Here is a 461,373-nt window from a genome sequence, read left to right as displayed (position 1 = left end):
ATCTGTCCCAATCAATGAAATCGCTTGTTCTTCAAGATTTTTTGGAATACCTGAAAGACCTGCAGCAACTTTTTGCTCCTCAATTTTTGTCGCTGCTTCTTCTGGAGTTTTCACTCCCCACATTTGATAAAAAGTATTCATATTGAATGGAAGATTATAAAGTTCACCTTTATAATTAGCTACTACTTGATTAATATACCCATTGAACTCTGTAAATTGATTAACATAATCCCAAATTTCTTTATTGTCTGTATGGAAAATGTGTGCTCCAAAGTCATGGACATTGATACCATGTTCTTTATGAGTGTACATGTTTCCACCAACATGTGCACGTCGCTCAATAATCAAGCTACGTTTACCACGCTTAGCTGCTTCATGCGCAAAAATTGTACCGTAAGGGCCTGCTCCAACAATTAAGTAATCATAGTTTTTTGTATTAAATTGCACCTTTAAACTCTCCAGATTCATTTATTTTTCTTAAATATATTTTCTAATGATTTTTTAGTTTCACTATTTATCGGCTCTCTGATGAGTTTAGAAAATACCTCTACAAAATTTGAAAAAGTAAATGAACGATATCTTGTTTCTAAAAATTTAGGATGTTTTTTAGCAAATAAGGCAACCAATCTTGTCCATTCCTCAATATATTCAAAGACCGACTCTTTCAAATTAAGTGAACTATCCCAAGGAAGTTTAATTCCGTCACTTTTCAAATATTCTTCCCATTGCACCGTTGGCAGCAACAAATAACAAGAAAGAAAATGAGTATGCGGAAGGAAATTCATAGATATATCCACCCAAACAGAGTTTACTCGCCTAGCCTGATTCATCCAAAATTGAATAGCAAAACCTTCTGAGAAACGATTCAGTACTGTGATTTTCACATGATCATGGCTAAATAAAATAAGATGCCCAGCAGTACCGTAAACACAAGCAACTTCTTTTGCTCCTGCCATGATTGCCACCTGCTCTCTAATTGAATACTTTTCTGGTGAGATGATTTCATAGCCCTGAGAACGATAAAAGGCTTCAAAATAATCCTCATTTACCGTGATTCCATCAGAAAAATTCTTAGGTAGCGCTGTCCTTGTCAGATAGACCTTGTCAAACGTCTTTGGTTCAACACTATCACGGATTGCATCATAAATTTTCATCGCTTTATCTTTGAAGCCATCATAAGCAATCGTTGACTGTTCTGGAATGATAACTTCACTAAAACACGTTGGTTCCTTAATTAAAGTGATTTGTTCTTTTTTCAAACCTAACATCATTAAGAAATCAAGATATTTAATTTCATCATTCGGAGCGATAAAAGCATATTTGATATTTGGATCAGGATTTTCTAAAAACCACCACAATCTTCCGAGCGACTCTGTAAGAAAATGTCCAAAATGTGGATGAGCCACGCCACAGTAAACGACTTTTTCTTCTATAACTTTTGGTTTATCTGATAAATTGTAACCCTTATCCACTTGACCAGTTTCATCAGATTTCCGTCTAGTCCTAATGTGGCCTGCAATAAAATTTCCTAAATTATCCGTGACACCACCAGACCAAGCAGAAAAATTAGCCTCTGATTTTATCGGTAAAATAACACCATTGTCTAAAACTTGAACTTTGGTTTCATCTTGGATAAACCAATCATGAGTACTTCTTCCCGCCCAACTTTCATAATTATCAGCAAAAACCTTACAGCTTGTTAATTCATAACTCATCTTATCTCCTTATCTTGAAGTTTTAGATAATTTTATTCTTATTCGGTATGGGAAGTCTCAAAATTTCCTCATAAACTCGTTCGGAATTATTTTTATCTGTATATTTAAAGAAACTATCAACCCTTTTCACATATTTTTCTTCCATTGAGCAATTATTATCAATATAGTTTTGAACTTTATTAATAACCGATTCTATAGAAAGACAAATCTCACCAAAACCATCTCTTTCATATGAAAAATATTCTGGATTTTCCTCATCTTCCTCTTTTATAGAATGATAATAAATAATAGGTTTTTTCAAATAGGCAAAATCCACGACAGCTGATGAATAATCCGTAATTAGAATTGCTGATTTTTCGTAAATTTCATTATAAGAAATCTCTGTACTTACAATCTCTATTTCTTCTGGAATATCAAAATCTTCTATTTGTACAAAGAACTTTGGATGGGCTTTAAAAATGAAGCGATAATTATTTTTTCTAAGTAATTCAAGTAACTTTTCATCATTTAAAAATTCATTGATTGATCTAAAGAAATCAGACTCCTTAAAATGTTTATCATAAGACCCGTCATCCTTGGAATATTGAATTCGCCAAGTAGGTAAAAAAGTTATCATATTTTCTGAATTATTTTTTAACAAGTCAAATCTTGGTAAACCTGTCAATCGAACTTGCTTTTCTTTAAAACCAGTATCTTCTGAACGCATTAGCTCATACTCTTTTTCTGTAGAAGTGACCATAAAATCAAAGTTTTTACTCGAACTATTTAAATACCAATCTGAAAATGAAGTTTTCCTGATGATTCCATGTTGTAAGAAGACTTCTTGAGCATTTGAGAGTGCCTGAACAATCAATTTAAATTCATATTTAGGAATATTAGTGTCAATATTTACCCATTCCCAAAAAGTTGTTGATGAAATTACTTTTTCAGCAAACATCAATAAAAATTTATATTCAAAAGAACCATAAATGATGATATTAGCACTTACTCCTTCAAAATTTTGATAATAAGTTTCATCAGGAATAATCATAAATTTTTCAATACCATCTTCTCTATTCGCACAATATCTAAATAAAGCCTCTGCATTATCTCCAATTGTTGTTGGACGGTCTATAAAAAGCCAAATTCTTTTGTTTCGATAACTTTCAAAATAGTCAACATAATGTTCAAATAAAAAATCATCTTTATAGTTTTTCTTTCGACTAAGGACGGTATTGTTTAAACTATGTTTGGTCAATTTTTCAACTACAAGCGCGTGTCTGGACCATGATTTTTTAATGATAGCTTCTTCTCCAATAAAGAAATCATTCTTCCAATAAAATCTTGAGTTCCAACCATGTACTAAATGAGCAGCTGCATACTTATCTTGATACTTAAAATAAAACTCAACACTTTGAAGTTCCTGATTAAGCATCCCAGCCAAATTAATATTAAATTCAAAATCAACAGCTGGAAATATTTCTCGTCCTAAATAATATTTCAAGTCATCATGTTTAGATTTATTAAGAACTCCTTCAATGAATTCTCCTCTATATTTAGCAACTAATTTCACTTCATTAATCATTGGTCGAACATAAAAACCTCTAATTTGTAGTTGTTTTTCTCTTTGATTTATCCAATTAATTTGTGCATTCCCATCAAGATTTTCAATCACTTCATCAGCAATCTGAAAACGTGGTTCTATCTCATTAACAGCATTTCTCAAATATATCTGTCCATATTTTAAAGACTTAAAATAAATTTGATACCAATAAGGAATATATTTTTGTTCAAGCAAATCATCATCAACTTGTTGCAAGATATATCTAATATTTTCTAAGGCTCCATCTAAATCAAAATTATTTTCATTATTGCTTGGCTCATTTGATTTAAACCAGTGTAAATCATATAAACGACTAACTTGATTTTCTCGAGGAACTTGCCCTAATTTCTGCACAAATGTTTCAAATTCTTGCTTATAATAAGAAATTCGATCATAAAAATCAGAATTATTTTCTGCATTATCAATAGTACTTGATTCATCTAATCTTTTACGAAGATAGTAATAAAGATTATCATTATACCAGCCTACAATATGTTTTTTATTAATGATTTTCAAAATAAAATCAGCATCTTCAGAGATAGTCATTTCCTCATTAAAGCGCACCATTTCCAAAGCTTGAGAGACAAATAATCCAGAATTAACGTGTGAAAAGAAAGCAAAAGACTTGCTCATATCAAGAATCCCACTTTTCCCTCTATCCACAGCTCTGTATGAATAATGAAGTCCTTCTTGTTTTTCAAATGTACGAATTGGAATAAATACCGCATCAGGAATAACTTGTTCATCCAGTATTTCGAATTCTTCATCCTTTTTTTCATACTGTTTAAAAAAAGCAATCAAAGTTTCCAAATGATTTGGATCATATTTATCATCCCCATCAATAAAACAAGTATAGGGTGCTGAAAAATTTTTAAAACAAAAATCTAGACCCACATTTCGTGCAGCAGATACTCCCTGATTTTCTTGAGTAATGACAACAATGCTTGGATACAAAAAACGTAAACTCTCTATCACTTCTTGCGAGTTATCAGTGCTTCCATCATTTATAATCACTAAATTGATATTATCAAAACCAATCGTTTGGTGAGTAATACTATCAACAGCATCCACTAAATATCGTCCAACATTGTAAACTGGAATAATGCAATTGACTAATTTTTTATTCATTGTTTTCCTTCTATCATTTATACTTTAAAATTATCTATCTTCACAAAATATTTTAATTGACCGTATAATTATTGAATTATTTCTAGCAACTGCTTCCGCGTTTAACCCTAAAAATTCAAAAGAATAATCTGCAGTAAATTTGCTCTTCCATACAACTTCACCATTCTCATTTGTTCTTTTTAAATCAATATTTTTAAATTTATTTTCTGAATGAAAAAATAAGCTATTTTCTAACGATAAAGTAGATTCATCAGTTATTATTTCAATAGTATATTTTTTATTGATAATCATTCTTGACTTAATCATAAAATTTAACCAGATATTATCCTTACCCAGAAGCTTTGAATTTCTAATGACTTCTATTCCATAATCTTTAAAGTGCATCGTGAAATAGGGCGAAGTCCAAGGTAATAGAACATCCCAATCATCAACATTAAATAAAATAAGACTTTTTTCAATACTTATATCTTCCTCATAAAGAAATTGATTAATTAAAGAAAGCTGTAAAGGTACAGTCTTCCCAATAAGTGCTGCATGACTTGTAAATGGATCTACCACATGAGGAATAGTTAAATTCAAATTTAAGAGATTTATTTTTGAAAGATTTAATTGTTTCACAAAAGGATAAGTAATAAACGCAGTATCTGAACAGAGAACTTTTATTTTATCGGGACTTAAAGTTGTTTCTTCTAAAAGTCTATTAATTTTCGGAGAGAAATTATAATCAACAAGGTCAAACATATGTTGAACATCCTTTACCTCAACCCAAGCCCTGCGATCAATAACTGGATCGATTGCAACGACTTTATAGTTGCCTAACAAGCCATGATAAAGAGCTCCTGTCCCACCTCTTGAATTTCCATACATCACTATATTTCCAGACGGAATATTATATTTATAAGCAGTATTTTGAATAAGTTGTTGAATGCTAGTTTCATAATTTGGAAAATTAATCGTATTCTGGTAATAAGAGCCTGAAATTAAGTTGCTATCCGCAATTCTTAAAATATAAGTGTTTTTAGCAATAGAACTTGCTAAGGATTCCCATGGTGAATTACCAAACATCCGAAGTTTGGCTTGTGTTGAAATCATTCGATCAGCAGGCATAAAAAATACAATCAGTTTGTTGGAAAGATATTGTTCATTTTCTATAGGAAGTTCAATATTATAATGAATATTTTTGTACTTCTCCATTCCCAGATCAATTTCAGTATTTTTTTGAACCGTATATTTATGATCACGGTAACCAACAATTGACTTATTATCTAAAGCTAAATTTTTTAGAAACTCATAATATTTCCAATCCTCCAAAAAAGTATCCATCGACTTCAAATCTTTTTCAGCATCCACTTCAAAGTATTCAGTCATTTATTTCCTCTTCCTAAAAAGTTATGATATGCCGCCTGCTTAATCCATTCATTTTCTAACGTTTTATAAGCTTCATCAAGATATTCCTTTTCAACTCTACTCAAAAACTTTACACTCTCGAATTCATTAGCAAAAGTTGGTGATATGCTCGTTTCAATAAATGATATTTTTCGACATATAGTAATTGCCGTATTCCTTGTAAAATTAAATTCAATAGTATCTTCTGGTATAAGATTAATGCCTCTAAAAAAAGGGTAGAAATTATAAAAGAGCTTTTTACTTACCCGAGTTGTTAATAAACTGTATCGATAATTTTTTATCCCTATCTCAATACCAAAAACATAATCCTTATCTTTTCTGAGACTAGATAATCCACTAAACCTAGCATTAATTTCACCTTCTTTGTCCTTAATCTCAGAAACAGATTTAACGGCATAGATTTTATTCTCTGTTGAGCAATTGAGTTCAGTAATAAAAGGAATGACTTTTCCTTCTGCTTTCCATAACTCATTTGGCCACTCAAGACTCACTTTAATATCTAGACTTGAGAACTCAGTACTGATATCAGTAAGCTCAACATTAATTGGAAGCCTTCTATCAAAAGTATCCAAAATAATTTGTGGAACTATTTTAAAACCGATATTGCCAAAATCATTAATATAGATCACTTTATGTAGATCACCCTGCGAACCGATACCTAAATCATAATAACGAAGTGACCGTGGATATTGCTCATAGTTTCTTTTATAAAAACGCCAGACAACCCCATCTATTTTTGCAATTAGATAATAACGAATAAATGGTTCAATTTTATTATCTTTGACAAAAATTGTGATCACTTTCCCTGAAATTTCAAAGCTATTTTCTGCAACCTTAAAAGACGGGGTCAGTGAATTTTTTGACCAAAACAAGTCATCTATTTTCACAATATTTTCTAATTCAATTTGGAGTTTTGATTCAGATATTTTGATATCTTTAACATATAAATTATCAAATATTTTTTTCATGACTCCCCCTTCTTTGACGAATCGCTTGCAATATCGTCATTTTTTTGATTTTCTTATCACTAACGTTCTCTGAGAAAGCCACAAATTCTGGATTCTCTGTAATATAAGTTCCATCATTGGTCAAAAATCTCACTCTAAAGTGCTCATTAAAAGCAAGAGATTTTACTTTTATTCTAGTCCCCTTTAGATAATGCTTTTTCTTATTTTGTTTATCAAATATAGGTTCTATATATGAATAAATATTTTTTAGTGTAATAATCTCAACAGGTTCTTCAACATTAATCAATGCTTCTTCATCAAAAACAAGCTGACCTGCAGATGTGGTCAATATCATCTCTCTTTCATCAGTAAACCAAATATGAGTTACTGTAATAAGATAACCTTTGTTAAGAAATTGCTGACGTTCATTTTTATTGCTATAAAAAAGCATTGCTTTTTTAAGTTTATATATTCCTGCTTTGATAGCATATTCTTTCATTGATATTTTAAGATCTTCAGGAAATGGAATTATGGAATTTTGATAATTTTCTTGCGAAATAATTTCTCCATCTGGCAAGCTATATTCATAAATTCCTTCATTATTTAAAACTGATTGAATTTGAATAAACTGTCCAAGATATTTTTCTGGAAGAGCTTTAAAAGCTAGTACAAACTGATGATCAGAAACTGGCTTGTATAAATTGATAACACCGAACTTCTCTGACAACAAAGCCCCATCAGTACAATAAGCTTGTAATTTATCAATTGCCGCCAAATATTCAATTTGATTTTTCAATATGATGTAAAGTCTATGTATTCCAGCTGACAAACCTTTAAATTCTTCGGGTGTAATTTGTAATTCATAAGTTACCCCTGATAGATGAATCACTTCTTTACGGAAAACGTGATTAAGATTGTCGTCATTTCGTAATTCAACATAATTTATAGATCCAGGAACATAATAATCAAATCTCAAATATATTCCTGTTTCATCAGTAATTATTTCTCTACCATTTACAAGCGGCTGATTTATCCATGGTAAGTCCTTATCTTCAGAAATAAAATAATATAAATTACCAACTTTTTTAAGAGATTTATCAATTGGAGGAAGCGTGTGCCAACCCACAAATCTTAAAAGTTTCTCATCATTCTTTGTTTTTAAATATTCCCAAATATATCGATAAACATCTAAACTAAAATACAGATTGGGATCAAAATTTAAATCTGATAAATAAAAATCAATTAATCTTCGTAATTTTTGAATAGAATTCACATTAAGTCCAAAATTGGTATCCCAACGAAGTGTAAAATCAACTAATATCCACTCTAAACGTCTCGTAATAAATCGTTGAATATCCTCGACATCGTTATATGTTTCTATCAAATAAGATAGGGTGCGAAGCCATGAAATTAAAAAATTTTCATTAATGTTCCTACTGAGCGACAAATTATCGTCATCTCGATTAACATATGTCGTAATTTCTGGAACTTGAGATATTTTTTTGGAAAAGAGGAGAGCTTGATAGAAAAAATTTACATCATCTGCTACACGTTGGCCAATAAAATGTAAGTTATGCTCTTTAATCAAAGAATGTCTAATCATGTTTCCTTGAGGTCCAAGCCAGTTATAAAAATCATAAGGCAGTTCAGAAATTGGCAAATTTTCACTTTTTTGAGCATTATAAGCCCTTGTCATTAATTCTAACTGTCCGTTTTTACTACGTACAACTCCTCCAAATACCAGATCATCTCCAGATTTTTCTAAAGAATGATAAAAAATTTCAAGTCCCCTTTGATCATACCAATCATCCGCATCTAAAATAACCAGATACTCACCTTTTGCATAAAGGAGCCCAACATTACGTGGACCGTGAGCACCCCCCGTATTTTCATCAAGAACATACAGCTCAATATTTGGATATTTTTTCATGAATGTTTGAACTTTATCAACTGAATCATCTGTTGAACGATCATCTACAAAAAGAATTTGTAAATTTTCAATTCCTATAGATTGATTAACTAATGAGTTCATCATTCTTTCAAGATAAGGAGAATTATTATAGTTGGCTATAATAACTGATATTTTAGGGCGATTCCCAATTCTCTCAGATTTTTCTACAGTGACACTAGGTAATTTTTCTTTCCATGAATGATCATTTAAATCAAAGTTATAAGTTTTAAACTCTTCCCTTAATATTTCTTCCACTTTTTCTCCTTTCTCTGAATAATTAAATGACATTAGTCTTTTCATTAGTTACTTTAGAAATCTCAACAATATGGTCATGATAGATATTTGAAATAACGTGTAATCCATAATTTTCTGATAAGTTTTCTAGTTCTTTTCTAGAAAATTTTACAATGAATTTATTATCCTTTTTTATGACTTCTTGTGCTTTTATAGATTTAAATGGGTCGTTCACCGCATGAAATTCAAAGTTATTAATCTCTTCATTAGTCAAAACTTCTATCTCAAAAACACTAAAATTGTTTTCAATATACATTTTATAAGCAGAAGCTCTTACATTGATGGGGATTTTAGGTAATATATTTCCAGGAAACACAAAATAATAAAGATTATTTATTTTTTTCTTTATTTTTAAACTTTCGCGATGTGAATGCCAATTTACAAATAAATAAAGATGTAAAAAATGTCTTTGTCGCAAATCAGACCAAGCAATTTTCCTTGCTTCCTCCTTAAAATACTTTTGAGGATTAAATGTTAGGTCTCCCAAATATTTATCTAAAGAATTTTTGAAATCTTTCAACCTTTCAATTCCAAATTTATAACCTACATTTCTTCGTAATGCAAAATCAAGAACTAGCCAATCTAAGCGACGAGCTAAAAATCTTTCTTTTGAAATATCATTAGGAAAATTTTGATTAACAAACGCTAAAGCTCTTAACCATGAAATCATAAAATCTTTATTGATTGTTTTACTAAGACTGTCATTTTCAGAAATCCGATTAAGATAAGTTGTTTTTTGGGGAAGTTGTGAAATTTTATTGGATATTCTCAAACATTGGTAGAAAAACAAGACATCATCAGCGACCCGCTGATTGACGAAATGAAGTCGATTTTCTAATACTAAACTTGTAAGTACCATAATTCCTTGTGGTCCTAGAAATTCATAAAATTCGTATGGTAAATCTTGAATGTTTCGATTGATTTGTTTACCTTCTGCATAATAAGCAATACTTTTTGCCGAAACATGATGATCATTAACCTGAACAATTCCACCAACTACCATCTTATCTTGAGACTCATCCAATAAATCTGACATCGATTTTAAGGCATCCAATTCATACCAATCATCAGCATCTAAAATAACCAAATATTTTCCACGCGCCTTTAAAATACCTAAATTTCTTGGGGTATGAGCTCCACCTGTATTTGTGTCAAATTGGTAAAATTCAATATTAGGATAATTAGACAGATACCTTTCTATAACTTCCTTAGAATTATCCGTCGAACAATCATCAACAAAAAGAATCTGAAGTGTCTCAATTCCAATTGTCTGATTTACCAACGCGTTCATCATTTTTTCTAGATAAGGTTCATTATTATAATTCGCGATGACAACCGAAACTTTAATCTCTTCAAATATATTGTCAGATTTTAAAACTTTATAACTGGGAATTTCTTCTTTCCACTTTTGATTGTCTAAATAATTATAGTTTTCAAATTCTTTTTGTAATATATTTTTATCCATTATTCTGCTCTTTCAGACATAATCCATAAACTGATTACGAAGTTTCATATGTAAATGTGCTGCAACGATTAATACTCCCAAGGTAAAGCACCAAAAGACTAAAGCATACCCTGGTTTTTCCCAGAACCAGCCCCGATGGAAAATAGCATCTCGAAAACCTTCCATTACATAGATAAAAGGGTCTAATCGTAATCCCTGTCTAAGAGGCAACGGGAGTGCATCCATTAGAGTTAAATCAAGAGCTGCCCCCGAAACATAAAGTAAGAATCTAAAAATATAATTGATAATATGCAAAAAATCTCTAAATACAACTACAATTGTGGAAAATAATAAAGATAAAGCCATGACAAGCAAGCAAAGTGCTAAAAAATAATAAAATAATTGAAGATACTCAAAGCTTGGATAATATCCATGCTTTATTGCAAGGAGGATTCCTAACAAAGTCATCCAAATTAGGATATTAAATCTTTTAAACATCTCTATGGTTGGTAAAACACTGATTGGAAATTTGACTTGGGTAAATAAAGAAAGTTGCGATTGGACTGAAGCAGCTCCAGATTGGATAGAAATACTATAAAAAAACCAATTACCTAGACCAACAAACATCCAAGGGGCTGGCGGAATACCGCCAGAGATTTTTCTCTTAAACATGATAATAAACACAAAATAATAGATGCACAATTGTACAATAGGGTCAAGATATTGCCAAGCTGCTCCTAAAAACTTTCCTAACTGAGTACTTTTTGTCTGATACCTAGATACATTATAGATTAACGACATATTGCTCATCTGTTCTTTTAAATACTGGTATAAATCTTTCATCTGTTCTCTTATTGACTTTCTGTGCTTTTATTTTCAGGGAGGTTGATGACTTGTCCTGGACTAATTAGGCTAAGCTCTATACCAGGATTTATTGCTTGAATTTCCGCAACAGTTGTATTGTGTGCTTCCGCAATTTCCCCCAAAGTATCTCCTGCTTGAACGGTGTAAGTTTGAGTTTCTGAACTTGAAGAAATTTGCTCTGTACTGCTTTGCTTGCTATTTGAAGGAAGTGAACCTTTTTTTACTTTACTTTCAGCACTTGTCAATTTAGAAGATTCAGTTGTCGTTGATTTATGAATATTTCGAGCAGCTTTCTTTTCTTCTTTTTTCTTTGCACTTATGCTCATACTGATTATTTCATTATTAAGTTTATCTGAAAAAGAGGGACTGGTTTTAAAAAAATTCTGAGTTAAAAAACCACGTGGGTCAGCTAATGCTTTAATACTAGTAGCACTACTTGTGTAAAATGCTATACCAATAAAACAAATAAAAGCAAGTAAAACAAGAAATAATTTCGAAGCTATTGATAATTTATTGTTTCTAACAAAGTCCAACTGTTCCTCAAGACCTCTTCGTGAATAACTCTTTGGATTCTTATTATATTCGTCAGCCAGTTCCTCTTTTAAAATTTCTGTGGAATAAGTTAATTGTTCTCCTCTGACTCTGTCTTTATATTCATCTTGCTGCTCAGCTGGTAGGTGAATAAACCATTGAACAAAATTAATATACTGAGGTAATATTTCATTTGTAGGTCCATATCCTTTAACTTCTCCATAATGTAACCATAATACTTTATCACACCATTTTTCGATTGCTAGCATATCGTGTGAAATAAGTAATATTGTTTTACCTTGTTTACGAAACTCAAACATTTTATCGGCAGACTTTTGCCCAAAGGTTCCATCTCCAACAGAAAGCACTTCATCGATAATAAGAATATCTGGATTTTGATAAGCAGCAATTGAAAAACTCAATTTAGCCTTCATCCCTGATGAATAAGTTTTTAATGGTTGGTCAATAAATGGTCCAAGTTCTGAAAAGTTGATAATATCATCAAGTTTCTCTGCTATCTCTTTCTTAGTCATTCCCATCATGAGACCAACCACATGAATATTTTCTCTTCCTGTAAGGTTAGGAATAAGTCCTGTCCCTAAAGCAATAATACTTACATTTCCATTAACACTCAATGAACCTGTTGTTGGAGTCATTGTTCCACTAATTAGAGTTGAAATAGTAGATTTCCCAGAACCATTTAGACCGATAATTCCGATTGTTTCACCATCATGAACTTCAAAACTTACATTTCTTAAGGCCCAAAACTCTTGTCCTTTATCCCGATTTAAACCAAATAAAGTTTTCATTTTATTGCTTGTTGTCTCAAGCATCTCAAATCTTTTAGTTAAATTAGTCGCTTTAACCTTAAGTTTTTTAGAATCATTATTTATCATTTCCCCTGAATTTCCCATCTACATTATCTAGTTTCTGATTTAACTAGCCCTCTTATCTATCTCAAGACAATATAATCGTTAACTGAACGACTATCCTGACTAGGATAGATAATTTGTCCATTCAATGACATCTGACTTGAACCTCCTCCGTCCATTACTTGGACATTTTCTAAATGAAGTTCTTGAAATTTTTCCATGATTGACTGGTAGCCTGTACTTGTATCTGAAATAATGAGATAAATATTATTATCTTTATCGTTTCCAATAAAAGAATGGATTTCCCAATTAACTGTCCCGTCACTCGGTAAACTTTTTCCGTCCTTTATCAAAATTGATCCAAAGCTAAAACTCATTTCGGCACCCTTTTTCAAAATTTCACTTGCTGGGGTGGTTGAATTATAAATATCTGACGAACCATTTTTATTAAAAACAAAGGCATTTGTAGCCCTTTTATCTGAATTCCAATCTTTAAATAATTTTCCATTATTAATTTGAAAACCAGTAATTTTTCCAGTAGTCATATTAAACCCTGAGGCATTCATAATTAGACTATTTGGATATTTACTGATAACTTCTGACATGCTCACTACAGGACTGTCAGCTGAAGTGGCAGTTTTCAAAATTTGTGGACTATGCGCTTTATAAATTTTAAAGTCTCCACTTGAAAGATTCGTAAATTTTTCACCAGTTCCTTGAGAAACTATCTGAAGCCAACTGGCATTTCCAGTATTTTCCACTCGAGCTACTGATTGAGAGATTTCTTTTGAGCTTTTTGTTGTTGATTGCTGAGATGAATAACCATTAGGTTCACTCGTTCTTTTAACTAACTGTCCTGTTGTATTCGTATTAACAAAAGAAATATCAGTTGCCTTATCATAAAAATATTTTCCGAAACCAATAAGTGCTATAAGTAGAATAAAGATTAACGACATAATCACTATTTTCTTTGCTACACTTTTCTTAATCATGTCTACCTCTTTCTTGCTCAAAATAAGATTTTTCCAAAAACTAAACTAAGCCTTTCATAGTATATCACCCTAAAATTAGGATATGTAGAAAAACTTAAAATATTATGTAAAAACACATTACCTTACAAGCGATAATTTTATTATTCGTTATTTTTTTAAGGTTTTTTTACTACACATGAATTTTAAGTTGCGTTTATTTATCAATTGTATTATTAGTTTCATTTATTGTCAAGAAAAATAACGCAAAGTAATTTTCTTTGCGTTATTTATATTCACTTAACTTTAATGTAATAAAAAGACCTCAAATAATTTTGAAGTCTTTTTATTATTTATTCAGTAATTCCAAGAAGTTGCTTAATTTGTTTTACTTGCATTTTAGCATATTCTGTTGGATTTGATTTTTGAAGTGCAGCAAGTTGAGCCGCTTTTTGTGGGTCAGCTTTAAGTTGAGCTTCCATTTGTTTTTGCATTGCTGGAGCTTCTTGACTCAATTTTTTAACTTGATCTTGAGTCAAAACTAACCATGTATCTTTAGGTACTGAAACAACTGAATTTTGTTTAACTAATTCATTTTGTTCACCACCTACACTAAATAGTAATTTATAAAAGTCAGATGACCAAACGCGTCTTGTCGTTTTAGTTGTAACTGTTGCTTTAGTATCATCCACTAATTTATAAGTCGCTGATTTTTTAACAGCTTCTGAAATGTGTTTTTCATCAGGTTTAAAATTAGTGTCGGCTTTTCCCGATTTTTCATTATTTCGGTAAACAAAGACATAATTATCAGTGTTTTTACCGATTTCTGCTTTAATCATCATTCCATAAGGAGCTGATTTATCTCCAGCAGTATAAACTTGGTGAGTAGTTGAAGTTGTTACTTCTTTCATTCCCCAGTTATCTCTGATATGCATAGTTAGCATGGCCACAGAACCAGCTAATAAGAGAAAGGAAATTCCACCAACTAACCAATGAGCGATTGTGTTTTTTATAAACATGAAACCAAAGAAAGTTCCAATCATAAACACTACCAATAATAATATAATTAGCATTATTTATTTTCTCCTTTCAAGTTTTGTTCTTCAACAGGCACACCAGCAATCATTCGACCACTCTTCAAGAAGAGAGCAACTCCGATACCAATAATGGCAAAGACGAGTCCAATTGCGAATGAAGCGTGGTAACCTTGTAACATTGCTTCGATTGCTTTATTTGCAAATTGCAATGGATTTGTTGATTTTAATGATGAAGCAGGCATATTGTTAGTAATTACATTTTGAGCGACTGAAGAAAGGAGGGCAACAACAACTGATGACGCGACTTGACGCGCTGTATTGTTTGAAGCTGTTGCTTGAGCGACTTCATTAACTGGTACTGCATTCATGGCACTAGTTGTTAATGGCATCATTACCATACCAACACCAACCATACGTAATCCATAAAGAAGAGTAACAAAGTGGTCAGGAGTCGTAGCTGTAAAGAACATAAATGGTACAGTTCCCAGTGCTAAAACGAGGAAACCAATCACCGCAAGTCGTTTTGAACCAATTCGGTCATAAACTCCACCAGCAAGTGGGGCAACAACAGCCATCATTAATGACCCAGGTAAGAGAACCAAACCTGAATTAAAGGCAGAAAGTCCATGGACATCTTGAAGATAAAGAGGAAGCATCATTTCAACCCCCATCATTGCCATTGTACTTAAAGCAAGTGCAAGAGTTACCAAAGTAAACTGTCTAATTTTAAAGACGCGAATATCAAGGAATGGATCGTCCATTTTAAGTTGACGTAAACCAAAGAGGAAGATAATAATCAATCCTCCAACGATTGGGGCAATAACGGTGTTGAATTTACCCCATCCGTCAGTTGCAACATTAGTGAATCCCCAAAGGAAAGCACCAAAACCAACAACTGAAAGTAAAACTGACAAGAAGTCTAATTTCATCGGACGGTTCGGAATAACATCACGCATAGCAAAGATTGAAATAAGGAAAACTACTCCGACAACAATCATTGGAATAAGGAAAATTGTTCTCCAACTTGCTGCAAATGTCCAAAAGATAAGGTTAAATTTATGAGTAATTAACCAACCTGCAAATGTTGGACCTAAGGCTGGCGCAAGGACAAGAACAACTCCGGCAACCCCCATGATTGCTCCCATTTGTTTAGCTGGAAACATGTTAACAAGGGCAACTTGCATCAAAGGCATTGTAATCCCAACTGCAATAGCTTGCAGAATCCGACCTGCTAGGAAAACCCACCAGCTTGATGTTGGAGCCGAGTAAGCAACAAACATTCCGATAAATAAAATTGCGTATGCTGTAACGTAAAGCCAACGTGTAGGGAATTTTGTTGCTAAATATGCTGAAATAGGAACCATAATCCCATTGGCTAATAAAAACCATGTTGTTGCTTGTTGTGCTGTTGACATGGAGATGTTGAAGTCATTCATCAATGTTGGAATTGCTGTCCCGAGTGATGTTTGCATCAACATAGCTCCAAATGTACCAACCAAAATCAAAATAAGCATTCCGATTCGGCTATAATGTTTACCATGTATATCTAAATGGTAATCTTTTTCGTATGTATCAGGCATTTTTTTCCTCCTCTTTTTCTTTGTCTTCTTTAGCTAGCTTCATTCCAATTTCTAAAAATAATTTGAAATTTTCAATGAAACTTTCTGTTCGTTCTTCACCCATTTCTTCAAAAACGCGTGCTAAATTTGAGCAAGCTTCTACTCGAATTTCTTCCGCAACATGACGTCCTTTATCAGTAATGGCTACTAAAATTTTTCGACGGTCTGTTCTTGAAATCTCACGGGTAACTAAATTTTTACTTTCAAGATTATTCAAGATTGTCGCAATTCTTGCAGTACTTGTATGCGTAAATTTTGCAATCTTACTTGGAACAATTTGCTTACCAGCTTCCTTATAAAGATAGCCCAATACCAAATGCTCCCCTTGGGAGTAGGTATTAAAGCGGTGCATCATCTCTGCTTTTCCTCTTTTGATAACAGTTGTGAGGAAAACCTCCGCTGCCTTATTGTAATCCATTTTCACTCCTCCCTAACGGTAATATTTACTAACGACGTTAACTATTATAATCCGTTCACTATCTTTTGTCAAGAATAAAAATTTTAGTTTTTAATTTTTTTTAAAATAAAAAAACCTATTCCAAAATAGGCTTTTTTATTTTAAAAATTATCCAACAATTCGTGCGAAGGCATTTTTTAATTCATTATTCTCTGTTTCTTTTAGATATAAATAATTATTTGTATTTCCTTGATTTTGTGCGGTATAAAGCACCATGGGATTTCCTGATTTAATAACAAAGAGATAAACATGATTAACACCAGAGTTTTTCACATTCATATCTGAATAAACATCAACTAATTGATATCCTCCTGAATTTTCTCCCGTTTCTGACCATTTTAATTCAATAGGCTGATTATTTATTGCTGCTTTCCAAGTTGAATTATTATCTATAACTGACCAAGGAATAGAGAGACCATATAAATTAAGATTGTGATTAGGATCATACTGACTGTAAGATTGTCCCATTTCTATCCCCCAAGCTGACATAAACTCTGCAAGACGTTGATTTTTCTCTGGGTTCCATTTTCTTATTTGTGTAGAAGTTGAGGGAGAAATTGATTTTTCTATTGATGAAGAGGACTCTTTAGTAATACTTGATGACTGGGTAGTACTCGAAGTGCTCTGAGTTATTGAAGAGCTTCGTGAGCTTTGGCTACTTTTAGAACTTTCTTTTGTTGTTTGAGAATTTTGTTTTGAACTACAGGCTGACATTCCAAGTGTTGCTACTAAAAAAATTGCAACAAGATATATTTTTTTCATCTTTTCTTCTCCTAACTACAATTTTACTTCAAAAGTAATTAAAAAACTACTAATATCATTAAAAGAACTAAATAAAAAATAAGAGTCCCATACTTTATTCGAATAGGAACTCTTATTATAGTTACTTTATGACTATGATTTTTTATTTCTTGCAGAAATAAGCAACATCATTGGACGTCTCATCTCATTTTTCATTTCTTCAAGCTCTCTCATTTCTATAGGAGGTTTGGGTTCAATTAAATTAGTAAGTTCAAAACCAGAACTTAACAAAGAATTTATATATCCTGTTAATGTCCGATGATACTTAATAATTGGCTCACCTAAGAAATTGACTTCACGCTTTCCTTCATAATAATAATTATCAACTGGAAAATGAAGAATTTTACCCTCTGCATCATAGCACCAATCCTGTTTCCATGATGAGGTGTAGAGAGGATGTTCAACAGAGAAAATAAATTCACCATTCTTTTTAAGACACTTTGAAATTTTGCAGACCAGGTCTTCAAAATTTGAAATGTAGTGAAAAGCTAATGAACTAAACACAACATCAAAAGTATCTGCAGGAAAGTTAGTATCCTCTATTGCGGATTGTTGATAGGTAATTTTTTTATCATTATTAATATCAAGAGCAACTTCAAGCATCTTGTGTGAAAGGTCTACTCCTACTACTTCTTTAGCTCCATGATTGACTGCATATTTACAGTGCCATCCATATCCACACCCTAAATCCAAAACTTTTTTATCCTGAAAATTTGGGAGTAGTTTTTCTAATTCAGACCATTCACCAGCGGCCTTCAATCCTTTTTGGGACCTTGACATTGATGCATAATTTTTGAAAAAACGTTCATTATCATATTTATTTTGTTTCATTTTTTATTCTCCATGTAAATATAGTTCATCATTTTATAAATATTTACATGGAAACTACAATTTTTTGAGCAATAATTCCTTTGTTCATCTATCTTCTTTCATAATTCGATTAATTATTTTTATATATTTTATAGTCATATTCTATCATAAGCACTTTAAAAAATCATTAAGTAGATAAATAAATAAATACATCTTAATAATAAAAAGTAGGAAAACCTACTTTTCTTTATCTTCAACTTCTTTGAGCGCTTTTGAAGCCTCACTAAACAGCTCCTCAGCTTTACTTGTGGTCTTTTCAAAGGTATCTTGAATTCCTGTTTGCGTACCAACTGTTGCATTTCGGAGTGCTTCATCTTCAAGTTCCTTCATTTGCTCATTGCTTAATTTGGGGTTTATTTCGGGCATAATCCACCTCCTTCTTGACTTCATTATATTACACTTTTCGATAAAGCGCTAACATTTCGTTCAATAAAAAAACAACTCAAACAAAAATGAGTTGTTTTTACTATATTATGCATCAATTGTCGAGTACTGAGCATTATTTTCGATAAATTCACGACGAGGTTCAACTCTGTCTCCCATGAGCATATCAAAGATTTTGTCAGCTTCTGCTGCGTCTTCAACAGATACACGTGCCATTAAACGGTGTTCGGGATCCATTGTTGTCTCCCAAAGTTGATGGTCATCCATTTCCCCTAAACCTTTATAACGTTGTACAGTAGGCTTTGTTCTTCCTTGTGCCCAACGTGCTAAAGCTTCTTGTAAATCTTTTTCTTGATTTTCACCTGGTTGAATGTATTCTTTTGTTTCTGAACCAACTTTGATACCGTAAATTGGTGGCTGAGCAATATAAACATACCCTGCTTCAACAACTGGACGCATATAACGGTAGAAGAGTGTTAATAAAAGCGTACGGATGTGTGCGCCGTCGACATCGGCATCGGTCATGATAACAAGTTTGTGATAACGTGCTTTCGACAAATCATAATCTGCTCCAAAACCAGTTCCCATTGCAGTGAATAGAGAACGAATTTCTTCATTGGCCAAAATTTTATCCATCGTTGCTTTTTCCACATTCAAAATCTTACCACGAATAGGTAAAATTGCTTGGAATTCACGATTACGTCCTGATTTAGCCGAACCTCCAGCCGAATCTCCTTCGACGATGAATAATTCTGTTTGTTCTGGATTATTTGATGAACAGTCAGCTAATTTACCAGGAAGGTTGGAAATTTCAAGCCCTGATTTTTTACGTGTCACTTCACGCGCACGTTTTGCTGCAATCCTTGCTTTACTTGCCAAAATCCCTTTTTCAACGATTTTACGAGCAACTTGTGGATTTTCTAACATAAATGTTGTCAAAGCTTCCGCAAAAAGTTTGTTAACAATTCCTGTTACTTCTGAGTTCCCAAGTTTTGTTTTGGTTTGCCCTTCAAATTGTGGATTAGGATGCTTAACCGAAATAACTGCTGTCAATCCTTCGCGCACATCATCCCCAGTTAAATTATCTTCGTTTTCTTTAAGAATTTTATTTTGTTTTGCGTAGTTATTAATAACACGAGTAAGGGCTGTTCTAAAACCTTGCTCATGTGTTCCACCTTCGTGAGTGTTGATGTTGTTAGCAAAGGACATCACTACTGAATGATAAGTATCAGTATATTGCATTGCTACTTCAACAGCAATTCCATCCATTTCACCTTCAGTAAAAATTGCTGGTTCAAAAATGACTGTCTTATTTTCATTTAAATATTCAACATAAGACTGAATTCCACCTTCGTAATGGAAATGAACTTCATTTTTTTCATTTCCTTCACGTTTATCTGTTAAGGAAATACGAAGACCGCGATTCAAAAAGGCTAACTCACGAACACGTGTTGCAAGCTTATCAAAATCAAATTCAACAGTTTCTGTAAAAATTTCTGGGTCTGGTACAAAGTGAACAGTTGTCCCTCTACGGTCAGTTTCACCAATAATTTTTAAATCATCTCCAACGAGACCACGATGATATTCTTGATAATATTTTTGGCCATCTTTATGAACAGTAACATCTAGTACTGTTGATAAAGCATTAACAACAGATGAACCAACACCGTGCAATCCACCAGAAACTTTATAGCCGCCTCCGCCGAATTTACCTCCAGCATGCAACACTGTAAAGACTGTTTCCACGGCTGGACGACCCGTTTTTTCTTGAATATCAACCGGAATTCCACGTCCATCATCAACAACAGTAATTGAATTATCAGGCTCAATAAAAACCTCAATATGGCTTGCAAATCCTGCAAGTGCTTCATCAATTGAATTGTCAACAATTTCCCAGACTAAATGGTGCAAACCTTCTTTTGAGGTTGAACCAATATACATCCCTGGACGCATACGTACAGCTTCAAGACCTTCAAGTACTTGAATTTGACTGGCGTCATATTCGTCTGCAAGCATTTCTAAATTTTTATTTTCTTCGTTCAAAGTTAACTCTCATTTCTATGAAAAACTTACTACTATTATACCATAAATCAGCGATTTTAGCTCTAGTGCATGGTATTTTGTGACTCAAACTTGTAAAAAAAATAAGCAATTTTGACTAAAAATCTGCTTATCATTAATTCATTTTTTTAAGATTACAAAATAATCTCTGTCAGCTGATGAATAATGTGAGTTGGCTTGCTATTAAGCGAACCATCACTTACAGCGTTAATCGCTTGTCCTGACAGAGTTGAATCTGTTGAGCTATCAAAATAAATTGTTGATATCCCAGCAGCATTTCCTGCTTCAATATCTAAAGGACGATCGCCAATCATCACTGTCTTCTTTGGATTGAGTTTATATTTATTTAACAAATAGTTAATTGATTCTGGTGCTGGTTTTCGTTTGAAGCCATTATCAGACGTGACAACCTCTGTAAAATATGAATCAATTTCAGCTGCTGACAGAATTGTCAGAACTTGATGATTGCGATGTGAAATCATAAAATTCTTATTTCCTTTTATTGATAGGTCTGTCAGTACTTTTTTAGCACCGGAAAAGAGAATTGGTTTTTCTAATTCTTCTGCTTCTAACTTTTTGTATTCTTCCAAAAAGCCTGGCAAATCACTGGCATATTTTTCAACAGCGTAAGCCGTTGAAACTTTTAGCGCATCATATACATCAGTGCGCAAAACAACACGCTCTGCCATTGACCAAAGCGTTGCAGCAAATGCATGACTAGAACTTTCATAATTGTCCAATAAAGTTCCGCCTAAATCCCAGATATAATTTTCGTAGTCCATGTTAATATTATAACACACTTTAGTAGCTAACATTTTGTCAGAAATGGATATTTTTAGTTTGCTTTCAAAATTTTAACTGGAAATTTTTTACCTTTAAATTGATTCTGAGTTAGTTCCATCTGTGCTGTTAAATAATTCTTTAAAAGTGGTTTTTTTATACTCGTTAATGTAATTTTTTGAAGTTGATTTTTCTTAACATATCTACTGAAATCAAAGGTTTGTTTCCACCATGCCGGATGTTTACCATCTACAATTGCATAACCTTCTCCTGCTAATAATTTATTATCATAATATCTATTCTCAATATCCTTAAAATCATCTTTAGAGTAAATGCTAGATTCATGCATTACTCTATCAGTCACAACAATTGCTTTTTGATTATTTTTGGTCCCATATGTTTCAAATGCAAATTCTACTTTATTTGTTTTTGAATCTAAAACATAGTAAACTTGAGAATCTACTAAGCTATAAGTATCTTTAATTTTATCTTTGAATATCCACCCTCCTAAGGTGAATACAAAAATCCCAATATAAATTACAACTTTTTTCCATGGATTCACTTTTTTTGCTCGAACAGATCTATCGATTTTTTCAAAAGGGTTTTCTGTAAAAAGGTCATCTTGTTCAAAGCCACTTTTTTTAAACCACACTTCTTCACAAATAATAGAAAGCTCATTTATATCCATTGAAATTATAGAACCGTGAATCGTCAATTTAATATTTAAATTGTGACCTGGTTCAAAATAATTTTGATAAAATTTTAAACGTTTGTACCAAGCTTTTTTTTCAATATGAATAGAATCAAAAGAATTTTGTTCGCAAATATACAAGGTATTTGACCGAACATAGATTCCCCGAATATTTCTCCATTCAATCTTAACATTACGAAATAATAATCGTAATAAAATTCCTTCTTGATCAATGACAGCTAATTTGCGACGTGAATGATTTAATAAAAAAAAGAAAAGATAAATAAATAGTATTCCAATAACCAGACTCAATAAAACAAATTGGTGCACATTGAAATCTATTGATTGCCAAACCAAAAAATACTCAATAGAAGGTAAAAATAGACAAAGTGACCATAACCCTCCCAATGTCCAAGTGTCAGTTCTTATTTCCAATGGTAAATAATACTCTTCCATAAAAATTCTCTCCTAATAAAAATATTATATCAGAATTTTCTAATAAAACAGTTTTAAAAAAAGAAACCTCAGGGTTTCTTTTAAGCTTGTTCCGATTTTGATAAAAGAATAACAGAAACGATGACCATCACAATTCCTAGTAATTCAAGTGGGGTTAATTTCAAGCCAAATAATGGAATACTTAAAAAAACAGAAGTCAATGGTTCAGTAGCTGTTGCAACAGAAACAACAAGCGGTGAAATCAATTGAAAGGCTCTTAAAAGCAACAAAAAAGCCAGTGCTGTTCCAACAATAGAAATTGTTAAAACATAAAAAATTGACAAGGGTTCAATTCGAAAATCAATACGCCAAACTGGATAGAAGATATTACAGGCAATCCCCGCAAGCATCATTCCCCAACCTGTCATATTAAGTGCGCCATATTTATCTAATAATGGCCGAGGGATGATTGAGTAAATAACAACAGCTACACCAGCGAGAAGGCCTGTTACAAGAGCTAGGGGACTGATTGATAAATGTTTGATATTTCCGTCCGTAATCAACAAAAAAACACCTATCATTGCTAAAATGACGAATAAGACCGATTTGGGTTTTGGTACTTGACGTTGAAAAATGAGTAAATAAAGCATAATAAAAACGGGTGCTGTATATTGTAAAATTGTCGCTGTAGCACTATTTGAAAGTTGAATGGCCACATAATAAAAATATTGAACAGAAAATACCCCACCAAAAACATACAAAAAGAGGGTTGGCATATTCTTTTTTGATTTCCAGACATCAAAAAAACGCTTATGGTCTCGCGAAAAAGACATGGCCAATAAAATAATACCAGCAATCGTTAAACGTGTTGATGTAATCCAAAGCGGGCTACCATGATAATCACGGAAAAAAAGCTGACCAAAAATGCCAGAAATTCCCCACATACAACCGGCAACTACTGCATAAAGTGTGCCTTTAAAAATTTGTTTTTTTACATTCATTTTTATATTATACCATACATCAAGAGGGTTCATTAGGGTTCAATCATCATTATATTTTTATATATTACGTTCTCGATTATTAGTGAGTTTAAGACATAATGGAGTTAAAAGAATAGCTTAATATTTTATCAAACAAGGAGTGTGTATCTTAAAGATTAGCAGAAAATTTGTTAAAGCTTTACATTATTTTACTATCAATATGGCTCCAAAATTTTATATTTACTTGAACCACTTCATGCGAGTGGCGATATAGTCCCAACTATTTTATTTCCTTGATCAGTTAATTTTGTAAAAAAAAACATTTTATATAAAATGTTTTTTTGGTTATTTTAATAAAAGAATCGGATAAGAATTCCACCGAAGATAAGAACAATTGCACCACAGAGTCTATTAGCCATCTGTGCAAAAGCAATCATTTCCATTCTATCTGATGCAGACAAGACAGCAATGTTACCTGTTCCACCCATAGAATTATTGATCATCCCTGCACCAATGGCAGTTTCGACTGGATAAAGGCCAAAGAGGCGAGCCAAGAACCAACTAGCAAGTCCCATTACAACAACACTTGTCAAGCAAAGTACAACAAATTGCCATGTAAATGCTGAAGCAAGAGTATTCAAGTCAATCAAAGCAAGACCAATACCTGCCAAAACAGCATGAGTAAGGTTTGTCATAATCACTTGGTTAAACATTACAACAGATTCTTCTAAATCTTTAGGAACAGTATTTGTTGCTTTCAAGATAAATACAATAATAATCATAAATGCATATTGATGAATATTAGGGAAGAATTTGTTCAAGATGTCACCAGCCATCAAAAGAGCAAAGGCAAAGAGCATTCCTGTTCCGATTTGTTGAGCATCTAATTTTATTTTAGGTTTAGCCAACTCTTCTTTAGTTGCTGCAACAAGAGTCCCATGTCCATTATATTTAGATTTGTTGAATACTTTAGCGATAGATAAGGCACCAATAATCGCAAGAATATTACCAAAAGTAACTGCTGGAGCAAGTTGAGAGAAGATAGCTGCTTGGTTTCCATGAGCCAATCCGGCTGCATAGATTTGAGAGAGTGGAGTAATTCCGGCTCCCATACCACCTGACATCATTGGCATAGAAACATACATTACAGAATCAGCAAATCCATTACCAATAAGCATTCCTACAAGACCTACTGAGAAGAAACCAATAACCATAGTGATTAAAGCAATCGGAATAAATTTCTTGGAAGCTTTAACCAAAAGATTTCTGTTCATTCCTAAAATAGATCCACAGATAAGTGCAGCTATATAAAAATCAAGAAATCCAAATTTTCCTCCCATAAAATTGGAAACTGCTCCAATAACATTTGAAGGAACAATGTGGAAGAAAGATAATAGAGTAGCACCAATTAAAGTGAAAACAGATCCCCCACCTAAGTATGAATTCATAATAGGGAGTTTTTCTCCTAAGAAGTATAATAGGTGACCTAATGTTACAAGTAGGAGAGTTAACCCTACCATATCAAGTGGAAGTTTTCCTAATAGTGTTACAACTATGATGACAGCTACGAAAAAGGCATATAAGGGAAGACTAATTCCCGATATTTTCGTTTCTTTAAGTTTTTTCATTTAAGATATTCCCCTTAGTACTCTGGATACCATTTAAGATCACGAACTGCTTTAGCCATATCAGTTTCTTTAGATTCAGTAAGACCTTGTTCTTGAGCTTTCTTAGCAACTGCTTCTGCAACTTTAATTGATACATCAGCAACAAATTCAAATGGAGGAAGAACAGGAGCACCTGGTTTACCTGGATCTACTAAACCGCTCAATGAATGTGCAGCTGCACCGATCATTTCATCTGTCAAAAGTTTTGCTTCAGATGCCAACATTCCTAAGCCCAAACCTGGGTAGATAAGTGAGTTGTTTGCTTGACCAATTTGATAATCAACACCTTTGTAGTTGATTGTTCCTGAAGGAACACCAGTAGCGACAAAAGCTTTTCCATCAGACCACTCAATAACTTGTTCAGCTGTAGCTTCCATTTTTTTAGTTGGATTTGAGATAGGGAAGATTACTGGGCGTTCTGTATTAGCACACATTGCTTCAACAACTTCTTTTGTAAAGGCACCTGGATTAGTTGAAGTTCCTACTAAAATAGTTGGTTTTACTGTCTTAACAACGTTAAGAAGGTCAGTCATATCTCCAGCATCTTTATAATCAGCACGTTTTTTAGCAAATGGTTTTTGAGCTGGTGTAAGGTCTTCCATATCATCAAAAAGTAAACCTTGTTGATCAATCATGAAGAAATGTTTGTAAGCTTCTTCTTCAGAAAGACCTTCACTAACCATTTCAGCATGAACACGACCAGCAATCCCTGCACCGGCTGAACCACCACCATAGCAAAGGTATACTTGATCAGTTAATTTTTCACCTGTAATGTCAAGTGATCCGAAAATACCACCTAAAACAACAATACCAGTTCCTTGAATGTCATCATTAAATGTTGGGATTTTTGTTTTGTAGTTATTTAAAATTGTTGCAGCATTTGAACGTCCGAAATCTTCCCAGTGAAGGTACAATTTAGGGAAAATTGATTCTGCAGTTTCTACAAATTGATCGACGAAACTGTAGTATTGGTCACCGTAAATACGTTCTTGATGGTTTCCAAGATACAAATGATCTTCTAAAAGTTCTTTTCTATTTGTTCCTGCATCAATAACAACTGGAAGTACAGACGCTGGATCAATACCTGCTGCGGCTGTATAAATCATTAATTTACCAACTGAGATATCAACACCTTGAGTTCCCCAGTCTCCGATACCAAGGATTCCTTCAGCATCAGTTACAACAATAAGACGAATTTCTCTGTCACCTGCTGCATTTTTCAATGTTTCAGTAATGTTTTCAGGGTGGTTAATATCAAGATAAGCAGCATATTGTGGATCTACGAACAAATGACTGTAGTTTTCAATTGTATCTGCAATTGTTGGATCATAAACAACTGGATTAAATTCTACAATATGTTTGTTAAATAAGTAGTAAAACAAAGTACGGTTTGTATTAAAAATTTCCATCAAGAAATGACGTTTTTCTAAATCAGATGGTTTTGTTAAATATTGTTCGTAAGTTTGTTCAGCTTGTTCTTCAATTGTTTGAACAGTTGGTGGAAGAAGACCAATCAACCCCAATTCTTTACGTTCTTTCATAGTAAAAGCTGTTCCTTTATTTAAAAAAGGATTGTTTAAAATTTCATGTGCACGCATCGTACAACCTCCATAAAAATTATAATTAATGTTATTACTTTATTACTATAAACTTCTTTTATCGTTATAGTCAAATCCCTTGGTGTTGATAAATTTTATTTATAACGCATAAATAATATCAATGTTTATCTAAAAGGCTTGATATAAAAATAGATGATATTAATCAAAGAAATAATACTAATAATTAGCTTATAACTATTAAATGATGAACTGTTCTTCTCCTATTACTATTCCTAATTTATCAGGGTTTCAAACAATTTAAGATTAAGATTTTTTGTCAATGGTGGCTGTGTATCTAAAGTATACATTTTTTTAAATAAAAACAAAATTGTGCGCTTTGCTTTATTCATATTTTCTATTATATGAAAGTATTCTAAAAAAGTAGAGTAAAATCACTCTACTTTTATTTTTTAAATTTATGTATCTTTTAGGTTAATAATTTGATTAGAAATTTTTTCAACAAAAGCTTGATCATGTTCGACCAGAAGCATTGTTGGATGATAAGTTTCTAGAAGTTGAATTATTTGTTCACGATTAAACACGTCAAGATAATTAAGCGGCTCATCCCAGAGATAAAGCTCTGCTTCTTGCGATAAACTACGAGCTAATTCAACCTTTTTTTGTTGTCCTTGACTCATCGTTTCTATCTTTTGGCTAAATTGCTTGCGCTCCATCCCCAGTTTTCTGAGATTAGCTAAAAATAATTCATAATCTAATTGATATTCGGTAGCAAAGTCTTTCAGATAGCCACGATTATCATAAATCTGACGAACAAATGATAGCCTTATCCCCTGAGGAAATTGAACAAATCCACTGTGCTCACCAGAAAAATCACCAGATAAATATTTAATAATACTTGATTTCCCTTGACCATTTGGTCCGACAATTGCTGCAATCTCTCCCACTTTCAAAGAAAAATCAATCGGCTGGAAAAGTAATTTTTCGGTAAATCCAAGAGAAAAATTTTCAAACTGAATCAGTCTTTTATGATGTGAAGGTTGAAAATTCATGATAAGAGGTTCAGTTTTTTCGATATTTTTGAGTAATTTCTCTTTATTCTCAACTTCCTGTCCCATTCGTTTTTCAATTGATTTTGCTCGTTGATTCTGTTTTTTGGCAACTTTTTTATCCACAAAGGTTGCTCCGGCAACATTTTCTCGTTGATTAGACCAATCTCTTTTTTCTAACGAAGTTTTTTTCAGTCTTGAAATATCTTTACGTAATTTTTCATCTTCAGCAAGTTCAAAGTCATCACGCAACTGTTTCTCTCGTTCATAGGTTGAGAAATTTCCCTGATAGAGAACTATTTGCTGACGTTCAATTGCCAAGGTGTGGTCACAGACTTCGTCAAGAAAATTTCGGTCATGTGATACAACGATAAATCCTGATTTCTTTTGAAGATAGTCAGCAACTATTTTTCTGCTTTCCATATCCAAATGATTTGTTGGTTCATCAATTAGTGGAAAATTGTCCTCATCTAAAAATAAAATTGCCAAGAGACACTTGGTTTGTTCCCCACCCGATAAACTTCCAAAAGGACGCCAAAGAATTTCTAAATCAACTTTCAATAAAGATAATTCACGTTCTAATTTCCATTGTTCAAATTCGGCTAATTCATTTAGCACATAATAAGTTAATTGTGAATTTCTGTCAGTAATTTTTACTGACAGACTTTCTACAGAATATTTATCAGCAGTATTTTGTTTTTTAGATTTATCTTTATCATTAAAATCTTCTTCTGTCAGTAATTGGGGGAAGTAAACAAAGTTTTTGTCAGTAATTATCGAGCTGTCAGTAGTTATTTTACCTTGTAGTAAGTTTAAAAGGGTTGATTTTCCACGGCCATTTCGCCCTACTAATCCTAATTTCCAACGGTCATCAATATTTATTTGGGCATGATTGAAAATCATGTTATCCCCGTAGCCAAAGGTTAAGTCTTTAAATTCAATATTTGACATTTAATTCTCCTCTCATTTGTGAGAATTAAGAAATCTAATTTGAGTAGAAAAACTCAGAGTGAGTTCCTCTGAATGTTCATAAATCTCAAATTCCCGCTTTTCTTGGAGCATTAATTTTTGCGCCGTGTTGATTTTGCTTGGTTGCTTTTACTGCTGTCATCCCATTAGTATTTTTCCCAGCAAATTGCGGTTTATTCTTCTTAATTTGTTCTAGTTTAGCTTGCATTTCTTTTTGTTTTTGATTCATTATTTTCTCCTTAAATTAAAAAACTCTTTTCACAACTTAGGTGAAAAGAGCTTTAAAAGATACAAATTCTGACAAATTGCCCAATCTGTAAACATAATAAAAGTCTATTCTCTCTAAGTTATGAAGACAACAAAAATACTCGATTTTTACGAATATTTTTAAAGTTCAAAACTTAGATTTTCAATAGACCTTACCTCGTTCATTTATTTAAGACAATTATAGCACAAAATAAAATGAACTGTCAAGATAAAAACTTGACAGTTCATTTTCTAGATTAATGGAATTGCATTCCTCCATCAACAATAATTGTTTGACCGGTAATATAGTTTGAATCAGGGCCAGCTAAGAATGAAACAACATTTGCCACATCTTCAGGCTCAGATAAACGTTTCATGGCAATATCTTTTGCGAAAGTTTGCATTCCCCATTCATCATCTTTACCAGCATTTTTACCAACTTGATGCGCAATATCAAACATCATTGGTGTTTTTACAATCCCTGGTGCATAAGCATTAACTGTGATTCCTTCTTCTGCTAAATCACGAGCAGCAATTTGAGTCATCCCACGAACAGCAAATTTTGAAGAAGAATAGAGCATTAGATTTGGATTTCCAACAACTCCAGCTTGTGAGGTTGCGTTGATAATTTTACCTCCATGACCTAATTTTCTAAAAAGTGCTGTTGCTGTCTGTGTTCCCCACAAAACTCCACCAACATTAATATTATAGACCTGATGAAATTGTTCAGGTGTAATTGTTTCAATTGGTGTTGTTGGGGCAATTCCGGCATTATTAACTACAACAGTTAAATCACCAAATTTGTCGACAACAGCATTCAAAGCTGAAATAACTTGGTCACGGTCAGAAACATCAGCTTTAACCGCAAATGAGTTTTCTCCAAGCTCTTTTGCTGCTTTTTGAGCTGTTTCTTCGTTGTAATCAATAATAGCTACTTTAAAACCATCATTATAGAGACGTTTTGCGATTGCAAAACCGATTCCTTGACCTGCTCCAGTAACTGCTGCAATTTTAGACATCTTATTTCTCCTTTATTTATTTAATTTATAGACCTTTACCAGTGGGTGAAACTAAAATTTTAACAGCTGTTTCATTATGATGAATCAGCGTATCAAATCCTTTATCAATCAAATCATCCAAACCGATTTTAGCTGTGATGAATTGGTCCAATTTTATTTTACCTGTTGATACTAAATCAATTGTTTTTGGATGAGTGTTATTATAAGCAATCGTTCCTAAAAGGTTAGCTTCTTTGATTACTAATTTTGCCATATCAACACTAGCAGGCTTGCCCCAAATTGCAACAATGACAACTGTTCCACCCATACGAATCGCATCTAGACAAGCGTCAAATCCCGGTTGGACAGAGGTACATTCAAAGGCTGCGTCCACTCCTTTTTCATTAATTTCATGAACTTTAGCTTGAATGTCATCTTCAATTGGATTGAAGAAATAATCAGCAACTTGTGCTTCTTGTGCTTTTTTACGACGAAGTCCACTAGGTTCACTGATGATAACAGTATGTCCTTGCGCTTTTGCAACGGCAGCAGTTAATAGTCCAATTGGTCCAGCACCAACAACTAATACCGTACTCTTTTCACTTAAATTTGCCCGTTCAACAGCGTGATAGCCAACTGATAGTGGCTCAATTAGAGCGGCTTCATCCAATGGTAAGTTATCAGGAATTTTGTGAACCCAACGTTCATCAACAGAAATTTTTTCAGCCAAACCTCCGCCATTTCCACCCAAACCAATAAAGTTTGAACCTTCTGAGAGGTTATAATGTCCAGTTTCACTTGTATCAGTACCTTCGGGAACGATATAAGGTTCGACAACGACATGGTCACCTACTTTAAGTCCGCTTACTCCTTCACCTATAAAATTTACAACCCCAGACATTTCATGTCCAAGAGTGACTGGTGGTACTTCTCCAGTAATTGGATTAGGATGTTCTGCTGACGGACAAAAAATTGGGCCATCTAAAAATTCATGAAGATCTGTTCCACAAATTCCACACCAAGCCACATCAATGCCAACTTGACCAGCTTTTACTATTGGTTCATTAATTTCATCAACGCGGATATCCCCGCGGTCATAAAAACGTGCTGCGCGCATAAAAACGCCTCCTCTATATAGGATGGTTGTCGTTTCAGGCAATCAATTAAATTTAGTATTTGAGATTTCTCTCACGAGTTTATTCTATCATTAATTCTAATAATTTACAAAAATTTAAAGCGTTTTCTCCCTTGATATATATAGACTTTTAAATGTTTTATCGTAATAAAAAAGCTACTGAATTTTCTGTCAGTAACTTTTACTTTTTGTATTCTTATTAATTGTTAACGTCTATTTCTTCGACGATTTTTTCGACTATCACCCTTAACTGGGATTTGTCTTTGTTCCTTGACAAATTCTGGTAATTGATTATATTTCATTGATAAAACAAGCCCTAAGCCAATGATATTTGCCATTAAGGCCGATCCTCCTTGAGAAATGAAGGGTAAGGGAATACCTGTTAAAGGAACAACACCAATAGCTGCTCCAATATTTTCAAAGACATGGAAGAGAATCATCATAATAATACCCGTTGAAATATAGGTATAAAACTGATTATTTGATTTGAAAGTTACTCGAATCATTCGATAAATCAGCATAAAGTAAAGGAAAATCAAAAAGGCTGATCCAACAAATCCAAAATCTTCAGCAATGACAGTGAAAATCATATCTGATTCTCGAACGGGAACATTGACATTAGCTACACCAACTCCTTTACCCCAAAGACCACCAACACCAACTGAAATCAATGAGCGTGCTTGTTGAAGACTGAAAGTCTGAGAATATTCAAAAGGATGTAACCATGCGATAAAACGATTGACCTGATACTGAGCAAAACTGGTACTTTCAAGAAATTTTTGTCCCTCTGGTGAAGCAACTAGAGCAACAATTCCTCCAGCTACTGCTGCTACGAAAAGAAAAGCTGGCGCAAGTATTTTCCAAGAAATACCAGCAACTAAAATAATTCCAGCAAAGATAGCTGCAAAGACCAAGAAAGTTCCGAAGTCTTTTTGAAAGACTGATAAAATGGCAACTGGAATTGTTTCAAGTATCAGAAGTCCGATTAAGCGGAAATCATCTTTGAGTACCCGTTTTTTTAGATTATTTTGGAAGGTAACCACAATCCTAGCCGAAAATAAAATATAGGAAAGTTTCATAAACTCCGACGGTTGAAAAAGATTTCGTCCTCCAAAAGCGAGCCAGTTTTTTGCACCCGTTGAAGCATAGGTTGCTTTATCGTAGAAAAAGATCGGTAGAACCATTAATATAAGACCTAATAGGTAAAAAAATGGTGTTAAATTCCATAAAAACCTTGAATCCATATGCATGACAATTAAAGCAACAAAGAGTCCGACAATAACCCAAGTTCCTTGTTGAACAACTAGATTCGTTGCTTGTGTGGGGTGGTCATGACTTACTGCAACATAAAGTGCGTAAAGACCAATCAATATTAACATAAAGGCTGGTAAAATTAGCCCATAATCAATTCGTGAATCAAATGTAAATCTATTTGCTTTCTTGTTTTTCAAAACTAGCTCCAGTCAGTTTAATCTTGTTTCGGCAATTCATTTGGGGCAATTTGCTATCACTTAGTTCTAACTTTTGCTTCAAATTTACAAAAACAATTTTATTATTGAGGTGACTTCTGTTTAAAATCATAAATCCATTCTATTATACAATTTTTTTGGATGATTTGGGCATTCTTTCTCAAAAATTCCAATAAAAAAACACCGAAAGCACTTTCAGCATTTTATAAAATGTGCCCAAGAAGGTCTCCTCCAAAAATCAAAAGATAAGAATAGAGGAGAATTGGCAATGGTTTACATAATAAGATACTCCAAGTGAAGAATTTCCAACTCATTTTTGTTTGACTTGCTATTAAAACAAGTGCATCATCTGGGGCAATAGGAGATAAAATGAGGAGCGCGAAAACAATATTAAAGCGTTTTTGCCCCTTATCCAACCAAGCCATGTATTTATTATATGTTTTTTCTTTGACAAAAGTTTTGGCTAATGAAGAACCATATTTTTTACCAAAGTGAAAAAGTAAAAAAGAGCCCGCAACAATTCCAAAGTAATTATAAATAAAACCCCAAACTGGTCCAAAAATCATGACCCCTGCTGCCATTGTAATCCCACCTGGTATGATTGGAACAATGACTTGCAAAATTTGCATACAAAGGAAGATTAATGGTCCTAAAAAACGATGTGCCACAATCAATTGTTGTAAGACTGCTTGATTTTGAAATGCACCAAGGCGCCATAAATAAATGCCACCAACAATTGTCGTAACAAAGCCAAGAATAGTAATTAAATTAAAAACTCGTTTGATATATCTTAATACGTTATCATTCAAAGAAAATCCTCACTTTGGGCATTTTTTTTGGCTTTAAGGTAGGCTTCATTTTCTTCAATCCAATCTGGCAAATAATTAGCAAGGGTTTTAAAGCCAATTTTATCCCGAGAATCAGTAAAATGTTTTTTTCGGTAAATATGGTGAACTTGCGGATTTTTTTCCAGACTGCGAATTGACAGGCTAATTTTGCCATTATATTCATCAATATCAATAATTTGTGCCATCACTTTTTGGCCAATTTTAGCAATATCATGAATACTTTTGACATAACCAGATTGAATTTCAGAAATATGAATCAATCCTTTTTGTTCAATTTTTTCTTTATTTGATGAATTATCCAGGTAAAATTTTACAAATGCACCATAATCTTGCATTCCAATAATTTCAACCTCAACAATATCACCGATTTTAGGACTTTTCTTTTCCATATTATGGCTCGATAATCTCAACTGATTCAATAACGACATCATCGACTGGTTTATCTTGCGCACCTACACGAACAGCGGCAATTTCATCAAGAACTTTATAGCTTTCTTCATCAACCAATTGACCAAAGACAGTGTGACGGCCATCAAGGTGAGGAGTTCCACCGCCAGTATATGTTTCAGCTACTTCTTCAGGCCACCCTCCTTGGATAAGTGAATCTTTAGGATAAGGCAAGTTTTTATTTTGAACAATGAAAAATTGACTTCCGTTTGTATTAGGTCCAGCATTGGCCATTGACAAAGCTCCCCGAAGATTAAAGAGGTCCATTGAGAACTCATCTTCAAATTTTTCTCCGTAGATTGAAGAACCTCCCATCCCAGTTCCTGTTGGGTCTCCTCCTTGAACCATGAAATCTTTGATGATACGGTGGAAAATTACTCCATCATAATAACCCTCTTTGCTAAGTTCAATAAAGTTTTTTACGGTTTTTGGAGCAAGGCTATCAAATAATTTTACAGTCATTTTTCCATGATTTGTATTGATAATTGCTGTAGTACCTTTGTAGTTTTCAAGTTCAAGTTGTGGGTAAGTCATATTTTTTAGTTAGTATTTTTATTTCTAAAAATACCTTCCTTTCTTTTTATAAATTAATAAATTTCTGTCAGTAATTTTTACTGACAGTTTTTACTGATAGCTTTAATCAATAATTTTTAAGGCTTGTAAGGCTTTTAGAATTCCATCATTTTCAACAGAATCAGTAATGTAATCTGCTTTTTCTAAAATTTCAGGATGTGAAACCTTCATAGCTACTGACAGACCGGCAAAATCAAAGAGTTCACGGTCATTAAGTTCATCACCAAAATTCATCATGTTTTCAGCTTTCAGACCAAGTTCTTGTAAAACTTTTTGACAGCCGATTGCTTTAGAACCTTCCATTGGAACAATATCTGAACTGTTTGGATGCCAACGAACCAAACGAATTTTATCGGATAAAGTTTCTGGTAATTCTAATTGGTCATCATGGTCAGAAATTGTCAACATTTGATAAATTTCATTTGTTTTATAATAATTGGGATTTTCTTCCAATTCCGAATAAACTGGACCAATTGCATCGCTAGCAACTTTATCCCACTTGGAAATCCGTAAACTGTCGGACCCAACGAAGGTATATCCGCTTTTCTCAGCTTCTAACCAGCTAATGATTTCTTCAACCAACTCCTTAGAAAAAGTATTTTTATATAATACTTCTCCTGTTTGTGCATTTTCAACATAGGCACCATTGATTGCTACATAGAAATCTGGTTTTAATGCCCTAACTTCTGGAACAACTCCGAAAAGATTTCTTCCCGTTGCAATTCCTGTCATAATCCCTTTTTCACGAAGTTTATGAAAGACTTCAGTAATTGATTCAGGCATGAAAGCTGAATCTTTGACCCTCAAAGTATCATCAATATCAAAAAAAATGATTTTTATTTTTTGGGCTTTTTCTAATATTTTTTCCATCTATTTTTCACTTTAATTTTATTTGTACAAACTAAATTATATCATATTTCTAACTTGTTTTTCCTCAGGTTTAAACTAAGTGATGTTGAATGGCATAAATTGTTGCTTGAGTTCGGTCTGACACTTCAAGCTTATTAAAAATATTAGAAACATGAGTTTTGACTGTTTTTAAACTGATAAAAAGTTCGTCAGCAATTTCTTGATTAGAAAGTCCCGTCGCAAGTACTTTTAATACTTCTAATTCTCTTTTTGATAAATCATCATATAATTCATGTTTTCGATGTTTTTGTTGAGCAATCTTTTCCTTGACAGCATCGGAAAGGACATCTTCTCCATTGGCAACTTTTCTGATCGCAGATGCGATATCAGCGGCTTGTGATGTTTTAAGAATATAACCTTTAGCTCCAGCAGCTAAAGCTGGAAAAACTTTTTCGTCATCAATAAAACTCGTTAGAATTAAAATTTTTCGTTCTGGATTTTTAGCTAAAATCTTTTGCGTTGCTCCAATTCCATCAAGTCGATCCATCACTAAATCCATGAGAATAACATCAGGGTCAAGCATTTCAGTTTTTAAAAAGCCTGACTCGCCATCGGCAGCTTCACCAACCACTTCGATATCGGGTTGAATATTCATGAAACTTGATAAACCTAGTCGCACCATCTGGTGGTCATCAACAATTAAAAGTTTAATTTTTTCCATTTTGTTCTTTCTAAATACGCATCATTTTTAAAGGCTCGGCTTCGCTTTAGGGATAATGATTTCAACAGTTGTCCCCGCACCTGGTGCCGAGATTACTTTGGCATCTCCACCAATTAATAAAGCACGTTCTTTGATATTGGCTAAACCGTAACTGGCCGTCTTATCACTAGTAGAAACATCAAAACCAACTCCATCATCAGCAATTTTCAAGAAAATGTTTCCAAGTGATTCTCTTAAAGAAACTTCAATGTGCTCGGCTTGCGAATGACGCAAAGTATTCGATAAAATCTCTTGAGCCATTCGAAATAAATTGTCCTCAACATTACTCGTTGCTTCAATATCAGCCAATTTAACCGTAATATTTGCTGATATTTTCGCTTGGAGCTCGTCTGTCAGTGCTGACAACCCTTCTGCTAGACTCTTGCCATCTAGCTCTACTGGTCTAAGATGTAGTAAGAGCGCTCGCATTTCATTTTGTGCAGAATGGAGCACTTTTAAAACCAATTGTGTTTGTGTTTCAATTTGTTCTTTAGTCAAATTTTGTGTCGAACCAGCAACAGAAGATAAAATCATTGTCGCTGCAAAAAGTTCTTGACTGACAGAATCATGAAGTTCTCGTGAAATTCTTTTACGCTCTAATTCAATAATTTCAGCTTTATCAGCAGATTTTTGCTTAGATAATTCTTGGAGTTCAGCTGACATATTCATAATTTTATCATGAACAACTTGTAATTCAGGAGATTCAGGTTGTTGATTTTCTTCTAAAAGTTTTATATCATCTTGAAATTTTTGTTGAATAGCCATATTTTCAATATGATTAAAAAGGGTAAAAATCAGCGCAAGTAATCCTGCAACTGATATAAATATCCATAAACCATAGAAATTATCTCGAAGTTCCCTAATAATATTAGCGGTATTTAGTCCCCCTAAAGGTTGCCCACTATTCATCATTATAAATAGAAGAAGATACATAATAAGGATGATACTAAAAACTGCTAAAAAGGTTGTGAAAAGTGATTTTTTCATCCTCGAATCACCTCAATATTTCCTGAATCAACACGGATATTGATTTTAATTCGTTTTTCCGCCTGATCTAAATTTTCACTAAAATAACGAACATTTCCCGCATTAATTTGTGCTGCCTCATTGAAAATCTTTACAAGCCCAGCATTTGTTGTTAAATCAAGCGAAACTCCTACGTCCTCAGGAACAATAATTTTTGTATTACCTGTCATTTTTTTAATAGAAAGACTATTTCCAGAAGGTTTAAAAGTAACATCATCAAGATCAATGATATCATTTTGATTTTCATTCATGATTGACTCAGATTCATCTTGAGAAATATCTTCGTAAGAAAAATTTCTTACTCCTCCTTCTCGTGGATTATTTTTCCAAAAAACGATGCAAGCAATCGTAGGGAAGATAATTGCTAACCAGAACCATCCAACTGTGAAGAGAATCATTACCGATATTGCCCAAAAAATGAAACTGATGATACGTAATACACGCGCACGCGAACGAGTCGCTAAGATAGTAAAGAGAATAGCTAAAGCTAGAACTACCCACATACGTGGTGTACTAATCACATGAAAAATCAATCCTAATACAATAAAAATTTCTATAATAAAGATTGCTTTCAATTTTTTATTCATAAATCTATTGTACCAAAAAAAAGCTTACTTTTTCTCGGACTTAAGACTTAAATTTTACTTAAGCAAAATAGAGAAAAAATACTCCATTCATTAAGATGAAGTATTCTTTAAATTACTTGATAAAAAATATTTTTATCATATCCCATAAGATTTTTCAAAAAGATTTCTACCAGCTTGACTTCTTAACCCCTGGAATCTTACCTTCATGCGCCAATTTTCTAAAATTAACTCGTGACATACCAAATTTTCGCATGTAGGCTCTGGGTCTTCCGTCAATTCGATCTCGCATTTTCATTCGATTGGGTTGAGAATCTTTAGGAAGTTTTCGGAGAGCTTCATAATTTTTTTCTTTCTTAAGTTCCTGTCTAAGCTCTTGATATTGAGCAACTAATTTTTGTTGCTTTTTAAATTTAGCAATTTTTGATTTCTTCGCCAAAATATTATCCTTTCATTTATTAATTTAGTTAACCAGTTAAGTATATCCCATAAATAAAACAATGTCAACTGGTTAACATTATTTTATTATCTCTATTTTAATTAGCGACTAAAGCTCCTCCTTGACTTGAAACATAGTCTTGGGCATTCTCCTTATTTATTTTTACTAGACTCCCTTTAGTATCCACTCCATAAGTTTCACTTTTTTCACCTTTGATAGTTACCGTCGCAGAAGGCATATAATATTGGTCAATTTGACTTCCAAAATAGTTTTCATAAGTAATGACACTTTGATCAAGCTTATCAGTGACAGACTCATCATTTGCTTGTCTTATTATATTTTGAATAGCCAAATCCACATTTTCTGGTATGAATTCATAACTTCCACCATCCACCATTTGACTTACCCCTTGATATTGAACAGAAACTACCTTGTTAAGACAATCTTTGTAAGCCATAAGTGCGGTCAAATTAGCAAGATTTATCGAAATGTTCGTTTTAAAATCTGATGAAATATCATTTAAAAATGATTGATATTTAAAAACACTATTAAGACTAAGCATTTTGTTCATTAATTCAGTCATAACTTCTCGTTGATGAGCGGCACGTCCATAATTCCCATTGGCTAACGTATCTCTATCTCGAGCAAAAACTAAGGCTTGTTCTCCGTTGATGAGCTGCTTAGGATTTCCTGAAAGATAAGGAACATAAGCTTTATATTCAGGTTCTGTATTTGAGATATAAATCGCTCCACTATCTACAATTTTATCTGAACCAGGCAAAGTTATTTTACCTGAATCAGTCCCTTGATAGACATCTGAGCCATTAGTATCATTGACAACTTCTACTCCTCCAACGTCATTCACAAGATTTACTAAACCGTCCATATTAACAATCATAAAATTATTAAGATTAAGCCCTACTTGATTACCAATCGTTTTCATGGCATAAGTGACAGCAGATGATAACCCACCATTATTAAATCCTAAAGGATAAGCAGCATTCATTTTTTGAGTAGATTGAATTTTTCCAGATGCATCTTCAATATTCGTCATCGTATCTCGTTCTACTGAAATAATAGTGGTCGTTTTTGTCCGAGGATTCAATGTTAAAATAATTTGAGAATCTGAATTTCCATTCCATGAATCTGCACCCCCCCGACTATTATCACCAGTATCCACTCCCATGAGCAAGATAGTTAGTGGTTTTTTTGCAGATATACTAGAACTTTTTATTTTTGTATTTACATGAGTTTTCGTTAATGTTTTCTCTGCTTGAACATAGATAACCGCACTAACTGCCACGACTAAAATAACAAAAAGGGACATAAAACGAACAAAATATACTTTTTTAGACCTTTTTATTATTTTCTTTTGTCTAATTTCTTTTCTTTTCATATCAAGAATACTTCTTTCTTTTATTAAAAATTATAACTTACTTAAACTCTTTAATTTTTCGTCAGCCGAGCTATTCAAAACCAGTCCTACTGCCAAAGTTGAAATTAAAAATGATGATCCACCTTGTGATAAAAAGGGAAAGGTGACACCTGTTTCTGGAACCAAACCAATTGCTCCGCCTAAATTGACAAAAACTTGTATCAACAAAAAAGATGAACAACCAATTGAAATCATTGAATTAAATGGATCTTTTGCCCGCATCCCCACCAAAAGCATTCGGGTAATCATGAAAAAAATGACAGCTAGGATTATAATTCCACCAATGATTCCCAATTCTTCTACTATTACTGAAAATATAAAATCTGTATGAGCTTCAGGCAAAAATCCTTGTTTTTCAATCGAATTCCCCAGTCCTCTTCCAAACCAGCCACCATCTACAATCGCATAATATGAATTAGCAAGTTGATGACCCGAAGAAGCCAAGTCAGTAAAAGGATTAACGAATGCTTTAAATCGAGCATTAATATAAGATCCTGGAATCAAATCGCCTCCACTGATAAAAAGAAAGGGCAAAAAACTAAGACTAATCGTAAGCAACATCTTCCCATAACCTGAAAACCATCGCCAAGAAATTCCACTTGCACCAATCATTATCAAGGCTAAGAGCCCAATAATTGCTGTATTTCCTAAATTAGGCATACTGAGTTCCACTATCATTAGTAAGATAATCGGAAATCGCCATCCCCCTACAACTTTTTTTATGAGATTGTTACCCTTAAAAATTGCTTGAATATCATTTTTCTCAATCTCTTCTTGTCTGTTAGAAAAGATAGAAGCAAGAAACCAAACTGTAAAAAGTTTTGCAAATTCAACCGGCTGAATAGTTCCAATCCCTGGTAAGGGAATCCATCCATGCGCTCCATTCGCTGATGTATTAGGACCCACCCTTGAATAAATCATCAGCAAGATAATAATTAGAAAAATTATTTTTAAAATCTTTTCATTTTTTATAATTCTTAATTTTACTCGATAAATAATAATTAAAGCCACAAAACTTATAATTATAAAGACTCCTTGAGAAATTGCCAATCGATAAGGAGATAGTCCTCGGTTAATTTGATAGGGGACAGTTGCTGAAAACACCATGAGTAAGCCAACAGCTGAAAGAATCAAATAAGGAATCAAAATAGATAAATCTAAAAAACTATTTTTTGTAATTTTTTTATCCATAAATGAATCCCCCTTCGTTAATTTTCCAAATGAACGACAAGAGTATTTCTAGTTGCAAATCAATGAATAACTTTTTCTTCCTTATTTTTTTATTTTTTATTGTTGTATGAATTAATATTTTTGTCATCGGCTTGTACCTCAATTTCTGATTTATAGTAGATTTTGATTGTACAGCTCCAACTCAGAGAACTAGATTAGATTGAAGTGATAAAAATGCTTGTCCACTTTTATGCTATCTTTCTTCCTATAGCTCCCAGGGTCTGAGCCACTGTTATTCTGTGCTTCCATTTTCACCACCTCCTTTTTTATAAAAAAATTGCCTACGTCGGTTGAACGTAGACAAGGTATGATTTCAAAAAGATACACTATCAAGTGAACTAAAGTACCCAGTATCGTTCAAGCTTTAGCTCCGCAGGGCGATGTTGTTGCACTATTTCACGCCTTCTTTTTTCGACGTGAACTGTTGGCCCTCTCATCGTGTCTCCACGACTCTGCGGCAGCAACCCGTATCCCTGTGGTAGCCTCACCTACCGATGGTTAGAAAATCTCTAACCAAAATTGCTTAAATTAAATTTTCAAAATATTTCCTAAGCAAAAAAATTATAACACGACCTATACTTTTAGTCAAATAACAAATGCATTACCTAAATTAAATGTTTTTTTATTGGTTTAAACCTCTTGTTATGACTAAGTTTTTAGAAATTAGAACTAATAACAAAATATTATTTTTTAAAATAAAATACCAAAGATTAAAATATACAGACAAAAAGCTTATAATTGAATAATGAATTTCGTTAATAAATAAAAAAACTCCTTAGTCAATGCTGACTAAGGAGTTTTTTATTATATTTATCGAATTCCCAAAGCAATACGGGCATAACGACTCATTTTATCAACTGTCCATGCTGGATACCAAACCAAGTTCACCTTGATTTCACCAACTTCTGGCACTTCTTTCAAAGCATCATGAATTTGTTCAGTCAAAAGGTCCGCCAAAGGGCAACCCATTGTTGTCAATGTCATTTTAATTTCTGTAAATCCGTTATCTTCAAAGCTAATTTCATAAACTAATCCGAGGTTGATAATATCAATCCCAAGCTCTGGGTCAATGACGTTTTCAAGGGCAGAGAGAATTTTGTCCTTGATTTCATTCACTTGCTCTTCTGTGTATTTATCTGCCATTTTATCTCCTTAGGCTGTCATAAAAAGCAAAACTTTAAAAGTTGAACGAATGTGCTTTCTAGGACAAATCCAAATTGTCAAATTCTTTTTACAGCTTTATTTTACCAAATTTATTTTAAAATTTCTAGATAAAAAATTACTGACAGAAAAAATTTATGAATAAATTTTTTCTGTCAGTAATTTATTTTATGCAAAACGTGAGAATTTCTTGAAGAAACTTAACATGAAAGTAAAGAGAGCGATAATAACCACAAATAGAATTGCTTCTGGTAAAATTGCTCCATTCAAACCAATGGTTTCGCGTAACATTTTTAAACCATAAGTCATTGGTAACCAAGGACTGATGACTTGATATATTTTAGGCGCAAGTTGTAAGGGGTAAGTTCCTGCACTCGTCGCCAGTTGTAGGACTAAGACTACAATCATAAGGAATTCACCAATCTTACCTAGAGCCGTTAAGAAGAAAGTATTGATTGCCATATAAGCGAAGCTGATTAAAAGTACTGACAACAACATTTCCCACAAATGATTTGGTCTCAATCCAAGAAGAGCAACTGCTCCCCAGACGATGATTCCTTGTAAAAGTGCTACCAATCCATTTGTACCAATTTTTGCCAACATAAATTCGCGACCAGATTTCCATTTTTCACCTGAGAAACCAATTCCAATCACAACATTTGTTGCAAGGGCACCAATAAAGAGAGCGACATTAATCATGTATGGTGTCATTCCTGCACCATTTTCTGGTACATTGTCATGGTCAGTATGTTTAAGTTTCAACGGTGCAGCTACTTTTTTAGCATTTTCATTAGAATTATTAGTTGCTGAGAGAGTATCATCTGCTTTGGTTAACGCTGTTGACAAGTTATTGGCCCCCGTATTTAGCGTTTCCAAACCACTTGTTAAACTTGAACCTCCATTTGCCAATTGTTGTGAACCAGAGGAAATTTGTTGAGCGCCCCCTGCCAATTGATTTGAACCCGAAGTTAAAGTTGAACCATTCGCTTGTAATTGTGACAATCCAGAAACTAATTGCATTGTCCCGTTTTGTAAGTCTTTTGATTTACTTGCTAATTGTTGAGCGCCAGCGTTTGCTTGATTAACTCCGTCAGCATATTGGGCAAAACCAGAAGTTAATTTTTGACTTCCAGAAGTTAACTGGTCATTAAAATTCGTCAAACCAGCATTTAACTGATTGGTACCAGGAATAAATTTTGTGTTTACATTAGTGTTTACTTCGTTCAGACCACCTGAAAGGTCAGCAATCATTTGACTTGCGCCTGGAACTAATGTTTTAAGATCAGCAATTTTTCCAAACATTGGTAGTAGACTTGTAAGACTGTCTTGGACTCCTTTAATATTCTTATTTAATGATAGTAAATCGTTTTGAACTGCTCCAGCACCAACAGAATTATCTAATGCATTTCTTATATCTGTTTTCTGACTTTCGCTTAAAGTTTTAAAAGTCTCAGTACTTTCAACTGCTGCCTTAGAGGCTACCACTTGATCATTAGCTATATTTGTGACCGTAGCTCCAAGACCTTTCAAGTTTTTTTGGATATTTGCAGCCAAATTTGGGTCAATCGTATTATTTTGTAACTCCTGATTTAATTCAGTCAGACCATTTTGTACAGCACTAATTTTTTGCTGTTGAGTTTCGGATAAAGTTGTTTTTTGAGCCATTTGACTTAAGCCTTCGGATAGTTGTTGTACACCCGATTGCAATTGAATCACCGCTTCTGACCCTTGAGAAATTTGTGAAATTCCTGCTGACAGCTCTTTTGATTTATCAGCCAGCGTTTGTGTACCTGCTGCTAATTGTTGCGTTCCACTGACAAATTGGTCAGCACCAGAAGAAAGTTGTTGTCCCCCATTGGCAGCCTGATTCACTCCTGATACATATTTATTTAAGCCTGAATTCAAACTATTTGCGCCGTCAGTAAAAGTTAAACTTGATGAAGATAAAGTATTCAAATTACTACTTAATTCTTTTGAACCATTCAATGCTGAAGAAGTTCCATCAGCCAATTTATTTGAACCGTCAGAAGCTTCTTTCATTCCTGACTTCATATCACCAAGCTTAGCAAAAATTTCTTTGGTGTAAGTCTCTGTGATGTTTTTAGAAACCTCTGATTTCAGCTGATTCATCGCACTTTCGCTCATCTTTGATGAAATATAGTTATGGCCACGTGTTGTTTGATAATCTAACTGGACCGTTTTTGGTTTCTTATTCATTAAAGTCGTTGCATTTTCTGAAAAGTTTTCTGGAAAAGTGATAACCATGTAATAATCACCTTTTTTTATCCCTTTAGAAGCTTTATCCTCTGAAACAAAATGATAATCTAAATCCTTTGATTTTTTCATTTCAGCAATGACATCATCACCAAGTTTAAATTTTTTACCATTCAATTCAGACGTCTTGTCTAAATTTACAACTGCTACCGGTAAGTCATTAAGTTTACCATAAGGGTCCCACATAGAACCTAAGAAAATATAGTTATAAATTGCTGGTACAAGTGCCAAAGCGATAATAACAATAATAAAAAATTTGTGCTTTAAAATGGCTTGCCATTCTTTTTTTAACATCTTTTCCCCTTTCTTTATGGACAACACGTCCAAAAACTGTTACAATACGTATTATAAACTTTTTAGAAAATTTGACAATTATTATCTATTCAGTTTTGGACACATCTTTAAATTTGTCTAAATAAAGCACTTACATTCTAAAAAGGACGGAGGTCCCCCTATAATGTCTAATGACAGCAGAAAAGATCGTACAAAACTTCAATTACGAGATGCCATGATTCAACTTTTAGGCGAGAAATCTTTTGACCAAATTTCAACGACTGAACTTGTGAAATTAGCTAAAGTTAGTCGTAGTAGTTTTTATACTCATTATCAAGATAAATATGACATGATTGAAGCCTATCAGCGTCGACTTTTTGAGACTATTCAATATGTCTTTGAAAAAAATAACGGAAATATTCATGCAACGATGCTTGAAACTTTTGAATTTCTAAAAGGAAATCAAATCTATGCCGCTCTTCTTTCGGAAAATGGTAGCAAAGAAATCCACCAGTTTATGTTGCAAAAACTCAAAGAACTTATTCAAAGTTCCTTTTTTCCTCAATCTAAACATCTTAAATTAGGAAAATTAGGGGAAATTTATGCGACAACCTACTATGCTAATGCTATTTTTGGAACTACTCAATCATGGATTCGTCGAAAACAAAAGGAAACGCCCACTCAAATTGCTAATCTATTAGTTGAGCTCATAAATTAAAAAAACGGTTCTTTTAGAAGAATCGTTTTTTTATCATTCTATTTGGAAAATAATAGCCATTAACAGGTGTTAATCATGATGCTGAACTTCCAAAATCATATTGCTTAATGTTTCAATCACCATATCTTCATCAGATAGTTCTTGTTTCGTAGCCAATTTTAAAGCTTTTCCAGCTCTAAATACCGGAATATTTTGTTCACCTACTAAAATTTTTTCTCTTGAATGAACATCATGACTGACTCTGGCTGCACGTTTACGAACCTCAAAAGTTCCAAAATTTGAAATATGTACGGGAGTCCCTTCAGAAATATAGTAAGTGATTGCCTCGACAAAGGCATTGATTGCCTTTGCTGCATTCACTTTTGAAAGTTCTGTACGGTCTGCTACATAATCAATTAACTCCTGTTTTGACGCCATTAACTAACTCCTCCTATTTTCTACATTCCCCTATCATCCTTTTCTTCACTAACTCTAGTGAATTCTTTTGTCATCATATAAATCTTCATATAAAATCCTAGCTTACGCCAAGATTTTTTGGTTATTTTACAACCATAACATTGCAAGGCGCATGGTTAACAACATAACTTGTCGTCGAACCTACTAGCATCCTGTCTAATAATCCCTTACCATTTGAACCGACTACAATCAAATCCAATTCAAATTGCTTTGCAAAATTAATGATTTCTTTCTTTGGATTTCCTGTAAAGGCATGGACTTCAAACTCAACTTCATCATTAATCAGAGCCTCAACTTCAGCAATAATTTCTTTAGACTCTGTTTCTAAATCATCCAAATTAATTGCCAAGGCATAAGGAGTTCCCCGAAGTCTTGTTTCATCTTTAACATGTAAAACAAATAATGAAGTTTTATTTCTTTTTGCAATGGCGACTGCTTCATGAATTGCTTCTTTCGATTGGTCAGAGCCATCAACTGCAACTAAAATTTTCTTGTATTCATCTCTCATTGTAAACGCCTCCTTTACTATATTCTATGATAAAATATTTAAGAAGTCCAACTAAACACTCACTATATTTTCAGAAGAAACTTTTATTTTTAAGACTTCTTTTCCAATTTTACTTAGAAGTAAAAATATAGTTTTATTAAAATATTAAATCACTTTTTTTGATATTCTGATTTCTTTATGCTACAATTTAGTTGGAATTTCGTTATGAACCAATTTGGTTCCCTTTCGTATAATAAATAAAGAAAGGAGAATGTACTATGACATTCACTAACAAAAACAAATTTTTCCAATATACAGTAACTCTAGATACTTCTCATAATATCTTTCGAGCATCACTTGTAAATGATTCAAATATTTATGGTGCTGGAGATACTATTGAAGAAGCTGTACAAAACTTAGAACAATTAGTTTAAGGAGAAAAAAATGGGCGAGTATCCCAATCGATAAAGGCATCTACTTTAATTTTGAGAGTAGGTGCTTTTGTTATACTTTAAATAAAAAAAGCTGCTCAATGAGCAACACCCTTTTTAGTTTCTCTCAGTTACTACTTCTCCACTTGCCTTCTTGTCATTCTTCCAAATAGAAAAGAATTTTCCATATAAAGAAGTAACCAAATAGAAAGTAATTGTTAGAAGCATTGCTAAAGAACTTGCAGAATAGCCATCCATCAGTGCTGTTGCCCATAAAATAATCATGACCACATCAGATAAGAGCCAAAGTGAGTAACTATCCCCATAACCTCTAACAACCAAGATTGAAGCCGCAGCTCCAATAATTAAAGTAATAGCATCCCATAAAGGATTGGTGTCTCCAAGTTTTGTATAAATGACTGTAATTGGCCACCAAAGAACCAACATACTGATGATTGTCAAAATCCATCCTTTTGTCTTCATGAATTTGACCCCATTTTCAATTCGATGTCCCCAAGTTTTCCAAGTGAAAATCAATGGCAAGTCAATCAGCAAAACAAAAACAATTTGATCTAAAACAGAGGCATAGTGACCAGCAGTCCAGTTAATATAGATATAACCAAAAGCACTAATCAGCCCCAAAAGACCATTAATTGGTTTTCCAATCATCATGTAAACTGTACATGCCGACCCCATTAAGGTCGCAATCAAAATGATAATTGATAAGACCGTAATTGTTGACGTTAAAAAGAAAGCCAACTGTACTCCTATGATAAACGAAAGCATGATGCTTCCGGCTGTATTAATTGATTTTAGCTCATCTTTGAGCCATTTGAGATAATTTTTCATTCTCATCCCCAATCTAAGAACGTCAAAAACGTCCACTAAAAATTATATCACGAATAAAAAATTGTCAGACGCTTCCAAATATATTCTTTAGATTTTTTTGAGACCAATCATTATCAATTTTGTTCCATAAAAATTTTATTTATCTCCAATAAAGTTGCATAAATAAAAAAAGCCGATATTCATCGGCCTTTTCGTTTCTATTTATCCCATCTGTAATAGTGAATCATTTTGATGAACCCAACAATTAAAAATTCGATTCCAAGAAGTAACCACAAAGTTACCCCTCCCCAAAGTGGAGAAAATACTAAAGTAAAACCAGCAATGATACTAATTACACTTAAGAAAATCCCCCAGAATTTACTATTGAAATTAGTCAAAACTGTAAGAGTTACAATTCCATCTACAATCCAACTAATCCCCACAAAAATACCGATAAGGACAAAAAGTGATTCTGCGGCTGCATTCAAATCTGAAAAGACAAAAATTCCTGCAAATAAGTAGATAAATCCTAGCAAGAGATGAGAAATTCTCCAGAAATTCCCTTTTTCTTCACTTCTTTTGACTAGATTTGCTCCAATATAAATGACACCCATAATTACGAGTGCTACCCCTACAAGAGCTGCGACAATAGCTGCTGTTTTTGTAGGTAAGAATAATATCAATAAACCAATAATAATTGAAATTATTCCACTAAATCCGACTCCGCGTCGAAGTTTTTCAAAATCTGTTAACATAACTTTACCTCCAAAAAATATTCTTCAATTCTCATTTAATTATAACATAATGAATACAGTATCTTGTCCTTGATGATTAAAAAATTACGCTTCCTTATCTTTAAGCAAGTTATTATTTTTATTATTAGTCTTCTTAAAAAATTAATTCAAAAAAAAGGAGTACTTAAACTCCTCAAAAATTTTTAAATGATAAGATATAAAATCAAATTTTTATTGTTAGTAATTTCAATTATCTTTTTTATTTGTCACTTTTACCCCTTTACGCTCTGGACTTTTCCATGTTCCAGACCCTAAACCTAGAATAGTTTTTACTGCTGGAATAAAAGTCGTTACAATGGTTAATGCATTCATTACCCAATAAAAAAGCATATAAAGTGGAGCAAATAATAGATATTTTACTTTTCTTCCACGGTCATCAACTATTAATGAAGCGACTAATTGAAAAGTCCCCGAAATCATTTCAAAGCAAACAAAGAGAAAGGCCATCGTTAACATGTGATAAATCCGTTCTAAGTTTCCGGTAATGGCAAATTGAAATAAAGACCAGATAAAAATTGCTGACGAAATCCAGAAAAAGAATGACCAGATAATGCTGAAACTTTGGTCAATAAACATAATTGTTCGGCCAACATTGTCAAAAGGGTGTAAAAATACTTTTTTAAAATTAGTCAGCCAAACCTCTGTTCCACCTTTGGCCCACCGTTTCCTTTGACGATAGAGCATTTTCAGAGATTCTGGAACCTCCATAAAGAACATAATACGGGGCGCGAACAATGATAACCAACCGTCCATTTGATGGTCCCAAGCAATACTAATATCTTCTGTGGCTCTATCTTGTCGAAACAAACCTACATCAATTAAGGCATCTTTTCGATACATCGTATTTGCACCACTATAGGCATAAATACTCCCTAGCACACCAAGTTGAGTCCGTTTAATAATTCCTACAATACTAGAAAATTCAACTGTTTGAGATTTCGCAATCAATTTTGCACGATTCTGAACATCCATATTAGCTGTTACTGCTGAGATGTTAGTAGAATCTTGTCGAATAAAATAATTGATATAGCGATTTAAAGAGTCAGGTTCTGGAACAGTATCTGCATCGTTGCTTAAAACTAGTTCTCCTTTTGCAAATCCTAAACCAATATTAAAGGCATGCGCTTTTCCTTTATTTTTTTCAATTCTAATCACGCGCAATTTATCATATTTTTCTTGTAATTCTTTTAAAATTTCGGGAGTTCTATCAGTTGAACCATCATCAGTAACTAGAACCTCATAATTTTCATAATTAATTTTTGTCATTAAATAATTAAGTGTATCTTCAATGACTATTTCTTCATTATGAGCTGGAACCATTATAGTAACAAAAGGTTCAACTTCTACTGGAATATCATCCCAATCCTTTTGCTTATATTTGAACAAAAAGCTATAACATAAGACTCCAATAAACCAGGCGAATCCGCCTAAAATTGGGTAAGTAATTAACACCAGAAATATCAGTGTCAGAATAAAGTCAACAATGCCATTTCCCGTTTGAACAAAACTAATCATTGTTTTCTCCTTTCTGATAAAGCTTTTTCACAAAATCTGTTTCCAAATTTTGCTCTTCTTTGACAGAATAAAAACAAACATTATGGCGAAAATCTTTTGTGCCAAATCGTTCATCATAAGCTTGATTTATTAACTTTCGTCTTACATCAACACGTTCAGCATCGTACTGCTTTTCTTTTTGTAGAAAATGTTTAAAACGATAATTATTCCAAAAAGTTAAGATGATATATAAAATAGCTAGGAAAACAAAAGATAAAGAGAGAAAAATGAAAAGAAATAGAAGTGTAGATTTTTCTTCTCTATAAACAATGATATGATTAAGACCTGCTCGATTTGGAAAAACAAAAGGAAAAATAATCCATAAAAATGGAATGACAACACCACACCAGCCTAAAAGAGCAATTATTGTCTGAAAAATTTTACTCCCATAATGGCCTTTTTCAAAATAAGGGTCATAGACTAAAGATTTCTTTGCTTCTTCTCGACTGATATTTTTTTTCATTTCAGTCCTTTCTGAATTTGATGACGATGTTGTATTTTATAAACTACGTTTTATTAATTATCTCATTTTCCGTCAGTAAATTCCAATATATTTCGTCTTTTTTTCATTACAACATCTCGCTAATAGATTATCAGGCAATTTTTCAATCTCATATTATAAAAACAAAAAGACTACCCGTGAGTAGTCTTTTATTTTATGCATAATAGTCAGTATTTCTGCTATTTAATATGTCCAAATTGCATGAGCATGCTTAAAGTATCTTCTGAAAACCAACCTTTTTTATCTTTCCGTCTTCTACTGTATACATCCCAAAACCATTCCACACGGCATGTTTGTGACTTGCTGGATAACCCATGAATGTTCCCACTTGCGTCCCTTCATTAGTAAAATGTACCCATACTTGATTACCTTTGAGACTATAATCTAATATTGTCAAATGCATATCATTCAAGGCTTGAACATCAATTTTGGAAAGTCGTCCAAACCCATTGTTTCCCTTCTTAAAGCATATCTTTTTCCTAAACTTCACGAATAAGGTCGACATTTTTCTTATTTAATCCTTCTTCAATAAAATGTTTGACAGGGAATAAATTTTCTTGATTTTCCACGCGTATCCTCTTTCTTTTTCTTAAACATAATATCGTTTATCATATTATACGACTAAATAAATTTATTTTACTAATACTGAAGTATTAAAAAAATTATCCAAAAATCTTTTCAATAAGCTATATAGAAAATCATTTATTCAATTAAGAAGAAACCGTTCTACAGAGTGGTTTCCATAGTTTATCTTAACGACGACGTTCAGGGATACGAGCTTTTAATCTGTGAGTGCACGGAGGAAAGAAATAATATTTCACAACTTTTCATACTCAGTCAAATGTACCTCAAAGGCTTGTATTAATGATTTTTCAAAAGTATCTTTCACTCACACACTTATCATTAATTTTCATTACTCATTCAAAACTTTCTGTTTTTGTCTACTTTTTATTACTTGTGAGTATAAATAAAGATTTCAAATATATATAATTACTTCTTATTCAGAGGTATATAAATAAGTAGCAATATGCTATACTAAACGCTATATTTAGCTAATTTTATTTTTTTCATAAAAATAAATAGTAATGCGTTTCACTCAAGGGCTAGTTAAAGTTATTAAATTTTTGTCAGGCAAGGTGCTGTAGATCTTTGATATGCAGCTTTTCTATTTAAAAATGCCATTATTGACAGATTAATCCCTTATGGTTCTTGCTAGACTCGAACCAGCTCTCCCTCCGTTATAAGACGCTAGAGCGGGTAGTCCTGGTTTAGAAAATACTACTAAATTTAATATGGTAAATAAAAAAAGCCGAGAAATATCGGCAAATTTTTTTATTTAGATATTGCTGAATCTGATGAATCTGCAGTTTGTTGAACAGCTTGAACCGCTTTAGAACGAGTTGCTTGAACATCGCTCAATGCTTGATTGTTATTGTTTTGAACTTGATTTTGCAAAGTGCTAATCTGTTGATTAAGACTGTTAATTGTTTGGTTAGCTGCATCAACCTCACGTTGTTTTTCTGCAACACGTTGGTTACCTTCAGAGATTCTTTGGTTAATTTCATCAACTTTTTGTTGAAGCTGAGTTTCTTTATCATGATTTGCTTGCTCTAATTGTTGACGTGCAATATTTAATTGATCATTAAAATTACTTACCGCAATGCGTGCTTGACCAAGCTCATTAGTCAATGTTACCACGTTCTGTTTCTTTTCTTGAATGCGACTTGTTAAAGTATCAATTGAACTGTTGATGGTCTCAACATCTGTATGTCCTGCCCAGAAATTCTCGGCAAGTGATTTTACTCCAAGACCTGCACTAAAAAATACTCCAACTGTTGCGGCTACGATAACTACTTTTTTAAAGTTCACTATAATACTCCTGTTTGCTCTTTTTCGATATAATTTTATCGTTTATCATTATAACAAATTTTTTTTATACATTCAACTGCATTTATAAAGTTTTTTTAAAACGTAATTTTTATTATTTTATGTATTAAAAAAGCCACTCCGAAGACTAGTTAATACGAATAACAGGACGAGCCAACCGTAACTCCTCCAAGCAAGATTTTCAAAACAATTTTTGAAAATTTATAATATTTTATAAGCAGTTTCATTATACGATAGTATTTCTCTGGTTTTCAACACAAAAAAGCGCCCAGATTAATAGGCGCTTAGGAGTTTTTATGAAAATTTATTTTTTTGGAATGAAGATATTATAAAACTACTTTCTTAAATGAAACAAAAGAAAAGCGTCTCATGGATTGGACGCTTCCCTAGAATAATGAATAAATTAAGTATAGCAGAGAATGAAGTAAATTACGATTTAAAGCAGTTGCTTTAAAGACACGAAAAGATACCCAACGATAGGGATGTTGGGCATCTTAACACACACTATCTCATAGAATAGAAAACTTATAGAATAGAGAACTAGTGCATAGACAGTTTAATTATATGAGATTTAAGAAGCACTTTCAAATGAAATGATTTTTGCGAAAGAAAAACGCCCCGGAGGTCGAAGGAATAGGTTATGTTAATACAAGTAGTGCAGAGACTGCTGCGATAATAGCAACACCAGTACCAATAGACCACTTTATTAGTTCTTCTTTTCATTTTTCTGTTCTTTTTATGCTTCGTCTTTCAATGCTTGTTTAAAGACTAAAAGAGAGTTGTTCATTTGCAAAGATTGATTTGAAAATCCGCTGTCTATTTTTTGAGATAACAATTCAAATTTACTATCCACTTTATCGCTTAAATTTCCAAATTTTAAATCAATTTCATTTTTAGCATAAGTTTCCTGGCTCATGCTATCTCCTTCTTCTATATTTTCCTCAATCCCTCCATCAAGTATACCACTATCAGTTATCTTTCCCCACTCTATGCTTTCATCATCTCGATATTTTTTTGAAAGGTATATTTAATATATTTGATTTTGGCATCATATCTTCTCGATTCTAAATTTCAACTGTTTGGTATCTTGAATAAAAGCATTATATTTTTCACCTTCTACGTTGACTCTAAGCACCTTAGCTAATGTGATGTTTAAATAAACATCCCCTGTTTTTAAGCTATTACTATTAAATTTTAAATTCCCATTCGAGATATAATTATCGCCTTCTTTTAACATTATTTTCTTGCCAAAAGGACTAACAATATGTCTGAAAAACATATCATTATCTTCTTGTGAATTTATATCAATAAACACCATATAATTGAATTCACTATCAAGATTAACTAATTTGAATTTAATATTAAGTACAGTATCATCACTGATTGACAAAATAGCATTTTTAATTTGAGGTATCTTAACACCATAAATTACTGTTTTTTCTATTTCCCCACTGTCACTTAATTTTATTTCATGCAGTTGTTTAGCAGTCGCATTATCAAATTGACCATCAACATTTAATGTAACCGTTTGTGGAAAGGGATTTTATCTTATCAGATAACAGAAGTTATTGTATTGTGGAGGGTAATCTTGATTATCATGGAAATAAAATTATTGACCAAGGTAAAACAAGAGAAACCAAAACTAAAGCTGTTACTCGTGAAGTAGATATAAACTCACGCGCAATTGTAATTTACGAAGAAGCTTGTACTCTATCCACAAATTCAGATTTCATTTTTACAACTAAGAACGGAAACCCGCTTCAACCAACTGCTATTGATTCTTTTTTGAGAAACAACAAAGAAAAAATGGGTATACCTAAAGATAAAAGAATTTCTACTCATATTTTTCGACATACTCACATTTCTAAACTAGCTGAACTTGAAGTTCCATTATATGTAATCCAGAGACGAGTAGGGCACTCTAGTTCTAAAATAACAGAGAAAATGAAAGAAAAAACAAGAAACTTACTAGAATTTCTCTAGTAAGTTTTTAGTTGCCTGCTTTTTAAAATCCAAACTTTAATATTGAATATTAAATAGATGAATAAAAATAAAAAAACCGCTCAATAGAGCGGTTAACCTGGTGTATCTTAACGACGACGTTCAGCGATACGAGCTTTTTTACCTGTGAGTGCACGGAGGTAGTAAAGTTTCGCACGACGTACTTTACCGTGACGGATAACTTCAATTTGTTCAACACGTGGAGTGTGAACTGGGAAGATACGTTCTACACCAACACCGTTTGAGATTTTACGAACAGTGTAAGTTTCGTTAATTCCTGAGTTTTTACGAGCGATAACAACGCCTTCGAACATTTGGATACGTTCGCGAGTTCCTTCGACAACTTTTGCGTGAACACGTACAGTGTCACCAGGACGGAAGTCAGGGATATCAGTGCGGAGTTGCGCAGCGTTGATAGATTCGATAAGGTTCATTTTTTTCTCCTCTTGCCCATCATTAAGCAGCATCTAGCAAATTAAGCTCAGCGGATGAACAGTTTTATTAGTATGCAAAAACATACTCAATAAGTATAACAGATTATCCATCCTTTGACAAGTTCTTTTTTTAGTTTTATCAGTAACCAATTTGTTCGATATCAACTTCGGACTGATTAATCATGTCCACAACTTTATGAATAAGATACATTCTCTCATCTAGTGCATGAATTTGCTCTGCACAATTTTGTAGTTCACCACTGAGTTGTTCAGGAATTTGTCCATCATATTTATAGCGAACTTTATGTTCCAACGTTGCCCAAAAATCCATTGCCGAAGTTCGTAACTGAATTTCAACTCGACACGTTTGTTCACTAAATAGATGTCCTAAATTAACTTCGACAATCATATGATAACTACGATAGCCTGTTTTTTTAACGTTTCTTAAATAATCTTTTTCGCTAACAACTTTAAAAGCTTCTTGGCTTTTGATAATTTCAACAATCTCATAGATATTTTTAGCATAAGAACAAATAATACGAATTCCTGCAATATCTGATAAATGTTCATCAGCAGCATCGGCGGTCACAGGCAAATCTTTCTTTTTCAGCTTTCCTGCAATACTTTCCGGTGATTTTAAACGATGTTTGATATGCTCAATTGGGTTGATTGCCTCAAAATTATTATAATAGGTATTTAGATTAGAAAGTTGAGTTCTGACAACATCTAAAGCACACTCATATCTGACAAGTTTCTTTTTTAATTTTTCAAATTCTTCTGGTTCAAATCTTGTTTTTAAATAATCTTTTTCCATTTTACTTTAATTCCTATCTAGTCTTATCTTCTTATTAATTTCTTCTCAAATATTTAGTGATTAATAAATTATAATATAGTTTCCTTATATTTTTCTTTGACTGGATAATGCTATTTGCTCTAAAAACGATTCACATCATACTTCTAATTATAACATTTCCTGAAAGTTTTTTGTGCGCTTTCTACTGTAAATAATTACTATCAAAAAAGCACCAATCACTGATGCTCTTATGCAATATTTATTTTAATGTTTTCAATATTTCTAAAAAGTTTTTTTCACTTTCAGAGAGAATAGAATTTTTTTGATAGGCATAATTAATATGAAAGAATTGTTTATCTTCTTCAATAAATGGTACTTTAACTAGATTTTTAAAGTCTTCTGATAAGCGGATATCTGCCATAAGACTGATTCCTAAATTTTTTCTGACAAGTTCTTTTATGGTATGAGCATCATCTAATTTCAAAACTACATTAGCTGATTGATTATATTTTTCATTTAAACGATTAAAGGCATTAAAGTGGATATTATGCTCTCCCAATAAGATAAAGTCTTCATTAAGTAAGTCTTTAAATCCTAATTCTTTTTCATTGGCTAGTGGATGACTATCCGACATAATGATAAAAAATTCTTTTTGAAAGAGTTCTTCTATTTCTAATTGGGGATGCTTAATCTTTTCTAGACTTCCTAAAAGGCTCGAATCTATTTCTTCATTTAAAAGTAGGCTCAAGAGTTCATTAGAACCACCATAAATCATATGTAAGGCATTCAAAAAGTTCAAATTATCTTGCTTTGATAGAAGATATGAACTTATAATTGGCGGAAAACCAACTTTAAAATCTTTCATACTCGAACGATGAATAGCTTTTTTCGTGTGATTTAGTTCAGAGAGAATTTCATTGGTTCTCATTGCCAAAAGTTCGCCCTCAGGAGTTAAATCAACTACCTGATGCGAGGAATCTTTATAAAATAAATCACAGTCATAGTAGGTTTCTAAACGTTTGATTGCGTAAGAAATAGTGGGTTGACTAACCCTGAAATGTTTGGCAACATTGGTGAACGAACGCAATTTTGACAATTGATAAAAATATTCAAGATCTCTTAAATTTAAACTCATGGCTATACTCCTAGAAGCTATTTTAACATAATTTTGTAATTATTCTTAGTGCCATAAGTATTATTGAGCAACTCTAGTTTAATTGTCCATAAACCTTGAGCTTATCTGTTTTGGCTGGATAAAAAACCATTACAATTATTGTAATGGTTTTTATATTCTATGCTGTCTTTTCAAATTTACGATGTTTAAGGGTAAATACAACATCTGATGCTTTGGCAACTTCATTTTCGTGAGTAACCAGAATCACAATTTTATTATCTTTATGAGCAATTTCTTTAAAGAGTTCAACAATTTGGGCTGTTGTTTCTTCATCGAGATTCCCTGTGGGTTCGTCAGCAATAATTATCTCATGATTTAAAACTAAGGCTCTAGCGATGGCCACTCTTTGTTGCTGACCACCTGAAAGTTTACTGACAGGTTTATAAATTAGGTCTGTGCTCAATCCTACTTTATTCAACGCTTCTTCTATTGCTGCTTTTTCATTTTCAAATTTTACTGACGAGATTTTTACGGCTGTTTTGACGTTGTCATAAGCACTCATGTAGGTCAGTAAGTTATAAGCTTGAAAAACGGTACTTACTGTTTTTTTACGATAATTTGTTAAATTACTTGATTTGATTGCTTTATCATTAAAAGACATACTTCCAGATTTTGGTGTATCAAGTCCGGCAAGCAGGGAAAGAAATGTTGTTTTTCCTGAGCCAGATTGTCCTAGAATGGCATACATCGTACCTTTTTCAAAACTTTCTGTGACATCTTTAAATAGATAATCATCGGGGTTGCTATAATAATAAGTTAAATTTTCAACTTTTAGAGTCATCTTTGCTCCTCTCATTTTAAAAATTTACTGACAGAATCTGGTGATTATTTTTTGATAAAAAATGAAGGCTGTCAGTAAACTATTAGACTGGTTCTTCTTAGAAATCAATTTGTTAAAACTTGTTTAGGATTCAATCTGAGAATTCCAATACTTGCTAGACCTACAGCGATTAGTGTAATCAAAATCGCAATAGCAACAAGAAGTAAAATTTCACTGACAGAAGTTTTAATATTCAATTTTTCAAGTGCTTTTGCTTCAGAAGCTGATTGTCCAAAACCAAAAGCTCCACCTGTACGCCTCATAAATCCGCCAGCATTTCCTGATGGTCTTTGACCTTCGGTTTTGCCTCCATTTGCTCCTGGAGCTCCTTGCATGTTGCTTGTGCTTGTCGTTGTCTGCGTTGTTTCTTGTTTTAAAAGTTGTTGTCCAACGACATTTCCTACTACATTTCCAGCAGCTGATGCAATACCAACCGAAACAATCATAACCATGAAGAGTTCAAAGAAAAATTGACCAATAATTTTGAGTTTTGATTCTCCAAGACTCATCAGAACACCAATTTCAAAACGACGTTCGCGAACCATGAGCATCACGATGAGCGCTAAGATAATTGCTCCAGCAATTGCTACAATGAGTACAATATTTCTAGCAAAACTTGCAACATTATTCAATGATGATTTTACATTTTGATAAGCTTGGTCATTTTTAGAAACTTGGAAATTACTGTCATTAACTAATTTATTAGCAGCTTTTACAAAAGTATCTGCTTGTGCAGGATTTTCCATGCTGTAAGTTGCATTTGATACTTTGCCAGTCGTACCTTTGATAGAATTTGCTACAGAAAGTGCAGTATACATTGTATTCATGTATTGAATTGAGCTTTCTGTCGAGCTACTTGTTGTTGTATAGATACCAACAACAGTCATTTTATATGTTTTGTCATTACTATCTTTGATTGTGAAAGTTGAACCCACTTTTAATGAGTTTTGGCTAGCAAGGGTTGATTCAATGACAACATTGTTCGTTCCCTCATCTGAAGCCTTAATTGCGCGTCCAGAACTAATCTTATATGAATCTGTGAAGCTCGTACTTGCTGCTAAATCATTTGTCCCACTGATTGTGAAGTCCTCTTGGGAAGCTCCGCCCATTCCTCCTTCACGTCCACCAAATCCACCAGCTGCTTGCGTATCTGTTGATGAACTTGAAGAACTACTACTTGTTGAAACTTTTTCAATACCCGAACTTGCTGATGCTTGAGCCTGATAAGTGAAACTTGCTGATTTTACACCATCAAGTTTGGCAATTTTTTCAGCAGTTGTTTCTGAAATCGTTGGTAAATCAATATTAAATCGTTTACCAGCTTCAGCAGTATCACTTGAACTACTACTTGAACTTGATGTTGCACTATTTTGTGCTTCTTTGATAACATTTTGCATGTTAACAGAGAGTGACACGGTTGCTCCAGCAGATTTTTTAGCATTATCAATAGAAACATTAGCTGCACTATTAATAATTAATCCTGAAAGTACAAAAATTAAAATTGCTGAAAAGGCAACAATTAAAAGTATTGTCCGTCCAATTTTGGCTTTAGTGAAAAGCCACGCACGTCTTATAAAATCCATATTTTCCTCATTTCTGAGTCTTCTTCTGATAGATAGACTCTTTTTTGTAAGTCGATTTTAAGCACGTCAGTCAATTTATTAAAAATAAAGACAGAAAGAATGATTGGCTCAACGTCCTTAAAAACCACTTGGCCCTTTATGCTGATGCTGTTCCACTTTCGTTGCTACTTTCTTGTGTCGTTCCTGAATTACCTGACTGACTATTAGAACCACCCGTAGTCGCACCGCTATTAGTGTCTGGACTACGTCCATTTTGTCCAAAGCGATTTTGCATTTGTTCTTGAAAATTATTTTGCTGTGATTGATTACTTTGGCCCTTACCAATGAAAAAGCCACCTACTCCACCAACAATTAATGTTAGTAATGAAACAAAAATAATTTCTTTCCCCTTTAAAAGTTTAAGAACTTTTTTCATTTTGGAATCCTTTCTTTTCTTGATAAATTGATTATAATTGTTAAAACTTAATTTCAACCCAAGTAAAACTTAAGCTTTTCTAAAAGTTAAATAATATTTTCTTGAGTATTCTGTCAGTAAAATATTAACTTTAAAAAATAAAAAAAGTCGCTCACAAGAGCGACTTTTCACTGACCATTCTGTCAGTAAATTTATTAATTAAAAAGCAAAGTAAATACAAAGCGCAATTACTGACAGCACTGCTGTAAATAACCAGAAGACAATGTCAATTTTCCATTCTGACCAACCAGCTGCTTTTCCAGAAAATCCACCGAGTTCAAAATGATGATGAATAGGAGTCATTCTAAAAATACGTTTACCACCTGTTTTCTTGAAATAAGCAACTTGTAGCATCACTGAAAGTGTTTCAATGACATAAACCGCACCAATCAAAAGCAAAGTCCATTCGGCATGAAGTAAGATTGATACAATTGCAAGAAAACCACCCAAAGCCAACGAACCAACATCACCCATGAAAATTTTTGCTGGTTTGTGATTGAAGACAAAGAATCCAAGCAAACCACCAATGACTGACAAGATAATCAACAAAACATCGTACTGTTGATGGGCTACTGCGATAACTGCATAAGCTGTCAGTGAAATCGCAACAGTGATTGAGGCAAGACCGTCGATTCCGTCAGTAAGATTGACCGCATTTGACCAACCTACAAGCCAAATAATAATGAAAATTGAAAAGAAAATCCCAATATTAAATTCCCAACTTAAAAGATGAATAATATGTGATTTTTCCCCATGACTGTAAATGAAATAGGAAACAATCCCAATTAAAATTTGAGCCAACATTTTTTGTTTGGCAGTCAAACCTTCATTAATTTGTTTGAATACTTTCAAAAAGTCATCTAAGAAGCCAATGACAGCATACATGGCAAAGACCCACCACGCAGTAATGAAAGCTGGACTAAATTTGCCAAAAACCAAAGCGGCAATTAATGAAACTACTAAACTCACAACAACGAAGACAAAACCGCCCATTGTAGGAGTCCCAGCTTTACTAGCATGCTGTTTTACATCTTCAAGGGTTGGTTGCCCACCCAATTTTTTCTTGTGGAAGAACATAATGAAGCGAGGAATACCAATGATTGTTATAATCATTGTAATTACCGCCGCCACTATCCCATTCAATAACATTTTCTTCTCCTAATTTTTGAAGCTCCACATAGACTAGTGTCTGTGGAGCCTCAATCAATAATTTTTAATTTCCCATTTTAACAGTTAGAGTTTGACCTTTTTTAACATTGGTAGAAGTTTCGATACTCTGAGTCAAGACTTTATTTCCTGACCCTTCATAAGTTACTTTAATTCCAAACCAATTAGCCAATTGCTCAACTTCTTTTTTCGACCAATCATACATATCAGGCATCACCTGATCTTTATCATTCGTCAAAAGTAAAATTCGTGAATTTGCTGAAACTTTTTCACCTTCAGCAATTGATTGAGCAGTTACTTTTGCCCCTGTCCCGATAATAACCGGACTAAGGACAGTACGGCGTAAGCTATCAGCAGTATCTCCTGAATCTTTTCCTTTATAATTCTCAATGGTCACTTTACCAGCTTTAGTATCAGTATCAGCACTAACTGATAAATCATTTTTCATTGCTTCAGCACTTGTTAACAATGGATTTGCCACTCGAGCAATATATTTAAGTGTCCAACTTTCTGTAGGAATTTTTACATTCATATAGAAAATAAAATCAGGATTCTTAGCAGGATACATCACAACAGCAGAGTAAAGATAATCTTGAGAACCGCTCATATAACCACCCGTTGGTGAGGCAATTTGGGCCGTCCCCGTTTTAACCGCAGCCGGTTCACCATTGACCATAAATAAAGGACCAGCAGCAAGATTTTGCTCAGAATCGCCACTTGTTGAATAAGATGTTCCGTAAACAGGGTCAGTATTTACTGTTAACATCAAATCACGCACACCACTTGCTGCATCATTAGAGACCGGATGTCCAACAACTTCTGCTTTAGAAGTCAAACTTGTTTTTGTATTCGGATCTACTACTTTGCTGACAATATGTGGCTCAAGCATTGTTCCATTTCCAGCAATAGCCGTCCAACCTCTAATCAATTGAAGTGGAGTAACCGCAACCCCTTGACCAAATGAAGATTGAATTTGCGAAACGGCATTTGATGAAGGAAGGGCTCCTGGATTTTCACCATCTAAACCGGCTCTTACTTTAAGACCAAATTTAAATTTATTAAGATAACTTCCCCATAAAGCATCTCCCATGTTCATTTCAATTTTACTCATCCCAATATTTGAAGATAAAGCAAAACCTTGAGCATAGGTTACTGTTTCTGGCAGAGTATAACTTTTATTTTCTGTTACATCCCAGTCATTAATCGTTGTATCATAAACTTGAAGTTTCCGTTGGTAAGTTTCATTAAGATTTACTTTTCCACTATCAAGCGCACCAGCCATCAAGAAGGTTTTAAATGTTGAACCCGGTTCAAAGGCTGATTGTGAAAGCAAACTGTTCCAAGTGAAATACTTTTGTTTCTCAGCATCATTGATCGTTGTTGCCGTATAGGTTGGACGTTGACTTGTTGCTAAAATCTCACCGGTATGAGCATCAACTAAAGTTCCTGAAAGTTGTTGTGCTCCAGTATCCGTAGCCGCTTTGTCCATATATCCTTCAAGATTTCTTTGAAGTTGTGCATCAAGTGTAGTATAAACATCTTGACCATTTTTAACAGGTTCAATGACTTTAGTTGTTCCTGGAATTGGGCGACCATAGATATCTTTTTGATAAGTTTCTTTACCATTTTCACCACTCAAAACATTATTGAAGGCTTTTTCCAAGCCCATATCACCCTTGAGAGCTTGAGTACCATTTTCATCTTTAGGACGAGCAATACCAATAAATTGAGAAGCAAAATTTCCAAAAGGATAAGAACGAGAAATATTTGCCGTGAAACCAAGTCCAACAATTTTTTCATTCTCAGCCGCTTTTTGAATCTCTTTCATTTTTTCAAGAGAGATATCACTCCCTTGAGGACCAAATTGAACTTGTTTCAATTTAGAATTGAGCTGCTTTTTAATCAAATCACGGTCAATTCCAAGTTTACTATTCAAGAAATCTTCAACTTTGGTAAAATCTTTCTTATCAATATAAAGAGGATTTCCGTTTGAATCAACCTGTGTTTTATCAATTACAGCATAAATTGTATAGGTACTTGAGTCTACCGCAATGGCCGCACCTGTACGGTCATATATTGTCCCACGCTTCGCCTGAACCGTTACTGTGCTTTGATAGTTACTCTTGGCCATCGTTGTAAGATTGGTTCCACCGACATGATTGACGGTAATTAGCCAGACAAAACGAAATATAAAAACCGTAAACAGCGCAATAGCTAGGAAAAACAGGCTCTTACCTACTCGTTTACGATTTCTTTCTGTACTCCAATTCGTTTTTCGGGCATTTCGTGATACTTTTCTAAAAGGAAAGAAAATTAGTTTTTTTAAAAATTTTATCATTTCGTTGCTTTCAATACATTAGAAGGATTTTGTTTTAAACCAGCTTTATTCGCCGTATCAAGCACTTTAGTACCTGATGTTAAATCTAAAATTTGTTGATCATACTCAGTTTCTCGGGTTGTTTCTTGAGAAATTTTTGAACGTAAGTCCATTGTATTCCCTTGAACTTCAAGTGTCTTAGTCTTAACATAAAGTAGACCAACAGCCAACACTAAAGCAGCAACTACCATTGTCAGATAGAATACCTTTTCAACACCAGAAAACTTTTTAAACTTACTTGCTAGAACTTCTGGCGCTAAAGTTTCCGTATCAATGAGATAACTATCTTTTTTCGCCGCAGTTTCTATATCGAAGTATTCTTTAGGCTGTGCTGCCATCTTTGCCTCCACTCGTTTATCTTACTAAAGAAATTTAACTTACTCTCTTCACTATTGAAAAGAGAAAAGCTAAATATTGTTATTTCATTTATATAAGACATCCAAAAACAATCCTCAAGTGGGAAAACCCTCTTTATTAGACCAACTTGTTATTTGATTAATCTCTTTGTTTTTGCGCTACTCTTAATTTTGCACTATGAGCTCGATTATTAAATTCGAGTTCTTCTTCGTTTGCAAGAACTGGTTTGCGATTAATCAATTTTAGTTTCGCTTCCATATCTTTAGGAAGCATCGGTAATCCCTTAGGAACATTAACTGTACTATATTCTTTGAAAATTGTTTTTGTTAAACGATCTTCCAAAGAATGAAAAGTAATTACCGAAATTCGACCATCAACTTTTAATAAATCAATGGCTTGTTCGATTGATTCTTCCGCTGCTCCAAGTTCATCATTTACTTCAATACGAATCGCTTGGAAAATGCGTTTGGCTGGATGCCCTTTTTTCTTGAGCTCCTTTTGAGGTAATGCAGATTTTATTAAATCCGCAAGCTCAATTGTTGTCTCAATAGGTTTAATTTTTCTTGCTTGTTCAATCTTACGAGCAATTTGTTTAGAGAATTTATCTTCGCCGTAGCGGAAAAAAATGCGAACTAATGCTTCGTAAGGATAATCATTTACAACTTCATAAGCAGAAAGAGTTTGATTTTGGTCCATCCGCATGTCTAATCTTGCCTCTTTTTTATAAGAGAAACCACGTTGACTATCATCGAATTGTGGGCTAGAAACTCCTAAATCATAAAGAATTCCATCAATTTTCGTGACTCCTAATTCAGCTAAAGCTGATTTAAGATAGCGAAAATTACTTTTAATCAATGTTACTTTATCTTCTGCAAGTTGCTCACTTAAGCGTACTTTTGCGTTTTCATGAGCAGTTTCATCCTGGTCAAATGAATAAAGATGACCATCAGTCAGTTTACTAAGAAGATACTCACTATGTCCTGCGCCACCTAGTGTCGCATCAACATAAATTCCATTTGGCTTTACTTCAAGCATATCTACGGTTTCATGTAGTAAGACTGTATCATGCTTAAATGCTATTGTTTTTGGCAAGAGCGCCGTCCTCCTTGTATACTTACAGTTTATTATATCACTTTTTTTCTATTTTTGTAGTAGTTTACATGATTATGTAAAGATTTTTTTAATAAAAAGGCTTACATGAACTGCATTTGTATCTATTACTGGCTTCTTTGATGTCAATTCAATTTACAAGTTGTGTAAACATGACTTTTTATAGTTTAACAATTAATACTAAAAATAGACTGAAATTAATCAGTCTATTTTTTCAAATAAAGAATTTTTTTTTATTTGTTTTTAATTCTCCTGTCGCCATTACTTCTGCAAGAATTAAACTCAATACTGCAATCATTACTAGTAAAAATAAGAGATATTGAACTAATTGATAGTGACCGGTTGTATATGTTATTTTTAATGTCTTCGTGAACATTTGATAGAAAATTAATATTCCACTTGTTCCACCTAACAAAAGTGATAATCCTAAATTACTCAAACCAGCATCTCTTAAGCGTCTTACATGAATCGTAAGTTGTGGGAAAAATGTTCCTAAGATAAATAGGAAAAAGAATAAACGCAAGACCATACTACCAATAAAATTATAGCCAAACATTATTTGTTCAAATTGATTGAAAAGATAGATTAAAAACAGAAAAAGAATAACGGTCAGTCCCCAAAACAGTTGCACCCACCAAAAATTTCTTCTTGTCGTTCTTCCGCGAAACTCAAAGTAATTTTTGAAATAGTCCTTGAATATACCTGATAATGTCTTTGTCTCTGGTAAATTATTAAATTCTTGAGAAGAATTAATCTCGTATTCCTTGAATTTTAAAGCTCTAGGCGAACTTGGAAATAGGTTAAGTATCAAGAGCACAAGAGTTCCTAGACCAAGGATAAAATTAAGAAAAATAAGTCCCCAAGGCAAATCTGCATCATTCAATCTCCGAACAGTTAGAGCAATGAAGGACAATAAACTTCCAAAGAAATATAGATTAAATATTAATTGAAAGAATGAGGCAAAAGTTTGCCATAAAGTCGCTAGTTGATAAAAATCTAGTAGATTAAAGAAATGATAAGCTTTAAACAAGATGACAAATATTATGATATGAGTTAATAAGGCTGACCAAAAATCTTTACGACTAGTCTTTTTATTGAAAGTGAAAGCACCCAGCCAAAATTTTTTATAAGCTTGAACCATATTTTACCTCTCTATTTTTAAAATTATTCATAAGTTCTTGAATCATCTTCTTCGTCAATGCCATATTTGGTTGGAAAAAGGCAAAGAATATAAATAATGAAATTGATAAATCCAACAAAATAACCCATTTTTGCTAGAAAATCTTGATGAATAAACATTGTAACCAGCCCATAAATTGCAGCTACTCCAAAAACAAGAGAAATCCACCAAGGAAACCTAGCATCACGTAAACGACGAGCTGTCAAACTGATATTAGGAACAAGAATAGCTAGACCAATGAGAGCTGTAACAATAACTATTACTAATGCGCCACCTGTAGGGTTGGCATATAAGTCTGTCACCTGTTGAATAATTTCTTTTTGTGATAAAGTTGCAGATTGGCTCATTATTTTTCCAGCTTTGGGGATTGTCACCATAAAGTTTAAAAAGCTGAGAACTGCAAATATGATTGAATTAGTCAAGAAAACCCACCAATAATCCGAACGATTTGAATAAGATTTTAAATCTCCTGCTTTTTTCCAATATTTGATGTATGCTTTAATCATTGTTATTCCTCTTTACTTATAATATTATTTACTGACAGAAGGTCAGTTATTTATTCCAAACTTTTTTATTAAGTAAACTCATATTTTTATTAAAAGATTATTTAAACATTTTTTCAATATTTTTATCTGGAATCACCCACATTGAAAAAATTATGGCTGAACCAACAAGCATGATTACTGGAGCTATGAAATAGCCTAATAAAATGCTGACAATATTGAGCACAACACTTAGGATATTTTTTCTAATCGTTGTCTCAGAAGTTTTACGGTGTCCGTTTATTTTCAATAATTCTCTTGTCAAAAGTAGATAAATAAAATTCCCAAAGAAAAAGATAATCACATAGCCTAATTCTGGGATAAATGAATTAGGATAGATTGATACCCAGTTAGAAAAAATAGGAATAAGTGATAAGACAAAAAGAAAACTAATATTTATCCATAGAACTTTTCCATTAATTCTTTTGATGCTTTGAAAAAGATGATGGTGATTGACCCAGTAAATAGCCAGTATAAAAAAACTTACAAAATAGACACCCAGATGCGGAAGTAAAGCATTAAAACTTTGTAAGCTATCTGAATCTGGACGGACCAATTCTAAAACTAAGACAGTCATGATAATTGCGATGACAGCATCCGTAAATGCTTCTAAACGTGTTTTACTCATTTTTAACTCCTAAATTATAAAATATGACTTCAGTTTTTAAATTACAAACCTCTCCTTTCAGTACTATGGTTGATATCTCATTATAACATATTGAGTTTAATTCATAAAAGAACTTTAACAGAAGTTCTTAATGGTAAAAAATCTAATTTTACTTCATAATATCACCTTTGGAGATAAAAAGCCCCAATAAATTGAGGCTTCAAATTTATAATAAAAACGCCCTTATCTTATATAGGAGAAGGCGTTTTTATCTATGGCTCTTTGACTTGGAAGTTGGCACATAGTATATAAAGATATTTTAGCCTTTTTCAAAAGGCTTGTCAGTAACATTTGCTAACAAATCAAAGAAATTTGTCTAAAACTAGCTTTTTAAAATTTATTTTTTTATCTTTTGATTTCTAAGAATTTGGACCAGCATTTCGCATAACATACAGATTATTCCCGCACAGGCACCAACAATACCTACGAACAAGAAAAAATAATTTTGATTATAGTGCCCATAAATTGAAAAAAACAAACAGACCCAAATGATTAAAATTCAAATTTTATTTACTTTCACATATACTCCAATATTTTTAATAGTGTAACTACAATTTAATTTTAACATTTATTATTTTCGGTATATACAAATTCGTGGTTGTATTTTTACACTAATTATGATTTTGTCACCTAAAAGATAAAAAGCCCTGATTAAAAATCAAGACTTTTCTTAATTATATTCGGTTTATTTGCTCAATAAACGTTTAGCTTGAGCTAAGGCTTCTTTAGTTAAATCTTCACCAGCAAGCATTTTCGCAATTTCATTTACTCTTTCTTCAGCGTTTAATTTTCTAACTGTTGAAGTAGTAATGTCATCAGTTGAAGCTTTTTCAATATAAAATTGTCTGTCGGCAATAGCCACAACTTGTGGAAGGTGAGAAATTGCAAGAACTTGCCCATGCCTAGCAATTTTATATATTTTATTAGCAATCGCCTGAGCAACACGACCAGAAACACCAGTATCGACCTCATCAAAAACAATGGCTGTTTTATTTTCGCGTCTTGAAAAGCTTGATTTTATGGCTAGCATTAAACGTGAAAGTTCACCACCCGAAGCTGTTTTGGCCAGTGGTTTAAATCCTTCTCCTGGATTGGTTTGAATAAAGAATTCAACATGTTCATTCCCGTTTGCCGAAAACTTTGCACCTTCAAAACTAACTTTGAAATCAGCTTTTTCCATATAAAGCTCAGAAAGTTCGTGTTTAATATCTTTTTCAACTTCTATGGCAATTTTATGGCGCGCTTCATTGAGTTTTTTACTTGCTTCAATGAGTTGAACTTGTGCAACTTTAACTGAATTTTCTAGATTTTCTGAGTCATTTTCTGAACCCGTCAATTCTGAGAGTTCAAGTTGGACTTTCTCTAAATAGTTCATCACATCAGACAGTTCTGGCCCGTATTTTTTCTTCAAAGTGGTCAAGGTCATAATCCGGTCTTCAATTTGTAAAAGTTCAGCTGGATTAAATTCTAAATCACTCATGATTCTTTGAATTTGATTAGCAACTTCTTCTAATACATAATAACTTTCAGCGGTCTTGTCAGCAAGCTCTTGGTAGTCATTATCAAAGTTACTAATTTTATCCAATTCTGTCATTGTTGTTCGGATATTATTAAGACTTGAATAATCATTATCTTCATCATCAAGCGCTAGATAAGCACTACTAAGCGAATCAGCAATATTTTTAATATTATTTAACTTTTCTCGGCGATTAACTAATTGTTCATCTTCTTCAAGATTAATTTCCGCCGCTTCAATTTCTTCAGCCTGAAATTGAAGGATTTCAATTCTTTGAGCAAATTCTTGCTCATTTTTTTGTCGTAAATTGAGCTGTTGACGCAAATTTTTGAAGTTTTCAAATTTGAGTTTGTAATTATTTTTTATCTGATCAAAGTCTTCGTCACCAAATTCATCAAGTAAACGAAGATGGCTTTTCGGATTCATCAATTCTTGGCTATCGTGTTGACCATGAATATCAACTAATAATTCACCCACTTGTCTTAGCGTAGCTAAATTAACCATTTGACCATTGATTCGACAAACGGAGCGACCATTGGCAAAAATCTCACGTCTTAAAATAATTTCAGAATCTACTTCTTCAAAGCCGAGTTCTAATAATACCGACTTCAATTCTGGAGTTTTATCAAAGAAAAAGAGACCTTCTATTTCGGCTTTGTTTGCCCCATGCCGCACAAAATCACTCGAAGCACGCCCACCTAGTAATAAAGACATTGCATCAATAATTATTGATTTTCCCGCACCAGTTTCCCCAGTTAAAATCGTCATTCCACTCTCAAAGGATAGATGAATTTCTTCGATAATTGCAAAATTTTTGATTGAAATCTCTTGTAGCATCAAAATTTCCTTTCTCAAAAATAAATGACAAGGTTATTAGTAACCTAACAACCTTATCTTTCCTACTTTGATTCTTTTTTACTGACAGCTATTAATTCGCTCAAAATATTCAGCAGAATTTTGTCACAATATTCTTGTCAGTAAATTTAAAATTCTGTCAGTAAATTATAAAGATTTTTAGCATCTTCTTCCATTTCAAAAATAACTAAAGCACTATCATCATCAATAATGATTGAAAAAATATCATCGCTATATTCTTCCAAAAGATAATTTTTCACAAGACTTGTTGTCCCTGGATTAGCAAGAATCCAGAGCATATTATCTTTGATTTTTGTTCCCGTAATTGCATCAAAAGCTAAGGCTTTATGAAGGCTTGACTGTAAAACTTCCTTGTTTTTTGGTAAATCATAACGATAACCACCAGATTCAGCTGGCACCTTGATTAGGGCAAGTGATTTAATATCGCGGGAAACGGTCGCTTGAGTAACGTCAATTCCATGAGTTAAGAGGGTATTCACAAGTTCTTCTTGCGTTTTAATTTCGTTTTCACGGATAAATTGAGCAATAAAGTTTAATCGGTCTTCTCTTTTCATAGTTCTTCACTTTCTTTTTGTAAAACTGATTCAATATTAACCTGCTGAGCAATTTCTGCTTTTCCATCTTTAAGTAAATGGACAAGAAATTCAACGTTTCCAGCCCCACCCTTGATTGGCGAAAAGGTCAAACCTTTTACTGAAAAACCAAGTTGAGTGGCTGTTTTTAAAACTTTTTCAATAGTCATTTGGTGAACTTTAGGGTCACGAATAATGCCATTTTTTCCGACTTGTTCACGTCCCGCTTCAAACTGCGGTTTAATAAGAGCTGCTACTTCGCCATTTTCTTCCAAAATTTCATAAAGTGGCGGTAGAATTAAATCTAAAGAAATAAAACTAACATCTATACTAGTAAATGACGGTCTTCCTTGTTCAAAGTCAGCTAAAACAGCATTTCGGAAATTAAATTGTTCCATAACGACAACGCGTTCATCTGAGCGAATTTTCCAAGCCAATTGATTGGTTCCAACGTCTAAAGCATAGACTAATTTGGCACCATTTTGAAGCATTACATCAGTAAAACCACCAGTTGAAGAACCAATATCAAGACAAGTTTTTCCATTAATTTCTAAATGGAATTCTTTAAGAGCCTTTTCTAATTTTAACCCTCCTCGACTAACATATCTTAACTTTTCACCTTTAAGACGAAGTTCTGTTCCATCATCAATTTTCTGACCAGGTTTATCGTAACGCTCTCCTGATTTACTATCAACAACTAGACCAGCCATTACTCCTCTTTTGGCCTGCTCTCGTGTTTCAAACAAACCTTGATTCGTGGCAAGTACGTCAATTCTTTCTTTCATGTAGATCTTTCTTTATAGTAATTATACGTATTTTTCTTAGAAATGTAACTAATAATTTCTTTTTATATTTCTATTTTTTTATTTCACTTCCAATTGCTCAATAATTTTAAAAATTTCAGAGCTGTCAGTAACTGATAAGTCTGTCAGTAATTTTTTAACCTCTGACAAATTTTCTGTCAGTGATTTTTTGGCTCCCTCAAGTCCTAAATGAGCAACATATGTTGATTTTTCCTCTAAAATATCCTTACCTGGTGTTTTTCCAAGCTCAGCAAAAGTTGCTGTGACATCTAAAATATCATCTCGAATTTGAAAAGCCAATCCCAAAATTTGCCCCACTTGACGAAGTTTTTCAACTTCATCCGTTGATTTTTGAGCAACAATTCCAGCAGCTACAAAAGGAAAAGTTAAAAGTCGCCCAGTTTTCAAGCGATGAATCTGCTCAATTTCAGCTAATGTCAACTCTTTTCCTTCACCAGCCATATCCAAGATTTGACCCGCAACCATTCCATAAGAACCTGAAGCAAAGGCCAATTCACGCGTCAACGCTACTATTATTTCTGCGGATAAATCAGCAGTTGAAAGGATATAGAAAGGGTCAAAAAATAAAGTATCACCAGCTAAAATTGCAGTTGCCTCGTCAAATTTCTTGTGATTAGTTAACTGCCCGCGACGATAATCATCATTATCCATTGCTGGTAAGTCATCATGGATTAAAGAACCCGTATGAATCATCTCAAGTGCGGCTGCCACATGATAATGAGCCTTACTCAATTCTAAATCAAAAGCCTCCAATAGGTTTAAAAAAAGGAGAGGGCGAATTCGTTTACCGCCTGCCAATAAAGAATATTTTGCTGATTCGGCTAAGCCAGTTGGAAATTCAGCGCTTTCATAAAATTCAGTTAAAAAGTCTTCTAACTTTAGTATCTTCGTATCCATTACCCTAATTATACCAAAATTCACGGCTAAAAACCGTGATGATTTGAGGAAATTTTTTTATTTTTTAAATCCATTCCCTTTTTATAAGTGAGCCTTTTGCTCATTCATTGCTAATACTCTTGTAATATTTTCACTCGTTCGCTCAACGTTCTTTGCGCCGTCAGCCAAGGCATCTGACAAAGATTGTGCTTGACTCAAAACACCAAAAATAGCGGTCATTCCTTCCTCATAAAGAACATCTGCTCCATCCCCAATATATCCTGCCAAAGCAAAGCAAGGTTTCTTGTATTTTTTAGCAATTTTACAGACGCCATAAGGTGCTTTACCAAATTTTGTCTGATAATCCATCCCGCCTTCACCTGTAAATACATAATCAGCTTCTTTAATTTTATCTTCTAAGTATATTGTTTGTGCAACAAGCTCAATTCCTAATTGCATTTTTGCATTGGTAAAAGCAAGCAAACCTGCTCCCAAACCACCTGCTGCACCAGCTCCCGGTTTATTTTTAACATCTTTCCCCAGGTCATTATGAACAATTTCTGCATAATGCTTCAAGTTTTCATCCAATACTTTGACCATTTCCACAGTTGCTCCCTTTTGTGGTCCAAAAACATAAGAAGCGCCATTATTTCCGGTTAAAGGATTGGTGACATCAGTAGCAATTAATATTTCAATTTCTTCTACTCTTGGGTCAAAATCACTCATATCAATTGTTCTGACTTCTTTAAGGAAAGCTCCACCAAGTGGAATTTCTTCTTGGTCCTTATTTAAAAACCTAGCTCCCAAAGCACGAGCCATGCCAGAGCCACCATCATTAGTCGCACTCCCACCAATGCCAATGATGATTTTATCTACTCCTTCATCCATTGCAGCCTTAATTAATTGTCCTGTTCCATAGGTTGATGTAATCAATGGATTTCTATCTTCCAAAGCAACCAATTCCAGACCATTTGCCTTTGCCATCTCAATGACTGCCGTATTTGAGTTTCCCAAAATACCAAAATAGGCCTCTACATTTGTATTTGCAAATGAACCTTGTACTTTTTTATATACCCGTCGTCCCCCCGTTGCATCAATCAAAGCATCTGTTGTTCCCTCACCACCATCAGCCATTGGCATAGAAATTATTTCAGCCTTAGGAAAAACTTTTTTTATTCCTTTTTCCATTGCTTGACAAACTTCCAGCGCACTCAAACTTTCTTTGAAAGAATCTGGCGCTAATACAAATTTTTTCTTCATTTAATCTACTCTTTCTATAAAAGACTTGACCATAACTCTATCTACTATTAGTATATAATAAATAAGATTGATATTAGAATAATAGGCTTTTTTGTCAGTAAAATTTTGTTTAAAATAAAAAACCTTGAAAAATCAAAGGTTTTTTATTTTAGTAGTCTTTCTGTTCCGGAGAGAAATCACTCTCCTGATCATTTTTTCCAACTATTTTTACTAATGTTTCTTCCGCTTCATTGAGTGTTTTTTTCAAAGTTTCCGAAATTTTCATTCCTTTTTGAAATTCAGCAATAGCATCTTCCAATGCTACATCACCAGATTCCAACTTACGAACAATATTTTCTAACTCTGCCAAATTATCTTCAAATTTTACATCTTCTTTTTTGGTTGCCATTATTTTACCTCCACTATTACTTTTCCGTCAGTCAATTCAACATCTAAAGTCTGACCTTTTTTCACATCACTTACGGATTTAATAATCTTTCCCTTTTCGTCAGTAACGAGGGAAAAACCACGCGCTTTTATTTTCGAGATATCTAATAAAAGTAAAGACTGATAAAGTTGCTCCGTCTTATTCTTTTTAGCTTCAACTATCTTTCCGTAAGTCGGAATTAATTTCCCAGCTGACAGCTCATAACGGTGTTTCATATTTGCAACTTTATTTTCCGTCAGCACTGACAAACGTTCACACAGACGGTCAAGTTTTTGTAAGTGTCCATCGTACAAGCGTTCTGGCTGTCTAAAAACGACTGACTGGCTTAATTTATCTACTCGTTCACGCCTTATTTTAATTAAATGTGTTAAGCGATTAAAAAGTCGTTTTTCCTGCTCATTCGCCCAATTTATTAAATCAACCTTCGTATTTGGTGTTGCTAATTCGGCTGCCGCTGTTGGAGTCGCTGCACGACTATCAGCAACAAAATCAGCTAAAGTCACATCTGTTTCATGTCCAACCGATGAAATAATTGGAATACGTGATTCAAAAATTGCTCGAACCACAATTTCTTCATTAAATCCCCATAAATCTTCGATAGACCCACCACCACGACCAATAATCATGACATCAAAATCACCACGTTGATTAGCTCGACGGATATTTCCAGCAATTTCTTCAGCCGAACCTTGTCCTTGAACTTTTGTCGGATAAAGAACGATTTGACTCATCGGAAAACGACGTTGAACCGTCGTAATAATATCTCGAATGACCGCTCCTGACGGGCTAGTTACCACAGCTATTTTTTTAGAAAATTGTGGCAAAGTTTGTTTCCAACGTTGTTCAAATAGCCCTTCAGCAGTCAGCTTTTTCTTCAACTGTTCAAACTTAACCGCAAGAGCTCCAACGCCATCTGGAACTAAACTTTCAATATTTATAGAATAAGAGCCAGAAGGTGGATAAATACTGATTCGACCGACAGCCAAAACTTTCATCCCTTCTTCTAATTCAAAGTCTAATTTGCGAAATTGTCCCGCCCACATCGTAGCTTGAATCACAGCGCCCTCATCTTTAAGTGCAAAATATTGATGATTTGGTCTTCTTCTAAAATTTGAAATTTCTCCTGTCAAATAAACCCGTTCAAGATATGGATCACGGTCAAATTTCGCTTTTAAATATTTTGTTAAGGTTGATACTGATAAATATTCTGTCATTCCCTCACTCTTTAGTTCTCAATTAATCTTTTTACTAATCATTCTGTTAGTAAAATTTCTACTGCTAAAATTGAAAAAAAGTAAAAAGTTTATCTTCAAAAAATTTCTAACTTAAAAATAAGTCTTTAGAAATTACTATAAACTTAGTTACTCTTTTATTAATTAACTATTTATTTTCATTCATTTTTCTACTTGCTGCACGAACTGTCTGTTCCATAAGCATTGTAATCGTCATCGGACCAACTCCACCAGGAACGGGGGTAATCAAACTTGCAACATCTTTTACTTCATCAAAATCAACATCGCCATGAAGTTTTCCATCTTCATCACGGTTCATCCCAACATCAATTACAACTGCACCTTCTTTGACATCCTCAGCCTTAATCATCCGGTCACGGCCAATAGCAACCACCAAAACATCAGCTTCCTTAGTCAATTCGCGCAAGTTTTCTGTTTTTGAATGAGCAATTGTCACAGTAGCATCAGCCATCATTAATAATTGCGCCATTGGTTTTCCGACGATATTTGAACGACCAATCACAACTGCACGTTTACCAGAAAGTTCCACATTATATTCACGGAACATTTCCATAATACCGGCTGGAGTTGAGGGAATCATCAAAGGATTCCCAGACCACAAACGTCCCATATTCATTGGGTGAAAACCATCCACATCTTTTTCTGGATCAATAGCTAGTAAAACCTTTTCTTCAGAAATATGTTCTGGCAATGGCAATTGTACCAAAATACCATGCCATTGTTCTGACTGATTATACTGTTCAATTAAATCTAACAGTTCTTGTTCTGACACAGTTTCTGGTAGACGAACCACACTAGAATTTAAACCAATTGCTGTGGCTTGTCGTGCTTTATTTCGGACATAAATTTGACTCGCAGGATCTTCGCCCACAAGAATAACGGCAAGACCTGGAACATTGTCCGCTTCTTTTAATTTATCGACTTTAACTTTCAACTCAGCTTGCATTTTAGCAGCAAGTGCTTTTCCATCTATCAAGTTCATAGAACTATTATACCATAAGCTAACATTCATCCTCTAATCATCATCATTCCTTTTTCTTTCTTTATTTTAAATTGTTCGTAATTTTTAATAAAAGAATAATTCCAAATTAAAAAGAAGCTTCTTTCCAAAGAAAAGAAGTCCTTAATTAAAATATACTACTCAAAACCTTTTTTTATATTTAACTTTTCCAATAGTTAACGTTGCCACTAAGCCTAATCCCAATTCTGCTAATACTAAACTTAAATCGTCATCAGCACCTGTTTTGGGAAGTTCTTCCTTCGTTTCAGTTGGTACAAGTTGTAAGCTCGTTGCGCTTAATGAATTTGAAAGACTCGGACTACTTGATACCTTAGAAATTAAAGTCGAAACTTTTGCTTCATTCGAAGGTAAATTTGAGTCACTCAAGTTATTTAGTTTCACTTCTGAAGTATACGAACTATTTGAAGTTAGACTTGAGCCATTTTTATCATTAGATTGTAAATTTTGATTAGTCAACATACTTGAAGATGTTGCTGAACCACTTGACTCCGATGAAGTCAAACTTGCACTACTTGATTCATTTGAACTCAGACTCGATTGACTTGAATTTTCAGAAGATGAACTTGTAGTACTAGTTTGACCCGTGTTTGAATTTGAATCACTTGTCCCACCAGAACTTGTCATACTACTTTCGTTTGAACTTAAACTTGAAACGCTTGAGCCCTCTGAGCTTGAACTTGAGCTATTTACCCCAGCTGAACTTGACTGACTCGAGTCTACCGAAGATGAACTGGCAATACTACTTTCACTGGAATTTGAACTTGAAGCACTTGAACCTTCTGAGCTTGAACTTGAGCTATTTACCCCAGCTGAACTTGATTGACTTGAGTCTACCGAAGATGAACTGGCAATACTACTTTCGCTAGAATTTGAACTTGAAGCACTTGAACCTTCTGCGCTTGAACTTGAGCTACTTACCCCAGTAGAACTTGACTGACTTGAGCCCACCGAAGATGAACTGGCAATACTACTTTCGCTGGAATTTGAACTTGAAGCACTTGAACCTTCTGAGCTTGAACTTGAGCCATTTACCCCAGCTGAACTCGATTGACTTGAGTTTACCGAAGATGAACTAGCAATACTACTTTCACTGGAATTTGAACTTGAAGCACTTGAACCCTCTGAGCTTGAACTTGAGCCATTTACCCCAGCTGAACTCGATTGACTTGAGTCTACCGAAGATGAACTAGCAATACTACTTTCACTGGAATTTGAACTCGAAATGCTTGAACTCTCTGAACTTGAACTTGAGCCATTTACCCCAGCTGAACTCGACTGACTTGAGTCTACCGAGGATGAACTTGTGGCACTACCTTCGCTGGAATTTGAACTTGAAGCACTTGAACCCCCTGAGCTTGAGTTTGAACTTGAAGCATTAGAAGTCGAACTTGAAGTATTTGCTTCACTAGAATTAGAACTCGTGTTGCTTGATACATTTGAAGATGAAGTTGAACTACTAGCTGCACTTGATGAAGAACTGGCACTACTGCTTGATTGGCTACTATTAGCACTAGAATTTGGATTAACTGTTGAAGCACCAACACTTGGAGTTAAAGAATTGATAATTGTCGTTATTCCATTAAGTGCATTATTAACGAAATTATTAATATTATTTTGTATTTGACTAATAGTGTCCGAAAGACCATTTTCGATAACTCCAAGACCTGGTAAATTATTTACAATCCCCGTCGCACTTTCAACAATATTATTGATCGCATTTTGCAATTGATTGAGCACTTGGTTAAGAATATCCGAAGCACCAGCAGGAAGATTACCAAGTGAGTTTAGACTATTTTGGAGCGTGTTCTCAATCGTGGCTAAGGCTGTTGAACCAAGGCTTGTAAGATTACCCAAACTATTATTTACTTGGTCAAGAAGGCTGGAAACTCCCGTTAAATTCGCAACTTCTCCCAAAGATGCTCCAGTAAGATTATTTAATATTGGGCTTAAAACATTATTAACTGTAGTACCTACAAGAGGAATATTACTAATAGTTGGAGATAATTGACTCCAAGCAATTTGACCTACTCGATTAATCGCTGAATTAACTACTAAACCAGCCAAGTAGTTAACCAAATCATTTCCTTGAAGAGAGACAAGTGTGTCTAAATCAAAATTAACACCACCCAAGGCATTGGAAGTTGTCGTATTAAGTTGATTAACAATCCCACTTGTTACAGTACTTATTGCGCTAAGTACTGGGCTTAGTACTAGACTTGCCCCTGGAATACTTGAAAGTCCTGGAATTGTTGGATTTTCAAGAAAAGTAAGCATAGCAGCAGGGCTCATTGATGGGATGGCATTAAATGCTGCCACAATCTGCCCTCCAACTAATGGAATTTGGCTAACATCTAAACCTGCAGATTTCATTCCATTTAATAGAAAGGCTCCAGGATTGGCAGCTGCTTCCTGAATATTTCCAACAATATTGACGATTTGTTCAACACCATTAAGAGCTGAAGCAGCTGTAGCCATTCCTGGAATATTAAAAGTTCCAAGAGTACTAAAAATATTTTCTAAACCACTAATTCCTACTGTCGAAATTGCTTGATTTACAAGATCTCCGAGTGTTGTGTTAAGAATAGCTGAACCACTTGTTGTAGCAGGCGCTGCTGCAGCTAGTGCCTGAGTAAGCATTGGCACCATGGACGGATTAGTCGCTAGAATAGCTGTAAAAGAAGCGACAGCAGCACTCGAAGCATTAGCACTACTATTTCCCACAAGATTCATTTCCGAACTTTGAGAAGCTGATGCAATACCACTATCAATTGCTGAACTTTCACTCAAAACTCCTGATGAACTTGTTGAACTTTGAGAGCCAACTGCCGAATCAACACTGTCTGCAGCATTAGAAGAACTTAATATAGAATTGCTGCCATTATCATTTGATGAGCTTGAATCTGCAAGCGATACGATATTGTTTGTAGGAGTTTGAATAACCGTCGTACTTGTCGTATTTTGGCTTTCATTAATTGAGTTGCTACTATCTGACACATTTGAAGTTATTCCCTCAGTATCAGTTTTTACTGTGTTAGCCAGTGAATTATTAGAACTTTGGTCACTAGCTTGTTCGTAAGCAACTTGATTTTGACTAGCAGCTACATCACTATTTGTCGATGAAGCTAGTGCTGAATAACTTGTTACCTCAGTAATACCACTAATTTGCTGACTACTGTCAACTGCTGTGTCCGCTTTTACATTTTGGTCAGTAATCGTTCCTGAAACGATAATTATAGCTAATGCTGAAGTAGCAAATAACCAACTTTTCCCTGATTTCCAAGTTCGAAAATGAGACTTGGAGATAACAGTAGACACTTCTGGCCGTATTTTTTTCATTTATTCTCTCCTTGCTGATACTTTTTATAAAGTATCACTATGATTATATATCATGATATCACATTTAAGTTACAAAAGAAACCTATCTATTATTATTTCGTAACATTTATAGAATACAACTTTTTTCCTTGACTTTGATAGTTTACAAATGTAAACTATATATAGATAGAAATTTCAAAGCATTCATTTAGGAGGAAAATATGTCAAATAAAACTCATTCGTCTAATCACGAAGAAATGATGTCTGAGCATCATCACAATCATGAAATGGTGGATATGAAGCACGAAAATCATGAGATGCACAATATGGATAATATGCATGATATGGACAATATGGATATGATGAATCATGGAGGACACATGATGCATATGGGTGATATGAGTAAAAAGCTCAAAGTGGCTATCATTCTAATGATTCCGCTTCTACTCATTTCACCAATCGCTGGCTTTACTATCCTTAAATTCCCCGGAAGTGAAATTTTGCAACTTATCCTTGGTACAATTATCTTCTTTTACTCTGGGACTCCTTTTTTTAGCGGAGCAAAAGGTGAATTAAAAAGCCGTAAGCCAGCCATGATGATGCTGATTACAATGGGAATTACCGTTGCCTATGCTTATTCTGTTTACGCCACAATCATGAGTCTTAACGGACATATGGGCATGAACTTCTGGTTTGAACTGGCAACTTTAATTGTCATTATGCTGATTGGTCACCTGATTGAGATGAAAGCAATCATGGGTGCTGGCGATGCATTGAAAGATTTAGCAAGCCTTGTTCCCAAAAAAGCTCACTTAAAAAGTGGGAAGGATGTGGAGCTTTCAGAACTAAAAGTTGGCGATTTACTTTTAGTGAAAGAAAATGAGAAAATACCTGCAGATGGCCTTATATTAAGTGAAGCGCTCGTTGATGAGTCAATGATTACTGGTGAAAGCCGAGCAGTCAATAAAAAAACAAATGACCTTGTTTATGGTGGTTCCCTCAATCAAAACCAACCATTTGAGATGAAAGTCACAACTCTTGGAAAAGATTCATTTCTCAATCAAGTGGCCGAATTAGTCAAGAAAGCCCAAGCTCAAAAATCTAATTTGGAAAATATGGCTGATAGAGTGGCTGGTTACCTTTTCTATGCTGCACTTATTGTCGGTATCTTCTCATTAATTTTTTGGACAATTAGTTCTAACTTTAGTTTTGCTCTACTTCTTGCGGTTTCTGTTTTTGTAATTGCATGTCCACACGCTTTAGGTCTTGCGGTTCCACTTGTTGTTTCTCGCTTAACCAGTATTTCTGCTAAAAATGGTTTATTAATTCAAAACAGAACCTCTTTGGAAAAAATAAATACAATTAAATATGCCTTAATGGATAAAACGGGAACATTAACTGACGGTAAGTTTATTGTTCGTAATGTTATTGATTTTACTGATGAAACAGACATTCTCCAAATCATGGCAGCACTTGAAGGAAGTTCCACTCACCCGATTGCTCAATCAATCGTTTCAGCTGCTAAACCTCTTGAAAATCTTAAAGTTGAAGCGGTTGAAAATATTCCAGGAGTTGGAATTAAAGGGCAAGTTAATCAAAACTTTTATCAAATTGTTAACTATAAATATCTTCGTGAAAATCAACTTTCTTATGATGAACAAAAGATTGCTCAATATTTAGATTTAGGTTTAACTGTATCTTTCCTAATCAATGAACAACAAGATGTTTTAGGATTTATTGCCTTAGGAGATTCTCCTAAAGCAGATGCGAAAGCCTTTATTAATGGTTTATTAGCCCAAGGAATTACCCCTGTTATGCTCACGGGTGATAATAAAGAAACTGCTCAAAAAATTGCTAGTGCACTAAATATTCCCGAATTTAGAGCGGAATTAAAACCTGAAGACAAAGCAGAAATTGTGAAAGAATACCAAAAGAAAGCCGGCGTTCTTTTCATTGGTGATGGTGTCAATGATTCCCCAGCTCTTGCAACTGCTACGATTGGTTTTGCGATTGGAGCAGGAACTTCGGTTGCTATCAGTACCGCTGATGTCGTCCTAGTTAACTCCAATCCAAGTGACGTCTTGGATATGATTAATATTTCCAAACGCATGCTTAGAAAAATGAAACAAAACCTCTGGTTTGGAGCAGGCTATAACATTATTGCTATTCCTGTTGCAGCGGGTATTCTTTATCCATTTACAGGGATTTATATTGACCCTCTCATTGCAGCAGTCCTGATGTCAATCTCAACCGTGATTGTCTCAATCAACGCGATGGGATTGAGGTATGATAAAAAATAGAAGAGCCTATGCTCTTCTATTTTTTATCATACTAATTATGAAACTTTTATCACTTAAATATACTTAAAGATTAAGTATGATATCACACAAATACTAATGATTGTAATGATATTTTTTAAATATGATTTATTTTTAAATGATTTTAGAATCTTTCGTTCATAATCATTTAATTGACTCCCTTGATGAACTAAAAAATAAATATTACCTCTAAAATAACGATTAGCATCAAAAACATCAAAGACTCCTTGAAGTAAATAATCTTTAGTATCTTGAAGCAGTTTTTTTATTTCTAATCTAACCTCATTAGAATCAAGATAAATATCTATATTTTCCATAAACACTTGATAGCTTTTTCCTCTTTTAATTTTTCTTGGCTTTTGTTTAGTAAGGCTTTCAAATCTAACGAGTCCATTTCTTTCATAGTGAACTTCATTTTTTTGTTCTTCGTTCCAGCTCTTTTCATGCTCTTGCATCTTTTTAAGATTATCCACAATTTGCTTGGTTTCCCTTGCTTTTTCTTCACTGCTCCTTTCTTTATTTGCTTTAGGTTTATTTTTATCTTTGGTTAAAAATATATCGTCTAAATTTTCTTGACTATCATTGTACGCAATTTTCTCATTTTTTCTATCCTTCATTTATTTTTTAGAAACTCCTTTCCAATTCTTTTCATGTGTCTTTTCTTTTTTTCTTTTTTTCTTCTTACCCTTATTTTTTGCTCGTTTTCGATTTTCCTTTTTTCTCCTATCCTCTGACTCAAAGCTAATTTCTTTAAAATCTATATATTCAAAAATCATTTTATTTGCCAAGTCATTATTTAAATCATTATCAAATTCCCTGTCCTTCTGCCAATCTATGTAAGAATAAAGGAAAAAAGTTAAATACTGCAACCAATTACACAATGTATTATCTTTCCCGTTTTGAGAAATATCTTTAAACAACTCTCCTAATGAAAAATAAAGCGAAGGAACTTTTGTTCTATCGAAAGGACCCAAAAAGTTTCCCTCTCTTTTTCTAGCACTTAAATCATAAATGAATTTAGCATTTGTAAGAAAAATATTAATTTCTCCTTCAAAATATTTGTTAGTTGTTAACCACTCTAAATATTGAGTAATTTCTTTAATAAACCACCTTGAATTTGTTGGTTTAGTCCATAGTTTTGGCTCAAACATCTTTTATTTTCCACCTAAATATTTACATTTTTTTCAAATACTGCCTCATTAAATATTCTTCAACTGAGACTATATCAACTTTCTCAAAATCACTAAACAAAACCTCAGAAAGTTCGTCACCAATAGAGTCATATAGTGGGGAGTCTATTTTTCCTAAAAATAGACTCTCTTCTTTAACTTTTACAACTTTTGATATTTCTATCAAGTCTTTTTTCCCACGTGCATAAAGGATATTTTTATTAAGTAGGTGAGAAAAATTGAATTTTTTTGCTTCAAAATCTCTTGAAAGATTGAAAACATCAAAAAATTTGCCATTAGTTTTCACAAAAGAACTCATTAAGTCCAGATACTCGCTTGAATCTATTGTCTTATTAATAATATTTTTATGTATTAAAGATATAGAAAGAAAACGTCCTTTATCATCTATCAATTCATAAAGATAAAAATTTTCTTTCCTTCCAAGCTTTTTACCAACATAAAAATTCTCTTCATTATCTTTTGTATAAATTTCTTGAAACATTACCTATTTCTCACTTCTTTATTCTATTTGATTTACTATTTCTATATTTTCTAACTGCCGACATTCCCCAATGATGTATTTTTCTGTACATATCCCCTAGCAAAACGCCTCGTTCAATAGAATAGTCGATTGTTAGTTGGGTAGCCTTTTTATCTATTTCATCTTCATTAAAATCGGCTTTTTCTGTACTAAGTAAATCATAGTATTGCATAAGACCATACGATATATCATTTAAAATACTATAAACAGCATTTCTTCTCCCCCAGCGATGCATCTCAAAAAAATCTCCTACCGCTATTTTCATATAATAATCTTTTTGCTCTCCCCATGGCTTTCCGAATGTAGAAGTCACATGATTTCCAGTTTTATCACTAACAAGATAAGAAGCCCCAGTAATAATAATTGTCAATTGCTCTGGAAATGAATATCTTTCTTTTAGCCAATCAATATATTTTATAATCTCCTTTGCAACTAATCTATTAACGGAAGGAAGAATATTTAGTTTAATTTTTCCCCTCATTCTCTTTTATTCAGTCTTTCTTTCAAATTCTTTTGTTTTGTCTTCTCTTTTTTTCTTTCTTCTTACCTTTATTTTTTGCTCGTTTTCGATTTTCCTTTTTTCTTCTATCCTCTGATTCAAAGCTAATTTTGTTAAAATCTATATATTCATAAATCATTTTATCTGCTAAGTCATTGTTTAATTCACTATTGAACTCCCTATCTTCTTGCCAATCTACATAATCATAGAGAAAGAGCGTTAAATATTGTAGCCAATCACAGACCGCATTTTCTTTTCCTCTACGAGATATTGTCCTAAAAATATCTCCAAGCGGAAAATAAAGTGACGGAATAATTGATTTATCAAAAGGTCCGAAAAAGTTCCCCTCTCGTTTTCTAGCACTGGAATCATAAACAAATTTAGCATTTGTAAGAAAGATATTCATTTCTCCATCAAAAATTCCTTTTTTTATTATCCAATCCAAATATTGAGATATTTCTTTAACAAGCCACTTTGTGTTTGTTGGTTTAATCCATAGTTTTGGCTCAAACATCTTATTTTCCTCCGTTATGTTTCTTACTTGGTGTATGTTTTTTCATTGCTCGGTTAGAATTTTTGTTGGGATTCCCCTTCCACTTTGGATCATTTTTCTTTTCTTCATTTAGTTCCCTTCCTTGCTTCTTTCTATTTGGTTTATTTATAGGACTTTCTCTATCACTAAATAACTAAATTCCTCCTGCAACTACTAAAGATACCAGAGCAACGACTCCAAGTCCAATCGCTACTGGTGGCACTTCTATACTTTCTCCCGCATCTTCGGCTGTAAATAGTCCAAAACCTAGTGCTGGTGCCCAAGCAGCACTTTCATTACTGGTTTTTGGTATTGAATATGTACTCCCTATACCATATTCTCTTTCTTCTGCTACAAGTTGAGCTTCTTTGGAGTAATAAGCAGATTGTGGAACATAAGTCTGATAGTAAGCACCACTAGAATTACTATATCCTCCTCCTGATGAATAAACATAACCACTAGAATAAGAGTAGCCTCCACCATAGCCATAACTATCATAAGTTGGTGCATAATAAATCACAGGCGCAATATAATTCGGCACATATTCATAACCATTGGCATAATAAGTCGTCGCATAAGGATTACTCGTGTTATAGTAAACAATCGGTGGCACATATTTGTAGTACACATCAAGTATTTCATCATGTTTTGGATAAGTCCCTGACTGCGTGGTGCTTCCTTCGATGTAGTAATTACCAAAGTTATAAGGGGCATTTAAGGGGCATTGACCGAATAAGAATGTCCATAAAGTCCAGTGGTTGATTGTTGTCATAGATAGGTACCGTCCGTACCATAGTAATCATAAGTGACGGTACTTTGGATATGATAATAATCACCGACTATTATTGTGGCCCCATTTTTGTGCTGACTTTCTTGTCCATAAGCATAATGTGGGAATTTACTGGCTGAAACATTCCAAAAAACATTTGGAAACCAGATAAATTGATGTTGGGGGACAATAAGCCGACATTTTCATTTCTCGGAGAAACTCTTTAAAAAATTCCTTCCTTTTTCATTTTTTAGCAGCTTGTAGCGTTTAGGAATTGTTATGATGAATGTCGTCGAAATTGAACTTAAAATCATCATTACAACAAGTGCAACTAAAAAAATAATATTAGAATAATCAATAAAATAAATTGACATAAATATCATTATAAGAGGAGCAATCCAAGCGATTATATAAAATATTGATGCCTTATAAATCTTACTGAACAGATAAGCGTCATATACTTTGTCATTTTTTTTTGATAACAAGCCTGCCACTAGAAATTATCTTCTTGTTTCTTTTTGCTTGATAAATTGGCAGAAGAATGGAAGAAATAAAAATGATGAGCCACATTGACAGTACAACTATAATTTTATTTGTGGGGCTAATCATAAGAATATTTCCTTTAAAAATTATTCCCAAAACAGTTGCTATCGAACCAGATACACCCACTAACTGAGGAACATTGTTAGTCTTTTGTTCTGAATCAGTAAATAATCGGTAAGTTTCAGTATCAATAAAATAGTCAACGCCCTCATTTGTCAGTAGAAATATTTTTTCTGAAATTTCCATTTTCTCTTGTTTTTTTCTCCCATATAGCAACAATTCTTGATTTTTTAATTGCCAAAATTAAATATGGAAAAAGTAAAGTGAACAGAAAAAATACAATACCATATAGAATAAACAGTCTAGGTTCTGAAGTTGTAACATATAGTCCTCCAAATATTGGAGTTAAGATTAAGAAAAACAAACAGATTAATATAACTATCCTAATATGCTTTTTCACTTCTCTAAGTATCCTCAACTTTTTTTCGGGCACCAACACAATAGCTTTGTATTTCCAAGCTTTTAATCCTCTATCCAAGTCTTTAAATCTTGGATAATCAAACATTCTCTCAACAAAATATAAAAGAGAAGTGATAAGAACTGTTAAAATAACCATTCCTAAAACTAAAGATATTTTTACCAGATAAGTTGGTGAAGAAATAATCGATTGTGCTAACACTCCAAGAACAGTTGCTAGAATCCCTGAAAATTGAGCAAAATTTTTCCTCTGATTTGAAGAAGAATTATTAATCTCAGTTTTTATATAAAAAAGCTGAAAGGTCTGTGTATCAATGTAATATCTCTTCCCAACTTCTTCATATAAAAATTGTTTATGAGAATCAAAGATAGAACTTTTCTTTTCTATATTTACCATTATCTACCTCCTTCTTTTTTTAATTTTATCGTAAATAAAATCAAAACCAACACCAAGAGCCGCACCTATTCCAATTCCAATAATTGTACCAACCCCAGGAGCAAGAGCAGTCCCAAGCATTCCTCCAATTTCTTCTGCAACATATTCACCTGCTACATCTCCCACCGCACTCAGTCCAGCATGAACAGCCGTTTTATTTAGAGCATCATTTGCATCCTCTCCCGATACAATCTGTGTCCCATAGTCCACAAAACTACTTATTTGCCAAGGAGCAAATCGTGTCACATTTTTTAGGCTTTCTCCCAAACTAGAAGACCATACATACACTTTCTCCAAAATTCAAAAGTGAGTTATCTTCTTTATCCGTGGAATAATTTACTTTAGATGAATTATTCCCACCTTCTTCTGCTACAAGTTGAGCTTCTTTAGAATAATAAGCAGATTGTGGTACATAATTTGGATAATAAGCTACGTTAGAATTACTATACCCTCCGGATGAATAAGCATAACCTCCAAAGTAAGAGTATCCTCCACCATAACCATCATAAGTTGGCGTATAATAAACCACAGGTGGAATATAATTTGGCACATACTCATAGCCATTGGCATAATAAGTCGTCGCATAGGGATTGCTCGTGTTGTAATAAACAATCGGTGGCACATATTTGTAGTAAACATTAAGCGTTTCATCTTGTTTTGGATAAAGTCCTGCTCTTATCTTATTTCCTTCGATATAGTAATCTCCAAAGTTATAAGGGACACTAACCGAATAAGGCTTGTTATAAAGTCCACTGGTTGATTCTTGACCGAGATAAGTGCCATCTGTGCCGTAATAAGCATAAGTGACTGTACTTTGAATATGGTAATAATCGCCGACATGAATAATATTTCCTGTAGTCTTTTGATTTTGCCAACCGTATTGATAATGAGGAAAAGTGCTTACTGGCACATTCCAAGAAACATTTGGAAACCAGATAAATTGATGTTGGGGAACGATAAGCTGATTGTTTTCGTCCGCATCATAGTAGTTAAGATAAACAATATCACGAACTTGTGTGGTTAAATGCGCTTGAAGCGCCGAACCAAAAAGGTCATAGCGAACGCCTTGGGAATATTGATAAGAATTTCCACTACGAACTGGCGCTGGACTGTAAAAATCATAGTCAAAGTTTGACAGAAAACCGACACCCAGATAACCGCCATAAGGGAGACTAGCTTGACCATTCAAGTTGGTATCAGGGCTTGTCGTATCATAAATAACACCACTTGAATCTGTCGCAAGATTAGTGGTCTTTGGAATGACCGTTAAAAGGTTGGCAAGATTGGTTTTGACTCCTTGGGCCATATCAATATCCGTTGTGATAAAAGAGGCGAGAACAGGGATTTGAAAATTCGTATTATGTATGACAATTTGATAATTGAGATTGACATTATTTGCCCCGTAGTAGAGGGCGACAATCGAGTTTCCGTCGGAGTTGGCAATGTTTTGTCGCCTGTAAAAGCCAATCCAATCGGACAGTCAGACGTACTTCCTGCGGGGGCTTGCCAGCTTGATTCATCTGTTGAAATGACTTTGTAGATCAAATCTAGATTGGTTCCGGCTAGGGTTGTTCCAACATTAGTAATTCGTCCAGAATCTTCTGCATTCATAGTATAAGTGGTCGCAGGTATGGTCGGGCCGTCCGTTCCACCAAAATTTTCAGCACTAATTTGACCTGTTGCCTGACCCACAATCGGAATAACTTGTGTATTTTCTGACCAATGTAGACCGTCTGGGGTCAGAAAATTATTGGGTACAAGATTATTAGCCTTGATTGTAATATTGATATCATCTAGCGTGGCTGGTCCTGTAATGTCATTGGCGACTGAACCTGTCGCAGAAATCGAGCTTATGACAGGGTCTTGACCATTGGCTTGACTGGCAATTGAACCATTTGTGAGAGCAGGATTTATGATTGTTCCGCTCGCCGATAGGCTTGAAGCAATTGTGACGTTTACTTTTGATGAATCAAGGGGAACATTTGGGGCTTTTGAAGTTGAGGCGTTTGAACTCAATGAAGCTGAAATATCTGAAGAATTAGAACGTGCTTCTCCACTTGAAGCCTGAGCCGAACTGGTTGAAGATGATGAAACTGAACTGGCATTTGGAGCGGTGCTTGCCTGTGAAACTATTAAGGTCGCCGCTTTAGTTTGCATTTCTGCCTGTGAACTTCCTGTATTTCCTTCGGTTGTCGAATCAGACGCGGCAAGAGAAGAATTTACAGTTGGATGGGTGACAGCTTCAGTTTGGCTTGGTGGGATAACAGCTAAATTTTCATCAGCTTTTACTGCTAAAGGCAGATCATAAACTAACAAACTCAAAAGAATTCCAGTGCTAAGTAACCAAAATTTACTTGGTGACTTCATCTGAAAGTGCTTTTTCTGATTTTCCAATGCAAAATCTCCTTTTAGTGAATATTTTTTGTTTTCTGATTATTTAACATTATACGCTTAATTAGAAGCTTTGGTAAAAATAAAGTAATTATTTTAACTTAATTTAAAAATAAGACTTTTAGAATACAAAAAAGCCTACCAACTTTGGTAGACTTTTGATTTATTTACTATTTTCTTATTTATCCCTCTGAAATTCTCAATAGAGATTTAATTGCTGTACGTTGATCCATTGCTTCATATGCTTTTTGAATTTCATCTAAGCTAAATTCTGCTGTAAAGACACGGCCTGGATTAATCTCCCCACTTAAAACTGCTTCAAGTAAGATTTCCTTATCCCAGCGTGCGACAGAGGCTACTCCACCTCCAAGTTGAATATTTTTCCAAAAAAGAGAATCAACCCATTCATTGTAATCAACATCATGAGGAACTCCCACACGACCTACTCGCCCTCCTGCTCTTACCGCTTGAAAAGCAGATTCAATTGCTTGTTTTGTTCCGACACATTCTAAGGCAGCATCTGCACCATAACCATTGGTTAAGAACATTATTTTTTGAATCGCTTCTTCCCCGCGTTCAGCAATAATATCTGTTGCACCAAAGTCACGCGCAAGTGCTGCACGGTCTTCATGGCGACTCATGGCAATAATCCGTTTTGCTCCTAAAAGTTTAGCTGAAATCACTGCACAAAGTCCAACCGCTCCATCACCAAAGACAACCACTGTATCACCTTCATGGACATCTGCTGCTTTAGCTGCATGAAAACCTGTAGGCATGACATCAGCTAAAGTCGTCAATGAAGCCAACTGGTCATCAGAATAATCACTTGGTTGACCCGGGATTTTGACAAGGGCACCATCAGCATTAATTGCTCGATAGAATTCTCCTTGATAGCCGCCATTCACACCATCTTTTGCATTTGGACAATTGGCTTCAAAGCCTGCCAAACAAATTGGACAGTGTCCACAACCGTGCGTAAAGGGAACAATGACAAAATCTCCTACTTTAAAGTTTTTAACTCCGGCGCCTACTTCTTCAATCAGACCAATAGCTTCATGCCCTACCTGTCCAGGTTGACGTTCAGAAATCCCACGGAACCACCATAAATCGGAACCACATACGCAGGCACGAACAATTTTTATGATAGCATCTGTTTCTTTTACAAGTTGCGCTTTGGGAAATTCTCTAACTTCCATTTTATTTTTTTCGACAAAATAAGCTGATTTCATTTTTTTACTTCCTTTTCTTTTATTGAATTCATTATAAAATGAATTTTACTTTTTTTAAAATACTTTTTTAAAAACTCCTTATGCTTTTAAAGCATAAGGAGAACTAAGGGCTTATATAATGCCACCAACTCCTCGACCAAAGAGTTTGCTGTTGGAAATTTTTTGATAAAATTCAGCGACCTTTGGTGTAAGATTATAGCGTAATGCCAGTGGTCTTAAGGTCACTTCTAATTTTGCTAACTCATCTGCAAGTTGGCCTTGATTCTCTAATTGAACTTTCGTATGAAGTAAACACTGGCGTTCCCAGTCACGAATATTTCGGTCTAATATAAGGTTATAGAGTTCATTTAAAATTTCTTCTTTTTCAAATGTTTTATTCATGACCTCATTATGCCACGAATTTATTTCTAAGGCTACTAAAAACGCTTACGATTTTTAAATTATCGTTTTTTGGTCAAATTCATATTTGGATAGTTTTTGAGAATTCTGCGCAAATTATAATGTTTTAATTTTAGAGGTTTATTTTTAAGTAATTCTAATACTTTTATCCGATTTGCTGCTGTTTCATGGTTTGTAAAGAGATGTTTAAGACGAAATTCTTTGATTGCTGCATTTTCTTTGTCAGAATCATCAATCATAGCCAAGACTTCTTTTTTGGTTGAAATCGTAAAAATAAATGTTGAAACAAGGTCAGCCAGAAAGATAATTAATATCAAAATCACACCCCAACTGTGGGTTAATTCATTAAAATCATGAATCCAATTTTGAACAGGTGGATTAACTAATTTAATCAAAATAATACAACCTACACCCCAAAATAATGAAACGGGAACAGCTACTCTTCCTTCAATATTGAAAGGGAGGGTTGAGTAGTCCCATAACTTCATATTAAAGAATTTCTCTAAAATCCAACTTCCAATGAATTCAACGACTGTCACAATCACAATCGTATTAAGATAAAGGCTGAATAAATTTCCGGTATCTGGAACTAAAAGTAAGACGGCAGAGACGCCAAAACCATAAACAGGGCAATAAGGGCCTAATAAAAAACCTCTAAAAACAAAATGCCGGTCTTTAAATGAGCAATAGAAGGTCTCCCATATCCAACCAATAAAAGAATAAACGATAAAAGTCATAAAAATTTCCATATATTTCTCCTTGTTTGTTTAATCTTTTACATTATATCATCTCTTTTAGTAATTTTTAAATTTCATTTATAAGATAAGAAAAAAGCTGTTTAAATTCAGCTTTTTATGATAATTTTTTATAATGATTTTAATTTTCCATGGAAATCAGCAATTGATTGATAACCTTTTTTATCCATAATTTCTTCTAATTCTTTAATGATTCTATCAAAGATTGCAGGGCCTTCTTTGTGTAAAGCTGTTCCAATTTGAAGCATTGTAGCTCCACATAAGAGGTGTTCAAAGGCATCTTGTCCTGTTTCAATACCACCTGTTCCAATGATTTGAATTTCAGGTTTGAGTCGAGTATAGAAAGCACGAACATTTGCAAGCGCTGTTGGTTTGATGTATGCTCCACCAATTCCACCAAAACCGTCTTTAGGCTTAATAACTACGCTTTCTGCTTCTGAATCAATAAAAAGTCCATTCCCAATACTATTGACTGAGTTAACATAAGTCAACGGAAATTGATTGAGGATTTCTGCCATGATATCAAAATGAACGAGGTCAAAATAAGGAGGAAGTTTTACACCTAAAGGCTTTGTGAAGAAGGTAAAAACTTCTTTTAGGAGTTTTTCAGTGGCTTCAAAATCATAAGCAAGCTGTGGTTTCCCAGGGACATTTGGACAAGAAAGGTTCAATTCTGTAATTCCTGAAAAATTACTTTCTTGAATTTTCTTAAGCATAGCGATATTTTCGGCTGCGCTCATCCCAGCAATGGAAAAGAAGATTGGCGCTTCTTGAGCCTTTTCTTTTTGATTTTTTAAAACATAATCTAAGTAGTAATCAAACCCTAGGTTAGGTAAGCCCATAGAATTAATTGAGCCTAATTCTAAGTCAACATAACGTGGGAGTGGATTACCTTCTCTTTTTTCTAATGTGGAACTTTTGGTGATATAGGCCCCTGCTTGAGAGGCTTTTAATTCTTCTAAATCCTCAGTTGTCATACAATGGACTCCTGAAGCGTTCATGAATGGATTAGCGAATTCCGCATTTGCAAAAGTTGTTTTTAGCATTAAAAAATCGTTCCCCTTTTCTATTTTTAACTATTCTATCACAAAAAAGACAAATTCAAAATTTTTAAAGTTCGAGTCAAATGATGAGGTGGCATTTTTTTCACATGATATAATTAAATTAGAGCAAATGGAGGTGTAAAATGAGTACAGAACGAGCTATTTTTGCTGGTGGTTGTTTTTGGTGTATGGTTGAACCTTTTGAAGAACGTCCAGGTATTCTGGCTGTAACTAGTGGTTATACTGGTGGACATATCGAATACCCTACTTATGACCAAGTCCTCTCAAAAGCTTCTGGCCATACGGAAGCAGTTGAAATTTTATTTGATAATGAATTGATTTCTTATGATGAACTATTAGATATTTATTGGTCATTGATTGACCCCACTGATGCTGACGGACAAATTTATGACCGAGGTGCAAATTATCGTCCAGTGATTTTTGTTGAAAGTGAAGAACAAAGAATTGCTGCTCAAAAAAGTAAAATTGCCTTAGAGAAATCTGGAATTTGGGATAAACCAATTGTTGTTCCGATTGAAGAGGCAAAAACTTTTTGGCCAGCTGAAGAATATCATCAACAATACTATAAAAAAGATCCTAAACGTTACCAAGCGATGCACAAAGCACGTGAACGTTATTTAGCCTTACAACGTTTTAAAGGGAAATTTAAATTTTTAAGAAAAAACACTAGATAACTAGTGTTTTTATTTTATATTTGGCCACTCTTTACCAAACCATTCTTGGTATAGGTCTTCCACAATTTTGACTGTCGTCATTGTCATTTCTGGGGAAAGTTTTTCACTTTTTTTCTTGCCCTTATTGATCAGTTCAGCAATTTCATCAATCTCATAGCTGAATTCACTTGGCATTGGATGAGAAAATTCTTCAACCGTTCCATCATTTTTAATAAGACTGGCTTGGTTTGATTTCCAATAATTTGGAACTGAAATTTCTCCTTTTTCACCATAAATGATAAATGTATTTGGTTTATCTAAGCGCGTGCTAAGTGAAATATTAATCATAATTTCTGCTTTTTTTAAGAGAATTTCGTAATCTAAATCTGCTTTATTTTCTTCAGAAGACCAATAAATTCCTTTTGCTGCATCAAAACCTGTTCCAAATAAGAATTGTAAGACAGAGAGTGGATAGCTGGCATGCATGATAAAAGCGCCACCGCCTTCTTTTATGTCTAAGGCCCAGCTCTCCCGGTTGGTATGGGGTCTGAAATCATTTATTGCAAGACGAGATATTTTACCAATTTCATTGGCATCAAGCCATTTTTTGATTTGGGCCATCACAGGTAGGAAAACAGATTTTTGAGCTTCCATCAAAAAAAGATTTTTTTCATTTGCTATCTTGAATAATTCCTGACTTTCTTCAAGAGTCAAGGTAAATGGTTTTTCTAGAAGTACATTTTTACCTGCTTCTAAAGCCATTTTTGCTTGAGGATAATGTTGTTTATTGATGAGTGGAATATAGATTAAATCAATTTCTGCTGCATTTACTAAGCTTGCATAATCATCATAAACTTGTGGAATTTCTAATTCCAAAGCGGCTTTTTGTGCTTTTTCCTTATTTCTGGCGGCAATCCCAGTAACTTCAGCTTGACCACTCTCTTTTACACCTGCTACAAATCTTGGAACAATTTTAGCGGCACCCATAATTCCGATTTTTAACATTTGACTTCCTCTTTCGTCTCTGGGTTTAAATACCAATAATCACGGTATCTACGGTTTCAACTCCTGCAGTGGTAACACGGACTCTGGCCAGATTTTCTACTGTATTAACATCAAAAAATCGGTCACCACTGATATCGTTTTGAATGATTTTTACAGTTGCTTCTGCCGGAAATTTTTGTAAGGTTTCAATAAGTTCTTGCGTTGTCATAATGTTTTAGTCAGCCCTTTCTGATAGATATTCCCAACGTTCATATTTTTCTTCAAGTTCTTTTGTTTTGTTGTCTAGTTCTTTTTGTAAATCCAGTAGGAGTTCTGTATTTGAACCATTTTCATTCATTTCTGTGTCAATCTCAGAAATTCGCTCTTCGATTTCAGCAATTTGGCTTTCAATGGTTTCCCATTCTTTCTTTTCCATATAGGTCAGTTTCGTTTTGTCAGTATTTTCAGTTTTGTCAGTACTTATTGGACTTTCAATTTTACTGACAGCTTTGTCAGCAGATTTTTCTTCCATTTTGACGGCTAAATAGTCACTGTAAGCACCAAAATAATGATTAATTTGCCCATCTTCAAAGGCAAGTAATTCGTTGCTCACTTTATCTTGGAAATAGCGGTCATGAGAAACTGTCAAAACAGCACCCGGAAAAGAGCCTAGGAAATTTTCAAGTACGGTTAAGGTTGCAATATCCAAGTCATTGGTTGGTTCGTCAAGCAAAAGCACATTGGGTTGTAATAATAAAATTTTAAGTAAATAGAGTCGTTTTTTCTCACCACCTGAAAGTTTAGAAATCAGTGTTCCATGACTACTTCTTGGGAATAGAAACTGCTCTAATAAATTAACAATTGAGATATTTTCACCGCTGCTGTTATGTGCAGCAGATGCAACTTCTTCAAGAAAGTTAATCATGCGTTTATTTTCATCAAGTCCTCGAATTTCTTGACTGAAATAACCAATTTTTACTGTTTCACCAATTTCCAAAATCCCGTCAGTTAATGCTAGCTCACCATCAATGATATTGAGTAAGGTCGATTTTCCGACACCATTATCACCAACAATCCCCAAGCGCGAGTGCCCTTGAACGATTAATTCAAAATCTTTAAAAATTGGTCGGTCAGGATAAGAAAAAGCGGCATTTTTAAAATTAATTACTTTTTTCCCTAAGCGGCTGCTCGCAATGTTGAGTTCTAAATCTCCTAGATTTTTACTAGTTTTCATAGAATCTTTAAGGTCTTCAAAGCGGTCAATCCGTGCTTGTTGTTTTGTAGCACGCGCTTGAGGTGATTTACGAATCCAAGTTAATTCAGATTGATAAAGTTGTTTTGCCTTGTGACTTGCTGCGGCTTCTCTTTCTTCATCTTCAGCTTTTTTTGCAAGATAATCTTGATAATTTCCTTGGTATTCTTTAAGACCCGCATCTTCAAGTTCAAAAATTCGTGTTGCAACATTATCTAAGAAATAGCGGTCATGTGTAACAAAAAGAACGGTTCTTCGAGAATTTTTTAGATAATTTTGCAACCAAGCGATGGTTTCAACATCGAGGTGGTTGGTTGGTTCATCAAGTAATAATAAATCGGAATCATTGACTAAAGCTTGAGCCAATTGAACCCGTCTTTTTTGTCCACCTGAAAGACTTTCGATTAGAGTGGCGGGGTCAGGAAGTTGAAGTTTTGTCAAAATTGTTTTGACATCTGCTTCTACTTGCCAAGCATTCAAAGCATCCATTTCTGATTGGGCACGTTCTAACTTAGCTAAATTTTCATAATCTAAAAGGGCTGCTTCGTAATTTTTAATTGCTCGCATTTGCGGAAGCGAATCATCTAAGACGGTGTCTAAAATTGTAGCTTTTGGATTAAAATCAGGTTCCTGAGTAAGGTATGTAATTTTATAATTTTGTGGATGATCAAAGGGCGTGCGGTCTCCATCAAATCCTGAAAGTCCTGAAATAACATTTAGGAGCGTTGTTTTACCCGTACCATTAACTCCCAAAAGACCAATTCGGTCAAGATCATGAATGATAAAATTGATTTGGTTGAAAACCGTTTTTTCTCCAACTGATTTACTTAAATTTTGTGCGATGAAGTCTGCCATTTTTCGTCCTAATTTCTCTTATATTACCTTTGATTATACCACAAAAAAGCCTGTCAGTAATGACGGCTTTAATTTTTTGCTGATAAAAAGCTGGATAGTAAACTAATTATTTCTGTCAGTATTTTTTACTGACAGATTTCATTTGATGAGCTGTCAGTAATCTTTTTACCTTCACGAACATCAAAAGGATGTACAATTTTTTCCAGTTCTTTTAAAAAAAGTTCAGCCTGATTGGTCAATTGAAGTTCACTTAGTGAAATCCAACCAATCTCAATATTATCCTCCACTGCTAAAGGAATGGCTACAATATTGTCACCATTCAAGTCTTGACTGACAATTCCAGTTGAAATTGTATATCCATTTAATCCAATCATCAAATTGAAAATGGTGGCTCGGTCTCCTACTTTAATGTCTTTTTTAGCATAAACTGTAGATAAAATTTCTTCTGAAAAATAGAAAGAATTGTGTTCTCCTTGTTCATAGGATAGGCGGGGAAATTCTTCTAAATCTTCTAATGTTACAAATTTTTTATGAGCTAAAGGATTTGTTGAACTGACAAAGATATGCGGCTCCGCCAAGAAAAGTGGATGAAAAGTTAATCGATTTTCTTTTAAAATCTTATCCATAACATTTGCATTGTATGAATTTTTATAAAGAATTCCTAACTCACTGCGCAGTGACTTTACATCTTCAATAATTTCATAAGTTCTAGCTTCTCGCAGAGTATATTCGTATTCTCCAATCCCCTGACATTCTGTTTTTTTGACCATATTGACAAAGGCATTCACCGCAAAAGCATAATGCTGGGTCGAAATCGCACAAAGTTTTCGAGAGGGCTTTCGGTCCAACCACCGTGTTTCCAATAAATCAGATTGTTCTACAACTTGTCGTGCATATCCCAAAAACTCTGCACCATCTGCTGTCAGCGAAATTCCTTTACTTGACCGTTGAAAAAGCGACAAATCAACTTCCGCTTCAATATCTTTAATCGCCTTCGACAAAGAAGGTTGTGTAATAAAAAGAATTTCAGCAGCTTGATTAATTGAACCCACTCTGGCTACTTCAATAAAATATTTGAGTTGTTGTAAACTTATCGTCATTCCTTTTTCCTTATTTCATTTTTTACCTTGAAACTTTGATTCTATTTTTCAAAATTTCTGTCAGTAACTTTTAGATTCAATGACAGAATGTCAACCCTTATTTTTACTGACAAGAGCTTCTAAGTCTTTGATGGCACTTATGATTTTTTCGTCAGTAACTTTTGAATCAATCAAACGATAAGATTCTACAGGACTGGCTGCAAATTTTGCTACTGCTTGCAATTTTTCCAAATCAAATGGCAAATTTATTTCTGCTAGAGAAGCAGGCAAATGATTTTCCTTATAAAATGGTAAGAGTTTTTCAATTTCTGAAGTATCTCCCGTATAAGCCAATTGTACCAAGACACCATAAGCGACTTTTGAGCCATGTAAAATAGGATGTGTCTCTGAGCAAAGTGATAGACCATTGTGAAGCGCATGAGCCCCTGACATCCGTCCATAAGTCCCAGCAAAACCTCCAACTGTTCCTGAAAGTTCAATGATTGTATCAACAATTCGCCCAAAAGCTGACGTCACTTTCTGTTCAGCCAAATCATTAAGTGCTGCTTTAGAATCAGCAAATAATATTTTAAAAATTTCCTTTGCACTCGCAAATCCCAAACGAACTGAGGCTGAAAGTTCTTCCTGTGAAACCTGACGAACGATTCCTTCCATTTCATACCATTTGGCGAGTGTATCCCCGATTCCTGCAACAAAATAATCATGAGGTGTTGCCAATAAAAAATCGTAATCAACTAATGTCAAATAGCTCACTTTATTTAAATAACCCACTTTATCAAAAGTATGGTCAGGGTGATAAAGAGCTGCAACCGGTGTGTAAGGAGCACAATTAGAAACCAAGGTCGGAATAATAATTAACTCACAGTTTAGCTCCTGTGCTACAACTTTACAAGTATCAATCAAACGCCCTCCGCCAATTGCAAGAAGACCATCGGATTGACCAATTTCTTTAGCGAGTTTTTTTCCATTTTCGACAGAGGCCGAGCCATCATAATGAAAAACAGGATAATTTAAGTCTTTAGGATAAAAATCTTGAAAAACCTGAAAAGATTTCTCCCCAGTAATTATCGCAAGTTTATTAAAAGGCGCAAGATAGCTTTCTAAATCTTGCAAAATTCCTTGACCACTCACATATCTATTGGCTCCGGGACGTACTTCTTCTGAGATATTCATAATTTTCCTCCTAATTAAGTAATTATTAGAATATTCTATCACTTAAGATTCAAAAAAACAACATTTAACTGAATAAATGTTGTTTTTATTGTAAAATCCAATTTTAAGCACTATAATTCAACGTTTTGATGACATTCCCCTTATCATCAGTCAAATCAACTTGCAATTTAGGTTGAGCAACCCCAGCTTTTTTCATTGAATCTAACACCTTATCCGCTACTTCTTCAACTTGGTCACCACTTGCTAATAAAAGGGCGCCAACGGTTGCTTTATTGAGTTTAGAGGATTCCAAGGTGTAAGTCACTTTAGAGTCGGTGCTCGTTGCTTTTGCTGAACTTATCATTCCTTGCGATTGACTCTTAATTACATCTGCATTTTCATTTAATTTTGTGGCAATAGCTGATGGTGTTGCCGATCCCATTTGACTCACTGCATCGGTCACACTAGCTGAGCCTTCTGAACTTCCTGAGCTTGGTAAAAATTTAGCAGCAATATTATCGGTTTGACTTGAAATGACTTGACGACCAATCATGACTACTCCAAAAATGATTAAAGCAAAAAATATAACAATGGATAATAAAATCGCAAAAATTTTACCTCCTCGGCCTTTTCTCACTTTTTTACTTTTTCTAGAATTCATTTCTTTCTCTTTTCTATTTTTGAGACTTATTTAGTATTATACCATTTTGTACTTTAAAGAAAACTAAAAAAGTAGTTTTTCAACTACTTTTTTACAATTATTTTTAAACTAAATTAGTCATTAAAATCAAAACGTAATTTCATATTAGCTGAACCAAGAACGACCATACGTCCCAAAAGTTCCGTTTGTGCTTTAAACGCCGCCTCTGCTAATTTTTCATTTGCCTGAGTCAAATAAGCAATTTTATCTTCAGCTGTTTCAAAATTCTTATCTGTTTCATTTTGAATTTCATGGAATTTTGCCATTGTATTTAATTCAAAAGTATTTCGTAAATCAACAAATAAATCATAATTAGAATCACCAAGAACAGCTGTTGTTGCGCTCAACCAGTACATATTTGTTGGGTCATATTCTCCCTTAGCATCACGATAAGAAGCTGGCGTATCATTAATTGCAGTGTAGAATGGTACAACATGATTGAAAGTGTTTGCTCCAAAAGCAAGCCATTGAACTCCTGCTAATTCATCTGGAACATTATTTCTAACTTGCAAAATATGAACACTATGATTACGATTTATTCCGATTGGACGGAAAAGTTTTCTTTCTTCTGGACTATTTGTGCTGCCGTAAGGGTCATATTTTGTATTTTCAAAATGACTTGATAAAACAAATTTAACATCTTCAACAGTAATTTTTCGACTGGCTTCACAAATGAATGGAAGTTCTTGATTTTGTGGATCTTCAGATGGATTTCCTAAGAAGTTTTGACCATACCAAGTACGTGGATTATTATAAACAGAATCTTTGATTGAAGATGAACCAAAGATATGACGCAAATTATAATGACTTTCATAGCCTTCAAAATCAGGATTTAAATGATTTGCGTCAATTAATTCTTTCAAATCACTTGAACACATGTAATCATCATTATCAAATTTGAATTCATCAATATTCATTCGGTTTGGCGCTACAACATAAGAATCATCAGGAATACGAACTGCTGCCCAATGATGCCCACCGATTGTTTCTAACCACCAAACTTCTTCTTTGTCAGCAAAAGCAATCCCGTTTGGCTCATAAGTTCCATAAGTCTTAAGTAATTGACCCAAACGCTCAACTCCCTCGCGAGCACTTTTAATGTATGGCAAAACAAGTGTTACAAGGTCTTCTTCACCCATCCCATTTTCCACATAAGGGTCAAGACCTAAGATTCTTGGATTAGTAGTAATTGTTTCTGTTGCAGACATCGCAACATTAGCACTATTAATCCCAGCCGCTGGCCAAATTCCTTCTTTTAAAACTGCATTTGGCGTTGAAGTATAACGTAATGGATTTTCAGGTAAATCTAATTCTAAACCAGATAAAACAGCTTTATAATGACGAGGTTGTTCTTCAGGTTGAATCACAATAAAGCGTTGTGGATCCAAAGCTTCGTGTCCATCATCATTACGAGCAATCATGGTTGAACCATCAATTGATGCTTTTCTTCCCACAAGAACTGTTGTACATGAGCCTTTACGGCGATTTTCAATTTTCATTTATTTCTCCTTTATAATCTATAAAATACATCACTTAGAAACCAAGAAATTGTATTTATTATAAATACTAAATTTCAATTGGTTATTTGCCAAAATTTCTGTCAGTAAAATTTAATCAGAGCATTTTTTTAACTTCTGCAAAAATAGCAACCTGCTCATTTTTCAATTCATTTTTGACAATTTTTTCTTCAATAATTTTTAAAATTTTACCAAGTTCTGGACCAGGTTCAAGCGAAAATTCTTCCATTAAATCTTTTCCAGCAATGACAATCTCTGATTTATCATGAATTTGAAGTTGGTTATTAATAGTGACAGCCTGTTCTCTATCAATCTTCAAACCATAAGCCACTTTCAATTCATCAACCAAAAGCACTTTTTCTAAACCGAAATGATAAAGACTCATCAAATCCCAAGAGTCAAGTTCATAAGCTGATACAAGGTCTGCCACAAATTTTGAAAATTCATTGGACACTTTCCATTTTCGCAAAAATGTTTTCACGTCAACATTGGAAAATCTGGTCAGTAAAGCTGCCCATGCTTGCTCAGAATTCTGAAAATGAAAATCTACTGACAAGTCTGTCAGTACTTTTTTCAAGGCCGAATCTTGCAAATCTGGTAAATATTTATAAGCCCCTGATTTAAGCAGTAAGGTCAAACCATTTCGCCAATCCTGACCTAACAACAACTTATCAAATTCGATAAAAATTCGTTCAACTGAGATTTTTTCCAGTAAGTGAGCCGACTCACACATGGCTAAGAAAGTTTTATTTTCAATTTGAAAATCTAAAGTTGCTGCGAATCGCATGGCCCGCATAATCCGTAAAGCATCTTCATTAAAACGTTCCAAAGCACTGCCAACCGCTGTTAGCCTGCGTTCCTTCAAATCCGTCAGTCCATCAAACAAATCAATAATTTGCCCATTAACATCACAAGCAAAGGCATTGACCGTGAAGTCACGACGTTTTAAATCCTCTCGTAAATCTCTGACGAAATCCACATGATCTGGCCGTCTGTAATCTGTATATTTTGATTCTGTCCGAAAAGTAGTAATTTCATAATGTTCAGCTTCTGATTTTCCAGCTAAAACAAGTACTGTTCCATGTTCGATTCCCACATCAATGGTATAAGGAAAAATATCTTTAATTTCCTCTGGATATGCACTTGTTGCAATATCCACATCGTGAATCTCTCGCCCAAGCAATATATCACGTACAGAACCTCCCACAAAATAAGCTTCAAACCCATGCTCGATTATTTTTTCTAAAACCGGCTTGGCCTGTACAAACTCCTCGGGTAATTTTTCTAATTTCATATCTATTATTTTATCATTTTTTAAACAAAAACGGGGCATAGCCCCATTGTACACCTTAAAATTTTACTGACAGAAAGTTTATACAGACCTGTCAGCACTTTTAGCTCTCATCAATTTCTGTCATAAGCTAGTTCTTAAGCTTTGCCCTGTATCATTCACCTGTGAATTCGTCTCGACGCTCTGCCAGATTAACCCGAGCAATCCATCAGTAATTTTATCCTATTGTTCCTCTAAATTAATCCAGTAACGACAAATTTCATCACCATCAATATCTACAATATTTTCCAAAATACCCGCATTTGCTTCAATACTTTTACGACTTGCCAAATTTTCTTTGTCAGCAGAAATCATGACCTGAGAAATCTTACGTTTCTGATATTTAGGAAGAGCGAATTTGACCATTTCTTCAGCAAAATGATGTCCTCTAAAATCAGGAGCCACACCATAACCAATATGACCACCCCATTCTAACAAAATTCCCTTTTCGATTTGCCAACGACAAGAAATTTCGCCAGCGATTTGCCCATTAATAAAGGCAAAATATTTAGTTGCTGTTGACCAGTCGGGATTTTCAGCGAAAGTTTCTTCTCTATGAGTTTTTTCCACATAGTCCGAAAAATTTTCCAAAGAAAGCTCCGCATAAGATTTAACAGCATCGATTTTAAAAGGACTTGTATCTGTTGCCCAATTGGCAATATAATCCATAAAAGCTTCTGCATCACTTAATTCTAATCTACGAATCTCTAATTCACTCATAAAATCCCCCACTAATCATCCCGTCACAATCTATTTCGTCAGTAAATATTATAAATCCAAAAAATGTTCCAAACCATATTTTAACTCAGATACCGTCATTACCTTACGAATTCCCAAAGCAATACCAGTCATGAAACTTGAACGATCATAAGAATCATGACGTAAAGTCAGCCCTTCACCTTTTGAACCAAAAATAACCTCTTGATGAGCCACCAAACCAGGTAAACGAACCGAATGGATTCTCATTCCTTCAAGATCGGCACCACGAGCACCAGCTAAAGTTTCCTTTTCATCCACTGCCCCTTGATGATGAGCCAAACGTTCCTCAGACATCAATTCTGCTGTCTTCACAGCAGTTCCAGAAGGAGCATCTTTTTTCCCGTCATGGTGCAATTCAATAATTTCCACATCTGGGAAATATTTAACAGCCTGCTTAGAAAATTGCATCAATAAAACCGCACCCAAGGCAAAATTTGGTGCAATAAGACCACCCAATTCTTTTTCTCTAGAAAATTTAATTAAATCTGCTACTTCATCATCGGTAAACCCAGTCGTTCCAACCACTGGTCTAAAGCCATTTTCTAAAGCAAAACGAGTGTTCTCATAAGCCGCTTCAGGAGCCGTTAAATCTAGCCAAATATCAGCATCAAATCCAATCAAATCCTCTTTTCGACTAAAAACAGGAACTCCGAACGCTTCTGAGACTTCTTCTTTCTTTCCTAATAAAGCCACAAGTTCAAAATTTTGAGCATTAAGAATCATTTGTACCGCAGTAGCTCCCATTTTTCCACGAAATCCAGCAACAATCACTTTAATTTTATTCAATTTCATCCCCCATTCATTTATAAAGAAATTAGTATTTTATAGAAGTAGCTATTATTTTTATTATTCAGAATATTTGTTTTTAGATAAAAACACGTAAAAACGTGCTTTATTTTTTTGGTGAAATACCGTAAGCCACTGTATTCAAGCCCAAATGAGTTGCGATAACAGGCCCAAAAGTGACGATTTCTACATCATCAAAACCTTGAGATAAAGCATAATCATATAACTCTTGTGCCCGATCTTCAGCTCTAGTATGAATAACATAAACTTTGTAGGCCAAAGGATCTTTGGCATCTTTTAACAAAAGTTCCTTCATCCGGCTCATCGTTTTTTTCACAGTCCGAACTTTTTCAAAAACTTCAACCTTACCTTCAGTACTAAAAGTTAGCACAGGCTTAATATTTAATAAAGTCCCAAGCACAGCCGCACCATTAGACAAACGCCCACCTTTTGCTAACCAATGCAAATCATCGACAAGCATATAAGCACGGTCACCGTCTCTTTGTTCTTCAAACTTTGCGATAATTTCTTCAAATTCGACATCAGCTTCTGCCAAATCCAATACTGTTTCCACCATATAGCCCAACGGACTTGAGGTAATAAAAGTTTCAGGAAATACTACTTTCATTTGCTCATATTCACTTTGTAAGTAAAAAATATTTTGGTAAAATCCAGAAATTGCTGCTGGCAAAAATAGACCTAAAACATGAGTATACCCTTGTTTTTCTAAGTCTTTTAAAAGGCTATCAAGTTCAGCAACTCTAGGTTGCGAAGTTTTAGGTACTTCTTGGGCCTCCGCCATAAGATCATACCATTCTTCATGAGAAATTTTTTGCAAATCATAATCCACTCCATCAATGGAAATTGGAATATCTAAGACAAAAAGATTTTCGTAAGTTTTATATTTTTCAGCAAAATCTGCCGAAGAGTCAGTAATAACAGCTAATTTCATAAATTCTATTCTATTAATTAAAATTCCAAGTTTATTCCAGGCTGGTCTAAGGCAACCTCTGTTGTTTCATAGACCAAGCGTTTAAGAAGTTCAAACAAAGGCGCCGCAAGTTGGGCTAATTCCTCTTGTTCAAGCTCTTCTTGTTCCTTAATAATTTGTCCACGTACATAGTTCAATTGACTCACAAAACCAGAAAGTACAATATTATCTAGTACAATCAAGTAAGTCAAAACAGCGTGAATACCAGTGTCACCTTCACCAAGTTTTTCAAGTTGTTCTTTGGGAACAAGTTGAAATTGAACATTTAGATTAGTCTCAGGTGTTCCATTTTCTTTTTCCCATTCATAATTACGAGCATCATAATGAAATTGGTTAACAAATTCTTGTTCTCGTTCGATCGTTAAAGCCATTTTAAAATCCCCTATTTTTTTATTATAAATTTAGTTATATCCAGACATGAACAATAAGAACAAAGATTTCATCATCCAAATTTAAAGGATATTCCCCAATATTCAACTAAAATCTTAACACTACTTCATTCTACCACATCTTGAACATTTTCACGCAATAATTGTAGCATTTTTAACTCTTCTTCATTAGCCTCATATTTATCCAATAAATCTGGACGGCGTTCTAAGGTTTTTTTCAAAGATTCTTTTAACCGCCATTTACGAATATTTTCATGATGACCACTCATTAATACCTCAGGAACCTTCATCCCTCTAAAATCTTCTGGGCGAGTATATTGCGGATATTCTAAAAGTCCACTAGAAAAAGAATCATCTTCATGGCTAGCCACCTTTCCTAAAACACCTGGAATTAAACGCACAACCGCATCAACCATCACCGTTGCTGCAACTTCTCCACCAGTTAAAACAAAATCTCCCAATGAAATTTCATCCGTCACCAATGTTTTAATGCGTTCATCGTATCCTTCATAATGTCCACAAATAAAAATTAATTGCTCTTCTTGAGATAATTCTTCGGCCATTTTTTGGTCAAACTTTTTCCCAGCTGGGTCTAAAAGAATAACACGCGCAGGTTTTTCAGACTTCTGAGGTATTTTATCCATTGTGTCAAAGATTGGCTGTGGCATTAATAACATCCCTTGACCACCACCATAAGGCATATCATCAACATGACGTTGTTTATTCGTTGCATTTTCCCGAAAATCATGTGTATGTAGCTCCAAAATACCTTTATCTTGAGCTTTACCTACGATTGACTGATTAAGCGGGCCAAACATTTCCGGAAAGATACTTAAGATATCAATTCTCATATTTCTAGTCATCCAATCCTTCCATAATAGATACGTCCACTCGGTGTTGACTCACATCTACGTTTAAAATAACTGGCGGAATATAAGGCAATAATAAATCACGTTTTCCTTTACGTTTAACAACCCAAACATCATTAGCCCCTGGTTGAAGTATTTCAGAAATTTGACCAATTAGGACATCATTTTCATAAACATCACTGCCAATGATTTCATGATAGTAAAATTCGCCATCATCTAAATCCTCTTGGTTTTCTTCTGCAATTTTGACAATATATCCCTTATACTTTTCAACATCATTAATATGATAAAATCCTTCAAATTTAACGACATAAAAATTCTTTTGTGGGCGACCAGACTTCACCTTTAAATCTTGAATATAATTATCCTTATCATCGAAAAGTGCCAAAACTGAACCTTTTGAGAAGCGTTCTTGAGCAAAATCTGTCGATGGCATCACGCGAACTTCTCCTTGAAGTCCTTGTGTGTTAACAATTGTTCCTACCTTGTAAAATTTTTCCATTCTACAATTATACCATACCTAATAAGTCCTGATTTAAATAAAACTATTTTTTAAGTCTATTATTCAAGGAAAGCTATCTTTTCCTTGAATGAAAAAAATTCCCTTAGTTTAATTAATAAAAGAGCCATTCAAATTGAATGACTCATTTTTTATATTTACTTTGATACTAATTAAAAATTTTCTTTTAGAAAAAAATCTTTAGTTCTTTCAATAAAATTCTCTGCCTCTGTATCTAAATGGAGTGCATGGTAACCGTCTGCAATCTCTATTAATTCTAAGTTTTTCCCAGCATTGTTTGCAAATGAACGAATGGCCACGGGCGAACAAATCTGATCTGATTCACCACAGAATAATAAAGTTGGGATTTTCAAATTTCCAGCTTGACTCTGCGCAAAACGCCCTGCTTCCATAATCTGTGAAAAGAGCCGCAAAGAAAGAAGTTCGTGGTATATTCCATCTTTAGTTACTAAATCTACTAAATCATTTCGGTGAGAAATTGCTTCAACTTTTAAACCTGTACGAACTCGAATTTTTGGACTTATTTTTCCTAAAAAACCTGCCAGTCTTTGAAGCGGCACGGCTGGTGGATTTGTTAGCGCTAGCCAAGGAGATTCAATTACTACTTTTTGGTAAAGTTTTTGATTTTCAATATTTCTCAGAAGAACATTGAGTGAAATATTTCCACCCATGCTATGTCCAAACAGATAAACCGGAAGTTTTGGATACTTTTTACCAATTATCTTCCTCACTTCTAAGACATCACTAATTAGGCTCTCGTAAGCTCTAGCTCGTCCTTGAAGTTTTGGGTTAGCAGCTGCTAAAACACCATGCCCTCTCTGATCGTGCATTAGGCAAACAAAACCAGCATTGACTAATTCATTAATTAAATAGAGATAATGACCAGTATATTCACCAAAGCCATGAACTAATTGTACTACCGCTTTTGCTTTTTGGTCTGGCTCAAAAATTCCAAGGCGAATTCGGTAATGGTCTTTCATTGAAATAATTTCATACTGTTTTTTCATTGGATTTCCTTACTATTTTTTAGCATATTATGAACCATTATAACAAATCCTATTTCTCTTTAGTAATGTTATAAAATTTAAAGGCCAAAACTAATAAAATAATGATTTTATTTCTCAGAGTCTATTTTGGTCAACTACTTCACTTAATACTCGAGTAAAGTCTAAAGAGTCATTAAAAGGATGAACAAAATCAAATGTTTCTCCACCATTTTCAACAAATACTTCTTTATTTTCAATTTCTAATTCAAATAAAGTTTCTAAACAATCTGCAACGAATGCTGGTGAACAGATCAATACTTTTTTAGCATTTTCTTTGGGAAGTTCAGCAACTCTATCAATAGTCGCAGGTTCTAACCATTTTTCAGGACCAAATTTTGATTGATAAGTATGCTCGTATTCTTCTTCCCTCAAACCAAGTTTACTTACTACCAAACGTGTTGTTTCTTTGCATTGCTCTTCATAAGCATCTTTTTTCTTGGTCACGTAGGATAAGGGAATTCCATGATAGCTAAGGACCAATTTATCATAGTCATTTGCTTGCCACTTTTCTCTAATAGACTCTGCCAGTAAATCGCTATAAGATTCTACTTTGTGGAAGTCTCTAATTACTTTTATCTTATCATCAATTTTTTTAACTTGTTGAATGACAGGTTCAACTGTTGTTAAAGAATATTGAGGGTAAAGTGGAAGAACAGTAATTTCTTCAACACCAGATTCTTTCATCTCAGCGATTACTTTATCAATGCGTGGCTCTCCGTAAGTCATGGCAAAACGGACATCAAAATCTTCGCGCATATCTTGTAGTTGCTTTGCTTGTGCTACTGTGTAAATCATCAAAGGGGAACCTTCATCTGTCCAGATTTGTTTATACATCTCTGCTGATTTTTGCGGTCTAACTTTTAAAATAATTCCATTTAAAATCGGCAACCAAAGCCATCTTGGTTTTTGTATAACAAGAGGGTCACCTAAAAATTCTTTTAAATAATCCCTCACATCATCTGCTTCACATGAGCGCGGAGTTCCCAAAGCTACTAATAAGATTCCTTTTTTCTTATCCATTATTCCACCTATATAAAAAAATCAGTTTATTTATATTTATAACCGATTGTATCTACAATTGTTAATCAATATTTTTCATTCTAGCATAATTTTTTATTCAATTAAAGTAAATCTTAAAGAAGTATTTGATTATTATTAGGAATATTCGTCTAATCTAAAAAAATCACTATTCCAACTTTTTTAATATTTAATTTACTTTAAAATAAGTAAAATCCGATCAGTAACAAAAATAAAAGACCCACTAAGTGAGCCTCTAATTCTTATTGATCAACAAGAAGTCGAACTTTTTTCCCTTCTACAGGAACAAAGTAAACCACTGTGCGAATTGCTTGAATAATCCGACCTTGACGTCCGATAATTCGACCGATATCACCCTCCGCAACTTTAAGGTGATATTCCATAAATTCCTCACCCTCAATGAGTTCCAAAGAGACTTCATCTGGTTGAGTAACCAATGGTTTAACAATTGTTAGAACTAATTCTTTCACATCTTTTTGCATTTCTTACCTCTACTCTAACTTGAAAATTATTCAAGTTCAATATATGTGATTTTTTTATTCACGAAAAGCTGCTAAAAAGCAGCTTATCTCAAAAATTATTTAGAAAGTTTTGATTCGTGGAATTTTTTCATAACGCCAGCTTTTGAAAGAAGGTTACGAACTGTATCTGAAGGTTGTGCCCCTTTGCTCAACCATTCCAATACGCGTTCTTCTTTAAGAGTTACTTGTTCTTCAGTTACAAGTGGGTTATAAGTCCCAACTGTTTCGATGAATTTACCATCACGTGGAGCACGTGAATCAGCAACATTGATACGGTAGAAAGGTTTTTTCTTAGAACCCATACGAGTCAAACGAATTTTTACAGACATTTTATATTTCCTATTTCTATTTTTATTATATTTAATATTATAGCAGACTAATTTCGCCCTGTCAAGAAAAAATCTTGACAGCTCTTTTTTAGTTTCTGAGACTATTTAATAAACGGCGAGCTACTTCTTGATTCATCACTTTTTCCTGCCGAAGTTGCTGACTTACGACTGCTATCTCATCTGCTTTTGCACCCACGGATAATGCCAAAGAGCGAGCCTGTAAGCTCATATGTCCTTGTTGAATTCCTTCTGAGACAAGTGCGCGCAAAGCTGCTAAATTTTGTGCTAGACCAACTGCGGCGATAACTTTGGCCAGTTCTCTAGCATCTGTGATTCCTAAAATTTCCATTGCCGCTTGTGCCTTAGGTAAGACTTTCACCCCACCACCAACGGTCGCCACAGGTAAAGGAATTTCTAACTCTCCAAATAACTTTTCGGCATGAACTTCCCATTTAGCCAAACCTTGATATGTTCCTTCTTTTGCTGCATAAGCATGAATTGCTGCTGAAATAGCTCGCGTATCATTTCCTGTTGCAAGAATTACAGCATTAATCCCATTCATAATCCCTTTATTGTGTGTGCTAGCACGGTAAGGGTCAAGTTTTGAGTATTGTGAAGCAACTGCAATTTTTTGAGCAATTTCTAAACCATTTGATTTTTTTGAGAGAGCATCAACTGGAATTTCACAGCTCACCTTTACTAAAGATTCAGTTGCATAGTTTGAAAGGATGCTAAACAGAATTTTTTCCTCAGAAAACCAGCCACGAAAAAGTTCTGCTACACCTTCTAATATAGAATTAATAATATTGGCACCCATTGCATCTTTGACATCGACTTTGAAATCAACTGAAATAAATTTCTCACTTGAAAAAAGTCTGCTCGAAATTTCTCTCAAACCGCCCCCACGCTTAATAATTGAAGGATACGAAAGCTTAGCTTGTTCAAATATTTCATTTTTACATTCAGATATTTTCTTAATAATTTCTTCTGGTTTCTTTACGTCATAAAATACAATTTGCCCACGCATTAACCGTTCATCTATTTTAGCCGTAAAACTTTCCGCTATTTTTGCTCCATTACTTGCAGCAGCTATAACTGATGGTTCTTCTGTAACCATCGGAACGATGTATTCTTTTCCATTAATGACAAAATTTTGAGCAAGTCCCATTGGCAATTCAAATTCGGAAATTTGATTTTCAATTAGATTGTTTAAAATATTTGTATCTAAAGCCATTTCACTCAAAATTTCCTGAGTATCTTCTGACAGATTCAATGAATCTAATCGCTCTTTGGGCGACATTTGATAAAATTTTTTTCTCATATTTTCCAAAAATGCCCAGATAAGCTGGGCAATTCCTCCATTAATTTCTTAAAAATTACTTGTTTAAACCACAATAATTTTTAAAGGTTAGGATTTTTTAAAAGAACAGCCAAACCTAGGCCTCCACCGATACAAAGACTTGCAATTCCATAGCGTTTTTGCTCACGTTTTAAGGCATAAGACAAAGTCGTGAGAATTTTAGAACCACTTGAACCGATAGCATGACCTAATGCAATTGCACCACCATAAATGTTAACTTGTGATTCATTTAAACCAAGTTCACGATTGACAGCAAGACTTGATGCTGCAAATGCTTCATTAATTTCAAATAGGTCAATATCTGAAAGTTCAAGCTCTGAACGATTAATTAATTTTTTGATAGCTTCAATTGGTGAAACTCCCATAATAGCAGGGTCAATTCCAACTTCTGTACTATCAACTAGTTCTGCTAGGTACGGAATCCCATGTTTTTCAGCATAGTCTTTCGTTGCAAGAATGACAGCTGAAGCTCCATCATTAACAGGAGAAGAATTACCTGCTGTCACAGTTCCATTTTCTTTGAAAGCTGTCCTTAAAGTGGCTAATTTTTCTAAACTAGAAGAAGGACGTGGTGTTTCGTCAACTCCGACTTCTCCAATCGCAACAATCTCTTCTTTAAAAATTCCAGCTTGACTTGCAGCGACCGCTTTTTCTTGAGAGTTTTGTGCAAAAGCGTCTTGGTCTGCTCGACTTATATCAAATTGTTCAGCAATAGTTTCACCAATAATCCCCATGGAAATTCCTGAGAAGGCATCAACTAAGCCATCATTTAACATACTTAATGTTTCTTCTTGGGTTTTTCGATTCTTTATAATTGGGGCATTAGACATAGATTCTGTCCCACCAGCGATTACAACTTCTGCTTCACCAAGCTGTAAAAGTTGTTTGGCTAAAATCACTGCTTTCATTCCTGAACCACAAACTTCGTTGATTGTTGAAGCGGGCACTGTATTAGGTAGACCACTATGAATCGCAATTTGACGTGCTATATTTTGACCATTACCAGCTTGAAGAACATTTCCAAAAATAACTTGTTCAACATCTGATTTTATATTTTCATGTTTTGACAATAAGTTTGAAACAACATGTGTTCCAAGTTCTGCTGCTGAATATTCAGCAAGAGCACCGTCGTATCTTCCAACTGGTGTTCTTAAGGCGTCAATGATTACAATTTCTTTCACGAATGAACCTCCGAAAGCCATTATAGCATATTTTAAACTACTTTTGTCAAAGTCTCTTTACATTAAATTAATAAACAATATCTAATCAATGACTCTATTCAAGCATTTTTTGTACCATTTAAAATACAAACCAATTTACTTAATTCCAATTTTTATTAATTAAACAAAAAATTAAATGTGTGTATTTTATAGAAAGAAAATATCTTAGCAAAGAATTTAACGTATTTTTATGATAAAATTAAAGCATTCCAAAGACATTGAAAGGAGTTCCTTTCTTTTATAATAATAAGTGAGGAAATTTTTAAAATATGAAAGTCGGTATAGATAAACTTGGATTTTTTGTCCCAAATACTTTTGTTGATATGAGGGATTTAGCAAATGCTCGGAATGTTGACCCTGCAAAATTCCAAATTGGTATTGGGCAAGATGAAATGGCAGTCAATCCTGCTACTCAAGATATTATTACTTTTGCTGCTAACGCGGCAGCAAGTATTTTGACTGAGGAAGATAAAAAAGCCATTGACATGGTCATCGTTGGTACTGAATCAAGTCTTGATGAATCAAAGGCCTCAGCCGTTGTTGTTCACGATTTGCTTGGTATTCAACCTTTTGCTCGAAGCATTGAAATGAAAGAGGCTTGTTATGCAACTACTGCTGGCCTTGCTCTTGCTCGTGACCATGTTCTTTTGAATCCTGATACTAAAGTTTTAGTTATTGCTTCTGATATTGCCAAATATGGGCTAAATACTGGTGGAGAACCTACTCAGGGAGCGGGAAGTGTTGCAATGCTTATCACGGCCAATCCTAAAATTATGGCCTTAAATAATGATAATGTTGCTTTAACTCAAGACATCTATGATTTTTGGCGTCCTTTTGGTCAGGCTTATCCTTCTGTTGATGGTAAGTTTTCAAACGAAACATATATTGATGCTTTTGCTAAAATCTGGAAAGAGTATAGCCGTAGAACAAATTTAAAGTTCGAAGACTTTGCAGCTATCGCCTTTCATACCCCTTATACTAAAATGGGTAAAAAAGCTTTATTGCCAATGCTTGAATCTGAAAAACCAGCCAATGCTGAAGAATTAATGGAACAATTTGAACGTGGTATCGTTTATAATCGTCGTGTGGGTAATCTATATACCGGTTCTCTTTATTTGAGTTTGATTTCACTTTTGGAAAACTCTGATAAATTGAATGCTGGTCAGCGTATTGGACTTTTTAGTTATGGTTCTGGTACTGTTGCTGAGTTTTTCTCTGGTGAACTTGTTGAAGGTTATGAAAATCATTTACTTAAAATTGAACATCAATCAATGTTGGACGCAAGAACCCGTCTATCAATTCCTGAATACGAAAACATGTTCAATCAATATTTAGATTTGAATCATAATATTTCTTTCAATGATGAGACAGATTACTCCGTTTCAGAAGTTGTTGATAATCACCGTAAGTATAAAAAAAGATAAAAAAATACTGACAGAATTTCTGTCAGTAAATAAAAAGTCCTGTCAGGACTTTTTTTATTTTATTTGCTCAACAATGATACAGCTGCTTCATCAGCGATAACAGTAACATTAGCGTGGTTTTGAAGAATTGATGCTGGAAGCTCTGTTGTCACTTCTCCTTCAACCATTCCTTTGATTGCTTCAGCTTTTTCTTTACCATAAGCCATCAAAACAATATTTTTTGATTTCATAATTGAAGCAAGCCCCATTGAAATTGCTTTACGTGGTACATCTGCTTCTGATTCAAAGAAACGTGCGTTGGCTTTGATTGTGCTTTCTTGAAGGTCAACAACATGAGTTGTAATTTCAGCAGGTGTTCCTGGTTCATTAAAACCAATGTGTCCATTTTGACCAATTCCAAGAATTTGCCAATCAATTGGATTTTCTTCGATAATTTGATCATAATGTTTTGCTTCTGCTTCAAGGTCAGCTGCTTTACCATTTGGTAAGAAGTTTTCTTTAAATGGTTTTTCTCCAAATAAATGTTTAGTCATAAAGTAACGGTAAGATTGATCATTTGAACCGTCAAGTCCAACATATTCATCCAAGTTTACTGAAACCATGTCTGTAAAATCAAGGTCTGAGTTAACAATTTGGTTATAAAATTCTACTGGTGTTGAGCCTGTTGCAAGTCCCAATGTTTTAGCGCCATTGGCCATTGCTTCTTTAAGAAGGTCAAGTCCGATTTTTCCACCTTCGAGTTGATTTTTTACTACGATAACTTTCATTTTATATGCTCCATTTCTAAATTGGTATATATCAATTTTTCTACACTTTCATTATATCATAAATTATCTCCATGTCAACTAAAAATTGTCTTCAAAAAATACATTAACAAAAATAAAAAGTCCTTTTAAAAAAGGACTTTTTTGTAATCAATTAAGACATATATTTTCCAACAAAATCCCAAACATGGCTCCAATATAAGTCTGGATTAACTTTTTCTGATTCTCCATGACCCGCTCCATGAACAATCAGCTTTTCTTTCTCAACTTTTGCTGCATCATAGAGAGGGTTTAACATCTTAAATGGAACAAAAGTATCTTTATCACCATGAATGAACAAAATTGGTGTTTTGCTTTTGGCTACTTGTTTAATTGCCGAAGATTTAAAGATATCATAGCCAGCTCTCATTTTAACAACGGTATTTGCCGCATAAAGAACTGGAAATTTTGGTAATCCATATAATTGTTTTAATTGATAGGCAAAAACATCACCTGTTGATGTGAACCCACAATCTTCCACAATTGCTTTGACATTAGAGGGGAGCTTTTCGCCTGAAGTGTTCATCACCGTTGCTCCTCCCATAGAAACGCCCAATAAGACAATTTCTGCCTGTGGATCTTTTTGAATAATTTTGGCAATCCAAAGCAACATATCTTTACGGTCATCCCAGCCCATACCGATATAATCACCCTGACTTTTACCATGCCCTCTTAAATCTGGTGTAACAACATTATAACCCTTATTGTAAAAATGACGTGTCCAACTTGCCATATCGGTCGATTGTCCACCATAACCATGAACAACAATAGCCCATTTATTTGTTTTAGTTGGTTGCTTATAATCCGTAGCATAGAGTTTCAACTTCAACTTATCAGAGGAGGTAACATACCAAGCGTCGGATTTTACATCCGCTAAAAATGCTTTATTTTCTTTTTTCCTTACTTCTACTTTTTTAGAAAGAGGTTTCTGTTTGCTCCCGGCAGTTAGAAAAGATTAATTGGTATGCGCGTTAACAGCTAAATCATAAAAATAGTTTCCTATTGCGAAATAGCCACCAACCAAAACAACGGATAAAACTACTAAAATCCAAGCAATCATTTTTTCCTTTTTTTCATAAAATTCCTTTTAAATTTTATTTTACTATTCTAATATTAAAATTTCTTTTTTGCAACTTCTTATATTATTTAGTAATAATCTTACAAAAATTCTCGTTCTTCCTAAAGCTAGTCTATCCAAAAAATGATATAATAAAACAATATGCATTGCTTTTTTATCAACCAATTGATTTAGTGATTTGAGAGAAAAATTACCTTTAAATTAACTAAACTAATTTGAAATAAATGTATTTTAGAATCCTTTTACGGAATGGAGTAAAATAAAAAAACTTATGAATATAAATGATTTTGATTTTGATTTGCCAGAAGAATTGATTGCCCAAACGCCTTTGGAAAAACGTTCTGAATCACGTTTGTTGATTCTTGACCCTAAAACTGAAGAGCTTGAAGATAGACATTTCTATAATATTATTGATGAACTTGAAGCTGGCGATGCTCTTGTCCTAAATAACACAAGGGTACTTCCAGCTCGTCTCCACGGTGAACGCGCTGAAACAGGTGGACATATTGAACTCCTCTTGCTTAAAGATATGGGGCAAAATCGTTGGGAAACATTGGCAAAACCAGCTCGCAAAATGAAAGTTGGTGAAGAAGTCGTTTTCGGTGATGGTCGTTTGAAAGCTGTCGTTGTAGAAGCCCTTGAACATGGTGGACGAATTGTTGAATTCAAATACGATGGAATTTTCCTTGAAATCTTGGAAAGCTTAGGCGAAATGCCACTTCCTCCTTATATCCACGAGCAACTCGAAGATCAAGAACGTTATCAAACAGTTTTTGCAAAAGAGAATGGTTCTGCTGCTGCTCCAACTGCTGGCCTACATTATACACCTGAATTGTTAGAAAAAATTGCTGACAAAGGAGTCAAAATTGTTGAATTAACACTTCATGTTGGTTTGGGAACATTTCGTCCTGTTAGTGTGGATAATGTTGATGAGCATCAAATGCACAGCGAATTTTATCGTCTAACTGAAGAGGCGGCTGCTCAATTGAGAGCTGTTAAGGCTAGTGGACACAAAATTGTTGCTTCTGGAACAACATCAATCCGTACTTTGGAAACCATCGGTAGTAAATTTGATGGGGATATCCAAGCCGATTCTGGCTGGACTGACATTTTCATTAAACCTGGCTATGAATGGAAAGTTGTTGATGCTTTTAACACCAATTTCCATTTACCAAAATCAACTTTGGTCATGTTAGTCGCTGCTTTTGCTGGCCGTGATTTTGTTCTTGACGCTTACCAACATGCGATTGATGAAAAATATCGTTTCTTCAGTTTTGGGGATGCAATGTTCGTTCGCCCCAAAAAATAATTAAATTCTAATTAATTTTTATAAATAAAAAAGCCTTATAAGGCTTTTTTTTATTTATAGTTTATACTTTCTTTACTCTATTTTGAAGACAACAACCATTCTTGACAAATAATGCATAAATCTTTTTTCTGATAATCATTAAGACTTTCAAAAATAATTCTAGTTCCATTATTTTTGGGGTCATTGTTTATTCCTAGCAAATACTCAGGTGTTACTCCGAAATAATGTGCCAATTCAATCAATCGAATTCCCGAAGGTTCCACACCGTTTTTATAATTATGAAGCGCATTTCTAGGATATCCTAGATCTCTTTCAACTTGATTAAAAGACTTTTTTGATATTCTTATTAATTCTTCTAACCGTGGGTAGAATAGCTGATTCTCGGCCATAAAAACCTCCTGCAATTTGTTTTACTTTTACTTAACTTTAATAAATGTAAATAATCATGATTCAAAAATCTAAGTAGAACCTAAACATCTATCTCATCAGAATTATCTTCTTTACTTATTTGTTCTCTCATAGCTTCAAGTTGAGCTTTTAATTTTTCTTTTTCTAAATCTTGCTCCTCTTCTTCTTTTTTACGTCTCTTCCATAAAATAAAGAACAAGAAGAAAAGAGCTAAAAGAATTAATAATAAACCTAACCAGATAAGCCAATTTTCATACCACGGAGTCTTTTTAACAGTTACATCTTTTGAATTCAATTTACTTGCTGTTTTACCTGATATTGTAAAGTCTTTTGTAAATTTCCATTGATAATCAAATTTTTGTTCTTTTCCTTTTGAATCAACATAAGTGAACTTTCCGTCATTATTTTTTTGCCCATATACTGTCATCGATAGACGATACTTACCCGCTTCAAGCTTATTTCCATCACCAATAGAAACAGGATAATCAAAATTACTATTTGGTGCCATTTGCAGCATCTCTTTGTTTGCCTTATAAGATAATTTAGAATTACTTAAACCTTTGACCTCTGCTTGAACATACATTTGATTTAGATATCCGGCCTTTGGATTTTGTAAATTGGCATTGATTACATTTCTATAATTAACCTGACTAGGCTCTACACTATTTAATTTCAAGTCAGGCGCAACAGTATTTTTATTTTGTTGCATCAGTAAAGCAACAACGTAAGCATATTTATTTTGAATACTTAATCCCTTAGAATTAGAATTTGTTTTCTCTGAGTCCTTCTCTTTAAAAGTAATTCCACCAGCAATTACACCATTAAAATTTTCCTTTGGCATAGTAACACTCACTTTTACTTGCTGTGAAGAGTTTGGTTGTAGTGATACTTCTTTTGGAATTGAGGCATAGTCTACTAGATTATACTTTAGTGTTGAATCTGCTTTAATTTTATTTGGTGAGTATTCAACCACACCGTTAATATTTGTTGTCGCACTAGCTATTTCTTCTTCAACCACTACTGTTTTGTCAGTAGTATTTTTTAGAGTAATCGTCAAAGTTTGCGATTGCCCTGGACTCATTTGTAAATTAAAGTATCCGCTCTCGCCAATTTGGTTTTCTGGAAGAACCGGGTTCACAGAAAAATTAAATTCATTTGCATGAACTTCTTTACTGACAGTCCCTAAAGTAAAGATAGTGGCAATGAACAGTAAAACTTTTTGATAAATTTTCATTATGTTCTCTTTCTAGAACTACATTTCTGTAGTATTTTGATTAAAATCTTATAATAAAATTAAAATAAGTCCGTTATACAAAGTAGGACTAATCCCACTTTGTATAAAATTGCTATACGCAACTAATTAGAAGGTACATTATTTAAAGACCAAGTTAATTGTCCCTCATAGGTTCCCTTCTCTTGATGATCAACCGGAATATTCAATTGGATTCCTTCACCAGAGGTTGAATTCCAGTTTTGATTTAACTTAAAAGTACCAGTAGTTGGTGAAGTATTGGCATAAATCTGTAAGGCATCACTTGTAATTACTTTACTTCCTGTACTATCTTTGAAGAAAAGATATGAAGCCAAATTATTATTATTTGTCAAACCTTTTAAATCTTGAGTTTGTGCGACACTCACATACCATGGCTTCAAGGCAGAACCTGTCCGTGTGTCCGTAACAACCACATCACTGGCAGGACTTGTAGCCCATGAAATTAATGGTTTAGGACTTACGTCTAATGTACCAAAGTCGTAAGAATTTGGTGTAGAAAGACTTATAGAGCCAAAAGTTAAATTAAGTGTAATATCTTTTGATAATCCATTATAAGTATAAGTAACAGGACGAATATTACCATCTCCATCAATGATTGGATTATTGGCTTGTATAGTTTGCAAGGTTGTAACCAAATTTGACGGACTGCTAATCACTGGTTCTTCTATCGTTCCATCCGCTTTAAAAGCTAAAGCATAGGTCCAATTACCATCCAGATCTTTTTGATCTTTTAAATCGTGTGCATCATCACTTGTCATACTTGCATCATAAACATTAAGAGCTGTCTGACTATCTGATGAAATAACTGCTGCCTGTGGTACAACAACAATGTTACTATTAGTAGAACTTTTTCCCAAAGTCCAGCTCACAGGTATTTCTGCATATGATTTATCTTTTACATTAGTATCACTAGTAGTAGGATCTTGAATCGTATTACCTGCATTATTTATTGAACTTAATGGATCACCACTCATCGTAATATCTGTCATTACACCCACTCCTTTTAAGCCAACAATTTTTTGGAGTTGTGCTTGAGTCAATGATGATGCATTTATTGCCGAACCTTTATTCGGTAGGATATAGTTTCCAGCACTTAGACTAGTGGTGTTATCAGTAGCCACATTTTGTACAATATAACTTCCATATATTGCTTGATCGTTTGTGCCATCTTGTTGATTTCCTACAAAATAGTCTCTCGTACTAAAGTTACGTGTAGCACCAGTAGTTCCAGCATTGACATCAAAATTAGGATTAGTTGATGGATAATTATTTAAAACCTTTCCATCAAATGCCGTGGCTGTTCTAGATTTTATGTAATATGGTGCTTTAGCGGTGAAGCTAAAGGGAGCTGTTGTGCTATCACTATATCCCATCACATACATTACTTTGATCGAACTTGCATCAGTATCAGATGCTACCGAGGCCCATGCTTGCATCGTTTGACCAGCAACGGGATTCCCTGTTGTAACATTAGATTTTAAATGATGTTGCCAATTTCCTGAATCTGCATCACCAGTTGTATTATATACACGTACCTGCCCTGGAACAACATAACCAATCCAAGTTGGATTACTTGGGGTGGAGAGGGAAGACATTGTATAATCCCCTAAAAATGCATAATTTTTGGCTGAATCTACACCAGAAAAATTATTAGGACTAATATTTACTGCACCAGATTTTGTAGAAGTATCTCCACCATTAAACGTAAGCACAGGGAATCCCCTTTGTGTTCCCCAATAAGCTCCACCAAAAGTATTAGTTGGAGATGTTGCAGTTCCTATCGGCGACCAAAATAAACTCCCATTATTAGTTGACATATCCAAATCAGAAAGGTTAATCAATCCCGATGTTTGAACATAAGGGGTCGAGAGTGTAATATTGCTGCCGACTGTCATCTTTGCAATTGAAATGAGAGAACTTGAAGAAGTGATTGCAAGCGTCGAATTTTTTCCTAGTATCAAATTCCCAGTTTTATTGTAACTTACTGCATGATTTACCGCTGTTGCGCCATTTCCGTTTAAAAATGAACCTGAGACATTAACTGTAGTGTTTGGAGAAATCTTTGCATTCGTAAAGTTAGCAAGTGTACCAGAAATGTTAACAGGTAACTGGGATGAATTATCCCCAAGATTAACAGCAGCGACTGATGCTTTTCCTGTAGTTACTGATGTTTGATAGTTATCATTTGTACCGCCACTATTGACACTTCCTTTAATATTGACACCATCTGAAATGTTGATATTAGTATTATATTGCAACGCTTGAGTATAATTTGTACCGTAAACTGAACCTACTGACATTGGAATAGTCGAACTCATATTTTGAATATCAATATTAATTGTTCCGACATTAGTATAAGTGTTGCTGTTACCGTTAGATTGACCATCGCCGTAAAGTATTGCAGAAGCCAGTGTATTGGCTGTCGCATCACCTGTTTTTATACTCAAGGTAATCACGTTACTTGATCCAGAACCTACTTTGGTTAATGTATTGCTATAGCCATTTCCTCCTGAGAGATAGGTATTACCTGTTGGGAATTTAAAAGTATTTCCTGTATGACCAGATAAATCAAGATTAAGTGTTGAATTTCCTTGAATAGTATTGCTGGCATTATAGAAATTGCCACCACATAGTTGTTTGGTTCCTGTACGTGGATTTCCTGAGAAATCTCCACCATATACATCTACTTCAGAATTCCCTCCGGTAACATTTCCACCCCCTGATCCGTAATTTCCTCCAGCAATAGCGTTGATAACTCCATTATAAATGACATTGGTCATATTGCCTTGAATCACTCGGTTATTCCAGGAACCGCCCGATTCAAACCAGTCAACCTGACCGTTGTTCATTTGAGTATTAGAGTTACCATAAAGAGTACCGGTATAGCCTGCACCTTCAAGCGTATCCTGAATACCACCATTGTTGAAATTATAAGAATTTCCCTGATGATATCCGCCAAAACCATCGCCGTAAGTCCATCGAGCAATATCATTATTTTGAATGGTAGTAGAATCTCCTACTTGCCAGTAAGAGTTATCACTTCCTTCAGTACCACCACCACCAACAATGTCAGAAGCACTGATAGCCTGATAACCAGAAGTCATTGACTTATAAGCTAAATTACTTGTCGCAATAGTATTACCATTGGCTGTCCCGTAGCCAACATTTACAAAACCAGAGCCGCCAACCCCTGTACGATTTGAAGACGAGCGGCTGCCATCGGACACTCCATTTTCACCTGTTGTATTACCACCAGGAGCGGTGCTTGAATCTCCTACTTCAAGAATACTATTTCCTTGAACATAACCATAACCGCCACCGCGCATGTAATCATTCCCGGCTCCGGTAGAGAATGTTCCGCCTTGTGCCCAAGAATAGATATTGCCGTAAATCTTTATGGTAGAGTTACTTGCTGCAATCGCCGCACCTGATGAGGGATTAGCGTCATTCGTAGCATTACTTTGCATTCCACTGATGGTATAGCCATAATAAGCCTGACCAAATCCACCAGAGAAACTAGAAATCGGTGCATTAGTGAAACCAGTTTTAACATAACTGGTAATATTACCATAAACCGTGCCCGAATTTCTGTTTTGTGCTCCGCCAGCCCCCGCAAAATCATATTGACCTGTGCCTGTAAACTGACTTGTATCTACACTATTGACGATTGCATCCCCACTGTTTCCTGATTGACCTACAATACCTGTATCGCTACCGCCATCGTAACCTTCTTGACCATTCCAGCTTCCAAGACCTTTAAATGTGTTGTAAATTGTGCCCTTGACTGTACCGTTAGCTGCACCTCCATAATAACGTGTATTATAAGAGGCGCCTGCAATGCTTGAGTTCCAGTTGTTATAAACATTACCGTTTACAGTGACAGGGCTAGCACTTGTTCCAACACCTGCACCGTAAATATTTCCAACATTACCAGTAAAACCAGTTACAGATACATTTGTATTACCATTGATTATGCCGCCAGATGCATTGCCTCCCGTAACCGTTCCTAATCCAGAAGCGTTTGTGATGGAAACATGGGTACTTCCTGAGATATTTCCGCCGGCATTATTTCCGCCATAAAAACTCATCGTTCCTGTACCAGTTGAGGCAACATAAATATTGGTATCACCTATAACGTTAGTCGTTCCAGCTGTTCCACCATAAATTGAAATTCCAGTTCCTGTGAAGTTCGATCCTGGCATAAATGCAATCGAATTGCCCTGAGCGTAGAAATTGTCATTAGTTGCTGCAACAGTAATGTTACGAAAGACCGTTGGGGCGCCAAAATAGTTATTTGTTGGAGTTGTAATCGTATAACTTCCTGTCGCTGCAACATTAGGTGTACTTGTCAGACTATCAGTTGTATTGGCAACAATGGTCAGTGATTTAACTTTTCCAGATAAGCCTGAAAAAGTTCCTGCTGCGCCTGTATTAGCCATGGAATTGGACAAGGTCACATTACCGCCAATAAACAGGACATAGTCATTTGAATTTGAGGCGTTAGAAGCAATAAAACTTAAAGCAGCTTGAACATTAGCATCCGATACACCATAAATATTATAGATTGTACTTCCGCCTTGAATAACAGAAATCTGACTTGCTGCTACATTAGGCAAACCCGAAATGCTTTGCTGATAACCAAAACTTGTTCCATTGGTTGCCTCTGTGGGAAGTTTAATATTTAAAGCAGGGCGACTAGGCTGAGCTAAAGATACGCCATTAAAAGTACTACTAGTGGGAACAACGCTTTTAAGCATGGTATTCATACTAGTATTAGACGTTGTCGCTCCTACTTCTTGAGATGATAACACCTTCCCAAGAGATGTTGCCGTAATAGGCCCACTATTAATACCTTGAGAAATTGTCCCCAAATTCATAGATGAAACCAATGCTAGCAACATTATAAAAGTCACAAGTTTAAATTTATATTTTCTTTGCATGAAATCTCCCTTGCTTGTTTCTCACCACTAAAAATATTAATTAGATGGTGTATCGTCAAGTGTCCAGGTTAAATCTGCTGTATACTTGGCTGCACCTGCCACACCTGCTGGAACAGAAAGTTTGATGGCTGTGTCTTTTGTAGCTCCATCTTTCCCCCCAAAGTCAAGCAAACTATTACCAGAGCCGTGACCAGCCGTTGCTCCCAATATTGTTGCCGATTGTACTCCAGGTGTCAAAACTGTAGTAGCTGAAGAAATATCTGCTGGGTTTGCCGTACCAGCTCCTTGAATCTCAGCATCACCTAGAGTCACTGTTGCTCCTGTTAATGTACCATGACCATTCGCTACTAAATTGCTATCTGTTGTTGTGAAGTCAGTCATTTGAACTTTCAAATTCCAACCTGAGAAAGTCCCACGATTATCTGCTACTTGAACATAGTTAGTACGTGTCGTATTATCATCTAATTTTTGTGCAGCAGCATTGTAAACTTCTGCTTTATTGCTTACAGGATGACTTCCAAAATCAAAACTTGAGGCATAGACAATAGTTAAACCACTATCAGGCATTGTCGGTCCTACCGGATTTACACCATCTGGCTCCGTTGGTTTTACTGGAACAGTTGGGTCTTGCGGGTCAACTGGACCTGTGGTATCTGTTCCGGCGGTAAAAGTTACCTCTCCTTGCGTGCCATATGATTGTGTTGTAGCTGCACTGGCAAGTTGTGGACTTACTGATACTGCTAATAGCCCTAAAGTTGCTAGAGAGAGATATTTTGTTACTGATTTAGACATATAATGTCCTCTTTTCTATAATAATGTGTGTTACAAATTAATTTGGCACGTTTGTCGGTAAATCAGACAATATCCAATTTAAAGTTGTAGTGTAAGCAGTCGCATCCTTGGGGGTATCTCCAGGAACAAATAATGAAACTGCTGTTGTTAAGCCATCTTCAGTGACCATTGAATCGTTTCCCCAGCGAATTACCCAAGTTCCAGCTCCTTCGCCAGTTGAGGCAAGAGCTACTTGAGTTTCAACACCGGGAATAAGTCCCAAAATTGTTTGTGTTTTGGGAGATTTTTCATTAGTAAAAGAAGCTTTTTCTGAACTTTTTAAATTAATCGTGGCTCCTTTAAGTACTTTGTACTTCTGAGGGCCTGAGTCAATTTGAGTAAATTGTGTTTTCTCGACTACTTTTAAGTTCCAACCGGCAAATGTTCCTCGACGATCGGTTACTTGAACATAATTCGGTGTTAAAACTTCAGAATCAAAATACTTTTGGGCTTTAGCTAAATATGTTTGATCTTTATTAGAAATTTTATGATTTCCAAAGTCAAAACTTGAAGCAAAATCAATTGTCAGTGAGCCATTTCCCCCTGGATTAGGCTTTGAACCATCTGGATTTTGTGGAAATACAGGTAAAGTTGGATCAGGTTTGTTAGGATTAACAGGGGGGTGAACTCCGCTACCTGGACCAAAACCAACTATTCCTTGCGAATTATAGCTTTGGACTTCTGCTGCATTAACTCGAATTTCCAATCCTAATGTCATTAAGATGAGAGGTATACTTAACCATCTTATTTTTTTCACAGTACCCTCCTTTTTATAGTTTAGAAATTATAGACATTTAATTTCCTGGGGTATTCGTTAAAGACCAAATTAATTGTGTCGTATATGACGTCGCTTTATTTGTACCAGCAATAACTTTAAGACTGATTGGTGATGCTGTAGAAACTGCTTCATTACCCAGATGCGCTCCACCATTTTCTTGGTAATCTGCATTAGCTCCTAGACCATATATCCAAGTTCCCATCCCTTGATTTGGACCAGCTCCTAAAATTTTGCTAGCAGCTGTACTAACAACAAAATTAGTGTTATTGATATAACCGGGTTTTGCAGCAGTGGTTCCATCGGTATAACCTTTACTAAAAGATAGTTCTGCTCCGGTTAGCTTTTCTCCTGAAGTATTTTGAAATTGATCAGATTCTGCAACAGTCAAGGTCCATCCATCCCAGGTTCCGCGTGTATCAGTAACTTGAACATAATTAGGACGTGTCATATCAACTGCACTTCCATCTTTATCTTTGCTAATCCACTGTGCATGAGCATAGTATGTAGCATCCTTTGAAGAAATTTTTTGTGTCCCAAAACTTAGACTTGAAGCAAAATCGATTGAAAGTGCTCCTCCTGTTCCGGGTGTTGGGTCGGTACCATCAGGATTTGTTGGTCCTACAGGGACAGAGGGGTCTAAAGGATCAACGGGGTTAATTCCAGTATTATCTCCTTCAGCAAAGTTAACATATCCATTTGATGTATAATCTCCACCAGTGCTTGCGGCATCAGCTTCACTGGCAATTATTGGTCCCACGATTAATGCAGCAGTTAGTAGTACCGTTGATTTTAATAAAATTTTATTCATTTATTCTCTCCTTTTATCAAAATCAGACTTATGGTGCTGGTGTAACCGCAGATGTATTTCCATCCCAATCATTTCCTGGAACGGCTTGCAAGCTCCAATACAAATCTGTAGTATATGGTGCCGCTTTCTCAATCAAACCTGCAGGAACAGCCAAACTAATTGCTGATTTTGTCGCCACTTTAGTATGATCTGTGGTATTGGCTGTATCAACTGAACTTGCATCATAGGCATCTACATCACCAAAATTATATAACCAAGTTCCTGCTCCTTCATTTTTTGCAGCTGAAACTAGTTTTGTTGCTACTCCTGGTGTGAGCGTTCCTGAAGCGACAACATCACTTGGCTTCCCAGCGGTAATACCATTTCCTCCAAGGAGAGTACCACCGGTAAAGCTAATTTGTGCACCACTAAGTGCATATCCAGGATCTGTTGAAGTTCCAGTAGTCATATGAAGATCTGAAGCTTGTGTTAAACTTAATGTCCAACCTGATAGCTCACCTGATTGGTCTGTTACTTGAGCATAGTTAGGCACTACTTTTACAGCGTTAGATTGATCTTTTACCATATCAGGATGTGCATAATAAGTTTTAGATTGAGTAGAAATTGATTGGGTTCCGAAGTAAAGGGTTGAACCATAATCGACAGTAAGATTTCCAGAAGCACCTGGAGTACCTGGGTCTACTGGTATTACAGGATTAGTTGGGTCTGTTGGATCAAGAGGGTCGACTGGACCGGTTCCTGCTTGCAAAGTCAAATTTGCACTTGAAGTGTAATCTCCACCTGTAGTTGCCGCACTAGCGGTTGTGACTATCATTGGAGCAGAAATCAGTATGCCGGCAAGAAGTGTTGTTGATTTTAAAATTAGTTTATCCATTAAGTTTCTCCATTTGTTTTATCCTTAAAAAAGGTGCAGTAATCGACTATTATTTATTTTTTATAAAGTTAACCTCCCTCTTTCTTTTTTATAAACTATTATGCTTGCCAAAATTAGTAAGCCAACATAACTAGTTACCATTGATGAGAATTCCATATCTCCTGTTTTTGGGAGTATGGTCTGAGTAATTGGAAGGTCTTTTTTAGGATTTTCTTTACTAATTGAACTTGATTCTGGTCCTACCCAATTTCCCGTAAATCCTACTTGACCTTTTGTATCATAACTTGTTGTATCTGCTAAACCCGTTGTCATCAATAAATTTGACGATGAGAATAGCAATAAAATAATTAATAGTAATTTTTTCAATATTCTTTCCTTTCTTAATCTTTACATTTACAAACTTTTATCATTGTAATCAATAAAAGACCTCTCTTTCTCTATAAATTCTAATGTAATTTTCAGAAAAACTTCAATTTTTCGGAAATTTTTTCATTATAATGCAATGATTTTACTCTATTTTAGGTCTTGATTTGTTTAGGGAATTGAGTAATGTGTAATTTTACAGATATATTTTTTAATAATTGTGTAGTTAATCTTGTACAAAACAATTAATTATTATATAATATAGTTGTATGTATCTAATTTTTTTAGTTACAAAGTAATTCTAGAGTGAAAATTTGATGAGTTAACTAGTGTTCTTTCCGAAAAATTGAAGTTTTTCGTAAAGAACATCAATAATTAAAGGTGTTTTCTACTATTTTTTCTAATTCAACTTTATATTTACTAAAAAAAAAAAAAATTTATTACTTCATAAATTGTTTTTTTATATGAAAAAAATAGTATAAAATTTCCCAAAAGTGATACAATGATAAGAAACATTTGAAAATCAACCACCTCTTCTGTCAGTAAAATTTACTGGACACTTTGCTGACAGAATTTTTTAAGGATTTTATACCATGAGTTTTATAAATATTGTTATGTTGCCGGATTTCATCAGTATTATTTCAGATGGACAAATTACAACCAACGAAGTTCTTACCCAAAGTCATTTTAAAAAATTTGAAAGTAATCCAAATGGGTTCGTTGTTGGAATTACCGGATTTGAATTGATTACCAATAATATTCGCAAGAAATTTTATTATCAACCTAATTTAAATTTTGAGGAAGCTGAACTTTTGCTTAGGGCTGAACTTGAAAAATATAAAAGTAAGCAAGTTAATTTTGGTCAACATATTTCTTTTAATGCTGTCATTGCGGGATTTCCTATTGAGAACCCCAAAGTCCCTAAAGCTTTAAGTTTTCATGTTGCAAATCAAAACATTTCGGAACGCTACTATGAAAAATCGGCAATTCTTTCTTTGATTCCCGATGATATTTCTTTTAACCCCAATCAAATTATTACTGATAATCTGAATAAATCTTTGAATATCACTCCAACTTTTCAAGTTCAAACCCTTCAACGTAATGCACTCTATAAAGTTGCTGACCAATCCCAAACGGTCAATAAGGTTATTTTTCAAGAAATAATTGAACCTAAAATTACTGATAGAAATCACTATTCTAGCTGTCAGAAAAAAAAAGACTGAATTAATCAGTCTTTTTTTCATCGTTTTTCTTTTGATTAGCCTTTGATAAAGTCAATTTACCATGAGGATTGTATTTCTTTAACAAGTCATCAATCCGTTCATCGGTCCAATAATCGGCTGAGGCAATAAAATTTCCGTCTTTGTCACGGTCACCAATAATTTTAAATCCCATTTTTAATCTCCGAAAATATTGAAATCTTTAATCTACAAATTCAAATTCAAATTTTTGAATTCTAACGTAATCGCCATCCTTGGCTCCCATTGAACGAAGTGTTTCGTCAACACCCATCGCGCGCATTTGGCGAGCAAATTTCATAACTGATTCATCATGATCAAAATTAGTCATGATAAAGAGTTTTTCAATCTTATCACCAGATAAGCGCCATCCACCATCATCATCACGAGAAACTTTAAATGGTTTTTCTTCTTCTTCAAAGCCGTAATAAGCTGTTTCATCCGCTAATTCATCTTCATCGTAAAGTAAGAATTCTGGTGTTTGTGCAAGTAATTCACTTGTGCGTGCAAGCAAACCTTGAAGTCCTGTTTTAGTCAGGCCAGAAACTTCAAAAATTTCAGGCATTTCTTTATCAGAACCTAAATCAGCAGCTAATTTTTCTTTAAATTCAGCTAAACGTTCAGCAGCTTCTGGCATATCCATTTTGTTGGCAACAATAATTTGTGGACGTTCCATCAAACGTAAATTGTAAGATTCTAATTCATCATTGATTGTTTTGTAATCTTCGTATGGATCTCGTCCTTCAAGTTCTGACATATCGAGAACATGAAGAAGGACACGTGTACGTTCAATATGACGCAAGAATTGAATTCCCAGTCCTGCACCAGAGTGCGCTCCTTCAATCAATCCTGGCATATCTGCCATAACAAAACTATCTCCATAACCCACTTGAACCATTCCGATATTAGGAGTGATTGTCGTGAAATGGTAAGCGCCAATTTTAGGACGCGCATTTGAAACAACTGACAATAATGTTGATTTACCAACAGATGGGAAACCAACTAAACCAACATCTGCTAAAACACGAAGTTCCAAAAGTAGAATTTTATCTTCTCCTGGTTCTCCATTTTCTGCTACCTCAGGTGCTGGGTTACGTGGTGTGGCAAAACGAATATTTCCACGACCGCCGCGACCGCCTTTAGCAACCGCAAATTCTTGGTCTTTTTCGATTAAGTCAACTAAAACATCACCAGTTTCGTTATCTTTAACAGTCGTTCCTTGAGGAACATGAACAATCAAATCTTCGGCTCCACGACCGTGCATTCCTTTGTTCATCCCTTTTTCGCCTGGTTTACCACGGAAAATACGGTTATAACGGAAATCCATCAAAGTTGACATTCCTTCATCAACTTTAAAGATTACAGAACCGCCTTTTCCCCCGTCACCACCGGCAGGTCCACCATCTGGAACATATTTTTCACGGCGAAAAGCAACTGCACCATCGCCACCTTTACCAGCTTTTACTTCAATTCGTGCTGTATCTAAAAACAAAGACATACAGTTTCTCCTCTAAATTTTCTTTATATAGTTTATTTATTATTTTTCCACAAAAATGCGTGCTATCTATTATAGCATTTTATCAGCTTTTTTTATAGCTTACTCTGTGCTAAAAAAGTGACAATCCTAAATTATCACTTTTTTTATTTTTAATTTGAACTTGTTGTTGTGCTTTGAGCAGTATTTTCACTACTTGCATCAGTCTTTTTCGCATTTTGAGCAGAAATAGATGCTGATTTTGAGGTAGATAATTGTGAAAGATAAGCATCATATGCAGCTTTTGGCTTCGTATAAATACCAGCTTCCATATCTACAACTTGTGGTGCTTGAACTTGTTTAGCAACACTTGGATAATATGGCAGGCGGTCAGCTAATTGACTCAATGAAACTCGAACCTGATTTCCGTCACTCATATCAATGGCAATGAAATCCTTCGTCGCATCTGTAGGAGTTTTAGTAACATTAGTCATTAGTGATTTTATTGCTGGTTTAAGCGTTTCATAAGCATTTACAAAAGTTTTAACTTCTTCATCATTAAAATTTTGTAAAACTGGCAATTTCTCAAGCTTAGTTGCATCAACTGGTGTTGTAATCACGTAACCGTTATTTAAGACAAGGTAAGTTTGATTATTACGTTTGACATAGACACTGTTTGTATGTTCTTTTACAATGGCCTCAAAACGATTAGGAAAATGGTAATTGATTGTAACAGCAGAAATTCTAGGGAATTTTTGTTCGATTGCCGCTTCAATTTTTTCCTTATTATTTAGGATATTAAAAATACTATCGCTTGTTTGAATTCCTGAAGCTAATGCAACTTGTTCGCTACTTTCATTCGCATTTCCAGAAACACTAAAAGTTGATATTTTGCTTAAAGGTGAAATCAAATAAAGAGAGCCAACGAATACCAGAACAACAATTGCTAAGGCTGGCCACATTTTCTTTAAAAGTGGAGCTGAACCTTTAAATAAAGAAGAAAATCTCGAAGGTCTTTTGATTTGCTCTTCTTCATACTCATATTCATTCTCTTGAGAAAGTTGTTCTAACTGAGCAATAATTTTTTCATTTTCAATCGGAGCTTCGCTTGATTGATTTTCTTCGTTATTAGTCTCAAAGCCTTCTTCTAACAACTCAGCTGACTCAGCTTCGTCTCTAGTGTCATCAAAGTTTTTTTCAGTTTTTGGGAGACTTTTAAGAAAAGGTGAAGAAAAATGAACCTTTTTAGGTTGATTTGCTTTCTTTTCTTTTTTGGCTTCTTCTGCTTTTCTTTTCTGATATTCAAGATGTTTTTGCTGCCAAGGGGTTAAGTTATTATCTTTTTCACTCATTTATTTACTAATTTCTTTCACTAGATTGTAAAGGCGTTGGCTAGCATCTGGAACGCCCGCTTTTAGACTAGCTGCTTGCATTTCTTGATACTTCTCATTATTTTCGAGTATATTTGAAATAGCTTCAACCAAAGTTTGACCCGTTAGGTCTTCGTCTTTGATGATAATAGCTGCACCTTGGTCAACGTATTCTTGAGCATTTTTAGTCTGTTGGTCAGCTGTCACATTTGGACTTGGGACATAAACGGCTGGTAAGCCTAAAGCGGTAACTTCAGCAATAGTTGTTGAACCAGACCGTCCTAAAAAGAGCTGACTTTTTGCTAAAAGTTCTGTCATATTATTAATATAAGGACGAATATCTAAATTAGAATTTTCTTTATATTGATTAAAAGTTTCCTTGTAATCATCATAATAAATCTCTCCTGAAGCATAAACGGTTTTAAATGAACGTTGTGCTAATTCAGGAAGGGCTTCAATAAAAGCATTGTTAAGTTTTAAAGCGCCACGTGAGCCACCAAAAATAACAACCGTTGGCTCTTCAAATTTTTCTACTTGAGCCGCTGCATCTGCAACTTCTTGTGCCCTTGGATTCCCAGTAAAAGTTGTTTTGCTCGCTGGAAAATATTGTTCTGCTGCGTGAAAACCTACTGCAATTCGGTCAACTTTTTTAGCAAGAAAACGATTAGTTATTCCTGGGAAAGAATTTCCTTCATGTATAATTGTTGGAATTTTTAATTGCGCAGCAGCATAAACAACTGGCCCTGCCACATATCCACCAGTTCCCAAAACAACATCCGGTTTAAATTCTTTCATAATTTTTTTAGCATCTGAGACAGATTTAAAAAACTTATAAGCTGTTTTTAAATTTTGCGGACTAAGTGAACGACGTAATCCTTGGATATCAACTGTTTTTAAATTAATTCCTGCTTGAGGGACAATTTTTGCCTCCAAGCCTTTTTTCGTTCCAATATAAAGCACTTCTGTATCTGGTTCTACTTTTTCCAAATACTTAAGGAAAGCTAGCGCTGGATAAATATGACCGCCTGTGCCGCCACCTGTAATGATAATTCGCATGTTTGTTTTTCTCCAATAGTTTGGGGATTCTCTGACAAATATTTTTGTACCCAAGTTTCATTAAATCCTGTTCTCTAATAAACAAGAAAATAATGATAGAAATAAAGTACAAATTAAATCTGATAGCTGTCAGCAAGATGAATCGTAATTATTCTTTCTGTCAGTAAAATTAATTTTAACATAAATTAATTCAATAGTTGTCAGTACTTTTATTTTTTCAAATTTTCAAAGGCTTTGATGAATAAATCACCGCGTTCTTCAAAAGTTTTATATTGGTCCCAACTTGCACAAGCTGGACTAAGTAAAATTGTATCTCCTGCTTGCGTTTGAGGTAGAATTTCTTCGAGGGCTTTTGCAACATTTTCACTATCAAAAACGGGAATATTCAATTTTTCTGCAGTCAAACGTAATTTATTTGCTGTTTGACCAAAAACAACCATTCCTTTCAAATCTTGCAAATCTTTTTCTAACTCTTCAAAACCATTTCCACGATCAAGTCCGCCAGCTAAAAGCCAAAGTTTACTATTATCAAAACCAGAAAGTGCTTTTTGAGTAGCCAAAATATTGGTTGCCTTGCTGTCGTTATAGACTTTACGACCATCAATTTCGCCAAGATATTGCAGACGATGTTTTACGCCAGCAAAACTTGTCAGCACTTCTACAATCGCTTCATTTTTTGTCCCTTGTAATTTTGAAGCTACAATGGCTGCTAAAGCATTTTCTAGATTGTGCTCACCAGGAAGTGAAAGTTCAGAAACTTCCATGATATATTCATCATTAAAATAAATTTTTCCATCTTTAGAATAAGCACCATTAACTTTTTCTTTTGTTGAAAAAGCAAGAACAGTCGCTTTCGTTTTGTCAGCCAAATTACGACATTTTTCTTGATTAAAATTGAGAATCAAGAAATCATCTGAGGTCATATTTTCTTGAATTCGCCATTTTGCAGCTTCATAGGCTTTTTGCGAACCATGATAGTCTAGATGAGCTGAAAATAAATTTGTAATTAAGGCAATTTTAGGGCGGAAGCTATCAATGCCCATCAATTGAAAACTTGAAAGTTCCATCACTAATGTATCAGAAGCACTCGCTTTTTCGGCTACTTCTGACGCTGGAAAACCAATATTCCCTGACAATTTTGCTGACTGACCATCGGCATTTAAAATATCAGCAATCAATGTTGTCGTTGTTGTTTTCCCATTGGTTCCGGTAATTCCAATGATTGGAGCTTCACTGATGAGATAAGCAAGTTCAACTTCAGTAATTACAGGAATCTTCAATGCTTCAGCTCGTTCAACCATTGGGTTATCATAACGAATTCCTGGATTTTTAACCATTAGTGCAAAATCTTCATCCAATAAATCAATAGGATGACTCCCTGTGATGACTTTAATTCCTTCTTCTAAAAGTAATTGCGCTTCTTTATTTTCTTCAAAAGGTTTGCCATCATTGACCGTAACAATCGCACCCAACTCATTGAGCACAAGGGCAGCAGCCATTCCAGAACGGGCAAGTCCAAGAACTAAGATTTTTTGATCTTTAAATTTCGTTATTTTTTTCATTTTCTATTCCTTTTTAAGTTGTCAGTAAAATATTTCACTGACGACTTTATCTAATCTATTTTACCCCTAATCGGGCTTTTTTTCAACAGTCTTATTTACTGACAAGCCTGTCAGTAATTTTTTCAAAAAAATACAAAAAGCTGACCTATTTGTCAGCTTAATTTTTAATAAGATAGTACTCAGCAAGAAGAATTATTTCCAACCTAGCATATTTGTTATTACACCGAGAGTCAGCAGTAGTGAATCTGGAAAGGCGCTCTCCAAGCATTTACACTTTATCCTGTTATAAAGTATGAGGCTTAGAGCGTAACAAGTAACACAAAACAACGGCTTTACTTGCTTAATTTTTACCGTATTATGACCGAACTCAGTGGAAATGATAATTTTAAGTTAAGTGAGTAATAAAGTATCTAGGAAGGGCACCTGTTCACGCTTCAGAGTGTTGTAAGCATTGATACTTAGAGCGCTTGAGCATCTTCTTCTGAGGTTCTAATTCGAATTACACGCTCAACAGGTTGAATGAAGATTTTCCCATCTCCCACTTCGCCCGTTTGAACTGCTTTAATAATCACATTAACAATATCATCAACTTTTTCATCGATTGATACAATTTCTATCTTTAACTTTGAAAGTAAAGTAGTTTCAATTCGTTGACCACGAACATATTCTGTAAAACCTTTTTGTTCACCATAACCCAAAACTTGAGAAACTGTCATCCCATGCACCAAACCATTATCTGATAGGGCTGCTTTCAAATCTTCTAATTTATCTGTCCGAATAATCGCTTCAATTTTTTTCATATTTTTTCTCTCTTTGTATCTTACATTTTTACTGACAGAATTGTCAGCATACTTCAAAGACATCATTCAAAATTGATTTTACTGACAAACTCACAATTTTATATAAAAAATATCTGTCAGTAAAATTAAACTTAAGAATCCAAACCTAAGAAGGTTGGATAAGCAGTTTCTTCGTGCTCACTGTCGTCAAGTCCAATAGCTTCAGCACGGTCAGATACACGAATTGGCATAAACAAGGCAATTACTTTAATAATGACCCAACTCACAAGAGCAGTGAAAATAACTGTGAAGACAACCGCAGATACATTAGCCAAAAGTAATTTCCCAGAGCCATAGATTAAACCAGCGTATCCTTTTTCTGGTGCCAAAGCCGGCGTTGCAAAAATTCCTGTCATAATTCCGCCAAACATCCCGCCAATACCGTGACAACCAAAAGCATCTAAAGCATCATCATATCCCAATTTCTTTTTAACTACAGAAATCATAAAGTATGACAAAGGACTAACCAAAAGACCAATAATCAATGACGACCATAAAGAAACAAAACCAGCGCCTGGAGTGATGGCCACCAAGCCAACTACCGCACCAGAACAAGCACCAACAATCGAAGGTTTACCAATCAATATTTTTTCAACAATCATCCATGAAAACATTGCTGCTGCAGCTGCTGTATTAGTCGTCATAAAAGCGTTAATTGCCACACCATTGGCAGCAAGTGCTGACCCTGCATTAAAGCCGAACCAACCAAACCATAGGAGACCAGCGCCCAAAACAACAAAAGGAATATTATGTGGACGATAATCTAAACGCTCATAATCTCGACGTTTTCCAAGTACTAACGCAAGTACAAGTCCTGTCACCCCACTTGAAATATGAACAACATCTCCACCTGCAAAGTCAATCGCATGAATTTGAGCCAAAAATCCACCGCCCCAAACCATATGAGCCAAAGGATAATAAACTAAAATTAACCAAGCCGTCATAAAAATCAAAATTGGTGTAAATCTCATTCTTCCAACAACAGATCCCGTAATTAGAGCTACAGTGATAATCGAGAACATCATTTGAAAACCAGAAAAAAGTCCATCTGGAATATGATTAGCAGGGAAAAGTGAATTTTTAGCCATATCCACACCATTCATAAATAAATGGTTGAAATCACCAATCCAACTATTACTTCCTGAAAATGAAAATGAGAAGCCAATAATTACCCATAAAATAGAAGCCAGAGCCATTGGTGCAAGAGACATCATCATTGTGTTTAACACATTTTTTCGGCGTCCAAGTCCTCCATAAAAAAATGCTAATGCAGGCGTCATCAAAAATACCAATGCCGCACAAATTAAAATAAATGCAATTGAGCCTGTGTCCATAAAATTTCTCCTTTAAAAGTTCGAGATTAAAACAGAATATTTATCAATATTTTCTGATAATTTAATCATGTAATAAAATATAACACAACTTTCTAAACAAGTCAATTATTTTTATGTTTGATGTTATAAAACATAACATGTACCACAAAAAAAGAACTGCCTTTTAGCAATTCTCTTATTATTTATTTTATTTTCGGGAATTTTAGCGTAAAAGTTGAACCAAGACCCAGTTCTGAATTTACCTCAATTTCCCCTTGATAATTTTCTGCCAATCGAGCTAAAATTGGTAAACCTAAACCAGTTCCACCAATTTCTCGATTTCGAGCCTTGTCTGCTCTAAAGAAACGTTCAAAAAGATGATCAATATCTTCTTCTGAAATTCCAATTCCTTTGTCAGACACACTCGTAATCACAAACTGTTCATCCTCAGAAACAGTAATTACGATTTCTTTACGATCATCAGGAGAGTATTTAGCAGCATTATCTAACAGAATTCGTAAACCTTGTTCAAAATGATTTTCTGAAATTCGCGCATGAGTGGGATAAATAAGCCGGTTATCAAGCACTATTTCAAAATCATCATGCAAAAGCTGAAAATTCTTAAGGGCCCGATTACAAACTTTTCCAACATCACAATCCAGTTCTTCACTTGATAAGTCAACATTTTCAAGACGAGCAAGAGCCAACATCTCCTCAAGCATTTTCTTCATTCGATCAACTTCATCTAAACTTGCCTGCAAAGATTCATCTAATACTTCTGGATCATTTTTCCCCCACCGATTCAGTAAGTTAATATGTCCATCCAAGACAGCTAAGGGAGTTCTTAATTCATGAGAAACATCAGAAACAAACCGATTTTGCTGTTCAAGATATGCCTTCATCTTCAACATCATATCATTGTAAACGTGAGCCAACTCTTCGATTTCATCTCCACTTTGAATTTCAATCGGTTCAAAATCATTTGTTGGATCATTTGCCATTTCTTGCATGCCCTGATAAAGTTTTTCCAATGGTTTCATAAAGTAATTAGCCATGAAATAACCAATCAACTGAGCGGCAATCAAGGCAACAATTTCTAAAATTAACAAGACAATCAAAAGAAGATTAGAGATTCGATGATAAGTCGTCGTATCATAAAAAGCCTGTAAGTATCCCACAACTTGTCCTGTTGACTTAGAAATAATTTTTCTCTGAACTAAATAACCCGGATTTTCTCCCCGAATCTCTTTCATTTCATTATTAGCCTGATTCTGAAAACCAAAAGTATGTCGATTCGTTGAATACAATAATTTATGATTTAAATCATAAATATAAAAAGCTTTCCGTGTACCGATGATACTCCCCAAGCTCATTCCCTCAGATTTACCCTTTTGAATCTTCGATGTTGTCTCAATATAGGTATTCAAATTTGAAGAATTCAAAGGGGCATCAGCTTTTTCTAAAACCTCTTCAACACTATCCATAGAACGAGTTAATAGTCGTTGCTCTTCTTTTATGAAGGAACTAATCGTTAATTGATAAGTCAAGGTCGCAAATAACGTAAAGGTAATAAAACAAAAAACGGTGTTAGCAAAAGCCCACCTAAGCATGATAGACCGCTTAGCCGAACTTTCCTCTACCGTCTCTTTTTTCTTATTAAAAGTGAATAATTTTTTCATCTTATTTTTATTTGCGTTCACGCATTACATAACCTAAGCCACGAACAGTTTGAATATAGCTATCTTGACCCTCAACATCAATTTTATTTCTAAGATAACGAATATAAACATCCACAACATTTGTTTCTGTTCCTTCTTCATATCCCCAAACTTGTGAAACTAAATGTTCACGAGTCACAACATCGCCAACATTTTGCATCAATGTCAAAAGGAGGTCATACTCACGACGTGTTAAATCAATTACTTTTTTACCACGATGAACGGTGCGATTCGTTTTGTCAATCACAAGATCACGGAAAGAAGTATTTTCAGCACGTTCAACGGCATGACCATGCTCTTCACGACGGAAGAAAGCACGAACACGCGCCAAAAGTTCCTCTATGGCAAAAGGTTTAGTGATATAATCATCAGCCCCAATATCAAGACCAGCAACTCGGTCCATCGTTGAATCACGTGCCGTCATCATAATAATTGGTGTATCTTTTTCTTTTCGTAAACGACGAGCTACCTCAAAACCGTCAAGTTCAGGAAGCATTAAATCAAGCAAGATTAAATCATAATCTTTTGAAGTTGCTTCTTCAAGACCAGATCGACCATTATCTTTAATCTCAGTCGCATAGCCCTCATGCTCCAATTCTAATGAGACGAATCGCGCTAAATTCTTTTCATCCTCAATAATCAAAATTTTCTTTGAAGTCATATCATTCTCCTTTGTTAAAAAAACTGTATAATTCGATTTCTTATAATACTATTATAAGATAAATTTAATTTATGTACAAACTATTTGACGCTTTTTTTAAATTGTTTTCGCTTTCTTATGCTTTAAGGCTGAAATCCTTTGAAAATGAGAGCTATCTAATCAAATAATCCATTTAAACCATCAAAAGGAGATTTCTGTTCTTCCAATTTTTCTTCTTGTTGTTTGGCATAATCTTCTTCACTCAAAACAGACCAGAATTTACCAGCCGGCAACTCTTCTGCCTCTTCATCTTCAGCAAAAATTTGCAAAGGAATTTCCAATAAAAGATTATCAGTGATTGATTCATCTAAACTGATTAAATCTTTATCCAAAACAATAATCAAATCATTGTCTAATAATTCTTGATTCCCTCTCAAAATCTCTTCAGTCGCAAAAATTTCATTGACAAGAAGATCAATAGGATACTCGACTGGTTTTAAACTTCTTGACGAAGGCAATGTCAATACTGTTTTAATTTGATAATCTAAATAGAATAAATCATCATAAGCAATTTCACCTTTAACCTCAATTGGTTGACAATCCAAAATTTCTTGTGAACGTTTGAGCAACTCTTCGCGTAGATCTAATTTTTCATTGAAACTAATCTGTTTTTTTTTCGTTAATTCATTTAAAGACCATTTCATCTTTTAATATTCTCCCACAATTTAATTATTTTTCTTTATTTTATCTTATTTCTATATTTTTTCATAATAAAAAGCTGTCAAATGACAACTTTTACAGGTAAAAATAAAAATGGTCGAATGACCATTTCTATTATTGTTTGCCGTATTTCTTTTCGAAACGAGCGATACGTCCGTCCGCTGCTTGGAATTTTTGACGACCTGTATAGAATGGATGTGAATCTGAAGAGATTTCAACACGGATCAATGGATAAGTGTTTCCGTCTTCCCATTCAACAGTTTCTTTAGAACCTTTAGTTGAACCAGTCAAAAATTTGAAACCAGTTGTAGTGTCCATGAAGACTACTGGTTGGTAATTTGGATGGATATTTTGTTTCATCGTTAGAATTTCCTTTCTGCCTTGGACTGTTTGCCAGACCAAAGTTGTACGAATACTTAAACATTCTATCAAATTTATAGATAAATTTCAAGTTAAAATTTTCTTTTGTCAAGAAAAAAACTTTACAAACTTTTCAATTCTTAAAAAAAGTAAATTTACTCCAATAAAAATTTTCTATAATAATATTTTCCGGTAGTATCTCTAGCATAAAGTCCAATCTTACGTTGATTAATTCCGAGTTCTTTTATTTTAGTTATCCACTCATTTTTAGCTATGAAATAAGTTGCATCTTCTTGCGGATTAAGTAAAATTGGTAGTTTGGCACTTTCGTACTCGAAATCTCTAGGCATCATAAATATTATTTTTTTCCGCCTTTTTCTTAACCAACTTTTTTGATAAAGACCGACTTCATAAATCTTTAGGGGAACGGAACCAATATTTACAAGATCAATAGACCACAAGGATATTTTTTCTCCAGAGAATATTTTATAAGAAATCCAATAATCAACTTCTAATTTTTTTCGATAGTCTCTTCTTGCCAAATAAAGCGAAACAATAACTACAGCTATAGTTCCAATCGCACTCAAGGCATCCCAGACATTTCCTAAATCGATAATCATGAGTCACTCTCTTTCTCATTTTATACTCATGATTTTATCATATCATTTTAGCCTTTTCAAAGGAAATCCTCTTTTATTTTCTAGATTATTATTCCCTTTTCTCTCAAATTTTCTTTACAGTCTTCAAGATAAGCATTATTATGTTCAGGATAGATCGGGAAGGTTTGAACCACTTCTTCTAGTTCTAAATATACTTTAGAAGTTTGTCCCCGATATAAAGGATTTAACCATTTTTCATCCGGATGATAGCCTCTTTTTCTCATTTCAGTCATGACTTGTAAATGATATTGAAAAAGTTTATAGGGCGAATAATTAAAAACATAATTTACTGTTGAATGTGGTTTCCCCCAGCCTTTTCCTCGAAGGGCACAACATTCACGATGCTGTCCCAAAAGTTGCTGTCTTGGAAGCTTTTTGATTAAAGATTCATGCCAAAGTCTCATATCCTCCCCTTTCATACTTAGAATAGAAAATTTATTTATTAAAAAATCCTCCCGAAGGAGAATTATCTTTTCCCTATTTGAATCAGATATTAATTGTTGATTTCCGATTGTTCAACCGATGAGTTCTAGAAGTAACAATTAATATCTGAAATAAAGATATATCTATTATACCTTGATAAAAGGATGCCCTCAAGTAATTTGATTAGCTGATTTTTTAAAGAAATCTATTTTCCAATTACATTAGATTATAAGAAACATAAAGATTGCCTGTTCCTGCTGAATAAAAGACTGGATTTGCATTATTGTCCCAACGCCAACCTAGATTGACCAAAGTTTGCGCTTCATATTTACTCAAGGTATAATAATGATCCCCACCTTTAGCATTGGGATTATAAAGCCGATAAACTGGTTCACCAGAATTTGCTGCTTGCCAACCAATCCCCTCGTCACGCCAACCCACATTTTTAAGAGAATTTCCTTCATAAAAATTTGTGGTATAAAAATGTTCCCCACTATTAGGGTTATAAAGTCGATAAACTGGGCTTTTCGAACTTGCTTTCACCTGAGTTCCATTAGCGATATTCCAAGCACCCACTGCTGATATAATACCAAGCAGCAAATAAACCTTTTTTTCTTGCATCCAAATCCTCCATTTTAGCCTAGCCTTATGCTATTTAATCAAATGAATTCTATTTAAACTCTATAATAGGTCACCTAAAATGTCAAGCGATTTCATTTAGTAATCTAGATATCTAAAAAGTTAAAACGACAATTTCAGGAGCTACACCAAATCTGGCTGATAAATGAGTCGTTCCTATCCCGGTATTAACATAAAGTCTTTCATTTACCCCTAACTGATAAAGCCCACCAGTGTAGTTATTTGCATGGCTCATCAATGCCGTAGCTTTTTGTTGAATTTGAGGAATGAGTGGGATGTTTATTTGACCGCCATGGCTATGACCAGAAAGAATTAATTCATAACCCTTATTTTGATATTGGCTAACTTCATCTGGCTCATGAGTCAATAATATATCATAACTCGTTTCAGCCATTTGATTTGGCGAGGGAAACTGTGGATTCCCTAACAAAGCATCATCCAAACCTGTGAATGAAATTTTCTTACCATTATCCAAAGTAAAAACTTGATTTTCATTTCTTAAAAGAGAGAAATCAGATTCAGCCATAATATTTGCATATTCTCTGACAGCTCCCCCACCATAATCTCGATTGCCCCAAATTGCAATTTTTCCATATTTTGCTTTCAGACTTTTTAACTTAGAAATAACAGCTTCATTTTCATTGTATTGTGAATAATTATCATATAAATCTCCCGAGAAAATAATAAAATCAGGATTTTGTTCATTTGTTTTTTGAATCACTTTATCTAATCGATCAGCATTAAAATCTTTTTTAATATGTAAATCGGATAACTGAACAATTTTCAAATTTTCTTTAGAATTTGTATTATTCACTTGATGCTCATTGACTACTAAACGGTAAGGTTCAACATTAAAAGCGTAGTAAAAGACTCCTATAACAGTACATATTATAAGAATAATAAGTGAAAATACTATTTTTTTTATTTTCATATCTCTAGATTATAACATATTGCGTATTTTTTAAACTTACAAAAAGAATTCACTTTTTCTAAGTGCATGCTACATATAATTATAGAAATGCGTAATCAATAGATTAGTTGAAATTTAAAGTTTATAAACAAAAATTGGTAAAAAAATTTGATTATTTTACCAGTAAATAAGTGAAGAACATCTTCTTCTCGATAGAAACTAACTTAGAAAAAACCTATCACTATGCCTTTTTATTTTTAATATTTTGATTATTACTTTGAACCTCAACTTCTAAAATTACTTTGTATGCTTGATAATGCCTCTAAAAACATTTTATTCACTTTCTGAAGTAATAAAACTTGTAAGCGAGAGGATAAAAAAAACGCCTAGGTTAGTAGGCGCTTTAGGAGTATTTATGAAAAAGTTTATTTTTTGGAATAGATTTATTATAGAACTTATTTCTTAAATGAATAATAAAAAATAATTAATAACTTATACTTTTTTGAGTCTTCGGCTTCGGAGAAAATAAGAATCATTAACAACTAATACAAGTTCCCTATAACTGAACTTCTCTAATTTAAGACTATATTTTCAATAACCTCAAAGTATTTTTAGTAAAATAATAGACACTTTTGTAAAATTGTCTTTTTAATTATTGAAATAATGTGTTAAAATGTATTTTATATCTTACAGGAGTTTTAAAAATGAAAAAATCAATTATTGCATTATCTACATGTACTTTTTTAACATGTATACTATTCACTACTTTACCTTCACCTTCAATGGCGGACCAACTTGATACTCCCTCATCGGATATTTCTGCAAAAGCCGAACAAGAATGGTATGGTATTTCAACGATTGAATTTTTCAATATGGGACTTGACTCTGGAATTGTTGAAGTAACACAAGGCGACATTATCACTGGGAGGGCTACCTTCGGTTATTATGGTGGTGACTCCCTTACAACTCAAGACATAATTGTGAACTCTAACCTTGACTATGTAGTTATTTCAAATATTACTATTGATAATAATTCCCATACGGGTACCTTTGATATTATGATAGATACTTCTAATATTAGTTCTGGAAGCCAGACATTTCAACTTAACGTTACAGATGCACTTCCTGAAAATGATCGGCATGTAACTCCCTATTCAATAACAAATATGATTCAGATTAATGAGGCACCTAAGCCCGATCCAGATCCAGATCCAGACCCTACTCCAGATCCTGATCCTACTCCAGACCCTGAACCCACTCCAAATCCCGAACCCACTCCAAATCCTGAACCTGCTCCCTCTATAAATAAAAATACATTGAATATTTCAAAAGATTCTATTGTCTTGGATAACAAGATCACAAAAGTTTCAGAAGAAGGAAATATAAAAACATTACCAGAAACTGGTGTTAATAGCAATACGGATCTTAGTTTTGTACTAATCGGAATCATAATAGTAAGTTCAGCAGTAACAATCTTATACAAAAATAGATAATAAAAAAACTCAGTAGTTCTGAGTTTTTTATTATCTAACGAGCAGTATACTGTCACACACTCAAAGATATTTATATCAATATCCTATTTTTTGAAGTTATCCATGAGATCCATGAAATCATCAAAAAGATAGCTGGCATCGTGAGGTCCAGGAGCTGCGTCTGGGTGAAATTGGACTGAAAAAGCTGGGAAGTGTTTGTGACGCACTCCTTCAACTGAGTCGTCATTGATTTCAACATGGGTAATCATTAGGTCTTCAGGTAAGTTTTCTGATGAAACGGCATATCCATGATTTTGTGAGGTGAAGTCAATTCGTCCTGTTGCAATTTCACGAACGGCATGGTTAAATCCACGGTGTCCAAATTTCATTTTGTAGGTTTTTGCTCCATTTGCAAGACTAAATAATTGATGACCTAAGCAAATACCGAAAATTGGAATTTTACCTTGAATTTCTTTAATCATTTCAATTGCTTCTGGTACATCTGTTGGGTCACCAGGGCCATTAGTCAACATGACACCATCAGGTTCCATTTCCAAAATTTCTTTAGCACAGGTGTTGTATGGGACAACGGTGAGATTACATTCCCGTTTTGAAAGTTCACGTAAGATACTATGTTTCAAGCCAAAGTCAACAACGACAACTTTTCTGCCTGTATTTGGTGATGGATAAGCGGTCGTCGTACTACTTGTTTCAACTTGATTTGTTGGTAATACTGTCGCTTGAAGTTGGCTCATTTGATGCTCTACTTCATCTCTTGCTTGAACAAGTGAGGCCTTCATAGTGCCGTGTTCTCGAACAATTTTAGTAATCGCTCGAGTATCCACACCTGTAATTCCAGGAATATTTTTTGCTTTTAAAAATTCATCAAAAGACATTTGCATCCGCCAGTTCGAAGGACGGCGCGCTGCTTCATGAACAACTACGGCTTTACAGGTCGGATGAATTGATTCATAATCATCTCGGTTGACGCCATAATTTCCAACAATTGGATAAGTGAAAGTCAAAATTTGTCCGTTATATGATTGATCAGTGATTGATTCTTGATAGCCTGTCATTCCTGTATTAAAGACAAGTTCACCTGTAACATCCAAGTTTGCCCCAAGGGATTCTCCCTCAAAAATGGTTCCGTCTTCTAAAATTAAAAGTCTTTTGCTCATAATAAATATTTCCTTTGAATTTTGCTTTAGCAATTATTTTTTCTTGTTGTCAGCGCTTTGAATTATTTAGCTTTTTTTCCAGCAAGAATTGCTTCAAGAATTGCCATTCGCGTATAAACACCATTGCTCATTTGTTGGACAATCCGACTTTGTGGGCTTTCCACAAGGCTGTCAGCAATTTCAACATCCCGATTGACTGGAGCTGGGTGCATGATAATGGCTGTTGGTTTCAACATTTTTGCTCGTTCTTCTGTCAGTCCAAAATGATGATGGTAGCCTTCTTTAGAAAAGCTTTCGCCACTATCATGACGTTCGTGTTGAACGCGTAAGAGCATATGAACGTCAAGTTCTGGCAAAATTCGGTCTAGGTTGGCATAATGACCGTAATCATCAAATTCTTCACTATACCATGCTGCTGGGCCTGTAAAGTAAAGTCTAGCTCCTAATTTTTGGAGCATCATCATATTAGATTTGGCGACACGTGAATGGGTTAAATCTCCGGAAATTGCGATTTTTAAACCTTCAAATTTGCCAAATTCTTCATAAATGGTCATCAAGTCAAGTAAACATTGACTTGGATGTTGCCCTGAACCATCTCCACCGTTAACAATCGCACAATGAATATTATCTGAATTCACTAATTCTTCATAGTAATGTTCTACTCCTGAACGTATAACACAGATATCAACGCCAAGTGCATCAAGTGTTAAGACGGTATCGTAAAGAGTTTCTCCTTTACTAATTGAGCTTGCTTGCGCATCAAATTCAAGAACATCTAAGCCTAATTTACGCTCAGCAATATGGAAACTATGGTGCGTTCTTGTAGAATTTTCAAAGAAAAGATTTGAAGCAAAAGTTTGTTTTTCTAAATCAAATTCTGCTGTTCCTGCTTTGAAAGCTGAGGCTCTTTTGATAAGTCCCATGACTTCATCAACACTCAATTTTTCCATACTTGTGAGGTTTTCGAGTTGAACTAATCCATTTTTTACTGACATGAGGTCTCCTTTACCCTGACTGTGTGCTCTCTGTCACAACAGTTTTATTGACAATATATTTGATTGTTTTGTCAGTAAACTGACAAAATTTTTATCTACTGATGGAAATCTTATCAGGATTTCTATCAGTTATAAGTTCACTTTTTTTATTGCTGACGGTTCTGTCAGTAATTTTGAGTCTTTTAAATTTCGCTAGGATCTTTTGGCAAGACAAGGTTTAAAACAATTCCGAGAATTGTTGCAATGGCTACTGATGAAATTTGTAAATTTTGAGTGATATTAATAATCATTCCACCAATCCCGATAACAAGGACAACTGAGCTGATTAGTAAGTTTCGTTTGATATCAAAATTAACTTTATTTTCAACTAAAATTTTCAAACCAGAAGCTGCAATTACTCCAAAAAGGGCAATTGATGCTCCCCCGATGACGGGTGCTGGAATTGATTGCAAGAGTGCTGTAATTTTCCCAATGAATGAGACAACGATAGCAAGAACGGCAGCTCCAGCAATAACATAAATCGAATGAATTTTTGTAATTGCCATAACTCCAATATTTTCACCGTAAGAGGTCACCGGCGGTGCACCAATAAATCCGGCGATGATTTGAGCTAGACCGTCACCAGTTAATGTTTTTTCTAATCCTGGTTCTTTAAAGTAATCTTTTTTAGTTAATGAATTCAAAACCATAATGTGGCCAAAATGCTCAGTCATTGTGACAAAAGCAATCGGTGCCATTGTCAAAATTGCTGACGGATAGAAGGCCCACTTGTAATTGGCAAATGGAATTTCCATTGGCGGAATGGTTAGCCATTTAGCATGTGAAATTCCAGTGAATGAAACAATGTTCATCCCTGTAATCTTACCAATAATCATTGCTGCAACATAACCTGTGATGATTCCAAGTAAAATTGGAACAACTGACAGAAATCCTTTGCCATAGATACTGTAAATGACAATAGATAGCACAGTGATGAGGGCAATAATGATATAAGCTAAACTGTATCCTTTTAGATTTGCAACGTCCGTGTACATGGCATCATTAATTGCTGTTGGAGCAAGTGATAATCCAATGACCATAACGATTGGCCCAACGACGATTGGCGGTAAAACTTTGTCAATCCAGCCTTTACCTGCAAATTTTACAATTAAAGCGACAATCAGATAAACCAATCCACCGGTCATTGCCCCTTGAGCAATGGCTGGCATTCCACCATTTTTCATCAGTAAAGTCATCGCACCAATATAGGCAAAGCTTGAACCCATGTAAGCTGGCACTTTAAATTTTGTAACACTCATGTGTGCAAGTGTACCAAGTCCAGAACTCAAGAGGGCAATGGCTGGGTTAATCCCAACTAAAATTGGCACCAAAACCGTTGAGCCAAACATGGCAAACAAATGTTGAAATGAGAGACCAAACCACTGACTTGCAGCTGGTTTCTCATCAACTTTTAAGATAATATCATTATCGTGCACTTTTTTCTCCTAAAACTCTAAGTTGAATATTTGTTAATTCTTTCGTCAGTAACTGACAGCATATTTTTTACTTTAAATTACTGACAGAAATTTTTTAATCTTCTCGTTTAATTAAAATACTGTCATTGCCATCGTGTTCAGACATTTGAACAATGATTTCTTCATCACGACCTGTTGGAATATTTTTCCCAACGTAGTCTGCACGAATTGGCAATTCACGATGTCCACGGTCAACTAATACAGCCAATTGAACACGAGCTGGACGACCGAGTTTTACAATTCCATCAATTGCCGCACGGATTGTCCGACCTGTGTAGAGCACATCATCGACAAGAATGACATCTTTTCCTGTAATATCGATGTCAATTTCTGTCGTGTCTTCTTGAGCTTGTTTGTCATCACGGAATGGACGTGTATCCAACTCACCAAAAGGAATTTCCAAACCTTCTAATTGTTGCAAACGTTCTTGGATTCTTTTTGCTAAATAAACACCACGTGTTTTAATCCCAATCAAAACCAATTTGTCCAGCTCTTTATTACGTTCAATAATCTCGTAAGTGATACGTGTAATTGCACGTTTCATTGTGATTTCGTCAATAATTTCTTTTCTAGCCATTGTGGCTCCTTTCATTCTTGATGATCAATTGGTCAGTAAACTAACAAATCTTTCATTTAGCGATTTAGCTTCCATTTCTAAGTTGTCCATTAACATACAAAAAACCTGCACTCAAAAGAGAATGCAGGTAGGTATCAGAAAATGGACAGTATCCATCATATTATTACATTATTAATTTCTGACCTTGCCTGCCTCTCTGGACAATCTTAAAGGTTAGATAGATTATAGCAAAGTTCTCGCCACTTGTCAAAAATTATTTTTTATTTAGAGAATAAAGTCTTGAAAGTGATTATAATCAAAAATAGACAAGATGACATCATTAAAAGAAAAATTAATTTCCAAACAAAAGCAGGGATTATTTGGAATTTCTCATGGAGTAAATCTGCATCAGAAAGTTCTTCATTTTTATGAAAAATTACTTTAAGGTCAATGAATGCCCCTAAAATCAGAAAGCCAATTAAGGCTCCACCAATAAAATTAAAAATCTGAATTTGACCAAAGTAAAGCAAAGCCCCTGTCATTAAAATTCCTAGCAAACAAATCAAAAAGCCATACCAATTTTTAACGACGATTAGAACAGAAAGGCTGACTATCAACAGACTTATAAGAATGAATTCTGGATGATTAATAATCAAAAACCAGCTAAAGAGACAGCCAAAAAGCAAGGGCATTGGATAGCCCATCAATAAAACAAAGAAGCTTCTCCCACCACCACTTGTTTGGGTGAGGCCGGAACTATCATGATTAAGATGAATTCTATAAACTTTACCAAAAGTAATTTTCGCCGCCAGAGCATGGCCAAATTCATGTAAAAGCGTCACTAAAATTCTTAATAAGGGATAAAGAAAGATAGCTATTAAAAGCCCACAAATCAAGCCTAATAAAATTATTTTTTGCTGGTCACTAAAGTCTGCGATTCTTTCAAAGGCAGAATAAATATATTGGATAAAATCTTGCAAAACTTCTCCTTTCAGTTTATCATAACAAAAATAACTTAAAATAAAATATTTAAAGAAAGCTTGACAAATATATTATAGCATTATAATATAATAATATGATTAACGAAAAAGATATTGCTGAATTTTTTAAACTTTTCTCTAACGACGGACGTTTAAAAATTATTTCCAGCCTAGCCACTGATAACCTAACCGTAAATGAGATTGTTGAAAAAACACAACTTTCTCAATCTCTTGTCAGTCAACAACTAAAACTTTTAAAAAATGCACGGATTTTAACGAATGAAAAAATTGGAAAAACGGTCACTTACAGTATCTATGACCGCCATATTTTACATCTTTTGAAAGATGTTGCAGAACATTTGGATGAACAAGAGGGAGGAAATCATGAGCCTTAAAAATAAACAAATAAAAAGCGAGCATGACCATAATCATCTAGATAAACTTGTCTCACAAAACGTCACAATCGTTTTTGCTTTAAACCTCTTCTTTGCGATTTTAGAATTTATTTTTGGGGTGCTCTTTAATTCTACGGCTATTTTATCTGATGCCGTCCATGACACAGGAGATGCCGTTGCTATCGGTTTAGCCTGGTTTTTCCAAAAATTCTCTAAAAAACAAGAAGACAAACACTTCTCTTTTGGTTATCAACGTTTTAGTTTACTCGGCGCCTCACTCACAAGTGTCATTTTAATTACGGGGAGTTTCATTGTGCTTTTCGAAGCCGTTCCTAGATTTTTCAACCCTCAACCTGTAGAAGCAACAGGTATGCTTGGTTTGGCTATTTTTGCAATTGTCGCCAATGGTTTTGGTGCATGGCTTTTGGCTCGTGGTTCCTCACGAAATGAAAGTATTTTAAATCTTCACGCGCTCGAAGACGTTTTAGGTTGGCTGGGAGTCCTCATTGTTTCAATCGTCCTTCATTTTGTAAAATGGTACTGGCTCGACCCACTTCTTTCTATTCTAATTGCTTTGTTCATCTTATCCAAAGCCATTCCAAAATTCTGGGGAACTTTACGTATTCTTCTTGAATCAGTCCCCGAAGATATTGATTACAAAAATCTTCTAAGAGCCCTTGAACAACTTCCTGAAGTACTTGCTGTTACACAACTTATCATTTGGTCAATTGACGGTGAGCAAAATGCTGCAATGATTCACATTGTGATTCCCGAAAATCAAGATTTCTCAGATGCAAAAATCGCTGTTCGTAAGCTTTTAGAAAGTGAGAAAGTTTGTCGCTCAGCCATTGAACTTGATGAAACTACTGACGAACATAAAAAACATGTTCAATATGAAATTTAATTACTGACAGAACTTGTCAATTTATAAAATTACTGATGAATTAAAAGACCCGACTTTTTATAAGCCGAGTCTTTTATTATTTTTAACGAATTTGTCCTGTGCCATCAATCAAATATTTAGTTGAAGTTAGAGCTTCTAAACCCATTGGTCCTCTGGCGTGAAGTTTTTGAGTTGAAATGCCAATTTCAGCACCTAAGCCAAATACAAAACCGTCAGTAAATCTTGTAGACGCATTAACATAAACGGCTGCCGCATCAATTTCATCTTGAAATTTTTGCGCATTGAAATAATCATGAGTGACAATGCTTTCTGAATGACGACTTGAATAAGCATTAATGTGCTCAATTGCTTCATCCAAATTATCAATCGTTTTTACTGACAGAATATAATCTAAAAATTCTGTCCCAAAATCATCGTCAGTTGCAGGAATTCCAGCTGACAGAACTTTCAGCGCACGCTCGTCAGCACGAAATTCAATTTCATGAACTTTATTGATTTCATTTTCCAACTTTGGTAAAAATTCGTCAGCAATTTTTGCGTGAACCACTAAACTTTCGGCTGCATTGCAAACACTAGGACGCTGTGTTTTGGCATTTATCACAATTTTTGTCGCCATTTCTAAATCAGCAGATTCATCAACAAAAATTGTACAATTACCTACCCCAGTTTCAATGACAGGAACCGTTGCTTTTTCTTTGACACGGTTAATCAATCGCGCTGACCCTCGCGGAATCAGAACATCTAAAAATTCATCCGCCTGCATCATTTTTTCTGCTTCAGCATGACTTGTGTCAGATAACAATTCAACTGCTCCGTCAGTAATTTTTGCTGACAACAAATTTTCCTTAATAATTTCAACTAAAACCATATTAGAATAAATCGCATCAGACCCACCGCGTAACAAAACAGAATTTCCTGTTTTAAAACAAAGAGAAAAAGCATCGATAGTCACATTTGGACGACTTTCAAAAATCATTCCAACAGTGCCAAGTGGCACTCTTTTTTGCAAAATCTTAAGTCCATCAAGATTAGTGAAACCTTGCAATACTTGCCCAATTGGGTCAGGAAGTTCTGCAACTTGTCTCAACCCTGTTGCCATATCAGAAATTCTTTGCGCATTTAGACGCAAACGGTCAACCATAATCTCAGAAATTCCATGTTCCAGAGCCTTAGCCAAATCTTTTTCATTCTCAGAAATAATTCTGTCAGTATTTTCGATAAGGCTGTCAGCTAAATTTTGCAAAAAAACATTTTTGTCGGCAGTTGATAGCTTTGCTACTTCTTTGCTCGCCTTTTTAACCTTTAATCCAAGTTCTTCAATCATCGTTTTATCCTTCTTTCTCAAGATTTTTGATGAAAATAAGTCCCAATCTCACGTCCTTCGATAATTTCTTTAATCTCTCGAATCCGTTCGCCATTGGTCAGAACCATTTCTTGACCATTTTCAAATAAAATCTGTGCAGCCGCCAATTTTGAAGTCATCCCGCCAGTTCCAAAACGCGAACCGGCACCACCAGCCATTTGACGTAATTCATCAGTAATTTCATGAATTTCATTAAAAATTTTCGCATCATCATAAATTGTTGGATTTTTATCAAAAAGTCCATCAATATCTGACAGCATAATCAATAAATCAGCATTCACCAATTTAGAAACAATCGCTCCCAATTTATCATTATCACCAAATTTTGTTTGATGATCCATTTCATCAACCGCAATAGCATCATTTTCATTAATAATTGGAATAATTCCAAGCCCAAGTAATGCATTTAGTGCATTTTCAGCATTATCACGACTCGTTGGAAAATCAGTCACATCACGTGTCAAAAGTAACTGAGAAACTTTTTGCGAATAACGACGAAACATTTGCGTATAAAGACTCATCAATTCAACCTGACCGATTGAAGCCAAAGCCTGCTGGTCAGCAATTCCCTTGGGACGTTTATCCATACCAAGCACATTCAAACCGACACCAATCGCTCCAGAAGTCACCAAGATCACTTCATAACCTTTATTATTCAAATCAGATAAAACAAAAGCCAGCTCGTCAATATTTGATAAATTTATTTTTCCATTTGGCAAAATCAACGAACTCGTTCCAATCTTAACTACAATTCGTTTAACACTCAAAATATTTTTTCTTGTCATAATCATTTATTATAGCAAGATATTTCAACAAATACGAGAGTAAAATGATTAAATTTCTACTTTTTATTATTTTATTCTACAACTAGAATTTTATAAAAAAAGTGCTTTTGAGCACTTTTTATTTTCCATACCCCACTAGCTATTTTTTCTCTCTTTTTCAGCTAACATCTTCTTAACAAAATCAGGCATTTCCCCTCTGACAGCTCCGTCAGTAGACTTTTTTATTGATTTAGCCACTTGATTTTCATATTCAGAAGTTGTTTTTTCATGACCATCTAATCGTTTCTCTCCCACCAAATTTTGAATGGATGTAATATCCTGCGAAACTTCTAAACAGCCCAGATATTCTCCTGTTTCTTCATCACGCATTGCAAAATATCGGATATAAATTTTCTTATTAAAACGATGTAAATCAATCCAAAAATCAGCTTGATCGCGTGTTCCAGATTTAAAATCTTCTAGGATTTTTTCTACTACCGCCATTGATTTTGGCGGGTGGCAATCAATAACACGTCGACCAATTACAGATTTAGCTCGTGGAAAAATTCGTTCTCCTCCCGAGAAAAAGCGAACGATATCTTCTTGATCAACAAAACTTAGATCAACTGGTAAAACATTAAACAAAGCCGTCAACTCATTGAGGTGTAACATGCCAGTTGGCAAAACAACCGCTCCCTCACTTGTAACTTTTTCCCAATCATATTGCCGCTTAACTCTTTTAGGTTTGCTTACTTCTAAACCAGATTCCTTAGCAATAGCCTCTGTCATTGCTTTAGCAGATTCAATCGCCGCCAATCTTTGAGGTTCATGCTCTTTTTCCTTTTCAATTGACTCTTTAGAAGCTTTCCATTTTAAAGGTTCTGCAATGAATGCATAGCCAATCTCTTTAGAATCCTCCTCTATTTGTTCCCAATCTTTTAAAGAAAAGACATCCAAGCACATTGGAATCATAATTGCTTCTTCTTTAAAAATCATTTCTTCAATTTCTGTCAGTAAATTTTCTAGCATTTCACGTAATGGGTTCAAAGCTGTTTTATCTGTTTTTAAATAAACAATTACTTCTTTAATCATCTCACGAACACTATCATCTACACCCCACATAACTTTTGGTGGCGCTGTGATTCCATATTGTTCCATAAAAGAAAAAATTAAAGTTTCTTTTCTAGCATAATGTTTGTCAATATTATACAAATCAATAACCGCTACAAGTAAACGTTCTTTATAAGACCAATCTCCTTTTTCAATCTTTGAAAAAACCCACCGAATTTCGTCATTTAATAGCGATGTAATCACTTGATTTTCAAGTTTCATTGTATGAATAGGATGTCCTGGAGTATTTTCTTCTAAAGATGATTTATGAATATCTGTAATAGCCCCTTTAAAGACAGCTGCATGAATATTGCATAATTTTTGAATTTCAGATGGATTGAGCCCCCCTTGGATCAATGCCTTTTCAGCACCAGTTATTTCCGAAACATCTACACCATCAAATTCTTCATTAAAAATTTTTTTGGCGTCCTCAAACGTCCCCCCTTCGTGTAAGAGTGTCAATATTTCAACAATTCTTTTTTGGCGCTCAATTGTAGTCGATTTATTCATATTTGTCATTATTCTTCCACCTTCTGATTTGAAAACTCAAAGCCAGCCTCAGCAAAAGCAATAACAATTTTATCCCAATCAATATGTTTCATTTTTGCTCCCATTGGAATTGTCGCCATCCTTCCAGCAGTCTGTAGCATTCCAGGCATTTTTATCTCATGAAAACCCAAACTATCCATTAACTCAATAATTTCAGGGTGTTCTGTTGCTAAATCATAAAGTTTAGCATTTATATCCAGTTGAATCATTCTAATCTCCTTTTCAGATGTCAAAATTTTGTAAAAAAACTTTGACATCTTATCTTATTCTAACAAAATATTATTCTCATTAAAAGATAAAAAAAGAATCTATAAACTATAGATTCTCATGAATTATTAAAAAATAATTTGAATGAAGGCTAGTGAAAATACTCCCACAAGCACAATAACTAATAAGTTTTTTGTCAAAATAGCTGCTAAAACCGTTGGAATTGAAGCAAGTAAATTATTCCAGTTAACCGATGGTAAATGACCTAAATGTTGAATAAAAAGATTTGAAATCCATAAGGCTGACATAATAACTACCGGTACAAAACTTAAATATTCCACAACTATTTGAGGCAAACTCATTTTTTTTAATAAAATAAAAGGTAGAACTCTTGAAATCCAAGTTACAATAGCGCATCCAATAATTGTTAATGATATAAATTCAAAAGAAGACACGTTTTACCCCCACACCTAAAGCACAAGCAATCAAAGTAACAAATAAAACTAACAAGTTGCTTGGCAAAAATATCAAACCAAAATAAAATAGAACCAAGGTAATTCCAACCATGACTAACTGTAGCATTAAACCCAAAGTTTTATCACTAATAAGTTGCAAATAAAGTAAGCCAATAAACATTGCGATAACTGCGAATCCCAAACCTAATTTTTCTGGATTTGCTAGTAAATTCCCTAATAGAGCTCCAATAGCACTGGCTAATGCCCAAACTAAATAGGCTAGTAAATTTGATGCATTAAACCAAGAAAAATTCAGTTTACCCTCAGTATAATTTTGTTTATTCATTCCTAAAGCAAAACTTTCATCGGTCAATAATGTCCCAAGTAAAATATTTTTCAGTAAACTTTCATTTTTAAAATATGAAGCCGTCGTCATGCTCATTAAAATAATTCGTGAATTAACTAAAAATACACTTAATACTATTGACATAATAGGACTATGAGTTGCTAGCATACTAACCATGATAAATTGTGCTGAACCAGCGTAAACAATCAATGAGAGTAATAAAATTACCCAAACGCTAAACCCCTCGCTGTGCCCTATCATCCCAAACGCAATTCCTATCCCAATATATCCAAAAACTGTCGGCATTGTATCTTTCAAGCCTTGTTTAAAAGTTAATTCCGAATTCATATTCCCCTCACTCCCTAAAAGATTATATCTAACCATTATCACATAAATATTAACTAACTGTCAATAAAAATTTATTAATCACTTGATTTTTGCAAGGTATATTGCTATAGATTTCATTTTTTCAATGATATAATCAAATTAATAACAATATCAATCTTAGAGGAGGAAGACTATGGCAACAATTAGTATTTTTGGTAAAGGAAAAATGGGAAAAGCAATCGGTGATAATTTTAGTTCATCTGGTAATAAAGTCAACTATATCTTATCAAACTCATCTAAAACAGAATTGGGTGAAATTGTTGTTTTAGCTGTTCCCTATGTCGCAATTGCTGGAATCATCCAAGAATATTCGACTGATTTACAAGGAAAAATAATTATCGATATTACAAATCCCGTTGATTTCACAACATTTGATAGTCTATTAGTGCCTTCGGATACTTCAGCCGCGGCTCTCATTGCTAAACAACTCCCAAATTCAATGATTGTTAAGGCTTTTAATACGACTTTTTCCGATACATTGGCAACAAAAAAAGTGGCAAATGAACATCAAACAACCGTTTTACTTGCTAGTGATAGTCAGGAAGCAAAAGAGACCATTATTAAATCTCTTGAAAATAGTGGTTTGAGTCTATTAGACGCTGGTTCACTAAAAAGGGCTCGCGAACTAGAAGCTATTGGTTTTCTACAAATTACTTTAGCTGCTTCTGAAAAAATTTCTTGGGACGGCGGTTTTGGGATTTTCAAATAGTCGCTTAAAAATTTAAGTCTTGTTATAATTAAATAACAAGGCTTTTTATTTTATAAAGATATATCATCAAGGAGTAGAATAATGACTACATTAACAAATGAACCAACAATGAAAATCAGAGCATTGGAACGAACAGATTTAAAAAATATTCATGTCATCAATAATAAAGCTGAAACAATGCGGCTATGGTTTGAAGAACCTTATGAATCACTAGACGAGTTAACCAGTCTTTATGATAAACATATCCATGATAATACTGAACGTCGCTTTGTAATTGAAGCCAATGATACTTTTATTGGAATTGTGGAACTTATGTCTATTGATTACATTCATCGTACCTGTGAAATTCAAATCATTATCATTTCTGGTTTTTCTGGAAAAGGCTACGCTCAAAAAGCGTTAAAAACGGGTGTTGACTATGCTTTCAATACTCTAAATATGCATAAAGTTTATTTATGGGTAGATATTGATAATGCTCCTGCTGTTCATATCTATAAAAAGTTAGGTTTCAAAATTGAAGGAACGATTAAGGAACAATTCTTTGCTGGCGGCAGATATCATGATAGCTACTTTATGGGGATTCTTAAATCTGAATATACTCAAAGAGAAAAAGCGGTTAAATAAAAAAACAGGAGTTTTCCTGTTTTTTTATTTAGCGTTTTTTCTTACCTTTTTTCATTTTCTTTTGAGCACGTTTCATGGCTTGTTTCATAGCAAACTCAGTTGCTTTACCTTTTAAACCACCACCAAACATAGAACTCATATCGGGCATCCCATTTGCTGAACCATTGCCCATCATCCCTTGTAAATCACCCAAAGATGACATATCGGGCATTCCAGAACCTGCAGGCATATTCGGCATTTGTCCACCGGCTCCACCCATCATTTTTTGCATCATAGCATTCATATCACCATTCATGATTCCTTGCATCATTTCTTTGGACTGATTGAATTGCTTAATGAATTTATTTACTTCAATAAATGAATTTCCAGAACCTGCGGCAATCCGACGACGACGGGCTGGTGACAGTTCAGCCTCTAAATGACGTTCTGCCGGTGTCATTGACAAGACCATTGCTCGTTTTCTGGCAACATCCTTAGGATCAACTTTAACCTTATCTAAACCAGGCATTTGTGACATTCCTGGAATCATTTTCATAATATCTTCCATTGGTCCCATATTTGTCACTTGATCAAGTTGTTCAACAAAGTCCTCATAATCAAAACGGTTTTCAGCCATTTTTTCAGCGAGTTTTGCTGATTGTTCTTCATCATAATTTGCTTGAGCTTTCTCAATCAAGGTGAGCATATCACCCATTCCAAGAATTCGCGAACTCATTCGATCAGGATAGAAAACTTCAAGGTCTGTTAATTTTTCACCAGTCCCTGTAAATTTAATTGGTTTTCCTGTAATTTCACGGATTGATAATGCCGCACCACCACGTGTATCACCATCAAGTTTAGTGATAATCACACCTGTAATGTCCAATTTTTCATCAAAAGTCTTGGCAACTTGTGCTGCAACTTGACCAGTCATTGCATCAACAACAAGCAAAATTTCAGTTGGTTCAGCAAGTGCTTTAATCTCTTGCAATTCGTTCATTAGAGTGTCGTCAATTTCAAGACGACCTGCAGTATCAATCAAAACATAGTCTTTACGTTCTTCTTGAGCTTTTAAAAGACCATTACGAACAATATTAACTGGTTTTTCAGCAGTTCCTTCATCATAGACAGGAATTTCAAGCTGTTCACCTAAGGTTTTTAATTGGTCAATCGCTGCTGGACGATAAACGTCGGCTGCAATCATCAAAGGCCGAGCATTTTGCTCTTCTTTGAGTTTTTTGGCAAGTTTACCCGCAAAGGTTGTTTTACCTGCCCCTTGCAACCCGACCATCATGATAATTGTTGGAATTTTAGGAGATTTCAGTAATTCAGCTTCGCCATCACCCAAAATAGCTGTTAATTCTTCATCAACAATTTTAATTACTTGTTGAGCTGGGTTTAATGCTTCTGATACTTCAACACCGACAGCTCGTTCACGGATTGCCTTAATAAATTTCTTGACAACTGGGAGAGCAACGTCGGCTTCAAGGAGAGCAACTCGGATTTCTTTTGTAATTTCTGTGACGTCTGTCTCAGTAATTTTTTTCTTTCCACGTAGATTTTTAAAAACGTTTTGTAAGCGTTCAGTTAAGTTTTCAAATGCCATATTTTATAATCCAATTCTATTTTTTACAATTACTTCATTATAACATTTCTTTAGCTAAAATTGAATACATCAAAAGTTCTAGTCGATATCTTTTTTCACTCTTTTTTTCTTTTTAAATAATATAAATATGAAAATAAAACAAGCTCCTAAAATTGTTATTAGTCCAATGAAAAAATTGTCACTTATCAGGCCCTGTTTTTTTATAAGATCAGTTTTCTTTAAAATATGATTGTCACTATCAAGTATTTTAGAATTAAATTCAGAACTTTTGAAAAAACCTTTATCTTTATCAATAGTATTCGTTTTATTATTTTGACTCTGGTCACCATTTTCATTATCAGGAACTTTATCTGCAACTGTTTTAGAATCTTCCAAAGTCTCTACCTTTTTGTTAAAAGATAAGTCAAGAGCAGTTATTTGTCCTAAATTTTGACTTTCATCATTTTTTTGAGAAGTTCTGATGAGTTTTTCTTTGCTTATTGTATTTGAATTTTTATTTTTTTCATTCGTCACTTTTAATTTGCTTGGTAAGGTGTAAATTACTGATAGTTTTTGGCTAGTCAAAGAATTCACATGAGTTTTGTTACTTATGGAATTTAATTGATCTAAACTTGACTCTATATTATTATTTGATTTTACTTCACCAGAAGAATTTGACTGATTATCTTCATTTTGTGGGTGAGAAGTTGAGTTTATAATTGATAATGATGAACTTCTCTTATTTGTTGAGCTTTTAGAACTTTCTAAAATTGCTTGTGATTGTATTGAAGACACGTTGTTTTCATTTGAATTTGAAGTTGAAGTTGGCAAACTATGAGAAACTTCTGAATGATTGTCTCTTTGTGCCTCATTAGATATATTTAAATATCCTATTTCTGATGATTCTGAGTTATTATTTGAATAACTAGTTAGAATAGAGGCAGCGGAATTTTCTGATGACGAATTATTAAAAGTTATTGGTTTGTTGATTCCAACTGTTGTATTAAGTAGATTCGATTGACTCTCTTTTGGTTGTGAGCTAGAAATTGTGCTGATAGGTGAACTTATGCTACTTTTTGGGTTAGTAGACATTTCATGGTCTGTTGAGTTTTCTTGAACTGAATTTGAAGAAGAAACTTTCTTAGGGTTTTCTGATATATTATTTACTTCACTTGGTTTGGACGAAAAAGTTTGATTCGTTTCCAAATTAGAGATACTACTAAGGTTTGAAGAATCTGAACCTAAACTATCATTTGAACCACCATTTAAAATATCTAAAGAATGAGTTGATGAATTATTATCTACTTCTGTTGCTTCGGAAGAATTAGACTGATTAGTTGCTGATTCTGAGTTGGAAGTTAAACTCATACTTGATGATGGTGAATTTATACTGCTCATTGAATTGCTTGAAGCTTCAGAACTTGTTTGATTTGAAGTCGAAACGGCTCCTGAAGTAGATATTTCCGTGCTATCCTTTGTAAGATTATCAGAACTAGATTGATTGATTTCTAAATTATCAGCTGTGCTTGTACTGGATAAAACTGAACTTAAATTATTGTTTACGGAGGCTAGGGAATTATTAGCTACTTCTGCTACATTAGAGAAATCTGGCGAACTAGTTGTTGATTCCAAAACAGAAGTCGAACTTATGTTTGAGGGGAATAAACTGATACTACTATTTGAATTGGTTGAAGCTTCAGAACTTGTTTGATTTGAAGACAAAAAGGCTTCTGAAGTAGATATTTCCGTGCTATCCTTTGTAAGATTATTAGAACCAGATTGATTGATTTCTAAATTATCAACTGCGCTTGTACTGGATAAAACTGAACTTGAACTATTGTTTACGGAAGTTAAGGAATTATTAGCTACTTCTGCTACATTAGAGAAATTTGACGAACTAGTTGTTGATTCCAAAACAGAAGTCGAACTTATGTTTGAGGGAGATAAACTGATACTACTATTTGAATTGGTTGAAGCTTCAGAACTTGTTTGATCTGATACTGAATTACTTTCTGTCGGATTTGATGATGGTAAAATATTGGTTATTTCTGAACTATTATTCGTTTCGTTGATATTGGAAGAATTAGAATGCTCACTTTCTTCGTTAGAGGACATACTCGAACCTAATGAGGATTGGTTTGAATCCTTTTCACTATTTGAATTGGAATTGATTTGGTTTGAAGAAGACAAACTATTTGAGTTTTCTGAATCATAACTGATTTCTGCTGTACTGGAAGCTCCTGACTGACTATTCTCTGTTTGTGAGCTAGAAATACTACTATCTAAAGAAGAGATTGAATTTAAAGTATTATCTGTAACACTACTCGCTTCAGATATTGGATAGAGTGAAGCCGAATTTGCCTCTTGTGTCGATTCTGAACTGGCAACATCAACTTGCTCTACTGAATTGGAAGAAGAGACAGGGGTTGTATCTGCATTTTCTGTACTCACAGAAGTCGATTGTGAACTGTCAGAATTTATCCAACTTTTATCAAAAAGACCACTAGAATTGACAGAAATTGTCCGAATTCCATCTGTCGGTAAATCTGATAACTGACCAAATAAAGGACTCGTTTTATTGAACACGTCATCAGCCAAAGTCACTCCAATTCCCAAAGTCAAGCTTTGAACGGGACTCCCAGAAAAGGCCGCTGAATCTACTATTGTCAATGATTCATCAGCAAATTCTATTGTAGTGATTTGGTTACTTTGAAAGGCTTTGGCCATAATTTCTGTGATATTTGAGCCCAATGAAAGTTCTGTTAAATTATTATTTGCAAAAGTTCTTGTCGCAATCTTTAGGACAGAATTTGGAAATTCTATACTACTTATGGCGTTTCCAGCAAAAGCATCTGTTTTTATATTTTGGACTTTTGCTCCTAAAACTACTTTTGTCAGTGATTTCTTATAATAGTCAGGAAAAGCTGTTGTTGTTTGAAAGGCACTAGTATTAATATCTACAACATTATTTCCGATAATAACCGAACGAATTCCACTATTTGAAAATGCATAAGTTCCAATTGATGTTATTGCATAGGTTTGACCGTTATTTACAATGATATCTGGAATTACAATATCAGCTCCCGCTAAGCCAGCATAGGAGGCAACTTCAGCTGTCAGTGAAACTTTATCAAGATTGTAAGTAATTTTTTGCTCATCAGTATATGTAATTTTACTTGTCGTGGCCTCCACCAGCAATTCTGTCACCAACTGATGATTCAAAAATGTGGGATTAAGAGTGGCTGTCAGTAATCCTACTCCAACAGTCATCGTTATTTTCTTTATTGATTTTTGAGACATAAAAAACCTCCTAACTTTCTATACGAAAAAATGGAGGTTTTGTAACTTTTATTTTTTATTATGATTTTTTTTAGTGTAACGTTTATTTAAATCTTGAGGTTGACGTGCTTCCATAACTACTGGAAGAATCACTGGTTTACGTTTTGTTTGCTCGTATAAAAATTTTCCAAGAGCATCACGGATAGAACCTTTGATTTCTGCCCAATCAAATTCTTTTCCAGAAAGATATTTATCAACAGTTTCGTTGACCAACTCACCAGCTTCACGCATCAGATCACGTGAAGTTTTAACATAAACAAAACCACGAGTGTGAACACGAGATTTGCTGACGATTTTACGTTCAGTCTTAGAAATTGTGATAACGGCAATGAAAATACCATCTTCTGATAACACTTTACGGTCACGTAAAACAACTGAACCGATATCTCCAACTCCTGAACCGTCAATCATAACATTTTCAGCTTGAATAACACCAGATGGGATCATGTCTCCATTTTCCAAACTGACTGTTTCACCACGTTTAGCGATAAAGATATGTTCTGGCAAAATGTCCATTTCCATTGCTAAATCAGCATGGGCACTAAGTTCACGATACTCACCTTGGATTGGAATCAAATTTTTTGGACGGAAGATATCAAGTAAGAATTGCAAATCACGAGCATTCGCGTGACCAGATATTTTCAAATCTGAAGCCAACATTTTCATGACTCCACCAGCTTTATAGATTTCATTTTCAATACGAGCAATTGTTGTTTCATAAGAGACAGATGGACTTGTAACAGCAAGTACTAAATCTCCATCTTTAATTTTAACGTATTTATGACGACGATGAGCCATGTCTCCAAGAGATTTAAGTGGTTCACCCATTCGTCCTGTTTCTAAAATAACTAATTCATTGTCAGCATATTTTTTAATTTCTGCTGGTTTAATAATTGATTTTTTATCAACAATTTGTAATTTGTTAAGACGAGTTGCTGTTTCGATGATTTGGTCCATATCTTCGCCTGTAAAAGCAACACGACGTCCAAGTTTAATGGCAGAATCAATCGTTTGTTGAATTCGTCCTAAATTACCTGCGTTACAAGCAATAATGACCCGCCCTTCATTGTCATCAATATAGTCATAAATTTTTTCATAAATTTCATGCTCACTAGCAGATTGCATTGTTGACAAAGCATTTGGTGATGATGAAAGTAAAGCAAGGACTCCACTATTTCCGATTTCAGCCAATCGGCGCATATTGGTACGATAGCCTTTCGCAACAGCTGGATCAAAACGGAAATCACCTGTATAAACAATGTTTCCGTCATTTGTAGAAATCACAATTCCTAAGCTTTCTGGAATTGTATGTGTTGTTGAGAAGAATGAAATGACGGCTTTACCAAAATCAATTTCTGTATCTTCAGTTACAACATGAAAATCGTTGAATTTGCGACTGTCAGCATAATTTTTGACATTAATTTTTGCAAGTTCGATTGTTAATTCTGAACCAAAAACAGGAACTTTTAATTCAGAAACGATATAAGGCAAAGCACCAATTGAATCAGCATGTCCGTGAGTCAAGAAAATTCCTGCGACACGATCCGCATTTTCTAAAAGATATGTAATATCAGGAATAACAAAGTCAACACCAAGTTGATCCATTTCAGCATATTTAAGTCCTGCATCAAGCACAAAAATTTGCTCTTCAACCTCAACTAAATACATGTTCTTACCAAATTCACGCACACCACCTAATGGAGTGATTTTAATATTAGACATAAAAACCTTTCTTGTCAGTGTAATTTATAATTTTTTCGATATAAAAAGAATCTGTAAGTTATTGACAAATTCTGTCAGTAAATTTACAGTCCTGTTTTTAGCAATTTCCTTGCCATATTCACTCTCGAAATCGGTCGAGTGGGACAAGCGATATTGAAAAGATAATTCTACTTAGAATTAAAATAAAAGAGATTGGCATTCCAATCTCTACCGAGAATACACTAATATAAGTTTAACCCAAAGCAAGTAAAAAAGCAAGTCAGTTTCATTTTTTATGGGTCTTACTTTTTTTCTAATCAAAATAGCGATATAATGGAAGGTAAGTTTTAAATGACAAGGAGGAAATTTTATGCAGATTACTTTCTTAACACAACTTGATTGGTTAATTCGATTAATATTAGCTGGGGTATGTGGATATGCCATTGGTTATGAAAGAAATAGCCGTTCCAAAAATGCTGGCACACGTACTCATTTAATTGTTGCTTTGAGTGCTGCTTTAATGATTATTGTCTCAAAATATGGTTTTATGGACATCATCAGTACCCATGGAGTCAATCTTGATCCTTCCAGAATTGCGGCTCAAATTGTAAGTGGTATTGGCTTTTTAGGAGCTGGAATGATTTTTGTTCACAATCAATCCGTTAATGGATTGACTACTGCGGCTGGAATTTGGGCAACTTCTGGTATTGGGATGGCTATCGGTTCTGGATTATATTTTATAGGTATTGTAGCTACTTTACTTATTTTACTTTTTCAAATTATTTTACACCAAAATTATCGATGGATAAAATCAGCGACGAGCGATCATCTTATTCTGCAATTAGAAGATTTTGAAGGTCTTCAACTGTTGCAACAACAGCTGAAAGAGGAAGATGTCAAAATTCTTAGTATAAAAGTTGAAAAAAAATCAAATAATTCTTTAAAAACAGAGCTATATTTGAACTTACCAAAAGCTTATGAGGTCGCTTCGTTAATGAGTCTTTTGGAATCGAATAATAAGATTAAATCAATTGAATATTGACCTACTTTTATAAAGAAAAATACCCTAAAAGGGTATTTTTTAATTTCCAATTTTTTCAAGAATTATTTTACTTTCCTCAGTAGTACAAGCTACAAGTGGTAGACGTAAGCCACCGACTTCATATCCTTTTGCATTCAAAACCGTTTTGATTGGGGCCGGACTTGTGACACTAAAAAGTGCATTTATTTTGGGTAATATTTTTCTTTGGATAGCCGCTGCTTTTTGGATAGAGCCCCGGTCTATTTCTGCAAACATTTCAAAAAATTCTTGACCTAGGATATGGCTGGCAACCGAGATTACACCCTGACCTCCCAAAGCTTTAGCGTGAAAAGCTAACCCATCTTCTCCAGTATAAACTAAAAAATCTTTGGGTAGCTTTTCAATAAGATAAGCCAGATTATCAGTATTTGTACATTCTTTGATGGCAATTACATTTTCCAGTTCTGCTAAACGTAAGATGGTCTCTACCTGAATTTCAGTGACCACCCTTCCTGGAATATTATACAAAATAATTGGCAAATCACTCGCAGTAGCAATGGCTTTAAAATGTTGATAAATTCCTTCTTGAGAAGGTTTGTTGTAATAAGGAGTAACTGCAAGTCCCGCATCGATGTAACCAAGTTCAGCAACTTCTTTGACAAATTCAACCGAATCACGTGTGTCATTAGTCCCAACACCCGCAATCAATGGAATACGGCCAGCCACTATTTTATTAACCGCAGCAAAAATTTCCAATTCTTCATCATGAGTAAGAGTAGGCGATTCAGCCGTTGTTCCAGCTAAGATAAGGCCTTCCGTATGATTAGCAAGTAAATCCTCAATGAGCTTAGGAAATGCTTCAAAATTAATTTGGCCATTTTCTTTAAAGGGGGTCACTAGGGCCGTGATGATACGTGCATTTTGTAATTTTTCAATTGTTTCTTTTGCTGACATAATTTCTCCTTATGTGTGAGCTTACTGACAAGCTCTTGGCAAGAGGTCAAAAAGAACCTCTTTTTATGCAAAAGAGGTTCTCAAAAGTTCGTCAAAAATGATTTTGATTAGCTCCCCTTTCTGTCAGTACTGACAGAAAGACAGTCTGTAGGATTTAACCACACAGCCCAAGAAAAATTCTGTGACAATTTTTCTTTCGGCAAAGAACGCCGCCATCAGCTTCAGTGCGTTCACCGCTCCACTAACTTCTTCGTCTTCGCAACCTCTAATTTTGTTTGACCCATTATAGCATACTTTAGTAAATGAGGTCAAAAATTTTATTTTTATACAGTCTAATTTATTATTATTCTTTCCCAATTAATTGGATGAAATCTTCGATAACACGGCGATTTGGCTCATGAATATTTTTTGGAATTTCTTTAAATTTAAACCATTTCAGCTCTTCAACTTCACTCATTTGTGGTCTTAAACTCCCTGTGAAATCTCGACAAATATAATAAATGCCTGGCATATAAACTTGATCCATATTGGGATAAGTCATAAAACGGTCTTGTCCTGAATAAATTCCTAAAAGCTCAAGTTTACCTGCTTTTAGTCCCGTTTCTTCAAATAATTCTCGGCGAGCAGTTTCCTCAAGTTCTTCACCAACTTCTATGCCACCCGCATGTAAAGCCCAAGTTCCATTATCTTTACGTTTTTGTAAGAGGATTTTTTCATCAGAATAGACAATAACGCCTGCTCCCAGATAAATCAAAAGCTCATGACCAATTTTTTAACGAATTTTACTGATATAACTCATTTAACAGACCTTATTTCAGTTCAAATTTTAACTCATGAGTTGGTCTAACTAAGCCACGCTCATGTAGCGTTTCAGCAATTTGAACAGAATTCCAAGCTGCTCCTTTGAGTAAATTGTCAGAAACTACCCAAAGATGAATCCCATTTGCTGCATCCAAATCACGGCGAATACGACCCACAAAAGTTTCACGACGACCAACTGAATTAATGGCTTGTGGATAAATTTGATGAGCAACATCATCTTCTAAAACAGCTCCTGGGAATTCAGAAATCAAACGTTTAACCTCATCAATGTCTGCTACTTTTTTTGTTTCAACATAAACTGACTCAGAATGACCGTAAAGAACTGGAATTCTGACACAAGTTGCCGAAACCGCAATTGAATCATCTTCCATGATTTTCTTGGTTTCATTTGTCATTTTCATTTCTTCATAAGTATAATCGTTGTCAGTAAATACATCAATTTGTGCAAGCGCATTGTAAGCAATTGGATAATGTTTTTTATCTCCAGCAGACGGTAAAATTTCTGCTGACAATTCTGTCAGTGCTTTTCCATCAAGTGCTTCTTGGAGTTCACGATTTGTTTCATTAATTGCTGATTGACCCGCACCAGAGACCGCTTGATAAGTGCTGACAATTACTCGCTCAAGCCCATAAGCTTGACGAATCGGCTCTAAAGCAACCATCATTTGAATCGTTGAGCAATTAGGACAAGCAATTATTCCATTGTGTTTTTCCAAAGCATGTGCATTAACTTCTGGAACAACCAAAGGGACATTAGGGTTTTGACGGAAAAATGAGGTGTTATCTACGACAACAGCTCCAGCTTTTACAGCATAAGGGGCGTATTTTTCTGATACTGAGCCTCCAGCTGAAAAAAGAGCAATATCAATGCCTTCAAAACTATCCTCAGTCAATTCTTCTACAACAAGCTCTTGACCCTTAAATTCAACAATTTTTCCTGCCGAACGTTTACTTGCAAGCGCACGTACGGTTTCTATAGGAAGTGTAGATTCTTCTAATTGTTCAAGCATACGTGTACCCACGGCACCAGTAACACCAACGACGGCGATATTATATTGTGTCATAATTGTCTGTCCTTTTCAGTAAATTATAATTATTATAGCGCTTTTAAGTTATAAGGGCAAGAAAAAATCTGCCTTTCGACAGAAATTTTTGTTTTTATTTAAACATAAGTTTAAAGACTGTAGCTGCAATTACTGCACCAACGATTGTGGCAACAACTGGAACCCAAGCGTACCACCATTTAGCGTCTTTATTTTCACCAACAACTGATTGTGGTAAGAAGCTATAAACGATACGAGGACCAAGGTCACGTGCTGGATTCAATGCTGCACCAGTTGGTCCACCAAATGCTGTAACCAAACCAACAAACATCAAACCAATAGCAAGCGCGCCAATCATTTTAGATGATGAAGCGCCTGAAACAGAAGCCCAAATTTGGCTTACTGTTGCATTCGCTGTAACATCAGCTCCTTGTTGTTGAGCGTAGCTTGTCATCCATTTGATTGATTCTGCACCAAAGAAGTTCGTTGTAAAACTGAGAATTCCGAAAACAAATACAAACATTCCGATTACTTCATTGATAAATCCGTTGAAAATTGCTTTTCCACGATTTGAACCATTATCCAAAGCGTTAGTTGTTGAAAAAGCGCCTAAAGAAATTGCTCCGTCATTAGTTTTAGCGAAGTATTCTTTATAAATCGCTACAACAAGTAATTGACCAATAATTGCACCAATAAGTTGTGCCAAAATATATTGTGCAACATGTGCCCAAGGGAAATAACCAGCTGAAGCGAGTCCAATTGTAATTGCTGGGTTAATATGTGCACCTGAAACATTTGCAAAAGCAAGTACAGGAACTAAAATCGCAATTCCGTATCCCCATGCAATTGCAAGACCACCCATGCCCTCATTTTTAGAGCCTTTGAGGGTTACCCCAGCAATTGTACCATTACCAAGCAAGACGAGAAGCATAGTTCCCAATCCCTCAGCAATATATTTTGTCATCCATGAAACATCCATGATAATTTCCTTTCTATTTTAAAAAATATATAAAGATGTTGACACTTCAATTTTATCATATTTTTCTTAACTCTTGCTAATAATAACATCGAAAATATGATTAACTCCTACAATAGATTGTTTATATCTTTTTTCAGCATTGTATTCATCTGATTATAACAAGAATTTTTTATTAATTATTTTAATCGTTACGTAAAAAAAGCCCTCTTTCGAGGACTTTTAAAGGCACTAAAAGTGTGTCAAAAAGGTTCACACAATTTGACAAATACTCACGCTTCCTGCGCGGAAAACCCAATTTCCCAGTATTCCTTAGCTTCGAAATTCTACAAAGTAGAATTATTCGACTCATCGCATAGTTAAATTTTACCATATTATGCTAAATGAAACAAGAAGCCAATCAAAATTCCTACCGTTCCCACAAAACTAAGGATACAAATAGTAAATCCTATCGTAAAATAATTCTGACCATATCCATTATAATGAACCCTTTTAGTTCTTTTCCCACGATAAATGATTAAAGATATTACTGACAGAACTGTCAGTAAATATTGGATTGGCTGATTTTGTCCATACATTAAGTTCAAAATTGAAGCTACTCCCACAATAATTGCAAGTAAAATCCCCATCTTAGTTCCTTTCTATTTTTTAATTAAAATTTACTGACAGACTTGTTTGTAATCAAAAGAGCTCTGACAAAAAATCAGAACTCCTTTTTCAATATTAGTCAAGCTCTTTGTATACTTTAACTACATTTTCAGCAGTAAATCCGTAAGCTGGAAGAACGATATTTGCTGGTGCCGAAGCGCCCCAAGTATCTACTGTAACTGTTGCACCATCAAGTCCAACATATTTACCCCATCCGTAACTTGTACCAGCTTCAATCGCCAAACGACGTCTTACAGCTTTTGGTAAAATTTCTTCGCGATAAGCTGCGTCTTGTTCATCAAAAATATTCATTGAAGGCATTGAAACGACACGAATGCCAGAACCCAAAGTCTTCTTGGCTTCAAGAGCTAATGCTACTTCTGAACCCGTCGCAATGATGATTCCTTCAAGTTTTCCTTCTTCTTTTGAAAGAATATAAGCCCCACGATTCAGACCTTCTTCAGCCAATTCATAAGTATCAGGTAAAACTGGAAGATTTTGACGAGTCAAAATAAGTGCAGTTGGACGGCTTTTACTTGATGCAGCACGACGCCATGCAGCCACTACTTCATTTCCATCAGCTGGACGAATTACATCCAAATTAGGAATTGAGCGAACAGAAGCTAATTGTTCAACAGGTTCGTGAGTTGGACCATCTTCCCCAACAGCAATGGAATCATGTGTCCAAACATAAGTGACTGGCAAGCTTTGTAGAGCAGCCATCCGAACAGAAGGAAGCATGTAGTTTGAAAAGACGAAGAATGTTCCGCCATAGACACGAGTTCCACCATGCAAAGCAATCCCATTCATAATGGCTCCCATTGCAAATTCACGTACACCAAACCAAATATTACGTCCAGCATAGTTATCTGGCATGAAGTCTTCTTCAACTTTAACCATTGTATTATTTGAAGCCGAAAGGTCAGCAGACCCACCCCAAAGATTTGGCATTTGAGCTGATAATTCTTGGATAGCTTCTTGTGAAGTTACACGGCTGGCCTTGCTTGTTTCCATTTCATGCTTGGTCAAAGTAAGCTCTGGCGTTTCATTTTCAAAAGCTTTTGCGTATTGCTCAGCAAGCTCAGGGTATTTTTCAGAATAATCATCAAAAGTACTGCGCCATACTTGCTCCATCGCTTCACCACGCGCAACTGTCGTTTCTAAAAAGCGTTTTGATACTTCTTCAGGAACTGTAAATTCAGGGTAATCCCAACCATATGCTTTCTTGGCAAATGCAACACCTTCAGCTCCAAGAGGAGCTCCGTGAACTGCTGAAGTTCCTTGTTTTTCGGCACCAAAACCAATGACTGTTTTAACTTCAATGATTGTTGGTTTAGATTTTTCAGCTTTAGCTACTTCAACAGCTGCTGCAATTTCTTCTAAATCATTTCCATCTTTTACCAATAAATGTTGCCAGCCATATGATTCAAAACGTTTTTGAATATCATCAATAAATGACATTGATAAGTCACCATCTAGAGAAATATTATTTGAATCATAGAAAAGAATCAATTTACCAAGTTTCAATTTACCTGCAAGTGAAGCTGCTTCTTGTGAAACACCTTCCATCAAATCACCATCACCATTTAAGGCGTAAGTGTAATGGTCAACAATATCAAAACCAGGTTTATTGTATTGTGCAGCTAAATGTGCTTCAGCCATTGCCATTCCGACAGCATTGGCAATTCCTTGTCCTAAAGGACCTGTTGTTGCTTCGACACCGTCTGTATGATTAACTTCTGGATGTCCCGGTGTTTTTGATTGCCATTGACGGAAACCTTTTAAATCATCAGTCGTTACATTATAACCTGCCAAATGTAATAAACTATATAACATTGCAGAACCATGACCAGCAGACAAGACAAAACGGTCACGATTTGACCATTTACGACTTGTCTTAGGGTTCACATTAAGAAATTTGCTCCAAAGTACATAAGCCATTGGTGCAGAGCCCATTGGAAGTCCAGGATGTCCTGAATTTGCTTTTTGAATCGCATCTAATGATAGAGTACGAATCGTATTTACAGCCAATTGATCAGTAGTATCAAACATAAGATTTCTCCATATTTTTTATTTATACTCACATTATAACACAAGTTAGAAACGGTTTTCATTCTCTGAAATTAAAATTTTTTTCTTTTTTTATGTTTTTATATGAAAATCTTTTTAATTTTGGTGGGAAAGGTTGCGGTTGACCTGTTTTATAAATCTTCAAAAAATTTATTTTTTCAATTATAATTCTTTGCTTTTTGAATTAATTTTATCTCTTCTATTCAAAATCAAACTCGTCATTAATACAATCAAGAGAAAAATTATTATAAAGGAAATTAATGCTATTGATCCAGCTTTGCCAATTACCCCAAGCAATCCTCCTGAAACAATATAATCTGAATCTGCAAAGGTCGATGCAGAATTCGCTCCAAACGAACCTAAGGCAGGCAGAATTAATAGTGGACCCCAAGCTAGCAGTAATCCATTCGCTGTTGAGCCGATAATCGCCCCACGCAAACCTCCAAAAGCATTGCCATAAACTCCTGCTGCTCCTCCACAAAAGAAGATACCAACAACACCAGGAATAATCACAGTTGTTCCTAAGCCAAGCATTATTAGCATAGAAATAACTCCAACAATAAATGAGACAAAAAATCCAATTAAAACAGCATTGGGCGCATAAGGAAATACTATTGGAACATCTAATGCTGGTTTGGAGTTAGGAACAAGCTTTTTAGCAATCCCTTGAAATGCTGGAATAATTTCTGACAAAATCATACGAACACCTTGAAGAACAACCACAAATCCTGCTGCAAAAGTCCCTGCTTGAATGACCGCATAGACAATATAATTAGTTCCAGCAGACAAAGCTGGACTTTCAACAAAACGAGGACCTGCAATTAAAGCTAAAATAATATAGACAACCATCATTACTAGAGAAATAGAAACAGTAGAATCTCTCAAAAACCCAAGGTTTTTAGGGATATTTAATTTTTCAGTTGATTTTTCTGGATCCTTATTTCCAAATTTTTCTCCAAGCCAACCGGATAGAGCATAGCCCATATTGCCAGTATGGCCCATTGCAACTCCATCATTACTAGTGATCTTCCGCATATAGCGTTGAGTTAGAGCGGGTGTGATTGTCAGCAATGTTCCTTCAAATATTCCTCCTAACAAGATTGTCAACCAACCATTTCCTAGTCCAGCAGAAATAAGTACAACAGCTGACATTGTTGATACATAGAGCATTGCTTGCCCAGTCAAGAAAATATATTTAAATCTTGTAAAACGTGCAAGTATTACATTGACAATAAATCCCACAATCATAATTAAGGCTGCGGGTGTTCCATACTTCACTAATGCTAAAGCAACCACCGCTTCATTGGATGGCACAACTCCCTTAGCATTAAAGACATGTTGAAACATCGTTGCAAAGGGATTCAATGAGGTAACTAATATCCCCGCACCCCCAGTCAAAACCAAAAAACCTGCAAATGTTTTAATTGAACCTTGGATAACTGTACTTGCTGTTTTTTTCTGCAAAATCAATCCCAACATTGCAATTAATCCAACTAAAAGCGCTGGAGTAGTTGCGACTGATACAATAAAGTTTAAAATACCATTCATTTTATTTTTCTCCTCTAGTCTAGAAAAATTTTGTACTTTATAGATTCGATTTATTTTTTCTTATTGATGACTTATGTTATTTTCATCAAGCACTTTATAAAGTGCTTCACGCGCAACTTCTTTATCAATAATTGACTGAAGTGGCATAATTTTTTCTGTGGGAATATTAGGAAGAGCAGATACTAATGTTGCCTCAACAAAAAAATAATCCGCTGCATCTGGTGTTGCTGACCCAACATCCATATGCTCCAATTCGAAATTATCAATATTTACTCCTGATTCTTCTAATAATGACTGAATGTTCATTTGAACCATAAAACTCGTTCCTAACCCAGATTGACATACACATGCAAATTTCATATTATTTTTCTCCTTCTTCTTCTTCTAAAAGTATTTGTTCAACTTCTGTTGCATTTGTTGCTGCAAGTAACTGACCCAAGTATTCTTTATTTGATAATATCTTAGTAAGTGTTGACAAAGCTCTAAGATGGGTCTCATTATCAATAGCTGCTAAAACAATAAAAAGTTTAATTTCATGCTTATCATCGTTCATTAACTTTACTGGATGTTCACATCTTAAAAATGACATTCCTATTTTTTTGACCCCTTCCTCTGGGCGAGCATGAGGAAGGGCAATTCCCAATCCTAAGTCAATATAAGGGCCGAAAGCTTCTACTTTATCAATAATAGCTTTGATATAACGCTCTTCAATTTCATGTTTATCAAGAAGGGGTTGTGCAGCTAATTCAATTGCTTCTTGCCAGGTCAATTCTCTATTGGTAAAATTTATTTTTTCTTTTGTAAGTAAATCTGTTAGCATAACTCCTGATAGTTTCCCTTCTTTTCTAGTACGATTTAATTTTTTTTCAATAATTTTTATTAAATCCAGTTTACTTGCTGGTTTTTTTATAATAATGTAAGGTTCTATTGAATCTAATATAGTTTGAGCAGATGGTTTTATAAAACCTGGGAGCTGAAAATCTTGCAAAACTTGATTATAGAGCTTGTTTTCTTCACGCTGTTCTGGAAAAGCTGACATAAGATAAACTTTTTTGTCTGACTTTACAGGAACTGTTGAAAAAATAATATCATATGAATTTATAGGTAATTTTTCAAAGTGAGAGACTCGAGCACTCAGAATAAATTCCATTGTCGGGAATAAACTCTCTAGTCTTTTTTGCATAATTAAACTCGAACTAATTCCATTTACACACAGTACAATTGCTTTTAATGATTTACCTGAGTACTTATTTTTATAAATCTCTCCACCAAATAAAATGACAAAATAAGCTTTCTCAGATTCTGAAATTTCACCGACCTCTTCTTTTAATGGTTGAAGGACGTTATCCATCAGTAAAAACAAGGAGTGGTACTCTTTTTTTATCCGTTCAAGCAGGACATTTTTTAATTCAAAATGATTTTTTAATCGATAGTATGCAGGAGTTAGGTGAGCTAATAGTGCCATAAAGGTCTTTGTGAAATCATCGAATTCAATTGCTGCTAGTTTCATAACATTTTCCATAATGTTAAAGGCCATTCGGTATAAACCGTTGTCTTGCTCAATTGTATTTTTTCCATCCGACATCCCAATAATTAATGATTTGAGTAGCTCATTAATATTTTCACTCCCCTTTTCAAAACCTCTACACTTGAGCAGACTTGTAAACAGTAATGTCGAAAGATATCGACTATAAACAACCTCAATCTGTAGTTCTTGCATTATCTTTTTCAATAGCTGATTATTCTTAAAAATAGTTAATGGATCTTTATCATTTAAAACTTTTGATAAGATATAAAATCCTGCATACTCAGATAAATTTTGCAAATAATACCAAGCCTTCTCCTGTAAAATTTTCTCCTCAAAATTAAGGTAAAATCCTTTTTTTCTTGAATATTCAATCTGAATATTTTTGCTCATAAGCTCCTCTCTAAGTTTTTTTAAATCACTTAAAACCGTATTTTTACTTACTTGAAGATATTTTTGAAAAAGAGCTATTGAGAGGGAAGATTCATTTGTAAAAATAAGTAGATATATAAGGGAACGTCTTTCAACTTCTGATAAAATAAATGTCTTTTGATTGATAGAATAACGAGTTTCTTCAAAATTTTCTATTTTATCAAAAATTGCTAAGCATTCATTTTTATAATCTAATTTTTTTAAACCTTGATTTTCAAATTTTTGATTAAATTCCTCCAATATTCGATAAAATTTTTCTTTATCTAGATCAGTGATCTCCAATATTCGCTCTAATTTCCATAATTTATGTTTTGAAAAAAAGAGAATGTCTAAATCATAATTAATCATAAAAACGCTCCCTTGTATTTTTTATTATAACTCAATTATTTTACCAAAATATAGCGCTTACAGCCCAAATTACTTTTACTAAAAAAAAAATAATTGGACTGAACTTTAGAAAATAAAAAAACTCCAAAAAATGAAGTTTTTTATTATTCAAAAGGGAAAATTAATAGCTGATTCTTATTTCTTAGCTGCCTTAAATGCTGCCATAAATTTCTTGGCATTTTCAGTGACCGCACTATAATTGTTGTTGGCTGCTGGAGCTGTGACCCCACCTCCAGCACTTACAGCTACTGCTCCTGCGGCGAACCATTCAGCAACATTATCAACATTTACCCCTCCCGATGGAAGGATATTAATATAAGGAAATGGTCCTTTTAAGTCTTTTATCATTTTGGGACCTGTAATATCACCTGGGAAGAGTTTGATTAACTCTGACCCATATTCTAAAGCTTTTTGAGCTTCGAGTGGAGTTAAAATTCCCGGAACATAGGGAATCTGATAAAGATTACATATCTTGGCGACCTCTTTGTTAAAACTTGGACTGACAATAAATTGAGCCCCTGCAACAATGGCCAAACGAGCAGAAGTCGGATCTAAAACTGTCCCTGCTCCGATCACTACATCTGTTCCTAGATACTTGGCTACCAAATCAGAAATAACTTCGTTAGCTCGCGGGACTGAATAGGTCAATTCGATAGAAGTGATTCCACCTGAGACGACAGCTTCTACGATTTTTAATGCTTTTTCGCCACTCTCAGCTCGGACGACCGAGACGACTCCTGATTGAATCACTTTATTTAATAATTCTGCTCTTTGCATGACTACATCTCCTTGTAAAATGCTTTCAATTCTTCTTTTGTGGGATAACCTTCACTATCTCCTGAGCTTTGAACTGCTAATGCTCCAACGGCACAGGCGCGCTTGACAGCTTCTTTTAAGGTTTTTCCTTCAAGTAAGGCAGACTCAAGACCAACGGCGAATCCGTCTCCTGCTCCAACCGTATCAACAACTTTTGCTACTTTAAATCCAGAAACAAAATATTGTTCACCATTTTTTAATTTTACAAAAGCACCGTCAGCGCCTAATTTGACAACTACAATCTTTGTGAGAGGGCTTTGCTCAAGGTAAAAATCAGCGATTTTTTCTGGTTCAGATGAACCGGTCAAGATTTCACCTTCATTTATTCCTGGCAGAATGATTTGACTTTGCTTTGCTAAATCATTGATTATTCTTATCATTTTTTCTTGATTATCCCAAAGTACAGGTCGTAAATTTGGATCGAAAATGGTTAAAATATCTGCTTCATTTAATTTTTGATTGAATCCTTGAAAAGTTTTTAAACTAGTTTCTGAAAGGGCTGGAAAAATTCCTGAGAGATGCGCAATTTTTATCCCTGATAAATCTAGAGCTTTTAGTTCAGCAATAGATAAATTGGCCGCTGCAGAATTTTTGCGATAATAATCAACTTTTGGGTCGCCCTCACTTACTTTTTGTTTTAAATAAAAGCCTGTTGAATAGTTTTTATCTTTGGTGAGATAGGTCGTTTCAATCTCCGCTTTTTTGACTGACTCAATAATAAAATTCCCAAATGAATCCTCTCCGACTTTAGAAATATAAATTCCTTTATGTCCTAGACGACTCAAACCAATCGCAACATTTAGCTCCGCACCAGCTAAATATTTGCTGAAATGCTCAGCTGCAGCTAGACTTATATCTTGATTTTCTGAGGCAAGAACGACTAAAGGTTCGCCAAGTGTTATAAATTCAGTCATTGCTTAGAGTCCTCATCTTTGAAAAATCCAAAATAATCATGCACATTATTATAACTAATATCTTCAATCATTTTTCCAACAAGTGCTTCATTATCAGGGATTCTACCATTTTCAATCAATTGTCCAACAAAATTACAGAGGACGCGACGGAAATATTCATGACGTGGATAACTTAAAAAGCTCCGTGAATCTGTCAACATTCCTACAAAATTGGACAATAAACTTTGTGAAGCAAAAATCTCTAATTGGTTTTCCATTCCTTTTTTGGTGTCATTGAACCACCAACCAGCTCCAAGTTGTAATTGTTGCACTCCTTCACCTTGAAAACAGCCAATCATTGTGGCTAATTCAAGCCAATCATTTTGATTAAGGGAGTATAGAATGGTTTTTGGTATCGTTTCAAGTTCTGCTGCTTTGCTAAAGAGTTTGGTTAATTCCTCAGAAATATTAGCTTGAGTTCCCATGCTATCAAATCCAGTATTTTCACCAATTTTACTTAAGGCTGGGCCATTGATAGAACGGTTGACGTTAACATGGAGTTGCATTGTCCATTCAAATTTTTTATTTAATTTCATAATTTCAAGGATTAATGCTGTAATGTATTGATTATATTCTAGGTCTGTTAAAGTTTGATTTTCTTTGGCTTTCTGAAGGATAGAGTCTAAATCCACATTTTTAGTTTCTGCAAAAGTATAGGTAGATAAGGAATGGTCAGACAAACGTCCATCAAGGCTTGTGAAAAATTCAAATCTTTGTTCAAGTGCCTTAATCATCGTCTTAAAACCTTTTATTTCAATTCCAGAAACTGCTGACAGCTCTGTCAAATAGTCTGCAAAATGTCCGTCAGTAATCGAAATTAAATGGTCTGGTCTTAAAGCTGGCAAAACTTTGAAATCTTTTTCCTCTTTGGCTAATAATTCATGATAAGAAAGCGTTGAAACAGGGTCATCTGTTGTACAAACAACTTTTACCTGTGAATTTTTAATCAATGCGCGTGGTCTGAAATCATCTGTGGCAAGCATTTGGTTCGCTTCATCCCAAATTTCTTTGGCTGTCTCGCTTGAAATCAACTTATCAATATGGAAAAATCGTTTTAATTCCAGATGAGTCCATTCATAAATTGGATTACCAAATGATTTTTCAAGTGTTTTAGCAAATGCTAAAAACTTTTCATAATCATCTCCATCTCCAGTAATCAATTTTTCAGGAATGCCATTCGCACGGAGCAAACGCCATTTATAATGATCCTCACCTAGCCAAATTTGTGTTAAATTTTCATATTTTTTATTTTCATAAATTTCTGCGGGTTCAAGATGGCAATGATAATCAATAATTGGCATTTTTTCTGCATGTTTGTGAAAGAGCATCTTGGCACTTTCATTCGTTAGTAAAAAATCTTCTGATAAAAATTTCATGATTCTCCTTTATTACTATTAAAAGTTAATTCAACTTCGTAAGTTTTTGATTCATTTGATTTTAAGCTGATATTTCCTTCTTTTTGCAAGAGTTCTTGTTTTTGATTGAGAATATCAGGCAGTCCTTGGAAGGGTTCAATACAGAGGTAAGAAAGATTTTCGTCTTCTTTCGTCCACAAGCAAAGATAAGGAAAATCCGTCATTTTCATGGTCATTTGATAATCTGTCTCTTGTGAAAAAAGTTTCACCTCCTCGATTTTATTGTCAAAAATGACGAGCCCTTTTTCAAAGAACTCTCTTTCAAGTGGAAAATTACTGACAGCTTTATTAATTTCTATGATTTTTCCTGAACGAAAAGGAAATGGATTTTTGACAATTTCAAATTGTTTTAAAGTCCTATCTTTAGTTTCAAAGGAAATCTGGTAATCTTCAAAATTTGCTGACAGGTTAAAAGCTGGATGAAATCCTAAGGCAAAAGTCAATTTTTTTACTGACAGATTTTTTATTTCAAATTGAATCTTCAATTTTTTACTGACCAGTTGATAAGTGACTTTTAATTCAAATTGAAAAGGGTAGGATTGATAAGTTTCCTTGTTATCTTTTAATGACAAACTTACCTGATCTTCTTTCTGGTCAATAATTTCAAAGAAATAATCTGAAGCAAACCCATGTTGTTGCATCGGATAAATCTTCTGGTCCAACAAATATTCATCATCAGTTGAACGTCCAATAGCCGGAAATAAAATTGGGGCATGTTTTGGCCACTCAGAACCATTCCAAATAAAATCAAATTTATTTTTATTCTCAATTACATGAGTTAATTCAGCCCCTTTTGGATTAATTTGAATAGTAAGCTCATTATTTTTTAGTGTTAACAATTGATTTTTCATCGTTTTTCTCCGATAAATTTAGTGACAGCGCCTGTCACTAAACTTTTAAGCTTTTGTCATTAAATGTCTGCTTGGTCAGGCCAACATTTTTCGTAAGGATGACCTGTCAGTAATTCAACGACCTGACGTGTTTCAAGAGTTACATCAGCTTTTGAGCCACCTTCTTCAAGACGTTGCAATTCTGCTTTTAAAATATCATGATTGGCTCGATTAAGTTTAAAGGTGCGAGCTGCAATCAATGCGGCCGCTAACATTCCAATTGGAACAAAGATGAAAATCAACATAATTCCGTGTTGAATGCCTATTGGCGTATTTGCATGAGTCGTCATTGTTGTGGAATTAAATCCAATTTCTTCAAGAGCCCAACCAGCAATATATGTTGCAAGTGCCCCTGTTGATTTACGAAAGAAAGTCATGACAGAAGCGTATACGCCCGCTTTATCGCCATGTGTAAAAATTCGGTCAACATCGGGTATAAAAGGGAAAACATTCCAAGGAGTAAATTCTAAAATTCCTCGTCCAAGTTGATAAATAATGGAAACAATCACAAGCATCCACATTGGATTATTAATCCCTGTCAAATAGATAACAAAATAACCTAACATGGCCACAATAATCGCCAAATAACTCAAAGTAAATAAATATTTCGGACCACGAGTGACCATTAATTTTACTGCGGCAATGGTCGATAGAATACCAAATGCTGAGAGTGCTTGGAGAACCCACGGAGCATTGGCAGATGTTCCGGACAATCCAATCACGATAAAAGTTGGGAGTAGTGTAGAATAGAAATCTTTTCCTGTAAATGAGAGGAGATAAACCAATAAATGTTTTCTGAATGATTTATTTTTGAAAGTGCCAAAGTAATCTGTCACTGTTTTTTTCATAAATCCACTAAATCCAAGTCGTGGTTGAGCATCTAATTCTGCTAGAAATTCTGGAGTTAAAGGACGTTCCCAGCTTGCTCGCCATGAAGTGAAAATGGCAATGACAAAAATGACTGTCCAAGTAATTCCCGTATAAAGATAAGCATTAGGATTATTAAATGACTTAAGTACAGCTAAGGTAAAGAAGACAATGGCCGTTCCAGTTGCTGAAATAAACATTCGACTCCCTGAAAGAGTGGTTCGTTTTTTATAATCAGGCGTCATTTCCGTAGGCAAGGTTTCCCAAGGAATTAAAATCATGGAAATCGCTACCTCAATAGCAACATAAACCCAAAGATAATATTGCCAACTGCTAGTTGAAATCCAAAACATTGGAAATAAAATCGCAAATAATATTCCGCCAAGTGCAATAAAGAAATGACGTCGGCCATATTTTCGTCCTAATCTTGTTCGATAAAAACGGTCAGTAATTGCCCCAAAAAAGAGGGACCAGATGGCATCAATAATCCGACCAATTCCCAAAACTGCTCCTGTAAAAAGAGGACTAATTCCTTGTGAAAGAACAAAGACAAAGATAACTCCTGAAACAATGTTATTCCAGCCTCCGCCCATTAAATCAGTCAAACCGTAAAGAAGACCACGCCTTGTATTGATTGCTTTTGGGGTATAAACCCATGAAGTTTTTTGTTTTTCTGCCATTTTAAACAGATTCTCCTATTTTTATATTTTTGTCAGTGAAAATTGACAAATTTTCCATAAACTTTGTTAATTTGTGAACTTTGTGAAACGCTTACTCCAACGTTTTAGTTTTAGCGGAGAGTATTCTCCGCACATTTTTTTCACAAAAAGTTCTTTAAAATAGATTTCTTCATATCATTTTTATTTACTGATTCGTTTTCTCAAGCGCCTCCCAAAGCCCATTAAGATAACTTGCTCCAAGTGCTCGGTCATATAAACCGTAGCCTGGGCGTCCTGTTTCTCCCCAAATCATTCGACCATGGTCTGGACGAATATAGCCATCAAAACCATTATCATACATGGCTTTCATTATTTTATACATATCAAGCGAACCATACTCCGACATATGAGGAGCTTCGTAAAAATCTTTTTCACCACTTGGCAAAAATTTAATATTCCGCACATGTGCAAAAGGAATTCGGTCTCTTTTGACAAATTCAGCCATAATTTCATAGACATTATTAGCTGGATCTTCAGCAATCGACCCCGTACAAAGCGTAATCGCGTTTGACGGACTATCTACAACATTACATATCCAATCTAAATCTTCCCGATTTTTCACCACCCGAGGAAGCCCAAACATAGGATAAGGAGGGTCATCAGGGTGAACCGCCATTTTAATCCCAACTTCTTCACATGTAGGAATGATTGCTTTTAGAAAATAAGCAAAATTTTCACGCAATTTATGCTCATCGACATTTTTGTATGCCTCAAAGAGTCCTCTGACTTCTGATAATCTTTCAGGTTCCCAACCTGGGAGTGAAAAGCCACCATCAGCTGCTTGAACGCGGTCAATTATTTCCTGAGGGTTTGCTGGAATATCTCTAGCAACAAAAGCCATAGTTTGTGAATTATCAGCTAAACGATAATCCAAATCTGATTTCAACCAGTCAAATACAGGCATAAAATTATAGCAAATCACTTCAATCCCAAACTCAGCAAGATTTCGAATCGTTTCTTTATAATTCTCAATATATTTATCACGAGTTGGCAAGCCAATTTTGATATCATCATGAATATTGACAGATTCAATTACTTTTAAAGTTAAACCTGCGGCTTCAATTTCTTCTTTAAGTGCTTTGATTCTCTCCTTTGGCCAAATTTCTCCTGCTGGAATGTCCATAATCATTCCAACGACTCCTTTAACACCTGGAACTTGGGCAATTTCAGAAAGTTTTATCTTATCTGCATTTGAACCAAACCAACGCATTGTCATTTCCATTTTTTTATTCCTTTATCTTATTTATATAAAATCAAATAGCGTGCTGTAGCTTCCCACCAAGCGGTAAGACCAGCTGAAAGTTGTACGTCAATGATTTCGTAATTTTGATTTTGCAAATCTGCCAAAACTTTATCTAAAGCTTGATTAAAAAGTTGGTCAGTTTTTTCTTTTCTGAATTTGGCAGAAATGGAAAACTGATAGCAGTATTTTTACTGACAGCTCAAAATTAAACATTCTGTCAGTAAATTTTCAGATATTTTTTACTGACAGTTCTAAATAAGTAGCCTGTCAGTAATTTTTTCCGTGTTCTTTTAGGACGATTTGCAGTGTCTTAAGCACTGCTCCTTTGCCTTGAAGCATTTGCTCAAAGTAATTTTCAATCTTTTGAGCTAGCCCTGTTTGGTACATCTCATTTGGAAAAATTTGGTGATTAGATAAGATAGGTTTTAGAATTTCATGAATTTCTTGCTGACTACCATCTAATTTTACCTCGGCAACAAAAGCTTGCAACTCTTCAAGAAGAGGGTCAGGACTTGGAGAAAAACTTTCTAACTCATCATTAATTCCGATTAAATAACGGCACCAAGCAGCAATGACTAATGGAATAAATTCCAATTCTTTAACAGAAAATCTTGGATTGGCAATATAGTGTCCAATCGTTACGCCATAGCGAACAGGAATTTTTTGTGACGTATCTGCCGCAATTCTCTGTGGTGTATCTGGAATATTTTTATTTGGTAAACGTTTAGTCAATAACTGGTCAATAAAATCTTTCGGATTGATAATTTTCGGATTCTTAACCACAGGCAAAGCCTCGCCATACCCCAAATTCTTAATGAGTGCTAACAAATCTGGATTGGCAACTTCTTCCCAAATTGAATGATAATCTAATAAACTTCCAAAAATAGCTAAAGCGGTATGCAAGGGGTTCAAACAAGCGGTAACTTTCATCTGATCAGCATCATTGACTGTTTCACGATCAGTCAAGATAACTCCAGCTTTTTCTAATGCCGGCCTGCCATTTGGAAAAGTATCTTCAATCACTAAATAATGAACTTCTTCCGTATTACCAAAAGGAGCAATATTTGTATGTTTTTGACTATGTAAAATTTCTGTTTCCTCAAAACCATCAGCTGTCAGTAATTTTGCAACTTTTTCAGACGGATTGGGTGTAATTCGGTCAATCATTGACCAGGGGAAACTAACTTTTTTAGGATTGATAAGGTAATCATAAAAATCTTGTTCTACGATTTCATTTTCCACCCAAGCTTTAGCAATGGTCAAAATCGCTTCTTGTAACTTCAAACCATTCTCTGAAAAATTATCTGTGCTCACCATGGCAATCGGAAATTTACCCGCTTTAAATCTTGCATAAAGGAGATAAGTAACGGCTCCCATATTGGTTTTGGGCTTGCTTCTTCCTTGCGTATCTTCAAGTGCCAAAGGCGTCAATTGATCTTTTGAATCCCGTAGTGAATAACCTTTTTCTGTAATCGAAAAAGTTGTCAATTGCAAAGACGGATTTTCAAAGACTTTTGTTAAATGAGCCCAACCCTCGGTATTTTCTGCATTAAAATAAAAACTTTCAGCAACACTCGCAATCAATTCTTTGTCAAAAGTTCCATCTGATTTCATTGTCACTGACAGAAAACGATTATTATAAGCCCGATAGATTTTATCAATTACCTCATCATCATAAGTTTCGGCCACAATAAGACCTGAGTTGAGTTCTCCTTGATTGAGTAAGTCTTGGGCGACCACCGCATGGAAACATCTAAAAAGATTTCCTCCACCAAAGTGGACCCAGACTGGATTATCAGCTGTTGACTCTATAACTTTGTCTTGATTAAAGTTAGGAATTTTAATTTTTGCTTTTTTAAATTCCTCATCTTTTATCAAATAATCATCAAGCAATTTCACCATGATTTCTCCTTTAAATCCTGAAAGTGATATATCAGTTTTTCTTCTACAGAAACTAGTATATCACTTTTTAGAAACCGTTGTCAAGAATATATTAAAAAAAAGACATTATTTTAGAAGAATACCTTTATTATTTGACTTTATCGCCCCTCTGCTCTATAATTACAGAATGAATGAATTGAATTTTAATCTACAGAATCAGGCCTACAAACAAATTACAGGCAAAATTCTCAGGAATGAATATCGTCCTGGACAAAAAATTTCACAAAAAAATATCGAAATTGATTTGCAATTAGGCCGAACTCCTGTCAGAGAGGCACTTCTTCGTTTACGTCGTGATGGACTCATTTACAGTATCCCTCAGTCAGGAACCTACGTCACAAAAATTGATTTAGATGCTGCCATCAATGCTCGATTCATTCGAGAAAATTTAGAAGCAAAAATCGTTTCCGAAGCCGCGTCTTTAGAGAATAATAATCTTTTACTCAATCAAGCACGTGATGCAATTGAACTTCAAGAACGATATGCTGCTAAAGCAGAATATCACAATTTTTTTAATGCTGATGAAGAATTTCATAAAACTTTTTATTTAATGACTAACCATGCCCAAGTCTGGGACTGGCTTCAAACCATTAATATTCAGTTCAATCGTTTCCGTTGGTTACGTCTTGCGATTTCTGATTTACCATGGAATACCTTGATTGAGCAACACAAGGAAATACTCTCCGCTGTTGAAAATCATGATGGAGAACAAGCTGTCACAGCAGCTGCCAAACATTTGCACTTGATGTTTGACGAAGAAATGGCAGTTTTACAAGCTTTTCCTGAATACTTTGATAATTTACCCGAATAAAAAACTCTGCCGGAATTCCGACAGAGTTTTTTTATAAGTAACTCATTTATTTTACATTTTTAGAATCTGGAATTAAAAATGAAGTAAAGAAAGCAATAATAACAAGAATCAATCCTGTGACAATTCCAGAAATATAACCAGAACTACTTCCACCAACACTGGTATGTAAAAGCGTTGGCACTGCGTACAAGATAATGAAACTGATACCAGCTCCTAGATTAAACATTCCTGCATTTAAGCCCGGAAGATAACCTGGATTATCCTCTGGTGAAAGCACGATTCCCAGACCATTTAACATAATATTTGTTATTCCAGCATAGGTAATCCCAATGAAGGTAGATACCAACAATAAAAGCCAGATTGAAGGTTGTAGCACTCCAACAACGGCCAAACCAATACCGATAATCGTCGTTAAAAGTCCAACCCGAAGGACTTTTGTAAAGCCAAAGCGAGCAGCCAAGAATCCTGAAACAGGTCCAAAGAATAAGCCAGCAAGCGCATAAGGAGTAAGGGTAACAAGAGAAACCATATCTGCCCCAAGTCCCAAACCAAACTTACCATCTTGACCCAAAGCTGGAATAATACCATTCATAATTGCAAAGACACCAGTCATCGTTAGGAGAGTTGTAATTAATAACCCCCAAGTTCTTCTTTGTTTCAAATAATGAATAGGAACCATTGGATGATTCACTCGTTTTTCAACTTGCCAAAATCCAACAAAACAAATCAAACCTAAAAGAGCCAAGAGTGAAGCTAAAAGCCAATTAGGAAGTCCAAGATTTCCAAAACTTCCTTGCAAGGCATTCACCGCGCTCAAGAGCGCACCCATTGCCACAACTAAAAGAATGACTCCGCTCCAATCCATTTTTGGTGTATCTTTTGCAGTTGACTCTTGCGTTCCAAAACTTACTAAAAGAATAGCAAGTGCCGCAGTAATTCCCATAACAAAAAATACAGAACGAAATCCACCATGACTTACTAGCCAACCACCTGCTAATGCATCAACCCCAGCAATTCCACCATTGATTGAAGTGAGTATGGCCATTAATTTTGCATATCTCTTCTCATCACGCACTTTCACATGCAGAATAATTAAACAAAGCGGAACCACAGGGCCAGCAGCACCTTGTAAAATACGACCAATCATCAAAATCCCCACATTTGTAGCAAATCCTGAGATAAGACAACCAATCATTGTCAAAGTAAGCATTCCAATTAGAACTTTTTTTCGTCCAATCAAATCCGCCAAACGAGGCAAAAATAGAGCAAATAAGGCCGCAGCTGTAAAAAAGATGGTTTGTGTTAGTGCTATAGACGAAGCTGTCGTGTGTAATTGGGTCTGCATGGTAACCAAAGCAGGCGAGAGCATTGAAGCATTGAGCTGAAAAGCAAAGATTGCTACCAATAGGGCCACCATTAAAGCCACTATTGAACCCGCATTATCACTAGATTTTTGAGGAACAGTATTTTCTCCCATTTTTTCTCCTTTTTTTAGAGGATAAACTCTTTTTAGTTTTACAAACCTAAAAGAGCCCCAGCTATCTATTATATTATAAATTTTACTTTTTGCGAAGTTTTAAAATGTCACTTGGACAAATTTATATTTTTATTCATTATTCATCTTTATTTTTAAAAATAAAAAAACTCTGTCCTAGCGACAGAGTTTTTGTTTTTATACTACCATTGGTGCTCATCAACATTATCTTTATCCACAAGATAGATTGGCGAATTTATCATATGTGCTATTTTTTTACCTTGATAATAATCATAGGTAGCTTGCAAAGCCATTTCACCAATTTTAGCTGGTTGTTGAGCAATCGTTGCGGTCATTGTCCCTGCTTTTATGGCATCATGTGTTTCAGACTCACCATCAATTCCAAAAATGGCTATTTTTTGTCCGGTGGATTGCACAGCTTTAGCTGCTCCCAGTGCCATTTCATCATTTTGCGCAAAGATTGCTTGGACGTCTTTATGAGATTGGAGCATATTTTGAGTCGTATTTAAGCCAGTTGTTCTGTCAAAATTAGCTGATTGACTGGATAATATATTTAAGCCTAAGGTCTTAGCTTCACTATTAAATCCTTTGCCACGGTCTATTGTTGCCGAAGCGCCTGGCGTTCCAGAAAGTTCCAGAACTTTTACGTTTTTCCCAACCAATTTTTCAACGGCTTGAGCCGCCATTTTTCCAGCGGCCACATTATCAGAGGCAACGGTTGTTAAAACTGTTCCACCATTTGAACCTCTATCCATTGCAATCACTGGGATATGCGCATTGTTGGCTGCTTTAATGGCTGGAACAATGGCATCAGAATCTACAGGATTAATTAAAATCGCATCCACATTTTGGCTGATGAAATTTTGAACATTATTTAATTGTGTTGCAGAATCATTTTGGGCATCAGAAACCGTTAATTTTGTATTTTTTTCTTTGGCCATTGATTTAATCGCATTGTTCATTGAAACAAAATAAGGATTGTTTGTTGTCGAAATAGAAACACCAATATTTAATTCATTTGGTTTCTTATGCGTTACCTCTTCTACTTTTTCTTTTCCATCACGGCCTGGGATGCCGGTATAAAGACTACATGCGGTCAAAGTTGAGACTGCTAAAGTAGCTACAAAAGCAAAAGTTAATTTTTTTATTAATTTCATGTTCAACTCTCCTATTTCCGTTTGCTACGAATGACATCGATAAGAACTGCAACGAGAATAACTAATCCTTGGATGACTTGTTGCCAAAAGGCTGACACACCAATTATATTTAAACCATTATTTAGAACACCAATGATTAATACCCCAATCATCGTCCCAAACATACGCCCTTTCCCTCCCATTAGAGAGGTTCCCCCAAGGACAACGGCAGCGATTGCATACATTTCATAGCCAGATCCTGCTTGTGGCGTTGCTGATGACAAACGAGAACTGATGATTAAACCAGAAATTGCGGACATTGCTCCAGATAAAGTGTAAATGGCAATTTTTACTTTATTTAGTTTAATTCCTGAAATATAAGCAGCTTTTTCATTACCACCCAAAGCATAAACTGATTTACCAAAGGCTGTTTTATGAAGCAAAATCCATAAAACAATGAAAACAAGAATCATTAAAATAACAGGGAAAGGAATACCCAGTAAATAACCTTGTCCAATATAGGCTAAGAAATAGCCATCCATGTGTTTAGTAATTGGATTACCATCAGTAAAAACAAGGGTTGCTCCGCGGTAAACCATTTGAGTAGCTAAAGTTACAATGAAAGGTGCCAATTTCCCATAGGCAATAAGTGCACCATTGATCGCTCCGAGAAAAGCACCAATGATTAACGCACAGACTACTGCTAGCGGTAAAGGCATTCCTTGGGCTATAAAACCTGCGGACACTGCACTTGAAAGGGCTAAAATTGCGCCAACTGACAGGTCAATTCCTGAAGTTAGAATTACGAAGGTCATCCCAAAGGCAATAAATCCATTAGCCGTGACTTGTAAGAGTAAATTTAGCAAATTATTTGCCGTCATAAAGTTGGGATTGATACATGTAATGATAATCATCAAAACAATCAGAGCAATCATTGTCGTTAAAGAACTGAATTTTTGAGATAGAGCTTTCACACTTATTGTCCTCCTGTTGCGAGCTGCATCACATTTTCTTGTGTTGCTTCATTTTTGGCTAAAATTCCTGCTATTTCTCCTTCATGCATCACTGCAATTCGGTCTGCAACACCAAGAATTTCGGGTAAATCACTTGAAATCATAATAATTGGAACACCACGTTCAGCAAGTTCATTCATTAATTGATAAATTTCACGCTTGGCTCCCACGTCGACTCCTCGTGTTGGTTCATCTAAGATTAAAACTTTTGGCGCAATGCCAATCCATTTGGCAAGGACAACTTTTTGTTGATTTCCTCCAGATAGAGAACCAACTATTTGTTCTTCATCTGTCGCTTTAACATTAAGACGCTCAGAGAGTTGTTTAACAAAAGTTGTTGCTGTTTTATCGTCAAAGAAGCCATGATGAATAAAATCCTTTGTACTCGGAAGAGTAATATTATCTTTTATTGAGAAATCAAGAACAAGTCCTTCATCTTTTCGGTCTTCTGTTAAAAAGCCAATTCCTTCTTTGATTGCTTGTGCCGGGTTATTGATAGTTAGACTCTTTCCATTAATTTTTATCGTGCCTGATTTTAGCTTATCAATTCCAAAAATTGCTCGCATGACCTCAGTTCTACCAGCTCCCATGAGTCCTGCAAATCCGAGAATTTCACCTGAACGAACTGAAAATGAAATATCTTTAAAAGATTCTGCCGATAAATGGTCGGCTTCAAATACAATTTCTCGAATTTCAGCATTTTTTTGGGGATAGTAATCTGTAATTGACCGACCAACCATTTTTCTAACTAATTCATCAACATTGGTTTCTTTCGTCTTTTGTGTATCAATGACTAGGCCATCACGCATGACAGTTACACAATCTGTGATTTTAAAAATTTCTTCCATTCGATGAGAAATATAAATAATTCCAACCCCTTGATTTTTTAGACCAGCAATAACTGAAAACAATCTTTCTGTTTCTCTTTCGGTCAATGCTGCTGTTGGTTCATCCATAATCAAAATTTTTAAATCAGATAAAAAACTTTTAGCTATTTCAACCATTTGTTGCTGACCAACTGATAAATTACCAATTTCTTTGTCTAAATCAATTTTTACTCCCAGCTGTTCAAAAGCAAAATTTGCTTTTTTTCGCATGGCCTTCGTATCTAAAATGCCAAATTTATTTTTTATCTCTCGTCCTAAAAAAAGATTCTCTAAGACTGTTAAATCAGGCCAAGTATTCATTTCCTGATGAATAAAACTAATTCCAAATTCTTCTGCTTCCTGAGGATTTTTAAAAATTTTCTTTTCACTGTCAATCTCAATTTCCCCACCAGAAGCTGGAAATAGACCAGTTAGAATATTCATCAAAGTAGATTTTCCAGCCCCATTTTCTCCCAGTAAGGCATGAACTTCTCCTGAATTAATCGTTAAATCAATTGCTTCAAGAACTTTATTCGTTCCAAATGATTTAGAAATGTTCTTCATTTCTATTTTCAAAATTGACCTCCTCCTTTTTCACAAAGCGACACCTGATTGTAAAATAATATTTGAATAAGGTGTATTTTCTCCTGTTCTCACCACTGCTTTGACCTCATGATTCATTAATTTTAAGGTCTCATGACTGACAAAAACTATTTCAACATCTGCTGATAATTTTGTCAGTAAAATCGCTAACTGTTCAGGATTATTTTCTTTTATTTCCTCAGCAAGATAGACTTTTTCAACTAAAATATTTTCCAAATAGATGTCCAGCACTTCTTGAAAACTGGGTTTTCCTCTTGTCAGGGATAAATCAATTTTGGGGGTACCTACTGGTACTGGTAGTCCTAAATCTCCTATACAAACTTGGTCAGTATGGCCCAAATCGTCAGCAATTTTTGCTAATTCACTATTTAGTATTCCTTCTTTTTTCATAAATTTAACTCTCTTTCTTTTTTAGTAGAGATTAATTTCAAGTTCTTTTAATTTTGCTTTAACTTCTGATAGCTTTGGCATCCCACCTTGTGCGCCAAATTTTTGAATAGATAAATGAGAAGCAACGACAGCTAATCTGATAGAATCACTAATTGATAAGTTCTCAGTCAAACCAAAGGCAAAGGCTCCGTTGAATGTATCTCCTGCACCAGTTGTATCTACAACCTTAGCTTTTATGGCGGGAATTTTTTGAAGAGTCTCTCCATCGTGGAAAATGACTCCTTCACTTCCTAAGGTGACAATCAGACGATTTGAATATTTTTTGAGAATTTCTTCAAGTGCTAAATTCGGAAAAAGTTCCTTACATTCGTGTTCATTCGGTGTGATATAATCAACAAAATCAATCATTTCCAAATCTGTTTTTCTTGCTGGAGCTGGATTATAAAGAACTTTTATCGCATTTTCTTTACAGAATTTAGCAATCGCTAGATTTGTTTCATGTGGAATTTCATTTTGTAGAATAACAAGTTGGCTTTCTTTAATTTTCTCCCAAAGGTCTGCTAGATAACTTGGTAGAACTTCATTATTAGCACCTGGAATAATAATAATACGATTATCATCATCATAGAGAGTAATTTGAGCAATTCCTGTTGTTTGTGGTATCGTTCCCACATTTTCAAAAAGAACTGCATTTTCTTTGAAGTTTTGCAAAACACTCTCACCAAAAGCATCCTTGCCTACTGCTCCAATCATGCTTACTTCATTAGGAGAAAGTCTAGCAAAAGCAACGGCTTGGTTTGCTCCTTTTCCACCGGGAACCATAGCGAAATCTTCACCAAATACGGTTTCTCCAGCATTTGGCACTCGGTTAGTCCTTGTGACTAAATCCATTGAAATACTTCCTATAACACTTACTTTTGTCATTAATTTTTCCTCATTCTTTTCTCTTTTGTCGAATTGTTTCACGCGCTACATAATGAACAGGGAGTTCAATTTTAGACTTTTCAATTGCTTGGTCAGTCGCGATTTTATAAATAAGTTGAGCAGCTTCAAGTCCCATCTGATAAGCAGATTGATGAATGGTTGAGAGTGCTGGATAAATGAATTGGCTCATTTGAATATCGTCATAACCAATAATTTGAATATCCTCAGGAATTTTCTTGTTTAAACGATGAATTTCGTGGATATAAGCCATGGCATGAATATCCGATGGTGCAATGATACTATCAAAGTTTTCTTCATTGGCAAGCACTTCTCTCGCCTCTTTCTGAATTTCTTCAAAATCATAACTTTGACTGTAAAAAGCTTTAAAATCAACTTGTTTTTCTTTTAAATAAGCAATACTTGCTTTAAAACGATTATTAATATTTGTGGCATTCAAAGGACCGCTGACTACAGCGACTTTTTTTGCTCCCGCTGTTACAATCACTTTTGCTGCTAATCGTCCACCTGACTCATTGTCCGAAAAAACACCATAGTTACTTTTATGGCCTACTCGGTCCACGATTACAGTTGGAATATCCAAATCAGGAAAGTCGTCTTTAAAATCATGGGTTGAAATGATGCCAGCAGCATTACTTTGAATCAAAACTTTCAAATAATCTTGCTCAGATTGATTCTTTTCTCCAATATTTCCGAGCATCACACGGTAACCTTTTTCTTTTAAAAATTCCTCTGCTCCTTTGGCTAGCATTGGGAAAAAAGGATTGGAGATATCTGGCAATAATAGTCCAACAAGCTGATTCTTTTTAGTTTTTAAAGATTGGGCAGAAAGATTGGGTCTGAAATTTAGTTTTTTAATTGCTCGTTCAATTTTTTCTCTGGCTTCATCACTTACATATCCATTCTGAGCAATAAAACGAGAAACAGTGGACTTTGAAACTCCTGCTTCAAGCGCAACTTGTTTGATGGTTGTCATTACTTCCTCCTTTCACATGTGGGAACGTTCTCATATTTACATTTATAATTGTATCCGTTTTCATTAATTTTGTCAATCCTTTTTATATTTCGTTTTAATAACAAAAAAACCTACTTTTTAGTAGGCTTTCTTATTAATCAAAGACACGGTCAAAAATTTCATCGACTCTTGTTAAATGATAATTGTAATCAAAAGCTTTATCAATATCTTCATCATTCAAATACTGACGAATTTGTTCATTTTCTTCAAGCAATGGTCTAAACATCACTTGTTCATCCCAAGATTTTGCAGTCAAAGGTTGAACTAAATCGTAAGCTGCTTCACGCGTCATTCCTTTTTCAATCAACATTAACATGACATGTTGGCTGTAAATCAAGCCAAAAGTCGCATCCATATTTCGTTTCATATTTTCTGGGAAAACAGTCAAGTTTTTAACGATATTCCCAAAGCGGTTCAACATATAATCCAATAATTCTGTTGTATCAGGTGCAATGATACGTTCAGCAGAACTGTGTGAAATGTCACGTTCATGCCAAAGACTAACATCTTCGAGAGCTGTAATTGCATGTCCACGAATGACGCGGGCTAAACCTGTCATATTTTCAGAACCAATTGGGTTACGTTTGTGTGGCATTGCTGACGAGCCTTTTTGACCTTTAGCAAAGAATTCTTCAACTTCACGTTGTTCAGATTTTTGTAATCCACGGATTTCTGTGGCCATGCGTTCAATTGATGTCGCAATGAGCGCCAACGTTTGGAAATATTCTGCATGTAAATCACGTGGTAAGACTTGTGTTGAAATCTCTTGTGGACGAGTCCCTAATTTTTCACAAACATAGGCTTCAACAAATGGAGGAATATTAGCAAATGTTCCAACAGCACCAGAAATTTTCCCAGCTTCAACAGCTTTCGCAGCATGTTCAAAACGTTCAATGTTTCGTTTCATTTCGCTGTACCAAGTGGCTAATTTCAAGCCAAAAGTTGTTGGTTCAGCGTGAACGCCGTGAGTTCGCCCCATCATTACTGTGTATTTATGCTCTAAAGCTTTATTTTTAACAATTTCTACAAAGTTTTTTAGGTCATTGCGCAAAATATCATTAGCTTGTTTATAAAGATAACCATAAGCTGTATCAACGACATCTGTTGATGTCAGACCATAATGAACCCATTTGCGTTCTTCACCCAATGATTCACTGACAGAACGTGTGAATGCTACCACATCATGACGTGTTTCTTTTTCAATTTCAAGAATGCGTTCAACATTAAAAGTTGCATTTTCGCGAATTTTTTTCACATCTGCTGCTGGGATTTCCCCAAGCTCTGCCCAAGCTTCATCTGCAAGAATTTCGACTTCAAGCCATGCTTTATACTTGTTTTCTTCTGACCAAATCTCTGCCATTTCTGGACGTGAATAACGGCTAATAACCACTTTTTTCTCCTTTTTTACTGACAGAATAGCTGTCAGTAAATTAATCCTATTTTTAATTTCTAATGAACAAAGCGTCCTTTTTCATTATCTATTATAACATTTTCACTCATAAAGCTTTTGGTCCACTCTATTTGTCCTAATAAAAGTAAAAAAATTGTCTGTCATAACCGAACAATATCTCTGATTATATCATTCTCTATTTTTCTAAGATATCCAAAATATACTCTGTTTCTTTGAGAGAAATTTGCCCAGGCGCACTCGAATTTTCTAAACTTGCAAAAGTCCAGCAAGAACCAGTCAAATAGCCAGAAATTCTTGAAAGTCGTCCTAAGTCACCCATTGCCATGCTGATAAAATGATCACCGTATTCTAAAGTCATATCACGAGTGATTTGTAATAAATCAAGAACATCACATTCACGTTCTGGCATCACAGCAACTTTAACAAAGGCAGTTCCTTCTTCGTGCATTTTAATCAACCGATTGGTTAAATCGGACGGAACTTCATCAAAATTATGATAAGAAAGCACCATTTTATCCCGAAAATCTTTCAAAGCGGCAAATGAAGGGCCATGCGTAAAGAATTCGACATCGATATATGCGGGATTATAAGTCAAAATTTCTTGTAAAATCTGTAAATATTTCTTTTCAGAAACTTGAATATTTCCGCCTTCTCTGACTGTTCTTAAAGTAAATAAAATCTTACTTTCTTTAAATTTTTCAAAGAATTTAGGAGCCATCTCTAAAATTTCATCTGCTGACAAAAAATCGGCACGCCATTCAACAATATCTGCTGTTCGATAATCACTGACAGAAACTTTCTCAAGCTCTGCTAACTCTGTCAGCATGATTGGAACAACAATTTTTGTTTTTCTCATAAACTTCTCCTTACATTTTCATAAATGCTTTCCCCTATTCTAGCATATTTTCGCAAAAAGAAAAAAGGAAACAGCGTTTCCTTTTACGTTTTTTTACTGGGGTAGCTGGATTCGAACCAACGCATGAGGGAGTCAAAGTCCCTTGCCTTACCGCTTGGCTATACCCCAAGATTGCTTTATGACGACAAGAAATATTTTAACAAATTATCTTATTAATTTCAAGTTATAACTTAGAAATTTCAAATCAATCACAAATAAATCTTTAAATCGAAAGATTATAGGCCATAATTGCTTCTTCAAGAGCTGCTTCAAAAGAAGTCACTGTAGCAATTTCTTTACCTGAAAAAACAATGACAAAATTTCCTGATTTTTCTTTAATTTCGGCGATTGTTTTTTTTCCACTTTTAATGACAGCTCCGTCAGCTGTATCAATAATTTCAAGTTCAGTATCTTTTTTCTTTGACATATTAAACTCCTCAAAATTTGAAAAGTCTTTTTGACCTTCCAAATCCCTATTTTCTTTGAAATTTTTCTTTCTCAATCATATCATTTTAAAAGCCTTTTGTCACGCTCATTTTAATGACAGACTTGTCAGTATGTGCCATGCTTTCACTCTCTTTTACTGACAGAACTTTTCACTAGAATTGAATATAAAAAAATACTGACAGACTTTATTTCAAGAAGAAAAAAGTTCTGTCAGTAATTTTTATTATGATAATTCAGCAATAACGGCTTTAAGTTGTGCTTTTGTTTGAACACCAACAATGCGTTTTACTTCTTCACCATCTTTTTTGAACATCAATGTTGGGATAGACATAATGCCAAATCCTTGAGCTGTTGCTGGGTTTTCATCAACATCCATTTTGCAAATCTTAAGTTCTGATTCGTCAAGTTCTTCTGAAAGTTGTTCCAAAATTGGCGCTTGCATGCGACATGGACCACACCAAGTTGCCCAAAAGTCAATTAAAACAAGCCCTTCTTTTGTTTCTTCATCAAACGTTGCATCAGTAATATTATATTCCATTTTATCTCCTTCATTGAAATAATTTTCTTCAGTAAGACTATTCTAGTGTAATTCACTTAAAATTTCAAGAAAATAGATTTTGAGAAATTTATTATTTTACTTCAAAATAGCAATCGTTGCTCCAGAGCCACCAGCATTAATTGGTGCATATTCATAAGATTTAATATGACGGTGTTTTTGAAGTTTTTTCTGTACCATTTCTCGAATAACACCCGTTCCAATCCCATGAACAATCGTAATTTGAATCAAATTTGCAAGTAGAGCTTGGTCAATATAATTATCCAATTCCAGTTCTGCTTCTTCATAACGCATCCCGCGTAAATCAAGTTGAGCTTTGACTTTAGAAGTCACCTTCTTGCTGACATTTTTATTTTTGGCTTGAATTTGTTCTGGACTTTCAATCACTTCAAATTCATCTTCATTTAAACGAGTCGTGATTGAACCCATTTGAACTGTCCAACGTCCATCTTTTTCTAAACGAATCAATTTACCACGCTGACCATAAGAAGTGACATTAACTTCAGCCCCTTGCTTAAGTCCTCTTTGTGCTTTCGCTTTTTTCAAAACCTTATTTTTAGAAAAATCAATGGTTGGAGCCAAACCTTCAAGTTCTTTTCTAGCAGCAATAATTTCATGTGGTTTCAACGCTGCTTTATCATTGAGATTCTTCAAAATTTCTTGCGCTTCAAGACTCGCTTTTTTAACTACTTCTTGAGCTTCTTTTTGTGCTTTTTCTAATTCAAACTCGCGCTCACGATTAATTTGATTATAGACTTTCGTCAAATCTTTATGTAAACTTTGATTTTCTCGTTCAATTTTTTTAATATTTCTTGAACTTTCAATCACTTCACGCGTTTTTTCTTCCAACTTTTCAATCATCTGATTGACATCATGCTCACTGTCAGAAATTTGTTGACTGGCTACTGAAATAATGGTTTCTGGCAAACCTAATCTTCTCGAAATTTCCAGGGCATTTGAACGTCCAGGCACTCCCAGTTGCAAATGATAAGTGGGTTGCATTTTATCAATGTTAAATTCCATACTTGCATTGATTACTTGTTGCGTTTCGACCCCATAAGCTTTTAACTCAGGATAATGAGTACTTGCCATGGTTTTCACATTTCGTTCACGTAAATTTTCCAGTATAGCAATAGCAAGAGCCGCTCCTTCTTTCGGATCAGTTCCTGCCCCAAGTTCATCAAATAAGACCAAACTATTTTCATCTGCTTGAGCTAAAATATGAACAATATTAGTCATATGACTTGAGAAAGTTGATAAACTTTGCTCAATGGATTGCTCATCACCGATATCGGCAAAAATATCATCAAAAAGATGAATTCGACTGCCATCAGCTGCTAAAATTGGCAGACCTGATTGAGCCAATATTGTCAACAAACCAACTGTTTTCAAAGTAATGGTCTTCCCACCCGTATTAGGACCGGTAATAACAATCGTATTGAGCCCTGCATCAAATTTGATATCATTTGCCACAACAGTTTTTGCCTCAATCAAAGGATGACGAGCTGCAAAAAGGGTAATATCTTTATCGGTTGTTAATTCTGGAAGTGTCGCTTTATTCGCTGCTAAATAAAGATACTTGGCACGAACAAAATCAATATGACCAATCAGCCAAGCATTTTGTCTTATATCAAAGCTATAAGGTTTTAATTGACTAGCAAGCTCACGATAAATTCTTGTGATTTCTTGGCGTTCTTCAATTCTCTTTTGATTAAGTTTATTATTTAATGAAACAACCGCATTTGGTTCAATATAAAGCGTTTGACCTGAAGCGGACATATCATGAACTACACCAGCAATTTTATTTTTGTTTTCTGCTTTTACAGGAAGCACTTGTCGGTCATTTCGGATAGTGATGACATTTTCACTCAAAGATGAGAGATTTTTGGTCAACATTTCCTGCATGATTTTCCGAATTTCTGATTGATGACTCTTGATTGAAGCACGGATATGCATCAATTCGAGACTGGCATTATCATAAAGACTTCCCGCATTATCAAAAATTTCTAATTTTTTGACTAATGCTGATAAATCAACCAATTTTTCCAAAGTAATAGCTAGTGAAGGTGTTTCAACATTTTCAGCTTCATCAAAAAAGCGTTGAATATTAATCCCTAATTGAATCACTTTTTTTATTTCAACGAATTCCTTGCCTGAAAGACTGGCTTCAAGCTCTAGACGTCTGAGTATTTCTGTTAAATCATTTGTTTTTCCTAATTTTAATAGGCCATTTTCTTGGGTCAATAAGCGAAAATCAGCAACTTCATCAAAAAGGAGCTGAATTTTTTCCTTATCTGTCAAAGGTTTTAAATCTTTTAATTCTTGTTGACCCTGCGCTGTCGTCAAAGCATTCATAAACTGTTCTTTGACTTTATCATATTCCAATATTTGGAGAATTTTTTTATTCATTCTATTTAAATTTCAAGTTGTATCTGTAGATTTCTCCCCTAGCACTATCCTAGAGGATTAATGTGGACAATGTTTTCAATAAAAAGGTTTTGCAAGATTCCTGATGAAATCGGTGTATGTAAAACCATAAAACGAGCTAGAAAACTAGCATCAAGTTGACTTTGAACCGCTGCAATAGGAACCAAACTCAAGACCATCAAGACCATTTGTAAACCAAAATAAGTCGCCGCAAATCCTAAAATTCCAGCAATGATTTTCCCATTTCTTCCTAGAGGGCTAAGTGCAAAATGTAAAAATAAACCGATAAGACGGATAATAGCATAAACGACAATAAAAATTGCTAAAAACGAAATGCTCGCATAAAAAGCATCATCGAGTTGAAAAAGAAGTTTATCACTAAAAAGTAAGAGATGTGAGTTTTCTGTGGCATTTGAAAAAGGAACCCAAATACTCAATTTTTGCGCTAACTCTTTATAATTACTGGCTGCAATGAAGGCCGCAATAATCGTACCAAAACTGTAGATAACTTGTAAAATCAAGCCTCGTGAGTAACCAACCATGAAAGCCCAAACCAAGGCTACTAAAATAATCAAATTTAATATCATCAAACATTCCCAATTTACTTTTATTTTGCTTTTTAAACAAAGCACTCATAAAACTTGGCTCATTTTTATTAATGAAGCTAAGTTCAAGTCATTTTTCTTTCTCTATTATACCGTATTTCATAAAAAAAACGTACCCCTATTTAGAATACGCTTTTTATTTTAAAAAATGGATGAAGAATGTCCCCCTCTAAGTGGGTGGTCAAATTCAAGTTTTTTCGTCATGGCATTAATCGCATGGACTGCTTCACCAAAACCAACGGACATCAAGGGCATTTTCCCAGGATAATCACTTGCGTCTCCTGCGACATAAAGTCCCTCAATATTGGATTGCATCATTGAATCGGCCTTAACGCGACCATTACGACTGACTTCTAAGTTTTCAGCTAAAGTCACTTGATTTGTTAAAAAACCATAATTAACCAAAATTTTATCAATCGAAAAGTTCAAGCTTTCTTCTGATTTTATTTTTTTTAATTCTAATTCATTTTCAATCAAATTTGAAAAAGTATAAGGCGTATGAACTTGAACATTGGAATTCATCACTCGGTCAACTGTAATTTCATGACCACGAAAAGCAGTTCTTCTATGAACCAAATGAACATTTTTAGCTACTTTTTCAAGCATTAATGACCAATCTAAAGCCGAATCTCCTCCACCAAAAACCGCGACATTTTTTCCCTCAAACTCTTTTAGAGAAGTGATAAAGTAAGATATTATTCCTTCATTGGCTAAAGTTTCTTCGTTATCAATTCCTAACTTTCGAGGTTTCAAAAGGCCGGCACCAGTCGTCAGCAAAACGCCTTTGGCTCTTCTGGTTGATTTATCAGTCGTTACAGAAAAAATCCCCTCTTCTTTTTCAATTTTTTGAACGCTCTCCCCAAGAAATAATCGATGAGAGATTTGTGCTAGTTGTTCTAAAAGATTTTTTGTCAAATCTGCCCCTGTCACTGCTGGTAGGCCAGCAATATCGTAGATTAATTTTTCAGGGTAGAGATTTTGGGGTTGACCACCTGGAACTTGCGCTGATTCAATTATTGCAACTGATAAACCGCGCATTCCTGCGTAAAAAGCCGCATATAGACCAACAGGACCTGCTCCAACAATAATTAAATCTAATTCTTGCATATCAAACTCCTTAACAATTTATTCATTTAATCTATTGAATAAATTCTTTTTATCATCTCTCTATTATTGCGACTTTTCCTTCAAATGTCAAATACTTTTTACTTTAAATAAAAAAAGCCCTCAAAAGGGCTTGATTTTTTATTTGGTAGAACGACGAGAAAAGATTTCATGATCCAAAACTAATTGATTTTGTTCAACATCTTCTTTAAGCATTAATTTTGTCAAAAGACGCATTGCTACTGCTCCCAAATCGTAAAGGGGTTGGTTAACAGAAGTTAAAGTTGGATATGTATATTGAGTAATTGGTGAATTTGCACCTGAGATAATTTCGAAATCTTCAGGGACTTTCACTCCTTTATCCATCATTGCAGACAAGAGTCCAACGGCTACTGTATCATGTGATACTACTGCAGAAGTTGCTCCTCGCTCAAGTAAACGTTCAGCAAGTGCTTTCCCTTGTTCATAGCTATAATTACCTTCAAAAACGAGGTTTTCATCGAATTCAATATTTGCTTCAAGCAAAGCTTCTTGATAACCAACCATACGTTCTGTATTTTCAACGTCTTTCAATGAACCCATGATAAAAGCGATTTTTTTATTTCCACTATCAATCAATTTTTTAGTTGATTGATAAGCAGCCAAATGGTAATCAATATTAACAGATGGAATTTCTTTATCTCCATCGATTGTTCCAACTAAAACAACAGGTGTTCTTGAATTTTTGAGGGAGTTTCTAATTTTTTCATCTAAAGATGAACCCATATAGACGATTCCGTCAACTTGTTTTGATAAGAAAGTTTCTAAAACTTTTTCTTCTTTTTCAACATCATTATCACTATTAGCTAAAATCATGTTGTATTTATACATGGAAGCGATATCATCAACTCCGCGAGTAATCGCTGCGAAGTAAGTTGAAGTGATGGTTGGCAAGATAACACCAACTGTTGTTGTACGTTTACTTGCAAGTCCACGCGCAACTGCATTAGGACGATAGTCAAGCTCAGCAATAGCTTCTAAGACCTTCTGGCGCGTCTTTTCCTTTACATTTGCATTTCCATTTACAACACGACTAACGGTTGCCATTGACACTCCGGCGACACGTGCCACATCATAAATTGTTGTTGTTGATTCTACCATAATTGGCTATCCTCTTTCTTTTCTTTTTATTCATAGTATTTATGAAAACCATTTTCATTTACAAATTATATCATTAACTGTAAACCTTTTCAACCTTCAGCTATGTTTTTTTACGTGATTTTTTAATAAAAATAGCGTAGAATAGGGGATATAGTGTTTTTTATTTTCATGAGAATTTAAGAAACTCATTTTCATAAATATTGGAGGAACCATTTTGAGCAAAATTGAACGTATTTCAGCTTTTCTGAATGACAAGGAAGTCGATATGACTTTCATCACTAATCCGACAACTCTAAATTATCTAACAGGGCTAGCAATTGATCCCCATGAACGAATTGCTGGGCTGATGATTTTTAGAGATTCAACTCCGATGTTATTTACTCCTGCTTTGGAAGTGGAAAAAGCTAAAGAACACACAAGTGGTCTGGATATTTTCGGATATGAAGATTCTCAAAACCCTTGGGAAGTTGTTAAAAATCATGTAAAATCAGATGTTAAATCAATTGCTGTTGAATTTTCAGATATTCCTTTAGCTAAAACTGAAGGGTTGAAAGCACAATTTGGTGATATTAATTTTGTGAATTTGACTCCTTTGATTGAACGGATGCGTTTGATTAAATCAGCCGATGAAATTGAAAAAATGAAAGTTGCTGGTGATTTTGCTGACAAGTGTTTTGAAATCGGTTTTGCCACTGCTGCTGAACGTAATGGTGTGACTGAATCTGATATCGTTGCAAAAATTGAATACGAAATGAAGCGTATGGGCGTTCCACAGATGTCATTTGACACGCTTGTTTTATCAGGAGCTCGCGCTGCTAATCCACATGGTGCACCTGAAAATGTTGAAATTCAAGAAAATAAACTTTTGCTCTTTGACTTGGGTGTGATGAGTAGCGGATATGCTTCTGATGCGACACGTACAATCGCTATTGGTCAACCTAATGACTTTGATGCTGAGATCCATAAAATCGTTAAGGAAGCTCAACAAGCAGCCATGGACTTCATTAAACCTGGTGTAACTGCACATGAAATTGATGCTGTTGCTCGTGACTTAATTACTAAAGCAGGATATGGTGAATATTTCAATCACCGCCTTGGACATGGTATCGGAATGGACGTTCACGAATATCCATCTATTGTTGCCGGAAATGACCTCGTAATTCAAGAAGGAATGTGTTTCTCTAACGAACCTGGAATTTATATTCCTGGTAAAGTAGGTGTGCGTATTGAAGACTGTCTTTACGTAACAGAAAATGGTTGTGAAAGTTTCACTCATACTGACCATGACTTATTAATTTTCTAAACAATTAATTGATAAAAGTAAAAAACTTTCGCTGATTTTGGCGAAAGTTTTTTTGTCAGTAAATTTTTGTCAGTAAATTTTTGTCAGTAAATTTTTGTCAGTAAATTTTTGTCAGTAAGTTTCTGTCAGTAAGTTTCTGTCAGTAAGTTTCTGTCAGTAAGTTTCTGTCAGTAAAAAAAATAATCATCTGAATGATGATCATTTTTTATTTTCTAAGCGTCATAATCTAAGTTGTCAGCATGACCAGAACCATTACCAACAAAGAAACCTGTTTTAGCATTGATTGATACTAAATACCGACCATCTGGTGCATAAAGATTGTAATAACCACTAACAATTCCGGCTGGGAAACCTTGGGAACCATTGGTTGTATGAATCGCTGTTGGAACTAAAATGTAATTATCTCCTGTAATATAGCCGCGTTCACGGGCTTTATTCAGAACCATTTCTTTAATTCCAGCTCCCCATGTGAAAGCAGGATCATTCGTGTTGACTCCAGCTTGAGGTTGGACACGTGCTGCTGATACTTCTAAATTAACTCCGTTGCTACTCAAACCATTAGCATTACTACTTGTGCTGGCATTTGTACTTGAACCTGCTGAAGCTGCTGACGAAGGAGTCGTCGTAGAATTGCTTTGACTAGCTGTACTTGATGTAGAACTTTGGCTAGTAGCTCCTTGATTCGCTTTGGCTTCTGCTGCACTTGCAGACGCTTTAGCTGAACTTTCCTTGGCAACTTGGCTCTTAGCTAAATCAATGGCTTGTGTCAGTAATTTATTCAGGGTTTCATTGGTTGTTTTAGGAGTTTCTGGAACTTTTACATTTGCCACTACTTTAGCTGCTGAATCAAGTTTTCCGTCAGTAATTGCTGCGCTAGTAAAGAGAGCATTCACTTTCTTAATCGCATTAATTTGGTCTTTTAGGCTTTCTGTATCAGAGACTGCATTTGACCATGCCATGGAATTTTTGTGAGCATCGACTAAAGTTTCAAGAGCTGATAACTTGCTAAATTGACTATTTTTCAAAATAGTATGTGATTTGTCAGTGAAAAAAGCATCGTATTGTTTCTGATATTTATCTAAATCACTCTGACTGCTTTGAGAAGTTTGAACCGTTTTCCCTTTTTGATGACTATTATATTGGGCAAATCCAATCGCTCCAGCTGCAATTAAGACAATTGCACACAGACCAATAATGATTGGTTTTTTACGACTTTTTGACTTTTCGTCAGTAATTTTTGCCGCATTTTCTTCTACTTTATCTGCTTTAAAGGATGTTGTTTCAGCTATTAAGTGAGGTGAAACTGATTCAGCAGTAATAACTTTATCAGGAATATCACTTTTTGTCTCTTTTGGTGACTCTGTCACTTTTTCCTCAGCTCCCGATTCAAGGGATTGATTATTTTCAGTAGAATCTTCTTTTGAATCAGATTTAATTTCTTCTGCTGGTTCTTCTGTTACTTTTGGTTCAATTTCTGATTTTTCGTCAATTATTGAATCAGTTTTAGTGTCAGCGTCAGTTTCCGAAATTTCTGGTTCACTTGGCTCGTCCATTGGAACTTCGTTTGCTGACATCATAACTGGTGCAGCAACTACCTTCTCATCTTGTGGACTTTCGGCTTCTTCTTCGTCAGTTGGTTCAGTTTTCTTGACTTCTTCAACTTGCGGAGCTTCTTTTTGCTCTGGCAAAGTACTGACAGGGGCGTCAACCATCACAACTGGATCTAAAACTAAATCATTTTTTGATTTTTTAGTTTCTTCGCTTTCCTTGTCAGCAACTTCTAAGTCTTTATTTTCTGCTGACAAATCAGAATCAGAACTGTCAGTAACTTTTTCAGTTTCAATTTTTGAAGCTGCTAATTCATCATTCTCTTCGATTTCCTCTTTAGAAACTTCTTGAAGTTTTTCTGACTTAGCTTCTTTTTCTTCTTCAACCGGAACTTCTATATTTGTACGTTCTGCCTGAATGAATTCATCCAAATTTTTACTTTTAGCTTCTTCAATTTCTCCACGGTGCTGACGAATATATTTATCTAAAACAGACTCATTTTCTTCATTTTCTTTATCAACACGTTTTGATTCTTCAACAATTTGCCCTACGGTAAAATCTTGTAAATCTTGAAGTTTCAAAGTTTTTTCACCAATTTGTTGCTCGTTTTTTGGCTTATTATTATTGTTATTTTTGTTTTTGTTTCTATTTTTTTTATTTTTGTTTGACATTTTTCCTCCGAATAAGATTCCCACAATTCCAATAAAATGGTGAATCAGACAACGAGAGTTGCTCAAACTCGTCTGAATTTTTACTGATAGCCATCATCACTAAAATTTTTTTGTTTTAGTAATAGCTTTTTGTTCTGTCAGTAAAATTTATTTCATACGTTTTCCGAAATACATATACAAATCTGTTCTAAGTGTTCCGTTATATAGTTTGCGTTTTTTAGTTGCTTTTGCCCCATAATGCTTTTCAAAAGCGACATCACTCGTCAAAATGTATTTACTCCAAGTTTCTAGTGGCGCAAAAGTTTTACCCATTTCACCATAAAGAGCTGCAACAGCTTCTTCATCTTCCAAACGCACCCCATAAGGCGGGTTAGAAACTAAGACACCGTCAAGCTTATCAGTTCTAAAATCTTGAAGTCGCATTTGCTTATATTTTATCACATCTGAAAGGCCGGCCGCAAGTGCATTATGTTTTGCAATTTCAATCATTTTTCCATCAATGTCAAAACCTTGAATATCCAATTCTAAATCTGTACGAACTTGTTTTTTGGCCAAAGCTTTTTCTTGTTTCAAAATTTCTTCATCAAACCAAGGCCATGCAGTAAAAGCAAATGGACGATTCATTCCTGGTGCCATATTTAAAGCCAGCATTGTTGCTTCAATTGTAAATGTTCCAGAACCACAAGTAGGGTCAACAAAAGCACGACGAGGATTTGCTAACCAATTGGTTAATAAAATAATCGAAGCTGCCATATTTTCTTTCAAAGGAGCTTCTCCTTTTTCTGAACGATAGCCTCGTTTAAATAAAGAATCACCAGTCGTATCAATCAATACAGTTGCCATATCTTTATGTAAAGCAATCTCAATTGAAAATTTAGCTCCATTTTCAGGAATTGGAACACCTTCAGGACGATGATATGTCGTCTGTAATTTTTTGACAATCGCTTTTTTAGTGATACTTTGAATTGACGGCTCATTATGTAAAGTTGATTTCACCGCCTTAGCTTTGCTGACAGGAAATTGGCTTCCAAAAGGAATAAGCTCTGCCCAGGGAAGCGCATAAACATTTTCAAACAATTCATCAAATGTTCTAGCTTTAAATTCCCCAACTACAATTTTTACACGGTCAGCCGTTCTTAACCAAAGATTCGCCTTAGCAATTGTTGCCAAATTTCCCTCAAAGAAGACACGTGAACGGTCGTCAATTGAAACATTTTCAATTTCCAGATTACGAAGTTCGCGAGCAACTAAACTCTCTAAACCACTTGAAGAAGTTGCTAATAACTTGAATTTCTTTTGCATTTTTTAACTTTCCATTCTCTGCATAAAATGAGCAGAGATAATTCTATCTATTTCACTTAAACATTATTTATCAAAAAAAGCCGAGGCTAAAAGCCCCAGCCTGTGTCATACAGTTTTCTATAAGCCATGTTTTGTTCCAGTTCAATTCACATTCGTGAATCTCCCCTTCGATAATCATCTGTCTGCCAAAATTCTTAATTTCAGCCTCGACCACGCCTTCATTTTGGCTAGTCAAGTGCCCCGACCATAAGTTTGGGTTGCTCGCTTGAGGGGTTTACCACGTTCCATTCTTAGAGTTTCCTCTAAGACTCGTCTCTATGGCACTTTTACAGGCTACTCACGCATATCAAAAGACTTAGCGTTTTGGCCAGCCGTTAGGCATGACGCTCCTACCTAGGTTTATTGTTTGACCTAGCACAATCACTGCGTGCATCTCAGCAACGCGCGAGCATGGACTTTCCTCACGATTTACAAAAATATCGCGCGATTATCCGAAAACTGTTTTTATCAAAAATTAAGCAGAACAATAAAGTTCATTTACCAAAATCTTTGCCTTCACATCTTGTGAAGTTTGCAAAAAGGTTCATTGCTAAACCTAATGCAAAACATAAAACATTTCAATTTTATATTTTCTTAGTTGTTTTCACTAGCAATGCCGTTAGGTCCAAATACAGCTTGTTCTAAACGATTAATTCGTTTGAGTAAATCAAAATTACTTGGATTACGCATTTCCACTTTTGGTTTACTTGAACGTGCTTGAAGAATTTGGTTAGGGTCAAAGCGTTGTGTATCATCAAGATTTGCTTGATTTGGTTTAGAAACTTGCATTTCTAATTCAGCAATCTTTTTCTTCAAAAACTCATTTTCCTCTTGAAGACGCAAGTTTTCAGTCTGATAAGTTTCATAATCAGCAATAACATCATCAAGGAGTTCATCGACTTCTTCTTTATCGTAACCACGCATCTTTGTAGAGAAGTCTGCTTCATAGATATCTTTAGGCGTAAATTTAAATGTCGGCATTTTTACCTCTTCATCATCATTATAAAATGTCCATTATTTATGATAACAGATTTTCAGTTTTTTTTCAAGGTCAACCTGATTAAAGTGATATCAAAAAGATAGGATTTATCAGCTGCACTTGTTTTTATATCAAAATCAAGTTTAATTAAATCAGAAAGCCCATTTTTTAAGGACTTAACGTTTAATTTTCTAACCAATTGATTGGCCAATTTTACAGGATAAGGGTGCATTTTTAAAAAGGCAACTTGTTGATTTTCTTGCCAACCCTTGGCTTGGAAAAGTTTGACTTGTAAATACAAACGATAAGAATTTGTCAAAATAGCTAATATTTTAATTAAATCTTCTCCTTGCAAGGTCAAATCATGCACTAAATCACGCGCCTCATCAATTTTTCCTTTAAAAATTAAATCAGTTAAGGCAAAAATATTATCTTGTAGCGATTTTGGGACGACTTTTTCCACATCATCAGGTGTCACTTCTCGCCCTAGTGCATAAGTTTGAACGAGGTCAATATTTTGCTTCATTACTGAAAAATTATCATTTGATTTGGCGGCAATTAAACTCAAAACTGCCTTTGGTAAAGGACTTATTCGACTAAAATATTGAATTAATTCTTGACTCTTTAATTCTTGTGCTTCAAGCAAAGCTGCTTTAGCTTTTAATTTTTTAACAACTTTAAGACGACTGTCCAATTTTCCATAAAGGATTAAAACAAGTTGCGTAGTTTCCGGCGGATCATCTAAAAAATTTTCAAAGCGCTTCAACTGTTTTTCATCTAAAACACTTTTTTTAGCCGTTGTTAAATTAACCAAGTTTTCTAGGATTACCAACCGAGAATCTGAGAAAAAAGGGAGAGATTCCAAATCTTCAAGGGCTAAATCACTATTACTAGGAGTTAAGTCATAATAAGCCTGACTCAAATCCGTTGGCTCGAAATTAACCTCTGTTAAGAGTTGATTTTTCAATTCTCCAACTAGTTCCCTTGACTCACCAAAAATTACTAAAATTTGAGGGAGTCCTTTTCTTTTGATTTCATTAAATTCATCAAATACTGTCATTTTTAACTACCTCGTAACCATTTTTAAAGCAAACCCCAAGAGAACAAGGAGCAGGATGAGCAAAGCAAAACCTAAACAACCAACTTGAAAGAGTTTAGCAAAACTTGATTTTGCATTTCTAACAATTTCATTATCAGGTACGGCTATTCTCTCTTCCATTGATTTATATTTTTCATTAGAGTCAAAAGTGACATAGCCCCCACCGATAAAGCCATCATCTTCCGTCATTTTATTTCCATACAAAGCATCATTCCATGTAATCGGTCGATACGCTTCAACTCCTGGAATAAATTTTTGTGAAGAAGTGATATTTTTATCTGCCTTTAATTCTTCATAAAGTGTTCTGACTGGGGCTTTCATGCCGCCTTTTAAAATCTCATCATCAGCAGGCCGATTCCAAAATTCTAAGCGCATATAAAGCTGGCCTAAGATTTGTAAAACTGGTTCTTTGCGTTCATTTAAAACCAAAGCATCAGCTAAAACATTCTTTTCCTTGCTTGAAAGTTCTTTATTTTGCTCATCTTCTCGTAAGATTTCATAGATTTGTAGAAAATAGTGACGATAATATAGTTCTTCACTCACTCTTCTACTCCTCCAATAAATTCTCCATCTGGACTAACAAGGACTTTACGAGGAGTCGTTCCTTTGGCAGGACCAACAATTCCCTGCGCTTCCAACTCATTCATCAAATCAGAGGCACGATTGAATCCAACTTTTAAAGCTCGTTGCAATTGAGCCGTTGATGCTTTTTGAGCCATAATAACCATATTTCGTGCTTCTTCAAATAAGGGGTCACCAGAACCTGTATTTGAAGCGCCCGTACCAACTTGACTCTCATCTACCTCACCGGGGTCAAAGCTTTCGTCATACTGAGCTTCTGATTGGTCTTTAATAAAGGTCACAACAGATTCGACATCATCGTCAGATAAGAAAGCCCCTTGCAAACGAATCGGATGATTTTCATCAATAGGTTTAAAGAGCATATCCCCACGACCTAGTAATTTTTCAGCCCCATTAGTATCTAAAATTGTTCGTGAATCTGTTCCAGATGAAACAGCAAAGGCAATTCTTGAAGGAACATTTGCTTTAATTAGTCCAGAAATAACATCAACAGATGGACGTTGTGTCGCAAGAATCATATGAATCCCTGCTGCTCGAGCTTTTTGTCCCAAACGAATAATTGCATCTTCCACTTCTTTACTGGCAACCATCATTAAATCGGCTAATTCATCAACAATGACTACAATCAGAGGAAGTTCAAGCATTTTTTCATCTGATTCTGCATTATATCTTTGTACTTTTTCATTATATCCAGAAATGTTACGGACGCCATAACGACTAAAGAGTTCATAGCGTTCTTCCATTTGGTCAACAACTTTTTGAAGGGCACGTGAAGCTTTACGTGGATTTGTTACGACTGGAATCAATAGATGAGGAATATCATTGTAAACAGAAAGTTCGACCATTTTAGGGTCAACCATCAGAAACTTCACTTGACTAGGCAAAGCCTTCATCAAAATTGAAGTAATAATACCATTTACCGCCACTGATTTACCTGAACCAGTTGAACCTGCAACTAATAAGTGAGGCATTCTTGTTAAATCAAATGTGCGAATTCCACCATCTAATGATTTACCAAGAGGAATTTCTAACAATTTGCTTGGATTAGTTTTGCCAGCCTCCCACATTTCGCGGAAACCAACCATTGCAACTTCGGCATTAGGAATTTCGACGCCGACTAAAGATTTCCCAGGAATTGGTGCTTCAATTCGGATATCTTTGGCAGCTAAGGCTAATGCTAAATCATCTGATAAATTAACAACGCGTGAAACTTTTGTTCCAGTCGCTAATTTGATTTCATATTTTGTAATTGATGGACCAACGACTGCCGATTCAACATTGGCACCAATCCCAAAAGATTTGAAAGTTTCTTCTAAAATACCAATATTTTTACGAACATTCTCACGTTCGCCTGATTGATTTTTGACAGGAACTTCTGCTAGTAAATCAATGGTTGGTAATTTGTAGTTACCGTTATAGTTATTAGTATTTGAAAAATTGACAGGTTCATCATCAAGAGGAACTTCTGCTAAAACTGGACTTTCAGTTTCATTTTCATTTTCTTCAAAAGGCGCTTCTGGTATATTAATTGGAATTTCAGTAGGTGCTGAGGTAAATAATGAATTTTCTGCTGCCTCTGGAAGCTCTTCTCTTTCTGCTACAGCTTGTTTTTTTTCTAGCTCAGCAAGTGCTTTCGCTGCTTTTTTAGCTTCTGCTTTTTCGGCATGCTTTTCTTTCCATTTCGCTAAACGTTGATGTAAATCTTCACGCATTTTAGGGAAAAGTCCTGGAATCATGAGATAAATAGCAACTAACCAAAGTACTGCAGCAATAATATAGACACCAATGACTGAAAACAAGGCTTTAGCAGGCTCGGTGATTAATGCTCCAATGACACCTGAGCCTACAAAATGAATGACACGGCCAGCCATTAAATCAGACCAGATAAGATGAAAAGTTTCATTAAATCCTTGATGAAGTCGAATTTGAAAGACAAACATTAGGCCGATAAAAGTTAAAATAATGGCTGGAATAATTCTTTTATTTTCTTTTAAAACTTGCTTACGAAAGACGGAAATAATCATTAGTCCAGCAAGCAAGAGAAGAAAAACAATCGCAAGAGAACCAACAAATAAGCGGACAATGTTATAAAGTAAGACTCCAACAATTCCTAGGCGAGCAAGCGCAAATAAGATTAAAAGAAGCCCAACAAAAAAAGCAATCATTTTGCGTGTTGCGGCCTTTTTCTGTTGTTCTTTTTTAGTATTTCTTCTGGTTGTTTTTTTCTTTGCAGGCATTTTTTTACTTTCACTCATTTTTAATAATATTGACAGGTTTGTCAGTAAAATAATATTAATTATATTTATTTATTTTTATAGTTAACTCAAACTGACAGTTCTGTCAGTCATTTAAATTCTTTATAAAAGAATGGATAATTCCACTTACAATTATATCATAAATTTGATACAATAAAATTATGGAAAATATCAATGATTATAAGGCTTTAGCCTTCTTCGATTTAGACGGAACGTTGCTTAACAGTCAAAGTAAACTTGACCAAGAAGTTATTGAAGGAATTCATCGGATTCGCGAAAATGGTGTTTTACCTTTCATTGCTACTGGCCGTGGACATTTTGAACTTGATGAAATCATGAGTTTAACTGGGATTAGTGGAGCGGTTGCCATGAACGGACAGTATATTGTTTTAGATGGTGAAACAATATACAAAGAAGAAATTCCGACAAGTAGTGTTGAAAAATTACTTGAGGCAGCAAGTCCTCACTCAGAAGCTCTTTCTTTTTATGACAGTCAAGGTTATTGGGTGAGTGAATTAACTGACTTAGCTAAAACCGCTTATGCTTACACTCATATGCCAATGCCTCAGGCAGATGCTAGACGTTACCTCTCTCAGGAAGTCAATATGCTTTTGGTTTTGACCAATCAACTCAGTCAAGTCGATTATTATAAAGAACGCGTTCCTGAACTTAACTTTTTCATGAACTCTCCAAGTTCGATTGATGTTACAAACAGCACAACTAACAAAGGGACAGGAATTAATCATGTCAAAGAAGTGCTAAATTTCACTGGTCAAACTTTCGCCTTTGGTGATGGTCGCAATGACTTAGATTTATTCAAAGCAGCTGACCACAGAACGGCAATGGGAAATGCTGTTCCTGAATTAAAAGAGTTAGCCGATTTTATTTCTACAGAAAATACTAACCACGGAATCATCAATGCTTTTAATCATTGGGGCATCATGTAAAGTCTAATAAAAAATTACTGACAGAAAGTTTGTCAGTAATTTTTTTTATTTATTTTCAAGCACTTCTCGTCTTCGATAGACGTAAGCAAGAATGAAACAGAGGGCAACTGGTAAGGTCAAAATTAAGCCAACACCGTTAAAAACAGAGGCTACACAATAAAAGATACCAACAACTAAGAAATAAATTCCCCAACCTTTTTCTTTTGTCAATCTTGCAAAAGCCACCCAATTTAAAGCTAGTAAAGCGATTAAAATCAGAGCTGCAATCATTGCTGCGGTAGATAATAATTGCTTATCAAATCCTGAATCTTGAAGTTCTGTCATAATTTCTGAATTCTCTGGCATATAAATAATGGCCCAAAAACTAATTAGCCCAACAAGTGCCAAAATTGAAAAAATAATCGACCCTACTAGAGCAAAAATTTTTGATTTTCTCATTTTTTCTCATTTCCTTTTTGATTCTTTAATTATAACATTTTTAGACCAACAAAAAATCCGCCTCAAATGGCGGATTAATGACAGACTTGTCAGTAATTATTTATTTACAAATTTACTGACAGAATATCATTATTTATTTTAAAGCTTGAGCAGCTGTAATAATTGCAAGTTTATAGACATCTTCTTCGTTACTTCCACGAGAAAGGTCAGAAACAGGTGCGTTCAAACCTTGCAAAATTGGTCCAATCGCTTCAAAATTACCCAATCGTTGAGCAATTTTATATCCAATATTTCCTGATTGAATATCAGGGAAGATAAAGACATTGGCACGACCAGCAACAGTTGAATCTGGTGCTTTTTGACGAGCTACCCCTGGAACAAAAGCAGCGTCAAATTGAAGTTCACCATCAATTTCAATTTCAGGGTAATCTTCTTTAACAAGTTTTGTCGCTTCTACTACTTTATCAACATCTTCTGATTTTCCAGAACCTTTAGTTGAGAATGAAAGCATGGCAACTTTGGGGTCAATATCAAAGAGTGCTGCTGTTTCAGCTGAAGCTACAGCAATATCGGCAAGAGTTGGTGCATCTGGTTTGATGTTAATCGCACAGTCACCAAAAATATATTTTTCATTGTCATCACGACCACGAACCATAATAAAAGCACCAGAAACAGATTTTACTCCTGGTTTCGTTTTAATGATTTGAAGGGCCGGACGAACAGTATCAGCAGTTGAATGAATTGCGCCAGAAACCATTCCGTCAGCAATTTTCATATAAACAAGCATCGTTCCAAAATAATTTGGGTCTTTCAAGAGCTCTTTTGCTTGTTCTTCTGTAACTTTACCTTTACGACGTTCCACAAAAGTTTCCGTCATCGTTTCAAAACGTCCACAATTTTCTGGGTCATAAATCTCAAAGCCTTCAGGATTAATTCCACGTGAAATCAATGTTTCAGTGACTTCTTTTACATTTCCAATAAAGACAGGTGTAATTAGTCCATCAGCGTTAAGACGATTTGCAGCACCTAAAATACGTGCATCAGTTCCTTCAGGAAAGACAATTTTTAAGCCTTTTCCACTAATTTTTTGTTTCAGTGATTCAAAAAGTTCCATTTTGACAAAATCCCTTGGTTACAAATTTCTCATAACCCACCGCTTTAAGTTGCGGATTTCCTTTCTGCAATTGTTACGAATTAAGTATATCATACTTTCACAAAAAAAGTAAGCATTACCATTATTGCTATTTAAGGACAATTAGCCTTTTTATTTTTCCAATTTTTCACGAGATTCACTATCCAAAAACAAAAAAACTGTCATAGACAGCTTTTTTTAGTCGTTTAAAATGCTAGCGATTTTCGTCGTAATAATATCAACCCCAACAGTATTTGATACCCCTTCAGGAATAATCACATCTGCATATCTCTTTGTGGGTTCAATAAATTGATGATACATTGGCTTAACAGCATCTAAATACTGTGTAATTACTGAATCAAGAGTTCTTCCTCTTTCTTCAATATCTCTGCGAATTCGACGGATAATCCGCACATCGTCATCTGTATCAACAAATATTTTGATATCCATTAAATCACGCAAACGTTCATCTTCTAAAACCAAAATTCCCTCAACGATTAAAACATCAACAGGTTCTTGACGGTAAGTTTCTTGTGAACGCGTATGTTTTGCATAATCATAAATCGGAATATCAACTGCTCGTCCATATTGAAGCTCTTTTAATTGAGCAATTAAATAATCTGTATCAAAGGCTAATGGATGGTCGTAGTTCGTTTTTGTCCGTTCTTCAAAAGTCAAATGCGATTGATCTTTATAGTAACTATCATGTTCAATCATTGCAATTCGTTCATTTGAAAAAGTTTCTAAAATAGCATGTGAAACACTTGTCTTTCCACTTGCTGACCCACCAGTGACACCAATAATCAACGTTTTCTTCAAAATTAATTCTCCAAATTTTCTTCTATATATTCTACCACAATTTTTGAGCTTTTTGTCATCAACTGACAATTTTTTTACTTTTTAAGCGTTTACATCAAAAACTCTTAATTTTACTGACAAAAGCTCTTAATAAGTGACATGGAATCTTTGGAATTCTTATTTTTATAATTTATTTACTGAAAATTCAATAGTAGAGCAATGACCTTTAAGAAAAAATTTGATATAATAGAACAAGCTTTTAACAGAATTTTAGAATCTTCTAACGAATGATTCTGTCCACCTATAAAGGAGAATTTGATGCTAAAACTTGGAGTAATTGGTACGAGCTGGATTGCTCGCTCATTTATTGATGCTGCCCATATGACTGAAAAATTTCAGTTTTCTGCAGTCTATTCCCGTCGGCTCGAATCTGCTGATCAGTTTTCTGCCGATTTTAAAGACATCCAAAAATTCGATAATCTTGACGATTTTTTTAAAGCTTCACTTGATATTATCTATATTGCCAGTCCAAATGCCCTCCACTTTGAGCAAGCTAAAGCCGCAGTTTTAGCCGGACATAATGTCATTGTTGAAAAACCTGCCTTTTCAAATCCTAAAGAACTGACAGAAATTATTAAGCTTGCTAAAGAAAATGAGGTCTTCTTCTTTGAAGCAGCCAGAAATATTCATGAACATTCATTTTCGATTATTAAAGACTTTCTTGCTGACAAAACAGTCAAAGGGGCAGACTTTACTTATTCAAAATATTCATCAAAAATGCCTGCTCTTTTAAACGGTGAAATCCCTAATAAATTTAATGCAAAATTCTCTGGTGGACTTTTAGCCGATCTTGGTGTATATCTTTTGTATGCTGCAATCTTTTGGTTTGGCAAACCACAAAAAGCAACTTATGATGCAGTTTTACTTCCGTCAGGTGTTGATTTAGCTGGTGTTGGAATTCTTGACTATCAAGATTACAAAGTTTCGATTAAATGCGCAGGAAATGTGAATTCATATCTTCCTAGTGAAATCTATACTACTGATGGAACTTTAGTTTTGGATGGTGTTAATGCGATTACTTCTGCCAAATTCATTGCTATGGATGGTTCAGAAACTATAATCGACATTGAAGCTCCAAAACACTCTCTTTATGATGAAGCTGTTGACTTTGCCCAAATCTTAGAAAATAATGATTTTGCTGCAAGTTATGACCTACATCAATTTGCCCAAGAAGTTTCAGAAACTTCATACCAAATGCGTCAAAGTGCTGGCATTGTTTTTGATGCTGACAATAAATAAAGCTCATTAAAAGTTACTGACAGAAATATTTTGTAAGGCTGTCAGTAATTTATCTCTGGTCTCTTAGTTAAATTGGATATAACTACTGCCTCCTAAGCAGTGATTGCCAGTTCGATTCTGGCAGGGGCCATCTAATAAAAAAGAACACCGAATTCGGTGTTCTTTTTTATACTCAATCAATCCCAAACGAACTTGAGAGTTGATTGCTATGAGCCACTAAGTTTGATTTATTTATCAAAGATTTTAAGACGAGTTTTAATCAATGCTTAGTTATAAACAACCCAGCTACCAGCAGGAAGTTTACTTGCCATCGCAATTTGTTCTGCCAAAGTCATTCCAGCATATTCGCCATGACCTAGCAATTGGAAAGCACCATAAGCACCTGAACTTGAATTCACACTATCAATCCCACCATTTGATTCGTGAGTAATGATATAAGCCCATTCGCTAGCAGAATAGCCCGCTGCATTAGCTGTATTCGATGCCATATAATTAGCAAGAGCTTGGATGTCAACTTGTCCAGAAGTTTGGCTCATATTAAGCCCACCAGAAACACTTTGTGTTGCTTGAGTTGGTGCAACTGATGTAACTTTAGTAGGTTGTTCTTCAGCAGTTTTAGTTGTTGCAGAAACTTGAGTTGTTGTTCCTGTAAGAATGTTATTAACTTCTGTTTGGATTGCTTTCACATCAAAACCTTTACTTTGAAGGTTAGTGACACGAGTATCTCCATTTCCGTAGTTTCCGTTAATTACTTCTATAGCAACTTCATGAGTTGATTTAGGTGTATCCGCATGAGCGATTCCGCCCCCAATAAACATGAATGATGCAACTAATCCCGTTGAAATAGCAACTTTACTTAATTTCATTTAGACCTTTCGATTTCGCCACTAAGAACATTCCATAGGATTCAAACTGAATCCAGTCTATCTTCTATTAACATGGTTACTTCCCATACACATCATAAAGTCCGAACGCTTGTGTAGGATTACCGTAAGCAGTTTAACGTCATTGCACGCTATGGACGTTTAAAAATTCATTTCTCACAACTTATTGTGAGTTAAAAAACGATTTAACATCAGTAGTAAATTTTCTCCACCACTCATGAGAAATGATTATATTATCCATTACTTAACCGAACCTTAAAACAAATGCTAAGAATCCCTCACAAAACTGATTATAAAGCCTTTTCCTTCAAATCTTATTCTCATATTGTAGTATCTTTAATACGAACTATTGGTGGCTTAAACCGTTCCCAAATCAATTAAAATTAGCTTATTTTATATTTATCTTAACAAAGATTACTAAATATAATCTTCAAGTCTATGTTGATTCTTAACCTATAATCAGTTATAATTACAATAGAAATGAAAGCACTTCAGTAAAATGAGTAACATTTGTTAACACTTTTACTTAAACTTTTTTAATATGATTAAAAAATAGAGAATTTTTTTCTCAAAAAATAAATAAGTAAAAGCCGTAAAATAACGGCTGTTTTTATTCAAATTATATTTTCAGGAGTAATTATGTCCCTCAAAACTTTTTTAGAACTCGTCGAAATAAAAACTAAAATCGCCAGTATTTTCCCTTACATTATTGGTTTACTTTTTAGTTTAAGCTATTTTAAAATGATAAATATTGGTCTTTCTCTCTTATTTTTAATAGCTATGCTCCTTTTTGATATGACCGTAACTGCTATTAACAATTATCAAGATTTCAAAAAAGCCAAAGATGAAGATTATAAAAAGCAAGAAAATATCATTGGTCAAGCCAATCTTTCCACCCGATTGGTAGCTTCAATTATCTTGTTTATGCTTATTTTGAGCCTTTTTTTAGGATTTCTCCTCGCTTATTTTGTTGGCTGGCTTTTCTTTATTCTTGGTGGAATCGTCTTCTTTATTGGCGTTTTCTATACTTATGGTCCTATTCCACTTTCACGTATGCCTTTGGGAGAAATTTTTTCTGGTGGGACAATGGGCTTTGGAATTTTTGCAATGATCATCTTAATCAACAGCGCTCAATCACCTATTTTTAACCTAAATCTTGATTTCACAAACGACTCTTTTAGCTTTACTGGTAGTATTTTTGCAGCCATCGCCATGATAATTGCAAGTTTACCACTCATTTTTACCATTGCAAATATCATGCTGGCCAATAATTTACGTGATTTAGATAGCGATATTAAAAATCATCGTTACACATTAGTTTATTATATCGGTCGTCCAAACGGAATCAAACTTTTTCAACTTTTGATGTATTCTTCCTATTTAGCTATTATTATTGGATTTATCTTTAGAATATTTGAATGGCCAACTTTACTTAGTTTACTCACTTTTCCAATTATCAGAAAGAATCTAAAATCTCATGCTAGTCAAGTTCCAAGTCCTCGCAGCTTTGTTTATTCACTGAGAAATATGGTTCTATTTAACAGCGCTTATGCTGTGAGTCTGTTTTTATCAATCCTTTGGCAATATTTAAGCAAATAAAAAAAGTGATAGAATATCACTTTTTTATTTTTCATTTAAAACCTGACGAAGCTGTTCTCTAGCAATCACTTCATCTTCTCGTCTAATCAAAAAGGTCAAATAATCTCCTGCTTGTAATTCTGTATTACCGTGTGGAATGATATCCTTGCCTGAACGATGAACCGAAACAAGCAAACAGCCTTCTGGTAAACGTATCTCTGACAACTTCTTACGATCCGCAACTGAATCAAATTGAACAATTGTTTCAAACATCATCTGCTTATCCGAATCATCAACATCAATTTCTTTTTCTTTCAACATGTTCTCTAATAAAGAATCATAAATTGGCTCAGATTGTAATAAATCAGCAACGACATAGGCAATTAAAGAGACAAGAGCCAAAGGAAGTAAATGATCAAATGAACCAGTCATTTCCACCAAAAGAAGGATTCCAGTCATCGGTGCTCGAACAATTGCTGTAAAAGTCCCAGCCATCGCTAAAATTACTAGATTGGCAAACAAATGGCTTGGAAGATGAAAAAGTGAAATGACAATTGTCGCAAAAACAGCTCCAAGACTAGCACCCAAAACTAACAGGGGAAAAAAAATTCCTCCTGGCACACCCGAAGCATAAGATACCATTGAAATCAGATATTTCCCAATGAGGATCAAACATAGAAAGGCTAATCCCATTCCTAAACTAAAGGAATCCATTAAACGATGGCCACTCCCAATTATATTAGGAAACAATAAACCAGTTGCCCCAACCACTAAAAAAGTAAGTAAAACACGAAGAAATGGACTCTTTATTTTCTTCATCAAATTTTGACTTGTGAGGAGTGTCCAGTTATAAAAAGCACCGAAAAATCCTAAAATAATTCCTAAAATAATAAGTAGCCAATAATTTGAGAGTTCAATTGAACCAACAATTTGGAAATGAAAAACTGGACCACTCCCAAACATTATTCGTGCAACCATATCAGCAACCATTGCTGAGGTCATACAAGTTAATAAAATCAATGGAGAAAAGTATTTAAATACTTCTTCCAAAGTAAACATGACACCTGACAAAGGTGCATTGAAAGCAGCAGATAAACCAGCAGATGCTCCAGAAGCAATTAGAATTCTTTTATGACGTTCAGTTTCAGCCAACCGGCTAGAAACCATCTGACCCATTGAAGCCCCAAGTTGAACTGAGGGACCCTCACGCCCCAGTGATAGACCTGCAAACATTGCTAAAGTCCCAGCGATAAATTTAGCAAAAGCCGTCGTGAACCAATTATTTTTAAAATAACCCTGTAATTGCCCTTTAACTTGTGGTATCCCAGAACCTGAACTCATCGGATATTTCTTCATAAAGAAAGTAACCACAAAAGCTAAGAAAGCCAAACCCAAAATAAGGAGGGGAACAAAAATAAGATGTAAGCTAACAAAGCGATAAATACTCAAGCCCCAAGTTTCAGCTTTTTCCAGTGCCAAGCGATAAAGACTGGCCAAAAAACCCGCAGTCAATCCCACGAGTACACTTAGAAAAAGCAGATAAAGATTTTTATTTGTTGATTTCTCTATATCTTTTAATTTCATTACTACTTCCCTACTAACGCTTATTTTAATAAATTTTTAAGCAAGATTATTATACCATAAAATAGATTCCTTATGTTTTGTACTTTTAATAATATACACACCGCCTGTATAAATTTACTCAAAAAGGCACTCAATCGAGTACCTTTAATTTTTTAACTACAGATTTACTTAAAGTTTTCTATCTTTCCAAAAAAGAAAGAGCCAGAAAAACATCATCAAATAAAATGGAAGTGTCAATGCAGTAATTTCTAGTGGTATTCTCATAACAAAAACAAGAATAATGAGAGAGATAGATAAGACTAAACCTCTATACTTAAAAATTGATTTTGAAATTCGTGGCCAAACATAGATTTGTAAAAGAAATGAAATGACAATCATTACCAACCATAAAACTAAAACCATCACTCTACCTCCTTGTTAAGTTTAATTCTCTTTTTTTCCCTCAGAATCTCGTTTACTATCATGTATTAAATAATAGATACCTAAGCCAATTAAAAGAATAGAGAATAAAACTACTGGCAACAAGCCATCATTTTTTACAAAAACAAAGAAACTAAAAAGTAATACCGACGAAGCAATGATAATCAATCTTCTTTTCCTTCGGCCATAGCTGATTAAAAAAGAATCTTTATATTTTTTTCCTATTAAATAAGCCCTCCAGATTATCAATAGTATAGCGATACTAAGTAACATTTTAATACCTCTTTTCTAAAATAATCAGATTATACAGCGTAAATAGAATTATTCATCTGAGTTTTACTCTAATAATCTACATCACTTTCTTTTTTGTGTAAATTGAGAAATTCCTGTCAACAAAGAACTTCCTTCTCCCCAAGCTACTTTTCTTTCAGCTCGAAGTTCCTTATAAAAACTCAAGACTTCTTGAGAAAGTTGAGAACTAATAACCAAGGGAAGTAAGGCATTTCTAAAATCAACTAATTCAAATTCAAGGTTTTTACTTTTTTCAATTCGTTCGCGATAATCCAATAATATTTCTTTCTCAGGTGATTTAAGTTCTGACTTATTTTTCAGAAGTTCATCAATTCGCTTTAGGATTTTTTCTTTATTTTCTTTCTCTTTTTTAACATATTTCCTCTTTTTTTATTTTCTCTTGATAATCAAGCGCGCTTTCTTTTATCTTCAACTTCATTTTATCAGAAAAAAAGCCTCCTTTTTAAATCATTGCAGAAATGCAACGAAGTAATCTGGAGACTTTTTTATGTTAATAATTTTCCTAAAAGTTTTTGATAGCGTTTTTGATAATAATCTGCTAAATCTTCATATCCCACTTGCCCAAAAACCTCAATGGCATTTTTGATTTGCTTTTCACCGCTTATCTTGTCTTTGAAACAATAGCTATAAAAACCATGTGCCAGATTTCTTAGATTTTCAACATAGAGGTCGTAGAAATCATCTTTAGGGTAACTTTTTTGCAAGATACTTCTAGCTGAGTCACGAGCTCCTTTTGAGGAAAGCAAAACGACCGCTCGATACGAAGATTGAAGAACTCTTCTGCGATATTTAAAAACACCATATAAGTGTTTACTCTTCCCCCAGAGTTCTTTCATCAAATACATAATTTCTCGTTCACTGAAACTATCCAAAGTCAGATAAAAAATCGAAAGTTCAAAATAGCCCCATTCTCCAACGTCATAGAGATATTCAACCACATCATCAGCTTCCATTTGTGTCAGTATTTCATAACGACTTTTAGCACAATAAGCTAGCATTTTTGAATCATATTCCATAGCTTCTAGATAGAGATTGTGAAGTTTATCGACGTCATCTGCAATATCCGCAAGAATTATATCTTCTAAAAATTCTTCTTTATAATCCATTGAAAAATTATTGATAAAATGTTCATACTCAGCTAAAGTCACATTCATCTCTTACAGCGCACTATCCAAGCGTTCAAAGCTTATCATGGTTTGACCTAATTCAAATCTTGATAAACTCGCTTTTGAAATACCTATTTCTGAAAAATGGGAAAGCGAAAAATTCTTTTGTTCTCGTAGTTTTTTAAAAATTTCCCCATAACGTTTATAAGGCATATTTTTTCCTCGAAATTTTTATTTTTTATTGACCGATTACTTTTTACCAATACGAATATTTGATTTAGGTTTTTTGGATTTAGTGGCAAAATGACTTGCGATTGCTCCACCGCCATGTTTTTGATAGTCTACGGCAACAAAACCAGCTTTTCTAAAAAGTTCCTCAAGTGTCTTGGCATCTGGAAAATCTTCTGCTGATTTTTGAAGCCATTGATATTCTTTTAAAGATTTGGCAAAAACTTTACCAAAAAAGGGCATGACATTTTTAAAATAAAGTTCAAAAGCTTGTTTATAAATTGGCAATGTGGGGTGTGAAGTTTCGATACAAACTACTCTGCCCCCTAGTTTTAATACACGAAAAATTTCTTTTAATACAGTAAGATAGTCAGGTGTGTTTCTTAGACCATAACCAATCGTAACTACATCAAAACTTTCATTTTCAAAAGGTAAAGCCATCGCATTTCCTTGGAGAAATTCAATGTTTTTCTTCGCTTCTTCTTTGAGTTTAGCCTTAGCAATTTCAAGCATATTTTCTGAAAAATCAAGACCAATTACTTTACCAGAAGGGCCGACACTTTCAGATAAATCAAAAGTCCAGTCCCCAGTTCCACAACACAAATCAAGAATAGATAGACCAGTTAAATCTCCCATTCTTTTCATTGTTTTAGCACGCCATAAATCATGTTGTTTAAAACTGATAATGGCGTTCATTTTATCATAATCTGATGAAATACTATTAAAAATTTCTTGTACACGTTCTTCGTTTACTTTTGTCATAGACATATTATAGCACAAGTTCTCCCTTACTATTTGCTCATTATGATTATAAATAACAGAAAAACTACTGACCAGTCTGTCAGTAGTTTTCTTAACATTAATGGAAGAAATGACTCTTGCTTCCGATTTCGGAAATCTTCTTCGTTTTATCTTCAAAGTGTGGGAAGAGGAAGGCACCTATTGCAACAAACACAATTGATACTGCTACAAGGATAATTATCGCAAACCAAGCATTTGGCCAGTAAATTCCTCCCGCTGATTCTCGTAAAAGGTTGACAGCGTGAGTAAATGGTAAATAAGGATTAATGGCTTGGAAGAATTTTCCAGAAACTTGGATTGGATAGTTCCCACCACCACCAGAAATGGAAAGAACCAGAATGATAATCGCTATTCCTTTACCTACATTGCCAAACAGGGCGACCAGAACATAAACCATTATCATAAAGGCTATGGATATTAGTAAGGCAAAGAGAACACTGTAGAATGGATCTCTTACATCTACTCCTAAACCAAAATAATTTCCAAGCGTTACAATCAAGGCTTGAGCAAGTCCAATGGCTACGAAACTTCCCATTCGAGCAAAGAATTGTTCACGTTTAGAATAACGTTTTTTATCTTTATCTGATAAGTGAACCTCCGTTGTTGCCAAACTTGAAAGTAAGACTGCACCGACCCACAGACAAAGCGCAGTATAGAAAGGTGTACTTGCTGAACCATTGTTGGCAATCGGGTAGATTTGATTTTCTTGGACTTCAACTGGTTGTGTCAGGAAGTCACTTTCTTTGGTCGCATCTAATTTTAGGAGTTTGACGATTTCACCTAAGTCAACTTCTTTTTCACCTTTTTGAATGGCTGCGGCTGCTTTTTGAATTCCTGATTTGATTTCAGGCCAATCATTTTGGATTAAATCATTGGCTTGATTCAAAGCAGACTCAACATCAGGCATTTTATCATTTGCCATTGTTAAGGTATCTGTCAAATCTTTACGAACACCAGCATAATCATTTTTAAAGAAATCAGAAGCTGTCCCTAACTTAGTTTTAAGAGTAGGAAACTCATTTTTATAGAGATTAGCTCCCTCATTGATTGCATTAACAATCGTTGTCATATTACCATTTAACATCACATTCGCATCATGAATTTCTTGTTTAATGGCTGGCATTTCGCCTTGATATTTTTCTAAAATGGTAATAGCATTAGAAACTGTTTGACTTGTTGAATTTAGTAAGGCATCAAAGTCGATTTGTTGAGCTTGATTTAATAAACCTTTAGCATTTGTTATGGTATTAATCAAGGTTGTTAGAGCTTGATTAATAGTTGAATTAATTTCATCTACATTGATTTGACTTGCTATATTAGAAATATTAGTAACGACATCATCTAATTTATCTAAATAATTTTCTACATCAGATACACTAGCATTTTGAACGAGATCATTAAGATGATTCATTCTATTACTGAGGTCTCCCAATAATGAATCTAATGTGCTTAGGTTTTTAATAGCTGAATCTAAATCATGATTCCCATTACTTGCTTCGATTTTCTTAAGATAGTCAATTGTTGTTTCAATTGAAGCTCTTTGTTGAGCGATTTTAGTAACAAAATTAGTAATTAGAACATTAATCTGATTTTTTTCTTCGGGGCTAAGTTGATTATCTTCTAGTGCTTTTTTTATCGTGTTGATAACTGTCGAAGTATCATCTGAAAAGCCTTTAATAGATTCTAAAGCAACCTTAGAACTACTTGTAATTGCTGGTAATGCTGTTTGTAATTTATTAGCCGCATCCAAGGTTATAGTCCCCAAACTATCAGCATCTTGTCCCAATTTTTTAATGTCTGGCATTGATTTTTGGACTTGATTGATAATTTGTAAACCTTGTTTGGCTTCTTGAATGCCTTGAGTCATGGTACTTTCTACTGACGCAAAGTCATCATCAATCATCGAGATTTGTTTTCCAGCATTTTGAATCTCAGGTATTTTCTCTTGAAGAGTCAAAACGAGTGAAAAACTTTTATCAATTTCTGGCATCTTATCATTTAATTTAATGACTTTTTGACCTAGAGCATCTACTTCTGGTAAATAAGTGATAAATTCATTAGCTTTTGCCAGTTTTTCTTTAATTTCTGGCATTTTTCCATGAAGGCCAACAACTTGTTGAGTGTATTTATCAATGGTTCCTAAATTATCATTAGTTGATAAAATCGCTGATTTAACCTTCTGAATACTTACCATGTTTTTATCAATATCGTAACCAATTGTATTGAAGGTTTTTAAAAGGGTACTACTTGCCGTTTTGATAAACTCTTCAGAAATTTGCGATTGTAGAGAAGAGGCTCCTTTTGATGTTATTTTGGGAGCGATGGCATTGATTTTTTCGTTAATTGAATAAACAATTTGTGGTTTTTTAATATCACCCGTGGTGAAACTTAAGAGGTCTTTTGAAAAATCCTTTGGTAAATAGATTCCAGCATAGTATTTTCCAGATTTCACACCTTTATCTAAATCTGCTTTGGAATCAACAAATTTCCAGCCTAATTGGTGATTTTTCTTTAAATTTTTCAGTACTTCATCACCAATATTGATGGTTTTATCTTGAAAACTTGCAGATTTATCTGCACTATAGACCGCAATTGGCAGTTGCGAAGTATTGGCATAGGGGTCCCACAGGGCTTTAATATTAAACCAAGCATATAAAGAAGGAATTATCATTAGGGCGACAATTAAAAAAGTCGCCACGGGATTTTTAAATATTCGCTTCCAGTCTAGGGCAAACAACTTCCATGTATTTTTAATACTTTTCACTTCTTATCCTCATCATTCTTATCTCACTTGTAACTTTTTAAATTTCTTAAATATCATCGAGGCTTTTTCATACTTCATGACTGCGGATTTAAAAATTACGCAATACACGATTTTATCATATTTCATAAAAAAGTTCTAGCACTGCTTCCTTTTAATGGACACTTGCTTAACTATTGTAAATTTTTCTTGCTAGATAAAAATCTTAAATCAAAGAAATGTTTTGTTTGATAAAAAAAGGAGGAAAGCCCCCCCTTTTTAATTATTCATTTGTTAAATCTTCACCGTTGCTTGCAATAACTTTCTTGTACCAGTTAAATGATTTCTTAGGCGTCCGTTTCAAACTTCCTTTACCATAATCGTCTCGGTCAACATAGATGAATCCGTAACGTTTGCTCATCTCACCCGTTCCTGCTGATACTAAGTCAATACATCCCCAAGAAGTATAACCTAATAGTTCAACGCCATCAAGTTCAACTGCTTTCTTCATTTCTTTAATGTGTGCAGTCATGTAATCAATTCGATAATCATCAGCTACAAATCCATTTTCATCAGGTTTATCTACTGCTCCTAAACCATTTTCTACAATAAATAATGGTTTTTGATAGCGGTCATAAATAGAATTCATTGTGATTCTTAAACCAAGTGGGTCAATTTGCCAACCCCATTCACTGGCCTCTAAATAAGGATTTTTTACAGATTCAAAGATATTTCCAGCTGATTTATCTGCATCCTCATCCTTGACTTTAGCGACTCGACTTGCATAGTAACTAAATGAAATAAAGTCAACTGTGTTTTCAGCAAGGATTTCTAAGTCGCCTTTTTCAATCGGAAGTGTAATTTCTTCACGCTCTAATCTCTTTAAAAGGTAGTTTGGATATTTTCCACGTGATTGAACATCAATGAAAAAGAGATTATCATGATTTTGTTTTTGAGCTTCAAAAACATTTTCTGGATTACAATCAAATGGATAGTAATCTCCAGCAGCTAACATGCAGCCTATCTTATTTTCTGGGTCAACTTCATGTCCAATTTTTGTTGCTAAAGCCGATGCTAATAGTTCATGATGAGCGGCTAAGTATTTGGCTTGTTCTTTATTTTCTCCTTCTTCAAAAACAAGTCCTGCTCCCATAAATGGAGCATGGAGGAGCATATTAATTTCATTAAATGTCAACCAATAGCGAACTAATCCTTTATAACGAGTAAAAATTGCTCTGGCTAAATTTTCATAGAAACCAACCATTTTTCGATTACGCCAGCCACCGTATTCTTTAATTAAGTGGACAGGGCAATCAAAGTGAGTAATGGTTACTAAGGGTTCAATTCCTAAACGTTGGCATTCTCTAAAAATATCTTCATAAAATTGCAAGCCTTCTTCATTTGGCTCTTGTTCGTCACCTTTTGGAAAAATTCTTGTCCAAGCAATAGACATTCGATAGGTTTTAAATCCCATTTCAGCAAAAAGTGCGAGGTCTTCTTTCCAATGATGATACATATCAATCGCTTCTTTTGCTGGATAAAAATGCTCTTCATCGAATTCAAGGTGCTTCATTTCCCCTGTAATAATTGGAAAACGGTCTTTCCCATGTGGAACAAGGTCGACATTGGCAAGCCCACGTCCTCCCTGATTATAGCCGCCTTCACATTGATTAGCTGCAGTTGCTCCGCCCCAGAGAAAATCTTTACTAAATGGCATAATAGATGACACTCCTTTTTTTATTCTTTTTTTCATTTTAACATTTTTTTATGACATTTGATAGCGATTTCATCTATTTTTTTGAAGCGTTTTCTATAATTTTATAAATAGAAAAGACTCAAATTAATTTGAGTCTTCTTCTTTTTCTGGTTCTGCCCAATTTCTTCGCAAACTAAAATGGTCTGGAACTAAATCATATCCTGGCTGGCAAAATGGGTGACAACGTAAAATACGTGCTGTCCCCATTGCCAAACCTTTGGCTGGTCCATGTTTTTCAATGGCCTGAATCATGTAATTGGAGCAGGTAGGATAATAGCGACAGGCTGGTGGCAAGGCTGGAGAAATCCAGCGTTGGTAGCCATGTACTGCTTTTACTAATACTTTTTTCATCTATTTCACTTTATTAAGTAAGAACTTATCATCATTCTTGCTAGTTTTACTGACAGACATTATCAGTTCTTTATTTTTACTGACAGAAATATTTTGGACCATCTGTCAGTAAATTTTTATTTCAAAAGACTAAGAATATCAGCAACCATAAGTTCTGGTGTCAAATGATAACGATTGTAAAGTTCTGTCACTGGAACAGAATCATTAAATTCACGTTTCGCACCAAAGTTCAAAACTTTAACATCATACTTACCAAGGAAGGAAGCAACTTTTTGACCAAATCCTCCGTCAAGAATTCCATCTTCGATCGTCGCAATAACTTGATGATTTTCAACTAAGTTTTCAAGGAAAGCTTGGTCCAAATCGTTGATGAAAAGTGGATTTATTAGGGTTGCGTTAATTCCATTTTCAGCCAAAACTTTAGCTACTTTTTCACCGTGTGAATAAAGACCACCAAGTGCCAAGAGGGCAACTTTTTCGCCTGATTTTGTCATTTGATATGAAGGGGTTGAATAATCTGTGAGAACAGTCGGACGTGATTCTAAGCCGTGTTCTGGCATTTGAATCACAACTGGTTCTTCATGTTGCTCAAGTGCCCAATCAAGAATTGAAATAAATTCTTCTTCAGAAGTTGGAGCAAGATATTTGATATTTGGAATGTTTGAAATCCAAGTCATGGCTGATGAGCCTTGGTGTGTTTCATCTGAACCTGAAATAACTCCACCTTTAACAATAACAATTGCTGGTTCTTCATTAATTGCTAAGTCATGCCAAAATTGATCATAAGCACGTTGAACAAAAGTAGAATTGTGGAAAATAATTGGACGAGCACCAGCCGCAGCCATTGCACCACCAAAAGTAATGGTAAATTGCTCAGCAATTCCTGCATCAATATAACGGTCAGGATATTTAGCTGCAAATTGTTTCAGTCCAAAGATTCCTGGAATTGCTGCATTGATGGCAACAAGAGGTAGGCCTTCTGAAACCTTTTTATCCATGTAATCCAACATAACTGAACTATAAGATTTACCAGAATCAATCACTTTTGATTGACCAGTTTCTAAATCGAAAGGCATGTGCCAGTGAAATGCTTCTTTATTTTCAAGAGCTGGTTGATAACCTCGCCCTTTTTCAGTATGAATATGAAGGACAATTGGATGATCGATATCTTTTACTTCTTCAAATAGGTGAATTAAAGATTCAATATCATTTCCATTTTCAAGATAATTATAATCTAAACCAAAAGTTTTAAAGAAGTTATTTTCGGCTTGACCATTTGTCGCCCGAAGTTCGGCAAGGTTACGGTAAATTCCTCCATGATTTTCAGCAATTGACATTTGATTATCATTAACTAAAATAATGAGGTTTCCTTTGAAATCTCCGGCATTATTGAGGGCTTCCATAGCAAGTCCCCCAGAAAGTGAACCGTCACCAATGACCGCAACAATGTTGCCTTTGTCATTTGTCAAATCACGCGCTTTGGCATAACCTAAGGCATTAGCAATTGAAGTTGAGGTATGGCCAACTGTGAAAAAGTCGTGTTCTGATTCTCTTTGACTGGTGTAAGGTGTGATGTCATGGAAATGTCCATCAGTAAATCCATTTTTACGTCCAGTTAAAATTTTATGTGGATAAGTTTGGTGAGAAACATCCCAAATAAACTTATCAATTGGTGAATTGAAAACTTTATGAAGGGCAATTGTTAATTCGGTCACACCCAAGTTTGGACCAACGTGTCCACCGATGTTTGATACTTTATGAAGAACTGCTGTTCTAATTTCTGAAGCTAATTCTTCTAGTTCTTGATTTGATACTTTTTTTAAATCCGCTGGGCTGTCTATTTTTTCTAACACTGACATCTCTGATTTTCTCCTTTTTAGATTTACTTAGTTATTTACTGACAGAAATTGTCTTTAAAAACTAGTAAATCGACTGACAAAATTGTCATGATTTGAATGCTACTATTATCTTATCATAATTTGTCAGTAATTTTTTCCTATCATATTTTACAACTTTTGGAAAATTTTTGCAGGATTTGAAATTGTGCTATCCACACGAATTCTAATAATGAATTTTGTACCTTTAGGTTTATTATCTTCAACTGTAATCTTCCCATTGTAAGCTTCAACAATTTGTTTGGCCAGAGAAAGACCCAAACCTAAGCCACCTTTTTGACGCGTTCTTGCTTTATCTACTCGGAAAAAGCGGTCAAAGATTTTTTTCTTATCTTCATCAGAAATTCCTTCACCATTATCGGCGACAGCAAAAACTAAGAATCCCCCATTTTTTTGAACATCTACAGAGATTTCACCCTCATCACCCGTGTATTTAAGAGCATTATCAAATAAGATGGTCAGCAATTGTTTAATCAGGGCTTGGTCCAAATTAATCGTTCCATCTAATTTCAAATGGCCTGAAAACTTTTTACCTGCGTTTTCAGCAAGCATTTCATAGCTATTAAAAATATTCTCAAAATAAGTTGCCGTAGTCGCCTCTGGCTCAATTCTGATTCCAGAATCTCGACGAGCTAAGTTCAGTAAGTTACTTGTTAATAAACGCATATTACGAACTTCTGATAAACTTTCAGAAATATTTTCTGATTCATCAATAATTGTTGCGGTTGGTTTTTGGAAAAGTAATTCTAGACGATTTTGCAAGATTGCCAGAGGTGTTCTCAATTCGTGCGAAGCATTTTCAACAAATTCTTTTTGTTTTTCATAAGCAGCCAGAATAGGTCTTAAGGTCCAATTTGCAAGATACAAACTAATAATTATTGATAGTAGCCAGAAAGTAATCATTGTTGTCACAATGACCCACATGGCACGGCTCATGGCATCTTGAATTTGGTCAACGTTTGAAAAAATTTGCATATAAACTGGCGTCACAGTACCATCAGAATTTGTAATGATAAATTGCGATGTTGTGTAATAACGATAGTGCAAATTATCTCCATAAGGATTTTTTACAGATACTGTCTGAATTGTATTTATATGTTTTTCATTAAATTTCATTGCTTTTTGCAAAAGACTCATGCCAAAGTTTGTACTTATATTTGCATTTGAGCCCGTTGACGGCATAAAGTTTTTTCCTTCTGAATCATAAAAAATTACACTATTATTAGGTCCATAAAAGCCACTGTCTTGTGAATTACTTGTTCCTAATTGATTATTCGCTGCTTCTTCCAAAAACACTCGGTTTTGAGCCAAATTGTGTAAATTTTGGTCAGTCGCTCGATACATTCCTAATTGCATGACTTGAATAATAATCACGGCTAAAGCAACAAAAATGACTGTAAAAGCTAGAAAAAAATGAAGGAAATTTTTCCCATCATTTTTTACAATAGCTGAAGATTTAATTTTTTTAATTATTTTCTTCAAAGAGGTCTCATTTCTAGATAGATTTACTGACAGAACTTATTTGTTAATTTATAGATGACTTTCACCACTATACAATAATCTGTCAGTAAAATTTTATCTCAAGATATAGCCAACATTTCGCAAGGTTGAAAGATTATTGACAAATTCTGTATCTTTCAATTTTTTTCGAATTTTACTCATATAAACTTCAACAACAGTTACTGTTGTATCACTGTCATAGCCCCAAATCCGGTCAAAAATTTGCTCTTTTGGCAAAATAACATTTTGATTTTGCATTAAATAAACGACTAAATCAAATTCTTTTCCGATTAAATCAACAGGTTGATCATCAACTAAAGTTGATTTATTTGATAAATTCAAACGAATATTTCCATAAGTTAAACCGTTTGAATCTTCTAATTTACCTGTCCGCTTCAAAAGTGCTTGAATACGTGCTTTGAGTTCATCTAAATAGAAAGGTTTTGTTAAATAATCATCTGCTCCAATGTCGAATCCGTGCATTTTATCATCCAAAGATTCCTTAGCAGTCATGATTAAGACTGGCGTATCTACATTTTGCTCACGTAATTCCTTTAAGACTTCAAAACCATTCTTTTCTGGAAGCATTAAATCAAGCAAAATTAAATCATAGATTCCCAATTCTGCCTCATAGAGTCCTTCAACTCCATCATAAACCTGTTTGACTTGCGCAAATGATTTTAAGAAATCGTAAACAGATTTTGAGAGTGATAAATCATCCTCCACTAATAAAATTTTAATCATTGAATCCATCCCTTTTCACATTTTTTAGGGCTCATAATTTATAAATTATTTTTAGTTAAATTGCTTGGAAAGTCAATAAAACTGCGCCCATCCCTTTCTATTATTTTACACTATTATCATATTTTTGTCTTGTACTAGGCTTAATCTTATCTTAAACAAAACTAAAAAAGCTAGAACTTAAATTCTAGCTTTTGTTGATTCTCTAATAATTAATTCAAAAGGGATAATTGATTTTTCTGGCAAATTTTCTTTCTTATCTCGTAAATCCAAGATTTTCTTAATTGCACTTGCCCCTAATTGCTCAATATGAATGTCAAAAGTTGTTAAATAAGGATGAATCATTGCTCCAAAGATAGAGTTGTTGTAAGTAATTAAACTCACATCTTCTGGAACATTTAAACCTTGACTTCTTAGACGTTCCACAACTTTTAAAGACAAGACATCATCCATCACTACAAGAGCTGTTTCGTTTCGCAAGGAGAAATTAGCATCCATAAACAAGAGGTCATGATTGAGCCCAAGTTTCTCGGATTCATCTTTAAAACCTTGATAACGTTCTTCAAAAACTTCGGTTTCTTTCGTATCGGTCACAAATGAAATATTTTGATGTTTTAATTGTGCTAAATGACGAACAGCCTCGCGTCCAAGCAGCATATTATCATTATCCACATGGGTAATTTCATTTTTTCCTTCAGCCGGAGTTCCAACTAAAACAAAAGGAACCTTATTTTCTAATAAATAATCGCGAACTTCATCATTTTTTCCAGCGTAAAGCACGATAAATCCGTCAACACGCTTTTCTGAATATTGAAGTTCAATCTGTTTTTTCAACTCTTTGGCTGAATGCCCCGTCGCAATAGCGATTGAAACATCGTAATCACGAGCTGTTTCATTGATTGAGGTCAATATTTTCATAAAGAAAGGTTGGCTCGCTTTGTCAACCACTGGTGGGAAAACAACACCAATTGTATTTGTTTTTCCAGAAGCTAGAATCTGAGCCGCTGCATTCCTTCGATAACCTAATTCATGCATGGCTTTGCGAACTTTTACTTTTGTTTTATCCGAAATCTCTGAACTATCTTTAATGACCCGACTGACCGTTGAGGCATTAACACCAGCTTTTTTTGCAACATCTTTAATTGTAACTGCCATATTTTCACTTGAGACTAGCTAAACCCAGCTCAACTCAGCGCTCCTTTCTCTTTCTTTTATTTGACACTCTGAAATTTTATTTTGCCAAATTTTCGATTAATTTTCAACTATTTTTTAGATTTTTGATAAAAAAGTCATTTAAAGATATCAAATTACTTTGTTTTTGTAACATAAAAATCTCTTAACTCAATTTTTTCACCATAAATTTCAAGATCTAAGGCTTGGCCACGTAATAATTCAAGCTTCACTTCTTGACCAACAGAAATTTTTAATAAACATCCGCGATAGTTAATGTGAAAGGCATAACCCGTCCATGCTTGTGGTAAAAATGGGGCGAAACTCAATTGACCATCCCAGGTTTTCATTTGGGCAAAACCATGAACAATCGCCAGCCATGAGCCAGTCATTGATGTGATGTGAAGTCCATCTTCTGTGTCGTTATTATAATTATCTAAGTCAAGACGAGCTGTTCTTTCATACATTTCAACAGCCTTGTCTTCCATACCAAGCTCTGCTGCTAAAATCGCATGAATGGATGGAGAAAGTGAGCTTTCATGAACAGTTAATGGTTCATAAAAATCAAAATTTCGTTGTTTTTCGGCTAATGAAAACTGATTGCCGAAGAAATAAATTCCTTGAAGCACATCTGCTTGCTTAATATATGGACTACGTAACACTCGATCCCAAGACCAATTTTGGTTCAATGGAAGATTTTTAGGGTCAAGTTGAGCCACTGGAGTCAAATCTTTATCTAAATAGCCATCATGTTGAACAAAGATACCCAATTCTTCATCTTCTGGATAATACATTTTTTCCACAATTTCTGCCCAGTGAGCAATTTCAGCTCCTTCAATTAAATCTGGGCGTGGATATTTTGCTAAACTTTCAGCAGTATAAGTCAAAACCCAAGCTGCCAATTTATTAGTGTACCAGTTGTTATTGATATTATTTTCATACTCATTTGGGCCTGTGACTCCATGAATCATGTATTTATCATTTCGTTTACTATAATGCACACGGTCTGCCCAAAAACGAGCAATTTCAATCAAAACTTCTAAGCCTTCATGAGCAAGATAAGTTTCATCTCCCGTGTAGTTGCTGTAGTTATAAATCGCATAAGCCATTGCTCCATTACGGTGAATTTCTTCAAATGTAATTTCCCACTCATTATGACATTCAACACCTGTAAAAGTAACCATTGGATACAAAGCACCTTTAAGTCCTTGTTGACGGGCATTATGTTGTGCTTGTGGCAATTGATTATGACGATATTTTAAAAGATTTTTAGCAACTTTTTCATCAGAAAGTGCCAAGTATAATGGAACGGCATAGGCTTCTGTATCCCAATAAGTTGCTCCGCCATATTTTTCTCCAGTAAATCCTTTAGGGCCAATATTTAAACGTTCATCTTCGCCGTAATAGGTAGAGAAAAGTTGGAAAAGATTAAAGCGAATCCCTTGTTGAGCTTCTGCTGAACCGTCAATTTGTACATCAGCAATTTCCCAACGTTTTTTCCAAGCGATTTCTTGTTCTTTATAAAATTCATGATATGTTTTCTTAGAAATTTCAAGGGTCAAATTTGATAGCACCTTTGTTAAATTCGAGGGGTCAATATCACGACTTGTGACAACCAAAACATTTTTAATAAAGGTGAGTGGTGCATTTTCCACTAATTTTGCTTCGTAAACATCTAAAACAGAACTTTCTCTTGTTTCTTGCTTAACTCGAGTAAAATCGCCTGCAAAGCTTTGTTTAGCTGCTACCGTAAATTGTTCAACTCCAAATGGATTAGGAATTGTTTCGGTGACAATAAATGAACCTGTAGCTGTATTATCAAGGTTTTTTACTGTCCAAAATTTTTCATCGTAGTTGGAATCTTCATTACGAACATTTGCATCAATGATTGAGGCTGTACGGATTTGATGAATTTCACCATCTAAGCTTTCAAACATGAAAGCAAAAACCGCAAGTTCTTGTTGAACAATTGAGAAAAATCTTTCGGCAGTCACACGTACTCCATAAGCTACATAAGTATAGGTGAGTATCCCTTTTTCCATATCAAGCGACAGATTAAAATCAGTCACGTGACTTGCGGCTAAATCAACTTCTTTGTCATCAATAAAAACTCTGACAGAAGCAAAATTGAGGGCATTGATTGCTTTACCAAAATATTCAGGATAACCATTTTTCCACCAACCTACACGTGTTTTATCTGGAAACCAAACCCCTGCAATGTAAGTTCCTTGATGACTGTCGCCACTATAAGTTTCACTAAAATTTCCGCGCATTCCCATGTAGCCATTTCCAATAGAAGTAAGCGATTCTTGCAAACGACGGTCTTCTTTTTCAATCTGATTTGATGTGATTTTCCAAGGGTCAATGCCCATAATTCTTTTGATTTGTTTCATAGTGTTATCTTGTTCTCACCTTCTATTTTTTATAAACCTGATATTCCCAGGCTGACAGAACCATTTTTTCTTGAAATTTTTGATTAGAACTGCCCAAGACTTGTTGATAATTAATGACAGAACTTTCAGCAGAGCTGTCAGTAAAACTGTCAATGTTTGTAAAATCTAAATGAGCTTTTTTGTCAGCCAAATTGACAATAATTAAAAATTCAGCTCGTTCATAAACTAAAACTTGAGGATGTCTTTTAAAATGAAATTTAATTGAACCCTCTGAAATCGCTGGTTCTTGATGCCGTAATTCAATCAATTTTTTATAAAGTTCAATGAGTTCTTGATTAGTTTGACTATTAATAACAGAAAAATTTGGATTAATTTCCATCCAAGCTTGTCCACTTGTAAATCCTGCATTTTTAGAATTGTCCCACTGCATTGGTGTTCTTGAGTGCTCACGACTATTTTGGGTGACTTCTGCTAGTGCTTGATTTGCTGACAGTTCTGTCAGTTCAACGCGACCAACGGAAGATGTTGAATCGGCAGATTGAGGAACTGACAGCTTTGCTGTCAGTTCTGTCAGTAACATTTCATATTTCTTTTTAATCTCGTCAGCTCGTAATTGCTTTGCGTCAGTAAATGGAAAATTAGTCATCCCAAATTCCTGCCCTTGATATATGAAAGGCGTTCCTCTTAAGAGCATATAACTGACAGCCAACGCTTTTGCTGATTCTATTGAACCATCGCCAAAAGTATCAATACTTCTTGGTTGGTCATGATTTTCAATATACAAAGCATTCCAACCTCGTTCAAGCAAATCTTCTTGCCAACGCATAATGACTTTTTTATAGCCATAAATATCTCCTTGGCTGTTGTCAGTTGCTTTTCTAAGATTATGCTCTAATTCAAAAATCATATTGATATAGCCAGATTCATCGGTCCAATCGGGCGCTTGCTTGGAGCGAACCCCTGAAGCTTCCCCAACAGTCAAAGCACCATATTCATCAAAAATAGCTTTCAAATCTGACATATATGTTTCAATCCCAGCAACATTCATGAAAGGCACCCACGGGCCGTCGCCTTTCCAAGATTTAATTTTATAGTTCCATGGCATTTTTTGAATGTGTGAAATCGCATCTAATCTGAAGCCATCTATTCCCAAATCTAACCACCAGCGAATCATGTCATAAATTTCTTGCCGAACTTTGGGATTTTTCCAATTTAAATCAGGCTGTTCTTTGGCAAAAACGTGAAAATAAGCTTGTTTTGTTTTTTCATCATAAGCCCAAGTTGAACCACCAAAAAAGGAAATCCAATCATTTGGCATTTGGTTAGGGCTAGCGTCTTCCCACAAATAATAATCACGGTAAGGATTATCTTTGGATTTTTGACTTTCTAAAAACCAAGGATGTTGGTCCGATGTATGATTGACTACCAAATCCATGATGACTTTCAAGCCATTTTCATGCGCTTTATCTAGTAATTTTTTAAAATCTTCAAGTGAGCCAAACATTTCATCAATGACTTGATAATCAGAAATATCATAGCCCCCGTCAACTTGTGGACTCTTGTAAATTGGATTTATCCAGATAAAATCAATCCCCAATTCACGTAGATAAGGAATTTTTTCAATGATGCCATTGATGTCGCCAATGCCATCTCCATTGGTATCTTTGAATGATTTTGGATAAATCTGATAACCTACCATTTTGTGAAAATCATTTGTTTTTATTTTTTTCATAGTTTTACATTTTCATTTTTAAAGTCCCTAAACTGAACTTATTTATTTTTTCAAAATAACGGTGCTGTAAGCTGGAATTGTCAATTTTCCATCAGTTAATTTTGCTTGAGAACTACTGACAGAAAGTTGGTCAGTGATTTTTGTCCCAACAACGCTTTTTGGGAGTTTCATTGTCACATTTTCTGTATCGGAAAAATTATTGATAATAGTCAAATCCTTTCCATAATTAATGACAGACAAGCTCTCTTCACTGACAGAAATATTTTTCAATCTGTCAGTCGCAATTTCAGGATATTTTGCTTTGACCCGCAAGATTTTTTTGTACCAATTGAGTAGCGAATTTGGATTGGCTTCTTGTTGAGCTACTGAACCTCCGTCAGTTGTGGCAATTTCTGTCGCGCCTGGCACAGAAATATCCGCTTTTGGAGAATCTGTCCCAGCAGCATTCCACGGCATTGGCAAACGTTTATTTTGGTCAATGCCAGAACCTGTCAGCCCCAATTCCTCACCGTAGTAAATAAATGGATTTCCCGGCATCAAAAGATAAGTTTGAGCAGCCATTTTCTGCATGGATAAAGAACTTAAAAGGGTTGCTGATCGGTCTGTGTCATGATTACTCAAGAAAGGAGCGTCAATGGCTTTCGGGTTATCCGCATGAATTTCTTGGTCCCATGCTTCAATTTGTTGACCAAATAAAGAACCTTCACCTAAAACTAAAGCCGAATTAATTGGACTTGAACTCGATTGCAAAGCATTTGGAAAGTCAAATAATGAATCAATACCTGATGGATAAATATCATCAATTGCCGAAGCCGTTGAAAAAACTTCACCCACTAAATAGGCTTTTGAATTTTGCTTTTTGACTGTGTCTGTCAGCCATTTGGTAAAGGCCGTCGTTTTTTTATCATCATTTGAGAAATAAAAACCGACAGCGTCCAAACGAAAACCAGAAACACCTTTGTCTAACCAAAATTTCGTGATTTTAGCAATTTCTTTTTTGACCTCAGGATTGGCAAGATTGAGGTCAGGCATTGATTTATCAAACTCTGACTCATAGTATTTGCCGTTGCTGGCTAAACTATAACCCTCTTTTGCTGTATCTGACCAATTATAATAAGCCACATATTTTTTGTCGCCAGCTAGTGCTTTTTGAAACCAAACATTATCAGTCGCCGTGTGGTTAAATGGCATATCTAAAATCACAGCAATTCCTCGTTTTTTAGCTTGAGCAATCAGATTTTCAAAATCAGCCATTGTCCCAAATTTAGGATTAATTTCTTCGTAATTAGTGACATCATAGCCATGATAACTAGGACTAGCAAAAATCGGTGTCATCCAAAGTCCTTGCACTTTCAAATCAGTTGTCGAGTTTTTATTTCCCGTATTGAGATAATCTAAATGTTGCGTGACCCCATTTAAATCACCTTCGCCATCATGATTTGAATCGGCAAATGAACTCGTAAATATTTCATAAAAATTACGATACAAACTTATATCAACCTTTTGGCTGACAGCCGCTTTTTTTACTGATGAATCTTTTGAATTTGCTTTTTGACAAGCACTTAAAGCACACGTCGCCAGTAAAGTTACTGACAGAAGTAAAAGCTTATTTTTCATAATATTCGTTCTCTTTTTCTTCCCAGTAAAGTCGGTCAGAATCAGTAATTTCGCGGAGAATTCGTGCTGGATTACCTACTGCAATCACATTTGCTGGCAAATTTTTTGTCACTACCGTTCCCGAACCCACAATTGTATTTTCGCCAATCGTAACGCCCGGATTAACAATTACTCCTGCACCAAGCCAAACTCGGTTACCAATCGTAATTGCTTTTCCATATTCTAGTCCACGCTGTCGAACTCCGGCATCTATTGGATGAGAAGCCGTAATCAGACTGACGCGAGGTCCAAACATCACATCATCGCCAATCGTAATCGGTGCAACATCCAGAAAAATACAGTCCATATTGGCATAAAAGCGCTGACCAATTCTTGTATTTTTACCATAGTCGATGTAAAGCGGTGGATTTACAAATAACTCATCGCCAGTTTGACCAAAAAGTTCTTTTTCAAGTGCCACAATTTTTTCTGTATCAAGTAGATTGAGTTGGTTAATTTCTTGATTTAATGCTCGATTATTATCAGGTTTGTATTCTGGTTCAACTTTACTTGCTTTATAGAGTTCGCCAGCAACCATTCTTTTAAATTCGCTCATTTTCACCTCACCCTTTTGCGCTTTAACTATTCCACTTCGCAAGCAAAGGCTTCCCAAGCTTTTAATTTAATCTGAGAAAGTTCAGGCAGGAAATTTTCATTGTGAATCATTAAGTCACGACAGACAAATCCTGTTTTAAATTGATTTTCTTCATCAGATAAATTGGCAACGACCAAATATTTCTTGCCTTTATAAGTCCGCAAATATGCAAAAACATCAGCCTCAGAATCAATCAACTTGAAGTCCCCATAAATGACCCAATCATGTTGTTTACGAAGTTCAATCAACTTTTGATAAGTATAAAAAACAGAATCAGGATCACTCATGGCTTGATCAGCATTAATTTCTTCATGATTAGGATTGACAGCGAGCCAAGGTTTTCCATCAGTAAAACCTGCATTTTTTCCAGCCGTCCATTGCATCGGTGTTCTTGCATTATCACGACCAACACGACGAATTGAATCCATGATTTCATTTTCAGAATGACCAGCAGCTAAGCGTTCAGCAAACATATTCCGTGACTCGATATCATTGACTTCTTCAATTGATTCAAAAGGATAATTCGTCATTCCAAGCTCTTCACCTTGATAAATATAAGGCGTTCCTTTCATCAAATGCAATAAAATCGCAAAAGCTTTGGATGATTTCAAACGATATTTCCCATCATTTCCCCAATTTGAGACAATCCGTGGTAAATCATGATTATTCCAAAAAAGTGAATTCCAACCTTTTTCTAAAGCTTGCCATTTGGCTAAAATTTCTTTAAGTTTTGAAACTGAAAATTCCTTTTTATCCCATTTTTCGCCCTCATCAAGATAAGCATTTGTGATGTGCTCAAATTGGAAAACCATTGATAATTCTTGACGTTTAGGGTCAGAATAAAGTTCCGCAATCTCTGGTGTTGCTCCCCAAGTTTCACCCACAGTCAACAAATTTTTCTGACCAAAAGTTGCCTGATTCATCTCATGCAAATACTCATGTAATTTAGGCCCATTTCCTGTGATTTCTTGGTCAATTTCTTTCCCAATCAAATCAATCACATCCATGCGAAAACCACCGATTCCCTTATCAATCCAGAAATTCATCATGCCATAAACTTCTTGATGAACCTGAGGATTTTCCCAGTTTAAATCTGGCTGACGCTTGCTAAAAAGATGAAGGAAATATTGGCCCGATTCCTCATCAAATTCCCAAGCAGAACCAGAAAAGGTAGATTGCAAACCATTGGGTTCATCAGCCCAAATATAATAATCACGATAAGCGTTATCTTTTGATTTTCTAGCTTCCACAAACCACTTATGTTCATCGGAAGTATGATTAACTACCAAATCCATAACAATTTGAATGTTTCGCTTTTTAGCTTCCTTGAGCAATTCATCCATATCCGCCATCGTTCCAAAAACATCAGCAATTGCTTGATAATCAGAAATATCATAACCATTATCATCCATTGGCGATTGATAAACTGGACTCAACCAAATTGCACCAATCCCAAGTTTTTCAAGATAATCTAATTTAGAGATAATTCCTTGCAAATCACCAACACCATCACCATTAGCATCCATAAAAGAACGAGGATAAATCTGATAAACGACTGTTTTTTGCCACCAATTTTCTTTCATATTAACTACTCCATTAAGATGTGAGTTCATTCTCCTATTTTCCTAGGATATAGGAGAATGAACTCAATTAAAATTTTACTGACAGCTTTATAAGTTAATCCCGTCAGTAAAATACTCACTAAACCAAAGATTCTGTCAGCAATTTTTACTGACAAAACTATCAGCAAAGCCGATAGTTTCTTTATTTACCGATTCAATGACTCTTTCGGTCGCAGTGAACTGACAGAATCAATTTTCTATTTATAGATTACAAAACCATATTGTAAAATATTATTTTGGTCAACCAAATTAGAGAAAACCACTTCATCAGCTGAAAAATAAGCCGGTTTTTCGCCAATATTGAAAATAGCTTTCAGAGATCCACGTTCAAATTTCACAATGCCATTTTCTGAATCTACGATTTTCCATTCTACTTCTGAATCACTTAAAATTCCTTGATATTGTTTGCGTAGAGCAATCAGATTTTTAAAGAAATCAAACATCTCTAAATCTTGATCTTTTTCTTCCCAAGGCATCACCTTACGACACTCAGGGTCCATTCCACCTGTCACCGCATACTCATCTCCATAATAAATACAAGGCACACCTGGTTGCATGAAGGTGAACGTTTCAACCAATTTCATCAAATTTTTATTATTTTTTGCAACAGTCAAAATTCTGGGTGTATCATGAGAATCTAAAACATTAAACATCATTTGATTCACTTGCTTACGGTATAATGTCAGTTGCGTATTAATATTAGAAACCATTTGTTCCAAAGAAATCTTCTTCGTAATCAAACCATCTTTAATCGCATCAGTATAAGCATAGTTCATAACGGCAGAGAATTCGTCACCAACTAACCAAGGTTGCGCAGAATGCCAAACCTCACCTAAAATATAAAAATCATCTTTTGCCGCGTCACAAGTTGTGCGGAATTTTTTCCAGAAAGTGTGATCCACTTCATCCGCCACATCCAAACGCCAAGCATCAATATCAAACTCAGAAATCCAATAATCAGCTACTTTCAAAAGATAAGCTTCAACCTCTGGGTTAGCCGTATTGAGTTTTGGCATGTGTGGAGTAAAGGCAAAAGTATCATAAGTTGCATTTTCAGCATTTTCAAAATCATCAGTCGGAGTATAAGTTGCTGGCCAACTATTAACATGGAACCAATCCGCAAATTTTGATTTTTCTTGATTTTTCAATACATCTTGCCATTGAGCAGACGTATCTCCGATGTGATTAAAGACCGCATCTAACATGACTTTAATACCACGCGCATGTGCTTCTTTCACCAAAGTTTTAAACAATTCCTTATCCCCAAATTGCTTATCAATTTCCATATAATCTTCTGTATCATATTTATGATTAGAAAAAGCTTGGAAAATAGGAGTAAAGTAAATGCCATTCACACCGAGTTCAGTCAAATGTTCCAAATGATCAATCACCCCTTGCAAATCTCCCCCATAAAAATCTTGACGGTCGGGAACATCTTGTGGATTCCAAGCTTTTGTTCCCTCAGGGTCATTGCTCTTATCCCCATTGGCAAAACGTTCAGGGAAAATTTGATACCAAACCGTTTCTTTGACCCATTCAGGTGCTTTAAAACGATCACTTTCATGGAAATAAGGCAAACGGAAAGCCCCATATTTTTTAGTCACCAAGCTCTCATCATAATCAAACATTCCTTGGTCTGTGTAAACTACTTTTTCTCCATCCAAACCTGTAATGACAAATAAGTAATCTACTCGTTTCGTTGCAACAGTAATTTCGGCCTCAAAATAATCGCTAATATTAGTAGAAAGATACTTTTTCATCTCTACTTTTTGACTAGCCCAATACTGTGTTTTAGGGTTATCAAGCCCTTCCCACGAATAAGGATCGCCATAAAATAATTCGACTTTTTCCACATCAGATTTTTGTGTTTGCAGACGAACGTGCATCAGATTCTTTGCATAAAGATAAGCAAATTCCGACTCAGGACGATGATAAATTGCAGCTTTGTTCATAATAGAACCTCCAAATTTTTTTGATGGCTGTACTGTCTTAAACTATTTTCAATTAATCTCAAGGACAGCGAAAAGCACCATTTCCGTCGCTTTTCGATAGTGTCATTTCCACCACATCTGGAGAAGATAAATCTCACATTAATCATATTTTATCATAACGCTTTCATCGACGCAACCGTTTGCGACAATTTTCGTATATTATTTTTTAAAACATTTATTTTTCATTCTAAAGAATACGCTGAAAAGTCGGTATAAACCAATTTCTAAGTAATCAAAATGTAATATTTTTTTCCTTGACAAAAAGCAAACGGTTGCGTAAAATGAGGAGTGTATAAAATAAACCGTTTTCATTAGGAGGAAACACAAAATGAAATCATGGAAAAAAGTTGCTCTTGGTGGAGCATCTGTACTCGCCCTCGCAACCCTCGCAGCTTGCGGTTCATCAGCAAGTTCTAACAAATCATCATCTTCTTCTAGCTCAAACAATGTTAAAGGTAATGTTACCTTGTGGGTTGACCCAGCTAATGTTGATAGCTACAAAACACTAGTAACTGGCTTTGAAAAAAAATATCCTGATGTTAAAGTAAAAGTCAATCAATCTCCAACAGGTTCTGCAAATGCCAAAACTGACGTTGGTAAAGACCCAGCAAAAGCAGCGGATGTCTTCAAAGTTCCTAATGACCAACTTGGTGCCATGGCTGAAGCAGGTTACATTAACCCTCTTTCTCCTGATGCAACAAAATGGGTAGACAAAAATGACATTTCTGTTGCTGGAGAAGCTGTTTCTTGGAAAGGTAAATATTATGCCTATCCTCAAGACCAACAATCAAATATCATCTTCTATAACAAAGCTAAATTCTCTGAGGCACCAACTAGTTGGACTCAATTTACACAAGATAAAGCAATCGGTACAGACTTTACAAACTCATATAACTGGTATCCAGCCTTCCTTTCAAATGGTACAGTTTTGTTTGGTAAAGATGGTGAAACTTTAGACGGTACTGACGTTGCCGGAGATGCTGGACTTCAAGTCTTGAATTGGTTTGCAAAACAAAAATCTAACACAGGTGTTGTCCAATCAGGTCAAGCATTGCTAGCTGATTTAAAATCAGGTAAAACAGCTGCTGTCCTCGATGGACCCTGGGATGCAAGTAATGTTAAGAAAATTCTTGGCGACAATTACGGTGTTACCACCCTTCCAACAATTGATTTCGGCTCTGGCGAAAAGAAAATGCAAGCTTTCTCTGGTGTAGGTACACTTGCTGTTAACTCTGCTTCTAAAAATCAAGTCGCTGCATCTTCTCTCGCTCAATATCTTTCTAATGCTGACTCACAAAAAGAACTTTATAAAGATAATAATGCAATCCCAGTTGCTAAAAGTTTGCAAACTGATTCAGATATTACCGCAGACCCAGCTGCCCAAGCTGTTATCAAACAAGTGCCTGAAGATACTTTGATGCCTAAAATGCCTGAAATGGCCACATTCTGGAATTTAGCTGCTCCTTTGATTAATAATACATACCTTGGTAAGACTCCTGCTTCACAATATGACAGTCAACTTAAAACTTTCCAAGATTCTATCTCTAAAGCAACTAAATAATTCATCAGTACTCTTTTAAAGAGGTTGGGCACAGCCTAATCTCTTTATTTATTAGAAAAGGACAAAGTTATATGTTCAGAAAAAAAACTTCTTTACCACCTGAAGCCACTTATAAAGAAGTCTGGTCTAAAGGGGATATTTTTGCAAAACTGAGTTTTTTTGTGATGGGACTCTTTCAATTAAAAAATAAACAATGGCTAAAAGGGTTTCTCCTTCTTGCCAGTGAAGTCATTATTATTTGGTGGTTACTCTTTTCAGGCTTTAAAGCTATCAGTATGCTTGGAACTCTTGGTACGGTAAAAACTAAAAAAGTTGTCTGGGATGCTTCTGAGGGAGTATATAATACTCTTTTACCTGATAATTCTATGCTCTACCTTCTATTTGGTGTTTTTGCAATAGTAGCAATTGGTTTACTTATATTTTTATATATCGTTCATCTTAGATCTCTTCGTCACCTCTATGCACTTAATCGTGACAATAAGCATATTCCAACAACGCTGGAAGATTTATCTTCACTATTAGATGATAAACTTTACATTACATTAATGGTTCTTCCACTTCTTGGAATTTTAGCTTTCACTGTTGCTCCGTTAATCTTTATGATTACCCTAGCCTTTACAAACTATGATACTCAACATTTAATTGGTTTTTCATGGACTGGATTGTCTGCATTTGCTCAAGTTTTCCAAGGGGACTACGGAAAAGCCTTTTTCCCACTATTAATTTGGACCATTATTTGGGCTGTAGCTGCAACTTTAACAACATTCCTTGGTGGTGTTCTATTAGCCTTGCTAATAGAATCCAACGGAGTTAAATTTAAAGGTTTTTGGAGAACTATATTTGTTGTAGTGTTTGCCGTTCCTCAATTTGTTTCTTTGCTTTTAATGGGAATGTTCTTAGACGACCATGGGCCTATTAATAGCGTTTTACAAAATGCCCACTGGATTAAAGGGCCAATTCAATTTTTATCTGACCCAATCTTGGCTAAAATTTCAGTTATTGGTGTAAACATGTGGATTGGTATTCCAGTAACAATGTTAGTTTCAACTGCTATCATTCAAAATTTATCGCAAGATCAAATTGAAGCAGCAAAAATTGATGGAGCTAACACTTTCCAAGTGTTTAAATCAATTACATTCCCACAAATATTATTTGTTTTGACCCCAACATTGATCCAACAATTTATTGGTAATTTCAATAATTTCAACGTTATTTATCTTCTTACTGGAGGTGGGCCAAATACAGACAATAACTTGGCAAATGCTCAAGCAGGGACAACCGATTTATTAATTACTTGGCTCTATAAACTTACTACACAATCTACAAGAAATTATGCTCTTGCTTCTGCTATTGGTATCATAATATTTGTTATCACAGCAACTGCATCACTCGCTTTATATCGTAGAACTAATGCATTTAAGGAGGGCTAATTAGTGAAATCTTATAAAACTCAGAGAAAACTTTCTCTAACATTCCGTTACCTTTTATTAGTTATCTTAGCTCTCCTTTGGATATTCCCTGTCATATGGATGATTTTAACGAGTTTTGCTAAGAATAATAATACAGGTTTCGTTCAATCCTTATTTCCACAAAACTGGACGTTGGAAAATTATATAGGTATTTTCAATAATTCTCAATATCCTTATGCACATTGGCTTTTAAATACTTTTATTTTAGCAGTCATATGTGCGGTGGCGAATACTTTTATCACAACAATTATGTCGTACGCACTTTCACGTTTACGTTTTAAATTCAGAAAACCATTTTTACAATTCGCATTGATTATTGGTATGTTTCCAGGAATCATGGGGATGATTGCAATGTATTCAATTCTTAAATCTATTAATATGCTTAATATTTGGGGAATGGCATTAGTCTATGTAGGTGGTTCTGGATTAGGTTTCTACGTGTTCAAGGGTTTCTTAGATACCATCCCTCGCTCTATTGACGAAGCCGCAACAATTGACGGTGCAACTCGCTGGCAAACTTTTATTCATATTACACTTCCTCTTTCTCGTCCAATGATTGTATACACATCTTTAATGGCATTCATAGGACCATGGCTTGATTTCATGTTCTCAAGTTACATCTTAGGTGGTGGAGATCCCAAAATTCGTACAGTGGCCTACGGATTGCAAAATATGATGACAAATTCAAAAGGTTCAAGTGCTACAAACCTCTATCAGTTTATCGCAGGTAGTGTACTGATTGCAGTGCCTATTACAATCTTATTCATAGTTATGCAAAAATTCTACGTCAACGGAATTACAGCTGGTGCGGATAAAGGATAAAGATTGTTTTCTTAAAAAGATATAAAAAAAGCAGACTATATTAGCCTGTTTTTTATATCTTTTTAGATTTAAGTAAATTTTTAGTCGGTAACTAAATAGAACTCCATTCCATAGTTCTATCTAGAGTATACTTATTTCTTTAACACAAGAGGTACAACAAATAGAAACACTAAATCAAAGGCTAAATGAACAACATATGAAGTCCAAATACTTGATGTTTTCAAGTAAGCGTAATTGAATATCAATCTCGCCACTCCCTGAACTAATAAGATTTGAATAATTGTTCGCAAAACATTTCCACCATTATAGGTATTAAAATGAATTAATCCAAAGATTACCGAAGTGACTAAAGTCGAAATTATAGTTGATAATCCCCACTTTGTACGAAGTGTTTCCAATATTCCGATTGAAAATAATTCTTCGCCCATAATCATAAACGGGACGAAAAATATCAAGATAAAATCTCCAAATGCTGCATTGGCGTGGTTCCCTGAATTACCAAAAATCAGTGCAACAATAGTTCCTCCAAGCATTGACCATATCGTATTAATAATTAAACATGCAATGGCAATTTTTATATATTTTCCCTGTGGTTTTGAAAACCATATCAATGCCTGATTTCCAAAAATCACGGCTACTCCTACAATACTAAAAATCAGAAGTGTAAATTCTTGAACATATCCAATATGTAAATCAATACTTGACATGATATAGAAGCCGACAAACAATAATAAAAGTCCAATTATCGTTCTTAGAATATCCGCTGACCTTATTTTCTGTCCCATCTCTTTTTCCTCTCTCATAATAAATAAACTACGATTCTCACTATATTAATTATACCTACTCCCAAGTATAAATATAAGTTTAAGGTTTGAGAATCTTCAACATAATATTTTCAACGCAAATTGAAGAAAACCTTCAATAAACCAGAATTATTTACTATGACGTCCATGTTTTTGAAATAACGCAAGGATAACTCCTACAGCACCAAAAAGTATCATTCCTATAAATGTAAGAAAAAGTGAGAGACCCGCATCATCACCTGTTGTTGGTAAACTTGCAGCAAGAGTTTTAACTTCATTTTGATTAGCTGATTTAGTTACAGACGTTGTGGTAGCTTTTGTTCCCGTAACTGTTGCTTTTACAGCTGTAGCACTTTCAGGTTGTGCACTATGGATTGATACCGTTCCACTTGAAACGATAGGATTGACTTTAACAGCTTCTTTTCCAGCCGCTTTATTAGTTGTTTCTGTAGTTTCTGTAGTTTTTGCACTATCTTTTTTGTTTAACTCTTGCAACTTAGTGACGCTCTTACGGTAATCCGTTCCACTAATATTACGTTCTTGTGCTTCTTTTTCAGATGCTTGACGCTTTAGAACTGCTGTTTTATAATCACTGGCATTTACTCGATTCAAATCTGTCGGAGCATCTAAATGACTCGCTTTATCTTGTGATGATACATCAGTATCACGTTGTTGGTCAGTTCCTTCTACAGGATTTGTTGGTAAAATGTCATCTTTAGGCATATTTTGAGGTGCTGACTCTACTTGTTTTTGCGATGTATCATCAGTACGTGAAATGTTTGAAGTAATTGAACTGTTTGGGTTCTGTGCTGTAAGCTCTTTAATATAGTTCAATGCCTCTGTATAAGTTTGTACTGTCTTTGATTGACTCACTCCATCAATTACAACAGTAGAAACATAACCATTAGTAATTTTGGGTTCTCCATAACTGCGTGAAATGTTTGAAGTAATTGAGCTGTTAGGATTTTGAACTGTTAAATCTTTGATAAAATCCAAGGCTTCCGTATAAGTCTCAACTGTTTTGTAATGACTCACTCCATCAATTACAACAGTAGAAAGATAGCCATTGTCAACTTTGGCAGCCTCGTCCTTAGCTATATTTTGTGCAGCTTGTTCCCCCGCTTTTTTGGCTGCTACCTTTTCAGCTGCTTGTTCGGCCACAATATTCTGCTTTTGAGCCTCTGCTGCTTGCACAGCCTTTTGAACTTGTGTTGCTTGTTCGGCTGCTTTTTGAGCTGCTGTATGTTCTGTAGCTTGCTCATCCATAATTGCTTGTTTTTGTTCATCAGCTGCTGCAACTTGTGCCGCGTGTTCTACTTCAGATTTGGCTTGCGCTTGTATTGCTGCTTCTTTATCAGCTTGGGAGCTATCAATATGGGCTTGTGTAGTATCTGCAGTTGCATAGTTAACCTCTTTCCCATCTTCGTACCAATTAACTCCATCTTTTACAATTTCTTCTTCATTGTCTAAAATGGCTTTATGTCCATTACTTTCAATAACTGCAACACCATTAACGTTATCGCCTTGTTTTGCTTGATTTACTGTTGCAGCTCCTACTGGTGCTGATGTTGTTGCCGCAATTAATGCAATTGCGCCGAGTGTTACAATTTTAGACTTTTTCATGAAGTCTATCTTCCTTTTTATTCAGACTTTTAAGTCCATATTTTTGTAAGAGGGAAATAATTCTTCCCCCTTACAATACCTTAACCCCTGTTGCTTAAAAATTACAACAAGGGTCATCATTTAATGCTAAAGTTATCTAAGTTTTTACTATGAATATCCAGCTTGTTCTGTAAAAGTTCTCCTTACCTTATTTCAGCACTTCTTTCTATACTAAGTTATTCTTTTTTAAATTCAAGAGCTATCCTTCAGTCAAGCTCCTAATTTAAATAAACTTTAAAAGCAATCAATGAAACGATTAGGGTAAGAAATATGAGACAGATTATTCCAACTTTTCTCATTATCATATCTTACTTTCCTTTTCATTAAATTCTTTAGCATCATCTAGAATTTTCACCAACTTTATATCCGATAATTTAGAATTTTGATTTTGCGCCTTTTCCCATTTGACTATTACTGATTTATAAAGCAGCATAACCATATTGTAGTGACGAGCACACGCTATATGTTCAACTTTATACTTTTGCATTAACATCTCGTATTGTTGTGATTCGTGGATATTAAAGACGATATTTATTACCATTTTTTTGACATCAAAACACACTTTATTTTAGTAAAAAATTACTGATTGTCAATTGTTTTTTATTGTTTTTCAATATATTTTTATTGTTTTTATTGATATTAAAGAAAATAAAAAACACCTCTAGGTGTTTTTATTTTTTATTTAAATAATTAGTCCTCTATATATTCAAGTAAATCTCCTGGTTGACAGTTTAATACTTTACACAAACTTTCTAAAGTGGAGAAACGTATAGCCTTGGCTTTTCCATTTTTTAATACCGAAATATTGGCCATCGTAATACCAACTTTTTCTGACAACTCTGTCACGGACATTTGCCGTTCGACCAAAATTCTATCTATATGTACTTTAATCGCCATTAATTTCTCCCTCCTCTTATACTGTTAAATCATTTTCAGATTTTATTTCAATAATTTTTCTAAGGAGTTGTTCAATTACAGCAGTAAATGTACTTAAAATTAAAGGCGAAAAAATAAAAACTAATGCAATTGGAATCGTAGCATAAACCTTTGTAATCATTGCCGCATGATACATCATCGGAAAAATCCCCCATAAAACAACAAACACAGCATATGTTATCTTCTTTATTCTATTAATTATTCCCTGAATTTGTTTGGTGAATATAACATCTTTATCCATATATTTTAATATCTTGTATACTTGAGAGCAAGATACTAAATTTAACAACAGAGATATAAGAAATGAAAAATAAAATAAAACTTTTATAAACAATATATCAGGTTTATGGAAAATATCCCATATTCCTATCCCAAATATAATAGACAACATCACTGTTATAATCATAATGACTGACACGACAATTTTTAGTGGAATTGTATTAATTTTCATGTTAAGCTCTTTTCTAATTTCTTAAACTATTGTATCATAATCCCCTTAGAATTTATATCAACATATTCAATAACTGTTTTACAAAATACGCTTGCATAATAATTTTATAAATAATCTTCAAAACACATCATTATTTTTCTGATATTACTTATATTTATTCACTTATATGCTATAATTAAGCCGTAATGTCACCAAAATTGGAGTATATAAATTTATGAAAAAATTTTTTATTATCATCTTTGCTATTTTTTCTATTGGAATTTTAAGTAGTTGTAAAACTTCAAGTAAAGATAGCGTTAACACTAATAGTAATCCTCACCAAGCTATTCAAGGGGAGTGGATTTCGTATTCTGAAAGTAAAATCAATCTTCCGAAAACAACGAGTGCTGCAGATGCACATAAACTGTTAGATTTAACCGCATCTACCAGTGAAAAAATCAAGTTTGATAAGAAAAGAGTCACACTTGCTACTAATGAATACGACTATAAGCTAGGTCGACAAATTATTATTGGTTCATACAGTTATGATTATAAGTTAGAACACGGTCAGGATATTTTAAAATTTGATACGACGAGTTCAGATATTGGTGGAAATGTTTATTATCGAGTAGGAAGTAAGCTTGAAAAAGAAAAGACCAAAGAAATTAACGACAAAGAAGCCAAAGAGAAAAAATCAGTGACTCATTTGAATGAAGTTTGGAAAGCAAAAACAGACATCATTGAAAAATCACTCAAGGAAGCAATGATTGGAACATGGTCAGGCCACTTTAAGGCAGTAGCGACTACTGGGCAAGGTGTGGCTTGGGCGCCCGGAATGCAAACATTAACTTTTGATGGTGGAACTAATCTTTCATTTCACGCCTCTTCTGATTCTTTGACAAATTTTGACCAAAAAGTAATTCACAACGCTTATGCTTCTTATCAACCTAATGGAATTTTGGGATTAGAACCTTCAGATCATATTCCAGTAGCTCCTAAGAAACTTTTAAATATCATTAAAGACCTCACCGCCGAACAAATGTTTAACCGTATCAAATATATTGCTTTTTCCTATGATGTAACAACTGATACTGGCACGATTTCTCAAAGCTTTTCCCCTTCCGAACTTTCATATAAGAACGGAAAGTTATCATTTGATACTGCCTTACTCATCACACAATGTGGTGATGAAGGGGTTCAAATTTCTGGAAATGTTTCTAAAACGGAGTAAAAATTGAAAAATAAAATTATCGTAGTAGCTATACTAATAACAACTTTTTTCTCTCTTTCAGCATGTAGCAAACTAACAAAGTCAGAAAGTACACTAATAAAGGGTCAGTGGGAACTATTACAAGAACCCATACAAGTAACAAGTAATCTCAAATTATTAGATTTTCCCAATAAGAGTACTTCTATCGTTAATTTCACTAAAGAAAAAAATTATCAATTTAATGAAAAGAAACATGAATTAAGTTATCTCAACTCCTACAAATATCAAACATCTTTTGATATTTCGGGAAACATTTTGACACTAAGCAATAAGAAGCAAAAGATGATCTACTATCGGAAAAATTCTGTTCAGTATAAAAAAGCAATAACTCCAATTAAAAATAATATGAATTCAGTTAATGAAGCATGGAAAGCTCAGAACCAATCTTTTTTGGAAGATTATGAAGAGGCTATTGCAGGAAACTGGTCAAATGCCAAAGGAAACGCCCAAGTTAATTTAAATCATGATTCTCCAGATCCTGATGCCACTCTATCCATCTCCACACCTAAATTTCTCTTCTTTGATATTTCCTTTACTGGAGGTGCTCGAGATAAAACGATGTCGGTCAACTTTAAAGACAAAAATATCTCTGATGCTGCAATAAAACTTTCATATTACGATTTTGACACTCTTTTAGGTCTTGGATGGAGTGCCTCAGAAAATTTAAACGAAACAAAAGAAAAAATAAAAAAATTAACTTTCAGAGATTTATTTATGGACTTGGAAGAAGTGACCTTAGCATATAGCATTCCCGACTCAACATTAAGTCAAGAGATTACTGTTTCTGCCTATAGAGCTACAGTTTCATCAAATCTCACTCATTTTGATGAGTGCACTATCACAACAAGAGACAGCTCCACAGATCACGACTTTAAAGCTTATTTAAGCCCCGTAGAAACCACAAATTAATATGAACCTATTTTCCCTGAAACTACTTCTAATCCCTATTCTAGTTTTATCACCACTTGCCTTATTGTTAATTGAAAAATTGACTAAAAAAAAATATATTACCGCTAAAAATATCTCAGAAGACGTAATTAAGACTGATGAGATTGAAGCTCTTGTTTTAGCTGTTCTTAGCTCATGGAATCAGTCAAAACTATATCAAAACAGTCAATTTTACAGTAAAAATTTACTAAAAAAACAGGACAAACATATTGTTCACAATGATATGTATGGAAAAAAAGAATCCATTTTTGATATTCAGATTGAAGGAATAAACAACCTACACCAATTCAAGAATAAAATTACTGTGGAAATTTCCCTTAAAGCGAAATATTCTCTATCTTTTGATGAAAATGATAGCCTTATGTACCTTGTCACCTCAAGGTCAATGTCCAGATATAATGAAATGCTAAAAGATCCGCTGCCTGATAGACAAACATATCAAAAAGACGTACAAAAGTGGGAATTTGTTATTGAAGAAAATCTCTTTAAAGTGAATAAATTCTCATCAAATCTGAAATAAAAAAAGCCCTCTTAAGAATGGCTCTTTTTATTTTAGAAAAGTGAAAGAACATCTGAATAGTGAGTAGCAATCATATAAAAACTCACAGCAGCTATTGACCAAGCCCAGACGATGTGTCCAAAAAATTCTGAAAAGTGTTCTGAAAAAGGTTGTTTCCAAGGTTGTGGTACCGTTCTAGTAATAGGCATTAACAGAATATGCCATAAAAACCAGATAATAATACCGTAAAGAGCCCCCTCGCCTAAGCTTATACCACTCCATATTTGTGATAAGACAACAAAAATAAATGAAAAAACAATTGAAAAACTGAAATGAAGAATCAAGGCAAACCAATACACTTTTTGGTCTTTAGAATACAAAAAGTAAGCATGAGTAATTTTGGGGGGAAAGCCAATTTGTTGCATCAGTTTTTGAGGAGGGTTTGTTTCATCTCGCTCTTTTGTACGAGGAGGAAGAATGGCTTCCCAACCAATTTTTACCATTCCAGAAATTAGTCCAGAAACAATACCAATCCATAAGCAAGGCAATAAAATTCCCAAAAACCAATCCAACGATATATTTTTTACCATTTCAAAATCTCCTTATAATATATAAAATAAAAACTACTCTTATTTTATAAAAAATTTATTATAAAGTGTATTGAATTGTTTGCTCATTCTAAAGGAAAGATTTATTATCATTAAAGCGAAAGCCAACTTCCACGTTGACCTCTTTCAATAAATTGTTGCGACAACTGAAGATAAAACCTCACAACTTCACTAGATAATTCCTGTTTTCTAGCAAGAGGCGCTAGAGAATGTTGGAGATCGTTGATTACCTTCGGAGTATAATTTCCCTTTTCTAAATTATTCTTACTCTTCACTAAAACTTCACGTTCTTTGCTATTCAATGTTTTACTAAGAATTAAATCATAAAGTTCTTCTAAGATTTCTGCTTCACTCGCTTTTTTGACCATTTGTTCACTCCTTTAACCTTTCAGATAGCTTATTTTATAATTTTCTGATAATATAGTCAATTTCTTCCGAATCTATTTTATTTATTTCTAAATCTTTAGTCAATACACTCTCTAGTATTTTAGTCATTTTTAAATTAGAATAGATATATAAATAGATTTTGTGTCAAAAAAATCTATAATACTTTATCAAAAAATATTCATTAACCTCTAAATAAGAAAGATGATATCAATGGATCAAAAAACTAAAATTATAAATTTCACCGCTCGTACTTTTCGTGTTTTAGTAGCAGTTGTCTTTGGATATACCATTTATGATTTATTTTTCAGAGAGTTATTAACTCGTAAGATTCACATTTTTTTATATATTGTCACCTGGCTAATTTTGTCCTATCTGATTATCCCCAATATCACAAAAATCATCACAAAAATTTATCTACCGGAATACTTCATTGGAAGGTCCAGAACTTCTGATGGTGTATTAGGTGATTCGGTAAATTTATTAATTGACGGTTCAAAAGAAGATATAGAAGCTGCTTTTTTAAGAATGGGTTGGACAAAATCAGATAAAATTACTTTAAGGTCCTCTCTCAAAATTATAAAATCAAGCTTATTACATCAAAGCTATCCCACTGCACCCGTTAGCTCTCTCTTTTTATTTTCTAAAAAACAAGACCTCGCCTTTGAAAAAGAAATTGCTGGCAGTCCTAAACAAAGGCATCATATCAGATTATGGGAAACTCCACAAGATTATTACCTCCCTGGGGGAGTAAAGTCTGATTGGGTCTGTGCCGCTTCATTAGATATTGGTATTAGATTTTCTTTATTTACAGGACAAATTACTCATCGTATTGATGAGAATATAGATGAAGAAAGAAATCTTATCGCAAATGAACTCATCGAGCATGGACTAGTTGAAGAAAGGAAGCTATATACTCATTTCACAAATCCTTATCGAAGTAGAAATGGTGGGGGAGATAAGATTTCTACAGATGGTTCTTTAGTTTATTTGAAATTAAGAAAAAACCCCAACAAACGATAGGTATTTAACTTACTCCCAAAATCTTTTATATTGACATATCGTATTTTTTCGATATAATAGATTTATGGAAAATGTGGAAACTTTTAAAACCCTATCAAATGAATATCGATTGAAGATTCTTACTTTACTCAAAGAACCAAAAAAACATTTCTACAACGAAACTAAAGTAGATGAAGTTGAAACAGGTGTTTGTGTAGGTGAGATTCAAAAATTACTTAACTTAACTCAGTCTACTACTTCTCATTATTTATCTATGTTAGAAAAAGACAATTTATTAATTGCTACTCGCATTGGTAAATGGACCTATTATCGTCGAAATGAGGAGATGATTTCCGATTTTAAAAATTTCATATTAGAAGAGTTATAATTAACTTTCTTTTTATTTCTTCATATCGATATTTCTCGAATTATAGTTTTAATAATCTACTTTCCAAATATAATAATAACAGGATAAAAATATGTCAAATCAACTAACTGATCATGTTACCTTACGTCATGGGGCAACTTTAAACAATCGTATTGTAATGTCTCCAATGCAAACTCATTCTGGTTTAAAAGGTGGTTTCGCTTCTGATGATACTATTCAATATTACTCTGCTCGTTCACAAGCGGCAGGTATGTTAATTACAGAATTCCATTATGTGAGTGAAAATGGTGGACCAGCATATGTGCCAGGATATCCTGAACAATTAGGAGCTTATTCTGACGCTCATCTTGAAGGACTACGCAAAACTGCACAGGCTCTAAAAAAAGATGGAAATAAAGCTATTCTTCAAATTCATCATGCTGGGCGAGCCGCTGTAGGACGTCATGTTAATGGATTAGATGTGGTGGCTCCTTCTGCTATCGATTTTTCTTTCTTAGATTACCCTGTTCGTGAACTCACACTAACAGAGATTGATGATATCATTCTTGATTTTGGTAAAGCCACAAAACGTGCAATTGATGCTGGTTTTGACGGTGTTGAAATTCATGGTGCCAATCATTATTTAATTCAACAATTTTTCTCAAAACTTTCTAATCTTCGCACAGATAAATGGGGTGGTTCACTGGATAGTCGAATGGCCTTTCCGCTAGCTGTTGTTAAAGAAGTAAAAGCAATCGTTGATGAATATGCTCCTAAAGACTTTATCATTGGTTACCGTATTTCTCCTGAAGAACTTCATGGAAAAAATATTGGCTATGATTATAAAGAAGCTCTCTCACTTATCTCTGAAGTAATTAAATATGAACTTGATTATATCCATCTTTCATTATGGGCAGGATACAATTCTAAACCTGAAAATAGCGAAAAATCTTATGCTGAACTTTTTAGAGAAATTTTAGATGATAAAACAAAACTTCTTATTGTCGGTGGTATTTTTGGGGAGGATACGGCTACTGATGCGATTGAAAACTATGCTGATTTAATTGCTGTTGCTCGTGGAACTTTGATTGACCCTAACTTTGCTAAAAAAATTACTGAAGGAAAAGGGGACACAATTCTTCATAAGATTAGTCCGGAAACAGTTGAGTATTCTCACTTAACTCCTGGATTACTTGAAGCCTTCAGCCGTGAAGATTCTCTTGGATTACCTCCTTTACCCGGAGGCGAAACTATTAGACACTTGCATACAGGACAGTATGATATCTAGTTTTTTGATGACTAATATATATTAAAAGCTATTGTAACTTTACAGTAGCTTTTTCTTTTAAAATAAAAAAGTTCCTGACTTAACAGGAACTTTTTTGGAACTCCAATATCGGAGAAGCTCCGTAGAATTTGCTTTTGTACCCCAACGCTAAGAGGTACTTTTATATTATATCCTAGATAGAAAGATGATTACAAATCATACTGTCGCTTTACAAAAAAATTTTAACAAGCTCTATTATTTAGGCCAATTTTCCTTTAAAAAAGGTTGCTAGAATTCCTTCTTCCTAGCAACCTTCTAATGATATTTTTAATCAATCAGGAACAATCCGTGTTCCTGCTCCACTTTTGACAAAGTTTTCCACATTTTCAAGTGAAGTAATCGTGGCTTGCTTACCAGTATTTTCGACAAAAGCGACAGCTGCTGCCACTTTTGGTTTCATAGAACCTGCCGCAAAATAACCTTCTTCTAGATATTGACGCATTTCGCTAACTGGTACAACGCCTAGAGCTTTTTGATTGGGTTTACCAAAATTTAAAAAGACATCACCGACAGAGGTAAAAATAACTAATTCATCAGCATCAACAAGTTCTGCTAATTTTGCTGCCGAAAAATCTTTATCAATTACCGCTTCAACTCCTTGATATCCCTTATTTTTTTCAATAACAGGAATTCCTCCGCCACCAGATACTGTAACCAAAGCTGATGATTCTAACAATGGTTTAATTGCGTTAGCCTCAACAATTTTGAGAGGTAAAGGTGAAGGAACTACTCTTCGGTAACCTCGTCCAGAATCCTCAATCAATTTCCAATCAGGATATTGAGTCTGAATATTTTTAGCCTCTTCTTGGCTATAAAAAGGTCCAATAGGTTTTGTCGGATTTTTAAAAGCCTCATCATTAGCATCAACTACTGTTCTTGTCACTATAGAAACAAATGGAACATCAGACATTCCATTATTAGCAAGAGCTTCTGTAAAAGCTTGTGCCATCCAATAACCGATTTGCCCTTGAGTCATAGCAACAGCTGTATCAAGTGGCATTGCCGGATTTTTAACTGAATTACTTTCAAGTTGTTGCAAAAGTAAATTACCAACTTGGGGTCCATTTCCATGAGTGACGACCATTTCAACATCATTGTCTTTTATTAAAGGCATTAATTGTTCGGCAGTCTTATTAAGTGCCATAGATTGTGCTTGCGCTGTAGGGTCGCTAGTTAAAATAACATTCCCCCCTAGAGCAACTACAATACGTTTTGCCATTTTCTGTTAAATCCTCTCTACTCCTTATTTGGCTTTAGGTTGTTGCTGAGTAATACAATGGATATTTCCTCCACCATAAACTACTTCAACAGTGTTCACGCCAACTATTTCGCGGTCTGGAAACATCTCTTGAACTTGTTTTAATGCTAGAGCATCATTTTCATCACCGTATTGTGGTACGATAACTCCTTTGTTTGTAATCAAGAAATTCATATATGAAGCAATACAAATATCTCCGTCTTCACGTGGCATTGTTCCTTCAACTGTATCAATTCTAAATTGTTTTTTTATCGTTACATTTTTAGCTGGACAAGTCAATTTATGAACTTTGAGTTGACGTCCTTTAGCATCTGTCATTTGGCTCAAGCGTTTATAGGCATCTTGTGCTGCTTCATAAAAAGGTGAATCTTCATCCTCAGTATAAATGCATGCAACTTCTCCTGGTTTTACGAAGCAAGCAACATCATCCACGTGACCATTTGTTTCTTCTGGGTCAATTCCATCCCCAAGCCAAAGAATTTTTTCAGCATTCAAATGTTCTTTAAGCTTATTTTCAATGTCCTCTTTGCTCATGTGAGGATTGCGTCCTTCAGATAAAAGGCACATTTCAGTAGTCAAAACTGTTCCTTGACCGTCAACATGGAATGAACCTCCTTCAAGAACAAAATCATCTGTCCGATAAGAGTCAACACGTTCTAATTCACAAACTTTTTGTGCCACTAGATCATCTTGATCCCAAGGAAAATATAGACCATCAACAAGTCCACCCCAAGCGTTAAAAGTCCAGTCATTTGCTCGAAGTTCGCCCTTATCATTAATTACAAAACTTGGCCCACAGTCACGAACCCACGAGTCGTTGTTAGAAACTTCAAGCACACGCACGTCAGCGGGTAATTGATACCGAGCATTTTGATATTGGGCTTGTGAAACTAACATTGTTACTGGTGTAAATCTACTAATTGCTTTAGCAACATTAGTAAAGGCAATCTGAACAGGTTTTGCTCCATCACGCCAGTTATCTGGACGTTCGGGCCAAATCATAAAAATTTGATCTTGAGCTTCAAATTCACCAGGCATCCGAAAACCATCTTCTTTTGGTGTTGTACCAATAATACGTTTTGCCATTTTTTCTCTCCTATTTTTTTATTTTTTTAAATTTAATAATTAATTCACCAATCACAATAAAAATAATTGCGCCAATTGTAATCGGTAATTGTTCTGTCAACGATGCCTTATCATATTGCAAAGGTATGGCTGTAAAAATTAATGATATGATAATAATAATCATTGGTAAGGCCATATATAATTTCAAGATTCCGTCACTCCCACTCACTTTAAATGGACGTGGAGTCTCAGGGTCAATCTTGCGCAATTTATAAAAGGCAGGGAAGACCGGAATATAACTCAATAAAAATAGAACTAAATTTAATGAGAAGAATGACCAGAACAAATCTTGATTGGGTAATAATGGGGCAATCACAACAATAAATGTTGCTACAATCCCATTCATCAAAGCTGCACCCCAAGAAATTCCATTAGAAGCACGTCTTTTTGAGAAGAATTTAGGCATGTCACCATTATCAGCAGCATAACTAGCAATATTATTAACCCCTTGTGACCAAGAAACCATATTACCCACTAAAGTCAGCATAAACAAGAAAGCAATTAAACTAATGAACCAACCTGTTGGTGTACCCAGCATCACTTGGAAACTATCTACCAATCCCGAACTTGTCGATAATTTATCGGTTGGAATAGCAACACCGATTCCAAAGGCCGAAAACATATAAATCGCTGCAATTACGATCCCACCAATGATGATTGATTGTGGGATTTGTTTCTTAGGATTTTCCATACTGTCAGCAAAAGTACAAATGACTTCAAACCCCAGTAAGTTAAAAATGATTACTGAGATAAATGATAGACTATGCAAATCAAAACTTGGAAGTAATGATGCTAAAGTATAATGATTTGCTACTCCCTTAGTCAAAGCTGAATAAACTCCTAAGCCTCCTAATGCTAATGCTAAGAATACCTTAATTACTGCGCCGCCATTTAAAATCCAAACGCTATCACTTACTGGATATAAACTAATCAAAACAATAACCCAGATGAAAATTAATTCAATTAATAGTGAAATACCTGTATTTAATTGAAAGCCAAACATTGTATGCAATAAATCAGGACAAAGTACAGCAAGTGAAGCCATCCATAATGGGAAGTTTACCCAATAAAACCATGAAGCACGCGCTCCCCAACGATGACCAAAGGCTTTTGTAATCCAATCATACAGTCCACCCTCACCAGTATAAGTTGTTCCAAGTTCAGATGTAATTAGACCATAAGGCAAGAGAAAAGCAACGATGAGAACAATCCACCAAAAGAACTGCGAGTTACCAATAGCAGCAACCGGTGCTGCTGCTTCGGCAACAAAAACAACACAAATGACAGAAAGAATAGCACTAAACAGACTAAATTTTTTCTTTCCATTTTCCATAAATGATACTCTTTCTTATTTTGCTAAGTAAGCCTCTAACTCAGCCTTAGCTTTGGATTGTGCTTTCAAATCATAAGGATTTTTTTCAGCATAATCAGACATCAACCAAACAAGGAGGGCACGGATTGAAGTCAAGCGATTTTCGGCTTCGTCAAAACAAATTGAGTTTGGACCATCAATAACCGCATCAACAACTTCTTCACCTCTTGAAGCTGGAAGACAATGCATAAATTTTGTATGTACTCCTGCTTTTGCCATCATCTCAGGTGTGACTTGATATTTAGGGAAGAAAATTGCTAGACGTTCTTCTTCTGATAGTTCTGCATCATACAAACCGTACCAAACATCTGTATAAAGGAAATCTGCACCAACAATTGATTCTTCATCGTCTGTTACTTCATAAGTACCACCAGAAGCCTCACAATTTTCAGCTAATTTTGCTTGATGTTCTTCATTAAGTTGGTAGCCTTTAGGGCCAAAATGAACAAAGTGCATTCCCATTTTAGTTGCGATTAAACCTAATGAGAAACAAACTTGAGTCGCATCACCGACAAAGACAACTTTACAATCTTCTAATTTTTTACCAGCTGGTAAATGTTCAATCATTGTAGTCAAATCACCAACTTCTTGTGTTGGGTGATTATAGTCTGACATCCCATTAAGAACTGGAATGGTTGTATGTTTTGCAAGGTTATTAACTGATTCATGACGATCAACACGCGCCATGATGATATCAAGCAATCTAGAAAGAACTGTGCTTGTATCTTCTATTGTTTCATGACCACCGAGTTGAATTTGACCAGGCGCTAAATATTCTGCATGTCCTCCTAATTGAGTCATAGCTGTTTCAAAGGAAACACGAGTACGAGTTGATGTTTGTTGGAAAATCATTCCTAATGATTTATTTTTAAGAAGTGGTGGATAGTAGCCATTTTTAATCGCTGCTTTGATTTTTAAGCCCAGTGTTACAATATCAAGAATTTCTTCTTTAGTGTAATCTTCGGTTGTGATGAAATCACGTTTGTTTGTTGTTACCATTTCTTTATTCCTCCTGAATAAAATAGTTATTTGACTTCCCTCTTGGGAACGATTTCAGTATATCAAGAGCCAAAATATAAAACAATCAACTCTAGGATTTAATCTTTTATAAAAGCCGAAAACCCTTTGATAGCAAAGGGTTAAGTAAAAAGGTTTAGTAAGGTTTAGAACTATTTTAACCGCTTTCTTAATCAAAATAAAAATAAACTCCATTAAAAAATGGAGTTTTAGGATTATTGAGTAAGCTCTGATTTTTCAAACGCTTCCCAGACTTCGCAAACTTCTGAACGTTTTTCAACTTGGAGTTTTATAAAAATATTGTGAGTGTGGGTTTTGACTGTTCCTAGAGAAAGATATAATTGATTGGCTATTTCTTGATTGTGTTTACGTTGAAGGAGAAGTTCAAGAATTTCTCCTTCCCGTTGAGTGATTCCATATTTATCCATAAATCTTTCAAAGTAATATTCATCTTCTTCAAAATTACTTACAGAATAATTAGTCTCATTTTTTTCATTTCTAATATCAATGACAGCTACTTCTTCGTTGCCTTTTTGATAATTGGTTAGAAAATATTTAATGGCAATAAGGCAAAGTGAGATATGAAAAATATCTTCTGAAACATTTCTATTATGGATTTTAAGCATATTTGTATGATAAATATCTCTAAAATAAATAATAAAAGTATCTTCTACCACTATAGCTAATCCAAAAATTATCGCTAGGCTTCCAATTAATTTCACATATTTTCCTAAACTGCTTTTAGGAATCATTTTTCGATTATGGATTAATAAATAAATTCCAAGATAGACCGTTAGTAACTGGCTTGGAAAATAATAAAGCCAGACCTTTAGCGCTGAATTTGCCATAAAAGGAACAACAATAAGCCATAAAGCAAAAACAATATAAATACCATATTGATAAGTTTTTATTTTTTCTTCAAATAATTCGGTCACTAATTTTAAGGCAATACCAAAAGTTGCCAAATAATAAATGGTTCCAATGATTGGATTAACCATAAATTGCCGATTATAGTCATTTGCAAATATTTGAAAGGTTTCGGACATGGTCACTATTAAACCGTTTAAAATAAGAAGCAAAAAATAAAGACTTACCAATAAATAATTCTTTTTTCGCTCTTTTAGATACAAGCTTAGAGAAAGTGACATCACGACTGTGTATAAAATTGTCAAAAAAGTAGTATAAATATAATTAAACATCATTGGATTAGACCTACTTATCTTATTATCATACTCATATCATATCATAAAAATACAAATTTATAATTTATTTATAAGCCATTAATCAATAACTAAAGAAAAAAATTGTCATCATTTTTTTCATATGAATATTTAAAATTAAAAATTACTAACAAAACTGTTAGTAATTTTTAATTTATTGACCAAGAAGTTCTTGGGCTTTCGCTTTGTATTTTGTCATATCAATTGAAAGTCCTAGACCTCCATACATATCATAGGCATTCTCCCAGTCATTGTTAGCTGGAATCGTTGTTGATTTTATACCATTTTTCATATCCAGAAGAGCTGTAATTCCTTTAGTTAAGAAAAATGAATTTGGAATATTCGTCATTGTAACTGCTCTTGTTGTTCCCAATGCACTTGAAGCAGTAAACAAGGAGAGTGGATTTTTCATTTTAGACATTACTGTTTCTAAAACTTGTTGTTGACGTTTTACTCGTCCATAATCTCCCTCATCATCATGACGGAATCGGGCATAATTCAAGAGCATTCGTCCATCCATTTTTTGAGTCCCTGGTTTAATCATCATAAATGTTCCACCACCATCAGGATAACCTAAAGCAGCTGCTTCTTCAGATGTCAAGTCTTTGTCACTTGAAACTTTTCCTTCTGTTGCAGCTAAATCATCGGGAACAGGTACGGCAGAAAGATTCTCACCATTCACAGTCGAAAATTTTGCATCAATTTTTAGGCCAGTTGGGAACAAAGAATCAATAATCGTTGCAAAACTTGAAAAATCGACGACTGCGTAATATTGACAATTAATGCCAAAGTTATTTTTCAGTGTCTCACTCATCAAATTCACACCCTGTTTATTGTATTGTTCTCCAATTGTAAAGGCAGAATTTATTTTTGAGTCTGGAGTATCACTAGAGCCGACATCAGGAATATTGACAAGGGTATCACGCATAAAGCTCACGATTTGTGTTTGATGATTCTTACCATTGACATGTAAAACCATAATAGTATCGGTATGAGCAACACCTGATGATTGCCATGGTCTTTGGTCTGCTCCTAACAAAAGAATATTTACAGAACCGTCCGAATTTTTTAAACTTGTGAACTTTTCTTGTTTAGCGACACTTCCCTCATGTTTAACGCCCCTTTGATATCCATAAACAAAGAAACCAATCATGACTGCAATAATCACAACAATAATTGTTAATATTGTTCTTAACCAGTGACGTTTTTTCTTCTTACCATATTTAGCTTTTTTAGAAGATTTACTTTCTTTTTTTGATGGTTTATTTCTATTGTTTTCTTGATTTGAAAAACTTTCTCGCGTATTTCTTCGACTAGCATTTCTACCATTAGAAGAGGAAGTATTTTTTTGAAAGCTTTCTGGTTCATAGTCGGAATATTCATATTCTGGCTCGACGTATTCTTCAAATTCTTCGGGTTCAGATTGATTTCCAGCTTTTTTTAGTTCATTGAGTAAGTCATAGTACTCTTGACGCTCTCGGATTGTGAGATAATTGATGTTATGTCTCAAGTATTCTAAGCGTTTATACTTTTTTTCATTCATTGTCATATTATTATATCAAAGTTTGATAATTCCTGCAAAATCTTACCAATCATTAGACTATCTAATAATTAAAAAGAACTCATTTACATGAGTTCTTTAGCTTTGTCTTCAATAAATTGAACAATTTCATTAATTGTTTTTCCAGTACTATCAAGTAGTATCGCATCTTCTGCTTGTTTCAAAGGAGAAAGTGCTCGTGTGCTATCTTTTCGGTCTCTTTCCGAAATTTCAATTTTCAAACGCTCAAGATCGGTTGGAATTCCTTTAGACAGATTTTCTTTATAACGTCGTTCAGCTCGTTCATCAACTGAAGCAACAAGGAAAATTTTCAAATCTGCCTTCGGTAAAACAACTGTTCCAATATCACGTCCATCCATGATAATTCCACCATTTTTAGCAATTCTTTGTTGTTCTGCAACCATGAATTCACGAATTTCGGTCATTGCTGAGATTTTAGAAACGGTATTTGTTACTTCATTTGTTCTAATCACTTCTGTAACATTCTCAGAGCCCATTAAAACTTCTTGACCTTTTTGACCATTCATAAAAGAAATTGGATTTTTTTCAATAAATTCAATGATTTCTTTTGCATCATTTGTTTCCTTTTGCAACGCAACAAAAGTAGCTACTCGATACATAGCGCCCGTGTCCAAATAAATTAAGTCAAGATTTCGTGCAATAATTTTAGCAACTGTTGATTTTCCACTTGACGCTGGACCGTCAATTGCGATTTGAATCTTTTTCATAGAATCTCTTTATTTACCTTATTTCCTATTTTAGTTCAATTTTTACTGACAGAATTATGTAAAAAGGTCTGTCAGTAATTTCTTTATTTTAATTTTAAAACTTGTCCAGCATGTATTGCAGAACCATCAGCATTGTATCCATCCTCTGTAATTCCATTCAAACTTGCAATCGTTGCCCAAGGAATTCCTGTCTTAGCTGCAATCGTACTTGGATAATCTCCGGTAGCAATTGTATAAGTTGTTCCAGACTCAGCGCTACTGCTAGATGATGAGGCAACTGTGCTGCTGCTACTAGCAGGTGGAGTCGCTTCTGTTGAGGAAGAGGCCGCGGCTTGACTGGTTGATTCTTCGGTTTTAGCTACTGATGAAGATTGATGAAAACTTTTTGCGATACTAGCTGTATTTCGTACTTGATTATTCCATAAAATAAAACCAATAGCTAGCCCAACAAGAATAAACATGAGGATAACGAGGAAAGTCAAAAAACGCGTTGTTAACGGACGTTTACTTTCATCTCTAGCTCTATCATGTCTTTTCATTTCAGTCGATTCTTCTTTCATCGCACGATAAATTTCATTATTCCAGGGTTCTTTTGTTGACACGACCTTTTCCTTTCAATTTTACTATTTTTTTATTATCATTTCCTATATGAAGATAAAAATAATTCCCAACAAATGTATCGCATGTGGTTTATGTAATCTCTATGCGCCAGAAGTTTTTGATTATCACGATAATGGAATCGTCAAATTTTATGATACGGAGGAAGTTCAAAAAGAATTTTCCGATGATAATTCACTTCTTTTAGCTATAAAGTCCTGTCCTACAGGAGCACTTAAAATCGAGAGAGATTAGTGCATTATTTTATCAACTACTATTCTACCATAAGTTTTTCAATTCCTGTTACTTTTCAAAAAGATTTATCTTACTTTGGTAATCTTTTTTTATTTATGGCCCAAAAAACGCTTTATAAAGCTATCTATACAAATTTTTTATAAAGGGTTTCCATTCCTTAAAAAACAAGTGTAATATTTTTATGAAAACATTTGCAAATATTGATTTGAAGTAGTATAATAACTAAGTAATAATTTTTATTATAATCTTATATAGGAGGTTACTCACATTGAGTATCGGAATTGTTATTGCGAGCCATGGTGAATTCGCCGCAGGCATCAAACAATCTGGTTCTATGATTTTCGGAGAGCAAGAAAAAGTACAAGTTGTTACTTTTATGCCTAGCGAAGGACCAACTGATTTGCATGCTAAAATCGAAGCTGCCATCGCAACATTTGATGCTGAAGATGAAGTACTTGTCCTTGCTGACTTATGGAGCGGTTCTCCATTTAATCAAGCAAGTGCAGTGATGGGTGAAAATCCAGAGCGCAAGATTGCTATCATCACAGGCCTCAACCTGCCTATGCTTATCCAAGCCTACACAGAACGCATGATGGATGCGTCTGCCGGGGTGGATAAAGTCGTAGCAAATATTATGAAAGAAGCCAAAGGCGGTATTAAAGTACTTCCTGAAGAACTTCAACCTGCTGAAGAAACTGCTGTTGCAGCTGCTCCGGCTGCTGTTCAAGGTGCGATTCCTGAAGGAACAGTCATCGGTGATGGTAAAATTAAAATTAACCTCGCTCGTATTGACTCACGTTTGCTTCACGGACAAGTTGCAACTGCTTGGACTCCAGACTCAAGAGCAAACCGCATCATCGTTGTTTCTGACACCGTTTCTAAAGATGAACTTCGTAAGAAGCTCATTGAACAAGCGGCTCCAACTGGTGTAAAAGCTAACGTTATACCAATTAAGAAAATGATTGAAGTTGCTAAAGATCCACGTTTTGGTGACACTAAAGCCCTTCTTCTTTTCGAAACTCCACAAGACGCTCTTGCAACAATCGAAGGTGGCGTACCAATTGAAACATTGAACGTTGGTTCTATGGCTCACTCAACTGGTAAAACAATGCTCAACAAAGTTCTTTCTATGGACAAAGATGACGTTGCTACTTTTGAAAAATTGCGTGACCTCGGAGTTAAATTCGACGTACGTAAAGTTCCAGCTGACTCTAAATCTGACCTCTTTGGTTTGATTAACAAAGCTGACGTACAATAATCAGAATATGCTCGTCTGATATTCTGATTACTAAAATTGAATATTAGGCAGCCAAATAATTAAGGAGATATAAAAAACATGGAATACGGTGTTTTATCTGTAATCTTGGTCATTGTTGTTGCCTTCCTTGCTGGTCTTGAAGGTATCCTTGACCAATGGCAATTCCACCAACCAATTATCGCCTGCTCGCTCATCGGTATTGTTACCGGTCATGCTTCTGCAGGGATTATCCTCGGTGGTTCACTTCAATTGATCGCTCTTGGTTGGGCTAACGTTGGTGCCGCTGTCGCACCCGATGCTGCCCTTGCCTCTATCGCATCATCTATCTTGATGGTTCAATCAAATAACTTTGATTTGACTCACATCATGGGTACTATCGTTCCTGCTGCTATCTTGCTTGCAACTGCTGGTCTTGTATTGACTACTCTTGTACGTATGCTTTCAGTTGTGCTCGTTCACCAAGCTGACCGTGCTGCTGAAAAAGGTTCATACTCAGGTGTTGAAATGTGGCACTTCATCGCGCTTATCTGTCAAGGTTTGCGTATTGCTATCCCTGCTGGACTTCTTTTGGTTATCTCACCAGATGCTATCCAAAAAGCACTTGCTGCTATTCCTCCAGTTATCTCTGGCGGTCTTGCTGTCGGTGGTGGGATGGTTGTTGCCGTTGGTTATGCAATGGTTATCAACCTTATGGCTACTCGTGAAGTATGGCCATTCTTCTTCCTTGGTTTCGCTCTCGCACCAATCTCTGAATTAACATTGATTGCAACTGGTGTCCTCGGTGTTGTTATCGCTATCGTTTACCTTAACCTCCAAGCTTCTGGTGGTTCTGGAAATGGTACTGCATCTTCATCAGGTGACCCAATTGGCGACATCTTGAACGACTACTAAGAAAGGAGGATCTAAAAAATGTCTGAAAATAAAGTAACTCTTGATAAGAAAATCCGTCGTAGCGTTATGTGGCGTTCAATGTTCCTCCAAGGTTCTTGGAACTACGAACGTATGCAAAATGGTGGTTGGGCTTACTCGCTCATCCCAGCATTGAAAAAACTCTACCCTTCTGGCGAAGAAGCTAAAGAAGCTTTGAAACGTCACTTGGAATTCTTTAATACTCACCCATACGTTGCCGCTCCTATCATCGGTGTAACTCTTGCCCTTGAAGAAGAACGTGCTAACGGTGCTGATATCGATGATGCCGCTATTCAAGGGGTTAAAGTTGGTATGATGGGTCCTCTTGCCGGTATCGGTGACCCTGTCTTCTGGTTTACAGTACGTCCTATCGTTGGTGCGATTGCAGCTTCATTGGCTACTGGTGGATCAATTATCGCTCCACTCTTCTTCTTCATCGTGTGGAACGCTATCCGTATCGCTTTCTTGTGGTACACTCAAGAATTTGGTTATAAATCAGGTTCTGCAATCACTAAAGACCTTGGTGGAGGACTTCTCCAAACTGTTACTAAAGGTGCATCTATCCTTGGTATGTTCGTCCTTGGTGTATTGATTCAACGTTGGGTTACAATTAACTTTAATGGTCCTAACGCTGTTGTTTCAAAAATTCCTTTACAAAAAGGTGCTTACGTAGAATTCCCTAAAGGTTCTGTATCTGGTACACAACTTCATGATATTCTTGGTCAAGTAGGTAACAAACTTTCTCTTGATCCTACAAAAGTAACTTATCTTCAAGATAACTTGAATCAATTGATTCCTGGTCTTGCTGGTTTGCTTATCACATTCCTTTGCATGTGGTTGCTTAAGAAAAAAGTTTCTCCAATCGTTATTATCTTTGGTCTCTTCGTCGTGGGTATCCTCGGTCGTTGGGCTCAAATCATGTAATCGATTTGGTATAAAAAAATCAGTCTTTGGATTGATTTTTTTATTTTATTTTTCTCTAATAAATTGAAGTATTTAAGGCAAGTAAAGCGTTTTTATGGTATAATGGTTTTTAGATTATTAATCTAGGAAATGGAGAGAATCTGTGGCTCAATCACTAAATACTAAGGCTGATTATTCAACAGAAGGAATTGCTTATTTAGGTTTTGCTGAATATGGAAAAATTCTGATTGGCGATGTTGCTTTTGAGTTTTATAATGACCGAAATGTTGAAAAAAATATGACTTTTCCTTGGACGGCAGTGGCTCGTGTTGAGGGTGATGTTTCAAAATCCCTCAAAGGTGAGGTAAAAGTTGGTCGACAATTTTCAATCGTTTTACAAAATGGCTCTAAGGTTCGATTCTCATCGAAAAACTCAGGAACTGTTTTGAAATGGATTCGTCATTATTTAGGAAACGATAAAGTGGTTAAATCCCCTAGTTTCCTCGGAACTTTTAAAAATGCTTTTAAGAGAAAGAAGAAAAAATAAAAATCCCAATCTGGGATTTTTTTGTTAGTTAGAGCAAGAACATTCATTAGTTGTGCAAGAACAGCTTGACTCATTTTTTATTAATCCAACTTTTTGTAAAATTTGTTGGCGGTATGAGGGTCGTCCGATGAAACGTGTGACTTTACTGAAGATGTAACAAGATAAGAGTGTGACGAAAAAATTTGGAAGGGCAAGATAAGTCACGACTGCTAATAGCATAACTACAATATCAATACCAAAGAGCGTTTTATCTATTTGCACTTTCCACTTGTTTTCAAAAAGTCGCGCAAGTAGAATAGAGCCGCCAAAGGTTCCTTGTGATAGAACAACTAAACCTGCACCAATTCCTGAGAGGATTCCGTCTATAATTCCCACAGTAATCAATGAGTCCATTTGAAAGCCAGTAATTCCTATGGCTTCATAAATCAGCATCCATCCGCTCATGGCCAGCGCTCCAGGAATGGTCAGTAACAATTCCCGCTGCTCAAGTAGTTTCCAACTCAAAAGAAAGAGTGGAATATTGACTGCAAAAAAAGTCAAAGCTGGATTCATTCCGAAAACAAAGTGAATAAATACTGAAAATCCTGCGATTCCATTGCTGGCCATCGCGTTAGGAACGACAAAAAGTTGAATAGAGAGAATATAAAGGCCTACACCAACTAGTAGTATGAATAGATCTCTGAAAAATAGTCTATCAATTTTTACTCCGATTAAAGTCATTTTACCTCCTTTATTAGTTTTTTCTTATAATCTAATGATAACATTTTTATATTTATTCTTTAAACCATATCCCTCGTTGGTCCCATATTTATTATCTTCTTTAGTTCTTGATATAATTTAGATATGTTATAATACAGGTATAAACGGAAATGAGGACGATTTTGGCAACTAAAAATTCTGAAATTTTTTATGAAACAAAAGGAACAGCCTATTTAGGTGTGGTTGAAAATGGAAAAATTATCTTGGGTGATGCTGGTTTTGAATTTGAATATAAAAATCCACGCCGAGGACAAAATATTTTCTTTACTTGGACAAGTATTAAAAGCGCCGAAGTTGATGTTTCAATCAGTGGAAAACTTGGTCAGCAGTTTTCTTTGATTTTAGACACTCAAGCTAAGGTACGATTTTCTTCTAAGGATTCCGGATCTATTTTGAAAAAAGTTGCTGAATATGTGGGTAAAGAAAATATTGTCAGAGCACCTAGTTTGCTTGACCCTTTCCGTCGTGCTTTCAAAAAGTAATGATTGATTTTAAAATGATGATTTTAAAAATTTTTGACAAAGTAATTCACAAAATGGTAAAATAAATCTAGAAATGGGTCTTATTAAATTTTTTTAGAGAGCTTGTGGTGCTGAAAACAAGTAAAATGAAATAATGACTTTCTACTTCTGTTAATTTTCTCATGAAAATGAGAACGTCTGCTTACGTTACAAGCGACTTGAGTTCTATTTTTACTGACAGCTTGAATATCAGTTTTCGTCAGTAAATAAATAGATAATTTAGGTGGAACCGTGCGATTACCGCGCCCTAATTCTTTTTGAATTTGGGTGCTTTTTTTCTACTGACAGAACTTTTTCTAAAATATTCTTGTCAGTAAGTTTTATATAAAAATAAAGGAGAGCTTATGCTTGATATTAAAAAAATTCGTGCTGATTTTGACGGTGTTGCTGCAAAATTAGCCACTCGTGGTGTTGAAAAAGAGAAACTTGAAAAACTTCATGACTTAGACATTAAACGTCGTGAACTCATTGTAAAATCTGAGGCTTTGAAAGCTGAACGTAATAGCGTTTCTGATGAAATTTCTCAAGTAAAACGTGCAAAAGGCGATGCCAGCGCACAAATTGCTGCAATGCAAAAAGTTTCTGCTGAAATCAAAGCCATTGATGCTGAACTTGCTGAAATCGAAGAAAACTTGAATGAAATCATTATCATGTTGCCAAATCTTCCTCATGAAAGTACACCAATTGGTGCTGATGAAGATGATAATGTTGAGGTTCGTCGTGTTGGTCAAACTCCAACTTTCAATTTTGAACCTAAAGCTCACTGGGATTTGGGTGAAGATTTAGGAATTTTGGATTGGGAACGTGGTGGTAAAGTCACTGGTTCACGCTTCCTTTTCTACAAAGGTGCTGGCGCAAGACTTGAACGTGCACTTTATAACTTCATGCTTGATGAGCACGGTAAAGAAGGTTATACTGAAATGATTACTCCTTATATGGTTAATCAAGAATCAATGTTTGGAACGGGTCAATATCCTAAATTTAAAGAAGACACTTTTGAATTGAAAGATGACCGTGGTTTTGTTTTAATTCCAACTGCTGAAGTTCCTTTGACTAACTACTATCGTGGGGAAATTTTGGATGGCGCAGAATTGCCAATCAAATTCACAGCAATGAGTCCTTCTTTCCGTTCTGAAGCTGGTTCTGCTGGTCGTGATACTCGTGGTTTGATTCGTTTGCACCAATTCCATAAAGTTGAAATGGTTAAATTTGCTAAACCTGACCAATCTTATGATGAACTTGAAAAAATGACAGCAAACGCTGAAAATATTCTGCAAAAATTGGGTCTTGCTTACCGTGTTGTAGCTTTATCAACTGGTGACATGGGATTCTCTGCCGCTAAAACTTATGATTTAGAAGTTTGGATTCCTGCACAAAATACTTACCGTGAAATTTCTTCATGTTCAAACTGTGAAGATTTCCAAGCCCGTCGTGCCCAAATTCGTTATCGTGACGAAGATGGTAAAGTTCAACTCCTTCACACTTTGAATGGTTCTGGACTTGCTGTTGGACGTACTGTGGCTGCTATTCTTGAAAATTATCAAAATGAAGATGGCTCAATCACTGTTCCTGAAGTTCTTCGTCCATATATGGGTGGACTTGAAGTAATTAAATAATAAAAAAATCTACTGACAGAAATTTTTTGGACTTGTCAGTAGATTTTTTTGTTTAAGAATACTGACAGAATTTCTGTCAGTAACTTTCAAAAAAAACCTAAATTAAAATCTTTAAATATTTTTGATGACAATGCTGTCAGTAAATGCTATAATTAGTTCAATTTACTGACGGAGGGCTTGGGTGAATGAATAAAATATTTCCTAAAAAATTACAAGAGGGGGATGAAATCCGTGTGATTTCACCTAGTTCTTCTTTGACTCGGACTGGAAAATTTGAAGATAAATTAAAAGCAAAAGCTCGTCTTGAAGCACTTGGTTATCAGGTTACTTTTGGTCAGCATATTTTAGAAAATGATTTGCTTGAATCAAGTTCGATTAATTCACGACTTTCAGATTTCCATGCAGCATTTTCAGAACCTAATGTTAAAGCTGTTTTATGTACCATTGGTGGCTTTAACTCTAATGAACTTCTTCCTTATATTGATTGGAATATTGTAAAAAATAATCCTAAAATTTTCTGTGGATTTTCTGATATCACTGTTCTTCACCAAGCGATTTTCGCTAAAACTGGCTTGGTCACTTACTATGGTCCAGGTTATATCGCCTTTTTAATGGATGAATTACAAGACTTTCAAACTAATTCTTGGAAAAATGCAGTCGCTGGTCAGTCAACTTATTCTTTAAATGCCAGCGATTTTTACACGAGTGATGCTTGGTATGACCCCACTCAAGCTCGTCATCTTCTGCCTGCTGCTTGGAAAATATATAACCATGGCAAAGCGACAGGAGAAATTATTGGCGGAAATCTAAATACCTTGATGCTTGTGACAGGAACCAGTGCTCAGGTCAAATCCAATCAACCAATTGCTTTTTTAGAAAATGCTGAAGGTGAAGATTTTTATGATTGGGACCGAGAATTAGCTCATTTTTTACAAGTTTATCCTAACATTTCTGCCTTAGTCATTGGTCGTTTTCCTAAGGAAGAGGGGATGACCGAGGAAATTTTACACTTTATTTTAGATAAATATCCTCATTTAAAAACAATTCCAGTCGTTTATGATGTCGATTTTGGACATACTCAACCTATTTTTACTTTCCCTCTGGGAGGGCAAGCAGAAATTTCTACACAGCCTTTAAAAATTGAAATCTTAGAAGGCTAGAACATCAAAAAGGAGAGTCACATGACTGAAGTTTATTTTATTCGACATTCTCTTAGAGATAATGCAGCCTATGACGATATGGATGTTCCGCTGACTGCCGAGGGTGAAAAACGCGCACTTATCTTGGCTGATGCTTTTGCAAATGTATCAATCGAGCAAATTTTTTCCAGTCCATTTCAACGTTCTGTTCGTACCCTGAATCCTCTTGCTCACTCTAAAAATCTTGAAATTCAACTCATTTCTGATTTGAGAGAAAGAAATGTTGGCCATGAAATAGCTGATTTTTGGCCCTTTGCTAAGCGACAATGGAATGATTTTGATTATAAGTTTTCTGATGGAGAATCCTTACGTGAAGTTCAAAATCGTAATATTTCAGCCCTTGAACAGATTTTAGCAACTTCTAACAATCAAAAAGTTGCAATTGGAACACATGGTACTTCTCTTTCTACCATTTTAAATTTTTATCAACCAGACTTTCAATTTCAAGATTTTCAATCTTTAGCTGGAAAGATGCCCTATGTCATCAAAATGGACTTTGCTGAAAATAAATATCTGACCCACCAAGTCATTGAAATTGATTATGAGCAATAAAAAAAGTTACTGACAGAACTGCCAGGATATTCGTAATGTACTAAAGTACAAACGACTATCCTATGACAGCAATTCTTGTCAGTAACTTTTTATTTTACAGTTCAATAATGTTTCCAGAATTCAAGTAAACAATCCACTCACAGAGATTGACCGCATAACCGGTAATTCGTTCTAAGTAAACCAGTGTCAACAAGTATTCTTTACCTGTTGTTACTGTTTCAGAGTTTTCCTTCATTCCGTCAAGAATTTTTTCTTGAATTTCATGACTCATACTTTTGATGACATATTGTTGTTCAGCAATTTCATGAGCCCGTTTATCATTGCCTTGAATATAAGCATTGAGTGAAGCATCAACGATAGATTTAACTTTTTCACCGAGTAAGCTAATATCTTCTTCAACCACGTGAATTCTTTCTTCACCTTTAAGTGAAATGGTTGCCTTAGCAATAGATGCAACGTGGTCACCCATTCTCTCAAGGTCAGATGACGCTTTTAGAACGGTGATGATTGTTCTTAAATCGCTAGAAACCGGTTGTTGAAGTGCAATCATTTCTAATGATTGATTTTCAAGACTTTTTTCTTGGTCATTAATGGCATGGTCGCCTTCAATGACTTGTTCAGCCAAATCACGATCATGGCTAACAAAGGCACGAACGGCCTTATTCAATTGAGCAGAAACTTGCGTGCCCATTGAGTAAAATTGATTATGAAGTTTATTAAGATCTTCTTCAAATTGTGTACGCAACATAATTACCCCTCTTTGTTTTTATAGTAATGTTATTATGATACATTCATTTAAATCAACGCTATTTCGCTTTCTTTAATGAATGCTAATGAAATATCTCGCTTCGCCTTTTGGCTAGACGGTCCATTCTATTTTAAAGTCAGCATCAAAGGCTGTCAGTAAAATTTATCCAAATTTACCAGAAATATAATCAGAAGTTTCTTGTTTTTCTGGATTTAAGAAAATACTTTTCGTATCATTATACTCAATCAGATTTCCGTCTAACATAAAGGCGGTACGGTCTGAAATTCGTGATGCTTGTTGCATACTATGTGTAACAATCGCGATTGTATAATCTTTTTTTAGTTCAAGCATGGTTTCTTCGACACGAGCCGCTGAAATTGGGTCAAGGGCTGATGTTGGTTCGTCCATTAGGATAATTTCAGGATTGACAGCAAGGACACGTGCGATACAAACCCTTTGTTGTTGCCCGCCTGAAAGACCAAGTGCTGAACTGTGCAAAATATCCTTAACTTCATCCCAAATATTGGCTGCTTTGAGTGAGTTTTCCACCACTTCATCAAGAAGTGCTTTATCTTTCACTCCTTTTAAGCGCAATCCATAAACCACATTTTCATAAATTGAAAATGGAAAGGGATTGGGTTGTTGGAAAACCATGCCAATTTCTTTACGTAAATCAACAGTATCAACTTTAGGACTGTAAATATTTTTACCTTTATAATCAATGGCTCCAGTAATTGTTACTGTCGGAATCAAATCATTCATTCGATTGATTGAACGTAAAAGCGTTGATTTTCCACATCCTGATGGACCAATGAGTGCTGTAATTTCATTCTTGTAGAATGTCATGTTTATCGTATTCAACGCTTTTTTCTTGCTGTAATAAAGCGATAAGTCGCTGACGGTTAAAACTGCTTCTTTTTCCATATTTTACCTTTTTATAAGTTACTGATAGAACTACTAGCACATTCGTAATGTACTAAAGTACAAACGACTGTCCTATGACGGACAAGTTTTTCGACAAATCAAGAATCCGTCAGTAGTTTTTTTACTAACGAAAATTCCGTCAGTAATTTTAAACTTTATTTTCTCTTAACCAAAGTGACCAGAAACATAATCTTCTGTTGATTGCAAACTAGGTTGAGTAAAAATTGTGCTTGTTTTATCATACTCAATCAAATCTCCTGAATAGAAGAAAGCTGTATTGTCAGAGGCCCGAGAAGCCTGAGCCATATTGTGAGTCACAATGATAATCGTATAATTTTCTTTAAGTTCCATCATTGTTTCTTCAATTTGCATTGTTGAAATTGGGTCAAGAGCTGACGCTGGTTCATCCATCAAAATAATTTCTGGTTTTACTGACAATGCTCTTGCAATACATAAGCGCTGTGCTTGTCCACCGGACATGGCAAGTGCTGATTGATTAAGATTATCTTTTACTTGATCCCACAAAGCAGCTTGCTTCAATGAAGTTTCAACAATCTCATCCAGTTTTTTTCTGTCTCTCACGCCATCACGACGATGAATGAAGGCAATATTTTCATAAATTGATTTTGGAAATGGATTAGGTCTTTGGAAAACCATCCCAATTTGCTTACGAACTTCAAAAACATTCACTTTATTTTCGTTAATATTGACCCCTTCATAATTGATTTCGCCAGTCACCCGAGCGCCATCAATCGTGTCATTCATGCGATTCAAAGCACGTAAATAGGTTGATTTACCAGAACCGGAAGGGCCAATAAGTGCTGTGATTTCATTTTTAGGAAAAGACATTGTCACGCCATGGATTGCTTCTTTTGTTCCGTTATAGAAAACACGCAAATCATTTGTTGATAATGCAATTTCTTCTTTCTCAGGCACCATAATTTTGCGCTGAGACCAGTCATATGTTGTTGCCATAATTATTCTTTCTCTATAAAATCTTTGATTTTCTTAGTTAGAAGATGTTAACTTCTTGTGAATTCGATTTCCAAGGAAACGCGCCCCCAAGTTAAAGAGGAGAACAAAGATAATCAATACTGCTGAAGCTCCTGCAGAAATTTGTTGTGCTGTTGAAATCGTTCCTTCGGTATTAAGTGCCCAGATATGAACAGCCAAAGTTTCAGCTGGTCTGAAAAGTGAGAGTGGCGAAGTCAAGCTCATCGGATTCCAGTTTGCCCAGTTAATTGGTAAGTTCGTTTGTCCAGCAGTGTAAATCAAAGCCGCAGCTTCACCAAAAACACGTCCTGAAGATAAGATAACCCCAGTAATGATTCCGGGCACAGCAGCTGGTAAAATGACTTGTGTTGCCGTTTCCCAACGTGACATTCCGAGTGCCAAACCACCTTCACGTTGTGAAGTTGGAATTGCTCGAAGTGATTCTTCAACATTCCGAGTCATCAATGGTAAGTTGAACACAGTCAGTGCCAAGGCACCTGATAGAACTGAGAAACCAAGACCAAATTGTAATACGAAAATTAACATCCCGAAAAGTCCAACAACGATTGAAGGAAGTGAAGATAAAACTTCAATAGCTGAGCGAACAACACCAGTTACCCAATGTTTTTGATTCGCATACTCAGACAGATAAATTCCTGCGCCAAGTGATAAAGGAACAGAAATAATCAAAGTGACAATCAAAAGGTAAACAGAGTTAAAAAGTTGGACAGCAATCCCACCACCTGTCAATGGATTTGACGCGGTGATGATAAATTTAGGATCTTTAAAGATAACTGGCAAACCTTTAATTAAAATATAAGCCAGTAAAAAAGCGAGGATAAGAACAATGATGCCAGAAAGGACGTAAAGGACACCAGTGGCAATCTTGTCAGAGCGTTTAGCGTTCATTATTTAAGACTTCCTTTCTTAGCAATAGCACGCATTGCGAGGTTGAAAAAGAGTGACATAATCAAAAGGAGTAAGGCAAGTGACCAAAGTGCATTCAATTGAATACCAGGTGTTGCATTTGGAATTCCTGATGTCAAGATTGAAGTCAAGGTTGAAGCTGGTGAAATCAAATCTTTTGGCATCATTACAGCATTACCTACCACCATTTGAATAGCAAGAGCTTCACCAAAAGCACGCGCCATTCCAAAGATAACAGCGGTCAAAATCCCTGGTGTTGCGGCTCTTAGAAGAACACGCCAAATTGTTTGCCAACGCGTTGCACCAAGTCCGAGTGACGCTTCTTTATAATAAGAAGGGACAGCTTTCATAGCATCCACAGTCATTGAAGTTACAGTTGGTAAAATCATGACAAAGAGTACAAACACACCTGACAAAAGACCCAAACCAGTTCCACCAAAAACATTACGAATGGCTGGAACAACAACAGTCAAACCAATGAAGCCATAAACAACTGAAGGAATACCAACAAGGAGTTCAATGACAGGTTGCAAAATTTTCTTACCATATTTTGGTGAAATTTCTGTCATATAAATTCCCGCACCAATCGCAAATGGAGTGGCAACAAGGGCTGAAAGTACAGTAACAATCAATGACCCCGTGAACATTGGCAATGCGCCAACTGCAGGTTTACCGTCAGGGCCAAGATTACCTGGTGACCAATTTGTTCCAAAAAGGAAACGGAAAGGATTAACACCATCTGAATAGAAAGTTGACAGACCTTTTTGAGCAACAAAGACAAGAATTGCACCTACAACGAAGACAATAAGGGCAATACATAAGAAAGTTAAACTCTTACCAAATTTTTCAAGTCTTGAATTTTTATTGCTTGAAAGCAATTTTTCTTTGATTTTTGAATTTTCCATAGGGACCTAACTATTTTTGTTAATTTGCATCTATCTGATTAATGCAAATGAAGTTATTGATTAAACTTATTGTGACTAATTTTTTTACTGACGGAGGTAAGTTTAATTTCCATCAGTAATTATTTAATTTTTTCAACATTTCCTTTAGCATCACGGTCAACCTTCATTTCAGAAACACGGATATAACCAAGCTGCTCTAAGGTTTTCTTATCATTTTGAACGTATTTGATAAATTTATTTTCGATTGTGTTCTTACGAGATTTGTTGGTGTACATATGCTCATATGACCAAATTTTCCATGCATTAGTTTTTACATTGTCATAAGTTGGCGCAACACCATCAACATTAACCGCCTTTACACCGGGTTTATTGGTGTAACTGAAAGCAACATATGAAATAGCCCCTGGCGTTTGCCCAACTAATTGGACAACAGAACCTGAAGCATCTTGAGTTGGACCATTCACTTCTGTGGCGCCATTCAAAGCATATTTATCAAAATTTACTCGCGTTCCTGAACCAGCAGTACGACCAATGACAGTAATTTTTTGGTCTTGGCCTCCTACTTCTTTCCAGTTGGTAATTTTACCAGTGAAAATATCAATCAGTTCTTGTTGAGTCAAATTTGAAACTTTTAACTTTTTGTTGATAATTGGTGCAAAACCAATGACAGCAACTTTATGGTCAATAATTTTATCAACTGCTATTCCTGATTTTTCTTCAGCGAAAATATCAGAATTCCCAATCTGGAAAGAACCAGCCGCAACTTGAGCCAATCCAACACCAGAACCACCACCTTGAACCATAATAATTTCATCAGGATTTTGCTTCATATATGCCATAGAAGCATGTTCAACCATGGGTTGCAAGGCAGTTGAGCCACCTGCTGTGACCTGTTTATTTCCAGAACCACAAGCTGCCAATGCAAATAAACTCACACTGGCCATCAAAGCAATAAAAATTTTCTTCTTCATAGCTTAATTATACCATAATGGCCTATCAATGAGCGGTTGATGATAGCGTTCTTATGTAAATGTTTTGTAAATAATACGGGAAAATGCCCAACTCTGAAAAAGAGTGAGCAATTTCCTGTCTTTTAGGGAAAGAATTATGAAGAAAAATTTAAAGATCGTCTCTCATCAGTTCATCCTGTTTATGTTCACTGATAAAATTTTTATAAAAAAGGAGTCAAACTTTAAAATTTTAATTTATGAAGAAGAAAATTTTTATTGCTTTGAATCCTATGGTTATAAACTAATTTATTAATTGTTAAATTTACTGACAGACATAAATTATTTTGAAATTGACTTACTGTCAGTATTATTTTTTAGTGATATTTCCGTCAGCGTCACGTTCAACTTTCATGTCACTGATTGGAATGTATCCCAATTTTTTGATGTCTTTTTTGTTTTCTGCCACGTATTTAATGAAAGCTTTATCTGCTGCAGTTTCTTTCTTAGTATTGGTGTACATATGTTCGTAAGACCAAACTTTGTAGTCATTAGTTACGACATTTGCTTCTGTTGGCTCAACACCATCAATTGAAATATCTTTGATGTCTTTACTTGTATCAACATAAGAAAGTGCCACATATGAAATCGCTCCTGGTGTTTGACCAACCATTTGAACAACTGAACCTGAAGCATCTTGTGTTGGGCCTTTAACCTCTGTTGCTCCACCAAGTGCGAATTTATCAAAGTTTACGCGAGTTCCAGAACCCTCAGTCCGTCCGATAACCGTAATTTTTTGGTCTGAACCGCCCACATCTTTCCAGTTTGTCACCTTACCTGTGAAGACATCTTGCAATTGTTGAGAAGTTAAGTTTTTAACATCAATTTTTGCGTTAACAATCGGTGCAAAACCTACAACCGCTACTTTATGGTCAGTAATTGCAGAAGCATCAATTCCTGATTTTTCTTCAGCAAAAATATCAGAGTTCCCAATTTGGAAAGAACCAGCTGCAACTTGTGTCAAACCAACACCAGAACCACCACCTTGCACAGTCACTTGAACACCAGTATTTTTTGCCATAAATTCTGTTGACGATTGTTGTGCTAATGGTTGAAGAGCAGTTGAACCTCCAGCAATAATTTTTCCTGACAGAGCTTTGTCAGAAGAACTTGAGCTACTTGATGATGAGCCGTTTGATGAACCACAAGCTGCCAAAGTTAACAATGCACCAGCAGTAATAAGACCAACAAGAATTTTCTTTTTCATGAGAAGTTTCTCCAATTAATTTCTAAATAAGTTGTTAAGCGTTTTTGCTTACAAAACTATTCTATCATCGAAAGAAGGCACTGGGTGTAAACACTTAGTAAATACAAGGTAAATGGATTGTAAACGATATTTTTATCTTGAAAACTTTTTACTGACGGTAAATCTATCAATAAAATATGACAAAGGGAGCATATTTTAGCTATAGATAAAAGAATTATCAGCAAGCCGACAATTCTGTCAGTAAAAAAATCACTGACAGATTTTATCAGTGATTTCTTTAACGGTTGTAAGCTTTAATTTGTCTTGCAATATCCCGATTTTGTTCTTTACGTTTGAGCGTTTCACGCTTATCGTAATCTTTCTTACCACGGGCAAGCCCCATCAAAACCTTAGCAAAGCCATTTTTTAAATAAACTTTTAAAGGAATAAAAGTAATTCCTGTCCCTGACAATTCCTTATCAATCTTAGCAATTTCTTTTTTATTTAGTAATAGTTTTCGCGTACGTAATTCTTCAACATTAAAAATATTGCCCTGCTCAAAAGGAGCAATATGAACATTTGATAACCAAACTTCTCCATTACGAACTCTGGCAAATCCATCTTTTAATTGAATTTTTGCCTGACGAACAGACTTAATCTCCGTTCCTGTCAGCACAATTCCTGCTTCAAAAGTTTCGTAAATTTCATAATCATGCCGAGCCTTTTTGTTCTGAGCTAAAGGCTTATCTTCTGTATTTTTTACCATGCCCTCATTTTACCACAAAATGAACATTTATTTAAGGATTTTTAATGACAGATAAAATCTCTCTGACCAACAACTCATAAGCCCTTGATGTAAAATGTAAACCATCAGCTCTCAACAAATTTTTAGGATTTTCAGAGCTCTTCATTATCTGAAAAATATCAATCACCTTAAGCGATTTTTCTTTGCCTAAATTTAATATGACTTCTCTAAAAAGTTCAACCTCGGAAAGCTTACTATAATGTGTCGGTTCATCATCATTATAAAAAGGAGGAGTAATTAAAACCGTTCTTTCTACACCCAACTGCGAAATCATTTTTAATAAATTTTCGCGAAATTCTGCCGGTCGAATCAAATGATAAGGTGAAGCATCATTTGCCCCAAAGAAAATAAAATTTAAGTCCGCTTCTTCCTCTAGAACGTATTTTAGACGTAGAAGTCCACCATAAGTATCATCTCCATTAATTCCATGAAGTACCACTTTCAGCTTGGGCTCATTTTTCTCAATTAATCTTGCAATAATATTTGACGCCCCCCCTTCATCCATTCCAAAACCATTGGTAATTGAATCTCCAAAAATTGTAATCTTCATTTTAGGCATCTCTTTCAAGTATTTTCATCATTTTACCATAAAAATTTACTGACTCATATCCAGAAAATAATAAATATCGTAGAAAATCTACGATATTTATCTTCTTAGGCTAATTTTTCAGCAACTGCGGCCAAAAGTTCAGGAATTCCTGCTGCTTTTGAACCACCAGCCATGGCCATATCTGGTTTTCCACCACCACGACCATCAACAAAAGGTGCTAATTCTTTAACTAAATTACCCGCTTTTACATCTGATGACTTAGAAGCCACTAAAAGACTTACTTTTTCACCAATTTTAGCAACTAAAACAAGAACATCTGAAAGTTCTTTTTGTTTCCAAATATCTGCCAAATTACGCAAACCATTAGCGTCAGGAACAGTTACTTCACTGGCGATAAAGTTGAGAGAACCAGCTGTTTGCACATTTTTGAAAATTTCATCTGATTGACTTGCTGCAAGTTTTCCAGCCAAAGCATCATTTTCTTTTTGAGCTGTTTTAAGCTCATCTTGTAAGCTAGTAACTTTTGCTAAAACTTGTGAAGTTTGCGGCGCTTTAACCATTGTTGCTACTTCATTCAAAGTATTTTCAGCATCTTTAAAGGCTTCATAAGCTTTTTGACCTGTTACAGCAATAATCCGGCGAACACCAGAACCAATTCCTTCTTCTTTAACAATCTTGAATAAACCAATTTCAGAAGTTGTTTGTGTATGTGTTCCACCACAAAGTTCGATAGAGTAGTCACCAATTTTTACAACGCGAACGTTTTTCCCATATTTCTCACCAAAGAGGGCCATCGCTCCCATTTCTTTGGCTGTAGCAATATCAGTTTCAACTGTTTCAACTTTTAATGATTGCCAAATTACTTCATTAACTTGACGTTCAATCTCAGCCAATTCTTCTTTAGTCACTTGTGCAAAGTGCGTAAAGTCAAAACGTAAGAATTCAACCTCATTAAGTGAACCAGCTTGTAGTGCATGATTCCCAACAATATTATGCAAAGCAGCATGAAGTAAGTGAGTTGCTGTATGATTTTTCACAACAGCAGCTCGGCGTTCTTTGTCAATCTCTAAAGTATAGCTTTCACCAACTTTAAGTGGTGAAAGAGTTTCAACAGAATGAAGATTTTGGCCATGAGGCGCATGTTGTACATCTAATACATTAGCCACAACTTGACCCTCGGCATCTTTAATTACTCCATGGTCAGCCACTTGACCACCCATTTCAGCATAAAAAGGAGTCACATCAAAAACAAGTTGAGCTTTCCCAGAAACTTCATCAACAATTTCATCGTCTTGAATAGCTACAAGTAATTTTCCTTGAGTAGTCTTATCTTCATAAAGGAATTCTGATTCTACTTCGATAGATGACAATGTTTCATTTTGAGCGCCCATTGAACCACCTTTGACAACAGCAGCACGTGCACGCTCTTGTTGAGCTTTCATGGCTACTTTGAATCCTTCGTGGTCAATTTTGAATCCTTCATCTTCTGCCAATTCTTCTGTCAATTCCACAGGGAAACCATAAGTATCGTAGAGGCGGAAAATATCTGCTCCTTCAAGTCTATCTCTTCCTTCAGCTTTAAGATTTACCAAAAGTTCATCAATCAATTTTTGACCGGCATCAATCGTGCGGTTGAAAGTTTCTTCTTCACGATCAATGATTTGCATGATGAAGTCTTCTTTTTCAAGCACTTCTGGATAATAGGATTGCATGATTTTCCCAACAGTCGGAACGAGTGAAGCCAAGAATTTCCCTTGAATTCCCAATTTTTTACCATGCATAACCGCGCGACGAAGTAAGCGACGTAAAACATAACCACGTCCTTCATTTCCTGGCAAAGCACCATCACCGATAGCAAATGAGAGTGAGCGAATATGATCAGCAATCACTTTGAAACTCATATTTTCGCTGTCTGGACTATATGTTTTTCCAGATAGTTTTTCAATTTCACGAATGATTGGTAAGAATAAGTCTGTATCAAAGTTTGTTTTTCCGCCTTGAATAATGCAAACCATTCGTTCAAGTCCCATTCCCGTATCAATATTTTTTTGTGGCAATTCAGGATATTCTGAACGAGGGATTGATGGATCGGCATTAAATTGTGAAAGAACAATGTTCCAGATTTCAATATAACGGTCATTTTCAATGTCTTCCGCCAACAATTTTAAGCCCACATGTTCTGGATCATAAACTTCTCCACGGTCAAAGAAAATTTCTGTATCTGGACCAGAAGGACCAGCACCAATTTCCCAGAAGTTATCTTCAATTGGCACAAGATGTGTTGGGTCTACCCCAACCTCAACCCAACGTTTATAAGTATCCTTATCAGCTGGGTAATAAGTGATGTAAAGTTTTTCTGCTGGGAATTCAAACCACTCAGAACTTGTCAATAATTCCCAAGCAAAAGCAATCGCTTCTTTACGGAAATAATCACCAATTGAAAAGTTACCGAGCATTTCAAACATAGTATGATGACGTGCTGTTTTACCAACATTCTCAATATCATTTGTCCGGATAGCCTTTTGAGCATTAGTCAATCTAGGATTTTCCGGCACTACTGAACCATCAAAATATTTTTTTAGCGTTGCCACTCCTGAATTTATCCAAAGTAAAGTTGGGTCATTTACAGGAACAAGACTTTGAGAAGGTTCAACAGTGTGACCCTTTGATTTGAAAAAGTCGAGGAACATTTGGCGAACTTCTGCGGAAGTCATGGTTTTCATTATTTTCTCCTTTTATATAAAGTTTAAAGTCTAACAATAAACTTATTTCATATACTTTGTTAAAATTTTCACAATAAAACAATAAAATTCTACCGTAAACAAAGGGGCGTATACAGTTATACCGCGGTACCACCCTTATTCACGATAGAATTTCTATCATCTTAGTTCGGTTGTTAAAGCAGTTATCGCTGCTATAAGCACTTTTTTTAACTTGCTCATTCTCACCATTTAGAGCTCTCTTTAAAGTTAATTTCTATTATCTAAATTATTTAGATGATGAAGAACTTGATGTTTGTGTAAATTGTGAGAAGAGTGATGCAAATGCAGATTCTTTCACAGTTACGTTATTCTTTTTGAGGTATTTAGCAATAACTCCACTTACAAATGTTGTATCTTGTTCTTTTTCAGTTTTAATGACATTTTGAAGTTCTTTTTTGTACTTGTTCATGTCAGTTCCTTTTTCAGATGTTTTTACCATTTCGACAATATAGTAAGAAGTAGCACCTGTTGATGAACTTGTAGATTCAATTACATCTGAAAACTCGCCATTTTTCAATTTGAAAGCAGCTGTTTGAACTTCTGTTGGAACACTTGTTGACGTTGAATTAAATGTTACTTTGCTTTCAGCATTTGTTTTTTCAAAGCTTGCTTTACCAGCATCATCTTTTTTAGCGGCATCCAACGCTTTTGTTGCTGCATCTTTTGATGTTTCAGAAACAACATAAGCTGTTACATCTGGATGGTAAGATTCCCAAGCTTTTTTAAGATTAGCATCTGTATATTGAGTTTCTTTGATTTCATGGTCAATCGCTGCTTGTTCAAGCATTTGTGTACGCATGTATGGTGTGAAACTTGCTTCAGTCAAGCCTTGTTGTTGCAAAGCAGATGAAAATTGGCTACCATATTGGTCTTTGATTGACTTAACTTTTTTGCTAACATCTTTATCAGTTACTTCTTTTCCAAAGTCTTTAGTAAAAATTTTGTCAAAAGTTAAATTTTGAAGTAATGTATTTGTCGGTTGTGATGGAAATTGTTTGGCTTCCTTGTATAAATCAGAAACGCGAATGGTATCACCTTTCATTGTGATGATATCCTTGCTTGCTGAATCGCTACTTGAGCAACCAGATAAGGTTACCAATGCGGCTCCGGCAAAGACAGTAGTCATAACTAATCCGAGTTTTTTGAATTTCAAGATATTCTCCTTCGCATGATTCGATGTTTGTATTTAATATATACCACAACACCCTTTTATTTTTAACTTGTTGCAATTATATCATAAAAAATTAAATAAAGCTTTAAATACACCAAAAAATGAATCAGCGAATTGACAACCTAAAAGTTTAATTTATGATTTCTTTATCATCAATAAGCCATCTCCAAGCGGAAGAATACTTGTTAAATATTTAGGGTTATCTAAGACTTCATCAAAAAGCTTGCGTAATCCACGCTCTAGCGCCCGCTGATTTCTTTTGATTTCCATAATTGGGGTCAATATTTCTCCACCTTGAAAAATATCATCCATTAAAATCACTCCGTTTTCAGACAGTAAATCTAGAGCAATTGGTAGGAATTCGATATATTTTGATTTAGCTGAGTCCATAAAGATTACATCAAATGGGGCTGATAACTCTCTCAAAACCTCTGCAGCATCGCCCTCTTTAAGAATAATTTGTTTTCGGTGGTCATACTTGTCCAGATTTTTTTTGGCTAACTCAATCATTTCAGGATTACGGTCAATTGTTACAATCTCCGCATTTGGAACCTCTTGAGCCATTACGAGAGCTGAAAAGCCAATTGCTGTTCCGATTTCGAGAATTCTTTTTGGTTGCAACAAGCTCAACAGCATTTGAAAATAAATAACTGTCTCATGTGGGATAACTGGAATATTATTTTCTTTAGCAAATTTCAGTACTTCTGCAAGTTCTCCGGTTATTTGTGTTTGACTTGAACGCATCCATTCTACTAACTCTGCTTTGACAACTGGTCGATTCATCATGGGGTTGCTTGTACGTTTATATGTTTCAACCATTTTTAAAGATGGACTCCTTTTTCAACTAATTTTTCTAATTCACTCAATCGATTTTCAAAAAGCTCAAAGGCGGCATCTAAATAATCGGTAGATTCCATATCAACTCCAGCTTTAGCAATTACTTCTAAAGGATAAGCTGAAGAACCTGCCTTCAAATATTCAAGATATTTTTGACGATCCTCAGTTGAACCATGAACAACTTTTTCAGCTAAGAAAGTGGCCGCAGCAAAACCTGTTGCGTATTGAAAAACATAGAAATTATAATAAAAATGCGGAATTCTAGCCCATTCATACTGAATTTCTGGATTTTCTTTAGCTGCTAAACTATAGTATTTTTCATTTATTTCGCCATAAAGTGAGTTTAAGTATTCACTTGTTAAAACTTCACCGGCAGCATCTGCTTCATGAATTTTTTGTTCAAATTCGGCAAATTGACTCTGACGGAAAACAGTACCACGGAAACTATCAAGCCAGTGATTCAAAAGGGCGAAGCGCTCCTTATCATCTTTACTTTCCTTTAATAAAGTTTCAGTTAAAATATTTTCATTTGTAGTTGAAGCAATCTCAGCTAAAAAGATTGGATAATCCCCATAAACATAAGGTTGATTTTCACGCGTGAAAGCACTATGCATTGAGTGCCCCATTTCATGAACTAAAGTAAAAAGATCATCTAATGTTTCTTGCCAATTGAGAAGCATAAAAGCATTGGTATCATAAGATCCACCTGAATAAGCACCCGAACGTTTTCCGATATTTTCTTTGACATCAATCCATCTTTGTTCAAAAGCTGCTTTAACTTTTTCTTTGTATTCTTTACCAAATATCGCTAAAACTTCCTCTGCTTTTTTCACTCCATCTTCATAGTTAAATTTATAATCTAAATTAGATAATGGAGTATAGATATCATACATCTTGAAATCAGAAAGTCCTAAAATTTTCTTGCGTAGTTCAATATAGCGATGTAAAAGTGGCAAATGTTGATGAATGGCCTCCATCAAAACATCATAAACTTTTTCTGGAACAAAATTATTTGCCAGAGCAGCTTGACGGGCTGAATCATAAGAGCGGATTTGGGCATTAAGATTATGGACTTTTACATTGGTCTGCAAGGTTTTTGCATAAGTATGCTGATATTGTTCATAATTACTATAAAGTGCTTTGTAGGCTGCTTTTCGTACTTCCCTATTCTTACTTTCCATTAAAGAAGAGTAATTCCCATGTGTGAGTTGGACCATCTCATCAGATTCATTTTTGACCATAGGTAACTTAATATCTGCATTATCAAAAATTTCAAAAGTTTCTGAAGAACTTTCAAAAATTTCACCAGCCGCAGCCAATAACTTTTCCTCTTTTTGACTAAGAATATGCGCTTTTTTAGCAAAAAGGCGCTCAAACATATGGTCATAGTTTTTTAATTTTTGAAGTTCCCCTAACCATTTATTATAAACATCTTTTGAAATTTTCAAAAATTCAGGTTCATAGAAGGCATAGACCTCTCCGAATTTCACATAAAGGGCTGTTGCTTTTGACTGATACTCCTGATACTTAGCCTCTCTGGTATCTTGGTCATTTTTCATTGAAGCATAAACATATAGTTTTTCAACTTGTTGAGAAATGGATAGCATTTTTTCGGTAATTGTCAGAAGACTTTCAGCTGAATCAAGTAAATGACCAGGATCTGTCTCTTCAACGAGTGAAAGTTCGCTTTTTATTCTAGTTAGCTCTGCTTCCCATTCTTTATCTGTTTTATAAATTGTTGTCAAATCCCAAGTTAATTTTTCAGGAATTTCATTTCTATTCTTAGCCATGAAGATCACTCCTTTTTACTCAAAATAATTTTTATTCACATTAAAAACTTATTAGCAGAATTTCATTCATTCATATCCTTCTTCTGCTTTTTCATTATAGCATAGAAACGGGGAGGATAGACTGCCTTAAAGCTATTTTGCTGAAAATTTATTAAAAAGTTTTCATAATAGAGATTAATATTCTGCTTAATTTGAGTAAATTTATGTAAAGGGATTTCATCATCAAAAACTTCAAGTAAGTTCAATCCCAAAGGAGCAATAAATGAACGTTCAAAAGTCAAATTCAACAAACTTTCACCTCTTTGGTAATATTTTTCCTGAAGTTTCAACCATTTTGGTGAACAATAATAAAGTTGCCGACGAATAAATTCTGCTAGTTTAAGATCAACAATAAGTGGTATTGTCAGTAACTTTTGTGATAAAAAAGGCAGTCGTAATTGCTCAATAAGTCGTCCTTGACCAAAAGGGATTTCTTCTTGTAAATAAATAATTTTCCCACGCAAATCTTCATGAATCAGTGACTTCAATCTCAGCTTCTGAGTTTTAAAATCTAATTCCCAATAATAGAAACCTCTATTTTCTGAAAAATAGACTAAATTTTTTTGAAGTTCTGTTATTTGGTCTTTTAACCATAAATCCTGCCCCATAAGCCAAAGCACTGTAAAACCGTGTACTTGATAATTTTCTGTCCGTTCTTTTAAACGTTTCATAGAAAGATGAGAACATTGAATTTCAATAGCTATTTTATCATTTACCAATAAATCTGGCCTCTGTTTAAGTTCAGGAAGGTAAGCTTCAATTTCCACCTTATCAGTTTTCTTAAACCATTGATAGAGTTCTTTTTTTAATCCTAAATGTTGTTCAGATTCATTTTCAAGCCATAAGTCGCAAGCATTGAGAGATTTATGAGCAAAGTGGGGCATCTTTATTTCACCATTTTTTATAAATAACTCTGATTTACAAGAAGGGCAAAAATATTTTCCTGTCAGTTCTTTTACTTCTATTTCTAATAAGTTTACTATTTTTTTATTTTCGTCAATTGCTGTCAGCATACTTTTTTATACGAAAAAAATAACTGTTTGTAACCAAAAAAGCTACTGACAAAAATATCAGTAACTTTTTACTATCTATGATTCCAAAAATAACCAACCTGAAAAAAAATAGCGACAATAATGAAGAGTCCAACGATGAGTCCTACCCACTTCATATGTTTTCTTTTTTCATAATTCAGGACAGCAATAAATTCACGAATAAAAGCTGGAACCCGGTAATACATAGCAGTCTTTCCACCTCTCCCACCTTGGGCATCAATTTTTAGAGTTGCTGCAAAAAGAGCCGCTCGAAAAACATGGTAATCAGAAGTGAAGAAAATAAATTTTTCCTTAATCAATTGAGAAGAAAAAACTAAATTTTCATATGTTGTTCTTGACTGGTCTTCAAGCATTGTTCGCTCAATCGGAAATCCAAGAACTTCAACCGCATACCGTTGCATAGCTCTAGCTTCAGAAACTTTTTCATCAGGACCTTGTCCCCCCGAAAAAACTAAAATTGTTTCATTATCGCGGACAGCTTTGACCGCTGCCAAAATTCGATTTCCTAATAATTTACCCACATGTTCTCCCTGGATTAATCCGGCACCCAGCACAACATGATAAGCTGCTCTTTGTTTTCTAACCCGTCGTCCATATACCCAACTAGATAGAAAGAAAATTCCAAATTGCCATGCAAGATAAATTGAAAGGACCGGATAAACCATTCCAAGTATTTTTAACCAAATCCAACTATCAGGTAATTTACCCATTGAAAGATGAATCCAGTCAACTACTAAAAAGGTCAATACAACAATGGGCAACAAAAGATTTCCGATTGATTTTGATTCCCTGCGCCACATTTTTATTGTCAATACAACAATACTTATCGGTACAATAATCCCAATGGTCATCGGTAAAATCAAAAAAATCAAAGCTGCTTCTGCAATGAGAAGTAACATGAGCACCTTCTGATGTAAGTCAGTTAGTGCTAAACCTGAACCAATAATTCCATTAATAGTCACCCACAAAAAAAGTAAAGCAAAAAATGATAAACGCCCTAATCGTAAAGTTCTTAAATCTTTCAGTTTTCTGATTTTCCACCAAAAAATCAAGGTCAACCCTGCAAAAAATATTGTCAGAACTGTTCCAAAAATAAATATTACATTTTTCAAATCCATAATTTTATTATACCGTTACTTAAAGCCAACTGTCAATACATCAGACTCTATGACTTAAATGAGGTATTTGCTGACTACCTGAGATTTTCTAGTAAATATTTTATAAAAAAATTGTCCCCAAATAGGGACAATTTAGCATTTTTAAATCAAGCTTATTCATAAAAGAAGGTTTTGACATAGCCTATTGCCTTTTGATTACCTGGCATTGCAGTATGGTTAGTGTTCGGTCCTTCAATTAGATAATGAGTAACAGAATTTCCATTTTTTATCAACAAAGGATAAATTGAGAAACCGTCAGCCCAAGGAACTGTACCATCAGTTTCTTTCTTGGTATCATAAGCTCCTTCTAGTAAAACAACTTGGATATTTTTATCCACACGTTCATAATTTTGCAACCAAAAATCATAGTATTTTGTTTTTATTTTTGGTCCATCAGCAAGAACTTGTGCCAGCGTTTGGTCAGGTTGTGCTGTACAAGCATTGTACTGACCATCAAGAGAAACAAATTTTTTAATTGGCGGAAGGCTCCGGTCATAACCATGGTCAATTAAATAATGATAAACACCACCGCCACCAGCTGAGTAACCCAAAACATTGGCATAAGCAACATTATAATGCTTACCCAGATAAGACATGATAGCCATTAATGATTCTTCATATTTATTGGAATTATTAGTTCCTTTGACCATTCCGACCTCAATTGTCGGATAGGAATTACGTCTGTCAATTGTTCCAGTCACTTTAAGCGAATAATTATGCTCTGTATCAACGACAATTGTCAGCCCTTTTTTAGCACGGGTGTCTTTGTCTGCAGTAATGCTATTAATCATTGTATCCATCGTTGACGCATAGCCACTTGAGCCAGTAATATAAATCGTCGGATAAATAGGACGGTCTTTTGCTGCTACAAGTGGGTGTGGTGGAAGAATAGAATGACCAATGAATATACCGATAAAAAAGACTGCAATAAAACTCACGATAAGAGAAATAATTTTTTTCATGATTAGATTTTACCACAATTTATTAAATATTCGTAATTTATTACTTTTATTTTGAATATCCTATTTGTCTTTTCTTTCCTTTTGAATTTTATCAGATTCTAATAAATAGTAAGTTTGTTTTATTTGAAAGAATGATTACACTTCTAGCATTGTAATCCAGAAATTCTAAAAATAAAACTCATCAAAAATTTTTGATGAGTTTTCAGTGTTTATAGCACTGCCAAAACAGCGAAGTTAATCAAGAATAAAAGTGCAACAACCCAAATGACAGGTTTTACTTCTTTCACTTTTCCTGTGAACAGTTTGACCAGAATGTAAGTGATGAAACCAGCTGCAATCCCATAAGAGATTGAGTAAGCAAGTCCCATAAATACTGAGGCAAAGAAAGCAGGAATTGCTTCAGTCAAATCACCCCATTTAATTTCTTTAAATGAACCAAGCATCATCATCCCAACAATAATCAAGATTGGTGCTGTTGCTTGTGTTGGAACAATTGCAAGAAGTGGTAAGAATAAACTTGAGATAGCAAACATAATTGCCGTTACAACAGATGCAAGACCAGTACGTCCTCCTGCACCAATTCCGGCAGCAGATTCCACATAAACAGTTGTATTTGATGTTCCGAAAATTGCTCCGATTGGAGTGGCAATCATGTCAGCAAACAAGGCTTTATCCATTTTAGAAGAGAAACCATGACTTGTTTCCATATCTTTCAAATCTTCATCTGTAAAGATTCCTGTTGCGCGGCCTGTTCCGATAAAGGTACCAATTGGGTCAAAGATAGATGTCAATGAGAAAGCAAGGACTGTCATCAAAACTTCAATGTAACGTGATGAGTCTGAGAATAAAGAACCAAAACCTTTTGGACCAAAAGCAGCACCAAAGGTTGTTCCCATTTGATTGATGGCTGTTCCTAAGTTGTTTTCAGCAAATAAAGTATTCACATCAACTTTAACTACACCAGTCAAAAGAGCTAAGATAGTTGTTACTAAGATTGAAAGTAAAATTCCTGCACGCCATTTACGAATAACAAAGAACATTGTCACTACAATCCCAACAAGTGCGACTAATACACCTGGGTTATTAAAAGTTACAAGTTCTGGAACAATTGATGAATTTGCTGTAATAGTTCCATGGTTGTTCACATAAGTTCCTGGGTCAGCGATAAAACGCAAAATTCCTGCATTTTTAATCCCAATATAGGCAATGAAAATACCGATACCACCACCAATTGCGTGTTGTAAACTTTCTGGAATTCCAAGAATGATTGCTTTACGAATGGAAGTAAAAGTAATAATAATATTGATAATCCCACAAATGAAGACCATTGCCAAAGCTTCTTGCCAAGTATAACCAAGCGATAATACAACAGTGTAAGCAAAGAATGCATTTAGGCCCATTCCAGGTGCCAAAGCGTAGGGAACATTAGCGATTAAGGCAATTGCAAGTGTCCCAACAATAGAGGCCAAAATAGTTGCTAAGAAAACTGCTTGGACAGGCATTCCTGTTGTACCCAAAACTTGTGGGTTAACAAAGAGGATATAACTCATAGCAAAGAATGTAGTCAAACCAGCCATTATTTCACGGCCAACTGTTGTGCCGTTTTCTTCAAGTTTAAAGAACTTGTTCACGAATAATTTCTCCTTTTAGGGTCTGTGATTAAAATTTCAACCCTTTGATAAAAAGTTGTCTTTGCTTTTTAAGCAAACACGTCATAAAATAAAAAACATTATATTATTATTCTAATCAGTTTTAGTTAAGGAAACAAGAAATTTAGCATAAAAACTACTCTAAATCCGTTGATTGTTCGGCAATGACGAACAAGTTTTTCAAAAAGTAATTTCTTGTTCGTAGAACATGGTGGAGTTCCGCTCCTGCTTCTAACTATGATATAATGAATGAATTGACAAATAAATTTTAGAATAAGGGGAGTTTGAATGGAGAACTACAAAGAACGTAAACTGATTGCAATTGATTTAGATGGTACTACTTTGCAGTCTGATGGACGTTCAATCAGCCGTTATACCAAATATATTTTTAAACAGGTAGAATCACTCGGACATATTATCTGTATCACAACCGGACGCCCTTTTAGAATGTCTTTAGATGTCTATCGCGAGCTTGAGTTGACAAGTCCAGTCATTAATTTTAATGGGGCTTTGATTTCAATGCCTAATGATAAAAACTGGGAACATACAAAATCTTATTATATTGATCGTTCCTTCATTTTTGACCTTTTGAGGCACCAACAAAACTTTAATCTCCATTTCTTTGCCGTTGAATATCGTCGAAAGTTCTTTCTAAACACTTTCCGTAATGTCGAGCCCAAGCTCTTTGGTGTAGAAAAATTTCAACCCTATAATCGACTTCGTGCAGACCGAGTTACTGAAAATCCTCATGCAGTACTCCTTTCCACTCGTCAAAAAGATAAATTAGCATTGGCAGAGGAAATGAAACGTCATTATAATGGCAAGATAGATGTCGGCGTTTGGGGTGGACCGAACGGCATATTAGAAGTTGTTCCTAAAGGAATTTCCAAAGCATCTGGTCTTAATCATCTACTTAAAGTTCTTGATATTCCTTTAGAGAATCTTATTGCTTTTGGAGATGAACATAATGATATTGAGATGTTTAAATTAGCTCCCAATGCTTATGCTATGAAAAATGCCTCTGCTAGACTCACTCCTTATGCCAGTGAAATTCTTCCTTGGACAAATGATGAAGATGGTGTTGCTAGACAGCTTGAAAAACTTTTTTTAACCCCGAATAAATAAATACCAATCGATGATTGGTATTTTTATTTTTACAAAATAATTTTTAAACGACAGTCTGTCAAATTCTTTTGACAACTCCTTTTTTTGAAAATGTAAATAAATCGGCTTATAATGAAAGAGCATACATCTCTAGGAGATGTCTAGTTTTTAACAAAGATTTCAAAATACTAAGGAGTGCTTATGAAAGTTTCAATATTCTCCACTTGTGTGATGGACCTGATGTTTCCACAAGTTGGAATTGCCATGGTTGAAGTCCTTGAACGTTTGGGGATTGAAACAGATTTGCCAGAAGAACAAATTTGTTGTGGACAACCTACTTATAATTCAGGATTAGTTAAAGAATCCATGCCAACAATCAAAAATCAGATTGATGCTTTTGAATCTTCTGATTATGTCGTTGGGATTGCTGGTTCTTGCTCAGGGATGTTTACAGAATATCCCCATATGTTCGACGAAGGTGACCCATATAAGCAAAAAGCAATTGATTTAGCGAATAAATCCTATGAATTCACCCAATTTCTTTATCGGGTTTTAGGCCTTGAAGATCTTGGTGCCACATTTAATGGCGAAAAAGCAACTTATCACCGTTCTTGCCACATGACTAGAATTCTAGGTGAACGAGAAGCTCCATTCATTTTATTGGATAAAGTCAAAGGGCTTGAAGTTCTTCCTCTTCCTCATTTGGAAAATTGTTGTGGCTTTGGCGGAACTTTTTCAGTTAAATCTCCTGAGATTTCAGAGATGATGGTCACTGAAAAAACAAACGATATTCTATCAACTGGTGCTGAAATCTTAATTTCTGCTGACTTAGGCTGCTTGATGAATATTGGTGGAAAATTGAATCGCGAAGGTAAAAAAATAAGAGTGATGCATATTGCTGAAATTTTAAACACAAATGTCGATTTAGAAAGAATAGATGCTGTGAAAAACCCAGCATTTATCAAAGCATAGGGGGAGAAAATGGGACTTTCTACAAGTACAAAAACGTTCGCTGAACGTTTAGAAGAGAGTAAAAAAGACCAGTTTGCTAAAGCTGCGGTAGCCAAAGCGCAGGATGCCCAATGGGAGAAAAGAGAATCTGCGCGTGATGAGCTTGGAAATTGGCAAGAATGGCGTGATATTGCTGAATCCATTCGCCAACATACTTTAAAATATTTACCCCATTATCTGACAGAGTTTTCAGATAATGTTGCGGCTCGTGGCGGTCATGTCTTCTTTGCGGCTGATGCTAAAGAAGCCAATGATTATGTTAAACGGATTGTTCTTGAAAAAAACGCGAAAAAGATTGTCAAATCAAAATCAATGGTGACCACGGAAGTTGACATTGACCCAATGCTCGTTTCGCTTTCTGATGATATGGATATTTTGGAAACAGACTTGGCTGAATTTATTTTGCAAGTGGCTGATTGGGATGAGCCTTCACATATTGTTTTTCCAGCCTTACACAAAAATCGTGATCAAATTCGTGAAATATTTGCTAAAAAATTAGGCTATGAGGGGGATAATAATCCGGTTAATTTGGCTCGCTGTGCTAGGGATACCATGCGTAAGCTTTTCTTAAAATCTGAAGTCGGAATTACCGGTTGTAACTTTGCCATTGCCAACACTGGTGACATTAATTTATCGACCAATGAAGGAAATGCTGATTTAACAATTTCAATTCCTAAGACACAAATTGTTCTGATGGGAATGGAACGAATTGTTCCATCAATCAAAGAAGCTGAAATTTTAGATAATATGCTTGCTCGTTCGGCCGTTGGTCAAAAACTGACAACTTATGTCACTTTTGCCGGTCAGCAGGCCGACGACGAATCCGATGGTCCTGAGGATTTTCATGTTGTCATTGTTGATAATGGACGCTCAAATGCGATTGGAACTGCTTTTGAAGCTGTTTTACAATGTATTCGTTGTGGTGCTTGTCTGAATGTTTGCCCAGTTTATCGTCAAATTGGTGGACATGCTTATGGTTCGATTTATCCTGGACCAATCGGTTCGGTTCTCTCTCCCGTTTTAGGAGGTTATGAACAATATGGTGATTTACCTTATGCTTCAACTTTATGTGGCGCATGTACTGAAACTTGTCCGGTAAAAATTCCTTTGCATGAACTTTTAATTGAACATCGCAAAGTGATGGAAGATGATCTTTCAATGCATCATGATGGCTCTTTTGTCAATTTTGAAATGAATACGATTGGGAAAGGAACAAGTAGCCCAGCACTATTTGGGATGGCAATAAATATGGCTCACACTGGTCTTAATATGTTACCCAAAGCTAAGGAAGTCAGCGTTGAGGGTTCTTTATTTAACTATGGCGCCGTTAGAAAAGCTCCTGCTCTAGCTAAAGGTTGGACAGATGTCCGAGATTTGCCAATTGCTCCCCCACATAAAGAACAATTTCGTCAGTGGTATAAAAAACATAAGGCAGGTAAATAAACATGACAGGAACTATTGAAAATCGAAGTAAATTTTTAGAAACGTTATTTGAAAAACGTGGAGGTGTAGAACTTCCATTTGAACCTTATGTTCCAATTTCAGATTTGCCTGAGACACATTTGGCTCATTTAACTACTGAGGAATTATTGGATATTGCCAAGGAGCAAGCCAGTCGAGTTTCTGCTAATTTAATTGAAACCTCTTCTTTTGAAATGAATGAAGTGATTCGCCAATTAATTGAAAAATCTGGTGGCGGACAAGTCATGATTCCTTCAACAGATGAATTTGAAAAATTAGGAGTGAATGTTATTTCAGACCAATTGGTGAAGTGGAAAATTGGTAAAGAAAATCGTGATGAAAATATTAATGCCGCTCAAAATTCTAATGTCGTCGTGGCTGTTCCTAAATTTTTCCTCGCTGAATCAGCAACGATTGTAGTCGAATCAGAAGCTGGCCAAGGGCGATCTTTACACTTCTTACCCACTCATTATATTTCTCTAATTCCGCTAAGTCGTATGGTTCCTCGTTCTACCCAGGCTGCGGCTTGGTTTGATGAACATAAGAAGCCTGGGTCAACCCTTCATTTTATTTCTGGCCCCTCAAATTCTGGTGATATTGAAATGCAACTTGTGGTTGGACTTCATGGTCCTTTGGAAATTAATTATGTGATTGTCAAAGATTTATGAAAGGAAAAAACTCTGCTGACAGCAGAGTTTTTATTATTATTTTTACTGACAGATGTGTTGTCAGTAATTTTTGCTTAATCGCGATTTCCACCAGCGATACCGAAGATACGGAGCAGGAAGAGGAATAAGTTTAAGAAGTCTAAGTAAAGTGACAAAGCCATTGAGATTGCCCAACCGTCATTTACTTGACCGTTATTTGCATTATAGACATTAACGATTTTTTGATTATCCCAAGCAATCAAGCCAGAGAAAATCACAACACCAGCAATACTTGTAAGGAACATCAAGCCTGTGCTTGCAAAGAACCAGTTGAGAAGTGTTGCCACAATCAAGCCCCAAACAGCAACACCCATTACTTTACCCATTGCAGAGAGATTGCGTTTTGTCACTCGACCATAAATTGACAATCCTAAGAACATCGCTGCTGCTGTAACAAAGGCAAGAGTAATATTAGTTGCCGTATACATAATCAATGTAAAGCTAAGCAAGAATCCAAAGAATGCTGCAAATCCAATAAAGAGCGGTAACGCTGCCGGAGAATTTTTGAGTGCTGCTCGTTGCATTGGAAATACTAAGAACAATGGAACCAACCATAAGAGTAAGAATCCAAAGCCTCCTCTGTCTAGCATTGCTACCATATTATCTGCGAAAAATGTAATCATTATCCAAGAAACAACTGCAGAAATCAATACTCCTGCTCCCATCAACGCATAAATTTTACTGAAGAATGCATTCAATCCATCGCTTCTTTGGTCAAAGATAACATTATTATCATTCATATTTTTCATTATATTTGGCCTCCCTTTTTAATTTAATTCTAAGACTATTTTACCAAAAATTGGTCTTTTTGTCATCAGTCTTAGGTCTGATTTTTATTTCTATTATTTACTGACAGCCTTTTATTCACTTTTAGGAACAAGGGTTGTCAGTGCTTTTCGATAAACTTTGATGTCTAATGGAAGTGGATCACTCTTATCCCCATCAATTCTTGAATATGGATTATCTTTCTTTTTATTTGAATGTGTGAGAATCTCTAAATGGTCAGTATCAAAATGAGTTATTTCAAGAAAATCATCAAATTTTCCTCGACGAAGTTTGTTCAAATGAAAAAGGATATTAAATAAATTGATTTCTTTTAATGAATAAACACGGATAAGTCCGTCATCAACTTTAGCTTTGGGGGCCAAAGCTTGCATTCCACCAATTGTATCTGTCATTGTAATCAATAATAGTTTCGTTCTTAATGACTTGGTTTTACCATTATATTTTACTTTAATTCGATAGGTTTTATTATAGCGAATAACTTTATAAGCATCTTTTAGATAAGCTAAAGGTCCAAATTTTTTCTTCTCAGAGCCGCTGACATTTTGGGCAATATCTGCTAAAATCCCTAATGTTAAACTTGATGTCATATAATCATTATTGACTTTGGCAATATCAAATTTTTGAATTTCGCCTTGACTTAAATTATTAAGTGCTTCTTCTAATTTTTGCGGAATATGAAGTGATTTTGATAAATTATTAACTGTACCATTAGGAACAATGCCTAGAATCGGTTTTGCTCCTCCTTCAAATACTCCTCCGCAAATTTTATTAATGGTTCCATCGCCACCTAAAGCAACCACGAGGTCCGTTTGGTCTTGACTAGCTTTTTTAGCAAGTCGGATTGCATCCTCTGGGCTTTCTGGATTGATAAATTCAAGTTTAGAGGCTGAATTTTCTGGTCTTGCAAAAAAGTCCTTAATTGTTTTCAAAACTTTGTCTTCATCATTATTACCAGATTTTTCATTATAAAATACTTTTACATTTTTCATAAAATACCTCCTTATTTTAGTGCAACGGAATCTATTGCTTACATATTAATTTTATCATATTATGAAAAATCTCTGACAAGACTTGCTTTATTTTACTGACAGACTTATTTCTAAATAAAAAAACCTATCAATGGATAGGTTTTATTTTTTACTTTTTTAATCAATACTGAAATAAGGTAAACGTTTAAAATGCTTACGGCGATTCCATTTGTACTTGAGGTTAACTGACCCTTCAAGGGTAGCTACATATTTATCAACAGCAGTAACAATCCAACTTTCTTTATAGCGTGGCGGATTGATTGTCGCACCGAACATATGTTTGATGATTATGTCTTTTTCAAGAGCTGACAAGGTTGTCAGTTTGCGCGCATTACGGTAGGCGATATGAGGATGCACATAGGCATGGCTCTTTGCAAATTTTGTATTGCGCCAATCATAATAGAAAAGGTCATGCAAAAGTCCAGCTCTAGCTGTAGCTTTAGCATTGAGGCCACGTTTTTTCGCAATGAGATAGCTGACATAACTTACTCTTAAGCAATGTTGCAAGCGTGTTGAAGTATAGTGATGTGTAATCCCATCAAGCTTTTTAAGCTCATCCATTTCTAATAGATGACCGACATAACTCATATATTCTGCGTCGTTAAACCACGGCTTTTCTTCTAAATTCATGACTTGATTATAACACGATAATTCTCTTTGTCAATACGATTTACTTAGTTTTTAGATTAAATTTTTCTTTTTAAATGCTTAGAAATTTATTTTTAATGCTTGTAAAATTTTGAAAATTTGCTATTTTACTTGATTTCCATTTTTATTTATTTATTATTTTAGTAAAAAATATTTTTTCTATTTTTTCTAAAAAAGTAAGGCCGATAGTTTACAAAAACTCAAATTTCCTGTATAATTGATAGGTATTAGAAAAATCTTGGAGGGTGTAGTGTGCCCACCTGGGACATCACATCAACCGCTTTTCTATGAAAAGTAATAAAAGGAGACAAAAAATGGCAAACATTAAATCTGCAATCAAACGTGCTGAATTGAATAAAGTAGCAAACGAACGCAACGCACAACAAAAATCTGCAATGCGCACTCTTATCAAAAAATTTGAAGCTGCACCTACTGAAGAACTTTACAGAGCTGCTTCTTCATCAATTGATAAAGCTGCTTCAAAAGGCCTTATCCATGCTAACAAAGCATCACGTGATAAAGCACGTCTTGCTGCTAAACTTGGCTAATTAAAAATGTCTGTCTCTTTGGCAGATTTTTTTATATCAAAAAGTACTGATAGAAACAAAAAAATACTGACAGCAATTTCTGTCAGTATTTTTTATTTATTAAAGATTGCAAAGTCTTGTTGAGTTAAACCAATTAAAGGGTCAAAATTTCCTGACAAAATAAGTGCTTCTGTCAAGCTTCCCTTATCCAGTGTTTCAATTTCTTCATCTTCAAATAAAGAAATTTCTTCTACTTGTGCTGGCATTTTTTTACTGACAGAACGATTTTGCCCTTGTAATTCTACTGGCGCTGCAGGCTTCTTCTCTTTGTCAGATCTTTCTTTTTTGTCAGTAACTTTTTTACTCACAATTTCTACTGACAGATTTTTAGCCGCTGGATTTTCTCCCATAAATCGCTCAATCAGATAGGTCTTTCGATTCGCTCCTTCACGCGCCACCGCTTGTGCAAAAGCTCGTTCTTCACCAAGTAAAATCAGACTTTGTTTAGCCCTTGTAATTGCCGTATAAAGCAAATTTCGCTCTAACATCCGTGAATACGAAGAAACCATCGGCACAATAACTGTGCAAAACTCCGAACCTTGAGATTTATGAATGGACATAGCATAAGCCAGAGTAATTTTATACCACTCCGCTCTTGGATAAGTCAATTCTTGACCATCAAAATCCATCACCAACTCATCTTGTTTACTGTCAGTATATTTTGCTGCAATCAATTCTACGATTTGTCCCAAATCCCCGTTAAATACATTGGCCTCAGCATCATTTACTAAATGAAGAACTTTATCTCCTTCACGAAATTTCATATCACCCAAAGCAAATTCAAGTCGGTCATTAAGCGGATTAAAGAGATTTTGCAACAGAACATTCATTGCATTAATTCCGGCCATTCCTTTATACATAGGCGCTAAGATTTGTAATTCAAAAGGATTATTCCCTCTTTTTTGCCATGCACTTGCGATTTGTTCAACCATCTGAGGAACAAAATTAGCACTGACCTCAAAATAAGAACGGTCAGGCTTTTTCGCCGTGAAATCACTTGGCAATTGCCCATCTTTGATGTGGTGAGCTAAATCAGTAATGGTAGAATCATCCCCTTGACGAAATATCTTATCCAATTTTACTGACGGAATTTCTGGAATTTTTAGTAAATCCGCAAAAATTTGTCCTGGCCCCACAGAAGGAAGCTGGTCAGCATCTCCAACAAGGAGAACTTTCATTGAACCAGGAATCGCTTGAAAAAGTTTATTAGCTAACCAAGTATCAACCATAGAAAATTCGTCAACAATCAAAAGAGCACCAGACAATTCATTTCCAAGAGCATCTTCTGCTTCATCTTGTCCCAAACCCAAATGGCGGTGAATCGTCGCTGCTGGAAGACCAGTCAACTCATTCATCCGTCTTGAAGCTCGACCAGTCGGTGCTGCCAGTAATATAGGAAAGACGTCATCATTATAATGGTCTGGGTCCAAATCTAGCTGATGAAGACGGGCATACGTTTCAATAAAACCATTGATAATTGTTGTTTTACCAGTTCCTGGTCCACCAGTCAAAATGAAAAATTGCTGATTCATTGCACCAATAATGGCTTGCTTTTGCAAATCATCATAAGTAATTTCTAAATCTTTTTCAACTTCAGCCAAAACTGTCAGTAACTTTTCATCAGCAAAATCTTTACCAGAACGATTAGTTAATGCTGTCAGTGATTTCCGAATCCCGTCCTCAGCGAAGTACAAGGAATTCTCAAATATTTTTGTTCCTTCTTGTTGCACTTTTCCATCAACAATTAAACCATTAATTTCCTCCGCAACAGCAGACGGATTAACCTCAACATTACGAGCTTCTTCAAGTAAATCTATCGTCATCTCAAGTAAATTTTTGGCTTCAATGTAAGTATCACCTGTTGATTGCGAATGCGTATTGACCTCATGCATCAATGCCGCTCGAAATCGATTAGGGCTATCTGCTTCAATTCCTAAACTACTTGCAATCTTATCAGCTGTTTTAAAACCAACTCCCTTAACATCTTCCACAAGCTGATAAGGATTTTCCTCAATTTTTTCAATCGTTTCTTCTTTATAAAGTTCATAAATTTGAAAAGTGATTTTGCTTGGTAAGCCGTATTCTGCAAGCTTGGTCAGCACTTTTTCCATTCCATGGTTCTCACGTAATCGTTTGATAAATGAATTTTTTCTAGCTAGGGTCAATAGGCCATCCAATTTTTCCGGCGCTTCTAAAATTGAATCTACCGTATTTTCAGGAAAAGTTTCAACAATTTTTTCTGCCGTTTTCTTACCAATTCCAGGAAATTTATCTGAAGAAAAATATTTAACTAAACCAGCACCAGAAGTCGGCACTGCTTTTTCATATTGACTGACCTGTAATTGTTCCCCATACTTAGGATGCTGCGTCAATTGACCATAAAATGTATAAGAATCTCCTTCAACCACATCTCCAATTGTCCCGTTAACCACAATTTCAAAATCATCATATTCAGCATTAGTTTCATCAATTTCAATGAGTAGAACTTTATAAAAATTACTGGGATTGGAGAAAAATATTGCCTCAATCGAACCAGTAAAATAAGTTTTTTCAATCATAGCTGTTTATCCCAAATTTTTAAGTCAAAATGGCCAGCATTTGATTCTAAAACAGTGACCGTATTATTGGCTAAACCACCAACTGAACGTAATTCAGCAATTGGAAAGCCAGCTAAATGGCGCATTCCAGCCGTTCCAGAAGCCCCGTGACCAACTAAAAGTACATTGTCCATTTTAGAATTCAACAAATCCTGAGCCAAAGAATCAAAGCGATTCAAGACAGAACTCACAGATTCAGCTCCAAAAGCACTTCCATCAAATTGATCTAACTCAAAGCGTGAATCATGCATTTCTTTAGGATATTTAGCAATTGCATCACTAATGAACCAACCCTCTAATTCCCCGAAATTCCATTCTGACAATCGTTTGTCAGTACTCACACTTTGATTTGTCAGTAAATCTGCCGTAATCAAAGCTCTTTTTTGTGGACTCGACAAAACTTTGTCAAATTCAATTGGTTCTAAAAACTTATGAACTCGTTCAATCGCTTCATAGGATTCTGGTAATAAAGGTGAATCTCCTTTTTGTCCTTGCAAACGTCGCGCCAAGTTCCACTCCGTCTTACCATGTCGTACAAAATAAATTCTCACCTTTACACCTCTCCCAATGAATAGACTGCATAATTTCCTAATAAACGAACCTTTACTCCCAAACCTGATAATTCTTCAAGAGCATAAGGAATTTTTAAATTATTTTTTTCATTATTTACTAAATCAATATTAAAAAAGTACTGACCTAGCCTTGTTCTTAAAGGACGTGATTCAATTTTTGTCATATCAATATCACGCCAAGCAAAAACAGAAATCGCTTTATGAAGCGCTCCTGGCAGATTATCAGGTAGAGTCAAAGCCAAACTCACCTTCTCACCTGTTTTTAGTAAATCAAATGATTTTTTCTCTTTTCCCAATAACCAAAACCGAGTAGAATTTCCTGCTAAATCCTGAATATTTTTGGCAACGATCTCTAAATCATACATTTTAGCCGCGTAAGAATTAGCAACAGCTGCAATTGGCAAATCTGGATGATTTTTCACAAATTCAGCTGCTGCTGAAGTAGAATCAGTAATTTCAACCTTTGCCTGTGGATAATGCTCTCGTAAATAATTCCGTGTTTGTGCAAGCGCTTGAGGGTGGGAATAAATATGTTCAATTTTCCCCTCTTTTGAAAGAGCCAGCAAATTTTGTGAAATTGGCAAAACAAATTCAGCCACAACTGTCGCCTTAGAATCATGAAAAATTTTATCAATACTCATATTCACAGTTCCTTCAGTCGAATTTTCAATAGGAACAAGAGCAAAATCACATTTCCCTTCATCATAAGCTTCGATAACATCCAGAATACTATCATAAGCAAATAATTCTTCTGATATAAATGCTGTCTCAGCCACCACCGAACAAAAAGAGCCACGAGGTCCTAAATACGCAATTTTCATCTTAATTTATCCCCCATTTTTCACGAATCTCTTCTACAATTTGCTCAGGACTTTTGTCAGTAACATCAATCGTTAAATCGGCCACTTTTGCATAGTCATTTTTTCTTTTTTCAAATAAAAGTTGAGCGGCCTTTTTATCCTGCGCTAGAGGACGAACATTCTGCAAATCCATCGAAATTCGTTCCCAAAGCGTTTCAAAATCAGCGGTCAAAAAGACAACTCCAGTTTCTCTATCAAGAGCCTCTAAATTCTTTGGATTTTCAATTATTCCACCGCCCGTTGCAATAATTATATTCTTTTGAAGCGCAAGCTCAAAAACCTCATTTTCAATTTTACGAAAATCAGCTTCCCCAAATAATTCAAAAAATTCAGCAATTGGCATCTCAATTTCTTCTTCAATTAATCGATCCAAATCAGTAAAATTTTCTGTTAAAAGTTTTGCTACTGTGGACTTTCCCGCACCCATAAATCCAATTAAAATGATACTCATTTTTTACTTCCAATCACTTAAGTTCAAATATTTTCCGACAATTGTTCTAAATCGTCAAAGAAACTTGGATAACTTGTTTGAATTGCTTCGGCGCGTTCAAGCTCAATTTCCCCATTTTCAACCAAAAGTGCTGCAATTGCAGCCATCATTCCAATTCTATGGTCACCTAAAGTATTAATTGAATTTTCTGGAGCATGGAGTCTCGTTCCACCTTGAATAATCATTCCATCATCTGTTGGTTGAATTTTGGCCCCCATACTATTAAGAGCATTCGCGACAACAGCAATTCGGTCAGTTTCTTTTACTTTAAGCTCAGCCGCATCTCGAATAATTGTTTCGCCTTGAGCTTGTGTTGCTAAGAGAGCAATGATTGGCAATTCATCAATTAATCTAGGAATTAAATCACCTGAAATTTCAGTTCCTTTCAATTGACTAGCTTTTACTTTTAGAGTTGCAGCCTTTGCCACATTATCTTGCTCTAAAATTTCCAACTGTCCACCCATTGCTTGAATGACTTCGATAATTCCAGTTCTTGTTTCATTAACTCCAACGTTTTCTAAAATAAGTTCTGAATTTTCAACAACCAAGGCCGCAACCAACCAAAAAGCTGCCGAACTAATATCTCCAGGAACTACTACTTTTTGACCCACAAGTTTTTGTCCACCAGGTACAAGAATTGTTTTATCAGAAACCTTTAGTTCTCCACCAAATTGAACTAACATTTCTTCCGTATGTGAGCGTGTTTTTTCCTTTTCAACAACTTTCGTCAGCCCTTCTGCTTGTAAAGCAGCAAAAATTACAGCTGATTTTACCTGAGCCGAAGCCACCGGAAGAACATAGTCAATTGCCTTCAAATGCGTGCTTCCTTTAATTGTCATCGGTAATTTAACCTTATCAGTTTGACCAGTAATTTCTGCCCCCATCAATTGTAAAGGAGTTGCTACACGATCCATTGGTCTTTTTGATAAACTGTCATCACCAAACAAAGTAGTTTCAAAAGGAAGGCCTGCTAAAATTCCCGATAAAAGACGAGTTGAAGTTCCGGAATTTCCCATATCCAGTGCTTTTTCAGGAGCCTTAAGTTCTGAAATTCCTTTACCGTGGACAGTAATCACCTCACCCTTATCTTCAATCTCAACTCCCATCGCACGGAAAGCTTCAATAGTAGATAAGACATCTTCTCCACGTAAAATATCATAAATAACAGTTTTTCCTTTAGCAATAGAGCCAAACATAATACTACGATGTGAGATTGATTTATCTCCTGGAACTTTTAAACGTCCTTTTAAGCCTTGCGAATTTATCTTTAATTTCATTATATTATCCTAAACATTTTTTAGTATTTATTATAGCATAAAAGGGCGCTCAGAGCCCTTTTATTTTCAACAATTTTTCCTAAGATTTTAAGACTAAGAAAGTCCTATCTTTAATCTTTATCAAACAACTGTAAAATCAGTTGCTTTTTCAATAATTTCTCGTGCTTCTTTTAAATCTTCCGCTCTCTTAAATGAAATTTGAAGTTGACCATGAATATCTTCGCGATTTTCTTCATTAATTTTTACATTTGTTATTGAGAAATCTTCTAGTAAGCCTAAAACCTTTAAAACAACTCCTTTTTCATCGGGAACCGAAATAAATAAATCATAAAAGTTTGGCAGAGCCCCTTTATGAATTTCCATGGCTTGACGAATTTTTTTACCTTGTTCAAAAAAGTGTTCTATAGCTGCAGAATCTTTATTAGCAATTTTTAAAGCAATTTCATCTAATTGTTTTTTGAAATTTTCTATTCTATCAATCGTAATTTCTGGATTTGATAATAAGACACTTGTCCACATCAAACTGTCAGCCTCTGCAATTCTAGTTAAATCTCTAAAACCACCAGCCGCTAAATGTTTCACTAAAGGATGTTCTTTTGAAAAATCATCTGACTGCCAAACAAGGGCCGAAGCCAAAATATGCGGGAAATGAGAAACCTGCCCAGTGACTCGGTCGTGCTCTTTTGCATCTAAAATAATAAATTTGGCATGAAGTCCTTTAAGTAAATCACGTAATTCTTGGTTTTCTTGGGTCAAAACATAATAAGCATTTTCAAATAAATTAATATCTGCCGCCATTACTCCTGACTTATGAGAGCCAGCCATCGGATGTCCACCGATAAATCGTACTTTGTCTTCATCAAAAAGTTGATTTGCCAGTTCAACAATTTCACTCTTGGTTGAACCCGTATCTGTAATCAAAAGACCTTTTTTTAAATTCAAAGTTGCTAGCTTTTTCAAAAGCTCCAAAGTGGTTATAATTGGAACAGCCAAAATAATAATATCTGCTTTTTGAGCTCCTTCAACTAAGCTAACTTTAGAATCAATAATTCCGCGCTTTTGAGCAATTTCTTGAATGTTCTCACGATCAGAGCCAAGAATTTCAAAATCAGGATGAGCTCTTTTTATCCCTAAGGCAATTGAACTTCCAATGAGACCAAGTCCAATGATTAATATTTTTTTCATTTTTATTCTTTCGTTATTGTCACAGACGTCCCATTTCCAATTTCAGAGTTAATTGAAATTTCAAATTCTAATTTATCTAAAATTAATTTAGATAAATAAAGTCCAAGACCTGTTGACTTTTGTTGAATCCGACCATTATATCCAGTAAATCCATGTTCAAAAAGGCGAGGAAGGTCTTCTTTTAATATCCCAATCCCACTATCTTGAATGATTAATTCACCGGTTTTAATTTTAATTAGAATCCCACCTTCTTTAGTGTACTTTACAGCATTATTCAATAATTGCTCAACAGCAAGACTCAACCATCTTTGATCGCTATTGACCAGCCATTCTCCTTCAATTTGGATTGAAAGATTTTTCTGAATAAAAAAGCTACTGTATTTTTTGACTAATTCTTTCACGAGTGAAGCCATGCTTACTTTTTCAAATCTGAAATCAGTAGCTAAATTATTAATTCTTTGATATTCCAGAAGAATTTTTAGATAATTTTCTAAAGAAAAAACCTGATTCTTCAGCTCCTCACTATTAACTTGAGTTTGAGTCATTAAATCAATAGCTGCCAAAGGGACCTTCATTTGGTGCGACCAGACTCTGATAATATCTTCCATTTCACGCTCAGCAAGATTTTGTTGTTCTAACTTTTTTTGCAACTCTTCATTGTCTTTCACTACTCTCTCAATAGCCTCACAGTTTGCTTTCCAGCGAAAATAGGATGAGATAAGGTAAATAATAAAAATAATGACAGCAAATAAAGTACTGTTAACAAATGCCATCATTGGTAGATGCCAAAGCCAAAATGTCACAATATAAATAGCTGACATAAGCAAAAAGACACCAATTTGTGGAATTTTAGACTTAAAAAATTTAAACCAGAGCATAACCACTTCCTCTTTTTGTCATAATATGCTTATCAAAGCCAATTTCACCAAGTTTTTTGCGTAAACGAGTCATTTTTACATTTAAAGTATTTGCATCAATAAATTCATCTGTTTGCCACAACTCTTGTAGAATTTTTTCCTTGGTCACCACTTCACCATTTCCACGAAAAAGAAGAGTTAAAATTTTATTTTCAGAACTTGTTAGCTCAATTTCTTCGCGTTCACCTTCTTGAGTTGAAATCAAAGTATTTTCAGATAAAACATAACCAGCAAATTCTAACTTTTCAATCCCTGAAAAAGAATAACTTCTGCGCAATAAAGCTTTTATTTTTGCATTTAAAATTTCTAATGAAAATGGCTTGGTTACAAAATCATCAGCTCCTTGATTCATGGCGGTTACTTGATTCATGTCATCCGATGCCGAAGAAATAAAGATAATAGGAATTTGGGAAAGCTTTCTTAACTCATTTGTCCAATAAAAACCACTATAAAATGGTAGCCCAATATCCATTAATACTAAATCTGCTTCAAATTCCATAATTTCTTGTTTTACTGCTCGAAAATTGGAAACACTTCTGACTTGAAATTCTTTTTCCAGAGCAATCTTAATTGCTTTCACAATAATTTCATCATCTTCTACAATAAATATTTTAGTCATATTCACTCCTCATTTGTTTTCAATTTTGCTATCATTTCTGTATCACTCACTCTTTCATACCAAAGTTTTCTTGTTTTCGAGAGAAAAGCAATTAAAACATCTAGTAGAGGTAAAAGACTCAATCCTAAAAAGAGTAAAATAAGTAAAAAGTTTTGTCCCAATTGATCCTGAGGTATTGTACCTGAACGTTGAAGAAAATATTCTGCTGAGACAATCAAAGCAAAGTTTCCAAAAGATAAAAATTGGCGAAAAGCAATTCTAAAACGATTTTTAGCTTTTATTTGAATTCTCAATAATAATTGACCTGGTGTTGCTTTGAGAACTAGCGGGACAAGTCCTAAAATTATTAATTCTGAATAATAGCCTGTTGGAAGAAATAGACTTCCAATGATAAAAATAAGAACCAAATCAACTAAAAAGGCAATGAAACGTCTTGAAAGACTAACTCTTGAACTTTCAACCTTAGTTGCATCCAAATCTGGTAAAAATCGACTAAAAATAACCGCAATTCCAAATCCAATTAAACTTCCAAGCGTATTAATCATTAAATCATCAACATCAAATAAACGATAAGGTCGAGGATATAGTCCAAAAAGAGCTGACCTTTGGATAAGTTCAAATGATAAAGTTAATAAAAAACTTAAAATAAAAGTTTGTTTAAATGAGCGTTTAAATAAATATCTTAAATAAAGGCCAAAAGGCAAGGTTAAAAGTAGATTAAAAAATGGTTGGATAAATGTTGAATCTTTTAGAGCTGCGAGCCAAGTTGAAGGTTCATTTATATTAAAAGGACTATATAAAATAAATTGACGAACAAACTCAAATGGAACTAAGTTTTGCTTTGGACCTGTCAGTTTTGCTACTTCACTCACAGGAGGAAGCGGGAAAATTGTCATGGCATAAGCGCAAATGAGATAAAGAATAAATGAAAAATTGACAAAAAAGCGCCAAAAATTAATCCGACCATACCGACGATATTGTACAATCAAATATGGAATTAATGATATAAATAAAAATATAAAAAAGAGAAGAACTCCAATTTGAATTGAATGAAGATAGATCGTCATATTTTCCTTTCCCTAAAGGTAACTATTTTTCTCTAACAAAAGATAAATTTAGTGCCGAGAAAACCATTGTTTTTGTTCCTTTTATTATATCAAAAGTAGCTCTCTTTTGTAGCTTTTTCCTTCCCTTGTTTCTTCTATATGGATTTAAACAAAAAAAGAGGCATATTTATGCCTTCTTTTTTATCTTTCAACAATTTTGTAGTAAACACGACTCGTTGCCTTATAGATGAGGTAGTAAATAATTGCAAGGATTGCAATTGTTGCTAAGGAAATAGTAAAAATAACTGAGCGGTCATTAATGTCAAACAACATTATTATTTTTTCAATCATTAAATATGCACCAGCAAAATGGGCGATAGTGATAACTAATGGTAGGAAGAATATCAAACGAACTTGTGATTTGATTGTTTTTTGAACTTCTTCTTTTGAAAGTCCCACTTCCTGTAGAATTTTGAATGAGCGTTTATCTTGTGCCCCTTCTGAGAGTTGCTTGTAGTAGATAATTAATGCAGCTCCAAGAATGAAACTAATTCCTAAAACAAAACCAACAAAGACAAATCCTCCAATTTGAGCGCGCTGATCTTGCAATGCTTCACTTCTGTACGAAATCGTTAAATCTTTATTATTTTTAAACTCTTCTTTGAAAGCTTTAGTAAATCGTTTTTCATCGACAGGTTTTATATCAAAGATGATTGATGTTGATGCAAGATTTGAAAATCCTTGATCACCACTATTTGTTTTATTGAAATTTGCTAGTCCTTTATCAAAAGCTTGATTGTTAGCAAAGACAATCATCATAACTTTAGAAGAAATTGTTGTTACACCACTTGCTGGAAAATCTTTGACTGATTTAAGCGTGTCTGCAACTTGATAAGTTTCTCCATACCATTGAATTGATTTAATCTTACTATCAAATGAAGTTTTATTTTTCGATATATCTACAAGTAAGACCTCATTATCTTTTAAAGAAGGAATATCTTTATTTCCTAATGATTTAAGTGTTTGAGCAGTTGTTAAGGTTGCAAAATATGAATTTTTATCAAACATTGCTCCCTGCATATTTGAAGTAATAAATTGATCTTTAGACGACTTGACTCTATCGACTTGTAAATCTTGAGCATAGTACATATCAGATAGATTTTTGATTTCTATATTTTTGCTAGCTGCGGCACTTTTAATTCGTTCAATATCTTGTTTTACATCCGTATTATTTGCAACCGAATAAGTCTTTGCTTCTCGGGTATAGTAGGTTTTTACTGAGTTCTCAGTTCCAAGAAAAACACCTAAACTGACAACTACGGTCACGATTGTCATAGATAACAAAATAGTGATATTCCCTAGACCAACAGCATTTGCTTTCATTCGATAAAGCATAGAACTTGTTGTAATGAAATTATTTGGTTTATAGTAACTTGGACGTTTCTTTTTCAATTTAAGGTACCAAACGGTAAAACTAATATAGAAAAGATAAGTACCAAATATAACCAGTAAAACAGCGATAAAGAATTTCATTATTGCTGCCATTGGGTCTTCAACCGTCAAAGCGATATAGTAACCAGCTCCTAAAAGAATGACTGCGGCAATGGCGAAAAATAAATTTGATTTTGGTTCTTTTTCACCTTTTGACTCTTCTCTTAGAAGATCAAGACTTGAAGAACGCCAGATAATCCAAACTCCGATCGTCATTAAAACTAAAAAGAAAACAAAGAAGAGAATGGCAAGTAATAAAATTGCTGTGGGACTAATGACTAGATTAAAATAATTTCCTCCAATCATATTTACAAACACTAAGAAGAGGAATTTCGAAAAAGCAATCCCACAAATCGTTCCAACAATAACCGTAATGATATAGCTTAAGAGTAATTCTAAAAATGCGACTCCTACGATTCTTGTTTTACCAAAGCCAAGAATGTCATAAAGTCCAAATTCTTTAGAACGTTGGGTTTGTAAAAAACGATAACTGTAAACTAAGATAAGAACTGCAAAAATAGATAAAACAATCAATGCAAATCCCATTACTTGTGAAAGAGAACTCCCTCCTTTTAATTTACTAATTGAGGGAGATAAAGCGATTGACGCAGTAACGAAAATCATTACAAACATCGTAACAGAGGCCATTAAAAAAGGAGCAAAACTTTTAAAACCTTTTTTAATATTATTGGCCGCAAGCTTTAGACTAAGCATTCAAGGACACCTCCTCATCCTCTGCTGCTCCCAAGAAAGCAGTCATTGAAAGAGTGATTTCTTTTGCAAATTCAGTTGAGCTTTTTTCACCACGATAAAGTTGGTGATAAAGGACACCGTCTTTTATAAAAAGAACACGTTTCGCATGGCTTGCAGCTAAGCTTGAGTGAGTAACCATGATAATGGTTTGACCACTATCATTAATTTCTTCAAAAAGATTGAGTAAGTCTTCTGAGTTTTTAAAGTCCAAAGCAGCTGTGGGTTCATCGGCAAGAACTAAATCAGGTTGGCTAATCAAGGCGCGTGCTACAGCAACCCGCTGTTTTTGTCCTCCTGAAAGTTCAAAAGGTTGTTTTTCTAAGAGATTTTCAATGTTTAGTTTAGGTGCGAGAATTTTTAGTCTACTCTTCATTAATTCTACGCTTGATTTTGATAAAACGAGTGGAAGATAAATATTGTCTCTGACGTTAAGGGTATCAAGTAAATTGAAATCTTGGAAGACAAAACCGAGGTGATCACGTCTAAATGCAGAAATTTCTTTATCTTTAATAGCTGTGATGTCTTCTTTATTTAAGAGTACTTGTCCAGAAGTTGGTTTTTCAAGAGTTGATAGGATATTCAACAAGGTTGTTTTTCCTGAACCAGATTCCCCCATAATGGCAATATATTCGCCTTCTTCTACACCAAAATCAATGTCAACTAGGGCTGTGGTTTCTTCTTTTGAAAATCTTGTTTTAAAAATTTTCTTGAGATGTTTTACTTCGAGTAACATGTTTTTCTCCTATCTTATCTTTCGATTTCGTTCTTTTTATTTATTTTAGCTAATCGTGTTCGCATTGTCTTCATGGAATAAAGGAGGCAAGCGCCCATTAGTGAAGCCAAAATAACTGTAATGGTCATTAGCATAATATTAATTTGCAAAAATGTCATGTTCTTTCCTCTTTCTTTCTGAGACTCTTTTTATGAGTTATTATTTAATTTCTTAAGGGCTTCTTTAGGAACCTCTGCTTTTTTTACTTCTTCCCAAGAGGTTACGCCTTTAACGGAATTAACTGTTAATTTCAGGTAAGCTTCTTTACGGAGGTTGTGGTCTGCCATAAATGTAACTTTCTTTTCTTTTCCATCTTTTTGATATGATTTTATATCATAATCATATTCTTTGAATTTTTTTCCTGAATCGTCACTGACTTCTTTTTCTTTTCCGTCTTTAGTGATTTGAACGTAATAAGTTCCTCCACCATAAGTTACTTTGTACCATGCAAATCCCGATCCACCGATGAGGATGATAAGTGCTATTATTCCAAAAAGTATTTTTTTCATTTTGTTCTCCTTAACTTTTCTTGATAGGTTCATTGTAACAAGAAATATTCGTCTGAAAACTTACAAATTCGTAAGTTATTTATTATATAAAAAAAAGCCAGAGACTGGCTTATTTTTTATTAATATTCTGATAAACGTTTTTTGTAGTTATCCACAGCAATTTTCAGTTCATTCATTGTATCAGAATTAAATTTATCACAGATTTCTTGAGCGACTACCGTTGCTACTACATTTTCCATCACAACTCCTGCTGCTGGAAGAGCAGTTGGATCAGAACGTTCTACACTTGCTTTGTAGGGTTCATGACTTTCGGTATCAATAGACATCAAAGGTTTATACAATGTTGGAATAGGTTTCATGACTCCACGGACGATGAGTTGTTCACCATTTGTCATTCCCCCCTCAAAACCGCCTAACTGATTACTTGAACGAGTGTAGCCTTTATCCTCAGACCAGATGATTTCATCCATCACTTGACTTCCTGGTCGTTTTCCTGCTTCAAATCCAAGACCAAATTCAACTCCTTTGAAGGCATTGATAGAAACAACCGCAGCAGCAATTTTTGCATCCAGCTTTCTATCATATTGGACATAAGAACCAAGACCTGCCGGAACTCCTTCTACTCTGGTTTCAATTATTCCACCAATTGTATCTCCAGCTTTTTTTATTTGATCAATGTAAGTGCGTAGTTCTTCTGCTTGACTCTCATCAAAAATAGACAAATCACTAAGGCCAGCTGTCTGACGAATCTCTTGAACACTTAAATTTTCTGGACTTGTAATTTCTCGTCCGCCAAAATTTACGACATGATTGGCTATTTCAATCTCTAATTCGTGAAGTAGTTTTTTTGCCACAGCTCCAACCGCAACACGCATTGTTGTTTCACGCGCTGACGAACGTTCTAAAACATTTCGTAAGTCTTCAAATTCATATTTCATTCCGCCAACTAAATCGGCATGTCCTGGGCGCGGTTTGGTCAAACGACGTTGTTTTTTAATTTTATCTTCAACATCTTGGGTTGCCATAATCTGTTCCCAATTCTTGAAGTCACGGTTTGTAACATTAAGTGTAATCGGGCTACCAATTGTTTTTCCGTGTCGAACGCCTGAAGTAATTTCAACTTGGTCAGACTCAATTTTCATCCGACCACCACGACCATAGCCGCCTTGACGACGTTTAAGCTCAATATTAATATCTTCTGCTGACAATGAGAGACCAGCTGGCACTCCTTCAATAATTGCTGTAAGTCTTGGGCCGTGAGATTCTCCCGCTGTAAAATAACGCATTTTATACCTCCATTTTTAGATAGTCATTGATTGCCTGCTGCATTTTTGGATTGAACAGAGGCTTATTATCTGTTTTTAAATTTACCCAAGCGAGCGCTTTTGTCTCTTCGTCTTGGTATTCTAAATCAATTGATTTTTTAGATATTTTGCAGGCGTAGCAAATATCTATTGGTTGAACTTTATCCCCATTTGGATAGGAAAAGTCTCCCCAATTATAGGTAGCAAATTGTTTGAGAATTTCAAAATCATTACTTCCCGTTTCTTCATAAACTTCACGACGTAAAGCTTCTTCAAGCGTCTCACCCAGTTCCAAACACCCCCCAGGTAAATCCCAAAGTCCTGAATCCATTCTTTTTTGAAGCAGGACTTCACCATTTTCATTTTCAAGAAAGGCAACAAGCGCAACGGTTATGATTTGTTGGTGCCCAACTTTACTACGTAACCACTTAATATAATCTGCCATTAATTTTCCTCAAATATTTGAATAATATCTGTTAATTTATTAATTTGCTGTGAGTTTTTTGCTGAAAGAAAATTGATTGATTGAATGCCACTATTATGGGCTGCTTCAATATCAAGGATTCGGTCACCAATATAATAGGTTTCTTCAGGCTTTAATTTATACTTTTTAAGTAAATAATTGATTGCTTCAGGATGAGGTTTTCTTTTAAATCCATTTTCAGAAGTGACTATTTCTAGAAAATAGGGTGAAATTTCCAGCTGATTAAGCAAATCATAAGCATTTTTGCCTTTGTGAGTATAAATGAAATTTTGAATCTTTTCTTTTTGAGTCCAATCTAAAACCTCTTTTGCACCAACCATTAATTTAATTTTGTCATTTTTAGCTGTCGAATTTGCCGTGAAATCTTCTTTTATTTCTTGAAATGGAACGGGTTGTTCTTTTAGTAAAGCATTGACTGATTGACCCTTTATAAAATTATATACTGTTTCTCGATCAAATGGTCGATTAAAGTTTGCAAATGATTCGGACAAGGCTTCTAAAAACACCTCATAGCTATCAATTAGTGTTCCATCTAAATCCCAAATAAATGTCGTCATTAGATTAGGCCTCCATTAATTTTTGATAAATCGGTAGGAGTTGATCAATTGTTTCTATCATTTCCGCTAGAATTATTGAGTCCTCTTTACCGTTAAATTTTTCTTTAGGCCAAAGCCGTCCAATTTCCAATTCAGATTTTTTTACTTTTCCTAAGCGTTCAGCGGCTTCTCTAAATGCTGACAGGGGATGAGTTTCTGCTTTTGTATGGTCTTTTGAGATTACGAAATCTTCTGTCAGTAACTTTTCTACTGACAGATTTGTCAGTAAGTTGGCGTATTCTTTTTGCTTTTTAGGCTGGTCTATCATTGATAAATAAATAAAAACGTAATCTTCCCAAATTCCTAATTGAAAATGGGCTTCCATTTTATAACCACGGGCTTTTGTGGAAATTGCTGACCAAGTATTTTCAGGCGCATTTGCTGTTCTTCTGCGATGTTGAGCAATGTGAAAGTAAAATTCCTGATTTGGAATTTTTACTGACAGCTCTGTCAGTAACTTTTGACCAATTTCAGAAAAAACAGGTTGAATTTCAGAACGAATCTCAGTCATTCTTGGTTCTAAACCTTCTATTTTAAAAATTTCAAATGATTTTTGAGTAAACATTTTAGAGTGATTATCCTCAATTTTCTAAGTTCTTTTACAGGTATTACTGCTTAGTGAACGCGCAGACGGAAGGCAGTGAGCGTGAAGCCCTGTTCCATATTACTAGCTACTTTATAAAAATTTAATGAATATTATTCCGGTCAGCATAATTAGAATCCCAACAATTTGCCAAATTTGAATGCCATATTTACTTGAGCGCCACCAACCAAATTGTTGAACCAACATACTGCCTAAAATTTGTCCAATCAAGCCCATCATAATTGTCAACCCTGCACCAATTTGCGGAACAGCAACGACTGTTGCAAAAACGAATGAGGCTCCTAAAAATCCACCAATTCCATTCCAAGGTTTTGCTTTTTTTAATTCTGAAATTTTTGGCAAACGGCGGTCAATAAAAAGCGACACGATAAAAATAGCTAAAAATCCAATGAAGAACGAAACAAAGGCTGCTTGTGCAGTATTTTCAAGTAAAACTCCCAATCGGCCATTAATTGCTTGTTGAGCAGCCGACATTGCCCCAACGATGACCGCCCAAATTCGCCAGCCTAGTAAGTTAGTTTGGTGCGTTTCTGCTTCTTTTTCTTTTAAATTAGGAAGAACAACCGCGACAATAACCCCAGCTAAAGTAATGATAATTCCCAAAAAGCGCATCAGAGTCATCGGAAGTTGCATGGCATGAAACCAGCCAAATGAATCAATAAGTGTCCCCATCAATATTTGACCCAAAATAGGTAAAATCACCGTTTGGACAGCTCCTAATCTTGGAAAAAGTAAAACATTAGATGTTAGGAAAATTCCACCAAGAACCCCACCAATCCATATCCATGCTGGGTGTGAGCCAACAAATTGAAAACTAGGAAAAAGCGTTTGACTGGTCACTAAAGTGATGATTCCTAAAAAAATCGAACCAACAAAGTTGGAAATTCCAGAGGCCAAAAATGGTGAGCCAACAATTTTTCGTAAATCCGCATTGATTGGATTTTGATTAGCAAGTAAAAAACCGCCAACTAAAGCAAAAGCTAGGTAAATATACATCGTTTCTCCTTTAAATAAGTGTTTTTACAGCTTTTATAAAAGCTGGGAGTTTTTTAATGCTACCACATTTTTGTAATTTTTAGATAGGATTCCTCTCCGAATAACTCAAGTTATTTTTGGAGATAGTCTTTCATTTCTTCAAAAGTCACTTCATTAATTTTAGCGGTGCCAATTTCAGGAACAATAACGGTTTTGATGATTCTTCCTCGTGCTTTTTTATCATGAGTTAAGGCTTTAAACAAAAGTTCTTCATCCCAAGGTTGATATTCGTCAGGTAAACCAAATTTTTTGACCATCTTTCGGATTTGGTCAGTAATTCCCTTGGGCATAAGACCTTTGAGTTCGGCAATTTTACTGATTTGAACCATCCCGATAGCAACTGCTTCTCCATGCATCACTTTACCATAGCCCGCAGTATTTTCAACAGCGTGTCCAATTGTATGACCAAAGTTCAAATAGAGCCGCACACCATTGTCTAATTCATCATCAACAACCACTTTTCGTTTTACTTCACAAGACCGATAGATAATTTCTTCAATCTTATCAAGCTTTTCTACCAAATCATCCGCTGACAAGTTTGTCAGTAAATTCCAGAGGTCTTTGTCAGCAATTAGGGCGCACTTGATGACCTCTCCCAATCCTTCACGAAATTCTCTTTGGCCGAGCGTTTGCAGAACTTCTGGGTCAATTAAAACCCCGTCAGGTTGTGTAAAAGTCCCAATCATATTCTTAGCCATTTTGGAATTAATTCCTGTTTTCCCACCAATAGAACTATCCACTTGGGCGGTCAAACTTGTTGGAATTTGTAAGAAATGGATGCCACGCATGTAAGTAGAGGCTACAAAACCAGCTAAATCACCTGTCACTCCACCACCGAGTGCAATAATTCCATCAGAACGAGTTAATTCAAATTCGGCACAAAAGTTCCAAGCATTTTCGGCTGTCAGTAAATTTTTACTGGCTTCTCCTTCCGGAAATTCAAAAGTTGCCACTTCAAAACCTGCTTTTTCAAGTTGGCCAACAACTTTTTGACCATAAAGTTCGTTGACATGATTATCAGAAATCAAAACAATTTTTTGCTTCTTCCACAATGAAGAAACCCAAGTTCCAATATTAGCCAAGGCCCCATTTTCGATGATGACATCATAGGGATGTTCTGGTAAATTCACATTTAATTTCATGCTTCTTTCTCCATTTCTAATGTAATTTTCGCAACAGGCATTTTTTTACCTGTCCATAAATAAAAGCTTTCCGCCGCCTGTCCAATGAGCATGCCAAGTCCATTTTCAGTTTGAGCTCCTTGCTCTTTTGCCCAACGTAAAAATGGTGTTTCTCTTACTTTATAAATAGCATCTACCACCAAAAGTTTTTCAGGAAGAACTAAGTTCTTTTCCAGTGGCAAAGATTCTCCATCCATTCCGACTGAGGTTGCATTTACTAATAAGTTAGTCTGTTTCAACTCTTTTTGTAATCTATCAGCTTCAGATAAGTCTGTCAGTAAAATTTCAATCCCTGTTTTTACTGATAGCTTTTCCAATTTCTCTTTTAGCGGAATATATGAGGCTGATTTTCTTGCTGCGACCACAATTTTTTTAGCTCCAGACAAAGCCGCCTGAGCAATAATTGCAATTGCTGCACCCCCTCCACCAAGAATAAGTATTTGTTTATTTTGGATATTGAAATGATATTTTTCTAAACTATTGAAAAATCCTATGCCATCTGTGTTGTGTCCAGTTAATTTCCCTGATTGATTAACTACCGTATTAACAGCTCCAATTAATTCAGCTGCCGGACTCAATTCATCCATGAATTTGATGATTTCGCCTTTATAAGGCATTGAAATATTAAGTCCATACATGTCCAAAGTACGAACATTTTCCACAATAGCTGGCAATTTTTCCGCCTCAACTTCCCATGCTAAATAAACACCATTTTCATTCGTTAAATCAAAAGCCAGATTATGAATAAAAGGTGACAAGCTGTGTTTAATTGGGTTTGCTACAACAGCAGCCATACGAGTGTAGCCGTTAATGTTCATAAAAATTCTCCAAAATTACTGATGAAACTACTAATATATCCATGATTGCGCAAGACGCAAAAGGCTCAGCTATGCTAGTGTCTTTGTCAGTAAATTCTATTCTCATTGACATATCAATCGATAAAAAAAAGGACTGACAGTTTTGTAAGTCCTATTTTATCATAAAGTTAAGCTTCCTTGCGACTTCCAAGAACGCGTTTCAAAATGCCAATAATTGCCGGTAGTAGTGACACAAAGACAATGGCAATCATGATGATTTCAAAATGTTTTTTAACAAAAGGAATTCCACCAAATAAATATCCTGCACCTAAGGCAACAATAACCCAAGCAAAACCACCGATAAAGTTAAAGAAAATAAACTTTTTATGTGGCATTTTACCAGCACCAGCTGTAAATGGAACAATCGTCCGAATGATTGGCATAAATCGCCCTAAGAAAATGGCCCAAGAACCCCATTTTTCAAAAAATTGATGAGCTTCTTCCATATATTCTGGTTTCAAGAAGCGAGAAAGCCATTTATGTTTTGGAATGACATCTCCAAATCTTCGACCAATTTCATAATTTAACAGATTAGCAATGAAGGCAATAATCCCCATCACCAAAATCAATAAGCCAATGGATAATTTTCCATTTGACATTGCTGCTAAAGAACCAACAAAAAATAAAATTGAATCCCCAGGCAAGAAAGGGAAAATTACTAATCCTGTTTCAATAAATATAATCGCCCCTAAAACAACATATATCCAAATATGACCATTAGGCATCTGAGCAAAATTAGCCATCCAATCATTAAAGAAACCAAAAATCGAAAGTTGTACAAACATAATATTCCTTTTCAAAAGTTAAAAATTCTTACAATAGTTCTATTTACTTAAATAGAATACATGAAGAATTCATTCAAGCACTCGTTCAATTTTACAATAAAAAGCCTTTTTTGACAATAACAACTTTCTTATATTTTATCAGGGAAATCTCAAATTCAATGGTCAAACAATGTCAGAAAACCTGACATCAACTTGCTTATAAGCTACTTTTGTGGTATAATTTTCCCAGAATAAAATAAACTGAGCTTAGCTCCTAATATAGGAAACTAAAAGAATGTTATTCCAATACTTATTTAGAAGAACATTTTTTTAATTTTCATTTTTTTTATATTAAAGGATAGGTTCAAATCTCATATTCGAGGAGACAAAATGAAGAAATTATTTTTCGCTCTGGCAATGATGCTTGCCACTGTTACAGCTTTCCTAGTCGCACCTTCGGTTAAGGCCGAGACAACTGTAAAAATTGCATCCGATAGCTCATACGCTCCATTTGAATTTCAAAATGGTCAGAAAAAATGGGTAGGGATTGATGTTGATATCATGCAAGAAGTTGCTAAAATCAATGACTGGAAACTAGAAATGTCATATCCTGGTTTTGATGCAGCTCTCCAAAACCTTAAAGCTGGACAAGTAGATGGTGTAATTGCAGGAATGACAATCACTGATGAACGTAAAGAAACTTTTGATTTTTCAAATCCTTACTATACATCAGCATTAACCATTGCTACAACTAAAGACTCTAAACTTTCTGATTACAGTGATCTTAAAGGTAAAGCAGTTGGAGCAAAAAATGGGACTGCTGCACAAACATGGCTTCAAGAAAATCAAAAGAAATATGGTTACACAATCAAAACCTATTCTGACGGTGTTCATATGTTTGCCGCTCTAAGCTCTGGTAATATTGTTGGAGCAATGGACGAAGTTCCAGTTATTTCTTACGCTATGAAACAAGGGCAAGATTTAGCAATGAACTTCCCATCAATCTCCCTTCCAGGCGGCTATGGTTTTGCCGTAATGAAAGGCAAAAATTCAACGCTCGTCGATGGTTTCAATAAAGCACTCGCTGAAATGAAATCAAACGGAGATTATGATAAAATCCTCAAAAAATATGGGATTACTGCCACTAAAAAAGCAACACCTAAAAAAGATGTTTACACCATTGCTTCAGATAATAGCTTCGCTCCATTTGAATTCCAAAATGATGATAAACAATTCACTGGTATCGACGTTGACTTGCTTAACGCTATTGCTAAAAACCAAGGTTTCAAACTAAAATGGAATTTCATTGGTTTCCAAGCAGCTGTTGACTCTGTTCAATCTGGACATGCTGACGGAATGATGTCAGGAATGTCAATCACTGATGCTCGTAAACAAGTTTTCGATTATGGTAGTCCTTACTATTCTTCAAACTTGACTATTGCCACATCAAGTACAGATGACTCTATCAAGTCATGGAAAGACCTTAAAGGTAAAACACTTGGTGCTAAAAACGGAACTGCTTCTTTTGATTATCTTAATGCCCATGCAAAAGAATATGGCTACACTGTAAAAACTTTCACTGATGCAACAACCATGTATTCATCATTGAATAACGGTTCTATCAATGCTCTAATGGATGACGAACCCGTCATTAAATACGCCATTAAACAAGGGCAAAAATTTGCCACTCCAATTAAACCAATTCCTGACGGACAATATGGATTTGCTGTTAAAAAAGGAAGCAATCCAGAGTTGATTGAAATGTTTAACAATGGTTTAGCAAATCTCCGTGCCAATGGTGAATATGATAAAATTATTGATAAATATTTAGCTAGTGATGCTAAAACAATCCAATCAAGTGCAAAAGAAAATACTTTCTTTGGTATTTTACAAAATAACTGGGAACAAATTGGCCATGGTTTACTCGTTACACTTGAACTTGCCATTCTCTCATTTATCTTAGCAATGATCGTCGGAATTATCTTTGGACTCTTCTCAGTAGCTCCAAGCAAGATTCTTCGTACAATTGCACGCGTCTATGTTGACCTTAACCGTTCAATTCCGCTCTTAGTATTAACAATCTTTATCTTCTACGGAATTCCTAACCTGTTACAAATCATTACTGGTCATCAATCACCACTTAATGAATTTACAGCGGGTGTTATTGCCCTTACTTTGAACTCTTCTGCTTATATTGCAGAAATCGTTCGTTCTGGTGTTCAAGCTGTACCTTCTGGACAAATGGAAGCCAGTCGTTCACTCGGTGTGACTTACCTGACATCAATGCGCAAAGTTATCTTACCTCAGGCCATTAAAATTACAATCCCTAGTTTGATTAACCAATTCATCATCACATTGAAAGATACAACATTAGTTTCAGTTATCGGACTTGTTGAATTGCTCCAAACAGGTCAAATTATTGTGGCACGTAACTTCCAAGCCTTCCGTGTTTATGGATTAATTGGTTTAGTTTACATGATTGTCCTCCTCTTCTTGATGTGGATTGGACGTCGTGTAGAAAAAAGAATGAAATAAGGAGAACATACTAATATGGGAATCAATACTCAAATCGAAGTCACTGATCTTCACAAATCTTTTGGAAAAAACGAAGTTCTAAAAGGAATTACAACAAAATTTGAAAAAGGTGATGTAGTCTGCATCATTGGCCCTTCGGGTTCTGGAAAATCAACTTTTCTTAGAGCTTTAAATGGGCTTGAAACAGCTACTTCTGGCGATATTATTATTGACGGATTTAACCTTACTGATAAAAATACAAATCTTAATCTTGTTCGTCAAAACGTTGGAATGGTTTTCCAACATTTCAATCTTTTCCCAAATATGACTGTGTTGCAAAATATTACTTATGCTCCAGTTGAACTGAAAAAGATGTCAAAAGACGATGCAGATAAAAAAGCAATTCAACTTCTTGAAACAGTTGGCTTGTTAGATAAAAAAGATGCAATGCCTGAAATGCTTTCAGGAGGTCAAAAACAACGTGTTGCTATCGCCCGTGCCCTCGCAATGAATCCTGACGTTATGCTCTTTGACGAGCCAACCTCAGCACTTGACCCTGAAATGGTTGGTGACGTACTAGCCGTTATGCAAAAATTGGCCGAAGAAGGAATGACAATGCTTATTGTTACTCACGAAATGGGCTTTGCACGTAAAGTTGCTAACCGCGTAATCTTTACGGATGGTGGAGTTATCTTGGAAGATGGTACACCAGAAGAACTCTTTGATAGCCCAAAGCATCCCCGTTTACAAGACTTCTTATCAAAAGTTCTGAATGCATAAATAAAAAAAAGCACCCCAGGGTGCTTTTTTTATATTCAATTGACTTTAACTCACTTATCTAAAATTTACCTAGCTTACCAAAATGTTGAATCATCATTTTTAAAGCTCGTAAAATGCCATAAGCTGAGACAGTACCAGTAGCAAGTCCAGCCGCACCTGCAATTCTCATTTTAAGAATGTGTGCTTCTTGGTTGATTTCACTTGTAACTGATGGGCTAGCTATCACTTTTTTCGCCGTAGAAAATGATGGAGTTGGTGGTGCTAAGGGAAGTTTTATTTCTTTTTTAGGTATGACTTTATTTTCTGAATGAACTTGTTCGACTTCTTTTTTCTTCTCTACTGAGCTTTCTTTTTCTTTACTTGCTGGTGGAGGAGTGGTAGTTGAAGAAACTATTTTATCTTCATTATTTTTTTCAGTATCCGTTTTGTCCGCAGTTTTTTCTGAAGATTGTGTTGACGAGCTACTATTATCTCCACCATCAGAAGGAGGAATTGGTACTATTCCTTCTTCCTTATAAGAGACATCGATTGAAATGACTGAACTGTCATATTTTCCAACTAAAATATTATCTTTTAATAAAGAAGCAATTTCATCAGGACTTTGGGCAAGACTAATACTAGTGCCCATCCGCCAATCTCTTTTAGTAATTGTGATGATAGCATGATAATTTTTTCCATTAAAAATCAAGTTTTTCTCAATTGGAAGCTGATAAGTTGCCCCATAAAGTCCAGAGAAATCCTCTATTTTAATTTCGCCATTTGGCTCATGAACGGTTAATTTTAAACTGCTTTTATTTGCTGAAACAATTACTCTAAAAGTTTTTGCTTCACTGCCCTTTTGGTTCTCAAGTGCCTCTTCAAGACTTGAATAAGACTCATTTTCATCATCTACATTTACAACTTTTGAAATTGAATAACCGTAGGGAAGCTTAGATGAAACAGAATCCCCTTTTTCAACTATTTGCGACGGAGGAAGCGTCTCAGATTGATCTGGTGTATCTTTTGCATATTCATAATTAAAGGTATATTTGGCAGGAAGAGGGTCAGCATTATAGTAGAGATTAACCACATTTTCTTCTGGATTTTCTTTTACTTTAATTGGTGTTCCATGGTCAAAGGAATAACCTGTAATTGGGGGAGCAACACACCAATAAATTCCCATTTTGAACTGTTCTGTACTTTTATTAGCAAAAGAAATAATCCAAACATAATCGCCAACATTGACGTCTACATTTTTAGAAGGACTAATCGATTTACCGCTATCAGAATCAAGGTAATTTATTGTTACTTGACTCTTATCCCTTTTATAATAAAGATTTATGACATTATTTGCTGGATTATCAGTGACAAGCAAGGCTGTTGATTGACTACTGGACTGATAAGTATAATTAGCAATTTGAGGAATTTGGTACATATGGTAGACATTACTTAACGACTGATTCGCCATTGCACCAAAATCAACTGCCCATACATATTCACCAACATTAGCGGTCATTGTTTCTGAATCTTGAACTTTAGAGGACTGATTTTCTGAATTAAAGAAATTAATCGTTACCTGACTCTGTTGTTTATCATTCTTATAATAAAGATTTATAACATTATTTGCTGGATTATCAGTGACAAGTAAGGGCGATGATTGACTACTGGACTGATAAGTATAATTAGCAATTTGGGGAATTTGGTAGATATGATAGACATTTTTTAATGATTGGTCTGCCGTATCACCCAAATTAACGGGCCAAACATACTCACCAACATTAACTGTCATTGTTTCTGAACTTTGGACTTTAGAGTTGCGATTCACCGAATCATAAAAATTAATTGTTACTGTTTCTTTTTCAGCAACATCAGTTATCGTATCCGCAGCAACTTTATTTTCAATTTTTACATTTCCATGACTTAGAGAGTCAGAGTTAAAGTTTATATTCGGAAAAAATCCAACAACAAAAATTACTAAAAGTAGTCCAAAAATTACATTTTTTTCGCTAATTATTAATTTAATTTTTTTCATTTAACTCCTTTCTTCTTTGTCATTTCTAATCAAGGTCCATGCTCTTGTGATAGTATTATTTTCAGTCTTAATTAAAGAATGGACATGCGAATCACGCGATTCTAATTCTAATAAATTAATGGCTTCTTTTAAGGTATTGACTTCCCCTGCTTCCAAACAATCTATAATATAATTAAGACTTTTTGTATTCATATAATCGCTCGGCAGTTTTGAATCTTTTATCATTTCACTGTCCAAAACTCTTTGAATTTGCTCAACTATCTCTTTTTGTTTTCTTAAATATTTCTTTTTAAATAAACGTGCAATATCTTTTCTTCCAGCCGGTAAAAAATTCCGTTGCCAAAGCCAAGTCAATCCTAATCTGGCTCCATAACCCAAAACTAAAGAGAGAAAAGTAATTGCAGACATTCTAAAAAACAGGTCAACAGGTCCTGTACCCGGAACCAGATTACTAAAAAATACTGTCTTGTCTGGCATTAAATAAACAATCATTCCAATTGAAACTAAAATATCTAAAATCGATGCCTGACGCGCTATCTGGTCTGTTATTTTTTGCTGATAATCCTCTCTTAATTTTTCTGAACTTTTTAAAAGCACTTCTAAATTTTCTAGGATATCAAACAGATCTCGACAATAATCAAGAATCACATTCTCCCTCACTTATTTCTTAGATTCTCAAATCATTACTATTTATAATTTTAACATTAATGTCTTGTTTTTGCAACATTTTAATCTGAGATAAAAAAACACCCGTAGGTGCTTTTTATCTATGAGACGAAACGTTCAATCGGTTGAGCGCTCGATGGAGTGCTACTTCCGCTCTCTTTATTTCATCTGATTTTTTCTCAGCTTTAGCAACTTCAAGTGCTTTTTCCGCACGAATTTTTGCACGTTCCGCACGCGAAACATCAATATCGCGATTACGTTCAGCGGAGTCCGCAACAATTGTTACAAGACTATCTTTTATTTCGATAATTCCACCATTTACTGCAATATAATCCACGTGTGTTTCATCGTCTGGACGACGAACTTTGAGTTCATCAATTTCAAGTCCAGCAATAGTTGAAATCATATTTGGCAAAATACCAATTTCACCATTCGTAGTTCGAGCAGTAATGTAATTTGCATGGTGATCGTAAATCATACCAGCAGGGGTAATTACTTGAAGCGTCATGACGTTTTCAGACATTCGATTCCTCCAATTTTTTCTATGAAAATTTAAATTACAAAGATAAAAAATACTTTTCTAAATACAAAACTCTAACAGTCACTCAAATTTTACAATTCAATCAACTTTTACTGACAGAATTTTTTGTCAGTAATTTTTTGTCAGTAATTTTTTTAGTCAATAGAGTATTTTCACTTTCTCAATTCATCAGAAATCGAATTAATAACCCATTGATTTTGCTTTTTCGAGTACATCTTCAATTGGACCTACACCACGGAAAGCATCTTCAGGGACTTCGTCATATTTACCTTCCAAAATTTCTTTGAAGTCATGAACAGTTTTGTCAATTGGTACATATGAACCAGGTTGACCAGTAAATTGTTCCGCAACGTGGAAGTTTTGTGAAAGGAAGAATTGGATACGACGTGCACGTCCAACGAGAACTTTTTCATCGTCAGACAATTCATCCATACCAAGAATGGCAATAATATCTTGCAATTCTTTATAACGTTGGAGAACACGTTGAACTTCCATTGCCACTTCATAGTGTTCTTCACCAACAATTTCAGGTGTAAGCGCACGTGATGATGAAGCAAGTGGGTCAACGGCTGGATAAATACCCATTTGTGTCAAACGACGTTCCAAGTTAGTTGTTGCATCCAAGTGAGCGAAGGCTGTAGCTGGCGCTGGGTCAGTATAGTCATCGGCAGGGACATAAATCGCTTGGATAGATGTAACAGAACCCTTCTTAGTAGAAGTGATACGTTCTTGCAATTGCCCCATTTCAGTAGCAAGCGTTGGTTGGTAACCAACGGCAGAAGGCATACGTCCCAAAAGGGCAGAAACTTCTGAACCAGCTTGTGTGAAACGGAAGATGTTGTCAATGAAAAGCAATACGTCTTGACCTTGAACATCGCGGAAATATTCCGCAATTGTCAAACCAGTAAGGGCAACACGCATACGTGCTCCTGGTGGTTCATTCATTTGACCAAAGACCATGGCAGTTTTTTCAATAACGCCTGATTCTTTCATTTCCCAGTAAAGGTCATTCCCTTCACGAGTACGTTCCCCAACACCAGTAAACACAGAAATACCTCCGTGTTCTTGGGCGATGTTGTGAATCAATTCTTGAATAAGGACGGTCTTACCAACTCCGGCACCTCCGAAAAGTCCAACTTTACCACCTTTAAGGTAAGGTGCAAGCAAATCGACAACTTTAATCCCAGTTACGAGAACTTCATTTGCAGTTGACAATTCGTCAAATGTTGGAGCTTTTTTATGGATAGGATTACGTTCTGCATCAGCAGCAAATTCTTCCCCACCGTCAATAACATCACCAAGGACGTTAAAAACACGACCAAGAGTAGCTTCCCCAACAGGAACGCTGACTGCTTTACCTGTATCAAGGACTTCAAGTCCACGAGTCAAGCCATCAGTAGATTCCATAGCGATTGTACGAACTGCACCATCACCAAGTTCCAAAGCAACTTCAAGAGTAATTTTTGTTTTTAGGCCATTGACATCTTTGTAGACTATCAAGGCATTGTTAATCTCAGGTAATTTGGCATCAGAACCAAATTCCACGTCAACGACGGGACCGATAACCTGAGTAATTTTACCAGAACTCAATGTTTTTCCTCCTGTTTTTATTTTCTGTCAAAGAACAGAATTTCTATTCATTTTTATGTTTTTCAGTAAAAATTTTACTGACAAAAACAATTAAGATTCAAAGCCATCACTGACAGAATTTCTATCAGTAAATTAAAGAGCTGAGGCTCCTGCAACGATTTCCGTAATTTCTTGCGTAATTGATGCTTGACGAGCACGGTTGTATTGAATAGTCAAATCATTGATAACAGAGTGAGCATTATCAGTTGCAGTACGCATTGCTGTCATCCCTGCAGCATGTTCTGCTGTCTTAGCATCAACGATTGAACCATAAATCATACTTTCAGCGTATTGTGGCAACAATTGGTTTAAGATTGTTTCACGATCTGGTTCTAATTCAAATGTTTCAAGAGATGGTTTTTGTTGACCTGATGCTTCAAAAGAAATAGGCAACATTTTTTCCATACGTGCATCACTTACCAATGAGTTCACATGGTGATTATAGCAAACATAGAGTTCATCGAATTCTTCTGCTTGATATTCAGTTACCGCTTCTGTGACAATCGCTCTAACTTCTTCAAAAGTTGGTTGATCTGAAAGACCACGAAGGACATAAGAAACTTTAACATTGCGTGCTTTGAAGAAATCTGCTCCAGTACCGCCAAGTGCAAGAATAGTGTATTCACTTTCGTTAGCATGACGTTTACGGATAGTATTCATGACAGATTTCAAAATATTTGAATTATAGCCACCGACAAGTCCACGATCCGAAGTAATTACAAGATAGCCAGTTTTTTTGACTTCTCTTTTTATCATCATTGGATTTTTTGCTGGCTCTTTGTCTGAGGAAACTAAATCAGTTGTAATTTTACGAACTTTTTCAGCATAAATTTGAAATGCTTTCGCATGAGATTCAGCTTTTTGAAGTTTCGCAGCGGAAACCATTTGCATGGCTCCAGTTATTTGACTTGTTTTCTTCGTTGAGGCAATCTTAGTTTTTATTTCATTAAGTGAAGCTCCCATTAGTTAGCCTCCTTATTAATAATTCGTTGTATTTTTGAATGCTTTAATTGCTTCGTCAAGTTTTGCTTCTTCTGGCAAATCTTTAGTTTCAGTAATCACGTTCAAGAGTTCTGCATAATTTGCATCGAAGAAATCGAACATTTTTGTTTCAAAATCAAGAACATCATCAACTGGAACATCATCAAGATGACCATGAGTCAATGCATAAAGAATTAAAACTTGTTTTTCAACAGCCAATGGTTTGTGCAATGGTTGTTTCAAAACTTCAACGGTACGACGACCACGATTCAATTTTGCTTGAGTCGCTTCATCAAGATCAGAACCAAATTGAGTAAAGGCTTCAAGTTCACGGAATGACGCAAGGTCAAGACGCAAAGTACCAGCAACTTTCTTCATGGCTTTGATTTGTGCAGCACCACCAACCCGAGAAACTGAAGAACCAGCATCGATGGCAGGACGTACACCTGAATAGAATAAGTCATTTTCAAGGAAAATTTGACCGTCAGTAATAGAGATAACGTTTGTTGCAATATAAGCTGAGATATCTCCGGCTTGTGTTTCAATGAATGGCAATGCAGTCATTGAACCACCACCAAGATCGTCAGACAATTTGGCAGCACGTTCCAAAAGACGTGAATGTAAGTAGAACACGTCACCTGGGTATGCTTCACGACCTGGTGGACGGCGGAGCAAGAGTGAAAGTTCACGATAAGCAACCGCTTGTTTTGATAAATCATCATAAACAACTAAGACGTGTTTACCGTTGTACATGAATTCTTCACCCATTGCAGCTCCAGCATAAGGAGCGATGTAAAGAAGTGGTGAAGGTTGAGAAGCTGACGCAGTTACGACGATTGTATAATCCATCGCACCGAGTTTGCGGAGCGTTTCAACTTGTGTACGAACAGTTGATTCTTTTTGTCCAATCGCAACATAGATACAGATCATATCTTGACCCTTTTGGTTCAAGATTGCATCAATAGCGACTGATGTTTTACCTGTTTGACGGTCTCCGATAATCAATTCACGTTGTCCGCGTCCAATTGGAACGAGGGCATCAATCGCTTTAAGACCAGTTTGCAATGGTTCAGAGACTGATTTACGTTGCATAACACCAGGAGCTTTTGCTTCAACAGGACGAGTTTTACCAGTATTAAGTTCTCCAAGTCCATCAACAGGTTGTCCAAGTGGATTTACAACACGTCCGATGAGTTCTTCACCAACTTGGATTTCCATGATTTTACCTGTACGTTTTACAGTGTCACCTTCACGAATTGAGAGGAAATCACCAAGTACGATAATACCAACGTCTGTCGCATCCAAGTTTTGCGCCATACCAAGGACACCATTTGAAAACTCAACAAGCTCACCGCTCATCGCATTTTCAAGGCCATAGGCACGGGCGATACCGTCACCAACATAGGTAACGACACCAGTTTCAGCAACTTCAAAATCTGGTGTGAAATTTTCAATTTGTTTTTTAATCAGTGAGCTGATTTCATTAGCTTTAATTGCCAAAAATATGCTCCCTTCTAGAAATTTTTACTAGTTCAAGGCTATTTAGCTTTAAACTGCAGTTATACCGTTTGAGCATGATAGGTAAGATTTGAAATTACCTTTACATGTTCACAAAAGTTTAACAGTATGAGTTTGAAAAATTTTCCACTGAGTTTTGAGCAGAGAAAGAAAATTTTTCTATCCTGATTAGAGGATTTCAGCGGCGATTTTAGCCAATTGTGTTTTTAGTGAGGCGTCAATAATTTTTCCACGAGAATTCACAATGAATCCACCGAGAATTTTTTCATTGACTGTGTTAATTACTGTTACTTCATTTAGGTCAAATTTTGCTTTCGCCATAGCTGTAAATTTTTCAATCTGAGCATTTGTCAAAGCAATGCTTGAAACCACCTCAACGTCAGCAATCTTAAACATATCATCTGCTGCATTTTTAGTTTCATCAAGTATTTCACCCAAATCTCCTAAACGACCATTTGAACGAACGGTATTAAGGAAATTTGACATTACTTCTGAAGAAGTTTGAAGTAAAGTATCAATCAATTCAGATTTTGCAGAGAATGAATAAACTTCGCTACTTAAAAAAGCAGCCAAGTTATCTTCTTTGAAAAGTTGAATCATTTCGCTAACTTCAGCAAGAATTGCTTCAAGTTGTCCTTTTTCTTGGGCAACTTCTAGTAAAGCTTTACTGTATTTTTGTGAATTTACTTTTGTCATCTTATTCTCCTAACTTAGCGAGATAAGAGTCGATTAATTCCTGTTGTGCAGAAGCATCTAATGATTGTCCAATAAGCTTTTCAGCAATTTGAACTGAGATGTCCGCAACATCGCCTTTAACTGTGTTAAGAGCTTCTTTGCGTTCTTGCTCGATATCTTCTTGCGCACGTTTTTTCAAACTAGTTGCTTCTTCATTTGCTGTTGCAAGTACTTTCGCACGGTTTTGTGAGGCAGTATCGTTTGCAACTTGAATGATGTTAGCAGCTTCTTCTTTTGAACCTGCAAGTTCTGCTTGACGTTGTTTAACCAAGTCAGCAGCTTGTTTGTTGTTCGCTTCTGCTGCATCGATATCATCAGATATTTTTTTCGCACGACTTGCAAAAACACTAGTAATTGCATTCCATGCAAAGAGGCGCAACAATACCAATAAGATAATAAATGCACCAGATACAACGATGATGTTACCGAGAACGGTATTCGGAGCAGCTTCTAATAATAATGTTGACAATTTCTACTCCTTTCTTAATGTTCTGCTATAATTTTGTGGCTAATGTACAAGTTTGTCAAAAGGACAAAGACATAAGCTTGGAGGGCTGAAATGAAAAGTGAAAAGCCAATCCATGCAACTTCAAGAATCCACGCAACTGGAAGCATCCACATAGTTGATTGAATCATACCGGCGATAAGACCAAGCATGATTTCACCAGCGAAGATATTCCCATAAAGCCGTAAACCAAGTGAAAGTGCATTTGTAAATTCTTCCAGAATATTCATTGGAAGAAGACCTTTCGGATCTTTCCAGAAGGCAACTTTGAGGTAACCTTTAAAACCGAATTTTTGTACACCCAGTGTATTTGACATTACAACAACAAGTAGTGCAAGAGTCAAATCGACTGTTGGATTTGCAGTTGGTGATTTCCAAAGGGAAACATCACCTGGCGTACTAATTTTAGTTACTAGCCCAATGCAGTTGGCAATAAGAAGGAAAGAAAAGAGGGTAAAGTTCATGAGTGCAAAGCGTGGTGCTTCATGAGGGCCGACGTTATCTTTGGAAACTCCATTGACAAAATCAACAACCCACTCAAGAACATTTTGTTTACCTTTGGGTTTGAGCTGCATATTGCGACTCGCCCAGAATACCAGACCGAACACAATGAGGACAGTCACAAAAGTCATTACTGTGATTGTTCCATCAAATGGAATTGGCCCAATATTAAAGGTCCATGTTGATTCCATACCTGTTCTTCCTTTCTGTTTTTAAAATTTTGTTGAGAAAAATTTTAACGGAAAAGGAATGCCATAGCAAGGGCGATGAAGAATGTACCTTCGACGAAGGCGATACCCATGAACATTGAACCACGAAGTTTTCCTTCAAGTTCTGGTTGGCGTGCAACGGCTTGGAGGAAGTTTGAAACGATAAGTCCATCACCGATAGCGGCTCCGAGTGCTGCAAGACCGATAGCAATTGCTCCAAGAGCGGCAAGTGTAATTGTCATTATAGACCTCTTTCTATATTGCGATTTCGCAAATTTATTTTACTAAGAAATTCTACTACTATTCGTAGTTTTTGTCAAAGACAAGCATGAGAATTTCATCATTTCTCTCATTTTTGTCTTTGTAAGCGTTTGATAGACAAAATTTTTAAATTTTGTACTGAATAAACAGAGAAAATTTTTTAGATTAGCTCAAGCGTTCTTCTTGTTTATAATTTATTGGGAGCCATTTTAATACAGATTCGATTTTTTTGGTCCAATAATACCATTCATGAACGCCGTCTGAGCTTTCATAAGTGATATCAAAACCTAATTTTTTCAACTCGGCTGTCGCGTATTCATTTCCCTGAAAAAGAAAATCTTGTTTCCCACACCAAGCGTAAAGTTTGGGTTTGTCTTCTTGTTTTCTTTCTGCCAAAGATAAAATTTCATTATCTGACCCTTTAAAAGTTTCCCAATTTCCAAAAATTCCTCCCCAGTAAGCTGGATTTTCTTTGAAATTTTCTTCCATTCCGTCAAAAGTCAAAACGCCAGACAAACTAGCCGCATAACTAAAATGTTCAGTTCCTAATGCGAGACGATAAGCTCCATATCCTCCCATTGATAAACCAGCGATAAAGTTTTTTTCTCTTTTTGTGGATAGATTTGGGAAAAAATTGTTAATTACTTTGGGAAGTTCATGAGCAATCGCATCAAAATAATTCATACCATACGTGGTGTTCACATAAAAGCCAAGATCCGTTGAGGGCATGACAATTGCCAAATTAGTATGCCGAATCAATCGTTCAATTCCTGAACGAATCATCCAAGAATTCTCGTTTCCGCTCATTCCATGCAAAAGATAAAGCACCGGAATATCTGTTTGGGTAAAATCTTCCACTTTACTTGATTCAGGATAAATAACATTAACTTTTCGATTCATCCCAAGAACTTCTGAGTAGTATTCGATATTAATTACTGCCATAAAATATCTCCTTAATAAATTTATGTTGTTATCATTTGTTGACAACTTTCTACCTATTAAAAGTGGATTTTCTTCAATCCCTTAATTTTTGAAATTTCCTTTCTCTTTTATTCTGACCTTCTTTCACTTTTTTCAAAGTGTGCGCTGTGAAGTCATTACTCCATTTTATTTTTGGGGTACATTAGAAATCAAATAATGGTAGTATTTTTACGTTTCTACAGGCCTTCAACGTCTTCTTTATTGTAACATTTTATAGATGTCTTTTGCTCACTTTTTCCTTTCATTTATCTAACTGTTTGGATTCGCCACTGTTGATTGATTTGCATTAGTTTAAGCGCTCCCTTTTGATCGGTTCTAAGTGTTTTTATTTGGTATTTTTTTAATGTTTCTAGAGTTTCTTGATTGGGATGTCCATAACGATTTTTCTCTCCAACCGAAATGAGTGCAAGTTTGGGGTTAATTTCTTTAATAAAGTCAGGGTTTGAACTTGTTTTACTGCCATGATGACCTACTTTTAAGACATCAACTTTCAATTTAGGATAATTCTTAAGCAGTTCTTTTTCTCCTTCTTGTTCTAAATCCCCTGTAAATAGAAATTTTGTATGATAAAAATTTCCATAAGTCACGATAGAATCATTATTATCCCCTTTTCCTGTATAACCATTTGATAAAACTTGTAAAGCACTATCAAAGATTGGAATTTTATCTCCAACTTTACTGATGTGAATCGCAATATTTGCTTTCTTCAATTTTTCTACAAAATGATTATTTGTCAATTCACCGGGGCTAACCCAAATTTCTTTTATTTTTATTTTATCAGCTAAATTCAAAAAATCTCCAACATGGTCAGCGTCCGTATGCGTCAAAATGAGCTGGTCGATTTGACTTACTCCAACAGATTCAAGATATGGAATGAGTGTTCTTTCTGCATTTGTTTGACTTTGAGGTTTTTGCCAACTTTCTTGCGGAAGGGCTAATCGTCCGCCTGTATCAATCAAAATTGTTTCTTTATTAAATTTATCTTGCAAAAAAATACTATCCCCTTGGCCAATATCAACTGCTGTGATACTGGGGTAAATTGGATTTTTACAAATAAAAAAACTACAAACAATTAGGCCAGAAAAAATTATTCGTCTTCTTTTCTTAAAGAGATTATCAATTAACAAACCGATTAGGAAAAATAAGATTAATAATTCAATTGGCCTGGAATTTCCTAAAACCAAAGGATAATGTAAGGGTAAATCAACCTCATGAATTAGCCATTCTAGAATTTGAAAAATATGATTTATATTAAAATTATAGCCAATTAGAGACAAGAGAAAAGTTCCTAATAGTAAAGGCAATAAGATTACATCAAATAAAAAGCCAAAGCCAATCGTCAGTAAAATCGAAAAGGGTTGAAAGATATGAAAATCCAAAATGAGTAAAGGTAAAACACTCAAAGAAATCACTGATGATTCTGTCAGTAATTTTCTTATTCCTTTTAGTTCTGAAAATTTATGACTAATCATTGAAATGACAAAAGCATAAAATAAAGTTAGTTGTCCTCCTGTTGTCAGTAAAAATTTAGGACTGACAATCATCAGAAGAAAGGTTGTCACTGCTATATTATCTAAAGGATTTAGACGAATATTTTTTTGAAATAAAGCTCGTAATACTGAAACCGAAAATCCTGTCATAAATGCATAAAAAATTGAAAAGGGAATTTGCCAAATATTTAATTTTTCTCTCGTTATTCCTAGTCGAAAAATAATTCTACGAAACCAATCAATGAAAAAATTAACTTGCATTCCCGATAAGGCAAAAAGATGAATAATTCCTAATGAACTGTAAATGTCTCCCATTTGATTAAAATCTTTACTTAAAAAGCCAAAAAGTAAGCCAGTCATATAATCATTCATTGGTTTTGGAAAATGAGTTTGTGACCAGACAATTGCTTTTCGTCTTAAAACATGGAGGTCAAAAGTGTCATTTAAAACTATTTTATTAATTTTATCAATCGTAATTTGCCGATAAATATTCTGGCTCGCTAAATACTTTTGATTATCGAATCCATTAAAATTTCTTTGTTTTTCTGGAATTTGAAGGTTTCCTGTGAAACTCAGCTGACAATTTTGACTTAGATTTTGATAAAATTTTTGTTCTTTTTTACTTTTTAGAGTCTCGTAAACTTGATAATTTTGGCCTCTTTCTTTTCCTTGAAAACTTAGTAAATCACCATTAACTTGGATAGTGTCGGGGATCATTGTAATTTTGGAAAGAGTGGTTGGCTGATTTTCACTATTCTTAATCGTATCCATTTTTACTACTAAGAAAAAACTTCCCATAACTAATAAAAATGGGATGACTAAATAATATTTTCTATATAAGGCAAGTAAACTTGAAAAAATGAACAAAATGAGACAAATTAAATTAAAATTGAAGATTAAAAAATACAAGATAACAGAAAGATAAGCTAAAAATATCAAAGGAATTTTATTCAAAACACAACTCATCTTTCAATTTTTCTAGTGTTTTATCTCCAAAACCAGAAACTTTTCCCAAGTCTTCAAGTGATTTGAAATCACCATTTTTCGTCCGAAAATCGATGATGTCTTGAGCTTTTTTCTGACCAACACCTGTTAATTTTTGTAGTTCAGTCACATCTGCTTGATTGATATTTATTTTTGCAGTGGTTGTTGAGACTTGATTAATGACCGAATTAGCAGAGCTGTCAGTATTTTCTGTGCTTGAATTTTCACCAATTTTTGGGACATAAATTACTTCTTCATCTTTTAATTTTGCTGACAGATTAATTGATTTCTGGTCAGCTTGGTCAGTAAAACCACCAGCTTCCTTAATTAAATCAACTAGACGTTCATCTGACGAAATTTGATAGACATTAGGTTTTGTTACCGCACCTTTTAAATCAACCATAATTTTACTGACAGATTTTTCATTAGGTTCACTAAATTTACTGACAGAGCTTTGCCTACTGACAGAACTTAAATTTTCTACTGACAGATTTGTAGTTGGCTTTTGACCGTTGGTTAAAACGTAAAAAATCCCGCCAGCAATGAGCCCACAAACAACTAAAACAATCATTTTCCAGTATTCTTTTACTTTTTCTAAAATCTTATCCATACTTTTATATACGAAAAAACTCTTGGAAAGTTTCCAAGAGTTGAATTATAAAATATTTTTTATTTAAAGATGAATCGATAAGCCAAAATTATTAGAATGATAATGATGACAAGAGCCAGACGCAAGGGAGAATTTCTCCGCCATGGATTTTTCTTTTCACCATTTTCACTGACTAGTCTGTCAGTTGTTTTTTTCTTTGAATTTCGACCTGTCAGTCCTTTAAAAAGTTGACTCATAATTTTTTCATCACTGTAAGAAAGAACATTTCGCGCATAAATTTTCTCACCCGCTTTTGCTATGGCAAGCGTTGCTAAAAGTTGTAATCCAAGAGCAATCCAGGCTTCTGTCGTTGTTGAATATTGAATAGCCAGTCGGCTAGTCATCAATGTCGGACTGATAAATGGAATAAAACTAAGAACTTTCAAAACAATATTCCCCGGAACAGTCGAGCCAGCAATTCCCCCAATATAACCAATCATCGCTAAAAAGGCAATTGGCTGAGTAGCTTGTTGCACCTGAGCTTGTTCATTAACCAGAGATGCCACAATTGATGCGAGAATTAAATAACCTAAAATCCCAATTAAAGACATGGCTACCAAATAAATTCCGAAACCGAAAGTAATCCCTGAAAGCATGGCACCAATTGCTTTAATCTGATCTAAATTTTTGATAAAAGGATAAGCAATCCCAAAACCAAGCACATAAATTCCAAGCTGAGTCGCTAATAGTAGAATTACACCAATAATTTTCCCATAATACTGTACGTTTGAGCTAGTGGCCGCGAGTAACGTCTCCATAATTCGACTAGATTTTTCATTACCAATTTCCTGTCCGATGATTCCCACATACATCATCATCAATGTGAAAATTAAAATCGAGGCAATGGAGCCAATTGCAATATTCGCGCCAGTCTGTCCATCACCTGTTGACTTTTGTCCAGAACTTGTTTGTGTTTTCATTGTAAACTTAGCTGGACTAAGAAGTTCTTGAACATCGGCGGCTGACAGCTTGAGACGTTGTGCTGTTTTTGAAATATTAACTTGAGTCAGCGCAGTTTGAAAACTTGATTGGTCAAATTTGACACTTGATTTATTATCAGTGACAATGGTATAAGCTCCATTATCTTCGGTTAAAAATCCATCAATTTTTCCGGAAGAAAGGTCTTTTTTAGCGTCATCTAAAGAAGACTCGTTACGAATGTCTGCTTTTAAAGTGTCATTTTTAGAAAGAATCTGAGTTAGAGCAGGATTATCGACTACAACCATTTTTGGACTTTGATTAGCCCCGCTACTGATGACTAAACCGATAATTAAATAAATCGCTCCTAGCAAAAATGGTGAAAGGACAAGTGCCCAAAAGCCCACTCCTTTGACACGACTTCGGTAAATATTTTTTGCAACAAGCCAAGTTTGATTTTTCATTTTATTTCCTCACTTCTTGCACTTAAATTTTCTTGATTGTTCTCAGCTGCTTCCATTCGGAAAATTTCATCTAGTGACGGTGGAGACTGAACAAATGCTTGAACATAGCCATCTTTAGCCACTTTTTGGAAAATTTCACGTCCAACTTCTGCCTCAGATATTTTTATTGAACGACCACTTCCTCTTTTTTCAATTGATTCAACTCCTGTAATTACAGAGAGCTCTTCATTGGGCAGATCAGACTCCAAATAAATACGGGTACGGCCATAAGAAGCTCGAATGGCTTCAACCGTTCCATTTAAAATTGTTTGACCGCCTTTTAGCATTAACAAATGGTCAGATAAAAGCTCAACATCACTCATATTATGGTTGGAGAAAATAACCGCCGCTCCCTTATCACGACTCCGTTTAATCTCATTTCGCAAGAGTTCTGTATTCACTGGGTCAAGCCCTGTAAATGGCTCATCCAAAATCAAAAATTCAGGCTCATGAATCAAAGTGGCAATGAATTGAATTTTTTGGGCATTCCCTTTAGAGAGGGTTTGAACTTTGTCAGTTGGTTTACCAACGACCTCTAAGCGTTTCATCCAGTCTTGTAGCTTTAGCCGGGCATCTGCTCGTTTCATTCCATGAAGTTCCGCAAAATAAAGAATTTGGTCTTCAACTGTCATCTTTTGATAAAGACCACGTTCTTCAGGTAAGAACCCAATTTTTTGCTTGATTTCTTGCGTAATCGGTCCATCTTGCCAAGTAATTTTTCCTTGGTCAGCTGATATAAAATTAAGAATCATCCGAAAAGTCGTTGTTTTCCCAGCACCATTTTGACCAATTAAGCCCATAACTTCACCTGGTTTAACAACCATATTGAGATTATCAACAGCGATTTTATCACCAAAGCTTTTTCGAACTTTGTCAATCTTTAATGTCATAATTTTCCTTACTCTTCCTTTTTTTCTAATTATATCATTTTATTTTCACTTTTAACCTTCTTTTCCCTCTTAGGTAAGACAAAAAAAGTCTTAATTTTGTCATTTTAATTTTCTTTCTTCATTTGACCTCTAAATCCTAAAAAACTTAGAATCAAAAGGAGCATGCTTGCAAAAAAAGCAGGTCCAGCAGAACTAAAACTACTCATCCCCCACAGCCATCCTTGCCCCTGAGCTAAATAAACTCCTGTGTTGATTAAGTCAATTAGAAAAACTAAACTCAGGATGAGCCATAAAACTTTTAGAGTTTTCATTTTTCGAGATTTTATCCCCAGATGCCAAATCCAAAAAGCAGCAAAAGTAAAGATTAAACTTCCAAAAAGATAAATGAGCTCGACGGATTGAAGCCAGTAAAAATGCTGACTCTCAAGGGTAAAACCAATAACTGTCAATAGTCCTGCAAAAATCAGGACGGGGATAAAAATGGACCAGATAAATTTGTTCATTTTTTCTTCCTTTCTACTTTTAATTTATTTAATTTTATTTTAATATTTTTCTTACCAAACACAAAATGTTTTACTTTTTCAATAAAATAATAAAAAATCTTGACTAATTAGCCAAGATTTTTTCTAGTTCATTCTCTGACAAATCTGTCAGTAATTTTATCGCAGTAACTTTATCAGTAGTTTGGAGAGAGCGTTCTAACCAAACAATACCATACCATTGTTCAAACTTATAACCCGCTTTTGGAAAAAGTCCAATTTGTTCAAAACCAAATTTTTTATGAAATGCAACACTTGCCGGATTTGGATAGGTAATACAAGCATAAGCACGCTGATAATTAAGTGCCGATAAAGCTGTCAGTAACTTTTGATAAAGGGCACTACCAGCGCCATGTTGCCGTTCATTTTCATCTAAATAAATTGATAATTCAACCACCCAATCATAAGCTGCCCGTTCTCGATAAACGCCAGCATAAGCATAACCAATGATTTTGTCATTTTCAATCGCCACAATATAAGGATAGCGACTTCCTATTTTTTCAATTCGCTTTTCAAATTCTGCAATCGTTGGGACTTCATACTCAAAAGTAATGGCAGTCTTTTCAACATAAGGTTTATAAATTTCTAAAAGTCTTTTAGCATCAGACTTTTTCGCTAATCTAAACTCCATTTCCTTCTCCTTTACATTTTTAACTATTATACACCATTTATTAATTACTGACAGAAATTTCTACACATTTTTATTTAATATTTTTTTATCAGAGATAAATAAAAAATTACTGACAGCCCTGTCAGTAAAAATTTTCCATAATAAAAAAGCTGGATGCTCCAACTTTTACATCTTAACCAACAATTGTCACAATGACTAAACCAATCAAAGTTAGAATCACAACAAATCCTGCATTTACAATTGTAAAATATTTTACAAATCCTCGCGTTTCACCACGCGCATTCATTCTAATTACTTTGTAAGCAATCAGCGTTGCCATTGACGAAACAATTGTTCCAATTCCCCCAATATCAGCTCCAAGCACCAAAGAAACAGCATGAGGAGTGAACGGAGAAATCAAAATTGGGGCCGCGATATTAGAGATAAATTGACTCATAATCACAGTTCCTAAAAAAGAAGCCTGCGGTCCAACTAAAGTATTACTGATAAAATCAGTCAACACACTGATATTAGCAATATTTCCTACAATCAAAAAGAAAAAGATAAATGTAAATAAAAGATGATAATCAATTCCTTTAAAAAGTCTCGGACGATAAATTAACACAACTAAAGCAACAATTGCTCCAGCAAGATAAAAATTCACATAGCCAAAAACAGAAGCTGCCATCAATAACATCAAAACAACAAAAATAGAAGTTTCAACTTTATTAAATTGCGTCACTTTAGTTTCAATCACCAAAGGCTCATTATCAATGAATTGACAAGCAATCATCAAAATCAATAAACCCAAAATCCATAAAGCGCCTGTTCCTTTAAAAAAGTCCAAATTAGTTAAAGCGACACCACCATGATGTGCTGCTACTTTATAAAAAGAATACAAATAAAGATTATGCGGATTACCTTGCGGAAGTAAGGCAGAACCAATGTGACAGGCTGGAACAATCAATGCTGCTCCAATATAAACTGACTTTCGATTTTTAATTTCTTTAGTAATCGCTAAATAGAGCGGTAAAACCGTCAAAATTGTTAAATCATTTGTAAAAAAAACGGCTAAAAAGAAGGTAAGTAGCGTCGTAAATCGAACGAGCTGACGCGTTGTTGTACTTCTTTTGACTAAGGATTGTCCCAAATACTGTAACAAACCTGTTTCTTTAAAACCACCAATTACAAGCATCAAACCTGAAACCGTAACGATGACGTGATAATTAAAGAAACGCGTTGTCACTCCACCCAAACTAATGGCAATAATTGCAATAATAAACGAAATCAGAAAAACTTTGTCCACTAGAAACCAATTTTTAATGGCCGTCCATATTTTTTGGGATTCGCGCTGAGTAGCTGAATGTTCCACTACTTCTCCTAACTAGCATATAAAATTTTGCACCACAATAAATTATAACATCTAAAGATAGCAGTGACAAGCTTTTTCTCATATAAAAGTAAATTAATTTCAAAGTGGCCTTTTCAAGTAGAATATGCATTTACTATCTATAGATTCCATATAAAATTTCATCAAAAAAATCCCCCTGACTAGGAGGGATTTGAAAGAAATTAAGCTACTCGCTATAGCTTATTTACGTAACCATGACTTTTAGGTAAACGCTTTCCTATAAGGATAAATACATTTTATCATTTTGTGTATCCGTTTGCAAGAATTAACTGAAATAGATTTAATCTTTTTTTATATTAGAAGTCATATAAGACTTTTTTACTTTTACAGAAAAATTTCAACTACCATTTTTCTAAGACCAAAGCCATTTCCCAAAAATCAGCCTCCATTTTACTACTAATCAGAAAAGCCTCAAGCATCTGTTCTTGCTCTTGTTCATCACTTTCTTGATAAAGCCGATTAATAATATCACACTCTTTTGCGATTTGGACGGTAGCTTCTTCACTCGCATAGGTTTCAATCCATTTTTGATACAAAGGATTGGGCGACCCCACTTCAATTAATCGTAAACCAATTTCATGATAAAGCCAAGCACAAGGCAACATTCCCGCAATTGCGCTATTAACAGTGCCATCAATAAGCTGACGATACATATGAGAAACGTAATGATAAGCAGTGGGAGCAACCGGCGTTTCTAAAATTTCTTGTTCACCAATCTCTAATTCTTTAAAAAAACCCTCGCGAACAAAAATCTCTCCATTTTTTAGTTCTTCGGCATTTAATCTTAAATGTGCTTGAATCTCTTCACTAGCAGATTTCTCGGCAATAAGAAAATATAACTTACTAAAATGTTCGAGATAATAACGGTCTTGCAACAAATAATAGCGAAAAACCTCAGGAGCTAATTCTCCACTCACTAATTCTTGAATAAAAGGATGTTCAAAACTTCTTTCCCAAAATATTGATGATTTTTCTCTTGCTAATTCGGTAAATAACATTTCACTTCTTCCTTCATAATATTAAAAGCATATACCTATTCATTAAAATAAACTTGCCAATGTCGATGACAATTTGGATTAAAAGCGGAGCAGCACTTGATACACTCTCCTTGCGAATAATCATTAAAATTTAATTTTGTTCCACAATGGCCACAAAGTACTGGAAAGTCTTCTTTATCAGTAGCCCTAAATAAATGATTCTCTAATTCATCGTGACAATGATAACAAGAAAAATACTTTTCACAGTCTGAACATTTTAGGGCGACAATATCATTTTCTTGATGATAATGAGTACACCTGCCTTCCTCATCTATCACTTTCCCCCAGATTTTTTCTCGCAATAAAATTCACCTTTCATTACCAATCAACTTTCACAACTTCGCCACTTTTAAAAGTTTGTAGTTCTCCTGATTTTGCTTTTAAAATCAAGCTTCCGTCATCAGAAATTCCTTCTACTTGTCCATTAACAGCTTTTGTTCCCAATTTCAAAGTCACATTTTTACCAAACAACAATGACCTCTTGCGATACTCATCAATTAAATCTGGTTTTCTATAATTTGCGAAATTATTTATCACTTCTTTAGCCATTTCTGCTAAAAGCTGATTTCTGTCTATCTTAAACTCAGGATTTATTCCCTGAGCCTTTTCGGATAAATCCGCTGGAAAATCTTTTGTTGACAGATTTAAGCCAATTCCCATAATGAAATTTCCAGCAGAGCTTGATTCTAAATCTAAAGCAGCTTCAGTGATAATTCCGCCAACTTTATAGGTCCCCAAATAAATATCATTAACCCATTTGAGTTGAAAGTTTTTATCTTTATAAAATTGTTCAAGGACCTTGACAACGGCCACAGCCGTACTTGTCGTCAATAATCCTATTTTCAAAATATCATGACTGGGGTTGGGTAAAATGAGACTAAAATATAATCCAGTATCACTTGGAGAATAGAAATTTCGGCCACGCCGACCGTGTCCCTCCGTTTGATTATTTGCAACAAAAATAAGAGGTTGTTTGACCTCATGTGAAGACAAATATTGCTTCGCTAACTCTTGCGTAGAAGTCACCTCATCAAAAACAAAAATTTTATCTTCAAATTTCATTCCACTATAAAAATTTATCGTATCTTCATCTAATGAATCATTTCCAACATACTTATAGCCCAAATTTTTACGACTTTCAATTTGATTGCCCTTGCGCTTTAAAGTATTAATTGCTTTCCAGATACTTTCTCGACTAAGTTTTAGCTCTTCAGCTAATTCATCACCCGAAATCCAGTTTCCTTTTTGTTGAAGAAGTTTTAACAAGACAAATTGTTTTGTTGTTCGCATAATTATCACTTTCTAAAATACATTTCAAAGCCTCCTTCTTTTCTAAGACGTCGCACGATAAGAACAGTCAAAATGGCTTTGATACAATCACCAGGAATAAAAACTAAATTAGAAATCAACGAAGTAATTAATGGAATATTAGATTGAATAGATAGCCAGATTGCTCCGACAAGATCAACAAAAATAACTCCAAACACTAAAACAATGATTAATTCTCCAATCCAATTCTTTGAATCTGTAATTTGCAATTTCTTAAGGAAAAAACCTATTAAAAATGGTGTAAAAAGCCAAGCCATTCGGTAGCCTCCCGAAGGCCCTAAAAAGCTCGCTGCTCCGCCATTTCCACCCGTTAAAACAGGTAAGCCAATTAAAGCTAAAGTAAGAAATGCTCCTACCGAAATTGTACCATATTTGGGGCCAAGAAGTCCCCCAGCCATCATTATACCCATATTTTGCAAGATAATTGGGACAGGAATAAAACCAATTGGTATTCCTGGTAAAAATCCTAGAATAATAAAAAATGCAGTCATAAAGGCTGAATACGTTAATGTTTTGACTTTTTGATTCTTAGTCATATTTGCTACTCCTGATTTTATATTTTACAATAAAAGAATTTTTTATTATACTGATATCATATCAAACAGTAACCCTAAAATCAAATTTAGGTTAACTATTAATTTTATTGTTCGCTTTTTTATTCACACAAAGGAAAATTTTAGATGGAAAAAAATAAATTTAATTTTTCAAAACTGACCGCACTTTTTACTGATTATCCAGCTCTTAAAATAGACGAAACTTCCTATAGCTACCAACAAATCAATGATTTAATACAAAAAAAATTAACAGATTATAGCCACTCCTCCAAAACTGTTATTACTCTAATAAATGATAGTCCCTTGAATTTTATTATAGATTTTCTCGCAATTATCGAAAGTGGAAATTACCCACTTGTCGTGGATAAATCTTTTAAGAAAAAGTCTTTTGAATTCGGATTTATCCCTGAGGATACTTTGTTTTTAGCAAGTACATCTGGGACAACTGGACAGCCCAAAATCTATTATCGTAATTGGGAATCTTGGAAAATTGGGTTTGAAGTTTGTGATGATTTATTTCATTTGAGCAACTCACAAGCTCTTGCAACTACTAGCCCACTCACTACTTCATTGGGACTTCATACACTCATGTGTGCTTTATATTTAGGAAAAACCTTCCTAGCAATTACAAATCCTTCACAATTTATAAATATTAAGGAAAGCTATGTTCTCTTTACCGTCCCAACCTACCTCTTAAATAACCTCAATGAATTATTTGCTTTAACTTCTCCAGAGATTATTTTTTTAGGTGGAGGAACACTGAGCCCAGAGGCGATTAATAAAGTAAGAAAAAAACTTCCGCAAACTCAAATGATTGAATTTTATGGAAGCTCTGAAACAAGTTTTATTTCATGGCAAGCAGTTAATGATGGTAAAAAAACGGCATCTGTAGGAAAACTTTTTCCATACGTAGAGCTTACCTTAGGACCAAAATATCGTCTTACAGTTCAAAGTCCTTATTTATTTTCTGGCTATCTTAATCAACCTTATCCACAATCATGGACAACTGATGATTTAGGAACCTTAAAAAATAATCATCTTTATTTATTTGGACGTCGGTCTGACATTATCGAACATGGTGCAAATAAAATTTTTCCAGAAGAAATTGAGCGTATGGCAAAAGATTTATGTGAAGACTGCATCGCTTTTGGAGTTTTTGATGAAAGATATAGTCAAAAAATTGCTCTACTACTCTTAAATCCTATCGAGAAAGAGAAATTAATCAAAATACTAGCTCAAAGACTTCCTAAATACAAACTTCCTCAAATATATTTAGAAACTCCTACTCTTAATTTTACTAAAAATCAAAAAATATCCAGAAAAGAATTAGAAAAAGAATATTTTAGAGGTGTCTATCATGAGCTTTAAAAATCCCGTCGGTATCATAGCAGCAAACCGTTTACCTATAGGAAAAATCAATGGTTTTTATAAAAAAATTTCTCCTGAAACTTTATATCAAAATCTAATTAAACAACAGTTTAATAAAAATCCACTTCTCAAAAAATCTGATATTGACTATATTATTTTGGGAAATGTGACTAATCAAGGAGGAAATTTAGCTCGACGTTGTGCCTTAAAAGCGGGATTTTCTATCCAGGTCCCAGCTTTTACAATTGACCAGCAGTGCGGTTCTGGACTAACAGCTATGATTAGTTCTGCAAACTACATTATTTCTGGTGAAGCTTCCATTATTTGTACAGGAGGGGTAGAAAGCACATCTCAAGCCAATATTGTTCTTGATTCAGAGAGTCATCAGCTGATTAACCGATTTAAAATGGCTCCTGAACCCTATGAAGATTTTGACATGGGAACACTTGCCGATATGACAGCCCTAAAATATAATATTTCTCGTAGTGTTCAAGACCTTTACGCTCTAAATAGTCATAAAAAAGCGACTCAAGCTATTGAAGGAAAACTTTTAGAAAATGAAGTTTTCCCCTATCAAGATGAAGGATTTACAATAAGTAGTGATCAAACTGTTCGCCCTAAATCCTCAATGGAAGCCTTGAGCAAATTAACCCCTGCTTTTACCACTAACGGAACAGCCACTGCTGGAAACTCTTGCCCAATAAACGATGGTGCTTCTTCAATCATATTGTCATCCACTAATAATCCTTTTGATTTTCAGGGCTATTATTTAGGACAAACAACTGTTGCTTTATCTCCATCAGATTTCTTATTAGGCCCAATAAAAGCAACTGAAAAACTTTTACAGAAATTTAGCCTTAAACTTAATGATATTGAGGCTATCGAATTAAATGAAGCCTTTGCCAGTCAGGCCATTTTATTCCAAAATTATTTTAAGCTTGATGATACAAAATTAAATGCTTATGGTGGTGCTCTTGCATTTGGTCATCCTTACGGTGCAACTGGTGGCATTCTAATTTCTCGACTCTTAAATCGCCTAAACCAAGTGCAAAAACCATGTCTTGGCATCGCAACTTTGTGCGTAGCTGGAGGTATGGGAATCAGTGTACTGATAGGTAATCACTGGTATCAAAAATGATTTTAATCGCTCAAAAAACTCTTCCAAGACATTTTAAATTAGAAGGGCAAAAAATTTTTCTCTCCTTACTTCCGCAATTGTGGCAAGAATTAGAAGGAATTCCCCACAGTCTTAAAAATGGAGAAAATTGGTTACTATCCGAAGAAATTATTCGCTATCCATCTTCTAATTATTCATTTGATAAACTGAAACTTTATTTACTAAGTGAACACATCACTCGTCATTCAAAAAAATATATAATCAATCTAAGTCTTGAAATAACTAGCAATACAAAGTTATTGGCAAAAATTAACCTAAGTCTATTATCTGAGGATTCCTGGAATGAAATTATACAAAAAAATCAATAAGGCTGATTTAATTGATTATCTTCAATCAGTTAAAGATACCAATTCTTTACACTACGGTAAAAATCCCATTATACCTGGAAATTTTTTATTATTTATTTTAGAAGAGATGTATCAAGAGTTCTATTCTGTGCCTTTATCATACTTAAAAGCAAATTTCTGCTCACCAGCCTATTTGAATGAACGCTTTTGTTTTATATTTAATCAAAACGCTTTTCAAATTACTGACAGAAATCAAACATTAATCCTAAAAGGAGAATGGAAGCAATGAACAAACGAACAATTTTGATTACCGGTGCAACAAGGGGAATCGGCTGGGCAATTGCTCAGAAAGCTGCTCAAGCCAATCACAAAGTCATTTTAACTGGCCGTGACCCACTTAGTTTAAAAAGTAGAGTTGAAGAATTGAAAAAAAAATTTCCCAAAACAGAAATCCAAGCTATTCCACTAGATGTTTCTAATCGCTCTAGCGTTGCTAATGCAGCCAAATTAATAAAGGATATTGATATTCTAATTAATAATGCTGGGATTGCTGCTGATAGTACTTTTAAGAAAATGAGTCCGGAAATTTGGGATGAAGTGATTTCTGTCAATTTGACTGGTGTATTTAATAGTACTCACGCTTTGCTTGATAAAATCAATCAAGGTGGACAAATCATTACACTAACTTCAAAATCAGCTTTATTTGGTAACTTTGGGCAAGCAAACTACGCGGCGTCCAAAGCCGGCATCATTGCTTTTACGAAAACACTAGCTAAAGAATTGCAAAAAAGTATGATACGAGTAAATTCTGTTTCTCCTGCTGCCGTAACTGATATGACTCTACCAGTATTAAAAAGTTTAAAAGAAACTTATGGTCAGAATATCCCTGATGAATGGAAAATGGGTTCAAGCTCCGATGTCGCTAATTTTATTATTAATGATTTAATTGAAAGCGAAATGACAGGCAAAATTTTTTCCGTTAACGGCTCTGAGATTGGCTATTGGCAAGAACCTACATTTCATAAACTTTAATAAGGTATAGAAAGAGAATTAAATGACTTGGTATCACGAATTAGGAATAAAATATCCTCTTTTTCAAGGTGGAATGGCTTGGGCTTCTAATGCTGAATTAGTAGCTGCTGTTTCAAACAACGGAGCTTTGGGAATTATTGGTAGCGGCGGACGGACAGCAAATGAACTGAGAAGAATGATAAGAAAAACAAAAACTCTCACTTCACAGCCTTTTGGCGTTAATTTAATGTTACTCGATAAAAATATCAAGCAACTTTTAGAAGTGATTTGTGAAGAAAAAATATCAGTAGTGACAACTGGTGCAGGAAGTCCTAAAGAAATTATTGATACTATAATTGCTAATAATATCAAACTTTTCCCTGTGGTTCCCAATAAAGAAATTGCCCTAAAAATGTTAAAACTTCCTATCTTCGGAATCATTGTAGAAGGAAATGAAGCAGGAGGTCACGTGGGGAGCCAAAACTTAGACTCACTTCTCAAAGATATCGCTCCAATCTGTCCCTTGCCACTCATCGCTGCTGGTGGAATTTATGATCACCATACTGCTTCTTTGGCTAATATTTTAGGTGCAAATGGAGTACAAGTTGGCACCGCCTTTTTATTGGCAAAAGAATGTCAGATTTCACCAATTTACCAAGAAATAATCTGCAAAAGTGAAGAAAATGGAACAAGTTTAATCTCAGATGAGAATGGTCATCTGACCAGACTATTAAATATCTCATCAGAACATTCTTCAAATAAATCATTGAAAGCCGCAGTAGAAACAGGCGATTTAATCAATGGTGCATTTATGGCTGGTAGCGCTTCTGCTTATCTTGAAAAAATTGAGCCTGTTGAAACTATTATTCAACGAATTATGAAAAAATAAAATTTAGATTAATCCTCTTTATTATTTAAAGTGATTCTATCAGAGTTTTCATTGTACCTATTTTCTCTAATATCACAAACTAAGTAAGATATAAATCATAAAAAAATACTCCCCAAAATTAAGGGAGCAGATTTTTTATTTTACCCGATAGAACCCTCCATTGAATAAGAAATCAAGCGATTTAATTCAACAGCGTATTCCATTGGCAATTCTTTGGTAAAGGGTTCAATGAAGCCCATGACAATCATGTCAGTTGCTTCTTTTTCTGTAAGTCCACGACTCATCAAATAATAGAGTTGTTCTTCTGAAATTTTTGACACTTTCGCCTCGTGTTCCAAGGCAACTTGTGAATTATGAATTTCATTGAATGGTACGGTATCTGATTTTGATAAATCATCCATTAAAATTGTGTCACATTCAATATGAGAAGCAGATTTTTTAGAATTTTTTCCAAAAGTAACTTGTCCACGGTAATTGACTGCTCCACCATTTTTGGCAATAGACTTAGAAATGATTGAACTTGAAGTATTTGGTGCGTTATGAATCATTTTAGCACCTGTATCTTGATTTTGGTTTGCTCCAGCAAAAGCGATTGAAAGCATTGTTCCACGCGCTCCTGGTCCATTCAAATGAACGGCTGGGTATTTCATGGATACTTTTGACCCTAAGTTTCCGTCAATCCATTCAACCGTCGCATTTTTTTCTGCAGCAGCACGTTTGGTAACCAGATTATAGACGTTATCTGACCAGTTTTGAATAGTAGAGTAGCGCATATAACCCCCCTCTTCAACAAAGATTTCAACCACTGCTGCATGAAGTGAACTTGCGGAGTAAGTTGGTGCAGTACATCCTTCAACGTACTGAATAGATGCCCCTTCTTCAACAATAATCAATGTCCGCTCAAACTGTCCTGATTTTTCGTTGTTAATACGGAAATAGGCTTGAATCGGAATCTCACATTTGACTCCTTTAGGAACATAGACAAATGACCCACCAGACCAAACGGCAGAATTTAAGGCTGCCAATTTGTTATCAGTTGGTGGAACGAGTTTGCTGAAATATTTTTTGAAAATTTCTGGATAGTCACGTAGTCCTGAATCAGTGTCAGTGAAAATAATTCCTAATTTTTCAAATTCATCTTTCATATTATGATAAACAACTTCTGATTCATATTGAGCAGAAGCTCCTGCCAAATATGAACGTTCAGCTTCTGGAATACCAATTTTTTCAAAAGTGTCTTTGATTTCTTGAGGAACGTCTTCCCAAGAACGCGCAGCTTTTGCTGATGGTTTTTGATAATAAACAATATCATTAAAATCAATACCAGAAAGATCTGGGCCCCATTTTGGCATGTCCAATTTTTTAAAAGCTTCAAAAGATTTCAGACGAAACTCTAACATCCACTCAGGTTCATTTTTTGTTTCAGAAATTTCGCGAATAACTTCTTCGGTCAAACCTAAACCTGTTGTGAATTCAAGTTCTGCATTATCGTGAAATCCAAATTTATATTCTTCGAGGTCTTTGACGACTTCTTGTGTACTATTTTCTGTCATTTTTCTTCCTCTTTGGCATATTTATTACTGACAGACTTGTCAGCTTTGCTGACAAATCCTTCATCCATTGATAAAAAGCTCAATTCAATCGCTTTTTACTGACAGACTTGTCAGCCTTACTAACAAGTCCTTTATCCATTGATAAAAAGCTTTTTTCAGCCGCCACTGACAAGCTCATCAGTTTTACTGACGAGTTTTTATTTGCTGATAAAAAATCTGTCAGTAATTTTTAGCTATTCGCCATGAATTACTGTTTCTTGTGCTTCACCAACATCAATGGCTTTTTTTAGGGCATTCCAAGCCAGAGTGGAACATTTTACTCGAGCTGGAAATTTACTAACCCCTGCAAGAAACTGAGCATCCCCAAGTTTTTCTTGTCGTTCGTCAGTTTCACCGGTCACCATTGCTGAAAAAATAGTTGCCAGCTCTTTTGCTTCTTCTTTTGTTTTTCCAAGAACAGCAACGGTCATCATTGAAGCTGAAGCTGTTGAGATTGTGCAGCCATGACCGCTAAAAGCAATGTTTGAAATGACATCATTTTCAAATTCAACAGTCAAGCGAATCACATCACCACAGGTTGGATTGTTGAGGTCAACCATACATCCTGTCTGTAATTCTCCAGCATGACGAGGATTTGATGAGTGGTCAAGAATTACTGCACGATATAGATTATCTAATTTAGATAAAGCCACATTTTCACACTTTCTTTATTTTAATATTGATAAAAATAAATTCTAAAAGTTACTGACAGCCTTCTTTAATGACTTATAAAATTTCTGTCAGTAACTTTTTGATTATTCTTGTTCTCTAATCATCCGTTTTTATTCCATTTTTACGAATATAACGAAGGACGAGATTTGCTGCAATTACCACAGCTAAAATGATGATGATAAATAGAATGAGTAAGCCAATCGAACCCTGAACGAGTGAACGAAATAGGCTTAGTCCTCCTGAGGCATATATAAATCCCCAAGCTAAGTAACCTGGAATCGCAGCCAATGTGTATTTATACCAAGACCAATTTGTTAGGCCAGCGCCAAATTGAACAGCAGTTTGAAAACCGACCGTTAAAAAAGACAGAGGAATAATTGGCCAACCCATTTTTTGAATGGCTAAAATTCCAGCGGAAGTCTCTGAATTTTTCTCAAGTTTTTTGCCCCACTTCGTTTTCAAAATTCCATGATAACTCAATTTTCCTAACCAGAAAGTACATTGAGCTCTAAAGAAAACAACAACAAATAGAAATGTGGTTGCCAACCAAAGTGGGAGGGAGGCGACCCAATTAAGCATATTAATCAAGGTTGAAAAACTCCTTTGTTTTTTTAAGTGCTTCAACTAATTTATCACAATCTGCTTTTGTATTATAAAGATAAAAGCTTGCTCTAGCAGTTGCCGGAGTTTCGAGATAATTCAATAAAGGTTGAGCACAATGGTGACCAGCTCTTACAGCTACCCCCTCCATATCAAGGGCAGTTGCGACATCATGTGGATGAAGTCCTTCAATATTAAAAGCAATTAGACCGCCTCTTTTTACATTATCTTTCGGTCCATAAATCTTTAAGCCTTCAATTTCTTGAAGTTTTGGCATTAGGTAATCAATCAATTCAATTTCGTGCTGATGAATTTGGTCAATTCCAAGCTCTTGAATATAATCAATCGCAGCTCCTAAAGCAATAGCACCCGCAATATTAGGTGTGCCAGCTTCAAATTTCCAAGGAAGTTCTGTCCATGTTGAATGACTTTCATAAACAAAATCAATCATTTCTCCCCCAAATTCGACAGGTTCAAATTGATTTAGAAGTTCTTCTTTGCCATAAAGCACGCCAATTCCGGTTGGTCCCATCATTTTATGACCTGAGAAAGCAAAGAAATCGACATCCATTTTTTGAAGGTCAATCGCCATATGTGGTGTAGATTGTGCACCATCAACCACCATGTAAGCACCGTGTTCATGAGCAATTTTAGTAATTTCTTCTACTGGATTAATTGTCCCTAATACATTAGAAACATGAGCAATCGATACAAATTTAGTTTGATTAGTGATTTTTTTACGTAAATCATCCATATCTAGCTGACCATCTTTAAGATAGACAAACTTTAAGATTGCTCCGGTTTTCTTAACAACTTCTTGCCAGGGAACAATATTAGAATGGTGTTCCATAATCGAAATGACAATTTCATCACCTGCTTTTAAGATTTGCCCGGCAAACTGAGCAACCCAGTTGATTGAAGTCGTTGTTCCTCTAGTAAACAAAACCTCTTTTGTTGATTTAGCATTGATAAAATGACGGACTTTTTCACGCGCCGCTTCATATTTTTCAGTTGCTCGCTCTGCCAAAGTATGAACACCACGGTGGACATTAGCATTATCATTTTCATAATAATCTTTTATCGCAGCCAAAACTTTCAAAGGTTTTTGAGTCGTTGCCGCATTGTCCAAATAGACCAAAGGTTCATCATTAACAATTTGATTCAATACTGGAAAATCTTTTCTGATGCCTTCAAGCATTACATGCCCAGCTTTCTTTCAATAGTTTCAATAAATTCTGCTTGGACTGATTTGACAGGAATTTCACTGACAACTGAACCGAGAAATCCTCGAATAACAAGTCGTTTAGCAGTTTCTTCATCAAGTCCACGAGATTGAAGATAGAATAAATCTTCCTCATCTACCTGACCAACAGAAGCTGCGTGACCCGCAGTTACTTCATTTTCATCAATCAAGAGAATTGGATTTGCATCTCCTCGTCCTTTATCAGAAAGCATTAAAACATGAGAAGATTGTTGAGCATCCGCATTTTTCGCCCCTTTGATAATATGACCAATGGCATTAAATGTCAAAGTTCCTTTATCAAGAATTACACCATTTTGCAAGATATGACCAACCGAATTTAGACCAAAATTAGTCACTCTTGTATCAATTCCTTGCGTTTGATGACCTGTTGAAATCCCAACCACTTTAATTTGTGAATGAGAACCATTCCCTTTGAGGTCACTATCAAAGTCAGCAACAACATTTCCGTCATTCATGACACCAACGGACCAGTCAACTGTTGCATTATCACCAATCAATCCGCGACGAACAACTGAAGCTGTAACATTTTCTCCTAAACGGTCAATGGCTGCAAATTTGACTTGAGCCCCTGCTTTTGCAATTACTTCAACGACAATATTTGCTTTTGCTTTTGAGCTTTGCTCACCACTTGTTTCCAAACGTTCAAGGTAGTCAACTTTGGCATTTTTTCCAACGATAATTAAAATTCGTTTATTAAAAGGAACTTCTGATGAACCCTCTTGCATCAAAATTGATTCAATGGGGTCAAGAACTTCCACACCATCTGGAACATAAAGAACTAATCCAGAATTAAATGTCGCAGTATTTGCTGCTGTTAAACGACTTTCAATAAATGGAACCACAGAACCAAAATTTTCCTCAAGTAGTTCAGGAATTTCGGTTAAAGCTGAATTGAAATCTGTGAAAATTACGCCTTGTTCAGCCAAATTTGGGGTCATTTGTTCCATAACCGTTTGACTTCCGACTTGAACAAGCAAAGGATGATTTGGAATTTCCGTAAAAGTAGGAACAGATCCGATTTCTTCGTTTTCAGAAATGCTTAAATGGTCTAAGCCCCAACGATTAATTTTTACTCGTTCAATATTAGGTAATTCTAGATTTTCAAATTCAAGTGCAGCTTTTTGACGTAAATCTGATAACCAAGCTGGTTCAGCATGCATTTGTGAAAAGTTTAAGATTTCTTGATTCATAATTAATATTAGCAAGTTTGCATTTTCTTAACTGAATTCACTAATTTGCTGACAAAACATTCTGTCAGTAAATTAATGAACTTTAAACTTACTGACAGCTCTGTCAGTAAGCAAAAATAACTTACTATCTCCTTTCCTTAAACTTCTTCTTTATATTCTAATCCAAGTTCCTCAGCGATATTGACATATCCTTCAGTTTCCAGACGTTTAGCTAGTTCTGCGCCGCCTGTTTTCACCACACGACCATCCATCATAATGTGGACAACATCTGGTGTTATATAATCAAGCAAACGTTGATAGTGAGTAATAATCAATGCCCCAAAATTTTCACCACGCATTGAATTAACACCTTTAGCAACAACTTTTAAAGCATCAATATCAAGTCCTGAGTCAATTTCATCAAGAATGGCAAAAGTTGGTTCTAACATCAAAAGTTGAAGGATTTCATTACGTTTCTTTTCACCACCAGAAAAGCCTTCATTGAGATAGCGCTCAGCCATTTCTTCTTTCATGCTCAAAACTTCCATATTTTTATCCAATTTTTTGATAAATTCCATAACAGAAACTTTGTCATCCTCAGCACGTTTAGCATTCATTGCTGCTCGCAAAAATTCTGCATTCGTAATTCCTGGAATTTCAGATGGATATTGCATGGCAAGGAAAAGCCCAAGACGAGCTCTTTCATCAACGCTCATTTCTAAAACGTTTTGACCGTCAAAAAGAACTTCTCCTTGTGTCACGCTATAATTAGGATTTCCCATAATTGCAGCAGATAATGTTGATTTACCAGTCCCATTAGGTCCCATAATCGCATGGATTTCATTGGTGTTGATGACTAGATTGACTCCTTTGAGAATCTCTTTATCTTCAATCGCCACATGAAGATTTTTAATTTCAAGTGTAGCCATTTTTTCGCTCCTTTGAATTGTCAATTGTATTTGACATTTATAGTCTCTATTCTAACAAAAAATTGACAAAATTTGTTATTTTCGCATACATTATTTTTATTAATCGCAATATAAATAATAAATGACTACCGGCATTTTTAGATATCAAAAAAACCTCTAAAATTAGAGGTTTTTCTTATTTTTATTTCGACTTCTACGATAATTTTGAATTGGGAATTCTTGTGTAGGTTCATCAATTTCCTCATCTATCATTGAATGATTTTCAATATTTTCTTCATTTTCATCTGTATCTGCATCTTCATCAGAATGGAGAACTTTATCACGATAACTAGAATTTCCAACAAATTTCAGTGCTTTTAAGACTGGCTGCCGATTTTCGCCTAGAATTCCAACAAGTTCAATAAATATTTCCAATCCAAAGAGACAAGCAATCACTAAGAGAATCCCACCGATACGACTTGAAAATTGCAAAAGAATGGAGATAAATGCAAATATCGATGCAATTCCATAAATGACTAGAACAGCTCCACGATGAGTAAAACCAAGTGCCATTAGGCGATGGTGAAGATGTCGTTTATCAGCCGTTGCAATTGATTGACGATTAAGTTTACGACGAACCATTGCCATAATTGTATCCGTAATTGGTACTCCTAAAATTAATAAAGGAGTCAAAACGGCTACAGCCGTTGCATTCTTTAATCCTTGCAAAGAAGCAACCGAGATGATAAAACCAAGGAACAGTGCTCCCGTATCCCCCAGATAAATAATCGCCGGATGATAATTATAAGGAAAGAATCCCATAATTGCAGCCACCATTATAAAAATGGTAATCGGTAAAAATACATTTGGACTAGGTAAGAAAAAGTAAGAAACAATTCCCATTGTTGTCAGTGAAATAATTGATACTCCACTTGCTAGTCCATCTAACCCGTCAATTAAATTTATTGCATTAGTAATCGCAAGTATCCAAAAAACGGTAAAAATAAAGGATAACCAAGCAGGGAAGATTAGTAAAGGTCCCCCGAAAGGAATTTTTAAATTATCAAAGCGGGCGTTGGTAAAGAACCAGATAAAACTCGCCGCAACTGTCAATCCTAAAAGTTTCATTTTAGGTGAAATTTCTTTTATATCATCAATCAAACCAGTCAAAACAACAATTCCAGCACCAACAATAAAGGGCCAAATGTAGCTAAAATAGCTGACTAGCTGAATCGGCTGATGACTTGCGCCATGTACTGGAGGTTGCGAATGAATGGGAGGCTGATTATGAACAATATGTGGCAGAATAAACAAGGTTGCAATCGCAAAAGCAATGAAAATGACCAGACCTCCAGCAGAGGGCATTGGTTTTTTATTCACACGACGCTCGTTAGGCTTGTCCACCGCACCAATTGCTTTGGATACAAAAGTCATAATTGGCGTTAAAATCACAGAGATACCAAAAGTGATAATAATAACAATTAGGAACTTAAGTGCAAAGGGGATTTCTTTTAATGTATCAACCATATTTAGATTTTTCTAAGAACATCTAAAGCACGTGTCGCAATAAGACATTCACCATACTCCTGCAAAAATTCTCGACTCATTTTTGTTGCTTCCCCATATTCCATCATTCGTGAACGGGTACTTTCAACATGCATCTTGCCTTTTTCTTTTTGATTATCCAAAACAACAAGATAAAAATTGCCATCATAACGATAAAACTCTGATTCTTCATCAGCAAACTTCACATTTTTTATTCCTGTTAAGACAGACATAATATCCTCATAACGAATAGAGTAATAAATAAAATCTGGCTCTTGTTCAGCTTCATCTTTTTTTGTTCCTGGTAAACCAAGCCCAGGTTTAAAATCAGTAATTCCTCGCTCGCGCGCCATATCTGCCCCTATTTCATTTAATTTATTATAAAAACCAGTCATCAATTCTTCAAACTCTTCTGGGTCATCTGGTATTTCTCCACCTTCACCTAGCATCGCTTCTTCATGAACAATCATATGAACACCTTGAGGAAAAGGTTGGATTTGGAAAGTTAACATTCCCACATTTCCAAAGCGATTTTCTAAACCAAGCTCATCAACCAATTCATAGAAAAATTGTTCAATGACTTCTTGATTTCCGAAAAAGTCTGATAATTTGATGTCATAATCTGTCAAATCATCAAAAGACAAGGTGATTTTTATAGTATTTTCGTTTATATCCTCATATTTCATTTTGTTTTCTCTTTTCTATAATTTGTCTTCTATCACTTTACCAGTCTTATTAGTATTATACCACAGACCAGAAAAAAAACAGCAGACATGCCGTTTTTTTGATATTCTCTTTAACTATAAGCTTTTAAATTATAGGACCTTTGCTAAAAAGTCTTGTGTTCTTTTTTCTTTTGGAGAATCAAAAACTTGTGCCGGTTTTCCTTGCTCAACAATTGTTCCGTCAGCCATGAACAAAACTCTGTCAGCAACTGTTTTAGCAAATCCCATTTCATGAGTTACAACAACCATTGTCATGCCTTCTTTGGCAAGTTCTTGCATCACGGCTAAAACTTCACCAACCATTTCAGGGTCAAGCGCTGACGTTGGTTCATCAAAAAGCATCACATCTGGGTTCATGGCTAAAGCACGAGCAATAGCTACCCTTTGTTGTTGCCCACCTGACAATGCTTGTGGATAAGCCTCTGCTTTATCTGAGAGTCCAACTCTTTGAAGTAAATTTTCAGCCGTTTTTTTAGCTTCTTCTTTGGTCATTTTACCCGTTTTAACTGGAGCCAAACATAGATTTTCAAGGACTGTCATATTAGGAAATAGATTAAATTGTTGAAAAACCATCCCCATTTTTTCTCGGTGTTTGAAGACATCCACTGATTTATCAGCAATATTAACTCCTTCAAAATAGACTTGACCATCTGTTGGTTTTTCTAATAAGTTCATCGTTCTTAAAAAAGTTGATTTCCCAGAACCAGAGGGTCCAATCATCACAACGACTTCACCTTTTTTTATTTGGATATCAAGTCCTTTTAAGACTTCATTTTTTCCAAAATATTTATGCAGATTTTTTATTTCGATTAAATATTCATTCATTATTTTGCATATCCTTTCCCGAGTTTCTTTTCAAATAAAACAAGTAAGCGACTGACAACAAAAGTAACTACAAAATAGTAGAGAGCTACAAATAACATCGGGCTAATGGTTTGATAAGTCAAATTTGCTACTGTTTGTGCACCATTGAAAACTTCCATTACTCCAATTGTATAAAGAAGCGAGCTATCCTTGATAATTGTCACAAATTCATTGCCGACGGCTGGTAGAATGTTTCTCAAAGCCTGAGGTAAAATAACGGTTGCCATCGCTTGTCTTGGGCGAATTCCTAATGAATAGGCTGCTTCTTTTTGACCAAGAGGAACGGCTTCAATTCCAGCCCGGACAATTTCCGCCATATAAGCCCCCGAATTCAATGAGATTACAATAATCCCTGGAATCAAGCGCCCCAAATCTTGTTGTAAAATCCCAACTTGAAAGGTTGGTAAAGATAGACTTCCCATTAAGCCAAAACCAAGCATAATTTGAACGAGCATTGGTGTTCCACGGAAAATTTCAATATAGATATTTGCCAACCAGCGCAAAGGAGCAATTTTAGAAATCTTGGCAAGGGCTGTGACAATCCCTAAGAGTGTTCCAATCAAAACCACGAAAGCTGAAATCAAAATTGTGACAATCATCCCGTCATTAAAATAGGGCAGATATTTCGGTAAAAAATCAAAGTTCATATTTTCTCTTTTCTGTTTTATAATTTCTATTTTTATAAAAAAACAATAGCATAATTATAATATAAAAAGTATAAAAATACAACAATTAATGTATAATAATTAATTAATAATAAATAAAAACTCCATAATTGGAGTTTTTTATTCTGTCAGTAAATAATCATTCTTCTTTCAGTACTGATTGAAAGTCTGTCAGCAGCAACTAACTCATGAATTTCTCCATCAATTTGGACTGGTTGACTTTCTGCTAATTCTACGGAAAACTGAGGACTCACTCGGTGTAAAAATAAGGGATGTTTTAAATGCATTCCACGAAGAACACTTGGAATTAATGAAAAAGTCCGTAATAAATGATGTTTATTATATTCAACAAGGTGAATATCTGCATTTTCATTGGTAGCCTCAGGAGAAATTTTTACTCCACCTCCAAAGTATGGATGTTTGGTAAAAGTCATCAGAAAGGCATTTTCTAGTGAAATTTCTTGATTTTCTACTTCAATTAAAGCTGGAAATGGTTTTTTAGTTATCAAAACGTGCAAGGCAGTCAAAATATATGAAAAACTTCCCAATTTCAATTTGTTAAGCACTTGTTTAAGCTTTCCTTCATTGGCAGATTTCACGATAGTTGCATCTAAACCAATTCCAATATTATTTAGTGCATAGCCACTCAATCCTTTAGATTGATAATTCATGATAAAAATCTCATGATTAATTCCTCTACGAGCAGCTTCAAAAGATTCAATTGGGTCAAGTTTCAACTTTAAGCTTCTGGCGAAATCATTGCCAGAACCTGAAGGAATATAAGAAAAGGCCTCTTCTTCTGGAAGTTCATTAATGACAAGTGAAATGGTACCATCCCCACCAATAATAACTAAGTGGTCATCCGGATTTTTAAGGTCTAATATTTGTCTGACCAAAGCGCCTTCTTCTCCAGCAGCTTTAGTTTTAAAAAGTCGATATTCATAATTATTTTTTTCCAAATATGGAATCAAAGTCTCCAAAGTCCGAGCACCTTTACCTGCACCAGAATTGGGATTTGCAAGGAGATAATAAGTCATAGAATTATTTTACCAAAAATGACAGAGATTTTATGTTTTTAATGATTTTGTCAGTAAATTTAATAAAAAAAGTTACTGACAAAAATAAAAAAATTACTGACAGAAATTCTGTCAGTAATTTTTATTTATTTTCTAGATTTAAAATTAGTTTTCCACAGTTTCTGTTTCAACTTCTTCTACTTCTGGAGCATTTGTTAAATCAGCTAAAGGTTCAATGTTACGGTAACGGAACATACCTGTACCAGCAGGAATAATCTTACCGATAATAACATTTTCTTTCAAACCAAGCAAGTGATCTTCTTTACCACGAATTGCGGCATCAGTAAGGACACGAGTTGTTTCTTGGAATGATGCAGCTGACAAGAATGAATTTGTTTCAAGAGAGGCTTTAGTAATACCCATCAAGACTGGACGACCAGTTGCAGGCATTTCACCATTCAAGAGTGCAGTTTCATTCAAAGCTTCAAAGTCAGAAATATCCATCAAAGTACCTGGAAGGATATCAGTTGAACCATTATCCATGACACGAACTTTACGAAGCATTTGGCGAACCATTACCTCGATGTGTTTGTCACCAATTTCAACCCCTTGTGAACGGTAAGTTTTTTGTACTTCACCGAGCAAGTAAGTTTCAACTGACAAAGCATCACGAACTTGAAGCAAGTGTTTAGGTTCGATAGAACCTTGAATCAAAGGTGCACCACGGTGAATAAATTCACCTTCTTCAACCATCAAGACATCAGCCATACCTACAGTGTAGCTACGAGTGTCTGTTTTACCTTTAACAGTAATTTCACGAGTACGTGTAGCAGGATCTTCAACGATTGATTCAACTGTACCAGTTACTTCAGTGATGATTGCCTCCCCTTTAGGGTTACGTGCTTCAAAGATTTCTTGAACACGAGGCAAACCTTGAGTGATATCTGAACTTGACGCAACACCACCCGTGTGGAATGTACGCATTGTCAACTGAGTACCAGGTTCACCGATTGATTGAGCGGCGATTGTACCAACAGCTTCACCAACTTCAACAGCATCACCTGTTGCCAAGTTGATACCATAACAATGTTTACATACACCATGTGGCGTTTTACATGTAAATACTGAACGGATAGTTACTTCTTTAACACCAGCATCAATAATTTTACGGGCAACATCTTCAGAAATCAAAGTGTCGTCAGCAATAATCATTTCACCAGTTTCTGGATGAAGCACTGACTTACGAGTATAACGACCTACCAAACGTTCAAAGAGTGGTTCAACCATTTCTTTACCAGTAGCAATATCAGAAATTACAAGTCCACGGTCAGTTCCACAGTCGTCTTCACGAATGATAACATCTTGGGCAACGTCAACCAAACGACGAGTAAGATAACCAGAGTCGGCTGTCTTAAGGGCCGTATCGGTCATCCCTTTACGGGCACCGTGAGTTGAGAAGAACATTTCCAAGACAGAAAGACCCTCACGGAAGTTTGAGATGATAGGCAATTCCATGATTTTACCATTAGGAGCGGCCATCAAACCACGCATACCAGCAAGTTGAGAGAAGTTAGAGATGTTACCACGGGCTCCAGAGTCCATCATCATAACGATTGGGTTTGTCAAATCTTGTTCATCAATCAATCGTTTTTCAAGGGCTTCTTTTGCATCACGCCAAACACCTGTAACAGCGTTATAACGTTCATCATCAGTAATCAAACCACGACGGAATTGTTTAGTGATTTGTTCCACACGTTTGTGTGCAGCATCGATGATTTCATGTTTATCTTCAACAACAGGGATATCGGCGATACCCACAGTCAAACCAGCCAAAGTAGATTGGTGGTAACCAAGGTCTTTCAAGCGGTCAAGGTACTCAGATGTAGCTGTTGTACGGTAACGTTTGAAGACTTCAGCGATGATATTTCCAAGATATCCTTTTTTGAATGGACGAACAGTATCAATTCCAGCCAAAACTTCTTTGATATCTTGACCAGCATCCATAAAGAAACGGTCATCAGTTGAAGTTGTCAAGTTAACATCAGTTGGTTCGTTCAAGTAAGGCATTCCTTCAGGAATGATTGAGTTGAAAATAACTTTACCAACAGTGGTTACCAAGATTTTATCTTTTTGGTTTTCTGTCCAAGGTTTGTTGAGTGATTTTGTTGCGATACCGATACGAGTATGTAAATGTACATAACCATTACGCATTGCAATTTCAACTTCTTCAGGAGTTGCAAAAATCATTCCTTCGCCTTCACGACCTTTTTCTTCCATAGTAAGGTAGTAGTTACCAAGGACCATATCTTGAGATGGTGTAACGACTGGTTTACCATCTTTAGGGTTCAAGATATGTTCAGCAGCAAGCATCAAAAGACGTGCTTCAGCTTGTGCTTCTTCAGACAATGGCAAGTGAATGGCCATTTGGTCACCGTCAAAGTCGGCGTTGTAGGCTTCACAAGCAAGTGGGTGAAGACGGATGGCTTTACCATCAATTAAGACTGGTTCAAAAGCTTGAATACCTAAACGGTGAAGCGTAGGTGCGCGGTTAAGAAGAACAGGGTGTTCTTTAACAACTGTTTCAAGTACATCCCAAACATCAGAATCTTGACGTTCAACTTTACGTTTAGCCGCACGAATATTAGCAGCCAATTCTTTCTTAACAAGTTGAGCCATTACGAATGGTTTGAACAACTCAATCGCCATTTCACGCGGAACACCACATTGGTACATTTTGAGTGTTGGACCTACAGCGATAACTGAACGTCCAGAATAGTCAACACGTTTACCAAGCAAGTTTTGACGGAAACGTCCTTGTTTCCCTTTCAACATGTGTGAAAGAGATTTCAATGGGCGGTTACCAGCACCAGTGATTGGACGACCACGACGACCATTGTCAATCAAAGTATCAACAGCTTCTTGAAGCATCCGTTTTTCATTTTGAACGATAATATTTGGAGCATTAAGTTCCATCAAACGTTTCAAACGGTTATTACGGTTAATAACACGACGGTATAAGTCATTCAAGTCAGATGTGGCAAAACGCCCACCATCCAATTGAACCATTGGACGCAAATCTGGTGGAATAACTGGTAATACGTTTAAGACCATCCAAGATAAAGCATTTCCTGATTTTCTGAAAGCTGACAAAACGTCCAAACGACGAATAATTTTTACACGACGTTGTCCAGTAACTGTTTTGAGCTCTTCTTTGAGTTCAGAAACTTCTTTATCAATATCAACATCGTTCAACAAATCTTGAATCGCTTCAGCACCCATTTTTGCAACGAATGAACCAAAACCATTTTTCAAAAGTTGTTCACGATATTCACGTTCAGTCAAGAGTTGTTTCTTCTCAAGATCAGTTTCTTTAGGATCAATCACAACATAACTTGCAAAGTAAATCACTTCTTCAAGTGCACGTGGACTCATATCAAGAGCAAGTCCCATACGTGATGGAATTCCTTTGAAGTACCAAATGTGTGAAATTGGAGCAGCAAGCTCAATATGTCCCATACGTTCACGACGTGATTTTGCAGTTGTTACTTGAACACCACAAAGTTCACAGACTTGATTTTTGTAGAAAACACCTTTAAGTTTTCCACAAGCACATTCCCAGTCTTTTTGAGGACCGAAAATACGTTCATCAAAGAGTCCTTCACGTTCAGGTTTTTGTGTACGATAGTTAATTGTTTCTGGTTTTTTAACTTCACCGAATGACCAGTAACGAATTTTTTGTGGAGATGCGATACCAATACGCATACTCTCAAATTTATTTACATCAACCAATTCTTTCTCCACTTCTAATAAATTTAACGCTAGACGATTATGAGATTAGAGATTTACTGACAGAAATTTTTGTCAGTAAATCTATCTCAAAATATTAATTACAAAATCTTATTTTTCAGTATCAGCGTTAATCAAAGCTTCTTCTTCAGCTTCTGCTTGTGCAACAATAGCTTCCTGTGCTTCAAGCATTTCAGGAGTAATTTCTGTATTATCTGGACGAGTCATTACTTCATCTTCATCCAATTCACGTAAGTCAAGAACATTACGGTCAGCATCAAGGACTTTCATATCAAGACCAAGTGATTGTAACTCTTTAACCAATACGCGGAATGATTCAGGAAGACCTGGTTTAGGAATACGTTCACCTTTAACAATAGCTTCATAAGCGCGCGTACGTCCAATCACGTCATCTGATTTGTAAGTCAAGATTTCTTGAAGAACATTGGCAGCACCATAGGCTTCAAGTGCCCAAACTTCCATTTCCCCAAAACGTTGTCCACCGAACTGCGCTTTACCACCGAGCGGTTGTTGTGTAACGAGTGAGTAAGGACCAACTGAACGAGCATGGAGTTTATCATCAACCATGTGGTGAAGTTTAATCATATACATGACACCGACTGAAATTCGGTTATCAAATGGTTCACCAGTACGTCCGTCATAAAGGACTGTTTTCGCATCATCAGCCATTCCAGCTTCTTTAACGGTATCCCAGATATCTTCATCAGATGCTCCATCAAACACTGGAGTTGCAATGTGAATTCCAAGTGTACGAGCAGCCATACCTAAATGGAGCTCCATAACTTGTCCGATATTCATACGTGATGGTACCCCAAGTGGGTTCAACATGATATCAATAGGTGTTCCATCTGGTAAGTAAGGCATATCTTCCATTGGAACGATGTTTGAAACAACCCCTTTATTACCATGACGTCCGGCCATTTTATCCCCAACGTGAATCTTACGTTTTTGAGCGATGAAGACACGAACAAGTTTATTCACACCTGATGGCAATTCATCACCATTTTCGCGTGTAAATACACGAACGTCATGAACAATACCGCCACCTCCGTGAGGAACACGAAGTGATGTATCACGAACTTCACGAGCTTTTTCACCAAAGATTGCACGAAGCAAACGTTCTTCTGGTGTTGGATCAGTTTCACCTTTAGGAGTTACTTTACCAACAAGCAAGTCGCCATCTTTAACTTCAGCACCAATACGGATAATTCCTGATTCATCAAGGTTTTTGAGCGCTTCATCCCCAACGTTTGGAATTTCACGAGTAATTTCTTCAGGGCCAAGTTTTGTATCGCGTGTTTCTGATTCATATTCTTCGATGGCAATTGATGTATAAACGTCGTCTTTAATCAAACGTTCTGACATGATTACCGCATCCTCGAAGTTATAACCTTCCCAAGTCATATAAGCAACAAGTGGATTTTGACCAAGGGCCATTTCTCCATTTTCCATAGAAGGTCCATCAGCAATAATGTCCCCTTTCTCAACTTTTTCTCCAAGTCGAGCCAATGGGCGTTGGTTATACGAAGTTCCTGAGTTTGAACGACGATATTTTGTAATATTGTAAATATCAAGTTCACCAGAAGTACGGCGAACACGAATTTCATTACCATCAACATACTCAACAACACCAGCATGTTTTGCAAGAAGTGCAGCACCTGAGTCACGAGCAGTTTGATGTTCCATACCAGTACCAATCCAAGGTGCATGTGGGTCAATCAATGGAACTGCTTGACGTTGCATGTTGGCACCCATGAGGGCACGGTTGGAGTCATCGTTTTCCAAGAATGGAATACATGCAGCAGCAACGGCGATAACCTGTTTAGGTGAAACGTCCATATAGTCTGCTGTTGAAGCTTCAACTTCAATATTGTTACCAGTATGACGAGCCATAACTGTTTCGTTAGCAAAGCGGCTATCTTCAGTCAATGGTGAGTTTGCTTGGGCAACAGTATAGTTGTCTTCTTCATCGGCAGTTAAATATTCAACTTCGTCAGTAACCACACCGTTCACACGGTCAACACGACGGTATGGTGACATGATGAAACCATATTCGTTTACTTTGGCATATGATGACAAGTTGTTAATCAAACCGATGTTTGGTCCTTCAGGTGTTTCAATAGGACACATACGGCCATAGTGAGTATAGTGAACGTCACGTACTTCATATGAAGCACGGTCACGTGAGATACCACCAGGTCCTAAGGCAGAAAAACGACGTTTGTGTGAAAGCTCAGATAAAGGATTGTGTTGGTCCATAAATTGTGACAATTGTGATGAACCAAAGAATTCTTTAATTGAAGCTGTCACAGGACGAATGTTAATCAAACCTTGTGGTGTGATGTTTTCATTTTCTGAAGATGACATACGTTCGCGAATAACACGTTCCATACGTGAAAGTCCGATACGTACTTGGTTTTGAAGCAATTCACCTACTGAACGGATACGACGGTTACCTAAGTGGTCAATATCGTCTACTTTACCAATTCCTTCAGCAAGACCAAGCCAGTAGCTAATATTTGAAATCACATCGGCTGGTGTCAAGACACGGCATTCTGCATCAGGATTACCATTTGAGAGCAATGTAACAACACGTTCTGGATCTTTAGGTGAATAAACTTTGATACTTTGCAAAGTAATTGGTTCTGGAATTACAGCGTCGTCAGATGGTTCAACAACAAAGTTTCCAAGACCGTTATCAAGCAATGGTTCGATTAAATCAAGCACATCACGAGTAACAAGAGTATCTGTATTAACAAGAATTTCACCAGTTTCTGGGTCTACAATTGGTTCAGCCAAGGTCAATCCAAGCAAACGATTTTTAAGCGCTAATTTCTTGTTAAATTTGTAACGTCCAACAGGCGCAAAGTCATAACGTTTTGGATCGAAGAAACGAGCAACAAGCAAGCCACGTGAGCTATCTGCTGTTTTAGGTTCTCCTGGACGCAAGCGGTCATAGATGTCTTTGAGCGCTTCTTCTACACGAGTGTCAGCTGGGTTTTTATGAACATCTTTTGCAATAGTGTCTGTTAAAAGTTGAGTTTCTCCCAACAATTCAAGGATTTCTTCATCTGAACCAAATCCAAGCGCACGAAGCATAGTTGTAAAAGTTAATTTACGTGTACGGTCAATACGAACATAACCAATGCCTTTAGCATCTGTATCTAACTCAAACCAAGCTCCACGGTTAGGAATTGTTGTATGTCCAAAACTTTCAAGACCGTTTTTATCAGCTTTAAGATGGAAGTATGAACCAGGACTACGTACCAATTGGCTAACGATCAAACGTTCTGAACCGTTATTGATAAATGTCCCCATTTCAGTCATGAGTGGGAAGTCACCAAAGAAGACTTCTTGTGTTTTTAATTCACCAGTTTCTTTATTTACAAGACGGAAGGTTACATAGATAGGTGCTGAATAGTTTGCGTCATGTGCGCGAGCTTCTTCAACAGTGTATTTTGGGGTTTTCATTTCATAACCAACAAATTCGAGTTCCATTGTACCCGCAAAGTTGTCGATTGGAAACATTTCTTTGAAGACATTTGCAAGACCTTCATCGAGGAAGTTTTTATAACTTAATGTTTGAACTTCGATGAGGTTTGGCAAACCGATTACTTCTTTAATACGTGAAAAACTGCGTCTTGTACGGTGTTTACCGTATTTTACGTCATGTCCTGCCAAGTGTTTTCTCCTCTATTTTTTAGATTTGATTAAAAAAGTCTGTGTTTTTGATGAATTTTTAATTAAAAAAACCGAAAAGTCTGTAGTTTGTCTTTTTTATAACTTTTCTGGTTTATTCAATATAAAAGACGCCAAAAAAGCAACGAAAACAGTAGTGTTTCGTTGCTTACAAAGCCTATGGGGACAATATATCCCACAGATTTTGCTGACAAACCATTATTTCTATTATACTATTTTATATGAAAATTTTCAAGCTTTTTCTAGTTTAACGGTTTATTTTTTCAATGATGCTTTTAAATGCTTCTAATTCTGAACGAGATAATGATTGAACTAAAGAAACAAAGGTTTCATTTCGTCTTTGCCCTTCCAATTCTGCCAACATGATATAAGACATTTGATTCCCTATAAATGTTGATAAAAAATCTACCAATATTCTCTTTTCTTCTTCCAGAGGAGAATTCGTCAGTAGAAAAAGAGTTCCCAATCTCAAATGATTTCCTTCTATAGGTAAGAAAGTGAGAAATTTATTTGGAAATTTGCTCGAAATTTCTTTCACTGGTTCTAAAATTGATTGGGCCATTGGTAGGCTTGCGCTCATTTCGTAGTGATTTAATAGTTGACTGGAGATATCTTTTGATATTTTTTGATAAATGAAAAAATTTTGGAGGTCTATATCATCCTGATAAGAATTATCAGAGTCAGTAAAACCATAACCTAAACATTTTCGTTTGGTATCTATGATAAAAAGGCTAGACTCTAAAACTTTGGCACTTTTCTCTACCACCTCTTGATAAGCTAGTGGTTTTCCAAGGTCAATAAATGATCTTTTCAAAATAATATTTATGTCTTGGATTTTGTCATAAATTTCTTTCAATTTTTCCCTTTCTCTTCTCAAAAAGCATATTGAGTATTCCTATGATTACTTTTATGATACCATATAACGTTATAGATGTCAATTTTGTTATATAATTTGCAACAATTAATTTTTTAACTTAAATATTGCTATATTTTTAATTTTTAGGTATTTTATATCTAATAACTATATGATATAATGTATTTGTTACAAATATTAAAAATATTTATTCAATACATGTTGAGGTGATTTTAATGTTCTATGACCGTCTAAAAACTTTAGTTATTGATTCTCAGAAATCTTTCAACCAGGTCGAAAGAGAGTTGAGATATCCCAGAAACGCCCTTGCTAATTATCGCTTGGGAAAAGAACCTTCTGCCAAAAGATTGACAGAAATTGCTGATTATTTTAATGTCACAACTGAATACCTTCTTGGTAAAGATGACAAGTACAGTTATAATAAGGCAAAGCTTTTGTTTGAATATCTTACATTAGATAATAAACAAAACTTGCTAAATTATATTCAAAATCGAATTGATGAGCTTGAACTTCTTGAAAGAGAGCCTATTTCTTTGAGTACTGAACAATTTGTATTTTGTGGCGACAATACTTGGGCGCTACAAGAAAGCCGCAAAACAATCAAACTGCTCACAAAGCAACTTCCTGATGATTACGATGCAGTTTTTGAACTCGTTGGGGGTCCTTTAGATGCGGAAGCTCCTGGTAATGGAGATTTACTTTTTGTAAAATTTACTGACGCAAATTTTGCAGAGCTGATCCATAATTTCTTGTTGCAACATGACCATTTTGCCAAGCTTTCAGTAAAAGATGAAAAGCTTACTTGTCTAAGCCGTGATGCTGGAAGCCTTGCCGAAGTCCCTGAACTTTTTGGCAAAATTGCTAAAATTTATCGTTTCAGAACTATTTAATTACGAGTTTTCATTAATTTTCAAATTGCTGTTAAAAAGTGCTGATGGAATTCGTCAGCGCTTTTTTAGTAAAGTGATAAAAACTTTGAGGAAGAATCTTATGAAATCATTAATTAAAGTTGTTACCCTCTGTCTAGTGGCTTGTGTCTGTTTAATATTATCACCGCAAAAAGTTTGGGGAGCAACGACATATAACACTGTAATTTCAACAAAAACAGTTGATTACCCTATAAAAATTCAACAAAATAGCCGCAATGACGGTTTGTACATCTCTGCTCCATATTATACTAATTTAGAAACTTCCATTTCTAACACTCTAGCTAAGAACTATGATAATCAATATGCTTATGTAACTAACGAGGAAGTTACAAGTGGGAATAATGTGACCTGGTTACAAATTCATTTTATGGATAATACAGCTTACTGGATAGATAAAAGCGGAACTTCGCTTTATGGATATTATTCTATAATATCCTCTCAAAATGTGGATTATCCTGCAACAATAAATCAAGCTACTCGTTCTGATGGCTTATATTATCCAAGTCCTTATTTTACAACTTATAATACAATTTTTTCAAATACGCTTGTTAAAAACTATAATAATCAGAAAGTATACGTCTCCAAAGAAGAAACGACAAATAATGGTGTAACTTGGGCATTTATAAATTTATCTGATGGTACAAGTTATTGGATGGACAAAGCTGGATTGAGTTTAGACAGTTTCGACAAAATCCTATCTAGCAAAACTTTAGCAGGTACTTTACAAATTAATTTTAAAGCAACTGGTATCAATAGCGATTTATATCAAGATGGTCCTATAATGACAAGTGACAAATCGATTTGGTCACTAGGCAGTAGTTCTGATAAACAATTTGATGGACAAGTTGTAAAAATACTGCAAGAGAGTGCCACCTCTTCACATGGAAGTTGGGTTCAAATTCAACTTAATAACGGAAATATATGCTGGATAGACAAACAGGCTTTAATCAACCAATACTCCTTAACTTCAATACAGAAGTATACAATCGACACTAATGATAATAGTTATTGGCAAGATTTTCAAAGTGACGGAAGTCGTATTGTAACAATAAAACCTACCACTAGTAACTATACTTTATTTAGTGGTCAGTTTGGAAACTACAACCAACCAATAGACAACTCTCTCAATCAAGTAAGCAACTATTATATCGCCTCCCAAGAAGAAACACTGCTGGGAACTGACGGAATGATTATTACTGCGGTATCTATTTCAAATGACGGTATTAATTGGTTTTGGATTGACAAAAGAGCACTAAGTTATGGACCAGATGGTAATAAAACAGCCTACGAAAGTTTAAAGGGTTCAGGAATCAATGGTGCAATAAAATGGTATGTTGCTCCTGATGACCCTTTAGCAGGAACTATTCAAAATGCTATTAATAGATGGAATACTGCTCTACCGGGAATTTTTGCAGATACTCCTTCTCAATCTGATACAGATATAAATGTGAATTTTAATGAAACTCCTCTCAATGATGGCTTGTGGGCATCAACAAGTCGAGGATATTATTATAATATTGATGCAAATGGCAACGAAATTCCAGGCACACGTATTGGAAATTCAAAGATAATGATTTCCTTGAATAATACAGGTTCTTCTAACGTCATCACCGAAGCTTTATTAAATAATATCCAAGCCACTGATATTATCATGCATGAATTAGGTCATGCTTTGGGTCTGGGGCATTCAGGACAGTATAATATCGATGGAACTTTAGCTGATTATTCTTTTGCAGGGCCTTCAGACTTAATGTTTTCAGGCTCAGACGATAGAAATATAGCCAATTACAAAGACATTAGCTCAGCTCAGATTAAAGTTATCAAGTTAATTCGGCAATTGGGTTGGACTTATGTGGGAACTTCAATAAATGCGCCTGAACCAAGGCCGAAGGTGATATCAAATATTCGTGAAGGTTGGCAAACATTAGATTAATTAATAAAATTAAATTCTTAAAGTGAATCGAGAAAAATAATGGAAGAAAGACAAGTAGAATATATTTGGCCAAGCAAAGAAAATTTTCCCGGAAAAGAACAAAATATGGGATTAAAAAATTTTATGCTCCCTGAGAGTTCAGACTATGAAAAAATAAAAGAATATGCTCTAAAAAATTATACTTTCGACGGTTATGATGAAGAGAAGGGATATCTTTTAAAACCGATTGAAGATATTATTTACAAAAACATGAAGGAATACAAAGGGGTTTATTATCAGTTTGAAAAGACCAATTGTTGGGATGGAGATTTAACAGATAAATTAGTCGTTTGGTTCCCACCTTTATCAGATAAGTTCACAGTTAATGCAGAAATGAGATATTTTGCTTGGCCCAATCAACGCTGGTCATCTTTAATGAAACGTGTTCCACATAATACTTCTATTTTAAGAATTGCAGATACTAATCTCATTACAGGTTCATTTTTTCAGAACACTGTAAATTTTCCTGATTACGAAGATAATGTACAGAATTTAATAAAAAAAATAGCAAAAGAAAATCATATCGAAAAAGAGAATATTTTTTTAGTTGGTGAAAGTAGAGGAGCTGTTGGTGCATTCTTACATGGACTTTTGGGGGATTATCCTATGGTTCTTTTAGACCCTCTACTTGATCGCTCTATCTTTTGGGAAGAATTTAAAGATAATTGTGACACAACTTTTTCTTTTGATTTAGTCCCAACTTCATTTCTAGAACGCTATAATCATTTATTAGCCTCTACCTTATTGACTCCCAATAAAATAAAATTGATTACTTCTGATAATGTCACTGGTTCATATCCATTTTTAAAAAAATTACATTTGGAAAAAATAACTTTGCTTAATCTAAATTACAAAATGCTTTTTAACCGTAATGCTTTTTATAGTCATGGTACATTTGCATGGAACAATTATAATATTCTTTTACGTTACCTTAACGAACTTTTAATTGATGTAGATATCACCTTGGAAAAAGATGAACTTCAATTTGATTGGGAGAATTGGTCAGTACGTCTTCCTGATACAAGTCGAACTTTCTATTTTAAAATTCTAGATGATTCTTTAAAAGTAGTCCGAACTTCATATAATGTTGAAGATAATAAAGAGAACAAATTAAATTTTTCTATCAAGACATCTTTCAAAAAAAACTCAAAATATAAAATAAGTTTTGAACTAAAAAGAAACGAAAAATCTTTTTTTCTAGGTAAATTATATCTTTGCACCGAAAATAAGGAACAGCTCATTAACAGAAATATGATTGAACAAAAAGAGGAAACTTACTTTGCATATTATACATTTATTAGCGATGACAGCTACCGTTTCATTAGTCTTTTTTCGGAAGATTATGTTAAAGATTGGGAAGTAGATATTATTAATATTAACATTCAACTTTTATAAAAAATTCCAGCAAGATATAATAGGTCAATAATTATATCAAGGTGCTGAAAATGCATAATCAAAGTGATATAATATAAAAAATATCCATAATAGGAGGTCGATATGACAAGGATTCAAGATGATTTATTCGCTACTGTTAATGCTGATTGGTTAGAAAATGCAGAAATTCCTGCTGACAAACCAAGAATTTCAGCTTTTGATGAATTAGTACTAAAAAATGAGAAAAATTTGGCTAAAGATTTAGCTGAGTTATCACAAAACCTACCTACTGATAATCCAGAATTGCTTGAAGCAATCAAATTTTATAATAAAGCAGGAGATTGGCAAGCAAGAGAAAAAGCGGATTTTTCTGCCGTAAAAAATGAACTTGCTAAAGTTGAAACTTTAAATACTTTTGAAGATTTTAAAAATAATTTGACTCAACTCGTTTTCCATTCACAGGCACCTCTTCCATTTTCTTTTAGTGTTGAACCTGATATGAAAGATGCTATTCACTATTCTCTTGGATTCTCTGGCCCGGGATTGATTTTACCTGATACCACTTATTATAATGATGAACACCCTAGAAAAAAAGAATTACTTGATTTTTGGGCTAAAAATACAAGCGAAATTTTAAAGACATTTGATGTTGAAAATGCAGAAGAGATTGCAAAGTCTGCCCTTAAATTCGATGCTCTTTTAGTTCCGTCAGCAAATACTTCTGAAGAGTGGGCAAAATATGCTGAACTTTATCATCCAATTTCTACTGACAGCTTTGTCAGTAAAGTTAAAAACCTGGATTTAAAATCTTTAATTAAAGATTTAGTAAAAACTGAACCTGATAAAGTCATTGTTTATGAAGATCGTTTTTATGAATCATTTGATTCACTTATCAATGAAGAAAATTGGTCACTCATTAAAGCTTGGATGCTGACTAAAATTGCACGTGGCGCTACTTCTTTCTTCAATGAAGACCTTAGAATTCTTGGTGGAGCTTACGGACGTTTCCTTTCAAATGTTCAAGAAGCAAGAAGTCAAGAAAAACATCAACTTGATTTGACTGAGTCTTATTTTAGCCAAGTGATTGGTTTATTCTATGGTAAAAAATATTTTGGTGAAGCTGCTAAGGCCGATGTCAAACGGATGGTCACTGCGATGATTAAAGTTTACCAAGCGCGTTTGTCTAAAAATGAGTGGCTTAGTCAAGAAACAGCTGAAAAAGCCATTGAAAAATTAGATGCTATTACTCCTTTCATTGGTTTCCCAGATAAATTGCCTGAAATTTATAGTCGTTTAAAAACAACTTCTGGCTCTCTCTATGAAGATGCCCTTAAATTCGATGAAATTTTGACTGCTCGAACTTTTGAAAAATTCTCAGAAGATGTTGATAAAACAAGCTGGCATATGCCTGCTCATATGGTCAATGCTTATTATAGTCCTGATAGTAATACAATTGTTTTTCCAGCAGCAATTTTGCAAGCTCCTTTTTACTCTCTTGAACAATCTTCATCACAAAATTACGGTGGAATCGGCGCAGTCATTGCTCATGAAATTTCTCATGCGTTCGATAACAACGGCGCCCAATTCGATAAAGAAGGAAATTTGAACAAATGGTGGTTAGATAAAGATTATGAAGCTTTTGAAGAAAAGCAAAAAGAAATGATTGCACTCTTTGACGGCGTAGAAACCGAAGCTGGTCCAGCAAACGGAAAACTCATTGTGTCAGAAAATATTGCTGACCAAGGAGGAATTACAGCGGCACTGACAGCAGCTAAAGATGAGAAAGACGTTGATTTGAAGGCATTCTTTAGTCAGTGGGCTAAGATTTGGCGCATGAAAGCAAGTAAAGAATTCCAACAAATGCTTTTGTCAATGGATGTTCATGCACCCGCTAAACTTCGTGCCAATATTCCTCCAACAAATCTCGAAGAGTTTTACGAAACTTTTGATGTTAAAGAAACTGATAAGATGTATCGTGCACCAGAAAATCGTCTTAAAATTTGGTAATAGTTAATTGAATACAAAAAGTACTTCTAAAATATAGAAGTACTTTTTATTTATTAGAGCAATTCATCTTCAATAATTATTTTCCCTTGAGCTGTAAAAGAAATTCCCTCTTTTTTTAGAAGTTCCATTTGCTCACTTTTAGCAGGCTCTGGCAATCCAATTGTTCTGTCAGAACGCACTACACGCCACCATGGTAGTTCATATTTTTTAGACATCGAATGCAAAATTCTAGAAACCTGCCGTGCACCATTTGGTAATCCAGCTAAAGCTCCCACATCTCGATAACTCATGACCTGCCCCTCTTTTAAATTTAGAATAACTTCTAAAATCTTTTTTGTATTTTCGGTAATTTCTGCCATTTATTATCCTTTTTAGCTCTTATTAATAAGTCTGTCAGTAACTTTTTTACTGACAGACTTATTTTTTATTAGATATGTAATTTTCGACGAAGTGACAAACCTCTTGGACCAAACCATTTTTCTAGAAGTCCAAGTTTAGCAGCAAACCAGAGATAAGTATAAAAACCTGCACCTCCGGCAATGGCAGCAATAAATACTGAGGCAATTCGACCTGGGCTCTTACCGAAAATAAAACCTAAAATGATTTCAACGATAATAACCACAATAGCCATAAATCCTGTCAGTAAAGTTGCCCCTTGAATTCCGCGAACTGTATTCTTAATTGAAAAATGAGTTAACTCATGTAGTTTTCTAATGAATAAGAAAACACCAACTAAGAATGAGACAGTGGTCGCAAGTAAAGGTCCATAAGTATGGAAAATAAGTATCATTGGAACTTGCAAAACTAATTTAATGACAAGAGTCAAGGTAAAGATTCGCATTGCCAAACGTTTATGGTCCATTACTGTCAGTGGAGGATAGACAATCATATAAAGTCCCAACAAGAAGGTTTGTAAAATAGCAAAGACAAACAAACTACTTTGTAACCCAGAAGGAATTTGGTAGAAAATTGTATAAATCGGTTTAGTCAATAGTGACATTCCAATCACGGCAGGAAGCATAAAACCAACGTATAATTGGAAATTATAACCTACTAACGTTGCAAGTTCACGCCGATTTCCTTGAACATAATGCTCTGTAATCAGAGGGTCTGAAACAGAACCAAGCGTCAATGCGACACCCAACAAGACCATCGTTAATTTATCAGTATTTGCTGAGAAATAACTCATCAGAACAAGCAATTCATTATGACTATAGTTTGTTACCCAAGGCATCATATTCATAAAGGTTGAGTTATCAATAATTTTAAAAATTTGAATAGCTGAACCAATGACAATAAATGGAATGGCTGTGTGTAATGTTGATCTAAAAATTTCTAAAGCATTAATTTTAGATTTTACAGGACCAGGATTAATTAATTTATTAAGATTTCCTGATTTCTGTAAGTAATAGAATAATACAGCGTAGGAACCTAACATCCCAATAAAAGCAGCCAAGGTAGATTGTGTCACGGCATTTTGCCAATTGTGCGAACCTAACTTCATGATAGCAAAAGTTGCTGCTAGCATCCAAATGACCCGAACAATTTGTTCCAAAAGCTGACTCATAGCATAAGCTTTCACCTGATTCAGACCTTGGAAATATCCTCGAATAACTGACATCGATGGGAAAATCAAGACAGCCAATGCTAAACTTTTCATGACTGGAATTAAATCTGCGCTATCCTTACCTCCAACAAGGGCTGAGAGTGGACCTGCAAGAAAGAACATGAGCCCTGACGCAACAATTCCAAGAACCAGCATCACTCCGAGCATTTGCCGAACGAGCCGGTAAGCCATGTTAGGGTCATCTAATGTATTATAGCGAGCCACTTCACGCGCAATTGCCGCCGGAATCCCCACTGTTGAAATCAATAGGAAAAGAGCATAGATATTATAACCCATACTAAAGAGGGAGTTGGCCTCATTACCAAAACGCCCCATCCAAGCATACCAAGGAATAATATAAATTACCCCTAGTATTTTCCCAATCATGTCCGCACCAGTCCGCCAAGCAGCACCAGAGAGCATCTGATCTTTTGATTTTGCAGCCGTTTTTGGTGACTGCTGACCTGTATTCATTATTTTTTCTGAATCTTCCATTGTTCCATTTTACCCTAAGTTCTGTATTTTGACAATAAAAGAATGGTTTTAGATCATTAATTCACGATGTCATCTATTACCATCTATAAACAAATGGGACATGCACCAGCTCTTGGCTTGTGCTATAATATAGGGTAATGGGATTTTTTCCCTTAGTTTCCTTGTTTTAGAAAGGTATCGCGAATTTAGCGATAAATAGGCATTCCTCACATGATTAGGCTTGAACAAGTTATAGAAATACTAAAAAAAGATAATAATTTCCGTGAAATTTCTTCTGCTGGCGAATATTATTTCAACTGGCCAAAGGAAGTAAACTTTGACCAACTCTCTTATGATTCACGAAAATCTACAGAAAATACCCTTTTCTTTGCCAAGGGTTTGAATTTTAAAAAAGAATATTTAATAGACTTAGAAGCTGCTTTTTATGTTTCAGAATTTGATTATGAAGTAGCTCTCCCAGCAATTATTGTCACTGATGTTAAACGAGCAATGGCTCTAATCGCTGCAAGCTTTTATGATTTTCCACAAAATAAACTCAAAACCTTAGCTTTGACTGGTACAAAAGGAAAAACCACTTCTGCTTATTTTGCTAAAGCAATCCTTGACAAAATGAACGGTGGCAAAACTGCACTTTTATCTACTGCCCAAACAACTTTGGATGGAAAAAATTATTTTAAATCAGAATTGACAACTCCTGAAAGTCTTGATTTACTGGAAATGATGGCAAAAGCTCTGACAAATGGAATGACACATTTGGTCATGGAAGTTTCAAGCCAAGCTTACAAAACAGAACGGGTTTACGGTTTAACATTTGATGTTGGAGTTTTCTTAAACATTTCTCCTGACCACATTGGCCCAGTTGAACATCCAACGCTTGAAGATTATTTTTACTGCAAACGTCAACTTCTCAAAAATTCACGTTATTTTGTTGCTAATTCCGAAATGAATCACTTTGCCATCATTAAAGAGGAACTTAAGGAACGTAAAATTCCACATGCTTTCTATGGTGCTGATTCTGAAAATAAAATTATTGAATCAAAAGGACTTCATTTTGTTACTGACGGTTCTGTCAGTGGAGCATTTGACATTCGCTTATTAGGACGCTTCAACCAAGAAAATGCCTTAGCTACAGCATTAGCAACTAAAGCTTTAGGTGCTTCATTAGAAAATATCCATGACGGTTTAGCCCTTGCTGTTGTTCCAGGACGCATGGAACTTCTTACTGCCAAAAATGGTGCTCACATCTATATTGATTATGCTCACAACGGCCTGTCATTAGAAAATCTTGTTGAAGTTGTTGAAGAACACCATGCTGGTCAGCTTGTTCTAGTCCTTGGTTCAACCGGAAATAAAGGCGAAAGTCGCCGGAAAGATTTCGGACAAGTGATTGAAAAACATCCGCGACTTGATGTCATTTTAACTACTGATGATTCAAATCGAGAAGACCCTAAAATAATTGCTGACGAGATTGCTTCTTTTGTCAGTCGCAGGCTTGATTTTGAACTTGACCGTGAATTGGCAATAAAAAAAGCTGTCAGTAAAACTAAAAGTGCTGACGATGCTGTGATTATCGCCGGAAAAGGGACTGATATGTTCCAATTAAAAGACGGGAAACGTCAACCTTATATTGGAGATACAGCTGCTGCTCAAAAATATCTCTAATTTACTGACAAAAATTCTGTCAGTAAATTAATCATAAAAAAACGACTCAATGGGAGTCGTTTTTTCTTTTTCTTCTGACTAGGCAAAAGAATTAACAACAGCAAGAATTCTTTGTAATTCCGCATGAGTTTCATAACTTACAGTATCCGAATAAAGTAATGCTGAAAGATTCCGTGAAGAATAGCCAGCTTTTTCACTTACCTCATCAATATGCAAATTTTTTTCTTTCATTTTGTACAAAATAGCTTCTTTAAAATTGTTTGTAATTTCTTCTTGTTGAAATTGCGAAAGATTGTTAAATTCATCACTTGAATAATTGACCAAATTTTTTGAATTCATCTGCATCGCCTCTTTTATATTTATTTAGTAAAATCAATGACCATTCGACCTTCAATTTTTCCTGCCTTCATTTCATCAATAATATCATTGATTTCTTCCAGTTTGCGTGTCGCAACAATTGGTTTTACCTTACCTTCTGCTCCAAATTGAAATGCTTCTGCCAAGTCAAGTCTTGTTCCGACAAGTGAACCTGCAACCTCCACTCCGTCAAAAACAACTGTTGGAACTGATAAAGTCATCTCAGTATTGGGAAGTGCCACAGCAACCATTTTGCCCATAGGTTTCAAAGAAGCAACCGCTTGTTCAAAAGCAATCCTTGCAACAGCACAAACTATTGCACTTTGTGCTCCTAAGCCGCCAGTTATTTTTTTAATTTCATCAACTGGATTTACATCACCAGAATTGATAATCACATCAGCTCCAATTTTTTTTGCTAAATTTAATTTATCTTGATTAATATCAACAGCAATTACTTTTGCTCCAAAAACATTTTTAGCATATTGAATTGCTAAATTTCCAAGTCCTCCAGCACCAAAAATTACTTGCCAATCACCAGGTTTTACTCCTGATACTTTGATTGCTTTGTAAGTTGTTACTCCGGCACAAGTAATTGAGCTAGCTTCAATTGGGTCAAGTCCGTCAGGAACTTTGACAGCATAATCGGCAACAACAATTGCTTCTTCAGCCATTCCGCCATCAACTGAATATCCTGCATTTTTAACTTCTCGACAAAAAGTTTCATTACCAGATACACAGTATTCACAGTGACCACATCCTTCAAAGAACCAAGCCACTGAAACCCGATCACCAACTTGAAGCGAGCTTACATCAGCTCCAATTTCTTTGACTATTCCAATTCCTTCATGACCAAGAACAGTCCCTGCTTTGTTGCCATAATCACCTGCTGCAACGTGCAAATCGGTATGACAGACTCCACAATATTCCATGTCAAGCAAAGCTTCATTAGGTTTGATTGCTCGAAGTTCCTTTTCAACAAGGTCCGCATAACCATCTGGATTGTGTCTTACTACTGCTGCTTTCATAAGAAAGTCTCCTCTATATATAAAATTTTGTAAACGCATTCTTTCGTTTTATTATATCACTTTTCACTTCATTTTGTATCATTTAAAGTAACAAAAACATCTTGGTTTTTTTAATGTAATCTTTGAACCATTCGTTATCAATTTTTATGAGTCATTTGTGATTTTTCTTCTTCTTTTACGTATAATATAGTAAGAATGAATTTAGAAGCTAAATTAAAAGAAATTTTTGGTTATGACAATTTCCGAAATGGTCAGAAACAAATTATTGAACAAGTCCTAGAGGGCCAGGCCACTCTTGGTATTTTACCCACAGGAGCTGGAAAATCAATCTGCTATCAGTTACCAGCTCTTATTCAACCGGGGCTTACTCTCGTAATCTCCCCACTTATTAGCTTGATGAAAGATCAAGTCGACCAGCTGAATATTGCCGGAATTCCAGCAACATTTATTAACTCTACCCTAGAGGATTCCGAGTCTTATCAAAGAATGCGACAGGTTGAAAATGGCGAAATCAAGCTTCTGTTTGTAGCACCAGAGCGTTTTTCATTAGACTATTTCAATGCCTTTTTACAAAAACTTCCAATTGATTTAGTTGCCATAGACGAAGCACACTGCATTTCACAATGGGGGCACGATTTCAGACCCAGTTATGTCGATTTTGCCTCTCACCTCCAATATTTACCAACAAATCCTACCGTCTTAGCCCTTACGGCTACTGCGACACCAAAAGTTGCAGATGATATTCAAAAACTTCTTTCAATTTCCCCCAGTCATACTATTAAAACCGGTTTTCTTAGAGAAAACTTACGTTTTGAAGTAGTCAAAGGGATGGATAAGAGAACTTTTCTTAAAAATTATCTTAAAAATCAAGAAAGTGAGGCTGCTGGAATTATCTATGCCAGCACTCGTAAAGAAGTTGAAGAAATTTGTGAATGGCTCAACCATAATCATTTCAAATCCGTTCGTTACCATGCTGGACTGAGCGAACAGGAACGTCAAATAAATCAAGAACTTTTTCTCTTTGACGAAGTGCCAATAATGGTTGCCACTAATGCTTTTGGCATGGGAATCAATAAACCAAATGTTCGATTTGTGATTCATTATGCCCTTCCCGCAACAATTGAAAGTTATTATCAAGAAGCTGGGCGAGCAGGACGGGATGGGCTTGAATCTGATGCTATCCTCCTTTTTTCACCAAATGATTTACGAATTCGTAATTTCTTGATTGAGCAAAGTGAAGGTGATGAAGCGCACAAGGAACATGAATACGAAAAGTTTCGACAAATGCAAGCATACACAAGTGCCGAAACCTGTTTGCAACGCTATATTTTACAGTATTTTGGCGATGAAGGCGAAGACTGTAAAAAATGCAGCAACTGTCTTGATGAAAGAGAACTTCTTGATATCACGATTGATGCTCAAAAAGTCCTTTCTTGTGTGGTAAGAATGGGAGAACGATTTGGGAAAACAGCCGTAGCACAAGTTTTAATCGGTTCCAAAAATAAAAATATTGCCAAATGGAATTTTGAATCTTTATCTACCTTTGGAATCATGAAAAACTATTCGCAAAAAACAGTCGGCGAATTAATCGATTTTCTTTCAGCCGAAGGTTATTTAAATATTACGTCAGGCAAATTCCCCTTGTTACTTCTTTCACCTCAAGGTTTAAAAGTTCTCAAAGGTCAAGTCAAAGTTTATCGCAGAGCCAGCCTACTCATTGAACCAAAATCAACCGTTTCACATCAGTTTGATGAAGAATGTTTTGCAAGCATTCGTGCCCTTCGACTCGAGCTAGCAAAAAAAGAAGGTGTCCCTCCTTTTATGATTTTTTCTGACAGCTCACTTAAAGAAATGGCACAAATTTTACCAGACAGTCCAAGCCAATTTTTACAAATTTCTGGTGTCGGACCTGTTAAATTAGAAAAATATGGTATTCTTTTTATTGAAAAAATAGCTGAATACAAAAAAGCTGAGTAAATCTCAGCTTTTAGTGAAAATCTAGTCCCCCTTCAAAATGAAAAGGGGACTTTTATTAGTTTTAATAACAAGAAGGACTTTCATAATAAAATATGCTGCTCAAGTAGATAAAAGCGAAAAATAAATTGTAGAACAAATTATACACTATTTTAATGAAACCTGATCGTAAAACAAGCTTGTCCTCACATTCAGATTTAAAGGATATCAATCTTATTAATTTATTTTAAACGTATTCATTATATCATATACTTTTTTAATTCTTATAATAATTTAGACTAATAACTCTCAATAGAACTCAATTAGAAAAGTTCTAGCACTCTGACTATATTTATTATTTTTGTTTCTCTTTATAAACTGTTTTTTTGAGGATAACTATACCTTATCGCTACTAGTATTTGTTAATAATCTACATATGTATCTCTCTCATGCTTACAATACTTTCATTTCAACTATAAGTGGTCGAGGATAGAAATAAGTCTTACATCCAATACCATACTCAATTTCATTCGCATTCAAATCTAATATGCATAAACTTTCAACTTTTCCCTCACAATTATATAGAAATTGACAATTCGACTCAGAGAAATGAATCATAAGCTCTACTTCATTTGTTTGGATTATATTTTCATTGATTGATTCCTCTTTACCTTTTCGATCTAAATTTATTCTTCTCCCAGAATCTAACGCAAAATAATAAACATCATCTTTGATTCTAATAACAATACCTGCGGCAAAATCGGAAAATTCCTTATTTTCAATAACCTTCACATTTATTTTAAAATCAACTTTGCTACTCTTTTTAAACATTATTTTGGGACTATCATCACCAAGCCAAGTATTATAAATCTTATTACCATCAAACGTAAAATAAATGTTTTTTTCTTGCTGAGTAATAATATTGTCTTCATTATTTTCAATTGTAGTAGTTTGGCTTACATTTAATATAGATGCTTGACCAAAATTATCTAGATATCTCAATTTCAATTGCTGCCAAATTTGATTTTCTAAGCTTCTTATTTCTTCAAGCTCTTTTTCACAAAAATAACTTTCTCCTTTTAACCTATTTTTATATGATTTCAAAATATATGTTCTCCATTTATCAATCAATTTTAACTTATTATTAGTCAACAATTCTACATCGTTTTGCATTAAATATCCAAACTGGCTCATCTCATTTATCATAATTGAAAAAAATAATTCTTTATATTTAGGCATATTTAGAACCCTCTTATTAAGATTTCCCTTATTTGCTAATTTTTTTATCTCAACACTTGATGCTTCATTTTCAAATATAATCCTAAGACAATGGTCTAATAATCTTGAAATTACTAATGGCTCATTGGAGCGTTTTTCAAAAATTAGTATGAACTCTTCTTCATCTACAGCAATATTGTCAAAATACGATTTATAGGCTTTAAAAAGTGTTTCATACTCTATTGAAAATTCTAATTCTTGTTGATCATCTGATTTAATTTGTGTATGGTCTAATATATAAAGTATTTTTTTAGGTCTATCAAAACCTTTGATGATTATCGGATGCTCCCAGTCGCTCTCTTGATAATAGTCTGAGTAATAAATTTCTCTTAAATTTACAGGAACTATTACTGGGTTATTCATAGAAATATGTTCTTCTAGTAAACTAAATAAGTCGTCTTTAGAATACGCCTTTGATACCCGCAAGTCACATACCAGTTCAAAAGTATTGATTTCTCTCGCAAATAGCTCTTTTGATTCACTAATACCATTAATGTGATAACATTTATCATAGTTATTTACCATATAAAAAAGATTGGATAACGATTGATCAAAACTATTTAAACAGATTCCAAAAGCTCTTGAAAAACAATTGACTTGATCAATTGGGTAAAAACCTATGTTAGATTTTATTTTTGAGTTAATACACTTATCATCCATGTTCTTTTCCTCCATTAAATAAATGAATTGATTTTTCCTCAAATCTTGAAAAATAAAGGTATTCTTTTATATTAAAAGGTAAAAAACGAGCTTTTTCTTTACTTTCAACAAATAATTTTGTATCAAAATTGAGCGGTCCAATATATAGTTTTTGTTGATTCCTTAACTCAAAAGTTCCGATACTATTTCCTTTAAAAAAACCAAAAAAGAATAAATACCTACACATTAAGTATTCGTAATAATCTACTTTTATTTTTTTATTAGTATAAAATTTTTTATTTTCAATAATTGCATTTCGAATCTCAAAAAAATCTAAAGGTATTCCCTCGATATTAGTACAGAATCCCAACCAAACAGGATCAACCATCATCCATTTATTGTATTCTTCTACATATAAACTAATAAGCCAATGACAATCACCGATACGATAATCATAAGGGTTACACTGAACAAGAAAAGCTTTAAATCCAGAATTAACAAAAATCTCCTGAAGTATAATCCCGTGCATTAAACAATTAATTCCCCCACCTTCGTCTATCGCATATTTTAGAATATCTTTTCCATATAGTTTTCCTCTATATGGAGTATAACCATCATGTTTTAAATGAGCATCTATCCACGAGAATAATTGATCAACATATTCAAGAGTTGATAAATTATTCTGCGTTGGAATGTCATATTCTTGAAAATTAATTTTTCGATCTGAATCTGAAGCATAGCTAAAATAATCTATATTATCTTCAAAATTAAATTGGGTTCTAAAGTTTGGATATTCTTTTAACTTTTTTCTATATTCAAACATCTCTTTAAGATAATTTTTTTTCATATTTTCCATATTTATCGCATTCTTTCTTTTTTACATTAATCATTTTCTTTTATTCCGTAAACAAATAAATTACCAAAATTAATATATGAACTTTCAGATTTTGCAATGTTAATCAAAGAATCAAAGTATTCTTCAATTTCTTGATTGGTAATACGTTTTGTAGCTGTATATATGTGTCCACTTTCTCCTTGCTTTTTCCATAATTTAGTAATTTTGTTTAATGACTCACGCGTGGTATTCTGAGAGTTTATACTTACATCTAAAACTTTTATATTTTTAAAAAATGAACTATTCATCAATGTAAATAACTTTCTTCCCACATATATATCGTTTTTAATAAGTTTCTTTATCATTAATTCCGCTTGAATAAACTTCTGATGATTTTGTGGAACTGGAAATACAATGTCTAAACCTTTATCAATATCAAAAATTCCTAATTTCCCTCCAGGTTTTAGAACTCTATATATTTCTTTTAATGCTAATTCAGGATTTCTTAAGTGTTGAAATAAATATCTACAAAAGCATACGTCTATTGAATCATCAGAAAATGGTAGTGAAAAGCAATCCCCCTCTTGAAATTTTAAGTTATCCAAATCTCTAAATTTCCCCTGATTCTCTAATACAAATTTACTCTCCCTATCCATTCCAATAATAGAGCAACTTGGATTTGTAAGAGCTAACATATAAGATATTTCTCCTGTACCACAACCCAAATCCAAAATTGTTTCTGATCTACCAATATCCAGTTGTTGAAAGCATTTTACGATTTCCTCTTTTTGAATATTAATAGATTCTGATAATCGTTCTTTTTCAAGTATCAATGTATCTGCTGTAAATCTTGCTGTATTATATGAATCTCCAATCATAATATTCCCCCTCTAAAGTTGAATAATTTGAGTCAATAGTTGCCTACTTTCATCATAAAGATGATGTGTAATAATAATTACTGTCATATTTGAATCTCTTAATATAGTTTGCTCAATTTTTATAGCTGTATTTTTATCAAGATTAGCCGTACTTTCATCCATAATTAAAATAGGTTTATTACCAAGCAACTCACGTGCAATTGAAATTCTTGCTTTTTGTCCTCCAGATAAATTATCATCAAAAATCATGTCCATTTTATCTTTTGTAAATTCCTCTGTTATACTTTTTTTCAAAACTTCTTCGAATAGTTCTGTAGAAATTTCTCTTCCTATTTTGAAATTATCTAATAAACTTTCATGAAAAACATAAGACGATTGATTAATTAAACTTATCACATTCTGTAAACTTTGAATATTTACTTTCTTATAATTTAACTGATCAATCAATATATCTCCTTCATAATTTTTTGAATCTCCCATTAATAACTGAACTAAAGTTGACTTACCAGTACCCGAATCTCCAACTATTGCCACTTTTTCTCCCTTTTTTATTTTAATATTTGGAAATTTTATGATTTGGTTATTTTCAAATCTAATCACTAAATTTTTTGTTTCTATTGAGTCAGTAAAATCTTGTATTTGGAGTTTAGTTCCATCAAATAAACTTTCTTCGTCATTTTCAATTTGTTTATATTTATCTATTAATTGGAAAGTCCCTTTAAATGTTACGATATTGTATGCTGCACCTCTTGTATAATTAAATAAACAACTTGTTAAATTCGCAATTGAAAAAATCACGCCTGTCGTCACTTCACCACGTATAATTAGATAGCCTGTGACTAAAAACATTACAGATTGAGCAATAATACTTGCCATCATGGAAACCGAATTAGCAGTAGCTGATAGTTTAGCTAATTTAACTTTAGGATTGATTAAATTATTAAAGCTACTTAAAATTTGTTTTTTAAAATATCCTCCTTGATTATTGTGATAAAAAACTTCAAAGCCATTAAAAAAATCTGTAGTTTTTCCTAGCGCTTTATTCGAAAATTCTGAAACTTCATTAGTTGCTTTTGAGATTCTTTTTTCAAAAAATTGAGGAGCAAAATATACAAAAGCAGTCATTATGACAGATACAATCAGCAGTAACCAATGAAAATAAATAATAGCAAAAGCATTCATTAATACAGTAACAACGCTTTCTATAGCTCCATAAAATTGTGCAAAACCATTGTCATGTATCAAGGTCATATCATTAACTAACCACGAACTATAATCCTCTTTACTATTTTCTTTGACCTTATAATATGGTTTATGAATTATATTATTCAGAATATCTTCCCGAATTTTATTGATTTGATTTTGCATGATTCTTTCTTTAAAAGTATCTTTTAGCGCTTGTAAAAAACTATATCCTCCCCAACACAAGACATTCATTACAGCCCAGAATATAAAACTGTTCCATTTTCCAGATATTAATGCGTTTAAAAGCCAAGTTAATGTAAGAGAACTAATAACATTAAGAAAAGCCCAAAGTATAATGAAAATAAATAATAATGTGTTCTGCATTTTAAAATTTTTAATATAATAAAACATTATAGTTCTCCTTAAACATTATGAATCTTCACTAAAAAAATTTATGATTTCTTCTGTGATTGCTTCTATATCTATTTGGCTGTCCACAATAAAACACTTTTTATCAGTTTCTTTAATCACTTTTTCTTGAAAAGCCACTAATTCCTTATAGTTGCATTTATTTGTAAGACTCCCTAAAACTGTCCACTTTGTATCTTTACTAATGGGATAAACTACCAAAGCTATTACAGTTGTTTCTTGCAGGCTTTGAATGTAATTAATGGTTCTTTTAATATATTCAATTGGGTCATTGTAATTAACAACTAAAATTACTCCATCAGGTTCCGTACCTAATAGAAGTTCTGTATTTTGGATAGAATAAAATGCTAAGTTACCTGTATTGTAGTGAACTGTTTGAGACTGTGATCCAACTATAATAATATCTGGGTTTGTTCGCTCAATCTCTCCCAACATTCTATTGATGGCATATATAGAGTCATTGCCAGTAACTTTGACAGATGAATTATAACCAAAAGGATAAACAACTTCAAATCCAAATAGATATCCTGTTGGTTCTGTTCCAAATTGACCAACTCTGTATCCTTCTTTTTTTAATTGCCTTCTCAATTGCAATTGCAAGGTATATTTTCCTTGTTTTGGAGAAGTTCCCATAATTGCAACAACTGGTTTATTAATACATCTCATCTTTCCAAAGGTATTATTTTTAACATCTCCCATTTTGACTTCTGGATGATAATAGTTTAGATTAGTCTTTATAACATTATCTGTCAGATAAGCTGATATGTCATCAAAAGCATATAACTTTTTGTTAAACTTTATGCATTTTTCAATAATTGATGAAATATAGTCTTTGCGTATTAAATTATTTATTTCCAAAATATGACCTAAAATAAAAGTATCAAATGGTAATGACCAATCTAATTTCTCAATATTTTGAATGATATTGTCATTTGAACAGTAGGGAAGCACTTCAGAAATTTTTTTATTGACATTACCTAAATATTTAGTATCAAAAATACCCAAGATATCAAAAGAACATAAATCCGTATTAGCGACGATACTATGAATTTCTTTGTTAAAAGGAAATACCACTGCCTTTTTTATTGGAAAGCTTTTTTTACTCTCCTCACTATAATTTTCAATATTAATAATTGTAGTTGCTTTATTTTTTAAAAATTGATGAATATCATAGTCTTCATTTACAATTTCCTTATAATTTTTACAAACCAAATTAGAAATATGTGGAGCAAAAAAACTGCTCCCTATTAAATTTTCAAACTTTTTATCTAGAAATGGGAGCAACTGTTTATGAGCCAAAAATCGGATATTAACCGGACTGTTTATAACATATTGATAACCCTTATTCGAAATTCCCTTAGACACCATATCAACACCTATAACTGTCTTAAATGCGGCAGGATATGATAAAGTCCCAAGATTGTCAAATGCAGATATAATAAACACTTTATTTTGATAAAATTCGTCACAAATATTTTCGAATAAATAAATATCTTCACAAAAAGATACACCTAAACTCATATGAATTATCTTACAATTAATATTTTGCTTTATGAAATTTAGTGTAAAAATAATATCTTCTAATTCTACAGTCAAATCTTCTTGGAATAACTTTATAACATAAATATTGATATCTGGATTGTCTTTTTTTAGCATATAATATATAGCTGTTCCATGCCCATAAGTATCATTAATATCACTATCTAAGATGTATTTATTACCGCACTTTGCAATTGAGATTCCATCTACCTTATAATTTTTTAAGGCTGGATGTCCCATTTCTACTCCACTATCAATTAAAACTATATCAGTAGTTATTTTTTCCATTATATTTTCCTTAAAAAAATACGATAAATTATATATAATTTACCGTATTTAATTATGTTATAGTAAGTTCAAGTAACTAAATTTTCTTTTTATATATAGAAAATTTTCAGATTCACTAGTAAATTAACATTGGCAATTATTTTCATTATAAAGTGCAAAATGTTTTTTAGATTTTTGACCTTTAACAAGTTTACGCATGATATATCTCCTTTCTTTATTTTTTTCTGTTACAAATAAAACTCTTCTTGAACTTCCATAATAGTTATTCAGTGAATCTGAAAAAGACTATCTAAAATTATTTAATATAACTTTCGATGCAATTCAATATTTTATTGAATGTCACCGTATCATAATCTAAACTAAAGAGTGCTTCATTATCATCAAGCGCAACACCTAGAAAATCTTCTAAATCTATCATTATTGATAAAAAGTTTAAAGAGTCTAAGTCTATTATTTTATCCTCTTCACCATATTCAATATTTATTCCATTTGTAATAAATATCTGTCTAATTCCCTCAATTTTTTGTGTATCGTACATTTTTTCTCCAGTCATAATGAATCTATAGTCGCCTTTTGATAGCCATAACAAATCTTTTTACCACTACTTAGTCTTCTAAAAGGACAATAATGGTTAAAACAAATTGGATAAAACTTACAACTATGACATTGTTTATCCGGAATCTCTCTCTGAATCCATGCTTTTTCCATTTTTTCATCAATGACCATATCCCCATTCTCTGTTATAGTACCTACTTTATTCAAACTTGATATCTCCGTATCATAAATTGCTAGTGAGCATTTCAACATATTCCCTTTTTGGTCAATATAATAGGAATTGGGTTTACACGCAGTACATAATCCAGCTCCAGCTTGCGCTACCGGTTGTTGATTCACACGAAATCCATGATTTACTAATGTATCATGAGCTTTTATAAAATCAGCATTGTTAATCATCTCACTCATTAATAACTTTATAGAACTTCCACCATAATTCCCCATTTTTTGACAGTTTAATGAAATTTTTTTATTTAGTTTCATAAACTCAATATCTTTCATAAACTCTTCCATATGATTAACTATGGACTTCGTTAAGTTAATTCTAATGACGACTTCATAATAACGGTTAACTTCATGACTTATTTCCTTCAAGTTTTCTATTATCTTATCATAAGAATCTTCATTTTCTTTATGAGGTCTTAACATATTATGTGTTTCCCTAGAACCATCCAAAGTAATTTGGTAAAGAAATACTCTATTAGAAAGTAATTTTTTTAAATTTTCCACACTAAGCAAGTAGCCATTAGTTGTCATTCCACTAATTAACGATATCTTTAATGACTTACAGATTGAATTACACTGTTCCATAAATTTTATAATATTATCTATTCCAAGAAGGGGTTCTCCTCCAAACCAATTAATTCGAACAGTTTTAAATTTTTTGCCATTTTGACGGATATAATTCAATACCCCATTCAAAACAGAATCCTCGATATAAATGTATTCTCGGTTTTCTTGATAACAATAACCACACTTAAAATTGCAATCGTCCGTCACTATAATAGTGAACTCTAAAACTTTCGAACTCATGATATTTTGATAAACCTCATCAGCTTTTTTAAATTCATCAATTTCACTATCTACGATAATACCGTCATCTATCAAATCAGTTAAGTCTTGACTCGTACTATCAATATCCCTGTTTTTCTTACTTAGAATCTCTACAATTGATTTATCGAATTTGTTATATTCTTTTTTCCCTGATAAGGTATTAAAAACAACAATTCCATCTTCCTTTTTCTTAACAAGATTAAACTTTGACGTCTTTAACAACACGCGAACCTCCTGTAACCGTTTACATAAGTTTATGATATCACAATCTACTTTTTTTGCAATATATTTGGGATGTTTTCAAAAAATTTGGGATATTTTCAAAGAGTTATCCATAAGAAAACTCAATACTGTTGTATTGAGTTATGACGGACATTCAATAAAAATCTGTAAAGTTTTCAAAAAGATTTTTGAGCTTATTGATATTACTAAACGACACACTTGCTACTTCATTACTATCCTCAAAACATACTACTGCTTTTTGAAAATCTATTTTTTCTATTTTATTCAAATTTACAATCAGAGAACGATCAACCCTTACAAGATAGTCTCTTAGATGATCAAAATATGCTAGAGGACTTCTTATTATTTTTGTTTTATCATCATGAACAATAACACAATTTTTATGCTCACAGTAAGTTTCTATAAATAGTATTTCCATAGGAAATAAAGTCATACCGTTAATGATGACTTTGTCATCACTTTCACTATTCGTAAACGACAATAATTGATTAAATAGAACATCTAAATTTATTAATTGTTCAACATTCATAGTGTAAACAGAATTACCTCCGTCTTGAAGATGAATGCTGTTATCTTTTAATTTTGATAGTATAATAATTTTTGCTGATTTATTATATTGTCTAATTTGTGACAAAAATGAATAATTACATTTTTCTGTTGGTTCCCAAAATATCATGTCAATATCTAAACTTATTTTCAATTCAAACAAAAAATTTTCTTTTGAGTCAAAAGTCATGAAAATAATTTTTTTATTATTTACTAAGGTTAAAGAGTTACAAATTTCTAAAGTCGTTTTAAGAGAGGCAAAAACAGCCATTTTATATGTCTTCATAATATTACTCCTAAATATTCCAATGCAATCGGTTGCATTATAATTATATCCCTTTTTCAATTTTTTAACAACTACTGACGGCGTCAAATATGTTGGACTAATAAAGTTAAGCAATAAAAACTATGTTGTAAAATATGTTTCTGACTGAAAATAAAATCCCTTTCAAAAAAGAAAGAGATTTTGATTCATTTCATTAAAACGAGAGAGTTCTATAAAGTATTTTGCAAGCAAAATAATATGGAAACTTCTGGTCGCTTTTTTATTCTGTAACTCATAGGTTGATAAAGTTGAAAACATATTTTTGTCAAAATAATCTTATACTCAATTATTTTTCTTTCGATAATTGCGCATCATGAAGTAGGCAATTACACCAAAGATAAGTGGCCCACCAATCATTGAAATAAATGATGTCAACATTTCAGATAATGCTTTACCAGTTTGGTCAACAGCTGGTAATTGAACATAATTCACAATTGGTTGAATAATTGTGAAGAAGTTAGCCCCACCAACAACAACCAAGACCAAAATTGTCAAGAAGTTCACAACAAAGTTTGATTTAAAGAACTCAATTGGTTTAGCAATATTTTTATTCTTCTTGAAGTACCAGAAAGCAATAACGATGAAGAGATAAGGCAAAGTCATAGAAACATTAGCCATATAAGTCAAAATGAGGAAGAATTGACTTGCTCCACCTTGTGAAGTCAAGAAATTCAAAACAATAATTAAGGTAACAATTGCAAATTGGATCCACATTGCAAATTTTGGCATTCCTTCTTCATCAAGTTTTCCTAATTTACCAGGCCAAAGTTTTTCTGGTGTACCAGTAATCAACTGTTTGATTGGACTATAAGTCAAGGTAAAGAAAGCGCCCATGTAAGCAAGAAGCATAGAAAGACCGATATAACGGGCGAAAATACCACCAAGCATATCTGCTCCAGAAGTAGAAAGTCCAAGTGCATGACCAACTGCTTCACCAAGGTTTTGCAAAAGCATGTAAGGAACAGTCCCAAGGTTCATTGATCCATCTTTAATGGCTGGAATCCATTGTGAATAATCAACAAAGAAACCAACACTAAGAATAGCAACAGCATAACCCACAGCAATAATAAGTGCTGATGTGATGATTCCTCGTGGGAAGTTTTTCTCAGGCTCATGAGTTTGGTCAACTAAACCAGCAATTGATTCAACCCCACCATAAGCAAAAATGGCAAAAACAAGAAAGGCAATAAAGGCAACAATACTACCATCAAAAGTTGGATTAGGAGATGAAGTAAAAGCAGCAAGGTTAATTGGTGTTGCTGGATGACCATTAACAACAAGTACAAGAACAGCACCAAGAATTAATATAACATTGAGTGAAAGGACGGCAACCCCCGCAATAGAGGTGAATTTTTTAATGGTTTCCACACCTTTTGAAACCATAAAGGTAATCAATGCCATCCAAACTACAGCTGCAATTGAAATCCAAAGTAATGAAGGGGTGTGTGTTGAGTTACCAAAAATCAAATTGACCATTGGAATCAAAATTTTATTGGCAACACTTACCATCCAGATAACATAAGAAGCATACCACATGAATGTTCCAACGAAGGCGAAGGTAGGGTTAACTGCCTCACTCATCCATGAATAAATTCCTCCTTTTTCATCTTTAAATGCTGAACCCATTTCCGTTACCATAAAGGCAAAAGGGAGGAAAAAGAGCAGGGCTCCAATAATATACCAAGGAATGGCGCCGTAGCCCATTTGGTAGAAAGCGACAGGGATATTCCCAAAACCAAAGACTGTCGTAAATATCATCAACGAGAGTCCTACGAGTGAGAGTTTACCTTTTGTGTTTTGTGACATAATCTTTCCTTTTACATTTATTGACTTATAATCAGTCAATTTTATTTTTAAAGTCTTGAATAATAGCTCAATTTTACTAACAAAGTTGTCAGTAAAATATTTAGAAACAGAATAATATTTTATACAGTAGCAGAAAGTTATCGAAAAGTAGCAATTAGTCTGAAAATTATAAGATAAGCGCAAAGCAAGCCGCTCATGAAGATTTTTAATCAAAAACCTTCTTGGGCGACTTGTTCTTTTATTATCGAGCTTAAAAACTAATTACTCTCTCTTTTTCTTTTATTTTACTACTTCATTGTTCAAACGAATGATTTCAAGCAAAGTATCTACTGCTTTTTCCATTGTTTGTACAGAAACAAATTCAAAACGTCCGTGCATGTTTTCACCACCTGCAAAAAGGTTTGGTGTTGGAAGTCCCATAAATGAAATTTTAGACCCATCAGTTCCACCACGAATTGGTTCAATAATTGGGACAATATCAAGATTTTCCATTGCTTTTTTAGCAATATCAATAATTGACATATCTTTTTCAATGATTTGAGCCATGTTGTAGTATTGGTCTTTAATAACTGGTTTCACACGGTTTTGACCAAGTTCAGCATTCATTTTATCTGCAATCTCTTGCATCAAAGCTTTACGTTCGTTGAATTTACCTTCTTCATGGTCACGAATGATATATTGAGCTCTTGCTTCTTCTGGTGTACCATCAAGTTTCAAAAGATGGAAGAAGCCTTCACGACCTTCGGTTTTTTCAGGACGGTCAAATTCTGGAAGTGCATTGTGGTAGTCAATTGCTAATTGCAATGCATTAACCATTGTATTTTTTGCTGTCCCTGGGTGAACATTTTTACCTTGGAACTCAATCACTGCACCAGCTGCTGAGAAAGTTTCATATTGAAGTTCTCCAAGTGGTCCACCATCTACAGTGTAAGCAAAGTCAACATCAAAGTCAGCTACGTCAAATTTATCAGCACCTACACCAATTTCTTCATCAGGACCAAATCCGACACGAATTTCACCGTGTTCAAAATCAGGATTAATATTCAAAAGATAGTCAGCCAAAGTCATGATTTCAGCTACACCAGATTTATCATCTGAACCAAGCAAAGTTGTTCCGTCAGTATGAACTAAAGTTTGCCCTTTGTAGTTTTTAAGATTTGGGAAATCTTTTGGATCAAGTGTAAACTCAGTATCACCAAGTTTAATCACAGATTCACCATCATAATTTTCCAAAATTTGTGGGTTAACACCCTCTGCATTGAAATCAGCGGTATCCAAGTGAGCTAAAAGTCCAATTTTGCGCACTTTTTTATCTGTATTTGCAGGAATTGTACCGATAACATAACCATTTGATTCAAGATAATGAACATCTTTGAGACCAAGGGCTTTCATATCTTCACCCATTTTGTGGGCAAATTCTACGAGCGCTTGAGTTGAAGGTGTTGTTGTGCTGTTTTCATCTGAACGTGTATTTACTTTAACATATTCAAGAAAACGTGGTAACAGTTTTTCGTACTTCATTTGTTCTCCTTAAATTTATTCTAATAGCCTATTTGTCTCCCAGTGAGATGAATGGCTCAATAGCTGTGGTTTGTTGAATTTGAGCAATAATGAAAGATTTAGCATCAGCATATTTCTGCTCTGGAATCACTTGTTCTGAAAATTTCAAAAGACATTTGTATTCTTTTTCCGAAATTTTTTCAATATACTTATATTTCTCCAGCACATTGACAAAAATATCCGACTTAGATTTGACAACTTCTTTACGCATAAATTTCAAAAGAAAAGTAGTCATATACTTAAGCGCATATTCTGGGTCAACATCGCCAATCATTTGATAAACCTCTGTTTCAAGCGGAGTTAAAGGTAAATTTTTGGCCACTTTATCAAAATAATTGGCAAGTGATTGTGGAATTTCAGTATTCTGTGGATATTCTTTGTAAGAAAAAGATGTCATGAAATTCAAGATAACTTGATTCGTTTGATTAGTCAAAGATTGATAAAGTATACTTTGGGATAATAGCTTTTCAATCCGTGACTCCTTTTCAATAAAAATTGGAGCTTCGTAGATGTTTTTCTGTGGTTCAGCAATTTTGTCTTTTAAAGTTTCCCAATCAAACTCACTGTCATTAAAAACATGAAAGCCCAGCGAATAACGTTTATCAGAACGTAAGATTAACCCAGCAGCAATAAATGAGTCAATTTGCCGGTCAATATTTTTTACGTCAGCAAAATCTTTATGAATCTGTCTAAGCATGACTTCATCATGTTGTGCTAAATATTCTATCAAATCTTTAAAAAAGGGCTGACTTGTCAGCCGATTTTCATTATAGATTTTAATAGTCATTATTTATTGAAGCTTTCAGTCAATTGTGGAACAACTTGTTTTTTACGTGAAACAGCACCAGCAAGGAATGCGTGGTCATCTGCAAGTGTAAAGTTGAAAGCTGCTTCTGATTTTTCTGGATGTGCACCCAAAGCAATGATTTCAGAGTTTGAGTTAACAATGTCAGTAATCATAAAGACAAAATCATCGTATCCATTTGCTGTCATTGAAGCATTAATAGCTGCTTTAATATCTGAAAGACGTTCTAAAACTTCTGGAATATCAACTGTATTAACTTGTGCAATACGAACATTTGAACCATTCAATTCAAAAGTTTTTGCATCAATATCAATCAATTCTTCTGCTGTTTTAGTTGATAAATTTGTTCCAGCTTTGAGCATTGCAAGTCCATATTCTTCAAGGTTAACACCAGCAATTTCAGCAAGTTCTTTAGCAACTTTATGGTCTGTTACATGAGTCGTTGGTGATTTCAAAAGCAAAGTATCTGAAATCAAACCTGAAAGTAAAAGTCCAGCAACTTCTTTAGGGATTTCAACATTTGCTTCAAGGAATTTACGGTAAACAATTGATGACGCAGAACCAACAGGTTCAACAGTCATAAACAAAGGAGCTGCTGTATTAAAGTTAGCCACACGGTGATGGTCAACTACACCATAAATTGTTAAGTCTTCAATATCAGAAATTGATTGTTGGAACTCATTGTGGTCAGTCAAAATTACTGTATCCACACCCTCCTCTTTTGCTGATTTTACTACACGTGGAGCTTTCACGCCAAAGTAATCCAATACGAATTGTGTTTCTTCATTTGGAGTTCCAAGGGCAACTACTTCAGTGTTAAGGGCACCATTTGGACGGTGGTTGCTCAAATATGAAAATCCATATGATGAGCCGATAGCGTCAGTATCAGGTTTTTGATGACCAAAAACAAGTATTTTATCAGACATTTTTTTACCTCATTTTAAAAATTTTAATTTCCCACTTAAACTTCTAGTTTTAACTAAAAATTATTTGGGTTATCATCCCTTAAATTATACCAAAAAATGGCTAATTAAGCACATTTTCATTTTCATTTAGGACTGATTTTATACGATTGTTCGTTTTGTAACAAAAAAATGAATCTGAATAACTTCAAATTCATTTTTTATTCTTTTATCTTATACGTTCTAAGTAATCTTGATAAGATTCTGTATTCATGATTTCTTTAGCATTATGAACGCGATCTTTTGTTGGAGGTTTCACACCTTCAAGCGGATATTTCCAACCTAATTCACGCCATTTAAATTCGCCCATTGTATGGTAAGGTAAAATTTCAAATTTCAAGACATTTTTTAAAGTTTTTACAAATTCACCTAATTGAACTAAATCTTCATCAAAATCACTTTCACCAGGAACAAGAACGTGACGAACCCACATTGCATTACCACGGTCTGATAAATACTGTGCAAAAGCTAAAATATTATCGTTTTTATTAGCTGTCAATTCTTTGTGTCGTTCTGGATTTATTTCTTTAATGTCTAATAATACTAAGTCGGTATAATCTAGTAATTCATCAATTTTTTCGGTTACATATTTATCAGTCAAATATGGTTGAGCCGCTGTATCAAGTGTTGTATGAATACCAAGAGATTTTGCATATTTGAAAAGAGCTAATACAAAGTCAATTTGAAGGAGCGCCTCACCACCAGAAACGGTAATTCCACCTTTCTCTCCCCAAAAACCTCTAAAACGAAGTGCCTCATCCATGACATCTTCTACGGTACGCTCTGTCGCTTTATCTGACTTTAATGCCCAAGTATCAGGGTTGTGACAATACTTGCAACGCATCCGACAGCCTTGCATGAAAATAATAAAACGGACCCCAGGGCCATCAACAGAACCAAAAGATTCAGTTGAATGAATCAGTCCAGTAACTTTTTTAAGTTCATCTATATTCTCTGACATCATCTTCTCCAATTCAAAACACTATTTCACACCCCTATCATACCGCAATTCATTGATTTTATCAAATCAAATTCTGTCAGTAAAAGTTAATGACAAGGGCTCTGTCAGTAAAAATTTTTAGTAAATTATTTCTTGTCAGTACCTAAATGTAAGGGCTTATCTAAATAATTATCAGTTTTATTCTATAAAAAAACTGACAGAATTTCTGTCAGTAATTTTTTAAATTTCTGTTTCTTCTGGTTCGACATCAAATTCAACACGAAGTTTAACCACACGTTTTCCAGAGACTTCTAAACTTGTCAGTGAAAAATGGTCTTCCTCATTGTCCACTTTGCAGACAATTTGTTGTCCTTTGGCTGGGATTTTACCAGTTGTCGCTAAGAAATAACCTGCAATTGTATCAACGTCATTGCTTTCAAGATGTGTATCAAATTCTTCATTGAAGTCATTCAAGGTCATTTTCCCTTGGACAACATAGAGATTTTCACCGATTTTGAAGACTTCTTCTTCAGCAATATCGGTTTCGTCATCAATTTCACCAACGATTTCTTCCAGTAAATCTTCTAAGGTAACTACGCCTTCAACACCACCATATTCGTTTAATAATACAGCCATTTGATTTTGAGTTTTACGCATTTGACGCATTAAGTCATCAACAAAGATTGTTTCAGGAACAAACAAAGGTTCTTGAAGAATTTCTCGTAAGTCAATATCATCAAAACCATGGTCAAAAGAATATCTTAAAAGTTTTTTCACATGTAAAATTCCCAGAATATTATCTTTATCATCATCATAAACTGGCACCCGTGAATAAGTTTCACTTAGAATAGCGGTAATATTTTCACGCGAATCATCATTAATATCAATCATGAAAGCATCCGTTCTTGGAACCATGATTTCACGCGCAACCAACTCGTCTAAGCTGAACACCCCGGTAATCATTTCACGCTCATTAGCATCAAGTGCTTCATCATTTGTATTGAGTAAATACTCAATCTCATCTCGAGTCATCCCTTCATCCAAATCATCAAATTTCATTGGAGTCAATCGGCTTAAGAAATTTGTTGAACTTGCCAAAAACCAAACGAAAGGTTTCATCACTTTTCCCAAAAATTGGATAGGTGGTGCGACTCTTAAGGCCAATTTTTCTTTGAGGTTTTGGGCAATTCGTTTCGGATAAAGTTCACCAAATACGAGTGAGACATAAGTTAAGACAGCTAAAACAATAATTTGAGCCAAAGTTTTAGCTAGAGCTGTTCCACCTAACAGTGGAGCTAAACGTGAAGATAAGGCTTCGGCCAAACTAGCCCCCGCTAAAATATTAATCAAAGTAATCCCAATTTGAATCGTTGAGAGGAAATTACTTGGTTGATTAAGGATATTAACAAGGTTGATATATTTCTTATCACCTTCGCTAGCCTTTTGTTCTACTTTCGTCCGGCTGAGACTGACCATGGCCATCTCACTGGCTGAAAAGAAGGCATTTAAAGCTGTTAAAAAAATAAGTAAAAGAATCTGCAAGAGTATCGATACACTCTCGGGATCAGGGTTTGACATTAGTGCTCCTTGAGAAAAATATTATAGTGTTTATTTTTAACACTCAAAACTTTGCCAACTCAAATTTAATGAAAATGAGAGTTAACAATTTAGATAGAATTATTATATCATATTTTTGTTCTCATTTTGAAATAATTTTTCTTTGTTCGGCTTTATGATTATTATAAAGGCTATTGGCAAATTTAACAATCTCTTTGACTAAGCAATAAGCAGGAACAGCGATAATCATTCCTAGAATTCCATACAAACTTCCAGAAATTAACATGAGAATCATAACGGTTACTGGATGAACTTTAACGGCTGATCCCACAATTTTAGGATAAACTAGATTACCATCAAGCTGTTGCAAAACAAGCACATAGATAACGGCAATAAGTGCTGTTACTGGTCGATTAAAGGCCACCGTTACTATCATTGGTAAAACACCAATATATGGTCCCGCATAAGGAATGAGATTCGTTACTCCAGCAAAGAGTGCGAAAAGAAAGGCATAAGGAATTCCAAGAACCATGTAACCAATAAAGACGACAATAAAGACAAGCAAGGCATCAAGCGCAACCCCTGAAATATAACGTGAAATCGTATGATTCATATTTTCAAGTAGTTCAAAGATATTCAATCTATCTTCGGTCAAAACATTTTCCTTCAAAAATGGAATAATTTTTTCACCATCTTTTAGCATATAATAAAGCAAGATTGGTACCAGAATCATCACCATAACAATACTTGTAATGACACCAACGATACTTCCAACACTAACCGTGATACTATTTAACAAATTGTGCAAAATATCAGTATACGAAATATTTAACTTTTCTACAAGACTGTTAACATCAAGTTGGTCGTAGATTTGGGCGAATCGTGGATTATGTTGAAGTCCTTCAATCCACGTCTTAACTTGTGGATAAGCTTTTCCAGTTGCACTAATTAAACTTGTCAACTGTGTGATTAAACTTGGGATGACTGAAGCAACCGCAAAGATAATCATTCCCAAAATTAATAGGAGAACAATAAAAATCCCTAAAACTTTTTTTATTCTAAGTTTTTCTTCCATAAATGTAACAACCGGATTGAAAACATAGTATAGAAAGCCTGCAATAATAAACGGAACAAATAAGAGCGTCAGTAATGTTTTAATCGGTTGAAACACAAAGCCAATCTGAGACAAAAGAAAAATTAACAAGGTTACCGCTAATATTTCCACCGTCCAGAAAAATAATTTACTATTTTTGAACATAAATTTCCTTTATTTAATATATTTTTGTCTTTCTTAAAATAAATGATTGAATAATTGTTATTTTAAATAACTTATTTCTGCTATTTTTAGACTATTTATATTATAATAAATCCAAGGCTTATGACTTGGACACTATCTATAATACCATAAACTGATTTACTGCGCTACAAAGGCATTCAAACAAAAATTCAAGTTATTTAAATTAACCTGATTTAATATCGTAACGCTGTTAAAAACTCTGTTAAAAAAATATACAAAAATTATTCATTGCACCGCCGTGCGTAAAATTGAGAATCATGACTAGGCACTTGTTTAGTGCTTTTTTACTATGCTCAAAGAGGGACTTGAACCCTCACGGTTTAATAACCAACGGATTTTAAGTCCGCAGCGTCTGCCAATTCCGCCATTCGAGCAAATCTCCGCCTAGACACTAAACGGAGACACTATTATTATAGCATAGTATGAACTTAATACATTATAAGTAAACGCATACAAAAAACTTGACTATGATTAATTTTTCTGATATTATTACTTTCGTAGGTAAAAGATTTGGCTTATCCATTTCTTGGAATACGTTTACATTCCGCTAGCGCTGGGTTAGCGGTCTTTTTATATTTTAAAAGCCACTCAGAAGGGTGGCTAAACTCTAGAAATAGGATGAAATCTCACAAACATCCCGAATACATTATAAGATATTATTATTGACAATTGTTCATAAAATTGATAATATTATAAAAGTTATTGCAAGTTAATCTAGTTCCGCACTATATTATTCATACCTTGCTCTAATCACTTTTCGGCACTGGCTTAATGCTAGTGCTTTTTTGATATAAAAAAAGCCGCTCCGAAGAGCAGCTAATGAGGAGAGTAAAACTCTTCATCGATGTCCAATAATATTATAGCACAAAAAACGCCCCACGATGGTGAGGCGACTAGGAAAATATGCAGTGAGTATTTCATGGATTAAAATACTCAGGATTATTTATGGTAACTAATTATAGCGTTACCTTTTGTTTTTTTCAAGAAAAGCGTCCCAGTTAGGAGAGAGATGCTAAAGAGTAAATTTATGAAAAATTATATATTTTTGGGTAAATATAGTATATATCTACTTCCTTAACTAGAACAAAAAGCCCTGTTTAAGGGCAGACGTCATCTTATATAGGTAAGATGAATTCATTCTACTACTTTTTGTATTCGTTTTCAAATAAAAAACACCGTCACTTAGTCAAGAACGATGCTTTGGGAGTTATTTATAACCTTAATGTAAAAGGTAAGATTATTATACAATTTACTGCTTTCGTTGTAAAGAAAAACGCTCCAAATAAGGAGCGATAACTCTAGAAAGTCATCTGTCAGTATACCATAATCTTATTGTTTTGTAAATAAAATAGAACCCGCAGCGCACGACTTCTATAGCTATGAATAACAAGAGACTGTGACCTCTTTAATACAAATATACTATTAAAAAAAATATATTACTAATTATTTGTTCCAAAATAAGAGGACGCCACTTCTAGATAAGAAATGGCGTCACAGCAGTATATAGATATTATAACGCTCTCATTGAGACTTGTCAATCCTTTAAACAGTTTTAATAAAGTATATTAAACAAGAAAAACAACCTCGCCAAAAGGTGCTTCCTGAAACACTATTAAAATACTACTCGTAGAATTATTATATTACCATCACGTTATTTTTTAAAGAATATTGTTTTGATTAAAATACCTTGCATAATCATTTACATTTTGATATTCTTTTTAAAAATATACTTGGAGAACAATATGAAAAAAATATTATTTACAATTTTAGCCTTAGGTTTTAGTTTAATCGTATTAAGTGGTTGTCAAACTAGAGAAGATAGTTCGGATTGGTTACAAGGCGACTGGTATAGTAAGGACTGGAATGTAACTTACACTATCATTAAACAAGATGAAAATGACTGGGAAATTAGAGATGAAGAGCATCCTATCGCTGAATGTTCACAAGAATATATAGATGATAAAGATAGTAAAGAAATTCTACTTATTGATAAGAAGGGCATTGAATTTCATATCACTCCAATTGATAAGAGCCATATAAAATTTCAACAAGTAAGTAAAGATGGCACATTAGGGACTACTGATGCAGTGGAGTTTGTTAAAAAACAATATTAAAAGATAGGATCAATCCCTGCTTTTTGTTGTAAAGAGGAACAGTGATTTATTTATAAAATATATCAATAATTCATATATACCAACCTTTCGTTGGTATTTTTTTATTGTTAAAACGCACAAAAGAGTCAAAATAAAAAACTCCTTTTAAGGAGTTTCTACTATATATTTATGGTTCTTGCTGGACTCGAACCATCGACCGAACGGTTAGCTACCAACTGAGCTAAAGAACCGAAATATGACAATCTGCAGCACATATCTTGGTTATTATATTAGATATATGTGGATGGAACTGCAGATTATCAAAGATACTGTAAAAGAAATCAATTTCTCATCCACTAAATATATTATAACATACTACTATAAATAATTGACAATTGTCTGAAAAATTGATAATATTTAAATTGTTAGTACCTCTTATTTTTTGTATATACGAAATTTTTTCTGAATTTGTACTAACACTATCATCCTCTAGTTGGACTCCTTGAAGTCATCCGACTAGAGTTTTTTTATTTGAAAAAAGCCACTCCGAAGAGCAGCTTAACTTTAGAAATAGGATGAAATCCCGCAATCATCCCAAATATATTGTAGCACAAAAAAGCGCCTAGGGTAATTAGGCGCTTAGGAGTTTTATCTTGAGCATTTTATCAGCAAAAATTCTCAAAGATTGTTTAGGGTAACTTATTATAACTCCCTGATTAGATTTTGTCAATAATTATAGAAGATTATTTTACAACCATAACATTGCATGGTGATTTTTCAACAACATAAGAAGTTGTAGAACCTACCAAAATACGATCTACTAATTTTTTACTATTCGACCCAATCACGACTAAATCTATTGCATTTTCTTCAGCAAATTTAACAATATATTTTTTGGGATTTCCTGTATAGGTATGGATTTCAAACTCAACTTCTCCATTAATCAAGTCCCCAACTTCAGAAATAATTGCTTTGGATTCAGTTTCTAAATCATCTAAATTAATTGCTAAAGCATAAGGAGTCCCACGGAGTCTTGTTTCATCTTTAACATGTAAAATAAATAATGAAGTTTTATTCCTTTTTGCAATTGCAACTGCTTCATGGATTGCTTCTTTCGATGGGGCAGAACCATCAACTGGAACCAAAATTTTCTTGTAAACATCTTTCATCTCAGGCACCTCCTGTAAATGTTATTGTTTTCACAATTTTATTCTATCATTTTTTGAATGCGTTTGCAAACATTAGAATTAAAAAGCGCCCCAGTTAGGAGAGGGACGCTTAGGATAAACTTATGAAAAGTTTTTTGGAATATTCATATTATACTACTTCATTCTTAAATCAAACAAAAATAAAATATGCCAATAACGCTTAGAGCATTTCTTTTGACAACGCTATCTTTTATTGGTATTCTTAAACTATCAATTAAGAAGGAAACCCGAAATGGTTGGGAGAATATTTTTATTTAGTGGGTTCAATTCCCACCTCCTTCATTATTAAAATCATCCTACTAGTCCGGTGCTAGTAGGATTTTTTTGCAAAAGAAAAACGCCCCGGAGGGCGAGAAACAAATCATTTATAATTTTTCATATTCCGCATGAGATAGAATAACTTCATCAGTTATTTCACAATTTAAATGTGGTTTATAAACTGTTTCCCATGGTCCTTTTTCTGAATGAGTAAAGTCAACTAATTGTCCCCCACTAAAATCACCATAATCTTCAATTATTTTTAATAAAGTAGGGACGATTTTTTCTACATCTTTAGCCAACAGCATTCTTCCCATAGCCTGTGGTAAATGTATATCCTTTAAAATATATTCTGTACTATCATCTATTTTAATTGTACTTGCACCATATTCTTTAAATTTTTGATACACTTCCTCTACTACAGGGCCATATTTATAAGCAACAATTTTCTCATCAAATAATGATAATTTGTACTTAGAAAGATACTCTTTATAAGCTAAGTAGACTAGTTTTTGTATTTTTAGATGAGACATGGGTTTAACTGCTAAAAAGAATTTAGCGATATCTATAGCCGTAATTTTTGAATCAAATGCCAGAGCCGCTTCAAATTCATCAAAGCTTTGACATATCATCACATCTTTAAAGAAGGAATCTAACTTAATTACGCTCTCCCAACTTGAACTTTCGGTAATTAGGGAATGAACGCCTACATCCTCACGGTTAATTTGACTAATCCTTTTCATCTTATCTTCTATGATACTTTTTTCTATTTGACTCTCTGCTGATAAATGAAAACCAATTCTTGTACCTTCTGTATATGAACTAGCAACTAATATAAAGTGTTGATACATGAGTTATTCCTCCTTTTCTAAGTTTCCGTCATGATAGTTTTGAGGTAATAATATATACTTACGTTTTTGTTTATGTTTTTGATGAGATGACTCATTTTGCACCGATTGGTTAATGTCCCAAATTTGTAGTTCCCAAGGAAAAAATCGATTATTCCCATTCTTAAAATATATATGCAAACCTTTATATTCGCCATCTTCTCTTAAGTACATTTTTACAATGGTTTTCAAATCATCATTTGTTTCCAACGAATTATAAATAACATCTAAATCATCTACCAGTATTCTAAATCCTAGAAAATCATTCAAGCATTTATTTAATGGTACCTTACCAAATAGGTGAGCTTCACTCATATAATAAAGTAATTTCTCATTAATGGACTCAGATTGTTTAATTCTATATCTTATAGGTACACTACTTTGTATTTCTGAAAAACTAATAAAATTAGCATTTAATTCTGACTTATATTTATTTATCTGTAACAGAAAATCATTATTAATTCCTGCAGCACCTACAACCGATCTAACTGTTTTCGTCAGATTCTTGTTTAAAAAATCTGCTCTATCAAGAGAAAATTTTTTATGGATAGCATTGATTTCATATACAATTTTAATTACCTCTAAACATGAGTCAATATCCTGATCCACTTTCTCTCTCCACTAAAATATAAAAATACACAAGTAGCACATCTGTCACCTGCGTTCTATGTTCTATAGATATATTCTCTCATTATATAAGTATTATAACCTTTTTACGAGCTCCTGTCAATACAAAAAGACCAATTGATCATTATATCATAATTTTTCATACAAACCGTCTCGATTTTTTAAAAGTAACATTCGAGAAAGTTTTCTGTAAAATACACCCCTATTCTAAACAAAAAAACACCCGCCGAAGCGGGGTTGATTTACTTTCTATTATTTAATTCTTCCAAAGCCGCTACTGGTACTTCTGATTTTTTTACTTCCTCCCAGCTAATCACATTTTCCTTCTTACTGTATGCTACTTTTAGATATGCATCATGCTTGAGGATTCGGGATTCTATCAATTTTACCTGTTGACTTTTTCCACTTTTGTCGTAACCTGTTAAATTATAACGATAGAGAGTTCCTGAAGTTCCGTTATTGTAATTTATTTTCTCGCTCTTACCATCTTGTGTTAGTTGAACATAATATGGAGCAGTCCCATAATTTACTTTATACCAAACACAACCAGCCCCAATAATTATTACTAATACAGCAACTAAACCCCAAAATATTTTTTTCATTATTTTATCCCTCTAAATGTTTCGATACTTAAAGTATAACATTTTATAAGTGTTTCACTAAAAAAAGCCTGACCGAAGTCAGGGGTTTATTTTATAATTTATCTGCATTCATTTATCATGACCGTAAGTAGTAATCCTAAATTTTATGAATAAAAGAAAGTACCTCCACGTTAGAGTATATTCTTACAACATTTTTATTTCTTTCTCCTTTTTTCCAATAATTGCCAATAAATAAGACTTAAGAGAGCATACACATACTGTTTTCTTGCATCACAGACCAATTTTGAAAACTTTTTTCTGAGATAGAATGGCTCAACCATAAGGATATCGAGGATAATTGACCCCTAAAAGTTACCCACCAAAAATGAGAGAAATAAGCTAAATCTATTTGTGAGACACGCTACCAACGATTATTAGTACTAAACGACTCTAAAAAAAGGCAAGAAAGGGAAGTGTTTTTCCCTTTTTTTGCCTATAAACGTGATTAAATCAATGTTTTAGTGTTTTGACCCCCCCTATATAAAAATTTTCAAAATTGGGTTTTGATATAAGATGAGACCTATGTGTGTGCTTTCCCTGTAAAAATATACGGGGGAGGGTTAGTATATTTTATTTGAGATATAGTCAATAATTTGATAATTCTCAATTAATTTTCCATGCCTTGCATTAATCCCATAAAAAATCTTTTCATCATAACTTTTGGCTTGATTCTTATATATTTTACTACTTGAAAGTGCACTAGTGAGAGGTACAACCCCATCGCCGTTATTCTTATAGTTTCCTGCAATTGAGATCATTCGCAAGATATGAGGGATTTTCCCTTTTTTGTTTATCATGCGTCTTAACATATCTGTTTCGGTTAACGAAGAACTATTGGGATAAGGGTTGGCATTTGAATCAAGATAATTATATGGTGTACCCAATGTGATAAGGTTTTTCATTTGTGATGTTGACTTCTGTATCATTTTTTCCAAGTATATTGTCCAGACTAACCCTCCATTTGAATACCCCAATGCATTATAAGAATTGAAAGAATAGAGCTGATGAGCTTTTTTCATAGCTATATCAGTCCATTCTGCCTGTTTCTCTACCCCTTTTTCGGAACTATCGGAAAAGCTTATTACAATAAAAGGAGCAATAGATTTTTTGGTTAAAGAAGATGTCCATTCTGTAGTGCCGTCAGTCTTAACATTAATTTTTAGAATGTCTCTCTTCCCAATCTTCTTCGTTATCATGTTCATAAAATTATCAAATCGATCTCCGTCCCCATTGGTACCTGGTATTAAAATAAGTGGAACTTGTGTGCTATTTACTTTTTGTTCGGCTGTGTTTTTTGTAGGTTTATAAAATATTATTAGTGAAAAGAGGAAAATCACTGTCATTACAATAATAGTCTTTGTCTTCGTCTTCGTCTTCGTCTTCGTCTTTGTCTTTGTTTTTGTTTTTGTTTTTGTTTTTGTTTTTATTTTTGTTTTTATTTTTAGTTCCTCCTATTTGTTAATGTTATTATCATACATTTTTTTGATATAAGTTTCTATTACTAAGGTTCCTTATTTAAAACTTTAGCTTTAGATATAATTTCTTTCACTTGCTTAACGGTTGGATTGGTATGATTTCTAACAGTACGTTCACTTATCGAGTAACGACTTGCGACTTCTGATAGTGTTAATCCTTTCATGTACCTAAGCCTGATCATCTCTATCTCATCCTCACTCAATGAATCAAACAGCTCTGTCATTGCATTCAATACAATGCGCTGTGGTGTGAGGTTGTCTGTGCTGTCTATCCTATCCGTTAAGCGTTTCATCCCGCCCGTAAAATAAAGCCTAATATTGAATTTAACTTCATTCATCATGTTATCCCTCTTAAACAAAAAAGTACCTCCACAATTAGAGATACTTTCCTGTACTATTATACCACTGCCCATCTCTGGGACTTATGATAGTTCTATTATACCATATTAAAGGCTCTATTTAAGTGCCTCCCCTACTTATCGGCGTGGGGTATAATAGCCAGGATAGTTTGTAATCAGCCCCTCCTCAAGCAAATATTCCATCAATTCATGTTGAAATGTAGAACTAATCAACTGAGCCATTCTAAAGTAATAAAAGTTTTTGGCTTCAACTAACGGATGGAGGGCATTACCAACGGATTGATCATAATTGTTTTCTTTCAAATAGTTCACAATCTCAATGGCTTTATTTCGAACTTCTTCCACTTCTTTACCATAAGCTTTTAATTTTCGTTTTAAAGAGTTATCAATTAATCCCTCAATCAATTGAGATTCTGTTGGACTCAAGTATTCTTGTGAGCGATTAGCCTCAGTTTTAATGGTATAATTGGTTTCTTTATTATTCCAAAATTGATGAAGCGCTTCTTTTTGCTTGGTAAGATGTTCCTTCAGTTCATCAAGTAAAATACGAGCATCTCGTTCTTTAGCCATTTGTGCAAGAGTCGCATCAATATCTGGCTGTTGTTTATCTACTTTCATATTCTCAAGTTTTGTGCTTAACTCATTGACTAAGGCTTGGGTTTTTTCAACGGCTTGAACCAGAGGAAGCGATTGTGCTTTTAATTCTTTTGTTTTTTCTTCAATATGACGAATGTCCATTATTATTTCTCCTTATGATTAGTTGGTAGTTGTAGGTGTAGGTGTAGCTGCAGTATTGATATTTCCTTTTTGATCTGAGATCGCTGTAAATGAACCTGCCACAAAAGCTTCTGTATCCGTAAGCTGAACATCAAAGCGGTCAATCACACGAATTTTAGTCGTATCAGTTTCAAATGCACCAGCACCAATATTTGTTGGAAGTAATGACAGGTTTTCACGGTCAAATAAAGTCATGGCTTGTTTAAAGTCGCCATAATAGAGCGGATAAAGCGGACTGCTTGCTTCTCCAGCACTTGGGAGCCAATAATCGCTGATTTCAACCACTCGTTTTCCTTTGATTAAATAGCGATCAGGTTGAACGGGGTCAGGTTGTAACAAATAATTCCCTAGCGCATCTTTAACTAAAGTAAGTTGGTTGAGTCCGCTCGTGTTGGTAATTAAAATAGAAGTTGCTTTAATTGCTGGATCGACTGCCGTATTAATCATAGTGATAATATCATCAAAAGTAGAGAGCGCTGGTTTTTTAGGAGCTGCTTGCATGAGTGAGATGATTTCTTTATTACGAGAAACGACGACTTTCTTAGCAATCCAACCCGTCAACCATGACATAATGTTTTCGGCACTATCTTTAAGTAGGGAGTTGGTCGCTGTTGTAATCCCTCCGTAGCGCCCAATCTGATATTTAACAAGCTTAAGATTTGGATCGTCATTTGCCCCAATGGTTTCATCTTCGCTATCTAATTTTGTAAGTGGGGTAATATTTGTCCATTTCTCATAAACTCGTGAACCTGAGGCAGTAGTTACATTTTCAACATTGACATATTGCTCCATCACATCATACTGGCGCTTTAAGACATTAATGGAAGTTTTTAGATCTTGGGGAATGGTTAAGCCAGCCGCTTCGCCTGATTCATCTTTAGAGGAAGTGACTAGATTTGTGATTTTAGAATCGCCTCTCATTAAGGCTTTGAAATCTGAAATAAAAGATTGATCCGTTTGGTTTTCTCCATTTCCTAAGGGAAGTTGACCGCTCGAGCGAAGATGAGCAACTTGCGTCGCTTGTGCCTCGACGACTTGATTTCTAAGTGCATCACAACGAGCTTGCGCATTATCTCTCTTCGCGGTTAAATCTCTTAAGGTTTGAGCTGAAAAGTTTTCATTTTTGAGCATTTGATTGATTTTATCGTTATAATTTTCTACTTTTTCGCCTGCTTCAATCCACAGCTCATTGAGTGTATTTAGTGTTTGATTCATTGTATTGATTCCTTATTTTCTATTGGTAAATATATCTTATCATCGGAAGTACAGATAAAGCCTGTAACTCCTTTTATTCATTGCGTTAATCGCTCTTTTTATAACTGAATTAAAACAACTGATTTTGTTGGAGACCTTGCTCTCATAATCTTTCCTTTCTTTTTGGGCAACCTTTTTTATTTAATCTAATTCATCATCATGATCAAAAGTAATGACTTCAATCCCGTTAATTTCAATCACACGAGATTTTATCCCTTGCGTTTCCTCTAAAAATTGAGAAAATAAATCTTTACCTTTCTCAAGGCGATTAATATGACTCATAGCTCCCATGAAGTCTACCGTGAACTCTACTAAATCATCATTGTCGTAATCCCAAAGAAATTCAAAAGCTTTATCATCCACTGCGTTGATGGGTTGATTGAGGTCATAAGCTGCTAAAGATTTTTGTACACTAAAGTAATCTTTTGTCTCGTATTTATGACCATCATATCTTTTGTAAATTGGGAATGTTTCAATGACTTCTTTAGGCGTAAGCATCCCAATGACTGACAAGGCCATTTCATAAAGCTGGAAATTATCCCAAACCGCTTTGATATAGTCTGCTTCACTTTCCGCATTGATTTTCTTATTTCGTACATTCAAGCCTTTTACAAGTGCCAATGCTCCACGTTTTAAGTCTAGCCGAGTCAGATTCTTTTTTCTTTTTAACTCTGCGATTGTTTGAGTCATGATTCTTGACCATAATTTGGGGTAACTGTTATTCATGTTTTTTTCTCCTATTTCTATTAGTGAATATATCTTAAAATCGGAAACACAACCAAAACCTGTAATCCCTTATACTTATTGAGTTAATCACTGTTTCTATAAATTAATTAAAACAACTAATTTTATTCACTTTTATTCTTCTAATTCAAAGCCGATTAACTCTGCGATATTATCTAAGGCTTGTACATTCATATCTACTAAATCAGATAATGTAATAATTGTTCCGTCTGTATATCTTGGAATATGGTTAGGGTCAGAGGTAACCATTGAATCATTAAGTGAGTAGAGTTCTTGTATTTGTGCTTTGAGTGCCAACTCTTTATCAACGATTGATGGACTGAAGCCAATTTCAGGAATGTCTAGCAAGTAAGCCAAAACATCTAATTCAACCGCTAGGGTATCAGCTAAGTCGTCTATACTTCCTTGACGCTCAAAGACCGCTTCTTTTGCGTTCATTAACACACGTTTAATGGTATTGTTAAATTCTTTTGGTTCATTATTTTCTTCTTGTTCATGTAATTTAATTATGCTCATTTTTTTCTCCTATTTTTGGGGTGCATTTAATTTAATGGGTGCATTTAGTAATGCACCCCCAACAAATACAGTCATACCAGACCTTAGAACAGTTTTGAAAGCGATATTTTCATGGGGTGCATTTAATTTGAAAACTTTACTATGTGTCCCTGATAAGCAAGCCCTTTTTATAATTAACACTAACTATTATTTTACTAAGATATAAATGCACCCTTACACCCCTACTATCTATAAACCCTTATATAATATAAGTTTTTAAGGGGTGCATTTGCGGGGTGCATTTAACTTTTGGGTGCATTACTAAATGCACCCTATTTTCTGCCATAACCCCTTTTACCTCTTCGAGTAGTTTTTTGCCATTCTTTCTTATTATTCATTGAGTTCTTGAACTTAGAAACTATCTTAGCAGTTCCTTTCCCCGTCTCGATCCCCATTGCTTCCCAATAGAAATAAGTAGCCGTCACAAACTCTCTTGGTTTGATTTCCCCTCTAAATTCATGCTTAGGAGTTTCTCCGGATTGAAGAATAAAGCCAATATAGGCTCTCCGCTCGTGCATTCTTGTATTATTTCCTTGTGCTTTATAAAAATCTGTAGGAATAGGAATTTCAAGATACTGTTCAAGTAATTCTTCTTGTTCATCAAAATATTCATAATCTGACCGTTCTAAATTGAGTTGCTTTTCTTCTTCCTCTGAGAGTTTAAAGCTGAACCCTTCCTTGTAGTAGTGAACCATCTCACCCCAAACTTGGCGGACGGTGGCATCATCTAAATCAGAAACAGGATGATATTTTTGTAACTCTTTTGAACAATGAACGGGAAGAAATCGCCTTGCCCCTGTTCTGTCTTTTTGATATTCTTCATGGTTAGTTGTTCGAGCAATAACAAAGTTTTTGGCATAATTTTCTACCTTTGTGCCATAGGGCGCCCTGAAAGACAAAACTGTTTGAGTGATAAACTTCTTTAAATCCGCAAAGGGTATTTTATTACTGATTGCCATTTCATCATCATTCACAATCAAAGCACGTAACATCATAACTAATTGGTCTTTATCATCAAAATTTTTCATTGAATCTGTGTACCAGCCTTGCCCCATTTTAGTAAGAAAGGTCGTCTTCCCAGAGCCTTGGCCTCCTACCAAATCCAAAACAAAGTCAAACTTATCATAAGGACAATAAACCTTACTGACAGCCCCAACAAAAAATAATTTGGTCATTCGTTCGGTTAAATCACTTTCTTTCGCCCCCAAATAATCAGGAAATAGACTTCTTGCACGTTTGACCTTATCCCAATTTTTGTAACAATCTTCCATGAAATCTTGAACAGGATTGTATTTATTTTCGTAAGCAATTTTATTAATCACATTGACTAGAAGCCGACTATCAAATAAAACATCATATTTTTCTTCAAAATGTTCAAGAATAGCCGTAATATAAACCTCTTTTAACCCGTCATTCTCAATCTCTACTCCTCTTAACTTGAAAGGGGTTCTAATTTCTATTTCTTGTGTAAAAGAATTAAACACAAATTGGTTTTTTAAAATGTTGTCATTTTCTATGGCGATTCGTATGTTTTTTAAAGAATTTACTTTGGGTTTACCATACTGATTGACGGCGAAATTTTCAGCTTCAAATTTAACTTTAACGATTTTATCGCTCTGAGGTGGTTTTATTTCTTGTTTTTTATTATCAGCTTTTGCTTTTTCTTCCTCATAGCTGTCAATCATCGTTTGAAAATCATCATCTACATTAGTCACTCAACACCTCCCTTTCTTTTTCATCAAAATATTCATCCGCAAGACTTATAAAATCAGCCAGTAAGCCTTGTTTCTGAGTCCCGTCACAAGTCGCTTCAATTTCTGAAACAGCCCACATCATGAGATATTTATAGTTATATCCGTGCTTCTTTCCTAAAATAATAAACTTCATCATGTTCTTACTATTCAAGAAGCCCTGATGCATCACGATTTCATCTTTGAATTTCTCAAAGGCATTTTGTCGATAAACTGTAGCGAATTTTTCAGATTGATCACGCTGCAGCTTATTAAGAAACTTCATAAATTTATTTGATGGATGAGCTGGATGTTTATAATGCACTTTTTTATAGCCTAGTTCTTGATACTGTGAGGTTAGAAAGTTGAAAATCTCCCAATGTTGGCTCACGCTGATATCAAGCACTGAATCAAAATGACCGCTAAAACTCATATTATTAGGGACAAGATAAACATATTGATAGAAATCTTCTTTTTCCAAAATCAATGTCTCTCCTGCCCCTTTCATCAGCTTTTTAGCTACTATTTTATTTAGACGAATGGTCAAAAGTTCCATATCCCCCCTTACTCTGCCAATTGATCCATGAGTTGCTCAAGTTGTTTCTTTGAGACCCAAACCGTTTTATCTCCTTCTTCAAGGATAACTTCACGAAGTCCAGCAACAACCAGCTTCTTATAATAAGCTTCATTAATTGAGAGTTCACGTTTTAAATCAGCTTTTTTCTTATAGGGAAACTCACGACTTTGTTCAACTCTTGCTTCAACTAACTTATCAACATGGCTTAATACTGATTGAGTCAGCTCATGCTCTGCTTCAATTGATAAAATACTCATGCCATGCCTCCATTCTTACGTTTAGAAATAACTTCCATAACTGCGTATGTTAGTTTATCCTCACTAATTCCTAGCTCATGAGAAAGCTCTGAAACATCTTCGGAACTGATAATATCAAATGCTGTCAATGCTTTGTGCTTGGTTTTTCTACGCTGTCTTTCATGGCGAATACCACGATTAAACGCCACATCATACAGGTATCCATAAACAAAAACACGCATCCAATCTTGAAAATTTTCTTTATTTGCGTTGTGATAGTCCATCAAGATAATTTTTTCCTCAATGATGTCAGCTAATGTCATAACTCCCTCTGTAACGCACCCCTTATAATCTGTTTGCTTGATTTCCTGTTTGATATGGTAGCGTTCAGCTTGATTATTAGTGATTTTAAGTTTTAAAGGGTGCTTAGAATCTAGGTAAAAAAGTTTGCTTGTGATTATCCCTAAGCCTCTATCTTTCTTATCGAATGAAAGTGTTATTCCTGCCCTACTTTTATAGGCATTTAATTCAAATGTTTTAAATTTCATGCCTTACCCCTTAACCATTTCTACTTGAATGTCATTTTCTAAAGTTGTGAAAGTCACTACTGATTGACCGTCAAACAAGCGGTAGACATACTCATTAAGTTGGATAAAATGGCGGGCCTTGGCTTTTAACAAGTCCATAAGCTCAAAAGCGATAGAATCATCTAGGATATAAGTTTCCTTGTTTACTGGTTTGTTCATATTGAAAATTCCTCTCATTATGGTAAAATAGAGAGTAGAAAAGCTTTATTCAAGCTGCTCTACTCATGTTGATTAAAAGCTCTTACTTGGCGGTGCGGGCTTTTTTTCGTTCTCATTCTTCAATTCTTTTTATTATTTCCTCTTTTTCTACTGACAACTGCCAGACATCTTGCAGTTTTTAATCGGCCTTTTTTCATGGTTCTCTATTACAGCGCACGGCAAATGCTATTTTTATGTTAGGACATGCAGTTTATAGCCATTGCTTGGGCTGTGGAAATCATCTATTAATACTTGCAACTGCTGGATAGTTGCGTAAGCACATTACGGAAAGCTAGGCAAACCGTGCTGTTTGTTCTTGGATAGATGATAATGATTAATAATCTTTAGCAAGCCATTCAGTAATACGTTCATACGTACTTTGACGTACTTTTTCGTTACGTATCGGACTTTCAAGACGTCCATAGGTCAAACGATTAATGCCAAGTCGATCGGCTGCTTCGCCTTTGGTTAAGTCCAATATCCCTCGCTTTTTACGTAGAGCAGTTTTAATTTCTTGTGTTAAGTACAAAATGATAACCTCACTTTCAATTTGATAGTAAAATCATTCTACACTTTCATTTTGGTTATGTCAAGTTTTTATACTTTCAATTTGATAATTTTTTCTTGTATTATTTTAAAAATTGTATATAATAGTTTATTAAGGAGATCACTGACTATGACTAAAAATAGAATAAAAGAGCTTAGAGAAGAGCAAAACGAAACTTTAATAGGATTAATGAGAAGAGTGAATTCTATTCTGGCTGAACAGAAAACTATTATTAATGGAAAACCCCTTCGGGTAACAGACAGCCAGCTTTCGTTTTATGAAAATGGGAAAAGGGCACCAAGAAATCCGGAAGTTTGGGAAGCAATCGCCAGAGTATTTAATGTTGATGTTAACTATTTACTATATACACAAAAAGAGCCCAAACGCATTCCCCTTTCAGAATATGTTAACTTCTTAGAAGAAAACAGTGAATTGGCAAGCATATTAAACACGATATGGAGTGAATTTATAGATCGAAAAGGAGTTGAAAGTGATGAAAGAAAAAAAGCAGTTGCCTCCTTTGCTTCAATACTACAACATAACAAAATAGAGTTTGATGATGAACTGTTTTCAAAGACAAATGATATAATTCAAACACTCAATCATATAACTTACGAAGAAATCAAAAATGATGAAATGACCATGAAAAAAATTGATTAAATTAGCAGTAGTAAACACTATTAATTTCAACAAGTCATTTAAAGTTTGCAATGAATTAGGAAGCTACATGTTAATTAAAACTTAATAAATTTATCAACTTATCATCACAATAATCAAAATCAGTTTCAAAATATAGCAATAATTTCATGATTTTCCATTATGCGCACGGCCAAATGCAAACAGGAGAATCAACATGAACAAACTAAATATAAAAGAATACAAAACAAAAGGCGGAGAGGGGAGATATATTCTCCGCGGCGCTTATATTGGTACTGATGTACTGACAGGTAAGCAAGTTAAAACAGATATTAGAGGGCGCACAAAAACAGGCGTCAAGAATGAACTCGAACGCCTGAAAAATAATTTTAAAAAGAATGGTAACACCAAAGGTAAAGAATCACTCGAAACTTTTGGAGAGGTTACTGAGAGCTTTTTTGAACTTTATAAGCTGCAACAAAAAGTTGGATCAATACGACAAATGAGATCTAACCTAGATACTTATGCTATTCCTGCTTTTGGAAATAAGCGAATCAGTAAAATTACTACTGCTCAGATTCAAAAAAAAGTTATTGAATGGGCGAAGAATGCTGCAGAACCTCTTGGCGGAAAACAAAAACGTGATGTTGGGTCAGGAAAAGATTACAAATTACAACTTAACGTAATTAATCGCATTTTTCAGCATGCTTTATCAATTGGAATAATTGATAGAAATCCCTGTCATTCAGTAATCATTCCTAAAGTAAAAATTGATAAACCAAACAAAGAAGTAAATTTTTATACTAAAACAGAGCTGTCAGAGCTATTCTTACACATTGAAAGTCTGGACAATACAAAATGGTCCACTCAATACTTTAATGCTCTCCTACGCTTGCTTGTTGCTTCTGGCTTGCGTATTGGCGAAGCTATGGCCTTAGAGTGGTTTGATGTAGATTTAGATAATCAAACAGTTTCTGTCAGTAAAACAACAGTACAACGTACTGTTATACAAGATACACCGAAAACAAATAAAAGTAATCGAGTAATCAGCATTGATTCCAAAGCAGCTTCAACTTTAAAACGTTGGTACTTCTTCCAGAAAAAACATTTTATGAGCGTAGGAAATCCACATCAATCCTTAGTGTTTCCGACATGGCAAGGTAATGTTATGGACTACCACGGTCTAAACTACCGGCTAAAAAAGATAGAGGATGCTGCAAAACTTACTTCTTTATCATTTCATGGTTTTAGACATTCACACGCTAGTTTATGCCTAAATGCTGGTATGACATATAAAGTTATACAAGAGAGATTAGGACATTCAACCTTACAAATGACAATGGACCTATACTCGCATCTCGAGCCTGAAAAGAAAAATAAAGAGCTTGAACTATTTACTAAGTATGCCAACTTTTAATTGGAACTCTGTTAAAAACTCTGTTAATTACTTTTTGAACAAAAATAAAAGCATTGAAATGTAGTAATTCCAATGCTTGCAAGTGTTTATAGAAAGCTTTATAATAAATCCAAGGCTTTTAAGCAAACTAATCTTTAGGAGAAATTATGGAAATTAGAGTAACTCGTGATACTATGTCTGATATTTATTTTGATGCTTTACGGATTCGTAATCAAGTTTTTGTAAAAGAACAAGGCGTTCCTTATGAACTTGAAGTTGGAAACGCTCTAGAAGAGGCCTCTTCTGTTCATTTCGTTCTTTATGACGATGGTCTTGCCAAAGGTACCGTTCGTTTACTTGCTGATTTAGATGATAAAACAGCGCTAATTCAACGAATGGCTATTTTAAAAGAAGCAAGAGGTCATGGTTATGCAACTCTTCTAATCAATCGTTTGATTGAATTTGCCAAAGAAAACAGATTAAATAAATTGGAGCTTCACGCGCAACTTTCTGCCAAAGGTTTATATAGCAAACACGGTTTTAATGAAATAGGACAAATCTTTGAAGAAGCTGGTATTCAACATATTCAAATGGAAAGAACAATTCATTAATTGAAGACTAAGCCATGGAAAAAATTACTGACAGTCTGTCAGTAATTTATTTCATTAATTGAGCAACTCTTTTTTTTAGTTCTGGTAAAAGTTCAGGCTCAAACCACGGATTTTTGGCTAACCAAATATTATTTCGTGGGCTGGGATGAACAAGCGGAAAATATTTTGGTAAGTAGGCTTCAAAATCACGAATCACTTCTGTTGTTTTTGCTGATGATTTTAAATTTAAATAATACTTTATGGCATAAGAACCTACTAGAATAAAAAGTTCAATCTCAGGCATTTCTTCTAAAAGTGCTTTATGCCATTTTTGAGCAAAACCTGCCCGAGGTGGCAGATCACCTGATTTTCCTTTTCCAGGAAAATAAAAATCTAAAGGCAAAATAGATATTTTATTTGACTCATAAAAAGTGGTTCGGTCAATTCCAAGCCAATCGCGCAGACGGTCACCTGACGGATCATTCCAAAAGAGTCGTGATTCTTGTGCTCGAATGCCTGGTGCCTGACCAATAATACAAATCTTTGCTTCTTTATGGACAGAATAAAGCGGCTCTATCCCATCTTTTGTATATTTTTTGTTCTGTGGGTCAGCTTTAATCGCTTCAAAAATTTCCTTAAATTTATCCATTTTCTTTCCTTAAAAGCGTAATCTAAGTTTATAGATTACGCTTTTTATTGTAAAATTTACTGACAAAAAGCTTATCTGATAAATATTTCTAAGATAAATCCTGTCAGTAAAATGCGACCGGAGCAAGCATTTTCTAGGCAGTTCTGTCAATTCGATTATTGAACTAAGTATTTTAATTACATGTCTAAATTTCCATCAGTCTTATTTTTCTAATTTTGCTTTCAAATACTGACCAGTATAGCTGTCAGCAACTTTTGCTACCTCTTCTGGTCTTCCTTTGGCGAGAATTGTTCCACCACCAGCACCACCTTCTGGGCCTAAGTCGATGATGTAATCTGCTGTTTTAATAACATCCAAATTATGCTCAATGACAACAATCGTATTTCCTTGTTCAACCAAACGATCTAATACTTGAATCAGGGTCGCAATATCTTCACTGTGCAAACCAGTTGTTGGTTCATCCAAGATATAAAAAGCTTTACCATTTGAACGTTTTTGCAATTCAGAAGCTAATTTCATCCGTTGAGCTTCCCCACCTGATAAAGTAGTTGCTGGTTGCCCAAGCGTCACATATCCCAAACCTACATCAACAATCGTTTGGAGTTTACGTTCAATTTTTGGAATATGACGGAAGAATTCCAATCCATCAGACACGCGCATATCGAGTACTTCCGAAATATTCTTCCCTTTATAATGAACTTCTAAAGTTTCTGAATTGTAGCGTCTGCCATGGCAAACTTCACATGGAACATAAACATCTGGCAAGAAATGCATTTCAATCTTGATGATTCCATCACCAGAACAGGCTTCACAACGTCCACCTTTGACATTAAATGAGAAACGTCCTTTTTTATAGCCACGAATTTTTGCTTCATTTGTATTGGCAAATAAATCACGAATGTCATCAAAGACGCTGGTATAAGTTGCCGGATTTGAACGTGGAGTTCGACCAATTGGACTTTGGTCAATATCAATCAAACGCTCAATTCCTTCATAACCAGTAATTTTTTTATGCTTACCAGGTTTCTCTGAGTTGTGATTCAATTTTTGAGCTAATGACTTCTTTAAAATACTGTTAACTAAAGTTGATTTACCAGAACCAGAAACCCCAGTTACAGCCGTCATAACTCCCATTGGAAACTCAACGTCGAGGTTTTGCAAGTTGTTCTCACTTGCACCTGTAATCTTAACCATTTTTTTCTTATCAATGGCTCGACGTTTTTCAGGAACTGGAATGGCTCTTTTTCCTGACAAATATTGCCCTGTCAGTGATTTTTTATTTTTCATGACTTGTTTTGGTGTTCCAGAGGCAATAATTTCACCTCCTAAATCACCTGCCCCAGGCCCAACATCAATAAGCCAATCGGCTGCCATCATCGTGTCCTCATCATGTTCAACGACAATTAAGGTATTCCCCAAATCACGCATCTTTTGTAAAGACTCAATCAATCTGTCATTATCTCTTTGATGTAAACCAATGGAAGGTTCATCCAGAATATACAAAACGCCTGATAAATTTGAACCAATTTGTGTCGCTAAACGAATGCGTTGTGACTCTCCACCAGAAAGTGTTCCGCTTGAACGAGATAGCGTAAGATAATCCAAACCAACATTTTTCAAGAAAGTCAAACGGTCTTTAATTTCTTTCAAAATAGGTTTTGCGATAATTTCATTATTTGCAGAAAGAACTAAACTTTTCACATAATCAAGCGTATCGCCAATTGACAGAATTGAAAATTCAGCAATATTTTTCTCTCCCACTTTAACAGAAAGTGCTTGATCATTTAAACGATAACCATGACAAGTCGTACAAGTCAATTCGGTCATGTAAGAACGCGCCATTTCTCTAGCTGACTCGCTCATTCCTGAACGATAACGACGCCAAAGATTAGGAATGACCCCAACAAAGGTCATATCTTGGTCACGTAATCCAAAATCTCCTTCGTGCAGAAAATGGAAAAGTTTATCTCCATTTCCATATAAAACAATTTGTTGTTCTTTTTCTGACAGTTTTTCCCAAGGTGTATCTAAATCAATACCAAATTGCTCCATTGCTTGCTCTAAAAGAGCTGGGTAATAAGTTGAAGTTTTCCCATACCAATAGATAATTGCTCCCTCACGGAGTGTTTTGCTTGTATCAGGAATCAATAAATCGACATCGGGTTCCAATTTAACTCCTAAACCATCACAATCTGGGCATGAGCCAAAAGGAGCATTGAATGAGAAAAGGCGTGGTTCAAGTTCTGGAACAGTAAATCCACAAACTGGACAGGCATAAAATTCACTAAATAAAAGCTCTGAACCATCCATTTTATCAACAATAACATAACCCTCAGCCTGATGAAGCGCAGCCTCTACAGAGTCAAACAGACGCGAACGAATTCCTTCTTTTACAACAATCCGGTCAATGACAATTTCAATGTTGTGCTTTTTATTTTTATCAAGTTCTGGAGCTTCTGAAATATCATAAACTTCGCCATCAACACGAACACGAACATAACCATCTTTTTGGATACGCTCAAACATTTTAACATGAGTCCCTTTTTTGGTACGTACGACAGGAGCGAGAATTTGTAAACGTGTTTTTTCAGGGAGTTCAAGAATTTGTTCAACAATTTCTTCAACTGACTGTGCCGAAATTTTTCCATGACCATTCACACAATATGGCGTCCCAACACGGGCGTATAATAGACGCAAATAGTCATTAATTTCCGTAACCGTCCCGACTGTTGAGCGAGGATTTTTAGAAGTTGTTTTTTGGTCAATAGAGATTGCTGGCGACAAACCATCAATTGAATCAACATCTGGTTTATCCATATTTCCTAAAAACTGTCTGGCATAAGCTGACAAAGATTCAACATATCGACGTTGACCTTCTGCATATAAAGTTTCAAAGGCCAGAGATGATTTCCCAGACCCTGAAACCCCAGTAACAACAACTAATTTATCTCTTGGAATTTCAACATCTATATTTTTTAAATTGTGCTCACGTGCACCATGTATTACTATTTTATCTTGTGGCATTTATTTTCCTTTTATTATTTTGTTTTGATTGCAGATATTGGTGTCTTCTCCATAGTGAAGGTGTATATTCATGTTTTTTTATTTTTTAAAATAATGTTCTACTTCATCTTCGAGTGCTTGAATATCATGTTTGACTTGCTCACCCATTTCATGGTTAGATTTTTCGATAGTTTCCATCGTATTTCTAGCCATCTTTCGAGCTTCATTCATAATGGAACGGCAACCTGCATCATCCGTTTCTTTCATTTTTTCATCATATTCTATATGAATTTTTCTTGTAAATTCATTGATGTCATGCATCAATGTCTCAAAATTTGAGCGGACCTTGATCTGAGTATTTTCAAAATAAGGCTTGCGGTCATCAATCACCAGATTTAAAAGCATCATTTGATAATTTAAATCTGCTGCATTACGATCTCTTGACATCGTATTCTCATTAATACGAATAATGCGTCGCTGATTACTAGAGTCATTTGTATTTTCAAAATGACGTTGTTCTAAGCGGTCCATGTTAAGTTGAATTGTTACTCGCATCAACACTTGTGAGATATGAAGATAATCATAAAACCATTTAATAAAATCGTCTTTTTGCTTATGAAGCATTTCGATAGATAAAGTGGTTGAATGACGTCTTTTTCCAGCTTGATATTCCGCAAAAGCAATAACTGCGGTTACAATTATTGCAAGACTTGAAAGAATCGTAAGTGAAGTAATCATACTCTTATTATACCACGAATGGCAAGCTAGCTCTTAACTTTGGCTACGTTAAATGATATAATCTGACTATGAAATTATATTTAGTCAGACATGGTGAAACGCGAAATATTCAGCAAAATTTGCTGATGGGTTGGTCAAAGAGTCCTCTCACTGACAGAGGAATTCAGCAGTCCGAAATTTTAGCTGACAAACTTTCGTCAGTAAAATTTGACTTGATTTTATCCTCAGATTTACAAGGTGCTAAGGAAACTGCAATGATAATTTCTAATAAAATAGGAGCCTTACTACTCTTTGAACCTTTATTACGTGAACGAGGCCTTGGAAAATTGGAAAATCAAACAAAAGAAAATCGAGATTGGGCACAACTTAATATAGAAAATGAAGAAAATCTTACTTTAGGTATTGAATCTCTTGCTTCAATTCATGAACGTGCTAAAATATTTTTAGAAAAACTTCCTCAACTTTTTCCTTCTGCTCAAAATATTCTCATTGTTTCTCACAATGGAATGATTAATCAATTTCAAAAGATTTGGGAGCCTACTCATGAATTTACTCCTTTTGAATTTCTCACTATTTTAGAAAAAAACTTATGAACCAATATTTTACTTACATTTTACAATGCTCAGATAAAACTCTCTACTGTGGCTATACCACTGATTTAGAAAAAAGACTTGCCACTCATAACTCTGGTAAAGGGGCGAAATACACAAAAACAAGATTGCCAGTTAAGCTGCTTGCCTCTGTTGATTTTGATAATAAAAATGATGCCATGTCTTGTGAATGGTGGTTTAAACATAAACTTGTTCGCAAGCAAAAATTGTCACTTATCAAAAATGATTTAATCAAAGAAAAGTTTATTGAATACCTAGAACTCAAACAAAAGAAAAACATTCATTTAAAATGAATGTTTTTTATTATTATGCTTTTTTCTTTCGATAAGTAAAGTAAGAAAGGAGGCAAATCACTAGAGCAAAGACTGACAAAGTCCATGGATTAGTGACAATTTGCATGATGAAGATAATCGTTAAAGCAATAAGTACAACAAGTGTTGCCAACTTAACAAACCAATTCGTTACTTCTTTATGTTTAAAATATAAAACAAGAGCAGCAACTAAAAGGAGAATCCAAACGATTGAAATCGTAAATGAAATCGAACCAGCCACAAATTGCCAGAATCCATCACCCAAAATTGCTGACAAAAGTACACCAATAAACAAAACAAATGATGAAACTAAAATCGCATTCGTTGGGACTTGGTTTTTAGATAATTTGCCCAATCTTTGACCTACATAAGAATTTGAACCTTGAATGCGTGAATAGAGTGAGCGTGAAGTGGCATAAATTGCTGAGTTAACCGCTGAGAAAATCGCAATAACAATGATTACGAGAACGATTTTATCAGCGTGTGGAATTCCTACTCGAGCAAAAATTGTAGCAAATGGACTTGCTGCATCTGGATTTGAAACTTCGCTCCATGGCAATAAATGCAAGAATAAAAAGATTGGAATAACATAAAAACTAATAATCCGAATTAAAACACCTCGAATAGCTCTCGGAATCGCTACTTTTGGATTTTCCGTTTCAGCAACTGTAATTGCTGCCAATTCAGAACCACCAAATGAGAAAATAACAACCAATAATGAAGTTAAAAATCCTGAAAAGCCATTAGGAGCAAAGCTTGGTGCTGTACTTTTAGTCGATACTTTTTGAGCGGTATCAGCAACAAAACCGAGATGAGCATCATTAATAACTAATAAATAAATTCCGAGTGCAATTAAAATTAAAATAACAGCGACTTTAATAAAGGCAAGCCAATATTCCGTTTCGGCAAAAGCTCTAACTGACCAGAGATTGATTGCTGTTCCTAGAACTGCTACAATCAGGGCGAAAACCCATAATGGCACTCCAGGAATTAGCATGGCAAGGAAAGTTGATACCCCTGCTTCTTCTGCAATTAGGACGGCCATCCAAGTTGCCCAGTAAACCCAGTCCGCAAAATGCGCCCAGTGGTCCCCAATAAAAGGAGCAACAACTCCTGCCATTCCAGCCTTATGTTCATCTTGATGGATGACCATTTTCCCAACACCATACATGACAACATAAAGCGTCAGTCCAGCTAAGATGTATGAGAGTAATACACTTGGCCCAGCCTGTGCAATGACTTTTCCAGAACCTAAAAATAGTCCCGAACCAATCGCTCCCCCAAGTGAGAGCATAACAATGTGGCGAGTCTTTAAAGAAGACTTCAAGCCTGTAGAATTTTCCATAAAATTCCTCTTTTCTAATGTGTGAAAGCAAAGCTTTCTTTTATAAGTTCCCTTCCATTCATCTAGCAAAACCCTGCTTGGAGTCGGTCTTTACGATTAATTTTACTTTAGAGTCGAAAGAAAGGGTAAAAAAATTAAAAAAGAAAGACCAGATAGTTTTTACTATCCGGTCTTCTTTGAATCCCGGCGCAGAAACTTGAGTATACTCAAAAGTTGTATCTACGCCAATTGCATAAACACAAACTATCTGCACCAAAAATAAAAGACTTTAGATTGTTGTGTTGTCATGCGGACTCCTTTTCTTAATTTTTTTATAATTATACTTTTTTATTGACAATAATGCAAGGCTCAGCCTAAAAAAATACTGACAGAAATTTTTTAACTCTGTCAGTCATTTTAAGATAGTCTAATGTTTCTGTCATAGGATAGCTGTGACTGCTTTAGCAGTTTACAGATATGCTAATATTTCTGTCAGTAACTTTTCATTTTAACATTTGGTCAATGATTTCGTGGGATTTTAGAATATTTTCTTGTCTAAGTTCTGTCAGTAATTCTTGACGATTTTGACCATCAAATTTTTCAACCGCTAGAACCATGGCAGAAATGATTTCATCAAAACCACGATTGTATGTCGCACTTTGCCAACCACTTATTCCAAATTTTTGACGGTCAATTCCTGTAAATTTTTCAAGTTCGCACAGTTCTGACAAGCGAAGGCTTTCTCTAGGACTTTCTACTGTAAATTCTTCAGTAAAGGCACCAGCTTCTAAGTTCATTGTGGCAATTCCACTCGTTGTCGCTGTTTCTAGCATAACAATTGCTCTTGTTAATTGCCCGTCTTGATTCTTCTTTAATGAATAATTGACTTCTAAAATCTCATCATCTAGCAAATAAATCAAGGTGTCCAGAGGGTGAATAAAAATATCGTACATTGAAAATGTAATTTTTTCACTGGCAGAATTTGCTAAATTTTTACTTACTTTCACCATATTTTTATCTGGGAGAGCTTTTAATTTAGCTGTTTGTGGTGCAAATCTGCGATTAAAAGCGACGACAAATAAAGTATTATTTTGGTCAGCAATTTTTTGCAATTCTTTTACTTCGGCTAATTTTTCAGAAACAGGTTTATCCATTAAAACAGGAACTCCCGCTGACAAATATCTTTTAGCTAACTCAAAATGTTGGGAAGTTGCCGCATGAATAATAACCAAATCCACAGTTTCTAGTGCTGACAAGTCCTCTGTCGCATATTCAAATTTATAATGTTTGCGAACTTCTTCAGCTTTTTCCCACTGACGAGAATACAAAATAAAACGATGGTCCGCCTGCATTTTCGCATAAACTGGTAAATAAGCCTTACTTGCAATATTTGATGTTGCCCCAATGACTCCAATAATCATACTTTTTCCGTTCTCCTTAACCTCTTATTATTTATTTTTTATGCGAATCGCCTGAATAAATTACAATGACCATTCCCTGATTGAATGAAACTTTCATTTGGTCACTGATAAATTCATTACTAGCATAGATTTGACTAAAATTATCCTCTGCTTTCAAAGGATATTTTGCTTCTTCAATGGCTAAACTATCCTTTGTTTCTACTTGAACAAATCCAACATATTGGTAAGTTGGCTTTCTCTTTAGTAAATGCTGACCTGGCAACAAATAGGTCACCACATTTTGTTGGTCAACTAAGGTCATTTTTGGAGCGAGGGCTTGATATTTTGGTCGTGTTGCTAAATAAGCATTGGTCAGTAAATGGTCCAAACGTCCCCCTAAAGCACCAGCAATTACAATTTCCGCATCAGCAAAATACTCTAAAACAAAATCTAAAGCCGCTTCTAAATCTGTCAAATCTTTTTCAGCAGGCAATTTAATCAATCTGTCAGTACTGACAGAAATTTTTTCAAGTTCAGTTTTACTGACAGAATCAAAATCACCAATTGCTAGAGCCAATTGATAACCTTTTTCCACTAAAAATAGTGACCCTCTATCCACACCAATATATTTATCAAAACTTTCATTAGGTATAAAATCTGGCAAACCAGCCACAATCAATATTTTCATCTCTCATCCCCTGAGCCTGAAATCTTGCCACGACTCAATCGACTCTCTAATTTTTCAATATTTTCACTCGCAATTTGTTCAAGAGAAATTCCTAGATAACGTGCACTCGTTGCTACATACCAAAGAATATCACCAAGCTCCTGACCGATGGCCTTTTTATCATTGGCTGACAGCTTTCCCTCTTGGTCACGGATAACTTTTTTTACCTTGTCAGCCACTTCACCTGCTTCACCAGATAATCCCAAAACTTTATCCACAAATGCAAAATCTACTTCATTTTGACTCTCTATTTTTTCATTCAAATCAAATTTGATAATTGCTTTTTGGTAAGCATCTAAATCCATTTTCTCCCCTTTAAGATTACAAAATTACTTTTTAAATTTTTTTCTCATTTTCACTTCCATAAAAATATCAGCTAAAATTGCCAAAACCATTTCCTGATAGTCTGCTTCGTCAATCAGAGCATCACGTAAACAACCTTGTTCATAATAAAGGTCACAAAGTTGTCTAAAAAGTTTGTGGTATTGTGCCACTTCATCTGGCAATCCTCGCATATTTTCATAAGCCATGTTGACAAATAATAAAAGCATCACCTCTTCATCAAGATTTTCTGGTTTGATTAAATACGAACGATAAGCACTAATGACAAACTCTGCAATAAAATCGGCCACAAACTGCGAATCAAGATAATCATATTTATAAATCTCATAAGTCATCAAAGCTCTTTCAGCCATTCGTTCAGCCAACTGTCTTGTTGCCAAATCTATCATTGCTTCATATTCATCATCTGACCACTTCATCCGAGGTTCTTCTTTATTTTTCATAAGTTTATTATATCACAGTCTTGCAAAGGCTATCATTCTCCAAATTTATTGAATCATTTCATACAATATTCTTTTTAAAACTGACATTGAACCTCTTAATTATAAAAATAAAAAACCTCTAAAAATAGAGGATTTTTTATTTTTATTAAGGTTGGATACGGTTAATCATACGTGGGAATGGAATAGCTTCACGAATGTGTTCTGTCCCAGCGACAAAAGTAACCATACGTTCAAGACCAAGTCCGAAACCAGCATGAGGAACTGAACCAAATTTACGAAGTTCTAAATACCAATCATAATCTTTAGGATCTAAACCGAAATCAGCAATTTTCTTAAGTAACAAATCATAATCTGTTTCACGTTCTGAACCACCAATGATTTCACCATAACCTTCTGGAGCCAAAAGGTCAGCACACAAAACGCGTTCTGGATTACCAGGGACTGGTTTCATGTAGAAAGCTTTGAAACTTGCAGGATAGTTGACAATAAATGTTGGAACACCATAGTAATTTGAAATCCATGTTTCATGAGGCGATCCGAAGTCATCCCCATGTTCTACATGCTCATAATCTGTATCTTCATCATTTTCATGTGCTTGCAACAAATCAATTGCATCATCATAAGAAACACGTTTGAATGGTGTGTCAATATACTTTTGCAACATGCTTGTATCACGTTCAAGTGTTTCAAGAGCATAAGCAGCATTATCCAAAACACCTTGAATCAAAGCTTTCACATAAGCTTCTTGAATATCCAATGATTCATCATGAGTAACAAATGGATATTCTGCATCCATCATCCAAAATTCTGTCAAATGACGACGAGTTTTTGATTTTTCAGCACGGAATACTGGTCCAAAGTCGAAAACACGTCCAAGAGCCATTGCTCCAGCTTCAAGATAAAGTTGTCCTGATTGTGACAAGAAAGCAGAATTACCAAAATAATCTGTTTCAAAGAGTTCTGTTGTGTTTTCAGCAGCATTTCCTGAAAGAATTGGGCTATCAAACTTAATGAAGCCATTTTTCGCAAAGAAATCATAACTTGCATAGATAATTGCATTACGCACTTGCATCATTGCCATTTGACGTTTTGAACGCAACCATAAATGACGGTTATCAAGGAGGAATTCAACGCCGTGTTCTTTTGGTGTAATTGGATAATCATGTGATTGACCAATCACTTCCAACTCAGTCACATCAAGTTCATAACCAAATTTTGAACGTGAATCTTCTTTAACGACACCTGTCACGTAAACTGAAGTTTCTTGTGAGAGATGTTTAATTTCATCAAATTTAGCTGTTCCTTCTTCTTCACCAAATTTTTCAATCATATTTGGTTTGAAAACAACAGCTTGGAAAAATGCTGTTCCATCGCGAAGTTGAAGAAATTGAAGTTTCCCTTTACCTGATTTGTCAGCAACCCAAGCGCCAATTTTTACTGTTTCACCAACGTGGTCTTTGACGTCGATGATTGAAATTAAGTCTTTCATAAATAAGTCCTTCTATATTTTAATTTTATAATTTTTAAATAATACTTTTATAACTTTTCAAGCCAGATTTCTTTTAAAGTTTTTAAATCATCTTTGAATTCTTTAGTGGTTTGGAGTTCATCTTTTTCTAATTCTTCAAGAACTTCCAATTCAAAATCAGCTGTTTTTGCTGCTTTTTCAATGGCATAAGGTAAGCCAATTCCTGTTTTTTTGGCAAATTCAAAACGATTTTTTACGCCTGCTAAGTCTGGTGCTATATCAATATAGCGTTCATTCGTTTCGAGATTCTTATAAGCAACAACTGCTCCAACTTTTTTTGAAAGTTTATAGGCCGATTTTGCTTCTTTCTTATCGATCATTCATTCATCCAATCTTTTAAACGTGCCACTGCAACTTCTAAATTTTCAAGACTTGTTGCATAGCTCAAGCGAACATTTTCTGGCGAACCAAAACCTGCTCCTGTAACCAAGGCTACACCTGCTTCTTCAAGAATAGCAGTTGTAAAATCAGTCACATCTGTATAGCCCTTCATCGCCATTGCCTTAGTCACTTTCGGGAATAAATAGAAAGCACCATTTGGTTTTACAAGTTCAAATCCTGGAACCTCAGAAAGTTGACCATAAATGATATTTAAACGTTCTTCAAATGCTGCATGCATTATCTCAAAACTATTATCTCTTTCTTCAAAAGCTTCTATTGCTGCATATTGAGCAACAGCAGTTGGATTAGAAGTCGTTTGACTCGCAATCTTAGTCATCGCAGAAATAATTTCTGGATCACCTACAGCTAGTCCAATCCGCCAACCAGTCATTGCAAATGTTTTAGAAACACCATTAATCACTGTCGTTCTTTTCCGAATTTCATCAGATAGACTTGAAATTGCTGTAAATTCCGCTCCATTATAAACTAAGCGATGATAAATATCATCTGCTAAAATTAATAAATCATGAGCGACAGCCCACTCGCCAATGGCTGTTAATTCTTCTTTAGAATAAATCATTCCGGTTGGATTAGAAGGTGAATTGAGTAATAAAATTTTACTTTTACTTGTTCTTGCTTCTTCTAATTGTTCAACAGTCACTTTGAAATTATTTTCTTGCTTGGCTTCTACAATTACCGGATTTCCTCCAGCCATTTTCACTTGATCAACATAAGAAACCCAGTAAGGAGCAGGAATGATTACCTCATCGTCAGGGTCAACAGTTGCCATAAAGTAAGCATAAAGGGCAAATTTTGCTCCAGCTGTAATCAATATTTCATTTGGCTGAATATCATAATTATAAAAACGCGTCCAATAATGTTGAACTGCATTTTTTAATTCTGGAAGACCACCAGCTTGTGTATAAAAGCTTGCCTTGCCATTATCGATTGCTTCAATGGCTGCTTGACCAATTATTTTTGGTGTTGAAAAGTCTGGCTGACCAAGTGTCAAGTCAATAATATCTCGCCCTTGTGCTTTTAATGCTTTTGCGCGGTTTGCCGCAGCAAGAGTGACGGACTCATCCATTTTTAATACAAAATCAGAACATTTTTTCATATCAACTCTTTTCCTGACTCAAAGTCATAAACTTTAAAACCATTGCTATTATTTACTTCCCAAGCCGGTTTTCCTTTGTAAAGCGCTAAGACAACTGATTTCGTATCTTTTGTCGTTAAGCTTGCTGGTGAAACCCCTTGCGATAATTTAACTTCTTTAATTTTACCAGATTTTTTTGGAATTAGAATTCCAATTTCTTGATTCGCTTTATTAAGGCCAACAATTGAATAAGTCACAGTGTCAGTTGCAGCAATATCAAATCCTGTCGCTTTAACTAAATCTGTTTTTTCTGTGGCAATGTCAATCGCTTGCGCTCGAACGGAATGATAGGGATTTAGACTCTTCCAAAAGAAAAGACTGATAGACAAATAAATGGCTAAAATTATCACTAAAATTCCAATTATAATTTGCGAATGTCGAGTCATTTTTCGCTTTTTCATATTTTTCTTCTTTCAAAAATTGAGAAAATCTTTTTCAAAGATTATTTGAAGGCTTATTAGTAAAATTTCTCATGATTAGGCAAAAATAATTTGTCCAATTTCCCATTTTAAGTTTTTGCTTAAACATGTTTTATTATATCAAAAAATTCTTGATTTCGCTGATTGTGTCTAGTAAATTCAGCATTTTTACAGGTAGAGTTTCTGAAAGATTTTTTCGCATTCTTTTGGCGTAAGATTTTCCTGCAAGTCTTTTATCTAATACTACAATACTTGAGTACTGATTTTTACGACGATTTACCCGACCAATGGCCTGACGTAATTTTAAAGTTGCCATTGGAACATTAAAATCATAGAAAGGATTTTCAAACTTTTGGGCATATTTTTTAGTTAAAATATCATCAGGCGTTGCAAAAGGAAGTCTTGGAATAACAAGAATCACTTGATTTTGCTTATCAAAATCGACTCCCTCCCAAAAAGAACCCAAACCTAATAAAATTTTTCCTTCACCTTTATCAAATTTTTTCTTGATTTGGGCTGGACTCCCATTAATATCTTGTGCTAAAATATCAAACCCTTCCGCAGATAATTTCTCAGCAACAAAAGTCAAGGACATTTTTGAAGTAAATAAGACCACCATTGGCAAATTCAATTTTGAAAGTTCTCCAATTGAATTTGCTGTATAATCTGCATAATCAATTAAACTTAAATTTTTGATATTAGGCGCATCTGTCACCGTCAGCAATTGCTGATTAGTGGCTTGATTTCCTTCAATTTTGAAAAATCGATAGTCTGTAAAACCAAGCAAGTCAGGAAATGAAGGTTTGTCTTTAGATAATGACAATGTCGCTCCCAACATAAAAAGTTTGGTATTTTTAGGAATCAATCGTTCAAAATTATAGAAATCTTGGTCACTCGCATAAAGCATCCCATTTTCACGCCAAACAATTTGATTATCAGCTTCTAAAAGTGCTGACAGATTTCTCAAGCCAAGTTCATCAGCATCTATCTTTATTTTATTTAAATCAAGTTCTTTTTTATTAAGCTGAAAAACAAGACTTTCTTGAAGCCTTTTAGTCAGCTGGGGATTTTCACTTGTTTCAGCATCAATTTTTACTAGTTCGTCAGTAATTTTTAAAGATTTTTGACCCGCATTTTCCATGATAGGAAATAACTGTTGAGCCTCATCAACAACAAGAACACGATTTTCCAAAAATGTTTCGGGATAATCAGCTAAACGTTCAATCAAATAGGCATGATTCACCACTTTAATTTCAGCTTGTTCAGCTTCTTTTTGGGCTTTCAACCAAAAATCTTGCTCATAATGAAGCTGTTTTGTATTGACATAGCCATCATGGCGAATGACTTCAAAATAGTCATCATTAGTCATGACTTTTGAAATTTCATCCAATTCGCCCGTTCTTGTTTCTGTCAGCCAAATTAAAATTTTCATTTTAAAAATTTCAAAATTTTTGCCGTCAGTATTATTTAATAAAAGCTCAGAAAATTTTCTCAGAGAAATGTAATTTTTAGTCCCAACAATCTTGGCCATTTTTAAACCAAATGTTTTCCCAAGTTTTGGTGCCACATCATTTACTAATTGCTTTTGGAGAACTTTGGTTGCCGTTGAAACGACCAAACCTTTTCCTGAGGCCAAAATTGGCAGTAAATAACCATAAGTTTTTCCAAGTCCTGTCGGTGCCTCAATAAAACTTGCTTGTAAATGCCTAAGCTCTGTTTCCATTAAATGAGCTAATTTTTCTTGTTTTGAGCGAGAAGCCAAGCCCAATCTACTGATATTTTCTGAAAAATTTGCTGACAAGTCTGTCAGTGGACTTTTTTTACTGACAGAAGCCCTAAACTTACGTGTCGCAATATTATGAACCACTTTAAAGCCAGCTGGTCGAATTTTTGTTTTATCCAACTGCTCTTGTAAAAAAGTTTTACTTTCAAAAAGTAAATTGTCCGAATGTCTAAGCAACTCTTCCAAAACGCTTCTTGGTAACTTTTGGATTTTTGCTTCTATTTTCAGCAATAATTCGGCTGTAGCATACGCATCCGAAACTGCGGCATGCGGATGGTCATGTGCTAAATCTAACTTTTCGCTCAATGATTCTAAACCATATTTTTCAAAAGTTGGATAAAAAACACGCGCCAAATCGACTGTATCGACACGCAACATTTCATTAAATTCCAAGCCAGCATTAAGAAAACTTTTTTCTAAAAGTCCATAATCAAACCTAGCATTATGAGCAACAAAAACACTGTCTGTCAGTAATTCTCGTACTTTTGCAGCAACTTCTGAAAACTCAGGAGCCGTCTTTAACTGTTTATCTGACAAACCTGTCAGTTCACTAATCCTTGGAAGCAAAGGTTCATGTGGATTGACTTCAGTGGAAAAAGTTTCAACAATTTCTCCATCTTCAACAAGAACAATCCCAATCTGTATAATTTTATTTTCACTACTATGAGCATCGGTCGCTTCCAGATCCACCACAGCATATCGAGTCATATTTTTCACCTATTTCTTACAGTTTTCTTTAAGTTCATAAGTCATCAAAATTTGCTGACAGACTTTCAATATAGAACTTCTATTTCTGTCAGTAATTTTTTCCACTATTTTAAAGAAATTCACTTCATCAATTATACCATAAACCATTTTTTAACAGTTTTCTTTTTACAAATTGACAAAATAAGAGTAAAATTAAAATATAGATAAAAACTTATGAAGGAGTCGCCTATGTTAGATAACTATAAGAAAATCCTTGTTGGTATTGATGGTTCGGTAGAAGCTACTAAAGCTTTTGACAAAGCAGTTGCAACAGCACTTCGTAACGATGCCGAACTCGTTATCGCTAACGTCATTGACCTTCGTGCCTTCCAATCTATCTCAGCCTATGATTCAGTTGTTGCTGATGATACACACAAAGGTGCTGAAAACCTCATTAATGACTTTGCTGACGAAGCAAAAAAAGCTGGCGTTAAAAAAGTCAAAACTCGTGTTGAATTTGGTTCTCCAAAAGTCATGCTTGGCCAAACTCTTCCAAAAGAAGAAGAAATTAGCCTCATTGTTCTTGGAGCTACTGGTCTTTCTTACATTGAACGTATCTTTATCGGTTCAGTGGCGGATTACATTATCAAAAATGCACCATGCGATGTCCTCGTCGTTCGTCAATAAAATAAAAAAGCGGAGCCTCTTTAAGCTCCGTTTTTTTTATACCTCAAATACAATCTACACTCGTTTAACTTCTAAAATATGAGGAGTAATTTTATCCATTTCAATAATAGTAATTTTTAAATTATCAAATTCGAAAGTCTGACCCACCTCAAGTGGCTCATTTTGCTCTAGTGAATAATTTGTAATAAACCCACTAATCGTTTTACTTAAATTATTTTGAGCCAAATCAATATTAAACAGTTCTTCAAATTCAGATAAAAGCAATTTACCATCTACCTGATAAGTAGTCGGAGAAAGCTTTATTACCAATTCTTTCTCATGATCTTCTTCATCCTGAATATCACCAACTAACTCTTCAAGAATATCCTCAATTGTCACAAGTCCACTTGTCCCACCATACTCATCCAATAAAATAGCAAAATGTTTATGCTCTTTTTGCATCTCTGAGAGTAATAACTTTACAGGAATAGTATCAATAAATATAATAGGTTCTTGCATGATTTTCTTTATTTCTTGATCAGGAGCAGTTAAATACTCTTTAATCAAATTTTGGAGCGTAACATAGCCAAGAATATCATCTTTAGTTTTAGCAATAATAGGGAAACGAGTGTGCCCTTTTTTAATCGCAAATTTTAAAGCTTCTTCAATCGAAACATCAACGGGAATCGTCTCCATATCTAATCTCGACACCATGATATCCTTAGCTATCAAATCATCAAATTCAAAGACATTATTGAGATATTCGTACTCTTTTTCATTGATTTCCCCTTTAATAAAACTTTGATTAGCAATTAAAATTAACTCTTCTTCTGAATGGATTTCATCACCTTCAGTAGCCAAACTTAAATTAAACAATTTACCAATTGAACTTGCTGAAGCATTCAATAACCACACGAAAGGATAGGTAAGTTTATAAAAATAATGGAGCGGAGCAGCAACCGTTAAAACAACTCCTTCAGTTTTTGTAATACTTAAAGATTTTGGAATAAGTTCTCCGATTACCACATGAACAAAAGTAATTAATAAAAAGGCTAAAATAATAGACAAGCTGTCTAATAACGCAGAAGGTAGAGGAACATAAGACAAGAGGGGAGCTAAAATACTATGCATTGTACTTTCACCTACCCACCCAATTGCCAACGAAGTCAAAGTGATTCCAAGTTGACAGGCACTTAAATAAGAATCAAGGTGATTGACGATATTAAGTGCTAATTTTGCCCTTTTATTATTTTCTTTTTCTAATGTTTCTAAACGACTTTTACGTATTTTTACCAGCGAAAATTCAGCCGCAACAAAAAATGCCGTAAGAAAAATCATTAAAACTATTATAAATAAATTTAAAATCACTATTTTTTTCCTTAATTTATCTCTATTATTTCTCGAATTTCTTTTTAGGATTGCTATACTTAAAACTAATATTTAAAAAATACTTCTTGAATTCAAAGAACTTAATGAATATCCCTCCTATTTACTCGATTAAATATTTATCAATTTAACTCTAAAATATCTTCCTCATTGACAATAGGAAAGTTTTTAAATTCCTTCTCATTTTTCAAGGATTCTGACAAACTTATTTTCCTGATTCTTTGATTACCATAAGTTGAAAAATAATAACTTAGAGTTTCTGAGCACATATATGCCGAATAACAAGTAAAATCACTTGCTCCATGCTCAGTTATAACAATTCCTTTTGGAATACTTACAGATTCTAATATATGATGACAAAGCGTAATAGCGGCTAGTTCATTACTTGGTTTCTCAGCGTAGTTTTTTAAATAAGCCGTTCTAACAAATCTTGAAGGAGGCGTAAAATCTCCTGGAAATCCAAAAGTACCTGAACCTTGACTAAATGGTTTTAATGTCTTTCCTAATAGTTCGATACTTTCTTTTTGATTAGGTGTAAAAGAAAGATAATTTCTTAAATTAGTTTCATGCCATTGGTAATCTGGACTATTTGTCATCACTCCAATTGAATCTTTTATAATTGAAAGTCCATTTTGCCTTGGTTCAATAATCAAACTTTGACCACTAGAATCAGAAAAAATAAAATGTAAAGGAGGCGTAAGACCTAAGGTTGGATTAGTATCATTAATAATAACAAATTTCTTATCAAATAAATCAATGATTTCTTCTAAATTACTCGCTTGAGTGAGGACCGTTGGAATAACCATATCAGGTGAAATTCCCTTTTGATTTTTTTTGATATTCTCACTATAGTCAGCATAGCCTGGGAAATATAAAGTCGCACCCATTAACCCTTTTTCGTTGATTCCATCAAAGAGTACTGGATGACCCTCTTCCATCGCCCCCATCCCTAAACAAGCATAGGATGTTTCAATTGTTTCTTTATTAGAGTGGGCAATTCCTATCTCCTTGTTTCTTGGAATAAAAAGAATTTGTTCCGCCATTTCTATTTGAAAATCCATTGTACGAGAAAGAAAATGTTTATTATCTTGACTCTCTAATGTAAAACTACTACATCCAATCATCTTTTGTACCTCCAATGTATTCTATTAATTTAATTATACATCAATTAGCAAAAGAGTTCAAAATCACTTTTTTATGATTTGTGATTTAAATAGAGGCTTTGAAAATGATCGATATAATCCTTCTTAAGTGAGAGCCCTTCACTTAAGTAGCCCTCAAAAGATCCAAAATTTTCATTCATTATTTCTCTGGCATGAAATAAATAGTTCTTATCCACAGTAAGAGCAATCTGTAATCCCTCGATTTGGTCTTCAGTGAGTTTTTCTTTCAATGAATTGATAATTTCTTGATTCACCTCTTTCCGAGCAATATTCGTTTTGAGATAATCCTTCATAATCTCCTCATCAGAAGCTCCTGCCAGTCTTAAAAGCAAGGCAGCCGCAAATCCAGTTCTATCTTTTCCAGCAAAACAATGAAAATAAACAGCTTGTTTTTGCTCTAAAAGATCCAGTAAAAAAGCTCGATATCCTTCTAAGGCAGACTTACTGATGACGATACTTTCATAAGTTTTCATCATCGCTTCACTAATATCTGTGGCATTAATAATCATATCCTGTAAAGAGCCATTATTTCCTGAAGTTTCAGAAGCTAAAATATCTATATTTTCATATTTAATTCCTTTGAGTTCAACATCTGGTTGAGTAGTGACCTCTTCTTGTCCCCTAAAATCATAAATTTTCCCAATTTGGAATTTATTCGTAAGAATTTTTTTATCCTCAGCTGTTAAATCGGTCAACTGACCTCCTCTAAAAAAAATATTCTTTTTTAGTCCGGATTCTTTTGAGTTTTGTGCCTGAATATCTCTAAAATTTACTAGCATATTGCCCCCTCGATTAATTATTAGTTAGGCTTATTATAGCATTTTTAAATTAATTAATTTTTAAATTCGTAAGTTCAAACCTTAAAAATCATCAAACAAAAGAAGCTCAAATCATAAATTTGAGCTTCTTTGACTTTAGAATTGCGAAAACTAAAGTGAGGGTATTTTTACAAAAAAACTTGTAAACAAAAGTTAAGTAAAACTATTTGGTGGCTAATTTATCAGAAGAAACACCAATTTCTGACCAAGTATTCATTGCACCATAGTCAAGCGTCATCCCTACCACACGTTTGTTAACTGGGGTGTAGTTGATAGCATAAGCCGTTGGAACAACATAAGCCTTTTTATTCATATCTTCTTGATATTTAATAAAAGCAGCCTTACGATAAGTTGAATCCTCAGCTTTGGTTGAATCAATATCATTCAAATCTTTTGTAATTTCAGGGTCATTAAAGTGACCAAAGTTATAAGGTGCCGCTGCTGAGAACAAGTCTTGTTGAGAAGGTTCTCCTGAGAGTGACCATGCACCGTCAGTGATATCCCAATCATCTGATCCTGGAGGAGTCGTCATATGGTCAACCCAAGAATTAAATTCCATCAATTTACCATTATAAAGACTTACTTTTACTCCAATCTTCTTCCATTGCTGGATGTAGTTTTGGGCAATGGTTTCGGAGTTTGCATCACCTACACGAGCTGCATAAACAAGCGATAATTCTTTTCCATCTTTTTCACGGTAGCCTGTAGATTTATTGAGTTTCCAACCATCTTCATCTAAAAGTTTATTCGCTTTATCAAGATCTTGTTTTTCATAACCTTTAACTGACGGGCTAGTAAATTCTTTGAAGATTGGTGGAATCAATCCATTAGCAGGTGTGGCAAGTCCATTAGAGAATTTTGCTTGAACTGCTGCGACATTTCGAGCATAACCAAGGGCTTCACGAACATTTTGGTCTTGCAAAGGTGTTTTGCGGTCTTGGATACTAATTGAATTTTTAGTATCATAATGGCCTAAATTATAGTACATTAAGGAAATATAAAGCGCTTGTTGACCTAAAACCTTATATCCCTTTAAGTTTTTTACTTGTTTATACTGACTATTAGCCATCGAATTGATAATGTCGTATTTATGCGCAGAAAGGGCTGCAACTGATTTTGCGGTTGATACAATTTCATAAGTAATCGAATTTAGTTTTGGTTTTTTACCCCAATAGTAAGGATTTGGGACATATTTAATAGATTCACCAGCAACCACATTTTCCGGTTTAAAAGGGCCTGTAACCAAAGGTTTTGTTGTCGATTTTGGACTAGAAGCCAAATCTTTAGGGGCAACATCTTTCAAATATTGATAAGGAGCTACAGTTTCAAGAAAATAACCATTTCCTGTTTGATTCATTCCAGGCGTCATTTCTTTAAATTGAACCTTGATGACTTTTCCGTTTTCACCATCTGGGAAAGTAATTCCTGAGATTGTTTTAGCTTTACCCGCATGATAATCACTCAAACCAACAATATTTGCCAGAGAATCAGTCCAACGGTCGGAACCATAAGCAGGATTAGCGGTAAGCTCATAACTGAACTCATAGTCTTTAGCTGTCACTTCTGAGCCATCAGACCATTTCAAATCTTTACGCAAGGTAATCGTTGCTGTTTTTGCATCTTTGTCAAGACTTACATTAGCAGGCCCACCATTGATATATTTAAATGAACTGTTGGTAAAGAAGAGACCATCTTGCCCACCACCAGGGCCAGACATAGAACCAAAGGTAGCGTCATCTGAAAGTGGAGCCAACCATTCAGCTTTCATTGGTGAGTCACTTTGATAAGCGATTTTTAAATCTCCACCTTTGATTGCCTTGTCTGGATTTTGATAAGCAACGTCAAAATCTCCTACTTTTAATTTTTTCGTACTTGTACTTGAGCTCTGGTTAGAACCACAAGCACTTAGAAGGGCAGCTGCTAAAACTACACTGCTCGCCAATAAAGTTACTTTTAATTTTTTCATCTTAGTTTCTCCAATAATTTCTTTTTATTTCTTACTTCAATATAATATTTAATTTATCATATCCATTTTTAATAGATAAACATTTTTATCACTCTTGAATGTTGTTTATCTTGTAGCTTGTCTTTGGTCAGCCACTCGTCTTAGCGCATTTCCGATAAAGATAATGGCAAGCACCACAATTAGGATGACCACTGTTGCTGGAACCCAAGTCCAAGGCTTATCAGTCATTGTCTCTGGATTAGTCGCTTCATTTATCATTGTCCCCAAAGATGGTGTTCCCGCTGGAAGTCCAAAACCTAAGAAAGAAAGCCCTGTTTCTAAACCAATATTTCCAGCAAAAACAAGCGTTGCTTCAGCAATGACTAAGGTGGACAAGTTGGGCCATATTTCCCGAAACATAATTTTAAAATCAGAGGTTCCCGAAGTTTTTGATGCTCGAACATAATCTCGATTGACTTCCGTCATTGTTCTTGCCCGAATCAGACGCGTTGTCCCTATCCAACTAAAGATACTGATAATCCCAATCAAAGACCAAGAATTAAACCGTGGGATGATAGTTACAAAAACAATAATGATCATCAATGATGGTAAAATCATGACAAAATCAGTGAAACGCATGAAGATTAAATCAAACCGTCCGCCAAAGTAGCCCGTAATTACCCCTAAGATATTTCCTACAACTAAAGTAATAAGTGTAACTGCAAAAGCGATATTGAAAGAGTTTCGTGCAGAAATCATCAGCATCATGACAATATCTCGACCACCATTATCAGTTCCCAGTAAATGTCCATTTGTCAGTGGTGCAAGATATTGGTCCATGATATTCACATCAACATAAGTTGATTGTTTTAAAAACATCGAGTAAATATAAACGATTAGAAAGACAGCAACTAGGAAAAGTGCTGAAATCAGTGCTAATTTGTCATTCTTTAGTTCTTCTTTGATTGAGTGAACTAATGATAAAGAATTTTTGCGTTTTTTTTCTGTCATTTTCACTCCTTATTGAATCCGAATTCGTGGGTCAACCATTGCCATGATAATATCCGACAGGAGGGCTCCAAGAAGTCCCAAAAAACCATTTAATAAAATCAAAGCCGTAATCATTGAATAATCTCGCCCAGTGATTGAAGTAATAAAAAGTTGTCCTAAGCCAGGATAGCCAAAAATTGTTTCAGCAAAGATTGCTCCTCCTAAGAGTCCAGTAATCACAAATCCAAAATTAGAAGCAATTGGTAATGAGGCATTTCTCAAAATATGACGTCTAAAAATCACTCTTTCCTTGACCCCTTTGGCTCGAGCCGTTCGTACATAATCTTGTGTTTGTTCATCTAAAATTCCTGAGCGGAAGTAAGTAAAGATTCCAACTGTTCCAAAGACCGCCAAACTAAATGCTGGAAGAATCATGTGATAAATCTTACTAAAGAAAACAGGAATTGTTCCCATCGCATTTGGACTCACTGTCCCACCTGTCGGAAACCAATTAAGACTATAACCAAAGATAAAGATAATCAAGAGATAGAATACGTAAGGTGGAATACCAAAAGTAATTGAATTATAGGTCAACCACAATTGGTCTTGCCATTTTCCTTCATTTCGAGCTGCAACTATTGACATCGGAATAGCAATTAAGTAAGTTAAAATAACTGACAAAAGTGACATCCAAAAAGTATTAACCGCTCTTTGTCCAATGACAGTCGTCACAGGCTCGTGCAGATTATAGGACATTCCTAAATTTCCATGAATGGCATGCCCTAACCACCTGAGATACTGCTCCCACCAAGGGTCATATAAACCTGCTGCCCGTCTTAATGCCTCAACTTCATGTGGGTCAGTATGAGGACCAATCAAACCTGAAAATGGATCACCAGGCATCAATTTAGCAAAGAAGAAAACAAGGATACTCAAGATAAATAATTGAGGAATCATCAATAAAACACGTCTAATAATTACTTTCCACATTTTCCCCTCCTTTTGGCAAAGCTGCCCAATGGCTCTCACTTAATTTTTTTAAGGGCAAAGCGTGTCCGTCTTTATCATAAAAGTTTGCTTTTTTATCCTCAAAGTCTTGTTCAACTTTTAGACGGTTTTCCCGATTTTCCGCTCTTCTTGTAACATCGATCGAAGGGATAGCAGATAAGAGTCGTTTAGTATAAATGTGCTGTGGCTCATCAAAAATATCTCTTCGTGTTCCTTTTTCGACAATTCGACCGTTGTGCATGACCGCAATATTATCGGTCATATGGCGGACAACCCCTAAATCATGAGAAATAAAAAGAAATGCAATTCCCAAGTTCTTTTGAATGAGCTTCATGAAATTCAAAACTTGAGCTTGAACAGATAAGTCTAATGCTGAAACTGGTTCATCTGCCACAATTAACTTAGGATTAGTAGCAACTGCCCGTGCGATTCCAATTCTTTGTTGTTGACCTCCAGAAAATTGGAAAGGATACTGTTCTAAAGCTTGTTTAGGTAGTCCAACAATATCCAATAATTCATGAATCCGTTTATTTTCTATCTTAGCATCTAATTTTTCAAAATTTCGAATAGGCTCCGCAATGATATCGTAAATTGTTTTCCGTGGATTCAAACTCGAAAATGCATCTTGAAAAATCATTTGAACATCTTTATTGTATTTGAGCTGGTTTCTTATCTTTTTTTTGCTGACATCTTGTCCTTTGTAAATCAATTGTCCTGATGTCATTTGTTCTAAACCAACAATTGTTTTGCCAATCGTTGATTTTCCAGAGCCAGATTCACCAACTAAACCGACAGTTTCTCCTTCATGAATCGTTAAATCTACTCCATCAACGGCTAAAACATTATCTGTCACTCGATTAAAGAAACCAGACCGAATAGGATAATAAACTTTTAAGTCCTTTAAATTAAGAATTTCGCTCACTTTTCACCCCCTTTCAATTTTTGATCTGGAAATTCAAATTTTTTCCAAGCCTGACCTCGAACAAAATGATTTGGAGAAATTTCAGTCATTTTTTCCGAAATTACTTTTTGAGCTTCTTCTTTCATCCAAGGCACTCGAGCAAGAAATAAATCTTTGTCATACTCAATTTCTGACAGAGAGGGCACAGACCCTGGAATCACATATAAATCATCCGAAACTGTTTCGGCAGATGGATTTGAACGCAAAAGTGACCGGGTGTATGGATGTTTGGGATTTTGAAAAAGCTCTTCAACAGAAGCTTTTTCGACGAGTTGTCCGGCATACATCACCGCCACTGTATCAGCAACTTCAGCAACAACTCCTAAATCATGAGTAATTAGAATAACCCCAGCATTTTTCTTTTTTTGTATTTCTAAAATCAAGTCTAAAATCTGAGCTTGAATGGTAACGTCTAAAGCAGTCGTTGGCTCATCAGCAATAATCAAATCTGGGTCATTGGCAATGGCTATTGCAATCATTACTCTTTGTCTCATCCCGCCTGAAAGTTGGTGGGGAAATTGATTAACGACTCTTTTAGGATTTGGAATTCCTACTTGTTCTAAAAGTTGAAAGATTCTACTTTCATACTGATTTTCTGGATAAACATCATGCACGGCCAACATTTCCTTGATTTGCTGCCCAATTTTCATCAATGGATTAAGCGCAGTGAGTGGATTTTGAAAAATCATTCCAACTTTACTTCCTCGAATACTTGCCATGGAATCACCCGTTTTACCAATCACTTCTTCATCATCCAATAAAATGGAGCCTGTAATTTGAGTTTGATTTGGGTTATGTAATCCCATAACAGCAGTTGCAAAAGTTGACTTCCCAGAACCTGATTCCCCAACAATGGCTAAAACTTCACCACGTCTAAGCCTTAAATCAATATCATAAATTGCTTTTTGAAATTTACCAGCAATCCGAAAAGCAACACTCACTTGTTTTGCTTCCAAAATATTTTCACTTTCCACATTTACCTCCATCCCGTATTCTTATTTATACTAAATGTCTTTTATTGAAAACAAATTACTTTTGTTTCAAAACAAGGACTTACGGTATTATATTCTTTTTTATTAATTTTTGCAACAATTTAGTATATTCGGAATAAAAAAACACTCCCCTAATGTCATAATTAAGAGAGCGTCTGCTTAAAATATAAAAAATCTGCTAGAAAACCAGCAGATTTTTTAAGATAATTATTTAGCCAAAGCTTTTTTTGCTTCTTCAGCAAGTGCAGTAAATGCAGCAGCATCAGCGATTGCGATGTCTGCAAGCATTTTACGGTTTACTTCGATATCAGCTAATTTCAAACCGTGCATCAATTTGCTGTATGAAAGACCATTCATACGTGCAGCTGCGTTGATACGTGCAATCCATAATTTACGGAAGTCGCGTTTCTTTTGACGACGATCGCGGAATGCGTAGTAGTATGAATTCATGACTTGCTCTTTAGCAGTCTTGAAGAGTTTATGTTTAGCTCCGTAGTAACCTTTAGCGAGTTTTAAAATACGTTTACGGCGTTTGCGAGTTGCAACGCTACCTTTAACACGTGCCATGTGTGTTCTCCTTTAATTCTTAGTAGATTTCAATTTTGTCATAATGACAAATTTATTTTTTATTGAGTTGGAGCAAGAAAATTCAGTTCTACCTGTTTAGAGATTTCTCTAAAATTAGATGACTTATTTCATTGTCCCTCTTAGTCGCTTACGCTCCTGCGAGGACTGTCCAATGCAGCGAACAATGTTCGCTTAACGCATTGTCGCAACCATACGACGGATACGTTTGAAGTCCCCTTTAGAAACCATAGAAGATTTACGAAGTTGACGACGTTGTTTTACAGTTTTACCGTGGAAACGGTGAGAAGTGTAAGCACGGAAGCGTTTAAGACCGCCGTTACCTGTACGTTTGAAACGTTTAGCAGATGCGCGGTGAGTTTTTTGTTTTGGCATTGTAATTCTCCTTAATTTATATCAGTTGGCAGAAAAAATTATTCTGCACCTCTATTCATTTTAAACATTCGTTTTCAATGAATAGAGAGGTGAAAGGTTAACCTTTCAGACGGTTGTCTTGTTAAGACCTATTTTTTAATAGGTGCAAGTTGCAAGAACATTTGACGACCATCCATTTTGGCTCTTTGTTCAACAACAGCAACTTCTTTTGTTGCTTGCGCGAACTTGTCCATTACTTGACGACCCACATCTTGGTGAGTAATCATCCGACCTTTAAATCGGATTGAAACCTTAACTTTATCGCCTTTTTCAAGAAACTTGATGGCTTGACGAAGCTTTGTATCAAAGTCGTTTTGGTCAATTACTGGTGACAAACGGACTTCTTTTACAGAAACAACAGCTTGTTTTTTCTTTGCTTCTTTTTGTTTTTTCTTTTGCTCAAACATGAATTTTGTATAATCCATGATTTTTGCAACAGGTGGTTCTTGGTTTGAAATTAAAACCAAGTCCATGTTAAGATTTTCAGCTTGCATTAGCGCCTCAGACGTTGGTGTGACACCTAATTGTTCACCCTCAGCGCCAATGAGACGAACCTCACGAGCACGGATTGCACCGTTCATCATAGGTTTTCTATTGTCTTGTTTAGCTATGTTCGTTCTCCTTCTAATATGATGTGAAAGTTGACTAAGGTTTAGGCAACTTCTTTTTTAAAGAAAAACAAAAGCGGAACGACAATCTCGCCCCGCTCATGAAAACATTCGTTTTTGAATAATTCCATTCGTTTGCCCAGGGCTATAACCTCTAAGGCGAGAAGCGGGTGCTTCTGCTTTTCAACTCTATTATTCTATCAATTATTTAAAGACTTGTCAAGTCCTAATTCTTTTTATTATTTATAGTGAAATTTATCTCTAATTCTGATTATAATTCTAATTTTTTGACACTTATAGAATACAATTTTAGAATATGGCTTTAATCTTGTTAATTCAGCATTTTTTCTATAATTTCAAACACCATATCATTCAATAAAATGAAAATAAAATGATAAAATGATTATAATAAATTAAAATTATCGAAAGGAGAATAAAATGTCAGATATTCAACTCATTACAATTTTTAATACCAGTGCTACAGAAACTCCCAATCAACTCAAAACCTATCAAGTGATGGATGACAATTCTCTACGACTTTTTCAAGTGTCATCAGCATCAAATTAAAAATAGAAAGGATTATCTATGACTCCACTAGATTTAACTCATCTTACTGAAGATATCAAAAAAACAAAAAACTGGTCAATTCATCGGAAAAGAATGTATGCCATGGGTTTAATGCATGAGCTTTATATTACTGATGGTTCAAATAACGAAAATGAACATTCAATTATTCCTGCAAGTGACCGTTTATTAACTGCGCAATTGGTCAGTGAAGTTCTTGACCAGCTGATTGAATATGATGAAATTTCGATTTTTGAGGAAATGGTCGAAAATCATAAAACAACTTGTCCCTCTATTCAATTTTCACATATTTTATCTTTTGATGACGAAGCAGGCATCCAATATATTTTAAATTCTAATAGTTGGCTAAAGGTTTTACGTGGTTCAAATGACATAGCTCTTGTTATTACTGGTAATCTTGTTGGGGATTTTACTTTTTACCTTGAAAGTCCTAACGAAACTTTTGAAGAAAAAAAGATTACTTTTAACAAAAATGGAATTTATCGGTTGTCTAACAAGCCTATTGATAGACTTTATTTAGCTGCTGACTCTTTAAAACTAGTCCAATAATAAAAAACGGTTAATCACCGTTTTTTTCTATAAATGAATCAAAAAAATCTTGAATGTTTGTAAATTCATAATCAGCAATCGTTTCTTTTTCAGGTCCAATATATGCTGTCTTCATTCCCAACTCTTGGGCGGGTTTGATGTCATGTTCGATAAGATCTCCAACCATTAAAGTCTCAGACGCTTGGAAATTTTCTTTGGTGAGCACATTTTTAAAGGCACGCGCATCTGGTTTCAGATAGCCTGTTTCACCAGAGATGTAAACCGAAAATAATTTTTCAACTTGAGAACGACGTAATTTTTCTCTCTGCTCCACATGCCCCCCATTACTTAATAGGGCAAGTTTGTAGTTTTTGGAAAGGTTTTTTAGATTTTGGATGAGTTGTTCATCAGGCTCTATCAATTCAAACAATCTATTCAAAAATTTTTTGAAAAAGCCTGTAAGATAATTTTCATCGACTTTCAAATCAAAATATTCGATAGTCAAGCTTAATCTTTCTTCTCTTAGCTCTTCAATCGTCATTTTTCTTTGATGGACTTGTGGCCAAAGCAATTCATCAAATTCATGGTATTTCTCCATGAAACGATTGAGTTCTTGGTCAGTAAATGGTCCTAATTGTTCTGAAAAAAGTTGGCGGTGAGCTAATTCCCAATATTTTTCTTTAAAAGGGAAAAGTGTATTGTCCCAATCAAAAATAATATTTTTTATTTCTGTCATCTATTTCCCTCATTCCTTGTTTAAGCCTATTTTATCAACTTTTAAAGTATTCCACAAGAAAAAAAGTTACTGACGAAAATTTTAAGTTGCTTCCTCAGTGCCAAAACACAAGGACTATCCCCAAAATTTTCTGTCAGTAACTTTTTGTCAGTAAAATTTTAATTTTTAATTATTTTCCTTCAAGGTAAACCATGAGAATACCGATGTCAGCAGGATTTACACCTGAAATCCGACTCGCTTGTCCCAGCGTTTCTGGATTTATTTTTTTGAATTTTTGACGGGCTTCAGTAGCAATTGAGTCAAGCTTATCCCAATCCATATTTTTAGGAATTCGTTTTGCTTCCAAGCGATGCATTTTGTCCACTTGGTCCATTGCTTTTTTGATGTAGCCTTCATAAGTAATTTCAGTTTCAATCAATTCAATGACGGTACGGTCAATCTTTTCTGGTGCTTGTCCGATAAAATCGATGACTTCATTATAGTGAACTTCAGGTCGTTTCAAAAATTCTGCACCTGTCAGCGCATCTTTAATTGGTCCAAAGCCCAATTTTCCTAATTTTTCTTGTGTATCAGGCAAAGGTTTGAGTTTTTCTGAATTCAATCGTTTCATTTCACGGTCAAATTGAGCCATTTTTGCTTGGTAATGTTCCCATTGTTCATCTGAAACAAGGCCCACTTGACGGCCAATTTCAGTCAAACGGCGGTCAGCATTATCATGGCGAAGAATTAAACGGTATTCTGCACGTGATGTCAAAAGACGATAAGGTTCCAGCGTTCCCTTAGTTACCAAATCATCAATCATTACCCCAATATAGGCTTCACTACGTTTTAAGATAAATTCAGGCTTTCCTTGAACTTTAAGGGCTGCATTTATTCCAGCTACTAAGCCTTGCCCTGCTGCTTCTTCATAACCTGAGGTTCCGTTGGTTTGTCCCGCTGTAAATAGTCCAGAAACCAATTTTGTTTCAAGTGTTGGACGGAGTTGATGAGGCATCACCACATCGTATTCTATAGCATAACCCGGACGCATCATTTGAGCATTTTCAAGTCCTGGAATTGATTTAACTAAATCAAATTGGACATCTTCAGGCATTGAAGTTGAAAGTCCACCGATATAGACTTCTTCTGTATTCCGTCCTTCTGGTTCAAGGAAGAGTTGATGACGAGGTTTGTCAGCAAAGCGAGTGATTTTGTCTTCTATTGAAGGACAGTAACGTGGTCCTACTCCTTTAACAATTCCTGAAAAAAGTGGTGCTCGGTGTAAATTATCACGCAAAATAGTATGACTATTCTCAGTAGTATAAGTGAGCCAGCATGGAATTTGATCTTTTAGATAATTTTCATCAGAGCTCATAAAACTAAAATGATTAGGCGCTTCATCACCTGGTTGAATTTCTGTTTTGTCGTAATCAATAGAACTTGCCAAAACGCGTGGAGGCGTTCCGGTTTTAAAACGACCAATTTCAAATCCAATTTCACGTAGATTATCTGCTAAACCAATTGATGAAAGAGAGTTATTAGGTCCTGAAGAATATTTAAGTTCTCCAATAATAATTTCACCACGCAAAGCTGTTCCTGTAGTGATAATTACTGCCTTAGCACCATATTTAGTTCCTGTCGAAGTCTTGATTCCGATGACTTTTTTCTTTTCTTCATCAAGAATAAGTTCTTCAACCATTCCTTGACGGAGTGTCAAATTTTCTTGGTCAGAAACTGTATTCTTCATTGAAGCGGCATATTCATCTTTATCGGCTTGAGCACGAAGAGCTCGAACTGCTGGACCTTTTCCGGTATTAAGCATCTTCATTTGAATATAAGTCTTATCAATGTTGCGACCCATTTCACCACCGAGCGCATCAATTTCTCTGACAACAATTCCTTTAGCTGAGCCACCAATTGATGGATTACATGGCATAAAGGCAACCATATTAAGATTAATCGTCATGAGTAATGTTTTAGAGCCCATCCGTGCAGCTGCTAGTGAAGCTTCAACCCCTGCATGTCCTCCTCCAATGACAACAACATCATAATTTTCTTGAAAATTCATTTTTTACTACGAATTTTTTAAATTCGCCTTTCTTTATATTTTGATAAAAGTTCTTGCAAAATACTGACAGAGTTATTAATCATTCATTTACTGACAGCTTTTATAGCCCTTAACTAGCCTTGTTAAAAGCTGTCAGTAAATATTTTGCAAATAAAAAAGCCAAAGCTGTGAAAAATATGTCAAAAAATCCTCTCATCAGTTACTGACAGAAAATAATCAAAATTGATTTTTCTGTCAGTAACTTTTAAAAGTCTCTTGTCATATTTTCCCGAGCTTTGACCATCGAGTTCTTATCTAAGATAATGATATTTTAACTCATTTTAAACATTTTTTCAAGACTATTTTCTTATCATTTTAAATCTTAGACTGTTTTTAAAAGATTTCTTCCAATTCACGGTATAAAACTTGCTCAATGATATCTTGAGCAGACATATAATCATTAAAAAGAATGATACGATCTTTCTTCTTGTCAGTAGGATCGTATTGACCTGCGTAATCAATTTTTCCATTAGCTAATCTTACTGGAATAGCACTCCCTTGTGGATAGATGCCTAGAAACTTCCCTGAGTTAATTCCTTCACCTATCAACTTCAAATAAGGTAGCTCATTTTCAGAACTCACGCCTTCCAAAGTTAAGTCATATTGTTGACCCTCAAAAGTTGCCGAAGGACCTGAAATAACAAGAGTTTTAGTTTTCTTAGCAATTGAGCTATTCTTCCAAAGACCTGATAGTGTTAGAAAATTTTCTTTTTTGATTTCTTTGGTATTTATTTTGATTCCTGTTTTATTTGTTTCTGTTTTATTTTCAGTCGAATTTTGTGTGCTTGCTGTTGAATTCGATAGTGAATGCTCTTTAGATTGTTCCTGAACATTATGAAATAATGCCAGTCCAAGAACTGCGATAAGTAATATTAAAAATCCATCTAATATAATTAACGGTTTCTTCATAGCCTCTCCCAGCATTAGATTTATATTATAAAATAATTATAATATAATTTCAAGTTTCTTACCAATGAAATGCTTACGATTATTCTATCAGAACAAAAGAAAGCTTACTCAGTCAGTAAACTTTCTCATTTTTTAATTTTCGGTTTTCATTGAACAGAAACGTTCTGGGAGTTCTCCAGATTTTTTACTATAACCTGAGCGTTTTTTCTCAAGCGGAATCGCATGCCAGTCTTCCAACAAAGCAATGCTGTGATAGCGCTGTAAATAACCTACACAGTCTTCACACCATTCTTCATCTCCGTTTTTCCAAAATGCTGTTTGCAAACCAGACTTGCTAGTGAATTCTTTAAAATTCTCAGCCATTTCAAACCATTCTTTTTTATAACATTTTAAAGCTTTATAAAAATCATCAAACTCATCTACTGAAACTATATCTTCTTTCCAGCCGTCGAAGAACCACCATGGTTCATCGGTGCCGTACATTGTAACTACTCTATACATCTCTTCTTCTTTCCGCTGATTTTTTTCTTTGTATCTTTGCATACCTATTCTAGCGGATTTTTTTCTTTTTTTAAAATAATTTGCTTAATACTTTGAACTTTGTAATTAATAAACTTTAAACCAGATCTGCTTCAATTGTTTTAAGGCAAAAATCCCAAAATTCTTGAAGTCGCTCTTTTTGTTGCGTTAAATGGAGAATTCCAACAACAGCTTCAAAACCCGTTGATATTCTGTAAGTAACAACATCGGTATTTTTGGCCGTCGTTTTAGAATGAGCATTACGCCCTCTTTTAAAATAAGTCAATTCATATTCAGTCAAAAAATCAACTTCATCCATTGCAGAAATAATCTTAGCTTGCGCTTTAGCTGACACAAATTTCGTTGCATTTTTTTGAAGCATGGCGGGCTTTGTCAGGCCTTTATCTAATAAGTACTCACGCACAAAGACCTCATAAATCGCATCCCCAATATAGGCCAATGCAATACCATTCAAAAGTTCTGCTTGTTGCTTATTCACGATGCCACCGTACCCCGTCTTTTGTATCTTCAAGAACAATACCTTGAGCTTTCAAAGCGTCACGAATTTCATCTGACTTCGCAAAATCACGGACTTCTCGTGCCAATTGTCTTGCTTCAATCATGGCTTCAATTTCGCTGTCCAAACTTTGCTCAAATTTAAATTTAATCCCTAAAATTTCTAAAACTTGGTCAAAAAATTCTTTGACTTCAGATCCACCGTTTCCTTTATTAACCCAAGAAACAAAGTCATAAAAAACAGTCATTCCATTGGCAATATTGAAATCTTCATCCATAGCAGCAACAAAATCATTTCTAAAAGTCGTAAGTGCTGACAAATTAGACTCAGCTTGTTCATCCAAATGGCGATAAGCATTTTCAATTTTTTTGATATTATTTTCAGCTTCTGTCAGTGCATCATCAGTAAAATTGACTGGTCTTCTATAATGAGTAGTTGCTAAAAAGAAACGTAAAATTTGTGGATTAACTACTTGAAGGAGTTCATGAACAGTTGTGAAATTGCCCAGTGATTTAGACATTTTTTCACCGTCAACATTTACGAATCCATTGTGCATCCAATAATTAACAAACTTTTGTCCAGTTTTTGCTTCAGATTGTGCAATTTCATTTGTATGGTGTGGAAATTCTAAATCTGCTCCTCCACCATGAATGTCAATTGTTTCGCCTAATAGTGAAGTTGACATGACTGAACATTCAATATGCCAGCCTGGACGACCAGCTCCCCAAGGCGCTTGCCAAGAAACTTCATCAGCTTTTGCGGATTTCCAAAGAGCAAAATCGGCTGGTGATTCTTTAAGTTTTGTTTCTTCATCCGTACGTCCAGAAGCCCCTGCAAGTAAATCTGCAAGATTTTTATTCGCTAATTTAGCGTAATCTTTAGATTTAGATACACGGAAATATACGTCTCCTTGAGAAACATAAGCAAATTCTTTATCCACAAGTTCTTGAATAAACTCAATCATCGCTTCGATGAATTCTGTCGCTTTCGGATTTTGACTGGCTCTTTTAACATTTAAAGCATCAGTATCTTCATAAAAAGCAGCAATATAACGTTCAGAAAAATCTGTCGTAGTCATGTTTGCAGCTTTTGCACCGTTGATAATTTTATCATCGACATCTGTGAAATTAGAGATATATTGAACCTCAAATCCTCGAAATTCCAAATATTTTCTAACCAAATCAAAAGCAACAACAGAACGAGCATTTCCCACATGGATGTAATTATAAACGGTCGGTCCGCAGACATACATTTTTACTTTTCCAGGTTCAATCGGCTGAAAATCTTCTAGCTGTCGACTATAAGTATTATATATTTTCATTCTATTTCCTTCTTAATCTTCATCATAAACAATAGAGGTGATAAGAGAACGTATTGGTAAATAGAGCAATGGAATCCCCGTATAAGCTGGATATCCAATACTCGAAATCACAATAGCAAGTGCAGACATCACAATCAAATCCCAAGGTTTACGTGACTGATGTCTGCTGATTATTATTTCATTCAGGCGGTAAGTATATTTGATAATCAAAGAAGCAAACCGTGAGGTCACAATAATATATAAAACATAGATGATTGTGAAGTATGCGGGATGAATTCCATTATCAATTTGGGTCATAAAGGGAAAAAGTGAGACAAGCATGAGAAAAATTGTATAAGCAAAAATCTGCCAACCACTAATTTTCTTTATGCGTCCAAAGAACTTACTAAATTGAAAATAATAAGAAACAACAACCAGAAAACTCACAAAGAAAATAATGAGTGAGTTGCTTGTTTCACGAAAATTATACTGATTATTGCCAATAAGTTTTGGTAAAGGAATTTCTAAAACCATAATCGTTGCAATGATAGACATAACAGCATCCGTAAATGATTTTAAAGTTGCAAGTAAATGTCCCTCATAAATGGCTACTTTTCTCTTTTTCACTTCTCATTTCTCCTCACAAATGTGATGAATGATAGCTTGCTTCTCTTTTTTCTTCAAGGCTTGTGATGCGCTCGACATCTTTTTTCCCTTTAACTCGAACAACTTTTGCAGGTATTCCAACAACAGTTACTTCTGGCGGAACATCTGTTACCACAACAGCGCTCGCCCCTACTTTTGCATTTTCTCCAACTTCAATAGGGCCTAAAAGTTGAGAATGGGCAGAAATTAATGCCCCTTGTCTAATTGTTGGATGACGTTTCCCTTTATCTTTTCCTGTACCACCCAAGGTAACTCCATGATAAAGTTTGACGTCCTTTTCAACAATGGCAGTTTCGCCAATAACTAATCCAGAACCATGGTCAATAAAGACGCCATGGGCAATTTCTGCTCCTGGATGAATTTCAATTTGAGTCCAAAATCGCCAAAATTGTGAGTGCATCCGAGCCAAAAGTTTCAAATGATGACGCCAAAGAAAATGTGAAATTCGGTGAGCTGCAAGAGCTTTTACTCCTGGATAGGTCAAAAAGACTTCCAGAGCAGTTCTAGCTGCCGGATCATTTTCTTTGGTCACTCGAATTGCTTCAGACCAAAAACCTTTCTTTTTTTCGTTCATTTTTTCCTACTTCGTTAAAAAATACTTATAGTAAATTATACCATAAGCATTGTGGGCCTTGTTGATTCAAAAACGTGTAATTGACTAAATCAATTTTTCAATTGATTTAATCTCTTGTTAATTCTTCCCAAGTGACCATTGAATTTTGAACTTCTTCTTGTGAGTAGTCCAAAGGATTTACAGTAATTCCTAGGCTTTTTCCTAAGTCATTTATGGCTTCGTCTTCTCCATTTAATAATTCATCAATTTTTAAAAGTAGAACTTGTCCATTATTTTCCTTAAAGGCTTGGCTAAAGTAGGCTTCATTGTGCCATTTAGCCAAACTATCTAAATTATCAAACAAAGGAAGATATTCTTCATTGTCCTGATTGATTAGATTAGGGAAAGTTCTTTGACCACTTGTTGTGACGAAAGCTGGAACAAAATAATATTTTTCTCTTTGTTCAGCCTCAAGATTTTCCGGACTAAAAACTTTATTCAAAATTTCAGTATAATGAACTAAAAATTTCATTAATTCTGGTGTCCCAAAGTAAACGGTGTTGCCTTTATCTTCATCTTGAGGTAATTTAGGATTGATTGCTAAAATATCAATATCCGTTTCCATTAATTGGTCTAAAATTTCAATTAATGAGTGCAATTCCCATTCCGTCTCAAAGTCTGTCAGTTCTGACAGGAAAACTTCAAGTTCTTCTTCTGTTGTAAAAACAGGTAGTGCCTTGTGGTCTTCAATCGGAACAAAGAAAACTGATTTTGGTGCCAATACTGGAAATTGATGAAAAGCATAGACCAATGAGAGGTCTTCCATAAATGAGCCTGGATTTGCTAATGAAACTCGCAAACGTTCATTTAGTTCTGGATTGAGATTATAATTTGACATATTTTTTTGCTGACAGACCTGTCAGTGATTATTTATAAGCTAAATAAACAAATAATTTACTGACAGAAATCCAAGCATGAATAATCACATTTCGGTTATCATCTATCCATTAGCCCTCTAAGACTTCTGGATAGACTAGCATTTTCATCAGTAAATTTTATTTTATTTCAAGGTCTATTTTTACAGCTTTTCCATTTTATGATTGAGCTTATTCTGGTTTTTTAGTTGAGAGTTCTGGAAACTCTTCATCAATATGTGATTTACGTTCACGGAGCTCAAAACTGTGGTTTCCAGCTTTATTTCCTTGGTTATTACGGTCATTATTACGACGGTCAAAACCATTACCACGGTTACTATTTCCGTTACCTTTGCGACGGTCACCATTTTCACGGCGTTCTCTTGGTTTACGCTCAGGTTCAACATAACCTTCTGGTTTCTCAACTAAAGCACGCATTGATGCATCTACGCGACCCTTGTCATCAATTTTCATGATTTTAACTTTGACAGTGTCACCTAATTTCACAACATCTTCAACATTTTCTGTCCGAGCCCAAGCCATTTCAGAAATATGCACCATTGCATCTTGCTTACCAAATAGATTTACAAAAGCACCAAAACTTTCGATACGAACCACTTTTGCATCGTAAATTTCACCAACTTTTGCTTCACGAACAAGTTCAGCAATAATTTCTTTAGCACGATCAATCGCTGCTTGGTCAGAAGAGAAAATTGAACAAAGTCCTTCGTCATCAATATCAATTTTTACGCCCGTTTCAGCAATAATTTTATCGATTTGCTCGCCACCTTTACCGATGACAACTTTAATCTTATCAACAGGAATTGTAATTGTATCAATTTTAGGTGCTGATGGTGCTAACTCTTCACGAGGTTGTGCAATTGTTGCTTCAATTACATCAAGAATTTGGAAACGTGCAGTTTTTGCTTGTGCAAGAGCTTCGGCAAGAATTTCTGGTGTAATTCCTGAAATTTTAATATCCATTTGCAACGCAGTAATCCCGTCACGAGTTCCCGCAACCTTGAAGTCCATATCACCAAAATGGTCTTCAAGCCCTTGAATATCTGTCAAAACAGTATAATTTGTTCCGTCAGAAATCAAGCCCATCGCAATCCCAGCAACTGGTGATTTGATTGGCACACCACCAGCCATCAGTGCAAGTGTTCCTGCACAGATTGAAGCTTGTGATGACGAACCATTTGATTCTAAAACTTCAGCGACCAAACGAATGGCATAAGGGAATTCCTCTAAAGAAGGCAATACTTGTTCTAAAGCACGTTCACCGAGCGCTCCGTGACCAATTTCACGACGTCCAGGTGCTCCGTAACGTCCTGTTTCCCCAACAGAATACTGTGGGAAATTATAATGATGCATAAAACGTTTTTTATATTCATCATTCAAACCATCAATGATTTGTGCTTCATTCATTGGTGCCAAAGTCAATGTTGATAAAGCTTGGGTTTGACCACGAGTAAATAAACCTGTCCCATGTGTAATATTACGTGGGGTAAAGTCAATTTCAGCATCAAGCGGGCGAATTTCATCAATCTTACGTCCATCAGGACGGATTTTATCTTCAGTAATCAAGCGACGAACTTCCGCATGTTCCATTCCTTCAAGAATTTCAGCAAGATCACGCAAAATGATTGATAGATTTTCATCGTTCTCATATTTTGCACTGTAAACAGAAATTATCGCCTCTTTAACTGCTTTTGTCGCAGATTCACGCGCCAATTTTTCTTCAATTTGAACTGCTTTTTGCAAATCTGAATTGTAAGCTGCAATCACTTCGGCTTTTAAATCTTCATCAACATGCAAAAGTTCAACTTCAGCTTTTTCTTTTCCAACTTTTGCAACAATTTCATTTTGAAATTCAATTAATTCTTTAACAGAATTATGTCCTGCCAAAAGTGCACCAAGCATCACTTCTTCTGAAAGTTCCTTGGCTCCAGATTCAACCATATTGATTGCGTTGATATTTCCCGCAACAGAGAGCTCCAAACTTGAAGCCTCTTTTTCTGCAACAGTTGGATTGATGATATATTCTCCATCGATATAAGCAACTTCAACACCTGCAATTGGTCCATCAAATGGAATATCAGAAATTGCAAGCGCTAAAGAAGAGCCAAACATTGCTGCCACGCGGCCAGAAGCATTTTCATCATAAGAAAGAACTGTATTAATGACTTGAACTTCATTACGAAAACCTTCAGCAAACATAGGACGAATTGGGCGGTCAATTAAACGAGCAGTCAATGTCGCATCAGTCGACGGACGTGCCTCACGTTTGTTGAAACCTCCTGGGAATTTACCAGCAGCATACATTTTTTCTTCATAGTTCACTTGAAGTGGGAAGAAATCACCTGTAGCCATTTTACCCATTGTAGCGGCTGTTAAAACAGTTGTATCTCCATAACGTACAACAACAGCACCATTTGCTTGTTTTGCAACTTGACCTGTTTCAACAGTTAATGTCCGACCTGCAAATTCGATTGAAAATGTTTCTTTTGCCAATGTTTTTCTCCTTGACTTGAAATGCTATGAACTTTCTCTAACAGTCCAGTCTCCTGCTTTTGTAATATATTTTAGCTTTATGTTTTTCTAAACAAAAATCAATCTGTCATTACTGAACCTCTTGTCAGTAATTTTTCACTGACAAAAATTTTTTTATTTTCTGTCAGTAACTTTTTTACTGACAGATTCACTTTTGTATAGAACTACACGTATGTCCCATTATACTATATTTTAAGTAAGAAAAAAAGGCTCATAGAGAGCCTTTTAGACAATTTTTAGTTCATTAGTTAGCGGCTTTTACAGCAACTTCGCCAGAAACTTTAAATTGGTTTGCAGCTGGAAGAGCTTTGTAAGTGTCAAGTTGTTCTTGAGTTGCAAAGTAAAGATTTCCAGTGATTTCAGATTGGATTGATTGACCATCAGTCCCTTTCATGTCGCGTGCCATAATTGAAGCATCTTTACCGACATAAACGTCACCTTTGATATTACCACCTTCAAGATCGAAAGCAGGTGAGTTAACAATCAAGCGTTTAACTGTCAAAGTATAAGATTTAGTGACTTGGTGTTGATCATTTTGTTTAATCATTGCAAGTGTACGTTGAACAGCTGATTTTTCATTGAGGAAAGTACCATCAATTGTAAGGTCTTTACCTGAAGCATCAACATCAGCGTTAGTAGCTACAAGCCAAGCACCATTTTTACCGAGTGCTTTTTTCAATACTGAAACATCAGCAGTACCAGTTGTTGCCCCAGTTTCTGTATCTGTACCATTTCCTTCAAATGAATAAGTTACATTTCCGTGAGCGCCAGCTGTAATTCCACCAGGTTTGAATGAAACAACATCGCCTTTAACAACTGAAGTTGTACCAGTTACTTTAACTTTTTGAGCATCTGGTAATTTATTGTAAGCATCAAGAAGGTCTTGGCTAGCAAAAGTCAAGTTACCATCAATTGTTGCTTGTCCTTCAACACCTGTACCAGTTTGTCCGTGGAAGCCAGTTGCAAATACATCAACATTCCCTTTAACAGTACCATTTGAAATATAGAAACCAGGAGATTTCACTTCAATTTTATCAACTGTCAAAGTATAACGGTCAGTAATTTTGTGGCTGCTATCTTGATTGTAGATTGCCAATTTACGAGCGACTTGTCCGTCACCTAAGAAAAGACCTTCAACAGTCAAAGTTTTCCCAGAAGCATCCATATCACCTTTAGTTGCATTCAACCAAGCTCCGTTTTTAGCAAAGCCTTTTTGCAAATCAGAGAAGTTGTTTGTTCCTTGAGTTGCACCAGCAAAAACTTCTGCTTTTGATGATTGTTCTGTTTTTTTATCAGAGCTACTTGAAGAGTTATTACTTCCACAAGCGGCAAGTAAAGAAACTGAGAGTACTGAAACTGCAAGAAGTGAAATCACTTTTGTTTTTTTCATTTTTAATTCCCCTAAAAATAAATAATTTGTTCGTAACACTTAGCTTTCACGAACCTTACAGAACCATTGTAACACTTCGTTTTTGTAAACGCAAGACTTTGCACGAACTTTCACAAACTTTACATTCTCATTTTTTTGAAAATGTTTTCAATTGCATACGTATCAGTCTTTAAAGCGCTTTTGTAATTTATTAGAACTTTAAGTTTGTGAAATAATTTTTGCTTGAAAAAATTATTCAAAATACTCTCAAATTTTATTTTCAGATTAATTCACAAAGATATTTACAGATATAGACTATGAAAATCACTATTATTTTGCTAAAATAGAACTATATTATTTCATAAAAGAAAATGGAGAGAAATCGTGGTTTACTCTGATTCACACTTAAAGCTTTTTGCCTTAAACTCAAACCCTGGTCTTGCTGAGAAAATTAGCCAGTTTACAGGAGTTCCTCTAGGAAAACTTTCTTCAAAACAGTTTTCCGACGGTGAAATTATGATTAACATGGAAGAAAGTGTCCGTAGTCAAGACATCTTTATTGTTCAATCAACAAGCTGCCCTGTTAACGATCACCTTTGGGAATTACTAATCATGATTGACGCATGTAAACGTGCTTCTGCTCGTACAATTAATGTTGTTATCCCATACTTTGGATATGCTCGTCAAGACCGTACTGCGACTTCTCGTGAACCAATCACAGCTAAATTAGTTGCTGATATGATTGTTAAAGCTGGAGCTGACCGCTTATTAACCCTCGATATTCACGCTGTCCAAGTACAAGGTTTCTTTGATATCCCTGTAGACAACTTGTTTACTGTCCCACTTTTTGCTGACTACTATCGTAAGAGTGGATTATTTGGTGATGACGTGATTGTTGTTGCACCAAAAAATTCTGGGATTAAACGTGCACGCTCACTTGCTGAATACTTAGAGTCAGCAATTGCCATTGTTGACTATGAAGATGATGACAAAAACCGTGAAAACGGATATGTTATCGGTAATGTTTCAGGTAAAAAAGTTATTCTTATCGATGATATTTTGAACACTGGGGTCACTTTTGCCAACGCTGCAAATGTTGTACGCGAAGCGGGAGCAAGTGAAATTTATGCAGTTGCCAGCCACGGATTATTTACTAGCGGAGCCGCTGATGTTCTTGAAAAAGCAGATATCAAAGAAATTTTGGTCACAGATTCTGTTGTGACAAACCATCGCAAACCTTTAAATGTAAAATATTTGAGTGCAGCTGAATACTTAGCCAGTGCTATTCTTCGTATCCACGAAGGACGTCCAGTTTCTCCACTTTTTGAACATGAAAAACCTCAAGATTAATGGAATTCTTATAGAAACGCTTTAAGCAATTGAAAAATACCAACACTAAGTTGGTATTTTTATTTTTGATATATTAATTTATAAAATAAAAGTCATCTCAATTGACGACTTTTTCTTTTCTTTATTTAATAACCATTACGTTGCAAGAGGCATGGTTAACAATATACTGTGTTGTTGAACCAATGATAAAACGATCAATTGCATCAAGACCAGTTGACCCAATTACAACTAAATCGATATTATTCTCGTTTGCATAATTAATAATTTCTCTTTTAGGGCTGCCAGTTAAACGTACAATCTCAAAATCAACTTCTGTGCCTTTAAGATATTCTTGAACTTGCTCTACAACATAATCAGAATGCTCTTGTACACTTTTATACAAGGTCATTGTGTCTAAATGCACTGGAATATTTGCTAACTTATCATTTAAAACATACAATATTTTCAGATGTGAATGATTTAATTTTGCTGTGTCAACCGCTTCACGAAGGGCATCGTAAGCTTGTTCTGAACCATCTACTGCAACTAAGATATTTTTATATTCTTCAACCATAATAAAACCTCCCTAAGAATATTATATAATTATTATTAGAAATATACCATCAATAAATCACATTAATTGATCTGAATAAGATTATAAGATATTTAAAGAATAATCTCATTGCTTTTCATATAAAAAGAATAAAAAAATGGTAAAATAGAGCTTACAGATAAGGAGAATTTTAATCCTGATGGAATTAAATAATTTCCTTATAAAATATCCAGCAATTACTATGAAAGGTAGGAAAATCAAATTATATATTTAGATAACGCTGCTACAACACCTCTACTTCCTGATGTTATCACCGCAATCTCAGAAAGTTTATCCGCTAATTTTGGAAACCCCTCTAGCATTCACAGTCTTGGACGTGCTTCAAGTCAGATTGTTCGTAAAGCCCGTGAAACTGTGGCAAATGCTCTAGAAGTTCCAAGTCGCAATATCATTTTTACTTCTGGTGCTAGCGAAGCTAATAACCAAGCCTTAATTGGTTATGCACTGGCTAATAAAGATAAAGGAAATCATATCATCACAACAGCTATTGAACATCCTTCTGTTCTAAATACTGTTCAATATCTTCATGACCGTTATGGATTTGATGTTAGCTTTGTAAAACCAAAAGTAGACGGAACATTCCCAGCTTCACTTATAGAAGAAAACTTGCGTCCTGATACAATTTTAGTCAGCATGATGTGGGCTAATAATGAAACAGGCCAACTTCTTCCAGTAAAGGAAGTCGGAGAGCTCTTGAAGCAACATCAAGCCGTTTTTCATGTTGATGCTACTCAAGTAATGGGAAAAATTTCAGTGCATCCTCTGGATGTTTCGGCTGATTTCCTCTCAGCATCAGCGCACAAATTTCATGGACCAAAAGGGGTCGGCTTCTTGTACTATAACGAAAAACTACATTTTGATGCTTTGATTCATGGAGGAGAACAAGAAGAAAAAAGACGGGCTGGTACAGAAAATATCCATTCTCTTGTTGGTTTAGCTAAAGCCTTAGAACTTGCCCTTGAAAATATTGAATCAAATTATCAAGCAGTTGAAAAACTTAATGAAACTTTACTAACTAAACTAGAAGAACAAAAGATTTCATTTTATAAAAATAATTTTGGTCCAAGTATGCCTCACGTTCTAAATCTTGCTTTTCCGAATGAAAATCATGATTTACTCTTGACCAAACTTGATTTAGCTGGTTTCGCAATCTCAACCGGTTCTGCTTGTACGGCTGGTACAATCGAACCTTCCCATGTTCTTGAAGCTGTTTACGGGAAAAATTCTGAAAAACTAAAAGAAAACATACGTATTTCTTTTTCAGAAATGAATACAATTGATGAAGTTAATCTCTTCGTTGAAAAACTTAGTTCTATTTTAAAAAAATAAATAATTTATTTAGGAGACTCACAATGGCATTTATCACCGAAAAACATTTGGAAGGTAGCAAATATGTTTATCAACTTGCGCCTACTGTTAAAAAATTCACTTTAAAAGATACAACTTTTATTCAAACTAAAATTGGTAATTTTGAATTTAAAAGACTTCTTGAAGAAGTTCCAAATTCAAACGAAGGATTTTTATTAAAAATTATTGTTAATCCAGATTTAAGTGGTTTTAA

430 protein-coding genes, 4 tRNA genes, 1 other RNA gene, 5 pseudogenes, 2 riboswitches and 1 other annotated feature (2 of these 443 running past the window's edge) are annotated in these 461,373 nt (G+C 34.7%); of the genes and pseudogenes, 69 read left to right on the top strand and 371 right to left on the bottom strand.

All coding sequences use genetic code 11. The annotated features are described in order from the left end of the window. The 39 genes from glf to AB6B24_RS02320 form a co-directional block, all read right to left on the bottom strand. Window positions 1–447, bottom strand: partial view of a UDP-galactopyranose mutase gene (gene glf, locus AB6B24_RS02510; protein WP_195935454.1) — the 5' end (the start) only. The gene continues 702 nt to the left of window position 1, outside the view; only the first 447 of its 1,149 coding nucleotides appear in the window; it begins with the start codon at window positions 445–447; its stop codon lies off the left edge, out of view. A gap of 17 nt (window positions 448–464) precedes the next feature. Continuing rightward, complete coding sequence (locus tag AB6B24_RS02505; protein WP_311802510.1) at window positions 465–1,715, bottom strand: glycosyltransferase 61 family protein; 1,251 nt, start codon at window positions 1,713–1,715, stop codon at window positions 465–467. Between the two features lie 22 nt (window positions 1,716–1,737). Beyond that, window positions 1,738–4,425 (bottom strand): CDP-glycerol glycerophosphotransferase family protein, encoded by a 2,688-nt coding sequence (locus AB6B24_RS02500; protein WP_311802509.1) that lies wholly within the window; start codon window positions 4,423–4,425, stop codon window positions 1,738–1,740. Window positions 4,426–4,455: 30 nt separating this feature from the next. Further along, on the bottom strand, window positions 4,456–5,793 hold the full coding sequence (locus tag AB6B24_RS02495) for an XcbB/CpsF family capsular polysaccharide biosynthesis protein (RefSeq protein WP_311805055.1): 1,338 nt from the start codon (window positions 5,791–5,793) through the stop codon (window positions 4,456–4,458). After that, a complete protein-coding gene (locus AB6B24_RS02490; RefSeq protein WP_311802506.1) occupies window positions 5,790–6,800 on the bottom strand; it encodes a hypothetical protein in 1,011 nt (336 codons plus the stop codon). The genes AB6B24_RS02495 and AB6B24_RS02490 overlap by 4 nt, the downstream gene beginning before the upstream one ends. Further along, entirely contained in the window at window positions 6,784–8,985 is a 2,202-nt protein-coding gene (locus tag AB6B24_RS02485) for a glycosyltransferase family 2 protein (protein ID WP_311802505.1), read from the bottom strand. The genes AB6B24_RS02490 and AB6B24_RS02485 overlap by 17 nt, the downstream gene beginning before the upstream one ends. A gap of 22 nt (window positions 8,986–9,007) precedes the next feature. Beyond that, on the bottom strand, window positions 9,008–10,489 hold the full coding sequence (locus AB6B24_RS02480; protein WP_311802504.1) for a glycosyltransferase family A protein: 1,482 nt from the start codon (window positions 10,487–10,489) through the stop codon (window positions 9,008–9,010). Window positions 10,490–10,501: 12 nt separating this feature from the next. After that, window positions 10,502–11,269, bottom strand: coding sequence for an ABC transporter permease (locus AB6B24_RS02475; protein ID WP_369164112.1), 768 nt, complete (start codon window positions 11,267–11,269; stop codon window positions 10,502–10,504). 50 nt (window positions 11,270–11,319) lie between these two features. After that, a complete protein-coding gene (locus AB6B24_RS02470; protein WP_369164110.1) occupies window positions 11,320–12,759 on the bottom strand; it encodes an ATP-binding cassette domain-containing protein in 1,440 nt (479 codons plus the stop codon). 56 nt (window positions 12,760–12,815) lie between these two features. Further along, the gene (locus tag AB6B24_RS02465) at window positions 12,816–13,727 is read right to left on the bottom strand and encodes a phosphodiester glycosidase family protein (RefSeq protein ID WP_311802503.1); all 912 of its coding nucleotides are present in this window, start codon (window positions 13,725–13,727) and stop codon (window positions 12,816–12,818) included. Between the two features lie 329 nt (window positions 13,728–14,056). Beyond that, on the bottom strand, window positions 14,057–14,776 hold the full coding sequence (locus AB6B24_RS02460; RefSeq protein ID WP_311802501.1) for a DUF4811 domain-containing protein: 720 nt from the start codon (window positions 14,774–14,776) through the stop codon (window positions 14,057–14,059). Beyond that, a complete protein-coding gene (locus AB6B24_RS02455; RefSeq protein WP_195935464.1) occupies window positions 14,776–16,320 on the bottom strand; it encodes an MDR family MFS transporter in 1,545 nt (514 codons plus the stop codon). The genes AB6B24_RS02460 and AB6B24_RS02455 overlap by 1 nt, the downstream gene beginning before the upstream one ends. Beyond that, a complete protein-coding gene (locus tag AB6B24_RS02450; RefSeq protein ID WP_012897558.1) occupies window positions 16,313–16,777 on the bottom strand; it encodes a MarR family winged helix-turn-helix transcriptional regulator in 465 nt (154 codons plus the stop codon). Before AB6B24_RS02450 ends, AB6B24_RS02455 begins: the two co-directional genes overlap by 8 nt. A gap of 147 nt (window positions 16,778–16,924) precedes the next feature. Then, complete coding sequence (locus AB6B24_RS02445; RefSeq protein WP_369164107.1) at window positions 16,925–17,578, bottom strand: DUF4767 domain-containing protein; 654 nt, start codon at window positions 17,576–17,578, stop codon at window positions 16,925–16,927. Between the two features lie 132 nt (window positions 17,579–17,710). Continuing rightward, window positions 17,711–18,448: a class I SAM-dependent methyltransferase gene (locus AB6B24_RS02440; protein WP_311802500.1), complete on the bottom strand. Its 738-nt coding sequence runs from the start codon at window positions 18,446–18,448 to the stop codon at window positions 17,711–17,713. 216 nt (window positions 18,449–18,664) lie between these two features. Further along, a complete protein-coding gene (locus AB6B24_RS02435) occupies window positions 18,665–18,853 on the bottom strand; it encodes a hypothetical protein (protein ID WP_021465420.1) in 189 nt (62 codons plus the stop codon). Between the two features lie 105 nt (window positions 18,854–18,958). Further along, a complete protein-coding gene (gyrB, locus tag AB6B24_RS02430; protein ID WP_012897555.1) occupies window positions 18,959–20,914 on the bottom strand; it encodes a DNA topoisomerase (ATP-hydrolyzing) subunit B in 1,956 nt (651 codons plus the stop codon). A gap of 152 nt (window positions 20,915–21,066) precedes the next feature. After that, the gene (locus AB6B24_RS02425) at window positions 21,067–21,714 is read right to left on the bottom strand and encodes an HAD family hydrolase (RefSeq protein WP_047206396.1); all 648 of its coding nucleotides are present in this window, start codon (window positions 21,712–21,714) and stop codon (window positions 21,067–21,069) included. Window positions 21,715–21,767: 53 nt separating this feature from the next. Then, window positions 21,768–22,859, bottom strand: a complete 1,092-nt coding sequence (locus AB6B24_RS02420) for a hypothetical protein (protein WP_311802499.1) — start codon at window positions 22,857–22,859, stop codon at window positions 21,768–21,770. 80 nt (window positions 22,860–22,939) lie between these two features. Next, window positions 22,940–23,839 (bottom strand): DMT family transporter, encoded by a 900-nt coding sequence (locus AB6B24_RS02415; RefSeq protein WP_003131418.1) that lies wholly within the window; start codon window positions 23,837–23,839, stop codon window positions 22,940–22,942. Window positions 23,840–24,168: 329 nt separating this feature from the next. Then, window positions 24,169–25,446: a 2-hydroxycarboxylate transporter family protein gene (locus tag AB6B24_RS02410; protein ID WP_369164105.1), complete on the bottom strand. Its 1,278-nt coding sequence runs from the start codon at window positions 25,444–25,446 to the stop codon at window positions 24,169–24,171. Window positions 25,447–25,460: 14 nt separating this feature from the next. Continuing rightward, entirely contained in the window at window positions 25,461–27,083 is a 1,623-nt protein-coding gene (locus tag AB6B24_RS02405) for a malolactic enzyme (protein ID WP_311802498.1), read from the bottom strand. 416 nt (window positions 27,084–27,499) lie between these two features. Next, the gene (gene abc-f / locus AB6B24_RS02400; RefSeq protein WP_311805050.1) at window positions 27,500–29,041 is read right to left on the bottom strand and encodes a ribosomal protection-like ABC-F family protein; all 1,542 of its coding nucleotides are present in this window, start codon (window positions 29,039–29,041) and stop codon (window positions 27,500–27,502) included. An 85-nt stretch (window positions 29,042–29,126) separates the two neighbouring features. Next, window positions 29,127–29,288 (bottom strand): hypothetical protein, encoded by a 162-nt coding sequence (locus tag AB6B24_RS02395; RefSeq protein WP_003131412.1) that lies wholly within the window; start codon window positions 29,286–29,288, stop codon window positions 29,127–29,129. Window positions 29,289–29,562: 274 nt separating this feature from the next. Continuing rightward, complete coding sequence (locus AB6B24_RS02390) at window positions 29,563–30,324, bottom strand: (S)-acetoin forming diacetyl reductase (protein WP_047206403.1); 762 nt, start codon at window positions 30,322–30,324, stop codon at window positions 29,563–29,565. Window positions 30,325–30,349: 25 nt separating this feature from the next. Next, window positions 30,350–31,420: a 2,3-butanediol dehydrogenase gene (locus AB6B24_RS02385; RefSeq protein WP_017864389.1), complete on the bottom strand. Its 1,071-nt coding sequence runs from the start codon at window positions 31,418–31,420 to the stop codon at window positions 30,350–30,352. 224 nt (window positions 31,421–31,644) lie between these two features. Then, entirely contained in the window at window positions 31,645–32,889 is a 1,245-nt protein-coding gene (locus AB6B24_RS02380; RefSeq protein ID WP_015426198.1) for an FtsW/RodA/SpoVE family cell cycle protein, read from the bottom strand. A gap of 221 nt (window positions 32,890–33,110) precedes the next feature. Beyond that, complete coding sequence (locus AB6B24_RS02375) at window positions 33,111–33,716, bottom strand: TVP38/TMEM64 family protein (protein ID WP_369164100.1); 606 nt, start codon at window positions 33,714–33,716, stop codon at window positions 33,111–33,113. Then, window positions 33,713–34,144 (bottom strand): CvfD/Ygs/GSP13 family RNA-binding post-transcriptional regulator, encoded by a 432-nt coding sequence (locus AB6B24_RS02370; RefSeq protein ID WP_139916468.1) that lies wholly within the window; start codon window positions 34,142–34,144, stop codon window positions 33,713–33,715. The genes AB6B24_RS02375 and AB6B24_RS02370 overlap by 4 nt, the downstream gene beginning before the upstream one ends. Before the next feature lies 1 nt (window position 34,145). Beyond that, a complete protein-coding gene (locus AB6B24_RS02365) occupies window positions 34,146–34,736 on the bottom strand; it encodes a peptidylprolyl isomerase (protein ID WP_012897543.1) in 591 nt (196 codons plus the stop codon). Between the two features lie 102 nt (window positions 34,737–34,838). Next, window positions 34,839–35,645 (bottom strand): Cof-type HAD-IIB family hydrolase, encoded by an 807-nt coding sequence (locus AB6B24_RS02360; RefSeq protein WP_029343709.1) that lies wholly within the window; start codon window positions 35,643–35,645, stop codon window positions 34,839–34,841. A 70-nt stretch (window positions 35,646–35,715) separates the two neighbouring features. Continuing rightward, window positions 35,716–36,345, bottom strand: a complete 630-nt coding sequence (locus AB6B24_RS02355; protein ID WP_003131402.1) for a response regulator transcription factor — start codon at window positions 36,343–36,345, stop codon at window positions 35,716–35,718. A gap of 27 nt (window positions 36,346–36,372) precedes the next feature. Next, window positions 36,373–37,371 carry a sensor histidine kinase gene (locus AB6B24_RS02350; protein ID WP_038601417.1) on the bottom strand — a complete coding sequence of 333 codons (999 nt, stop codon included), beginning with the start codon at window positions 37,369–37,371 and terminating at the stop codon, window positions 36,373–36,375. Continuing rightward, window positions 37,368–37,997 (bottom strand): cell wall-active antibiotics response protein LiaF, encoded by a 630-nt coding sequence (gene liaF, locus AB6B24_RS02345; protein WP_012897539.1) that lies wholly within the window; start codon window positions 37,995–37,997, stop codon window positions 37,368–37,370. The genes AB6B24_RS02350 and liaF overlap by 4 nt, the downstream gene beginning before the upstream one ends. 166 nt (window positions 37,998–38,163) lie before the next feature. Beyond that, window positions 38,164–38,433: a 30S ribosomal protein S14 gene (gene rpsN, locus AB6B24_RS02340; RefSeq protein WP_195935472.1), complete on the bottom strand. Its 270-nt coding sequence runs from the start codon at window positions 38,431–38,433 to the stop codon at window positions 38,164–38,166. 97 nt (window positions 38,434–38,530) lie between these two features. Then, the gene (locus tag AB6B24_RS02335) at window positions 38,531–39,829 is read right to left on the bottom strand and encodes an LCP family protein (RefSeq protein WP_311802495.1); all 1,299 of its coding nucleotides are present in this window, start codon (window positions 39,827–39,829) and stop codon (window positions 38,531–38,533) included. A gap of 30 nt (window positions 39,830–39,859) precedes the next feature. Further along, window positions 39,860–41,059: an FtsW/RodA/SpoVE family cell cycle protein gene (locus AB6B24_RS02330; protein ID WP_311802493.1), complete on the bottom strand. Its 1,200-nt coding sequence runs from the start codon at window positions 41,057–41,059 to the stop codon at window positions 39,860–39,862. A 380-nt stretch (window positions 41,060–41,439) separates the two neighbouring features. Further along, window positions 41,440–41,601: riboswitch (M-box (ykoK) riboswitch) on the bottom strand. 307 nt (window positions 41,602–41,908) lie between these two features. Further along, window positions 41,909–42,241 (bottom strand): metal-sulfur cluster assembly factor, encoded by a 333-nt coding sequence (locus AB6B24_RS02325; RefSeq protein WP_003131392.1) that lies wholly within the window; start codon window positions 42,239–42,241, stop codon window positions 41,909–41,911. A gap of 186 nt (window positions 42,242–42,427) precedes the next feature. After that, window positions 42,428–44,827 carry a YhgE/Pip domain-containing protein gene (locus AB6B24_RS02320; RefSeq protein ID WP_311805020.1) on the bottom strand — a complete coding sequence of 800 codons (2,400 nt, stop codon included), beginning with the start codon at window positions 44,825–44,827 and terminating at the stop codon, window positions 42,428–42,430. A gap of 163 nt (window positions 44,828–44,990) precedes the next feature. Between AB6B24_RS02320 and AB6B24_RS02315 the strand changes: the two genes are divergently transcribed. After that, window positions 44,991–45,524 carry a TetR/AcrR family transcriptional regulator gene (locus AB6B24_RS02315; protein WP_003131387.1) on the top strand — a complete coding sequence of 178 codons (534 nt, stop codon included), beginning with the start codon at window positions 44,991–44,993 and terminating at the stop codon, window positions 45,522–45,524. Window positions 45,525–45,593: 69 nt separating this feature from the next. Here the strand turns inward: AB6B24_RS02315 and AB6B24_RS02310 are convergent, their stop codons facing one another. Beyond that, the gene (locus AB6B24_RS02310) at window positions 45,594–45,941 is read right to left on the bottom strand and encodes an HU family DNA-binding protein (protein ID WP_015426175.1); all 348 of its coding nucleotides are present in this window, start codon (window positions 45,939–45,941) and stop codon (window positions 45,594–45,596) included. A gap of 121 nt (window positions 45,942–46,062) precedes the next feature. Beyond that, window positions 46,063–46,488, bottom strand: coding sequence for a universal stress protein (locus AB6B24_RS02305; RefSeq protein WP_015426174.1), 426 nt, complete (start codon window positions 46,486–46,488; stop codon window positions 46,063–46,065). A 257-nt stretch (window positions 46,489–46,745) separates the two neighbouring features. On the opposite strand from AB6B24_RS02305, the gene AB6B24_RS02300 reads away from it, so the two are divergent. Then, the gene (locus AB6B24_RS02300; protein ID WP_003131383.1) at window positions 46,746–46,901 is read left to right on the top strand and encodes a hypothetical protein; all 156 of its coding nucleotides are present in this window, start codon (window positions 46,746–46,748) and stop codon (window positions 46,899–46,901) included. Between the two features lie 114 nt (window positions 46,902–47,015). On the opposite strand, the gene pnuC is transcribed toward AB6B24_RS02300, so the two are convergent. The 8 genes from pnuC to AB6B24_RS02260 form a co-directional block, all read right to left on the bottom strand. Next, window positions 47,016–47,747: a nicotinamide riboside transporter PnuC gene (gene pnuC, locus AB6B24_RS02295; protein WP_369164093.1), complete on the bottom strand. Its 732-nt coding sequence runs from the start codon at window positions 47,745–47,747 to the stop codon at window positions 47,016–47,018. 197 nt (window positions 47,748–47,944) lie between these two features. Then, window positions 47,945–48,481 carry an HdeD family acid-resistance protein gene (locus AB6B24_RS02290; protein WP_010905603.1) on the bottom strand — a complete coding sequence of 179 codons (537 nt, stop codon included), beginning with the start codon at window positions 48,479–48,481 and terminating at the stop codon, window positions 47,945–47,947. Between the two features lie 225 nt (window positions 48,482–48,706). After that, entirely contained in the window at window positions 48,707–50,035 is a 1,329-nt protein-coding gene (locus AB6B24_RS02285) for a glycosyltransferase family 2 protein (RefSeq protein ID WP_311802491.1), read from the bottom strand. Continuing rightward, window positions 50,028–50,537: a hypothetical protein gene (locus AB6B24_RS02280; protein WP_015426171.1), complete on the bottom strand. Its 510-nt coding sequence runs from the start codon at window positions 50,535–50,537 to the stop codon at window positions 50,028–50,030. The genes AB6B24_RS02285 and AB6B24_RS02280 overlap by 8 nt, the downstream gene beginning before the upstream one ends. Window positions 50,538–50,787: 250 nt before the next feature. Then, complete coding sequence (locus tag AB6B24_RS02275) at window positions 50,788–51,081, bottom strand: ester cyclase (protein ID WP_311804068.1); 294 nt, start codon at window positions 51,079–51,081, stop codon at window positions 50,788–50,790. A gap of 827 nt (window positions 51,082–51,908) precedes the next feature. Continuing rightward, window positions 51,909–52,445 (bottom strand): hypothetical protein, encoded by a 537-nt coding sequence (locus AB6B24_RS02270; RefSeq protein WP_311802488.1) that lies wholly within the window; start codon window positions 52,443–52,445, stop codon window positions 51,909–51,911. Between the two features lie 754 nt (window positions 52,446–53,199). Beyond that, window positions 53,200–53,379 carry a hypothetical protein gene (locus AB6B24_RS02265; RefSeq protein ID WP_311805018.1) on the bottom strand — a complete coding sequence of 60 codons (180 nt, stop codon included), beginning with the start codon at window positions 53,377–53,379 and terminating at the stop codon, window positions 53,200–53,202. Between the two features lie 132 nt (window positions 53,380–53,511). Next, on the bottom strand, window positions 53,512–53,781 hold the full coding sequence (locus tag AB6B24_RS02260; protein WP_153241342.1) for a hypothetical protein: 270 nt from the start codon (window positions 53,779–53,781) through the stop codon (window positions 53,512–53,514). 257 nt (window positions 53,782–54,038) lie between these two features. Here AB6B24_RS02260 and AB6B24_RS02255 point away from each other — a divergent pair, with 257 nt between their 5' ends. Beyond that, window positions 54,039–54,446, top strand: a complete 408-nt coding sequence (locus tag AB6B24_RS02255) for a tyrosine-type recombinase/integrase (protein ID WP_052772644.1) — start codon at window positions 54,039–54,041, stop codon at window positions 54,444–54,446. Window positions 54,447–54,553: 107 nt separating this feature from the next. On the opposite strand, the gene rplS is transcribed toward AB6B24_RS02255, so the two are convergent. The 22 genes from rplS to AB6B24_RS02145 form a co-directional block, all read right to left on the bottom strand. Then, window positions 54,554–54,898, bottom strand: coding sequence for a 50S ribosomal protein L19 (gene rplS, locus AB6B24_RS02250; protein ID WP_012897519.1), 345 nt, complete (start codon window positions 54,896–54,898; stop codon window positions 54,554–54,556). Window positions 54,899–55,037: 139 nt separating this feature from the next. Continuing rightward, the gene (locus AB6B24_RS02245) at window positions 55,038–55,712 is read right to left on the bottom strand and encodes a GTP pyrophosphokinase family protein (RefSeq protein WP_195935522.1); all 675 of its coding nucleotides are present in this window, start codon (window positions 55,710–55,712) and stop codon (window positions 55,038–55,040) included. Window positions 55,713–55,950: 238 nt separating this feature from the next. After that, window positions 55,951–56,826 carry a LysR family transcriptional regulator gene (locus tag AB6B24_RS02240; RefSeq protein WP_012897518.1) on the bottom strand — a complete coding sequence of 292 codons (876 nt, stop codon included), beginning with the start codon at window positions 56,824–56,826 and terminating at the stop codon, window positions 55,951–55,953. A 157-nt stretch (window positions 56,827–56,983) separates the two neighbouring features. Continuing rightward, the gene (locus AB6B24_RS02235) at window positions 56,984–57,646 is read right to left on the bottom strand and encodes an ABC transporter ATP-binding protein (protein ID WP_029343683.1); all 663 of its coding nucleotides are present in this window, start codon (window positions 57,644–57,646) and stop codon (window positions 56,984–56,986) included. Between the two features lie 104 nt (window positions 57,647–57,750). After that, window positions 57,751–59,268 carry an ABC transporter permease gene (locus AB6B24_RS02230; RefSeq protein ID WP_311802449.1) on the bottom strand — a complete coding sequence of 506 codons (1,518 nt, stop codon included), beginning with the start codon at window positions 59,266–59,268 and terminating at the stop codon, window positions 57,751–57,753. A 136-nt stretch (window positions 59,269–59,404) separates the two neighbouring features. Then, a complete protein-coding gene (locus AB6B24_RS02225; RefSeq protein WP_311802448.1) occupies window positions 59,405–59,683 on the bottom strand; it encodes a hypothetical protein in 279 nt (92 codons plus the stop codon). A 198-nt stretch (window positions 59,684–59,881) separates the two neighbouring features. Further along, window positions 59,882–60,871: a phospho-N-acetylmuramoyl-pentapeptide-transferase gene (gene mraY / locus AB6B24_RS02220; RefSeq protein WP_010905599.1), complete on the bottom strand. Its 990-nt coding sequence runs from the start codon at window positions 60,869–60,871 to the stop codon at window positions 59,882–59,884. Between the two features lie 64 nt (window positions 60,872–60,935). After that, window positions 60,936–63,227, bottom strand: coding sequence for a penicillin-binding protein (locus tag AB6B24_RS02215; protein WP_311802447.1), 2,292 nt, complete (start codon window positions 63,225–63,227; stop codon window positions 60,936–60,938). After that, entirely contained in the window at window positions 63,224–63,604 is a 381-nt protein-coding gene (locus AB6B24_RS02210; protein WP_311802446.1) for a cell division protein FtsL, read from the bottom strand. The genes AB6B24_RS02215 and AB6B24_RS02210 overlap by 4 nt, the downstream gene beginning before the upstream one ends. 157 nt (window positions 63,605–63,761) lie before the next feature. Beyond that, window positions 63,762–64,715 (bottom strand): 16S rRNA (cytosine(1402)-N(4))-methyltransferase RsmH, encoded by a 954-nt coding sequence (gene rsmH, locus AB6B24_RS02205; RefSeq protein WP_311802445.1) that lies wholly within the window; start codon window positions 64,713–64,715, stop codon window positions 63,762–63,764. Between the two features lie 232 nt (window positions 64,716–64,947). Continuing rightward, on the bottom strand, window positions 64,948–65,874 hold the full coding sequence (locus tag AB6B24_RS02200) for a DUF805 domain-containing protein (protein WP_311802444.1): 927 nt from the start codon (window positions 65,872–65,874) through the stop codon (window positions 64,948–64,950). Between the two features lie 23 nt (window positions 65,875–65,897). After that, window positions 65,898–66,419 carry a DUF805 domain-containing protein gene (locus AB6B24_RS02195; RefSeq protein WP_311802442.1) on the bottom strand — a complete coding sequence of 174 codons (522 nt, stop codon included), beginning with the start codon at window positions 66,417–66,419 and terminating at the stop codon, window positions 65,898–65,900. A 97-nt stretch (window positions 66,420–66,516) separates the two neighbouring features. Then, a complete protein-coding gene (locus AB6B24_RS02190) occupies window positions 66,517–67,083 on the bottom strand; it encodes a TMEM175 family protein (protein WP_311802440.1) in 567 nt (188 codons plus the stop codon). Window positions 67,084–67,807: 724 nt separating this feature from the next. Then, window positions 67,808–69,475: a DNA repair protein RecN gene (gene recN, locus AB6B24_RS02185; RefSeq protein WP_259746426.1), complete on the bottom strand. Its 1,668-nt coding sequence runs from the start codon at window positions 69,473–69,475 to the stop codon at window positions 67,808–67,810. A 146-nt stretch (window positions 69,476–69,621) separates the two neighbouring features. Then, window positions 69,622–70,068 (bottom strand): arginine repressor, encoded by a 447-nt coding sequence (locus tag AB6B24_RS02180; protein ID WP_003131351.1) that lies wholly within the window; start codon window positions 70,066–70,068, stop codon window positions 69,622–69,624. Beyond that, window positions 70,065–70,871 carry a TlyA family RNA methyltransferase gene (locus AB6B24_RS02175; protein WP_015426159.1) on the bottom strand — a complete coding sequence of 269 codons (807 nt, stop codon included), beginning with the start codon at window positions 70,869–70,871 and terminating at the stop codon, window positions 70,065–70,067. Before AB6B24_RS02175 ends, AB6B24_RS02180 begins: the two co-directional genes overlap by 4 nt. Before the next feature lie 78 nt (window positions 70,872–70,949). After that, window positions 70,950–71,807 (bottom strand): farnesyl diphosphate synthase, encoded by an 858-nt coding sequence (locus AB6B24_RS02170; RefSeq protein WP_311802438.1) that lies wholly within the window; start codon window positions 71,805–71,807, stop codon window positions 70,950–70,952. Between the two features lie 81 nt (window positions 71,808–71,888). Further along, on the bottom strand, window positions 71,889–73,046 hold the full coding sequence (locus AB6B24_RS02165) for a glycerate kinase (protein ID WP_311802437.1): 1,158 nt from the start codon (window positions 73,044–73,046) through the stop codon (window positions 71,889–71,891). A gap of 148 nt (window positions 73,047–73,194) precedes the next feature. Next, the gene (locus AB6B24_RS02160) at window positions 73,195–73,434 is read right to left on the bottom strand and encodes an exodeoxyribonuclease VII small subunit (RefSeq protein ID WP_003131346.1); all 240 of its coding nucleotides are present in this window, start codon (window positions 73,432–73,434) and stop codon (window positions 73,195–73,197) included. Continuing rightward, window positions 73,434–74,687, bottom strand: coding sequence for an exodeoxyribonuclease VII large subunit (gene xseA / locus AB6B24_RS02155; RefSeq protein ID WP_031559209.1), 1,254 nt, complete (start codon window positions 74,685–74,687; stop codon window positions 73,434–73,436). The genes AB6B24_RS02160 and xseA overlap by 1 nt, the downstream gene beginning before the upstream one ends. 166 nt (window positions 74,688–74,853) lie before the next feature. Continuing rightward, window positions 74,854–75,708, bottom strand: coding sequence for a bifunctional methylenetetrahydrofolate dehydrogenase/methenyltetrahydrofolate cyclohydrolase (locus AB6B24_RS02150; RefSeq protein WP_058203626.1), 855 nt, complete (start codon window positions 75,706–75,708; stop codon window positions 74,854–74,856). 159 nt (window positions 75,709–75,867) lie between these two features. Continuing rightward, entirely contained in the window at window positions 75,868–79,083 is a 3,216-nt protein-coding gene (locus tag AB6B24_RS02145; protein WP_311802436.1) for a KxYKxGKxW signal peptide domain-containing protein, read from the bottom strand. A gap of 200 nt (window positions 79,084–79,283) precedes the next feature. Between AB6B24_RS02145 and AB6B24_RS02140 the strand changes: the two genes are divergently transcribed. Continuing rightward, on the top strand, window positions 79,284–81,362 hold the full coding sequence (locus AB6B24_RS02140; protein ID WP_311802435.1) for a heavy metal translocating P-type ATPase: 2,079 nt from the start codon (window positions 79,284–79,286) through the stop codon (window positions 81,360–81,362). Window positions 81,363–81,415: 53 nt separating this feature from the next. Here AB6B24_RS02140 and AB6B24_RS02135 read toward each other — a convergent pair whose 3' ends face one another. The 13 genes and pseudogenes from AB6B24_RS02135 to AB6B24_RS02075 form a co-directional block, all read right to left on the bottom strand. After that, window positions 81,416–81,997, bottom strand: coding sequence for a DNA repair protein (locus tag AB6B24_RS02135; protein WP_311802434.1), 582 nt, complete (start codon window positions 81,995–81,997; stop codon window positions 81,416–81,418). Continuing rightward, window positions 81,998–82,531 (bottom strand): hypothetical protein, encoded by a 534-nt coding sequence (locus tag AB6B24_RS02130; protein WP_311805014.1) that lies wholly within the window; start codon window positions 82,529–82,531, stop codon window positions 81,998–82,000. Between the two features lie 22 nt (window positions 82,532–82,553). After that, complete coding sequence (locus AB6B24_RS02125) at window positions 82,554–83,051, bottom strand: hypothetical protein (RefSeq protein ID WP_311802431.1); 498 nt, start codon at window positions 83,049–83,051, stop codon at window positions 82,554–82,556. Between the two features lie 10 nt (window positions 83,052–83,061). After that, entirely contained in the window at window positions 83,062–83,571 is a 510-nt protein-coding gene (locus AB6B24_RS02120) for a hypothetical protein (RefSeq protein ID WP_095586821.1), read from the bottom strand. A 22-nt stretch (window positions 83,572–83,593) separates the two neighbouring features. After that, the gene (locus AB6B24_RS02115; RefSeq protein ID WP_012897500.1) at window positions 83,594–84,103 is read right to left on the bottom strand and encodes a hypothetical protein; all 510 of its coding nucleotides are present in this window, start codon (window positions 84,101–84,103) and stop codon (window positions 83,594–83,596) included. Window positions 84,104–84,275: 172 nt separating this feature from the next. Then, window positions 84,276–85,087: pseudogene (locus AB6B24_RS02110) on the bottom strand (cell wall anchor protein); the annotation flags it as partial. Between the two features lie 268 nt (window positions 85,088–85,355). Then, entirely contained in the window at window positions 85,356–85,679 is a 324-nt protein-coding gene (locus tag AB6B24_RS02105) for a hypothetical protein (RefSeq protein ID WP_230317947.1), read from the bottom strand. Further along, window positions 85,642–86,307: a hypothetical protein gene (locus tag AB6B24_RS02100; protein WP_230317948.1), complete on the bottom strand. Its 666-nt coding sequence runs from the start codon at window positions 86,305–86,307 to the stop codon at window positions 85,642–85,644. Before AB6B24_RS02100 ends, AB6B24_RS02105 begins: the two co-directional genes overlap by 38 nt. Window positions 86,308–86,310: 3 nt before the next feature. Continuing rightward, window positions 86,311–88,740 (bottom strand): annotated as a pseudogene (locus AB6B24_RS02095) (cell wall anchor protein). Between the two features lie 179 nt (window positions 88,741–88,919). After that, complete coding sequence (locus tag AB6B24_RS02090) at window positions 88,920–89,966, bottom strand: zinc-dependent alcohol dehydrogenase family protein (RefSeq protein WP_311803102.1); 1,047 nt, start codon at window positions 89,964–89,966, stop codon at window positions 88,920–88,922. Window positions 89,967–90,077: 111 nt separating this feature from the next. Next, the gene (locus tag AB6B24_RS02085; protein WP_003130676.1) at window positions 90,078–90,347 is read right to left on the bottom strand and encodes a bacteriocin immunity protein; all 270 of its coding nucleotides are present in this window, start codon (window positions 90,345–90,347) and stop codon (window positions 90,078–90,080) included. 59 nt (window positions 90,348–90,406) lie between these two features. Next, window positions 90,407–91,114, bottom strand: a complete 708-nt coding sequence (locus AB6B24_RS02080) for a hypothetical protein (protein ID WP_015426713.1) — start codon at window positions 91,112–91,114, stop codon at window positions 90,407–90,409. Between the two features lie 116 nt (window positions 91,115–91,230). Next, window positions 91,231–92,166, bottom strand: coding sequence for a dihydroorotate oxidase (locus AB6B24_RS02075; protein WP_023188730.1), 936 nt, complete (start codon window positions 92,164–92,166; stop codon window positions 91,231–91,233). A 140-nt stretch (window positions 92,167–92,306) separates the two neighbouring features. Between AB6B24_RS02075 and msrA the strand changes: the two genes are divergently transcribed. Further along, a complete protein-coding gene (gene msrA, locus AB6B24_RS02070) occupies window positions 92,307–92,858 on the top strand; it encodes a peptide-methionine (S)-S-oxide reductase MsrA (RefSeq protein ID WP_003130680.1) in 552 nt (183 codons plus the stop codon). A gap of 9 nt (window positions 92,859–92,867) precedes the next feature. Here msrA and AB6B24_RS02065 read toward each other — a convergent pair whose 3' ends face one another. The 20 genes from AB6B24_RS02065 to AB6B24_RS01970 form a co-directional block, all read right to left on the bottom strand. Next, window positions 92,868–93,842, bottom strand: coding sequence for a Gfo/Idh/MocA family protein (locus AB6B24_RS02065; RefSeq protein WP_003130682.1), 975 nt, complete (start codon window positions 93,840–93,842; stop codon window positions 92,868–92,870). A 25-nt stretch (window positions 93,843–93,867) separates the two neighbouring features. Continuing rightward, window positions 93,868–94,050: a hypothetical protein gene (locus tag AB6B24_RS02060; RefSeq protein ID WP_012898161.1), complete on the bottom strand. Its 183-nt coding sequence runs from the start codon at window positions 94,048–94,050 to the stop codon at window positions 93,868–93,870. 6 nt (window positions 94,051–94,056) lie between these two features. After that, the gene (locus AB6B24_RS02055) at window positions 94,057–95,928 is read right to left on the bottom strand and encodes an ABC-F family ATP-binding cassette domain-containing protein (protein ID WP_311803101.1); all 1,872 of its coding nucleotides are present in this window, start codon (window positions 95,926–95,928) and stop codon (window positions 94,057–94,059) included. 125 nt (window positions 95,929–96,053) lie between these two features. Next, window positions 96,054–97,028 (bottom strand): LysR family transcriptional regulator, encoded by a 975-nt coding sequence (locus tag AB6B24_RS02050; protein ID WP_311803100.1) that lies wholly within the window; start codon window positions 97,026–97,028, stop codon window positions 96,054–96,056. A gap of 90 nt (window positions 97,029–97,118) precedes the next feature. Beyond that, window positions 97,119–98,201: an iron-containing alcohol dehydrogenase family protein gene (locus AB6B24_RS02045; protein WP_311803099.1), complete on the bottom strand. Its 1,083-nt coding sequence runs from the start codon at window positions 98,199–98,201 to the stop codon at window positions 97,119–97,121. Between the two features lie 103 nt (window positions 98,202–98,304). Continuing rightward, window positions 98,305–98,841, bottom strand: a complete 537-nt coding sequence (locus AB6B24_RS02040) for a hypothetical protein (protein WP_038601495.1) — start codon at window positions 98,839–98,841, stop codon at window positions 98,305–98,307. Between the two features lie 113 nt (window positions 98,842–98,954). Continuing rightward, a complete protein-coding gene (locus AB6B24_RS02035; RefSeq protein WP_270244490.1) occupies window positions 98,955–100,379 on the bottom strand; it encodes a C69 family dipeptidase in 1,425 nt (474 codons plus the stop codon). Between the two features lie 115 nt (window positions 100,380–100,494). After that, window positions 100,495–101,691, bottom strand: a complete 1,197-nt coding sequence (locus tag AB6B24_RS02030) for a CCA tRNA nucleotidyltransferase (protein ID WP_311806116.1) — start codon at window positions 101,689–101,691, stop codon at window positions 100,495–100,497. A 219-nt stretch (window positions 101,692–101,910) separates the two neighbouring features. Then, complete coding sequence (locus AB6B24_RS02025) at window positions 101,911–102,447, bottom strand: GNAT family N-acetyltransferase (protein ID WP_047205942.1); 537 nt, start codon at window positions 102,445–102,447, stop codon at window positions 101,911–101,913. Window positions 102,448–102,495: 48 nt separating this feature from the next. Then, a complete protein-coding gene (gene dapB / locus AB6B24_RS02020) occupies window positions 102,496–103,278 on the bottom strand; it encodes a 4-hydroxy-tetrahydrodipicolinate reductase (RefSeq protein ID WP_195936035.1) in 783 nt (260 codons plus the stop codon). Between the two features lie 100 nt (window positions 103,279–103,378). After that, window positions 103,379–104,224: a DegV family protein gene (locus tag AB6B24_RS02015; protein WP_047205940.1), complete on the bottom strand. Its 846-nt coding sequence runs from the start codon at window positions 104,222–104,224 to the stop codon at window positions 103,379–103,381. Window positions 104,225–104,241: 17 nt separating this feature from the next. After that, window positions 104,242–104,634 (bottom strand): DUF1149 family protein, encoded by a 393-nt coding sequence (locus tag AB6B24_RS02010; protein WP_015426726.1) that lies wholly within the window; start codon window positions 104,632–104,634, stop codon window positions 104,242–104,244. A gap of 125 nt (window positions 104,635–104,759) precedes the next feature. Beyond that, window positions 104,760–105,503 carry a tRNA (guanosine(37)-N1)-methyltransferase TrmD gene (gene trmD / locus AB6B24_RS02005; protein ID WP_311803105.1) on the bottom strand — a complete coding sequence of 248 codons (744 nt, stop codon included), beginning with the start codon at window positions 105,501–105,503 and terminating at the stop codon, window positions 104,760–104,762. A 4-nt stretch (window positions 105,504–105,507) separates the two neighbouring features. Next, on the bottom strand, window positions 105,508–106,023 hold the full coding sequence (gene rimM / locus AB6B24_RS02000) for a ribosome maturation factor RimM (RefSeq protein WP_012898171.1): 516 nt from the start codon (window positions 106,021–106,023) through the stop codon (window positions 105,508–105,510). Window positions 106,024–106,193: 170 nt separating this feature from the next. Further along, a complete protein-coding gene (locus AB6B24_RS01995) occupies window positions 106,194–107,048 on the bottom strand; it encodes an alpha/beta hydrolase (RefSeq protein ID WP_311803097.1) in 855 nt (284 codons plus the stop codon). 114 nt (window positions 107,049–107,162) lie between these two features. After that, a complete protein-coding gene (gene hemH, locus AB6B24_RS01990) occupies window positions 107,163–108,107 on the bottom strand; it encodes a ferrochelatase (RefSeq protein ID WP_195936037.1) in 945 nt (314 codons plus the stop codon). Between the two features lie 260 nt (window positions 108,108–108,367). Then, window positions 108,368–108,607 (bottom strand): KH domain-containing protein, encoded by a 240-nt coding sequence (locus AB6B24_RS01985; protein WP_003130710.1) that lies wholly within the window; start codon window positions 108,605–108,607, stop codon window positions 108,368–108,370. Window positions 108,608–108,702: 95 nt separating this feature from the next. Further along, window positions 108,703–108,975: a 30S ribosomal protein S16 gene (rpsP, locus tag AB6B24_RS01980; protein WP_003130711.1), complete on the bottom strand. Its 273-nt coding sequence runs from the start codon at window positions 108,973–108,975 to the stop codon at window positions 108,703–108,705. Window positions 108,976–109,063: 88 nt separating this feature from the next. Beyond that, complete coding sequence (locus AB6B24_RS01975) at window positions 109,064–110,296, bottom strand: hydroxymethylglutaryl-CoA reductase, degradative (protein WP_311803096.1); 1,233 nt, start codon at window positions 110,294–110,296, stop codon at window positions 109,064–109,066. Between the two features lie 80 nt (window positions 110,297–110,376). Next, window positions 110,377–111,516 (bottom strand): thiolase family protein, encoded by a 1,140-nt coding sequence (locus tag AB6B24_RS01970; RefSeq protein ID WP_311803095.1) that lies wholly within the window; start codon window positions 111,514–111,516, stop codon window positions 110,377–110,379. A 308-nt stretch (window positions 111,517–111,824) separates the two neighbouring features. Here AB6B24_RS01970 and AB6B24_RS01965 point away from each other — a divergent pair, with 308 nt between their 5' ends. Then, the gene (locus AB6B24_RS01965; RefSeq protein WP_311803094.1) at window positions 111,825–112,979 is read left to right on the top strand and encodes a hydroxymethylglutaryl-CoA synthase; all 1,155 of its coding nucleotides are present in this window, start codon (window positions 111,825–111,827) and stop codon (window positions 112,977–112,979) included. 59 nt (window positions 112,980–113,038) lie between these two features. On the opposite strand, the gene AB6B24_RS01960 is transcribed toward AB6B24_RS01965, so the two are convergent. Together AB6B24_RS01960 and AB6B24_RS01955 are read right to left on the bottom strand one after the other, a co-directional pair. Further along, on the bottom strand, window positions 113,039–113,746 hold the full coding sequence (locus AB6B24_RS01960; RefSeq protein ID WP_017864764.1) for a glucosamine-6-phosphate deaminase: 708 nt from the start codon (window positions 113,744–113,746) through the stop codon (window positions 113,039–113,041). Between the two features lie 151 nt (window positions 113,747–113,897). Next, window positions 113,898–114,842 (bottom strand): annotated as a pseudogene (locus tag AB6B24_RS01955) (alpha/beta hydrolase). Window positions 114,843–115,131: 289 nt separating this feature from the next. Between AB6B24_RS01955 and queA the strand changes: the two are divergent. Next, on the top strand, window positions 115,132–116,169 hold the full coding sequence (gene queA, locus AB6B24_RS01950; RefSeq protein ID WP_311805676.1) for a tRNA preQ1(34) S-adenosylmethionine ribosyltransferase-isomerase QueA: 1,038 nt from the start codon (window positions 115,132–115,134) through the stop codon (window positions 116,167–116,169). 77 nt (window positions 116,170–116,246) lie between these two features. Here queA and AB6B24_RS01945 read toward each other — a convergent pair whose 3' ends face one another. From AB6B24_RS01945 to AB6B24_RS01910, 8 genes are all read right to left on the bottom strand, one after another. Then, window positions 116,247–116,558 (bottom strand): helix-turn-helix transcriptional regulator, encoded by a 312-nt coding sequence (locus AB6B24_RS01945; protein WP_003130721.1) that lies wholly within the window; start codon window positions 116,556–116,558, stop codon window positions 116,247–116,249. An 80-nt stretch (window positions 116,559–116,638) separates the two neighbouring features. Next, entirely contained in the window at window positions 116,639–117,811 is a 1,173-nt protein-coding gene (locus AB6B24_RS01940; protein WP_311803084.1) for a DUF916 and DUF3324 domain-containing protein, read from the bottom strand. A 122-nt stretch (window positions 117,812–117,933) separates the two neighbouring features. Further along, on the bottom strand, window positions 117,934–122,790 hold the full coding sequence (locus AB6B24_RS01935; RefSeq protein ID WP_311803083.1) for a hypothetical protein: 4,857 nt from the start codon (window positions 122,788–122,790) through the stop codon (window positions 117,934–117,936). 36 nt (window positions 122,791–122,826) lie between these two features. Beyond that, complete coding sequence (locus AB6B24_RS01930) at window positions 122,827–123,582, bottom strand: WxL domain-containing protein (RefSeq protein WP_311803082.1); 756 nt, start codon at window positions 123,580–123,582, stop codon at window positions 122,827–122,829. Window positions 123,583–123,619: 37 nt separating this feature from the next. Then, on the bottom strand, window positions 123,620–124,378 hold the full coding sequence (locus AB6B24_RS01925; RefSeq protein WP_311803081.1) for a WxL domain-containing protein: 759 nt from the start codon (window positions 124,376–124,378) through the stop codon (window positions 123,620–123,622). Between the two features lie 37 nt (window positions 124,379–124,415). Next, complete coding sequence (locus AB6B24_RS01920) at window positions 124,416–125,207, bottom strand: WxL domain-containing protein (protein WP_311803080.1); 792 nt, start codon at window positions 125,205–125,207, stop codon at window positions 124,416–124,418. Between the two features lie 28 nt (window positions 125,208–125,235). Further along, the gene (locus AB6B24_RS01915) at window positions 125,236–126,081 is read right to left on the bottom strand and encodes a WxL domain-containing protein (RefSeq protein WP_311803079.1); all 846 of its coding nucleotides are present in this window, start codon (window positions 126,079–126,081) and stop codon (window positions 125,236–125,238) included. Window positions 126,082–126,141: 60 nt separating this feature from the next. Then, window positions 126,142–126,447: a cell surface protein gene (locus AB6B24_RS01910; RefSeq protein WP_311804322.1), complete on the bottom strand. Its 306-nt coding sequence runs from the start codon at window positions 126,445–126,447 to the stop codon at window positions 126,142–126,144. A gap of 590 nt (window positions 126,448–127,037) precedes the next feature. Here AB6B24_RS01910 and AB6B24_RS01905 point away from each other — a divergent pair. Continuing rightward, a complete protein-coding gene (locus tag AB6B24_RS01905) occupies window positions 127,038–127,667 on the top strand; it encodes a hypothetical protein (RefSeq protein WP_153242216.1) in 630 nt (209 codons plus the stop codon). Window position 127,668: 1 nt separating this feature from the next. On the opposite strand, the gene AB6B24_RS01900 is transcribed toward AB6B24_RS01905, so the two are convergent. The 15 genes and pseudogenes from AB6B24_RS01900 to AB6B24_RS01830 all read right to left on the bottom strand — a co-directional run bounded on the left by AB6B24_RS01900 (window position 127,669) and on the right by AB6B24_RS01830 (window position 141,386). Then, the gene (locus tag AB6B24_RS01900; RefSeq protein WP_012898204.1) at window positions 127,669–127,839 is read right to left on the bottom strand and encodes a hypothetical protein; all 171 of its coding nucleotides are present in this window, start codon (window positions 127,837–127,839) and stop codon (window positions 127,669–127,671) included. 27 nt (window positions 127,840–127,866) lie between these two features. Continuing rightward, window positions 127,867–129,180: a GTPase ObgE gene (gene obgE / locus AB6B24_RS01895; RefSeq protein WP_047205923.1), complete on the bottom strand. Its 1,314-nt coding sequence runs from the start codon at window positions 129,178–129,180 to the stop codon at window positions 127,867–127,869. A gap of 149 nt (window positions 129,181–129,329) precedes the next feature. Next, window positions 129,330–130,508 (bottom strand): cell division protein FtsQ/DivIB, encoded by a 1,179-nt coding sequence (locus tag AB6B24_RS01890; protein ID WP_311803077.1) that lies wholly within the window; start codon window positions 130,506–130,508, stop codon window positions 129,330–129,332. After that, complete coding sequence (gene murG, locus AB6B24_RS01885) at window positions 130,509–131,582, bottom strand: undecaprenyldiphospho-muramoylpentapeptide beta-N-acetylglucosaminyltransferase (RefSeq protein ID WP_311803076.1); 1,074 nt, start codon at window positions 131,580–131,582, stop codon at window positions 130,509–130,511. It lies immediately after the preceding gene. Between the two features lie 209 nt (window positions 131,583–131,791). Next, window positions 131,792–133,144, bottom strand: a complete 1,353-nt coding sequence (gene murD, locus AB6B24_RS01880) for a UDP-N-acetylmuramoyl-L-alanine--D-glutamate ligase (protein ID WP_153242219.1) — start codon at window positions 133,142–133,144, stop codon at window positions 131,792–131,794. A 458-nt stretch (window positions 133,145–133,602) separates the two neighbouring features. Beyond that, window positions 133,603–133,944, bottom strand: a complete 342-nt coding sequence (locus tag AB6B24_RS01875; protein ID WP_010906046.1) for a P-II family nitrogen regulator — start codon at window positions 133,942–133,944, stop codon at window positions 133,603–133,605. A 131-nt stretch (window positions 133,945–134,075) separates the two neighbouring features. After that, on the bottom strand, window positions 134,076–135,317 hold the full coding sequence (locus tag AB6B24_RS01870) for an ammonium transporter (RefSeq protein WP_038601519.1): 1,242 nt from the start codon (window positions 135,315–135,317) through the stop codon (window positions 134,076–134,078). A 182-nt stretch (window positions 135,318–135,499) separates the two neighbouring features. After that, window positions 135,500–136,975, bottom strand: coding sequence for a HAMP domain-containing histidine kinase (locus AB6B24_RS01865; RefSeq protein WP_195936095.1), 1,476 nt, complete (start codon window positions 136,973–136,975; stop codon window positions 135,500–135,502). Window positions 136,976–136,982: 7 nt separating this feature from the next. Then, window positions 136,983–137,675 (bottom strand): response regulator transcription factor, encoded by a 693-nt coding sequence (locus AB6B24_RS01860; protein ID WP_003130756.1) that lies wholly within the window; start codon window positions 137,673–137,675, stop codon window positions 136,983–136,985. Between the two features lie 155 nt (window positions 137,676–137,830). After that, entirely contained in the window at window positions 137,831–138,358 is a 528-nt protein-coding gene (locus AB6B24_RS01855; RefSeq protein WP_311803075.1) for a DUF177 domain-containing protein, read from the bottom strand. 130 nt (window positions 138,359–138,488) lie between these two features. After that, a complete protein-coding gene (locus tag AB6B24_RS01850; protein ID WP_003130760.1) occupies window positions 138,489–138,734 on the bottom strand; it encodes a type B 50S ribosomal protein L31 in 246 nt (81 codons plus the stop codon). Between the two features lie 155 nt (window positions 138,735–138,889). Continuing rightward, window positions 138,890–139,354 (bottom strand): hypothetical protein, encoded by a 465-nt coding sequence (locus AB6B24_RS01845; protein ID WP_311803074.1) that lies wholly within the window; start codon window positions 139,352–139,354, stop codon window positions 138,890–138,892. Window positions 139,355–139,434: 80 nt separating this feature from the next. Beyond that, on the bottom strand, window positions 139,435–139,797 hold the full coding sequence (locus tag AB6B24_RS01840; protein ID WP_047205918.1) for a TIGR02328 family protein: 363 nt from the start codon (window positions 139,795–139,797) through the stop codon (window positions 139,435–139,437). Window positions 139,798–140,041: 244 nt separating this feature from the next. Continuing rightward, window positions 140,042–140,437: pseudogene (locus AB6B24_RS01835) on the bottom strand (hypothetical protein); the annotation flags it as partial. 112 nt (window positions 140,438–140,549) lie between these two features. Next, window positions 140,550–141,386: a metallophosphoesterase gene (locus tag AB6B24_RS01830; protein ID WP_369164063.1), complete on the bottom strand. Its 837-nt coding sequence runs from the start codon at window positions 141,384–141,386 to the stop codon at window positions 140,550–140,552. Between the two features lie 683 nt (window positions 141,387–142,069). Between AB6B24_RS01830 and AB6B24_RS01825 the strand changes: the two genes are divergently transcribed. After that, a complete protein-coding gene (locus AB6B24_RS01825) occupies window positions 142,070–142,858 on the top strand; it encodes an LPXTG cell wall anchor domain-containing protein (RefSeq protein WP_311803072.1) in 789 nt (262 codons plus the stop codon). 83 nt (window positions 142,859–142,941) lie between these two features. Here the strand turns inward: AB6B24_RS01825 and AB6B24_RS01820 are convergent, their stop codons facing one another. The 5 genes from AB6B24_RS01820 to AB6B24_RS01800 form a co-directional block, all read right to left on the bottom strand. Continuing rightward, window positions 142,942–144,015 carry a carbamoyl phosphate synthase small subunit gene (locus tag AB6B24_RS01820; RefSeq protein WP_047205915.1) on the bottom strand — a complete coding sequence of 358 codons (1,074 nt, stop codon included), beginning with the start codon at window positions 144,013–144,015 and terminating at the stop codon, window positions 142,942–142,944. Between the two features lie 62 nt (window positions 144,016–144,077). Further along, window positions 144,078–145,010, bottom strand: coding sequence for an aspartate carbamoyltransferase catalytic subunit (locus AB6B24_RS01815; RefSeq protein ID WP_012898214.1), 933 nt, complete (start codon window positions 145,008–145,010; stop codon window positions 144,078–144,080). A gap of 182 nt (window positions 145,011–145,192) precedes the next feature. Then, window positions 145,193–146,485 carry a uracil-xanthine permease family protein gene (locus AB6B24_RS01810; RefSeq protein ID WP_010906053.1) on the bottom strand — a complete coding sequence of 431 codons (1,293 nt, stop codon included), beginning with the start codon at window positions 146,483–146,485 and terminating at the stop codon, window positions 145,193–145,195. Window positions 146,486–146,579: 94 nt separating this feature from the next. Continuing rightward, window positions 146,580–147,101: a bifunctional pyr operon transcriptional regulator/uracil phosphoribosyltransferase PyrR gene (gene pyrR / locus AB6B24_RS01805; RefSeq protein ID WP_010906054.1), complete on the bottom strand. Its 522-nt coding sequence runs from the start codon at window positions 147,099–147,101 to the stop codon at window positions 146,580–146,582. 260 nt (window positions 147,102–147,361) lie between these two features. Next, window positions 147,362–148,060 carry a M50 family metallopeptidase gene (locus tag AB6B24_RS01800; protein ID WP_047205913.1) on the bottom strand — a complete coding sequence of 233 codons (699 nt, stop codon included), beginning with the start codon at window positions 148,058–148,060 and terminating at the stop codon, window positions 147,362–147,364. 95 nt (window positions 148,061–148,155) lie between these two features. On the opposite strand from AB6B24_RS01800, the gene AB6B24_RS01795 reads away from it, so the two are divergent. Together AB6B24_RS01795 and AB6B24_RS01790 are read left to right on the top strand one after the other, a co-directional pair. After that, window positions 148,156–148,455 (top strand): helix-turn-helix transcriptional regulator, encoded by a 300-nt coding sequence (locus AB6B24_RS01795; RefSeq protein ID WP_003129394.1) that lies wholly within the window; start codon window positions 148,156–148,158, stop codon window positions 148,453–148,455. After that, window positions 148,445–149,359, top strand: coding sequence for a cation diffusion facilitator family transporter (locus AB6B24_RS01790; protein WP_058207897.1), 915 nt, complete (start codon window positions 148,445–148,447; stop codon window positions 149,357–149,359). Before AB6B24_RS01795 ends, AB6B24_RS01790 begins: the two co-directional genes overlap by 11 nt. Before the next feature lie 82 nt (window positions 149,360–149,441). On the opposite strand, the gene AB6B24_RS01785 is transcribed toward AB6B24_RS01790, so the two are convergent. The 6 genes from AB6B24_RS01785 to AB6B24_RS01760 form a co-directional block, all read right to left on the bottom strand. Continuing rightward, the gene (locus tag AB6B24_RS01785; protein ID WP_369164060.1) at window positions 149,442–150,683 is read right to left on the bottom strand and encodes a glutamate-5-semialdehyde dehydrogenase; all 1,242 of its coding nucleotides are present in this window, start codon (window positions 150,681–150,683) and stop codon (window positions 149,442–149,444) included. Window positions 150,684–150,700: 17 nt separating this feature from the next. Beyond that, complete coding sequence (proB, locus tag AB6B24_RS01780) at window positions 150,701–151,507, bottom strand: glutamate 5-kinase (protein ID WP_021462633.1); 807 nt, start codon at window positions 151,505–151,507, stop codon at window positions 150,701–150,703. A gap of 135 nt (window positions 151,508–151,642) precedes the next feature. Further along, window positions 151,643–153,115 (bottom strand): DUF438 domain-containing protein, encoded by a 1,473-nt coding sequence (locus AB6B24_RS01775; protein WP_311805672.1) that lies wholly within the window; start codon window positions 153,113–153,115, stop codon window positions 151,643–151,645. Further along, window positions 153,115–153,354 (bottom strand): DUF1858 domain-containing protein, encoded by a 240-nt coding sequence (locus tag AB6B24_RS01770; RefSeq protein WP_047205906.1) that lies wholly within the window; start codon window positions 153,352–153,354, stop codon window positions 153,115–153,117. Before AB6B24_RS01770 ends, AB6B24_RS01775 begins: the two co-directional genes overlap by 1 nt. A 126-nt stretch (window positions 153,355–153,480) precedes the next feature. Next, the gene (locus AB6B24_RS01765; RefSeq protein ID WP_010906059.1) at window positions 153,481–153,807 is read right to left on the bottom strand and encodes an AzlD domain-containing protein; all 327 of its coding nucleotides are present in this window, start codon (window positions 153,805–153,807) and stop codon (window positions 153,481–153,483) included. Then, entirely contained in the window at window positions 153,794–154,501 is a 708-nt protein-coding gene (locus AB6B24_RS01760; protein ID WP_010906060.1) for an AzlC family ABC transporter permease, read from the bottom strand. Before AB6B24_RS01760 ends, AB6B24_RS01765 begins: the two co-directional genes overlap by 14 nt. Window positions 154,502–154,673: 172 nt before the next feature. On the opposite strand from AB6B24_RS01760, the gene AB6B24_RS01755 reads away from it, so the two are divergent. After that, window positions 154,674–155,249: an NADPH-dependent F420 reductase gene (locus AB6B24_RS01755; RefSeq protein ID WP_017864820.1), complete on the top strand. Its 576-nt coding sequence runs from the start codon at window positions 154,674–154,676 to the stop codon at window positions 155,247–155,249. A gap of 81 nt (window positions 155,250–155,330) precedes the next feature. Next, window positions 155,331–155,873 (top strand): GNAT family N-acetyltransferase, encoded by a 543-nt coding sequence (locus AB6B24_RS01750; protein ID WP_058204849.1) that lies wholly within the window; start codon window positions 155,331–155,333, stop codon window positions 155,871–155,873. Between the two features lie 28 nt (window positions 155,874–155,901). Here the strand turns inward: AB6B24_RS01750 and ffh are convergent, their stop codons facing one another. The 3 genes from ffh to AB6B24_RS01735 all read right to left on the bottom strand — a co-directional run bounded on the left by ffh (window position 155,902) and on the right by AB6B24_RS01735 (window position 162,498). Then, window positions 155,902–157,458, bottom strand: a complete 1,557-nt coding sequence (ffh, locus tag AB6B24_RS01745; protein ID WP_311805670.1) for a signal recognition particle protein — start codon at window positions 157,456–157,458, stop codon at window positions 155,902–155,904. 78 nt (window positions 157,459–157,536) lie between these two features. After that, entirely contained in the window at window positions 157,537–160,737 is a 3,201-nt protein-coding gene (locus tag AB6B24_RS01740; RefSeq protein ID WP_369164057.1) for a leucine-rich repeat domain-containing protein, read from the bottom strand. 48 nt (window positions 160,738–160,785) lie between these two features. Further along, the gene (locus tag AB6B24_RS01735; RefSeq protein ID WP_311803066.1) at window positions 160,786–162,498 is read right to left on the bottom strand and encodes a ribonuclease J; all 1,713 of its coding nucleotides are present in this window, start codon (window positions 162,496–162,498) and stop codon (window positions 160,786–160,788) included. A 349-nt stretch (window positions 162,499–162,847) separates the two neighbouring features. On the opposite strand from AB6B24_RS01735, the gene AB6B24_RS01730 reads away from it, so the two are divergent. Beyond that, window positions 162,848–163,519: an MgtC/SapB family protein gene (locus AB6B24_RS01730; protein ID WP_311803065.1), complete on the top strand. Its 672-nt coding sequence runs from the start codon at window positions 162,848–162,850 to the stop codon at window positions 163,517–163,519. Between the two features lie 39 nt (window positions 163,520–163,558). Here the strand turns inward: AB6B24_RS01730 and dapA are convergent, their stop codons facing one another. From dapA to AB6B24_RS01650, 16 genes are all read right to left on the bottom strand, one after another. Continuing rightward, window positions 163,559–164,452, bottom strand: a complete 894-nt coding sequence (gene dapA / locus AB6B24_RS01725; RefSeq protein WP_311803064.1) for a 4-hydroxy-tetrahydrodipicolinate synthase — start codon at window positions 164,450–164,452, stop codon at window positions 163,559–163,561. Window positions 164,453–164,552: 100 nt separating this feature from the next. Further along, window positions 164,553–164,728: riboswitch (Lysine riboswitch) on the bottom strand. A gap of 67 nt (window positions 164,729–164,795) precedes the next feature. After that, a complete protein-coding gene (locus tag AB6B24_RS01720; protein WP_311803063.1) occupies window positions 164,796–165,206 on the bottom strand; it encodes an NUDIX hydrolase in 411 nt (136 codons plus the stop codon). Between the two features lie 55 nt (window positions 165,207–165,261). Continuing rightward, window positions 165,262–166,338, bottom strand: a complete 1,077-nt coding sequence (locus AB6B24_RS01715) for an aspartate-semialdehyde dehydrogenase (protein WP_017864824.1) — start codon at window positions 166,336–166,338, stop codon at window positions 165,262–165,264. Between the two features lie 94 nt (window positions 166,339–166,432). Continuing rightward, a complete protein-coding gene (locus AB6B24_RS01710; RefSeq protein WP_003129417.1) occupies window positions 166,433–167,296 on the bottom strand; it encodes an MIP/aquaporin family protein in 864 nt (287 codons plus the stop codon). Window positions 167,297–167,667: 371 nt separating this feature from the next. Further along, window positions 167,668–167,922, bottom strand: coding sequence for a hypothetical protein (locus AB6B24_RS01705; RefSeq protein WP_003129418.1), 255 nt, complete (start codon window positions 167,920–167,922; stop codon window positions 167,668–167,670). A 94-nt stretch (window positions 167,923–168,016) separates the two neighbouring features. Continuing rightward, window positions 168,017–169,993 (bottom strand): transketolase, encoded by a 1,977-nt coding sequence (gene tkt, locus AB6B24_RS01700; protein WP_311803061.1) that lies wholly within the window; start codon window positions 169,991–169,993, stop codon window positions 168,017–168,019. Window positions 169,994–170,173: 180 nt separating this feature from the next. Beyond that, window positions 170,174–171,559: a PTS ascorbate transporter subunit IIC gene (locus AB6B24_RS01695; RefSeq protein WP_058204844.1), complete on the bottom strand. Its 1,386-nt coding sequence runs from the start codon at window positions 171,557–171,559 to the stop codon at window positions 170,174–170,176. 60 nt (window positions 171,560–171,619) lie between these two features. Further along, the gene (locus tag AB6B24_RS01690) at window positions 171,620–171,919 is read right to left on the bottom strand and encodes a PTS sugar transporter subunit IIB (protein WP_012898229.1); all 300 of its coding nucleotides are present in this window, start codon (window positions 171,917–171,919) and stop codon (window positions 171,620–171,622) included. A 1-nt stretch (window position 171,920) separates the two neighbouring features. After that, window positions 171,921–173,864: a PTS sugar transporter subunit IIA gene (locus AB6B24_RS01685; protein ID WP_311803060.1), complete on the bottom strand. Its 1,944-nt coding sequence runs from the start codon at window positions 173,862–173,864 to the stop codon at window positions 171,921–171,923. A gap of 174 nt (window positions 173,865–174,038) precedes the next feature. Then, on the bottom strand, window positions 174,039–174,680 hold the full coding sequence (locus AB6B24_RS01680) for a bifunctional 4-hydroxy-2-oxoglutarate aldolase/2-dehydro-3-deoxy-phosphogluconate aldolase (RefSeq protein WP_311803059.1): 642 nt from the start codon (window positions 174,678–174,680) through the stop codon (window positions 174,039–174,041). Between the two features lie 2 nt (window positions 174,681–174,682). Beyond that, complete coding sequence (locus tag AB6B24_RS01675; RefSeq protein WP_311803058.1) at window positions 174,683–175,633, bottom strand: sugar kinase; 951 nt, start codon at window positions 175,631–175,633, stop codon at window positions 174,683–174,685. Further along, entirely contained in the window at window positions 175,630–177,048 is a 1,419-nt protein-coding gene (gene uxaC / locus AB6B24_RS01670; protein ID WP_311803057.1) for a glucuronate isomerase, read from the bottom strand. The genes AB6B24_RS01675 and uxaC overlap by 4 nt, the downstream gene beginning before the upstream one ends. Then, the gene (locus AB6B24_RS01665; RefSeq protein ID WP_311803056.1) at window positions 177,045–177,938 is read right to left on the bottom strand and encodes an aldose 1-epimerase family protein; all 894 of its coding nucleotides are present in this window, start codon (window positions 177,936–177,938) and stop codon (window positions 177,045–177,047) included. The genes uxaC and AB6B24_RS01665 overlap by 4 nt, the downstream gene beginning before the upstream one ends. A gap of 59 nt (window positions 177,939–177,997) precedes the next feature. Continuing rightward, window positions 177,998–179,524: an MFS transporter gene (locus AB6B24_RS01660; protein WP_311803055.1), complete on the bottom strand. Its 1,527-nt coding sequence runs from the start codon at window positions 179,522–179,524 to the stop codon at window positions 177,998–178,000. Window positions 179,525–179,708: 184 nt separating this feature from the next. After that, window positions 179,709–180,785, bottom strand: coding sequence for a mannonate dehydratase (gene uxuA, locus AB6B24_RS01655; protein WP_098393347.1), 1,077 nt, complete (start codon window positions 180,783–180,785; stop codon window positions 179,709–179,711). Window positions 180,786–181,073: 288 nt separating this feature from the next. Beyond that, the gene (locus AB6B24_RS01650; RefSeq protein WP_311803054.1) at window positions 181,074–182,708 is read right to left on the bottom strand and encodes a mannitol dehydrogenase family protein; all 1,635 of its coding nucleotides are present in this window, start codon (window positions 182,706–182,708) and stop codon (window positions 181,074–181,076) included. 166 nt (window positions 182,709–182,874) lie between these two features. On the opposite strand from AB6B24_RS01650, the gene AB6B24_RS01645 reads away from it, so the two are divergent. Then, window positions 182,875–183,558 carry a GntR family transcriptional regulator gene (locus tag AB6B24_RS01645; RefSeq protein WP_047205908.1) on the top strand — a complete coding sequence of 228 codons (684 nt, stop codon included), beginning with the start codon at window positions 182,875–182,877 and terminating at the stop codon, window positions 183,556–183,558. 46 nt (window positions 183,559–183,604) lie between these two features. Here the strand turns inward: AB6B24_RS01645 and AB6B24_RS01640 are convergent, their stop codons facing one another. The 16 genes from AB6B24_RS01640 to ccpA all read right to left on the bottom strand — a co-directional run bounded on the left by AB6B24_RS01640 (window position 183,605) and on the right by ccpA (window position 199,603). Next, window positions 183,605–185,035 carry an MFS transporter gene (locus tag AB6B24_RS01640; protein ID WP_010906068.1) on the bottom strand — a complete coding sequence of 477 codons (1,431 nt, stop codon included), beginning with the start codon at window positions 185,033–185,035 and terminating at the stop codon, window positions 183,605–183,607. A 200-nt stretch (window positions 185,036–185,235) separates the two neighbouring features. Beyond that, window positions 185,236–186,210 (bottom strand): substrate-binding domain-containing protein, encoded by a 975-nt coding sequence (locus tag AB6B24_RS01635; RefSeq protein ID WP_311805666.1) that lies wholly within the window; start codon window positions 186,208–186,210, stop codon window positions 185,236–185,238. 11 nt (window positions 186,211–186,221) lie between these two features. Next, window positions 186,222–187,163: a ribose ABC transporter permease gene (locus AB6B24_RS01630; protein WP_010906070.1), complete on the bottom strand. Its 942-nt coding sequence runs from the start codon at window positions 187,161–187,163 to the stop codon at window positions 186,222–186,224. A 2-nt stretch (window positions 187,164–187,165) separates the two neighbouring features. Further along, complete coding sequence (locus tag AB6B24_RS01625; protein WP_311803052.1) at window positions 187,166–188,644, bottom strand: sugar ABC transporter ATP-binding protein; 1,479 nt, start codon at window positions 188,642–188,644, stop codon at window positions 187,166–187,168. A gap of 18 nt (window positions 188,645–188,662) precedes the next feature. Beyond that, on the bottom strand, window positions 188,663–189,061 hold the full coding sequence (rbsD, locus tag AB6B24_RS01620; RefSeq protein WP_311803051.1) for a D-ribose pyranase: 399 nt from the start codon (window positions 189,059–189,061) through the stop codon (window positions 188,663–188,665). 21 nt (window positions 189,062–189,082) lie between these two features. Continuing rightward, window positions 189,083–189,985, bottom strand: a complete 903-nt coding sequence (gene rbsK, locus AB6B24_RS01615; RefSeq protein ID WP_195936065.1) for a ribokinase — start codon at window positions 189,983–189,985, stop codon at window positions 189,083–189,085. A gap of 10 nt (window positions 189,986–189,995) precedes the next feature. Beyond that, window positions 189,996–190,979 (bottom strand): LacI family DNA-binding transcriptional regulator, encoded by a 984-nt coding sequence (locus AB6B24_RS01610; RefSeq protein ID WP_311803050.1) that lies wholly within the window; start codon window positions 190,977–190,979, stop codon window positions 189,996–189,998. A gap of 133 nt (window positions 190,980–191,112) precedes the next feature. Continuing rightward, window positions 191,113–192,408, bottom strand: coding sequence for an adenylosuccinate lyase (purB, locus tag AB6B24_RS01605; RefSeq protein ID WP_311803049.1), 1,296 nt, complete (start codon window positions 192,406–192,408; stop codon window positions 191,113–191,115). Between the two features lie 196 nt (window positions 192,409–192,604). After that, window positions 192,605–193,285, bottom strand: a complete 681-nt coding sequence (gene aroD, locus AB6B24_RS01600) for a type I 3-dehydroquinate dehydratase (RefSeq protein WP_012898244.1) — start codon at window positions 193,283–193,285, stop codon at window positions 192,605–192,607. A 96-nt stretch (window positions 193,286–193,381) separates the two neighbouring features. After that, window positions 193,382–193,453, bottom strand: a tRNA-Gln gene (locus tag AB6B24_RS01595). 94 nt (window positions 193,454–193,547) lie between these two features. Next, window positions 193,548–193,751 carry a DUF2969 domain-containing protein gene (locus tag AB6B24_RS01590; RefSeq protein ID WP_010906074.1) on the bottom strand — a complete coding sequence of 68 codons (204 nt, stop codon included), beginning with the start codon at window positions 193,749–193,751 and terminating at the stop codon, window positions 193,548–193,550. 243 nt (window positions 193,752–193,994) lie between these two features. Further along, a complete protein-coding gene (gene trxA / locus AB6B24_RS01585; protein WP_003129442.1) occupies window positions 193,995–194,309 on the bottom strand; it encodes a thioredoxin in 315 nt (104 codons plus the stop codon). A gap of 96 nt (window positions 194,310–194,405) precedes the next feature. Next, window positions 194,406–196,736 (bottom strand): endonuclease MutS2, encoded by a 2,331-nt coding sequence (locus AB6B24_RS01580; RefSeq protein ID WP_311803048.1) that lies wholly within the window; start codon window positions 196,734–196,736, stop codon window positions 194,406–194,408. 44 nt (window positions 196,737–196,780) lie between these two features. Beyond that, the gene (locus AB6B24_RS01575; RefSeq protein ID WP_003129445.1) at window positions 196,781–197,341 is read right to left on the bottom strand and encodes a CvpA family protein; all 561 of its coding nucleotides are present in this window, start codon (window positions 197,339–197,341) and stop codon (window positions 196,781–196,783) included. A gap of 159 nt (window positions 197,342–197,500) precedes the next feature. Further along, window positions 197,501–198,466: an NAD(P)/FAD-dependent oxidoreductase gene (locus tag AB6B24_RS01570; RefSeq protein WP_311803047.1), complete on the bottom strand. Its 966-nt coding sequence runs from the start codon at window positions 198,464–198,466 to the stop codon at window positions 197,501–197,503. 138 nt (window positions 198,467–198,604) lie between these two features. After that, complete coding sequence (gene ccpA, locus AB6B24_RS01565; protein ID WP_311803046.1) at window positions 198,605–199,603, bottom strand: catabolite control protein A; 999 nt, start codon at window positions 199,601–199,603, stop codon at window positions 198,605–198,607. A 214-nt stretch (window positions 199,604–199,817) separates the two neighbouring features. Between ccpA and AB6B24_RS01560 the strand changes: the two genes are divergently transcribed. Then, on the top strand, window positions 199,818–200,906 hold the full coding sequence (locus tag AB6B24_RS01560; RefSeq protein WP_103055011.1) for a Xaa-Pro peptidase family protein: 1,089 nt from the start codon (window positions 199,818–199,820) through the stop codon (window positions 200,904–200,906). 212 nt (window positions 200,907–201,118) lie between these two features. Here the strand turns inward: AB6B24_RS01560 and AB6B24_RS01555 are convergent, their stop codons facing one another. The 7 genes from AB6B24_RS01555 to AB6B24_RS01525 form a co-directional block, all read right to left on the bottom strand. Beyond that, window positions 201,119–203,125, bottom strand: a complete 2,007-nt coding sequence (locus tag AB6B24_RS01555) for a cell division site-positioning protein MapZ family protein (RefSeq protein ID WP_311805661.1) — start codon at window positions 203,123–203,125, stop codon at window positions 201,119–201,121. A gap of 147 nt (window positions 203,126–203,272) precedes the next feature. Next, a complete protein-coding gene (locus tag AB6B24_RS01550) occupies window positions 203,273–204,427 on the bottom strand; it encodes a class I SAM-dependent RNA methyltransferase (protein ID WP_311803044.1) in 1,155 nt (384 codons plus the stop codon). Between the two features lie 115 nt (window positions 204,428–204,542). Beyond that, window positions 204,543–204,926: RNase P RNA component class B (gene rnpB, locus AB6B24_RS01545), an RNA gene on the bottom strand. Window positions 204,927–205,060: 134 nt separating this feature from the next. Continuing rightward, window positions 205,061–205,447 (bottom strand): cell division regulator GpsB, encoded by a 387-nt coding sequence (gene gpsB / locus AB6B24_RS01540; protein ID WP_003129453.1) that lies wholly within the window; start codon window positions 205,445–205,447, stop codon window positions 205,061–205,063. 53 nt (window positions 205,448–205,500) lie between these two features. After that, a complete protein-coding gene (holA, locus tag AB6B24_RS01535) occupies window positions 205,501–206,505 on the bottom strand; it encodes a DNA polymerase III subunit delta (RefSeq protein WP_311803043.1) in 1,005 nt (334 codons plus the stop codon). 6 nt (window positions 206,506–206,511) lie between these two features. Beyond that, window positions 206,512–207,087 (bottom strand): hypothetical protein, encoded by a 576-nt coding sequence (locus AB6B24_RS01530; RefSeq protein WP_216528070.1) that lies wholly within the window; start codon window positions 207,085–207,087, stop codon window positions 206,512–206,514. Further along, window positions 207,084–209,363 carry a DNA translocase FtsK gene (locus tag AB6B24_RS01525; protein WP_311804324.1) on the bottom strand — a complete coding sequence of 760 codons (2,280 nt, stop codon included), beginning with the start codon at window positions 209,361–209,363 and terminating at the stop codon, window positions 207,084–207,086. Before AB6B24_RS01525 ends, AB6B24_RS01530 begins: the two co-directional genes overlap by 4 nt. A gap of 179 nt (window positions 209,364–209,542) precedes the next feature. On the opposite strand from AB6B24_RS01525, the gene AB6B24_RS01520 reads away from it, so the two are divergent. Then, window positions 209,543–210,328: a Cof-type HAD-IIB family hydrolase gene (locus tag AB6B24_RS01520; protein ID WP_003129459.1), complete on the top strand. Its 786-nt coding sequence runs from the start codon at window positions 209,543–209,545 to the stop codon at window positions 210,326–210,328. A 45-nt stretch (window positions 210,329–210,373) separates the two neighbouring features. Here the strand turns inward: AB6B24_RS01520 and AB6B24_RS01515 are convergent, their stop codons facing one another. The 3 genes from AB6B24_RS01515 to udk form a co-directional block, all read right to left on the bottom strand. Further along, entirely contained in the window at window positions 210,374–210,766 is a 393-nt protein-coding gene (locus AB6B24_RS01515) for a hypothetical protein (protein ID WP_003130340.1), read from the bottom strand. Between the two features lie 133 nt (window positions 210,767–210,899). Then, a complete protein-coding gene (pta, locus tag AB6B24_RS01510; RefSeq protein WP_021467910.1) occupies window positions 210,900–211,880 on the bottom strand; it encodes a phosphate acetyltransferase in 981 nt (326 codons plus the stop codon). Window positions 211,881–212,096: 216 nt separating this feature from the next. Next, window positions 212,097–212,717, bottom strand: a complete 621-nt coding sequence (gene udk / locus AB6B24_RS01505) for a uridine kinase (RefSeq protein WP_010906081.1) — start codon at window positions 212,715–212,717, stop codon at window positions 212,097–212,099. Window positions 212,718–213,014: 297 nt separating this feature from the next. Here udk and AB6B24_RS01500 point away from each other — a divergent pair, with 297 nt between their 5' ends. Together AB6B24_RS01500 and AB6B24_RS01495 are read left to right on the top strand one after the other, a co-directional pair. Continuing rightward, window positions 213,015–213,995 (top strand): Gfo/Idh/MocA family oxidoreductase, encoded by a 981-nt coding sequence (locus AB6B24_RS01500; protein ID WP_311803041.1) that lies wholly within the window; start codon window positions 213,015–213,017, stop codon window positions 213,993–213,995. Window positions 213,996–214,052: 57 nt separating this feature from the next. Beyond that, window positions 214,053–214,125 (top strand) — tRNA-Arg (locus AB6B24_RS01495). Window positions 214,126–214,261: 136 nt separating this feature from the next. Here the strand turns inward: AB6B24_RS01495 and AB6B24_RS01490 are convergent. Next, complete coding sequence (locus AB6B24_RS01490; protein ID WP_003130347.1) at window positions 214,262–214,861, bottom strand: transglycosylase; 600 nt, start codon at window positions 214,859–214,861, stop codon at window positions 214,262–214,264. 657 nt (window positions 214,862–215,518) lie between these two features. On the opposite strand from AB6B24_RS01490, the gene menA reads away from it, so the two are divergent. After that, window positions 215,519–216,478: a 1,4-dihydroxy-2-naphthoate polyprenyltransferase gene (gene menA / locus AB6B24_RS01485; RefSeq protein WP_153241178.1), complete on the top strand. Its 960-nt coding sequence runs from the start codon at window positions 215,519–215,521 to the stop codon at window positions 216,476–216,478. Between the two features lie 24 nt (window positions 216,479–216,502). Here menA and AB6B24_RS01480 read toward each other — a convergent pair whose 3' ends face one another. The 19 genes and pseudogenes from AB6B24_RS01480 to AB6B24_RS01390 all read right to left on the bottom strand — a co-directional run bounded on the left by AB6B24_RS01480 (window position 216,503) and on the right by AB6B24_RS01390 (window position 241,011). Continuing rightward, on the bottom strand, window positions 216,503–218,041 hold the full coding sequence (locus tag AB6B24_RS01480; protein WP_153241179.1) for a ClC family H(+)/Cl(-) exchange transporter: 1,539 nt from the start codon (window positions 218,039–218,041) through the stop codon (window positions 216,503–216,505). A gap of 168 nt (window positions 218,042–218,209) precedes the next feature. Continuing rightward, window positions 218,210–218,443 (bottom strand): hypothetical protein, encoded by a 234-nt coding sequence (locus tag AB6B24_RS01475; RefSeq protein WP_311803039.1) that lies wholly within the window; start codon window positions 218,441–218,443, stop codon window positions 218,210–218,212. A 21-nt stretch (window positions 218,444–218,464) separates the two neighbouring features. Then, window positions 218,465–218,734, bottom strand: coding sequence for a hypothetical protein (locus tag AB6B24_RS01470; protein WP_311803038.1), 270 nt, complete (start codon window positions 218,732–218,734; stop codon window positions 218,465–218,467). A gap of 81 nt (window positions 218,735–218,815) precedes the next feature. Next, on the bottom strand, window positions 218,816–219,097 hold the full coding sequence (locus AB6B24_RS01465) for a bacteriocin immunity protein (RefSeq protein WP_311803103.1): 282 nt from the start codon (window positions 219,095–219,097) through the stop codon (window positions 218,816–218,818). 161 nt (window positions 219,098–219,258) lie between these two features. After that, window positions 219,259–220,092: pseudogene (locus AB6B24_RS01460) on the bottom strand (XRE/MutR family transcriptional regulator). Between the two features lie 36 nt (window positions 220,093–220,128). Beyond that, window positions 220,129–220,869 carry a demethylmenaquinone methyltransferase gene (locus AB6B24_RS01455; protein WP_047205880.1) on the bottom strand — a complete coding sequence of 247 codons (741 nt, stop codon included), beginning with the start codon at window positions 220,867–220,869 and terminating at the stop codon, window positions 220,129–220,131. A 97-nt stretch (window positions 220,870–220,966) separates the two neighbouring features. Next, on the bottom strand, window positions 220,967–223,672 hold the full coding sequence (locus AB6B24_RS01450; RefSeq protein WP_311803037.1) for a YhgE/Pip domain-containing protein: 2,706 nt from the start codon (window positions 223,670–223,672) through the stop codon (window positions 220,967–220,969). 259 nt (window positions 223,673–223,931) lie between these two features. Further along, entirely contained in the window at window positions 223,932–225,365 is a 1,434-nt protein-coding gene (locus AB6B24_RS01445; RefSeq protein WP_311803036.1) for a 6-phospho-beta-glucosidase, read from the bottom strand. A gap of 123 nt (window positions 225,366–225,488) precedes the next feature. After that, the gene (gene yidD, locus AB6B24_RS01440) at window positions 225,489–225,755 is read right to left on the bottom strand and encodes a membrane protein insertion efficiency factor YidD (protein WP_012898265.1); all 267 of its coding nucleotides are present in this window, start codon (window positions 225,753–225,755) and stop codon (window positions 225,489–225,491) included. A 116-nt stretch (window positions 225,756–225,871) separates the two neighbouring features. After that, on the bottom strand, window positions 225,872–227,614 hold the full coding sequence (locus AB6B24_RS01435) for a 1-deoxy-D-xylulose-5-phosphate synthase (RefSeq protein ID WP_369164043.1): 1,743 nt from the start codon (window positions 227,612–227,614) through the stop codon (window positions 225,872–225,874). 147 nt (window positions 227,615–227,761) lie between these two features. Then, window positions 227,762–229,132, bottom strand: coding sequence for a cell wall metabolism sensor histidine kinase WalK (locus AB6B24_RS01430; RefSeq protein ID WP_047205864.1), 1,371 nt, complete (start codon window positions 229,130–229,132; stop codon window positions 227,762–227,764). A 93-nt stretch (window positions 229,133–229,225) separates the two neighbouring features. Then, the gene (locus AB6B24_RS01425) at window positions 229,226–229,894 is read right to left on the bottom strand and encodes a response regulator transcription factor (protein WP_021722129.1); all 669 of its coding nucleotides are present in this window, start codon (window positions 229,892–229,894) and stop codon (window positions 229,226–229,228) included. 177 nt (window positions 229,895–230,071) lie between these two features. After that, entirely contained in the window at window positions 230,072–231,046 is a 975-nt protein-coding gene (locus tag AB6B24_RS01420; protein WP_153241184.1) for a LacI family DNA-binding transcriptional regulator, read from the bottom strand. A 152-nt stretch (window positions 231,047–231,198) separates the two neighbouring features. After that, complete coding sequence (locus tag AB6B24_RS01415) at window positions 231,199–233,454, bottom strand: glycoside hydrolase family 65 protein (protein ID WP_311805658.1); 2,256 nt, start codon at window positions 233,452–233,454, stop codon at window positions 231,199–231,201. Window positions 233,455–233,476: 22 nt separating this feature from the next. After that, window positions 233,477–235,186, bottom strand: coding sequence for an alpha-glucosidase (locus AB6B24_RS01410; protein WP_311803106.1), 1,710 nt, complete (start codon window positions 235,184–235,186; stop codon window positions 233,477–233,479). Between the two features lie 42 nt (window positions 235,187–235,228). Continuing rightward, window positions 235,229–236,803, bottom strand: a complete 1,575-nt coding sequence (locus tag AB6B24_RS01405) for an alpha-amylase family glycosyl hydrolase (protein ID WP_311803107.1) — start codon at window positions 236,801–236,803, stop codon at window positions 235,229–235,231. Next, window positions 236,793–237,398 carry a sugar O-acetyltransferase gene (locus AB6B24_RS01400; RefSeq protein WP_032941364.1) on the bottom strand — a complete coding sequence of 202 codons (606 nt, stop codon included), beginning with the start codon at window positions 237,396–237,398 and terminating at the stop codon, window positions 236,793–236,795. The genes AB6B24_RS01405 and AB6B24_RS01400 overlap by 11 nt, the downstream gene beginning before the upstream one ends. Before the next feature lie 26 nt (window positions 237,399–237,424). Then, window positions 237,425–239,020 carry an alpha-glucosidase gene (locus AB6B24_RS01395; RefSeq protein ID WP_311803167.1) on the bottom strand — a complete coding sequence of 532 codons (1,596 nt, stop codon included), beginning with the start codon at window positions 239,018–239,020 and terminating at the stop codon, window positions 237,425–237,427. A 236-nt stretch (window positions 239,021–239,256) separates the two neighbouring features. Further along, window positions 239,257–241,011 (bottom strand): glycoside hydrolase family 13 protein, encoded by a 1,755-nt coding sequence (locus AB6B24_RS01390; protein ID WP_085624259.1) that lies wholly within the window; start codon window positions 241,009–241,011, stop codon window positions 239,257–239,259. A gap of 367 nt (window positions 241,012–241,378) precedes the next feature. On the opposite strand from AB6B24_RS01390, the gene AB6B24_RS01385 reads away from it, so the two are divergent. The 3 genes from AB6B24_RS01385 (at window position 241,379) to AB6B24_RS01375 (ending at window position 244,902) form a co-directional block, all read left to right on the top strand. Next, entirely contained in the window at window positions 241,379–242,611 is a 1,233-nt protein-coding gene (locus tag AB6B24_RS01385; RefSeq protein WP_003130374.1) for an extracellular solute-binding protein, read from the top strand. Window positions 242,612–242,682: 71 nt separating this feature from the next. Further along, window positions 242,683–244,041, top strand: a complete 1,359-nt coding sequence (locus AB6B24_RS01380; RefSeq protein ID WP_311803109.1) for a sugar ABC transporter permease — start codon at window positions 242,683–242,685, stop codon at window positions 244,039–244,041. Between the two features lie 3 nt (window positions 244,042–244,044). Continuing rightward, entirely contained in the window at window positions 244,045–244,902 is an 858-nt protein-coding gene (locus AB6B24_RS01375; protein WP_003130377.1) for a sugar ABC transporter permease, read from the top strand. A gap of 131 nt (window positions 244,903–245,033) precedes the next feature. Here AB6B24_RS01375 and AB6B24_RS01370 read toward each other — a convergent pair whose 3' ends face one another. The 5 genes from AB6B24_RS01370 to AB6B24_RS01350 form a co-directional block, all read right to left on the bottom strand. Continuing rightward, window positions 245,034–245,687, bottom strand: coding sequence for a CPBP family intramembrane glutamic endopeptidase (locus AB6B24_RS01370; protein ID WP_311803110.1), 654 nt, complete (start codon window positions 245,685–245,687; stop codon window positions 245,034–245,036). Between the two features lie 147 nt (window positions 245,688–245,834). Continuing rightward, window positions 245,835–247,328 (bottom strand): hypothetical protein, encoded by a 1,494-nt coding sequence (locus AB6B24_RS01365; RefSeq protein WP_311805654.1) that lies wholly within the window; start codon window positions 247,326–247,328, stop codon window positions 245,835–245,837. Window positions 247,329–247,668: 340 nt separating this feature from the next. Then, entirely contained in the window at window positions 247,669–247,854 is a 186-nt protein-coding gene (locus AB6B24_RS01360) for a hypothetical protein (RefSeq protein ID WP_311803112.1), read from the bottom strand. 203 nt (window positions 247,855–248,057) lie between these two features. Next, window positions 248,058–248,264 carry a helix-turn-helix transcriptional regulator gene (locus tag AB6B24_RS01355; RefSeq protein ID WP_023189708.1) on the bottom strand — a complete coding sequence of 69 codons (207 nt, stop codon included), beginning with the start codon at window positions 248,262–248,264 and terminating at the stop codon, window positions 248,058–248,060. 16 nt (window positions 248,265–248,280) lie between these two features. Next, window positions 248,281–248,754: a DUF2975 domain-containing protein gene (locus AB6B24_RS01350; RefSeq protein ID WP_195936245.1), complete on the bottom strand. Its 474-nt coding sequence runs from the start codon at window positions 248,752–248,754 to the stop codon at window positions 248,281–248,283. A gap of 214 nt (window positions 248,755–248,968) precedes the next feature. Between AB6B24_RS01350 and AB6B24_RS01345 the strand changes: the two genes are divergently transcribed. The 3 genes from AB6B24_RS01345 (at window position 248,969) to AB6B24_RS01335 (ending at window position 251,471) form a co-directional block, all read left to right on the top strand. Continuing rightward, complete coding sequence (locus AB6B24_RS01345) at window positions 248,969–249,964, top strand: hypothetical protein (protein WP_311803113.1); 996 nt, start codon at window positions 248,969–248,971, stop codon at window positions 249,962–249,964. A 3-nt stretch (window positions 249,965–249,967) separates the two neighbouring features. After that, the gene (locus tag AB6B24_RS01340; protein ID WP_311803114.1) at window positions 249,968–250,912 is read left to right on the top strand and encodes a hypothetical protein; all 945 of its coding nucleotides are present in this window, start codon (window positions 249,968–249,970) and stop codon (window positions 250,910–250,912) included. A gap of 79 nt (window positions 250,913–250,991) precedes the next feature. Continuing rightward, window positions 250,992–251,471: a hypothetical protein gene (locus AB6B24_RS01335; protein ID WP_311803115.1), complete on the top strand. Its 480-nt coding sequence runs from the start codon at window positions 250,992–250,994 to the stop codon at window positions 251,469–251,471. A gap of 32 nt (window positions 251,472–251,503) precedes the next feature. On the opposite strand, the gene AB6B24_RS01330 is transcribed toward AB6B24_RS01335, so the two are convergent. Both AB6B24_RS01330 and AB6B24_RS01325 read right to left on the bottom strand, forming a co-directional pair. Further along, window positions 251,504–252,040 (bottom strand): YagU family protein, encoded by a 537-nt coding sequence (locus AB6B24_RS01330; RefSeq protein WP_015426875.1) that lies wholly within the window; start codon window positions 252,038–252,040, stop codon window positions 251,504–251,506. A 110-nt stretch (window positions 252,041–252,150) separates the two neighbouring features. Further along, on the bottom strand, window positions 252,151–252,426 hold the full coding sequence (locus AB6B24_RS01325) for a bacteriocin immunity protein (protein ID WP_003130384.1): 276 nt from the start codon (window positions 252,424–252,426) through the stop codon (window positions 252,151–252,153). A gap of 220 nt (window positions 252,427–252,646) precedes the next feature. Here AB6B24_RS01325 and AB6B24_RS01320 point away from each other — a divergent pair, with 220 nt between their 5' ends. From AB6B24_RS01320 to AB6B24_RS01310, 3 genes are all read left to right on the top strand, one after another. Next, entirely contained in the window at window positions 252,647–253,465 is an 819-nt protein-coding gene (locus AB6B24_RS01320) for an LssY C-terminal domain-containing protein (RefSeq protein WP_311803116.1), read from the top strand. 64 nt (window positions 253,466–253,529) lie between these two features. Beyond that, entirely contained in the window at window positions 253,530–253,832 is a 303-nt protein-coding gene (locus AB6B24_RS01315) for a helix-turn-helix transcriptional regulator (RefSeq protein WP_003130388.1), read from the top strand. A gap of 91 nt (window positions 253,833–253,923) precedes the next feature. Next, complete coding sequence (locus tag AB6B24_RS01310; protein WP_311803117.1) at window positions 253,924–255,099, top strand: NADH-dependent flavin oxidoreductase; 1,176 nt, start codon at window positions 253,924–253,926, stop codon at window positions 255,097–255,099. Window positions 255,100–255,409: 310 nt separating this feature from the next. Here the strand turns inward: AB6B24_RS01310 and arcC are convergent, their stop codons facing one another. The 8 genes from arcC to AB6B24_RS01270 form a co-directional block, all read right to left on the bottom strand. Continuing rightward, window positions 255,410–256,357 (bottom strand): carbamate kinase, encoded by a 948-nt coding sequence (gene arcC, locus AB6B24_RS01305; RefSeq protein WP_369164039.1) that lies wholly within the window; start codon window positions 256,355–256,357, stop codon window positions 255,410–255,412. Window positions 256,358–256,381: 24 nt separating this feature from the next. After that, a complete protein-coding gene (gene aguA / locus AB6B24_RS01300; protein ID WP_259745613.1) occupies window positions 256,382–257,482 on the bottom strand; it encodes an agmatine deiminase in 1,101 nt (366 codons plus the stop codon). 10 nt (window positions 257,483–257,492) lie between these two features. Then, the gene (locus AB6B24_RS01295; protein ID WP_311803119.1) at window positions 257,493–258,854 is read right to left on the bottom strand and encodes an APC family permease; all 1,362 of its coding nucleotides are present in this window, start codon (window positions 258,852–258,854) and stop codon (window positions 257,493–257,495) included. Between the two features lie 15 nt (window positions 258,855–258,869). Continuing rightward, entirely contained in the window at window positions 258,870–259,892 is a 1,023-nt protein-coding gene (gene ptcA / locus AB6B24_RS01290; protein WP_369164038.1) for a putrescine carbamoyltransferase, read from the bottom strand. Between the two features lie 233 nt (window positions 259,893–260,125). After that, entirely contained in the window at window positions 260,126–260,956 is an 831-nt protein-coding gene (locus tag AB6B24_RS01285) for a LuxR C-terminal-related transcriptional regulator (protein WP_311803121.1), read from the bottom strand. Window positions 260,957–261,284: 328 nt separating this feature from the next. Next, window positions 261,285–262,679, bottom strand: a complete 1,395-nt coding sequence (locus AB6B24_RS01280; RefSeq protein WP_311803122.1) for an LCP family protein — start codon at window positions 262,677–262,679, stop codon at window positions 261,285–261,287. Between the two features lie 77 nt (window positions 262,680–262,756). Then, on the bottom strand, window positions 262,757–263,419 hold the full coding sequence (cmk, locus tag AB6B24_RS01275) for a (d)CMP kinase (RefSeq protein ID WP_195936250.1): 663 nt from the start codon (window positions 263,417–263,419) through the stop codon (window positions 262,757–262,759). Between the two features lie 83 nt (window positions 263,420–263,502). Beyond that, complete coding sequence (locus AB6B24_RS01270) at window positions 263,503–264,021, bottom strand: SAG1386/EF1546 family surface-associated protein (RefSeq protein ID WP_311803123.1); 519 nt, start codon at window positions 264,019–264,021, stop codon at window positions 263,503–263,505. Between the two features lie 46 nt (window positions 264,022–264,067). Between AB6B24_RS01270 and AB6B24_RS01265 the strand changes: the two genes are divergently transcribed. From AB6B24_RS01265 to AB6B24_RS01245, 5 genes are all read left to right on the top strand, one after another. Then, a complete protein-coding gene (locus tag AB6B24_RS01265; protein WP_047205840.1) occupies window positions 264,068–264,271 on the top strand; it encodes a ferredoxin in 204 nt (67 codons plus the stop codon). Between the two features lie 268 nt (window positions 264,272–264,539). Continuing rightward, window positions 264,540–265,529 (top strand): PTS sugar transporter subunit IIB, encoded by a 990-nt coding sequence (locus AB6B24_RS01260; protein WP_003130898.1) that lies wholly within the window; start codon window positions 264,540–264,542, stop codon window positions 265,527–265,529. A 78-nt stretch (window positions 265,530–265,607) separates the two neighbouring features. Next, window positions 265,608–266,420, top strand: coding sequence for a PTS mannose/fructose/sorbose transporter subunit IIC (locus AB6B24_RS01255; RefSeq protein WP_038601699.1), 813 nt, complete (start codon window positions 265,608–265,610; stop codon window positions 266,418–266,420). Between the two features lie 18 nt (window positions 266,421–266,438). Next, window positions 266,439–267,362: a PTS system mannose/fructose/sorbose family transporter subunit IID gene (locus tag AB6B24_RS01250; RefSeq protein ID WP_015426887.1), complete on the top strand. Its 924-nt coding sequence runs from the start codon at window positions 266,439–266,441 to the stop codon at window positions 267,360–267,362. 142 nt (window positions 267,363–267,504) lie between these two features. After that, window positions 267,505–267,888, top strand: a complete 384-nt coding sequence (locus AB6B24_RS01245; RefSeq protein WP_003130895.1) for a DUF956 family protein — start codon at window positions 267,505–267,507, stop codon at window positions 267,886–267,888. Between the two features lie 24 nt (window positions 267,889–267,912). On the opposite strand, the gene AB6B24_RS01240 is transcribed toward AB6B24_RS01245, so the two are convergent. Further along, the gene (locus AB6B24_RS01240) at window positions 267,913–268,608 is read right to left on the bottom strand and encodes a YitT family protein (RefSeq protein ID WP_311803125.1); all 696 of its coding nucleotides are present in this window, start codon (window positions 268,606–268,608) and stop codon (window positions 267,913–267,915) included. A 161-nt stretch (window positions 268,609–268,769) separates the two neighbouring features. Here AB6B24_RS01240 and AB6B24_RS01235 point away from each other — a divergent pair, with 161 nt between their 5' ends. From AB6B24_RS01235 to AB6B24_RS01220, 4 genes are all read left to right on the top strand, one after another. Then, the gene (locus AB6B24_RS01235; RefSeq protein WP_311803126.1) at window positions 268,770–269,129 is read left to right on the top strand and encodes a DUF956 family protein; all 360 of its coding nucleotides are present in this window, start codon (window positions 268,770–268,772) and stop codon (window positions 269,127–269,129) included. A gap of 383 nt (window positions 269,130–269,512) precedes the next feature. Continuing rightward, on the top strand, window positions 269,513–270,784 hold the full coding sequence (gene serS, locus AB6B24_RS01230; protein ID WP_195229190.1) for a serine--tRNA ligase: 1,272 nt from the start codon (window positions 269,513–269,515) through the stop codon (window positions 270,782–270,784). A 185-nt stretch (window positions 270,785–270,969) separates the two neighbouring features. Next, window positions 270,970–271,944 carry an LD-carboxypeptidase gene (locus tag AB6B24_RS01225; protein ID WP_311803127.1) on the top strand — a complete coding sequence of 325 codons (975 nt, stop codon included), beginning with the start codon at window positions 270,970–270,972 and terminating at the stop codon, window positions 271,942–271,944. Window positions 271,945–271,965: 21 nt separating this feature from the next. After that, the gene (locus AB6B24_RS01220; protein ID WP_311803128.1) at window positions 271,966–272,535 is read left to right on the top strand and encodes a histidine phosphatase family protein; all 570 of its coding nucleotides are present in this window, start codon (window positions 271,966–271,968) and stop codon (window positions 272,533–272,535) included. 94 nt (window positions 272,536–272,629) lie between these two features. Here AB6B24_RS01220 and phoU read toward each other — a convergent pair whose 3' ends face one another. The 17 genes from phoU to AB6B24_RS01135 all read right to left on the bottom strand — a co-directional run bounded on the left by phoU (window position 272,630) and on the right by AB6B24_RS01135 (window position 291,981). Further along, entirely contained in the window at window positions 272,630–273,283 is a 654-nt protein-coding gene (phoU, locus tag AB6B24_RS01215) for a phosphate signaling complex protein PhoU (RefSeq protein WP_003130887.1), read from the bottom strand. A gap of 162 nt (window positions 273,284–273,445) precedes the next feature. Beyond that, a complete protein-coding gene (gene pstB, locus AB6B24_RS01210) occupies window positions 273,446–274,207 on the bottom strand; it encodes a phosphate ABC transporter ATP-binding protein PstB (protein ID WP_003130886.1) in 762 nt (253 codons plus the stop codon). A gap of 165 nt (window positions 274,208–274,372) precedes the next feature. Beyond that, a complete protein-coding gene (gene pstB / locus AB6B24_RS01205) occupies window positions 274,373–275,182 on the bottom strand; it encodes a phosphate ABC transporter ATP-binding protein PstB (RefSeq protein WP_003130885.1) in 810 nt (269 codons plus the stop codon). Window positions 275,183–275,215: 33 nt separating this feature from the next. Further along, window positions 275,216–276,109 (bottom strand): phosphate ABC transporter permease PstA, encoded by an 894-nt coding sequence (pstA, locus tag AB6B24_RS01200; RefSeq protein ID WP_311803129.1) that lies wholly within the window; start codon window positions 276,107–276,109, stop codon window positions 275,216–275,218. Continuing rightward, the gene (gene pstC / locus AB6B24_RS01195; RefSeq protein ID WP_003130883.1) at window positions 276,109–277,032 is read right to left on the bottom strand and encodes a phosphate ABC transporter permease subunit PstC; all 924 of its coding nucleotides are present in this window, start codon (window positions 277,030–277,032) and stop codon (window positions 276,109–276,111) included. Before pstC ends, pstA begins: the two co-directional genes overlap by 1 nt. A gap of 119 nt (window positions 277,033–277,151) precedes the next feature. Continuing rightward, window positions 277,152–278,003, bottom strand: coding sequence for a phosphate ABC transporter substrate-binding protein (locus AB6B24_RS01190; RefSeq protein ID WP_029344245.1), 852 nt, complete (start codon window positions 278,001–278,003; stop codon window positions 277,152–277,154). A 346-nt stretch (window positions 278,004–278,349) separates the two neighbouring features. Beyond that, entirely contained in the window at window positions 278,350–279,246 is an 897-nt protein-coding gene (locus AB6B24_RS01185) for a phosphate ABC transporter substrate-binding protein (RefSeq protein WP_015426900.1), read from the bottom strand. Window positions 279,247–279,523: 277 nt separating this feature from the next. Next, window positions 279,524–279,991, bottom strand: coding sequence for an SsrA-binding protein SmpB (gene smpB, locus AB6B24_RS01180; protein WP_003130878.1), 468 nt, complete (start codon window positions 279,989–279,991; stop codon window positions 279,524–279,526). A gap of 31 nt (window positions 279,992–280,022) precedes the next feature. Then, a complete protein-coding gene (locus tag AB6B24_RS01175) occupies window positions 280,023–280,580 on the bottom strand; it encodes an SGNH/GDSL hydrolase family protein (RefSeq protein ID WP_311805639.1) in 558 nt (185 codons plus the stop codon). 104 nt (window positions 280,581–280,684) lie between these two features. Then, entirely contained in the window at window positions 280,685–283,303 is a 2,619-nt protein-coding gene (gene alaS / locus AB6B24_RS01170; protein ID WP_311803132.1) for an alanine--tRNA ligase, read from the bottom strand. A gap of 265 nt (window positions 283,304–283,568) precedes the next feature. Further along, window positions 283,569–284,495: a peptidyl-prolyl cis-trans isomerase gene (locus AB6B24_RS01165; protein ID WP_010906107.1), complete on the bottom strand. Its 927-nt coding sequence runs from the start codon at window positions 284,493–284,495 to the stop codon at window positions 283,569–283,571. A gap of 153 nt (window positions 284,496–284,648) precedes the next feature. After that, a complete protein-coding gene (locus AB6B24_RS01160; RefSeq protein WP_047206626.1) occupies window positions 284,649–285,332 on the bottom strand; it encodes an O-methyltransferase in 684 nt (227 codons plus the stop codon). 2 nt (window positions 285,333–285,334) lie between these two features. Then, window positions 285,335–287,140 carry an oligoendopeptidase F gene (gene pepF, locus AB6B24_RS01155; protein ID WP_311803133.1) on the bottom strand — a complete coding sequence of 602 codons (1,806 nt, stop codon included), beginning with the start codon at window positions 287,138–287,140 and terminating at the stop codon, window positions 285,335–285,337. Between the two features lie 62 nt (window positions 287,141–287,202). Then, the gene (locus AB6B24_RS01150; protein WP_311803134.1) at window positions 287,203–288,192 is read right to left on the bottom strand and encodes a competence protein CoiA; all 990 of its coding nucleotides are present in this window, start codon (window positions 288,190–288,192) and stop codon (window positions 287,203–287,205) included. A 71-nt stretch (window positions 288,193–288,263) separates the two neighbouring features. After that, window positions 288,264–289,349, bottom strand: coding sequence for a YdcF family protein (locus AB6B24_RS01145; protein WP_195936257.1), 1,086 nt, complete (start codon window positions 289,347–289,349; stop codon window positions 288,264–288,266). A gap of 152 nt (window positions 289,350–289,501) precedes the next feature. Beyond that, window positions 289,502–290,350, bottom strand: coding sequence for an alpha/beta hydrolase (locus tag AB6B24_RS01140; RefSeq protein ID WP_195936258.1), 849 nt, complete (start codon window positions 290,348–290,350; stop codon window positions 289,502–289,504). A 209-nt stretch (window positions 290,351–290,559) separates the two neighbouring features. Continuing rightward, window positions 290,560–291,981, bottom strand: a complete 1,422-nt coding sequence (locus tag AB6B24_RS01135) for an NCS2 family permease (protein ID WP_012898314.1) — start codon at window positions 291,979–291,981, stop codon at window positions 290,560–290,562. A 306-nt stretch (window positions 291,982–292,287) separates the two neighbouring features. Between AB6B24_RS01135 and AB6B24_RS01130 the strand changes: the two genes are divergently transcribed. From AB6B24_RS01130 to AB6B24_RS01115, 4 genes are all read left to right on the top strand, one after another. Then, window positions 292,288–293,124 carry a Cof-type HAD-IIB family hydrolase gene (locus AB6B24_RS01130; protein ID WP_003130402.1) on the top strand — a complete coding sequence of 279 codons (837 nt, stop codon included), beginning with the start codon at window positions 292,288–292,290 and terminating at the stop codon, window positions 293,122–293,124. A gap of 180 nt (window positions 293,125–293,304) precedes the next feature. Continuing rightward, window positions 293,305–294,075 carry a (Fe-S)-binding protein gene (locus tag AB6B24_RS01125; protein ID WP_023188577.1) on the top strand — a complete coding sequence of 257 codons (771 nt, stop codon included), beginning with the start codon at window positions 293,305–293,307 and terminating at the stop codon, window positions 294,073–294,075. 9 nt (window positions 294,076–294,084) lie between these two features. Beyond that, complete coding sequence (locus tag AB6B24_RS01120) at window positions 294,085–295,557, top strand: LutB/LldF family L-lactate oxidation iron-sulfur protein (protein WP_003130400.1); 1,473 nt, start codon at window positions 294,085–294,087, stop codon at window positions 295,555–295,557. A 2-nt stretch (window positions 295,558–295,559) separates the two neighbouring features. After that, window positions 295,560–296,243 carry a lactate utilization protein C gene (locus AB6B24_RS01115; protein ID WP_311803135.1) on the top strand — a complete coding sequence of 228 codons (684 nt, stop codon included), beginning with the start codon at window positions 295,560–295,562 and terminating at the stop codon, window positions 296,241–296,243. Window positions 296,244–296,317: 74 nt separating this feature from the next. On the opposite strand, the gene AB6B24_RS01110 is transcribed toward AB6B24_RS01115, so the two are convergent. From AB6B24_RS01110 to AB6B24_RS01100, 3 genes are all read right to left on the bottom strand, one after another. Further along, window positions 296,318–297,031, bottom strand: a complete 714-nt coding sequence (locus AB6B24_RS01110; protein ID WP_311803136.1) for a Bax inhibitor-1/YccA family protein — start codon at window positions 297,029–297,031, stop codon at window positions 296,318–296,320. Between the two features lie 111 nt (window positions 297,032–297,142). Further along, on the bottom strand, window positions 297,143–298,057 hold the full coding sequence (locus AB6B24_RS01105) for a diacylglycerol kinase family protein (RefSeq protein ID WP_047206646.1): 915 nt from the start codon (window positions 298,055–298,057) through the stop codon (window positions 297,143–297,145). 156 nt (window positions 298,058–298,213) lie between these two features. Then, window positions 298,214–298,726: an HD domain-containing protein gene (locus tag AB6B24_RS01100; RefSeq protein ID WP_003132795.1), complete on the bottom strand. Its 513-nt coding sequence runs from the start codon at window positions 298,724–298,726 to the stop codon at window positions 298,214–298,216. A 332-nt stretch (window positions 298,727–299,058) separates the two neighbouring features. Here AB6B24_RS01100 and rpsT point away from each other — a divergent pair, with 332 nt between their 5' ends. Then, window positions 299,059–299,292: a 30S ribosomal protein S20 gene (gene rpsT / locus AB6B24_RS01095; RefSeq protein WP_010906113.1), complete on the top strand. Its 234-nt coding sequence runs from the start codon at window positions 299,059–299,061 to the stop codon at window positions 299,290–299,292. A 92-nt stretch (window positions 299,293–299,384) separates the two neighbouring features. Here the strand turns inward: rpsT and AB6B24_RS01090 are convergent, their stop codons facing one another. The 21 genes from AB6B24_RS01090 to AB6B24_RS00990 all read right to left on the bottom strand — a co-directional run bounded on the left by AB6B24_RS01090 (window position 299,385) and on the right by AB6B24_RS00990 (window position 319,265). Beyond that, a complete protein-coding gene (locus AB6B24_RS01090) occupies window positions 299,385–301,889 on the bottom strand; it encodes an ATP-dependent RecD-like DNA helicase (RefSeq protein WP_311803147.1) in 2,505 nt (834 codons plus the stop codon). After that, on the bottom strand, window positions 301,886–302,479 hold the full coding sequence (locus AB6B24_RS01085) for a histidine phosphatase family protein (RefSeq protein WP_029344268.1): 594 nt from the start codon (window positions 302,477–302,479) through the stop codon (window positions 301,886–301,888). The genes AB6B24_RS01090 and AB6B24_RS01085 overlap by 4 nt, the downstream gene beginning before the upstream one ends. 2 nt (window positions 302,480–302,481) lie before the next feature. Then, a complete protein-coding gene (gene pheA / locus AB6B24_RS01080; RefSeq protein ID WP_311803148.1) occupies window positions 302,482–303,321 on the bottom strand; it encodes a prephenate dehydratase in 840 nt (279 codons plus the stop codon). A gap of 1 nt (window position 303,322) precedes the next feature. Beyond that, window positions 303,323–303,811, bottom strand: a complete 489-nt coding sequence (locus AB6B24_RS01075; RefSeq protein WP_311803149.1) for a shikimate kinase — start codon at window positions 303,809–303,811, stop codon at window positions 303,323–303,325. Window positions 303,812–303,834: 23 nt separating this feature from the next. After that, window positions 303,835–305,127: a 3-phosphoshikimate 1-carboxyvinyltransferase gene (gene aroA / locus AB6B24_RS01070; protein ID WP_029344271.1), complete on the bottom strand. Its 1,293-nt coding sequence runs from the start codon at window positions 305,125–305,127 to the stop codon at window positions 303,835–303,837. A gap of 120 nt (window positions 305,128–305,247) precedes the next feature. Beyond that, window positions 305,248–306,312: a prephenate dehydrogenase gene (locus AB6B24_RS01065; protein WP_010906116.1), complete on the bottom strand. Its 1,065-nt coding sequence runs from the start codon at window positions 306,310–306,312 to the stop codon at window positions 305,248–305,250. Window positions 306,313–306,314: 2 nt separating this feature from the next. Next, window positions 306,315–307,190 (bottom strand): HAMP domain-containing sensor histidine kinase, encoded by an 876-nt coding sequence (locus tag AB6B24_RS01060; RefSeq protein ID WP_003132784.1) that lies wholly within the window; start codon window positions 307,188–307,190, stop codon window positions 306,315–306,317. Further along, entirely contained in the window at window positions 307,177–307,848 is a 672-nt protein-coding gene (locus AB6B24_RS01055) for a response regulator transcription factor (protein WP_003132782.1), read from the bottom strand. The genes AB6B24_RS01060 and AB6B24_RS01055 overlap by 14 nt, the downstream gene beginning before the upstream one ends. Before the next feature lie 2 nt (window positions 307,849–307,850). Further along, on the bottom strand, window positions 307,851–308,915 hold the full coding sequence (locus tag AB6B24_RS01050) for a VanZ family protein (RefSeq protein WP_047206651.1): 1,065 nt from the start codon (window positions 308,913–308,915) through the stop codon (window positions 307,851–307,853). Window positions 308,916–309,095: 180 nt separating this feature from the next. Next, the gene (locus AB6B24_RS01045) at window positions 309,096–311,099 is read right to left on the bottom strand and encodes an ABC transporter permease (RefSeq protein ID WP_153241518.1); all 2,004 of its coding nucleotides are present in this window, start codon (window positions 311,097–311,099) and stop codon (window positions 309,096–309,098) included. Then, window positions 311,092–311,871, bottom strand: coding sequence for an ABC transporter ATP-binding protein (locus tag AB6B24_RS01040; protein WP_015426921.1), 780 nt, complete (start codon window positions 311,869–311,871; stop codon window positions 311,092–311,094). Before AB6B24_RS01040 ends, AB6B24_RS01045 begins: the two co-directional genes overlap by 8 nt. 14 nt (window positions 311,872–311,885) lie before the next feature. Then, entirely contained in the window at window positions 311,886–312,029 is a 144-nt protein-coding gene (locus AB6B24_RS01035; RefSeq protein ID WP_163690351.1) for a hypothetical protein, read from the bottom strand. Window positions 312,030–312,059: 30 nt separating this feature from the next. Beyond that, window positions 312,060–312,419 (bottom strand): YxeA family protein, encoded by a 360-nt coding sequence (locus AB6B24_RS01030; RefSeq protein WP_311803150.1) that lies wholly within the window; start codon window positions 312,417–312,419, stop codon window positions 312,060–312,062. A gap of 119 nt (window positions 312,420–312,538) precedes the next feature. Then, window positions 312,539–313,705 carry a chorismate synthase gene (gene aroC / locus AB6B24_RS01025; RefSeq protein WP_195936186.1) on the bottom strand — a complete coding sequence of 389 codons (1,167 nt, stop codon included), beginning with the start codon at window positions 313,703–313,705 and terminating at the stop codon, window positions 312,539–312,541. A gap of 1 nt (window position 313,706) precedes the next feature. After that, entirely contained in the window at window positions 313,707–314,168 is a 462-nt protein-coding gene (locus tag AB6B24_RS01020; RefSeq protein WP_058213347.1) for an NUDIX domain-containing protein, read from the bottom strand. Then, window positions 314,168–314,764 carry an HAD family hydrolase gene (locus AB6B24_RS01015; protein ID WP_311803151.1) on the bottom strand — a complete coding sequence of 199 codons (597 nt, stop codon included), beginning with the start codon at window positions 314,762–314,764 and terminating at the stop codon, window positions 314,168–314,170. Before AB6B24_RS01015 ends, AB6B24_RS01020 begins: the two co-directional genes overlap by 1 nt. 4 nt (window positions 314,765–314,768) lie before the next feature. After that, a complete protein-coding gene (locus AB6B24_RS01010) occupies window positions 314,769–315,368 on the bottom strand; it encodes a DUF1054 family protein (protein ID WP_311803152.1) in 600 nt (199 codons plus the stop codon). Between the two features lie 111 nt (window positions 315,369–315,479). Then, window positions 315,480–316,403 carry a DMT family transporter gene (locus tag AB6B24_RS01005; RefSeq protein WP_029344282.1) on the bottom strand — a complete coding sequence of 308 codons (924 nt, stop codon included), beginning with the start codon at window positions 316,401–316,403 and terminating at the stop codon, window positions 315,480–315,482. Between the two features lie 110 nt (window positions 316,404–316,513). Continuing rightward, window positions 316,514–317,584: a 3-dehydroquinate synthase gene (gene aroB, locus AB6B24_RS01000; RefSeq protein ID WP_311803153.1), complete on the bottom strand. Its 1,071-nt coding sequence runs from the start codon at window positions 317,582–317,584 to the stop codon at window positions 316,514–316,516. After that, window positions 317,581–318,441: a shikimate dehydrogenase gene (locus AB6B24_RS00995; protein ID WP_311803154.1), complete on the bottom strand. Its 861-nt coding sequence runs from the start codon at window positions 318,439–318,441 to the stop codon at window positions 317,581–317,583. Before AB6B24_RS00995 ends, aroB begins: the two co-directional genes overlap by 4 nt. Window positions 318,442–318,608: 167 nt before the next feature. After that, window positions 318,609–319,265, bottom strand: coding sequence for a VTT domain-containing protein (locus tag AB6B24_RS00990; protein ID WP_003132768.1), 657 nt, complete (start codon window positions 319,263–319,265; stop codon window positions 318,609–318,611). Window positions 319,266–319,634: 369 nt separating this feature from the next. Between AB6B24_RS00990 and AB6B24_RS00985 the strand changes: the two genes are divergently transcribed. Both AB6B24_RS00985 and AB6B24_RS00980 read left to right on the top strand, forming a co-directional pair. After that, complete coding sequence (locus tag AB6B24_RS00985; RefSeq protein ID WP_153241525.1) at window positions 319,635–321,779, top strand: amino acid ABC transporter substrate-binding protein/permease; 2,145 nt, start codon at window positions 319,635–319,637, stop codon at window positions 321,777–321,779. A 15-nt stretch (window positions 321,780–321,794) separates the two neighbouring features. Further along, window positions 321,795–322,538: an amino acid ABC transporter ATP-binding protein gene (locus tag AB6B24_RS00980; protein WP_047206660.1), complete on the top strand. Its 744-nt coding sequence runs from the start codon at window positions 321,795–321,797 to the stop codon at window positions 322,536–322,538. 58 nt (window positions 322,539–322,596) lie between these two features. Here AB6B24_RS00980 and AB6B24_RS00975 read toward each other — a convergent pair whose 3' ends face one another. The 22 genes from AB6B24_RS00975 to AB6B24_RS00870 form a co-directional block, all read right to left on the bottom strand. Beyond that, on the bottom strand, window positions 322,597–324,549 hold the full coding sequence (locus AB6B24_RS00975) for a hypothetical protein (RefSeq protein WP_311803155.1): 1,953 nt from the start codon (window positions 324,547–324,549) through the stop codon (window positions 322,597–322,599). Then, window positions 324,550–325,197, bottom strand: coding sequence for a hypothetical protein (locus tag AB6B24_RS00970; RefSeq protein WP_311803156.1), 648 nt, complete (start codon window positions 325,195–325,197; stop codon window positions 324,550–324,552). A 115-nt stretch (window positions 325,198–325,312) separates the two neighbouring features. Further along, window positions 325,313–325,738 (bottom strand): F0F1 ATP synthase subunit epsilon, encoded by a 426-nt coding sequence (locus AB6B24_RS00965; RefSeq protein WP_047206667.1) that lies wholly within the window; start codon window positions 325,736–325,738, stop codon window positions 325,313–325,315. A 198-nt stretch (window positions 325,739–325,936) separates the two neighbouring features. Beyond that, the gene (gene atpD, locus AB6B24_RS00960; RefSeq protein WP_047206668.1) at window positions 325,937–327,346 is read right to left on the bottom strand and encodes a F0F1 ATP synthase subunit beta; all 1,410 of its coding nucleotides are present in this window, start codon (window positions 327,344–327,346) and stop codon (window positions 325,937–325,939) included. A 132-nt stretch (window positions 327,347–327,478) separates the two neighbouring features. Continuing rightward, window positions 327,479–328,348 (bottom strand): F0F1 ATP synthase subunit gamma, encoded by an 870-nt coding sequence (locus AB6B24_RS00955; RefSeq protein ID WP_153241527.1) that lies wholly within the window; start codon window positions 328,346–328,348, stop codon window positions 327,479–327,481. A 15-nt stretch (window positions 328,349–328,363) separates the two neighbouring features. After that, window positions 328,364–329,866 (bottom strand): F0F1 ATP synthase subunit alpha, encoded by a 1,503-nt coding sequence (gene atpA, locus AB6B24_RS00950; protein ID WP_004255265.1) that lies wholly within the window; start codon window positions 329,864–329,866, stop codon window positions 328,364–328,366. Window positions 329,867–330,052: 186 nt separating this feature from the next. Continuing rightward, window positions 330,053–330,580, bottom strand: a complete 528-nt coding sequence (locus AB6B24_RS00945; RefSeq protein ID WP_029344288.1) for a F0F1 ATP synthase subunit delta — start codon at window positions 330,578–330,580, stop codon at window positions 330,053–330,055. Window position 330,581: 1 nt separating this feature from the next. Next, window positions 330,582–331,088: a F0F1 ATP synthase subunit B gene (gene atpF / locus AB6B24_RS00940; protein ID WP_010906128.1), complete on the bottom strand. Its 507-nt coding sequence runs from the start codon at window positions 331,086–331,088 to the stop codon at window positions 330,582–330,584. Between the two features lie 14 nt (window positions 331,089–331,102). Then, on the bottom strand, window positions 331,103–331,816 hold the full coding sequence (atpB, locus tag AB6B24_RS00935; RefSeq protein ID WP_004255255.1) for a F0F1 ATP synthase subunit A: 714 nt from the start codon (window positions 331,814–331,816) through the stop codon (window positions 331,103–331,105). Between the two features lie 44 nt (window positions 331,817–331,860). Then, window positions 331,861–332,076 (bottom strand): F0F1 ATP synthase subunit C, encoded by a 216-nt coding sequence (locus AB6B24_RS00930; protein WP_004255250.1) that lies wholly within the window; start codon window positions 332,074–332,076, stop codon window positions 331,861–331,863. Between the two features lie 184 nt (window positions 332,077–332,260). After that, window positions 332,261–333,037, bottom strand: a complete 777-nt coding sequence (locus AB6B24_RS00925) for an alpha/beta hydrolase family protein (protein ID WP_311803157.1) — start codon at window positions 333,035–333,037, stop codon at window positions 332,261–332,263. Between the two features lie 284 nt (window positions 333,038–333,321). Then, a complete protein-coding gene (locus AB6B24_RS00920; protein WP_311803158.1) occupies window positions 333,322–335,532 on the bottom strand; it encodes a DNA internalization-related competence protein ComEC/Rec2 in 2,211 nt (736 codons plus the stop codon). Then, complete coding sequence (locus AB6B24_RS00915) at window positions 335,513–336,160, bottom strand: ComEA family DNA-binding protein (protein ID WP_195936196.1); 648 nt, start codon at window positions 336,158–336,160, stop codon at window positions 335,513–335,515. Before AB6B24_RS00915 ends, AB6B24_RS00920 begins: the two co-directional genes overlap by 20 nt. Before the next feature lie 59 nt (window positions 336,161–336,219). Beyond that, a complete protein-coding gene (locus tag AB6B24_RS00910; protein WP_311803159.1) occupies window positions 336,220–337,581 on the bottom strand; it encodes an ABC transporter permease in 1,362 nt (453 codons plus the stop codon). After that, window positions 337,578–338,510 (bottom strand): ABC transporter ATP-binding protein, encoded by a 933-nt coding sequence (locus AB6B24_RS00905; protein WP_311803160.1) that lies wholly within the window; start codon window positions 338,508–338,510, stop codon window positions 337,578–337,580. The genes AB6B24_RS00910 and AB6B24_RS00905 overlap by 4 nt, the downstream gene beginning before the upstream one ends. A 104-nt stretch (window positions 338,511–338,614) precedes the next feature. Continuing rightward, a complete protein-coding gene (locus AB6B24_RS00900) occupies window positions 338,615–339,013 on the bottom strand; it encodes a hypothetical protein (protein ID WP_195936199.1) in 399 nt (132 codons plus the stop codon). 103 nt (window positions 339,014–339,116) lie between these two features. Continuing rightward, the gene (locus AB6B24_RS00895; RefSeq protein WP_311803161.1) at window positions 339,117–339,680 is read right to left on the bottom strand and encodes an N-acetyltransferase family protein; all 564 of its coding nucleotides are present in this window, start codon (window positions 339,678–339,680) and stop codon (window positions 339,117–339,119) included. A 172-nt stretch (window positions 339,681–339,852) separates the two neighbouring features. After that, entirely contained in the window at window positions 339,853–341,031 is a 1,179-nt protein-coding gene (locus AB6B24_RS00890) for an SLC13 family permease (RefSeq protein WP_195936200.1), read from the bottom strand. Window positions 341,032–341,411: 380 nt separating this feature from the next. Beyond that, window positions 341,412–342,068: a thiaminase II gene (tenA, locus tag AB6B24_RS00885; RefSeq protein WP_195936201.1), complete on the bottom strand. Its 657-nt coding sequence runs from the start codon at window positions 342,066–342,068 to the stop codon at window positions 341,412–341,414. A 35-nt stretch (window positions 342,069–342,103) separates the two neighbouring features. Then, window positions 342,104–342,409, bottom strand: a complete 306-nt coding sequence (locus tag AB6B24_RS00880) for a CHY zinc finger protein (RefSeq protein WP_047206684.1) — start codon at window positions 342,407–342,409, stop codon at window positions 342,104–342,106. A 16-nt stretch (window positions 342,410–342,425) separates the two neighbouring features. After that, window positions 342,426–343,397, bottom strand: coding sequence for a biotin--[acetyl-CoA-carboxylase] ligase (locus AB6B24_RS00875; protein ID WP_311804341.1), 972 nt, complete (start codon window positions 343,395–343,397; stop codon window positions 342,426–342,428). Between the two features lie 5 nt (window positions 343,398–343,402). Then, window positions 343,403–343,972, bottom strand: coding sequence for a biotin transporter BioY (locus AB6B24_RS00870; protein ID WP_369164022.1), 570 nt, complete (start codon window positions 343,970–343,972; stop codon window positions 343,403–343,405). Window positions 343,973–344,116: 144 nt separating this feature from the next. Between AB6B24_RS00870 and AB6B24_RS00865 the strand changes: the two genes are divergently transcribed. From AB6B24_RS00865 to AB6B24_RS00840, 6 genes are read left to right on the top strand one after another with little or no spacing between them, the layout of a single operon-like run. Next, window positions 344,117–345,358 carry an AMP-binding protein gene (locus AB6B24_RS00865; protein ID WP_311804342.1) on the top strand — a complete coding sequence of 414 codons (1,242 nt, stop codon included), beginning with the start codon at window positions 344,117–344,119 and terminating at the stop codon, window positions 345,356–345,358. Beyond that, window positions 345,348–346,496, top strand: a complete 1,149-nt coding sequence (locus AB6B24_RS00860) for an acetyl-CoA C-acyltransferase (protein WP_311803164.1) — start codon at window positions 345,348–345,350, stop codon at window positions 346,494–346,496. Before AB6B24_RS00865 ends, AB6B24_RS00860 begins: the two co-directional genes overlap by 11 nt. After that, a complete protein-coding gene (locus AB6B24_RS00855; protein ID WP_311803165.1) occupies window positions 346,493–346,843 on the top strand; it encodes a hypothetical protein in 351 nt (116 codons plus the stop codon). The genes AB6B24_RS00860 and AB6B24_RS00855 overlap by 4 nt, the downstream gene beginning before the upstream one ends. Beyond that, entirely contained in the window at window positions 346,818–347,111 is a 294-nt protein-coding gene (locus AB6B24_RS00850; RefSeq protein WP_015426950.1) for a hypothetical protein, read from the top strand. Before AB6B24_RS00855 ends, AB6B24_RS00850 begins: the two co-directional genes overlap by 26 nt. Then, a complete protein-coding gene (locus AB6B24_RS00845; protein WP_311803166.1) occupies window positions 347,108–347,854 on the top strand; it encodes an SDR family NAD(P)-dependent oxidoreductase in 747 nt (248 codons plus the stop codon). Before AB6B24_RS00850 ends, AB6B24_RS00845 begins: the two co-directional genes overlap by 4 nt. Before the next feature lie 22 nt (window positions 347,855–347,876). Beyond that, a complete protein-coding gene (locus AB6B24_RS00840; protein WP_195936207.1) occupies window positions 347,877–348,722 on the top strand; it encodes a nitronate monooxygenase family protein in 846 nt (281 codons plus the stop codon). A gap of 140 nt (window positions 348,723–348,862) precedes the next feature. Here AB6B24_RS00840 and sufB read toward each other — a convergent pair whose 3' ends face one another. The 14 genes from sufB to AB6B24_RS00770 form a co-directional block, all read right to left on the bottom strand. Next, a complete protein-coding gene (gene sufB, locus AB6B24_RS00835; protein WP_004255207.1) occupies window positions 348,863–350,275 on the bottom strand; it encodes a Fe-S cluster assembly protein SufB in 1,413 nt (470 codons plus the stop codon). Window positions 350,276–350,508: 233 nt separating this feature from the next. After that, on the bottom strand, window positions 350,509–350,967 hold the full coding sequence (gene sufU / locus AB6B24_RS00830) for a Fe-S cluster assembly sulfur transfer protein SufU (RefSeq protein ID WP_004255197.1): 459 nt from the start codon (window positions 350,965–350,967) through the stop codon (window positions 350,509–350,511). A 115-nt stretch (window positions 350,968–351,082) separates the two neighbouring features. Continuing rightward, the gene (locus tag AB6B24_RS00825) at window positions 351,083–351,565 is read right to left on the bottom strand and encodes a hypothetical protein (protein ID WP_010906139.1); all 483 of its coding nucleotides are present in this window, start codon (window positions 351,563–351,565) and stop codon (window positions 351,083–351,085) included. Window position 351,566: 1 nt separating this feature from the next. Beyond that, on the bottom strand, window positions 351,567–352,784 hold the full coding sequence (locus AB6B24_RS00820) for a cysteine desulfurase (RefSeq protein WP_311802960.1): 1,218 nt from the start codon (window positions 352,782–352,784) through the stop codon (window positions 351,567–351,569). Then, window positions 352,784–354,040: a Fe-S cluster assembly protein SufD gene (gene sufD / locus AB6B24_RS00815; RefSeq protein ID WP_311802961.1), complete on the bottom strand. Its 1,257-nt coding sequence runs from the start codon at window positions 354,038–354,040 to the stop codon at window positions 352,784–352,786. Before sufD ends, AB6B24_RS00820 begins: the two co-directional genes overlap by 1 nt. Before the next feature lie 137 nt (window positions 354,041–354,177). Continuing rightward, window positions 354,178–354,948 (bottom strand): Fe-S cluster assembly ATPase SufC, encoded by a 771-nt coding sequence (gene sufC / locus AB6B24_RS00810; RefSeq protein ID WP_311802962.1) that lies wholly within the window; start codon window positions 354,946–354,948, stop codon window positions 354,178–354,180. Between the two features lie 162 nt (window positions 354,949–355,110). Further along, the gene (locus AB6B24_RS00805; protein ID WP_311802963.1) at window positions 355,111–356,454 is read right to left on the bottom strand and encodes an MraY family glycosyltransferase; all 1,344 of its coding nucleotides are present in this window, start codon (window positions 356,452–356,454) and stop codon (window positions 355,111–355,113) included. Between the two features lie 2 nt (window positions 356,455–356,456). Beyond that, window positions 356,457–357,158, bottom strand: a complete 702-nt coding sequence (locus AB6B24_RS00800; RefSeq protein ID WP_004255173.1) for an adaptor protein MecA — start codon at window positions 357,156–357,158, stop codon at window positions 356,457–356,459. 129 nt (window positions 357,159–357,287) lie between these two features. Continuing rightward, the gene (locus AB6B24_RS00795) at window positions 357,288–358,022 is read right to left on the bottom strand and encodes an amino acid ABC transporter ATP-binding protein (protein ID WP_058205201.1); all 735 of its coding nucleotides are present in this window, start codon (window positions 358,020–358,022) and stop codon (window positions 357,288–357,290) included. After that, window positions 358,022–358,708 carry an amino acid ABC transporter permease gene (locus AB6B24_RS00790; protein WP_004255158.1) on the bottom strand — a complete coding sequence of 229 codons (687 nt, stop codon included), beginning with the start codon at window positions 358,706–358,708 and terminating at the stop codon, window positions 358,022–358,024. The genes AB6B24_RS00795 and AB6B24_RS00790 overlap by 1 nt, the downstream gene beginning before the upstream one ends. A 146-nt stretch (window positions 358,709–358,854) precedes the next feature. Further along, window positions 358,855–359,763: a diacylglycerol kinase family protein gene (locus AB6B24_RS00785; protein ID WP_003130548.1), complete on the bottom strand. Its 909-nt coding sequence runs from the start codon at window positions 359,761–359,763 to the stop codon at window positions 358,855–358,857. A 144-nt stretch (window positions 359,764–359,907) separates the two neighbouring features. After that, window positions 359,908–363,531 carry a DNA-directed RNA polymerase subunit beta' gene (rpoC, locus tag AB6B24_RS00780; protein ID WP_012898360.1) on the bottom strand — a complete coding sequence of 1,208 codons (3,624 nt, stop codon included), beginning with the start codon at window positions 363,529–363,531 and terminating at the stop codon, window positions 359,908–359,910. Window positions 363,532–363,639: 108 nt separating this feature from the next. Beyond that, window positions 363,640–367,230: a DNA-directed RNA polymerase subunit beta gene (rpoB, locus tag AB6B24_RS00775; RefSeq protein WP_038601867.1), complete on the bottom strand. Its 3,591-nt coding sequence runs from the start codon at window positions 367,228–367,230 to the stop codon at window positions 363,640–363,642. A gap of 265 nt (window positions 367,231–367,495) precedes the next feature. Continuing rightward, window positions 367,496–368,104, bottom strand: coding sequence for a transcriptional regulator (locus AB6B24_RS00770; protein WP_311802964.1), 609 nt, complete (start codon window positions 368,102–368,104; stop codon window positions 367,496–367,498). Between the two features lie 233 nt (window positions 368,105–368,337). Here AB6B24_RS00770 and AB6B24_RS00765 point away from each other — a divergent pair, with 233 nt between their 5' ends. From AB6B24_RS00765 to pepO, 4 genes are all read left to right on the top strand, one after another. Next, entirely contained in the window at window positions 368,338–369,012 is a 675-nt protein-coding gene (locus AB6B24_RS00765) for a helix-turn-helix transcriptional regulator (protein ID WP_017864929.1), read from the top strand. Between the two features lie 100 nt (window positions 369,013–369,112). Further along, window positions 369,113–370,984 carry a GW dipeptide domain-containing protein gene (locus AB6B24_RS00760; protein ID WP_311802965.1) on the top strand — a complete coding sequence of 624 codons (1,872 nt, stop codon included), beginning with the start codon at window positions 369,113–369,115 and terminating at the stop codon, window positions 370,982–370,984. A gap of 39 nt (window positions 370,985–371,023) precedes the next feature. Then, window positions 371,024–372,418: an XcbB/CpsF family capsular polysaccharide biosynthesis protein gene (locus AB6B24_RS00755; RefSeq protein WP_311802966.1), complete on the top strand. Its 1,395-nt coding sequence runs from the start codon at window positions 371,024–371,026 to the stop codon at window positions 372,416–372,418. Window positions 372,419–372,520: 102 nt separating this feature from the next. Further along, window positions 372,521–374,404, top strand: a complete 1,884-nt coding sequence (gene pepO / locus AB6B24_RS00750) for an endopeptidase PepO (RefSeq protein WP_332529225.1) — start codon at window positions 372,521–372,523, stop codon at window positions 374,402–374,404. Window positions 374,405–374,457: 53 nt separating this feature from the next. On the opposite strand, the gene AB6B24_RS00745 is transcribed toward pepO, so the two are convergent. Both AB6B24_RS00745 and AB6B24_RS00740 read right to left on the bottom strand, forming a co-directional pair. After that, window positions 374,458–374,763, bottom strand: a complete 306-nt coding sequence (locus AB6B24_RS00745) for an MGMT family protein (RefSeq protein WP_003130332.1) — start codon at window positions 374,761–374,763, stop codon at window positions 374,458–374,460. Between the two features lie 68 nt (window positions 374,764–374,831). Beyond that, the gene (locus AB6B24_RS00740; RefSeq protein WP_010906146.1) at window positions 374,832–376,505 is read right to left on the bottom strand and encodes a polysaccharide biosynthesis protein; all 1,674 of its coding nucleotides are present in this window, start codon (window positions 376,503–376,505) and stop codon (window positions 374,832–374,834) included. Between the two features lie 210 nt (window positions 376,506–376,715). On the opposite strand from AB6B24_RS00740, the gene AB6B24_RS00735 reads away from it, so the two are divergent. Continuing rightward, window positions 376,716–378,167, top strand: coding sequence for a UDP-N-acetylmuramoyl-L-alanyl-D-glutamate--2,6-diaminopimelate ligase (locus AB6B24_RS00735; RefSeq protein WP_311802968.1), 1,452 nt, complete (start codon window positions 376,716–376,718; stop codon window positions 378,165–378,167). 78 nt (window positions 378,168–378,245) lie between these two features. Here the strand turns inward: AB6B24_RS00735 and AB6B24_RS00730 are convergent, their stop codons facing one another. Together AB6B24_RS00730 and adhP are read right to left on the bottom strand one after the other, a co-directional pair. Continuing rightward, window positions 378,246–378,506, bottom strand: coding sequence for a hypothetical protein (locus AB6B24_RS00730; protein WP_017864931.1), 261 nt, complete (start codon window positions 378,504–378,506; stop codon window positions 378,246–378,248). 20 nt (window positions 378,507–378,526) lie between these two features. Continuing rightward, window positions 378,527–379,549 (bottom strand): alcohol dehydrogenase AdhP, encoded by a 1,023-nt coding sequence (gene adhP, locus AB6B24_RS00725; RefSeq protein ID WP_033899903.1) that lies wholly within the window; start codon window positions 379,547–379,549, stop codon window positions 378,527–378,529. 195 nt (window positions 379,550–379,744) lie between these two features. Here adhP and recQ point away from each other — a divergent pair, with 195 nt between their 5' ends. Further along, window positions 379,745–381,526 carry a DNA helicase RecQ gene (gene recQ, locus AB6B24_RS00720; RefSeq protein ID WP_311802969.1) on the top strand — a complete coding sequence of 594 codons (1,782 nt, stop codon included), beginning with the start codon at window positions 379,745–379,747 and terminating at the stop codon, window positions 381,524–381,526. A 429-nt stretch (window positions 381,527–381,955) separates the two neighbouring features. Here recQ and AB6B24_RS00715 read toward each other — a convergent pair whose 3' ends face one another. From AB6B24_RS00715 to AB6B24_RS00640, 16 genes are all read right to left on the bottom strand, one after another. Beyond that, on the bottom strand, window positions 381,956–383,440 hold the full coding sequence (locus tag AB6B24_RS00715) for a hypothetical protein (RefSeq protein WP_230318036.1): 1,485 nt from the start codon (window positions 383,438–383,440) through the stop codon (window positions 381,956–381,958). Beyond that, window positions 383,433–384,266, bottom strand: a complete 834-nt coding sequence (locus tag AB6B24_RS00710) for a hypothetical protein (RefSeq protein WP_311806811.1) — start codon at window positions 384,264–384,266, stop codon at window positions 383,433–383,435. The genes AB6B24_RS00715 and AB6B24_RS00710 overlap by 8 nt, the downstream gene beginning before the upstream one ends. 35 nt (window positions 384,267–384,301) lie before the next feature. After that, window positions 384,302–385,132: a class I SAM-dependent methyltransferase gene (locus AB6B24_RS00705; protein WP_195936411.1), complete on the bottom strand. Its 831-nt coding sequence runs from the start codon at window positions 385,130–385,132 to the stop codon at window positions 384,302–384,304. Between the two features lie 12 nt (window positions 385,133–385,144). Beyond that, window positions 385,145–386,728, bottom strand: a complete 1,584-nt coding sequence (locus AB6B24_RS00700) for an ABC transporter ATP-binding protein (RefSeq protein ID WP_195936409.1) — start codon at window positions 386,726–386,728, stop codon at window positions 385,145–385,147. A gap of 18 nt (window positions 386,729–386,746) precedes the next feature. After that, window positions 386,747–388,573 (bottom strand): DUF1611 domain-containing protein, encoded by a 1,827-nt coding sequence (locus AB6B24_RS00695; RefSeq protein ID WP_195936408.1) that lies wholly within the window; start codon window positions 388,571–388,573, stop codon window positions 386,747–386,749. A gap of 295 nt (window positions 388,574–388,868) precedes the next feature. After that, window positions 388,869–389,111 (bottom strand): hypothetical protein, encoded by a 243-nt coding sequence (locus tag AB6B24_RS00690; protein WP_311802972.1) that lies wholly within the window; start codon window positions 389,109–389,111, stop codon window positions 388,869–388,871. Window positions 389,112–389,122: 11 nt separating this feature from the next. Beyond that, on the bottom strand, window positions 389,123–390,406 hold the full coding sequence (locus AB6B24_RS00685; protein ID WP_195936404.1) for a radical SAM protein: 1,284 nt from the start codon (window positions 390,404–390,406) through the stop codon (window positions 389,123–389,125). A gap of 151 nt (window positions 390,407–390,557) precedes the next feature. Continuing rightward, window positions 390,558–391,256 (bottom strand): LytTR family DNA-binding domain-containing protein, encoded by a 699-nt coding sequence (locus AB6B24_RS00680; protein WP_195936403.1) that lies wholly within the window; start codon window positions 391,254–391,256, stop codon window positions 390,558–390,560. A 321-nt stretch (window positions 391,257–391,577) separates the two neighbouring features. Continuing rightward, window positions 391,578–393,101 carry a glutamate/gamma-aminobutyrate family transporter YjeM gene (gene yjeM, locus AB6B24_RS00675; RefSeq protein WP_311802973.1) on the bottom strand — a complete coding sequence of 508 codons (1,524 nt, stop codon included), beginning with the start codon at window positions 393,099–393,101 and terminating at the stop codon, window positions 391,578–391,580. 279 nt (window positions 393,102–393,380) lie between these two features. Continuing rightward, window positions 393,381–394,622 (bottom strand): peptidase T, encoded by a 1,242-nt coding sequence (pepT, locus tag AB6B24_RS00670; protein WP_003130321.1) that lies wholly within the window; start codon window positions 394,620–394,622, stop codon window positions 393,381–393,383. 28 nt (window positions 394,623–394,650) lie between these two features. Continuing rightward, window positions 394,651–395,448, bottom strand: a complete 798-nt coding sequence (locus AB6B24_RS00665) for a DUF1803 domain-containing protein (RefSeq protein WP_311802974.1) — start codon at window positions 395,446–395,448, stop codon at window positions 394,651–394,653. After that, window positions 395,448–396,392 carry a manganese-dependent inorganic pyrophosphatase gene (locus AB6B24_RS00660; RefSeq protein ID WP_003130319.1) on the bottom strand — a complete coding sequence of 315 codons (945 nt, stop codon included), beginning with the start codon at window positions 396,390–396,392 and terminating at the stop codon, window positions 395,448–395,450. The genes AB6B24_RS00665 and AB6B24_RS00660 overlap by 1 nt, the downstream gene beginning before the upstream one ends. Before the next feature lie 205 nt (window positions 396,393–396,597). Further along, on the bottom strand, window positions 396,598–397,392 hold the full coding sequence (gene pflA / locus AB6B24_RS00655) for a pyruvate formate-lyase-activating protein (protein ID WP_003130318.1): 795 nt from the start codon (window positions 397,390–397,392) through the stop codon (window positions 396,598–396,600). Window positions 397,393–397,608: 216 nt separating this feature from the next. Next, a complete protein-coding gene (locus tag AB6B24_RS00650; protein WP_311802975.1) occupies window positions 397,609–398,946 on the bottom strand; it encodes a hemolysin family protein in 1,338 nt (445 codons plus the stop codon). Between the two features lie 121 nt (window positions 398,947–399,067). Next, complete coding sequence (locus AB6B24_RS00645) at window positions 399,068–400,183, bottom strand: AI-2E family transporter (protein WP_029344361.1); 1,116 nt, start codon at window positions 400,181–400,183, stop codon at window positions 399,068–399,070. A 329-nt stretch (window positions 400,184–400,512) separates the two neighbouring features. Beyond that, window positions 400,513–400,596 (bottom strand) — tRNA-Leu (locus tag AB6B24_RS00640). Window positions 400,597–401,964: 1,368 nt separating this feature from the next. Between AB6B24_RS00640 and AB6B24_RS00635 the strand changes: the two genes are divergently transcribed. After that, window positions 401,965–402,336 (top strand): membrane lipoprotein lipid attachment site-containing protein, encoded by a 372-nt coding sequence (locus AB6B24_RS00635; protein ID WP_311802976.1) that lies wholly within the window; start codon window positions 401,965–401,967, stop codon window positions 402,334–402,336. 169 nt (window positions 402,337–402,505) lie between these two features. Here the strand turns inward: AB6B24_RS00635 and AB6B24_RS00630 are convergent. The 17 genes from AB6B24_RS00630 to AB6B24_RS00550 form a co-directional block, all read right to left on the bottom strand. After that, window positions 402,506–402,566, bottom strand: a tRNA-Ser gene (locus tag AB6B24_RS00630). Between the two features lie 492 nt (window positions 402,567–403,058). Next, window positions 403,059–403,484, bottom strand: a complete 426-nt coding sequence (locus tag AB6B24_RS00625) for a universal stress protein (protein WP_311802977.1) — start codon at window positions 403,482–403,484, stop codon at window positions 403,059–403,061. Between the two features lie 404 nt (window positions 403,485–403,888). Then, window positions 403,889–404,632: a type II toxin-antitoxin system antitoxin SocA domain-containing protein gene (locus AB6B24_RS00620; protein WP_311802978.1), complete on the bottom strand. Its 744-nt coding sequence runs from the start codon at window positions 404,630–404,632 to the stop codon at window positions 403,889–403,891. Between the two features lie 3 nt (window positions 404,633–404,635). After that, window positions 404,636–405,277 (bottom strand): hypothetical protein, encoded by a 642-nt coding sequence (locus tag AB6B24_RS00615; protein ID WP_311802979.1) that lies wholly within the window; start codon window positions 405,275–405,277, stop codon window positions 404,636–404,638. Between the two features lie 260 nt (window positions 405,278–405,537). Next, entirely contained in the window at window positions 405,538–405,897 is a 360-nt protein-coding gene (locus tag AB6B24_RS00610) for a YxeA family protein (RefSeq protein WP_311802980.1), read from the bottom strand. Between the two features lie 599 nt (window positions 405,898–406,496). Further along, window positions 406,497–407,279, bottom strand: coding sequence for an alpha/beta hydrolase (locus AB6B24_RS00605; protein ID WP_311802981.1), 783 nt, complete (start codon window positions 407,277–407,279; stop codon window positions 406,497–406,499). A gap of 158 nt (window positions 407,280–407,437) precedes the next feature. Beyond that, window positions 407,438–407,749, bottom strand: a complete 312-nt coding sequence (locus AB6B24_RS00600) for a sigma factor-like helix-turn-helix DNA-binding protein (RefSeq protein WP_311803032.1) — start codon at window positions 407,747–407,749, stop codon at window positions 407,438–407,440. 138 nt (window positions 407,750–407,887) lie between these two features. After that, the gene (locus AB6B24_RS00595) at window positions 407,888–408,508 is read right to left on the bottom strand and encodes a hypothetical protein (protein WP_311804391.1); all 621 of its coding nucleotides are present in this window, start codon (window positions 408,506–408,508) and stop codon (window positions 407,888–407,890) included. A gap of 18 nt (window positions 408,509–408,526) precedes the next feature. Next, window positions 408,527–409,762 carry a phage major capsid protein gene (locus AB6B24_RS00590; RefSeq protein WP_311805596.1) on the bottom strand — a complete coding sequence of 412 codons (1,236 nt, stop codon included), beginning with the start codon at window positions 409,760–409,762 and terminating at the stop codon, window positions 408,527–408,529. 180 nt (window positions 409,763–409,942) lie between these two features. Further along, the gene (locus AB6B24_RS00585) at window positions 409,943–410,527 is read right to left on the bottom strand and encodes a hypothetical protein (protein WP_311802984.1); all 585 of its coding nucleotides are present in this window, start codon (window positions 410,525–410,527) and stop codon (window positions 409,943–409,945) included. Window positions 410,528–410,659: 132 nt separating this feature from the next. Next, window positions 410,660–411,061: a hypothetical protein gene (locus tag AB6B24_RS00580; protein ID WP_311804389.1), complete on the bottom strand. Its 402-nt coding sequence runs from the start codon at window positions 411,059–411,061 to the stop codon at window positions 410,660–410,662. 311 nt (window positions 411,062–411,372) lie between these two features. Further along, window positions 411,373–412,815 (bottom strand): VapE domain-containing protein, encoded by a 1,443-nt coding sequence (locus tag AB6B24_RS00575; protein WP_311802986.1) that lies wholly within the window; start codon window positions 412,813–412,815, stop codon window positions 411,373–411,375. Further along, window positions 412,808–413,386 carry a hypothetical protein gene (locus tag AB6B24_RS00570; protein WP_311802987.1) on the bottom strand — a complete coding sequence of 193 codons (579 nt, stop codon included), beginning with the start codon at window positions 413,384–413,386 and terminating at the stop codon, window positions 412,808–412,810. The genes AB6B24_RS00575 and AB6B24_RS00570 overlap by 8 nt, the downstream gene beginning before the upstream one ends. A gap of 8 nt (window positions 413,387–413,394) precedes the next feature. Continuing rightward, entirely contained in the window at window positions 413,395–413,664 is a 270-nt protein-coding gene (locus AB6B24_RS00565) for a hypothetical protein (RefSeq protein WP_004255712.1), read from the bottom strand. After that, entirely contained in the window at window positions 413,661–414,191 is a 531-nt protein-coding gene (locus tag AB6B24_RS00560; RefSeq protein ID WP_311802988.1) for a hypothetical protein, read from the bottom strand. The genes AB6B24_RS00565 and AB6B24_RS00560 overlap by 4 nt, the downstream gene beginning before the upstream one ends. 3 nt (window positions 414,192–414,194) lie before the next feature. Continuing rightward, a complete protein-coding gene (locus tag AB6B24_RS00555; RefSeq protein WP_047206794.1) occupies window positions 414,195–414,389 on the bottom strand; it encodes a DUF1655 domain-containing protein in 195 nt (64 codons plus the stop codon). A 373-nt stretch (window positions 414,390–414,762) separates the two neighbouring features. After that, window positions 414,763–414,957 carry a transcriptional regulator gene (locus AB6B24_RS00550; RefSeq protein ID WP_211752020.1) on the bottom strand — a complete coding sequence of 65 codons (195 nt, stop codon included), beginning with the start codon at window positions 414,955–414,957 and terminating at the stop codon, window positions 414,763–414,765. A 147-nt stretch (window positions 414,958–415,104) separates the two neighbouring features. Between AB6B24_RS00550 and AB6B24_RS00545 the strand changes: the two genes are divergently transcribed. The 3 genes from AB6B24_RS00545 to AB6B24_RS00535 all read left to right on the top strand — a co-directional run bounded on the left by AB6B24_RS00545 (window position 415,105) and on the right by AB6B24_RS00535 (window position 417,618). Continuing rightward, window positions 415,105–415,635 carry a helix-turn-helix domain-containing protein gene (locus AB6B24_RS00545; protein WP_211752021.1) on the top strand — a complete coding sequence of 177 codons (531 nt, stop codon included), beginning with the start codon at window positions 415,105–415,107 and terminating at the stop codon, window positions 415,633–415,635. A 193-nt stretch (window positions 415,636–415,828) separates the two neighbouring features. Continuing rightward, window positions 415,829–417,028: a tyrosine-type recombinase/integrase gene (locus AB6B24_RS00540; RefSeq protein WP_369164007.1), complete on the top strand. Its 1,200-nt coding sequence runs from the start codon at window positions 415,829–415,831 to the stop codon at window positions 417,026–417,028. A gap of 146 nt (window positions 417,029–417,174) precedes the next feature. After that, complete coding sequence (locus AB6B24_RS00535; RefSeq protein WP_311802990.1) at window positions 417,175–417,618, top strand: GNAT family N-acetyltransferase; 444 nt, start codon at window positions 417,175–417,177, stop codon at window positions 417,616–417,618. 46 nt (window positions 417,619–417,664) lie between these two features. Here AB6B24_RS00535 and AB6B24_RS00530 read toward each other — a convergent pair whose 3' ends face one another. The 3 genes from AB6B24_RS00530 to AB6B24_RS00520 all read right to left on the bottom strand — a co-directional run bounded on the left by AB6B24_RS00530 (window position 417,665) and on the right by AB6B24_RS00520 (window position 421,987). Next, a complete protein-coding gene (locus tag AB6B24_RS00530; RefSeq protein WP_017864934.1) occupies window positions 417,665–418,246 on the bottom strand; it encodes a uracil-DNA glycosylase family protein in 582 nt (193 codons plus the stop codon). Between the two features lie 201 nt (window positions 418,247–418,447). After that, a complete protein-coding gene (gene uvrA, locus AB6B24_RS00525; protein ID WP_311805594.1) occupies window positions 418,448–421,270 on the bottom strand; it encodes an excinuclease ABC subunit UvrA in 2,823 nt (940 codons plus the stop codon). 78 nt (window positions 421,271–421,348) lie between these two features. Beyond that, window positions 421,349–421,987, bottom strand: a complete 639-nt coding sequence (locus AB6B24_RS00520) for a hypothetical protein (protein ID WP_139917440.1) — start codon at window positions 421,985–421,987, stop codon at window positions 421,349–421,351. Window positions 421,988–422,055: 68 nt separating this feature from the next. On the opposite strand from AB6B24_RS00520, the gene AB6B24_RS00515 reads away from it, so the two are divergent. Together AB6B24_RS00515 and AB6B24_RS00510 are read left to right on the top strand one after the other, a co-directional pair. Then, complete coding sequence (locus tag AB6B24_RS00515) at window positions 422,056–422,580, top strand: histidine phosphatase family protein (protein WP_195936389.1); 525 nt, start codon at window positions 422,056–422,058, stop codon at window positions 422,578–422,580. Then, entirely contained in the window at window positions 422,577–422,891 is a 315-nt protein-coding gene (locus AB6B24_RS00510; protein ID WP_010906152.1) for a GIY-YIG nuclease family protein, read from the top strand. The genes AB6B24_RS00515 and AB6B24_RS00510 overlap by 4 nt, the downstream gene beginning before the upstream one ends. A 13-nt stretch (window positions 422,892–422,904) precedes the next feature. Here the strand turns inward: AB6B24_RS00510 and AB6B24_RS00505 are convergent, their stop codons facing one another. The 10 genes from AB6B24_RS00505 to AB6B24_RS00460 all read right to left on the bottom strand — a co-directional run bounded on the left by AB6B24_RS00505 (window position 422,905) and on the right by AB6B24_RS00460 (window position 433,120). After that, on the bottom strand, window positions 422,905–424,254 hold the full coding sequence (locus AB6B24_RS00505) for an amino acid permease (protein WP_017864937.1): 1,350 nt from the start codon (window positions 424,252–424,254) through the stop codon (window positions 422,905–422,907). 482 nt (window positions 424,255–424,736) lie between these two features. Beyond that, window positions 424,737–425,654, bottom strand: a complete 918-nt coding sequence (locus AB6B24_RS00500) for a Gfo/Idh/MocA family protein (RefSeq protein WP_033899877.1) — start codon at window positions 425,652–425,654, stop codon at window positions 424,737–424,739. A 31-nt stretch (window positions 425,655–425,685) separates the two neighbouring features. After that, on the bottom strand, window positions 425,686–426,321 hold the full coding sequence (locus AB6B24_RS00495) for a thiamine diphosphokinase (protein WP_195936390.1): 636 nt from the start codon (window positions 426,319–426,321) through the stop codon (window positions 425,686–425,688). After that, window positions 426,318–426,665, bottom strand: a complete 348-nt coding sequence (locus AB6B24_RS00490; RefSeq protein WP_029344374.1) for a nucleoside triphosphate pyrophosphohydrolase family protein — start codon at window positions 426,663–426,665, stop codon at window positions 426,318–426,320. The genes AB6B24_RS00495 and AB6B24_RS00490 overlap by 4 nt, the downstream gene beginning before the upstream one ends. 24 nt (window positions 426,666–426,689) lie before the next feature. Then, window positions 426,690–427,121, bottom strand: coding sequence for a hypothetical protein (locus AB6B24_RS00485; protein ID WP_311805592.1), 432 nt, complete (start codon window positions 427,119–427,121; stop codon window positions 426,690–426,692). A gap of 169 nt (window positions 427,122–427,290) precedes the next feature. Further along, a complete protein-coding gene (gene asnS, locus AB6B24_RS00480; protein ID WP_058209467.1) occupies window positions 427,291–428,634 on the bottom strand; it encodes an asparagine--tRNA ligase in 1,344 nt (447 codons plus the stop codon). Between the two features lie 47 nt (window positions 428,635–428,681). Further along, window positions 428,682–428,993 (bottom strand): GIY-YIG nuclease family protein, encoded by a 312-nt coding sequence (locus AB6B24_RS00475; protein WP_029344377.1) that lies wholly within the window; start codon window positions 428,991–428,993, stop codon window positions 428,682–428,684. After that, entirely contained in the window at window positions 428,990–430,171 is a 1,182-nt protein-coding gene (locus AB6B24_RS00470; RefSeq protein WP_311802994.1) for a pyridoxal phosphate-dependent aminotransferase, read from the bottom strand. Before AB6B24_RS00470 ends, AB6B24_RS00475 begins: the two co-directional genes overlap by 4 nt. After that, the gene (locus AB6B24_RS00465) at window positions 430,168–430,611 is read right to left on the bottom strand and encodes a DUF5590 domain-containing protein (protein WP_003130291.1); all 444 of its coding nucleotides are present in this window, start codon (window positions 430,609–430,611) and stop codon (window positions 430,168–430,170) included. The genes AB6B24_RS00470 and AB6B24_RS00465 overlap by 4 nt, the downstream gene beginning before the upstream one ends. A 133-nt stretch (window positions 430,612–430,744) precedes the next feature. Next, window positions 430,745–433,120, bottom strand: coding sequence for an ATP-dependent DNA helicase DinG (locus AB6B24_RS00460; RefSeq protein ID WP_311802995.1), 2,376 nt, complete (start codon window positions 433,118–433,120; stop codon window positions 430,745–430,747). A 228-nt stretch (window positions 433,121–433,348) separates the two neighbouring features. Here AB6B24_RS00460 and AB6B24_RS00455 point away from each other — a divergent pair, with 228 nt between their 5' ends. Then, window positions 433,349–433,786, top strand: coding sequence for a universal stress protein (locus AB6B24_RS00455; RefSeq protein WP_010906159.1), 438 nt, complete (start codon window positions 433,349–433,351; stop codon window positions 433,784–433,786). A 54-nt stretch (window positions 433,787–433,840) separates the two neighbouring features. On the opposite strand, the gene AB6B24_RS00450 is transcribed toward AB6B24_RS00455, so the two are convergent. From AB6B24_RS00450 to infC, 11 genes are all read right to left on the bottom strand, one after another. Next, window positions 433,841–435,133 carry a hemolysin family protein gene (locus AB6B24_RS00450; protein ID WP_311802996.1) on the bottom strand — a complete coding sequence of 431 codons (1,293 nt, stop codon included), beginning with the start codon at window positions 435,131–435,133 and terminating at the stop codon, window positions 433,841–433,843. A 140-nt stretch (window positions 435,134–435,273) separates the two neighbouring features. Further along, complete coding sequence (locus tag AB6B24_RS00445) at window positions 435,274–436,275, bottom strand: choloylglycine hydrolase family protein (RefSeq protein ID WP_369164001.1); 1,002 nt, start codon at window positions 436,273–436,275, stop codon at window positions 435,274–435,276. 71 nt (window positions 436,276–436,346) lie between these two features. Beyond that, window positions 436,347–437,093, bottom strand: coding sequence for a tyrosine-protein phosphatase (locus AB6B24_RS00440; RefSeq protein ID WP_311802998.1), 747 nt, complete (start codon window positions 437,091–437,093; stop codon window positions 436,347–436,349). Window positions 437,094–437,295: 202 nt separating this feature from the next. Next, window positions 437,296–439,098 carry an oligopeptide ABC transporter substrate-binding protein gene (locus AB6B24_RS00435; RefSeq protein ID WP_369163999.1) on the bottom strand — a complete coding sequence of 601 codons (1,803 nt, stop codon included), beginning with the start codon at window positions 439,096–439,098 and terminating at the stop codon, window positions 437,296–437,298. 105 nt (window positions 439,099–439,203) lie between these two features. Next, window positions 439,204–440,088, bottom strand: coding sequence for a murein tripeptide/oligopeptide ABC transporter permease OppC (gene oppC, locus AB6B24_RS00430; RefSeq protein ID WP_369163997.1), 885 nt, complete (start codon window positions 440,086–440,088; stop codon window positions 439,204–439,206). A gap of 9 nt (window positions 440,089–440,097) precedes the next feature. After that, window positions 440,098–441,057, bottom strand: coding sequence for a murein tripeptide/oligopeptide ABC transporter permease OppB (gene oppB, locus AB6B24_RS00425; protein WP_015427010.1), 960 nt, complete (start codon window positions 441,055–441,057; stop codon window positions 440,098–440,100). Beyond that, complete coding sequence (gene oppF, locus AB6B24_RS00420; RefSeq protein ID WP_311803001.1) at window positions 441,038–441,997, bottom strand: murein tripeptide/oligopeptide ABC transporter ATP-binding protein OppF; 960 nt, start codon at window positions 441,995–441,997, stop codon at window positions 441,038–441,040. The genes oppB and oppF overlap by 20 nt, the downstream gene beginning before the upstream one ends. Beyond that, window positions 441,994–443,010, bottom strand: coding sequence for a murein tripeptide/oligopeptide ABC transporter ATP-binding protein OppD (oppD, locus tag AB6B24_RS00415; protein WP_103055093.1), 1,017 nt, complete (start codon window positions 443,008–443,010; stop codon window positions 441,994–441,996). Before oppD ends, oppF begins: the two co-directional genes overlap by 4 nt. 225 nt (window positions 443,011–443,235) lie before the next feature. After that, window positions 443,236–443,595 carry a 50S ribosomal protein L20 gene (rplT, locus tag AB6B24_RS00410; protein ID WP_003132352.1) on the bottom strand — a complete coding sequence of 120 codons (360 nt, stop codon included), beginning with the start codon at window positions 443,593–443,595 and terminating at the stop codon, window positions 443,236–443,238. Between the two features lie 192 nt (window positions 443,596–443,787). Continuing rightward, the gene (gene rpmI, locus AB6B24_RS00405; protein WP_003132353.1) at window positions 443,788–443,988 is read right to left on the bottom strand and encodes a 50S ribosomal protein L35; all 201 of its coding nucleotides are present in this window, start codon (window positions 443,986–443,988) and stop codon (window positions 443,788–443,790) included. A 128-nt stretch (window positions 443,989–444,116) separates the two neighbouring features. Next, complete coding sequence (infC, locus tag AB6B24_RS00400; protein ID WP_003132354.1) at window positions 444,117–444,611, bottom strand: translation initiation factor IF-3; 495 nt, start codon at window positions 444,609–444,611, stop codon at window positions 444,117–444,119. A gap of 86 nt (window positions 444,612–444,697) precedes the next feature. After that, window positions 444,698–444,823: a sequence feature (ribosomal protein L20 leader region), on the bottom strand. Window positions 444,824–445,073: 250 nt separating this feature from the next. Here infC and AB6B24_RS00395 point away from each other — a divergent pair. Both AB6B24_RS00395 and AB6B24_RS00390 read left to right on the top strand, forming a co-directional pair. Next, window positions 445,074–445,202, top strand: coding sequence for a hypothetical protein (locus AB6B24_RS00395; RefSeq protein WP_003132356.1), 129 nt, complete (start codon window positions 445,074–445,076; stop codon window positions 445,200–445,202). A gap of 18 nt (window positions 445,203–445,220) precedes the next feature. Next, entirely contained in the window at window positions 445,221–445,769 is a 549-nt protein-coding gene (locus tag AB6B24_RS00390) for a hypothetical protein (protein WP_021469614.1), read from the top strand. Between the two features lie 10 nt (window positions 445,770–445,779). On the opposite strand, the gene AB6B24_RS00385 is transcribed toward AB6B24_RS00390, so the two are convergent. From AB6B24_RS00385 to AB6B24_RS00335, 11 genes are all read right to left on the bottom strand, one after another. After that, complete coding sequence (locus AB6B24_RS00385; RefSeq protein ID WP_012898414.1) at window positions 445,780–446,484, bottom strand: HAD family hydrolase; 705 nt, start codon at window positions 446,482–446,484, stop codon at window positions 445,780–445,782. 169 nt (window positions 446,485–446,653) lie between these two features. Beyond that, window positions 446,654–448,531, bottom strand: a complete 1,878-nt coding sequence (gene mnmG / locus AB6B24_RS00380) for a tRNA uridine-5-carboxymethylaminomethyl(34) synthesis enzyme MnmG (protein WP_311803002.1) — start codon at window positions 448,529–448,531, stop codon at window positions 446,654–446,656. Between the two features lie 372 nt (window positions 448,532–448,903). Next, the gene (locus AB6B24_RS00375) at window positions 448,904–449,479 is read right to left on the bottom strand and encodes a hypothetical protein (protein ID WP_311804382.1); all 576 of its coding nucleotides are present in this window, start codon (window positions 449,477–449,479) and stop codon (window positions 448,904–448,906) included. Between the two features lie 132 nt (window positions 449,480–449,611). Then, window positions 449,612–449,980 carry a DUF1033 family protein gene (locus tag AB6B24_RS00370; protein ID WP_012898417.1) on the bottom strand — a complete coding sequence of 123 codons (369 nt, stop codon included), beginning with the start codon at window positions 449,978–449,980 and terminating at the stop codon, window positions 449,612–449,614. Between the two features lie 115 nt (window positions 449,981–450,095). Further along, window positions 450,096–450,497, bottom strand: coding sequence for a Mini-ribonuclease 3 (locus AB6B24_RS00365; protein WP_021722593.1), 402 nt, complete (start codon window positions 450,495–450,497; stop codon window positions 450,096–450,098). After that, complete coding sequence (cysS, locus tag AB6B24_RS00360) at window positions 450,490–451,836, bottom strand: cysteine--tRNA ligase (protein WP_311803005.1); 1,347 nt, start codon at window positions 451,834–451,836, stop codon at window positions 450,490–450,492. The genes AB6B24_RS00365 and cysS overlap by 8 nt, the downstream gene beginning before the upstream one ends. A gap of 12 nt (window positions 451,837–451,848) precedes the next feature. Further along, a complete protein-coding gene (locus AB6B24_RS00355) occupies window positions 451,849–452,442 on the bottom strand; it encodes a TMEM175 family protein (RefSeq protein ID WP_311803006.1) in 594 nt (197 codons plus the stop codon). A gap of 13 nt (window positions 452,443–452,455) precedes the next feature. Then, window positions 452,456–453,055, bottom strand: coding sequence for a serine O-acetyltransferase (gene cysE / locus AB6B24_RS00350; RefSeq protein WP_003132365.1), 600 nt, complete (start codon window positions 453,053–453,055; stop codon window positions 452,456–452,458). A gap of 106 nt (window positions 453,056–453,161) precedes the next feature. Beyond that, entirely contained in the window at window positions 453,162–453,932 is a 771-nt protein-coding gene (locus AB6B24_RS00345; RefSeq protein ID WP_311804380.1) for a hypothetical protein, read from the bottom strand. A 208-nt stretch (window positions 453,933–454,140) separates the two neighbouring features. Next, window positions 454,141–456,462 (bottom strand): polyribonucleotide nucleotidyltransferase, encoded by a 2,322-nt coding sequence (gene pnp / locus AB6B24_RS00340; protein ID WP_311804379.1) that lies wholly within the window; start codon window positions 456,460–456,462, stop codon window positions 454,141–454,143. 283 nt (window positions 456,463–456,745) lie between these two features. Next, complete coding sequence (locus AB6B24_RS00335; RefSeq protein WP_010906169.1) at window positions 456,746–457,891, bottom strand: hypothetical protein; 1,146 nt, start codon at window positions 457,889–457,891, stop codon at window positions 456,746–456,748. A 363-nt stretch (window positions 457,892–458,254) separates the two neighbouring features. On the opposite strand from AB6B24_RS00335, the gene AB6B24_RS00330 reads away from it, so the two are divergent. Further along, window positions 458,255–459,220: a ribose-phosphate diphosphokinase gene (locus AB6B24_RS00330; RefSeq protein ID WP_012898422.1), complete on the top strand. Its 966-nt coding sequence runs from the start codon at window positions 458,255–458,257 to the stop codon at window positions 459,218–459,220. 121 nt (window positions 459,221–459,341) lie between these two features. Here AB6B24_RS00330 and AB6B24_RS00325 read toward each other — a convergent pair whose 3' ends face one another. Continuing rightward, window positions 459,342–459,773, bottom strand: coding sequence for a universal stress protein (locus AB6B24_RS00325; RefSeq protein ID WP_010906170.1), 432 nt, complete (start codon window positions 459,771–459,773; stop codon window positions 459,342–459,344). A 240-nt stretch (window positions 459,774–460,013) separates the two neighbouring features. Here AB6B24_RS00325 and AB6B24_RS00320 point away from each other — a divergent pair, with 240 nt between their 5' ends. Beyond that, window positions 460,014–461,141: a cysteine desulfurase family protein gene (locus AB6B24_RS00320; RefSeq protein WP_311804394.1), complete on the top strand. Its 1,128-nt coding sequence runs from the start codon at window positions 460,014–460,016 to the stop codon at window positions 461,139–461,141. 23 nt (window positions 461,142–461,164) lie between these two features. Beyond that, window positions 461,165–461,373 carry the 5' portion of a DUF1831 domain-containing protein gene (locus tag AB6B24_RS00315; protein WP_015427022.1) on the top strand. 136 nt of this gene lie beyond the right edge of the window, so the window shows 209 of its 345 coding nt (coding positions 1–209); its start codon is at window positions 461,165–461,167; the stop codon falls past the right edge of the window.

This window comes from Lactococcus sp. AK05, assembly GCF_041026685.1.
Taxonomy (GTDB): domain Bacteria; phylum Bacillota; class Bacilli; order Lactobacillales; family Streptococcaceae; genus Lactococcus; species Lactococcus lactis.
This window is presented reverse-complemented; position numbering and strand designations above follow the sequence as displayed.

Coding starts and splice junctions, on each gene's coding strand:
- AB6B24_RS00645 (WP_029344361.1), bottom strand. CDS start 400,183: ATGTTCAAAAATAGTAAATTATTTTTCTGGACGGTGGAAATATTAGCG.
- AB6B24_RS01845 (WP_311803074.1), bottom strand. CDS start 139,354: ATGATTATCGATTTAGGAAATGTCTGGGATGCCTTGAGTGCGATTGGA.
- AB6B24_RS00915 (WP_195936196.1), bottom strand. CDS start 336,160: ATGGATAAGATTTTAGAAAAAGTAAAAGAATACTGGAAAATGATTGTT.
- AB6B24_RS00455 (WP_010906159.1), top strand. CDS start 433,349: ATGTTAGATAACTATAAGAAAATCCTTGTTGGTATTGATGGTTCGGTA.
- AB6B24_RS00605 (WP_311802981.1), bottom strand. CDS start 407,279: ATGACAGTGATTTTCCTCTTTTCACTAATAATATTTTATAAACCTACA.
- AB6B24_RS00565 (WP_004255712.1), bottom strand. CDS start 413,664: ATGAGTATTTTATCAATTGAAGCAGAGCATGAGCTGACTCAATCAGTA.
- AB6B24_RS02025 (WP_047205942.1), bottom strand. CDS start 102,447: ATGAGTGAATTAGAGATTCGTAGATTAGAATTAAGTGATGCAGAAGCT.
- AB6B24_RS01050 (WP_047206651.1), bottom strand. CDS start 308,915: ATGACGATCTATCTTCATTCAATTCAAATTGGAGTTCTTCTCTTTTTT.
- AB6B24_RS01065 (WP_010906116.1), bottom strand. CDS start 306,312: ATGAAAAAAATATTAATCATTGGACTTGGTCTCATTGGAAGTTCAATT.
- AB6B24_RS00650 (WP_311802975.1), bottom strand. CDS start 398,946: ATGTCAAACCCTGATCCCGAGAGTGTATCGATACTCTTGCAGATTCTT.
- AB6B24_RS00980 (WP_047206660.1), top strand. CDS start 321,795: ATGGGAATCAATACTCAAATCGAAGTCACTGATCTTCACAAATCTTTT.
- AB6B24_RS01645 (WP_047205908.1), top strand. CDS start 182,875: ATGAATGAATTGAATTTTAATCTACAGAATCAGGCCTACAAACAAATT.
- AB6B24_RS01905 (WP_153242216.1), top strand. CDS start 127,038: ATGAGTTTTATAAATATTGTTATGTTGCCGGATTTCATCAGTATTATT.
- AB6B24_RS02465 (WP_311802503.1), bottom strand. CDS start 13,727: ATGATTAAGAAAAGTGTAGCAAAGAAAATAGTGATTATGTCGTTAATC.
- AB6B24_RS00540 (WP_369164007.1), top strand. CDS start 415,829: ATGAACAAACTAAATATAAAAGAATACAAAACAAAAGGCGGAGAGGGG.
- AB6B24_RS01830 (WP_369164063.1), bottom strand. CDS start 141,386: ATGAAAATAAAAAAAATAGTATTTTCACTTATTATTCTTATAATATGT.
- AB6B24_RS01415 (WP_311805658.1), bottom strand. CDS start 233,454: ATGAAACAAATCAAAAGAATTATGGGCATTGACCCTTGGAAAATCACA.
- AB6B24_RS01320 (WP_311803116.1), top strand. CDS start 252,647: ATGATATCAATGGATCAAAAAACTAAAATTATAAATTTCACCGCTCGT.
- AB6B24_RS01400 (WP_032941364.1), bottom strand. CDS start 237,398: ATGAGCGAATTTAAAAGAATGGTTGCTGGCGAACTCTATAAAGCAAGT.
- AB6B24_RS01525 (WP_311804324.1), bottom strand. CDS start 209,363: ATGCCTGCAAAGAAAAAAACAACCAGAAGAAATACTAAAAAAGAACAA.
- AB6B24_RS01405 (WP_311803107.1), bottom strand. CDS start 236,803: ATGAAAAATAAGCTTTTACTTCTGTCAGTAACTTTACTGGCGACGTGT.
- AB6B24_RS01355 (WP_023189708.1), bottom strand. CDS start 248,264: ATGGCGATTAAAGTACATATAGATAGAATTTTGGTCGAACGGCAAATG.
- uxuA (WP_098393347.1), bottom strand. CDS start 180,785: ATGGAAATGACAATGCGTTGGTTTGGTTCAAATGCAGATAAGATAAAA.
- pflA (WP_003130318.1), bottom strand. CDS start 397,392: ATGATGTCAGAGAATATAGATGAACTTAAAAAAGTTACTGGACTGATT.
- mraY (WP_010905599.1), bottom strand. CDS start 60,871: ATGTTATTGAATGGGATAGTGGCGGCGGTAATTACAATGATTATAACA.
- AB6B24_RS01790 (WP_058207897.1), top strand. CDS start 148,445: ATGAGCCTTAAAAATAAACAAATAAAAAGCGAGCATGACCATAATCAT.
- AB6B24_RS00990 (WP_003132768.1), bottom strand. CDS start 319,265: ATGTTTGTACAACTTTCGATTTTTGGTTTCTTTAATGATTGGATGGCT.
- AB6B24_RS01315 (WP_003130388.1), top strand. CDS start 253,530: ATGGAAAATGTGGAAACTTTTAAAACCCTATCAAATGAATATCGATTG.
- pstC (WP_003130883.1), bottom strand. CDS start 277,032: ATGGAAAATTCAAAAATCAAAGAAAAATTGCTTTCAAGCAATAAAAAT.
- AB6B24_RS01435 (WP_369164043.1), bottom strand. CDS start 227,614: ATGTCAGTGTTAGAAAAAATAGACAGCCCAGCGGATTTAAAAAAAGTA.
- AB6B24_RS02145 (WP_311802436.1), bottom strand. CDS start 79,083: ATGAAAAAAATACGGCCAGAAGTGTCTACTGTTATCTCCAAGTCTCAT.
- AB6B24_RS01850 (WP_003130760.1), bottom strand. CDS start 138,734: ATGAAACAAAATATCCATCCAAATTACCAACCAGTAGTCTTCATGGAC.
- AB6B24_RS02285 (WP_311802491.1), bottom strand. CDS start 50,035: ATGATTAGTTTTGTTCAAACGGGAAATGGCATTGTTGACTTTATTCTG.
- AB6B24_RS00475 (WP_029344377.1), bottom strand. CDS start 428,993: ATGATCGATAAGAAAGAAGCAAAATCGGCCTATAAACTTTCAAAAAAA.
- AB6B24_RS01360 (WP_311803112.1), bottom strand. CDS start 247,854: ATGCAAAAGTATAAAGTTGAACATATAGCGTGTGCTCGTCACTACAAT.
- AB6B24_RS00745 (WP_003130332.1), bottom strand. CDS start 374,763: ATGGCAGAAATTACCGAAAATACAAAAAAGATTTTAGAAGTTATTCTA.
- AB6B24_RS01685 (WP_311803060.1), bottom strand. CDS start 173,864: ATGATTAATTATGATTTAGACATTCTCTTTTTTTCAAAACATAAATTA.
- AB6B24_RS02120 (WP_095586821.1), bottom strand. CDS start 83,571: ATGAGGGGAAAAATTAAACTAAATATTCTTCCTTCCGTTAATAGATTA.
- AB6B24_RS00965 (WP_047206667.1), bottom strand. CDS start 325,738: ATGTCTGAAAACGTCATGACGCTTCAAGTAATTACCCCTGCTGGTATG.
- AB6B24_RS01575 (WP_003129445.1), bottom strand. CDS start 197,341: ATGATATTAAATTTGATTATTTTAGTAGCCTTGGTTTGGGCTTTCATG.
- AB6B24_RS01965 (WP_311803094.1), top strand. CDS start 111,825: ATGAAAGTCGGTATAGATAAACTTGGATTTTTTGTCCCAAATACTTTT.
- AB6B24_RS01040 (WP_015426921.1), bottom strand. CDS start 311,871: ATGTTACTCGAAGTAAAACATCTCAAGAAAATTTTTAAAACAAGATTT.
- AB6B24_RS01855 (WP_311803075.1), bottom strand. CDS start 138,358: ATGAAATGGTCTTTAAATGAATTAACGAAAAAAAAACAGATTAGTTTC.
- AB6B24_RS01590 (WP_010906074.1), bottom strand. CDS start 193,751: ATGTCAAAGAAAAAAGATACTGAACTTGAAATTATTGATACAGCTGAC.
- sufB (WP_004255207.1), bottom strand. CDS start 350,275: ATGACAGAAAATAGTACACAAGAAGTCGTCAAAGACCTCGAAGAATAT.
- AB6B24_RS01785 (WP_369164060.1), bottom strand. CDS start 150,683: ATGATTGAAGAACTTGGATTAAAGGTTAAAAAGGCGAGCAAAGAAGTA.
- AB6B24_RS00490 (WP_029344374.1), bottom strand. CDS start 426,665: ATGGATTTAGATGCTTACCAAAAAGCAATTATCAAATTTGATTTGAAT.
- AB6B24_RS01370 (WP_311803110.1), bottom strand. CDS start 245,687: ATGGGACAGAAAATAAGGTCAGCGGATATTCTAAGAACGATAATTGGA.
- AB6B24_RS02030 (WP_311806116.1), bottom strand. CDS start 101,691: ATGAAATTAGAAAAATTACCCGAGGAGTTTGTACAGGCCAAGCCGGTT.
- AB6B24_RS00665 (WP_311802974.1), bottom strand. CDS start 395,448: ATGACTATTAAAATCTATAATGAAAATCGGCTGACAAGTCAGCCCTTT.
- queA (WP_311805676.1), top strand. CDS start 115,132: ATGAATATAAATGATTTTGATTTTGATTTGCCAGAAGAATTGATTGCC.
- AB6B24_RS00585 (WP_311802984.1), bottom strand. CDS start 410,527: ATGAATAACAGTTACCCCAAATTATGGTCAAGAATCATGACTCAAACA.
- AB6B24_RS02200 (WP_311802444.1), bottom strand. CDS start 65,874: ATGGTTCAAGCTTATAAAAAATTTTGGCTGGGTGCTTTCACTTTCAAT.
- pstB (WP_003130886.1), bottom strand. CDS start 274,207: ATGGAAAAAGAAGCAGTTTTAACCGTCAGCGACTTATCGCTTTATTAC.
- AB6B24_RS00735 (WP_311802968.1), top strand. CDS start 376,716: ATGATTAGGCTTGAACAAGTTATAGAAATACTAAAAAAAGATAATAAT.
- AB6B24_RS01650 (WP_311803054.1), bottom strand. CDS start 182,708: ATGGTGAAATTGCTTGATGATTATTTGATAAAAGATGAGGAATTTAAA.
- AB6B24_RS00510 (WP_010906152.1), top strand. CDS start 422,577: ATGAACCAATATTTTACTTACATTTTACAATGCTCAGATAAAACTCTC.
- AB6B24_RS01945 (WP_003130721.1), bottom strand. CDS start 116,558: ATGGCCGAGAATCAGCTATTCTACCCACGGTTAGAAGAATTAATAAGA.
- AB6B24_RS00370 (WP_012898417.1), bottom strand. CDS start 449,980: ATGTATAGAGTAGTTACAATGTACGGCACCGATGAACCATGGTGGTTC.
- AB6B24_RS00760 (WP_311802965.1), top strand. CDS start 369,113: ATGAAATCATTAATTAAAGTTGTTACCCTCTGTCTAGTGGCTTGTGTC.
- oppB (WP_015427010.1), bottom strand. CDS start 441,057: ATGTGGAAAGTAATTATTAGACGTGTTTTATTGATGATTCCTCAATTA.
- cysS (WP_311803005.1), bottom strand. CDS start 451,836: ATGAAAATATATAATACTTATAGTCGACAGCTAGAAGATTTTCAGCCG.
- aroB (WP_311803153.1), bottom strand. CDS start 317,584: ATGAAATTAAATGTGAATTTACCAGAACATCCCTATGATGTCATCATC.
- AB6B24_RS01045 (WP_153241518.1), bottom strand. CDS start 311,099: ATGCTTAGTCTAAAGCTTGCGGCCAATAATATTAAAAAAGGTTTTAAA.
- AB6B24_RS02310 (WP_015426175.1), bottom strand. CDS start 45,941: ATGGCGTCAAAACAGGAGTTAATTGATTATGTAGCAGACCGTACAGAA.
- AB6B24_RS02275 (WP_311804068.1), bottom strand. CDS start 51,081: ATGTCGACCTTATTCGTGAAGTTTAGGAAAAAGATATGCTTTAAGAAG.
- AB6B24_RS00695 (WP_195936408.1), bottom strand. CDS start 388,573: ATGGAAAAAATAACTACTGATATAGTTTTAATTGATAGTGGAGTAGAA.
- AB6B24_RS02410 (WP_369164105.1), bottom strand. CDS start 25,446: ATGAAAAAACTTAAAGAAACGAAAATATCGGGAATTAGTCTTCCCTTA.
- infC (WP_003132354.1), bottom strand. CDS start 444,611: ATGATGAACGGTGCAATCCGTGCTCGTGAGGTTCGTCTCATTGGCGCT.
- AB6B24_RS02190 (WP_311802440.1), bottom strand. CDS start 67,083: ATGAGTAAAACACGTTTAGAAGCATTTACGGATGCTGTCATCGCAATT.
- AB6B24_RS01570 (WP_311803047.1), bottom strand. CDS start 198,466: ATGCAAGAATTAGATTTAATTATTGTTGGAGCAGGTCCTGTTGGTCTA.
- AB6B24_RS02370 (WP_139916468.1), bottom strand. CDS start 34,144: ATGGAAAAGAAAAGTCCTAAAATCGGTGATATTGTTGAGGTTGAAATT.
- AB6B24_RS02405 (WP_311802498.1), bottom strand. CDS start 27,083: ATGCGTGCACATGAAATTTTAAACAATCCTTTTTTAAATAAAGGAACA.
- AB6B24_RS01775 (WP_311805672.1), bottom strand. CDS start 153,115: ATGACAAATATGAATAAATCGACTACAATTGAGCGCCAAAAAAGAATT.
- AB6B24_RS01140 (WP_195936258.1), bottom strand. CDS start 290,350: ATGAAAAAAATTATTTCTCTTATCGTGAGTTTTATTGCAGTCTTTTTT.
- asnS (WP_058209467.1), bottom strand. CDS start 428,634: ATGAAAGACTTAATTTCAATCATCGACGTCAAAGACCACGTTGGTGAA.
- rimM (WP_012898171.1), bottom strand. CDS start 106,023: ATGGAAAAATTTTACAAGGTAGGAACAATTGTTAACACACAAGGACTT.
- AB6B24_RS00755 (WP_311802966.1), top strand. CDS start 371,024: ATGGAAGAAAGACAAGTAGAATATATTTGGCCAAGCAAAGAAAATTTT.
- AB6B24_RS02315 (WP_003131387.1), top strand. CDS start 44,991: ATGTCTAATGACAGCAGAAAAGATCGTACAAAACTTCAATTACGAGAT.
- AB6B24_RS00790 (WP_004255158.1), bottom strand. CDS start 358,708: ATGAACTTTGATTTTTTACCGAAATATCTGCCCTATTTTAATGACGGG.
- rpsP (WP_003130711.1), bottom strand. CDS start 108,975: ATGTCTGTAAAAATTCGTTTGACTCGTATGGGTTCTAAGAAAAAACCT.
- AB6B24_RS00730 (WP_017864931.1), bottom strand. CDS start 378,506: ATGAATTCAAAAAATTTGGTCAATTATTCAAGTGATGAATTTAACAAT.
- AB6B24_RS00900 (WP_195936199.1), bottom strand. CDS start 339,013: ATGAACAAATTTATCTGGTCCATTTTTATCCCCGTCCTGATTTTTGCA.
- AB6B24_RS01455 (WP_047205880.1), bottom strand. CDS start 220,869: ATGACAAAAGTAAACGAAGAACGTGTACAAGAAATTTTTAATAGTATT.
- AB6B24_RS02425 (WP_047206396.1), bottom strand. CDS start 21,714: ATGGACTACGAAAATTATATCTGGGATTTAGGCGGAACTTTATTGGAC.
- AB6B24_RS00860 (WP_311803164.1), top strand. CDS start 345,348: ATGAGCTTTAAAAATCCCGTCGGTATCATAGCAGCAAACCGTTTACCT.
- AB6B24_RS00345 (WP_311804380.1), bottom strand. CDS start 453,932: ATGTCAAATTATAATCTCAATCCAGAACTAAATGAACGTTTGCGAGTT.
- AB6B24_RS01960 (WP_017864764.1), bottom strand. CDS start 113,746: ATGAAAGTTATCGTAGTAAAAAATCAACTCGAAGGTGGAAAAATCGGA.
- AB6B24_RS01280 (WP_311803122.1), bottom strand. CDS start 262,679: ATGACAATGAATGAAAAAAAGTATAAACGCTTAGAATACTTGAGACAT.
- AB6B24_RS02260 (WP_153241342.1), bottom strand. CDS start 53,781: ATGGTGTTTATTGATATAAATTCACAAGAAGATAATGATATGTTTTTC.
- AB6B24_RS02265 (WP_311805018.1), bottom strand. CDS start 53,379: ATGAGCCAGGAAACTTATGCTAAAAATGAAATTGATTTAAAATTTGGA.
- AB6B24_RS02240 (WP_012897518.1), bottom strand. CDS start 56,826: ATGAGTTTAAATTTAAGAGATCTTGAATATTTTTATCAATTGTCAAAA.
- phoU (WP_003130887.1), bottom strand. CDS start 273,283: ATGTTGCGTACACAATTTGAAGAAGATCTTAATAAACTTCATAATCAA.
- yjeM (WP_311802973.1), bottom strand. CDS start 393,101: ATGTCACAAAACACAAAAGGTAAACTCTCACTCGTAGGACTCTCGTTG.
- AB6B24_RS01860 (WP_003130756.1), bottom strand. CDS start 137,675: ATGACTTCAAAGAAAATTTTGATTATTGAGGATGAAAAGAATTTAGCG.
- AB6B24_RS01840 (WP_047205918.1), bottom strand. CDS start 139,797: ATGAGACTTTGGCATGAATCTTTAATCAAAAAGCTTCCAAGACAGCAA.
- AB6B24_RS01665 (WP_311803056.1), bottom strand. CDS start 177,938: ATGAAAAATCAATTGTTAACACTAAAAAATAATGAGCTTACTATTCAA.
- AB6B24_RS02480 (WP_311802504.1), bottom strand. CDS start 10,489: ATGGATAAAAATATATTACAAAAAGAATTTGAAAACTATAATTATTTA.
- sufD (WP_311802961.1), bottom strand. CDS start 354,040: ATGAATCAAGAAATCTTAAACTTTTCACAAATGCATGCTGAACCAGCT.
- AB6B24_RS02235 (WP_029343683.1), bottom strand. CDS start 57,646: ATGACTCTAAAAGTTGAAAATTTAACTTATTATTATAGCAACCCCGAT.
- AB6B24_RS00710 (WP_311806811.1), bottom strand. CDS start 384,266: ATGAAAAAAAATTATCTTAAAGAGATGTTTGAATATAGAAAAAAGTTA.
- msrA (WP_003130680.1), top strand. CDS start 92,307: ATGAGTACAGAACGAGCTATTTTTGCTGGTGGTTGTTTTTGGTGTATG.
- pepO (WP_332529225.1), top strand. CDS start 372,521: ATGACAAGGATTCAAGATGATTTATTCGCTACTGTTAATGCTGATTGG.
- AB6B24_RS01150 (WP_311803134.1), bottom strand. CDS start 288,192: ATGCTGACAGCAATTGACGAAAATAAAAAAATAGTAAACTTATTAGAA.
- AB6B24_RS00865 (WP_311804342.1), top strand. CDS start 344,117: ATGGAAAAAAATAAATTTAATTTTTCAAAACTGACCGCACTTTTTACT.
- AB6B24_RS00715 (WP_230318036.1), bottom strand. CDS start 383,440: ATGGATGATAAGTGTATTAACTCAAAAATAAAATCTAACATAGGTTTT.
- AB6B24_RS00700 (WP_195936409.1), bottom strand. CDS start 386,728: ATGTTTTATTATATTAAAAATTTTAAAATGCAGAACACATTATTATTT.
- rpsT (WP_010906113.1), top strand. CDS start 299,059: ATGGCAAACATTAAATCTGCAATCAAACGTGCTGAATTGAATAAAGTA.
- liaF (WP_012897539.1), bottom strand. CDS start 37,997: ATGAATAAAAAATTGAAAGCAATCTTTATTATAGAAATTTTTATTGTA.
- AB6B24_RS00840 (WP_195936207.1), top strand. CDS start 347,877: ATGACTTGGTATCACGAATTAGGAATAAAATATCCTCTTTTTCAAGGT.
- AB6B24_RS02090 (WP_311803102.1), bottom strand. CDS start 89,966: ATGAAATCAGCTTATTTTGTCGAAAAAAATAAAATGGAAGTTAGAGAA.
- AB6B24_RS00530 (WP_017864934.1), bottom strand. CDS start 418,246: ATGGATAAATTTAAGGAAATTTTTGAAGCGATTAAAGCTGACCCACAG.
- yidD (WP_012898265.1), bottom strand. CDS start 225,755: ATGAAAAAAGTATTAGTAAAAGCAGTACATGGCTACCAACGCTGGATT.
- AB6B24_RS01220 (WP_311803128.1), top strand. CDS start 271,966: ATGACTGAAGTTTATTTTATTCGACATTCTCTTAGAGATAATGCAGCC.
- AB6B24_RS01930 (WP_311803082.1), bottom strand. CDS start 123,582: ATGTCTAAATCAGTAACAAAATATCTCTCTCTAGCAACTTTAGGGCTA.
- AB6B24_RS01695 (WP_058204844.1), bottom strand. CDS start 171,559: ATGAATGGTATTTTAAACTTTATTGTATCAGTCGCAACTACTCCAGCG.
- AB6B24_RS01740 (WP_369164057.1), bottom strand. CDS start 160,737: ATGTCTCAAAAATCAATAAAGAAAATAACGATGACTGTTGGAGTAGGA.
- AB6B24_RS01795 (WP_003129394.1), top strand. CDS start 148,156: ATGATTAACGAAAAAGATATTGCTGAATTTTTTAAACTTTTCTCTAAC.
- recN (WP_259746426.1), bottom strand. CDS start 69,475: ATGCTACAAGAGATTTCAATCAAAAATTTTGCAATTATCGAAGAAATT.
- pepF (WP_311803133.1), bottom strand. CDS start 287,140: ATGGCTAAGAATAGAAATGAAATTCCTGAAAAATTAACTTGGGATTTG.
- AB6B24_RS00535 (WP_311802990.1), top strand. CDS start 417,175: ATGGAAATTAGAGTAACTCGTGATACTATGTCTGATATTTATTTTGAT.
- AB6B24_RS01770 (WP_047205906.1), bottom strand. CDS start 153,354: ATGATTCAACTGGATATAAATGCTAAACTTTATGATTTAGCAACAGAA.
- AB6B24_RS01380 (WP_311803109.1), top strand. CDS start 242,683: ATGTTCAGAAAAAAAACTTCTTTACCACCTGAAGCCACTTATAAAGAA.
- AB6B24_RS01100 (WP_003132795.1), bottom strand. CDS start 298,726: ATGAATTTAGAAGAAAAGCCGTGGTTTAACGACGCAGAATATATGAGT.
- AB6B24_RS01480 (WP_153241179.1), bottom strand. CDS start 218,041: ATGAAATTAAAAGATATAGAGAAATCAACAAATAAAAATCTTTATCTG.
- rplT (WP_003132352.1), bottom strand. CDS start 443,595: ATGGCACGTGTTAAAGGTAGCGTTGCAACTCGCAAACGCCGTAAACGT.
- dapA (WP_311803064.1), bottom strand. CDS start 164,452: ATGTCAGCAAAAGAAACAATTGAAAAATTACAAAATGCACGTATCATC.
- AB6B24_RS00375 (WP_311804382.1), bottom strand. CDS start 449,479: ATGAAGAAACCGTTAATTATATTAGATGGATTTTTAATATTACTTATC.
- mnmG (WP_311803002.1), bottom strand. CDS start 448,531: ATGAATTTTCAAGAAAATTATGATGTTGTTGTCATTGGAGGAGGACAT.
- AB6B24_RS01690 (WP_012898229.1), bottom strand. CDS start 171,919: ATGAAATTTGCATGTGTATGTCAATCTGGGTTAGGAACGAGTTTTATG.
- AB6B24_RS01935 (WP_311803083.1), bottom strand. CDS start 122,790: ATGCAAAGAAAATATAAATTTAAACTTGTGACTTTTATAATGTTGCTA.
- AB6B24_RS01120 (WP_003130400.1), top strand. CDS start 294,085: ATGGGACTTTCTACAAGTACAAAAACGTTCGCTGAACGTTTAGAAGAG.
- AB6B24_RS01635 (WP_311805666.1), bottom strand. CDS start 186,210: ATGAAATTAATAAAAAAATTAACTTTTGCTTTTGTAGCTACTTTAGCA.
- AB6B24_RS00580 (WP_311804389.1), bottom strand. CDS start 411,061: ATGAGCATAATTAAATTACATGAACAAGAAGAAAATAATGAACCAAAA.
- AB6B24_RS01250 (WP_015426887.1), top strand. CDS start 266,439: ATGTCTGAAAATAAAGTAACTCTTGATAAGAAAATCCGTCGTAGCGTT.
- AB6B24_RS01420 (WP_153241184.1), bottom strand. CDS start 231,046: ATGGCAGTTACAATTAAAGATGTTGCAAAAAAAGCTGGTGTTAATGCC.
- AB6B24_RS02180 (WP_003131351.1), bottom strand. CDS start 70,068: ATGAAAAGAGAAGACCGATTAAACTTTATTGCTCAATTTATCCGTGAA.
- pheA (WP_311803148.1), bottom strand. CDS start 303,321: ATGAAAATTGCGTATTTAGGACCTCGTGGCTCTTTTTGTTCGGTGGTG.
- AB6B24_RS00945 (WP_029344288.1), bottom strand. CDS start 330,580: ATGACAAAAGTAAATTCACAAAAATACAGTAAAGCTTTACTAGAAGTT.
- AB6B24_RS00690 (WP_311802972.1), bottom strand. CDS start 389,111: ATGTACGATACACAAAAAATTGAGGGAATTAGACAGATATTTATTACA.
- AB6B24_RS02195 (WP_311802442.1), bottom strand. CDS start 66,419: ATGATTAAAGCATACATCAAATATTGGAAAAAAGCAGGAGATTTAAAA.
- AB6B24_RS00895 (WP_311803161.1), bottom strand. CDS start 339,680: ATGGAGTTTAGATTAGCGAAAAAGTCTGATGCTAAAAGACTTTTAGAA.
- AB6B24_RS01640 (WP_010906068.1), bottom strand. CDS start 185,035: ATGGGAGAAAATACTGTTCCTCAAAAATCTAGTGATAATGCGGGTTCA.
- AB6B24_RS02365 (WP_012897543.1), bottom strand. CDS start 34,736: ATGACTTACCCACAACTTGAACTTGAAAACTACAAAGGTACTACAGCA.
- AB6B24_RS02455 (WP_195935464.1), bottom strand. CDS start 16,320: ATGCCTGATACATACGAAAAAGATTACCATTTAGATATACATGGTAAA.
- rplS (WP_012897519.1), bottom strand. CDS start 54,898: ATGAACCTTATCGAATCTATCAACGCTGCGCAACTCCGCACTGATATC.
- AB6B24_RS01015 (WP_311803151.1), bottom strand. CDS start 314,764: ATGACGACATTTATTTGGGATTTAGATGGAACACTAATTGATAGCTAT.
- AB6B24_RS01920 (WP_311803080.1), bottom strand. CDS start 125,207: ATGAATAAAATTTTATTAAAATCAACGGTACTACTAACTGCTGCATTA.
- alaS (WP_311803132.1), bottom strand. CDS start 283,303: ATGAAAACCATGACTTCCGCAGAAGTTCGCCAAATGTTCCTCGACTTT.
- AB6B24_RS02115 (WP_012897500.1), bottom strand. CDS start 84,103: ATGTTTGAGCCAAAACTATGGATTAAACCAACAAACACAAAGTGGCTT.
- AB6B24_RS01185 (WP_015426900.1), bottom strand. CDS start 279,246: ATGAAAAAGAAAATTCTTGTTGGTCTTATTACTGCTGGTGCATTGTTA.
- AB6B24_RS00920 (WP_311803158.1), bottom strand. CDS start 335,532: ATGAGTTGTGTTTTGAATAAAATTCCTTTGATATTTTTAGCTTATCTT.
- AB6B24_RS01425 (WP_021722129.1), bottom strand. CDS start 229,894: ATGATTAAAATTTTATTAGTGGAGGATGATTTATCACTCTCAAAATCT.
- AB6B24_RS02080 (WP_015426713.1), bottom strand. CDS start 91,114: ATGGAAATTTTTATGACTTTTATCGTTTATTCTTTTATTGGTTGGATA.
- AB6B24_RS00520 (WP_139917440.1), bottom strand. CDS start 421,987: ATGATTACTTCACTTACGATTCTTTCAAGTCTTGCAATAATTGTAACC.
- AB6B24_RS02500 (WP_311802509.1), bottom strand. CDS start 4,425: ATGAATAAAAAATTAGTCAATTGCATTATTCCAGTTTACAATGTTGGA.
- AB6B24_RS00820 (WP_311802960.1), bottom strand. CDS start 352,784: ATGCTTGAAGGCATCAGAAAAGATTTTCCAGTATTGAATCAAATTGTT.
- dapB (WP_195936035.1), bottom strand. CDS start 103,278: ATGAAATTGAATAAAATTAAAGTGATTGTTGCTGGATTTCGTGGAAAA.
- AB6B24_RS02140 (WP_311802435.1), top strand. CDS start 79,284: ATGTCAAATAAAACTCATTCGTCTAATCACGAAGAAATGATGTCTGAG.
- AB6B24_RS01755 (WP_017864820.1), top strand. CDS start 154,674: ATGGCAACAATTAGTATTTTTGGTAAAGGAAAAATGGGAAAAGCAATC.
- AB6B24_RS02325 (WP_003131392.1), bottom strand. CDS start 42,241: ATGGCAGATAAATACACAGAAGAGCAAGTGAATGAAATCAAGGACAAA.
- trxA (WP_003129442.1), bottom strand. CDS start 194,309: ATGGAATATAATATTACTGATGCAACGTTTGATGAAGAAACAAAAGAA.
- pstB (WP_003130885.1), bottom strand. CDS start 275,182: ATGGCAACAACATATGACTGGTCTCAGCGCAAAATTATGGTGCCTGAG.
- AB6B24_RS02230 (WP_311802449.1), bottom strand. CDS start 59,268: ATGGATTTTATAAGACGTGCGTGGCTTTTCACTAAAGCCAAAATTGGA.
- AB6B24_RS00560 (WP_311802988.1), bottom strand. CDS start 414,191: ATGAAATTTAAAACATTTGAATTAAATGCCTATAAAAGTAGGGCAGGA.
- AB6B24_RS01550 (WP_311803044.1), bottom strand. CDS start 204,427: ATGCAAAAGAAATTCAAGTTATTAGCAACTTCTTCAAGTGGTTTAGAG.
- AB6B24_RS01175 (WP_311805639.1), bottom strand. CDS start 280,580: ATGAAGATTACAATTTTTGGAGATTCAATTACCAATGGTTTTGGAATG.
- AB6B24_RS00470 (WP_311802994.1), bottom strand. CDS start 430,171: ATGAAAAAATGTTCTGATTTTGTATTAAAAATGGATGAGTCCGTCACT.
- AB6B24_RS00765 (WP_017864929.1), top strand. CDS start 368,338: ATGTTCTATGACCGTCTAAAAACTTTAGTTATTGATTCTCAGAAATCT.
- serS (WP_195229190.1), top strand. CDS start 269,513: ATGCTTGATATTAAAAAAATTCGTGCTGATTTTGACGGTGTTGCTGCA.
- AB6B24_RS02335 (WP_311802495.1), bottom strand. CDS start 39,829: ATGAAAAGAAAAGAAATTAGACAAAAGAAAATAATAAAAAGGTCTAAA.
- AB6B24_RS02450 (WP_012897558.1), bottom strand. CDS start 16,777: ATGGATTACAATAAGGCAGCGGAGGTTTTCCTCACAACTGTTATCAAA.
- AB6B24_RS02085 (WP_003130676.1), bottom strand. CDS start 90,347: ATGAATAAAACATTTGAAAAAGAAGAAATTTTAAATGAACTCTATAAC.
- oppC (WP_369163997.1), bottom strand. CDS start 440,088: ATGACAGAAAAAAAACGCAAAAATTCTTTATCATTAGTTCACTCAATC.
- uxaC (WP_311803057.1), bottom strand. CDS start 177,048: ATGAAATTTTTATCAGAAGATTTTTTACTAACGAATGAAAGTGCCAAG.
- AB6B24_RS01890 (WP_311803077.1), bottom strand. CDS start 130,508: ATGAGTGAAAAAGATAATAACTTAACCCCTTGGCAGCAAAAACATCTT.
- AB6B24_RS02130 (WP_311805014.1), bottom strand. CDS start 82,531: ATGTTTGAGCCAAAACTATGGACTAAACCAACAAATTCAAGGTGGTTT.
- AB6B24_RS01225 (WP_311803127.1), top strand. CDS start 270,970: ATGAATAAAATATTTCCTAAAAAATTACAAGAGGGGGATGAAATCCGT.
- AB6B24_RS01240 (WP_311803125.1), bottom strand. CDS start 268,608: ATGACTTTAATCGGAGTAAAAATTGATAGACTATTTTTCAGAGATCTA.
- cysE (WP_003132365.1), bottom strand. CDS start 453,055: ATGAACGAAAAAAAGAAAGGTTTTTGGTCTGAAGCAATTCGAGTGACC.
- AB6B24_RS02420 (WP_311802499.1), bottom strand. CDS start 22,859: ATGGAAGAGTATTATTTACCATTGGAAATAAGAACTGACACTTGGACA.
- AB6B24_RS02300 (WP_003131383.1), top strand. CDS start 46,746: ATGACATTCACTAACAAAAACAAATTTTTCCAATATACAGTAACTCTA.
- AB6B24_RS01870 (WP_038601519.1), bottom strand. CDS start 135,317: ATGGACACAGGCTCAATTGCATTTATTTTAATTTGTGCGGCATTGGTA.
- AB6B24_RS01160 (WP_047206626.1), bottom strand. CDS start 285,332: ATGGTTGAAACATATAAACGTACAAGCAACCCCATGATGAATCGACCA.
- AB6B24_RS02445 (WP_369164107.1), bottom strand. CDS start 17,578: ATGAAAAAAATATATCTTGTTGCAATTTTTTTAGTAGCAACACTTGGA.
- tkt (WP_311803061.1), bottom strand. CDS start 169,993: ATGTTTGATACTACTGATCAATTGGCTGTAAATACGATTCGTACTCTA.
- AB6B24_RS02360 (WP_029343709.1), bottom strand. CDS start 35,645: ATGGAAAAAATATTAGAAAAAGCCCAAAAAATAAAAATCATTTTTTTT.
- AB6B24_RS01940 (WP_311803084.1), bottom strand. CDS start 117,811: ATGAAAATTTATCAAAAAGTTTTACTGTTCATTGCCACTATCTTTACT.
- AB6B24_RS02160 (WP_003131346.1), bottom strand. CDS start 73,434: ATGGCAACCAAAAAAGAAGATGTAAAATTTGAAGATAATTTGGCAGAG.
- AB6B24_RS02055 (WP_311803101.1), bottom strand. CDS start 95,928: ATGGCAGACTTCATCGCACAAAATTTAAGTAAATCAGTTGGAGAAAAA.
- AB6B24_RS01760 (WP_010906060.1), bottom strand. CDS start 154,501: ATGAATTCGGAATTAACTTTTAAACAAGGCTTGAAAGATACAATGCCG.
- adhP (WP_033899903.1), bottom strand. CDS start 379,549: ATGAAAGCAGCAGTAGTAAGACACAATCCAGATGGTTATGCGGACCTT.
- AB6B24_RS00925 (WP_311803157.1), bottom strand. CDS start 333,037: ATGGCAGTAATTAATATCGAATACTACTCAGAAGTTCTTGGGATGAAT.
- AB6B24_RS00795 (WP_058205201.1), bottom strand. CDS start 358,022: ATGAATGAATATTTAATCGAAATAAAAAATCTGCATAAATATTTTGGA.
- AB6B24_RS02280 (WP_015426171.1), bottom strand. CDS start 50,537: ATGAAAAAAAATATCAGTCGAGAAGAAGCAAAGAAATCTTTAGTCTAT.
- holA (WP_311803043.1), bottom strand. CDS start 206,505: ATGACAGTATTTGATGAATTTAATGAAATCAAAAGAAAAGGACTCCCT.
- AB6B24_RS02355 (WP_003131402.1), bottom strand. CDS start 36,345: ATGGAAAAAATTAAACTTTTAATTGTTGATGACCACCAGATGGTGCGA.
- AB6B24_RS02010 (WP_015426726.1), bottom strand. CDS start 104,634: ATGGCTTTAACGATCGAACGAGAACAAGAATTTGTTAACCAATTTCAT.
- AB6B24_RS00395 (WP_003132356.1), top strand. CDS start 445,074: ATGTCAGATATTCAACTCATTACAATTTTTAATACCAGTGCTACAGAA.
- AB6B24_RS00570 (WP_311802987.1), bottom strand. CDS start 413,386: ATGGAACTTTTGACCATTCGTCTAAATAAAATAGTAGCTAAAAAGCTG.
- AB6B24_RS01900 (WP_012898204.1), bottom strand. CDS start 127,839: ATGGGATTTAAAATTATTGGTGACCGTGACAAAGACGGAAATTTTATT.
- AB6B24_RS01610 (WP_311803050.1), bottom strand. CDS start 190,979: ATGACAACCATCAAACAAGTTGCGCTTGAAGCAGGAGTTTCAAAGTCC.
- AB6B24_RS01310 (WP_311803117.1), top strand. CDS start 253,924: ATGTCAAATCAACTAACTGATCATGTTACCTTACGTCATGGGGCAACT.
- AB6B24_RS02175 (WP_015426159.1), bottom strand. CDS start 70,871: ATGAAAGAAAGAATTGACGTACTTGCCACGAATCAAGGTTTGTTTGAA.
- AB6B24_RS00680 (WP_195936403.1), bottom strand. CDS start 391,256: ATGAAGACATATAAAATGGCTGTTTTTGCCTCTCTTAAAACGACTTTA.
- AB6B24_RS02015 (WP_047205940.1), bottom strand. CDS start 104,224: ATGAAATTAGCTGTTATTACTGACTCTTCGGCAGATTTTGCTGAAAAA.
- AB6B24_RS02330 (WP_311802493.1), bottom strand. CDS start 41,059: ATGGATAAAAAAATTACAAAAAATAGTTTTTTAGATTTATCTATTTTG.
- AB6B24_RS01975 (WP_311803096.1), bottom strand. CDS start 110,296: ATGAGAAAAAAATTTTATCAAATGTCGCCCAAAGAGCGATTAGATTCA.
- AB6B24_RS01295 (WP_311803119.1), bottom strand. CDS start 258,854: ATGGAAAATGGAAAGAAAAAATTTAGTCTGTTTAGTGCTATTCTTTCT.
- AB6B24_RS02290 (WP_010905603.1), bottom strand. CDS start 48,481: ATGTTAACAGATTTTGAAAAACTTCGACGCGGAGTCGGATTTAGTGGA.
- atpB (WP_004255255.1), bottom strand. CDS start 331,816: ATGGAATCAACATGGACCTTTAATATTGGGCCAATTCCATTTGATGGA.
- AB6B24_RS00505 (WP_017864937.1), bottom strand. CDS start 424,254: ATGGAAAATTCTACAGGCTTGAAGTCTTCTTTAAAGACTCGCCACATT.
- AB6B24_RS01020 (WP_058213347.1), bottom strand. CDS start 314,168: ATGGCAGATTATATTAAGTGGTTACGTAGTAAAGTTGGGCACCAACAA.
- AB6B24_RS01445 (WP_311803036.1), bottom strand. CDS start 225,365: ATGCCATTTAGTAAAGATTTTCTCTGGGGCGGAGCAACTGCAGCTAAT.
- AB6B24_RS01710 (WP_003129417.1), bottom strand. CDS start 167,296: ATGGATGTTTCATGGATGACAAAATATATTGCTGAGGGATTGGGAACT.
- AB6B24_RS01475 (WP_311803039.1), bottom strand. CDS start 218,443: ATGGTTTTAGTTTTATGGTTGGTAATGATTGTCATTTCATTTCTTTTA.
- AB6B24_RS02040 (WP_038601495.1), bottom strand. CDS start 98,841: ATGAATTCTAGAAAAAGTAAAAAAGTGAGAAAAGGCCGAGGAGGTAAA.
- AB6B24_RS00335 (WP_010906169.1), bottom strand. CDS start 457,891: ATGAAAAAAACAAAAGTGATTTCACTTCTTGCAGTTTCAGTACTCTCA.
- AB6B24_RS00600 (WP_311803032.1), bottom strand. CDS start 407,749: ATGAATGAAGTTAAATTCAATATTAGGCTTTATTTTACGGGCGGGATG.
- trmD (WP_311803105.1), bottom strand. CDS start 105,503: ATGAGAATTGATATCTTAAGTATCTTTCCGGAAATGTTTGGCCCGCTT.
- AB6B24_RS00955 (WP_153241527.1), bottom strand. CDS start 328,348: ATGGGAGCTTCACTTAATGAAATAAAAACTAAGATTGCCTCAACGAAG.
- AB6B24_RS01285 (WP_311803121.1), bottom strand. CDS start 260,956: ATGTCCGAAACCTTTCAAATATTTGCAAATGACTATAATCGGCAATTT.
- AB6B24_RS01255 (WP_038601699.1), top strand. CDS start 265,608: ATGGAATACGGTGTTTTATCTGTAATCTTGGTCATTGTTGTTGCCTTC.
- uvrA (WP_311805594.1), bottom strand. CDS start 421,270: ATGCCACAAGATAAAATAGTAATACATGGTGCACGTGAGCACAATTTA.
- AB6B24_RS00460 (WP_311802995.1), bottom strand. CDS start 433,120: ATGACTCGATATGCTGTGGTGGATCTGGAAGCGACCGATGCTCATAGT.
- AB6B24_RS01675 (WP_311803058.1), bottom strand. CDS start 175,633: ATGACTGAATTTATAACACTTGGCGAACCTTTAGTCGTTCTTGCCTCA.
- cmk (WP_195936250.1), bottom strand. CDS start 263,419: ATGAAAAAGATTCAAATCGCAATTGACGGTCCAGCGTCAAGTGGAAAA.
- AB6B24_RS00465 (WP_003130291.1), bottom strand. CDS start 430,611: ATGAAAAAGCGAAAAATGACTCGACATTCGCAAATTATAATTGGAATT.
- AB6B24_RS01060 (WP_003132784.1), bottom strand. CDS start 307,190: ATGCTCTGGTTTAAATTTTTTAAGTCTAAAATTCCACAAATTGGTGTC.
- AB6B24_RS02505 (WP_311802510.1), bottom strand. CDS start 1,715: ATGAGTTATGAATTAACAAGCTGTAAGGTTTTTGCTGATAATTATGAA.
- proB (WP_021462633.1), bottom strand. CDS start 151,507: ATGACAAGAAAAAATATTTTGAGTGTTAAACGAATTGTAGTTAAGATT.
- AB6B24_RS02135 (WP_311802434.1), bottom strand. CDS start 81,997: ATGAAGGATAGAAAAAATGAGAAAATTGCGTACAATGATAGTCAAGAA.
- AB6B24_RS00985 (WP_153241525.1), top strand. CDS start 319,635: ATGAAGAAATTATTTTTCGCTCTGGCAATGATGCTTGCCACTGTTACA.
- AB6B24_RS00825 (WP_010906139.1), bottom strand. CDS start 351,565: ATGCTTAATTGGGTCGCCTCCCTCCCACTTTGGTTGGCAACCACATTT.
- AB6B24_RS00905 (WP_311803160.1), bottom strand. CDS start 338,510: ATGACATTAAAGATTGACAAAGTTCGAAAAAGCTTTGGTGATAAAATC.
- AB6B24_RS01730 (WP_311803065.1), top strand. CDS start 162,848: ATGCAGATTACTTTCTTAACACAACTTGATTGGTTAATTCGATTAATA.
- aroA (WP_029344271.1), bottom strand. CDS start 305,127: ATGAAATTAAAGATAAATTCGCAAGGCTTAAAAGGACGTTTAAAAGTT.
- aguA (WP_259745613.1), bottom strand. CDS start 257,482: ATGGCAAAACGTATTATTGGTACAACACCAAAAGAAGATGGTTTTCGG.
- pnuC (WP_369164093.1), bottom strand. CDS start 47,747: ATGAAAAATTATCTCAAATGGCTCAAAGATGAGCTAAAATCAATTAAT.
- AB6B24_RS02460 (WP_311802501.1), bottom strand. CDS start 14,776: ATGCTAATTATATTATTATTGGTAGTGTTTATGATTGGAACTTTCTTT.
- pyrR (WP_010906054.1), bottom strand. CDS start 147,101: ATGGCTAGAAAAGAAATTATTGACGAAATCACAATGAAACGTGCAATT.
- AB6B24_RS00705 (WP_195936411.1), bottom strand. CDS start 385,132: ATGATTGGAGATTCATATAATACAGCAAGATTTACAGCAGATACATTG.
- AB6B24_RS01735 (WP_311803066.1), bottom strand. CDS start 162,498: ATGTCTAATATTAAAATCACTCCATTAGGTGGTGTGCGTGAATTTGGT.
- rbsK (WP_195936065.1), bottom strand. CDS start 189,985: ATGACAAAAGTAAGTGTTATAGGAAGTATTTCAATGGATTTAGTCACA.
- AB6B24_RS00620 (WP_311802978.1), bottom strand. CDS start 404,632: ATGTATCAACACTTTATATTAGTTGCTAGTTCATATACAGAAGGTACA.
- ffh (WP_311805670.1), bottom strand. CDS start 157,458: ATGGCATTTGAAAACTTAACTGAACGCTTACAAAACGTTTTTAAAAAT.
- AB6B24_RS01055 (WP_003132782.1), bottom strand. CDS start 307,848: ATGACTAAAATATTTATTGTAGAAGATGATGAAATTATTGTGAAAGCA.
- AB6B24_RS00930 (WP_004255250.1), bottom strand. CDS start 332,076: ATGACAATTACACTTGCCGCTCTTGGAGCAATTGCTATCGGTCTTGCA.
- AB6B24_RS00485 (WP_311805592.1), bottom strand. CDS start 427,121: ATGAAGTGGTCAGATGATGAATATGAAGCAATGATAGATTTGGCAACA.
- pta (WP_021467910.1), bottom strand. CDS start 211,880: ATGGAACTTTTTGAATCACTGAAACAAAAAATTAGTGGAAAAGGCTTA.
- AB6B24_RS02060 (WP_012898161.1), bottom strand. CDS start 94,050: ATGACAACGCAAGAACTTATTGAAACCTTACAAAAATTTCCGGCAGAA.
- AB6B24_RS02435 (WP_021465420.1), bottom strand. CDS start 18,853: ATGCCCGAAATAAACCCCAAATTAAGCAATGAGCAAATGAAGGAACTT.
- AB6B24_RS01520 (WP_003129459.1), top strand. CDS start 209,543: ATGGAAAATATCAATGATTATAAGGCTTTAGCCTTCTTCGATTTAGAC.
- AB6B24_RS02170 (WP_311802438.1), bottom strand. CDS start 71,807: ATGGATACGAAGATACTAAAGTTAGAAGACTTTTTAACTGAATTTTAT.
- AB6B24_RS02045 (WP_311803099.1), bottom strand. CDS start 98,201: ATGAATATCTCAGAAGAAGTACGTCCCGGAGCCAATAGATATGTGAGT.
- tenA (WP_195936201.1), bottom strand. CDS start 342,068: ATGTTATTTACCGAATTAGCAAGAGAAAAATCATCAATATTTTGGGAA.
- AB6B24_RS02245 (WP_195935522.1), bottom strand. CDS start 55,712: ATGGAAAAAGATTATTTAAAAACAAGATTTGAACCAGAAGAATTTGAA.
- AB6B24_RS00975 (WP_311803155.1), bottom strand. CDS start 324,549: ATGAAAAAAATTAAATTAATAATTAGCGAAAAAAATGTAATTTTTGGA.
- xseA (WP_031559209.1), bottom strand. CDS start 74,687: ATGACAGAATATTTATCAGTATCAACCTTAACAAAATATTTAAAAGCG.
- AB6B24_RS02165 (WP_311802437.1), bottom strand. CDS start 73,046: ATGAAGAAAAAATTTGTATTAGCGCCAGATTCTTTCAAAGAAAGTTTG.
- AB6B24_RS01125 (WP_023188577.1), top strand. CDS start 293,305: ATGAAAGTTTCAATATTCTCCACTTGTGTGATGGACCTGATGTTTCCA.
- rpmI (WP_003132353.1), bottom strand. CDS start 443,988: ATGCCAAAACAAAAAACTCACCGCGCATCTGCTAAACGTTTCAAACGT.
- AB6B24_RS01105 (WP_047206646.1), bottom strand. CDS start 298,057: ATGAAAAATGTAAAAGTATTTTATAATGAAAAATCTGGTAATAATGAT.
- AB6B24_RS01385 (WP_003130374.1), top strand. CDS start 241,379: ATGAAATCATGGAAAAAAGTTGCTCTTGGTGGAGCATCTGTACTCGCC.
- AB6B24_RS00495 (WP_195936390.1), bottom strand. CDS start 426,321: ATGAAAATATTGATTGTGGCTGGTTTGCCAGATTTTATACCTAATGAA.
- AB6B24_RS01680 (WP_311803059.1), bottom strand. CDS start 174,680: ATGCAAAGAGCAGAATTATTAAATAAAGTGATTCAATCAGGAGTCGTC.
- AB6B24_RS02215 (WP_311802447.1), bottom strand. CDS start 63,227: ATGATAAAATTTTTAAAAAAACTAATTTTCTTTCCTTTTAGAAAAGTA.
- AB6B24_RS01985 (WP_003130710.1), bottom strand. CDS start 108,607: ATGCAAAAAGATGTGAAAGAATTAGTTCTAACAATTGTTAAACCATTG.
- AB6B24_RS01580 (WP_311803048.1), bottom strand. CDS start 196,736: ATGAATAAAAAAATTCTCCAAATATTGGAATATGATAAAGTCAAAGAA.
- hemH (WP_195936037.1), bottom strand. CDS start 108,107: ATGGATAAGAAAAAAGGAATCTTATTAGTAGCTTTGGGAACTCCGCGC.
- AB6B24_RS02305 (WP_015426174.1), bottom strand. CDS start 46,488: ATGAGAGATGAATACAAGAAAATTTTAGTTGCAGTTGATGGCTCTGAC.
- AB6B24_RS01325 (WP_003130384.1), bottom strand. CDS start 252,426: ATGGTCAAAAAAGCGAGTGAAGCAGAAATCTTAGAAGAACTTTATGAT.
- AB6B24_RS01500 (WP_311803041.1), top strand. CDS start 213,015: ATGCTAAAACTTGGAGTAATTGGTACGAGCTGGATTGCTCGCTCATTT.
- AB6B24_RS01875 (WP_010906046.1), bottom strand. CDS start 133,944: ATGAAAAAAATTGAAGCGATTATTCGGACAGATAAATTAGAAGATTTG.
- pstA (WP_311803129.1), bottom strand. CDS start 276,109: ATGAACGCTAAACGCTCTGACAAGATTGCCACTGGTGTCCTTTACGTC.
- AB6B24_RS02035 (WP_270244490.1), bottom strand. CDS start 100,379: ATGAAAATTGAAAATCGCCGTAAAGGCTCATGTACAACAGTTCTTGTG.
- sufC (WP_311802962.1), bottom strand. CDS start 354,948: ATGGCTACACTTGAAATTAAAAATCTTCATGTGGCGATTGAAGATAAA.
- AB6B24_RS00500 (WP_033899877.1), bottom strand. CDS start 425,654: ATGATTATTGGAGTCATTGGGGCAACATCAAATATTGCAAGTAAGGCT.
- AB6B24_RS02225 (WP_311802448.1), bottom strand. CDS start 59,683: ATGAAAAAAGTTCTTAAACTTTTAAAGGGGAAAGAAATTATTTTTGTT.
- AB6B24_RS02475 (WP_369164112.1), bottom strand. CDS start 11,269: ATGTCGTTAATCTATAATGTATCTAGGTATCAGACAAAAAGTACTCAG.
- AB6B24_RS00435 (WP_369163999.1), bottom strand. CDS start 439,098: ATGAAAAAATTAAAAGTAACTTTATTGGCGAGCAGTGTAGTTTTAGCA.
- AB6B24_RS00515 (WP_195936389.1), top strand. CDS start 422,056: ATGAAATTATATTTAGTCAGACATGGTGAAACGCGAAATATTCAGCAA.
- AB6B24_RS02385 (WP_017864389.1), bottom strand. CDS start 31,420: ATGCGCGCAGCACGTTTTTATGACCGCGGGGATATCCGCGTTGATGAA.
- gpsB (WP_003129453.1), bottom strand. CDS start 205,447: ATGCCGACATTTAAATTTACGCCTAAAGATATCTATGAAGCAGACTTC.
- AB6B24_RS01660 (WP_311803055.1), bottom strand. CDS start 179,524: ATGGCAGAAAAACAAAAAACTTCATGGGTTTATACCCCAAAAGCAATC.
- AB6B24_RS00660 (WP_003130319.1), bottom strand. CDS start 396,392: ATGTCTGATAAAATACTTGTTTTTGGTCATCAAAAACCTGATACTGAC.
- AB6B24_RS01010 (WP_311803152.1), bottom strand. CDS start 315,368: ATGTTTACTCAAAAATCATTTGAAATTTTTAAAATAGAAGGTTTAGAA.
- AB6B24_RS02075 (WP_023188730.1), bottom strand. CDS start 92,166: ATGCTAAAAACAACTTTTGCAAATGCGGAATTCGCTAATCCATTCATG.
- AB6B24_RS00440 (WP_311802998.1), bottom strand. CDS start 437,093: ATGCTAGTAAATTTTAGAGATATTCAGGCACAAAACTCAAAAGAATCC.
- smpB (WP_003130878.1), bottom strand. CDS start 279,991: ATGGTAAAAAATACAGAAGATAAGCCTTTAGCTCAGAACAAAAAGGCT.
- AB6B24_RS00445 (WP_369164001.1), bottom strand. CDS start 436,275: ATGATTGGATGTAGTAGTTTTACATTAGAGAGTCAAGATAATAAACAT.
- AB6B24_RS01145 (WP_195936257.1), bottom strand. CDS start 289,349: ATGGATTTGAAAAATGTAATATTTATTTTTGGAACAGTTCTGACAATA.
- AB6B24_RS01715 (WP_017864824.1), bottom strand. CDS start 166,338: ATGACACAATATAATATCGCCGTCGTTGGTGTTACTGGTGCCGTGGGT.
- murD (WP_153242219.1), bottom strand. CDS start 133,144: ATGAAAAAAATAACGAAATTTAAAGATCAAAAAATCTTAGTTCTTGGA.
- recQ (WP_311802969.1), top strand. CDS start 379,745: ATGAATTTAGAAGCTAAATTAAAAGAAATTTTTGGTTATGACAATTTC.
- AB6B24_RS01470 (WP_311803038.1), bottom strand. CDS start 218,734: ATGTTACTTAGTATCGCTATACTATTGATAATCTGGAGGGCTTATTTA.
- AB6B24_RS02150 (WP_058203626.1), bottom strand. CDS start 75,708: ATGAACTTGATAGATGGAAAAGCACTTGCTGCTAAAATGCAAGCTGAG.
- AB6B24_RS01410 (WP_311803106.1), bottom strand. CDS start 235,186: ATGAAAAAAATAAAAACAAATGATTTTCACAAAATGGTAGGTTATCAG.
- AB6B24_RS01750 (WP_058204849.1), top strand. CDS start 155,331: ATGACTACATTAACAAATGAACCAACAATGAAAATCAGAGCATTGGAA.
- AB6B24_RS01815 (WP_012898214.1), bottom strand. CDS start 145,010: ATGTCAGTAAAAAATGGATTAGTTCAACTCGAAAACCTCACAAGTATG.
- AB6B24_RS01030 (WP_311803150.1), bottom strand. CDS start 312,419: ATGAAAAAAATACTTTTTGGAATAATAGCACTTATCATCCTCATCGGT.
- AB6B24_RS00875 (WP_311804341.1), bottom strand. CDS start 343,397: ATGCGAACAACAAAACAATTTGTCTTGTTAAAACTTCTTCAACAAAAA.
- AB6B24_RS02390 (WP_047206403.1), bottom strand. CDS start 30,324: ATGTCTAAAATTGCAGCAGTTACTGGAGCAGGTCAAGGAATCGGTTTT.
- AB6B24_RS00785 (WP_003130548.1), bottom strand. CDS start 359,763: ATGACTTATTATCTCCTTGCAAATCCCAATTCTGGTGCAGGTAAAGGT.
- AB6B24_RS00610 (WP_311802980.1), bottom strand. CDS start 405,897: ATGAAAAAAATATTTTGGGGTTTAGTTGCTGTATTAGTAATAATTATT.
- AB6B24_RS01115 (WP_311803135.1), top strand. CDS start 295,560: ATGACAGGAACTATTGAAAATCGAAGTAAATTTTTAGAAACGTTATTT.
- AB6B24_RS00845 (WP_311803166.1), top strand. CDS start 347,108: ATGAACAAACGAACAATTTTGATTACCGGTGCAACAAGGGGAATCGGC.
- aroC (WP_195936186.1), bottom strand. CDS start 313,705: ATGCGTTATTTTACAGCGGGAGAATCTCACGGCCCAAGACTTACAGCA.
- AB6B24_RS00385 (WP_012898414.1), bottom strand. CDS start 446,484: ATGACAGAAATAAAAAATATTATTTTTGATTGGGACAATACACTTTTC.
- AB6B24_RS00850 (WP_015426950.1), top strand. CDS start 346,818: ATGAAATTATACAAAAAAATCAATAAGGCTGATTTAATTGATTATCTT.
- AB6B24_RS01345 (WP_311803113.1), top strand. CDS start 248,969: ATGAAAAAATTTTTTATTATCATCTTTGCTATTTTTTCTATTGGAATT.
- AB6B24_RS01035 (WP_163690351.1), bottom strand. CDS start 312,029: ATGACATTTTTGCAAATTAATATTATGCTAATGACCATTACAGTTATT.
- AB6B24_RS02210 (WP_311802446.1), bottom strand. CDS start 63,604: ATGGCAGCACAGCCTAAAGAATACTTCGATATAGAAACTGCGGCGAAA.
- AB6B24_RS01005 (WP_029344282.1), bottom strand. CDS start 316,403: ATGTATATTTACCTAGCTTTTGCTTTAGTTGGCGGTTTTTTACTTGCT.
- AB6B24_RS00325 (WP_010906170.1), bottom strand. CDS start 459,773: ATGGTTGAAGAATATAAAAATATCTTAGTTGCAGTAGATGGTTCAGAA.
- menA (WP_153241178.1), top strand. CDS start 215,519: ATGTCCCTCAAAACTTTTTTAGAACTCGTCGAAATAAAAACTAAAATC.
- rbsD (WP_311803051.1), bottom strand. CDS start 189,061: ATGAAAAAAGAAGGAATACTAAATAGTGAATTAGCAAAAATTGCTGAC.
- AB6B24_RS01110 (WP_311803136.1), bottom strand. CDS start 297,031: ATGAAAAATATGAATGATAATAATGTTATCTTTGACCAAAGAAGCGAT.
- AB6B24_RS01705 (WP_003129418.1), bottom strand. CDS start 167,922: ATGGGGATTTTACTTGCAATTATTGTGGGAGTAGCTTCAATTTTGAAC.
- AB6B24_RS00910 (WP_311803159.1), bottom strand. CDS start 337,581: ATGAAAAATCAAACTTGGCTTGTTGCAAAAAATATTTACCGAAGTCGT.
- AB6B24_RS02320 (WP_311805020.1), bottom strand. CDS start 44,827: ATGTTAAAAAAAGAATGGCAAGCCATTTTAAAGCACAAATTTTTTATT.
- AB6B24_RS00800 (WP_004255173.1), bottom strand. CDS start 357,158: ATGAAATATGAGGATATAAACGAAAATACTATAAAAATCACCTTGTCT.
- AB6B24_RS00545 (WP_211752021.1), top strand. CDS start 415,105: ATGACTAAAAATAGAATAAAAGAGCTTAGAGAAGAGCAAAACGAAACT.
- AB6B24_RS01825 (WP_311803072.1), top strand. CDS start 142,070: ATGAAAAAATCAATTATTGCATTATCTACATGTACTTTTTTAACATGT.
- AB6B24_RS02105 (WP_230317947.1), bottom strand. CDS start 85,679: ATGGAAATTTCAGAAAAAATATTTCTACTGACAAATGAGGGCGTTGAC.
- ccpA (WP_311803046.1), bottom strand. CDS start 199,603: ATGGTAGAATCAACAACAACAATTTATGATGTGGCACGTGTCGCCGGA.
- AB6B24_RS01995 (WP_311803097.1), bottom strand. CDS start 107,048: ATGAAAAAACAGTATGAAATTATTTCAATGAAAGACCATTACCGAATT.
- AB6B24_RS00870 (WP_369164022.1), bottom strand. CDS start 343,972: ATGACTAAGAATCAAAAAGTCAAAACATTAACGTATTCAGCCTTTATG.
- AB6B24_RS01820 (WP_047205915.1), bottom strand. CDS start 144,015: ATGAGCAAAAGACTTTTAATTTTAGAAGACGGAACCATTTTTGAGGGA.
- AB6B24_RS00805 (WP_311802963.1), bottom strand. CDS start 356,454: ATGGTTGATACATTAAAAGAAATCCCCTTTGCACTTAAGTTCCTAATT.
- AB6B24_RS01915 (WP_311803079.1), bottom strand. CDS start 126,081: ATGGATAAACTAATTTTAAAATCAACAACACTTCTTGCCGGCATACTG.
- AB6B24_RS02050 (WP_311803100.1), bottom strand. CDS start 97,028: ATGACGATAAGTTTACAACAACTCAAATATTTTATTGAAGTAGCCAGA.
- AB6B24_RS02415 (WP_003131418.1), bottom strand. CDS start 23,839: ATGAATGTAAAAAAACAAATTTTTAAAGGCACACTTTATGCAGTAGTT.
- AB6B24_RS00855 (WP_311803165.1), top strand. CDS start 346,493: ATGATTTTAATCGCTCAAAAAACTCTTCCAAGACATTTTAAATTAGAA.
- AB6B24_RS01515 (WP_003130340.1), bottom strand. CDS start 210,766: ATGAGAAAATCAAAAATTTTTGCTCTAGTAGGGTCGATTATTTTTTCA.
- AB6B24_RS00555 (WP_047206794.1), bottom strand. CDS start 414,389: ATGAACAAACCAGTAAACAAGGAAACTTATATCCTAGATGATTCTATC.
- aroD (WP_012898244.1), bottom strand. CDS start 193,285: ATGAGAAAAACAAAAATTGTTGTTCCAATCATGCTGACAGAGTTAGCA.
- AB6B24_RS00995 (WP_311803154.1), bottom strand. CDS start 318,441: ATGAACATTAACGGCTACACTCGTATGGCTGCTGTTGTAGCAAACCCA.
- AB6B24_RS00740 (WP_010906146.1), bottom strand. CDS start 376,505: ATGGAAGATTCAGAAAAAATAATGAATACAGGTCAGCAGTCACCAAAA.
- AB6B24_RS02490 (WP_311802506.1), bottom strand. CDS start 6,800: ATGAAAAAAATATTTGATAATTTATATGTTAAAGATATCAAAATATCT.
- AB6B24_RS02065 (WP_003130682.1), bottom strand. CDS start 93,842: ATGTTAAAAATCGGAATTATGGGTGCCGCTAAAATTGTTCCAAGATTT.
- AB6B24_RS01350 (WP_195936245.1), bottom strand. CDS start 248,754: ATGAAAATTAATACAATTCCACTAAAAATTGTCGTGTCAGTCATTATG.
- AB6B24_RS01190 (WP_029344245.1), bottom strand. CDS start 278,003: ATGAAGAAGAAAATTTTTATTGCTTTGATGGCCAGTGTGAGTTTATTT.
- AB6B24_RS01390 (WP_085624259.1), bottom strand. CDS start 241,011: ATGAACAAAGCTGCAATTTATCATCGTCCTGAGTCGGAATTTGCTTAT.
- AB6B24_RS01865 (WP_195936095.1), bottom strand. CDS start 136,975: ATGAAAAAATTATTCACTTTTAATAAGAAAAAAGAGACGGTAGAGGAA.
- AB6B24_RS02100 (WP_230317948.1), bottom strand. CDS start 86,307: ATGGTAAATATAGAAAAGAAAAGTTCTATCTTTGATTCTCATAAACAA.
- AB6B24_RS02395 (WP_003131412.1), bottom strand. CDS start 29,288: ATGAATCAAAAACAAAAAGAAATGCAAGCTAAACTAGAACAAATTAAG.
- arcC (WP_369164039.1), bottom strand. CDS start 256,357: ATGGCAAAACGTATTGTAGTTGCTCTAGGGGGGAATGTTATTTTAACT.
- AB6B24_RS01330 (WP_015426875.1), bottom strand. CDS start 252,040: ATGGTAAAAAATATATCGTTGGATTGGTTTTTGGGAATTTTATTGCCT.
- AB6B24_RS01555 (WP_311805661.1), bottom strand. CDS start 203,125: ATGTCAAACAAAAATAAAAAAAATAGAAACAAAAACAAAAATAACAAT.
- AB6B24_RS01090 (WP_311803147.1), bottom strand. CDS start 301,889: ATGATTGAAAAAACTTATTTTACTGGTTCGATTGAGGCAATATTTTTC.
- obgE (WP_047205923.1), bottom strand. CDS start 129,180: ATGTCTTTGTTTTTAGATACAGCACGAATTGAAGTAAAAGCTGGTAAA.
- AB6B24_RS02125 (WP_311802431.1), bottom strand. CDS start 83,051: ATGTTTCAAGAAATTTATACAAAAGATAATGAAGAGAATTTTTATGTT.
- AB6B24_RS02440 (WP_311802500.1), bottom strand. CDS start 18,448: ATGAAACAAAATAAATATGATAATGAACGTTTTTTCAAAAATTATGCA.
- AB6B24_RS02470 (WP_369164110.1), bottom strand. CDS start 12,759: ATGATAAATAATGATTCTAAAAAACTTAAGGTTAAAGCGACTAATTTA.
- AB6B24_RS00625 (WP_311802977.1), bottom strand. CDS start 403,484: ATGAAAGATGTTTACAAGAAAATTTTGGTTCCAGTTGATGGTTCTGCC.
- AB6B24_RS02495 (WP_311805055.1), bottom strand. CDS start 5,793: ATGACTGAATACTTTGAAGTGGATGCTGAAAAAGATTTGAAGTCGATG.
- AB6B24_RS00595 (WP_311804391.1), bottom strand. CDS start 408,508: ATGGACATTCGTCATATTGAAGAAAAAACAAAAGAATTAAAAGCACAA.
- AB6B24_RS01075 (WP_311803149.1), bottom strand. CDS start 303,811: ATGAGTATCATTTTAATTGGATTTATGGGTGCGGGAAAGTCCACAGTA.
- murG (WP_311803076.1), bottom strand. CDS start 131,582: ATGCGAATTATCATTACAGGTGGCGGCACAGGCGGTCATATTTATCCA.
- AB6B24_RS01365 (WP_311805654.1), bottom strand. CDS start 247,328: ATGAAAAAGTCTAAAATTGTAACACTCGGCGCAATTGCATTAATTGCG.
- AB6B24_RS00590 (WP_311805596.1), bottom strand. CDS start 409,762: ATGAATCAAACACTAAATACACTCAATGAGCTGTGGATTGAAGCAGGC.
- AB6B24_RS00390 (WP_021469614.1), top strand. CDS start 445,221: ATGACTCCACTAGATTTAACTCATCTTACTGAAGATATCAAAAAAACA.
- AB6B24_RS01130 (WP_003130402.1), top strand. CDS start 292,288: ATGGAGAACTACAAAGAACGTAAACTGATTGCAATTGATTTAGATGGT.
- ptcA (WP_369164038.1), bottom strand. CDS start 259,892: ATGGTAACAACAAACAAACGTGATTTCATCACAACCGAAGATTACACT.
- AB6B24_RS01490 (WP_003130347.1), bottom strand. CDS start 214,861: ATGAAATTAAGTAAAGTTGCTATTTCAACGGGATTAGTTGCATCATTC.
- AB6B24_RS02350 (WP_038601417.1), bottom strand. CDS start 37,371: ATGAAAAAATCACTTTTCACAACCTTTTTAGCAGTTTTTAGTATCATC.
- AB6B24_RS00635 (WP_311802976.1), top strand. CDS start 401,965: ATGAAAAAAATATTATTTACAATTTTAGCCTTAGGTTTTAGTTTAATC.
- abc-f (WP_311805050.1), bottom strand. CDS start 29,041: ATGTCAAATATTGAATTTAAAGACTTAACCTTTGGCTACGGGGATAAC.
- pepT (WP_003130321.1), bottom strand. CDS start 394,622: ATGAAGTACGAAAAACTGTTACCACGTTTTCTTGAATATGTTAAAGTA.
- AB6B24_RS01265 (WP_047205840.1), top strand. CDS start 264,068: ATGAAGATAAAAATAATTCCCAACAAATGTATCGCATGTGGTTTATGT.
- AB6B24_RS01395 (WP_311803167.1), bottom strand. CDS start 239,020: ATGAAAGAAAATTGGTGGCAAAAAACAGTCGTTTATCAGATTTATCCT.